This window comes from Spartinivicinus marinus, assembly GCF_026309355.1.
In the GTDB taxonomy this organism is placed as follows: Bacteria; Pseudomonadota; Gammaproteobacteria; order Pseudomonadales; family Zooshikellaceae; genus Spartinivicinus; species Spartinivicinus marinus.
The window spans coordinates 1,612,125-1,937,500 of record NZ_JAPJZK010000001.1 but is presented as its reverse complement, the minus strand read 5'-3'; the positions used below and the strand labels follow the sequence as shown (position 1 = coordinate 1,937,500).

Annotated in this window: 266 protein-coding genes, 5 tRNA genes, 2 rRNA genes and 1 pseudogene (2 of these 274 cut by a window edge); 188 read left to right on the top strand and 86 right to left on the bottom strand. The window is 39.9% G+C overall.

The genetic code is table 11. The features are described from left to right. The 55 genes from OQE68_RS08805 to OQE68_RS08535 form a co-directional block, all read left to right on the top strand. Window positions 1-1,771: ribosomal RNA gene (locus OQE68_RS08805) — 23S ribosomal RNA — on the top strand (it extends 1,121 nt beyond the left edge of the window). Between the two features lie 169 nt (window positions 1,772-1,940). After that, a 5S ribosomal RNA gene (gene rrf, locus OQE68_RS08800) occupies window positions 1,941-2,056 on the top strand. Window positions 2,057-2,322: 266 nt separating this feature from the next. Further along, the gene (locus tag OQE68_RS08795; protein WP_180570521.1) at window positions 2,323-3,516 is read left to right on the top strand and encodes a glycine C-acetyltransferase; all 1,194 of its coding nucleotides are present in this window, start codon (window positions 2,323-2,325) and stop codon (window positions 3,514-3,516) included. Window positions 3,517-3,530: 14 nt separating this feature from the next. Beyond that, window positions 3,531-4,556 carry an L-threonine 3-dehydrogenase gene (tdh, locus tag OQE68_RS08790; protein ID WP_180570520.1) on the top strand — a complete coding sequence of 342 codons (1,026 nt, stop codon included), beginning with the start codon at window positions 3,531-3,533 and terminating at the stop codon, window positions 4,554-4,556. Between the two features lie 109 nt (window positions 4,557-4,665). Beyond that, window positions 4,666-6,024: a TIGR01777 family oxidoreductase gene (locus OQE68_RS08785; protein ID WP_180570519.1), complete on the top strand. Its 1,359-nt coding sequence runs from the start codon at window positions 4,666-4,668 to the stop codon at window positions 6,022-6,024. A 79-nt stretch (window positions 6,025-6,103) separates the two neighbouring features. Then, entirely contained in the window at window positions 6,104-7,066 is a 963-nt protein-coding gene (gene birA, locus OQE68_RS08780; protein WP_180570518.1) for a bifunctional biotin--[acetyl-CoA-carboxylase] ligase/biotin operon repressor BirA, read from the top strand. Further along, window positions 7,063-7,797 (top strand): type III pantothenate kinase, encoded by a 735-nt coding sequence (locus tag OQE68_RS08775; protein ID WP_180570517.1) that lies wholly within the window; start codon window positions 7,063-7,065, stop codon window positions 7,795-7,797. Before birA ends, OQE68_RS08775 begins: the two co-directional genes overlap by 4 nt. Before the next feature lie 22 nt (window positions 7,798-7,819). Next, a complete protein-coding gene (locus OQE68_RS08770; RefSeq protein ID WP_180570516.1) occupies window positions 7,820-8,524 on the top strand; it encodes a hypothetical protein in 705 nt (234 codons plus the stop codon). 42 nt (window positions 8,525-8,566) lie between these two features. Continuing rightward, window positions 8,567-8,642: transfer RNA gene (locus OQE68_RS08765), tRNA-Thr, on the top strand. A 48-nt stretch (window positions 8,643-8,690) separates the two neighbouring features. Next, window positions 8,691-8,774 (top strand) — tRNA-Tyr (locus OQE68_RS08760). Window positions 8,775-8,781: 7 nt separating this feature from the next. Then, window positions 8,782-8,856, top strand: a tRNA-Gly gene (locus tag OQE68_RS08755). Window positions 8,857-8,882: 26 nt separating this feature from the next. Beyond that, window positions 8,883-8,958, top strand: a tRNA-Thr gene (locus OQE68_RS08750). Between the two features lie 74 nt (window positions 8,959-9,032). Further along, window positions 9,033-10,226, top strand: coding sequence for an elongation factor Tu (gene tuf / locus OQE68_RS08745; RefSeq protein ID WP_180570507.1), 1,194 nt, complete (start codon window positions 9,033-9,035; stop codon window positions 10,224-10,226). A 42-nt stretch (window positions 10,227-10,268) separates the two neighbouring features. Then, window positions 10,269-10,344 (top strand) — tRNA-Trp (locus OQE68_RS08740). A gap of 19 nt (window positions 10,345-10,363) precedes the next feature. Further along, entirely contained in the window at window positions 10,364-10,735 is a 372-nt protein-coding gene (gene secE / locus OQE68_RS08735; RefSeq protein ID WP_180570515.1) for a preprotein translocase subunit SecE, read from the top strand. 6 nt (window positions 10,736-10,741) lie between these two features. Further along, window positions 10,742-11,275 carry a transcription termination/antitermination protein NusG gene (gene nusG / locus OQE68_RS08730; protein ID WP_180570514.1) on the top strand — a complete coding sequence of 178 codons (534 nt, stop codon included), beginning with the start codon at window positions 10,742-10,744 and terminating at the stop codon, window positions 11,273-11,275. A gap of 156 nt (window positions 11,276-11,431) precedes the next feature. Further along, entirely contained in the window at window positions 11,432-11,863 is a 432-nt protein-coding gene (gene rplK / locus OQE68_RS08725) for a 50S ribosomal protein L11 (protein ID WP_163835742.1), read from the top strand. Then, window positions 11,863-12,558: a 50S ribosomal protein L1 gene (rplA, locus tag OQE68_RS08720; RefSeq protein ID WP_180570513.1), complete on the top strand. Its 696-nt coding sequence runs from the start codon at window positions 11,863-11,865 to the stop codon at window positions 12,556-12,558. The genes rplK and rplA overlap by 1 nt, the downstream gene beginning before the upstream one ends. 234 nt (window positions 12,559-12,792) lie before the next feature. Beyond that, a complete protein-coding gene (gene rplJ, locus OQE68_RS08715; RefSeq protein ID WP_163835738.1) occupies window positions 12,793-13,323 on the top strand; it encodes a 50S ribosomal protein L10 in 531 nt (176 codons plus the stop codon). A gap of 62 nt (window positions 13,324-13,385) precedes the next feature. Then, window positions 13,386-13,760, top strand: a complete 375-nt coding sequence (gene rplL, locus OQE68_RS08710; protein ID WP_180570512.1) for a 50S ribosomal protein L7/L12 — start codon at window positions 13,386-13,388, stop codon at window positions 13,758-13,760. Between the two features lie 217 nt (window positions 13,761-13,977). Beyond that, the gene (gene rpoB / locus OQE68_RS08705; protein ID WP_180570511.1) at window positions 13,978-18,054 is read left to right on the top strand and encodes a DNA-directed RNA polymerase subunit beta; all 4,077 of its coding nucleotides are present in this window, start codon (window positions 13,978-13,980) and stop codon (window positions 18,052-18,054) included. Between the two features lie 78 nt (window positions 18,055-18,132). Further along, entirely contained in the window at window positions 18,133-22,341 is a 4,209-nt protein-coding gene (gene rpoC / locus OQE68_RS08700; protein ID WP_180570510.1) for a DNA-directed RNA polymerase subunit beta', read from the top strand. A gap of 190 nt (window positions 22,342-22,531) precedes the next feature. Continuing rightward, window positions 22,532-22,906 carry a 30S ribosomal protein S12 gene (gene rpsL / locus OQE68_RS08695; RefSeq protein WP_163835732.1) on the top strand — a complete coding sequence of 125 codons (375 nt, stop codon included), beginning with the start codon at window positions 22,532-22,534 and terminating at the stop codon, window positions 22,904-22,906. A 122-nt stretch (window positions 22,907-23,028) separates the two neighbouring features. Next, window positions 23,029-23,499: a 30S ribosomal protein S7 gene (gene rpsG, locus OQE68_RS08690; RefSeq protein WP_180570509.1), complete on the top strand. Its 471-nt coding sequence runs from the start codon at window positions 23,029-23,031 to the stop codon at window positions 23,497-23,499. 18 nt (window positions 23,500-23,517) lie between these two features. Further along, window positions 23,518-25,605 (top strand): elongation factor G, encoded by a 2,088-nt coding sequence (fusA, locus tag OQE68_RS08685; protein ID WP_180570508.1) that lies wholly within the window; start codon window positions 23,518-23,520, stop codon window positions 25,603-25,605. A 37-nt stretch (window positions 25,606-25,642) separates the two neighbouring features. Beyond that, on the top strand, window positions 25,643-26,836 hold the full coding sequence (tuf, locus tag OQE68_RS08680; RefSeq protein ID WP_266195576.1) for an elongation factor Tu: 1,194 nt from the start codon (window positions 25,643-25,645) through the stop codon (window positions 26,834-26,836). A gap of 167 nt (window positions 26,837-27,003) precedes the next feature. Beyond that, window positions 27,004-27,315, top strand: a complete 312-nt coding sequence (gene rpsJ, locus OQE68_RS08675) for a 30S ribosomal protein S10 (protein WP_180570506.1) — start codon at window positions 27,004-27,006, stop codon at window positions 27,313-27,315. A 108-nt stretch (window positions 27,316-27,423) separates the two neighbouring features. After that, window positions 27,424-28,056, top strand: a complete 633-nt coding sequence (rplC, locus tag OQE68_RS08670) for a 50S ribosomal protein L3 (RefSeq protein ID WP_180570505.1) — start codon at window positions 27,424-27,426, stop codon at window positions 28,054-28,056. An 11-nt stretch (window positions 28,057-28,067) separates the two neighbouring features. Next, window positions 28,068-28,670, top strand: a complete 603-nt coding sequence (gene rplD, locus OQE68_RS08665; protein ID WP_180570504.1) for a 50S ribosomal protein L4 — start codon at window positions 28,068-28,070, stop codon at window positions 28,668-28,670. Then, window positions 28,667-28,963 (top strand): 50S ribosomal protein L23, encoded by a 297-nt coding sequence (gene rplW / locus OQE68_RS08660; RefSeq protein ID WP_180570503.1) that lies wholly within the window; start codon window positions 28,667-28,669, stop codon window positions 28,961-28,963. The genes rplD and rplW overlap by 4 nt, the downstream gene beginning before the upstream one ends. A gap of 14 nt (window positions 28,964-28,977) precedes the next feature. After that, on the top strand, window positions 28,978-29,802 hold the full coding sequence (gene rplB / locus OQE68_RS08655) for a 50S ribosomal protein L2 (protein ID WP_180570502.1): 825 nt from the start codon (window positions 28,978-28,980) through the stop codon (window positions 29,800-29,802). 25 nt (window positions 29,803-29,827) lie between these two features. Beyond that, window positions 29,828-30,106 carry a 30S ribosomal protein S19 gene (gene rpsS / locus OQE68_RS08650; protein WP_180570501.1) on the top strand — a complete coding sequence of 93 codons (279 nt, stop codon included), beginning with the start codon at window positions 29,828-29,830 and terminating at the stop codon, window positions 30,104-30,106. 6 nt (window positions 30,107-30,112) lie between these two features. Continuing rightward, window positions 30,113-30,451, top strand: a complete 339-nt coding sequence (gene rplV / locus OQE68_RS08645) for a 50S ribosomal protein L22 (protein WP_434801432.1) — start codon at window positions 30,113-30,115, stop codon at window positions 30,449-30,451. Between the two features lie 11 nt (window positions 30,452-30,462). Continuing rightward, window positions 30,463-31,152 (top strand): 30S ribosomal protein S3, encoded by a 690-nt coding sequence (gene rpsC, locus OQE68_RS08640; RefSeq protein ID WP_180570499.1) that lies wholly within the window; start codon window positions 30,463-30,465, stop codon window positions 31,150-31,152. Window positions 31,153-31,163: 11 nt separating this feature from the next. Then, a complete protein-coding gene (rplP, locus tag OQE68_RS08635) occupies window positions 31,164-31,577 on the top strand; it encodes a 50S ribosomal protein L16 (protein ID WP_163835712.1) in 414 nt (137 codons plus the stop codon). Further along, window positions 31,577-31,768 carry a 50S ribosomal protein L29 gene (gene rpmC / locus OQE68_RS08630; RefSeq protein WP_180570498.1) on the top strand — a complete coding sequence of 64 codons (192 nt, stop codon included), beginning with the start codon at window positions 31,577-31,579 and terminating at the stop codon, window positions 31,766-31,768. The genes rplP and rpmC overlap by 1 nt, the downstream gene beginning before the upstream one ends. 1 nt (window position 31,769) lies before the next feature. Beyond that, window positions 31,770-32,036 carry a 30S ribosomal protein S17 gene (rpsQ, locus tag OQE68_RS08625; RefSeq protein ID WP_180570497.1) on the top strand — a complete coding sequence of 89 codons (267 nt, stop codon included), beginning with the start codon at window positions 31,770-31,772 and terminating at the stop codon, window positions 32,034-32,036. A 49-nt stretch (window positions 32,037-32,085) separates the two neighbouring features. Continuing rightward, window positions 32,086-32,454, top strand: a complete 369-nt coding sequence (gene rplN, locus OQE68_RS08620; protein WP_163835706.1) for a 50S ribosomal protein L14 — start codon at window positions 32,086-32,088, stop codon at window positions 32,452-32,454. 13 nt (window positions 32,455-32,467) lie between these two features. Beyond that, complete coding sequence (gene rplX, locus OQE68_RS08615; RefSeq protein ID WP_180570496.1) at window positions 32,468-32,782, top strand: 50S ribosomal protein L24; 315 nt, start codon at window positions 32,468-32,470, stop codon at window positions 32,780-32,782. An 18-nt stretch (window positions 32,783-32,800) separates the two neighbouring features. After that, complete coding sequence (rplE, locus tag OQE68_RS08610) at window positions 32,801-33,340, top strand: 50S ribosomal protein L5 (protein ID WP_180570495.1); 540 nt, start codon at window positions 32,801-32,803, stop codon at window positions 33,338-33,340. Between the two features lie 9 nt (window positions 33,341-33,349). Next, window positions 33,350-33,655: a 30S ribosomal protein S14 gene (rpsN, locus tag OQE68_RS08605; protein ID WP_180570494.1), complete on the top strand. Its 306-nt coding sequence runs from the start codon at window positions 33,350-33,352 to the stop codon at window positions 33,653-33,655. A 25-nt stretch (window positions 33,656-33,680) separates the two neighbouring features. Continuing rightward, a complete protein-coding gene (gene rpsH / locus OQE68_RS08600; RefSeq protein ID WP_180570493.1) occupies window positions 33,681-34,073 on the top strand; it encodes a 30S ribosomal protein S8 in 393 nt (130 codons plus the stop codon). An 11-nt stretch (window positions 34,074-34,084) separates the two neighbouring features. Next, window positions 34,085-34,618, top strand: a complete 534-nt coding sequence (gene rplF / locus OQE68_RS08595; RefSeq protein WP_180570492.1) for a 50S ribosomal protein L6 — start codon at window positions 34,085-34,087, stop codon at window positions 34,616-34,618. Window positions 34,619-34,632: 14 nt separating this feature from the next. Beyond that, window positions 34,633-34,980: a 50S ribosomal protein L18 gene (rplR, locus tag OQE68_RS08590; RefSeq protein ID WP_180570491.1), complete on the top strand. Its 348-nt coding sequence runs from the start codon at window positions 34,633-34,635 to the stop codon at window positions 34,978-34,980. Between the two features lie 12 nt (window positions 34,981-34,992). Continuing rightward, window positions 34,993-35,496 carry a 30S ribosomal protein S5 gene (rpsE, locus tag OQE68_RS08585; protein WP_180570490.1) on the top strand — a complete coding sequence of 168 codons (504 nt, stop codon included), beginning with the start codon at window positions 34,993-34,995 and terminating at the stop codon, window positions 35,494-35,496. Window positions 35,497-35,500: 4 nt separating this feature from the next. Further along, window positions 35,501-35,689, top strand: coding sequence for a 50S ribosomal protein L30 (gene rpmD / locus OQE68_RS08580; protein WP_163835692.1), 189 nt, complete (start codon window positions 35,501-35,503; stop codon window positions 35,687-35,689). A gap of 2 nt (window positions 35,690-35,691) precedes the next feature. Beyond that, a complete protein-coding gene (rplO, locus tag OQE68_RS08575) occupies window positions 35,692-36,126 on the top strand; it encodes a 50S ribosomal protein L15 (RefSeq protein WP_180570489.1) in 435 nt (144 codons plus the stop codon). Next, window positions 36,127-37,482: a preprotein translocase subunit SecY gene (gene secY, locus OQE68_RS08570; RefSeq protein ID WP_163835688.1), complete on the top strand. Its 1,356-nt coding sequence runs from the start codon at window positions 36,127-36,129 to the stop codon at window positions 37,480-37,482. Window positions 37,483-37,537: 55 nt separating this feature from the next. After that, entirely contained in the window at window positions 37,538-37,654 is a 117-nt protein-coding gene (gene rpmJ, locus OQE68_RS08565; protein ID WP_163835686.1) for a 50S ribosomal protein L36, read from the top strand. Window positions 37,655-37,808: 154 nt separating this feature from the next. Continuing rightward, window positions 37,809-38,165 carry a 30S ribosomal protein S13 gene (gene rpsM / locus OQE68_RS08560; protein WP_180570488.1) on the top strand — a complete coding sequence of 119 codons (357 nt, stop codon included), beginning with the start codon at window positions 37,809-37,811 and terminating at the stop codon, window positions 38,163-38,165. 56 nt (window positions 38,166-38,221) lie between these two features. Next, window positions 38,222-38,611, top strand: coding sequence for a 30S ribosomal protein S11 (gene rpsK / locus OQE68_RS08555; protein ID WP_163835682.1), 390 nt, complete (start codon window positions 38,222-38,224; stop codon window positions 38,609-38,611). Between the two features lie 14 nt (window positions 38,612-38,625). Next, entirely contained in the window at window positions 38,626-39,246 is a 621-nt protein-coding gene (gene rpsD, locus OQE68_RS08550; RefSeq protein WP_180570487.1) for a 30S ribosomal protein S4, read from the top strand. A gap of 36 nt (window positions 39,247-39,282) precedes the next feature. Continuing rightward, window positions 39,283-40,284 carry a DNA-directed RNA polymerase subunit alpha gene (locus tag OQE68_RS08545; protein ID WP_180570486.1) on the top strand — a complete coding sequence of 334 codons (1,002 nt, stop codon included), beginning with the start codon at window positions 39,283-39,285 and terminating at the stop codon, window positions 40,282-40,284. A 45-nt stretch (window positions 40,285-40,329) separates the two neighbouring features. After that, window positions 40,330-40,719, top strand: coding sequence for a 50S ribosomal protein L17 (rplQ, locus tag OQE68_RS08540; protein ID WP_180570485.1), 390 nt, complete (start codon window positions 40,330-40,332; stop codon window positions 40,717-40,719). Between the two features lie 262 nt (window positions 40,720-40,981). Further along, entirely contained in the window at window positions 40,982-41,440 is a 459-nt protein-coding gene (locus OQE68_RS08535) for a hypothetical protein (protein WP_180570484.1), read from the top strand. Window positions 41,441-41,524: 84 nt separating this feature from the next. On the opposite strand, the gene OQE68_RS08530 is transcribed toward OQE68_RS08535, so the two are convergent. Then, the gene (locus OQE68_RS08530) at window positions 41,525-43,678 is read right to left on the bottom strand and encodes a M9 family metallopeptidase (protein ID WP_180570483.1); all 2,154 of its coding nucleotides are present in this window, start codon (window positions 43,676-43,678) and stop codon (window positions 41,525-41,527) included. 574 nt (window positions 43,679-44,252) lie between these two features. Here OQE68_RS08530 and OQE68_RS08525 point away from each other — a divergent pair. Further along, entirely contained in the window at window positions 44,253-45,008 is a 756-nt protein-coding gene (locus OQE68_RS08525) for a 2OG-Fe dioxygenase family protein (protein ID WP_180570482.1), read from the top strand. A gap of 76 nt (window positions 45,009-45,084) precedes the next feature. Here the strand turns inward: OQE68_RS08525 and OQE68_RS08520 are convergent, their stop codons facing one another. Further along, window positions 45,085-45,696: a YiiX/YebB-like N1pC/P60 family cysteine hydrolase gene (locus tag OQE68_RS08520; RefSeq protein ID WP_180570522.1), complete on the bottom strand. Its 612-nt coding sequence runs from the start codon at window positions 45,694-45,696 to the stop codon at window positions 45,085-45,087. Between the two features lie 657 nt (window positions 45,697-46,353). Here OQE68_RS08520 and OQE68_RS08515 point away from each other — a divergent pair. The 5 genes from OQE68_RS08515 (at window position 46,354) to OQE68_RS08495 (ending at window position 56,732) form a co-directional block, all read left to right on the top strand. After that, entirely contained in the window at window positions 46,354-49,044 is a 2,691-nt protein-coding gene (locus OQE68_RS08515) for a M9 family metallopeptidase (protein ID WP_266195574.1), read from the top strand. Window positions 49,045-49,376: 332 nt separating this feature from the next. Further along, window positions 49,377-50,510: an HD-GYP domain-containing protein gene (locus OQE68_RS08510; RefSeq protein WP_180570480.1), complete on the top strand. Its 1,134-nt coding sequence runs from the start codon at window positions 49,377-49,379 to the stop codon at window positions 50,508-50,510. 16 nt (window positions 50,511-50,526) lie between these two features. After that, window positions 50,527-53,028 (top strand): ammonium transporter, encoded by a 2,502-nt coding sequence (gene amt, locus OQE68_RS08505; RefSeq protein WP_180570479.1) that lies wholly within the window; start codon window positions 50,527-50,529, stop codon window positions 53,026-53,028. Window positions 53,029-53,799: 771 nt separating this feature from the next. Next, window positions 53,800-55,821: a leukocidin family pore-forming toxin gene (locus tag OQE68_RS08500; RefSeq protein WP_180569348.1), complete on the top strand. Its 2,022-nt coding sequence runs from the start codon at window positions 53,800-53,802 to the stop codon at window positions 55,819-55,821. A 242-nt stretch (window positions 55,822-56,063) separates the two neighbouring features. Further along, on the top strand, window positions 56,064-56,732 hold the full coding sequence (locus tag OQE68_RS08495; protein WP_180569349.1) for a glycosyltransferase family 25 protein: 669 nt from the start codon (window positions 56,064-56,066) through the stop codon (window positions 56,730-56,732). Window positions 56,733-57,079: 347 nt separating this feature from the next. On the opposite strand, the gene OQE68_RS08490 is transcribed toward OQE68_RS08495, so the two are convergent. Next, window positions 57,080-57,415 carry a PBPRA1643 family SWIM/SEC-C metal-binding motif protein gene (locus OQE68_RS08490; protein WP_180569350.1) on the bottom strand — a complete coding sequence of 112 codons (336 nt, stop codon included), beginning with the start codon at window positions 57,413-57,415 and terminating at the stop codon, window positions 57,080-57,082. A gap of 95 nt (window positions 57,416-57,510) precedes the next feature. Next, a complete protein-coding gene (uvrA, locus tag OQE68_RS08485) occupies window positions 57,511-60,360 on the bottom strand; it encodes an excinuclease ABC subunit UvrA (RefSeq protein WP_180569351.1) in 2,850 nt (949 codons plus the stop codon). A gap of 162 nt (window positions 60,361-60,522) precedes the next feature. Here uvrA and OQE68_RS08480 point away from each other — a divergent pair, with 162 nt between their 5' ends. The 11 genes from OQE68_RS08480 to OQE68_RS08430 all read left to right on the top strand — a co-directional run bounded on the left by OQE68_RS08480 (window position 60,523) and on the right by OQE68_RS08430 (window position 72,651). Continuing rightward, a complete protein-coding gene (locus OQE68_RS08480) occupies window positions 60,523-61,890 on the top strand; it encodes an MFS transporter (protein WP_180569352.1) in 1,368 nt (455 codons plus the stop codon). Window positions 61,891-61,911: 21 nt separating this feature from the next. Further along, window positions 61,912-62,526, top strand: a complete 615-nt coding sequence (ssb, locus tag OQE68_RS08475) for a single-stranded DNA-binding protein (RefSeq protein WP_180569353.1) — start codon at window positions 61,912-61,914, stop codon at window positions 62,524-62,526. Between the two features lie 151 nt (window positions 62,527-62,677). Beyond that, window positions 62,678-62,959 carry a YceK/YidQ family lipoprotein gene (locus tag OQE68_RS08470; RefSeq protein WP_180569354.1) on the top strand — a complete coding sequence of 94 codons (282 nt, stop codon included), beginning with the start codon at window positions 62,678-62,680 and terminating at the stop codon, window positions 62,957-62,959. A gap of 59 nt (window positions 62,960-63,018) precedes the next feature. Beyond that, a complete protein-coding gene (locus tag OQE68_RS08465; protein ID WP_180569355.1) occupies window positions 63,019-63,735 on the top strand; it encodes a sterol desaturase family protein in 717 nt (238 codons plus the stop codon). 87 nt (window positions 63,736-63,822) lie between these two features. Further along, the gene (locus tag OQE68_RS08460) at window positions 63,823-64,206 is read left to right on the top strand and encodes a type 2 periplasmic-binding domain-containing protein (protein WP_180569356.1); all 384 of its coding nucleotides are present in this window, start codon (window positions 63,823-63,825) and stop codon (window positions 64,204-64,206) included. A gap of 23 nt (window positions 64,207-64,229) precedes the next feature. Next, on the top strand, window positions 64,230-64,502 hold the full coding sequence (locus tag OQE68_RS08455; protein ID WP_180569357.1) for a hypothetical protein: 273 nt from the start codon (window positions 64,230-64,232) through the stop codon (window positions 64,500-64,502). A 167-nt stretch (window positions 64,503-64,669) separates the two neighbouring features. Beyond that, window positions 64,670-65,344: a response regulator transcription factor gene (locus tag OQE68_RS08450; RefSeq protein ID WP_180569358.1), complete on the top strand. Its 675-nt coding sequence runs from the start codon at window positions 64,670-64,672 to the stop codon at window positions 65,342-65,344. Window positions 65,345-65,352: 8 nt separating this feature from the next. Beyond that, window positions 65,353-66,621, top strand: a complete 1,269-nt coding sequence (locus OQE68_RS08445) for a sensor histidine kinase (protein WP_180569359.1) — start codon at window positions 65,353-65,355, stop codon at window positions 66,619-66,621. Window positions 66,622-66,834: 213 nt separating this feature from the next. After that, window positions 66,835-68,061 carry an efflux RND transporter periplasmic adaptor subunit gene (locus tag OQE68_RS08440; protein ID WP_180569360.1) on the top strand — a complete coding sequence of 409 codons (1,227 nt, stop codon included), beginning with the start codon at window positions 66,835-66,837 and terminating at the stop codon, window positions 68,059-68,061. 10 nt (window positions 68,062-68,071) lie between these two features. Then, window positions 68,072-71,230 carry an efflux RND transporter permease subunit gene (locus OQE68_RS08435; protein ID WP_180569361.1) on the top strand — a complete coding sequence of 1,053 codons (3,159 nt, stop codon included), beginning with the start codon at window positions 68,072-68,074 and terminating at the stop codon, window positions 71,228-71,230. Continuing rightward, window positions 71,227-72,651 (top strand): efflux transporter outer membrane subunit, encoded by a 1,425-nt coding sequence (locus OQE68_RS08430; RefSeq protein WP_180569362.1) that lies wholly within the window; start codon window positions 71,227-71,229, stop codon window positions 72,649-72,651. Before OQE68_RS08435 ends, OQE68_RS08430 begins: the two co-directional genes overlap by 4 nt. 254 nt (window positions 72,652-72,905) lie before the next feature. Here OQE68_RS08430 and OQE68_RS08425 read toward each other — a convergent pair whose 3' ends face one another. Next, the gene (locus OQE68_RS08425; protein WP_180569363.1) at window positions 72,906-73,697 is read right to left on the bottom strand and encodes a substrate-binding periplasmic protein; all 792 of its coding nucleotides are present in this window, start codon (window positions 73,695-73,697) and stop codon (window positions 72,906-72,908) included. A gap of 369 nt (window positions 73,698-74,066) precedes the next feature. Here OQE68_RS08425 and OQE68_RS08420 point away from each other — a divergent pair, with 369 nt between their 5' ends. Further along, the gene (locus tag OQE68_RS08420) at window positions 74,067-75,149 is read left to right on the top strand and encodes a TRAP transporter substrate-binding protein (protein ID WP_180569364.1); all 1,083 of its coding nucleotides are present in this window, start codon (window positions 74,067-74,069) and stop codon (window positions 75,147-75,149) included. A 3-nt stretch (window positions 75,150-75,152) separates the two neighbouring features. Here the strand turns inward: OQE68_RS08420 and OQE68_RS08415 are convergent, their stop codons facing one another. Beyond that, window positions 75,153-76,001, bottom strand: coding sequence for a hypothetical protein (locus OQE68_RS08415; protein WP_180569365.1), 849 nt, complete (start codon window positions 75,999-76,001; stop codon window positions 75,153-75,155). 446 nt (window positions 76,002-76,447) lie between these two features. Here OQE68_RS08415 and OQE68_RS08410 point away from each other — a divergent pair, with 446 nt between their 5' ends. Continuing rightward, window positions 76,448-76,738, top strand: a complete 291-nt coding sequence (locus tag OQE68_RS08410; RefSeq protein ID WP_180569366.1) for a putative quinol monooxygenase — start codon at window positions 76,448-76,450, stop codon at window positions 76,736-76,738. A gap of 87 nt (window positions 76,739-76,825) precedes the next feature. Here the strand turns inward: OQE68_RS08410 and OQE68_RS08405 are convergent, their stop codons facing one another. Next, entirely contained in the window at window positions 76,826-77,731 is a 906-nt protein-coding gene (locus OQE68_RS08405) for a LysR family transcriptional regulator (protein WP_180569367.1), read from the bottom strand. Window positions 77,732-77,834: 103 nt separating this feature from the next. Here OQE68_RS08405 and OQE68_RS08400 point away from each other — a divergent pair, with 103 nt between their 5' ends. Together OQE68_RS08400 and katG are read left to right on the top strand one after the other, a co-directional pair. After that, window positions 77,835-78,053 carry a hypothetical protein gene (locus tag OQE68_RS08400; RefSeq protein WP_180569368.1) on the top strand — a complete coding sequence of 73 codons (219 nt, stop codon included), beginning with the start codon at window positions 77,835-77,837 and terminating at the stop codon, window positions 78,051-78,053. Between the two features lie 228 nt (window positions 78,054-78,281). Beyond that, window positions 78,282-80,465 (top strand): catalase/peroxidase HPI, encoded by a 2,184-nt coding sequence (gene katG, locus OQE68_RS08395; RefSeq protein WP_180569369.1) that lies wholly within the window; start codon window positions 78,282-78,284, stop codon window positions 80,463-80,465. A 193-nt stretch (window positions 80,466-80,658) separates the two neighbouring features. Here the strand turns inward: katG and OQE68_RS08390 are convergent. From OQE68_RS08390 to OQE68_RS08370, 5 genes and pseudogenes are all read right to left on the bottom strand, one after another. Next, a pseudogene (locus tag OQE68_RS08390) lies at window positions 80,659-81,036 on the bottom strand (IS1 family transposase). A gap of 523 nt (window positions 81,037-81,559) precedes the next feature. After that, a complete protein-coding gene (locus OQE68_RS08385) occupies window positions 81,560-82,312 on the bottom strand; it encodes a substrate-binding periplasmic protein (RefSeq protein WP_180569371.1) in 753 nt (250 codons plus the stop codon). 132 nt (window positions 82,313-82,444) lie between these two features. Next, window positions 82,445-82,678 carry a hypothetical protein gene (locus OQE68_RS08380; RefSeq protein WP_180569372.1) on the bottom strand — a complete coding sequence of 78 codons (234 nt, stop codon included), beginning with the start codon at window positions 82,676-82,678 and terminating at the stop codon, window positions 82,445-82,447. A gap of 39 nt (window positions 82,679-82,717) precedes the next feature. Then, a complete protein-coding gene (locus OQE68_RS08375) occupies window positions 82,718-83,566 on the bottom strand; it encodes a substrate-binding periplasmic protein (protein ID WP_180569373.1) in 849 nt (282 codons plus the stop codon). Window positions 83,567-83,764: 198 nt separating this feature from the next. Continuing rightward, complete coding sequence (locus tag OQE68_RS08370; RefSeq protein WP_180569374.1) at window positions 83,765-84,547, bottom strand: DUF6399 domain-containing protein; 783 nt, start codon at window positions 84,545-84,547, stop codon at window positions 83,765-83,767. A 1,165-nt stretch (window positions 84,548-85,712) separates the two neighbouring features. On the opposite strand from OQE68_RS08370, the gene OQE68_RS08365 reads away from it, so the two are divergent. Further along, window positions 85,713-86,576, top strand: a complete 864-nt coding sequence (locus tag OQE68_RS08365) for an NPP1 family protein (RefSeq protein ID WP_180569375.1) — start codon at window positions 85,713-85,715, stop codon at window positions 86,574-86,576. Window positions 86,577-86,736: 160 nt separating this feature from the next. On the opposite strand, the gene OQE68_RS08360 is transcribed toward OQE68_RS08365, so the two are convergent. The 3 genes from OQE68_RS08360 to OQE68_RS08350 all read right to left on the bottom strand — a co-directional run bounded on the left by OQE68_RS08360 (window position 86,737) and on the right by OQE68_RS08350 (window position 88,880). Further along, a complete protein-coding gene (locus OQE68_RS08360; protein WP_180569376.1) occupies window positions 86,737-87,441 on the bottom strand; it encodes a CinA family protein in 705 nt (234 codons plus the stop codon). Window positions 87,442-87,817: 376 nt separating this feature from the next. Beyond that, the gene (locus OQE68_RS08355; RefSeq protein ID WP_180569419.1) at window positions 87,818-88,390 is read right to left on the bottom strand and encodes an ABC transporter substrate binding protein; all 573 of its coding nucleotides are present in this window, start codon (window positions 88,388-88,390) and stop codon (window positions 87,818-87,820) included. Between the two features lie 25 nt (window positions 88,391-88,415). Then, the gene (locus OQE68_RS08350) at window positions 88,416-88,880 is read right to left on the bottom strand and encodes a hypothetical protein (RefSeq protein WP_180569377.1); all 465 of its coding nucleotides are present in this window, start codon (window positions 88,878-88,880) and stop codon (window positions 88,416-88,418) included. Window positions 88,881-89,782: 902 nt separating this feature from the next. On the opposite strand from OQE68_RS08350, the gene OQE68_RS08345 reads away from it, so the two are divergent. The 4 genes from OQE68_RS08345 to OQE68_RS08330 all read left to right on the top strand — a co-directional run bounded on the left by OQE68_RS08345 (window position 89,783) and on the right by OQE68_RS08330 (window position 97,010). Continuing rightward, window positions 89,783-91,012 carry an RHS repeat-associated core domain-containing protein gene (locus OQE68_RS08345; protein WP_180569378.1) on the top strand — a complete coding sequence of 410 codons (1,230 nt, stop codon included), beginning with the start codon at window positions 89,783-89,785 and terminating at the stop codon, window positions 91,010-91,012. Window positions 91,013-91,101: 89 nt separating this feature from the next. Next, window positions 91,102-94,866: an RHS repeat protein gene (locus OQE68_RS08340; protein WP_180569379.1), complete on the top strand. Its 3,765-nt coding sequence runs from the start codon at window positions 91,102-91,104 to the stop codon at window positions 94,864-94,866. Between the two features lie 41 nt (window positions 94,867-94,907). After that, on the top strand, window positions 94,908-95,951 hold the full coding sequence (locus OQE68_RS08335) for a hypothetical protein (protein ID WP_180569380.1): 1,044 nt from the start codon (window positions 94,908-94,910) through the stop codon (window positions 95,949-95,951). 18 nt (window positions 95,952-95,969) lie between these two features. Continuing rightward, the gene (locus OQE68_RS08330) at window positions 95,970-97,010 is read left to right on the top strand and encodes a hypothetical protein (protein WP_180569381.1); all 1,041 of its coding nucleotides are present in this window, start codon (window positions 95,970-95,972) and stop codon (window positions 97,008-97,010) included. A gap of 119 nt (window positions 97,011-97,129) precedes the next feature. Here OQE68_RS08330 and OQE68_RS08325 read toward each other — a convergent pair whose 3' ends face one another. The 3 genes from OQE68_RS08325 to OQE68_RS08315 form a co-directional block, all read right to left on the bottom strand. Beyond that, window positions 97,130-99,967 (bottom strand): FAD-binding and (Fe-S)-binding domain-containing protein, encoded by a 2,838-nt coding sequence (locus tag OQE68_RS08325; RefSeq protein WP_180569382.1) that lies wholly within the window; start codon window positions 99,965-99,967, stop codon window positions 97,130-97,132. Window positions 99,968-99,987: 20 nt separating this feature from the next. Further along, on the bottom strand, window positions 99,988-101,127 hold the full coding sequence (gene lldD / locus OQE68_RS08320) for an FMN-dependent L-lactate dehydrogenase LldD (RefSeq protein ID WP_180569383.1): 1,140 nt from the start codon (window positions 101,125-101,127) through the stop codon (window positions 99,988-99,990). Between the two features lie 214 nt (window positions 101,128-101,341). After that, complete coding sequence (locus tag OQE68_RS08315; protein WP_180569384.1) at window positions 101,342-103,033, bottom strand: L-lactate permease; 1,692 nt, start codon at window positions 103,031-103,033, stop codon at window positions 101,342-101,344. A 167-nt stretch (window positions 103,034-103,200) separates the two neighbouring features. Here OQE68_RS08315 and OQE68_RS08310 point away from each other — a divergent pair, with 167 nt between their 5' ends. Further along, window positions 103,201-104,100 carry a LysR family transcriptional regulator gene (locus OQE68_RS08310; RefSeq protein WP_180569385.1) on the top strand — a complete coding sequence of 300 codons (900 nt, stop codon included), beginning with the start codon at window positions 103,201-103,203 and terminating at the stop codon, window positions 104,098-104,100. Between the two features lie 4 nt (window positions 104,101-104,104). Here the strand turns inward: OQE68_RS08310 and OQE68_RS08305 are convergent, their stop codons facing one another. Further along, the gene (locus OQE68_RS08305) at window positions 104,105-104,986 is read right to left on the bottom strand and encodes a LysR family transcriptional regulator (protein WP_180569386.1); all 882 of its coding nucleotides are present in this window, start codon (window positions 104,984-104,986) and stop codon (window positions 104,105-104,107) included. Between the two features lie 143 nt (window positions 104,987-105,129). On the opposite strand from OQE68_RS08305, the gene OQE68_RS08300 reads away from it, so the two are divergent. The 3 genes from OQE68_RS08300 to OQE68_RS08290 all read left to right on the top strand — a co-directional run bounded on the left by OQE68_RS08300 (window position 105,130) and on the right by OQE68_RS08290 (window position 109,157). Then, a complete protein-coding gene (locus OQE68_RS08300; protein WP_180569387.1) occupies window positions 105,130-106,488 on the top strand; it encodes an MATE family efflux transporter in 1,359 nt (452 codons plus the stop codon). Window positions 106,489-106,697: 209 nt separating this feature from the next. Further along, entirely contained in the window at window positions 106,698-108,122 is a 1,425-nt protein-coding gene (locus OQE68_RS08295) for an RtcB family protein (RefSeq protein WP_180569388.1), read from the top strand. A gap of 849 nt (window positions 108,123-108,971) precedes the next feature. Further along, window positions 108,972-109,157 carry a hypothetical protein gene (locus OQE68_RS08290; RefSeq protein ID WP_180569389.1) on the top strand — a complete coding sequence of 62 codons (186 nt, stop codon included), beginning with the start codon at window positions 108,972-108,974 and terminating at the stop codon, window positions 109,155-109,157. A 300-nt stretch (window positions 109,158-109,457) separates the two neighbouring features. Here the strand turns inward: OQE68_RS08290 and OQE68_RS08285 are convergent, their stop codons facing one another. Beyond that, window positions 109,458-110,216: a hypothetical protein gene (locus OQE68_RS08285; protein WP_180569390.1), complete on the bottom strand. Its 759-nt coding sequence runs from the start codon at window positions 110,214-110,216 to the stop codon at window positions 109,458-109,460. Window positions 110,217-110,346: 130 nt separating this feature from the next. Then, entirely contained in the window at window positions 110,347-112,176 is a 1,830-nt protein-coding gene (locus OQE68_RS08280) for an ABC transporter ATP-binding protein (protein ID WP_180569391.1), read from the bottom strand. Window positions 112,177-112,767: 591 nt separating this feature from the next. Here OQE68_RS08280 and cysC point away from each other — a divergent pair. The 14 genes from cysC to OQE68_RS08210 all read left to right on the top strand — a co-directional run bounded on the left by cysC (window position 112,768) and on the right by OQE68_RS08210 (window position 134,122). After that, window positions 112,768-113,343, top strand: coding sequence for an adenylyl-sulfate kinase (gene cysC, locus OQE68_RS08275; RefSeq protein ID WP_180569392.1), 576 nt, complete (start codon window positions 112,768-112,770; stop codon window positions 113,341-113,343). A gap of 227 nt (window positions 113,344-113,570) precedes the next feature. Beyond that, entirely contained in the window at window positions 113,571-114,263 is a 693-nt protein-coding gene (locus OQE68_RS08270; RefSeq protein ID WP_180569393.1) for a sulfotransferase family protein, read from the top strand. Further along, complete coding sequence (locus OQE68_RS08265; protein ID WP_180569394.1) at window positions 114,247-114,969, top strand: hypothetical protein; 723 nt, start codon at window positions 114,247-114,249, stop codon at window positions 114,967-114,969. The genes OQE68_RS08270 and OQE68_RS08265 overlap by 17 nt, the downstream gene beginning before the upstream one ends. Before the next feature lie 25 nt (window positions 114,970-114,994). After that, entirely contained in the window at window positions 114,995-115,885 is an 891-nt protein-coding gene (nadE, locus tag OQE68_RS08260; protein WP_180569395.1) for an NAD(+) synthase, read from the top strand. Between the two features lie 91 nt (window positions 115,886-115,976). Continuing rightward, window positions 115,977-117,668, top strand: coding sequence for an asparagine synthase (glutamine-hydrolyzing) (locus tag OQE68_RS08255; protein ID WP_180569396.1), 1,692 nt, complete (start codon window positions 115,977-115,979; stop codon window positions 117,666-117,668). Between the two features lie 72 nt (window positions 117,669-117,740). Then, on the top strand, window positions 117,741-119,156 hold the full coding sequence (locus OQE68_RS08250; protein ID WP_180569397.1) for a pyridoxal phosphate-dependent decarboxylase family protein: 1,416 nt from the start codon (window positions 117,741-117,743) through the stop codon (window positions 119,154-119,156). Between the two features lie 98 nt (window positions 119,157-119,254). Next, window positions 119,255-120,577 carry a YncE family protein gene (locus OQE68_RS08245; RefSeq protein WP_219340079.1) on the top strand — a complete coding sequence of 441 codons (1,323 nt, stop codon included), beginning with the start codon at window positions 119,255-119,257 and terminating at the stop codon, window positions 120,575-120,577. 51 nt (window positions 120,578-120,628) lie between these two features. Then, window positions 120,629-123,946 carry a transglutaminase family protein gene (locus OQE68_RS08240; protein ID WP_180569398.1) on the top strand — a complete coding sequence of 1,106 codons (3,318 nt, stop codon included), beginning with the start codon at window positions 120,629-120,631 and terminating at the stop codon, window positions 123,944-123,946. Window positions 123,947-123,959: 13 nt separating this feature from the next. Continuing rightward, window positions 123,960-126,434: a circularly permuted type 2 ATP-grasp protein gene (locus OQE68_RS08235; protein ID WP_180569399.1), complete on the top strand. Its 2,475-nt coding sequence runs from the start codon at window positions 123,960-123,962 to the stop codon at window positions 126,432-126,434. Continuing rightward, on the top strand, window positions 126,431-127,309 hold the full coding sequence (locus tag OQE68_RS08230; RefSeq protein ID WP_180569400.1) for a transglutaminase family protein: 879 nt from the start codon (window positions 126,431-126,433) through the stop codon (window positions 127,307-127,309). Before OQE68_RS08235 ends, OQE68_RS08230 begins: the two co-directional genes overlap by 4 nt. 797 nt (window positions 127,310-128,106) lie before the next feature. Beyond that, window positions 128,107-129,561, top strand: coding sequence for a circularly permuted type 2 ATP-grasp protein (locus tag OQE68_RS08225; RefSeq protein ID WP_180569401.1), 1,455 nt, complete (start codon window positions 128,107-128,109; stop codon window positions 129,559-129,561). Next, on the top strand, window positions 129,562-130,485 hold the full coding sequence (locus OQE68_RS08220) for an alpha-E domain-containing protein (RefSeq protein ID WP_180569402.1): 924 nt from the start codon (window positions 129,562-129,564) through the stop codon (window positions 130,483-130,485). After that, window positions 130,482-130,859 (top strand): hypothetical protein, encoded by a 378-nt coding sequence (locus OQE68_RS08215; RefSeq protein WP_180569403.1) that lies wholly within the window; start codon window positions 130,482-130,484, stop codon window positions 130,857-130,859. The genes OQE68_RS08220 and OQE68_RS08215 overlap by 4 nt, the downstream gene beginning before the upstream one ends. A 704-nt stretch (window positions 130,860-131,563) precedes the next feature. Then, the gene (locus tag OQE68_RS08210; protein ID WP_180569404.1) at window positions 131,564-134,122 is read left to right on the top strand and encodes a hypothetical protein; all 2,559 of its coding nucleotides are present in this window, start codon (window positions 131,564-131,566) and stop codon (window positions 134,120-134,122) included. 153 nt (window positions 134,123-134,275) lie between these two features. On the opposite strand, the gene OQE68_RS08205 is transcribed toward OQE68_RS08210, so the two are convergent. Then, the gene (locus OQE68_RS08205) at window positions 134,276-138,100 is read right to left on the bottom strand and encodes a hypothetical protein (protein ID WP_180569405.1); all 3,825 of its coding nucleotides are present in this window, start codon (window positions 138,098-138,100) and stop codon (window positions 134,276-134,278) included. 1,116 nt (window positions 138,101-139,216) lie between these two features. On the opposite strand from OQE68_RS08205, the gene OQE68_RS08200 reads away from it, so the two are divergent. Both OQE68_RS08200 and OQE68_RS08195 read left to right on the top strand, forming a co-directional pair. Beyond that, a complete protein-coding gene (locus tag OQE68_RS08200) occupies window positions 139,217-139,405 on the top strand; it encodes a transposase (protein WP_180569406.1) in 189 nt (62 codons plus the stop codon). A 129-nt stretch (window positions 139,406-139,534) separates the two neighbouring features. After that, window positions 139,535-140,467 carry an alpha/beta hydrolase fold domain-containing protein gene (locus OQE68_RS08195; RefSeq protein ID WP_219340080.1) on the top strand — a complete coding sequence of 311 codons (933 nt, stop codon included), beginning with the start codon at window positions 139,535-139,537 and terminating at the stop codon, window positions 140,465-140,467. 251 nt (window positions 140,468-140,718) lie between these two features. Here OQE68_RS08195 and OQE68_RS08190 read toward each other — a convergent pair whose 3' ends face one another. Then, window positions 140,719-141,609: an ABC transporter substrate-binding protein gene (locus OQE68_RS08190; protein ID WP_180569407.1), complete on the bottom strand. Its 891-nt coding sequence runs from the start codon at window positions 141,607-141,609 to the stop codon at window positions 140,719-140,721. Between the two features lie 404 nt (window positions 141,610-142,013). Between OQE68_RS08190 and OQE68_RS08185 the strand changes: the two genes are divergently transcribed. The 4 genes from OQE68_RS08185 (at window position 142,014) to OQE68_RS08170 (ending at window position 145,074) form a co-directional block, all read left to right on the top strand. Continuing rightward, the gene (locus OQE68_RS08185; protein WP_180569408.1) at window positions 142,014-142,373 is read left to right on the top strand and encodes a DUF1801 domain-containing protein; all 360 of its coding nucleotides are present in this window, start codon (window positions 142,014-142,016) and stop codon (window positions 142,371-142,373) included. A 154-nt stretch (window positions 142,374-142,527) separates the two neighbouring features. Beyond that, entirely contained in the window at window positions 142,528-143,085 is a 558-nt protein-coding gene (locus OQE68_RS08180; RefSeq protein ID WP_180569409.1) for a hypothetical protein, read from the top strand. Window positions 143,086-143,613: 528 nt separating this feature from the next. Beyond that, entirely contained in the window at window positions 143,614-144,234 is a 621-nt protein-coding gene (locus tag OQE68_RS08175; protein WP_180569410.1) for a DUF1287 domain-containing protein, read from the top strand. Between the two features lie 162 nt (window positions 144,235-144,396). Beyond that, complete coding sequence (locus tag OQE68_RS08170) at window positions 144,397-145,074, top strand: DUF6962 family protein (RefSeq protein ID WP_180569411.1); 678 nt, start codon at window positions 144,397-144,399, stop codon at window positions 145,072-145,074. Window positions 145,075-145,350: 276 nt separating this feature from the next. Here the strand turns inward: OQE68_RS08170 and OQE68_RS08165 are convergent, their stop codons facing one another. Further along, a complete protein-coding gene (locus OQE68_RS08165; RefSeq protein WP_180569412.1) occupies window positions 145,351-145,503 on the bottom strand; it encodes a hypothetical protein in 153 nt (50 codons plus the stop codon). 809 nt (window positions 145,504-146,312) lie between these two features. Here OQE68_RS08165 and OQE68_RS08160 point away from each other — a divergent pair. Continuing rightward, complete coding sequence (locus OQE68_RS08160; protein WP_180569413.1) at window positions 146,313-149,000, top strand: hypothetical protein; 2,688 nt, start codon at window positions 146,313-146,315, stop codon at window positions 148,998-149,000. A gap of 60 nt (window positions 149,001-149,060) precedes the next feature. On the opposite strand, the gene OQE68_RS08155 is transcribed toward OQE68_RS08160, so the two are convergent. After that, entirely contained in the window at window positions 149,061-149,912 is an 852-nt protein-coding gene (locus OQE68_RS08155) for a C10 family peptidase (protein WP_180569414.1), read from the bottom strand. Window positions 149,913-150,665: 753 nt separating this feature from the next. On the opposite strand from OQE68_RS08155, the gene OQE68_RS08150 reads away from it, so the two are divergent. Continuing rightward, on the top strand, window positions 150,666-151,391 hold the full coding sequence (locus tag OQE68_RS08150; RefSeq protein WP_180569415.1) for a substrate-binding periplasmic protein: 726 nt from the start codon (window positions 150,666-150,668) through the stop codon (window positions 151,389-151,391). A gap of 20 nt (window positions 151,392-151,411) precedes the next feature. Here OQE68_RS08150 and OQE68_RS08145 read toward each other — a convergent pair whose 3' ends face one another. Next, window positions 151,412-152,182: a substrate-binding periplasmic protein gene (locus OQE68_RS08145; protein WP_180569416.1), complete on the bottom strand. Its 771-nt coding sequence runs from the start codon at window positions 152,180-152,182 to the stop codon at window positions 151,412-151,414. 416 nt (window positions 152,183-152,598) lie between these two features. Here OQE68_RS08145 and OQE68_RS08140 point away from each other — a divergent pair, with 416 nt between their 5' ends. From OQE68_RS08140 to OQE68_RS08130, 3 genes are all read left to right on the top strand, one after another. Beyond that, window positions 152,599-153,054: a transposase gene (locus tag OQE68_RS08140; protein WP_266195569.1), complete on the top strand. Its 456-nt coding sequence runs from the start codon at window positions 152,599-152,601 to the stop codon at window positions 153,052-153,054. Beyond that, the gene (locus OQE68_RS08135; RefSeq protein ID WP_353620496.1) at window positions 153,026-153,523 is read left to right on the top strand and encodes an IS1595 family transposase; all 498 of its coding nucleotides are present in this window, start codon (window positions 153,026-153,028) and stop codon (window positions 153,521-153,523) included. Before OQE68_RS08140 ends, OQE68_RS08135 begins: the two co-directional genes overlap by 29 nt. Before the next feature lie 480 nt (window positions 153,524-154,003). Then, entirely contained in the window at window positions 154,004-160,750 is a 6,747-nt protein-coding gene (locus OQE68_RS08130; RefSeq protein ID WP_180570719.1) for a calcium-binding protein, read from the top strand. Window positions 160,751-160,814: 64 nt separating this feature from the next. Here OQE68_RS08130 and OQE68_RS08125 read toward each other — a convergent pair whose 3' ends face one another. The 3 genes from OQE68_RS08125 to OQE68_RS08115 form a co-directional block, all read right to left on the bottom strand. After that, the gene (locus tag OQE68_RS08125) at window positions 160,815-161,630 is read right to left on the bottom strand and encodes a hypothetical protein (RefSeq protein ID WP_180570718.1); all 816 of its coding nucleotides are present in this window, start codon (window positions 161,628-161,630) and stop codon (window positions 160,815-160,817) included. Between the two features lie 135 nt (window positions 161,631-161,765). Next, window positions 161,766-161,999 (bottom strand): helix-turn-helix domain-containing protein, encoded by a 234-nt coding sequence (locus OQE68_RS08120; protein WP_180570717.1) that lies wholly within the window; start codon window positions 161,997-161,999, stop codon window positions 161,766-161,768. 19 nt (window positions 162,000-162,018) lie between these two features. Then, a complete protein-coding gene (locus tag OQE68_RS08115; protein WP_180570716.1) occupies window positions 162,019-162,534 on the bottom strand; it encodes a DUF2975 domain-containing protein in 516 nt (171 codons plus the stop codon). A 331-nt stretch (window positions 162,535-162,865) separates the two neighbouring features. Between OQE68_RS08115 and OQE68_RS08110 the strand changes: the two genes are divergently transcribed. From OQE68_RS08110 to OQE68_RS08100, 3 genes are read left to right on the top strand one after another with little or no spacing between them, the layout of a single operon-like run. Beyond that, the gene (locus OQE68_RS08110; protein ID WP_180570715.1) at window positions 162,866-164,326 is read left to right on the top strand and encodes an FAD-dependent oxidoreductase; all 1,461 of its coding nucleotides are present in this window, start codon (window positions 162,866-162,868) and stop codon (window positions 164,324-164,326) included. Window positions 164,327-164,347: 21 nt separating this feature from the next. Further along, window positions 164,348-165,529 carry a DegT/DnrJ/EryC1/StrS family aminotransferase gene (locus tag OQE68_RS08105; protein WP_180570714.1) on the top strand — a complete coding sequence of 394 codons (1,182 nt, stop codon included), beginning with the start codon at window positions 164,348-164,350 and terminating at the stop codon, window positions 165,527-165,529. After that, entirely contained in the window at window positions 165,526-165,885 is a 360-nt protein-coding gene (locus tag OQE68_RS08100; protein WP_180570713.1) for a DUF2784 family protein, read from the top strand. The genes OQE68_RS08105 and OQE68_RS08100 overlap by 4 nt, the downstream gene beginning before the upstream one ends. 213 nt (window positions 165,886-166,098) lie before the next feature. Here the strand turns inward: OQE68_RS08100 and OQE68_RS08095 are convergent, their stop codons facing one another. Further along, window positions 166,099-166,512 (bottom strand): hypothetical protein, encoded by a 414-nt coding sequence (locus tag OQE68_RS08095; RefSeq protein ID WP_180570712.1) that lies wholly within the window; start codon window positions 166,510-166,512, stop codon window positions 166,099-166,101. Window positions 166,513-167,060: 548 nt separating this feature from the next. Between OQE68_RS08095 and OQE68_RS08090 the strand changes: the two genes are divergently transcribed. Then, window positions 167,061-167,768, top strand: a complete 708-nt coding sequence (locus OQE68_RS08090; RefSeq protein ID WP_180570711.1) for an autoinducer binding domain-containing protein — start codon at window positions 167,061-167,063, stop codon at window positions 167,766-167,768. A 275-nt stretch (window positions 167,769-168,043) separates the two neighbouring features. On the opposite strand, the gene OQE68_RS08085 is transcribed toward OQE68_RS08090, so the two are convergent. The 4 genes from OQE68_RS08085 to OQE68_RS08070 all read right to left on the bottom strand — a co-directional run bounded on the left by OQE68_RS08085 (window position 168,044) and on the right by OQE68_RS08070 (window position 171,721). Then, window positions 168,044-168,808 carry a substrate-binding periplasmic protein gene (locus OQE68_RS08085; RefSeq protein WP_180570710.1) on the bottom strand — a complete coding sequence of 255 codons (765 nt, stop codon included), beginning with the start codon at window positions 168,806-168,808 and terminating at the stop codon, window positions 168,044-168,046. 46 nt (window positions 168,809-168,854) lie between these two features. After that, window positions 168,855-169,835 (bottom strand): ABC transporter substrate-binding protein, encoded by a 981-nt coding sequence (locus OQE68_RS08080; protein WP_180570709.1) that lies wholly within the window; start codon window positions 169,833-169,835, stop codon window positions 168,855-168,857. Window positions 169,836-169,845: 10 nt separating this feature from the next. Continuing rightward, window positions 169,846-170,829: an ABC transporter substrate-binding protein gene (locus tag OQE68_RS08075; RefSeq protein ID WP_180570708.1), complete on the bottom strand. Its 984-nt coding sequence runs from the start codon at window positions 170,827-170,829 to the stop codon at window positions 169,846-169,848. Window positions 170,830-170,929: 100 nt separating this feature from the next. Then, a complete protein-coding gene (locus OQE68_RS08070) occupies window positions 170,930-171,721 on the bottom strand; it encodes a substrate-binding periplasmic protein (RefSeq protein ID WP_180570707.1) in 792 nt (263 codons plus the stop codon). A 364-nt stretch (window positions 171,722-172,085) separates the two neighbouring features. Between OQE68_RS08070 and OQE68_RS08065 the strand changes: the two genes are divergently transcribed. Together OQE68_RS08065 and OQE68_RS08060 are read left to right on the top strand one after the other, a co-directional pair. Beyond that, the gene (locus OQE68_RS08065) at window positions 172,086-172,781 is read left to right on the top strand and encodes a substrate-binding periplasmic protein (RefSeq protein ID WP_219340176.1); all 696 of its coding nucleotides are present in this window, start codon (window positions 172,086-172,088) and stop codon (window positions 172,779-172,781) included. 52 nt (window positions 172,782-172,833) lie between these two features. Beyond that, window positions 172,834-173,724 carry a type 2 periplasmic-binding domain-containing protein gene (locus OQE68_RS08060; protein ID WP_180570705.1) on the top strand — a complete coding sequence of 297 codons (891 nt, stop codon included), beginning with the start codon at window positions 172,834-172,836 and terminating at the stop codon, window positions 173,722-173,724. A 21-nt stretch (window positions 173,725-173,745) separates the two neighbouring features. Here OQE68_RS08060 and OQE68_RS08055 read toward each other — a convergent pair whose 3' ends face one another. Beyond that, window positions 173,746-174,144 carry a Ref family recombination enhancement nuclease gene (locus tag OQE68_RS08055; protein WP_180570704.1) on the bottom strand — a complete coding sequence of 133 codons (399 nt, stop codon included), beginning with the start codon at window positions 174,142-174,144 and terminating at the stop codon, window positions 173,746-173,748. A 474-nt stretch (window positions 174,145-174,618) separates the two neighbouring features. Between OQE68_RS08055 and OQE68_RS08050 the strand changes: the two genes are divergently transcribed. The 5 genes from OQE68_RS08050 to OQE68_RS08030 all read left to right on the top strand — a co-directional run bounded on the left by OQE68_RS08050 (window position 174,619) and on the right by OQE68_RS08030 (window position 180,409). Further along, window positions 174,619-176,139: an FMN-binding glutamate synthase family protein gene (locus OQE68_RS08050; RefSeq protein ID WP_434801433.1), complete on the top strand. Its 1,521-nt coding sequence runs from the start codon at window positions 174,619-174,621 to the stop codon at window positions 176,137-176,139. A 70-nt stretch (window positions 176,140-176,209) separates the two neighbouring features. Continuing rightward, complete coding sequence (locus tag OQE68_RS08045; RefSeq protein WP_255491037.1) at window positions 176,210-177,271, top strand: acetolactate synthase large subunit; 1,062 nt, start codon at window positions 176,210-176,212, stop codon at window positions 177,269-177,271. A 65-nt stretch (window positions 177,272-177,336) separates the two neighbouring features. Further along, window positions 177,337-177,873, top strand: a complete 537-nt coding sequence (locus OQE68_RS08040) for a thiamine pyrophosphate-dependent enzyme (RefSeq protein WP_255491036.1) — start codon at window positions 177,337-177,339, stop codon at window positions 177,871-177,873. Continuing rightward, window positions 177,870-179,270, top strand: coding sequence for an aldehyde dehydrogenase family protein (locus tag OQE68_RS08035; protein WP_180570702.1), 1,401 nt, complete (start codon window positions 177,870-177,872; stop codon window positions 179,268-179,270). Before OQE68_RS08040 ends, OQE68_RS08035 begins: the two co-directional genes overlap by 4 nt. A 212-nt stretch (window positions 179,271-179,482) precedes the next feature. Further along, window positions 179,483-180,409: an endo alpha-1,4 polygalactosaminidase gene (locus OQE68_RS08030; RefSeq protein ID WP_180570701.1), complete on the top strand. Its 927-nt coding sequence runs from the start codon at window positions 179,483-179,485 to the stop codon at window positions 180,407-180,409. Window positions 180,410-180,592: 183 nt separating this feature from the next. On the opposite strand, the gene OQE68_RS08025 is transcribed toward OQE68_RS08030, so the two are convergent. The 5 genes from OQE68_RS08025 to argE all read right to left on the bottom strand — a co-directional run bounded on the left by OQE68_RS08025 (window position 180,593) and on the right by argE (window position 185,481). After that, the gene (locus OQE68_RS08025; protein WP_180570700.1) at window positions 180,593-181,153 is read right to left on the bottom strand and encodes a hypothetical protein; all 561 of its coding nucleotides are present in this window, start codon (window positions 181,151-181,153) and stop codon (window positions 180,593-180,595) included. A gap of 271 nt (window positions 181,154-181,424) precedes the next feature. Continuing rightward, window positions 181,425-181,889, bottom strand: coding sequence for a hypothetical protein (locus OQE68_RS08020; RefSeq protein ID WP_180570699.1), 465 nt, complete (start codon window positions 181,887-181,889; stop codon window positions 181,425-181,427). Between the two features lie 236 nt (window positions 181,890-182,125). After that, on the bottom strand, window positions 182,126-182,899 hold the full coding sequence (locus OQE68_RS08015) for a substrate-binding periplasmic protein (protein ID WP_180570698.1): 774 nt from the start codon (window positions 182,897-182,899) through the stop codon (window positions 182,126-182,128). 107 nt (window positions 182,900-183,006) lie between these two features. Further along, on the bottom strand, window positions 183,007-184,320 hold the full coding sequence (gene argA / locus OQE68_RS08010; protein ID WP_180570697.1) for an amino-acid N-acetyltransferase: 1,314 nt from the start codon (window positions 184,318-184,320) through the stop codon (window positions 183,007-183,009). A 15-nt stretch (window positions 184,321-184,335) separates the two neighbouring features. Then, window positions 184,336-185,481, bottom strand: coding sequence for an acetylornithine deacetylase (argE, locus tag OQE68_RS08005; RefSeq protein ID WP_266195568.1), 1,146 nt, complete (start codon window positions 185,479-185,481; stop codon window positions 184,336-184,338). A gap of 482 nt (window positions 185,482-185,963) precedes the next feature. On the opposite strand from argE, the gene OQE68_RS08000 reads away from it, so the two are divergent. The 4 genes from OQE68_RS08000 to OQE68_RS07985 all read left to right on the top strand — a co-directional run bounded on the left by OQE68_RS08000 (window position 185,964) and on the right by OQE68_RS07985 (window position 189,497). Further along, window positions 185,964-188,165: a heavy metal translocating P-type ATPase gene (locus OQE68_RS08000; RefSeq protein ID WP_180570696.1), complete on the top strand. Its 2,202-nt coding sequence runs from the start codon at window positions 185,964-185,966 to the stop codon at window positions 188,163-188,165. Between the two features lie 2 nt (window positions 188,166-188,167). Beyond that, window positions 188,168-188,578 (top strand): Cu(I)-responsive transcriptional regulator, encoded by a 411-nt coding sequence (gene cueR, locus OQE68_RS07995; RefSeq protein ID WP_219340174.1) that lies wholly within the window; start codon window positions 188,168-188,170, stop codon window positions 188,576-188,578. A 104-nt stretch (window positions 188,579-188,682) separates the two neighbouring features. Then, complete coding sequence (locus tag OQE68_RS07990) at window positions 188,683-188,988, top strand: hypothetical protein (protein ID WP_180570695.1); 306 nt, start codon at window positions 188,683-188,685, stop codon at window positions 188,986-188,988. 20 nt (window positions 188,989-189,008) lie between these two features. Then, entirely contained in the window at window positions 189,009-189,497 is a 489-nt protein-coding gene (locus OQE68_RS07985) for a hypothetical protein (RefSeq protein WP_219340173.1), read from the top strand. 234 nt (window positions 189,498-189,731) lie between these two features. Here the strand turns inward: OQE68_RS07985 and OQE68_RS07980 are convergent, their stop codons facing one another. Beyond that, window positions 189,732-190,421 carry a substrate-binding periplasmic protein gene (locus OQE68_RS07980; RefSeq protein ID WP_219340172.1) on the bottom strand — a complete coding sequence of 230 codons (690 nt, stop codon included), beginning with the start codon at window positions 190,419-190,421 and terminating at the stop codon, window positions 189,732-189,734. 396 nt (window positions 190,422-190,817) lie between these two features. Between OQE68_RS07980 and OQE68_RS07975 the strand changes: the two genes are divergently transcribed. The 5 genes from OQE68_RS07975 (at window position 190,818) to OQE68_RS07955 (ending at window position 193,278) form a co-directional block, all read left to right on the top strand. After that, window positions 190,818-191,444 carry a hypothetical protein gene (locus OQE68_RS07975; protein ID WP_180570694.1) on the top strand — a complete coding sequence of 209 codons (627 nt, stop codon included), beginning with the start codon at window positions 190,818-190,820 and terminating at the stop codon, window positions 191,442-191,444. A 187-nt stretch (window positions 191,445-191,631) separates the two neighbouring features. After that, window positions 191,632-192,069, top strand: a complete 438-nt coding sequence (ybiA, locus tag OQE68_RS07970) for a riboflavin biosynthesis intermediates N-glycosidase (RefSeq protein WP_180570693.1) — start codon at window positions 191,632-191,634, stop codon at window positions 192,067-192,069. A gap of 42 nt (window positions 192,070-192,111) precedes the next feature. Further along, window positions 192,112-192,333 (top strand): hypothetical protein, encoded by a 222-nt coding sequence (locus OQE68_RS07965; protein WP_180570692.1) that lies wholly within the window; start codon window positions 192,112-192,114, stop codon window positions 192,331-192,333. A gap of 37 nt (window positions 192,334-192,370) precedes the next feature. Further along, on the top strand, window positions 192,371-192,685 hold the full coding sequence (locus OQE68_RS07960) for a DUF4349 domain-containing protein (RefSeq protein WP_255491034.1): 315 nt from the start codon (window positions 192,371-192,373) through the stop codon (window positions 192,683-192,685). Window positions 192,686-192,828: 143 nt separating this feature from the next. Further along, window positions 192,829-193,278 carry a hypothetical protein gene (locus OQE68_RS07955; protein WP_180570691.1) on the top strand — a complete coding sequence of 150 codons (450 nt, stop codon included), beginning with the start codon at window positions 192,829-192,831 and terminating at the stop codon, window positions 193,276-193,278. Between the two features lie 108 nt (window positions 193,279-193,386). On the opposite strand, the gene OQE68_RS07950 is transcribed toward OQE68_RS07955, so the two are convergent. The 4 genes from OQE68_RS07950 to dbpA form a co-directional block, all read right to left on the bottom strand. Continuing rightward, complete coding sequence (locus tag OQE68_RS07950) at window positions 193,387-194,007, bottom strand: DUF502 domain-containing protein (protein ID WP_180570690.1); 621 nt, start codon at window positions 194,005-194,007, stop codon at window positions 193,387-193,389. 86 nt (window positions 194,008-194,093) lie between these two features. Next, complete coding sequence (locus OQE68_RS07945; RefSeq protein ID WP_353618579.1) at window positions 194,094-194,897, bottom strand: substrate-binding periplasmic protein; 804 nt, start codon at window positions 194,895-194,897, stop codon at window positions 194,094-194,096. Next, window positions 194,876-194,998: a hypothetical protein gene (locus tag OQE68_RS07940; RefSeq protein ID WP_255491033.1), complete on the bottom strand. Its 123-nt coding sequence runs from the start codon at window positions 194,996-194,998 to the stop codon at window positions 194,876-194,878. Before OQE68_RS07940 ends, OQE68_RS07945 begins: the two co-directional genes overlap by 22 nt. A 191-nt stretch (window positions 194,999-195,189) precedes the next feature. Then, the gene (gene dbpA / locus OQE68_RS07935; protein ID WP_180570688.1) at window positions 195,190-196,578 is read right to left on the bottom strand and encodes an ATP-dependent RNA helicase DbpA; all 1,389 of its coding nucleotides are present in this window, start codon (window positions 196,576-196,578) and stop codon (window positions 195,190-195,192) included. A 347-nt stretch (window positions 196,579-196,925) separates the two neighbouring features. On the opposite strand from dbpA, the gene OQE68_RS07930 reads away from it, so the two are divergent. Beyond that, window positions 196,926-197,135: a cold-shock protein gene (locus OQE68_RS07930; protein ID WP_180570687.1), complete on the top strand. Its 210-nt coding sequence runs from the start codon at window positions 196,926-196,928 to the stop codon at window positions 197,133-197,135. 613 nt (window positions 197,136-197,748) lie between these two features. On the opposite strand, the gene OQE68_RS07925 is transcribed toward OQE68_RS07930, so the two are convergent. The 3 genes from OQE68_RS07925 to OQE68_RS07915 all read right to left on the bottom strand — a co-directional run bounded on the left by OQE68_RS07925 (window position 197,749) and on the right by OQE68_RS07915 (window position 201,246). Then, on the bottom strand, window positions 197,749-199,149 hold the full coding sequence (locus OQE68_RS07925) for a transposase (protein WP_266195417.1): 1,401 nt from the start codon (window positions 199,147-199,149) through the stop codon (window positions 197,749-197,751). A gap of 154 nt (window positions 199,150-199,303) precedes the next feature. Further along, window positions 199,304-199,960 (bottom strand): substrate-binding periplasmic protein, encoded by a 657-nt coding sequence (locus OQE68_RS07920; protein WP_255490865.1) that lies wholly within the window; start codon window positions 199,958-199,960, stop codon window positions 199,304-199,306. 203 nt (window positions 199,961-200,163) lie between these two features. Further along, window positions 200,164-201,246 carry a site-2 protease family protein gene (locus tag OQE68_RS07915; RefSeq protein ID WP_180568655.1) on the bottom strand — a complete coding sequence of 361 codons (1,083 nt, stop codon included), beginning with the start codon at window positions 201,244-201,246 and terminating at the stop codon, window positions 200,164-200,166. Between the two features lie 218 nt (window positions 201,247-201,464). Here OQE68_RS07915 and OQE68_RS07910 point away from each other — a divergent pair, with 218 nt between their 5' ends. The 4 genes from OQE68_RS07910 to OQE68_RS07895 all read left to right on the top strand — a co-directional run bounded on the left by OQE68_RS07910 (window position 201,465) and on the right by OQE68_RS07895 (window position 203,352). Further along, complete coding sequence (locus OQE68_RS07910) at window positions 201,465-201,752, top strand: hypothetical protein (protein ID WP_180568654.1); 288 nt, start codon at window positions 201,465-201,467, stop codon at window positions 201,750-201,752. Between the two features lie 58 nt (window positions 201,753-201,810). Further along, window positions 201,811-202,014 carry a metallophosphoesterase gene (locus OQE68_RS07905; RefSeq protein WP_255490864.1) on the top strand — a complete coding sequence of 68 codons (204 nt, stop codon included), beginning with the start codon at window positions 201,811-201,813 and terminating at the stop codon, window positions 202,012-202,014. 145 nt (window positions 202,015-202,159) lie between these two features. Further along, complete coding sequence (locus OQE68_RS07900; RefSeq protein WP_255490863.1) at window positions 202,160-202,387, top strand: metallophosphoesterase family protein; 228 nt, start codon at window positions 202,160-202,162, stop codon at window positions 202,385-202,387. A gap of 212 nt (window positions 202,388-202,599) precedes the next feature. Then, entirely contained in the window at window positions 202,600-203,352 is a 753-nt protein-coding gene (locus tag OQE68_RS07895) for an NHL repeat-containing protein (RefSeq protein WP_180568653.1), read from the top strand. Between the two features lie 77 nt (window positions 203,353-203,429). On the opposite strand, the gene nhaD is transcribed toward OQE68_RS07895, so the two are convergent. Then, a complete protein-coding gene (nhaD, locus tag OQE68_RS07890; RefSeq protein ID WP_180568652.1) occupies window positions 203,430-204,680 on the bottom strand; it encodes a sodium:proton antiporter NhaD in 1,251 nt (416 codons plus the stop codon). 192 nt (window positions 204,681-204,872) lie between these two features. On the opposite strand from nhaD, the gene OQE68_RS07885 reads away from it, so the two are divergent. Next, window positions 204,873-205,286, top strand: coding sequence for a universal stress protein (locus OQE68_RS07885; protein ID WP_180568651.1), 414 nt, complete (start codon window positions 204,873-204,875; stop codon window positions 205,284-205,286). A 103-nt stretch (window positions 205,287-205,389) separates the two neighbouring features. Here the strand turns inward: OQE68_RS07885 and OQE68_RS07880 are convergent, their stop codons facing one another. Further along, window positions 205,390-206,661, bottom strand: a complete 1,272-nt coding sequence (locus tag OQE68_RS07880; RefSeq protein ID WP_180568650.1) for an inorganic phosphate transporter — start codon at window positions 206,659-206,661, stop codon at window positions 205,390-205,392. Window positions 206,662-206,685: 24 nt separating this feature from the next. Next, a complete protein-coding gene (locus OQE68_RS07875) occupies window positions 206,686-207,366 on the bottom strand; it encodes a TIGR00153 family protein (RefSeq protein ID WP_180568649.1) in 681 nt (226 codons plus the stop codon). A 422-nt stretch (window positions 207,367-207,788) separates the two neighbouring features. On the opposite strand from OQE68_RS07875, the gene OQE68_RS07870 reads away from it, so the two are divergent. From OQE68_RS07870 to OQE68_RS07850, 5 genes are all read left to right on the top strand, one after another. After that, window positions 207,789-208,421 (top strand): CYTH domain-containing protein, encoded by a 633-nt coding sequence (locus tag OQE68_RS07870; RefSeq protein WP_180568648.1) that lies wholly within the window; start codon window positions 207,789-207,791, stop codon window positions 208,419-208,421. Between the two features lie 273 nt (window positions 208,422-208,694). After that, window positions 208,695-210,485 carry a type IV pilus assembly ATPase TfpB gene (tfpB, locus tag OQE68_RS07865; RefSeq protein ID WP_180568647.1) on the top strand — a complete coding sequence of 597 codons (1,791 nt, stop codon included), beginning with the start codon at window positions 208,695-208,697 and terminating at the stop codon, window positions 210,483-210,485. A gap of 75 nt (window positions 210,486-210,560) precedes the next feature. Then, window positions 210,561-211,472, top strand: coding sequence for an SPFH domain-containing protein (locus OQE68_RS07860; RefSeq protein WP_180568646.1), 912 nt, complete (start codon window positions 210,561-210,563; stop codon window positions 211,470-211,472). Between the two features lie 2 nt (window positions 211,473-211,474). Continuing rightward, window positions 211,475-211,927: an NfeD family protein gene (locus tag OQE68_RS07855; protein WP_180568645.1), complete on the top strand. Its 453-nt coding sequence runs from the start codon at window positions 211,475-211,477 to the stop codon at window positions 211,925-211,927. A gap of 355 nt (window positions 211,928-212,282) precedes the next feature. Next, a complete protein-coding gene (locus OQE68_RS07850) occupies window positions 212,283-213,113 on the top strand; it encodes a tetratricopeptide repeat protein (protein WP_180568644.1) in 831 nt (276 codons plus the stop codon). Between the two features lie 68 nt (window positions 213,114-213,181). Here the strand turns inward: OQE68_RS07850 and OQE68_RS30790 are convergent, their stop codons facing one another. Together OQE68_RS30790 and OQE68_RS07840 are read right to left on the bottom strand one after the other, a co-directional pair. Then, window positions 213,182-213,922, bottom strand: a complete 741-nt coding sequence (locus tag OQE68_RS30790) for a PPC domain-containing protein (protein ID WP_180568643.1) — start codon at window positions 213,920-213,922, stop codon at window positions 213,182-213,184. Further along, entirely contained in the window at window positions 213,834-214,121 is a 288-nt protein-coding gene (locus OQE68_RS07840; protein WP_180568642.1) for a trypsin-like serine protease, read from the bottom strand. Before OQE68_RS07840 ends, OQE68_RS30790 begins: the two co-directional genes overlap by 89 nt. Window positions 214,122-214,995: 874 nt before the next feature. On the opposite strand from OQE68_RS07840, the gene bamI (OQE68_RS07835) reads away from it, so the two are divergent. From bamI (OQE68_RS07835) to OQE68_RS07800, 8 genes are all read left to right on the top strand, one after another. Next, the gene (bamI, locus tag OQE68_RS07835) at window positions 214,996-215,712 is read left to right on the top strand and encodes a biofilm-associated metzincin protease inhibitor BamI (RefSeq protein WP_180568641.1); all 717 of its coding nucleotides are present in this window, start codon (window positions 214,996-214,998) and stop codon (window positions 215,710-215,712) included. A 48-nt stretch (window positions 215,713-215,760) separates the two neighbouring features. Beyond that, on the top strand, window positions 215,761-217,902 hold the full coding sequence (locus tag OQE68_RS07830; protein ID WP_180568640.1) for a carbohydrate binding domain-containing protein: 2,142 nt from the start codon (window positions 215,761-215,763) through the stop codon (window positions 217,900-217,902). Between the two features lie 274 nt (window positions 217,903-218,176). Next, window positions 218,177-218,332, top strand: a complete 156-nt coding sequence (locus tag OQE68_RS07825) for a hypothetical protein (RefSeq protein WP_180568639.1) — start codon at window positions 218,177-218,179, stop codon at window positions 218,330-218,332. Window positions 218,333-219,063: 731 nt separating this feature from the next. Continuing rightward, window positions 219,064-219,852 (top strand): PleD family two-component system response regulator, encoded by a 789-nt coding sequence (locus OQE68_RS07820; RefSeq protein ID WP_180568638.1) that lies wholly within the window; start codon window positions 219,064-219,066, stop codon window positions 219,850-219,852. Between the two features lie 366 nt (window positions 219,853-220,218). After that, on the top strand, window positions 220,219-220,887 hold the full coding sequence (gene bamI / locus OQE68_RS07815; RefSeq protein WP_180568637.1) for a biofilm-associated metzincin protease inhibitor BamI: 669 nt from the start codon (window positions 220,219-220,221) through the stop codon (window positions 220,885-220,887). A gap of 44 nt (window positions 220,888-220,931) precedes the next feature. After that, complete coding sequence (mep72, locus tag OQE68_RS07810) at window positions 220,932-222,791, top strand: biofilm-associated metzincin protease Mep72 (protein ID WP_180568636.1); 1,860 nt, start codon at window positions 220,932-220,934, stop codon at window positions 222,789-222,791. Window positions 222,792-222,990: 199 nt separating this feature from the next. Continuing rightward, on the top strand, window positions 222,991-224,889 hold the full coding sequence (locus OQE68_RS07805; RefSeq protein WP_180568635.1) for a M4 family metallopeptidase: 1,899 nt from the start codon (window positions 222,991-222,993) through the stop codon (window positions 224,887-224,889). 152 nt (window positions 224,890-225,041) lie between these two features. Next, entirely contained in the window at window positions 225,042-226,637 is a 1,596-nt protein-coding gene (locus OQE68_RS07800; protein WP_180568634.1) for a M20/M25/M40 family metallo-hydrolase, read from the top strand. A 113-nt stretch (window positions 226,638-226,750) separates the two neighbouring features. Here the strand turns inward: OQE68_RS07800 and aceF are convergent, their stop codons facing one another. Together aceF and aceE are read right to left on the bottom strand one after the other, a co-directional pair. After that, window positions 226,751-228,358 (bottom strand): dihydrolipoyllysine-residue acetyltransferase, encoded by a 1,608-nt coding sequence (gene aceF, locus OQE68_RS07795; protein WP_180568633.1) that lies wholly within the window; start codon window positions 228,356-228,358, stop codon window positions 226,751-226,753. Window positions 228,359-228,390: 32 nt separating this feature from the next. Further along, on the bottom strand, window positions 228,391-231,045 hold the full coding sequence (gene aceE / locus OQE68_RS07790) for a pyruvate dehydrogenase (acetyl-transferring), homodimeric type (protein WP_180568632.1): 2,655 nt from the start codon (window positions 231,043-231,045) through the stop codon (window positions 228,391-228,393). 436 nt (window positions 231,046-231,481) lie between these two features. Between aceE and glnE the strand changes: the two genes are divergently transcribed. The 15 genes from glnE to OQE68_RS07715 all read left to right on the top strand — a co-directional run bounded on the left by glnE (window position 231,482) and on the right by OQE68_RS07715 (window position 250,543). Continuing rightward, window positions 231,482-234,427 carry a bifunctional [glutamate--ammonia ligase]-adenylyl-L-tyrosine phosphorylase/[glutamate--ammonia-ligase] adenylyltransferase gene (glnE, locus tag OQE68_RS07785; RefSeq protein WP_180568631.1) on the top strand — a complete coding sequence of 982 codons (2,946 nt, stop codon included), beginning with the start codon at window positions 231,482-231,484 and terminating at the stop codon, window positions 234,425-234,427. A gap of 53 nt (window positions 234,428-234,480) precedes the next feature. Beyond that, window positions 234,481-235,404: a branched-chain amino acid transaminase gene (locus OQE68_RS07780; RefSeq protein WP_180568630.1), complete on the top strand. Its 924-nt coding sequence runs from the start codon at window positions 234,481-234,483 to the stop codon at window positions 235,402-235,404. A gap of 94 nt (window positions 235,405-235,498) precedes the next feature. Further along, on the top strand, window positions 235,499-236,554 hold the full coding sequence (gene waaF, locus OQE68_RS07775; RefSeq protein WP_180568629.1) for a lipopolysaccharide heptosyltransferase II: 1,056 nt from the start codon (window positions 235,499-235,501) through the stop codon (window positions 236,552-236,554). Continuing rightward, on the top strand, window positions 236,551-237,585 hold the full coding sequence (gene waaC, locus OQE68_RS07770; RefSeq protein WP_180568628.1) for a lipopolysaccharide heptosyltransferase I: 1,035 nt from the start codon (window positions 236,551-236,553) through the stop codon (window positions 237,583-237,585). The genes waaF and waaC overlap by 4 nt, the downstream gene beginning before the upstream one ends. Before the next feature lie 3 nt (window positions 237,586-237,588). After that, on the top strand, window positions 237,589-238,716 hold the full coding sequence (locus OQE68_RS07765; protein WP_180568627.1) for a glycosyltransferase family 4 protein: 1,128 nt from the start codon (window positions 237,589-237,591) through the stop codon (window positions 238,714-238,716). Then, on the top strand, window positions 238,713-239,516 hold the full coding sequence (gene rfaP / locus OQE68_RS07760; RefSeq protein ID WP_180568626.1) for a lipopolysaccharide core heptose(I) kinase RfaP: 804 nt from the start codon (window positions 238,713-238,715) through the stop codon (window positions 239,514-239,516). The genes OQE68_RS07765 and rfaP overlap by 4 nt, the downstream gene beginning before the upstream one ends. A gap of 7 nt (window positions 239,517-239,523) precedes the next feature. Further along, window positions 239,524-240,318, top strand: coding sequence for a lipopolysaccharide kinase InaA family protein (locus OQE68_RS07755; protein WP_180568625.1), 795 nt, complete (start codon window positions 239,524-239,526; stop codon window positions 240,316-240,318). After that, window positions 240,319-241,773, top strand: coding sequence for a lipopolysaccharide kinase InaA family protein (locus OQE68_RS07750; protein ID WP_180568624.1), 1,455 nt, complete (start codon window positions 240,319-240,321; stop codon window positions 241,771-241,773). It abuts the gene before it with no gap. Between the two features lie 89 nt (window positions 241,774-241,862). Further along, entirely contained in the window at window positions 241,863-243,611 is a 1,749-nt protein-coding gene (locus tag OQE68_RS30785) for a carbamoyltransferase family protein (protein WP_180568623.1), read from the top strand. A 5-nt stretch (window positions 243,612-243,616) separates the two neighbouring features. Further along, the gene (locus OQE68_RS07740) at window positions 243,617-244,744 is read left to right on the top strand and encodes a glycosyltransferase (protein ID WP_180568622.1); all 1,128 of its coding nucleotides are present in this window, start codon (window positions 243,617-243,619) and stop codon (window positions 244,742-244,744) included. Then, window positions 244,741-245,640, top strand: coding sequence for a GNAT family N-acetyltransferase (locus OQE68_RS07735; protein WP_180568621.1), 900 nt, complete (start codon window positions 244,741-244,743; stop codon window positions 245,638-245,640). The genes OQE68_RS07740 and OQE68_RS07735 overlap by 4 nt, the downstream gene beginning before the upstream one ends. An 8-nt stretch (window positions 245,641-245,648) precedes the next feature. After that, on the top strand, window positions 245,649-247,076 hold the full coding sequence (locus OQE68_RS07730) for a PIG-L deacetylase family protein (protein ID WP_180568620.1): 1,428 nt from the start codon (window positions 245,649-245,651) through the stop codon (window positions 247,074-247,076). Beyond that, window positions 247,073-248,290 carry an O-antigen ligase family protein gene (locus OQE68_RS07725; RefSeq protein ID WP_180568619.1) on the top strand — a complete coding sequence of 406 codons (1,218 nt, stop codon included), beginning with the start codon at window positions 247,073-247,075 and terminating at the stop codon, window positions 248,288-248,290. Before OQE68_RS07730 ends, OQE68_RS07725 begins: the two co-directional genes overlap by 4 nt. Continuing rightward, on the top strand, window positions 248,287-249,402 hold the full coding sequence (locus tag OQE68_RS07720) for a glycosyltransferase (RefSeq protein ID WP_180568618.1): 1,116 nt from the start codon (window positions 248,287-248,289) through the stop codon (window positions 249,400-249,402). The genes OQE68_RS07725 and OQE68_RS07720 overlap by 4 nt, the downstream gene beginning before the upstream one ends. A gap of 52 nt (window positions 249,403-249,454) precedes the next feature. Next, the gene (locus OQE68_RS07715; RefSeq protein ID WP_180568617.1) at window positions 249,455-250,543 is read left to right on the top strand and encodes a hypothetical protein; all 1,089 of its coding nucleotides are present in this window, start codon (window positions 249,455-249,457) and stop codon (window positions 250,541-250,543) included. Window positions 250,544-250,547: 4 nt separating this feature from the next. On the opposite strand, the gene OQE68_RS07710 is transcribed toward OQE68_RS07715, so the two are convergent. The 7 genes from OQE68_RS07710 to OQE68_RS07680 are packed head-to-tail and all read right to left on the bottom strand — an operon-like array spanning window position 250,548 to window position 256,353. Next, on the bottom strand, window positions 250,548-251,444 hold the full coding sequence (locus OQE68_RS07710; RefSeq protein ID WP_180568616.1) for a DUF6625 family protein: 897 nt from the start codon (window positions 251,442-251,444) through the stop codon (window positions 250,548-250,550). Continuing rightward, window positions 251,441-252,319: a glycosyltransferase family 2 protein gene (locus OQE68_RS07705; RefSeq protein ID WP_180568615.1), complete on the bottom strand. Its 879-nt coding sequence runs from the start codon at window positions 252,317-252,319 to the stop codon at window positions 251,441-251,443. Before OQE68_RS07705 ends, OQE68_RS07710 begins: the two co-directional genes overlap by 4 nt. Beyond that, window positions 252,312-253,217 carry a dTDP-4-dehydrorhamnose reductase gene (gene rfbD, locus OQE68_RS07700; RefSeq protein ID WP_180568614.1) on the bottom strand — a complete coding sequence of 302 codons (906 nt, stop codon included), beginning with the start codon at window positions 253,215-253,217 and terminating at the stop codon, window positions 252,312-252,314. The genes OQE68_RS07705 and rfbD overlap by 8 nt, the downstream gene beginning before the upstream one ends. Beyond that, the gene (gene rfbC, locus OQE68_RS07695) at window positions 253,204-253,767 is read right to left on the bottom strand and encodes a dTDP-4-dehydrorhamnose 3,5-epimerase (RefSeq protein WP_180568613.1); all 564 of its coding nucleotides are present in this window, start codon (window positions 253,765-253,767) and stop codon (window positions 253,204-253,206) included. The genes rfbD and rfbC overlap by 14 nt, the downstream gene beginning before the upstream one ends. Then, window positions 253,764-254,630 (bottom strand): glucose-1-phosphate thymidylyltransferase RfbA, encoded by an 867-nt coding sequence (gene rfbA / locus OQE68_RS07690; RefSeq protein ID WP_180568612.1) that lies wholly within the window; start codon window positions 254,628-254,630, stop codon window positions 253,764-253,766. Before rfbA ends, rfbC begins: the two co-directional genes overlap by 4 nt. Beyond that, window positions 254,627-255,679 (bottom strand): dTDP-glucose 4,6-dehydratase, encoded by a 1,053-nt coding sequence (gene rfbB, locus OQE68_RS07685; protein WP_180568611.1) that lies wholly within the window; start codon window positions 255,677-255,679, stop codon window positions 254,627-254,629. Before rfbB ends, rfbA begins: the two co-directional genes overlap by 4 nt. Continuing rightward, the gene (locus OQE68_RS07680) at window positions 255,679-256,353 is read right to left on the bottom strand and encodes a BUD32 family EKC/KEOPS complex subunit (RefSeq protein WP_180568610.1); all 675 of its coding nucleotides are present in this window, start codon (window positions 256,351-256,353) and stop codon (window positions 255,679-255,681) included. Before OQE68_RS07680 ends, rfbB begins: the two co-directional genes overlap by 1 nt. Before the next feature lie 208 nt (window positions 256,354-256,561). On the opposite strand from OQE68_RS07680, the gene msbA reads away from it, so the two are divergent. Together msbA and hldE are read left to right on the top strand one after the other, a co-directional pair. After that, a complete protein-coding gene (gene msbA / locus OQE68_RS07675) occupies window positions 256,562-258,322 on the top strand; it encodes a lipid A export permease/ATP-binding protein MsbA (protein ID WP_180568609.1) in 1,761 nt (586 codons plus the stop codon). A 22-nt stretch (window positions 258,323-258,344) separates the two neighbouring features. Further along, entirely contained in the window at window positions 258,345-259,772 is a 1,428-nt protein-coding gene (gene hldE, locus OQE68_RS07670; RefSeq protein WP_180568608.1) for a bifunctional D-glycero-beta-D-manno-heptose-7-phosphate kinase/D-glycero-beta-D-manno-heptose 1-phosphate adenylyltransferase HldE, read from the top strand. A 226-nt stretch (window positions 259,773-259,998) separates the two neighbouring features. On the opposite strand, the gene OQE68_RS07665 is transcribed toward hldE, so the two are convergent. Genes OQE68_RS07665 through OQE68_RS07655 form a run of 3 tightly spaced genes read right to left on the bottom strand, consistent with a single transcriptional unit; the run spans window position 259,999 to window position 262,892 of the window. Beyond that, window positions 259,999-260,880 carry a hypothetical protein gene (locus OQE68_RS07665; RefSeq protein ID WP_180568607.1) on the bottom strand — a complete coding sequence of 294 codons (882 nt, stop codon included), beginning with the start codon at window positions 260,878-260,880 and terminating at the stop codon, window positions 259,999-260,001. Continuing rightward, the gene (locus tag OQE68_RS07660) at window positions 260,873-261,691 is read right to left on the bottom strand and encodes an aldo/keto reductase (RefSeq protein ID WP_180568606.1); all 819 of its coding nucleotides are present in this window, start codon (window positions 261,689-261,691) and stop codon (window positions 260,873-260,875) included. The genes OQE68_RS07665 and OQE68_RS07660 overlap by 8 nt, the downstream gene beginning before the upstream one ends. Continuing rightward, on the bottom strand, window positions 261,678-262,892 hold the full coding sequence (locus OQE68_RS07655; protein ID WP_180568605.1) for an NAD(P)/FAD-dependent oxidoreductase: 1,215 nt from the start codon (window positions 262,890-262,892) through the stop codon (window positions 261,678-261,680). The genes OQE68_RS07660 and OQE68_RS07655 overlap by 14 nt, the downstream gene beginning before the upstream one ends. 299 nt (window positions 262,893-263,191) lie before the next feature. Here OQE68_RS07655 and waaA point away from each other — a divergent pair, with 299 nt between their 5' ends. Next, window positions 263,192-264,472 (top strand): lipid IV(A) 3-deoxy-D-manno-octulosonic acid transferase, encoded by a 1,281-nt coding sequence (waaA, locus tag OQE68_RS07650; protein WP_180568604.1) that lies wholly within the window; start codon window positions 263,192-263,194, stop codon window positions 264,470-264,472. Between the two features lie 48 nt (window positions 264,473-264,520). On the opposite strand, the gene OQE68_RS07645 is transcribed toward waaA, so the two are convergent. Beyond that, entirely contained in the window at window positions 264,521-265,906 is a 1,386-nt protein-coding gene (locus OQE68_RS07645) for a TolC family outer membrane protein (RefSeq protein WP_180568603.1), read from the bottom strand. A gap of 713 nt (window positions 265,907-266,619) precedes the next feature. On the opposite strand from OQE68_RS07645, the gene OQE68_RS07640 reads away from it, so the two are divergent. From OQE68_RS07640 to OQE68_RS07620, 5 genes are all read left to right on the top strand, one after another. Then, window positions 266,620-267,063, top strand: a complete 444-nt coding sequence (locus tag OQE68_RS07640) for a DUF1249 domain-containing protein (RefSeq protein ID WP_180568602.1) — start codon at window positions 266,620-266,622, stop codon at window positions 267,061-267,063. Between the two features lie 276 nt (window positions 267,064-267,339). After that, entirely contained in the window at window positions 267,340-268,149 is an 810-nt protein-coding gene (cpdA, locus tag OQE68_RS07635) for a 3',5'-cyclic-AMP phosphodiesterase (protein WP_180568601.1), read from the top strand. 364 nt (window positions 268,150-268,513) lie between these two features. Then, entirely contained in the window at window positions 268,514-269,149 is a 636-nt protein-coding gene (locus OQE68_RS07630; RefSeq protein WP_180568600.1) for a YqiA/YcfP family alpha/beta fold hydrolase, read from the top strand. 17 nt (window positions 269,150-269,166) lie between these two features. Continuing rightward, window positions 269,167-271,050 (top strand): DNA topoisomerase IV subunit B, encoded by a 1,884-nt coding sequence (gene parE / locus OQE68_RS07625; protein ID WP_180568599.1) that lies wholly within the window; start codon window positions 269,167-269,169, stop codon window positions 271,048-271,050. A 182-nt stretch (window positions 271,051-271,232) separates the two neighbouring features. Further along, complete coding sequence (locus OQE68_RS07620; protein WP_180568598.1) at window positions 271,233-271,691, top strand: hypothetical protein; 459 nt, start codon at window positions 271,233-271,235, stop codon at window positions 271,689-271,691. Window positions 271,692-271,845: 154 nt separating this feature from the next. On the opposite strand, the gene OQE68_RS07615 is transcribed toward OQE68_RS07620, so the two are convergent. Further along, window positions 271,846-272,247: a hypothetical protein gene (locus OQE68_RS07615; RefSeq protein WP_180568597.1), complete on the bottom strand. Its 402-nt coding sequence runs from the start codon at window positions 272,245-272,247 to the stop codon at window positions 271,846-271,848. Between the two features lie 1,193 nt (window positions 272,248-273,440). Continuing rightward, window positions 273,441-274,202, bottom strand: a complete 762-nt coding sequence (locus OQE68_RS07610; protein WP_180568596.1) for a PEP-CTERM sorting domain-containing protein — start codon at window positions 274,200-274,202, stop codon at window positions 273,441-273,443. 506 nt (window positions 274,203-274,708) lie between these two features. On the opposite strand from OQE68_RS07610, the gene xrtO reads away from it, so the two are divergent. The 5 genes from xrtO (at window position 274,709) to OQE68_RS07585 (ending at window position 291,596) form a co-directional block, all read left to right on the top strand. Continuing rightward, window positions 274,709-276,289, top strand: a complete 1,581-nt coding sequence (xrtO, locus tag OQE68_RS07605; protein WP_180568595.1) for an exosortase O — start codon at window positions 274,709-274,711, stop codon at window positions 276,287-276,289. 57 nt (window positions 276,290-276,346) lie between these two features. After that, window positions 276,347-279,235: a TIGR02921 family PEP-CTERM protein gene (locus OQE68_RS07600; protein WP_180568594.1), complete on the top strand. Its 2,889-nt coding sequence runs from the start codon at window positions 276,347-276,349 to the stop codon at window positions 279,233-279,235. A gap of 343 nt (window positions 279,236-279,578) precedes the next feature. Continuing rightward, a complete protein-coding gene (locus tag OQE68_RS07595; protein ID WP_180568593.1) occupies window positions 279,579-290,675 on the top strand; it encodes a putative Ig domain-containing protein in 11,097 nt (3,698 codons plus the stop codon). Between the two features lie 3 nt (window positions 290,676-290,678). After that, on the top strand, window positions 290,679-291,281 hold the full coding sequence (locus OQE68_RS07590) for a hypothetical protein (protein WP_180568592.1): 603 nt from the start codon (window positions 290,679-290,681) through the stop codon (window positions 291,279-291,281). Between the two features lie 24 nt (window positions 291,282-291,305). Next, window positions 291,306-291,596, top strand: a complete 291-nt coding sequence (locus tag OQE68_RS07585) for a hypothetical protein (protein WP_180568591.1) — start codon at window positions 291,306-291,308, stop codon at window positions 291,594-291,596. A 28-nt stretch (window positions 291,597-291,624) separates the two neighbouring features. Here the strand turns inward: OQE68_RS07585 and OQE68_RS07580 are convergent, their stop codons facing one another. Next, entirely contained in the window at window positions 291,625-294,099 is a 2,475-nt protein-coding gene (locus OQE68_RS07580) for a DNA polymerase II (protein ID WP_180568590.1), read from the bottom strand. A 325-nt stretch (window positions 294,100-294,424) separates the two neighbouring features. On the opposite strand from OQE68_RS07580, the gene OQE68_RS07575 reads away from it, so the two are divergent. Continuing rightward, window positions 294,425-294,757, top strand: a complete 333-nt coding sequence (locus OQE68_RS07575) for a hypothetical protein (RefSeq protein WP_180568589.1) — start codon at window positions 294,425-294,427, stop codon at window positions 294,755-294,757. Window positions 294,758-294,809: 52 nt separating this feature from the next. After that, the gene (locus OQE68_RS07570; protein WP_180568588.1) at window positions 294,810-295,487 is read left to right on the top strand and encodes a class I SAM-dependent methyltransferase; all 678 of its coding nucleotides are present in this window, start codon (window positions 294,810-294,812) and stop codon (window positions 295,485-295,487) included. A 25-nt stretch (window positions 295,488-295,512) separates the two neighbouring features. On the opposite strand, the gene OQE68_RS07565 is transcribed toward OQE68_RS07570, so the two are convergent. Then, complete coding sequence (locus OQE68_RS07565; RefSeq protein WP_180568587.1) at window positions 295,513-295,839, bottom strand: type 1 pili tip component; 327 nt, start codon at window positions 295,837-295,839, stop codon at window positions 295,513-295,515. A gap of 159 nt (window positions 295,840-295,998) precedes the next feature. Here OQE68_RS07565 and OQE68_RS07560 point away from each other — a divergent pair, with 159 nt between their 5' ends. Beyond that, window positions 295,999-297,861 carry a M48 family metallopeptidase gene (locus OQE68_RS07560; protein ID WP_180568586.1) on the top strand — a complete coding sequence of 621 codons (1,863 nt, stop codon included), beginning with the start codon at window positions 295,999-296,001 and terminating at the stop codon, window positions 297,859-297,861. Window positions 297,862-297,970: 109 nt separating this feature from the next. Continuing rightward, complete coding sequence (locus tag OQE68_RS07555; protein ID WP_180568585.1) at window positions 297,971-299,182, top strand: BaiN/RdsA family NAD(P)/FAD-dependent oxidoreductase; 1,212 nt, start codon at window positions 297,971-297,973, stop codon at window positions 299,180-299,182. Window positions 299,183-299,464: 282 nt separating this feature from the next. Here the strand turns inward: OQE68_RS07555 and pbpC are convergent, their stop codons facing one another. The 7 genes from pbpC to OQE68_RS07520 form a co-directional block, all read right to left on the bottom strand. Further along, on the bottom strand, window positions 299,465-301,765 hold the full coding sequence (gene pbpC, locus OQE68_RS07550) for a penicillin-binding protein 1C (protein WP_180568584.1): 2,301 nt from the start codon (window positions 301,763-301,765) through the stop codon (window positions 299,465-299,467). A 62-nt stretch (window positions 301,766-301,827) separates the two neighbouring features. Continuing rightward, entirely contained in the window at window positions 301,828-306,699 is a 4,872-nt protein-coding gene (locus OQE68_RS07545) for an alpha-2-macroglobulin family protein (RefSeq protein WP_255490862.1), read from the bottom strand. A gap of 317 nt (window positions 306,700-307,016) precedes the next feature. Then, on the bottom strand, window positions 307,017-307,547 hold the full coding sequence (gene ppa, locus OQE68_RS07540) for an inorganic diphosphatase (protein ID WP_180568582.1): 531 nt from the start codon (window positions 307,545-307,547) through the stop codon (window positions 307,017-307,019). A gap of 73 nt (window positions 307,548-307,620) precedes the next feature. Continuing rightward, entirely contained in the window at window positions 307,621-308,487 is an 867-nt protein-coding gene (locus OQE68_RS07535; RefSeq protein ID WP_180568581.1) for a TIGR02285 family protein, read from the bottom strand. A 289-nt stretch (window positions 308,488-308,776) separates the two neighbouring features. Then, entirely contained in the window at window positions 308,777-309,241 is a 465-nt protein-coding gene (locus OQE68_RS07530; RefSeq protein ID WP_180568580.1) for an Hsp20 family protein, read from the bottom strand. A 405-nt stretch (window positions 309,242-309,646) separates the two neighbouring features. Then, entirely contained in the window at window positions 309,647-309,880 is a 234-nt protein-coding gene (locus OQE68_RS07525; RefSeq protein ID WP_180568579.1) for a hypothetical protein, read from the bottom strand. A gap of 239 nt (window positions 309,881-310,119) precedes the next feature. Continuing rightward, entirely contained in the window at window positions 310,120-310,359 is a 240-nt protein-coding gene (locus OQE68_RS07520; protein ID WP_180568578.1) for a DUF1127 domain-containing protein, read from the bottom strand. A gap of 301 nt (window positions 310,360-310,660) precedes the next feature. Here OQE68_RS07520 and OQE68_RS07515 point away from each other — a divergent pair, with 301 nt between their 5' ends. Then, window positions 310,661-311,590, top strand: a complete 930-nt coding sequence (locus OQE68_RS07515) for a LysR substrate-binding domain-containing protein (protein WP_180568577.1) — start codon at window positions 310,661-310,663, stop codon at window positions 311,588-311,590. A gap of 7 nt (window positions 311,591-311,597) precedes the next feature. Here OQE68_RS07515 and OQE68_RS07510 read toward each other — a convergent pair whose 3' ends face one another. Continuing rightward, window positions 311,598-312,644 carry an AraC family transcriptional regulator gene (locus OQE68_RS07510; protein WP_180568576.1) on the bottom strand — a complete coding sequence of 349 codons (1,047 nt, stop codon included), beginning with the start codon at window positions 312,642-312,644 and terminating at the stop codon, window positions 311,598-311,600. A 612-nt stretch (window positions 312,645-313,256) separates the two neighbouring features. On the opposite strand from OQE68_RS07510, the gene OQE68_RS30780 reads away from it, so the two are divergent. After that, window positions 313,257-314,255, top strand: coding sequence for an AraC family transcriptional regulator (locus OQE68_RS30780; RefSeq protein WP_180571583.1), 999 nt, complete (start codon window positions 313,257-313,259; stop codon window positions 314,253-314,255). Window positions 314,256-314,265: 10 nt separating this feature from the next. On the opposite strand, the gene OQE68_RS07500 is transcribed toward OQE68_RS30780, so the two are convergent. Beyond that, entirely contained in the window at window positions 314,266-315,192 is a 927-nt protein-coding gene (locus OQE68_RS07500; protein WP_180571584.1) for a response regulator, read from the bottom strand. A gap of 743 nt (window positions 315,193-315,935) precedes the next feature. Here OQE68_RS07500 and OQE68_RS07495 point away from each other — a divergent pair. Together OQE68_RS07495 and OQE68_RS07490 are read left to right on the top strand one after the other, a co-directional pair. Next, window positions 315,936-316,313 carry a Mor transcription activator family protein gene (locus tag OQE68_RS07495; RefSeq protein ID WP_180571585.1) on the top strand — a complete coding sequence of 126 codons (378 nt, stop codon included), beginning with the start codon at window positions 315,936-315,938 and terminating at the stop codon, window positions 316,311-316,313. Between the two features lie 647 nt (window positions 316,314-316,960). Beyond that, entirely contained in the window at window positions 316,961-317,257 is a 297-nt protein-coding gene (locus OQE68_RS07490) for a putative quinol monooxygenase (protein WP_180571586.1), read from the top strand. A 182-nt stretch (window positions 317,258-317,439) separates the two neighbouring features. Here OQE68_RS07490 and OQE68_RS07485 read toward each other — a convergent pair whose 3' ends face one another. The 4 genes from OQE68_RS07485 to mtgA all read right to left on the bottom strand — a co-directional run bounded on the left by OQE68_RS07485 (window position 317,440) and on the right by mtgA (window position 320,584). Then, window positions 317,440-318,327 (bottom strand): TraB/GumN family protein, encoded by an 888-nt coding sequence (locus tag OQE68_RS07485; RefSeq protein WP_180571587.1) that lies wholly within the window; start codon window positions 318,325-318,327, stop codon window positions 317,440-317,442. Window positions 318,328-318,419: 92 nt separating this feature from the next. Then, window positions 318,420-318,890, bottom strand: coding sequence for a hypothetical protein (locus tag OQE68_RS07480; RefSeq protein WP_266195564.1), 471 nt, complete (start codon window positions 318,888-318,890; stop codon window positions 318,420-318,422). Then, window positions 318,871-319,605, bottom strand: coding sequence for a helix-turn-helix domain-containing protein (locus OQE68_RS07475; RefSeq protein WP_180571032.1), 735 nt, complete (start codon window positions 319,603-319,605; stop codon window positions 318,871-318,873). The genes OQE68_RS07480 and OQE68_RS07475 overlap by 20 nt, the downstream gene beginning before the upstream one ends. A gap of 226 nt (window positions 319,606-319,831) precedes the next feature. Beyond that, window positions 319,832-320,584 (bottom strand): monofunctional biosynthetic peptidoglycan transglycosylase, encoded by a 753-nt coding sequence (gene mtgA, locus OQE68_RS07470; protein ID WP_180571031.1) that lies wholly within the window; start codon window positions 320,582-320,584, stop codon window positions 319,832-319,834. A 310-nt stretch (window positions 320,585-320,894) separates the two neighbouring features. On the opposite strand from mtgA, the gene OQE68_RS07465 reads away from it, so the two are divergent. Then, a complete protein-coding gene (locus tag OQE68_RS07465; protein WP_180571030.1) occupies window positions 320,895-322,223 on the top strand; it encodes an NAD(P)/FAD-dependent oxidoreductase in 1,329 nt (442 codons plus the stop codon). An 87-nt stretch (window positions 322,224-322,310) separates the two neighbouring features. Here OQE68_RS07465 and OQE68_RS07460 read toward each other — a convergent pair whose 3' ends face one another. After that, entirely contained in the window at window positions 322,311-322,868 is a 558-nt protein-coding gene (locus OQE68_RS07460; protein ID WP_180571029.1) for a TFIIB-type zinc ribbon-containing protein, read from the bottom strand. 140 nt (window positions 322,869-323,008) lie between these two features. Further along, on the bottom strand, window positions 323,009-323,452 hold the full coding sequence (locus OQE68_RS07455) for a VOC family protein (protein ID WP_180571028.1): 444 nt from the start codon (window positions 323,450-323,452) through the stop codon (window positions 323,009-323,011). 357 nt (window positions 323,453-323,809) lie between these two features. Between OQE68_RS07455 and OQE68_RS07450 the strand changes: the two genes are divergently transcribed. Together OQE68_RS07450 and OQE68_RS07445 are read left to right on the top strand one after the other, a co-directional pair. Continuing rightward, window positions 323,810-324,436, top strand: a complete 627-nt coding sequence (locus OQE68_RS07450) for a c-type cytochrome (RefSeq protein WP_180571027.1) — start codon at window positions 323,810-323,812, stop codon at window positions 324,434-324,436. A 48-nt stretch (window positions 324,437-324,484) separates the two neighbouring features. Then, complete coding sequence (locus OQE68_RS07445) at window positions 324,485-325,210, top strand: hypothetical protein (protein ID WP_180571026.1); 726 nt, start codon at window positions 324,485-324,487, stop codon at window positions 325,208-325,210. A gap of 18 nt (window positions 325,211-325,228) precedes the next feature. On the opposite strand, the gene OQE68_RS07440 is transcribed toward OQE68_RS07445, so the two are convergent. After that, window positions 325,229-325,376 carry the 3' end of a hypothetical protein gene (locus OQE68_RS07440; protein ID WP_180571025.1) on the bottom strand. It continues 224 nt past the right edge of the window, so only the last 148 of its 372 coding nucleotides appear in the window; the start codon falls outside the window, past its right edge — the gene reads right to left on this strand; its stop codon occupies window positions 325,229-325,231.

The window sequence follows — 325,376 nt, the reverse complement described above, 5'->3', positions numbered from 1 at the left end:
ACGGGGCTCAAACTAGACACCGAAGCTACGGATCCTAACTTAGGTTAGGGTGGTAGAGGAGCGTTCTGTACGCCTGCGAAGGTAGATCGGGAGGTCTGCTGGAGGTATCAGAAGTGCGAATGCTGACATGAGTAACGATAAAGGGAGTGAGAAGCTCCCTCGCCGGAAGACCAAGGTTTCCTGCGCAACGCTAATCGGCGCAGGGTGAGTCGGCCCCTAAGGCGAGCACGAAAGTGGTAGTCGATGGGAAACAGGTTAATATTCCTGTACTAATAATGACTGCGATGAAGGGACGGAGAAGGCTAGGTTGGCCTGGCGATGGTTGTCCAGGTTTAAGGTTGTAGGTAGGCATCTTAGGCAAATCCGGGGTGCTAATACTGAGAGCCGATATCGAACTCATCTTCGGATGAGGAAGTAATTGATGCCATGCTTCCAGGAAAAGCTTCTAAGCTTCAGGTCATTATTAACCGTACCCCAAACCGACACAGGTGGTCAGGTAGAGAATACCAAGGCGCTTGAGAGAACTCGGGTGAAGGAACTAGGCAAAATGGCACCGTAACTTCGGGAGAAGGTGCGCCGGAGCTGGTGAAATTCCTTGCGAATGGAGCTGGAGCCGGTCGAAGATACCAGGTGGCTGCGACTGTTTATTAAAAACACAGCACTCTGCAAACACGTAAGTGGACGTATAGGGTGTGACGCCTGCCCGGTGCCGGAAGGTTAATTGATGGGGTTAGCTTCGGCGAAGCTCTTGATCGAAGCCCCGGTAAACGGCGGCCGTAACTATAACGGTCCTAAGGTAGCGAAATTCCTTGTCGGGTAAGTTCCGACCTGCACGAATGGCGTAACGATGGCCACGCTGTCTCCACCCGAGACTCAGTGAAATTGAAATCGCTGTGAAGATGCAGTGTATCCGCGGCTAGACGGAAAGACCCCGTGAACCTTTACTACAGCTTCACACTGGACTTTGAGCCTACTTGTGTAGGATAGCTGGGAGGCTTTGAAGCGGTAACGCTAGTTATCGTGGAGCCAATCTTGAAATACCAGCCTGGTATGTTTGAGGTTCTAACTCTGGTCCCTGATCGGGATCGAGGACAGTGTGTGGTGGGTAGTTTGACTGGGGCGGTCTCCTCCCAAAGAGTAACGGAGGAGCACGAAGGTGCGCTAAGCATGGTCGGACATCATGCGGTTAGTGTAAAGGTATAAGCGCGCTTGACTGCGAGACGTACATGTCGAGCAGGTACGAAAGTAGGTCTTAGTGATCCGGTGGTTCTGTATGGAAGGGCCATCGCTCAACGGATAAAAGGTACTCCGGGGATAACAGGCTGATACCGCCCAAGAGTTCACATCGACGGCGGTGTTTGGCACCTCGATGTCGGCTCATCACATCCTGGGGCTGAAGCCGGTCCCAAGGGTATGGCTGTTCGCCATTTAAAGTGGTACGCGAGCTGGGTTTAGAACGTCGTGAGACAGTTCGGTCCCTATCTGCCGTGGACGTTGGAAGTTTGAGGAGAGCTGCTCCTAGTACGAGAGGACCGGAGTGGACGAACCACTGGTGTTCGGGTTGTGTCGCCAGACGCATTGCCCGGTAGCTAAGTTCGGACGGGATAACCGCTGAAAGCATCTAAGCGGGAAGCCCCCTTCAAGATGAGACTTCCCTTAGGCCTTGAGCCTTCTAAAGAGCCGTTTAAGACTAAGACGTTGATAGGCGGGGTGTGTAAGTGCTGTGAGGCATTGAGCTAACCCGTACTAATTGCTCGTGAGGCTTGACCATATAACGCCAAAGTGATTTGAGTACAAATCCAAAGCGAAATAGACAAGCACAACGAAATAATACATCGAACGCAAAGCTTAAAAATAAGCTAAAGAGTATCACCAAAAAAGTACAACGCAGAATTCAAATTACGAAAACCAACGCAAAACAGTTCCAAATTCCAGTTTTGCTTGACGACTATAGCGAGTGTGAACCACCTGAATCCATCCCGAACTCAGTAGTGAAACCGCTCCGCGCCGATGGTAGTGTGGGGTCTCCCCATGTGAGAGTAGGTCATCGTCAAGCGCCTTATTTTAAAAACCCTCAGCACAATGTGTTGGGGGTTTTTTACTTTTAGGGATGTTACTCCTTTCCTTTTTCTTTTGAGCCCTATACTCCCAGTACTTGCATGTCTTAGGCAACAGGCCACTTTGATCAAGAAATAATTGGTTTTATTTGCCTGTATAAGTCGATTTGTTAGTCTCTCCTTTGTTAATAAATTAGTTGTTGTATTTTGTTTTAATTAAAAGCGTTAGAATCGTAGTAATAAAAGTGGAGCAGAGGATAGAAGGATGAATCAGGCATTTTTGGATCATTTAAGTAGTGAGTTAGGCAATATTAAGTCTGAAGGGCTATTTAAAGGCGAGCGGGTGATTAGCTCTCAGCAGCAAGCAGAAATTGAAGTTGCTAGTGGTGAGAGAGTGCTTAATTTTTGCGCCAATAACTATTTGGGCTTAGCGAATCATCCACGTTTGATTGAAGCTGCTCAGAAAGGCTTGGATCGCTACGGTTTCGGTGTGGCATCGGTTCGTTTTATTTGTGGGACCCAAGATATCCATAAGAGCTTGGAAGCGAAACTAAGTGAGTTCTTAGGGATGGAGGATACCATCCTCTATTCCTCCTGCTTTGATGCAAATGGCGGTTTATTTGAGACGATTTTAGGCTCTGAAGATGCAGTTATTTCTGATGCGTTAAATCATGCATCAATTATTGATGGCGTTCGTCTCTGTAAAGCAAAGCGTTTTCGCTATGCCAATAATGATATGGCAGACTTGGAAACTCAGCTAAAAGCAGCTGATGAAGTAGGAGCTCGCTTTAAGCTAATCGTTACTGATGGCGTATTTTCCATGGATGGCATTATTGCTGATCTTAAATCGGTTTGTGATTTAGCGGATAAATACAATGCATTGGTAATGGTTGATGATTCTCATGCGGTAGGCTTTGTTGGTGAAAATGGCCGAGGCAGTCATGAGTATGCGGGAGTTATTGATCGAATTGATATTATTACTGGTACTTTAGGGAAGGCGCTAGGTGGTGCTTCTGGTGGCTATACATCAGGCCGGAAAGAAATCATTGATATTCTTCGCCAGCGTTCCCGCCCTTATTTATTTTCTAACTCACTTGCCCCCTCAATCGCTGCTGCCTCTATTGAAGTGTTAGCTATGTTGAAAGAAGGTACTGAGCTTCGTGCGCGCTTGTGGGATAACGCTGCTTATTTCCGTGCAGAAATGGAAAAAGCAGGCTTTACTTTGGCTGGTAAAGATCATGCGATCATTCCTGTGATGATTGGTGATGCTGCTTTGGCTGCCAAAATGGCGGATATGATGTTAGAAAAAGGTATCTATGTGATTGGTTTTAGTTATCCTGTGGTGCCCAAAGGTCACGCGCGAATTCGAACTCAAATTAGTGCAGGGCACACCAAGCAGCAAATTGATAAAGCAGTTGCAGCTTTTATTGAAGTAGGAAAAGCGCTCAATATTATTTGATTTAAGAGGATGGCATGAAAGCGTTAGCCAAGCTCAAGCGGGAAGAAGGCATTTGGATGACCGATGTACCTCAGCCAGAGGTGGGTCACAATGACTTGTTAATTAAAGTTAAGAAAACTGCTATTTGTGGTACTGATATTCATATTTATAACTGGGATGAGTGGTCACAAAAAACGATTCCGGTACCAATGGTGACAGGTCACGAATATGCAGGGGAAGTTGTTGGTATTGGTGAAGAAGTCGCCGGCTTTGAGATTGGTGATCGGGTTTCTGGTGAGGGTCATATTACCTGCGGACATTGTCGTAACTGTCGTGCTGGGCGCCGACACTTATGTCGAAACACTGTAGGTGTCGGGGTTAATCGTGATGGTGCTTTTGCAGAGTATTTAGTCATTCCTGCGTTTAATGCTTTCAAGCTACCAGATGAAATTAGCGATGAATTAGCAGCTATTTTTGATCCGTTTGGTAATGCAGTGCATACGGCGCTTGCTTTTGACTTGGTGGGAGAGGATGTACTGATTACTGGTGCAGGACCTATTGGTATCATGGCTGCAGCAGTTGCCAAGCATGTTGGTGCTCGGCATGTGGTAATCACGGACATTAATGACTATAGACTGGACTTAGCTAAACAAATGGGAGCTACTCGTACTGTTAATGTAGCTAAAGAGCAGCTGGAAGATGTAATGACGCAGCTGAAAATGGAAGAAGGCTTTGATGTGGGTTTGGAAATGTCAGGTGTGCCGGTTGCCTTTAAGTCCATGCTGAAAAACATGAATCATGGTGGCAAGATCGCTATGTTGGGGATTCCACCTGGGGAAATGGCTATTGATTGGAGTGAGGTTATTTTTAAAGGGCTTGATATCAAAGGCATTTACGGTCGGGAAATGTTTGAAACCTGGTATAAAATGGCCAGTTTAATCCAGTCTGGGCTGGACCTGACCCCAATGATTACCCATCGTTTTTATGTTGATGATTTTCAGCAGGGTTTCGATATCATGCGTTCCGGTCAGTCAGGAAAAGTTGTATTGAGCTGGGACTAAGAGCCTAAACTATCAAGACTGTTAAAAGGGTTAGTGGCTTATAGTTACTAACCCTTTTTTATTTTCTAAGTAAGTAAATAAAGTAAGTGGGTTAGCAGGGTATTTTTAAATGCAGCAATTAATCTATCGTTGGTTACTTTTTCTTGGTGTTTCCCATGTACTGTTAGGTCTTTTATTTGCTGTATTAGCAAATACTAAGCTGTTTGTTGCTTACACTCAATACCTATTTGAGCAGTTTGAGGTTATTCAAACCGCTAATCAAGCTGATTTGCTTGGGACTATGTTGCAACTCTTTGGAGTCACTGTCGCCAGCTGGGGAGTGCTATTTACAATAGCAGTACATCAATATTGGCATAACGGAGGCTCTCTACTCAAAAAAGCAATTTGTATAGCAATCGTTGTTTGGCTTGTGCTTGATACGGCAATCTCTCTTTTCTGGGGTATAGAGGCTCATGCTTATTTGAATATACCTGTAGGGCTGGCTATGTTGCTCCCAATGCTATTGTTAAAACCAAAACAAGCCGTGAGCTACCGCATTGAGATTCCAGAGCAATATAAATTAAAGGGAAGAAAGAAATTATTAATCACTGGAGGTACGGGGTTTATTGGTAAGCCCTTGGTTCAAACTCTGGTTGATCAAGGGCATGAAGTGATAGTGTTAACTAGAAATATTGCCTCTGGAGCCAAGGGTATTCAAGGTAAAGTAACCTATGTCACTGCACTGAGCTATTTGTCTAGCGAAGAAAAAATCGACGCTATTATTAATTTAGCAGGAGAGCCTCTCGCAGGTGGTCGCTGGAATAAAAAGAAGAAAACCAGTTTTTTATCTAGCCGATTAAATACAACTAGTGAATTGCTTACGTTAGTGCAGCGGCTTGAGCAGAAGCCTCAGCTACTGATTAATGGTTCGGCCGTTGGTTACTATGGCCCTAATGCGGATGAAGAACTCGATGAACAGGCGGATTTTGTTGATGGCTTTTCTCATCAGCTATGCAATCAATGGGAGCAAGCTGCACTGAAATTTGGAGGGCAAGGCTTAAGAGTTTGCTTGTTAAGAATTGGAGTTGTGCTAGGGAAAAATGGTGGTCCTATGAAGCAGTTGCAGCTTCCATTTAAGCTAAAGGTGGCAACTCAATTAGGAGAAGGTAAGCAGTGGATGTCTTGGGTGCATCTGGATGATGTCATTGCGATGATTCTTTATTTAGCTGCTCAGTCTGATATAGAAGGAGCCGTAAATATCACTGCGCCTCAGCCAGTAACCAATAAGCAATTCGCAGAAAACTTGGGTGGTGTGGAAAAAACTTGGTTTAACTTCAGAATGCCTGGAGCATTGCTAAAAATATTAGTTGGTGAAATGGCGACAGAAGTATTACTAACAGGGCAAAAGGTTGTACCTTCTAAAATAATTAAAAGTGGTTATCAGTTTAAATATCCTGAGCTTCAATCTTGCTTGAGGTCACTTAGCTAGAAAAATTATTAATAGACCTGACTTGCATCATATTGGCTTTTCATTAAGCTGCCCAATTATTTCATTTGAACTGAACATTATGGATGCTTTATTAAAGCTATTGGCTGATGGCCAATTTCACTCTGGTGATGCCCTTGGGAAATCTTTGGGGGTTAGTCGTGCTGCTGTTTGGAAACAGTTAAAAAAGTTGCAAGAGTGGGGGTTAGAGCTTCAATCAGTAAAAGGTAAAGGTTATCGCTTGGGGGTAGGAGTTAGTCTGTTGACTCAAGAAAAGTTGGAGCAGCTACCACAAATTCGCAGTGGTGAATATCAACTAAAGCTACTAGCTACCGTTACCTCTACAAATGATGAGGTGCAGCAATACCTTAAGCAGAATCCAGGCAAAAAGCTTATTTGTATGGCTGAGTATCAAGCTAGTGGTCGTGGCAGACAGGGTAAACAATGGGTGAGTCCGTTCGCAAGCAACTTATATATGACCCTTAGTTGGCCCGTTAGCAAGGGAGTGCACACATTGGAAGGGCTGAGTTTGGTTGTAGGTTTAGCTTTGGCGAAAGGATTAGCCAAGTTAGGAATTAATGATTTAAAGGTGAAGTGGCCTAATGACCTCTATTGGCGGCGCCAGAAATTAGCTGGGATATTAATAGAGATAGCGGGGGATCTGTATGGAAATTGCACAGTCATTATTGGCGTTGGATTAAATGTGATGATGCCTTCTGACTGGCAAAGTAAAGTAAGTCAGCAATTTGTTGATCTAGCATCAATAAAGCAAGATCGAGTAGATCGAAATGAAGTGGCCTTAAGTGTGTTGAAAAACATGTTTACCTCTCTTGATAGATTTACTGAGACTGGATTTTCAGCATTTAAAGAAGATTGGGCAAAATACGATGTGTGTTTTAACCAGCCTGTAAAAGTGATTGCAGGTGAGAGTGAGTTGCTTGGAATTGCCAGAGGGGTGGAAGATAGTGGAGCCCTTATCGTCGAAATGGAAGATGGGCAGTGGCAAACGTTTAGTGGTGGTGAAGTGAGCCTGAGGCCCTTATGAATCGTCTAGAAGTAGATGTAGGAAATACCCGAATTAAGTGGCGCTATGCTGAAGGTGGCAGCTATGTAGCCAAGGGGGCGCTTGATTTAAGTGAGGCGCCAGAAGTTGCTAAAAAACTACGAATACAAGGTGTCATGCCGCAGCAAATTATTGTTGCAAATGTTGCTGGTGAAGAAGTCAGGCTGCAGCTTAAGGATGGTTGTCAACGTGGCTGGGAGGTAGAGCCTTATTTTGTTAAAACCCAGAAAAATGCTTATGGCATTGAAGTGGCCTATGCTGATGTGACAAAGCTCGGAGTAGACCGCTGGCTGGCTATGCTTGGTTGTCACCATTTATACCCTAGTTGCGCTAAGGTGGTTGTGAGCTTGGGATCGGCAATAACGGTTGATGTTATTGATATGAATGGTATGCATGAAGGCGGTTATATCGTGCCAGGTTTTCGGTTGATGAGGGAAAGTCTTCGAGTGAGCACTGCTCAAGTGCAAGTCGACAGTACTAGTTTGCAGCGAGTTGATTTAGGTAAAAATACGGCTGAAGCTGTAGAGCATGGCATGTTAAAAATGGTCATAGCTTTTATTGAATCAGTGGTTGTTCCGTTAAAACCTCAAAATAGCGAGGCTATTGTGGTGATAACAGGAGGTGATGCAGCTGCTATTGCTTCTTCTTTAACAGTCGACTATCTGCATGAGCCTGAGCTGGTACTCGATGGGTTGGCATTGATCGCACAATAATATGCGCTGGATATTTATTTGTTTGGTAATAACAAACTTGATTGTGGCAGGTTACTACTGGCATCAAGGCAATCAAACAGCACCAGTTAAAGGTGCAAGCTTGTCTGTTAAAGCTAGCAGCAAGGTTGCTTCCCTAACTTTACTTGCTGAGTCTGAATTAAAACCTCGTCAGCGTCCACAAAATAGCCCGAGCACTAAAAATGCGACAGGTGTTAATACGGCAACAGGAAACTCAATCACTAATAAAGGAGAATTTTGCGCCAGCATTGGCCCAATTGCTGAAGCAAAAATACTAAAGCAAATTGAGCAGCGTTTTTTGGCTATAGGAATTAAGCCCATCCGAAAAAAAACGCAGGTAAATACTGAGCCTGATTATTGGGTATATATTAAGCCACTGATTTCTCGTCGATCAGCACTGAGAAAGTTAAAAGAGCTAAAAGCACAAGGGCGCGATAGCTTTATTATTACTGATGGTGAACTAAAAAATGGGCTCTCCTTAGGCTTGTTTACTAAGCAAAGCTCTGCGCTTAACTTACAAAATGAAATGATATCCGCGGGTTATGATGTGGCCGTCAAAGTTGTAGAGCGGTTTAAAGATGAAACATGGTTGAATTTCTCTCCGTCAGAATTAGAGCTAATTGCTGATCAGGTCTGGGTTGGGCTGGCTAATAATTATCCATTTATAGAAAAAAGAAGAATTCGTTGTAAAGACGTTGCATCTTATTAAGTCTTACCGTAGAATTGCGCCCGCGTTTAACGGAGAGTTTTTGCCGGTATAGCTCAGTTGGTAGAGCAACTGACTTGTAATCAGTAGGTCCTGGGTTCGACTCCTAGTGCCGGCACCAAAATAAGCTTGACAAAGCAAATTCTCTAAATATTATAAGCGTCTCCTTGGTGGGGTTCCCGAGTGGCCAAAGGGATCAGACTGTAAATCTGACGCGTAAGCTTCGCTGGTTCGAATCCAGCCCCCACCACCAAATTCAAGCGGGTGTCGTATAATGGCTATTACCTCAGCCTTCCAAGCTGATGATGCGGGTTCGATTCCCGCCACCCGCTCCAAATAAAGTAATACAGTATTTGTTAAAGCTCATATAGCTCAGTCGGTAGAGCACTTCCTTGGTAAGGAAGAGGTCACCGGTTCAAATCCGGTTATGAGCTCCAGAGTTGGCAGGTGATAAGTGATTCATCTGCTTTTTTGTGTAGAGTGGCGAATCTCTTAATGGGAGTTGGTCTCGATGGCTAAAGCAAAGTTTGAACGTACCAAGCCGCATGTTAACGTGGGTACTATCGGCCACGTTGACCACGGTAAAACTACATTAACTGCAGCATTGACTCGTGTTTGTGCTGAGGCGTTTGGTGGTGAAGTAAAAGCATTCGATCAAATCGATAATGCACCAGAAGAGCGCGAGCGTGGTATTACTATCTCAACAGCACACGTTGAGTATGATTCTCCAATTCGTCACTATGCACACGTTGACTGTCCAGGACACGCTGACTATGTGAAAAACATGATCACTGGTGCGGCTCAAATGGACGGCGCTATCCTAGTTTGTTCTGCAGCTGATGGCCCCATGCCTCAGACTCGTGAGCACATCTTGTTGTCTCGTCAGGTAGGTGTACCTTACATCGTTGTTTTCTTAAACAAAGCTGATATGGTTGACGATGAAGAGCTGCTTGAGCTGGTAGAAATGGAAGTGCGTGAGCTGTTAAGCCAGTATGACTTCCCAGGTGACGACACCCCAATTATCACCGGCTCTGCGCTAATGGCGTTAGAAGGTAAAGATGATAATGGAATGGGTAGTACTGCGGTTAAGAAACTAGTTGAGACTTTAGATGAGTACATCCCAGAGCCAGAGCGTGCTATCGATCAGCCATTCTTGATGCCTATCGAAGACGTATTCTCTATTTCTGGTCGTGGTACTGTAGTAACGGGTCGTGTAGAGCGTGGTATCGTTAAAGTCGGTGACGAAGTAGAGATCATCGGTATCCGCGACACGCAAAAAACGACTTGTACTGGTGTTGAGATGTTCCGTAAGCTGCTTGACGAAGGTCGTGCAGGTGAGAACGTTGGTGTGTTGTTGCGTGGTACTAAGCGTGATGACGTAGAGCGTGGTCAAGTATTGGCTATTCCTGGCTCTATCACTCCACACACCAAGTTTGAATCAGAAGTTTACGTATTAAGCAAAGACGAAGGTGGTCGTCATACACCATTCTTCAAAGGTTATCGTCCACAGTTCTACTTCCGTACCACTGACGTTACAGGCGCGGTAGAATTACCAGAAGGTGTTGAAATGGTAATGCCTGGCGATAACATTCAAATGAAAGTTGAACTAATTGCACCAATCGCTATGGAAGATGGCTTACGCTTCGCTATCCGTGAAGGTGGTCGTACTGTAGGTGCTGGTGTAGTTGCAAAAATTATTGAGTAAAGTTGGAATATGGTGCTAGTTTTTAGCTGGCACCATGGTTACAGGCCAGTAGTTCAATTGGTAGAGCACCGGTCTCCAAAACCGGGGGTTGGGGGTTCGATTCCCTCCTGGCCTGCCATCTCTTAGAGCACCTGATCATGAATGCAAAGATTGAAGTTGAAAACCAAGGCCGTCTAGATGGTCTAAAGTGGTTTGTGGTATTTGCTGTTGTAGCTGCGGGCGCCTACGGTAATTACTTTTATCAAAGCGAATCTTTGCTTTATCGTGTGATAGCCCTCCTTATCCTAGGTTTAGCAGCAGGCTACGTTGCTTTAACTACGGTTAAAGGCCAAAAATTCTGGACTTTGGTCAAAGATGCTAAAGTTGAAGTACGGAAAGTTGTTTGGCCAACTAAGCAAGAAACCGTTCAAACTACCGTAATTGTTGTAGCTGTAGTTATCTTGATGGGATTTGTTTTGTGGCTAATTGATTGGGCATTGAATTCAATTATTAATGGTTTGATTGGGTAACCGCTCATGGCTAAGCGTTGGTATGTTGTGCATGCATATTCAGGATATGAAAAGCAAGTTATGCGCTCTATTAAAGAACGTATTGAATTGCACGACATGCAAGACTTGTTTGGTGAGGTTTTAGTGCCTACTGAAGAAGTAGTCGAAATTAAAAGTGGCCAGAAGCGTAAAAGTGAACGCAAGTTCTTTCCAGGCTATGTATTAGTGCAGATGGAAATGAACGATGATAGTTGGCACTTAATTAAAGATACCCCAAGAGTAATGGGGTTTATTGGCGGAACAGCCGATCGTCCTGCGCCGATTACTGAGCGCGAAGCTCAAGCTATCTTAAAGCGTGTTGAAGATGGCTCAGACAAACCGAAACCCAAAACCCTGTTTGAACCAGGTGAAGTTGTTCGGGTTATCGATGGACCATTTGCAGATTTTAATGGCGTAGTTGAAGAAGTTAACTACGAGAAAAATAGATTACAAGTTGCCGTATTAATATTTGGTCGTTCAACGCCAGTTGAACTAGAATTTGTCCAAGTAGAAAAAGGCTAATAGATTTTTTTAAGGCCCGCACTGCATATGCAGTGTGGGTCTTTATTGTCTGTCAAAATGATGACTTTCAACAAAGGGGAGCTGAGTTGCTAGGTGGCCCTTCATAGTAAGCCAGGTCGTAGTAACAAAGCGCTTAACCCATCGTCGAGGTGAATAATGGCTAAAAAAGTAGAAGCCTATATCAAGCTGCAAGTAGCAGCTGGTCAAGCTAATCCAAGCCCTCCTGTTGGTCCTGCATTAGGTCAGCATGGCGTTAACATTATGGAGTTCTGTAAGGCATTTAACGCCAAAACTCAAAGTATGGAACAGGGTATGCCTATTCCAGTTGTGATTACTGTATACAGTGACCGCAGCTTTACTTTTGAGACTAAAACTCCACCTGCATCTGTGTTATTGAAAAAAGCAGCCAAGCTGAAAAAAGGTAGTGGCCGTCCTAACACTGAAAAAGTGGGTACTGTGACTCGTGAGCAACTAGAAGAGATCGCTAAAACTAAAGAGCCTGACTTAACGGCAGCGGATCTTGATGCAGCGGTTAGAACTATTGCTGGTAGTGCTCGCAGCATGGGCTTAAATGTGGAGGGTGTGTAATGGCCAAGTTATCTAAGCGCGCAAAAGCCATTGCTGAGAAAATTGATCGCACAAAAGCGTATCCAATTCAAGAAGCTGCTCAGCTGCTGGCTGAAATTTCCACTGTTAAGTTCGCTGAGTCTTTTGACGTTGCAGTTAACTTAGGTGTTGATCCTCGTAAATCTGATCAGGTTGTTCGTGGCTCTACTGTATTGCCAAACGGTACAGGTAAAGATGTTCGTGTAGCGGTATTCACTCAAGGCCCTAATGCTGATGCAGCTAAAGAAGCGGGTGCTGATATCGTTGGTATGGACGATTTAGCCGCTGAAGTGAAGGGCGGTAACTTAAACTTTGATGTTGTTATTGCTTCTCCTGACGCAATGCGTGTTGTTGGTCAGTTAGGTCAAATTTTAGGCCCGCGTGGTCTGATGCCAAACCCTAAAGTGGGTACTGTAACACCTAACGTAGCTGAAGCAGTAAAAAATGCTAAAGCTGGTCAGGTGAGATACCGTACAGATAAAAACGGTATTATCCACTGTGGCGTTGGTAAAGTAGGTTTTGCTGCTGATGCAGTTAAACAAAATATTGAAGCGTTGCTGGTTGACTTGAAAAAAGCTAAGCCTGCTTCTGCTAAAGGCGTCTACATGAAAAAGGTTACCTTATCTACAACGATGGGACCTGGTTTGACTGTTGATATATCAAGCCTAGACGCATAACAGACTTTGGGGCTCTTGCTTACCTTAAATATTAATGAATGTATAAGGCAAGACAGGAGCCGTCAAAGACCGTAGGTGCTGTTTTTTAGATTAAAAGATGGCTTAATTCTCCTACGCAGACGGTGTAGCTTCATTATCCAATGAGCCCTTCACCGTATTCTTAAGTAAAAGGCAGGTGTTTTATACAAATGTTTTTTACTAAAACAGAAATTCCTTTTTTTAGGAGTAAAGCCAATGGCATTAAAACTCGAAGACAAGAAAGCGATTGTCGCTGAGGTCAACGAGGCTGCCAAAAGCGCTTTATCAGCAGTAATCGCTGATTACCGTGGTTTGACGGTTGATCAGATGACTGCACTCCGCAAGCAAGCTCGTGAAGGCAGCGTTTATTTAAAGGTTGTTCGTAACACACTTGCTCGCCGCGCAGTTGAAGGCACTGATTATGAGTGTCTGCAAGAAGCGTTAACTGGTCCAACAGTTATTGCTTTCTCTAACGAAGATCCAGGTGCAGCTGCACGTGTAATTCAGGACTTCGCTAAAGAAAACAAAGAACTGGAAGTAAAAGCATTATCAATTGGTGGTCAACTACTTGGCCCTGAGCAAATTGATGTGCTGGCGAAGATGCCTACTTTGGATCAGGCTCGCGCAATGCTGATGAGTGTAATGATTGCACCAGTAACAAAACTGGCACGTACTCTAAACGAGTTCCCAGCCAAAATTACTCGTGCTGTGGCAGCGGTTCGCGACCAGAAGAAAGAAGCAGCTTAATTTTAATAATTTGGCTGTTTTACAAGTTTGGTTTTACCTACAGATTTTAGGAGATTAGAGTAATGGCTCTATCTAAAGAAGATATCTTAAATGCAATTGCTGAAATGAGCGTAATGGAAGTTGTTGAGCTTGTTGAAGCAATGGAAGACAAGTTCGGTGTTTCTGCTGCCGCTGCAGTTGCAGTTGCTGGTCCAGCTGCTGCTGAAGCTGCTCCTCAAGAAGAGCAAACTGAATTTGACGTTGTTCTAACAAGCGCTGGTGACAAGAAAGTGAACGTAATTAAAGCTGTTCGCGGTATCACTGGTCTTGGTTTGAAAGAAGCTAAAGCTTTAGTTGACGGTGCGCCTGCTCCTGTTAAAGAAGGTGCTACTAAAGAAGAAGCTGAAGACGCTAAAAAACAGCTGGAAGAAGCTGGTGCAACTGTGGAAGTTAAGTAATTCCAACGATTGCATAAATTCTTTTCCAATTTGGCTGGTACCTTGAGGTGCCGGCCTTTTGCTGTTGTAAACTCAGCAATATACAGCTGATGTTGCACAATTACAGCATACCAATGCTGCTTAAAAGGACAATACTTTAGTTCTTATTTTCACTGCGCGCTTATTTACGACACTGGTAAAAGCGCTGGTTAGCAGGTGACCAAGCTGGGGAACGCTAATGGCTTACTCATATACTGAGAAAAAACGTATCCGTAAAGATTTCGGCAAGCTGCCGCATGTTATGGATATTCCTTATCTCCTGGCAATTCAGCTTGATTCTTACCGCAAGTTTTTACAGGCAGGAGTCAGCTCGAATCAACGTAATGACTTTGGTTTGCACGCCGCTTTTAAATCCGTTTTTCCAATCGTAAGTTACTCAGGTAGTGCGGCTCTTGAGTACGTAGGCTACAAACTGGGTGAACCGGCTTTTGATGTTAAAGAGTGTCAACTCCGTGGCGTCACTTATGCTGTTCCACTTCGGGTTAAAGTTCGCCTGATTATTTACGATAAGGATTCAGCAAACAAAGCAATCAAAGACATCAAAGAGCAAGAAGTTTATATGGGAGAAATCCCATTAATGACCGAAAACGGTACCTTTGTTATTAATGGTACTGAGCGGGTGATAGTTTCCCAGTTGCATCGTTCTCCTGGGGTGTTCTTTGATCACGACCGTGGAAAAACCCACTCTTCAGGCAAGTTGCTTTATTCTGCCCGAATTATTCCTTATCGTGGCTCTTGGCTGGATTATGAGTTTGATCCAAAAGACTTGCTATATGTGCGTATTGACCGTCGTCGTAAGTTGCCAGCATCGATATTGCTTAGAGCACTAGGTTATTCATCTGAGCAAATTCTTGATATGTTCTTCGATACCAATAAGTTTCACGTCAGTGATGATGGGGTATCAATGGAGCTGGTGCCTGAGCGCTTGCGTGGTGAAGCGGCTAGCTTTGATATTAAAGATAGTGATGGCAGTGTTATTGTTGAGCAAGGTCGCCGGATTACTGCGCGCCATATACGGCAGATGCAGAAATCTAATTTGAAGACACTTGATGCACCAACTGAGTACTTATTAGGTAAGGTTACTGCCACTGATATTATTGATTCAGCAACAGGTGAGGTGTTATTTAACTGTAACTCTGAAATCACTCTGGAAATGCTGGAAAAATTAATTACTAAAGGCATTAAAACAATTGAGACACTTTATATTAATGATCTCGACTGTGGGCCTTATATTTCAGATACCGTAAAAGCTGATAATACGACAAGTCAGCTTGAAGCTTTAGTTGAAATCTATCGAATGATGCGTCCAGGTGAGCCTCCAACCAAAGAGGCGGCAGAAGCATTATTCGAAAACCTATTTTTCTCTCCAGAGCGTTACGATTTATCTGGCGTAGGCCGGATGAAGTTTAATCGTCGATTAGGCCGCAAAGATGACCAAGGTCAGGGTGTGCTTGATAACAGTGACATCATTGATGTTATGAAGACCCTGGTAGACATCCGTAATGGTAAAGGTCAAGTGGATGATATTGATCACTTGGGTAACCGTCGGATTCGTAGCGTTGGTGAAATGGCTGAGAACCAATTCCGGGTTGGCTTGGTTCGGGTTGAGCGTGCAGTAAAAGAGCGCCTGAGCATGGCCGAATCTGAAGGTCTAATGCCGCAAGATTTGATCAATGCCAAGCCAGTAGCCGCTGCAATTAAAGAGTTCTTTGGCTCTAGCCAGCTATCTCAGTTTATGGATCAGAATAACCCTCTGTCTGAAGTTACTCACAAGCGCCGAGTTTCTGCATTAGGTCCAGGTGGTTTGACTCGTGAGCGTGCTGGTTTTGAGGTGCGTGACGTACACCCAACTCACTATGGTCGGGTATGTCCTATCGAAACGCCTGAAGGTCCAAACATTGGTTTGATTAACTCTCTAGCTACTTACGCTAGAACCAATGCATTTGGTTTCCTTGAATCGCCTTATCGGAAAGTGGTTGATGGTGTGGTTACAGATGAAATTGACTACCTTTCTGCTATTGAAGAGAGTGAATATGTAATCGCTCAGGCTAATGCGCCACTGGATGAAGATCGTAAATTGATAAATGAGCTGGTAAACGTTCGGCACAAGAATGAATTTACCTTAATGCCTCCTGAAAACGTTCAGTATATGGACGTATCACCACGTCAGGTGGTTTCGGTCGCAGCTTCGTTAATCCCATTTCTTGAGCACGATGATGCTAACCGGGCTTTGATGGGATCAAACATGCAACGTCAGGCAGTGCCTACGCTAATCTCTGAAAAGCCATTAGTGGGTACTGGTATGGAGCGCAACGTAGCGAGCGACTCTGGTGTGTGTGTGGTTGCCAGGCGTGGTGGGGTGGTCGAGTCTGTTGATGCAGCGCGGATTGTTGTCCGGGTTAATGAAGATGAACTGATCACTGGTGAAGCTGGTGTTGAAATCTACAACCTGACTAAATACACCCGTTCTAACCAAAACACCTGTATTAATCAGCGCCCATTGGTTAGCACCGGTGATCAAGTGACTCGTGGTGATATTCTGGCTGATGGCCCATCCGTTGACATGGGTGAGCTAGCGCTTGGTCAGAATATGCGTGTGGCGTTCATGCCTTGGAATGGTTACAACTTTGAGGACTCGATCTTAGTTTCTGAGCGTGTGGTTCAAGAAGATCGCTTCACTACTATCCACATTCAAGAAATGACCTGTGTCGCCCGTGACACGAAGCTTGGCTCTGAAGAAATTACTTCAGATATTCCGAATGTTGGTGAGGGTGCGCTGTCTAAGTTGGACGAGTCAGGCATTGTCTATGTGGGTGCTGAAGTGGGCGCAGGCGATATTCTGGTTGGTAAGGTGACACCAAAAGGTGAAACTCAGCTAACGCCAGAAGAGAAGCTACTGCGTGCTATTTTTGGTGAAAAAGCCTCTGACGTTAAAGACACTTCTTTACGGGTACCTACCAGTGTAAAAGGCACGGTAATTGATGTGCAGGTCTTTACCCGTGATGGTGTTGAAAAAGATCCGCGTGCCCTGGCTATTGAAAAAGCTCAGCTGGATGAGGTGCGTAAGGACCTCAACGAAGAGTTCCGCATTGTCGAAACTGCTACTTTTGAACGTCTAGAAGCTGCTCTGGTTGGGCAAAAAGTTGAAGGTGGTCCAAATCTTACCAAAGGTAATGAGATTACCAGTGAGTACCTGGCAGAGCTGGAGCATCGTAACTGGTTTAAGTTGCGGATGACTAACGATGCGCTAAACGACCAGCTAGAGGCTGCACAAGAGCAATTGCAAGAACGTCGTGACCAGCTGGATCAACGCTTTGAAGACAAGAAGAAAAAGCTTCAGTGTGGTGATGACTTGGCGCCAGGCGTACTGAAAATCGTTAAGGTTTATCTGGCGATTAAGCGTCGAATTCAGCCAGGTGACAAAATGGCAGGGCGTCATGGTAACAAGGGTGTTATCTCAGTAATCATGCCTGTTGAGGATATGCCCTATGACGAACAGGGTAACCCAGTTGATATCGTGCTTAACCCACTGGGTGTACCGTCACGGATGAACGTTGGGCAAATTCTTGAGACCCACCTTGGTTTAGCGGCAAAAGGGCTGGGTGAGAAAATTGATCGAATGATTAAAGCCCAGCAGTCTATTGCTGAGTTGCGTGATTTCTTGAAGAAGGTCTACAACGACGTTGGCGAAGGCCGTTTTGAAGACCTTGACAGTTTCTCTGATGCAGAGCTTCTTGAGCTTGCCTATAACCTTCGTGGTGGCGTACCAATGGCTACACAAGTGTTCGACGGTGCTAGAGAAGAGGAAATAAAGGAGCTGTTAAGGCTGGCGGATATGCCAGACTCTGGTCAGATGGTGCTTCATGATGGTCGTACCGGTGATCGTTTTGATCGACCAGTAACGGTTGGCTATATGTATATGCTGAAGCTCAACCACTTGGTTGACGACAAGATGCATGCCCGCTCTACCGGTTCTTACAGTCTGGTAACGCAGCAACCATTGGGTGGTAAAGCTCAGTTTGGTGGCCAGCGTTTCGGTGAGATGGAGGTATGGGCACTGGAAGCATACGGTGCAGCTTATACCTTGCAGGAAATGCTAACGGTTAAGTCTGATGACGTGGCAGGTCGGACCAAGATGTACAAAAACATTGTTGACGGTGACCACCGAATGGAAGCGGGTATGCCAGAGTCATTCAATGTGTTGGTGAAAGAGATTCGTTCGCTAGGTATTGATATTGAGCTGGAAAGCGAATAGTCCACGTGACCAAAACCTAATTGCGGCGCGGGAGCCAGAAGGCTCCCGGAATCAACAACTCCGCTGGGAGAGATAGCCTTGAAAGATTTATTAAACCTGCTGAAGTCTCAAGGACAGTCAGAAGAATTTGACTCCATACGCATTGGTTTGGCTTCACCAGAAATGATTCGGTCCTGGTCATATGGTGAGGTGAAAAAGCCTGAAACCATTAACTATCGTACGTTTAAACCAGAGCGCGATGGTTTGTTCTGTGCCAAGATTTTTGGCCCAGTGAAAGATTATGAGTGTTTGTGTGGAAAATATAAGCGCTTAAAGCACCGTGGTGTTATCTGCGAAAAGTGTGGTGTAGAAGTTGCGCTTTCAAAAGTTCGTCGTGACCGGATGGGACACATCGAGCTGGCAAGCCCTGTTGCACATATCTGGTTCTTGAAGTCACTGCCTTCCAGAATAGGCTTGATGCTGGATATGACTCTGCGTGATATCGAACGAGTGCTGTACTTTGAGTCATATGTGGTGATCGACCCAGGCATGACGACCCTTGAGCGTGGCCAGCTACTAAACGATGAAGAGTACTACGACTCATTAGAAGAATTTGGTGATGACTTCGATGCCAAAATGGGTGCTGAAGCGATTCAGGCATTATTGCTAGATATCGATCTTGAGCAAGAAGTGCAAGAGTTACGTGAAGAGATCCCTAACACGAACTCTGAAACCAAAATCAAGAAGCTTTCTAAGCGCTTGAAACTGTTAGAAGCTTTCCATAAGTCAGATAACAATCCAGAGTGGATGATTCTTAAAGTTCTGCCGGTATTGCCACCTGACTTACGCCCATTAGTACCACTTGATGGTGGTCGCTTTGCTACATCTGATTTGAACGACTTATACCGCCGGGTAATCAACAGGAACAACCGTCTGAAGCGGCTGTTGGACTTAAGTGCTCCAGACATCATCGTGCGTAACGAAAAACGGATGTTGCAAGAGTCTGTTGATGCCTTGCTGGATAACGGTCGTCGCGGTCGTGCCATTACTGGTTCGAATAAGCGTCCTCTGAAGTCTTTGGCAGATATGATCAAAGGTAAGCAGGGTCGTTTCCGTCAGAACTTGTTAGGTAAGCGAGTTGACTACTCTGGCCGTTCGGTAATCGTGGTTGGCCCTACCTTGCGCCTGCATCAGTGTGGTTTGCCTAAGAAAATGGCACTTGAGCTATTCAAACCTTTTATCTTTGGCAAGCTTGAGCATCGTGGTCTGGCGACAACGATTAAAGCGGCTAAGAAAATGGTTGAGCGGGAAACCCCGGAAGTATGGGATATCCTGGCTGAAGTTATTCGCGAACATCCTGTACTGTTGAATCGTGCACCAACATTGCACCGTTTAGGTATCCAGGCATTTGAGCCAGTGTTGATCGAGGGTAAAGCTATCCAGTTGCACCCGTTAGTCTGTGCGGCCTATAACGCTGACTTTGACGGTGACCAGATGGCGGTCCACGTACCATTAACTATCGAGGCCCAGCTTGAGTCTCGTGCGCTGATGATGTCTACCAACAACGTACTTGCACCTGCTAACGGTGAGCCAATTATTGTGCCATCGCAAGACGTAGTTCTTGGCCTTTACTACATGACCCGAGACCGGATCAATGCGAAAGGCGAGGGCATGGCATTTAAAGACATTAAAGAAGTCAGTCGTGCTTATGGGGCGGGCCAAGTAGAGTTGCATGCCAAAGTTAAGGTCAGAATCAAAGAAACTATTAAAGACCTAGTAGGCAATGTTACATCGGCTACTCGTATTGCTGATACTACAGTAGGGCGTGCACTGCTATTTGAAATTTGTCCTAAAGGTATGCCATTTGACCTGGTTAACCAGGCGATGAAGAAGAAGTCTATCTCCAAGCTGATTAACACCTGCTATCGTAATGTTGGTTTAAAAGAAACAGTAATCTTTGCTGACCAACTGATGTATATGGGCTTTTCTTACGCGACTAAGTCAGGTGCTTCTATTGGTGTAAATGACTTTGTAATTCCTGATGAAAAGCTGGAAATCATTGATGCAGCTTCAGATGAAGTAAAAGAAATCGAAAGCCAGTTTGCTTCTGGTCTAGTAACTCAGGGTGAAAAATACAACAAGGTAATCGACATCTGGTCACGTGCTAATGAGTTAGTGGCCAAGAAAATGATGGAGAACCTAGGCTCTGATGATGTGGTTGACCGTGAAGGTAAAACAGTTCAGCAAGAGTCATTCAACTCTGTTTACATGATGGCAGACTCCGGTGCTCGGGGTAGTGCGGCGCAGATTCGTCAGTTGGCGGGGATGCGGGGTCTGATGGCTAAGCCAGATGGCTCAATCATCGAAACACCTATTACTGCAAACTTCCGTGAAGGTTTGAACGTATTACAGTACTTCATCTCAACTCACGGTGCGCGGAAAGGCTTGGCGGATACCGCCCTGAAAACGGCAAACTCCGGTTATCTGACTCGTCGCTTAGTGGATGTTGCTCAGGACTTAGTGGTTACAGGGCAAGACTGTGGTACTGATAAAGGTTTGGTCATGACACCTCACATTGAGGGTGGTGATGTGGTCGAGCCATTAGGTGAGCGTATTCTTGGCCGGGTAGTCGCTGTTGATGTTCCTAAGCCTGGTGCTGATGGCGAAATTGCCATTCCTGCAGGCACTCTGATTGACGAGGCTTGGGTTGAAAAGCTAGAAGCCATGAACGTAGATGAAATGGTCGTCCGTTCGCCTATTACCTGTGAAACTCGCTTCGGTATCTGCTCGAGTTGTTATGGTCGTGACCTTGGTCGCGGGCATCTAGTTAATGTTGGTGAGGCCATTGGAGTAATCGCGGCTCAATCAATCGGTGAGCCAGGTACTCAGCTAACAATGCGTACCTTCCACATTGGTGGTGCTGCTTCCAGGACATCTGCAACTGATAACGTTCAAGTGAAAAATGCCGGTACTATCCGCTTGCACAATATGAAGTTCGTTGAGCGTAAGGATGGCTGCATCGTTGCGACCTCGCGTTCAGGTGAGTTGGCATTGGCTGATGAGTTTGGCCGTGAGCGTGAGCGCTATAAGCTGCCGTATGGTGCTGTGATTAGCGTTAAAGATGGCGTTAAAGTAGAAGCTGGTCAAGTGGTGGCTAAGTGGGATCCACATACTCACCCAATTGTTGCTGAATTAGCGGGTACTGTTTCATTCTCAGGTATGGATGAAGGAATTACTGTTAAGAAGCAAACCGATGAGCTTACTGGCTTGTCCAATATTGAGGTTATTGATCCTAAAGATCGTCCATCATCTGGCAAGGATATTCGTCCAGCTATCCAACTATTGGATAGTAACGGCAAAGAACTAAAAATGCCTGGTAGTGATATGCCGGCGCAATACTTCTTGCCAGCGAATGCGTTAGTTACCCTGACTGATAACGCTAAGGTAGAGGTGGGTGATGTAATCGCGCGGATTCCACAAGCAACTTCTGGTAACAAGGATATTACGGGTGGATTGCCTCGGGTAGCTGACTTGTTTGAAGCACGTAAGCCAAAAGAGTCGGCAATCCTGGCGGAAATCAGCGGTACTATCAGTTTTGGTAAAGAAACCAAAGGTAAGAAACGGTTAGTCATTACTTCACCTGACGGTGATAACTACGAAGAGCTGATTCCAAAATGGCGTCACCTCAACGTATTTGAAGGTGAGCAGGTGACGAAAGGGGAAGTTGTTTCTGATGGGCCTTCTAATCCGCACGACATCTTGCGCCTGCTAGGTGTCAGCGAGTTAGCTAAATATATCGTTAATGAAATCCAAGATGTATACCGCTTACAAGGGGTAAAAATTAACGATAAACATATTGAAGTCATACTGCGACAAATGTTGCGTAAAGCTGAGATTGCTGAGTCTGGTGATTCTGACTTTATTAAAGGTGAGCAGCTGGAGTACACCTCTGTACTGGAAGAAAACGAAGTGCTAGCAGAGAACAACAAGTTCCCTGCGAAGTGCGAGCGAGTATTGTTAGGTATTACTAAAGCATCATTGGCAACTGAGTCCTTTATTTCGGCGGCATCCTTCCAGGAAACCACTAGGGTGTTAACGGAAGCGGCGGTGACTGGTAAGCAGGATTTCTTGCGTGGATTAAAAGAAAACGTAGTAGTTGGGCGTTTGATTCCTGCAGGAACTGGTTTAGCTTATCACTCTGAGCGCCGCCGTAAGCGTGAACTGGAAGAACTAAAAACCAGTGCTAAAGTGAGTGCTAGCGATGTAGAGCAAGCACTAAGTGAGGCGCTGAACTCAAGTAGTTCTTAAGCGAAATAAAGTTTAGTGGTGCTATTTTCGTTGAAGATTACATCACTAAAGTGGGTGGATTATAGTCATTTACTTGACTCAGATTTGTACACTCATTAAAATTTCGCGTCTTTTTCTTCGGCAGGTTTTATACCTGCCGAATTTTGTTGTCTCTTCATCAAAAAATGAAAGTAAATTGGAGTTTGCTTAAATGGCTACCATTAACCAGTTGGTACGCAAGCCTCGCAAACGCAAAGTAGCTAAGAGTGACGTGCCTGCTTTGCAGAGCTGTCCTCAGCGTCGTGGCGTTTGTACCCGGGTTTACACTACTACCCCTAAGAAGCCTAACTCAGCGCTTCGTAAAGTTTGCCGTGTGCGCTTAACGAATGGCTTTGAGGTTACTTCTTACATCGGCGGTGAAGGCCACAACTTGCAAGAGCACAGTGTGGTACTGATTCGTGGTGGACGGGTAAAAGACTTGCCAGGTGTGCGTTATCACACAGTACGTGGCAGCTTGGATACTCAAGGTGTTAACGATCGTAAACAAGGTCGTTCTAAGTATGGTACCAAGCGTCCTAAGTCTTAATAGACTGAATTTTAGATAAGAGTAAGGCTAAGTACGTCCCTGTTGTGTCAATAATAAGCTAATTATTGCGCAAGGTAATGTGTCTTAGGCTATCCTGAAGACCAGATTTTTGAGAGCTTATCATGCCAAGAAGACGAGTCGTCGCAAAAAGAGAAATCCTACCTGATCCCAAGTTTGGAAATCAGACATTAGCGAAATTTATCAACCACGTAATGATCAGTGGTAAAAAGTCCGTTGCTGAGCGCATTGTTTATGGTGCTTTAGATAAAGTGCAAGAGCGCAGCAAGGGCGAGCCTATCGAATTGTTTGAAAAAGCACTAGAAGCTATTTCACCTATGGTAGAGGTGAAATCCCGCCGTGTAGGTGGTGCTACTTATCAAGTGCCTGTTGAAGTGCGTCCTTCTCGTCGTACAGCGTTAGCAATGCGCTGGTTGGTAGACGCTTCTCGTAAGCGTGGCGAAAAATCGATGGCTTTACGTCTGGCTGGTGAAATGCTAGATGCAGCAGAAGGTAAAGGTGCCGCTGTTAAGAAACGTGAAGATGTCCATCGTATGGCTGAGGCCAACAAAGCCTTCTCTCATTACCGTTTCTAATGACCAGGGGATAGTATCGTGGCTCGTAAAACTCCCATTAGCCGTTACCGCAATATCGGTATCTGTGCTCACGTTGATGCTGGTAAAACTACGACAACTGAGCGTGTTCTGTTCTATACCGGGGTATCTCATAAAATTGGTGAGGTACACGACGGCGCTGCCACTATGGACTGGATGGAGCAGGAACAGGAGCGTGGTATCACCATCACTTCTGCTGCAACCACTTGTTTCTGGAGTGGTATGAACCAGCAGTTCGATGAACACCGGATCAATATCATTGATACGCCAGGACACGTTGACTTTACCATCGAAGTAGAGCGCTCATTGCGTGTACTTGACGGTGCAGTTGTTGTTCTATGTGGATCTTCTGGTGTGCAGCCGCAAACTGAAACAGTTTGGCGTCAGGCTAATAAGTACGAAGTACCGCGTATGGTCTTCGTAAACAAAATGGACCGTGCTGGAGCTGACTTCTTCATGGTTGTTGATCAATTGGTTGATCGCCTGGGTGCTGACGCTGTACCGATTCAAATTAACATCGGCGCTGAAGATGAGTTTAAAGGGGTTGTTGATCTGATCAGAATGAAAGCCATCATGTGGAATGAGGCTGATCAGGGTATGACCTATGAGTTGGAAGATATTCCAGCTGACCTGCAAGACGTTGCGGATGAGTGGCGCGAAAAAATGCTTGAGGCTGCTGCCGATGCATCTGAAGAACTGATGGAAAAATACCTGGAAGAAGGTGATCTGTCAGTTGAGGAGATCAAGCAAGGTCTACGTAAGCGTACTCTGGACAACGAGATTGTCTTGGTAGCTTGTGGCTCCGCGTTTAAAAACAAAGGTGTTCAAGCTGTATTGGATGCAGTTGTTGAATACTTGCCATCACCAACTGATGTAAAAGCAATCGAAGGTGTGCTTGAAGATGAAGAGACTGTCGAAACCCGTGAGGCTGACGACAATGCACCTTTCGCTGCTCTGGCATTTAAAATTGCTACTGACCCATTCGTAGGCACGTTGACCTTCGTTCGGGTTTATTCCGGTAAAGTTTCTTCTGGTGACTCAGTTTATAACCCAGTTAAGCACAAGAAAGAGCGTATTGGCCGGATGGTGCAAATGCACTCTAATAACCGTGAAGAGCTGAAAGAAGTATTGGCTGGTGACATCGTGGCGCTGATTGGCCTTAAAGATGTAACTACAGGTGATACTTTGTGTGCCCATGATGGCATCATCACGCTTGAACGGATGGAGTTCCCTGAACCTGTTATCTCTGTAGCAGTTGAGCCTAAGTCAAAAGCTGACCAAGAAAAAATGGGTATTGCTTTAGGTAAGCTAGCCCAAGAAGATCCTTCATTCCGGGTTTGGACAGATGAAGAGTCTGGTCAAACTATCATCGCAGGTATGGGTGAGCTTCACCTGGACATCATTGTCGATCGGATGAAGCGTGAGTTTAAAGTAGAAGCCAATATTGGTAAGCCTCAGGTGGCTTATCGTGAGCGTCTACGCAGCTCTGTTGTTGCCGACCATAAATTTGCTCGTCAAACCGGTGGTCGAGGTCAGTATGGTCACGTTGTTATTGAATTCTCGCCATCTGAAGAAGAAGGCTTGGAGTTCGTTAATGAAATCGTGGGTGGCGTGATTCCAAAAGAGTACATTCCAGCGATTCAGAAGGGTGTCGAAGAGCAAATGCAAAACGGTGTGATAGCTGGCTATCCGCTATTAGGCTTAAAAGCTCGTTTGTATGACGGCTCTTTCCATGACGTTGACTCCAACGAAATGGCATTTAAAATCGCTGCCTCTCAGGCGCTGAAAAAATATGCACCACAGGCAAGCCCAGTACTGCTTGAACCAATGATGAAGGTTGAGGTGGTCACTCCTGAAGATTACATGGGAGATGTAATGGGTGACTTGAACCGCCGTCGCGGCATTGTTCAGGGGATGGAAGATAGTACCTCAGGTAAAGTCGTCCGTGCTCAAGTGCCTCTTGGTGAAATGTTTGGCTATGCCACCGACTTGCGTTCAGCAACACAAGGTCGTGCCACATACTCAATGGAATTCGAAGAGTATGCAGAAGCACCTGCCAGTATTGCTGAAGCAGTTACTAAGGCTTAATCAGATCGCTGATATTTGAATAAGGTATATTGTAAAAATGGCTAAAGCAAAGTTTGAACGTACCAAACCCCATGTAAACGTAGGTACTATCGGCCACGTTGACCATGGTAAAACTACATTAACTGCAGCATTGACTCGTGTTTGTGCTGAGGCGTTTGGTGGTGAAGTAAAAGCATTCGATCAAATCGATAATGCACCAGAAGAGCGCGAGCGTGGTATTACTATCTCAACTGCACACGTTGAGTATGACTCTCCAATTCGTCACTATGCACACGTTGACTGTCCAGGACACGCTGACTATGTGAAAAACATGATCACTGGTGCGGCTCAAATGGACGGCGCTATTTTAGTTTGTTCTGCAGCTGATGGCCCCATGCCTCAGACTCGTGAGCACATCTTGTTGTCTCGTCAGGTAGGTGTACCTTACATCGTTGTTTTCTTAAACAAAGCTGATATGGTTGACGATGAAGAGCTGCTTGAGCTGGTAGAAATGGAAGTGCGTGAGCTGTTAAGCCAGTATGACTTCCCAGGTGACGACACCCCAATTATCACCGGCTCTGCGCTAATGGCGTTAGAAGGTAAAGATGATAATGGAATGGGTAGTACTGCGGTTAAGAAACTAGTTGAGACTTTAGATGAGTACATCCCAGAGCCAGAGCGTGCTATCGATCAGCCATTCTTGATGCCTATCGAAGACGTATTCTCTATTTCTGGTCGTGGTACTGTAGTAACGGGTCGTGTAGAGCGTGGTATCGTTAAAGTCGGTGACGAAGTAGAGATCATCGGTATCCGCGACACGCAAAAAACGACTTGTACTGGTGTTGAGATGTTCCGTAAGCTGCTTGACGAAGGTCGTGCAGGTGAGAACGTTGGTGTGTTGTTGCGTGGTACTAAGCGTGATGACGTAGAGCGTGGTCAAGTATTGGCTATTCCTGGCTCTATCACTCCACACACCAAGTTTGAATCAGAAGTTTACGTATTAAGCAAAGACGAAGGTGGTCGTCATACACCATTCTTCAAAGGTTATCGTCCACAGTTCTACTTCCGTACCACTGACGTTACAGGCGCGGTAGAATTACCAGAAGGTGTTGAAATGGTAATGCCTGGCGATAACATTCAAATGAAAGTGACTTTGATTGCGCCAATTGCTATGGAAGATGGCTTACGCTTCGCTATCCGTGAAGGTGGTCGTACTGTAGGTGCTGGTGTAGTAGCAAAAATTATTGAGTAAGCTAACTTAATAATTGGCTTGTAACAAAAAGAGGCCCCCTCTTCGGAGAAAGGGCCTCTTTTTGTATATTTCTTGACAGGAAAAGGTGGCGTCTATAGAATCTTGCCTCCTTTTGCTATGGCAACATTGATTGCCTAGTTAAGTTCTTTACCCGGAGTTTTGATCAAATGCAAAATCAGCAGATTCGTATCCGTTTAAAAGCGTTTGATCACCGCCTGATCGATGTGTCTACCCAGGAAATTGTAGAAACTGCAAAACGTACTGGGGCTCAGGTGCGTGGTCCAATCCCATTGCCTACCAAAAAAGAGCGGTTTACCGTACTGATTTCACCTCACGTTAATAAAGACGCCCGTGATCAGTATGAGATTCGCACTCACAAGCGCCTGCTGGAGATTGTCGAGCCAACTGATAAAACAGTTGATGCTTTGATGAAGTTAGATCTGGCTGCCGGCGTTGAGGTTCAAATCAGCCTAGCCTGATGTGATTGGGGGCGTAGACCTGAATAAGATCTACGCTTTTTGTTTGTGTAACGCTCTGAAATGGGCGGCCATAGCGGGTTATAGCCCCGTACACGAAAGAGGTAAATTATGAGTATCGGATTAGTCGGAAAAAAGTGCGGCATGACGCGCATTTTTACCGAAGACGGTGCCTCTGTACCTGTTACTGTTATTGAAGTCGATCCTAACCGGATTACCCAGGTTAAAACTGAGTCGACTGACGGTTACAATGCAATCCAAATTACCGCTGGTGCAAAAAAAGCTTCTCGCGTAAGCAAGCCTTTGGCTGGCCACTACGCTAAAGCTGACACTCCAGCTGGTCGTGGGTTGTGGGAGTTCCGTGCAGATAACGCAGAGTACAAAGTAGGTGACCAAATCAATGTCAGCCTATTTGAGGCTGGTCAAAAAGTTGATGTTACTGGACGTTCTAAAGGTAAAGGGTTTGCCGGCACAGTTAAGCGCTGGAATTTCTCTACTCAGGACGCTACTCACGGTAACTCACTGTCTCACCGTGCCCCTGGCTCAATTGGTCAGTGTCAAACCCCAGGCCGTGTTTTCAAAGGTAAGAAAATGGCAGGTCAAATGGGTAATCAGCGGGTGACAGTTCAGTCCCTTGAAGTTGTACGTGTTGATGTCGAACGCAACCTGCTGTTAATCAAAGGTGCAGTTCCTGGTGCTACAGGTTCTGATGTGGTCGTTCGTCCAGCCGTTAAGTGTGGCTAAGGGGGAGAGTTATGGATTTGAATGTAACTGGTGCCGGTACGGTCCAAGTTTCTGATCACACCTTCACCGCAGCCTTTAACGAAACTCTGGTTCACCAGGCAGTTGTCGCTTATTTGGCTGGTGCTCGTCAAGGTACTCGTGCACAGAAAACTCGCTCAGAAGTGAGTGGCGGTGGACGTAAACCATGGCGTCAAAAGGGTACTGGTCGCGCGCGTGCGGGCACTATTCGTAGCCCAATCTGGCGTTCTGGTGGAGTGACTTTTGCGGCTAAGCCACAAGATCACACACAAAAGCTGAACAAGAAAATGTACCGCGCTGCGCTGCGGAGCATCTTGTCTGAGCTGGTTCGTCAAGAGCGTTTAGTTGTTGTAGAAGACTTTTCAGTTGCTGCGCCAAAAACCAAAGAGGTGCTGAGCAAGCTAAAAGAGCTTGATGCTACTAATGCATTGATCATCACTGATGCAGTTGAAGAAAACCTGTATCTGGGTGTGCGGAACATTCCTCATGTTGATGTTTGCGATGTGAATGCTGCAAATCCAGTTAGCCTGGTTGCTCATGAAAAAGTAGTCGCAACTGTCGCTGCCTTAAGAAAGTTTGAGGAGATGTTAGGATGAACCAGGAGCGAATCTTTAAAGTACTGCTTGGTCCACACATTTCCGAGAAAGCAACACTTCAAGCTGATTTAGCTGGTCAGTATGTGTTTAGAGTTGCTACCACGGCTACCAAGCTAGAAGTTAAAAAAGCCGTAGAAAAGCTTTTTGAAGTGAAAGTCAAAGCGGTTCAAACCGTTAAGGTTAAAGGCAAAACCAAGCGTACTGCGCGTGGTATTGGCAAGCGCTCTGACTGGAAGAAAGCGTATGTTTGTCTTGAGCAAGGTCAAGAAATTGATTTTGCTGACGCTGAGTAACGGAGGAGCAAGGTATGGCAATCGTAAAATGTAAACCTACATCTCCGGGGCGTCGCTTTGTAGTTAAAGTCGTCAACCAGGACTTGCACAAAGGTGCTCCTTATGCACCTTTAGTAGAGAAGAAGTCTAAGTCAGGTGGACGTAATAACAGTGGCCGGATTACTACTCGCCATCGTGGCGGCGGTCACAAGCAACACTACCGGATTATTGATTTTCGTCGCAACAAAGATGGTATCAACGGCGTTGTAGAGCGTCTTGAGTACGATCCAAACAGAACGGCTAACATCGCTTTAGTTAAATATGCTGATGGTGAGCGTCGCTACATCATTGCGCCTAAAAACTTAAAGCAAGGCGATCAGGTTGTTTCTGGTGTTGATGCGCCGATTAAAGTAGGTAATACCCTACCACTTCGCAATATCCCTGTTGGTAGTGTAATTCACTGTATTGAAATGAAGCCTGGTAAAGGTGCTCAAATGGCGCGTAGTGCAGGTGCTTCTGCACAATTAGTTGCTCGTGAAGGTGCTTACGTTACCCTAAGACTTCGTTCAGGTGAGATGCGTAAAATTCTTGCTGAATGCCGCGCCACTTTAGGCGAAGTATCAAACAGTGAGCATAACCTACGTTCTTTAGGTAAGGCTGGTGCAAAACGCTGGCGTGGTGTTCGTCCAACAGTTCGTGGTGTTGCCATGAACCCAGTGGATCACCCACACGGTGGTGGTGAAGGTCGTACTTCTGGTGGTCGTCACCCTGTTTCTCCATGGGGTATGCCGACTAAAGGCCGTAAGACTCGTAGCAATAAGCGTACAGACAAGCTAATTGTCCGTCGCCGCGGCAAGTAATTAACCAGGTATAGAGGAAACGACAGTGCCACGTTCACTTAAAAAAGGTCCATTTATAGACCTTCACTTACTGAAGAAGGTTGAGGATGCTGTTGAGAAAAGCGATAAGCGTCCCATTAAAACTTGGTCGCGTCGCTCTATGATTCTTCCGCAAATGGTTGGTTTAACCATTGCGGTTCATAACGGGCGTCAGCATGTACCTGTCTTTGTTACTGAAGACATGGTGGGTCATAAACTCGGCGAATTTGCAGCTACACGTACTTATCGTGGTCACGCTGCAGATAAAAAAGCCAAGCGCAGATAAGGGGAGATGACAATGGAAGTAGCCGCTATTCATAAAGGCGCTAACATCTCTGCTCAAAAAGTGCGTTTGGTTGCCGACCAGATTCGCGGAAAAGCGGTAGATGAAGCACTGAATATTTTGACCTTCAGCAACAAAAAAGCTGCTGTATTAGTCAAAAAAGTGTTGGAGTCAGCTATTGCCAATGCTGAGCACAATGAAGGTGCTGATATCGACGAATTAAAGGTTTCTACTGTATTTATTGACGAAGGTAGAACCTTAAAAAGAATTCGTCCTCGTGCTAAAGGCCGTGCTGATCGCATTCTGAAGCGGTCTTGCCATATTACGGTCAAGGTTGCTGAGAAATAGGAGACGATCAGATGGGTCAGAAAGTACATCCAACCGGTATTCGCCTTGGCATCGTAAAAGACCACACTTCTGTATGGTTTGCAGAAGGGCGGGAATTCGCTGACAAGCTGATTACCGATTTACAAGTTCGTGAGTATATTCAAAAGAAACTGAAAAATGCTTCAGTTAGCCGTGTAGAAATTCAGCGCCCGGCTCAAAACGCCAAAATTACTATTCACACTGCTCGTCCTGGGATTGTGATTGGTAAAAAAGGTGAGGACGTTGAAAAACTACGTCGCGATATTTCTGCAAAAATGGGTGTGCCAGTTCACATCAATATTGAAGAAATTCGTAAGCCAGAGCTAGATGCTATGCTCGTTGCACAAAGCGTGTGTAACCAGCTAGAGCGTCGTGTCATGTTCCGTCGTGCGATGAAGCGTGCGGTACAAAATGCGATGCGCTTAGGTGCTAAGGGTATCAAAATCCAAATCAGCGGACGCTTAGGTGGTGCAGAAATCGCTCGTACTGAATGGTACCGCGAAGGACGTGTGCCTCTACACACTCTGCGTGCTGATATCGATTATGCCCACTATGAAGCCCTAACAACATACGGCATCTTGGGTGTTAAAGTTTGGATCTTCAAAGGCGAGGTGATTGGTGGTATTCGTGAAGACGAAAAGCCAGCCAAAAAGCCAGCCTCTAAGAAGAAAGCGGCTAAGTAAGGAGTACGCAAATGTTACAACCAAAGCGTACGAAGTTTCGTAAGCAAATGAAGGGCCGTAATCGCGGTCTAGCGATTCGCGGCTCTAAAGTCAGTTTCGGTGAATATGCTTTAAAATCGACTGGTCGTGGCCGAATTACTGCTCGCCAAATTGAGGCAGCACGTCGTGCAATGACTCGTCATATCAAGCGTGGCGGTAAAATCTGGATTCGTATTTTCCCAGACAAGCCAATCACCCAAAAGCCCTTGGAAGTACGTCAAGGTAAAGGTAAAGGTAGCGTTGAATACTGGGTTTGTCAGATTCAGCCAGGTCGTGTGCTCTACGAAATGGAAGGTGTTTCTGAAGAATTAGCACGCGAAGCGTTTGCGCTTGCGGCAGCTAAGCTACCTGTAGAAACAACTTTCGTGAAACGGACGGTGATGTAATGAAAGCAACTGAATTACGCGAAAAATCCGTCGAAGAGCTGAACGTGCAGCTATTAGCGCTGCTACATGACCAGTTCAACTATCGGATGCAAAAAGCGACTGGACAACTGGGGCAGACTCACTTGCTCAAACAAGTCCGCCGTGACATTGCCCGTGTTAAAACTGTGCTGAATGAAAAAGCAGGTAAGTAAGATGGCAGACACAGAAAAGAATGTGCGGACACTAAACGGTCGAGTAGTCAGTAACAAAATGGATAAAACCGTTACTGTATTGCTAGAGCGCAAGGTAAAGCACCCTATATACGGTAAGTATGTGAAACGCTCAACTAAGTTGCATGCGCATGATGAACGCAACGAATGCCAAATTGGTGATTGGGTAACCATCAAGGAAACCAGACCACTATCAAAGCACAAAACCTTTGAGTTGGTTTCTATTGATGAACGAGCTACACAAGTTTAACTGTAGTTCTTGGCCTCAAAGTAAACCTAGTTGAGGTGGGAGAAGAAAGATGATTCAGACTGAAACCGTACTTGACGTTGCTGATAACAGCGGTGCGCGTCGAGTGATGTGTATAAAGGTATTAGGCGGCTCACACCGTCGCTACGCTAGTGTTGGCGATATTATCAAAGTAACAGTTAAAGAAGCTATTCCGCGTGGCAAGGTCAAAAAAGGCCAAGTCATGAATGCGGTGGTTGTTCGTACAAGAAAAGGCGTTCGTCGTCAGGATGGATCAGTGATTCGTTTTGATGGTAATGCTGCGGTATTGCTAAACAACCAGAATCAGCCAATCGGCACCCGCATTTTCGGGCCTGTTACTCGTGAGCTGCGCTCAGAGCAGTTTATGAAAATTATTTCTTTGGCACCTGAAGTGCTATAGAGAGGGCTGGAGAATGCACAAAATTAAACGTGGTGACGAAGTCATCGTTATTACCGGCAAAGATAAAGGTAAAACGGGCAAAGTTGTAAAAGTACAACAAGATGGTCGTTTTATTATTTCAGGCATCAACATGGTTAAACGCCATGTGAAGCCTAATCCAATGCTGGGTAAGCCTGGTGGTATTGTAGAAAAAGAAGCACCTATTCAGGCTTCTAATGTTGCAATTTACAATGCTGAAACTAAAAAAGCTGATCGTGTTGGCTTTGAAGGCGCTGGTAAAGAAAAAAAGCGTATCTTCAAGTCTACCGGTAAGCCAGTTGATGCATAGGGCTAGCAGGTAACGACGATGACAAATTTGTTAGAAAAATACCGCAGTGAAATTGCCCCCAAGCTTAAAGAAGAGCTTGGGTACAGCAATATTAATGAAGTGCCAAGCATTACCAAAATCACCTTAAATATGGGTGTTGGTGAAGCAGTTGGTGATAAAAAAGTAATCCAAAATGCATTGGCAGACCTGGAAAAAATCGCTGGTCAAAAGCCAATTGTAACCCGTGCTCGTAAGTCAGTTGCTGGCTTTAAAATTCGTCAAGGCTGGCCAATCGGTGTGAAAGTAACTCTGCGCCGTGATCGGATGTATGAGTTCTTGGATCGCTTGGTATCAATGGCACTACCCCGTGTCCGCGACTTCCGTGGGTTAAACCCAAAATCGTTTGATGGTCGTGGTAATTACAGTATGGGTGTGAAAGAGCAAATTATCTTCCCAGAAATCGATTACGACAAAATCGATGTACTTCGTGGGTTGGATATTACGCTAACTACCACCGCTAAAACTGACGAAGAAGGGCACGCTTTATTAAAAGCGTTCAATTTCCCTTTTAAGAGTTAGGGTAGGGTTATGGCAAAAATCGGAATGAAACAGCGCGAATTAAAGCGCCAGAAGACAGTCCAAAAGTTCGCTGAAAAGCGCGCTAAGCTTAAAGCAATTTTAGCTGATATTAATGCATCAGAAGAAGAAAAGTGGGAAGCCCAAGTGGCTTTTCAAAAGCTTCCTCGTGATGCTAGCCCAAGCCGACTACGCAACCGTTGTCGTGTAACAGGGCGTCCTCATGGCTACTATCGTAAATTTGGCTTAAGCCGGATTAAATTACGTGAAGCAGCGATGCGTGGAGATATTCCTGGCTTAGTGAAAGCGAGCTGGTAGCTAAAATTCTGAGGAGAATTTAGAAATGAGTATGCAGGACCCGTTAGCTGATATGCTAACTCGCATCCGTAATGCCCAAATGGCAGAAAAAACTTCTGTCAGTATGCCTTCCTCTAAGGTAAAAGTGGCTGTTGCCAGTGTACTGAAAGAAGAAGGTTATATTGAAAACTATCAGGTAGAAGGCGATGCCAAGCCTGTACTGAGCATCGAGCTCAAGTACTTCCAAGGCAAGCCTGTTATCGAAGAATTGAAGCGTGTTAGCCGTCCTGGATTACGTGCTTATGCAGGTAAAGAAGAGCTGCCAAAAGTGAATGGTGGTTTAGGGATTGCTATCGTATCTACTAATAAAGGCGTCATGACCGACCGTGCAGCCCGTGCTGCTGGTGTTGGTGGTGAAATTCTCTGCACAGTATTCTAGGAGGGTTTGATATGTCTCGTATTGCAAAAAGCCCTGTTGAACTTCCTAGTGGTGTAGAAGCTAGCCTTGCTGGTGGACAAATCACTATTAAAGGTAGTAAAGGCAGTCTTTCTCTGGGCTTGGCTTCATGTGTAGAAGTTGCTCAAGAAGAGAATGTTTTAACATTTGCTGCTAAAAATGGTGCAAAACACTCTCGTGCTATGGCTGGTACCACTCGTGCTTTAGTTAGCAACATGGTAACTGGTGTAAATAGTGGTTTTGAGAAAAAACTGCAGTTGATTGGTGTTGGTTACCGGGCACAAGCTAAAGGTAAATCTATCAACCTTACCTTAGGCTTCTCTCATCCAGTTGATTACGAATTGCCGGAAGGTATTTCTGCAGAAACACCAAGCCAAACTGAAATCGTTATCAGAGGTATCGATAAGCAGTTAGTTGGCCAGGTAGCAGCAGAAATTCGTGATTTCCGTCCACCTGAGCCTTATAAAGGTAAAGGGATTCGTTACGCGGATGAACATGTTCGCCGTAAAGAAGCTAAGAAAAAGTAAGGTAGGGCACTGATATGTCTAAAAGAGATTCTCGGTTACGCCGTGCCCGCAGCACTCGCTCAAAAATTCGCGAGCTCGGTAAAACCCGTTTGTGTGTACACCGTACACCTCGTCACATTTACGCTCAGGTTATTGCAGCAGATGGCAGCCAAGTGTTAGCTAGCGCCTCAACGCTGGATAAACAATTGCGCGATGATAAAACTGGCAACGTTGAAGCGGCTAAGAAAGTAGGTGCGCTGATTGCTGAGCGTGCCAAAGCAGCTGGCGTTACAGATGTAGCGTTCGATCGCTCTGGCTTTCAATTCCATGGTCGTGTGAAAGCATTAGCTGATGCTGCACGCGAAGGTGGCTTAGAGTTCTAAAGGTACTGAACTATGGCAAATAATGATCGTAAGAGCGACGAAGGTTACATTGAAAAGTTAGTTCAAGTTAACCGTGTTGCAAAAGTTGTTAAAGGTGGTCGTATTTTTGGTTTTACTGCACTAACAGTTGTTGGTGATGGTAAAGGCAAAGTAGGTTTTGGTCGTGGTAAAGCGCGTGAAGTGCCAATTGCTATTCAAAAAGCAATGGAAGCTGCTCGTCGTAACATGATTCAAGTCGACTTGAATGGAACAACTCTCCAGTATCCAGTTAAAGCACGTCATGGTGCTTCCAAAGTGTTCATGCAGCCAGCCTCTGAAGGTACTGGTGTAATTGCCGGTGGTGCAATGCGTGCAGTTTTGGAAGTAACTGGCGTACAAAACGTATTGGCTAAGTGCTATGGCTCTACTAATCCTGTGAACGTAGTTCAAGCAACTTTTAAAGGCTTGAAAGAAATGCGTTCGCCTGAAGATGTAGCGACTAAGCGTGGCAAGTCGGTAGAAGATATTCTGGGATAAGACAATGGCAGCAGCGAAACGAATTAAAGTAACGCTTGTCCGTAGCAGTAGCGGCCGTCTTGCCAGCCATAAAGCCTGTGTATCAGGCTTAGGCTTAAAGCGCATCGGCCATACTGTTGAAGTGGAAGATACCCCTTCAGTACGCGGCATGATTAATAAAGTATCCTATCTGGTTAAAGTGGAAGGAGAATAACCATGCGTTTGAATTCTCTTGGTTCTGCTCCGGGTAGCCGTCCAGCAGGTAAACGTGTTGGACGCGGGATTGGTAGCGGCTTGGGTAAAACCGGTGGTCGCGGTCACAAAGGTCAGAAGTCTCGCTCAGGTGGATCTGTTAAGCCAGGATTTGAAGGCGGTCAGCAGCCATTACAGCGTCGTCTACCTAAGTATGGCTTTACCTCTCGTCTGGCTCGGATTACTGCAGAGATTCGCTTAAATGAATTAGCTAAGGTCAATAGTGAAATTATTGATTTACAAGCACTTCGTGAGGCGAATATTATCAATGCCAGCATTCAACGTGCTAAAGTCATTCTTTCAGGCGAGCTATCTAAGGCTATTACCTTAAAAGGTATTACTGCCACTAAAGGCGCTCGTGCTGCAATTGAAGCTGCTGGTGGTAAAGTCGAGGACTAAATGGCTAAGAAAGGATCATTACCCGTAGGTAATCAAAGTGGGCTGACCGAGCTTTGGTCTCGGCTTCGCTTTGTGTTTTTGGCGATTATCGTTTATCGCATCGGTGCACATATTCCAGTTCCTGGAATAAATCCTGACGCGCTGGCGAATTTATTCGACCAAAATCAGGGAACCATCCTTGGCCTTTTTAATATGTTTTCGGGTGGTGCTCTAGAGCGGATGTCCGTATTGGCTCTAGGCATCATGCCGTATATTTCAGCTTCCATCATAATGCAGTTGATGACTGTTGTTAGTCCTCAGCTTGAGCAGTTGAAAAAAGAAGGCGAAGCCGGCCGACGTAAAATAAGTCAGTATACGCGCTATGGCACTGTATTATTGGCTTTAGTACAAGGCTTTGGTATTACCGTTAGCTTAGCTAATCAAGGTATCGCCTATGATACTGGTCCCAGCTTTTATTTTGTTGCTGTTACTACCTTCGTTACTGGTGCTGTTTTTCTAATGTGGTTAGGAGAGCAGGTAACAGAACGAGGAATTGGTAATGGTATTTCTATCTTAATATTTGCGGGGATAGTAGCTGGATTACCGAGTGCAATAGGGCAGTTGTTTGAGTCTTCTAGTGAGCGAGACGCAAGAGCTGTATTAAAGATTTTAGCAGTCGCAATTATTGCTATTTCTGTTATTGCATTTGTGGTGTTTATTGAGCGTGGTCAACGTAGAATTACGGTGAATTACGCAAAACGCCAGCAAGGTAGAAAAGTATTTGCTGCACAATCAAGTCATTTACCCTTGAAAGTAAACATGGCAGGGGTAATACCTGCTATCTTTGCTAGCAGTATATTGCTTTTCCCAGCATCAATTGCTCAATGGTTTGGTACTCCAGGCCAGCAAGGTGAAGAAAGCTGGGCGTTTAGTTGGCTAAATGATTTTGCGCAAGCAATTGGCCCTGGCCAGCCGCTGAATTTAATTTTATTTGCAGCGGGGATCATCTTCTTCTGTTTCTTCTATACGGCTCTTGTTTTCAATCCAAAAGAAGTGGCAGATAATTTGAAAAAATCAGGTGCTTATATTCCAGGTATTCGTCCTGGAGAACATTCAGCCAAGTATATTGATGGCGTGCTCACACGTTTGACTATGGTTGGTGCGATTTATATGGCGGCGGTTTGTTTACTGCCTCAATTTTTAAATGTTGCGTGGAATATCCCCTTCTATTTAGGTGGTACTTCACTCTTGATCGTAGTTGTGGTGGTGATGGATTTCATGTCACAAGTACAGTCACATTTAATGTCACACCAATACGAGTCATTGATGAAAAAATCTAATCTTAAGGGCTATGGTAGTGGAGGCTTAATTCGCTAACTAGCGAATTAATTATTCACAAACATTTACCCTGAGGGTTGATTTGGAGACAGTTATGAAAGTAAGAGCTTCTGTAAAGAAAATCTGTCGTAACTGTAAAGTCATTCGCCGAAATGGCTCTGTGCGAGTGATTTGCAGTGCCGAACCACGCCATAAACAGCGTCAAGGCTAAGGATACAGTTTTACTGATAATTACCGCCTGGCTAGCCAGTCTAGTCAGGCGGTTGATTTATTGATCAGTAATCAGTATGCTATTGCGCCTTCCGCTAATGGTGTAATTTAAGGTTGAGCATATTAAGTGCTCGTTCGAGGATGGAGTTAATTGAATGGCCCGTATAGCTGGCGTCAATATTCCAGATAACAAACATGCTGTTATCTCCCTCACCTATATTTTTGGTGTAGGAAAACCAACCGCTCAGAAAATCTGTGCAGCAACTGGTATTAATCCAGAGGCAAAAGTTAAAGATTTATCTGAAGAGCAGGTTGATCAGCTGCGTAGTGAAGTTGCCAAATATACAACAGAAGGTGACTTACGCCGTGCGGTTAGCATGAATATTAAGCGTTTGATGGATTTGGGTTGCTACCGTGGTTTACGCCACCGTCGTAGTTTACCTGTACGTGGACAGCGTTCTAAAACTAACGCTCGTACCCGTAAAGGTCCACGCAAGCCAATTCGTAAATAATCGCTGCAAACAGAATTTTTAATCTGTAGCAGTCGCAATTACAGGAAAGTTCTAATATGGCAAAGCCAGGTACTCGTTCACGTAAAAAAGTGAAAAAGACCGTGGTGGATGGCATTGCTCACATCCATGCGTCTTTTAACAATACAATCGTGACAATTACCGATCGTCAGGGCAATGCATTAGCTTGGGCAACTGCGGGTGGCTCCGGCTTCCGTGGTTCTCGTAAAAGCACACCTTTTGCTGCTCAGGTTGCAGCAGAAAGAGCTGGTAATGCAGCCTCTGAATACGGTCTGAAGAATTTAGATGTGTGTGTCAAAGGCCCAGGACCAGGACGTGAGTCTGCCGTTCGTGCATTAAATGCATGTGGCTATAAGATTACTAACATCGTAGACGTGACACCGATTCCACACAACGGTTGTCGTCCACCTAAGAAACGTCGTGTTTAATGGGGAGACAGTAAATGGCTAGATATTTAGGTCCAAAGTGTAAGCTGTCTCGTCGTGAAGGTACCGACTTATTTCTGAAAAGTGGCGTACGTCCTCACGACTCAAAGTGCAGAGCTGAATCAGCTCCTGGTCAACATGGTCAGCGTCGCGGTCGTCTTTCAGACTATGGTTTACAGTTACGGGAAAAGCAAAAAGTACGTAGAATGTACGGTTTGCTGGAAAAACAGTTCCGTAGCTACTATAAAGAAGCTGACCGCCGCAAAGGCGCCACAGGCGTAAACCTGCTGCAGATGCTTGAGTCTCGCTTAGATAATGTCGTATATCGGATGGGCTTTGGCTCCACCCGTGCTGAAGCGAGACAGCTGGTTAGTCATAAAGCTATTCTGGTTAATGGTAAGGCAGTAAATATTCCTTCTTACCAAGTAAAACCAGGTGACGTTATTGCTATTCGTGAAAAAGCGAAAAACCAGTTGCGTATTAATGCCGCACTTGAATTAGCAGCTCAGCGTGGTTTGGTTGAGTGGGTTGAGGTGGACACTAAGAAAAAAGAAGGTGTGTTCAAAGCTCAGCCTGAACGGAGTGAATTATCAGCAGACATCAATGAAAGCTTGATTGTTGAGCTGTACTCCAAGTAAAGGATAGGCATCAGGGTTAAGTAGGGTATTACATCCATGCAGAGTTCAGTAACTGAATTTCTCACACCACGTCATATTGACGTACAAGAAATCAGCGCTACCCGCGCAAAAGTAACTCTGGAGCCATTAGAGCGTGGCTTTGGACATACTTTGGGTAATGCGCTTCGTCGAATCTTGCTTTCTTCAATGCCCGGTTGTGCAGTGGTTGAAGCGGAAATCGAGGGTGTATTACACGAGTATAGTGCGATCGAAGGTGTCCAGGAGGATGTGATTGAGATCCTGCTGAACCTAAAAGGCCTAGCTGTAAAAATGCATGGTCGCGATGAAGTGATTCTCTCTTTATCGAAAAAGGGTGCTGGAGCTGTCACTGCAGGTGATATCCAGCTTGATCACGATGTTGAAATCGTTAACCCAGACCATGTCATTGCCCACCTGAGTGATGCAGGTGAGCTTAATATGAAGCTCAAAGTTGCTCGTGGTCGTGGTTATGAGCCTGTTGATATGCGAATGGGCGACGAAGATGAAAGTCGCTCAATCGGTCGTTTACAACTAGATGCTACATATAGTCCGGTTTACCGTGTGTCTTATGTGGTTGAAAGTGCTCGGGTAGAGCAGCGCACAGACCTTGATAAGTTAGTGCTTGACTTAGAAACTGATGGAACATTAGATCCAGAAGAAGCTATTCGTCGAGCTGCAACTATTCTTCAGCAACAGCTGGCAGTTTTTGTTGACCTTGAAGGTGACAAAGAGCCTGAGCCAGAAGAAGAAGAGGATGAGATTGATCCAATTCTATTACGTCCTGTTGATGATTTGGAACTCACTGTTCGTAGTGCAAACTGCTTGAAAGCAGAAAATATCTACTACATTGGTGACTTAATCCAACGTACTGAAGTTGAGTTGTTGAAAACGCCAAACTTGGGTAAAAAATCTTTAACTGAAATTAAAGATGTCCTTGCCTCAAGAGGCTTATCGTTGGGTATGCGTTTAGATAACTGGCCTCCTGCCAGTTTAAAAAATGACGATAAAGTATCAGCTTAAAGATTACGAGTAACCAAGCATCAAGTTTGGTTAAGGATTTTCGCAATGCGTCATCGTAAGAGTGGTAGAAAATTAAATCGTACCAGCTCTCACCGTCACGCCATGTTTCGTAACATGACGTGTTCGCTTGTAGAGCATGAGTTAATTAAAACAACTTTGCCAAAAGCTAAAGAGCTTCGCCGTGTAGCTGAGCCTTTAATTACTTTGGCAAAAGAAGATAGTGTTGCTAACCGTCGTTTGGCGTTTGATCGTCTAAGAAATAAAGCGACTGTTGGTAAGTTATTCAGTGAGCTTGGACCGCGCTTTTCTGAGCGCCCAGGCGGTTATATCCGCATTTTAAAGTGTGGTTACCGTCAGGGAGACCAAGCACCTATGGCTTATGTTGAGTTGGTAGATCGCCCTCAACCAGAGCTAGAAGAGGACGCTGAAGATTAAGCTTCTTGTGTAGGGTTGTTTAATCGAAGAAAAAGCCAGGCATTTGCCTGGCTTTTTTGTTTTTATAATGTCATTTTTTTACGGTATAAATTTGGTAATGCGTTATTGAAATCTTGAGCTAAACTCTTTGTTGATAATGGGGGTTACCCTTGTAACAGGTTTAATTCAAGATGTATAAACCTTATTTTAATCAGCGTTAGAGTGAGCTATGGAAAGCATAACTCTGGTGTGAAAGCAATAATAGATAATAAGTGCTATGGACATGGCATCTAATAACTTCAAGCCTAACTTTTTATCTGCGAAGCTGTTTATTGGTAGCTTACTGGTTGTGTCGACCGTTTCTGCTGAGTCAACAAACTCATCAAGAGGTTATGAAACCAGGCCATATAGTCATATTCAGTTTTTTAAGTCAGATAAAATTTCAGAGCAAGGTGTTGCTAAAGCCTTATATCAGACTCTGGATAATCCTTCAAAAGTATCAAGGCAGCTACTAACGGGCGCATTAGCAAAAGGGTTAGATAGTTTGGATATGTTGGAGCCAGTAGAAGATACTGTCAAATATGTTAAAGAAAATACTGAGTTTAACTTTGGGCAATGTGGAGAAGTGAAACTGCGAAAGCAGTTTAGAGCTGCTACCTGTATACAAGGATTTGGCTCGGTACAGCTAAAGTCAGACTATGATCTTGATGAAGTGGCAATTGAGTTTGAGTGGCACTTTTAGATAGGTCTTTAGAAGCATGGATTAGCTGGGTACTCATCAATAATATAAAAAGGAGGAGCATTGCCCTCCTTTTTATATATTACTTCAATGGTTCACCTTGCTGCTAAAGTGTGCTGATAATTTGACCTGCCGATAAGATTTTTTCGGGTTTACCATGATATGGTAATAACCCGAGTCAGGACTGTTTATTAAAATTTCTTCCTCATTGCCAGTCTGTTTCGATGCGTAGTCATAGTTATCTGTATTCGGCCAACCTGTTTGATTGAGGTATAAGTCGGCGTCACCTGTTCCCCCTGATAATTTAAGAGAGAACTTAGTTGCACAGTCTGGTACATAGATAAAAAACATTTGGCTATAGCTGCTAGTTAATGTCTTTGGTTTTGAGGTAATTAATTCGTCATTCCTGTCAGTTGATGTGTTGCCTTTACAGTTACTATTATCTCCATCTACTATTTTATCAAGCCAGTTATGGAAATCTGCATTAAAGCTGTATCGTAGCTGGTTAAGATAGTTATTGTAATTGCTGTAATCACCTTTTCTAAAATACACTAGCATCTGTTGCATTGTGTTTTGTTGATTTTCAAACATATAGCGAACAGCCAAGTAGCCCCAGCGGTAAATCCGGTTAACACCACTATTGTAGTTGTTGTAAAACAAGTCACTTAATTGATAGGCCTTAGTTTTTGCTAAGTCTAAAGCAGCTTGATAATCATCTCCATAAGCCATATATTCGCCGAGACCTTCTACCCACCATACCGTTGAATATAGTGGTAAGTCATTAAAACCACCCCACATATTAAAGCGTCCATCCAGATAGTGTGTATATTCATGCTCTAGATTCCAGATAATAGTTTGGTTTGGAGTTGATCTTTCGTAGGCAATAAAGCGTGCTTGATTATTTGGATCAGCTGGGTTGCCCTCTAAATACATTCCACCATTATCAGTGCTGATATCAAATAATGCTCCTGCATAGGTTTGATAATCCTTGCGGGTGTTAAATGTTACAACCTCAAGGGTTTCGTTATAGTCATCAGCAACTGGGTTGTAGTGTGTATTGAGCTTATTGTGAAATACAGCTTTATGTTGTTCTAGTTTATTACAAGTAATAGCCAAGTCTTGATTGGAGATATTCTGTGCTCGGATGACAATGCTCTTATCACACTGATGGCGAATTGGTAAGACAGCTGCAGCCAGTTTATCTTTGAAGTTACATACGTTGTAGTAGCTGCAGTTAGCTGGATCATAGTAACTAACCATTTCAGCCGCACCAATCCATAAAGCTGCACCGGAGCCAAGCATACTATAGTCATCAACAATACGTTTTACATTGCTTTGTACTTGCTTCTTAGAGTCTGTATTATATTGTAAGAACCTTGCCATTTCCCTTGTGGCATTAACCAATAAAAACTCATTATCTGTATCTAGAAGTTTTTCATTAGTTTTAATGAAATCACTTAAGGTATTTGCCATGCGAGGGTTGTCTTTAACCTTTTGCTGAAAGTCATTAAACTGGTGGCCTCTAAATAAAATGGTGAAAATACTATTAACTGCCGCTCTCATTCCCCAGTATTTTAGGTAATTATCATTAAAGCGGTAAAGTATAACGGCTAAAGTATCAAGATATTTGGCATTTAGCTCCGAGCTATCAATTAAAATGATAGCTTCACTCAAAACATCACCATGCTTCGCATTAATGTCTTTGAAATGTGAGTTGGCTATAAAGGTATCAAGAGCATAAGCAACTTGTTTTTTTAAGTTTTCTGAATAAGGATCAAGCTGATCTTGGAAGTTCCAGTTTGCATAATACCCAGCCCTTAAAAACAAAATAACTTGTAAAATATTATTCTGATTGTCTCCGCTATAATTGCTTGCCAAACTAACCATTTCGCTAGCTACAGCAAGCATTTGAGACTCAGTAAAAATGGCTTTTGTTTGCTGTAAATTGGCAGAAAAAAGTTGATTTACACAGTTGGTATTTGCAGATTTTATTTTATTAATCAAAATACTACCCTGAAGGTTTTCAAAATCACTGATTTTGCAGGTAGTGAATTGAAAGGGTGTATTATTGTAGAGTGAATGTTCAGAGAATGAGTTGAGTTTGTGAGGAGGTCGAAGGTTGGCAGTTAATTTTTTTGATGGTTGATGATCATTGGTTAGCTCAGCAACTGTTGATGGTGTTACTGCGTAGCTATGCATGGATGAAAATATAAAAAAGCTAATAAATAATTTATTGTTCATAATCGTTCGTCCCTGGGCTAAATTAAAATTTAAAAGTAATTTAAGAGCAGATAATTCTATACAAGAAAGACTGCCGCAAAAATAAACTTAAAATAGCTAGGATTTTAATAATAAAAGGAGCTTTGGTGTTGGTAAATTAATTTACGAAGAATGGGCCTGGAATTCTAGGTAAATAGTCATTACCAGTTGCTTAGAGTTATAATAAGCTCTTTATTTAAAATGCTAGCCTCAAATTATTTTGATTATAATGAGAGTGTTTTTTAGTAATTTATGTATATATGCTGTTTGTATATAAAACTCCTCCCTTTTTATTTGTCTTGTATTGGTAAGTCTAAATTATTGATTAAAGTCAACTGTTCGTCCAATAACCAATATATGATCTTTTCATAAGGCGTTCGTGTTATTCATGGTCTTATATCATATAAAGCTATGAACAGAGTGTAAGAGCTTGATAACTTCGTTTAGTAGCCACTTTGTGTTTTTTATTAATTAAGTCTGTGCTATAACGGCTTGAGTTATGTTGAAGTTATTGATTTGATTGGAGTATATTAAAGCAGTTGTAGTTTGATAAAGCATGCAAATTGATATGATCAATGGAGTGATCGGTGTAATGGAAGAACTCTACAATAAGCTTGATGTAATTGATCTAGAGGGTATTGCTGATATTGAAGCAAGAGTTGACTATAGCTGCAATACTCATAAATTAATGACTATTACTAGTAAAAAGTTAAAAGCTTTATATCCTTATTGGCATGAAATGCCGCGAGATCCGTATTTAGTTGGAGGGTATCGACAGCGCTGTCTTAGTCGCTTTCAGTACAGAAATAATAAGCTTTATGTATTGGAGCCATCTGTAGTATACCAAAGCAAAAAAAATAATCGGGTTTTTGGCGGCTTGTCCAGGCGATTTACACCACTAAAGCAGGAGTTAGTCTTCCATAACAGTTTTATTGCTCTTGTTAAACGATTTATTAGTCATTTGCCTGAATCACCAGTAGATAAAGTTATATGGGTACACCAAATCAGAATCAATGTATCGTCTGCATTGCCAGGTAAGCCTGTCCCTGAAGGTATTCATCGAGATGAACGATTATATGTAGGTATTGTCGTTGTCAACAAACAAGGGGTCTCAGGTGAGGAAACTCAGTTATTTAAAAGCAAAGATGAAGCTCCCATTTGGCAGCAAACCTTGGCAGTTAACCAAATGCTGATGTTTAATGATCAACTGCTTTATCACAATACAACGGATTTTTTAACGGTTGCTCCTCAAGGTGGCTATCGTGATATATTTATTTTGGCGCTAAGTGAGCTTGAGCAGGGTATACTATAGCATTGTAATATGTAAAGAGTGTAAAGACTAGCCGCTTGTTAGATATATAAATTATACTAGACGGATAGTCTTAATTTTATTCGGAGAATAAGACAGTATACATTTGTTCGTCTATTAATTGACTATAGGGAGTGACTGTTTCACGCTGCCACGGAATTCTACCTAAATACCATAGGCGCCAAAATGTTAAATTAGTAGAGGGGTTGCTCTTGAGTAACTCATTAAATGTTTCAATTTTTCCTAATTGGATAGAAAGTGATTCAGAAAATACTTCATGGACAAACTTAGAACAAAACTGTAGTTTAGAGTCATATTTAAACCCTAAGTGGTAAAGAATACCTAAACGCTTATTTATACTTGATTTTATACCGCTCAGCTGTTCTTCACTTAATGGTTGATTAAGACGGCGTATAGATAGTTGTGTACCAACAGTTCTGTTAATATATTTGTTTAAAGGTGTTTTTCTTGAGAAGGGTACAGCGCTTTCAGCAACAACCCATTGACCATTTTCAAATAGAGCAATACCTACATGAGAAACCCAAGTGTTTGTTGTTTTGGCAACTTGTTTATACAATGGACTTCTTATTGAAATAAATAATAAATCACCCTCTTTAATATTATTATTAACGATACTAATAAGCTCATCAATTGAGTTGTCTCGATAATGAATATGAGTTTCTTCATTCATTGCTAACACAGTTTAGATCCTCTTAATACAATTATTAGTTAAGAAGTGTTTGCTTGCTAAGAATTTTTGCATAATGGTGTTTCAAGCAACAGCTTTATTAGATAAGTATCACTATTTGCTACTTTTAGATGTGGTATTTGATCTGCTAAAGATACTTTCAACAGAAGACTCTATGAGGATGTTTGCTAGCTTGTGAACCCTAAAAGAACATAGCAATCCCTGACGGTGTTGTTACAGAGTTATTGCTCTTGAACTTTGTGATATAGCTTGATTGATTTCTTGATATTAATATAAAGGAGTGATTTTTTTGATTCGCTATATTAGTAATGGCTAAATATGATATTTGTATTTACAAAGTTTGTTTTTTTCTTTTTATTTGAGAATTAATTAATAACCTCTTGCACTGTGTATTCAACTATAGAATAGAATTAGTCCCAAAATTCAAAAAGATAGTTGTAGATGGCTTGATCAACTCAGGATAAAAGTAAACCATCTATCCCGCCGAATGATCATTAGGTATCCGACGGTATGTCCAGAAATATAATGAGTGAAAAATGTACAGGGAAATAAACTGAAAATAGTTTTTATAATTCTGGAAAGATTGTTAATTATCTGCGATTTGATTATTGAATAATATTTGCAGTTAAGAGAGGTGATATGAAAAAGAAAATCCTAATAGGGGTTTTACCACTTTTATCCTGTACAGTTGCTGCTGAATTGCCGCCACCGGTGAAAAATAACCATGTTCAAACTCATCATCAGCATAATACTCATCAAAAAAACTTGTCAGCTAGTGTAAGACCACCAATTTTAGGCACGAAAAACCCGATTAAAGCTAGTATGGAAATGTATGAACTAGCTAACTGTAAGACGAATGAGTTTCAAAACTTAAGAGGAGGTGCACTAGTTAGTAAAATAAAATCAGTGACAAGTAGCTGTATCAATCAGTTGTTCAGTGCCAGTTTAAGTCAAAGTAAAGCAATCTTCAGTGAAGATCAAATGTTTTCGGTTGCTAGTGAAGTTGAAAACTTATCTCGTAACTATCAAGGTAATAATAAAGATAAGCTTTTACAAGCAGTACTATTTTTACGGGCTGGTTACTATGCTCAATGGGGTTATCAGGATGATATAGCAAAATATTCCAGCCGTTTAAAACAGCAAATAGCCAGAGCAATCGATGCGTTCATCAATAATCGCAACTTTAATAATGTTTCTAATGAGCATGGTGAAGTATTAAGTGAAGTTGTAACGCTGATGGATAGTGCTGAGTTAAATGCTAAGTATTTAGAAACCTTACAGCATATGCTGGATAAATTTAATTATCAGTATACTAAATATCGGGATATGATTGTATCCATAAATAGTGTATTTACTGTGTTATTCCGAGGGCACCAGTTTGATGACTTTAAAACTAAGGTAAAAGAATTTCCGCAAATTGTCACATCATTAGATCGATTTACTAAGAATCAGGCTGATTTGTTGGGTACAGATAGCCAATATGTATTGGCTAACTCAGTGAGAGAGCTTGGGCGTTTTTTACAGTATGAAGGTACACTGAAAAGCCAGGCAAAGAAAGGTATTAAACGAATTTTAAGTCAGTATAATGAAACAGGTAAAGGAGCTGCACTATGGATGGGGGCAGCAGAGATGGCTGACTATTTTGATAAGAAGGACTGTGAAGAATATAATATTTGTGGCTTTAAAGATAGGGTTAAGAGCCGTGTTTTATCGATAAAGCATCAATGTAATGATGCTATTTCAATTCGTGCCCAGCAACTGTCAGCAAAAGAGTTAGCGGGAATATGTCAAACCTTAGCAAAACAAGCCACTTATTTTCATAATAAGCTAAGCACGAATTATACACCAGTTGCAGATGATAATAACGACAATATAGAAGTGGTAGCTTTCAATTCAAAGGATGATTATTCCACTTATGCCGGTGTATTATTTAACATGGATACTAACAATGGTGGTATGTATTTAGAAGGCGACCCATCTAAACCTAACAACCAAGCTCGCTTTATTGCCTATGAACAAGACGATGAGGTGTGGAATTTACGCCACGAATTTGTGCATTATCTGGATGGTCGTTTTGATATGAAGGGAGGCTTTAATGATTACCCATTATCATCAACGGTTTGGTGGATAGAAGGTTTAGGCGAGTATGTTGCTAAAAAAGATGTTAACCCTGAAGCTATTCGTCTTGCTAAAACCAAAGCATTTCATTTAGGTGAAATATTCGCTAATGACTATAGCAAAGGTGTTGATCGGATTTATCGATGGGGCTATTTAGCTGTTCGCTTTATGCATGAAAAGCACAGCAATGATGTATATAAAATGACGTCATATTTCCGCAAAGGCGAATATAAGGCCTATGAAGAATACTTAAATAGTATGCGAAATAATTATAATCAGGAGTTTCATCGCTGGTTGGATGAAGTGAAAGATGGTACACCAGATCCGAAGCCAGATCCGAAGCCAGATCCGAAGCCAGATCCGAAGCCAGATCCGAAGCCAGATCCGAAGCCAGATCCGAAGCCAGATCCGAAGCCAGATCCGAAGCCAGATCCGAAGCCAGATCCGAAGCCAGATCCGAAGCCAGATCCGAAGCCAGATCCAAAGCCTAACCCAAAACCAGATGGTAACTGTAAAGGAAATACGTCTACTGATAGAAGTGATGAAATATTACTTGATCAGGCTAAGCAAGGGTTATCAGGTAATGGCAATGAATATTATTTTGTTTATGTACCTGACTGTGCTAAGCAGCTAACAGTGAAGTTGTCCGGTGGTGAAGGTAATGCCAATCTTTATTTGAAAAAAGATGACTGGCCAAGTGCTACTGAGTATGACCAGATGTCGAATCAGTCGGGTAATGCTGAGCAGGTTGCTTTACAAGCACCAGATGCAGGCTATTACCATATAATGGTTGAGGCAGCACAGGCCTATTCAGGGCTCTCTTTAAGGGCAAGCTTAAATAATGGCTCTGATACGAATACACCTAATCCGCCAAAGGACTGCGAAGCAAGTACAAGTGGTCGAGAAGATGAGTTGGATGGTTGTACACCTAAAGTAATTTCAGGGGCAACACCTGCTTATTATTATATTTATGTGCCTACAGGTACTAAGCAACTGCAATTAATAACATCTGGTGGTGACGGTAATGTAGATATCTATGCTAATAATGAAGGGTGGCCAACCGATTCTGAACATCATTATTCATCGGCTAATAATGGTACTACAGAGCAAATTTTAATAGAGGCACCAAAGGAAAATCATTATTATCATATTCTAGTACAACCCAAAACTAGTTATAAAAATGTAACTATCAGGGCTAAACTAGAAAAATAAGTTGTTAATACACAATTGGTATCCTATAGATGGCAGGTCAGGTTATTCAACTTGACCTGCCATTATTTGTCATATTTTGTGCAATGCTGAATCGGTTTTGATAGTAAGCTACCTGACTGTTTTTAAAACTATTTGCTACATTAATAGCAGGCTAATTACTAAATGCTATTGCTTCTTCACTTAGTATATTCCTTTCTTACTCTTTACCATAATCACCATAAATTTTTTATCATACAGTAAGAACATCTATATTTAAAAATATTGAATACCTGTCCTTTGAGTAAACTTTACTGTGTTTGCCATAAACAGTGAGTTGTAATTGAGATATTAATATGGGAAAGGGAACAAAGTTAAAATTTAAAGTTGCAAAAGTAGAAGAGGCTCAGAGTGAAAGCAAACTTAAACCTTGGAAAATATTGCTAGTCGACGATGATGAAGATGTGCATATTGCAACAAAAATTGCTTTAGGCGGCTTAGTATATAAACAGCGCAGTCTATTATTTATTAGTGCATATACAGCTGAAGAAGCTAAAAAGAAAGTTGAAGAGCATCCTGATATTGCTTTAGCTTTTGTTGATGTTGTAATGGAAACAGAAAGTGCAGGACTTGATTTTGTTGAATGGCTACGCAAGGTACACCAAACCAAAGACATTCGTGTTGTATTAAGGACTGGTCAGCCAGGTCAAGCGCCTGAGAAAAATATTGTTTTAGATTATGGTATTAATGACTACAAGGATAAGTCAGAACTGACCGCTGAAAGACTATTGACATCTACTATAACTGGGCTTCGTGGGTATGATGACATAATGGCAATCAAAAAATTGCTTGCTATTATGGATTGGAATCAAAAGGCTATAGTTTATGCTATGGCTACTTTATGTGAAAGTCGTGACCATCAGTTAGGTTCCCATGTGCAACGAGTGGCTGCAATGAGCAAAGCAATTGCACAAAAGTTGATGGAAATGAGCGCAGAAAATGTAGATGAACATTTTATTGAGTTAGTTGAACTTGCTGCCACCCTTCATGATACAGGTAAAATTGCAATTCCTGACTCTATATTAAATGCACAACGCTCGTTGACAGTTGAAGAGTTTGAAATCGTCAAGACCCACTCAGTGGTGGGATACCAGACCTTAGATGATGCTAGTCATTTTGTGAAAGAGATTGGGCTATTAGGTATGGCCAAGGAGATTGCCCTCTATCATCATGAGCATTGGGATGGCAATGGCTATCCAGATGGATTAACAGGAAAGGCAATTCCGTTACCAGCGAGAATAGTTGCAGTGGCTGATGTATTTGATGCTTTAAGAGCTCAGCGTCCTTATAAACCCCCTTGGCCATTTCAAAGAGCACTCATTAAAGTGAATGAAGAAAGCGGCTCTCATTTTGATCCAATAGTCGTCCGAGCATTCATGGAAGTTGCTGCAGATGTTGACTCCAAACAAATTTATGAAACCTTTAATTAAGTAAATAACAGGTCTAATGCCCCAGCTTACGGTTATTGATCAAATATGGATGCTTATTTGCGCTGCACTTGTTTTTACTATGCAGTTGGGGTTTACTTCGCTTGAAGCTGGTATTACTCGATCAAAAAATACTATTAATGTCGCCATGAAAAACGCGACTGATTTAGTAATATCTGTTGCTGCATTTTGGTTAGTTGGCTACAGCCTGATGTATGGAAATAGTTTTTATGGTTTAGTAGGGCTTGATACATTTGCCTTATATGAGTATGGCAGCTCCAGTGAAATAATTATATTTTTCTTTCAAGCAATGTTCTGTGCTACAGCTGTTACTTTAATGTCAGGAGCAGTGGCTGAGCGCCTTAGATATCGTGGTTTTATTTTTATTGCCATGATCGTTTCATTAGTAATCTATCCTCTATTTGGTCACTGGGCATGGCATATTAATGAAAATTCGCAACAAGGCTGGTTGGCAGCACTGGGTTTTTATGATTATGCTGGTTCAACTGTTGTGCATAGTTTGGGAGGATGGGTTGCACTAGCTGCGGTCATCGTAATTGGGCCTAGGCAACAACGCTTTAATAAAAGTGGAGAAGTTAACCAGTTTTCTTCTCATAATTTAGCTATCTCCCTATTGGGTACATTATTGCTGTGGCTAGGTTGGTTTGGCTTCAATGGGGGAAGTAATTTTACTTTTAATGAGCAGTCAGTTATTGCTGTGGCAAATACATTATTGGGTGGAACAGCGGGTGGTTGTGCTGTTTTGTCTAGTTTATTAAAAAATAAAAATGTAAAAATACACCCAACTATGCTGTTAAATGGTTGTTTAGCAGGATTGGTTTCAGTAACGGCAGGTGCCAATGTACTATCGAGCTGGGGAGCTATTTTTATGGGTGGGATTGGCGGTTATGTCATGATATCCGTCAGTCATTTATTAGTACATATGAAAATTGATGATGCAGTGGATGCTATTGCTGTTCATTTGGGGGCTGGTTGCTGGGGAACATTAGGGTTAGTGTTGATAAGCCCTTTTCAGCCTGCGTTGGCTCATTGGGATACTTTGGAACAGTTTGTAATACAGTGTATAGGCGTTATTGCCTGCGGTATATGGGCATTTGGTGTTTCATTTCTGGCATTGCATGCTATTAATCGATTTACTCCATTAAGGGTAACACCAGTGGCAGAGCGGATGGGGTTGAATATTACTGAACATGGGGCGCCAACAGAGTTGCATGATTTTATGGAATTTCTGCACCAGCAGACTATTCATGAAGACTTATCGTTACGAGCTAATATTGATCCATTTTCAGAGGTTGGTGTTATTGCAGAAAAATACAATCAAGTGTTAGATAAGCTACAGCAAACAGTCACTCAAAGTAATATCATATTACATACTGTGGCGGATCCAATAATAGCCTTTAAACCTGATGATTTAACAGTTGTATCGGTTAATAAAGCGACTAAGCGGCTATTTGGTTATAGTGCAGAAGAAATACTTAATAAACCAATTACTCAGTTAGTTGCTGCAGAAAAAATTAATACTTTGCTTAAGCGCCAGCTAAATACAAAATATGAAGAAATAGAAGGTAGACGAGCTGATGGTAAAAAGTTGTTGTTAGAAGTCAGTCTAGCCAAAACAGCTTTAACTCAAAATAACTATTATACACTCATTTTAAAAGATATTTCAGAACGTAAAGAGCAAGAGTTAAAAGTATTGAATGCTAAACAGCAGGCAGAAAATGCCTTAGAAAAATTGCAAAGCATGCAAAACCATTTAGTACAAACGGAAAAACTGGCAGCATTGGGTCAATTAGTAGCAGGGATTGCTCATGAAGTTAATACTCCATTGGGTATTGCGGTTACAACTGCAAGCCATATTAATGGAGAAATAAATCAGATTATTTCTAATTATAGTAGTGGCGAACTGACAGAAGAAACGTTTAATGAAGGACTAAATAAAATACAAGAGTCAGTTCAACTGTTATTAAAAAATGCAAATAGAGCCTCGCAACTTATTCGTAGCTTTAAAACAGTTGCTGTTGATCAAACTAATGCAGAAAGGAGAGTATTCAAGTTGCAATCCTATCTTGAGGATATACTAGATAGCTTAAAACCTAACTTTAGAAAAACCAATATAATAGCAACTGTTCAATGTGATGATGCTATAGAATTGGATAGTTATCCAGGGTTACTGGCTCAAATTATTACAAATTTATTAATGAACTCTCTAATACATGGTTTTGAGCCTAAGCAGCATGGAAAGATTATACTAGAAGTAAATAGAAAAGGCGCAACACATATAACTTTATTATATAAAGATAATGGTAAAGGAATTGCCTTAGATATAATACCGCATATTTATGAGCCATTTTATACTACCCGACGAGGAAAAGGTGGTAGCGGATTAGGCTTGCATATAGTACATAACTTGGTGGTTGGCCCATTAGGTGGGCAAATAGAAACCTTAACTCCTGACCAGGGAGCGGCATTTTTAATCACGTTACCTATGCATGCGCCTTAAATTAATTTTTTATGATATATTTTTTAAATAAGTAAGTCATCAAACAAGATTTTATGTCAAACAATTGAACGCCTCGCTCTTGAAAAAATTAATATCATATGTTGATGTATTGTAAAAACTATTGACCTTGATTGAAATAATGTGTACTTATAAGGCTATTACATTATAGTTTTAAATATTGAATACGCTTTAAATCATAAAATGTACATATCATCTAAATTAGTAGGGGGTGAATTGTTTGGTGTGGCGTTTGTCGGTTGATAAGTGATTTATACTCTTCGCGAATGATTTTTAGGCTTTGTTACCATCGCTCTTGACCGCCAGGGATTGGTGAAAATGCAGTTAATGCAGGAGCAATTAACTGTCACCCCAGTCATTTAGTTTATCTAAACTCCTGGGGCTTCATCGCTCGGTGGCCTCGCCTAAATAATCCTTCGCTGTGAGTATATACCACTTTATCTTTACACCTAAAAATGATTCATGATGGGTATACTGTTTATAAAAATAAAATTTCGTTGTCTTTGTGAGATTTGATGACTGACTTGTCATTATATAACTCACTATTCAGGTTATTCTAATTAATATCTTTCTACTGTAAATATTGTGTAAAAAAAATTATAAAAATATAAGTATTCATTAATAGCTTGCATAAGACTGGATGGTTATCTGTTTTATATGAAAAAGTGATATATCCAGTAGTGCTGCTGTCAGCTAAGGGTGATGCTGACTTTATATAATCCAGCTAAGGACTTAAAAAATAAGGTGTAAGCCATGAAAAATAAAATGATTAGTCCGTCGAAAAAATGGGTTGCCAGTCTAGCCTTAATAGCAACCTTTCCTGTAGTGTCAGCAAGTTATTCCAATGATTTGCCTGGGTACTTGATTTCTCAAAAACAAGTAGGGCTTATTTCGTATCCAAGTGAAACAGCTAGTCAATTAATGGCTAGTCAAAATTGGGGGTGGCAGTCTGTTTATGCTGATACTGATTTATCGGAAGTGAATTTAGTTATTATTAATTTAGCTGAATATACGAATAGTGATGCAGTAAATATTGCTAAACAGGCTTTTAGAAAGGAAAAAATCCTTATTTTAGATAGCTCTCAAGCAGCTAACTCTGACCAAGTTGCAGAAATTACGTCACAAATTATAGGAATCGGTTTAACTGACCCTATTGTGATTGTTAGGAAGAACAAAAATAGCCCAGAATATAAGTCATTATCTGTTAGTGCCGAGTTAACAGAAGAAGAAATTCAAACACGTTTGATTGAAGAAACAAAAGCGATTATTAAAGAGTGGGATACAAGGGGGCTTCACTCTTCTAGTTCATCTAAGTCCTCACGTGTCCGCCGCTCTGCTGCTTCATATTCATCTCGTTCTTCAAGTTCAACGCCTTATCGACCAGAGGTAACTATTCCATTGGAATTTAGGCATATAGGCTTCAAGTGTCGTGTTGGTAAAGAATTTGATGGCAATGGGTGGTCCAATAGTGCTAATTGGAATGGCACGATTGAGGACGCCTGTAATGGTGAGGCGAGTGTTTCATTATTTTATAATTTAGATTTTATCCGCTCAGTTCCATTTAATGGTGGCGGAGATCAAAATGCAGATAATGCTAAGTATGTGCGTGTTACATTAAATCCCGGTGGTGGTGAAACAGGTGGTTCTGCCAGTGGTGGTGCAGGGTGGCATCTTGTTGATAAGCCCTCTCACAAGCATACTTGGTTTGAAAGTTGGACTAACCGACTAACTTGGTTTGGTCCTATTGCGATGGATTATGCGGTTGAAATTACCACCAATGACTCAGATGTCCACTTGTTCAATACTATTCCCAATAATAAACCTAAAGAGAGTGAAATTCGTGAAGTGTCGGGTTTTACCGTGGGAGTTGAAGCGGGTGGCAAGGCTGAAGTAGGAGAAAAAGGGCCAACCGTAGGGGTTGAAGCTAAGGGAAGCTTTAGTTACAACAGTCAGCGCTGGGTCACTTATAAGGCTCACGAATATACTGTTGAAAATCATTCTAGAGCAGGGGCTCAAGACCGTGCGAAATGGCTGTGGGATCGGAAATTCAGTGAAGACAGCAAAAACTGGCGTACTAATGATACTTGTGCGCTATGGTGTAGTGACTGGTTTTTTAAAGATACTGCCTTCAGTGCGGCCTCTTACGCTAATTATAAGCCAGGCTTTAGCGCCACATTTCAGGCTCCATCCAATAAGTCAGGAGAATCTACTTTTACTATCAGCAATAAAGTCACTGTGGCTGCATTAGGTGGACGAGTGCAGTATATGATTTGGTACCAAGGCTATACTCCGTGGTCATACAATGGCACCACTTATACCTTTAATAAAAATTTCCGAGTTAATTGGGATGCGCCAGTATTTGAGCCAGAAGTGAATGTTTCAATAGAAGCATTTCGCAAAGATAGCCCACAAGGGATTTGTTTAGATGTTGAGGGCAACTCAATTGCAGAGGGTGCTAGCGTGATTGGCTACAGCTGCCAGTATAGCAATAATCAACTGTGGGGGCTGGATAATTACCAGCGCTATAGATCTCGTGTGGCTAAAAATCGCTGCCTAACTGCTGAAAGTGATAATGCCGTTACGGTACGTAATTGTACCTCTGCAGCTAATCAAAAATGGCGCTGGGAAGGTGATTACCTAGTTAATGAATTAGGGAAATATTTAGGTATAGTTAATGGTGAAGTGAAAATGACAAATAATGCTGATGATTATCGTGATTGGCGCAATTATGTAAGGAATATTGAAGCAGATAAAATATTGACTGTTTTAAATTAAAATATATTTTATAAATTATGGAGTAACTTGGAAGTATTTTTATGAGTTGCTCTATATCATGATTGTTCGAAATTTATACGTGATTCCTTGTTGGCTGTTAATGCAACTCAAAATGAGAGCTGAGAGCAAACTCATTACTGTGCAAAAAATACTCGACGCTTAAGTGAAGATAGCGTATTATTGCCGCCTTGTATTTGCACAGTAGTGTAGTTGGTGAAGTAGTCTAGTTAGGTGTTGTAATCATGTTGTTTGCAGTAGACAAGGCTTTTTGTATAAGCATAAAAGAAAGAACAGATAGGCAAAAAATTGCAAAGGAAAACCTTGCTAAGTTAGAAACATCCTTAGAGTTTTGGCTAGTCGATAAAGACGTCGAAAACCCTGAGAGGGGCTGCTATAACTCTCATCGTGATATTGCAAAATATGCGCTAGAAAATAATTATGAGAGAGTTTTAATTTTTGAAGATGATGTAATGTTTCATCGGATTCCTAGTGCTAGAGAATTAAAGCGATTCAATCAGTTTCTTAAGTCTAACCGTGGCGATATTTTTTATTTAGGCGCATTACTAGGACGGATGTGGCTAACCCCTAAATTAGGGATTGCCAGATGCAGTGCTTTTTGTACACACTCTTATATACTGAATAAAAGCGGCATGGAAAAACTAGTCGATACCCCTTATGATGGAACTGCAGTAGATCTTGTATATAAGCGTAAGCTTGACTCTTATTTAGCTTTTCCAATGCTTACTTCACAATTACCTTATGATGTTGCATCAAGTGATATATCTACCCATCGTAATGATAATGTTGTGTTCACTGATGACAGTTGGGAAGTAAATAAACGTTATCAATACTGGTCTGCATTAAAGAATTTTAAGTATACCTTGCTTAATCGATCAAATTGCCGCCGTTAGCCTTCTTTAGGCTTTGTTATCTTCATTCTTCACCCCAGTCATTTAGTTTACCTAAACTCCTGGGGCTTCATCACTCGGTGGCTTCGCCTAAACAATCTTTCGCTGTGAGTATATACCACTTTATTTTTACACCTAAAAATGATTCATGATGGGTATATGTAAGAAATATTGAAGCAGATAAAATATTAACTGTTTTAAATTAGCGAAATACTATTTTGCAATTGGTTTATCGCTTAATCGGCATCACCCATGTTGATGCCTGATTTTGTATGACTGGTTAAAATATTGCTTCAGTTAAGCTGTCACAGGGTTTGATTGAGACAGTGGTGTTTAAAGGATTATAGGTTTTAAACACCACAACATTTTTTATACTTTTTACTACTTTGACAAGGACAGGGGTCGTTACGGTTTGCTTTTTTGGTGCTAACTGCACTGCTTTGCTTGTTTTGTAGGATTTCTAAATCACGGATATTTTCATCTTGTTCTGGGTCAACCTTGATGACACTAACCCAGCCATTGTCAGCAAAGACAGTAGCTAGTTCCTGTTTACGTTCTTCTGTTTGTACAGTGATTTGAGCAGGTGCTTTGTCTGTGCCTAGGCGTACGATTTTGTTAGCTTTAAAGCTAGCGTTATTGTGCTCGGACTTTTTCAAGGGAAGATTTTTATAAGGATATCTTGACATGGGTTACAACCTTTCTATTGATGTATCTGTATATTAGTTAATCTTTAAAAGTGTTATCTTATCTGTTCTGTTGCTAGTAGGACAACCAAAGCCTACTAGTTGAGTAGGCTTTGGTTGTTATTATTGTTTAGCATCAGCTTTAAAAATCGCCCGGTGTGGGATTTTTTAGCCTTAGCCACTTCTTCTGGGGTACCAGTCGCGATAATTTCACCGCCACCATCACCACCTTCTGGGCCTAAGTCGATAATCCAGTCTGCTGTTTTAATAACATCTAAGTTATGCTCGATCACCACGATGGTGTTGCCATGATCGCGCAGGCGATGTAAGACAGTTAATAATTGTTTAATATCATGAAAATGTAGGCCAGTGGTGGGCTCATCCAGGATATACAGGGTTTGTCCAGTATCTCGTTTCGACAGCTCTTTCGCTAGTTTAACCCGTTGTGCTTCACCGCCAGAAAGGGTAGTAGCATTTTGTCCCAGGTGAATATACGAAAGCCCAACATCCATTAAGGTTTGTAATTTCCGATTAACTGCTGGAATGGCCTCAAAAAATACTAAGGCTTCTTCAACAGTCATTTCTAGTACTTCATGAATACTTTTGCCTTTGTATTTAACTTCCAGGGTTTCGCGGTTATAGCGCTTGCCTTTACACACATCACAAGGCACATACACATCAGGCAAGAAATGCATTTCTACTTTAATGACGCCATCACCCTGACAGGCTTCGCAGCGGCCGCCTTTTACATTAAAGCTGAATCGGCCTACTTTATAACCCCTAGATCGAGCTTCTTGGGTGCCTGCAAATAGCTCACGAATAGCCGTAAATATGCCAGTATAAGTCGCAGGGTTGGAGCGGGGGGTGCGTCCAATCGGGCTTTGGTCGATATCGATACATTTATCAAAGTGCTTTAAACCACTGACCCGTTTATAGGCTGCAGGCGTTAAAGTGGTGGCTTTATTTAATTCAGTAGCGGCGATTGGATAAAGGGTGCCATTAATTAGAGTGGATTTACCAGAACCAGATACCCCAGTCACACAAGTAAATAAACCGAAGGGGATTTCTAGATTCACATTCTTCAGGTTATTACCTGTGGCGCCAACTATTTTCAGCAATTTTTTGCTATCAACTGGTGTGCGTTGGCTGGGTACTTCAATGGCTTCTTTGCCAGATAAGTAACGTCCTGTTAATGAAAAATTATTTTTCATTACTGTTGCTGGCGTGCCTTCAGCAATAATTTGGCCTCCATGGATACCTGCACCAGGGCCAATATCAATGACATGATCAGCAGTGCGGATGGCATCTTCGTCATGTTCTACCACAATAACCGTATTGCCTAAATCCCGTAGGCGGGTCAAGGTGTTGAGCAGGCGATCATTATCCCGTTGGTGTAGACCGATAGAAGGCTCATCCAGAATATACATAACCCCAACTAAACCAGCCCCAATTTGGCTAGCAAGGCGAATTCGTTGTGCCTCACCGCCGGATAAGGTTTCGGCACTTCTATCCAAGGTTAAATAGTTAAGGCCAACATTGACTAAAAAATGCAGTCGTTCGCGAATTTCTTTTAAAATTTTATCGGCAATTTCACCCTTACGGCCAGGTAGTGCTAATTGTTCAAAATAGGCTAAGGCATTGCCCACGGGTAATTGAGAAATATCTGGCAGGGTGTTTTCTTCAACATATACGTTACGTGCGGCTTCTTTTAAGCGGCTACCGTTACAGTCTGGGCATGGTTGGGTATTTAAGTATTTTGCTAATTCTTCCCTAACGCTTTGCGAGTCGGTATCACGATAACGGCGCTCCATATTGGGTAAAATCCCTTCAAAACGGTGGGATTTTTTTATGGTCATGCCACGGTCATTAACATAATTAAAGTTAATATGTTCATCACCACTACCATGTAAAATAACCTGGCGGTGTTTTTTAGCCAGCTTACAAAAAGGCGTATCAATATCAAAACCATAGTGCTTGGCTAGCGAAGTGAGCATTTGAAAGTAATACACATTGCGTCTGTCCCAGCCGCGAATAGCACCTTCCGCAAGGGTTAGTTCATCGCTGGTGATGACTTTTGTTTCATCAAAAAACTGTCGGGCACCTAAACCGTCGCAGGTAGGGCAGGCACCTGCTGGGTTGTTAAAGGAAAACAGACGGGGCTCTAGCTCATTAATACTGTAACCACATTCTGGGCAGGCAAATCGTGCTGAAAAGATTAAATCATCCTGCTCGCCATCCATAAAAGCGACTTCAGCTACACCATCGGTTAGATGAATTGCGGCTTCGAATGACTCTGCCAGTCGTAATTGCAGATCATCCCGCACTTTAAATCGATCCACGACGACTTCAATGGTGTGTTTTTTGGTTTTGGCCAGCTTGGGTACATCATCTAAATCAGTAACAATTCCATCAACTCTAGCTCGCACAAACCCTTGGCTTTTTAGCTCGCTAATAATATGCAGGTGCTCCCCTTTGCGGTCTTTCACCACAGGCGCTAACAGCATTAACTTGGTGCCTTCTGGCAGGGTCAATACCTGGTCAACCATTTGCGAAATGGTTTGGGCTTCTAACGGTTGCTGATGGGTTGGGCAGCGAGGGGTGCCTGCTCTGGCAAACAATAGCCGAAGATAGTCGTATATTTCGGTGATTGTCCCTACAGTAGACCGGGGGTTATGGGAGGTTGATTTTTGCTCAATAGAAATGGCTGGTGATAAACCTTCAATATGGTCGACATCAGGCTTATCCATCATGGACAAAAACTGTCGGGCATAAGTGGATAATGACTCCACATAGCGCCGCTGACCTTCTGCATACAATGTATCAAAAGCTAACGAAGACTTGCCAGAGCCAGACAGGCCTGTGATAACAATTAACTTATCACGGGGTATTTCTAAGTTAATGTTCTTTAAGTTGTGAGTGCGGGCGCCACGAACCAGTATTTTATCCACAACAGCATCCCTTACGGTGGGTGAATGAAAAGGAATCGATTATATATGAACAACCAAATAGATGCAGGACCCTGAAAGCTCCTGTCATATACACCACTAACGCTTGAAGTAACAAACCTGATAAAATTTATTCTTTTTCAGTGAAGTGCGAATGAGGGTTCAATGAATTTGAGTGGCATGACACATCATGAGCGGAAAGCCTCTTTGTGTCTGGCATCTATTTTTGCCATGAGAATGCTTGGCTTATTTATGGTGCTGCCTGTATTGGCAATTTATGGCACTGAGCTAATTGGAGCAACGCCTGCATTAATTGGGTTAGCCATAGGTGCTTATGGATTTACCCAGGCTTGCTTGCAAATTCCATTTGGTATGTGGTCGGATCGGCTGGGAAGAAAGCCCGTAATCATTATCGGTTTACTACTGTTTATTGCTGGCAGTGTATTAGCAGCTATGGCTAATGATATTTATCAAGTGATTCTTGGCCGCTGCCTGCAGGGGGCGGGTGCTATCGCCAGTACCATTATGGCAATGGCGGCGGATTTAACCCGAGAAGAGCAGCGTACTAAAGCCATGGCAATGATAGGCATCAGTATTGGTTTAGCCTTTTGCTTAGCAATGGTGCTGGGTCCATTGGTAACGGATATTTACGGCTTAAGTGGTTTATTTTACTTAACAGCGGCATTGTCAGTTGTGGCTCTGGCGCTGGTTTGGATATTGCCTACGCCAGTAGAGCAAAAACGACATCGAGAGGCCAATACCGTATTGGGCCAAATAGGCCAAGTGCTTCGAAATGGTAGTTTGTTGCGATTAGATATTGGGGTATTTGCTTTACATTTTGTGCTGATGGGAGCGTTTGTTGTAGTCCCTGTCATTTTAGAGGAGCAAGCGGGGCTATCTCGACATCAGCATTGGTGGGTCTATTTAATTACCCTAGTGTTTTCTTTTATAGCGATGGTGCCGTTTATTATTGTAGGCGAAGCCAAGCGTAAGATGAAAGAAATAAAGCTAGGGGCTATTGTCCTGCTAGCAGTGGCAGTGATATTGCTTTACTTCAACCAGCAGTCAGTAACTGGTTTAGTAGTAAGCTTGTTTGCTTTCTTTATGGCGTTTAACTGGCTAGAAGCCTCATTGCCATCGTTGGTGAGCAAAATTGCTCCTGCAGGTAGTCGTGGTACTGCTATGGGAGTGTTTTCTACCTCTCAGTTTTTAGGGGCAGCCATTGGGGCATCAAGCAGTGGTTGGGTATACCAAACCTGGGGTATGTTAGGATTAACTCTATTAGCAGTCAGTATTCTGGTATTATGGTGGGTTGCTTCGGTCACTATGCAGCAGCCGCCTTATTTGAACAGTATTATGCTGGATTTGACTCAGGTGGATCAGGTTTCACCTGTTGACCTGTCTAACACATTAGCAGCAGTAAGAGGGGTGGAAGATGTGGTGGTCATCCCTGAAGAGCAGGCAGCCTACTTGAAGGTTGATAAAAAGGCATTGGATACCCAAGCCTTGCAAGCATACGGTTTTGGCGTATAACGACAGATTGAGGAGAGAAATATGCGTGGCGTGAATAAAGTAATTTTAGTCGGTAATCTGGGTGCTGATCCAGAAGTCCGTTATATGCCTAACGGAAATGCAGTCACCAATATCAGTGTGGCTACCAGCGAACAATGGAAAGACAAGCAAACCGGCCAGCCACAAACCCGCACTGAATGGCATCGGGTGGTGCTGTTTGGAAAGATTGCTGAAATAGCAGGGCAATATCTGCGCAAAGGCTCTAAAGTCTATTTAGAGGGTAAACTACAAACCCGTAAATGGCAGGCACAAGACGGCCAAGATCGATACACGACAGAAATCGTGGTAGATATGAATGGCCAAATGCAAATGCTAGATGCTCGCCAAGATGGCAGCGCCCCAATGGGTAATGCAGGTTACGGAGCACCACAGCAGCAGCCTCAAGGTCAGCCTGGCATGATGGGCCAGCAGCCACCACAAAACCAAGGCTATCAACAACCCGCTCAACCACAGCAAGGTGGAATGCCCAACAACAACTTTGGTGGCCAACCAGCACCGGCTCAACAACCAGCGCCAGCTCAGCCAGCTAATAACCCAGCACCAAGCGGAGCACCAGCTGGTGGCTTTGATGATTTTGATGATGATATTCCGTTTTGAGTTATACCTTAAGTGTTTATGTAAAAGGGGCCGAAAGGCTCCTTTTTAGTTTGGAAAGGCAGGCATAGTTTGTTAGGGGGAGTAAAATGTTTAGATCATTAAAGTGGCAGCTAAGCACGATATTTATTTTGAAATATCAAAAATACTCGCAATGAATAAATTAGTTATTTTGCTCGTTTTATCTTGTTTATTCACTGGATGTTCATCTATTGGGTTTCGAATATCAGGGTTAAATAAAGAGTATGTTAAAGCACCTATTTATCCAGGAGTACAGATAGTTTTTAAAAAGTTATCAGGTGGGCCTGGCTCTAGTGTACATGCCCATCTCCCTGATTTTGTCGGCTGGCTGTTTTACCCATTTGATATAATTAACCTTCCTTTATCATTTGTAGTAGATACAGTTTGTTTGCCTTATGATGTAATCACTTCCTAGTGAGTGGTTATGGATTGCCAGTAAGATAACGTTTACAGTGAATGAAGGAAAAATAGTTAATGCACTATATTAACCAGCTATTGCAGTTTTGGATAGAGACTGACTGGTACTTTGCTCTATTGATGTCAATAATGGTAAACATTGTTGTATTCGTTTCTACTGCTGCTATTTTGGATTATGCAATTGCTGGATTAATCAGTAAATATAAGGTTGGAGGCTATATTGATGACCGTCCTTTGAAGCTCAATCAAAAAAAGATGGAAATCAAGAATGGCGTAGTTGCTTGTGTTATCTTTGGTGTTGGTAGTTTAATAACACGGGAATTATTCAACCAAGTTTGGCCTATTAGTTTTGTTAGCCTATTGATTCAGTTAGCAGCGTTCATGGTTTTTTATGAGAGCTATTCTTATTTTATTCATCGGCTATTACACACCAAGCCGTTTTTAAAAATACACGGTGTTCATCATAAATCGGTGCGAGTAACGCCTTGGAGTGCATATAGTGTACACCCTGTTGAGGCGATATTTATTGCAATGAGTGCCCCTATATTTATGAGTGTATTTCCACTCAGTTTGGGCGTTGCTTTAATTTTACATATATTCGGAATGATGTTCACTATCCTTATTCACTCGAATTACAATTTAATAATAAATAATACTATTTTAGGGAAAATCAGTGATTCTCCGCAGTATCATTCTGTACATCATTTATTGGGTAATGTTAATTTTGGGTTTGTGAATTCCTTTTGGGATAGATGCTTTAAGACACGCTTTTAATGACTAATGGCTGTTAAAGGTATATGGGGTAGTATTATAGGAGTGCCTTGATTATACACATGGACTGAAATTATACCTCTGGGGCTATTGCTGCTTAAAAGTGTCTACAGTATTGATATCCAACAAGCAATAAAAAAAGGATATCTGACAATTGAAACTACAAAATCAATTGATCAAAACTTAAGAAAACTAGCTATGGGGCGTATTGATTTGGTTTCATTAAATTATGATGTTGGAATCACTGTATCTAATGATACTTTATCAAAAGAAGAGAGAGGAAAAATACTTCCTCATCCTGATCCGTTACGAGTATCTCTCTACCGCCTTCTTTTGAATAAAAAGAATAAAGAGCGTAGTTTAAAGCTGTTGGATAAGTTTAATACTGGGTTATATCTTCTAAATAAAGAAAATAAAATTAAGGAAATGTTAGATGCGTCAAAGAGGGGGAGTATGAAACTTAGTGAATCATGAGTGTGTTAGTTTAATTAAAGGAGATGCTATATGAGCAAGCAGTTTCTTATGATCTCAAGAAGTATCAGGGTTGTACAATTCTTGGATATGATTTTAGGGGGAGTTTGGGTGAACAGGTTGATGGCTCTTTAAAGAAAGAAACAAAGGACCACAAAGCATTACTTTCCATGGTGCTTTCAAAACAGTATCCTCATGTTTTAGAGTTGAGGCGTATTTTGGTACAAGGCATGACGAATTTGTTCATTTCTGGAAAGTTTAAACCTATGATGGAGAAGTATGGGCTGATTGCTCACTGATCCCGTCATGAATTATTTAACCCTTCCTTAACCCTTTTCACTATAAAGTCATTTCAGAAATAACAGGGTTTTGGGCCTATTCTGTGCAAAGAGCCTGTTAAGGTTTTAAAATAACGCAAACTAATGTAGGTGTCTGTTTGCTCTGATATGAGAAATAGTGAAAAAGCATGTTAACTGTATTACTAGTAGAAGATGATCGGGATTTAGCCGATACCGTGATTCAGTATTTAGAGCTGGAAAACATTCGTTGTGATTATGCCAGCAATGGTATAGCAGGGCTTGAGCTTGTTTCGCAAAACCACTACGACGCCTTATTATTGGATCTTAATTTACCCCGGTTAGATGGTTTGGCTGTTTGTCAGCGTGTGCGGGCCTCGGGAGATGATACCCCGGTCTTAATGTTGACTGCCCGAGATAAAATCAGTGACAAGTTATTAGGCTTTGATGCAGGTACTGATGATTATCTGGTAAAGCCTTTTGCCATTCAGGAGTTGGTGGTAAGGGTGCGTGCATTAGCCAAACGGCGAAGTGGACAAGTGCGTATGCTGAGTTGTGGCGATTTACAAATGGACCTCACCACCAAAACCCTTACACGTCAGGGGCTACCTATTAAGCTATCACCCACTTGCTGGACCTTGTTGGAAACTTTATTACGTGCATCGCCATCAGTTGTTTCTCGTCAGCAATTGGAGCAAGCGCTGTGGGGGGATGAAATACCCGACAGTAATAGCCTTAAAGTACATTTATTTCACTTGCGCAAAGCCATTGATATGCCCTTTGATACACCTTTACTACACACGATTGCTCGGCAAGGGTTTGCAATCAAAGCAGATAATGGTTAGGTAGCAAAATGAAACGGGGACTTAGTTTAAAGTGGCTGGTAGTGTTAGCTTTTCTAGTACAAGGGTTAATTCTGGTTGTAGGCTATTCGTTTCTTACCGCTCGTTATTTAATCGAGGGCATGGATAATATCGTAGCTGATAATATGGAACAAATAGCCCGTCATTACTTCAAGCAAACAAGTCAAACAGGCTCAAAAGAAGTTAGACGATTTAATAACTACTTGTTTTCTTACCATTGGGAAGAACAGCCTGAAGAGGTAAAAAAACAATTCAAGCGGCACGAAGTGCAACCCAACCAGCTGTATAAATCACATCTAGATGAAAATGATGGCCGACCTAGGGTCACTTTTCTATTACATCTTATAGAGCAAGGTCGAAAAATATACATCTCTTTCAGTATTTCTAGGCACACTACGTCCGCGTTAACTATTAAGAATATTAGCAGTGACTTCCAAGCATTGATTATTATTAGCGTGTTGAGTGCATTTTCTCTGGCGCTGGTCATTTGGCTATTAAGCTGGCGAATAGGGCAGCCTATAGCCCGTCTTGGGCAATGGGCTCGTACACTTGCTACTGATAGGCTTAATCAGTCTACTCCCGATTTTAGTTACCCTGAACTTAATGCCTTTGCTGAATTAATTCGCTCCAATTTAAAGTCAGTGCAAGAAAGCACAGAGCGTGAGCAACGGCTTCTTCGTCATACCAGCCATGAACTTCGTACCCCCATTACAACAATTTGCAGCAACGTAGAGTTACTCAAAAAACTGGATGCACAGAAAAACCAACAGCATTATGAGGCGGCTATATGTCGCATTGATCGAGCCAGCCTTACCATGAAATACCTAACTGAAACCTTGTTATGGTTACATCATGACCGAGCTGATGAGCTACCAATGACAGAATGCCGGCTTGATGAAATTATTCAACACCTGGTGGACGATATGCGTTATTTATTGTCGTCAAAACAAGTCAGTGTTCATATAGAAACTCAGCCTTATACCCTGTATTTGCCAGAGGCAGCCGCTCGTATTGTACTGGGTAATCTTATTCGTAATGCCTTTCAGCATACCTGGGAGGGGCAAGTAAATATTCTGCAAAATCAAGGTATGGTGCAGATTACTAATGAGCAAAGTGCAGAAACAGAAAAGGAAGATCTTGGCTTTGGCTTAGGCTTGGAGTTAACAAATCGGCTGTGTCAGCGGTTAGGTTGGCACTACCAAAATGAGCAAAAGGGGAATGGCCACTTTGTCACCCTAGTTTTTCCTGACCCCATTTAAAAATGAGGCGCCAATAAAAACTTATGTTTTAATCTTTTTTAACCCTTCTTTAACCCACATTTTTGTAAAGTTTTGCCATAAGCCTGAAAAACCGTGTTAAAAGGTTTTTCTTGTATTAGTAGTCATGCAAGGTTGATAAGTATAACTCCTTAGTTGAGCTATTTAGCAGCCAACCTTGCACTATTTTTCTTTATTTTACAGAAGATATTACTCATGCCTTTTAGTTTTTTTACTGGTTTCGGCATTCGCCGCCAACTGCTTTTTTTGTCTCTGTTTCTACTTGGATTAAGCGGTTGCTCAAAACAGGATTCATCATCAGCGGCTGGGCCAGCCTCAATGCCTGCCACTGAAGTGAGCGTAGTCACCTTGGCTGCTGAGCCTCATGTTGTCACCGTTGAACTGCCTGGTCGTACTAAGGCTTACCAAATGTCGGATGTTCGCCCACAAGTGGGTGGCATTTTGCAAAAGCGTTTATTCAAGGAAGGGCAGGATGTTGAGGCAGGCCAGGTGCTTTATCAAATAAACCCTGCTACCTATCAAGCAACCTATGACAATGCCAAAGCAAAGCTGGTTCAGGCAAAAGCAGCAGTGCAATCAGCCCAGCCGAAGGCGGAGCGTTATCAACGCTTGGCCAAAATAGGCGGGGTGAGCAAGCAGGATAAAGATGAGGCAGTTGCCACCTTAAGAGAGGCTCAAGCAGCCGTGGTAGCCTATGAAGCTGAGCTAAAAACAGCAGAAATCAACCTAGAGTATGCCCAAATCAAGGCACCTATCTCTGGTCGCATTGGTAAGTCGGCGGCAACGCCTGGTGCATTGGTTACTGCGGACCAGACAAGTGCACTGACCACCATCAACCAGTTAGACCCCATTAATGTTGACCTGAGTTTTTCCAGTGTTGAAGGACTGAAGTTAAGGCGTCAACTGGAATCTGGCCAACTGAAAAAAGAAGAAAAGGTTCAAGTGAAGCTAACGCTGGAGGATGGCACTGCCTATAGCGAAACCGGCACCCTGGAATTTGTGGGTAACTCAGTTGAAGAAACTACCGGAACCATGGAGTTAAGAGCTGTTATTGCTAACCCGAAATACCAGCTGTTACCGGGTATGTACGTCGATGCCACTTTGTATGTGGGGGTTGATGAGCAAGCGTTATTGGTACCGATGCAGGCAGTCACTCGTAACGCTAAAGGTGAAGCAACTGTATGGGTGGTTTCTGCTAACGATAAGGTAGAACAGCGGGTGGTGGAAACCAGTAAAGCAGTGAAAGACAAGTGGCTAGTTAGCTCTGGCCTGAAATCTGGTGAGCGCGTGATTGTGGAAGGTGTACACAAGGTAAGAACAGGGCAGGTGGTTAAAGCAGAAGAGTTTCAGCAAGACCTGAAGGCAGTTAAAAGCAAGGCAGTTGTGTCGAACAACTCTAGTAGCGAAAGCTTGACGCTTTAGGAGGGAAGTCATGGCCCGTTTTTTTATAGACCGACCGATATTTGCCTGGGTAATTGCTATTGCCATCATGCTGGGTGGTCTGATGTCCATTTTCAGTTTGCCACTACAGCAATATCCAGACATCGCACCACCTGCGGTTTCTGTTAGCGCCAGCTATACCGGGGCTTCTGCAGAAACCGTACAAAACTCAGTTACCCAAATTCTTGAGCAGCAAATGACAGGGCTGGATAACCTGCTTTATATGTCATCCAGCAGCAGCTCATCAGGCAGTGCAAGCATTACCCTGACCTTTGCCTCGGGCACAGACCCGGACACAGCCCAAGTGCAGGTACAGAATAAAGTGTCTCAGGCTGAGTCGATGTTACCTGATGCGGTGAAAAATTCAGGGGTGACGGTATCGAAGTCTGGCGGCGGCAGCATGTTTATGGTGCTGGCGTTTACCTCTGATGATGGCAGTATGACGGATACCGACATTGCAGACTACATGGTATCCAGCCTGCAGGACTCGATCAGCCGGGTTAATGGTGTGGGTAACGTGAGAGTGTTTGGCTCAGAATACGCGATGCGGATCTGGCTTGACCCAGAAAAAATGCGCAAATACTCATTGATGCCTTCTGATGTCACCACTGCTATTTCACAACAAAATACCGATGTTAGCTCAGGCGCATTAGGTGATTTACCCGCGATTAATGGCCAGCAGCTGAATGCTACAGTGACCTCGCGAAGCAAGCTGCAAACCGTTGAGCAATTCGAATCAATTGTTCTTAAGTCTGATACCAGCGGTGCCACGGTTTATTTAAGTGATGTCGCCAATATAGAGCTAGGCTCTGAAAGCTACTCAACTTCTGCCAAGTTTAATGGAAAGGCGGCTTCGGGTATGGGCTTGGAGCTGGCCACAGGTGCTAATGCGCTGGATGTTGCTGAAGCAGTAAAAGAAAAGCTAAAAACCCTTGAACCTTATTTCCCTGATGGTTTGAGTTACACGATCGCTTACGATACAACACCCTTTGTAAAAATCTCTATTGAAGAAGTCGTGCAAACCTTAATGGAAGCGATCGCGCTAGTTGTGTTGATCATGTTTCTGTTTCTACAAAACTGGCGTGCAACCTTGATCCCGGCCATTGCAGTGCCTGTGGTATTGCTAGGTACTTTTGGCGTATTAGCGTTGTTGGGTTATTCCATTAACACGCTTACCATGTTCAGTATGGTATTGGCCATCGGCCTGTTGGTAGACGATGCCATAGTGGTGGTGGAAAACGTCGAGCGGGTAATGTCTGAAGAGGGTTTGTCACCACGAGAAGCTACTCGCAAATCGATGGGGCAGATTACCGGGGCGCTAATCGGCATTGCCATGGTATTAACTGCCGTATTTATCCCGATGGCATTCTTTGAAGGCTCCACAGGTGCTATTTATCGTCAGTTTTCAGTCACCATTGCTGCTTCTATGTTGCTTTCTGTGGTAGTTGCATTGACCTTAAGCCCAGCGCTGTGTGCCACTTTCCTGAAGCCTATTGAGAAAGGTGGCCATACTTCAACCAAAGGCCCACTAGGTCGCTTTTTTGCTTGGTTTAACCGCTGCTTTGACCGTAGTGCCAACCGCTATCGTAATGGAGTAAAGCATGTTGTTCGCTACCGTAAGTCGAGCATGCTGGTCTATTTAGGCATTATTGGCATTATGGGTTTATTGTTTGTGCGCCTGCCTACCTCATTTTTGCCAGAAGAAGACCAGGGCATGTTGATGGTGATGTATAACGCTCCAGTCGGCGCTACCCAGGAGCGAACCCTGAAAAGCATGGACAAAGTGGCCGAATTTGTCATGCAACAGCCTGAGGTTGAAGGCATCTTCAATGTGGCAGGTTTCAGTTTTGCCGGTAGTAGCCAAAACGCGGGGATGGCGTTTATCAAACTCAAGGATTGGAGTGAGCGAGAAGCGTCTGCTCAGGCAATTGCAGGGCGGATTACTGGGGCAATGATGGCAACCATTAAAGATGCTCAGGTATTTGCACTGACTCCCCCTGCTATTTCCGGTTTGGGCTCTAGCTCTGGCTTTACTTTGCAGCTACAGGACCTGGGTGGTAATGGCCATGAAGCGTTGGTTGCAGCAAAAAATCAGTTACTACAATTGGCAGGCAATAACGAAAAACTCACCGCTGTTCGCTACAACGGGCTTAATGACTCGCCGGTGTATCAATTGGATATCAATGATCAAAAAGCAGGTGCATTGGGGCTTTCTTCCTCTGATATCAATAACACCTTATCAACGGTGCTGGGTAGTAACTATGTTAATGACTTTATTAATAAGAGCCGGGTGAAAAAGGTGTATGTGCAGGGGGAGGCTTCGTCGCGAATGCTGCCTCAGGATATTAGCCGCTGGTATGTGCGAAATAGCGAAGGGAAAATGGTGCCATTTTCAGTCTTCTCTAATGGTCATTGGGATTACAAGCCACAAGTGCTGAACCGCTTTAATGGTACTGAAGCGATGGAAATTACCGGCAGCGCAATAACAGGGGTGAGTTCTGGTGATGCGATGAATGAAATTGCCAGCTTGGTAAGCCAGCTACCTGATGGTATCAGTTACTCTTGGTCGGATATGTCCTATCAGGAACAGGCGGCAGGGTCACAAGCCATTTTGCTTTATGCCGTATCACTGGTGTTCGTCTTTTTGTGCTTGGCTGCGCTTTATGAAAGCTGGTCAATTCCGGTCTCAGTCATACTGGCTGTACCTGTCGGTATTGTAGGTGCTCTGGCTGCCACTTGGTTGCGTGATTTATCCAACGATATTTATTTCCAGGTAGGCTTGTTAGCTACCATGGGGCTGGCGGCGAAAAACGGTATTTTGATCGTTGAGTTTGCTAAAGACCTGGAAGAAAAAGGAGAGTCTTTAATATCGGCAGTATTGCAAGCAGCACATCAGCGGTTACGGCCAATTATCATGACCTCTTTAGCCTTTTTATTAGGTGTATTACCAATGGTGTTAAGTTCTGGTGCTGGTTCTGGTGGTCGACATGCGCTGGGTACTGGGGTGCTTGGTGGAACCTTGTTTTCTACCCTATTTGGTATTTTCTTTGTGCCGTTATTTTATGTGATTATCCGTTCGCTATTTGGAGGAAAGAAAGCTGCAGTGCAGCCAAAGCAAAATGCGCTGTATAGCCAGGAGGCTGAAGTATGAAACCACTGCAAAAAATCGGCTTATTAATACCTGTATTAACCATGGCAGGGTGTGTCAGCTTAGCCCCGGATTATCAACGACCTGACTCACCTGTAATGGCAGAGTGGCGGGATACTCAGGCTGCTCAGCAAAACTCATCAGCCGTTGCTACCAATAAAGTTATGGCTGCAATTAAGTGGCAGGACTATTTCCAAGATCCCAAATTACGCCAGGTAATTAACCTGGCGTTAACTAACAATCGTGATCTACGGATTGCTTTGCTAAATATTGAGCAAGCACGGGCTAAATACGGAATTCAAGAAGCTACACTATGGCCATCTATTTCGGTGAGCAGTAGCAAAACCGCATCACGAACCCCAGCGTCAGTTAATGGGGGTGATAGTGCCACCATCAGTCATCAATATGAGGCTGGCATTGGTTTTAGCAGCTATGAGTTGGATTTATTTGGCCGAATTAGCAGCTTGAAAGACGAGGCGCTGGAAAGTTATTTATCTACAGTGGAAACCCAGCGCAGCACCCGTTTAAGCTTAATTGCTGAAGTGGCAAATAACTGGTTAACGCTGGCAACCAATCTGCAATTACAAGCCCTCGCTCGGCAAACGCTTAATAGCCAGCTAGAAACCCTTAAACTAACCCAAAAAATGTACAACCAAGGCATAGCCTCAAAACTAAACTTGGCTCAGGTTCAGTCCAGTGTGGAAACTGCCCGCGTTGATGTCGCTACTTACAAAGCGCAAGTGGCTCAGGATCGTAATGCACTGGAATTAGTGGTAGGTACTCAGCTAAAGGATAATTTGTTACCCACAGTAAAACTGGAAAAAACAATTGCACTAGCGCCAATCCCTGCCAATTTAAAATCAAGTGTGTTATTGCAGCGCCCTGATGTATTAGCAGCGGAGCATAGTTTACAAGGAGCTAACGCCAATATTGGGGCAGCCCGTGCAGCTTTTTTCCCTACTATTTCTCTTACGGCATCTGCCGGGCGTAGCAGCAATCAATTAAATGACTTATTTAGCAGTAGCAACCGCAACTGGTCATTTACCCCTAGCATTAGTCTACCCATTTTTAATGCAGGGAGTTTAAGTGCTTCACTGAAAGAATCTAAAGTGAGGCGTGACATTGCGGTGGCTGAATATGAAAAAACGATTCAAATTGCATTTAAAGAGGTCGCTGATGTTTTATCCGTGAGGGCATCATTGGATGAACGATTGAAAGCACAAAAAGCCTTGGTTAAAGCCAATTCGCAGAGTTATACCTTATCCAATGCTCGCTACCGTAATGGCTTAGACAGTTATCTTGATGCTTTAGACTCACAACGGCAGTTGTATAGTGCTCAGCAGGCGTTAATTCAACTGCAATTAACTGAATACAGTAATCGAGTGACGCTATTTAAAGTGCTTGGGGGTGGGACTGAAGCGTAAATATACGCTTTGCGTTCCCCTTAGCGGGTTTTGTTACCACCAAGGATGGTGGGAATGTAGGAGTATTTAACTATCACCTCAGTTATTTATACCCAATGCGTAGGGTTTTTAGGGGAGACTGTCGAGCGACGAAGTCCCTTGAGCCTATGAATAATAGGTGATTGGGATGAGGAAGGATGACAACAAACCTTAAAAATCATTCGTGAAGGGTATATATGAAACTGAAACCTGGAAAAGAGTACTTGATTTATCCTTTAAGGAAGGTGAAATGCTTGAGTATATTTCTCAATTATCAACTCAAATGCACCGGAATCTTTACCTTTCTTTAAAGCCGAATTAAATTTAGCTAAGAAATCATGGGCTGCTAATTTTTTTGAAATGCCAAGATAATTAGGATCTCTGACGATAGGTTTAGGAATAATTGTAAGCTCGTCTCTATTTTTAACTAATGATGGATATGATGATGCTTCATTGTATATTGTCATCATATAGCCTATTTTACCTGGGCCAGCAACTGCCATATCTGCATGTCCGGAAAGAACTAACAATAAGCTTTGAGGCATAGAGTTGCTCCATACAGGCTTGAGAAAACCCGTTTTTATAAGATTATCAAATTCATTTCCCTTGCTAGATCCCCTTTCAAGTGCTATCGATTTTCCTTTAAGGTCTTTAATTAAATTAAAACTGAATACGTTATCTTTCCTAACTGCTAGAACAACATCATCGAAATACATTACATCAGAGTAATCAAAAATCTTGTCTCGCTCTTCATTCCATGATAATCCGATGATACCGCCATCACCTTCTAATGCATGATGGTAAGCGCGCTTCCAAGGATATAAGCGTATATCAAAGTTATAGTTAATCTCTTTACCTATCCAGCGCATAATATCTACCAAAATTCCTTTAGACTGACCATCTTCAATGTAGTATTTTGGAGGTTTAGAGTCATAACCAAAGATAATCATATCTTTGCAAAAGGTTGTTGTACTTGTAAAAGCTGTGAAAATAATCAATAACAACGTGATAAAATTACAGAAGTTCATACCTGTTCTAACCACTGAAGCTCAAAAGAGTAGTGAGTTGTATGTCAAGCTTAGGTTTTTGAAGCACATACAAAATTAGTGTCATTAAATTATAGTGCAGTTCAAGTAAAACCTAGTAATTTATATAAGGAGAAATTTTAAATTGAAGGGTTCTCTCAAATTCCTATGGTGTTTGAAGGTTAAATTGGTGTAACCACTCTGATTTAAGCGTGCAAAAACAATTGCTAATCCAGAAATAGATTCCGGGCATTTTTTACCCAGCTGCGGCATATTTACTTAGAGATACTCTTAATCCTATCAAGCAGATAGATTCAGCTATTATATAGTCATAACCTGTAAGGCGCATAACAATGTTTAAGGCTAGTATCGATGAATCGGCGTAGCGCCATTAAATATCTGCTTACCGTTAGCGCCAGTTTAAATCCCATTCTGGCGGCTTTTAGCAGTACAGATCCTCTGCTATTGAAAGAAGAGCAAAAAAAGGCAAAGCTCGCCAAATATATCTTTAATTTTGCATCCCCCTACTTTAGTGATAAATATTTAACAACGCCTCATGCTCACCATGAGATTAAACAACTCATTGAGCAATATACTCACAACCAAGTTTATGTTGCCATTCATGATGGGGGTAGTTTTGGCATCGGTAGCGCACTGTCAAGCAGTGTGATTTATGGGCAGGTGCAGGGAGCGCTGTTATCCATATCCAACCTCACGCCTCGAGCCCCTGCCTTGGATATTATCAATATTCCATTCTGGTGCGCCAGTGCAGAAGGTTATCAACGTCTAGTGAACTCCAATATTTGGCGGCAGCATGTATTATCTCAAGCGGCTCATGTGACGGTACTCTTTCATTATGTGGTGGGTTCCAGAACAGCATCCTCTACTCGCATTTATGGCAAAACCATTAAGTCGCCCGGAGATCTTAATGACGTGAGATTCCGAGTCCCCGCATCAGAGTCTTTATTGCACTTTTATCAAATGGCAGGTGCAAAACCCACATCCATACTGTGGGGGCTAGCTGCAAAAACAGCCCGCCTTAATCGTTATGATGCACTAGATCCTTCAGTCATAGGTCTTTATTCCGGCCCGGATGAGTTAAATAAGGAAATCGGCGTGATTTCCGAAATAGAATCAGTACACGACGGTTGGGTAGCTATTGCCAATAATCATTTTATACAATCACTCGACAAAAGCACTCGGCTAGCCTTTTTTGATGCCATTGAAGAAATCAGGCATAAACAGTTTCTCTTATATCAACGCTCTTATAACCACTGTCGGCAGATATTCTCCCAAATGGGTGTCAATATCTATCAGCCATCCATACAGGAGAAAGAAGCATTCAAGCTTGTGTTTGGTCACCAAAGGAAAGAATGGAATAGTATTAAAGAGAAATTGCTTGGCCCGAAATGGTCTAGTATTTTTCAGCAATTAGTAGAAGTGACATATTCCTAAAACTCATTCGCGAAGGGTATAGGACAAGTGATAGCTATCTGTCCATAAAATTCTTTTTTTACTAGGGTTGTAATATGCTATGCCATAAGCCATGGTGGTTTCGGTATTATTATCGTGTTGTTGAGGAACAAAAGATTTAACTTTAATATGAATACCACCTATGCCGTTAGTGTCACCTTTGTAGTTAATATTATAAATACTAAGTGTTTGTAGAACTATGTTGAGTATACGTTTGGTTTCTTTTTTTATTTTATAGGGAGTAAGTTCTTTAGAATTATTTAATAATAATTGGAAGCTTAATCTATCTTTTGCCATTTCAATAATATTTAACTCACCAGTTAGCCTTGATATTTGGCTTTGGATTGTAGTGAATAAGTCAGTAGGAAAGCGAGGTGAATAACCGTAACGTATAAAATTGTATCGAAAAGGGGTGATGTCCTGCTGTGTTGCTGAGGCAGGAGACTCAGCTGTTACATCAATTGTGATTTTATGACTGTATGGATTGATCTTGTTTTCTAGTAATATGCTAATAGCAGTATTGGTAATAGCTTTAATGTGACTAAGTACAACGGAGTCTGCTAACAAACCTGGTTTTTTATATTTTATTTTAAACTTAAGATTATTTTTTGTTTGCTGAATAAGGTCTATATCGATATCAATAAGATTAACTTGATTTTTTAGCTCTTGAAGCAAATTGATGGGATAGAAGTCATTTTCGTTAGAATTCTGTTCAACTCCTGTTGAATTTTGGTTACTGATTTTTTGTATGAATAGCAGCAAGATAATGACAGTAACGATGATCATTATCGTTGTCAATCTTGTTAGCTTCTTTTGCTCTACAATCTGCTGCATATAATACAACACCCAGTCAGATAATATTATCAACACCTAAAATATATTTTTTGTTGTCATGCAGCCTTTTGCACATGATTTCAAACTAAGTAAGCAGTGTAATACTTAGCAAAGCTTACAATGCAAATTTGCTTTATTGTAGTATCTATGCAAAGTACTGAAAGGGTACATGTAACTAAAAGGGTAGGCTAAGAATCTGAGTAAGAAAAGCTGTATTAATACTGTTGTCTTATGAATAGTGTTGCCTATATATGCTATTTGACGGAGTATTTAATTGATACTTTGAAGGCTAATGTAAATAAAGTTGTAAGCTAGCTGAAAAATATGTTACTTGTATATATGATGACTGTATTCGTATGGCGTCTATTTTCTGTGTTATGAGTTGTTGAGTTTACACATACCCTATATAAAGGGTATTACCTTTGTTTACAAAAAGGATAAATCCAGTGGATCAGCTGATTATTGTTGCAAGAATCGAAGCATTTCCTGAGCATGCAGAGTTTGTTAAACAAGAGTTATTAAAGCTGGTTGAACCCTCTCGGCAAGATCCTGGTTCAGTACAGTATCAATTACATCAAGATAACAGTAACCCGGCGCTATTTTTTTTCTATGAAGTATGGGAAAACGAAGTGCTGTTTCAAGAGCATATGCAAACAACTCATTTAAATAATTATATTGCTGTAACAGAAGGAAAAATAAAAGATTTTTCAATGAATGAGCTAGCTGTAATCAGTTGAAATAAGAGGCTGAAATCTGGCGGCTAATTTATATCGGCCGCTAGAAACGTTTAATTATAAATAAATTTGAGTTTTGCCGGTAAGTATTTATTTGAATAATGGCCTTAGCTGTTCACGTATAAAGTTTATGAATACTTTTATTTTAGCTGCTGGATATCGTTCGCTATAAAGTGCATAAACATGTATTTTAGGTAGTCTATAGTCAGGTAGTAATCTGATTATGCTTCCATTGATAATGTCTGTCTTAGCAATTACTTCTGGTGTTGCTGTAATGCCTAGCCCACTTTTCATCATTTGATAGGCGACAGCAGATGAATTTGTTGATGCTTTTTCTTTTATACTTATCTCATTCTGTTTGCCATCTGGCCCGGTTAATAGCCATTGAAAATTGGCCATTGAGCTTAGTGTTATCCAATCCATTTTGGCTAATTCTTCAAGAGATGTTGGTTGGCCAACACTATTGATATAGTCTCTGCTTGCAACAATGACAGCTTCTGCCTCAGTAATGTGGCTTCCATAATAGGGCCAGTCTTTTGTCAAACCTATTCGAACTGCTACGTCAATATTGTTTCTTTCGAGGTCTGCTAATTCATCACTGGCAATCAAATCAATGCTTACATCTGAATAGGTTGATTCAAATTTATGAATAATTTCAGGCAATAACTCCAAGCACATGTCGTTTTTTGCTGTAACCCTTAACCGGCCTGTAGGAATATGCTTTGAGTTTTCGACAAGCTGAAATATCTCTTCACCCAACTGATTAAGCTGCTGACAACGAGATAGCAGTCGTTTGCCTGCGGTTGTTAATGTCACTGATCGAGTGCTTCGGTTTAGCAATTGTACATTTAGTATTTTTTCTAACCGTTGTATTTGATCACTCACATGCGCTTTACCAAGCCCAAGTCTATCCGCTGCTTGGGTAAAAGATGACTCTTCAGCAACCACGGCAAACATAGCAAATTGCTTTAGGTATTTAAGCTTATCGTATTTCATTGTTCGTATTATGCAGACAATATGTTTGAATATCTATTATTTATTTTTCTATCGAGGGTGGATAAATTTAGCCGCAACACAAACAAACAAAAGGCTGACGCAAATGAAAGCTGTAACATTATTAATCGCGCTTGCATTCATATCTCCTATAACAACAGCAGATCCACATGACTCCTATCGAGAGGTTAGGGACCACAGTTTAACGATTGATCAAAATAGTCACGAACAGGCTACTGATTTAAAGCCAAAGCTGGTTGAAGAAGATTGTTCATTAAAATCAGACGGTAACTGTGAGGGTAGTGAGGGTGGCGATGAGTCTTAACTCCCCCTTTACACTCAGATTATTACCAAGGAAAGAAGTCTGATCGTTTCGTTTCCATTTAAGGTCAGCAGTTACACAACCAACAAATATTGAAAACATACATGCCAATTACTCACAGCGAGCGATTAATATCCTATATCGAGCCAAAAGCTAATCCCAATTGGTAAGTGTGGTCATTGTCATCAACACTCATAAGTAGCAATAACATGACAGAGTGGGGAGAGAATTATGACTAACACTGGCAAGTGCCCTTTTAATCATGCAGCAGGCGGTGGTACCTCTAACCAGGATTGGTGGCCTAATCAACTTCGTCTTGAAATTCTGCGTCAGCATTCTTCCTTGTCTGACCCGATGGATAAGGATTTTAATTATGCAAAAGAATTTAAAAGCTTAGATCTTCAAGCGGTCAAAAAAGATCTGTACACCTTAATGACTGACTCACAAGATTGGTGGCCAGCTGATTATGGTCATTACGGCCCATTATTTATTCGTATGGCATGGCACAGTGCAGGCACCTATCGTACGGGTGATGGTCGTGGTGGCGCAGGTACTGGTAATCAACGTTTTGCACCAATTAATAGTTGGCCAGACAACGGCAATCTGGATAAAGCCAGAATGTTGTTATGGCCTATCAAACAAAAATACGGCAGAAAAATTTCTTGGGCTGATTTGATGATTTTGGCAGGTAATTGCGCCCTTGAGTCTATGGGTTTCAAAACCTTTGGTTTTGCTGGTGGCCGTGAAGATGTTTGGGAGCCTGAACAGGATATTTACTGGGGGAGTGAATCAGAGTGGCTGGATGATAAGCGTTATTCTGGTAAGCGAGACCTGGAAAATCCATTAGCTGCGGTACAAATGGGGCTGATTTACGTTAACCCTGAAGGGCCGAATGGTAATCCTGATCCTGTGGCATCTGGTATCGATGTGCGTGAAACCTTTGGCCGGATGGCAATGAATGATGAAGAAACCGTAGCCCTGGTTGCTGGTGGGCATACCTTTGGTAAGTGTCACGGTGCAGGTGATCCTGGGCTTGTTGGTCCAGAGCCAGAAGGTGCCAGTATTGAAGAGCAGGGGCTGGGTTGGAAAAACAGCCACGGTACAGGTAAAGGTGGAGATACCACCACCAGTGGTATAGAAGGGGCCTGGACTGCCAATCCTATTAAATGGGACAACGACTACTTTGATATTTTGTTTGGCTATGACTGGGAGTTAACCAAAAGTCCAGCAGGTGCCCATCAATGGGTGCCTAAAGGTGGTGCGGCAGCGGATCTGGTGCCAGATGCCCATGATTCAGCTAAACGGCATGCCCCCATCATGACTACGGCTGACCTGTCATTAAAAATGGACCCTATTTACGAGCCCATTGCCAGGCGTTTTCAAAAAGACCCAGCAGCCTTTGCTGATGCTTTTGCCAGAGCTTGGTATAAGCTGACTCACCGTGATATGGGACCACGGGCACGCTATTTAGGTAATGAAGTCCCAGACGAGGAACTGATCTGGCAAGACCCTATTCCTGCAGTGGACCACGATTTAGTTGACGATAAAGATATAGCTGCTCTTAAAGGCAAAATACTGGATTCGGGGCTTAAGGTTTCTGAGCTGGTCTTCACCGCTTGGGCATCGGCTTCCACATTCCGTGGTTCTGACATGCGTGGTGGTGCCAACGGTGCACGAATTCGGTTAGCCCCTCAAAAAGAGTGGGAGGCAAATGAACCTGCGCTATTATCGAAAGTGATCAACACCCTTGAGAATATTCAAGCCGAATTTAACGGCAGCCAATCAGGCAACAAAAAGGTTTCGCTGGCAGATTTAATTGTATTAGGTGGCTGCGCGGCGGTAGAGAAGGCGGCTAAGGATGCTGGTCAAAATATCACAGTACCATTTACTCCAGGCCGAATGGATGCCTCGCAACAACAAACGGATGTGGAATCCTTCTTGGCACTGGAACCTATTGCAGATGGCTTTCGCAACTACCAAAAAGGTAGTTACAGAGTTTCCGCCGAAGAACTGTTAGTGGATAAAGCTCAATTATTATCTTTAACCGCCCCTGAGATGACCGTGTTGGTAGGAGGGATGCGAGTTTTAAATACTAATACAGGACAAACTAAGCATGGTGTTTTCACCGACCGTCCGGAAACCTTAACCAACGACTTTTTTGTCAACCTGCTTAATATGAAGACCACCTGGAAATCAATATCAAAAGACGACACATTGTTTGAAGGACGCAACCGGAAGACAGGTGACGTAAAGTGGACTGGTACTCGTGTTGATCTAATCTTTGGCTCAAACTCTCAACTGCGTGCATTAGCAGAAGTTTATGCCACAGCAGATTCACAAGAGAAGTTTGTCAAAGATTTCGTTGCCGCCTGGACCAAAGTCATGAATCTGGACCGTTTTGATGGTGCTAACTGAGGGTAGACAACAGTTGGTGTAATGCGGCGCCAACACAAATACCTACTAGGTAATCATTTAAAAGGCGATGCTTCATAAAAGAAATGTCGCCTTTTTTGGTTATGCTACAGCTGTAGCTTATATACCCGTCGCGATTGATTTTTAGATTTTAATATACAGCATGAATTGGGTAGTGACTCAAAACTGTGTCTACTCATATTTGAAGGCCAAACTCATAGCGATTAATAAAAAGTCCAATTACAATATCATGCATTTGATTGGTCTTTGAAAAGCAAATGGTTTTTCTGGTAAGGAGTTTAATACGAGTCCCTAACGTTAGGTGTTTTCGCTCTATTTTTTGAGTGTTTCTTTTTCCTATAATATGTTGTTCATCTGGAATATGTCGGCTATATGCTCTTCAGTCATCTGTACAAAATACCTTAATTTTAGAGGGTTTCAACAAGGTTTGTAATGTTTGAAAAGCTTCATCTTTTCTAGAGGCTAATACATAAGCTAAAACCTTACCTGAAATAGAGTCAATCGCATGCCATAGCCATCGCTGATTGACCTTGGACTTCACAAAACTCCACATTTAGTCCACCTCAGCAGAAATGACTTGTTCAAGTTTAACTTTAACATTACTGGGATTATTAAGTTTTCTAGTAACGGTCGATTAACAGCTTGTAGTTGGTATTCTTTTTTTATTGTATTAATGACAGTATTTTGGCTGACACCCGTTACTCAAGCTGTATCCCTAACACCACTGCCACAAACGTTATCTCATCCAGCATGCCTTACTAACACATGATGATTATACAGCAAGTGCCATATACTTTGAAAACACCTGTATTGAGTGAAAATTATACAAACCAGTCTTTGGACATACTTTTGAGGCACAACCAAATATTCATGGTGCGGAAACAACCGTTGTTATCAGTGAGGACTCTGTCAATACTGACTCAACAATACAGTTACTCGAATACTTCAAACGGCTCTGGAAGGTTTTTAAAAAAAAGGTCTTGTATAACAAATTTTATGAGACATTTGCAGTATTTAAAAAGGCTTGTAGTCGATTTATTCAACAACGTCATCAAAATATGCGACAGAACCGATATTTATTCTCCCATATATTTTTTCATTAATACCTCTACATTACCTTCTTTTACAATTTGATGTAAAGTATTTTGAATCAGATCAAACTGCTTCATATAATCTGATTTCTTGGAGATACCAAAATAGAAAGGGACATCAGGTGTTGGCCGAAATACAGCTTTTTCAAATTTACCTTGAAATCCATATTTATGTATTAAATAATCCCCTTGTGATTCGGTATTCACAATGGCGTCTATTCGTCCTGCTTCTAACATACGTAGATTTTGGATTACATCCGTGACAGCATTTTTTTTAATTTTACTGTCTTCATCAAATTTGTTAAAATATCTAACACCTATTTTAACACCAACTTTCAATCGATAGATGTCTTCATATTTCTTTATTAAATGACCGTTACCCTTAAGCAAATAGAATATTTTAGATGTTTTTTTATTGACATAATATGGTTCAATATATTGAATATAAACTTCTCTATCAGACCTTTTTAACAGTCCCGTCATAATATCAACAAGCCCACTCTTCATTAGAGCAAGACAACGCTTAAATGGACATTCACTATACTTTATTTTTAAACCTAAACGACTTGCTATATCCTTAATAAGTTCACCATCAATTCCTTTTAACTCTCCTTCTTCAACAATTTTCCAAGGTGAAAATTCACTTGTAGCAACAACTAATTCTTTACTCCAGACAGCGCTGGTAAATACATTAATAGTAAAGATACAAAAAACAAGCCACCTTTTTACATCCATCATACTATCCTTATTAAAAAAACCATTATATGGTATCTAATAATAGATTGTTCTTTGTATTAGGTGTAGTCTGATCGGCTCCGTCGAAAATATGGCTTTGTTGGCCTCTAATTGAACCATACCCAGCCGAACCCCTTAACAGCTTTTCTCAAACTTTCGCCCAACTTGCTCACCATATTTCACAAGCGTTTCAATTCCTCGTTGTGAATTAACCAGAATGTCTTGATCAGCAACGCGGGCATGGGGTTTGCCTGTTAAGGCTTCAGCTGGTGTCTTTCCTACTAGATTAGGGGGGTGACTACGCTGAAAAGGCCAGTGATTTAAAGTGTCATCTTTGTAGACGTGTGTAGCTGCTAAAAATACTTTCATTTGTGCGCGTCTACTGAATGGATACTTAAAAATAAACTGCTACCTCTCAACTCCCCATTTTTTCTCAATTGATTTCAGTACCTTATTTGCTTCTATCTTCTTTAAACCTCTGATGAAGTCTTGAATTAATTCTGAAGCTTTGGGGTTTGTCTTTGATATACCTAAATACATAGGAACTGTCTCAAATGGCACCAAAGGCTTGTATTTAGAAGATAAATTATTCGATTCGAGGAAATACTGTGTCGCATAAATCCAACCAGCCACTGCAGTCACCCTACCAGCTTCAAGCATTCTAAAGTTTTGCACATCATTGTTTGTTTCTACTGTTTTAAATAATCCGTTCTTTATGGCTGTATTCCACCTCGCCCCGTAGGACCAGCCACGAATAACTCCCACTTCTAAATCTTTTAGTGATGAAAAATCATTTTTCCAGATAAAATGAACATCAGTTGGTACATAAAGAACTGCCTTGTCGACGTTTACCCTTTCACCTGAAAACTGATAAACTTTATCCCGATCTTTGTTCCAAACCAAAGGAAATATTCCGTCCACTAAAGATTTTTTCGAGGCATATAAGGCTCTAGCCCAAGGTAGATTATGAAATTCTATATCATAACCCTGAGTTTGATAGACTGAGATTATCAAGTCTATTACGTATCCTGAAAAAATATTGGATTGTGAAAAATCTTCTATCTTATTATATGACTTTTGCTCTAAGTGAATTACTTCTTTTTGTTCAATCTCATCTGGGTTGTGCCCTTTGACGAAGGTAAAAGGTGGGTATAAGCGGTCAGGTACCAACCCAATTGTTTTTGCTTTTACAAAAGAACTTAAAATTAGATAAAAGATAATTAACAAATACCAATTTGACTTTATAGGAATTTTCACTTGATACTCTAATAAATCGTATTAAAAGCACATTGCAGGTTAATGTGCTATTAACTAAAGACTAGCAAAACTTAACTACTATAAACAGTACTTTAGATAGTTTTAGAAAGTTGGCAAGCTGAAGTATTGGGGTTGTAGCTGCTCTCTCACACTTTATTTGAACTTTAGGGCCTTGTTCATCGTTTCGGCCACCACGTGCTATGCAGCCCTCCGTCGTTTAGCTGGCATAGCTGGATAATCTAAATGATCAATAAGGTATTCAAATAAATCTATTGGCTTCTCTTCGAAGAACCTTTCTGCGGCCGTCGTTCCATCAGCTCGTTTTATAAAATAATTGTGCACGACAGTTAGTGCTTTTAGTTTGCTATTACTCATTCTTTTCAAATTATGCTGCTTGAGCGATAGCTGCTCATTGCGGCCTTCTACGCAAGAGCTCGATCGATGGAATAACCTGGCGTTGTGATACTGCTCTCTCTCCAAATCTGTCAGAGACTGCCAACTGGGTTCCTCGTTGAGTGTTGCCCGTAACGCTTGGCTCTTGTTTTCCAGGTCTTTTCGTAAAGCAGCTTTAGACGCTTTTTTGGCCGTTTCAGCAAGGTAATAAATTGGGATCAGATGGTCACGAATCATATTCTTCCCCTCAGTAGACAACCCCAATTGCTTGAAATAAGCATTAACAGTGATCCAGAAAAATAGTATTGTAGCTACCATGGTGTCCACCTTTTTGCTCGCCTTATCAATGCGTTTTAAACTTTTATCTGATAATTCTGCATCTTCTGCCTCTGCTTTCGCTTGAGTTATATGACTATCATAGTCAATAGGGCGACCTCGTTTGCGTTGAGGTAATTGCTCATCACGCTTTTTGGCTGCCTGCCGCTCGCTGTTAGTGCGCTTTAAACAGGCTTCAAAATTGATGGTATTTTGAACTATTTCTTGTCGTTTTTTCTTGTTTGGATGACTTGATTTTTCTATCGTCTCCATTGATAGTTAATACTTCTTGTGTGGTTTGTTCTTGATTTTTGTTTGCACCTAAATCTTCCTAGATCAAGCCACACACTTCAACTATCTTATTCTTCCGATTCACATATTGGCACAAGCTCCTTGGTCATACTTAGATTGTCTGTTTATTAGGCAATATGGCCGAAACGATGAACAAGGCCTTTAAAGGCGATATTACAATGGATAGGTAGCATATCAATTTAGTCAACATATTTTCTTCCTTGAGCTTTTAGTTGTTAGTGAGTGTTATCATGGCTCATTATTGTTGTGATATTTTGCTGAAATTATTAGAGGTGCCCTTATGTTAGTTTAGCAGTGCATACTTGTGATTTGCTAATAATTTAAAAAAAAGAGTTTTTGCATAATGTGATTTTTGGGGGAAATATCATAAATTTGAAATATGTTAGAGTTTGCAGCTAATGGTTGCAAATTTAAATTATAACTGTTGATCTGGCATATGCTAAAATTCGAAATAATGACTTTTGGTAGTTGAAATAGCAAGCTTATTAGATGTCACATTACGAACAGTTATTAATATCATAATCAGCTTTCTTGAATAAAGCAATACAAGATAGTTTTAGAAAAAACAGCTCAGTAGAAATAGATAATAATGCTAAATCAAGTATACTGGTGCTTGCCTGTTGCAGTCCGCTAAAAGGGGTTGATTGGTGGATATTAAAGTTATTAAAGTTATTAAAGCTATTAAAGGAAAGAAGGGTTATAGTGACTTCCCAATAGTCATTGATAGATAATCTTATTGTCCTTAAGCATGTTGCCACTGCGATAAGAAGTGTATATAAAGTGATAAATATTTTTAGTTATTCTAGTTTGTTTATTAAGCAAGGTGATTGCTTACAACTATTTACGTTAAATTTCACGAGCTATTGCTTTGGTTTCGCGCTCTTAAAGCGACAATATTTCTACAAGTATTACGGAAATAGATAAGTGTACTTATGATGTTTAATGAAGTTTGCTCATACCTATGTCGTGTAGCAGTATGCTCTCTTACTAATTTAATGTTACAGTATATTTATTCGTAATGAGAATGCTTTCATGGAATAAGTGTTCACATAAGTATTATCTCTTTATCATTGATAGAAAATAATATTTATTGTGTGTAACGTTAACTAATTTTTTAGATGTGATCATGGCAATAATAAACAATATCATAGAAAATAAAACGATGAGTAGTTACTCAAAATCTACAGTTAAATGTTTGATGCTGGGTATTAGTCTTGTAAGTTTTTCATCTACTTATGCGCATGAGTTTCCTTCATTGGATAAAGCATACCAAAGTATACCTGATGCTTCGCAAGTATCATTAGTTGAGCAATATTATCCAGTGTTTGACTTTACTGGTAATAGCTGTTTGCCTGCTGCTGCTATCAGTCGTACAGGTAAAAAAAATGGTGGTCTAGGAACTTCTGGTACGATTACTGGAGATTGTCGTAAACATAAATTTCTAACAGCATCAAATACTTACCATCGTTGGACTAGCCAAACAATTAATGGTGTAAGTTATTCAGCACATTTATATGACTTGTATTTTGAGAAAGATCAGGTCGCCAATTATGTTGGTGGAGGCCATAGGCATGATGTAGAAACGGTCATTATTTATTTCACCAACTTACAACCAACCCATGTTGCAGTTAGTGCTCACGGAGATTACTCCTTGCGTGCCTGGAGTGGAGTGCCAAAAGAGGGTAATCACCCTAAAGTTGTCTACTATAAAGACCCAGATCCTTACGTAGGAATAATACCTTTAACTCACTCTTTTCGGTTTGCACACTCAGGAGAAAGCGTATCTAATCCATATTATAATGGCGCTTGGGTAACTCCAACTATTGTCAGTTGGTATGAAATGAAAGGGGATGGTGTAACCAACTCTACAATGAGAGATTTATTTAATGGCTATAGCTATGGTAAAGCAAGCTTTAAATTCAAAGACTCAAATTTTACAAAAACAATAAATAAAACTATACCAGCGGGCTACCCAGTTTTTACTGATTAAAGTATATTATAATTTGCCAGCTCAGATCTTGTACTATCACATGATATATTATGATAACGCAAGATCTGAGCATTTTTTTTATGCGAGTTATAGCGCTAGTTTAATTATAAACTGGAGTATCCAAATTATGATTTAAGTAATAAAAGGTATTTAGTTTGGGTTAATTCTGGATTTGCTTACTGTTATGTTGTTCAGTAAAATTGCTGTAGTCTTGAAAGTTTAATAGCTCTAACTTGAGCCACCTAAGTGTAATTCCAATAGTCTTATGAATGTTATAAATTCTTTCAATACTGTTATTTTTATATTGATCAGACAGCGAAAACTCTCTGACTTTTGCTGGGTGTCTTGCAAGTTTTATTGCAATATGTACTTTAGGGCTAGCATTACATGCGTGAGTACTTAGACCAGATAAGCTCACATATGCATTAAAATGTTCTGACTTTTCGTTTTTTTCAAGAAACAAATTAGCTTGAGACATTTGGAGCTCTAAACCATAGACCATTTCAAGAGCTGTTTGATTATTAATTACTCCACAATTGGTTTCATTCTGTACCCCAAGTAAAGCATTTTTAACGGACGTACTATATGAAATAATTCCTCCACCTAAAGCACCTCCAGCCCAATGTACTTTACTCAAAGTTCCTGCTAAGTTTCCACCAGTAATGCTTTCTGCTGTAGCGATCAGCCATTTCCTTTTATACAGCAAATCTCTGACTTCGCGCGCCAGTAGATAATTATCATATTCTAAACTGCATACTTCAGTTGGACTGTTACCACATAGTTCATTCTTACTAACTATTAGTTCTTCTGCTATTGAACTGTGGGTTGATATCAAGAAAGCTAGAATTCCAAGAAATAATTTCACAAATCAGATCCTTATTTTATTGATAGTTGGCTTTGGTTACAGGTTAAGTATGCTTCGGTAAGCAATACTTTTTAATGGTCATAACTAAAATAAAGCCATTTTATGAAGTATATTGTTATATGTGAGATTGTACATATAATTCTGCATAAGAATACTATATCAATCTTATGGTTAATGTAAATTTTTTTATGGATATGCTTTTTTATGTAAAGGGTACTGCCATAAATAAAGCAACTCTTGAATGGATAGTTTTTAATATACTGATAGTGCGTGGTTACTTTTATTTAGATAAGACAGCACCAAGAGTGGCTAGATTGGACTATAATGCCTGTGGCTTATATAGCATATAGAAGATATTTTAAGGAGATTAAACTGGTTAAAAAATATTATCTGCTTGAGTAATTATACCAGCCTGTGTTGCATTAATAGATTTAATATGTTTGCTTAAGAAGCCGATAGGTATATTTCCTGGGCTTTTTGACTCATATATTACTTGTTTAATCATGGGGATTAGTAGTTCATCTACCATTAAATAGTAGTCACTACTCAATGCTGCTATAGCACCATTCTTTACCCATTTCATATTGAAAGAGAATATAGGTATTTTGTTTTTGTCTGTTATAGGTTTAATTAAATATATGTTATTATAAACAACTTCGCTAGAGGCTGCTATTATCGCATCTACATTCTGATCAATAAGCTCTTGTGCAGCCTTAGGTAAATCTAGTTTTGTGTCGATTAATTTATATAAAAATTTTATTTGTAGTTTTTTAAAGGCATCTCTACACTCACCTGCTTCCACATATCTTGATTTGTTTTTAGCGTCAAATATTACACCAATTGTATCCATATTGGGAATTATTTTTTGGAAAAAACGAAGTTGCCTTTCAATTTGTACATAATATGATACGCCTGAGATATTGCCTCCAGGTTTTAATAGATTATTAATACCGAGAAGTGTTGGATTATTTACATTAGTAAGTAAATAACATAGGTGTTTGTTTTACAATATATCTTGCGAGGCTCATTGCATCTGAGGTGATGGTGATTATTAATTTATAATTTGATGAATCAAGGTAGTGTAAAGTTTTTATGCTTGCATTATTGTCATTCTCTCCTGAAAACTGCTTCACTATAACTTTATTGTCGTAGCTCAAAATTTTATCTTCAATATAGCTTGCAACAGTCCGCTCATTAGCATCTCTTCTATCATAATCAAAAATTGCAATAATAGAGCTAGTACCCTTTTGATTATGATCTGTATTTTCAGCTGTATCAGTTTGAGTTAACGCTTTCTCTGCATTTAGAGCAGTTGTATACCAAACAGCGCGTGGTGCCCCTGATATTATTGTGCTTAGCTCTTGTGCATTAATAGCACAGAATGAGCTCAATATATATAGACATATTATGTAAGTAAATAGCTTTATAAAGTTCAACATAATTCAACTTCTTATATGATCAATAGTATTTTAGTCCAAACTCGAAGAAAGTAGTTAGCTCACTCTTTTTGATCCTCTTGGCGATTAGCTCATAAATATGTATTCCCTTGGCAACTGTGCGTGAGTGCTGAATAAAGCCCTGATGGCATAATCTCAACAGTTTCACCCTTGTTGAGGATTACAGTGATTGAAACAGCAAGCAAATGGTTTGCCTGCATGGATGGTGCAGTGCGCTCAGGTCAAGTAGCTGCAAATGCTGTAATCGAAAATGTTTTGAAGAGGGAGTGAATCCAGTATTAAACAGGTATAGCTAGGGTACAGGGCATGTCTCACCCAACTACTATCCTCAGTTATGTCCGAGCTAATACGTTTTTGCTGTCAGACCTGAAGAATTGGCAATGCTACGCTATAAAACCATCATTGGTCCTAAGCTCAAAGCATGTCAATTACTGCAACAAAAAAACCGAGGCTACATACAGTATCAGTGCGCGAGTTAAGTAGAATGACCAGTCTTGGAGTGCAGTATACTCATTGATGACCTTAGTTTGTCGGTAAAGTAATCCTGAATTTTATTTTATATAAGTATTTATTGATTAATATCAAAAAATAGTTGTTGGATTAGTGTTAAAGGTTTTTATTTGTAGGGCATATTTTTATTGTTAACAGATTGTGCAGGGCGTGCTTTTTCTGAAAGATATATAGCAATTGATGTATAAAAAAAGACAGTAATTTTTATATATCAGTTATGATGCGATATTTTTAATTTAAAGATCATTTGTCTTATGTTATTGTTTAGCTGTAATGAAAAACGGTTGATTGTTAAGTATCAAATACTAGAGAGTTATAAAAAATAGATTAAACTAGTATGTGCCTTATATTGCTATATTTAGCAGGATTTTTTTATGCTAAAAAATTTTAAATTGAGTTTAATCAATCAGAAGCTCTGTTTTCCTAGATTATCACCGACATTTAATTCATCTCGTCGACAGTTCTTAGTCAATTTTTCTATCCTAGCTTCAGGTTCTGCTTTAGGGTTACATCATTCATTTGCCTTGGGCTCTACTCAATCGAGCTCAAGCAGTGATAGCCATTCACTTATATTTCAGAACCCAATACGATTTAATGGTCAACGACTGGACCCAGTGACTAATCTTTATCATTTAGGCCAAGGATATCGTGCTTATAACCCACGCCTGATGCGTTTTCATGTAGCTGATAGTTTAAGTCCTTTTGGTGAAGGAGGTATTAATACATATACCTATACTTTAGGAGACCCAATTAATCGAGTAGATCCTACAGGGCATATCAGTTGGCAGGCGGGTTTAGGTATAGGGCTTGGAGTGCTAGGTCTTATAATATCACTGGCTACACTAGGCGTAGGTATTTCAGCGGCAGTCGCTATAGCCTCATTTGGTGGTACAACGGCTTCAATTATTTCAAGCGCACTTGGGATTACCTCATCAGTACTCGGGGTTGCCTCGTCAGCAACTGGGATTGCTTCTGCTGCACTTGAAGAAAGTGACCCAGAAACATCGTCAGTGTTAGGTTGGGTCTCTTTGGGCTTAGGGGTGGGTAGTCTAGTAACAGGAGCCGTAGGCTATGGCATTGGTAAAGCGGCGGTTAACAGTCTTAAACGAGGCTTTGCAACAGAGTTGGTCATGGAAGAGAACTTGATGCCACTTACGCACCGAATGGGAGGGGTTAGTGTAAGAAGTGGTTTAATTCGAGGTCATGGCTATCCATTTAATACCGTGGTTAAATTTAATAATAAGTTAGCAGTGAGTGGTGCCAGACTAAGTGAAATGGCTCCGGTGGTAGCAGGTTCAGATACCATCGATTTAGCTACCTGTTTTGGTGCATTTGGACGTAAAGTTTCTTCTGCTCAATTATTAGCAAATCATACAGGTAGAACTGTTAGAGCAGCAACGGGTTATTATCGGGCAATTAATCATAGCCGAGACCTTAGTCGAGTATTTACTCCATTAACGGGCTTTAGAAGAACGACAACGAATATTATTGGACGAGGTGCTTCACAGGTTGCCCGCACATCAGTTCAAAGCTCTGCGGCTATTTATCATACTCCTTTTGTAACAGCACATTCTGTATTACCTAGCTTTTATAGAAATAAATAGCAATTAAATGACAGTGTTTCTATAGTGCAAACGTGTTTTACAGAAATATATTTTTCCTTAATATCAAGTAGTAGTAAAGCTGGCCGTTTATGAATAATCTATTTTCTAATGCATTTAATTTGTCGCAGTATTTATCAGGTAAGGTCGATCCTCGCACTGGGCAATTTCACTTTTCAATAAATCTACTTTCATATCTTGGCAATACACTTAATGGTCCAATAATTGATTTAGTAATCAGTTATAATAGTCTTAGCCAATCAAATCAAGGGTATGGCAAGGGTTGGTTAATTAATCTACCTTATTATGATAGTGCTAATAAAAAAATTTATTTATCAAGTGGGCAGGCATATCAGATAGAGTCTCAACGAAGCAGTAGCGAAAGTCAGTTAAAATACTGCAAATTAAAGGCATTTAAAGTTGATACGAGTAATGATAAAAAAATAAAAATTCTTCAGAAGGATGGAACAACAGAACAGTTAAACCAAGACGGTTTTTTAGAAAAAATTACGGCACCTGATGGTAGAGAACTGATCATTACTTATCAAACACCTACACGAAAAGGGCTTATTCAAACAATATCAGATGGTAGTGATCGAGCATTATCGGTTAGCTACAACAATAGCAAAGTTGTATTTACAGGTGCAGATAACCGTAAAATAGAGCTGTTTCTAACCCGAAGTGAACTCAGGCGTATTCAATGGCCAGATGGTACAAGTTCGAGTATTGAATACGACACGATTAATAGTTGCCGGGTAATCAAAAGAATAACTCACCCAACAGGTAAAACAGAAGTACTCAATTACTATCGTAACAAACTAAAAATACCTAATGGTGGCCCTATTCGTGCTATTCCAGCGGTACAAAGCCATCGGCTATATGGGGCTGGCATTGAAGATGTCATTAAACAATATGATTACAGTGTAAATAACTTCCTAGGCTATAAAGCTGGCGCCCGGTTTAAAGCAAATTTAGATAATTTATATGAACGTCAGCATGATTACCGCTATACCTCAACGGAAAGAGATAACCAACGAAAGATAGTCAAAACATACAACAAATTCCATTTGCTGGTGGACGAGGAGGTATTTGACCTGGATTCAAACAAACGCATCGCAAAACGTGCATTTGATTATTATGCAGATGTTAATACGATATTTTCAGATCAACCAGATCAGTATCAACTTCTTAAAAAAATGGACTTAACTTTTTATAATGCATCAGGTGGCTCCCGAGTTGAAACCAATGAATGGGAATATGATATTTATGGTAACTTATTATCTGAAACAGATGCTTATGGTGTCACGACCCGTTACAGTTACTATCATCCCGCTGGTGAAGAAAATTGCCCTGCCTCACCCAGTGGCTTGCCATTTTTACAAAAAAATAAGGCCAAATCGCCTTCAAGCAGGTATGCATCTGGTGATGAACAATGCCTAGTAGAAAACTATACTTATCGTAGTCACCCAAGTTTGATAGAAGGAAAAACATACCCTGTATTAGCTACGAGGACACTAAGTAATGAGCTAGGAAGTACACCGGTATCTAGTTGGGATACGACTTACTTTAATACTCCCAGTCAAGCACACCAACACGGTAAGGTTAAACAAGCTACTGAGTCTGTGGCAAATAACCAAACAGTGACAAGCTATACCTATACTTTGCTTGATGCGGAGTTGCAGACTCATCAAACGACTGCTCTTAAAAATGATCTTAGTTTTAGTGAATCATGGTATGAGTCATTGATGACTGGTGAAAAAACAAAGGAGGTTGATTCGTTTGGTGTTGTCAATCGTTATGAATATGATGCCCAAGGTAGAGTTGTTAAGGAGGTTATTGCAGAAGGCACGACTTTTGAACAAACTAAAGACTCTACTTATACGACAAGTCCTCAAAATACATTGGAAGTTGTATCAACAAGTGGCTCGAATCTGAAATATAAATATGACGTTCTTGGTCGTGAAATTGAAAAATATCAAACGGACACAAAAGGAGCTTTATCACTGATTGAAAAACGGAGCTATGATCTGGCTAGTCGACTCAGTAGCTTAACTATAGTTAATACTGATAAAGATGAAGAGGTGATAGAAACCACCACTGAGTATACATATGATTTATGGGATGAAGTAAAACAAATTACGCAACCCTCAGGGCTTAAGTTATGTATTGAAAATGATAAGGTTGCCAACAAAACCAAAGAATACCGTCAGAATACCAGTGGTAATCGATCTTACCAAATAGAAACCTATTATAATGAGCTGGGCAAAGCGACGACTGTTAAAATATATTCCCCTGCCGGTGAACTTTATAGTGATGCCGAAAAAAAATACGATGGTTTAGGCTTACTTGTTGAAGAAAAGGATGTCAATGGTATAACTATTACTTATAGGTACGATAATGCTGGACGTGTAATCACAGAAAACCGTGCTGGTAATGTACTCAGAGTAGAGAAATCTTATGACAGAGACTCATTAGAGTCTTGGTTGACTCAGATTAAGGTTAATAATCAAACAATAGGGACTCGTAGTTATGATGGAATGGGCCGGTTGTTAACTGAGACTAAGTTTAACCAGGAACCGACAACTTATCGATATGATACGTTAAGTGAAAAACCATCAGAAGTAACACTGCCTAATGGAAAGAAGGTAACCTATGAGTTAGAGAGTATTTTAAATGAAGTAAAAGCAATTAAACCAAGTGATGTTAGTCAAGCTACTCAATATACTTATTATGCCACCACTAGCCTAGTGCACCAAATAATCAATCCTTCAGTTGAACTAACCATAGAGTATTTCCCAAACGGTTTAGTGAAAGCAGAAACCAGAGGTGAATATAGGTGCCATTATGAATATTCACGACAAAATAACCTACTGAAAGTAACAGATTTTTTTGGTAATGAAGAAACCCATGAGTATGATGCGTACGGGCGAGAAAACAAAGTTACCAATAATACCGCTAATGAAAGTATAGAGATTAGCTATGATGGATTTGATCGTGTAGAAAAGGAGGTTGTGTCAAACACAGCAGGTCAGATAATTGAGCATGCGTATTACTATGATGACTATGACCGACTGCAACAAAAAATCAGTATTATGGCTGGTATACAGCAATGTAATCAGTCCTTCGAATATTACAAAGATAATAAGCTAAAGAAAAAAACAACGATAGACTTTCAACGTAATACCACTACTGAAGAATATCAATATAATGAATTAAACCGGCTTTCATTCATGAAAGCTCAAGGTCCACTCAGCCCAAAATATATCAATGAAAAAACCATTAAACAGCAAGTTTTTGAATATAACCCGCTAGGTGATATCACAAACGTTTCTACTGAATTCATAGATGGTGAAAATACAGAAACAGATATAGTCACTTATCAGTATGGTGATGAGAATACGGCTCAACTAATTACTATTAATCATTCGCATTCCAGTATCGAATCCATAGAAAATTTACAATATGATGCTAATGGTAATTTAACCTGTGATTTGGAAGGCAGAATTTACATCTATAATGCATTGAATCAACTAACAGTGGTTGAAGATCAAGCTGATACTTCATTATCAGAGTATCAATATGACGGGGTGGGGCAACAAATATCTCAGTCAGTTCCTAATCAAGCAGCAATAGATCTATTTTACAGCGGAAGCCAGCTGATTAATGAAAAACAAGGTGATATACACTCCCAGTATTTACGAAGTGGCTCTAGTTTAACCACAAGATATACAAAACAAAATGACAATGTTCAGAGAACACAGCTCATTACTGATTTTAAGGGTAGTGTTATTGGTGAGATCTCAGGGAATGAGAAACAGTTACTTAGGTATTCAGCCTATGGTTTAGAAAAGCACTAAAAAAATTAAACAGCATTATTAACTACATTTTAGAGGGCTATATGAGAGTCAAAAAAATTGTCTCACTGGCAGGTTTGTTTTTTACTTCAAATTTCGTTAATGCAGATTTACTGGATCATAATCGCTATGATGTTCAAGATATCAAGGTAACGACACAAGTGGGGAGTAACTGTGCTTATCCCATTTACGCTAATGGTCGTATGCAGGCTCCAGTAAATATTGCTATTAAAGTGCTTGATAAAAACTCTGGAGAAATAGTTAACCTATCGAAAGAACAGCTAGAAAAGTTTATTGTTCTAACTGACTCATCAGGAAATGAGCTGACCTTTGAGCAACCTGCAAGTCGGTCATGGAGCTTTACGTTTAAAGAAAATGAGTTTTTACATCGAGTAAAAGAACCAATGATTTGCTCAAATATAAACACTGAAACATTGAATGATGAGTGGTCTTCATTAAATACTTATGTGTATACTAAAGATGAAGTTTATGCAAAAATAATTTGTGCGTCAGTGAAGTTTACTAATGAACAAACTATGAATAGTTGTAGCGGTAATTTTGATGAGTTTGTCAGGATTGAGAGTAAAGCCGAAAAAAAACATCCTGCCAGTGCCTTTTTATTTAGAAAAAACTTGTTATGGGATAATTATCCTGAAAGAGATAAAAATGCAGGAAAAGCAGAACCGCAAATGCATTATCGTGCTTATGAGTACACTATACGCCTTATCAGTGGAGATGATTTATACTCAATTGGCAGGAAGTCAAGTGAAACGCACTCTCTATCATGTGTCAGACCGAATACAATATCGATTGATCATTTCTCTGTGGTTGGTGATACGGGTGGTAGTGTTTGGGGTATTCCTTGTTTTGAAGAAGAAAACAAGTATACCGCACCTATAAAGTTTGGTGGTTACGAAGTGCTTCAACATGAGGGCAGATTAAAACTCACTCGTGGTCAATTTGTAAATATTGCATCAAGTGCAAGTAGTCGCGCAGAAGAGTTATCTTTGATTGATAAATACGGAAATGAAGCGACAGTTTTTCTTCAATATAATGATAGTACAAGTGCGTGGGTACTATCTGATTAGCCTAGCTAGGAACTTATTATGAATGTAAAAAAATATTGCTTCTTCATAAGCGCCTCAAGTTTGCTATCAATGACAAACTATGCCACAGCGGACTTAGATCCTAACCGTTTTGAAATACAAGATGTTAACGTATCAATGTCAATCCAAGATGATGCTGCTTATCCCATTTATGCTAATGGACGAATGCAGGCACCGGTTGATATTGCCTTGAAAATATATGATAAAATTAATTCACAATATATCCAGCTAACTGAAACTCAACTAAAAAATGCAATAATTTTGACTGATATAAATGGGGTGGTGTTAACATTTAACCAACCTGTTAATAACTCTTGGGGTTTTACTTTTACAGAAAATTCATTTTCCCATAGGATAAAAGAACGCTCGAAGAGATCAAGTAGTAGTCAAGTTTCATCTAGTCCAGTATGGTCAAACTTGCGAGCTTATGTTTATACAGATGAAGAAGTTTATGAAAAGAAAATCTGTATCGCCGTAAAGTTTACAAGTGATCAAACATTTAATAGTTGCAGTGGTAATTTTGATGAATACGCAAGAATTGAAAGCAAATCAGAAAAAACCTATATAGCAGACTTTTTCACTTTGAGCCAAACCAAGCTTTGGGATAGCAATGATGAAGATTGGGACTCATCATTAAACCAGCAGTTGTACCAACACTATATATCACACAAACAAGGAATTAAATTACATTCTGTAGGTAGGGTTGGTACCTGGCGTGGTGAAACTGTTATTAGATACCCTGAAGCAGACAATATATTAACCTTTTCAATGCACGGAGAAGGCGGGACAGCCTGGTTTATTCCATCTTTGACTAAAACCCATTATTCATACATGGGGACACCTTATCCTATCAATAACCGAAAGGGACAATTAAGTATCCTTAGAATAACATCACCTGATAATCCTGTTTCACCAGAAAGTCCTGCGTATCGACATGTAGTAAATAAACAGCCACTTTATATTCTTGATAAATATGGAAATGAGTCAACCATTAGTCTTGAATTTAGTAGTGATGAAAGTAAGTGGGTTTTACTTGATTAATTCATGGCTCTATATGGACTCCTAGAGAATTATATCAATAGCTTGATTAAATTATTAAGTAAGTTTTTTCCTCGGTGCTTTATATTGTACAAATGTACTTGACTACAATAAGGTGCCTTTTAAAGTGTTTTAGAAACTTCATCCACCAAATAAAGTATAGATTGATAGGGTATTCCACTATGGTGGGAAAGCCCTATCTCGCAAGTGCGGCTGTTGCTAAAGCCTCGGGAGCAGTGGGTTGGAATTTGTGCTTTCAGTGGTTTAACTGCGGCTGCATTTAGCTCGGGTGTGGTAAAGCCTTTATCGCCTGCCCAGCCGCAGCATTGGATATGTTTTGGAATGATAACTTCTTTAGCACAGGTTTTTGCGAGCTTTAACATGTCTGCTTCAAGTCCCATTCGGCGCGAACTACAGGTTATGTGGAGCATAACTGTTTCTTCAGTAGGCTTAATTATCAGGTGTTCTAGTAGATATTTACTGACAAAACCTGTTGGCTCTAATACTTCAAGTGGCTTATTAAATTGCTCGATACTTTGTTTAGCGCAGGGGCTGGTATCCATCAGTATTGGATATTTTCCTTGTTCGGTTGCTTGCCACAAAACCGCTTCTAATTGTTTGGCTTTTTGTTTGGCTAAGTCATTCATACCTTTACTGCCGTATGGCATACCGCAGCATTGTTCAGTGAGTTTATCTGGGATAATGGCTTCATACCCAGCTTTATTTAACAGTGAAAGTGTTACTTCAGTTAACGGGCGCTGGTCACTTGCGTCTGTTTGTTGTCCCATTACTCTGCTGGCGCAGGATGGCATATATACCACTTTTTTCTGATTTGATATATACGGGTTTAGTGGGGCAGCTAAATTATGTTTGTTAGGCTGTGGATATTCTGCAAACCAAATGGGTGTTGAGCCTTTAGTTAACGAGCGTAGTCCATTCACGAGTTTTCCAACGGTTATCTTGCCGAGGGTTTTACAAGCCAGTTGATTTGCGCTTAAACCCACCCTGGCAATTTTGGTTGTAGTATCGAAATGTTCGGCAGTCCATTTAGCAATTAGCCTGTATTTTTTATATTTCTCTGTCCGAAGCTGTTTAATTAAGTCGCCAGTATTGATTTCAACAGGGCAGCGTTCAGCACAAAGACCTGTAGCTGCACAGGTATCAATACCTTGGTAGTTAAATACTTTTTGCAGCTCTGAGGCTTCTATATTTTCACCTGCACGCTTACGTCGTTGTAGCTCTCGGAACAATACTATACGTTGACGTGGAGAAAGGGTAAGAGTACGGGAGGGGCACACCGGCTCACAAAAACCACACTCAATACAACGGTCGATTAATTGATTAGCCGCTGGCATTGGCTTGAGGTTTTCAATATGTGAATGTGGATTGTCGTTAATAATAACACCAGGATTAAGTAGGCCTTCAGGGTCAAACAGCTTTTTAATTTGCTGCATGAGTTTGTAGCCTGCTTTACCCCACTCCAGTTCTACATAAGGTGCCATATTTCGGCCAGTGCCATGTTCAGCTTTTAACGAGCCCTGATATTTAACGGCTACCAACTCAGCAACTTCATCCATAAACTGGCCATAACGTTCGATTTCTTGCTGGTTATCAAACCCTTGGGTAAATACAAAATGTAAATTACCCTCTAATGCATGGCCGAAAATAATAGCTTCATGGTATTTGTATTTATCAAATAGCATTTGTAAATCACGAACACCATTTGCTAAATTTTTTACTGGGAAAGCGACATCTTCAATAATAACGGTGGTACCAACCTGGCGAACAGCGCCCACTGCAGGGAACATACCTTTACGAATTTTCCAAAGAGTTGAAACTGTGGTCGGGTCACTGGTAAATGGTTCTGACTCAATAATGGTAAATGGGGCTAGTGAGTCAATTACTGATTTGCACTGACGATCGAGTTGTTGCTGACTACTGGCATGGGTTTCTATGAGTATTGCAGTGGCTTCTAAATCTAGGTGTTGAATAAACTCTGGCATACCGGGTTTATCTGCCACTGAGCGAAGTGCCCGGCCATCCATCATTTCTACCGCTGCAACCGGCATTTTCGATAAAGTGGTTACTGCACGACAGGCGTCTTCAATGGTAGCGAAAACTAATAATGCAGAGGCTTTGTCAGGGTGCTCTACAACTGTGTTATAGGTAATGTCAGCAATAAAGCCGAGGGTGCCTTCTGAGCCTATCATCAAATGTTCAATGACTTTAATTGGGTCTTGAAAATCCACTAAAGCATTTAAGGCATAACCAGTGGTATTTTTCAGTCGGTATTTATGTTGAATTTGTTCGGTTAGCGCTTTGTTATCTAAAGTTTGTTTACAAAGCTGATTGAGTTTTTCAATAAATTGAGGGTGGGATTTTTTAAATGATGCAATGTTTTCCCTATTGCCAGTATCTAACAGCGTTCCATCACTGAATACTATTTTCATATTGGCTACTGTTTGGTAGGAATTTTGCGCTGTACCGCAGCACATACCACTGGCATTATTGGCAGCAATCCCACCAATTTTACAGGTATTAATCGACGCAGGGTCAGGCCCAATCTTTCTTTGAAAAGGTGCTAAGTATTTATTGGCATCGGCACCAATTACTCCAGGTTGGAGCATGATTTGATTGCCATTTTCTATGACTTGATGATTACGCCAGTCATCAGTCAGGGTAATAAGCACCGAGTCTGAAATGGCTTGTCCAGATAAACTGGTGCCAGCTGCTCTAAAGGTGTAGTGAATACCCAGTTTACGACAGCTTTTGATTGCAAAAATCACTTCTTCCAGGTTTTTAAGCTGTAAAATAATTTTGGGAATTAAACGGTAAAAGCTGGCATCGGTTCCATAAGCCAAACACTTGGCTTCCTGAGTAATAATTCGCTTGCCTTCTATTTTAGTTGCAAGGATAGATTCCAGTTGCTGGTAAGTGGCTGTTGAATTGGCATTTACCATCTAATAGATTCCTTAAAAAACTAAGGCTTTGAAACCAGCGAGTCTTGCGACAGCGCTGAAATGCTATTGGCACCTGTTAAGGTCATAGCGACACGGATTTCGTTTTCATAAAGATTTAATAGGTTTTCTACCCCTGCGCCACCTTGTGCGGCAAGCGCATAAACAAAGGAGCGACCAATCAAGGTACAGTCAGCGCCTAAAGCCAGCATGCGAACGACATCTAGCCCGGTGCGAATACCAGAATCCACTAGAATTTTAAGATTACCCTTCACGACATCTGCAATGGCAGGTAATGCTTTAGCGGTAGATAAAACACCATCCAACTGTCTTCCACCGTGGTTTGACACAACAATACCATCAGCACCAAAACGTACGGCATCTTTCGCATCGTCTGTATCTAAAATACCTTTAATTACCATGGGGCCTTCCCACATATCGCGAATCCACTCTAAGTCTTTCCATGAAATAGAAGGGTCGAAATTAGCTCCCAGCCAACCAATATAATCTTCAAGTTTGGTGGGCGTACCCCGATAGGTAGAAATATTACCCAGGTCATGGGGTTTACCTAATAGACCAACATCCAGTGCCCAACTAGGGTGACGCATTGCTTGAAAAATACGACGCGTGGCGGCATTTGGTCCACTCATTCCTGAATGCATATCACGATAGCGTGCCCCGGGCACTGGCATATCAACGGTGAAAACTAATGTACTAACCCCTGCGGCTTTGGCTCTTTCGAGAACATTTTTCATAAAACCACGGTCTTTCAGCACATATAACTGAAACCACATGGGCCTTTGAATGGCAGAGGTCACTTCTTCTATTGGGCAAACAGACACTGTTGATAAAGTAAATGGAATCCCTTTTTTTTCTGCTGCTTTTGCTGCTTGTACTTCACCTCGGCGAGCATACATACCACTTAAGCCAACAGGTGCCAGGGCAATAGGCATAGAAAGCTTTTCTCCAAATAACTCGGTATTAATGGCTAAGTTAGACATGTCTTTGAGGACTCGTTGACGAAGGGCTATTTCACCTAAGTCGTCGGTATTGCGCTTTAACGTTCGCTCATCGTATGCACCGCCATCAATATAGTGGAATAAAAATGGAGGTAATTTTGCTTTGGCGGCTGCGCGGTAGTCTGTGGAAGCAGAAATAATCATAAGTAGTTTATTTTTTCGTGTTTAAGTTTTACTGACTGTTTTTGCTAAAAACAGTTGATTACTATAGTTAGCTACTCTACGAAACTGTCGCAAAAGCTGTTATTCCATATCGGGCACTAAATTTACTTTCTGCATCCTTTTGCGACAGCCTCCTCTGGGAGAAGGAACTTAGTTTTGCAACACCCTCCTACTTAGTAGGGCCTTATTCAAACTACTACCGGCTCATTAATGGATCATTTAACTGGAAACCATAAATCAAAATAAGACCAATGATGCCAGTTACTATTAGGTAGTAGGCAGTAGGGATAGCGGTTTTTCGCAAGGTTGCCCCTTCACGCCCTAAAAGTCCAACCGTTGCTGAGGCTGCGACTACATTGTGAATAGCAATCATATTTCCTGCCGCCGCCCCAACTGCTTGAAGTGCGATAATTACTACACTGGAAATTGTTAGTGCTTGGGCTGCTTCAAACTGGAACTGGCTAAACATCATATTAGAAACTGTATTAGATCCAGCAATGAAAGCACCTAAGGCGCCCACAGTAGCACTTAACGCGGGAAATGCGGAGCCCACCAGGTCAGCCACATAATTGGCTGCTGTTACTGGCATGCTTGCCAAGTCTGCGCCATTAACACCTGAATTAATAAAAATACGTACCATAGGAATAGTAAATATTAAAACAAAGCCTGCACCAACCAGTGTTTTGCTAGATTCACTGAAAGCGTTTACTAAAGGCCTTACCTTTTGAGTTTGAAGAAAAGCGGCTAATAAGGCGACAAAAACCAAAATGCCACCGGGTAAATAGAGTGGCTGAATAGCTGTACTGATGCCGACTTCTCCAAGAATATTATTAAAAGAAAGACTGACACTTTGTAAGAAGCCTTTAAACTCCATGCTAACCCGGCTAATCACCAGAATAGCCGCTAACAATACATAAGGCGCCCAAGCTTTAGTTAGGCTCATCGGTTTTGTGTTTTCATCCAGATTTATTTTTAGCGAGCCTAACCACTCTTTAGGCCATTTGTCTTCTGTTTCGAAATCCCATTGTTGCTTGGGCACCAAAAAGCCTTTTTTGGCAGCTGTTACCACAATAGCTAAACCCACCAGACCACCAATCAGTGATGGAAATTCAGCGCCAAGAAACACGCCAGTTAGCGCATAGGGGATAGTAAAAGCAGCACCTGCAAACAAGGCAAATGGCAGAATGGTTAATCCTTCAGTCCAGCTTTTATTTTTACCAAAAAAGCGAGTCAGCATCATCGCCATTAATACTGGCATTAAGGTACCAACAGCTGCATGGATCAATGCGACACTTGAGGTAATTTGCTGCAGATAAATATCCCAGTTTGAGCCGTTAGCAACAAGCACTTCGCCAATCTTGTGAGTGTCGAGCCCTTTGTTTACACCAACAATAATTGGAGTGCCAACCGCGCCAAAAGAAACAGGTGTCGACTGAATCATCATACCCATTATGACTGCCGCGAGAGCAGGGAACCCAATAGCCACCAGTAAAGGCGCGGCAATAGCAGCGGGGGTGCCAAACCCAGAAGCCCCTTCAATAAAGGAGCCGAAACACCAGGCAATAATAATAGCTTGCACACGACGGTCTGGGGAAATATCGGTAAAGCCATTGCGAATAGTCGTAATGGCGCCAGTGTGTTTAAGGGTGTTTAGTAAGAAAATGGCACCAAACACAATCCACAATACTGAGACAGTAATCCCCAGGCCTTGAACAACAGAAGCCAATACCCGGGTGCCAGACATATCCCAGAACATCAAGGCAATCAAAACCGTTAAGCCAAATGCAATTGGCATAGCTTTTTTAGCAGGCCAGTTAAAGCCAATTAGCAATATGGCTGCCACTATGATGGGTGAAAAAGCCACTAGGGCTAGTAGTGCTTCACTCATTGGTACCTCCCCTGCATGTATTTCTCCGATTAGGCTTCATCGGGAAATGCTTTTTGTTGTAATGATTTTGTTAATTTTTTATGAATTTACCCCTTTATTTTTTGTGGATATAGGGAAATAATGAAAATGATTAATTCCAAAAATGACATAATCAGGGCGCCTCTATAGTGCGAGCAGACGATTTAGTTTTGTTTTCTCAGGTGGTTGAGCTGGGCAGTTTTAGTAAGGCAGCAGAAGAAAATAACCTTACCAATTCGGTAGTTAGTAAAAGAATTGCTAGGCTGGAAGAAGAAATAGGTACCCAGCTTTTATACCGAACCACCCGGAAGCTGACACTGACAGAAGCAGGTAAGGCTTTGTTGCACAGTGCAAAAAGTGTGAAGCAAGCTACTCAGGAGGCAATGGATGCGGTTTCAGGGTTTGGAGAAAGCGTCAGTGGCTACATTAAAATGTCAGTACCCACTATCTCTGGGGAGTTGATATTAGCTGATGCGGTGGCTGAGTTTTGCAACATGCATCCTGGGCTGACTGTAGATATGTCTTTGGATAACCGCTTCGTTGACTTAGTGGCGGGTAGTTATGACTTAGTCATCCGCACTGGCTACCTGGAGGATTCCAGCCTGATTGCTCGCCATATCCTCGATTCTCAGTGGGTGGTATGTGCATCTCCTTCCTATATTGCTAAGCATGGTAAACCCATCATCCCCATTGACCTCACCAAACACAACTGTCTTCAATATGCCTATCAAACAACAGGGGCCAGTGACTGGGAATTTAAAGGTGATAACGGCAATTACATTGTCAAAGTGGCAGGATCTTTTTCTACTGATAATGCAGCCGCACTTCGCAAAGCAGCCCTTGGTGGGCACGGAATAGCCTATGTGCCCCGTTGCCTGGTTTACCATGATTTTCGTAATGGCCAGCTAGTGGATATATTCCCAGAATTGGTAGGCAAAAAGCTGGGTATTTATGCGGTTTATCCTTTTACCAGACAGCCGCCGAATAAAGTAAAGCTGCTTATCGAGCATATTAGGGAAAGGTATTTAACTATCTCGCATTATTTTTAGAGGCTTATGGCTGGCAAAACATAGAATTAATTTCAGAAAGCATCCAATTCATAATTTGACCACAGCCTCTATCACGACGTTTAACGACCCCCATGGCAACAGAAAAAGAGCCAGGAATGTTTTGGGTTGATAATTTTACTGACTCATTGCTATACCATTCAATATTGGCCACATGCTCTGGTACTAAGGCCCAGCCAACACCTTTAATAACAAGAGAAGTAATATGGTAGTAACTGTCTATATACCAATACTCTGAAGATATCGCTTTAGTCTGTCGTTTACCCATGCGCCCACGAATAACCAGTTGTCGATGTTGATTTAAGTCTGCGACAGTTGGTGCCGAAATGTTGGCTAGTGGATGTGTGGAAGATACGATTAGGGAGTGGGTTATTTGGCCAATCTGCATAAATTCCAGTGAATCGGGCAATAGGTTTAAGTGAAATAAAATACCTAAGTCTGCCTGCTGGGCTTCAACCCATTCTGCAATATCATCTTGAGAGCCATTAAGTATCGTTAGCTTTAATAAAGGAAATTGTTTGGCGACTTCCTGAAAAAAATGCTCAAAAGGTTCGATAGGCATCGCTTCATCCATAGCAATGGTAAGTGATGCTTCATTTCCGCCAAGTACTGTCATTGCTCGAGCCTGTAATCGTTGGCACTGAACTAGCACCACTTGGGCTTCTACATACATTTCTTCTCCAGCAGGGGTAAGTACTGGTAGACGTGCCTGACGGTTAAATAATTCAAAGCCAAGGTCAGCCTCTAAGTTGGCTATAGCCGTGCTGATACGCGATTGTGCTTTACCCAGTTTACGCGCAGCTGCAGAAAATGAACCTGCCTCCACTGATGTAACAAAGGCTTCTAGTTGGTCGAGGTTCCAGCGCATATTCAGCTCCGTTTTATTAGGGCCTGTTAACAGACCCTAGCTAATGTATCCGAAAATCGGATAGATAATAACTTTAACCTATCGTTAAATAAAAGATAATGGCAGCAGTTGTGAGAAGCTCAAGTTAAGATGTGTAATTAAGAATGAATAGTGACTATTCGAATACTAATATTCGCCAAACCTTTTTACGTTATACCATACCCTCTGTTGTAGCCATGCTGGCCAGTGGTTTGTATCAGATTGTAGATGGTTTTTTTATCGGCCGTTTTATTGGTTATGAGGGGCTAGCGGCAATTAACCTTATATGGCCAGTTATTTGTCTTATCTCTGCTGTTGGTGTGATGATAGGGCTAGGGTGTGGCAGCCTGATTTCAATCAATAGAGGCGAAGGTAATTTAGTTACAGCCAGGCAAACCTTGTTCACCGGGATTGGCTTGCTTTTTATGTTTGGTTTGCTAACTATGGTGATAACATTTCTGGTAAGTCCTTCTATATTGGTAGCTCAAGGTGCCTCCCAACAAACATTGCTGTATGGAATGCAATATGCAGAGATATGTACGTTAGGTGCGGTATTTTCTATCAGTGCAACTGCAATGCCTTTATTAATACGTAATTTAGAAAGCCCCAAAATTGCAACCTGTTTACTGGTGATTGGTGCAGTTACTAATATCATTTTGGATTATCTATTTATTGCCCAATGGCAGTGGGGGCTAAAAGGCGCTGCTCTTGCCACTGTCATTGCTCAATTGCTAGTCGTGGCTTTTAGTTTGCTGTTCTTTTTTTCTTCATATTCATCCATTAGATTGGGGCTTTCAACGTTAACATTTAGTTTTTCTAGAGCAATTAAAATCACCAAGCTTGGCTCCTCTACCTTGATAATGTATTTGTATATTAGCTTTGTTGTTGCATTGCATAACTGGTTGTTTATGAAATATGGTTCACCAGTGGATGTAGGGGCTTTTGCGATAGTGGGCTATTTGATGTCGCTCTATTATTTACTTGTTGAAGGCGTGGCAGAAGGTATTCAACCACCCGTCAGTTATTTTTTTGGTGCGAATCAAAACGATAATATTCAAAAAATACTTAAACTGGCAATTAAAGTAGTAATAGTCAGTGGTGTAATTTGGCTGCTGATACTTAACCTTTTTCCTGTAACCATCATTAGCTTGTTTAATGGTTCTGATGCTGAGCTTATCAATAAAACCCAAAATGGGATACAGTTGCATTTATTAACACTATTCCTTGATGGGTTCTTTGTTATTGCCACGGTTTATTTTTTGGCAATCAATCAAGGAGCAAAAGCACTAATGATATCTGTTGGCAACATGCTGGTTCAGATACCTTTCTTGATGATACTGCCCCAATGGCTAGGGATTAATGGAATATGGTTAGCCTTACCACTTTCGAATTTAGCGTTATTTTTGGTCGTAGCACCGATGTTGTGGAAAAATGTAAGTGGACGGTGTAGGCAAGATCAGGCACTTGCTTTAATAGATGGGTAGTTTTTGCTGGAGCAGCAAAGTATCTATAGAACCTTTGCATTGATTACTGATATAAATCTATATATAATTCGCGCCTCATTGCAAGATGCCTTTTCTGGCTGCTGAATCTTGCTCGAATACCACTCCTTTATTTCAATACTTTGGAGTGGCGTGTTTGTGTGCATTCTAAATTTATATAACAGAATGCCTTTCGAGCATTGGTAGCTATCATGACTACTTCTTTTAAACGCTTGGTAAAAGCGTTAAACAAACAAAATCTATCAGTTACAAAAACTAATTCAGTCTATTATGTTGCTAAAAAAATCTGTGATAACGTCTCTTCTGCACAGCTTCTTTTACCGGAGCATTTTGATCTGGATGGCAAGGCGCTAAAACAGTTAATGAGCTTTGCCGGGGTCTATCACCCTAATGGTGGTGCCGTTAAGGCTGTTAAAGCAACGCCTGATTTTCATGCTGGCTCTTTGGTGCCAGTAGGTGCGGTTTTATCGACCACAAAAGATTTTATTATACCCCAGGCGATTGGTACGGATATTCACTGTGGTATGCGCCTGCATGTGGCGGATATTGATATCGCGCTATGGCAAGAAAAAAAGCCTTTATTAGTAGAAAAACTACGCGGAGACTTGCTGTTAGGTAGCCGAGACTTACCAATGGCCATCTCAAGTTTTACAGCGCTTTTTCAACATGGATTATTAGGTTGGATTGATGAAACTAAAAAACAACCAATGGGCGATTTACAAGCTGCTGATTTTAAGCAGTTGGAAAGTGAGCTGGAATCTATTTTCGAATACGGCAGCTTACAGGGTGGTTGTAAATGGGCGCCTGAAAGCCACACAACAGATAAGCGGAACTGTATTCGAGATGCCTCTTTAGCAACAATTGGTGGCGGTAATCACTTTGTCGAGTTTCAATACCTGGAAGATATAGCTGATAATAAGCAGGCATTTGCTTGGGGATTACATAAAGGACAGCTTTCAATAATGATTCATACGGGCTCTCGTGCACTGGGCTTACATGTGGGGAATTATTGGAATGATAAAGCTAAACAGGCGTGGCCTAATGGGGAAAAATTTCCAGAAAGCGGTATCTTTCCTTTATATGGAGAACTGGCAAGTGACTATTTTTCTGCTATGAATACGGCAGCTAATTATGCGAATTTAAACCGTTTATTACTAGCGGAAATTGTTCGGCGTCGAATCAGAGAGGTATTTGGTGCTAATATAGAAATGCCGCTAGTGTACGATGCGCCGCATAATATCGTAACCCAAGAAAGTGACTGCTATATTCATCGTAAGGGGGCAACACCAGCGCATTTTGGGCAGCCGGTGCTAATTCCTGGTTCTATGGGGGATCCTTCCTATCTAATGATGGGGTTAGGTAATCAGGCATTCTTATGTTCAGCTTCTCATGGTGCCGGTCGGGCTAAACCACGACATGAAATGTTTAGGTTGAACCGTGATGGTCAAGATATTGGGCTAGGTTGTATTGATTGTATAACTTTAAAAGAAGATCGACTAATTGAAGAAGCACCTGGTGCTTATAAAGATATTAATGCAGTGGTGGATGTACAGATCCAAAATGGCATTGTGAGTCCAGTAGCAAAGCTGGTCCCTTTACTGACATTTAAAGGCTGAGTGAGATTGCACGATTAGCTAATATTGCTGATCTTAAGATACTTGAATTAATTATTAAGCAGTATCCAGAATTAGACTTTCTTAAACAATCTATTGATAAAAAAGAATAGATTATCGGTTTGACTTGTTTGAGCTTTTGTCTGACTTTCTGTTTGTATGGTGTTGTAGTCAATGCAAAATTAACCTGGTATATTAATGTAGTATTAAAAGTGTTGTTTGATATAAAATGCTCTAATTCATACATAACCACTAGCAAGTATATTTGCCTAAAAATACTAGCCATTTAATAAGAAAGTAACTAAATGAGGTTTTTAGCTTATTTGATAATTTTTTTAGCTGCTCAGCCAATTCGGCTTATGTTTTCAATAGTGAAGGAGAAGTAAACAATGTACCGGTTACCTTTAACTTAACTGTGGATGATAGTGGTAATGTAACTGGATACTATCTCTATACTCTTCGCGAATGATTCTTATACCCCTAGGGCACAAGGGCTTTGTTACCATCGCTCTTTACCCCAGTCATTTAGTTTACCTAAACTCCTGGGGCTTCATCGCTCGGTGGCCTCGCCTAAATAATCCTTCGCTGTGAGTATATACCACTTTTATTGATCTAGACTCAATAACAGACGGGAATCAGTACTGTTATATCTTGAAAAAAACTACGGTAATGAGCTAAAAGTTAAAGTAAAGGCTAGTTAAAAATATAAGTGAAAATTTAGGGAAGGCAGTAAACGACTTTCCTTTTACTGTGATCCTCTAGGCCTACTGTAGCAATCTCCTGGTGAATAAATGTAAGTCGCTTATTCATTCTTAAAGAGAGTGCCCATAGTCTTACTTCTAAGGAAATACCTTGAAAATTACAAAAAATGATGATGGCTCAATTAATGTTGAGGGAGAAATTAAGTATAAAGGGCTTCAGGCTTTGCGAAGCCTAGGTACGATAGAAAAGGTTTCATTCAGTAAGTTAAAGTTTCTTCCAGCAAAACATGTTGCTGATCTAGTTGAGTTCAAAGAAATACGAGAGCTGTGGATCTGAAACTCAGAGCTTGGTAGTAAAGTACTAGATGTTGCTACACCAACGTTGGGTAGGAAGATGGCTTACGTTATATCCATTGATTGAGCTACTTCAAGTGAACAATATAGACCTTAATGCAATGGTAACCTCGAAGCTTGGATTGTCACAAACAATACAACCAGAAGATCAAGAATATTGCGTTGAAGGTATTATAGATACCCTTTAGTATTAAAAAACTGCTACTGCAAGCTTGGCGGCAGCAGTTTTTCCCTAAAAGGAGTCATTATGGAGATAGATAAAAATTTATTTTGATGTAAAAGTTTACTCAGCTAAATAAAGGGGCCAGGACTCATTTGCTGGTGACTGACAATCCACAGGGTAAGCACCGACTAGAACTTTTCCATATTTAAGAGATGGGTGGTAAGTAAAGCCTTTTGCATCAGCTGCTTCTGCCAGTTTAATCATATCTGCTTCGCTAACACTCCTTTGCAGTGGCCCCCATTGAACATCACATCGATTAAATCCAAAATTCATTCGCTTATAGCTTCGTATTTCAGATAAGTACAATGGCCATGATTGATTGGCTGGTGACTCACAATCGGCGGGGTATGAGCCTACTAACACCTTGCCGTACCGTAACATTGGGTGGTAGGTGAATCCTTCGGCATTAGCGGCTAATGCTAAAGCGATCATATCTTCTTCAGTAACGCCTGATTGTAATGGTCCCCATTCGGTGTTGCAGCGATTAAAGCCAAAATCCATTTTTTTGTATGCTCTGGCTCGTGATAAATACAATGGCCATGATTCATTAGCGGGCGATTTACAGCCAGTAGGATAAGAGTCAATCATCAGCTTTCCATATCTTAAAGATGGATGATAGGTGAAGCCAAAAGCATTAAATTCTTTTGCTAGGGCAATCATATCTGCCTCAGAAACACCTGTTTGAAGTGTTCCCCAATTAACATCGCAGCGGTTAAACCCATAATCCATTTTGTCGTATATGGTATAAGTAGATGCTATGCTGGTAGTGCTAGCTAATAAGGACAATGCTAAGCACAATTTTAATTTGTTAGTTTTCATTTACACTCCATCGAAAGTTGGTTTTTTTATGTTAAAAGTTTACACAACTATTGAATTTCACTTATTAAGTGTATCCGTCTAATAAAATCTAAAAACGAGGATAATAACTTGCCGCAAAAATTATTTCGAACTACTTTCCTCCTAAAAACCCCCCAGTTTGATGAGCCCACAATTGAGCATAAATACCACCGGCTGATAATAAATCTTGATGAGAGCCTTGTTCAACTAATTTGCCTTGATCCATTACGATTAGCCGGTCCATTGCTGCAATGGTGGAAAGTCGGTGAGCAATTGCAATAACAGTTTTGCCTTCCATAAGCTTGTATAAGTTATCTTGAATAACAGCCTCTACTCCAGAGTCAAGTGCAGATGTTGCTTCATCTAACACTAGAATAGGTGCATTTTTTAATAACATTCTGGCGATAGCTATCCTTTGTCTTTGTCCCCCAGAGAGCTTAACTCCACGCTCTCCTACTTGTGCTTCAAATCCTTTATTACCATTGGAGTCAGTTAGCTTTTGAATAAAATCGTAAGCTTCTGCTTTTTTACATGCGGTGATTAGTTCTTGTTCACTTGCATTAGGTTTTCCGTAAAGAATATTTTCTTTTACCGATCGGTGTAATAACATCGTATCTTGGGTTACCACACCAATACTTGCTCGTAGAGATTCTTGTTGTATTTTGACTATATTCTGCCCATCAATTTTAATTTCACCTTGAGCTACATCATAAAATCTCAGTAGTAAATTTACCAAGGTTGACTTTCCTGAACCAGAGCAACCGACTAAACCTACTTTTTCCCCTGGCTTAATACTTAAGTAAAGATTTTCAATAACACCTGATTTCTTTCCATAATGAAAACTAACATTAATAAACTCTATAGAGCCATTACTAACTTGGAGTGGCTTTGCTTGATCATGGTCAAGTACACTTTGTGGTTGGCTTAGAGTGTCCATGCCATCTACAATAGTACCGATATTTTCAAATAAAGCACTAATTTCCCACATGATCCAATGGCTCATTCCATTCAGGCGAAGTGTTAAAGCGATAGCTGCTGCAATTGCTCCACTAGTTATTTCATTTATTGACCACAAATATATAGATAAGGCTCCTATTGAAAAAACTAAAGTATAGTTTGTCAAGTTTAGGCAAGTATTCAAGCCCGTTATCAGTCGCAACTGTTTATGAACGGTGGTTAGAAGTATATCCATACTGTCTTGGGTGTAATTAGCTTCTCGCTTGGTATGGGCAAAAAGCTTTACTGTCTGAATGTTTGCATAACAGTCAACAATTCGACCAGTCATGATTGAGCGAGCGTTTGCTTGCTGTGATGACAAGTGTCGTAATTGAGGTATAAAAAAATATAGAATAGTAATATAAATGCACAACCAAATAAAAATGGGAATTATCAACCTTTTATCAGCTTGACCCAGCAATACCAGCATGGTTATAAAATATATGGTTATATATACCATAACATCGACAATCTTCATCATTGCTTCGCGAATAGATAAAGCGGTTTGCATGACTTTAGTTGCAATGCGGCCAGCAAAGTCATTTTGGTAAAAGGAAAGACTCTGCTTTAATAGATAACGATGAGCTAGCCAGCGTATAGACATAGGGTAGTTGGCTAGAAGAGTTTGGTGTACTAATAATGAATGAACCAATAACACTATCGGTATGACTACCAAAATAATAATACTGCATATTATTATTAACGTTTTTTCTTCAGCAAAAAAAGTAACTGGGTTACTTTTATCTAGCCAGTCTACTAATGTACCTACCAAACCAAGCATAGCGGCTTCTACAGCTGCAATAAGTGCGGTAAAAAATGACACTAATAAAATAGGCTTCCACATGCCTTGTGTGTAATGTAAACAAAACATTAGTAGGCTATTAGGTGGTTGCTGGGGCTCACGCTCTGGGAACGCCTTTATCATTTGTTCAAAATAGGCAAACATTACTTTTCCTTTAAAGCTATTGTGATGATATTCTCTTTGCTCTTTCGTGGCAAACTACACCATAGAAATTTTCATATTTAAACAAACTGTAAAAAAATCTATCACTGATCAGTTGTAAAGTAAGTATTTGGTAACCATCATCACTCTGTGATAACTATTGTTAGTTTAACTGTGTCGTTTTTAGGTCAGCCTTATTAAATTAATGATTTATATTAAAGATCTGGGTTTTTGCTCTATGTAAGTACAAACTGCCTAAATTAATAAAAAAATAAGTGTTCCATGCGTAAAGTTGTTATCTTGTTTTTTTGTGTTGTTTTCGTAGATACTAACCTCAATCACTATATTATTTATGGAGGCATGGAGTTAAGTTTGTAATTGTAAGACTTGCGCTAACAATTTTGATTTATATAAAATGCTACTTGAATGAATGCTACGGTTGGATGGTTATTCCTAAAACTATTCGTATTGACTATAGTTGAAGCTAGTAAGGCTATTTGGTTTAATATTAAACTGTTATTAGTTTGAAGTTTACTTCAATATCAATTTGAACAATAAAATTTAAACTATTTATAAAGTTCCAAGGAATAGGTTGTGAAATATGACTCAGTATTAACACTGCCCCCAAAGATAAACTCTGATTTAATTCAGTCAAAAGTCTTGTGGTTTACAGGGTTGTCGGGCTCAGGAAAGTCAACGCTCGCTAATGAAGTTAAACTATATTTTACCAGCTTGGGTATGAATTCAGTCATACTTGACGGTGATAAAATACGAAAGGGATTATGCAGAGATTTAGGATTTTCAGCACAAGCGAGGAAGGAAAATATTAGACGAATAGTTGAAGTGGCTAAGCTGTTTATTGAGTCAGACTTTATGGTGCTTGTTGCTTTAATCTCCCCCTATTTAAAAGAAAGAAAAATGGCTAAAGAATTTATTGGCCCCGAAAGATTTATAGAAATATTTTGCACTGCTTCATTGCAGGACTGCGAAGCCCGGGATCCTAAAGGTTTATATAAAAAGGCCAGATCAGGTTTGATTAGTGATTTTACGGGTATTTCCGCTCCCTATGAAAAGCCACTTATGCCTGACTTAGCAGTAGATACAAGTGCTCTACCTATAGAAGAATCAGTAAACACTATACTTGAGTATTTTTCGGTAAAACACACTTAATGTAACTATTTACTCAGCCTCTTATAAGGAATGTGTCTGTATTATTTTATTTAAATTATATGTAATACAGCACTATATGTATTTAGTTAGTTTTATGGAAGTTTGTTCAACAAACTGTTGATATAATTAATATATTGAGAAAGATATCGGCAGATTTAGATAGCATGTACTACTCGACAATAGAGTCATATGAAAAATTAACCAAGGTATTATCGTACAGGATTTTTATGCATATCATCGGGGCTGGCTTTGGTAGGACGGGGACTGTTTCAATACGTGAAGCACTTGCAATAGTAGGCTATTCACCCTGTTATCATATGGATGAGGTTATACGAAATCCCCATCATATTGACTTTTTTCTTAATGCCTTGACAGGGAAGCTCGTAGATTGGAATTCCTTTTTTGAACCTTATCAAGCCACATTAGACTGGCCTGCCTGTTGCTTCTATCGTGAATTAATGGTCGAATATCCAAATGCGAAAGTGTTGCTAAATATACGTGATGCTGAATCATGGTATGAAAGTGCTAAAACCACAGTGTTTCTCGCTAGTCGAACGAATGTCCTTCGCACACAATTACTGGCTCCATTTTCAGCTCGTTATCGCTACAGAAAAAAACGAAAGCAATTCATGCATGAAAGTGTATGGAATAGTATATTTCAAGGACGTTTTCTGGATAAATCTTATGCTATAGATATGTATAACCAGTGGAATAACGATGTAATAGAACATGTCCCTTCAGATCGCTTATTAATATACAATATTAAAGACGGCTGGCCGCCATTACTAAATTTTCTTGGTATCAATTTAAAAAAGAATACTCCTTTTCCCAACTTGAACTCGCGTGATGTGTTCTTAAAGAGTATGAAAAATGATTTTCAAGCAGGTTTTACAGGAAAAAATCATGCAAGAGCACAATGACACTCAACCTTTAATACCTGCTCAGTTTTGTGCTATAACTTGTGATAATATGCGTAAGTTGGATGTGCATGAAACTGCGTATGTAATAGCACAATCATTTGTAAAGTACGAGCCTCTTTGTAAACACTTAGGTGTTTCTTTTATAAATATGTACGATACATGTCTTTCATTTATAGAGCAAACTTACGATGATCAATTGTCTTTAGTTTGTCGTAATAAAAAAGGTAATATTATTGGTGGTACTCTTTGTCGAGATTTAACAACTCCTGTATTTTTTCATAAAAACAGCCGAGCAGAGCCTAGTGCTGCATTGTTGTCGCAACTAATGGATATGTATTTCCCCCAAAGCATTATTGAGACAGTGGCGCGTGGTGAATATGTTGAAATATTTACTACGGCAATTTCTGCATCAAATTCAAGTAAAGGTATTGGGCGGTGGCTGATAGAGACTGCATCATCTCACTTTGCCAATCGTGGCTATCAATTTAGCATAACGCAATCAACTTCACCTGTAACACAATCATTACGAACCCAGTGTGGTTTCAAAGTTCTTGGCACTATACAATATGATGACTTTCTTTTTGAAGGAGAGAAACCATTTTCTGGTATCCGTTTTGATTATGATAAGCATAAAAACAAACTTTTTTCGTTAAATAAAGCTGGTATTGCTTTATTGAAGAAAAGCCTCCATTTTCATATAACGTAATAAATTAAACTATTAAGGTATAAAAATGAGCTATAGCCAATCCTTTATTTCTAAAGTTAGAAAAAAATATAAAGTTAGGCCATATATTGATCCAAAGCAAGAAATAATTGCTCGTGCTGATTTTATCGCAGAGCAAATTCTTGAAAGGAAAGCGCAGGGCGCTGTAGTGGGTATTAGTGGTGGCATTGACTCTGCTGTTGTTGGTGGTTTGGTTAAAATTGCAATAAAAAATCTCAATAACGATCCGAATAGAGAGTATGATTATAAATTTCATAGCCTTTATATGCCATATGGCATAAGACATGATAGGGATTATGCTTTGGAAATGGTTGAGTTCTTGGACCCAGATGAGAAATATGAAATGAATATGCAACCACCTGTTGATATTTTGCATGAAGATATTTTGAATAAACTTGGTGATAGGGGAGTAGAGTCACATCCATTTATTTCATTTGCTGCTGTTGCCAAAAATGCAAGCCTAGCGAATCTTTGTCGTTCGGAAAATATATCAAGAATGATGATGGCTACATTAAATTCATGGGGACTACTAACTAATTCAGTAGTTATGGGATGTCATAATGCAGCAGAGATTTTTACTTTTTTAGGCATTTTGTGGGGAACACGATGCTGTGATGTTGCACCTTTAACAGATCTTAGCAAGCGACAAATATCTGCATTGGCAAGTAAACTAGGTGTTCCAGAAGGTGTGATTAACAGAAAACCAGAGGGTGGTCTAGCAGTAAAGAACCCTAAATTAACTGATGAAGATATCTTTGGTAACGGAATCACTTATGATGAAATTGACGATTTTCTAGAAGGAAAAAAACTTGACGTAGATGTAGCCGATCGGTTGATGTCTATGTATGCAATGAGAAAACGCTATGGTGATAGAGAAGTAGAAACATATATTAATTGAGCCTATCTCCTACAAATGATATACCTTCCACAAGAATTTGATATGAAATTTTGTAATAGTTTTTTAGTAAATATTTAGGGTAAGGAGTTCTATGTGTGGTATTACCGCTTTGATTGGTAGTGAAATAGAAGAGGATATATTTCTACAGGCTTTTTCCATTGTTAAACGTAGAGGGCCTGAATATTCTGACTACAAAAGGACATCAATAGGTTTTTTTGGGCATGCTCAGCTTGCTTTTGTGCAAGAAGGCAAGAATAAGCAGCCGCTATTTGAAGAAGATAGTTATATAATCTGGAATGGGGAGATTTATAACTGGCAGTCATTAAATGAAATATATAAGCTATGTGCTATTAATGATACACAGTTATTAATGCGAGGGTTTATTAATTACGGTGAAAAATTTCTTAGTGAAATAGAAGGGCAGTTTGCTTTTATTTTAGTAAAAAATAATACTTTATATATTGGTAGAGATAGGTGGGGTATATCACCACTTGTATACGCATACAATAGTGAAAATGACCTTATAATCACAAGTACTGTTGAGTCAGCGGCCTGTATCAGACCTACCAAGGTATATACCGTTATGCCTGGTAGTGTTGGTAAATACAGTAATAGATCTTTTCATTTCTCAGAATGGTTTAATTTATCAAAAAAAAGAAAAAAATCAAGAAAATTTATAGCACCTGAATGCATAATGGAAAAAGTTAAAAAGCAGGTAGAAATTCGTATTCCAGACAAACCTGAGGTGCTTTTTACAACGATAGGTGGAATAGATAGTCAAACGGTAACAGCTTGTGTTGCTACTGCAACCCAGGGTAAATTTGGTGGTGCGATTACAGTTGTACCTTGGTCGGAGCAAGATCCAAAAAACATAACATTAGGTGATTATAATGAAGCTAATGCAACTGTACAGTTGTTAAAGCAAAAAGGACTACTTATACGTCACTACGTTATTCAATTAACTCCAGAGTATATAATTAACTCATCAAGTGGTGTTGCTCCTCTTGACCGCGTTTTAAAAGCTTTAGGCCCAAACTTAATGAATGTTTGCTGTGGCTTAGCGGAAGACTGTGTCGCGCAATGTGTAAAAGAGCAAGGTGGTAAAGCTATTATGACAGCAGGTGGTCCCGATGAAGCTGGAGCCAGTTATAAACCATGGCCTTTTTATTTTCAGCAAAGAGGATTTGACCTTAATGATATGTTTTATCATCTGGCGATGCAATTCCCTTATGGAGAAGGGGTTAGGCCAGGCTTGGTATTTGGAGAGCACGGACTAGAAAACAGAACACCCCTTGTCCATTTAATAGAAGACTTTTTATCAATACCTATGAGTGAAAAACTCAAAATTTACAATTGGCATAATATGCAATCACCAGCACATATTGAAGTTCATGATAAAATAGCTTGGCGAAATAGTATACGATCTATTTTACCTGATTACTCATTAAAAAAACAAAAGAATTCAGTTGCAATGTCTACTGGAGCATTAGATGCCTTATACTACATTACAATAAATGATAATAAGTATAAAAAAGAGAGAATTGAATTTTTTGAGAGTGTGCTTAAAGAAAAAATTTCAAATTTTTTGAACGACTTGAAAGTTAGTTTATATTACAAATTTTATGAAGTGGAAATGTATTTGCTTTGGTATTATCGAGTCTGCCTTTTAGGAACACATTTTTTAGAGAAAGACCAAAGTATTTTTTCTCATCTTGATAATTATATAGAAAATCGGAAAAATTGGCCTTTGTGCTACGACTATACAATTCCTAATCGTGTATGATTAAAATTATAAGTTGATACTCTTTTTTGCTGGTATTATTACTACTTTTATTATGTCTAGATATGAATCCTAATGAAGATGTCAGTATTTAAAGTAAAAGATGATTTGGTTGATTTTGAAAACCTATTAGGTATTTGTTATCAATTGACGGTTGATTTTTGGCATGAAATAGATAGTCGCCCACCTTTAGTTTCTTTAAAACATATACCTACAAATTTCGGTAGACTGCCTGACCATGGTATTGGCAGTGCTGAAATGCTGTCGTTGTGGCAACAGTCAATACTGCCGTTTTTTTCTACTCGATTGAGCCCACGATATTTACCCTATGTTGCCGCAGGTATCACACCAGCTGCATTAATTGGACATTTACTAGCTACAAGCACTGGACAAATGCCGGTATCCAGTCCAGCAATGAAATTACCTTCAATTATTACGAAGCGTACAATGGATTGGTTACTAGATCTGTTTGATCTTCCTTTTATGCAAGGCACTTTTGTTGCAGGTACCTCAATAGGACATATCCTTGCGTTGATTAATGTTCGTGAATGGTTTGGAGAAAAAATAGGTATTAATGTGAGTGAAGATGGTATTCAGGATTTACCGAAAATACAGATATTTTCAGCAAAACCTCATATTAGCTTAATCAAAGCTTTAGGAGTGACTGGATTTGGTAGAAACTCGCTTATATGTGTTGATCATCTTCCTGGGCGAGAGGCAATAAATCCTGATAGTCTGGAAAAACTGTTAAAAAAAGCATCATCGCCTTTCTGTATAGTTGTGGCTTCGTCTGGTACTGTCACAACAGGTGATTTTGATGATTTATTAATCCTCAGAGATATTTGCTTTCGTCATGGCGCATGGTTACATGTTGATGCTGCCTTTGGTATTTGTACACGTCTTGTAGAAGAAAAAAAACACTTAATACGTGGACTGGAAGAGGTTGATTCACTTGCTGCTGATGCACATAAATGGCTTAACGTACCACTGGATTGTGGTTTTTATATGACAAGGCATATGGCTCTACTTGAGCGAGCTAATCATTGCAATGATTCATACTTAAATTTTACGGAAGAAGAGTCATCTGAGTCACATCGTGGGATACAGCTGTCACAAGCATTCAGGGCATTACCGATATTTGCAACATTACAGGCATATGGCAAGTCAGGTATTACTGAGTGGGTTGCAAGAAATTGTGAGTGTGCAAAAAAACTTGGCTCATGGATTGACCAATCTATAAATTATGCTCTGCTGTCGCCAGTATATAAGAATATTGTTTTTTTCGCACCTATTATCCCTAGTAATTTTGATCAAAAGCAGCGCACTCTAGAAGTTTTACAACATATTAACAGTAGTGAAAAAGTGTTTCTCTCACAAGGCGAGATGGAAGGTATATACGGTATACGTGCTGCTTTTTGCAATTGGCGTACGGAAAGTAAAGATGTTGACATTATAATTGAGGTACTTGAAACGGTTTCGGCAATGTATTAAAGCGTGGTTGTGAGTAATAGGTGATTTTTACCATATCATATACGAGCTGTTGTAAGTATTTTTAGAGGAGTCAAATAAATAAAAACAAGGAGAAAGCGATGCATTTATTCCGTAAGCAACTATTTCATAAGCAGCTATTTCATAAGTACCTATTCCATAAGCGCCTATTCAGAAGACCATTTCAACAGTTGTCTAAGTTGGTCATCACTTTATTGGTCGGTTTCCTTCTAGGGGGAGTTGCCAGTAGTGCTTTATCAGCCAATAAAGTGATTAAAGAGGAAGCTCGCCGGGTTATCTTTGTCGGTAATAACTGGGAGGGGATGATTGATGTTATCGATGCTAAAACATACGCCAAACTAGGGCGTATCAATGGTGTTCCTGATAAAAGGGAGCGAATGAGAGAGATTATTTTTAACCCAATCAAACTGTTGGCTTTCCAGGCAATCCGACATTTTATTGGTGAAGGTCATGACCAGCTTGTGGACGACATGTATAGTACAAGGGATGGGCGTCTGTTAATTGTGTCCCGGCCCAGTTTTGCCGATGTAGTTGGCATTGATATCGCTACCAATGAAATAGTCTGGCGCTTTCCTGTTAAAGGTATTCGTTCAGACCATATGGCATTATCTCCGGATGGCACTCAGGTGGCTGTTTCTGCTTCAACGGGTAAAGTGGTTCATATCCTGGATGTGGAAACCGGTGAAGAATTAGGGCAGTTTCCAAGTGGTGACTCACCCCATGAGAATGTTTACTCCAAAGATGGCAGTAAAATATATCACGCCAGTATTGGTATGGTATTTACACCTCTGGATGAGTATTTTCTGGACTTTACTAAGGGTAAACGCACATTTCAGGTTGTTGATACCAAGTCGCTAAAAATTATTAAGCAATTCAATATGGCGGATAAGTTAAAACAGGCAGGCTTGCATGGTCTGAGCCCAGCCATCCGCCCGATGGCTCATTCACCTGATGAGCGATTTTTTTATTTTCAATTATCATTTCTTCACGGTTTCGTTGAATATGATATGCAGCAAGACAAAATAACCCGGTTGGTACAGTTACCTAACCTGGTGCCTGCTATGCCCATCAATCAGTATGTTAATGACTCGGCCCATCATGGTATTGCGATGAACAGTGCGGGTGACACTTTATGTGTGGCGGGTACCATGGATGATTATGTCGCACTGGTGAACCGTAATACGTATGAATATCAACTGCTTACTGGTCTGGGAAAAAAGCCTTATTGGGTTACCAGTGATCAGGCTGGGGAAAATTGCTATATTTCCTGGAGTGAGACTGATCAGATGTCTGTTATCAATTACAAAACAGGAGAGGAAGTTGTTCGTATTGATGTGGGGGATCACCCGCAACGAATTCGCGAAGGTTATGTGCCAATAGATTGGACGGTACTATTTTTGTAACTAAAGCGAAACCCATTTTTAAAGGAATATAATCAAAGGATTGAACTGCTTATGACCATAACGGTTGGGCTAACCCACCACACAGAATATCAATACGACAAAGCTGTGAGTATGTCTCCCCATGTTTTTCGGCTGCGTCCGGCACCTCATAGTCGCACCCCGATTAAAAGCTATTCTTTGAAAATATTTCCTGAAAAACACTTTATTAATTGGCAGCAGGATCCGTTTGGTAATTATTTGGCTCGGGTGGTATTTCTAGAACAAACTCGTCAATTCTGGTTTACCGTCGACCTGGTTGCTGACATGACGGTAATTAACCCGTTTGATTTTTTTCTAGAATCTTATGCAGACAATTTTCCCTTTGATTATGAACGACAGCTTAAGCATGACCTGTTGCCCTATCTGAAAACAGAACCCGCTTCTAAGGCATTTCAAACCTTGATTGACTCTGTAAAACCAAAGGAAGAACTGGTTACAGTGGATTTTTTAGTGGCAGTCAACCAGGCCGTTTTTAAGTCCATTGGTTACAACATACGGCTAGAGCCGGGTATTCAATCAGTAGATGAAACCTTAAAGCGAAAAATCGGCTCATGCCGGGATTCTGCCTGGTTATTAGTTCATCTGTTTCGTCAAATGGGGTTAGCTGCTCGGTTTGTCTCTGGCTATTTAGTGCAGTTAACCGCCGATGAAAAGTCGTTAGATGGCCCCAGTGGTCCAGAGCAGGATTTTACTGATCTCCATGCCTGGGCTGAAGTGTATGTGCCAGGGGCTGGATGGATAGGACTGGACCCAACCTCAGGATTATTTGCTGGTGAAGGGCATATTCCTCTGGCTTGCACCCCTGAGCCAGCCTCTGCTGCGCCTGTAACGGGCAATATTGATGAGTGTGAAGCAGAGTTGAGCTTTCTTAATAAAGTCACTCGCATCCATGAAACACCACGGGTCACCAAACCTTACTCTGATCAGCAGTGGTTGGCTATTAACCAGCTGGGTGAAAAGGTTGATACACAATTAAGGGAGCTTGGGGTTGAGTTAACGATGGGAGGAGAGCCCACGTTCATTTCTATTGATGATATGGAAAGTCCCCAATGGAACACTGAAGCAGATGGCTTAGAAAAGCGGCAACTGGCGCATAACTTGTTTATGCGGTTGGAGCAAACCTTTGCTAAGGGGAGCTTGCGTCATTATGGACAGGGTAAATGGTATCCTGGTGAGCCGCTGCCCCGTTGGCAATATGCTTGTTATTGGCGCAAAGATGGAAGGGCTATTTGGCATAACCCTAAGCTACAGGCAGATCTTAACCAGCCAGGTGACTGCACAGAAGCGAGTGCCCGATCATTTGCGAAACAGCTGATCAGCCAGTTGGGTTTAACTGAAAAGGCGTTAGTAACGGCTTATGAAGATGTGTTGTATCACCTGTGGCAAGAAGGCAGCTTGCCAGAAACCGTTTCACCCAAACAGCCGGAATTGCTCCAGGCAATGACCCGTAAAGGGTTTTTGCAAAAAATGGAGCGGGGCTTAGATAAGCCCGCAGGCTATGTGCTTCCCTTGCAGTGGGATTATCAGTTTGATGGCTGGCAGAGTTGTGTGTGGCATTTTAAGCGGGGCTACTGCTTTTTGTTGCCGGGGGATTCCCCTATAGGTTATCGGCTTCCCTTGCAAAGCTTGGGGGATGCCGACTTGGTTGAAGACAGAGACCCGGTTGATATCCCGATAGGGTTCGATGAGATCACCAAGCAGCAGCAAGGTTATGTAGGTGAGCAACTGATAAAAACAGCGCTCAGTGTCGAAGCGCGTGATGGCAAGCTGTATGTTTTTATGCCACCCCTCAGTTATTCCGAGCATTACTTACAGCTGATACAAGCCGTGGAGTGCACAGCAGAAGTGTGTCAGCAACCAGTTTTACTGGAAGGCTACCCACCGCCATCCGATAGCCGCCTAGAAAAATTTGCAGTCACACCAGACCCGGGTGTTATTGAAGTAAATATTCACCCATCATGCAGCTGGCAACAACTGAGTGATAACACCCAAACCTTATATGCCCTGGCCAAACAGTCCCGCCTGGGTACAGATAAGTTTATGTTGGATGGTCGCCATACCGGCACGGGCGGAGGGAACCATGTCACCCTGGGTGGACCAACCCCAATGCAAAGCCCATTTTTACGCCGGCCTGATGTACTGCGCAGTTTTATTACTTATTGGCAACATCATCCTGGTCTTTCCTATTTGTTTTCCAGCCTGTTTATTGGCCCGACCAGCCAGGCACCCCGAGTGGATGAAGCCCGTGATGAGCTGCTGTATGAGCTGGAAATTGCTTTTTCCCATATGCCAGAAGGGGAGGTACCTACTCCCTGGCTGGTAGATCGCTTATTACGTCATTTACTGGTAGACCTCACGGGCAACACTCACCGCACTGAGTTTTGTATCGATAAGTTGTATTCACCCGATTCAGCTTCGGGGCGGCTGGGTTTGGTTGAGTTTCGTGGTTTTGAAATGCCGCCTCACCCTAGAATGAGCTTGATGCAGATGTTGCTATTGAGAACACTGCTGGCTTGGTTTTGGACTAAGCCTTACCATAAACCATTGGTTCGCTGGGGGACTGAACTGCATGACAAGTTTTTACTGCCCCACTTTGTTAAGCAGGATATGGAAGAAATCTGCCAGGATTTGCAGCAAGCGGGTTATAGCATTCAGCTTGAATGGCTTGCGCCATTTTTTGAGTTTCGGTTTCCGTTGTGTGGCTCCAGAGAGATTGATCATATTCACCTTGAGCTAAGAACTGCTATCGAGCCCTGGCATGTGCTGGGAGAAGAGGCTACCTCACAAGGTACCGCCCGGTTTGTTGATTCGTCACTGGAGCGTGTGCAGTTGCGGGTCACCAACATCCCTAAAGATCGTTACATTATTGCCTGTAATGGGCGTCGAGTGCCTTTGCATCGTACTCCAACCAAGGGTGAGGCTGTGGCAGGTATTCGCTACAAAGCCTGGCAACCCGCTTCGGGTTTGCATCCTACTATTGGGGTACATGCGCCGCTGGTGTTTGATGTGTTTGATAGTTGGTCTGGGCGATCAGTAGGGGGCTTTACCTACCATGTTTCTCACCCAGGTGGCCGTTTTTTCGGGGTGTTTCCAGTCAATGCCTTTGAGGCCGAAGGGCGACGCATTGCTCGATTTTGGAATCATGGCCATACTCCTCCTTATGTTCCACCAAAAGAACGGCAGCAAGATCAGTCATCATCGATAGCTGGCAAAATTACACGTCAGTTGAGCCCTCACCCTGCAAGAGTCGATTTTGTGTTACCCAAGGAAGAGCCGACAAATGCTGACTACCCCAATACTTTAGACTTACGACGATCTCTCAACCGATAAGGCAGGCAGAATAGTGGATATAACCCAGGGGGTGTTGGACCCAACGAGCTTGCCGGAGTGGATATCGCAATACCTGGCCCAGCATCCTGGCAAGGATGCGGCTGCTTTTCATTATCTACAGCATCTTAGTAGTGGAGATATTAATCATCGCGCCACTGAAATTAAGCGCCTGCTGCTTAATAGTGGCTTTGTTAATAGTGGTGGCAAACGATCATGGCAGCTGGACCCTTTGCCCTGGCTAGTGCCGGAAGCTGAGTGGCAGCAGCTGGAGCAAGGGGTGATTCAGCGGGTTCGTTTGCTTGATGCTATTCTTTGTGACTTGCAAGGGGCCAGAGGGCTGCTAACCCAACGGCTGATTGCAGCGGAGCAATTGTTTGCTCATTCAGAGTATTTGCGTGAACGTTATAGCTTACCGATCAGTGAGACTGGGTTGTTTTTAGTGGCTATGGATGTTGGCCGAGATTATAACGGCCAGTTTTATCTGCTCAATGACTATTGCCAAGTGCCTGAAGGACTTGGGGTGCTATTGGAGCACCGGATTATTGCCCGGCGGATTATGAGTGAAGAGTTTGCCGAGTGCCAGGTCGAGCGTATCGCGGATTTTTTCCATTATCTACAACAGGCCATTAGCCAATCGACACTGACGCTTAAGGACCCACGGGTAGTCATTCTCACCAGTGGCCCAGATGACCCTTACTATTCTGAGCATGCTTTTTTAGCCACCTATCTTGGCTATACCTTGGTTCGCAGTGCTGACCTGACAGTACGTAAAGGCAAAGTCTGGTTAAAGTCACTGGATGGCCTGAAAAAGGTGAATGTGATTCTGCGCTGGATAGATGATCGCTTTCTGGACACGCTAGAGCAGGCGGATTTTTCGCAAAAGGGAATTCCAGGCTTACTTCAAGCCGTACGCTCGCAAACGGTAAAGTTGCTTAATCCGTTTGGTAATGGCTTATTAATGATGCCGACCATTAGAACCCATGCTGCCCAGATTGCTCAGTATTTGTTAGGCGAGCAACTGCTGTTAGCCGAGCCTGAAACAGTACCTGCCATGGCATTAGCAGAGGCCGACTGGCCAAGCTATGAGTTATGCAGTTATTGGGGCGCTACGAACAAGCTGGATGGGGCGTTGGAGTCAGATGAAATCCGATCGCTAATTAATGCCATCCCTGAGCAGGTGTTTTTTCAACGTAAAATTAACCTGACTGAAGCGCCTTTTTGGCAGCATAAGCAATTACAGGCAAAACCTATGTTTTTACGTTGTTTTGCGTTGGTGCATAAAGGTGAAATCAGTGTGTTGCCTTCAGCATTGTGTATGTCTCACTCGATGGATAACAATATCCTAATCAAAGACACCTGGGTACAAACCCAGTCTCCTACCGAGTTGGCACCAGTGCTACCCAAATCATTGCGTAAAACGTCAGATCTGGCGTTGGTAGAAGGGCTTATCCCCAGCCGTACCGCTGAAAACCTGTTTTGGTTGGGTAGTTATCTTGAGCGTTGTGAAGATGTTTGTCGGCTATTAAGGCTGTTTATTGATTTATTTACCGAGCTGGCTATTTACCCAGATGTTAAAAGCCGAATAGCCATTGCTCGAATTAAAGCGGCTATTGAGCAGCAATTATTACTTTATCCCTATAAAAGTGAGCCTTTGCTGGAAACGGATACTTCCACTTCTGCCTGTAAGCAGTTAGCTCACCAATGTATTTATAGCCTTGAAATCGCTGGTAGTGTGCACAGCACCCTTAGTGCCTTGCTGGGCTCTACCATGCAGGTTAGAGAGTTGCTGTCTTATGACAGTCTGCGAATTGTCGAGAGCTTGGAGGTAGAAGCTCGACGCCTGAAAAAAGAAGCCTCGTTCGTGGCTACTCATATGCTTCAATCGATGCTGGATCGTGTCATTGGTTTGCTGATGGCATTTAATGGCTCTGTAGTAGACAGTATTTCTAACAGCAATGGCTGGTTTGTATTGGATATTGGACGGCGCTTGGAGCGCAGTACGCAGTTAGCCAGTATGGTAGCAGCACTGTTGTGTGATGAGTTGCCAGAGGCTCAACAGCAAAGTTTGTTAGAAGCTGTTTTAGTTGTCCAGGTGAGCTCAATTACTCATCGGCGGCGTTATCGGATGTATCAGGGGGTGGATACAGGTATTGAGCTGTTGTTGTTAGATGCTGAATATCCCAGATCGCTAGCATTTCAAGTAAAAAAGCTGACTTCATTATGTAAATGGCTGCCAAGTAAAAGTAAAGCTGGGTTTATGAGTATTACTGAAAAAGCGTTACTGAGGCTGTTTGCAGATTGCAATTTAATTGATAGGCATCAGCTTTGTCGAGTGGAAGACGGAAGTCGTTTGCAATTACAGCAGCTAATGGAATTGGCTAAACAACACCTGGAGGCTTTTAAAGAAATACTCCAAGTGCAGTATTTTTCTCACACTAAAACGGCTCATAAACTTAATTGGTCAACTGATCCTGTGGGGCAGCTATGAAATATCAGATTAAGCATGTCACCACTTATCAGTACAACGAGAAGGTCAGCCTTAGTCAAAACCATGCTCGACTAACCCCGCAAACTAATCAATACCAGCGTTGTTTGAGTCATCAGTTGGAAATTATGCCTAATGCTGATTATTTAGTGTATTTTCAGGATTATTTTAATAACCAAGTATCAGTGTTTGAGGTGCCCACCATGCATGAGCAAATGGTGGTAACGGCCAGTAGTGAAGTAGAGATTTTACCCCTGCCCCAGACACTGGCTGACCCCCAAGTAACCTGGGAGCAAACACGAGACCAGCTTCAGCAGCCTGTTAATTTGGCTAGCTTACAAGCGGCTGAGTTTTGCTTACCTACCTTTGCTACCCAACCCAATGCAGAGTTAAGGAATTATGCTTTTCAGTCGTTTGTTCCTGGGCGGTCAATTGTGGCTGGCTGTGAAGATTTAATGGCCCGTATTTTTAATGAGTTTACCTTTGACCCCGAGTTTTCCACGACAAATACGCCAGTCAGTGAGGTATTTGAGCATAAGCGGGGTGTCTGTCAGGACTTTGCCCACCTGGCCCTGAGTTGTTTGCGCAGCCTTGGCTTAGCGGCCCGTTATGTCAGTGGCTATATTGAAACCCTGCCACCGCCAGGCCAAGAAAAATTGGAAGGTGCCGATGCCACCCATGCCTGGATTGCATTGTATGTGCCCGACTGGGGCTGGCTAGACTTCGATCCCACCAATAATCTGCAACCCACCGAGCAACATGTCACCCTGGCAATTGGCCGGGATTTTTGGGATGTAACACCGCTAAAAGGCATTATGTTCGGGGGTGGCAGCCATCAATTGCAAGTCGCTGTGGATATGAAAAGGGTGGTGGATTAGCCTTTAGCCCTTTCTAAAATATCTTGAGCCAAAGTTTTTTCCAAAACTATTGCAGGTAAGCTCGTAGTTAAGTTCCTTCTACCCCTTGGGGGAGAAGGTTAGGATGAGGGGGAGGAGTCTGCTAAGACTCATGTGAAGTACAAGGGAGTTGCTAATAAATCCAGTGTTTGATATGGAGTAACAGACTATTCTTCCGCCACTCTTGAAAGGCCGTCCTTGGCCTATCAAGAACTAAAAATACATCCTGTTTTAGCTCTAGAACACCCTGTTACTCCATATCCATTAGCATTGTGGCTGGCTGATAGCTTTATTTTGATGGTGAGTGCTTATTAATTTGAGGCAAACTATTATCTGAGCAGCAATTTTATCAACAATTAAAAAGATCAAATATTCAGGCTAACTGGATGGATTCAGATACAGCTTACAAACATGCACATCAGTTTGATTTGAATAGACCAGTTTATTACAGACAATTAGCACTAATCTTAATTATATCCATATTAATTGGCTTGGTTGTTTATACTTTGTTAATGATTTTTGTTCAAATAGTACAACAAGTTGTTCCTAGAAGAAGTAAAGAGAGTAATAAAGTGGTATTATTGACAAAGATACGCCTATCATAAAATTGTCATATATCTGAAAAATAAACTTTGCAAAAACTATTCATATCGCTCATATATAAGACAATTATATAGTAATTCCTTAGTTTTAACTCTGTACTTTTCTGATGAAAACCCGCTAAATCACTGCTATTAATTAACAGTCAAGAGTTTAACTTTAACGACGAGGGAATGTTAATGTCAATAGACTGGCAAATGTATCAAAGCAGTGGTTTTTTTGATGAATTGATTGATGATAATGGTCGGCCTCGCCAGTCTGGTCAAGCTCTGGTTCGGTTTTTATCAGATTTATCTACCAAGGAAATGGAAGCTGCCCGGGCTGCTGCAGAACTTGCGGTGAAGGAGATGGGGATTACTTTTACCGTTTATGGCGAGGGGAGCTCTATTGATCGAGCCTGGCCTATTGATATTATCCCTCGGATTATCAGTAATGATGAGTGGCAACAAGTAGAGGCAGGTTTAGTTCAGCGAGTGCAAGCCTTAAACCTGTTCATTGATGATCTGTACCATGAACAGCATATCATTAAAGATGGTGTATTTCCCCGTGAGCTAATTAATAAATCAGTTAACTTTCGTCCGCAATGTGTAGGTATCAGTCCGCCAAAGGGCGTTTGGGCGCATATTTGTGGTACTGATTTGGTTAGGAATAACGATGGTACTTTTTACGTGCTGGAAGATAACCTGCGTGTGCCTTCTGGAGTTTCATATATGATAGAAAACCGCTCGGTAATGAAGCGGGTGTTTCCTGATCTATTTGAGCAAATCTCAGTATTACCGGTTAGTGACTATCCCTCTCAGTTATTTGATATGTTGACGGCAATGTCTCCTCGTCCTCTTGATACCCCTGAAGTCGTAGTGTTAACCCCTGGTATTTATAACTCCGCTTATTTTGAACACTGTTATTTAGCCCAGGAAATGGGTTGTGAGTTGGTTGAAGGTAGGGACTTGGTGGTTAATGACGATGATTGCGTTTATATGAAAACGGTTTCTGGTTTATTGCGGGTGGATGTCATTTATCGACGAATTGATGATCTGTTTTTAGATCCAGAAGCATTTAATCCGGATTCTCAGCTTGGTGTACCTGGTTTGTTAAGGGCTTGGAGAGAAGGCAATGTAGCCCTGGTAAATGCACCTGGTGCTGGCGTTGCTGATGATAAAGTTGTTTACACGTATGTGCCGGATATTATTCAGTATTATTTAAGCGAACCTGCAATTTTACCCAATGTGCAGTCTTATCGTTGTAATGAATCTGATGATTTTAATTATGTCGTTGAAAACATACATCAGTTGGTGGTGAAACCTGCTAATGAATCAGGGGGGTATGGATTATTGATTGGCCCGAAGTCTACTCGTGAAGAACAGTTACAATGCATCGAGCGAATTAAAGCTGACCCACGAAATTTTATTGCTCAGCCAACCCTGAATTTATCAACGGTACCTACTTTAGATAAAGAGCAAGTAGAAGGGCGTCATGTAGACTTAAGACCTTTTATTTTATCTGCTGGTGAGCAAACTTATGTGACAACGGGTGGATTAACCCGGGTGGCATTAGTGAAAGGTTCTTTGGTGGTGAACTCTTCCCAGGGTGGGGGTAGCAAAGATACCTGGATTGTTGAAGAGGAGGGGCTGTAAATGTTGTCACGAGTAGCAGAAACTTTATATTGGATGGCCCGTTATGTTGAGCGAGCAGAAAACATTGCCCGTTTAGTAAATGTTAATAATTTGTTATTGATGGATTTACCTAAAGGGGTATCGCCAGGTTGGGAGCCATTGATAGATATTATTGGCACCCGTGAGCTATTTCGCGATCTGTATGATGATTTTTCCGAAAATAGTGTACTTGAATATTTAATTATTGAAAAGAATAATCCGTCGTCTATTCTCAGCGCATTATTAAATGCACGGGATAATACCAGGACAGTAAGAGAAGTAATCCCACGGCAGGTGTGGGAGGCAATTAATAGCAGTTATTATTTTGTTAAAGAAAATGCGCAAGGAGCGTTAAGCAAACGTGGTCGTTTTTTCTTTATGAAGCATGTCGTTGAGTCTGCCCATTTAATTTTTGGGGCGCTGGATGCCACTTTAAATCATAATTTGGGTTATACCTTTATTCGTTTTGGTTCGTTGCTGGAACGAGCGGATATGACTTCTCGAATAATTGATGTGCGTTCTGCAAGATTAATTCATAATCAAACATCTCGTCCTTTTGAAAACATTCAATGGATGAGTGTGTTGCGCTCCTTAAGTGCTTATCAAATGTATCGTCAACAAATGGGAGTAAGAGTCAGGCCCCGTGAAGTGCTCCAATTTATGTTGCAGGATAATATGTTCCCTCGCTCGGTATTATTTTGTTTAAACACCTTGCGCAGGTTAACAGAGGATATGCCCAATAATGTTGATATGGTGGATAGAATAGAACATAGTATTAATGAGTTACGCGCCCAGAATGCAGCCAAGCTAAAAGACACGAATATACTACATCTTTATATCGATGAATTACAGATTGACCTGGCGGATATTCATCAGCAGCTTTCAGAACAGTATTTTTTGCATTGACTAAAGAATACGGCAATATAATTATTGCTTTATTGACAATCGGGGTGCTTATTACGCTGATTGTCATGCTGCTTTTTTATAGAGCTAAGCAAGAAACAGCTGAAATTATCTTAACTCGTCAATCTTATCAATGTGAAAATAATAACTGTCGAATTAAATATAATATATTAAGTCGAGCGCAATCAAAAAAACAGATTCTAATTATTATTTATATTTACACCATAATAAATGGTGATGCTATCGTTGTAGAAGAGCCTCAACGCAAATTAATCACTCCTCGAACATACAGCTTTCATTATTTTACATATTCATACCAAAAGAATAAGCCAAGAAAAATTGAAGTAAGGCTGGAAGAGGTAACTGATTTTGATTGATGCTTTATTGGCGGTGTATTTTTTTTTTTGTTTTTCGTGGTCTTTAATAAAAATGTTTGATAAATCTGTTTGCTGATGTGTTCTATGGTAAAAGCTATTGCTCTATATATTGTTTTTTTTGAGGGGGATATGAGTAGTCAAAGTAAAATGCTAATATTTGTTAGTGTTATAACTTATTATTCAAAGGTATTGTTAAGGAGCTTGATATAAATAAAGGTGTGATAAGGGGAATGGTTGAGTGGAGTTTGATCAAAATGTTTTGAGATAATAGGAGGTCGTTACTAGATATGAATACGCAATTAGTCGTATGAGAATATCTTAAATTCCAACACTCTCTATTTAGAGAGCTTACTAAGAAACCATATAGAGCCAAAATAATAATATTGAAAGAATTTATAATATTCAACAAAACAGTTGGTATTACACTAAGATAGTTAAAGTTAGAACTAACGAGCATTCACAACTAGGACTTTCTTACTGAGCAACATAGCTGAAAATATTCCAATATGCTCTTAGCGAATGATTTTTAGGGTTTGTTGTCGTCATTGGCTTCATTGCTTGGCTGTCACCCCTAAAAACCATTCGCTTTGACTATAGAACATTCTTGTTGTATGAATTTCATAAAACTGGCTATACTTCTTCATTTTATGATGATTTAGATGTTTGCTGGGGTTTATATGAGAGTAGTGAGTGGTATAAGTAGTATGGATGTGTCAACCTCTAACTCTACCCTACAAGGGCAGGTAAGCACTAACAATGGCCAGAAAGATAGTGATTACCAACAATATAACTCTCGAAATAATCGTATAAAATTACTAAATACTAAAGATAGTGCATTTGAGAGAGCGGTAAATAAAAATGGGTTACATGCTCAGGTTTACGAGTCAAAGAGCTTAAAAGAAAGGGTTATAGATTTCCAACAAAATATTTCAACTTTCACAATCAATGGATTACTTGTTACACCTGATGGTATTAGAGCAGTTTACCAAGAGGTCAATGAATGGATTAAACAGCTGGATACAAGCAAGTATGAAAATCATCACTTAAAAAATTATACTCATCCTTTATTTGTTAGTATGCCCCCTTATGATCATACTGGACAGAATACCGTTATAAACTCAAAAGCTCTTTATGAACAATTCCAACAAGATATTGTTAAACAACTCAATGAAGACACTTCTGGTATTACCCTTTTTTTCAAATTTCTTAGAGATGCCAATCGTGGCTATGTGGGTTTAAGACTAGAACGCTCAGGAACCACACTAAAAGCTGTACATTATGGCCCGGATGAAAAACCAGAGCTACGAACAACCAGTGAGCAAAGTACTGAACCTTTTCTTTCAGGGAAAATTCTACAATATTCTAATGAACAACTGATCAATTTTTTTAAGAAAGTATCTTACCTTAAAACTCTTGAAAAAATTGGGATTTATGCTAGCAGCTCTGATGATGAAATTGCTAAAATACTAAGTCGATTTGAGACTAAGGGGCGTTATGGAGACTATGGAGAAGAAGCAAATCGTCGCCTGTTAGCAAAAGAGCAGGAACTCTCTCAAGATGAAAAAATTCTAGTTACACATAAAGGAATTTCACTCAGCTATGATACTAAAACTGATGACATCCAGGCTCAAAAAGAAGAGAACTATTATTCAGAGAAATATAACATAAATAATTTTGACTCAAGTAAATTTGGTAAAGAGCATACAAAACACAACAGAGCCGAAATAGCTAATTTTTTTGAACGTATCAAGAATAGTGATGGTAAAATTCTGCTTTCTGGATATGCCATTGCAGGATTTGGTGATTTGGTTAACTTCCAGATGCTTTATCAAACTTTAGTGACTAAGTATCCAGAGCTTAAAGAGCGTATTGAAGCCTACGCACATTTTTACAGATACTCAATTCCGAATACTTTAATTGATAAACTACTGGATAAAAACATTAAAGTGGTTACACATAACAATGCTAATCGTCAGTGGGACCCTAACTATAGTTATAAATTAGTTCAAGAAGTTATCAAAGACAAACTAAATCCTATGTTTGAAATACAGTATAACGTTGGCTCAGTTTTTCACACAGTTGACAAAAACAATCTATTGAGGGTTGGCGAAATTGGCGGAATGGCAGGGGTAACCAAAGTTGATGATGCTTACTTCACTGGATTATCCCGTGGTGCAGTTGGCTTTGGTGTTCCAAATGCAAAATCATATGAAGTTGATCTAGGTGTACAACAATTAACACATGACCTTTATAAAATGATTAAGGGCCATTCAGCAGAAAATACAACAACTGAAGACCTGATAAAACAAAACTTCTGCCTGATGATGGCAAGAGAGAATTCTCAAGTAGTCAATCAAAGACCATTTTATGATTATGAGGATACTGGTAATACTAATGATTATACAAGCGTAGGTATTAACCTTAGTGTCGGCAAAAGAGTGTTAGCTCTAGTAATAAAGTCGATGATAACTCAATGTTCCAGTGAAAATGAACCAATTATTATTGCTACAGGCAAGATTGATTCTCTGAAAAAACAAGCGCAAGAGGTTGACTTAGAAATAATTGATAAAGGTAAGACGGCTAATAATTATACTCTTTACGAAGTAAATGCAGAAGGCTACAAAGGTTATATTGCTCAGGGATTTTTCGATAACAAGTTTGTAAATACTGTTATGAAGTTTTCGAGCACTCCTGTCGTTTTCTCTGGAGAGGGCTCAATGAATGAGGGTTTATCCTTTGGCTCAAAAGGTTTTATGATACCATTCTATGACTATCAAATAACAACATTGATAGAATCTTCCGGAATAAAAAACTATGAGTTTATTGAAGAAGGAGGTTTTACAGTTAATGACGACAACTTTGAAAGTAATAAAATAGTAAAACTACAAATTAATAACGCAAAAATTTCATTACTTGAGAAGTACGATTTATTAAAGTTGAAAGTAGGTATTCAGGATTCCCAATTATATTTGGTTACAAATAAAACCCAGAAAAAATTAACTTTAAAAAAACTGGATAAAACTGAGGTTGACTTTGAACTAACTCACTCTCCCTCACTAGTCAATAGCTTACAAAAAGCCTCCGGTACTATTTATAAACTAGAAGATTGGTCAAAGGAGTGGCTGAAAATTATTTATGATCGTAATATAAGTGATATTGACCTTAATAAACTTGGTCAACAAACAACGTCTCTTTTTGAGTATCGTAATAATACAGTAGGTAGCTGGTTTGAGCTGTTTTCTGGGATTGATTCCGCTACCTGAAGTAGCGGAACTCAATTTAGCAGATAGTTTATCTATCGAATTTAAAGTGACCCTTGGCAGGAATGGTTCATCATAAAATCTTAACTACTTAGCTAAAAAGTACGTTTTACATTACGTCACATATAAACTAACCAAGCGATTACAAATTAAATTTTATGGCTGGGCTGGGCGAGATGTTTTGAGAGCTTCAAGGACTATTCTGGTTTCTTCCCACCCACCACTTCCAACACGGTAAGCGCCTTTTTTTACTAATTCAAAGCCCTCATTTGGTCCACGGCGAGCATAAATACCAGTTCTGTCATCATACTTGAGCTTCATCTCACTGTCTTCAGGAACCCAAAAAGTATACCTTCCAGTTTCAGACTTACTGGGCCAAATAGTAAACTTTGTTCTAGCCTGAAAATCCTCATCTTTAGTCTCTAATACATCAGCTTCTCCAGATAAGTGTGTATCAACATAAGCCTTTAATCTTCGGAAGTTAAAGCCATCTATTGTAGGTTTTATTTCTTGTAAGTTACTAAATGTTAATACCTGTTCTCCTTCTGGCAAATCAGGTACATATAATGAGTACTCCCAGGGACTTTTTGTGCTTTGCCAAATAGTTAATTGGTTTGAAGGGAAAAGACCACCTGGACGATTAGGATTAAATGTATCGGGAAGTAAATTATAACTGAATAGATTAATATCGCCTCCAAAGGCCCTTCCTATTGTATATTTCTGGATCAGGTGAACTATTTTGCTCAAATTTTCAAGAGGAACTGGTAGCTGACCAGGCATGTGGAGCGAATACTTACCAGGAAGTCGTGTGCTTTTATAGATAGCAACTTGGCTATAATTTGCCTCTGGACGGCTATCTAGCAGCTGTATATCTCTGCCCAATAGCTCATGTAACTTACTTGGTAAATTCGTTTCAAAAAGTATTTTATTAGTTGGTTGGCTATAAAAATTATCTACTTTGGCTATAGCATCAGGAAGTGATTCAACAGTCGTTACTTCTTCTCCTGGTAAGTGAACCTCGTAACTAATTGGATTTAGCTCACTGACCCAAATAGCAGGCGTATTTGGGTTAAGCACATCATTCTGTGGCTTTTCGTCAAACACATGTAGTTGTAAGTTGTTGGTTCTTTCCTCAAAGGCAGAGCGCAAATTATTGGTAGCCGTTTCTTTAGTAAGACCCGCTCCCCTATTTGTGTAGCTATTACTACTGCTCTCTCCTTCTTCCCTATTCCGAAGGCGATTATCTAGATGTTCTGTTGGGTTTTGTTTTTCTTTTTTCTTCCACCATCCAGGTCCTTCTCCACGACCTCCAGTATATCGATCAGATACAGACCACCAACTACCATCTTCTGTTATGATTACCTCCCAGCTGTCAAAGCCATTGTTAGATCCATGTTTACTGGGTTGGAGGAAATATTTAGTCATTGTTTTGTTGTTGAGAGTGTATTTTCTTTCAATTAACCGCACATAAGTTCCATTACTGTCTTTTACATAGGGAACATGCTGACTGTCTCTATATAGGCCCGGTTTTTTGGGGTCTCTGGTTGGAGGGCGATCGAAACTTTCTTCTGATACCCTAGAGTACTCAATGGCTCTATTACGATTTTGAAAATCAATTCGTTTTTGGTAGGTTTTAACTGGGGTAAAGTCCATCCCCTTTGTGTATTGACCTTTTGATTTTAGCTTAGCGATTTTTTCATCTACTTTGGCTTTATTTGGCCTGAAGTTTTCGTGAACTTCCGTTTTAATACCTAACCTTTCCGCTTCTTGTAGTTCGGAAACAGTCACATCACCACCACCTAGAGAGTAGAATTTCCCTTTGTAGGATGCATTGCCTTTAGCCACATTCACCATATAGGATTCACCATTAGGGTCCAACACTTTCCAACTACCATTGGGATCAGGTACGTAGACATAGTGATCACAACCCTCAGCTATAGGCACATGGTATTCTTCTGCTTGTTCAGAAACGATGCCTAATGTAGTCAGATTTTTACTTTTGGCAACGCCATAGACAGTTCCGATACCATCCTCTGTTGCACCTGCAACAACAACAATATTGTCTTTACCATAACGTTCTATTTCCTTGTCTAGTATTACAGACAAGGTATTTTCTAAATCTACGTAGGGTTCATTAAATTCAGCGTAAACTGTAGCGTCAGCGTACCCAAGACCAGAGTAACCACTAAAAACGATAACTCGTTTATTTGCAGTAATATTGTCGATCGTAGTTTTTACTTCTGCATGTTTTGCGGCTAATTCTTCAGCAGTTAAGGGCGCTTCTGTTTCTACTTCAGATGTCGTTTCAGGGGGAGGAGACTCTGTTGTGCTCGATTCACCTTCACTCGTTTCTTCAGGTGATGGTGTATTGTCGGTTGGTTCTTCAATAAAGCTGGTTTCTTGAATTGGACCAGCAAACTCACCTTCGCCTGGTAACATGCCTTCTTTAGCGATAGCAGTAAAAGCAGCTCTTCGTGCTGCTGTATTTGCTCGTATAGCAATAATACCTTCAACCGCACCATAAGCAGCCATGGCGACATTGACAGCAGCAGATAGACCGGACGAAAGGGCCTTATCTTCAAGCTCGGCTAAATAATGATCAGGCCAGTCTGTAAAACGGTGACGACTTGCTAGTTCAGTATGCCAATGGTCTAAGTAGGGTTTGATTTGGAAAAAGTCGACTAGGTTTTGAATAGCATCGTACACACCTGCCGTATTGACATTAGCCCATATTGTTAGCCCTGCTTTAGCATGCTTATTAATATTCCAATAGCCTAAATTATCATCCTTAAGAGTTTCGTTTATAAATTGTTGTGCTTCATCTTTGTTGGTGATTTTTGCTTGTTTTAGAATAGCTTGACCTTTTTCTATTAGATATTTTGCACTAGATTGCGCAGAGTTATCAAAATAGTGATTTAGTAAGCTGATATTTTTTTTGAAATTATCGATATGCGTCTCGTGATTATTTATTCGATCAACATAGCTTAGCTTATTTTTTAATTCATTCGTAGTTAGTTCCGAATACTCATTTACTATTTCTCTGGCAATAGCAGCGATTCTTACCTTAGGGTGAGGAGTAATTAGGGTGCCATCGGCGTTGAATTCTGGTTTCCAAGTATCAATGGCATGCTTTAAAGCTCGTGTTAAAACTAGGTACTGATATTCAGGATGGTAAATAATATGAATGCGGTTATGTCTGTAATAATTATTAATTGTAGCTGTCCACATCCCAGTGTTCATTCCTGAAACCCATTGGTGAGGGTTTGCTGCAGAAAAGCTTACTTCTTCTTTTTTCTCAATCCTTTTCTTATCTAGTGTATCTAAAGCAGCCTCGCCTTTACCCTCACCATGCTCTTTGTCTACTTGCTCTTTATACACTTGTCTGGCAACGCTTAATAGTGCTGTTCGCGATGGATCCAGGGAGAAACCAACTTCACGCCATTTATTTTCAACCTGATGTTCAGGTATATAATACCGGTATTCATATTTTAATGCTGTTAAATAAAAGCTTTGTACTGCAGAGAAAGACTTACTAATATTTGGATATTTGTCACCTTGAATTGTATAAAATAATACAGCTGCATGTTGAAATGCGTTGATAAAATCATTTTTTTGGCGACGAGGAAACTCATCAAATAGTGTTTGTACATGTCTATCTTCAAGATGCCTAGTACGGACAAACCTTTCTAAATAGGCTTCCAATGTTGTTACAAAACGATCGCAGTCGACAGCATAATTTTCACAGGTTGCACTTAATATTTCATTAGGTGTATAACTCACTAATTCTGTTGTGTTTTTTGTCCATAGAGTTATGGCGGTGGCAGTATCCGCAAATTTTTGTTCTTCGGTCCGAATATCCAGTTTACAAGTAGGATCTGGGGTTAATTTATCTATACACTGGTGTGTTTGAGTTTTGCTAAATACTAATGGGGAGCTTAAAGAAGCAATGCTTATTGCTAATACTAATGGTTTTATATTCATAATAAACCCATATTTCAATACTGTAGTTAGTTTTTGGTCTTGTAAAGGTAGGTCAAACCAAATATAAGACACTTACATGCTTGAACCATCACAGGGATTGATGGTTGTTTCATCGTGTTCCCGCGGGGACAAAAAGCATATATGACAAGTCTATAAATAAGAATATTTTAAGTAGAATAAAATCCCGCAGTCGGGTATTGTTAATTTTAATTGTTACCACTCCATTTTTACAAAGAGATGATTTATATTTATTCAGACTTACAAGAGTTGTGGTTGTTGAGTCTGAGTTGATAATGTATTTTGCTATTTAACTTGATTACTTTGACAATAAATTGAGCTACGCAATGGTTTTTTCGTGGCTTACCGAACATTTACCATATTAATAGGAAGCAAAGGCACCTGTATAAAAACTAGAATCTTCCGGTGTAGTATCTCATCTGGTGTATTTACTGCTCCTCAGAAACAACAAATAAAGTGCAAATAAAAAAAATGAAGCATACGCTAACATTTTATTTTAAGCTTCTCAGAGCATTATCTATCATTTTACCCAATAAATCAGCCCTTTTAAGATAAAAAAGTAATCAACTCAGGTGGTTTAAAATTGTGTATATACTGTGTTTATAGTGAGTTTGGGGTAAGTCAAATAAGCAGCCAACCATAACTCACTAAATGTCAATTACTTCTGAAAACCTATACATGTAGCAAAAGCATTGACCATGTAGATAACTATACAATAAGCCTCCTTGAAAAGGTTGGTGAATGATACCTAGCCTGGGTATATACTAGTTGATTTACATTAAATTTATTACATAAATTTAGAATATTTACATGATCTTTACATTTTGACTAATGCATTCTTTAGTTCTTATATGGGTAGTGGTTGTAACTTGTAGTGGCCAAGTAGCACCCAGCAATTTTTTAAGAGACTTTTTTCAGTTGATGAGCTAAAAAGGCTGCGTAAAGAGAATACTCGACTGAAAGAAGAGCGAGCTATCTAAAAAACAGGGCTTTATATGGATTCCTAGGGTGTGGCATATAATACAACCAAAGATGTATTATGCGCGTCTATTTGGTTGAGTTAAGTCAGTAATAAGCGAAACTGGTAAATGATGAGTAATGTACCAGTTTATTCGTCAGAGACGTTGGCCTGATGGAATCAGCTGCTCTCACTGCCAGTCTCAACAAGTAGAAGGTAATGGCAATCATCAAAAGCAAATTGCCCGAAAAAGTTATCGCTGCCTAGAGTGTCATCGGAGATTGGATGACCTAACACTCACCATTTTTTCTGGACATCAACAAGAATGATGTTCAAAAATGACAAGTCAATTGCGAGAAAGTGTTTTTACTCGTTTGCCCATTCTTTGTATATTGCAATTACTCTAGTAGTGTTATAAATTCAAACTTAATATTTAAAAAAATTGCAAAGGGAAAAAAGTGCAACCTCACTATCTTTATAAAATCATTCTGGGAAGCATACTACTCTTATCCGGAGCAGTACAAGCTCAAAAAATAGAAAAAGCTGATACAAGCTGGGTTAAGACTAAGTGGCTTGACCTAGCTTATGCAAATCAATCTCCTACTCAAAAGTTAGACATTTACTTACCTGAAATAGGTAAAGGACCTTTCCCAATAATCCTCTCAATTCATGGAGGTGCTTTCAAATTTGGTGATAAAGCGGATGATCAGCTTACACCTATGTTAAAAGGCTTAAAACGCGGCTATGCAGTTATCTCAATTAATTACCGTCTTAGTGGCGAAGCTACCTGGCCGGCGGCAATTCATGATGTTAAAGCTGCAATTCGTTGGGTAAAGGCAAAAGCAGAGAAATTTAATCTCAACCCAAAAAAGATTGCGGTTTGGGGAGGATCAGCAGGTGGATATCTGGCAGCACTGGTAGGAACTTCATCAGGTGTAACAGAATTAGAAGACTTAAGCATGGGTAATCCAGATCAAACTACTAATGTACATGCTGTAATAGATTGGTTTGGTCCAATTGATTTTCTTAGTATGGATAAGCAGTTTATGGATAGTGGCATTGCCGGTCAACAGCATAGTACTCCCGATTCTTTTGAATCACAGATGATTGGAAAACCAATTACAGAAGTACCCGAACTGATCAAAGCAGCAAATCCAGAAACCTATATTTCTCATGATGACCCTCCCTTCTGGATACAACACGGAACTAATGATGCAATCATTCCTATTCAACAATCAGAAAATTTTGCTAAAAAATTAAGGGAAGTTATTGGCCCTAGTAAGGTGACATTTAAGCCCATTCCAGGCGCTAAACATGGCGGGGTTGAATTCAATGACTCAAAAAATTTAGATGAAATTTTTAGTTTTCTGAACACATACCTAAAGAATTAAAATATCTAAAAGCCTAGCTGATAACAGTGACCTCAGGAAGCCCTAGGGAGCAAAACTGATAATAATACATGTCCCCTTGGCAAGCGTGTAAATTGCAAAAAATTAAATGCCACACGCCTTAGCCGAGGGGACACGCAGATCTCGCTCATTTAGCTTATGATATCGATTATCTAAATCAAAGAAGCCAGACTGTAACATTGACTTTTAAGCTCGCTATTTATGAATACCACTATCTGTAGTATACCATGAAGTCAATTTTTAGAGGTGTCCACAATACTATCACCAGCTTCTTCTATAATTTCATGAGGAATAGTTAAGCCGAATTTTTTTGCTTTTACTAAGTCGATTGCAATGCCTGTAGCAGGCCAAGCAGGGATGATATTTTTGATTGACTCACCTTCGAATAAACGTTTAATCATGCTTGCAGCTTTTTTGCCGCCCCAAACCAGGGATGGGTAAATAGAAGCGGTTGCCCCCCATGAGTCCATTACATCACTTCTACCTAGGCCAATCAGTGGTTTGGTGGCATGTTTATAAACTATTTCAGCAAACGGTTTTTGTCCGCCCATCATATCATTAGAAGAAATAAATGCATCAACTATGCCATTTAATTCTAGAATATGCTCTTTAGCAAAGGAGGCCATACGCTTATGGCCTCCTTCACTTTTAACGAATTTGACTTTTCTAAATATGACGTTTATGTCTTTAAATTCTTGTAAATTCAACATGTTTTCAACCCATCTCTTATAACTATGTGCTTGAGGCATGTCGGCATAAATAATTGCAAATATTTTTGCTGTTGGCATGATTTTTCTAATAAATCTAAATCGGTCATCTACTTTGACTGGATAGCTTACCCCGGTGAAATTTGCCTTTGGAGGACTTGTAAAATCATCAATTACGCCTTCACCAACAGGGTCAGTGATATTACCAAATACAACATTGACAAAAGGCTTATTAAAAACAAGCTGCTTGAAAGCTCGTGTAGCAATGGTGCCATTGACAAAAATTATTTTATATCCTTGGTCTTTATGTGTTTTCCAAATATGGAAAGCTCTGCCTTCATAATGAGCTAATGAGTAGTAACTCATTTCAAGATTTTTATGCTCTATATAGCCTAATTTGGATAGCTCTTCTATCATTGACTCACGCAGAATTCTATATAATTCTGCCTTTTGGGAGTCAACCACTAATAGTTTGTGTATTTGGTGTTTGGGTGTTTGATTGCTACTAGCGCCTGGTAGGGCTAGCGTAATTGATATTAAAGCCGTGGCAATAGCTAATATCGTTTTCATTGTTCTTGAGGCCAATTTTTACACTAACTATTCATAATAGTAGTTGTTATTGAGAGGCTCGTAAGCTTGCTCATATGTCTTGTAAGCAAGACATATGAGCAAGAAAGTTAATAAGCCCAATTCAAGAGTAGAGCTTGAATAGAGAAGGAAGTATGTCGTAATAGTAAATACTGTTGAAGGTTTGTTAGTAGTCTAGCAGAGGTATATCATGCTCTCATTTGAATTGTGTATCTTAAAAGTAAGGTTAAGTCATGAAAGTATCAGAAAATCAGCAGGTTAGAGACTTTCTTAATGATATAGGGTTAGTTTCTTCTGAACAGTTGGATATAATTAAGTCAATTAAAGGGCTGTTTAATAATACAAGCCAGGATTTGACTGAAGAGATTAAATATGGCGGGCTGGTTTTTGTTAAATCAAGTTCATTGGTAGGTGGTGTTTTCCCATATAAGCAGCACATTTCCATTGAATTTAGTAAAGGTGCTGACTTTTCAGATCCATCGCGACATTTAGAAGGTAAAGGTAAAAGAAGAAGGCATTTAAAAATATACGAGATAAAAGATATTAAAGAAAAAGATGCTTTATTCTATATAAAACAAGCGATAAGTGGGTGATAACTGATTCGTCCTAAGTTGTAGTTGTATTAGTTAAATATATTTTCTATAAAAAGTAATAAAAAATATCATGAATAATTTCTCCTTACTGGCCTAAAATCTGCTCTTTTATAAAGGGCACTATTGCTTACTATACCCGTCATGAGGAGTAAATATGAGAAGTTTATGGTATACGGCGGTATTTTCTGTGGTGTTTTCGGTTGTGAGTGTAAATACTCATGCAAAAACCCCTGACGGAATGACTCCTGCTGAAGAAACGGTTTGTGACGTCTTAAAAGATGCTACCCCTGGTCTATTTGGACTATGTAATGCCTATTGTGAGGCGCAGGACTTAGGTCCAGATTCTAATAAAAACTCAATGGAGCAACTTTTGAGTAATTACAATAAGAAAAAAACTGAAAATGATCCTGACATGCCTTGTTTAGATAATCATGAACCAGAACCACCTGAGTGTCCTTGTTGTCACCTTGAAGAAGGCCTGCCAGAGGTATGTACTAGTAGATTAAGCGAGGATGGAAACACAGTAAGAGTTGTATTTGGAGATAGTTTTGTTGGAGCAACTATAAACCCAGACAATGGAACTGGTGCATGTAGAGTTGCGATCCCTGGAGTGAGAGAAGAAGTTCGAACTCAATCAGTTGAGAGTATTGCAGAATGTATGGAAACATTGATTATGCGCTGTCCTCCTGAAGATACACCAAGAACATTTTAAAACTGTTTACTTTAACCTCTTGTTTAATAAAACAAGGGGTTTTTAAATTGTTTTAAGAAGTAAAAACTGTATATCGGCATTAGTCATTCTGATACCTTACACTATCTAAAGCTTCCAAATCTGAAAACAATTGTTGTAATTTGTAGCAGGTGGTTCTTTTTCTATATAGGTCATTTTTCTGATATATCACGAATTTTAAATGCCTTCCTGGCATTTACCTTCGGCCAGCTAAAGCTGTTCTAATCTGATCCAGTCAAATTGGTTTGGCTTCGTTATCTTCGTCTCTTACCCCAATCACCTATTAATAGAGGTTCAAGGGGTTTCGTCACTTGATGACCTCATCTAAAAACCCTTCGCACTGGACATATATGCCTACCCTTAGATCTTGAGTGATTACGAACGGGCTGTTTCTTGATCAGTGTACTCTATTGTTGTTTGCGATATTACTTTTCGATATCCTGACTAACAGAAGTAAGTAGTTAAACAGTAAATGAAGATGAATGAGTATTTTTAAGATGGTGCTTATATATGGTTAGTTTAGTGAAGAGATGTTTACTATTACTCTTGCTATTTTCTGTTCATGTGATTGCCGATGATTTTTATAAGTCATTAGCTACTGCTGCCGAAGAGCGTACAAAATATGATGTAACCTACGATGGTTCTTATTATGTTATTGACTACCCTAATGGTGATGTGCCTGAAAATATTGGTGTTTGTACCGACGTAGTTATCAGGAGCTATCGAAAACTTGATATCGACTTGCAGCAAGCTTTGCACCTAGATATAAAAAAGCAATTTAGTGAATACCCATCTAAACGAATTTGGGGGCTGACAAGGCCAGACAAAAATATTGACCACCGTCGAGTACCAAATTTAAGAGCATTTTTTACCAGGCATGGTGAAAAATTACCAGTGACAGAAGAAGGCGCTGACTATAAGCCTGGAGAGTTGGTAACCTGGACGTTACCTGGTAATTTGCCTCACATAGGTATTATTTCTAATCAAAAATCTGCTGATGGTAAGCGTCCTTTGGTAGTTCATAATATTGGCTCTGGTCCGGTACTGGAGGATATGTTGTTTGTTTATGAGGTCACAGGGCGTTACCGATACAAACCTTTGAGCACATCTAAAAATGCACTTTTTCAGTGATAGCTGTGTTAGCCCCGTACTTTTGGCCCTGCTAGCATTTATATTAATGCTTGAGGTTGCTATCGCTAAGCATGCAGTAGCTGCTTAGCCCTCATTAAATAACCTCTTTGGTATCCAATGTAATAGATCCACCAAAAATTTTCTGAAAGAAGTAAATATTATATGGAATTTAATAATAAGCTTACTGAAATAACGACAGGTGTTACGGATTTTATTCTGGCTATTTTTATTATATTTGTGATTATTCAGTTATACAAGGAAGTGAGATTAGACCGTTGGAAAGTATCGTTGTGGTGTTTTGTATTGGGTTTTATTTCAATCGCCGCTTTATTTGGTGCTGTAGTGCATACTTTTGAGCTTTCAACAGCTACTCGTCAGTTATTTTGGAAACCGATTAATTTTTCACTGGGTTTAGCGGTTGCTCTGACTGGTTTGGGTGGTGTATACGATTTTTGGGGGGCGAGGACGGCAATAAAACTTTTGCCTATAGCAGTAGGTTTAGGAGCAGGCTTTTTCCTTCTCACGCTTTTTTTAGATAAAGGTTTTATCGTATTTATGGTCTATCAAGTGCTTGTAATGGTTGGGGTATTAATTATATATACAACGTTAGCCTTTCGTAAACAATTGGCTGGCGCTGGTATCATTAGTTTGGCTGTGGTTGTCAATATTGTAGCAGCCCTAGTGCAACAAAGTAGTTTATCGTTAGTGGTAATAGTACCATTTGACCATAATGGCTTGTTTCATATTATTCAAATGGTTGCTATTGGTTTGCTGGGCTGGGGAGTAATAATCGCGGTAAAAAAGAAGCTGCCCATACAAAATATAAAGGGGCAATACTAACCAACAAAGCAGATAATTCAAGCTTTGTAGAGAATATAGTCGAGGGTATAGGATTAACTAAGCAGTAGCAAAGCCAAGTATGCCAAATAAGAAGATCAATCCTACCATTGCAATAATACTGACAACATTATCAGCAGCATGACAATGATCATGCCGAAGCCAAAACCAGCGAGAGCAGCATCCATAGCAGAATTACCTATTTATTGTATCAACCATAATAGTTATCAAAGTAGCACAATGGGTTGCCTTTGCGAGTTTTTGGTCTGTATGGGGTGGTTAATTTGATAATTCGTCTAAAGTCTGATTAATTTCATCGGTTGAAGCCCAAGGAAGTAATCGGAATACTTTTATACCATTGCTTAGTTTGAGTGGTTTGGCTAGTCGATTTTGTAAATAAACAGCTAAGTAAGGGGTACACATTTTTTTCATATTTGAGAATAGCTGTGAGTGAAGTGTAATTTGATTAACTACAATACTAAACCAGTCAAAGCTCACTTGGTCTGAATCTTTACTACAAAATGATAAACTAGTTAAATAAATGTTGTAATGATTGCTGGTTTCTATCTCTAACCTTCTTAGAAACTCATAATCTCTTGCAGAATAACAGTGATTTTCACTGAAAACAGTTATAGTAAGCTGATGCATTTGTAAATAGTATGCATTGAATAAACCTAAAAAACTACCATACCATAACTGCTATTGAGATTTTATGAAGATATTGTTATCTCCTAAACCAATTGGCGCTATGTATATCAGTTGTGAATGATTTTTAAGCGCTGCTTTTATCGTGTAGTTTTTTTAAAGCTGACTTCTAGTTGATGGGCTCTAGTGGATGGTCTTAGCTAAAACTGATGAAGATTATTTGTAAATAAGATTTATTCTCAATAATTGTATTTACATTGATAGGCTAAAGTTTATCTTTTATTAGAATATTATTGTTTTCTTAATTAATGCCTGCTTCTTAAAGAACCGCTTGTGTATAGTAGTATGTTGGGACATTTTTGATAAGTTTAAATAAAATTGCCAAAATGTCTGACTATTTTTAATGTTAATTGAGTCACTTTTTTCCAAAAATTAAAATTTTTCGACTAATTATAAAAATAAGTATTTACCGAAATGGTTTAGACTGACTTTATTCTTTCAATAAAAATACAAGTGAGTGAGTAAAAAATAGACATACTTTGTCTGCATTGCATTACTTATCTAACACTTGACTAGATAGTCTGTCTGGAGTGCCAATGGGGTCTACAAACGTTTCAGTTCAGTTAAGTAATGACAAGCACCAAACCTTAGCCTCTGATATGAGTCAGGTAGTCGAAAAACTGAGTAGTCGGGCTTTGACTAATGTTAAGTCAAGCAAGCTTGAAACAGTGCAAAATACTCTGAAAAGTATTCAGACAACAGTTGATGCCAGGTTAGAAAGAAATGGTGGCGATAACTTGCTGTCAATTGGTGAAGTAGCAGCCCTTTCAAAACAACTTACCAAAGTAGCCAAACAATTCGACAACCCTCAACTTAAAGAGCTGACAGGTTTGTTGGCTGATCAGTTATTTGCTGATTGGCTGTCTCAAGCACGAACTGATATTGAGACAAACTTATATGAACAGCTAAAGCCAATTGGTGATGTGGGAGCATCTAAAGTTAAGTCGCTACGTGTTGAAGTAAAAGGTGGTGGCAATGTATATGGAGCTAAATTAAAAGGAAGTGCTGGCGTTGAGTATCAAGATATTCTTGATGCAGATGATGAAGGTTTATTCTTTCGCACCAAAGTCGGTACGGTGGGGGCTGGCATACATGGAGGAGCCAATTTTGGGGCAGCAAAAGCAGGCGGAGGGCTTAATGGAGCATATTCTCGCTTAACTTTTGAAGAATATAATAATGTGAAATCTTATGTGCATATGGAAGCACATAATTTAACCAGCTTAAATCGTAGTGACTATGAACTGAAACAAGCTGCAAAAACTTTTTCCTGGCGTACGATTGGTCGTTTTATTTCCAATCACTTGCCTGGCCATGTTGGTTCAGAGTTAAAATTATACCAAAAGCAACTACAGAAGGTGGTTAATAACCAACATAAACTCAATGAGTTGCTAGACAAAGAGTTGGGTATATCTGCAAAAGTTGTAGCAACACCACCACAACAGCCTGAAACATTGAGAGGCTATATCAATAAATATGCTGGCAGCGTAGATGGGGCTGCCTCAGTGGGGATTCCTTCAACAAACTTTTCTGCAGCTGCTGGGATAAAACTAGCTAAAGAGCAAACAGAGATTTATGAGTTTGTACCAAGCCATTTCTGGCGGGTAATCCAAACGAATGCTGATCGGATTAATGAACTACCTGAGCCATTGGTAAAATATGGAAAAGAATTGCTTAATCAAGAGGGATCAGGATTAGATTCTTATAACAAAGCATTAGGTGCTTTACATAAACTTGAGACGGAGTTTAACAGCTATATTACAACCGTCCAAAAATATGATGCTGGTGATAAAAGTTTACGTGATGAGAAGCATCAAATTGAATCTCGTTGGGGAGCTAATGGAAGGCACGAGTTGTTAAGAGCAATGCATGGAGCATTTGCATTATTTGGTGCTGAACTGAAAAAATCATCTGCTTTAGAAGATGAATTACAACAAGCCACTGCAAAAATGGAGCAAATTGCTTATCAGTTGGAGTCTCCTCCAATAGAGCATTCTCGACAAAAACTGGAAGATATTGCTTCATTTAAACAATTAATTCGTTTAAGTATTGCGGACACAAAAGCAACATTTAATGTATCTGCTGGGCCAGTTGCTATTGAAACCTCTATTTTAAAGCGGCACCGTGTTCATCCCAGTCGCATGCGGCAGGGGGACTACATAGACCTTGAATTAAAAATAGAAGGTACAGCCAGTGTGGGTAATGTGACGGGCCTGATGGACACAATTACATCTAAGCTGGCCAATGATTACCCTGGTCTGGTAGACCCAGAAACATTTAAAGGGGATGTTAGCAATTTCTTGCAGAATAATGCAGATATTGCAGGTACTGGTGCTTTGCGAATGATGGTGCGTTTCTTTAAACCGGAGTATCAGCAATCAATTAAAGATATGCAACCGCAATATCAACAACAGTTTACTCGCTTCTTATTTAGTAAGTCTGTTTCTGCCGGTGTTGGTGGGAGCATGCCTGTTGCAGCTGGTGCTGAAGTGGGTGGTAAGATAAGCGTTGCTCATTACGATACCCGTGTGCTAGGTGAGAAGGTTGCAGATAATGCTTTAAGTTATGTAATAACACGACACAACCGTTATTTTCGAAATAAAGAATTAAATGGTGATTGGCAGGACTTTCTTAAAGCGAATAATGGTGCTATCAAAGATTTATTTTGTAATATCGGTGCTTCTGTTGGTCTCGCTGAAGAAAAACAAACTCCTGTATTTAAGGAGGCTCAGCATTGGCTGACAGAGCTGGCTACAGTTGCTAAAAATGAAAACGGAAAAAAAGCTGCTCTACAGCTTAGGGATGATTTTAATAGTGCGATGAAGCAAGTATTTGATCATCCTGATTCGCAAGAAAACTTTGATTTGGCTAAAGAGAAGTTTTGTCAATTTTTATCTGATCAGGTAGCACCCTGGTGGGAAAACCACCAAAGCAACTGGATTACTGAGCAATATAAAGATGGCAGTTCATTGGCAGATCGTCTAAAAACTAATCTGAAAAGTTTAGGGACAACTGTAGTCAATCAGATTAGTCATATAGGACATGTATTGCAGGGGCGCTTAATTAACCTTAAGCCTGCCAATGATAGCGCAAATAGACTATTTAAGCAGGCTGTTGGTATGGAGTTTGACAATAAACCTAGCAGGCCAAATAGTCAGCAGTTGCACCTACCTTCTGATATAGTGTGGCAACATAATCCCTTGTATCAACAAAGAGTCTTTCATTAGTAAGTAATCTTTAATTTATATTGAGAGCTTTTTGCATAGCCTTGTATGCCAATGTAATAGTCACCCTGACTTAAGTTCTACGTCTAGTGACGGGTGTGCCTGAGTTTCTTTAGGTTCTAATCCTATAAACATAGTTGGGTTTACAATCCACTTTTCATTGGGATAGTTAGGGTCTGGGTTCATCTCATTTAATTGGTAATAACCATTGTAAGTACCAGACCATCCCCAGTTTACATGAACTTCATCATTTTGGTTATAACCATCAATGATGAATACATGGCCTGTCCCGTCTTGACTCTGTGCCATATATAATACAGGTCGCCCCTTATTAAGCTCTACCTTTATCATATTTAGCCACTCAGTATCGGAATACATAACCCAGTCGCCGGCTGATTTACTTACACTGTACATACTGCGACGAGACTTACCATAGTTAAGATTATAACGTAGTAAATTTTCGATTATTTTACCTGACGCTTCGGTCCCTTCCTCTGTTCCAAACTCTGCATGTAGGCCAACACCTATCCGATAGATAAAATCAGTCAGATTGGACTTTTCTGCACGGGATGCACCAGTTAAAGTGTTAGGCATTTGATTAAAATTAAAAGTGTAACTGGAAAAATCGACAGATAAATACTGGGAGCCAAGATCCCACCAATAAGATACCTTTCCTTGGCCTTGTTGGGGGTTACGATGAAACTTTACTATTTGTGCAACAGCAATGGCAGCACAGCCAGGGTAGGTTTGCTGGCCTCCTAGCAATGGTGTTGCTTTGTTATATGGTGATCCTTGTCCCCATTTTGTTGTAGTTAAAGGTTCAATAAATGGTGCAATCGTAGCAGCTGTTATTAATTGGGTGGGCGTCAATAAAATTGTTGAACATATAATGATAGTGAATAGTTGTTTAATCATTTCAATCCTTGTGAGTAAGATAACTCGCTTTAAAATAGTGTTTTAGGTGGGGAAGGATAATAAAACTATCACTAATATACAAACTAGAATGCACGGATAACACTGAGATATAGTGGAGCTATTATGGGAAAGGAAATACTCGATTTTGTGGTGATTACTTACAAATAGAAATCTGACTTCATCAGCTATACCACTTGCGAATCATTTTTAGGTGTAAAGAAAAAACGGTATAGACTCACAGCGAAGGGTTATTTTGGTCAGTGACTTCCATATAAGCTTTTTACTTTCATCCAAGTCTAGCGCTTCAGCTAATAAACCAATTAAACCACGTGCCTTACTGTCTATTTCTAAGTAGAGATCTCGTGTTTGTAAGTCGCGATGTTGTAGTCGAGCTAATAAATAATATTAAAAATATTTAGAAGTTGTTTTAGATGTCAGGTAATTATGCGTAATTAATTTAAAGTGGGCTTAAGAGTAATTTATATTTATTTATGCAAGCTTCACTATGCATACACCTACCCATGCTCTATATTCAGAAGAGAGCACGTTAGAAATAGGTCCTGAGGAGGTTGTTTGGATATGCTCAAAAAGCGTCATTTAACAATACAAGCCCTAACGGTTGTAGCTGGATGTTCTAGAAAGCAATCAAAATAGTCATGTTGCATTAACTGCATAGGGCCAATGAGCAAACTGCTGCTATTTCTATTCCTTTTTCCTATACTGGTTTTCTCTAAACAACTAGACCGTTTACTGTTGGTTGGTTTAGAAGATAGGGCAAGCTTTCCTTACAACTATACGGTTAATGAACTTAATAGCACTAGCCCTGGCATACTTATTGATATGACGAGCATGATGGCTGCACGTCTTGGACTAAAAGTTCAGTTTATAGCCGAGCCTTGGAAGCGAAGTTTGAAATCACTACAAAGAGGGAGAATAGACCTCCTTTTTAAGGCTAGCTTTAAGGTGGAGAGATTTCAGTATGGGCGTTATCCTATGAGAGGAGATAAACTTGACCGCAGCCGCTATATCACAAAAATCAGCTATTACCTTTATACGCTAAAAGAGAGTAAGGTGAGTTGGAATTCTAAAACTCAGCGTATAACTAATTTAACTAAACCTGTGGGTGCTCCCTTAGGGTACTCAATTGTGGATAAATTAAAGCAGTGGGGAAGCAGGAAAGTTGAAGAAAGCAGGGGGACTGAAGTAGATTTAAGGAAACTGATTCAAGGTAAACTTTCTGCAGTGGCTGCTCAGGAATACCCTGCAACGTATTTTTTAAATAGATTCCCTAAGGAGTTTAAACATGTTATTCAGTTGAAACCTGCTCTGGTTTCACAAAACTACTACATGTTGATTTCTTATCAGTTCTATCAAGAATATCCTGAATTGTCTGAGAAAATTTGGGATGAACTTACTATCATTAGAAATTTGCCTGAGTATCAATCCATAATACAGCGTTATTTGAACTCAATTCCATAGTATTGTTATTAAGACTTTAGCTATTCTGCAAAGTAGTACTTATGTTTTAATTTTTTTAGAGTGTTATCTTGTTTCATCTTGAATAGTTCCTCATCGTATTTTTTGACAAGTTTATTTAATGAAGGATAAGTAGAAGCTTTAACGAAAAGGTTATAATAGGGTTTTATTTTTAATGGTTTCTTTAGGTATGTAATTTTTTCTGAAATGCCTTTTTGGTGGGCTTTGTATAATGCTGAAATTGTTTCTAATGGCACTATATCTACTCGCTTGTTGATTAGTTTATTTAATTGTAGATTATCTCTAGGAATGATTTGTATAAAAGGATATGATTTACTAGCTTCCCAAAATTCTTTAGTATAAGATTTTCCTGATGAGGCTCCCACACGCCATTTTTTCAGGTCACTATAGTTTTCGAATCTTATTTTTCCTTCATCTTCCTTTCTGATAAAAAAATTCCATGCAACTGTTACATGTGATTCTTTGGGATATATAAGATATTTTACTCGTTCTTTTTTATATGAGTAAGTCATCAGTATATCCATATCACCTTTTTTCCACATTATTTCAACTCTTGGAGATGAATCTATTAATACGACAACATATTTGTGGCCTAATTTATTCAAAATATGGTCGAGTACATCGATATCAAACCCTTTAGGTTGTTTATTTGTGTCAAGATACCTCATCGGTGGGGCAGGAATACCCACTATAATTAGCTTGCGTGCTTGTGTAAAAAATGCTATTTGCAGTAGGGCTAACATTAAGACAAAATTCTTAATACTTAACTGCATTGTCAGTTTATCCACGAGATTAATGTATATTAATAGAATGTATAGTTGAATATTTAATATTTTACCTTCTTTTATACTATTTACGTTTATTGTATATACATAGAAATATCAGGTTCTTCTTAACGAATAAGCCTCTAGATCATAGTATGAATAATTATGCCCTTCCCATATAACGTATGCGGATTGATTGGTTAGTACTTATACAGATATAAAAATAAGGTAGTACTATATTAATAAAATTGTAATCCCATTTTATATATACATTTATCAATAATAATAATAATTATTAGTGGTGGTGGTGGTGCCCTTAATATTAAATTAGGCTCTATATGGATTCCTAGGGGGTAGAGCACAATACCACAAATGTGGTATTATTTGACCTCATTGGAAGGCTGTCATTAGATAATATACAAAAAATGATCAATATTAAGCAGCTAGTAAACGACAATCAGTGTTATCAGTTCATTCGTCAGACTCGTTGGCCCAATGGCGTCAGTTGCCCCCATTGCCAGTCCCAGCAGGTTGAAAGCAAAGGCTATCACCAGAAACAAAAAGCCAGGAAGCGTTATCTCTGCAAGGCATGTTGTCGTACCTTTGATGACCTAACACTCACCGTTTTTTCTGGACATCACCAGCCAGTTAAAGTCTGGATATTATGTCTTTATTTTATGGGATTAAATCTATCCAATCGTCAAATTGCTCAAGAACTTGATATCAATAAAGACGATGCTCAAAAGATGACAAACCAGCTACGAGAAAGTATTTTTTCTAGGCTTCCAATGGCTGTACTCAGTGGTGAAGTAGAGGCTGATGAGGTCTATGTAGTGGCCGGCCACAAGGGTAATCCTGAGGCAGTTAAAAAAAGGCCGTAAAGGTCGAAGAAATCGATTAAGAGGTGCTCGTGGACGAGGCACATTAGAAAAAGAAAAGCCGCCTATCTTTGGACTTGTTCAACGAGGTGGGCAAGTGATTATACGGATGTTAGATAATGTCAAACAAAAAACCATAGAGCCCGTAATTAAGCAGTTTGTTAGTCCAGATACGCTCATGCATACTGATGAGTATAATATCTATTCACGGCTAAAAAGTTGGGGCTACCAGCATAAGACTGTTTGTCATGGAAAAGGCGAGTACGCTCGAGATGAAGATGGTGATGGCTTTTATGAGGTACACGTTAATACAATAGAAGGCTGCTGGTCTCTATTACGATCATGGCTAAGACCTCATCGTGGAATATCTCAGGAAAAATTGCCTTATTATTTAGCATTATTTGAGTTCGTATATAACGTAAGACGTCGTGGGAAAAGTTTGCTTAATGACTTAGTGGAGTTATTAGTATAACTCCCCCAGGAATCCATATAGAGCCTTAAATTATTATTTTCTTAATTATTTTGTGCTAATTTAAATCAATAAAAGATCAAATTGTAAAGAATTTGTAAGTAATCAGGTGTATGTCGTCAAAATTTTGTTTTAATTGCATCACATTAATATAAAATCTAAATTTTTTCGGCCAAATGTAAAAAAAAGTTTTTTGTAAAATACATTACACTAGCTTCAGACCTTACTTTTTATACTCTACATAGAGGGTATAAAAATATAACTATAATGACTGGAGTCTTAACATTGTTTACTATTCGTACCGTAGTGAGTATTGATGAGTTTGATCGTTTTTTGTTCGGCTTGAATGACCTCATGCCTCTCTAAGAATAGGCTATTAATAAAATTAGTTTTATTGCATATATCCTTTGTAAATGAGTTTAAAGCATAGGATATGTTTGGTGCCTCTGTACATTCTTCGCCTGAATAAAATGAGTATTTTCAATGACATCTAATTCTACTGACAATACTGTTGCTGATGTTGCTTTGAGTTTAAGCAATCAAAAACATCAAACGTCTGCAAGTGATTTAAATACAATTCTTACTAGTTTATCTGGCCAATTACGAACCTTATTACAAACAGCATCATCTAATAGTGAAGAAAAAACTAAGGCGGAGCGAGGTTATGAACGTGCTATTGATACCTTAGAGCAAGTTAAAGTCACAGTTGATAATCGGCTTAGAGCGGATGGTGAAAGCAGTATATTATCTATCGCTGAAACCGCTAGAATTTCAAAACAGTTAGCTTACATTGCTAAATATACTGATAATCAACAGCTTAAAAAATTAACTAATTTGCTTGCAGATCATGTGTTTGCTGATTGGTTGTCTCGTGCTCGAACTGATATCGAAAGTAAAATTTATGATGAGTTAAAACCACTAGGTGACGTTGGAGCGTCAAAAGTAAAGTCTATTAAAGTAGAGGTTAAAGGTGGTGCAAACATTTATGGTGCTGATCTGCAAGGGAGTGTGGGTGGCGAATACCAAGATATCCTAGATGCTGATGATGAAGGATTGTTTTTTCGTACTAAAATAAAAACACTGGCAGGTGGTCTAAATGCTGGGCTTAAAGTTGGTATTGCTAAGTTGGGTGCGAGGTTAAAGGGCTCCCATTCTAGATTGACTTTTGAAGAGTATAATAATGTAAAAGCTTATGTGAATATGGAAGCGCATAACTTAACCACATTAAAACGCAGTGACTATGAGGTAAAACAAGCTGCACGCAAATTTTCTTGGCGAGCTGTTTCTCGATTTTTATCCAATCATACCCCTGGTAATGCAGGCTCAGAATTAAAGCTATACCATAAACAGCTACAGAAAGCGGTTAATAACCAACATCAATTAAATGAACTGCTCGCAAGTCAGTTAGGCATTAATGCTAAGGTGACAGCTGCACCGCCGCAGTTACCTGAAACTTTGCGCGGTTATATTAATAGCAATTCAGGTAGTGTGGATGGTTCTGCAGCAGTTGGTATCGCAGATACTAATTTATCTGCATCAGCTGGATTTAAAATATCGAAAACCCAAACAGAAATCTATGAGTTTGTGCCTACCCATTTTTGGCGAGTTGTTAAAGAGAATGCTGAGCGTATTAAAGAATTACCAGCTAATTTATTGGCACATGGGCATAATTTATTGAATCAAGACAGCGCAACAAAACCAGTATATGAAAGAGCTGTTGCTTCAATAGCTAGTCTGAATCAAGATTTCTCAGACTATATTACGGCAGTACAAAAGTATGATGGGGGAGATCAAAGCCAACAACAAGTGAAGCACAATCTTGAAAGGAAGTGGGGAGTTAATGGTCGACATGAGCTGTTAAGCGCCATGTATGCTTCATTTGCATTATTTGGTCATGAAGCCTGGCAAGCAGCTTCTTCTGACGCAGAAACTAAGGCTATCACGGAGATAATGGAAAAGCTGGCATTACAGCTTGAAGCACCACCTATTAAGCATTCTCGTCAACAATTAGAAGATATAGCTTCATTTAGGCAGTTAATCAGGCTCAGTATTGCAGATACCAAGGCATCTTTTACTGTTGCAGTGGGGCCTGTTTCAGCTGAAATAACAGTATTAAAGCGTAATCGTGTGCATCCAAGTAGATTGCGTGAAGGTGATTACATTGATATTGAGTTAAAACTGCAGGGTAATGGTAGCGTTGGCGATATTACTGGCCTGATGGATACAGTGACTGCTAAGTTGGTGGATAATTATCCAGGGCTAATAGATGCTGATACTTTCAAAGGAGAAGTAAATAACTTTTTCCAAAATAATATAGAGCTCTCAGGTTCAGGAGCGCTGCGCCGTGTAGATCGTTTTTTTAAACCAGCTTATCAACAGGCTTATGGTGATAATCAATACCATCATCAGCTCACCCGCTATTTATTTACTAAATCGGCTTCACTGAACGGGGGCTCAAGTTTTCCTGTCGGCGTTGGAGGCAATATTGGCTTTAAACTAGGGGCTTCTTATTCCGATACTCGAGTATTGGGTGAGAAGATTCATGCTAATACCCTTAGTTATGTAATGACGCGGCATAACCGGTTTGCTAGAAATAAAGAATTAAAAGGAGAGTGGCTAGAATTTCTTGATAAACATAACGGTGGCCTCAAAGACTTATTTCGCAATTTAGGTGCTTCTGTTGGTGTATCTGAGGACCACCAATCTGCAGCATTTAAAGAAGCCCAGCACTGGCTGAATGAACTGAAAGATATTGCTAAAACTGATGAAGCCCGCTCAAAAGCTGAAAAGCTTGAATCAGACTTTAACCAAGCTATGAAGCGGGTGAGTGATCATCCTGATAGTGAACGGGCATTTTCTGATGCAAAGAATATTCTTAATCAATTTCTTTCTGAGCAATTAATACCATGGTGGGCTGCGCATCAGAGCAACTGGAAAAGCTTGACTTATACTGGAGAAAGATCATGGGCTGAGGCGCCTCTAGAAAGGCTAAAAAGTCTTAGTGGAGATGCAATTAATAATATCAACCGTGTTTTAAAGGGAAGTTCTCTACTGCCAAAACCAACGGCTGCCGAAGTAAAAAGTCAGGTACTGAATAAAGCGCTAGGCGTAGAAGATAATAAATTAATTTTAGGCTTTATTCAGTTACTCAACCAAAAGGGTGTGTCTGCTGCGACAAGTTATGCACGAAATCAGTTGGCGTTAGGTTATATACGTTGGCTACAACCCGATACCGCTAATTTACAAGCGAACTCTTTTGCTGAGCTTGTTAATGGTTTGCCAAATAGTGATTTAAATACAATGGCCAGTGGTCAAGGCGCTAAGTTACTTAGACAGAAATTACAACAGGCTAAAGCGCAAGGTATTCAAAATATCCAACTACAAGTAGGTGAACGGTCATTTGCTATACACATTGGAGATGAAACAGGTATTAACCTTTATGATCCAATGAGTGGTGAGGTATTAGAAATAAACTCTATAAAAAGTACTGTAGAGCATTTAAATCAATTAAAGTTAAAACAACAGCATTGGCAGCTGGCATCAATTGGTGCAAATAATGAATTAACTGACCGACAATTAACACAATTAAGCCGAGGTTATACCACTGATCTTGATTTATTAGTAAGAGCTGATCGTGATAAAGGGTTATTAACATTAGGTGATCAACAAATCAGTCGAGCTGAGCTGTGGTTAACTGGGGTAACCCTGCAAGGCCAAAAGCTTGGTGTTGATCAGTTAATTACACTTAACCAGTTAGATTCTTCAGCTCAGTTAGATGCCAACCAAGTGGACCGATGGCTCAATAGTTTATCAGGGGATAATGCCCATAGTGCATTAGCTCGTATACATCGTTGGTTAGATGCACAACCGGACTTGCTACCACAAGATGCTAGCAATAAAGCTAAAATACTGCGCCAACGTGCTGAAGCAGTTGTTTTACTTGACCAACAATTACCGTTATTAACAGAGCTGGATCGAAATTTAAGCAAAACTACCCAAGCAATAGATGAGTTAAGTGCCAGGCAACAACGTTTGTTTGGTACTCAACAGGCGCCGAATACTCGTCTTAATAAATTAGCTAAGACATTAAATGGTGTGAACACCCTGATGAGCTTAAGTCGCTTACCAGGGAATATTTACCAGACCGCTGATGCATTTGCTAAAGGTGAAATTAAACAAGGGGTTCAAAGTTTAGCTGATACTTTAACGGATAATTTAGATATTGCATTTGATGTATTAGCCAACAGTACTCGTGTGCAAGCTGTGTCGAGCCGATTAGCCAGTGTAGCAGGTAAGCTAGGGGCGGCTACAAACTTTGTAGGGGCTGGTTTAGGTATTTGGGCAGCAGTCGATAGCTTTAAAGCGGCAGGTAATGCAGCCACACATGCAGAAAAAGTTGATCATATTATAAATGGTTCTTTTGCTGTCGCAGGGGTAGTCGTTGCAGTAGCAACGGGTATTGCATCATTAGTGACAGCCGCCGCTGGACCCATTGGTGCGGCTATTGGACTGGCAATTGGAATTGCTCAAGGTATTTATAATGCGGTTAAAATTAGGCAACAACTGTCAGAAGCAGGTATTAGTGGTTCTGATTTAGACCTGGCGGGAGCTGCGGTATTCTTTGGTTTTCCTGTACCAACACGAATTGCTAATAAAGCGGCAACCAACATCGGTACACGCCAATGGGAAGCTGCCCAACAACAGCGCTTGGAAGCATACGCTAAACTAGGTGTAGATAAGTTGGTTTATAGTTCACCCAAAGTATTTACCGCTTATGGCAATATTGGTGGTGTCAGTGAAGGTTATGATTACTACAATTTAACTCCAGCAGAATTAAGAGAATACCAACGAAAAAATCCAGGTGAAGTCGACAGTGGTTGGATGTTTCGTCAGGAGCCAAAAGCGGCTGAAGTGAAAAAACTGAATAGTTATGATGAAGAAAATGGTGTTACCTTAATTCAGCTAGGCAAAGGTTTTGATTGGGCCAGAGGAGACGCTAATCGAAGAAATATATTTTTGATTGGCCATAACCAGGGTAATTTTGGTCGTCGATATTTTGGTGGTAATAAAGCAGATACCTTTGAGATTCGTTCACCGGATGCATTTCCCCATTTAGATGTCAATGATACGGTTAGAATTGATGGTGGGGCTGGGATTGACACAGTGTCATTCCGTTCTATGTATGGTCAGAATGGAGTGAAAGTGAATTTAGAACCCACTGAACATCTCAATAATAAAGCAACGATTAAAATGCGTGATGGTCGTGAGCATACGTTTTTAATTGACAATGTTGAAAATATTATTGGTAGTGAAAAGAATGATGAAATTTATGGCAATCGTTACTCAAATTTTTTACAGGGTTCGGAAGGTGATGATAAATTAAATGGCTCATATGGCGATGATCACTTAGTGGGTGGTGCCGGTAGCGATTATTTGGAAGGCAGTGAAGGGGCTGATAGTTATACAGTTACTGCGGATGACTGGTTTACTACTGATGACTTAGACACAATTAATAATTATTCAGATTCAGGCTTAAGAATTTACCGAACAAGGCTTGAGTATTTAGCTGATAACCCTGATGCAACCGATGATGAAGCGATTCGTTATAGTATGAGGCATGCTAATGATGAAATTGCAGTTGATCAACTAATTACTAACTTTGGTGACTTATCTGGCTACCGTGATGGTGAAAATTTAATGTTATCGGTATGCAGAGGCTGGTTAAATAGCTTGCGTTTAGCTAAAAAGCTATTTACTAGTAAAGATCAGTTTACCAGTGAAAAGCTAGACTCACTAGCTCAAGAATTTGGCTTACAGCGAGGTAATAAAAACCCACTAAGTGAATTAACTAATGCGTTAGATAATAGTGCTTCTCATTGGGATTTGTTGCACTTAGATGACTATAAAACTATCTTAAAACAGCTGGAAAATAGTCAACCTGAACAAGTGAATATCTTAAAGTTAGATAACTATTATAAATCTGAACTTTATCAGCACTTACAGTTTAGAGACTTGCTTGGCAATGCTTATGTCACTACAGAAAATGGCAATCAGGTTGAATTTGATACGATGGTATTGAAAACACCTGATGCGGGTGTACATAAAGTTGAGTTGGATAAACGTCGCATTCGCGTTTTAAGTGCCAGCGAATCAACGCCTTTCAGCATGGTTAGTTTGCTATCGAAAAAGCTGTTGAATGTAATCGGTTCTAAAGCAAACGATACTATATTTGGTAATGAATTAGATAATGTGATTGATGGTGGTGCTGGTTATGACCAATTATCCGGTGGTGATGGAAATGATATTTTAATTGCCGGTGCTGATGGAGGACTGCTTTCAGGTGATGCTGGTAAGGATACTTATATTATTAGTGGTAACCAAAACCAAGTAGTACTCACAGCATATGACTCAACCAATAGAAAAGGTATTCAACAAAAAGCAAAAGATAACCTACGAGATACAGTAGAGCTAAATGCTGGTTTTAAAGGATTTAGTGTAAAAAATAACTCAGGAAAAATCAGTGCAAGTTATCAAGGAACTCAACTAGTATTTGGTGGTGTTTACCAGCGGGATATAGAAAAATTATTATCATTTGCTTTTTATGATAACAACAATAAAGCACTAGGTCACCAGTATGGCGTATTAAATAAGCAAGGTGTTTTATCGTTAACTGAACTGGATTTACGCCATCATGAGCAAACAAACTATCAAATAAACCTTAATACTAACCAATACTCTTGGGCTGAAGGGAGTGGAGAATTAATTGGTAATCATCAGTCTATGCATAGAATTCGTACAGGGGATGGTGATGACAAGCTGATTGTTGGTACGAATAATGAAATTACTCAGGCTAATTTAGGTGCTGGTAGCAATATTCTATCTATTCAGGGTAATAGCTCAATAGTACATCTAACGCATAATGCAGGTAATGGACTAAGAATTAACTGGCAAGGGCTTGAATGGCAAAAGCTAAAAGTGTTGTATAAGGATGGTAAACTATCATTTTTTAATACTGCTTTAGAAGAGCAGGCAGTGGTGTTAGCTAATGCCAATGACTTAAAAACAGAAGAAGTTATCATCCAGGATACTACTGGTATCGATCACCAGTTGAATATTGACTTGTTAATTCAAACAGCCAGTCAAATGTCAACAGATGGTTCTGGCAATAATTTAACGACAGATACCCCCCTGGTGAATAATATGGAAACAGTATTAGTCTCACATATGTAACATAATTTAAATTACAGACTCCAAATTGCCATCATAGTATAAGTATACCTTTCAAGGGGTATACTTATTTGAGTTTGTTCCGATTTAATCGTACATTTCTTTCTTGATTCTCCCTCACTAACGTTTTAGCTTTAAATGTAAACTCTTTCTGTTTGGCGCAATTTCCTATTAAACTCCATGTTGTTGGAATCAGTTCAAAAGGGTTATCTTGAGGTACTTCAAAACAATTGCTGTTGATACGTACTATCTTTGACTCCCCGATAGAATTATACTCAAAGTATTCATTTTCCTTATTAAATTGTTGGCTTTTGGTGAGTTGTTTGTTTTTTTCTTTTTCTTTCTTAAGTGCTGTAAGTTTACTTCTTAAATTTTTAGAGAAAACGGTGAAACCTTCTCGTTTGGAGTTGTCTTCTGCTTCCCATGTTTGCTCGAATTGTATAGTTTGGTCATGTATTTGGTTATAATTAATACGATTGTTTTTTATCTGTTCTTTTATTGGACGCTTAACGGGTTTAATAATTGATTTATTTTTTGTTGGATGGCGTTGTATTTTTGAAACAGGCAGTATTTTTACTTCAGCGTTCGCCTTCTGTTCAATTGATGTTCCTCTAAAAATTTGTTGTTTCTTGATATTAGGTTGATTACTGACTACTTTTTCCTTATTAGGTAGCAAGCTGTTGTTACCTGGTTGGTATTTTTTTTGTTTAGAAGAGTTATGAGATGAAATATCAATTGTTAAATGTGCGGTGAGATTATAATGTATGTTGGTTGACTTGGAACGGACTCCTAAATTAGCAAAGCCAGATAACATGACAAAGTGAATACAAAGCGATAATAATATACCAATAATGAAGGTATATTTAGACAGATTGCTCGTCAAGTTTGTGTATACCTTGCGTTGTAAGTATATACCACTTTATTTTTACACCTAAAAATGATTCATGATGGGTATATTCACTTCTAAAATGAATATACACTATTCTTTAAAGGCGCATATAAATTTACTTCGCTTTAGTTATTTATTATTATCTTCATCAGCTTCTTCAAAATTGCATTCTATCAAATCACCTGGTTGACAGTTGAGGTGTTTGCAAATTAAATAAAGGGTTGAAAAACGAATGCCTTTTGCTTTACCCGTTTTTATAAGTGATAAGTTTTGCTCTGAAAGTCCTGTTAGTTCTGCTAGCGTTTTTAAGCGCATTTTCCTCATGGCGAGCATTACATCAAGCTTTATATTGACTTCTTCCATTCTATTTACTCACCTGAAATTATGGAATTAATGCATGTTCATCAGAAACTTTCTGAGCTTCGACTAATACCCATGAAATCAAAATAATAATGCTACCAACAACAAAAGGTAAAATACTATCTGAACCGACAGATATTTGAAGGATCTTTTGACCAGGTGGATTTTTAAAGGTTAAAACTAAAATAAATAGTGTTGAATATACAACTTGGCAACCTATCCACACATAGAATAAAAAGCCAATTTTACGCAGGATGAGTGCATTTAATAATGTAAAGATCTCTCCTCGTTCATAGTGTTTAAAAAGTATAATAAGCTGACGCAAGCCGTAGAAAATAATACCTAGTGGAATGAGAGTGATAACTAGCCCCAATACTTTTGTGAGAGGGGTGATAGTCACTGGCTCTGATACGCCTAACAGTGCCGCTAGATTAGGGCTCATGAACAGCCACATACCAAGGGTACAAACTAGAGCCGCAACACCAAGGATAGTGAAAAGTATCCGACAGCGTCTTGAGATTGTAGCAATCTTTTCCATAAAGCCTACCTGTATGTAGTTAGCTTTTTACTTGATAAATTCAAATAAAACTTGATTTTTTATTATGAAAGCCTAAAGAGTAATCTGTCAAGAGGGAGATCAAGCTTTTTATCCTGGTTCAGGTATGGTCGATGAGTAATCTATTGATTGGTTAAGTTATATACACTTTACTGAATTGAATGATCTTAATTTAGCGAGTATCTTAAAGTATTATATTTCAATACTTCATAGTTATTAGTAGCTTAATGAGATATGTCTCATTAAAGTACCGACTAAGTTAATGATATTTAGAGATTGAGTTTTTTAGAACTGATTAATTGCGGTAGTTTTAATGAGAAAAATAACTTTAGACAATATGGCAGAAACTTTTGATGTAGTAATTGTAGGAGGTGGTGTCAGTGGTGCAGGAGTTTATGAACAGTTAGTTAGAAAAGGATATCGAGTACTGATTATTGATAAAGGCGATTTTGCAAGTGGTACTAGCCAAGCTTCAGGAATGATGGTTTGGGGTGGTCTTCTATATTTAAAAAACTATGATTTTCGATCAGTAATTAAATTTTCAAAGTCACGGGATGAGTTGATAAGTGGAATAAATACTGGAGTTGGTATAAGAAGATTTAGATATTTACCTCTTGTGCAAGGTGGAAGAAGTAAACATTTTGTTCATTCAGGGCTGTATTTATATTGGCTAATGAGTCTTGTTCGACGTAATCGCCCTTACTCAGATGGATGTTTTCCTGAGCAAAATTTTATTAATAAAAGTCGTTTTAAAGAATCACTTGTTTATGAAGAGGCTGGCTTAGATTTATCCGATAGTCGCTTTGTGCTTGATAGGATAGCCAGATACCACAGTATAGACTGCTGTGCACTAAATTATTGTAGTTTACAGGGGGCTAGCAGAAAAGATGGATGTTGGTACTTAAGTCTATTTGATGAGCATAGTGGCAATGATATTCAAGTGAAAAGTAAATTGCTAATTAATGCGGGTGGTGTTTGGGCTGAAAAGATTGATGATTTAGTAGCAATACAATCCCCATATAAACATGTTTTCAGTAAAGGGGTATACCTGGCTTTTAAGCGCCCCAAAAATCACCAAGACTGCTTGGTGTTTGAAATGGGGCAACATGGAGATAGTCAAACATTTCACCCTTGGGGGCCGGTATCATTATGGGGGCCAACAGAAACAGCAATTGATGATTTGTCCGGAGGGTTCCAAGCAACAACAGAGGATGTACGGTTTTTATTAGGTCAAGCTAATCAGAACCTATCAATGAATTATGATGCTGGTGATATTGTGTCTTTACGATGTGGTATTAGACCTTTGGCGGTTAAAAAAAGCTATCGGGGAAATCATTATCCTTTATCTCTTTCAAGAAAGCATATGGTTTATCATGCGAAAGAGAGCTCTTATATAAGTATTTATGGAGGAAAACTTACATCCTGCGAACAATTGGGTAAAGAGGTTTACCAATATGTTGTAAAGGCTCTAGGGCTACCCACTCGGCAAGAGCCAGAAGAAATAAATTATGAGTATAGTCTTGATGCAAACCAAGCGCCAACACCACAATGGAGTATGGACAATGAATACTGTCTAACCCTAGAGGATTTTTTAAGAAGGCGTAGCAATATTTCGCAGTGGGTCCATAGAGGTGGCATGGGAGTAGCTGATGCCAACCTAGGCAATATTGAGCATATTAGTAAAATTATTGAAAAAAATAATGCTAAAGCAGCGTTGGCAAATTATAAAAATAAAATACATCAAGAATACGATAAATTACTGGATTCTGTATAAAGATGCCCTAAGGAGAAAACCATGAAAAAAATTGTCACTAAACAGCATACAACTATTACTCGCTGGCCTATTCTTGATCAAAGTGATGAAGATGCGGTTTTAGACGTTTTACGTGGAGGGAATATTACTACGGCTAAGATTATACAAGACCTGGAAGGTGGTTATAAAAACTATATAGGTAGAAATTATGCAGTGGCACATAATAATGGTACTGCAGGTTTGATGGCTGCTTTTTATAGCCTTGGATTACAACCGGGAGATGAAATATTAGTACCTACGGCTACTTTTTGGGCTTCAGTATTGCCTATGATTTGGCTTGGTTTAGTTCCTGTTTTCTGTGAAAGTGAACCAGAAACACTAGGGATTGATCCAAATGATATGTTGCAAAAAATTGGGCCAAGAACAAAGGCTGTTGTTGTGGTGCATCTTTGGGGGCTGCCTTGTAAAATGCAAGAAATAAAATCAGTTGCAGAGCAACATAATCTTAAGATCATTGAAGATGCTTCTCATGCTCATGGTGCAAGTTGGAATGGAATTGCATGTGGTGCATTAGGAGATGTCTCAGTTATTAGTCTTCAGGGTGACAAGCTAGCACCAGCAGGAGAGGGCGGGATGTTTTTGACAGACAACTATGATCTGTATGAAAAAGCGATTAGCCTAGGAGATATTACTCGGATTATTGAATTGGAAACAGCACAGCGCCGGTTTGCAGCAACTAGCTTTGGAATTAAAACACGGATTGCACCATTATCAGCAGCAATCGGGCTTAATCAGTTAAAGAAATTAAAAGAGAACAATCAGCAACGTAAGCGTAATCACTTATATTTATCAGAAAAGCTAGAAGCGTTAGGATTTGACTGTTTTATTCCGACAAACAATATTCAACGAGTATACTTCGAATTTATCATTCGTTATCGAGAGACTGAGCCTGATGGTTTATTAGAAAAATTACAATCATTAGGGTGTCGGGTATCAAGGCCTCGATACCCATTACTTCATGAACAACCCTTTTTTACTGAAGGTAAATATAAAGAAATAGGTCGGTATCCTGAAGGGTGTGGTGAAATTGAAAGAGTTATCAATAGTAATTTTTCGAAAACAGCTCTAGAAAATCAGCGTTTGATCAAATTGCCAAATTTTTGTGGAAAGGATAATGGTATTTTAGATCAATATGCAGAAGCTTTTGAAGCGGCCATAAAATGAATAGAGTTTATAATTGGGTTTTACATGCGATTCATATAGCCATTATTATTTTTTCAATGATTGGTTGGTTATTTGTAGCAACTAGGCTATATCATTTGGTGCTTTGTAGCTTAATTATTTTCTCATGGTTTGGAGTAGGTATTGTAGCGAAAAAGCCAGGAATGTGCTTAGTCACTGAGTTACAAAAGAGAGTCTGGAAATCAATGGGGATTGAAGATAGAGATGGATACATTATTTACTTAGTAGAAAGAGTAACGGGTAAAACACCAAGCTCAAAAAAAGTTGATATTGTTACACAAATTTTCTTTTTTAGTACTTTTATTCTATCTATATGTCTATTTGTGAGACAAATTTAATAATCAATATTCACCCCAGTTATTTAGTTTAGATAGACTAAATGACTGGGGTGACAGTTAATAGCTCCTCGGCAATTGCTCCTGCGTTGCCCTAATACATGACATCCATGTCATAATGCTCTACCTTCCTTATTAGTCAGGAGCGATGTAACAAAGCCTAAGAATCATTCGGGAAGAATATAGTATTAGCTCAACAATAATCCAGCTGAATTTTTAGTGAACTGTTTTGCGCTCCATGACGACACCAACAGTTTGACGATTCCCTTCACGAGCTTCATAGCCAGTAACTGAATAAAAAGGATACATAGCTCCTGTAGCACTACTGTCACCACTAACATAATAATGAAAAGCAACGATGTTATGTTGGCGAGCCAAATGAACAGCTTCATCAAAACTTCCAACATAAGCTGGCCAGCCAAATCGTTTATCAGGGTTGCCTTGAAAGGCAACATGCGATAATACAAAATAGCGGCCAGTTGGCGTTGGTGTGTTTATATTATTATCTGCATTCGCTTCAATCAGACTTTCAGAGGAAATACTCTCGTCAGATAAAGAACCAGCAGTTACACTTTGAGCTGCTGCTAATGATAAACTTATAGCTGCAAATAAAATGGATAACTTTTTCATGTTATTCTCTCCTGTTAATTTAAACTGTTATTAATTGTGTTTGACTAAATTCAAGTTTTTACAATAAAAGGCTTAAGTATATTGCTCTAATATTACTGCCGCTTAAATTAGATTAAGCATGTATTTTTAGTCAAAATATTGTTGACTAAAAAAGTAATAGTTAATTAATTTCGACAATGTGTGAAAATTAATGTGAGCTTGTATTGTGGCGCTATTTGAAAAGCTATTTCACTTCAGCCTTTGATTTGGAAGTGTAGTGAAGTTTCTAAAAAGAAAAACCCACATCTGTGGGTTGACGAATTTAGCAAATTTGTATAGAGCGATGATGTTGACGTGAGTTTGTTGGTAGTTACACTCTCTATATCGTTTATTTTATGTATACTTTATGAAGTTAGCATAACTTTCACAAAAGTTTAATGGGAGCGGCTAGTATATACTTTTGTCTAAGGCCAATAAGCTGCTAAGTGTTATAGAATTTATACAAACATTTATCCGCTTTCCCAAATTGATCATTAATCAAGAGTTGATCATTAATAAAGAGTGAGTCTATGAATGAAGTGCACCCTCTATCATGGTTTGATGAGTTAGCTGCTATTAGCGAGTACTCTGAAATTGAATGCTGGTTATTCAAGCAGTTAGAACAGTACGGATTTCCAATGTTACTATTTGGTAATTTATCCAATCCAGGAGCAGGAGTGATAACTAACTTCCCTCATGAGTGGATGCAACGTTTTGAAAAAAAAGATTACATATACCAAGATGCCCCAGCTCAGCATTGTTTCAAGTCTATTACTCCTATTATATGGCAAGAAGCTTATGAGATGCCTCAAGTGACTATTACAGCTAAAAAAATCATTAATGAAGCAGAGAGCTTTGGCTTAAAAAATGGCCTATCTATTCCTGTAGTGGCTAATAACAACCGAAGTGTTTTAAGTGTATGTTATGATGGTAAAAATCAAGACTTTCGACATTTTCTTTCAAAGTCGATTCTTACCTTGATAGGTTTAACTCAAACTTTTCAATGGAAGTTGCTTGATAGTTTTTCGACAGAGTTTTTTGATTTACCTAAGCTAAATAAGCGACAGATAGACTGCTTGCATTATTTGTCTCATGGGTATACAAATAAAGAAATTGCTAACTTTATGAAATTATCACATTATACTGTGACAGATATCGTTTGTGAGTTACTGAAAATTTTAAATGCTTCAAATAGAACCGAAGCAGTGATGTTAGCAATAAAGCAAGGGGTTATTTAAAATAATAAATATGTTTTTGAAAGAATCAATGTATAATATACCCGTCGCGAATCAATTTTAGGCTTTGTTATCATCGCCCCTCACCCCAACCATCTATTAATATAGGCTCATGGGGCTTCGTCACTTGATGGCCTCACCTAAAAACCCTTCGCATTGGTTATATATAAATGATAAATTGCTTTCACACCAATTATGAATACCCCTTGGCGACAACTAAAGCCTTGTGTCCTAGGAGTAATTCGTTTGTAATGGATCTAAATTTTAATAGATAAATACTAATGTTCGTGCAGTGGAGGTATAATATTATACTTTTTATAGTATTCATCTACACGACCTGTTTTAACCATATTTAAAATAGCTTCATTAAGTTTTTCGTAAACTGGCGCATTAGGTGATTTTTTTGACATGCCATAATAGTTTCCAATTCTTTGCTGATGTTTGTAGTTTGCATATGAGTAGTTTGTAAAGCCTATTTTTTTAAGGGCAGATTCTATTGATGATGTATCTAATACAATCATGACTGGAAAGCGATTTTTGGATATCATTTCAGCCATATTTTTATCGTCGAGCGACAACATTTTTTGTATTCTTTTATCATTATCAAATTTTGGGAAATAAGCTGTTTTTCTTTTTACTCCAATTCTATGTCGATATAAGTCTTCATATGAATTGATTAGATCTTCTTGACCTTTTTTAACTAGAAAAAAAATATCTTTTTGTTGAAAGCCAATAGGGCCAATGTATGCCACGAAAGCCTCTCGTTTTTTTGTTTTAATTGTTCTTGGTATTATATCAATTCTTCCCTTTTTTAAGTCATCAAGACTTCTTGGAAATGGAGCAAACCGCCAAACTACTGAATAGCCAATACGATAGGCCGCATCCTCAAGAATATCTCGTAATGGACCAAAAAATGTATCAGCACCTTCTACTCTCACCATTTCTGGTGGCCTATGCCGATAATCAGCATAGAGCACTTTGGTTTCGGCAAGAGAGAATGGCCAATATAAAACTAATATAACTAATAGTATTAACTTAACCATTGTAATTTAGCCTATATAGTTTGATATAGCTTCAGTGAAAGGTATATCAATCAATATACTCAGCCTTAGAAGCTATATCATTAGGAAGCATCAGACCCCATTTTTCAAGAAGCTTTTTACTAAACAAAAACTTACCTTTTTCACCAATAGCTGGGCGAATATTTGCCGGACTATCACCATTTAAAATACGTTTAGCTATCTCCGCTGCTTTTTCGCCTTGGCTATAGCCTTCTAGTACTAGGCCGCCGATAGCTTTATCAGGACCGACAGCAAAGCTCCAAAATGCAAATAAGGGAATAGGCGTATTTTGGGATGTCCAACTGATCAAAGTCTCTGCATTAACACTGTTATCTTTATCATCAATCAACGTATGGTATAAACCAATAATGATTGCATCAAAGCCTTCATTTTTTGCTGCATGAACGGTAGATTCCCATAAAGTCTTTTTACCAATTTGTTTTAATTCTAGTTGAGCCCCAGATATTTTTAACGAGGTTTTTCCTTTAAATGCTTCTTCTACTGCATGTTTTGATGTATTACCACTGTCAAATAAAACTAATATTTTTTTGGCTTGGGGCATTATCTTTTTAATTTCTACAACTGATTTTTTAAATAAGGGTCTTTCTAATACTCCTGTTATATTTTTACTGAGTTTCATTCTACGAGGGTTAGAGTTAATTCCTAGATAGACTACAGGGGTTTCAGTTGTTCCTAATTTATCTGCTAAAAATTTCAAAGCGTTATCATCCCCAAGGAAAACGAGTTTTGGTTGAATACCTTGATAGAATTTCCAAGCCTCATCCGCTTTTTTTTGATATTCAGATTTTGGAACTCGTTTAGTATCCATTTGAAAACGGTGTACTTTATAGCCACTGCCTTCAAATGCTTTGTTAATACCATTAACATAACTTATATCCCATGGGTACTCTGCATGGTAGCTTTCAATAATAAGTAGATCTTTATCCGCTGCGTTAGCAAAAGTCATAGTTGTCGAAAGCATTAATATAGATAGTAATTTTGATTTCATTGTAAAACTCCTACTCAATAAAGGTGGTATTTTGCCTGATGCTATCTGGTAATGTTATATTCCACTTAGCTAACTGGCTTTTACTATAAATAAATTCTCCCTTTGGAGATATTTGAGGTAGTATGTTTTCTGGCTTGGTCCCGTTTAAAATTTTCTTTGCTATCTTGGCGGCTGCAAGACCTTGAGATTTTCCTGTCATAACTAAACCACCAATGGCTTTATCTTTTCCGACTGAAAAATCCCAAAAAGCAAATAAAGGTAGTGGTGTATTAGTCGATAGCCAATTGATAACTTCTGAGCTTTTGATATGTAGACCATCTTTATCGTGAAGGGTAAAATAAAGCCCTGACCATATTGCTTGGTAGCCATTTTGCTTGGCTGCTGATACAGTTTTTTTCCATAATTCTATATTGTTAGAAATTAAAAGATGAGTATCAATATTACCAATTTTTTGTACAGGCTTATTTTGAAAAAAATCTTTTATCGTATGGTGTGATGTAGTGCTATCATCAAAGAGTATTAGTGCTTTTGTTAATCTCGGATATATATTTTTGGCATTGAGAAGTGAACGTTTAAGTAGCGGGCGTTCAAGTACGCCTGTAATATTTTTATATTTATAAATGCCAGTATTTCTTGGGTTGGAATTGATGCCCAAGTATACAACTGGGTATTTAGTTTTACTTAATCTATGAGAAAGATATTCAAGAGCATTGTCATCGCCAAGGAATATTAACAGGGGGTCTATTGCTTGTATCACTTTCCAGGCTTTATCAGCCCTTGAAGGATACATAATTGGAGAAAGTCTTTTGGTATCCATTTGAAAGTGTTGGACAGTAAATTCACTTAGATTATTTGATATCGTCTCCACATAGTCTTTACTCCATTTATAGCCTGAATGATAACTCTCTATTATCAATAAATCTCGTTTATCTGCGAAAGACTTAATACAAAATACTACTTGCACTATTAGTAGAGTTGATATTACTCGATACATAAACTGAACCGGGTGCTTGGATCATTAAATAGAGCATAGAATGTGTGGTTATTTGCGTCATCATAATTTATAATAAGCCAAAAAAATATATTGCAAACGGTTATTTGGTTTGCTTTTCTTGGTGTGTGTGATTATTAAGCTGAATACTTGTGTATTCCTTTAAAATAGACTGGTAGGTACCATCTGCTAAAATTGCTTGATAACCATCATTAAATGCTTTTATTTTTTTCTTAATGTTAGGAACTTTTCGGCTGAACATAACATAGAGTTTATGGACATATAATGGTGGAGTAATATATTCAAGTTTGTCTTTTAAATGTGGGTATTTTTTGTTGATTTGATAAATGCCAACATATTTGTCTATAAGTGCAATATCAATTCTTTTTAAAACAATTTTTTGAAAATTAATTGTATCGTCAGGGATGGCAATTTTATTAAGAAAGTCTGCTTTGTCAAAGTCCGGAGAATAGACAATTCCTATACCAGTGCCAATTCGATAGGGTTGCAAATCACGTAAAGAACGCCAGCTAATATTGCTATCAATATGTTTAAAAAAGACAATGGGGCTATCCATGAATGGATCAGAATAAAAATATTTTTTTGCTCGTTCTTCTGTATAATAAGCTATAGGCGTAGCATCTATTCTGCCAAATTCAACTTCAAGTAAGCAACGAGCCCAAGTTAGAAAGTAAAATTTAACTTTATAGCCAGAACGCTTATATGCTTCTACAACTATTTTTGAGACCAGACCATGATCAATTAATTTTTCACCATAAAATGGTTCCCATGGGCTACCAGCCATGGACACTTCTTTATTGACTGTATCATCTGCTTTTGCATAGTTGCTAATAACTAGTAAAATAGCAATGATAGAGTAGATTAAAGTATGCATTGAGTTTAGTCGCTTCAAATTATTGTTAGTTATTATATACCCATGATTCTAGATTAACCTTTTGGATTTAATTAATGGTACGACTCGTTTTATTAATATACTTTATGACTCGTTATAAGTATAAAATAATCCTGTGATTGATAAGGCGTAAAACTACTATGGCATGGTGAAATATATAGATTGCCTGTTAGCGCAAACTTTTATAGTAATCTCTCTTAGGCCTGATAGATATGCAGATATACTTATGACTTAATTACTTATAAAACAGTAGGGAGTAATTATGCGTAAGTTCCTTTTGACATTAAGCATAGGTTTTCCTTTGTTATTTTCATCAAACTTATATGCAGCGCAGTCAGTTAAGGTAATGGCTGATGAGGCTTACCCTCCTTACTCATATAAGCAAGATGGTAAAATGACGGGTATTTATACTGATGTATTATCTGTCATTTTTGCTAAGATGACTGATTTTAATATAAAAATAGAAGGGATTCCATGGAAGCGTGGCTTGAAATCAATGGAGGCTGGAGATGGTTTTGCACTTTATCCTCCTTATAAGCGTGAAGACAGACCTTATATGGACTACACTGCTCCAATTTTAGCAGAAGAGTCTGCTGCTTATTGTGATGAGAAAATTCTATCGAAAGCACGCCCTAAATGGCCTGAAGACTATTATAATTTGAGAATTGGCAATAATTCGGGTTTTGCTGTGGGGGGAGCTGTATTTGATCGGGCTGTTCAAGATGGATTAATTAAACTTAGTGAAGCTAAAGGAAATGCAAAGAATTTACTCAAGCTAATTAATGGTAGAATTGATTGTTATATAAATGATGCTTTATCTATTGAGTGGGAGTTAAATCAGCTTAAGCAAAAAGGTAAATATAAAGGATCAGGTATTGTTAGAGGCGCTACTATAAGTGGTGAATTTGGTTATTTGGGTTTTACCAAAAAGGCTGATAAATATACTTATTTAGAGAAATTTAAAGAGCAGTATCATAAATATCTAGATGAAATGAAAACGAATGGTGAAATTGATAAGATAATTAAAAAATATACACAATAATTGCTTTGTAGAATATTGTCATGGTGTTACAGGATAGAATGCGAGCTTGTAGATGGTTTGTTTAAAGTTTAGTAACATCATTTTCCCTATTTTAATTTTTGTTAGCCTAATATCCTCTTCTTGTTCTATTGCTAGCAGTGTAACTGAAATCATTTATCCCCCCAGAGAATCAGCAGATGATAAGAGGGATGATGATATAGTTGAGCTACTTGAAAAAATATTAATAATAACGGAGCCTGAGTTTGGAAAATATGAAATGAGATCTTCAATTCCTATGAATGAGGCAAGATATACTGAACTGCTAAGTAATAACAAAATTCTTTCTATTATTTGGACAAGTGTTACTAAAGAGCTTGAATACAAGCTACTGCCTATTCGGATTCCTATTCGTAAAGGAGTATTAGGCTATCGTATCTTTTTGATTAGAAAAAATGATCAACAATTGTTTGAAAATATAAAAAGCCTGGATGAATTAAAAAAAATGAAAGTTGGTCAAGGACATTTTTGGAATGATGTAAAAGTATTTGAAGAAAATGGTTTTAAAGTAGTAACAGGATCCAATTATGAAGGTTTATTTGGGATGCTCTCTGAAGATAGGTTTGACTATTTTTCTCGAGGCTTTAATGAAGCTCCTATAGAGTATGATGCGAGGAAAGATAAATACCCCAATTTATTTATTGAAAGGAAATTGCTTTTGTACTATCCATGGCCGAAGTTTTTTTATGTGGCTCCTACTAATATAAAACTTGCTGCAAGAATAGAAGCTGGTTTTAGAGCACTTATTGATAATGGAACTCATGAAATATGGTTCCAAAAATACAATCAGGCTGCAATAGAAAAGGCGAACCTACGTACTAGAAGATTATTTAAACTTAAAAACCCTCTATTACCTGCTAGTGTTCCACTAGATCAAGATAATTTATGGTTTGACCCACTGCAATAACAAAGTCACCTTAATATTAGGCTAGTGACTATGTTGGCTTTTTGCTGTTTGCTTATGGGTAATTTTATTTATCCATTGTTGCAGCCCATGTGGTAGTGGCACTCCAAAGCGATCAAGTATTGAAAGGCTTTGAATGTATAATTCATGTTGAGTGCCATAACGTTTTTCAAAATTGTCTTTAAATGGATGTACAGCATACCACTTGAAGCTGTCATGGCCTTCGCCATGTTTGTGATGGCCTGAGCATAGTGGCAGCACATACCAATGACCATTTGAGCTAGTGCTATTTCTTATATGATGAATTGTTGCCCAGTTGGCAAATGTACCTGCTTGTCGACAAGCAATACAGCCTACATATTCTATAAGTGATCGATGAAAAAAATTTTGCTCCTTATTGACTAGTGATGCTCTTATTAACATGGGATGCTCCTATCGTTAGCTATTTATAAGCTTTTATATTGACTATATAATGCTATTAATTATTAACATTTGCTAATCATTGATTATGCTTGACCTGCTAATGATGTAGGCAACGTTAATGCCAGAATAAATAATTTATCATTTTCAATAAATTACTGAGATGGTTAACTGAAAGTGTTAAATAGTTAGTCAGTTGTTGTATTGTTTAATAAGGATTATAGGAAGAAAGGTATAGTTATATAGGGAAGTGATATATAACTGCTTATAGCTATTTGTTATAGAAACTAACATAAAAATTTCATAATCAACAATATGAAGGCATATGAAAGAAATAGGTTTATTTGTATGTCTTTTTTAATGTTGTTTGGTTGTTACCTTGACGAGAAAGGTAAATTTATAACCAAAGTTTTAGCAGTTTGTATAAAAATATAGCCACTAGCCTGTGATTTTCTGTAAGGAATTTTAAGTATGCCGATGTTACCAAACTATATGCATCAAGCATTAGAATTAATGGCAACCCTGTTTATCGTTGCTGTTGGATTTTTCTGTTTGTTTTTAATATTTATGTATATTCGCGATCGTAGGCAGACCAGTGATGCTGTTTTAAGGAACTATCCTATTGTTGGCCATATGCGTTATATTCTTTCTGACCTTGGTGAGTTTTTTAGGCAATATTTTTTTGCTATGGACCGTGAAGAAATGCCTTTTAACCGTGCACAGCGTGGCTGGATAGGACGCGCAGCAAAAAATAAAGATAACACGGTTGCTTTTGGCTCTACCAAATATTTGAAAGAACCTGGTACTGCTATTTTTGTTAATTGCCCTTATCCTACTTTAGAAAAAGACGCTGAAAAAACTAGCTCGCTAGTGATTGGTCCTTACTGTAAAAATCCATTTGAAGCAAAATCAATTTTTAATATTTCAGGAATGAGTTATGGGGCTTTATCTGCACCAGCAGTACGCGCACTTTCAAAGGGAGCTAAAATGGCAGGCTGCTGGATGAATACAGGAGAGGGTGCATTATCACCACATCATTTAGAAGGAGGTTGTGATATTGTTTTTCAAGTCGGTACGGCAAAATATGGGGTGCGTACTACTGAAGGAGCATTCAGTGATGAAAAATTACGAGACGTTGCATCACATTCACAAGTGCGCATGTTTGAGATTAAAATGTCTCAAGGTGCTAAACCAGGCAAAGGAGGTATTTTGCCTGGTGCTAAGGTAACACCAGAGATAGCTAAAATTCGTGGTATTGAGCAAGGACAGGATTCTATTTCTCCTAACCGTCATCCACATATTAATAATAACGATGATCTCCTCGACTTTGTTGCACACATACGGGAAGTGACGGGAAAACCCGTTGGTTTTAAATGTGTCATTGGGGCTTATGGATGGCTTGAGGACTTAACGAATAAGGTCAAAGAGCGTGGTATAGAAAGTGCCCCAGACTTTATTACTATCGACTCAGCAGATGGTGGCACAGGGGCAGCACCTATGTCATTGATTGATAATGTTGGCTTACCAATTAAAGAGTCTCTACCATTAGTGAAAGATATTATTAAAAAAGCAGGGTTAGGTGAACGAATAAAAATCATTGCTTCAGGTAAATTAATTACCCCCTCAGAGGTTGCCTGGGCAATGTGTGCCGGTGCTGACTTTGTCGTATCAGCACGAGGGTTTATGTTTAGTCTTGGTTGTATTCAAGCACTTAAGTGTAATAAAAATACTTGCCCTACAGGTATTACTACTCATAATGAACGTTTACAAAAAGGACTAAATCCTGAAGATAAAGCAGTAAAAGTAGCAAACTACTGCTTAAATATGGTGCATGAGGTAGAAACGATCGCACACAGTTGTGGTGTACCTGAACCAAGACGTTTGAAGCGTTTCCATGTACGAATGGTACAGGAAAATGGTAAGTCGATACCAATGGATGAGCTATATCCTACTGTAATTGCTAGAGACACAACTGAGCAAGTTATTGTCAAAAATTAATCTAATACCATTCTAACTGGTTATAGTCATTCGCGAAGAGTACATATTCATCAATAATGGACGTTAAACTATGTCAGAACACCACAAGCAAACCTGTACCAAAGCATCAGACTTATTTGTTAAAGCGTTAGAAGCTGAAGGCGTGAAGCATATTTTTGCTGTGCCAGGTGAAGAAAACCTGGATATGGTAGAGTCATTAAGAAATTCATCCATTGAATTAGTATTAACCCGTCACGAGCAGGGGGCTGCTTTTATGGCAGCCACTTACGGGCGCTTAACGGGTAAAGCGGGTGTTTGTATGGCAACTTTAGGGCCTGGTGCAACTAATTTTGCTACACCTGCCGCCTATGCCCATTTAGGAGCATTTCCGTTAATTATGATTACTGGGCAAAAGCCTATAAAAAAATCCAAACAAGGGCAGTTTCAGATTATTGATGTGGTTGGTTTATTTGAGCCTATTTGTAAAATGTCGAAGCAAATAGTGCATGGCAATACGATTCCTTCATTAGTGCGTGAAGCATTTCGGTTAGCTGAAGAAGAGCGCCCTGGAGCTGTGCTGTTAGAGCTACCTGAAGATATTGCTGCAGAAGACACTAACGCTTCCATTATTGAACCACATGCAAGACATTATGCTGTAGCCAGTGATACCGCTATTGAAGAGGCTGTTACATTAATAAAGCAAGCAAAACGGCCATTGGTATTAGTAGGGGCAGGTGCTAATCGAAAAGAAGCAAGAGCAGCTTTGTGTGACTTTGTCCATACCTCTCGTATTCCATTTTTTAATACGCAAATGGGGAAAGGAGTTATAGATGAGCGCTCTGAATTATTTATTGGCACAGCTGCTTTATCAGACAATGACTATTTACATTGTGCGATTGATCGGGCTGATTTAGTGATTAATGTGGGACATGATGTTGTTGAAAAACCTCCATTTTTTATGGAGCCTGGCGGTAAAAAAGTCATTCATATAAATTATAAGTCTGCCAAAGTGGACCAGGTTTATTTTCCTCAAGTTGAAGTGATTGGTGATTTGGCTGCTTCTATTAATCGCCTTAAAGAGGCTTTGGGAACAGTAGCAGCTGAATTTAGTTATTTTGAAAAATTAAATCTGGCGTTGATAAACATACTTTAGAGGGGGCCGATGACAGTCGTTTTCCAATTATTCCCCAGCGCTTAGTTGCTGATACCCGTAAAGTTATGGGGGATAAAGATATCATTGCTCTAGATAATGGCATTTATAAAATTTGGTATGCTCGTAATTATAAAGCTCACTATCCCAATACTGTATTATTGGATAATGCATTGGCCACTATGGGAGCAGGACTGCCTTCAGCCATGATGGCAGCAATGCAATACCCTGAACGACGGGTGATGGCTATTTGTGGTGATGGTGGTTTTATGATGAATAGTCAGGAGCTAGAAACGGCTGTAAGGCTGGGTCTTAATATAGTGGTAACGGTACTTAATGACAGCAGCTATGGAATGATTCGTTGGAAACAAGGGCAAGCTGGCTTTGAAGACTGGGGGCTGGAATTTAATAACCCAGATTTTGTGCAATATGCTAATAGTTATGGTGCCACGGGACATCGTGTTGAACGAACGGAAGAACTAGTGACTACTTTTGAGAAAGCATTTGCTGCAGGTGGTGTGCACTTAATTGATGTACCTGTGGATTACTCAGAAAATAAACGAGTGCTTATTGATGAACTTCAGGCAAAGGTTTGTATGTTATGAGTCATAGTCAATCCAATATGCAACTTGAAGTGTTGACCGCTTATGGACAATCGCACTTGGCAACGTTGGACATGCATACGGCAGATGATGTTGAGCAAATGCTCACTAAAGCGCATAGTTTATTTAAAAAACGTGATAGCTGGCTGGCCAAACATGAGCGAATTGCTATTTTAAAAAAGCTGGCGAGTTTAATGAGCGAGCAAGTTGAAGCTTTAGCAATGACTATTGCTAAAGAAGGTGGCAAGCCATTAAAAGATGCCCGTGTTGAGAGTGAGCGTGCCATTGATGGTGTAGAAAAAGCTATTGAGGCATTAGCGCATTTGAATGGTAGTGAAATACCCATGGGGCTTACACCTGCAGCAGTAAACAAATTGGCGTTCAGTTATCGCGAGCCAATTGGGGTTGTTGTAGCAGTTAGTGCATTTAACCACCCGCTAAATTTAATTATTCACCAAGTAATACCCGCAGTGGCGGTAGGTTGTCCAGTTATTGTTAAACCAGCATCAACAACTCCGCTATCTTGTCTTAAAGTTGCTGAACTGCTGGCAAAAGCGGGTTTACCAGAAGGCTGGTGCCAGGTTTGTATTTGTGACAATAAGGTAGCAACACAACTGGTTACTGATAGTCGGCTGGGCTTTTTTAGTTTTATTGGTTCTGCCAGAGTGGGTTGGCAACTACGCAGTCAGCTGGCACCAGGTGTGCGTTGTGCATTAGAGCATGGAGGTGTTGCACCCGTTATTGTGGATAGCACAGCTGATGTTGAAGCAATGATACCTAAATTGGCTAAAGGCGGCTTTTATCATGCAGGGCAAGTTTGTGTATCTGTACAGCGGGTATTTGTACCTAAAGATATGGCGGAGAATATAGCGAACAAACTGGCGAAAGCTGCCGAGCAATTAACAGTAGGGGATCCAACTCAAGCTAATACTGATGTAGGTCCATTGATTTTGCCACGAGAAGTTGATCGGATTGATGAGTGGGTGCAAGAGGCGGTGCAACAAGGAGCAACCCTTATTACAGGCGGCAAGAAACTGGCTAACGGTTGTTATGCACCAACTGTGTTATTAGATCCGTCTGAGCAAGTGAAAGTATCAACCCAAGAGGTGTTTGGTCCAGTGGTTTGTATTTATGGCTACCAAACCATTGATGAGGCGGTTCAGCGGGCAAATAGTTTAAATGTGGCTTTTCAAGCGGCGGTCTTTAGTAACAATTTACAGCAAAGTATGAAAGTCATGCAGCAGCTAGATGCTTCGGCTGTTATGTTGAATGACCATACGGCATTTAGAGTCGACTGGATGCCCTTTGCTGGTCGCCGTCACTCTGGGCTAGGTACAGGAGGCATTGGCCATACAATGCATGATATGACCCAAGAGAAGATGTTTGTATTAAATTTGTAAAATATAAAAATATGATGATCATTAATTTAAACTTTAGTGATCATCATATTTTGTATGTTGTTAACTGAGACCGGTTTAGCATTAGCTTAGCAATCCTTTGAATTAACTCCCGTCTTAAAAAAATAATATTTAATGAATGACCTGGTTATCAGGTAGTGGTGCCCCATAATGCCATACTGGAGGTGTTAGTAAAATTATGGGTTAGAGTCACTATGTTGCCAAAATTTATTATTTATGGAGCGATTGTTTCGCTTTTTTCAGTGAATGTTGCAATAGCTTCCACCATTACTTTTAATGACGATGATGCCGTGATTATTGTGGACTCTCATGATGATATTGGTGAGCCACCCACAGCTAAAACTTGGCAGCCTAAACCAGGTTTAACCTGGTGGTGGCAACTTGAAAATGCAAACAAAATATCTACTGATATAGCAGCAGAGGTTGTTGATCTGGATTTATTTGATGGCGCAGAAGGCGGTAACAATAGCAAAATAAAACAACTGAAAGCCAAAGGCAAAAAAGTAATATGCTATTTTAGTGGTGGTACCTATGAAAAATGGCGACCCGATGCTAAGCGCTTTAAAAAAATAACCCTCATACCAAATGGCGACATGGACGACTGGCCCGATGAAACCTGGTTAAACATTGGCAACGCTAAAGCTTTAGACATTATTAAACCTATTATGAAAGATCGGATGGCATTTGCTAGTAAGGCAGGCTGTGATGCAGTTGAGGTGGATAATGTTGACGCATTTGAAAATACTGAAGAAACCCACGGCTATGTCACCTATAAAGACCAGCTTAATTACAATAAGTGGCTAGCAAATACAGCGCATCAATTTAATTTAGCCATTGGCTTAAAAAATGATATCCAGCAGCTTAAAGAGCTAGTCGATTACTTTGATTTTGCTGTTAACGAGCAATGTTTTGCTTATGATAATGAATGTGTACAGTATGAATCTACTTTCTTAAAGGCTGGTAAAGCGGTATTTAATCAGGAATATGGTGGGACTGAAGGTGGCTTAAGTAAAAATAAATACAAAAAAGTGGCCTGCCCTTATTTTAAAAGCCAAAAAATTTCATCATTATGGAAGCAGGGGACTAATCTAGATGGTAAGCAAGTTGTAGAGTGTAAATGACTTTTAGGGAAAAGTGAGTTTTTGGATGATAATGATGAAAACTATCAAGTGTCAAATAAGGGCTAGCATCTAGCCAGTTTTAATAAGGCTTCAGTCATTCCTAAAAGCCCACTAAATTTAGCGGGCTTACACTTTGTAAATCAGTTAAGTAGGGGGTAGGCTTTGCAAAGCCCCGTTTTATTACTAGTCGATAATGGTTAATCTACACTCTTCTGCATTGTATTGATTCCAGGATAATAGTCCAAAACCCGGCTCAGAATCTCCAAGATTTTTCCAGTTGTTATAGTTGCCATCAGTGAAATAACAAGACCATGACTGCATAATATGCTGTGTTGTCCCATTAACATCAGTGCCTTGAGCATCACCACCTTCTGCACGCCAAGCATTATTAGTACTGTTGTAATAAAACAAATTTGATCTAGATGCTGTGCGACCTGTCCCATCCCAGTTATACATAGCCATACGCATTCTACAACCATCAATATCACCGCAGAATTCATCGATTACTGCTTGCGGGATAGGAAATATACTGCCTCGCAGGTGATTTGGAGCAACAACTGTAATTCGATCTACTTCCATGACTATGTTTCTAGTAAAGTCTTCGTCTTGTAATAAGCCAGAGTTGCTTTCAAAAGATGCACTTGTCATTTCTGGCTCGGGAGTACCAATCTCAATTGGTTGTACATCTGCAGAAGATACTGATGAAAAAGCTGTAACCAATACTGCTATTAATGTTAATTTCATTTTTTATCGTCCTGATTTTTTGTGATTCCACTATCTACCCTCGATAGCGGCTGGTTTGTGTAAGCCAGAATCATTTTAGCGTGAGGTGAAATATATTAGCAAAATAATTTGCTAGAACTGACTGGAGTAACTAAATAAAAGTAGCGGGTATTAGATGAAAGCGAGCTATTAAAATAAAAACTATAGTTAATCAGGTAAGATAAGCTGTTTATTAGTGCATACCAACAAGAATTGTTTTTTCTAATACAGTATGCACTAACAATTTAATTACTTAATGATAAACTTGAATTGATTTTAATATAGCAAATTCATTTGGTTTGCTTAATAAACCATCAGCTTCAACAACAATAGATGAAACAGTGCTATATACAGGTACTGTTAAACGGCCTACTGGGTTTTGTGGGTATTTACATTTTGAGGCAAAATTACTGCCACACACTTTATCAAGATAGGTGAAAAATTGTTTGTAACCAATCAGCCGGCCTTTTTCACCATTGTTTGCTTCATAAACACGAATTTCTGTTGGGCGCTTTTGCCACCAGTCAGTTAAAAAGCCAACAGAAGAAACTAATTGCTCTGTACCCAGATCAATTGTTTTACTAAAGTGAGCGCTTGCATCTGGATACATGCGTTCATTAACATTTACTTCTGTAATTAACTCGCTTGCTAGGGTTGCACTGCTAGCAGTTGCTAAACAAAGAGCAGATAATAAAAGCCGAGCTTTTTTAAATAGCATGGGTAATCCCTCACTAATTTTTTAATTGTTTTTTGGATTGGGAGTCAAGACGGTAATCTATCTTGAATTGGAAATCAAATAAATAGTCTATTGAAGTTTATATAAAACTGCTAGTTTGTATTATGTGTAAGCAGTTAGTGATGGGCTGAATATAATATTATCCTTGTATAATGAGTTTGCTTTTTAGCTGGTAAGTATTTGCTTTTTAGTTGGTAATTGATCTTGTAGGTAGATAATTAGAGGTTGTCATTAATAAATCTAGTTAAGTGGGTTTCGTAAGGCTCTATCTCGTTTAGTGTTTTTTCATAGCTCTTAATATATTTGATTGCCGTTTTTTTTGAAAAAACTGTGTATAGTCCTACCTTAGGCTCTGGTAAGGGTACTACTTTGATATTGTTGAAAAAGCTATTGGCCTTTGCTGTGTAGATTAATTCATAGCTGTCAGGTGAGTAAACTGCATCGAGCCGTTCTCGCAACATTATTTTGTAATTTCGTAAAATAACGTTATTACCACTCAAAGGTTTTACTCTTAAACGCTTGTCCCTCATTAATGGGGATAAAAACCCTTTTTCATATATGCCAATATTCATTAATAATATATCTTTAATAGAGTGTAGGATGTCATAAGGTGAATTTTTTAATAGCATGAAGGCTGGCTGCATTTGTAAGAAGGGTTTTGAGGGGTAGGCAAATTTCTTTGCTCTTTCTGGGCTTTTACCTAATGCAACAGCTAAGTCTATTTTGCCTGATTCAAGCGCTTGTAATAAACGAGATAATGGGTAAGGCTTTGGTGGGATCTGAAGTTCTGTTACGCCAGCTTTTTCCATCACTTTTTTAAGGTAACTGATGGCTGGGCCTTTGGTTGGTGTGTTGCTTGTTCCTTCTTCTATATGGGGCACTAAATTAAAGTAACCAACTTTAAGGCTTTGGGCCCAAATGTGGAAGGGTGTAAAAAATAGCCCAATACACCCTAAAGTACCTAGTACAGATTTTAATGAAAAAGTGTTCATTCTATTCAGGTTATACTTGGCATAAAAAACTTGCAAGGTGTTGCTAGCTTTACTGGTTCTTTTATGCAATTAGCTGGCTTTTTCGAGCCAGCATAGATTACTTTTAGTTATAGTTTTTTAACAAAAACTTTTGAGCCTCGTTTAGGGTTATAGGTATTTTTTTTGGCATTGGGTAGTTCATCAAGTGTGGTTTCTTCAAAGCCTCTTTCTAAAAACCAATGGGCGGTTTTGGTGGTCAGTACAAAAAGTGCTTTGATTCCTTGTTTTCTTGCTGCTTCTTCATTGTGTTGAAGCAACAAGTTGCCACGATCATTACCGCGATAATCTTGATGGACTGCTACGCAAGCAAGCTCTGCGCTGTCGCTATCTGGGTAGGGGTGAAATGCTGCGCAGCCAATAATCGTGCCATCCCGTTCAATGATAGTGAATAAATTAATTTCTTGTTCAATTTGCTTTCTTGAACGACGAACTAAAACACCCTGTTTTTCTAAAGGTTGAATTAATTTTATAATACCACCAACGTCTTCAATGTTGCCTTGACGAATTTCTTCATATCCATCGTGAGTGATCAGGGTACCGGAACCATCGCGGGTAAAAAGTTCTTGTAATAATGCACCATCTTGCTGGTGGCTGATTATATGAGCTCGATCGGTTCCGCCTTCACAAGCAGTTAATGCTGCGGATAATAAGCGTTTGGTTTCAAGTGACGTTGATTGCTTTAATATCCGCAAGGCTTCTGCTGGTTTCATGCTTCTGATGAGCTGATTGTTGTTATCTTGTATACCTGACTTAGAGCCAAAGATAATCAATTTTTCTGCGCCAAGTGAAATGGCGGCTTGTGTGGCCACATCTTCTGTTGCTAGATTAAATACTTGACCTGTCGGTGAAGAGCCAAGACAAGATAATAGCACTACATAACCATCATCCAATTGTTGGGAAATGGCCTTGCGGTCGATACGGCGTACGTCGCCAGAGTGCAAAAAGTCTACCCCATCTACTACCCCAATAGGCTTGGCTGTAACGAAGTTGCCGCCTATTACTCGAATTCTTGCATTGTACATTGGGGAATTAGCCAGCCCCATTGAAAGCATGGACTCGATTTTAATCCGTAAATTGCCTACCGCATCTTTAACACTTTCCAGTACTTCTTTATCAGTAATACGTTGATGCTGGTGAAATTTGCACGCCACTTGTCGTTCTTTAAGGTATTGATCAATTTGAGGCCTAGCACCAAAAACCACAACTAAACGAACCCCTAAGCTATTTAAAAGCGCAATGTCATGGATGATGTTGCCAAAGTTATTATCAGCAATGGCTTCACCACCAATCATGAGCACAAAGGTGCGGCCTCGGTGAGCATTAATATAGGGCGATGAGTGGCGAAAAAAACTTACATATTCAGGGGAAGAGAAATCAACCATGGCATTACATCTACACTAACAACAAAATTCACTAATTAACTGTTGAAGTAAACTAACTGTCGGCTTTACCGTATCCATTGATAGATATTCATCAGGCTGGTGGGCTTGATCAATATTACCAGGGCCAAGTACCACTGTTTCCATCCCCAGTTCTTGTAAGAAAGGGGCTTCTGTGGCAAAAGCAACTGATTCTGCATGATGCCCGGTTAATGTTTCAACTGTTTTTATCAAAGTACTGTTTTTATCTGTAGCAAACGCTTCCACGCCAGGGAAAATTGCTTCAACACTGATAGGTATTTGATAATCATGGCTGATAGGTGAAATACGTGCTTGCAGCATTTCTCTTAGCTCATCACAGTAAAGGCCAGGTAGCGGGCGTAAGTCGTACTCTAAACTACATTCGCCGCATATCCGGTTAGGGTTATCACCACCATGAATACAGCCCAGGTTTAATGTGGGGGCTGGCACTTCAAAAAGTGGGTTGTTATAGCGTGTGGCTAACTCGGTACGAAAACTTAAAATGGTATCAATAACTTGGTGCATCACTTCAATTGCATTTATACCTAAGGCTGGGTTGCTGGAGTGCCCCGCCTGGCCTTTAATATGCACTCTTTCCATCATGATGCCTTTATGCATATAAATGGGTTTTAAACCCGTTGGCTCACCAATAACTGCATAGCGGGCTTTAGGTTTACCTGCTTTGGCTAATGCACGAGCACCATCCATTGAGGATTCTTCATCGGCAGTGGCAAGAATAATCAGTGGCTGTTTTAGGGGTTTATCTAAAAAGGGCTTAATGGCTTCAATGGCTAAGGCAAAAAAACCTTTCATATCGCAAACACCAAGGCCATACCATTTATTACCTGCTTCCGTTAACTTGAATGGGTCATATTGCCATCGCTGCTGATCATAAGGGACGGTATCTGTATGGCCTGCTAACACTAAACCTCCTGGTCCACTACCTAAGGTGGCAATTAAATTTGCCTTTTGCGGCTGATTGGGTAGAGGAATAATTTCAATTTTAAAGCCAAGCTCACTTAACCAGTTGGCCAGTAAATCGATAACAGGGCGGTTACTTTGATCAAGTTTTGGATTAGTGCAGCTGATAGATGGAATTTCTATCAGGTTGGTTAACATGGTTGCAAGTTGAAGTTTAGACACCTGGTTTTATCCTTTTTTATTGTTTTAGGGCCTGTGATTAACACTAATATAGTCGTCAGGCCTCTAATTAAGTAGCTATACCCTTCACGAATGGCTTCTAGGTTTTGTTATCATCACTCTTCACCCCAATCACCTATTATTTATGGGCTCATGGGGTCTCGTCATTCGATGGCCGCACCATATACCCTCTTCAAGATGACATAAAGGGTATTTATGAAACGTCACATAGCTACTTTCAGTTGATTATAGAGTCTGACATTACCGTTTTTATTTCTGCTTAGGAACATCTGAGAAATAATAGGAACATCCGAGAAATAACTTGAAAAAGTTTTGGCCCAAGGTGCCCGTCTGACTAGGCGTAAAAACGAAGGCATAGTGGGTTTACATCAAGCTTTACATTCTAGTAACTAGAACCTTTATAGTTAGTTGTACTCTTATTAAACAGGCTGTAGTGACATAAGCATCACTAGAGGGATAAACATATGACTGAAGCTGCACTCAATGAATACCAAATTGCAGTGGTTGGTATGCGCTGTCAGGGATGTGCCAATAAAGTTCAGCGTGAAGTACAACAATTGCCGCAAGTTGATCATGCGGCGGTCAACTTTGCCAGTGGGCTGTTATCAGTCGCTGTTTCAGAAGAAGCAATAGCTTCAGTTGTTGATAAGGTGAAAACACTAGGCTATCAAGCGATATTGTCAGATTTAGATAATGCTCGGCAACGTCACCGAGAACAACAACAGCAGGCTCAAAACAAAGAGTACCAACAGCGGATCAATCTTCTTGGCAGTTGGGCTTTGGCATTACCCTTGTTAACTAACATGCTATCTATGTTGCTGTTTGATCAGCCATTACTTTCTGAGTGGTGGCAGTGGTTGCTGGCTACTCCTGTCCAGTGGTGGTTTGGTCGTCAGTTTTATTTGGGCGCAATAAAGGCAATTAAAGCCGGCTATGCCAATATGGATGTGCTAATCAGCTTAGGTACTGTAACCGCTTACAGCTATAGCCTGGTTGTGCTGCTAATTGGGCTAAACCAACCAGTGTATTTTGAAGGGGCTGCATTAGTTATTAGCTTTGTTTTATTAGGTAACTGGTTGGAAAGTAGGGCCACCCAAAAAACCGCCTCAGCTTTAACTCGACTAATGGAGCTACAGCCAGATACTGTTAATAAATTAGATGGCAATCAACAGGTATCTGTCGTCCCTTTAGTTAATGTCAGAGTTAATGATTTGCTACTGGTTAAGCCAGGAGAAAAAGTCGCTGTTGATGGTGAAGTGATTACAGGAACCAGTGAGCTGGATGAATCCGTTGTCACTGGTGAAAGTGTGCCTGTTTTAAAACAGCCAGGAGATGAGCTGGTGGCAGGCAGCATTAATGGTGGTCAGGCCCTAACCATGAGGGCAACTCGGGTAGGTAATGAGACTACGCTGGCAAAAATTATTAACTGGATTGAGCAGGTTCAGTCCAATAAAGCTCCCATACAGCGATTGGTAGATAAAGTTAGTCAGTATTTTGTGCCAGTGGTTTGTGTCATAGCCCTGTTAGCAGGGCTAGGTTGGTGGCTTGGAGTGGGTGATGTTAATCAAGCTATTTTAGCAGCGGTTGCTGTATTGGTGATTGCTTGCCCTTGTGCATTAGGGCTTGCCACACCGGTTGCAATTATGTCTGGCACTGGTGCCGCTGCCAAGGCGGGGATATTAATTAAAGATATTGCTGTGTTGGAACAGAGCCGTCAGGTGAATAAAGTGGTGTTTGATAAAACAGGCACGTTGACTAAAGGCCGGCCAACAGTAACAAAAGTAATTATTGACTTACTTTATAAAAATATTATTAACGAACAACAGTTAATGTCTTTGGCTGCAAGCGCTCAGCAAGCTAGCGAGCATTTGCTTGCAAAGGCGACAGTTGAATATGCTAAAACTAATGAACTCACCATTGAGCCTGTCGACCAATTAATTAACTACCCAGGAGAAGGCATTGTAGCAACGGTGAATGGCAAACAAATTGTGGTTGGAAATAGTAAGTTATTAACACGCTTTAATCTTTTATGTTCTGAACAATTAGAAAACCGAGTTAACGCAGAAATTGCTTCGGTGGCTTATGTGGCCGTTGATGGGCTAGTAGTAGGAGCCTATCTGTTGTCAGACCCAATACAAACCAATGCATTTGCAACGATCGCTAAATTACATCAGCTTGAGTGCCAGCCTGAGTTGTTAAGTGGTGATAGTGAGTCGGTAGTCACTAGTGTTGCTGCTGAATTAGCTATTAATCAATGGCAGGCAGGCGTATCGCCCGAACAAAAAGCCCAGCGAGTGACAAACCTAAAAAATGCAGGAAACTGTGTAGCAATGGTCGGTGATGGCGTAAATGATGCGCCTGCGCTGGCAGCAGCAGATATTGGCATAGCCATGGGAAGTGGTACCGATGTAGCCAAAGAGACAGCAGCTGTTACCTTATTAAGACCGGATCCAATATTGGTCCCTGCCACCCTGGAAATTGCCCGCAAAACCTATTGGAAAATACGTCAGAATTTATTTTGGGCTTTTTTCTTTAACTGCCTGGCAATCCCCGTGGCAGCGCTCGGTTATTTAAACCCTGCCGTTGCTGGAGCGGCAATGGCGCTTAGCAGTTTGTTTGTTGTTACCAACTCTTTATTCTTACAGCGCTGGACACCAGTAAAGTAATAATGAAAAAGCAGGTTTTTAAACCCATGAATATCAGCGAAGCCGCCAAGGCATCAGGCTTAACAGCAAAAACCATCCGTTACTATGAAAGTATTGGGCTAATTAAACCAGCTCGCCGTTTAAATAATGGCTATCGGTCATATAGTGAGGAAGATATAGGCAGCCTGAAGCTTATCCATCAGTTGCGGGGGTTTGGTTTTTCATTAAGTGAGTGTGAAGACCTGCTTTCTTTATATAAAAAACCAGATCGGCAAAGTCGTGATGTCAAAGCAAAAGTAGCTGTTAGATTAGAACAAGTCAGAACCAAGATTAATGAGCTTGAACAATTGGCAGACTCACTAGAACAAATGCTGGACAGTTGTGCAGGTGATGATCAGCCAGAGTGTGGAATTATTGATCGGTTGGTGGAGTAAGGTTAATAATACATATCAGTATCTGTTAGGCTCATCTGGTAGCATCTTTCAGAATGAGAAAGGAAAGAGGTAATACGATTGTTATTAGTAGGTAAGTAGTAAAGATGGAAACTTTTTTGATACTTTTGATTGTTGGGTGCTTGATGCTTTTTGTTATTCCTATTTGCATGACCAGCTGGAAACGGTTTTGGCAAGTATCTTTACTTTTTGCGTTGCCATTGGTTCTAATTTGGGGGCAGCGTTATTATTATACATCACAGCCTGAATATACCGGCTCACCAGGAGAGGTTATTGGTGTAATGTTTTTTATGCTTTTGAGTATTTCCTTAGCTTTGGGAATGTTTGGCAGGTTTATTCGTTGGATTATTGAAATTAAACTTCAAGAGTTAAGAGTGCAAAAACAGCTTTAATTTATTGGAGGGGGATATCATTGTACTTTCCAAAACCTGGGATAAAAAAACATCCGGTAAAAAGATGGAATCTGCCTGATCGAGTATTTTTTGGTTTTGGGGCATGCCATATTTTAGCAGGTGTATATCTAAAAAAATTCCCAGATAAAGGGTTTTATGCTTTGAAGATAGAGCCAAAAGTAGGGTTTTATGGAAGTCATATTTTTGTAACGAATGGGGTAGTTGCATTTGATTTTCACGGTTATTCATTAAAAAGCCAACTTATTAACCGTTTTTGGCAAGGTTGGTCAGAGCGATATCCGGGTTGGAAGGCAAGTATAGAGAAAGTGGACTTTCCATTACTTGATACAGAGAGTTTAAATCAGCGGAAGATGCTAGGTCCAGATCAATACTTACATAGCCCTGTTGAAAGAGCGGATAAGTTTCTGAACCGATTCGAGCATGAACATCTAATGTTAGCGGTTTACAGGAAAAATCAAGCAGAACTTAGCCCTTCTTGCTGTCCTTAATCTAGAGGCGCCTTAAACTAAATAACTTCAAAACAAAGAGATATAGTGGCCTGATGGTCCACAAGCTATACTTATAGAACTAGAGCGCAAAGGCTCTAGAAAGCTAGCGGCCTGCTTTTTTTATTACCTTGCAGGTCGCTATGCCAGCTTGAGTTAATCCAGCTTGAGTTAATCCAGCTTGAGTTAATCCAGCTTGAGTTAATCCAGCTTGAGTTAATATAGATACAGGTATCATTACCAAGAAGTGGCATACTCCATTGGTACAGCATAGCGCCGAAAAATTCGCTGGTAAGTGCCATTGGTTTTAATACGTTTAAGCCCTTTATTAAATTGCTCTGTCAGTTTGTTGGCGTGGGGGTAGGATCGTGAAATCATTAAATGAAAAGTGCTGCTGCTTTCTGGCTTTTTAGCGACAGCAAATACCCGTCTCTGTTGTGGATAGATACTTTCTATAAGCTTCCAACCAACTAGTTCATCAATTAAGGTAAAGTCAATACGGCCATACATTAACTTGTAAATATTTTGTGTGTCTGTAGTGACATAATGAACCTCAATTTTCTGTTCTCTAAATGCAGATTCATACCAATAACCAAAAACGCCACCGATAATATAGGGTTTAAAATCTTTTAAGTTATGCCATGAAAAGCCTTCTGGAAAATTCTGTTTAAGATAAAAAAACTTTGGAAAAAAATAGATAACAGGGTCTGAAAACTCAAATAGCTCGGTACGTTGTGTATTAATAATATAGGGAAATGTAGCAAAAACCATTCCTTTTTTAACTAAATCTTCACCGCGCGTCCAGGAATGAAATTGAAACCTAACCTTAATGTCCTGCAGACTAAAAACAGTATTGACAATATCTGGAAATATGCCACTGGCTATTTGGTTATCCTCAATAACATAGGGCTCGTATGCACTGGTCACAACATCGATTGTTTCCCTGGAATGAGCTAATGGTAAGTTGTTGAGTAGTATCAGAATAATTACTAATCTTATACACAGTTCTCTCATGAGCAGTGTTCGATTTGATCCTTATTTGTATAAATAATAGCTGAAGAAAAAATGTCAGGAGAACTTAGTTATCTCAATAGTAAACAGTGTCATCTTGTTAGCACACTACTGGTTATCGCTTAGGGTAGTTGGCTTAAGTTATGCTTAAACTGGTTGTAGTGGTCTAATGGAGAGGGTAACTTGCCACGTAAAATTTGGGCTTTATCATCATAGCTAACGGATGCTTTGTATTCATGAAGCACTAAAGGTTAGTAGCTTTTAGTAAAAGTGTAAGAAAGGACATATCATGTTCAATTTTGATACACAGCCATGTTAATTTTAGTGTCGTTGTTTTTTTGTTGGTTAATATTTCGTGAATTTAGAAAAGAGAAAGCTTTTACTAATTTTGATCGTGGATATATTGCTGTTTTGGTCGTGTTGACTCTGTTATCTGCTTGGTCTCCCATTCGCTATTGGCGCTTTGAAAGTTTTTTAACAAATCTGGCCAGCGAGATAGCTAACCGGAGTGATGCAGAAGTTCATTGTAATACTCCGATTGATGCCATTTTTGATAATGCCGCAACTGTAGCAGGTCATGCAACTATTGAAACAGGACGTATTGTTCTTCAATATCCACTATGTGCTCAATTAATGGACTATCTTGATGATCCTCATAGTGTAACCAAACGGGAAAAATATAGTGCAATTGTTTATGTTCACGAGGTCATGCATATACGAGGTGAGCGTAATGAACAGCGTACTGAGTGTCAGGCTATACAAAGGCTCTTTCGTGTAGGCGTTCTGCTGGGGCTACCTTTTCATATTGCGAAACAAGATGCTATCAGTTATTTTAAAGGTGATTTCAAAAAACACCCTTACTTTTCTAGCGCGTGTGCACCAGGCGGTTCAATGGATGAGGGTTTACCTGATTCTACATGGGTAGGAATAATGGACTAGTCATTCTAACACCTCAATTCGAAGTCCTTATGCTGAACTTTAAACACTACATAAGGGGGCGATCTGTCAGATATTTTCAGTTAAAACATGGTAGAAATAGTGTATTATGGTGCCGTTCATTAATTACTCTGTTTTATGACGTCTTGCTGGTATCTTGTCGAAACCCTTTATTAGGAAATAAGTATTGATGGAAATAATAAAATTTTACAGCGTAAATGATGATTTTGGTGATTTCTCTAATTTTGCAAGATATCCGGTTAAAATCAAGGGTAAGAGATACTTGACGTCAGAGCACTATTTTCAAGCCATGAAATTTGAAAGTATGTCTGATCAAAATGACATAATAAAAGCCAAAACACCTATGGACGCTGCTCGAAAAGGACGGGATAGAAAGAAAAAACTAAGAAGAAACTGGGAGTCGATTAAAGATAATATCATGCGAGAAGCTGTAATGGCCAAGTTTTCCCAGCATGCAGAGTTAAAATCATTGTTGTTATCGACTGGTGATGCTCAAATCATTGAGCATTCTGAAAATGATGCATATTGGGGTGATGGTGGCGATGGTAGTGGTAAAAACATGTTGGGTAAAATTCTGGTTGAAACACGAGAAAAATTGAAAGCATAATTAGCTAGTAGTTATTTAAAAATTTTGGATTGAGAGATATTGATGTATATATTTAGAGTATTATTGAGTATTGTATTATTTTCACTATTAGTAGGGTGTGCAAACATAGAAGCATATAAAAAAGCTACTGTATCTAGCTTTGGTGATAGTATTAGTCAGACGGATCGGTTTATTATTAAGTCTGCTGATATTGAACTAGATGTAAAAGAACCTGCTACTGCTGCCGAAAAGGTGAAAAAAATGGTGGCACAAGCATCTGGTTAAGCAACTTTCTTCGTTAGGTGATGTTACTTCCAAATCATTGCACTCTGAAGATGTAACTGAGGAGATAATTGATATAGAAGCAAAAATAACAAATTTGTCAGCGCTTCGAGTAAAGTTTATAACTTTATTGAATCAAGCAACTGAAGTAAGTGATATTCTAAAAATCGAAAAAGAGCTGAATCGTATCCAAACAGAGTTAGACTCAATCGAAGCTCGTCGTAAAACATTGAAAAACCAAGTAGCTTTTTCAAAAATTAATATAGCGTTAAATCAAGAAACCATATATGGTCCATTAGGTTATCTTGGTAAAGGATTTATTTGGGTAGTTGGAAAGCTTTTTGTAATTAAATAAGGTAATTGGATAAGAGCTGATATTTGATCAGCCCAACTCAAGTATCTTGTATAGAATAATACTTAATCATGAGTATAATTTTAGTGATGCAAATTAATCTATCTGTAATCTAAGAAATAAACTGATATTGATGGGAGATATTATTGATTACCATTGGTTCGATAGAAAGAGAGAAAGCTGCTGAGCTGTTTCCTTTTTTAGCCAAAAAATATAGAGGCAGAAGAAAGGCAATTAAGGAGTTTACTCATTTATCACCTGATTATGTTTTTTGGATATACCCAGATGGTGAGCTTTTTGATGCAAAGGAGGCTCATAGGAAAAATATCCCAAAAGGGTATGCTTACATTCTTGACGATGAGCCTGATTATTGCGGCTTTCTAAGAGGGCGCGTAGCAAGCAACTTTGGCCCTAAATTAGTGGTAGTGTATTGTAGGGAAGAGGCCTTGGCTTATGATCCTGGCAAAATGAATCAGTTTCTTAGCGGAATATCTGATATTCCTATTCCTTTACCAGACACTACTCTAGTAATAAGTGATAATGGTGATATGTACGGTACAATATTAGACATTAAACAAAGGTGTCAAAAAATCTAGACTTAAATCAAGAATACTATAGTTATTTTTTAGCATAGTCGTAAAGCTGGTGGGCCAGTTTTACACATGGACCACCAGCCAGAATACTGAAGAAGATCTAAGAACAGACTAGCTTTTATTGTTGCTGGTAAACAGGCTGTCGCTGCCGGCTCCACATGCAATGATTGATTTCATCATTTTTTCAACACTGGCATCAGGGTAATAAGTGACTAATTTTTCAGGTACATGATAGATATTACCAGATGTTGGGTTTGGTCCGGTTGGCATAAAGATGGTTACAGTGTCGTCTTCATGCCGTGCAGTTACAATGGCTGTTACGGTGGTTTCACAAGTTTCACCAAACAGTTGTACTCTTACCACTTCTCCTTTGGTAAAAGGGGATGAATTAGGGTCCCCTACAATTTGGCTAACAATTTCTTTAATGATGCGATAGCCTGGGGCGAGTTTATCAAGGTATTTATCGAAGTGACTATGAATCCATGTACCAACACTTGTCGACACTAAAGTACCTATAGCAAAACAGGCAAACATAATGAGAGCGATAACAGCTATATCAGCTACTAACTCTGGTAAGTGATAATGGGCGCTCATATAATCCGTCATGGGTTGTATAAGATCTGTAACAAAGTAAAAAACCCAGCGGAAAACTGCCCCTAAAATAACAATAGGCAGTAGGATTAGAATGCCACCAATCAAGGACTGCTTTATAAATGCTCGTAGTTTTTCCATAGCAGCTGCTACCCTATAATTAAAGTTTTTTAATTATAACAAGTAATAAGTAAACAACAAAAGCTTTGTATCGGTTGTACTCAGTGCTATTTTGCCTGTATATACTTTCCGCTACGTGATGCTGTAATAAAGTCGTTATATTTTCCACTATCTTTTAATTTTTTTAAGCCGCTGTTGAATAGTTGAACTAGCTTAGTATTTTTTTTGAGCTTTTTAGAAAAAATTAAATGATGAGTTGTCTGCATGAGTGGTTTGGGGTGATGTATTAATAGCTTTGCTTGTTCTGCTGGAAACTCACTAATATAGCCATAACCTATTTCTACTTCTTGAGGAAATACTTGGATTCTTTTGGCAAGTAGTTTATTGAAGTTTTGTTTGTCTGTTTTTGTCCATTGAATATTAAGCGTTCCTTCTTTTGCTGCTTTATCAAATTCTGCACCATAGGTGTAACCTATTGCTCCACCAATAGATAGCCCTTGCAGATCAGCAATTGTTTTCCAGTCAAAGTCATAGTTTTTTAAATGAAAAAATACTTTTTGGTTGGTGTACATTGTATCGCTAAATAAAAAAAGCTGTTTACGCTCAGGTGTTGGTACCCAGGCGGCTGTTGCATCATAATTGCCAGTTTGAGTATCTTTATAAGCTCTTTTCCAAGGAACCCATTTATAAACAACCTGTACGCCTTCTTGGGCGAATGCTTCACTCATAATATGACAAAGGACGCCAAAGTGCTTAAGGTTTTTGGATATAAGAGGGTACCACTCTCCATTAGCGATAATAATTTTGTTTTCGCTTTCACTATGAGCAAGATTAGGGCAAATTAATACTAGGGAAATTATTAGTTTGCTTAATAAACTACATGCTTTCTTTATTTTGATGTTTGTTTCCAAAGTTTTAGCCCTTCTTCTAATGCTCTTTCGGTTAGGCCTTCGTTGGTTAAGTCTCTTACAATTTTAGCTAGTTTTCCTCTTAGTGTGCTTGAGGCTTGCATATATTCACAGCCTTGGAAACTAAGAAGGAATATAGATAACTTCCATGTTAATGAGTTGCATCAGCTTGGGGCAATAAAACAGCCCATTTAGTCATTATAGTTGACTGGTAGGCGGTTTAATTAGGAATTGTGAGGGTTATCAATATAGGGTTCTGCTATTAGGGTTCTCTTATGAAGTAGAAGATACGAAGTTACCCTCGTATCCGCCTAACTCGAAATGAACGTCCTTTTAATTTTCCTTCACTCAATTTTTTAAGGGCCGGTTTACAAGCCTCTCGATTGACAGCTACATAGGCGCAGTAATCGAAAATATGAATTTTACCGACCTGTTTGCCTGCGATCCCATTGCTTCCGGTGAGTGCACCCAGAATATCACCTGGTCTTACCTTTTGTTTTTTTCCGCCATCAATTTGCAGGGTGGCCATTGGTGGTTTATAAGAAGTTTTTTCTAATAAGCTAAAAGGGGGTAAAGGCTCTGGTGTAATTACATGGTTTAGATAGTCTTCCAGGCCAGCAATTTTATAGCTTTCATTATCACTATATAAAGTGCAGGCAATCCCTTTACTACCGGCTCTTCCTGTTCGACCAATGCGGTGGACATGCACTTCACTATCACGGGCAACCTGATAGTTAATGACAGCATCTAGTGCATCAATATCTAAGCCACGAGCAGCCACATCCGTTGCCACAAGAATGGATGCACTTTTGTTAGCAAATCTCACTAAAGTTTGATCGCGGGCTTTTTGTTCTAAATCGCCATGTAGTGCCAAGGCGCTAAAACCGTGACTGCATAACTCATCAGCAATTTCTTGCGCTTCTCGTTTGGTATTGCAAAAAACAACCGTAGATTCCGGGCGATACTTAAGAATGAGTAGACGAAGTGCGGTACTGCGTTGCTTGCTATTTTCCAGTTTATAGAAGTATTGCTTAATACTGGCATTATCATGGGTTGCAGCAACCTGAACTATGACTGGTTGTTGCATAATTTGCTTGGCAATAGATTGAATTTGATCTGGGTAAGTGGCGCTGAATAGCAAAGTTTGGCGTTGAACAGGCACTTTACTAATAATGGCATCAAGAGCAGCTTGAAAACCCATGTCTAACATACGATCTGCTTCATCGAGCACCAAAGTAGTTAGGTTGTTTAGCTGTAGTGTGCCTTTACGAAGATGCTCTTCTACCCGACCAGGGGTTCCTACAATAATGTGAGCCCCATGTTCTAATGAGCCAATTTGAGGTCCAAATGGCATGCCACCACAGAGGGTAAGGACTTTAATGTTATGGATCGCACGTGCTAACTTGCGAATTTCTTTTGCTACTTGGTCTGCAAGCTCCCGAGTAGGGCAAAGCACCAAAGACTGTACATGAAAGAGCTTTTCATTCAGCTTATTAAGTAACCCTAAACCAAAAGCTGCCGTTTTACCTGAGCCTGTTTTACCTTGGGCAATAACATCCTTTCCTTGCAGAACAGCAGGTAAGCTTTGTGCCTGAATAGGAGTCATCTCTTGGTAGTTTAAAGTAGCAAGGTTGTTGAGTAATGCAGGCTTAAGTTTAAGACTAGAAAAAGCTGTTTGGCTCATGAAAGGACCTGAAAACATTGGTTGTCTGACAATGGACTTAGATAGCCAACCAATAAAAAGGTAAGTACTAAGTTTCAATCTGTATCATTTATGCGCGGCATTGTATCAGAATTTGTTGATTACGATAGATGTGTTTATTTTTTCTCTAATGATTGATTAACTGAGATAACTGTGTACAATGTAGTCAGCATTGAAGATGCTGGCGTTTGTTTATGTTTATACGATGTTTCTTTTTTAGTTTCTCGTCTAGTTTTTCATAAGTACACCCCTGTTATCTGCTATACCCTCTACCCGCTTGAAGTATTCGCGTGTAGGTTTTAAGTTAATTTACGAGTAAAGATCAATACATGTCTAATCAAAAAACTGGCACAGTGAAGTGGTTTAACGAATCAAAAGGTTTTGGATTTTTAGAGCAACAATCAGGTCCTGATGTTTTTGTTCATTTTAGCGCTATTCAATCTGAAGGCTTTAAAGTGTTGACAGAAGGTCAGCAAGTTGAGTTCACTGTGACTCAAGGCCCTAAAGGTCCACAGGCTGAGAATGTAATCCCTCTTTAAGATAAGAGTGGATGCTAACAGAGAAGTGGCTATTCTGCTTCTCTGTCAACATGACTAGTTTTTACTCTAAGTATTATTGTATTGTAATAATGGTTTATAATACATACGAAGCCTAACATTAAGATAAATATCAATCGCAATCTTAATTCCAAGTTCAATAATCCTTGACATCCAAAGCGCTGTATATCCTTCAAATTCCTGTAAGCCTAATCTACCCGCCTTTAATTTAACCAAGTCATTCATTCTAGTAGAGTTTTCTGCGTCATGGTAAGAAGTGAGTTATTTCCGCAATGAGGAAATAATCGAGTGGTAGGCGTCTAGCAAGCTCCCACTTCAGTGTTCTATATTTGTGCTCAGGTTTTGAGGCTCATAAATGATAATCAACAGCGCCAGCTGGGGTTCAAGTTTGAAGAATTAGATGGTGGGCAGTCTACTTCTTCCAATCGGTCAGTCCATACTTTGACAATATTTCCGTTAGTTCTCCAGATTTCCTTAACTCTGTTACACCATCTGATAGGAGTGTTGTATACCCTTCTGATGATTGCAGTGCAGGAGAAAAAGCAATATAACTCGATTCCGAAGTTTTTTTAGGTTGACATAACTGCTAATTTATTTATGCAGCCGCTCTGTATTTTAATGAGTCAGTGGGCTCTTGTTTGCCCAAATCTAAACCCGCTAAATGCTTTTTCGAGCGGCGCTCAGGAAGCACACTGATTATTGCAGCGGTAAAGGCTTTCAGTTGCTGTTTTGGTTCATCAGCCGTGACAACTGCTTCTACAGTTTTTATTAGGGCTTCTGTTTTGATTCGCTCAGTCAAACAGCCAACAGGAAGCCCGGGCTGCTTATTTTCAAGGCGGACGGATTGCTCTGGATGTAGCAGTAACATATGGTCGTACAGCAGGCTCATGATCACGCCTCGCGTTGATCCTTCTTCGCCTTGTTGTTTGGCCAATCGGTTCCAGCCAGCATGTTGCTTCCAGTCCTCAATGAAAACCTCAACTAACCATCTCAATGTATAAACCCTAGCAATATCACCATGCCGCCAGGACATGTCGGATGCCACTAGATATCGATAATTTTTTTCTCCCTCATATTTCAAAGCAACCACAAACCGCTTTTTACCATGGGCTTTCACATAAACCCGAGCCGCCAGCATGGTGATTGACTGTGTTTTTTGGCCTCGGATAATTAACTTGGTATCGACGCCTGTTTGGCGTGCAAAGTAATGTGTAAGTCGTACTTTTTTTCCTTGGGAAAGGATTAGTTGATTGGAGCGTAATTGACTCACCACTTGAGCACCACCCGTCGCAATGGAAGCCTTATCCATGAATTCTGCTGTGCTATACAGTGCATCAGCAATGACCGCATTAATCTTTATATCAGAAAATGACAATGAAAATGCTTCAACCATCTCAAGTGCTAAAGCTTGTTTGGTCGGATAATCTGGGTTGGGCTTAGGTTTTTTGGGTCTTTCTTTTCCAGGAATACCCAGCCTCTTTAGGGCTTTATTTTTCTGACGCCAAGCACTTAACGCTGGATCAGGTGTATAAAAGCGAAAAGCAATCGGTAAGGTAGCTACAGGTGTCACCAGTAGCATAAACACTAGCTCTTGCCCTTGAACATAGCCGCCGGATTTTTTATGTTTTATTTTATGCACACCTTTAATACGTCGTGTTCTCTTGGAGCGGACTTTATCACTATCGTCAAAAATGAGTACTCCTCTCGTAATATGATAGTGATTGAGTACTTGTCGGACACTGGCTTGCAACAACAATGACCAGGCAATTTTACTATGGTAAAACATCCAACGTAATTGGTCCTGCTTGAATGCTCCTAAGCTACACCGCTCAAAAACAGCCCAGCAAAATACACCAGTGACACCAATTCCCATCAGCATAATAGTTAACCAGCGACACTGGATACGACTTAATCCAGGAGATTGAAAAGAAACAGTCAAGGTGTCGTTTAGAGTTTGAACAAACTTTATCACATGGGGAATAGGGGTAATCAACACAAGTCGTCATCAAGTCGCTATTGAAATACAAGCGCGATATACTACACCATCACTGGTCTGCAGGTGTCGTGTTGATCGTTCTTTGCTAGGCGAAGAAATGGAGCAATACCTGTAGTCCAGTCTTCTGAATCTCTCTCATCGTGCTAGTCAAGCATTAAAAACTTCGGAATCGAGTATAAGCTTTCTTTGGTTTATTTATAATGCCCGCTGATTTTAACTGGTTGTTTACATTTAACTTGTTTGCAATATGTAAAAACACTGGCTGAGTTGCAACTACTGCATCAATTCTATCTGATAGTAGCATCTTTATATTATTTTCGACGGGTAAATTGCCATAATTGATTTGTAGCTTTTTTCTATTGGTTTTGTGTTTTTCTATATAGAGGTCCAGTTCCTGTCCATAAGAGTAGTTTGCTGCAACACCTAAACGCACTTCTTTTAGTGATGAAATACTACTGTAAATCCAAGAATTTTCACTTTTTACATAAACTGAAAAACCAATCATTGCTAGTTCATTTTCTGGAAAAATAAAATCAGGACAGTCTTCAATATAAGGACCAACTGCACCATGAATTTTACCTGATCTAACCATGCTAAGGGTTCTGTTCCATGGCATTACTTGGTATTCAATCTGATGCCCATGCTTGGCAAAAACTCTTCTTGCTATATCAATCATGAAGCCTTCTTGGTTACTTTTAGGCTCACAACTAATGGGGCACCAATAATCGGTGGCAAGAATAATTTTATCTGCTGATGCGAGGGAACAACATAGGAATAAAACTACTATAAGCTGCCACCACCACTTTATCATTGATAATAATGTCTTTATTTTAAAGTCAGTATTCTGTCAATTTTAGCTAATGCTAGTTATTTATTTGAAATTGTTAAGGAGGCTTTGAGAGTATGTAACACTTTATAAGTGACTTGGTTAGTTGAAAAACTCAAATTAAACAATTACTTAGGTAGTTATATATTATGAATAACTACCTATAGAGTAATATTGTCTATAAAAAGTTAGCTTTGTAGCACTTGCAATGGTAGCCCCAGTAAGGCATCTCCAGTTCCTGACAAGTACCAAATGATACCAATTAAACTGCTTACAGTTAGTAAATACCAAATCAGTGAAAATAGTTGTCCATAACCATCAAGTGGATATAACCTGCTTTCATGCCTTAACCGCCATTCGGCTAATATTTCAACGCTTCCGATTAGCAATAAAAAACCAAGTAAAGCTAGCCCTAACTGATAACTCAAAAATACACCCAGCGCGGCGCCTAAGGCGCAAGCTGCAATACCCACTTTGCTGTCCATCGAAAAACTGATGCTTTTTAATATATGACCTCCATCAAGTGGAAGTATGGGTAATAGGTTAAATAAGTTTAAAAGCGCGTTAAAGCCAGCTAAACCAGCAAAAAATATTTCTCCTGTTAGTTTGTATAAAATCAAACACACTATGGATAAAAATAAACCAAAACTTGGACCCATTATAGAAATAACAACATCTTGCCAGCGGGTATTTATTTTATCATCACCTAACGCAAGCCCGCCAAAAAAAGGGATTAAATATATACCTTTGGTCTTCATCCCAAAGTATTTCATCGCTCTAATATGACCATATTCGTGAAACACTAAACAAGCGATCAATGCAAGGGCAAACTGTAAAGAAAAAAACCAGGAATAGGCAGCAACGCTAGCACCTGCTAACACCACCTTAATTACTTTGGCACTTTTGAACAGCTTAAAGCCCAGTGAGGCTAACCCTACCAAGTTAAGCTCCTTCTTGATTGGCATGACTTCTTGTGGTGCTGAATGCTCTAGATCCTGTAGAGATCGCTTTCCTTCATCAACTATTTGATCATTAATAGTAACGCTATAGCTAACTTCAAATGGGTGCCAGTTTATACTCACTGAAATGTAACACTTGATAACTCCTTGCTCACCATGTAGCTCAAAAATATGGGTTGCGTTACCATCTGCTTCAGTTGTTGCAGCCACTTCTGAGACAACTTGATGATCCCAATACAGCCGTTGCCAGCCAGACATTGTACCCTCTAACCTTAAGGGGCGCCCGAGTAGCTTTAAGTTTAAAATTTCCACACGCGACTCTCTTTGCAAACTAGGGAATTATGACCTTATACTCATATCTTGCAACTATACTCTTTGCGAAGAGTATAAACTGCTTTATTCTTCACCTAAAAATTAATTGTGGTGGGGGGTATGGCTTGATTGCTGGATTCGCTGTACATACTCTTATTGAACCTCTTAGCCTATTTTATTCAAAATGTATGTTTAACTAAGCTTATGGAATACTTCTCATGAATTGGCCTTTTGATCAGTTAGAGAATGTTGTTACTGTTACTACACGACAAGTAATGGTGAAACATTTACCAGTGCTTTCAGTGGTGCATTACTCTGAAGATCACTCATGGGCGTTTACTTGTGGTATTACTAATGCTTCTGAAGACTTAATGTTAGTAGGGATGGCAGAGGTTATATCAACAGACAATACATTACTCAGTATTGCTGACTTGCCTCCAGGTTGGTGCGCTGAACGGAGCTTTATAGGGGGCGACTGGGTTCGTTATAGAAGTGATGACTTGTGATTAAATCTTCTGCTGTTTTAGTTTAATTAGCTAGATTTAAAGTGATAGTAAACATCAAATGAAGGTACAAATATTAAGTGATTTGCATGTTGAGTTTAAATATTATCAATATGAGTCCTGTGATGCTGATGTTGTCGTTTTAGCTGGGGATATTCACACGAAAGAGCATGGAGTCGATTGGGCAGCAAAAAATATAACTGATAAACCTGTAATTTATATTTTGGGTAATCACGAGTTTACGGCAATGCATACCCTAAATTAATTGGGAAACTGAAAGACAAAACTAAAGCTACAAATATACAGGTACTGGAAAATAGTTATGTCACGATTAATGGAGTTAACTTTTTAGGGTGTACATTGTGGACTAATTTTGAGTTATTTGGTGACCCAAGAATTGCTGGTTATCAATGTCAGCTCCTGCACATAAGCGGGAAGATATAACCACTGCGGCCTATGTATCTGACTTGGAAATCTTAATACTAAGGCATCAACCAACTTGTTGGATTCATGGCCATTTGCATAATAGCGTTGACTATAAACTAGGAAACTGTCGAATACTATGTAATCCCAAAGGCTACCCAGGTGAGGAAAACCCTCATTTTGATCCAGTAAAATGTGTTACTATTTCTGTTTGATTAATTGTTAGGGTGTAATAAATCAGTCAACTTTTTTATGAGATAATTTTATAAAACTGGTGTAAGATTGTATTGCACCCAGTTATTTCATTTTATTAAATCTTTGGTTAACAAAAAGGTTGAGATTAGATATCACCATAGCAGGTATGAAGTAGCTGGTATATAAAAGTAGCTGTATAAAACAGTTAAAAGGATTGATAAGGATATCAAGCATGAATAATAACAATGTCTACGCATCTTATAATGGCTCACAAAGAGGCTTTACCATACGTGACTTTCAGTTAAATCAGCTGTCTTTTGTTGGCACAGATTTTAACTTCAGCGGTATTGCTGCAGGCCCTGATAATGATGTGTATTTAACTTCAAATAACCATATATTTCACTATAATAACAGCGGGAAGTTAATTAGGGATATGACCTTTCCTGATGGTGGCATCAATTATACCAGTGTTATTGTTAAAGGCGACAGAGTGTATGCTGCTTATGAAGGCTCTCAATTAGGTGTCACTGTTCGTGACTTGAATCTGAACCAGTTGTCTTATTTTAATACAGGTGTAAAAGCCAGTGGTATTGCTGCGGGCCCAAATAATGATGTCTATGTTGCTGCTGGTAACCATATTTATCACTACAAGACAGATGGTACTTTAATAAAAGACATGGAGTTTCCCATCAGTTCTATTAATTACACTGATGTTACCGTTATAGGTGAGCGAGTTTATGCATCTTATAATGGCTCCCAGGAAGGGTTTACCATACGTGACTTGGCACTTAATCAATTATCTTATAAGAATACTGGCTTTAATATCAGCGGTATTGCTGCAGGGCCAAATAATGATTTGTACTTGTCTTCAGCCAATCATATTTATAACTACAACACTGATGGTACGCTTATTAAGGATATGACATTCCCTGATAATAGAATTAATTACACAAGCGTATCCGTTATTTTCACAACGCTGACATAAAAAGTCTATTGCTCATTAGTGGGCAATTGTTCTTTGGGGAAAAGGAATAGTGAGTTAGCCTTTTCCCCGATTGTAATTTATATTACATAATTTGCCAGCAAATATACCCCTGCATAGCCAACCGAGTATGCCCCCAACAATGCCAGTCCATAACGGGCGTATTTGCCAAAGGTAAGACCTGGTATTTTTGACATTGCCACTATGCCTGCAGCAGAACCGATAATGAGCAGTGAACCTCCAACACCAACAGCATAAGTTAGTCCTAGCCATTCTGCTTTGGTCATAGTAATGCCAGATTTTAGTAGTGCAGCGGTAAGGGGAACGTTATCAATACAGGCAGATAATAGCCCCATCAAATAGTTTGCTACTAGTGGTGATGCCAATGAGTACATTGATAGCAGAGACTCTAATACATTTATTTCTTTCAGAGCCCCTACAAGTAATAAAATACCTAAGAAAAACAGCAGGGCTTCGAATTCAATGGAGCGGATATATTCGAGAATAGGGTCATTTTCAATATCATCATTGAAAAAGCGAGCTACCAGAAACATGATTGATAATCCAAACAGAAAAGTGAGTACGGGGGGGATCTGGTAGGCAACATTCAGAATAATTGTGCCTACGATTGTAGAGAGAAATACACAAGCGATGATGATATCCACACTGCGCACTTCAGCGCGATGCTGCTGCACCGTGACTTCTCCCGAAAGTCCCAGGCTTAGTATGGTTGCCATAAACATAACAGCAACAAAGGACGGCATACTCAGCATTAATAAATCCAGTATTTCTACTTTATCTTGTAGGAATATCATGAGGGTGGTCACATCACCAGTAATCAAGGCCACACCGCCAGAATTAACAGCAAAAACTAGTAGGGCAGCAAACCGTAGGGTTTTTGCCGTATCCATGCGTAAGGAAAGAATCAGGGTGACGGAGACTAGGGTTGCTGTGATATTGTCGGCCAGGGACGAAAAAATAAAACAAAACAAGCCAGTTAAAAATAACAGTTTTCGCTCAGAAACCTGCTTAGGGAGGAACAGGTAAATTAGGTTTTCAATCATGCCCTTTTTGTTGAGGTAAGCAACAAAGGTCATCGCTGCCAGTAAGAAAAGCCAAAGACTGGCTATTTCGGCAATATTGCTTTCCAGACCATGAATAATTGTCTCCTGATTTTCAGGCCCACCATGATTTGAAACAAAGAGTAGAATCCAGGCCAGGGCGCCAAGAAAAAGGGTAATTTTGGCTTTGTTGATATGTATTACTTCTTCTAGAACAACACCTAGAAGGGCCAGTAGTGCCAAGCCAATTACTGCATAGTGCAACCACATAACTACTGTTTCCTTTTTCTTGGAAAGTCTTAATTATCAGGACATGGGTTATAAAAAAGTAGATAGTTTAAACTAGCTTAGCCCTCGCTGTAATATTAGAGGCGCCCTTAAGCAAGTATCTGGCTTGCTGCCAACAGTCAGGGTATCTACCTTTTAAGTAGCGTTCCCTGAATCAAGGTGGAGGAGACTGCAATGTATACCAAAATTATGGTTCCCATTGACCTGACTCACCTAGACAAAATGGGTAAGGCATTACAGGCTGCTGCAGATCTTGCAAAGTTATATGGTGCTGAAGTCTACTATGTGTCAGTAACGGGTTCTTTACCTAGCGAACTGGCACGTAACCCTGAGGTTTTTGCCAAAAAGCTGGATGAGTTTGTTGCTATGCAGAACAGTACTTATGGTGTGAAAGGGTTCGGACATCCAATTACTGCTTCAGACCCAGCTGCGGACCTTGATAGGTTGTTGAGTGATGCGGGAGAGGCAATTGAAGCTGACCTGGTTATTATGGCTTCCCATGTTCCTGGTTTCTGGGAAAACCTTTTTCATGCTCATGGTAACTATGTGGCTACCCATGCCCATATGTCAGTATTTTTAGTCAGGTAGTAGATTAGGGCTTAGTTAAAGTCAGAAGGCGTGCAAGCATGCAGCCTTCACTGCATGCATACTTAATTTTGCTTTTACCTTATTGGCTATAGTGGAAAACAGCTTAAGTAAAAAGACTTTCGAAAATATAGAAGAATAAAATTGCCAGGCCAGCACCTGCTGGTAAAGTAACTATCCAAGAAATAAAGATATTACCAATAACCCGCAAGTTCAGAGCGCCAATTCCTCTAGCAAAGCCAACCCCTAATACAGCACCAACTAACGTGTGTGTTGTAGAGATGGGTAGGCCGGTACCAGATGCTAGTACAACAGTGGTTGCTGCAGCTAATTCAGCAGCAAAGCCACGGCTTGGTGTCAGCTCAGTAATGTGTTTACCAATGGTTTGCATTACCCGATAGCCGTAAGTAGCTAAGCCAACCACAATCCCTAAGCCACCCAGTAATAAAATCCACCAGGGCATACTGGTTTTGGATACGATTTCTCCACCAGACTTCACAACACCAACTACAGCAGCTAACGGTCCTACAGCATTAGCAACATCATTAGAACCGTGGGCAAACGCCATGGCACAGGCGGTGAAAACCATGAGTACGCCAAATACTTTTTCTACACTGCTGAAGTGAAATTTTTCATCAGCCTTAGGGTCTTCTTTCACTTTGCTCAATAGTGACTTGCCAAGCAGCATAATTACGGCGCCAACAAGTAGAGCAATGATCGCACTTTGGCCATAGCTGAGATCCAAGCCAATATGCTTCAAACCTTTGACTAGTGTGACCATGGCAATCATGAAGCCCACTAAGAACATGTATATAGGCACGTATTTTTTAGCATTTTGGAAGGGATTATCAGTGTTGAGAATAAGCCGCTGGACACTCATAAATATACCAAAGGCAATGGTACCTGAGAGTAGGGGGGAGACTACCCAGCTAGCGGCAATGGTGCCGACTTTCCCCCAGTTCACCACTTCAACCGAAATGCCTACAGCAGCGAAGCCAACGATGGCTCCTACGATAGAGTGAGTGGTTGAGACAGGCCAGCCAAACATAGTAGCGACTAATAGCCAGGTACCTGCAGCAAGCAGTGCTGCTAACATACCGTAAACTAATAAATCAGGATTGGCTAATAGTTCAGGAGTGGATGGGTCGATAATGCCTTTTCGAATAGTCGAGGTAACTGAGCCGCCAGCTAAATAGGCACCTGCAAACTCAAAAATCATAGCAATTAAAATTGCTTGTTTTACTGTTAGTGCCTTCGAGCCAACTGATGTTCCCATCGCGTTAGCCACATCGTTGGCACCAACCCCCCAAGCCATGAAAAAGCCAAAAACGCAGGCCATGCCCATAAATAGCAGGCCGTATTCAGCAATGATTTCCATTGTTTCTTTCCGGTGTCTTAGTGTTTAACGGGCAAGTAATAATTGTAGGTGGCTACCTACTCTAGAGGCTCTGTCGGCAAGGTCCCCGATCCAGTCGATGATTTTATAAAGGAACATTACATCTACTGGAGGTAATTGTTTTTCGAGTTGGAATAATTTTGCTCTGATGGCAACTTGAATTTTGTCCGTATCACTTTCAATGGCGTCCAGGTCTTCAATCATTTTTTCAACGATATCAACTTCTCTGCCGGAAAAGCCAGTTTCGACCAGTTCATCTAATTCACTCATGGCTTTCAGTGCTTGAGCCGAGGTGTCTACGGAGCGGGCTATATAATCTTTAAACTCTGGTTGCAGCTCGGTAGGAATAGACATTTGGCGGCCTAGCATCAGTCCAGCAATATCTTTTGCGCGATTAGCAACTTTATCTTGTACTGTAATGATGTCTAATAAATCAGTACGAGGTACAGGTAGAAATAAGCTTTTAGGCAATGACAAGCGGATTTCTTTTTTCAAAACATCCGCTTCACCTTCCAGGTTGGCAATATCTGCTTGAATTTTGGCAGCTTCTTCCCAGTTATCACTCATAGCCGCATTAATAAAAGGCACCAACTGTGTAGCACATTCGTGTACTTTAGCAATGTGCTGCTGAATTGGACCTATCGGCGACCGCCCAAACATACTTGATAATAGGTTTTTTGCTGGCATTTTTACCAATTCCAGGATAAATGTCGGCGCAAGTATACGAAGACTAATCTGACATGACCACCCCTAAATGTCATCAAAACGAAGTAAGTTTTACTGACTAGATAGCCGCAAATTGGCACCACGTTTTCTGCATATATAATCAAACTGACGACATTAGTCATCTTTCTATGAACTGTTGAATGTTTCTATTAATCATAAAAGGCTAATAAATATTCAGTATGGACGTTTAGGTAACTTGGTTTGGTATTGGGTATGTGATGCTTGAGATATGACAGTTCGATCAGGCTTTGTTTGTGATAACTATCAAATATTGAGATCATTTATTAAAAGTTATACCAATTATCAGTCGAACTTATGGTGCTAAGCGATTTACCATTCAATAAAACCTGCTAGGAATTCGAAGAAGGAATAGAGCAAGCAAGATGGGAACTGAAACTGAAGTTAAGCTGGCATTGCAAGACACATCGCCAGATGAAATCAAACAGGCCGCTTTTTTCAAGCAATACCAGTCTACACTAGTTGGTACTAAGCCTCTGATTAATATCTACTTTGATACACCCGCTGGAGATTTACACCAGCAAAAAATGGCATTGAGAATTCGTCAACTAGCTGATGGTGGCTTGATTCAAACCTTAAAAACCCGTGGCAAAAGTGTAGCAGGGCTATCCTCAAGGCAAGAGTGGGAGTGGCCAATAAAAGAGAAAAAGCTAGATACAACATTACTTAATGAGGTTTGGCCACAATCCCTTGCAGTTGGTGTTAAAGAACAGCTGGTGCCTGTGTTTGAAACCAACTTTGAGCGTACCATCTGGTTAGTGGAGTGGCATCATGATAAGTCGGTAGCCACTGTGGAGCTGGCATTAGATCAGGGCTTTGTCATAGCCGGTAGTAAAACGCAGCCTATTAATGAGTTGGAGTTAGAGTTGAAAGCAGGTGATAAAGCAGCACTAATCAACCTGGCTGAACTATTACAAAAACAGTTTTCATTACAACCATATGATTTAAGTAAAGCGGAACGAGGCTATCAGCTGTTAGATAAAACAGCAGACTTTTAGCAGAAATCTTTTAACAGTGTGGTACTTATAACGAAAACTTAAACTTGTTTTCTGGACAGGATGAGTAATTCGGGCCATTTATTAAGAGCCTGTTGACGTTTGCCAGAAAACACTGCTGAGCAAGTTTGTTGCTGAAAACTTGCGGTAGCAACGTTAGCTTGTTTGAAGGCACTACCGAAAGCTATTATTTTCCTATGTAAGATGAAAGGCGCATCGTGTAGTGAGCTTCAGGCAAACGTCAACAGGCCCTAATTTTAGTTCAGTACTATTAATATGTTTAATGTGCAAGCAGCTACCAAACATCAACCAGATCATTATATAGATTTACGTGGTGTGCTCCATGATTTGGTACAAGACCGTCGTTTATGTAATGAAGTCGCAGAAGAGCTACTGTCGCGAAGGCGTTCGCCAGAGCAGGCTAAGCTTCACCCCTTAGAATATGTTGCAAGCCAGAACTTGCGAGATGAAGCACGAGAAGGCAAGGCACTTGATCTTGAGTGTCTAACCGAGTGGTTGGCTATTAAGTCAGACCAGCGTCACTTTCATATCGACCCGCTAAAAATTGATGTGCCCTCTGTTACCAAGCAAATGTCTCATGCATTTGCTGAGCGGCATCAGATTCTGGCTGTTGAGGTTGATGATGAAACCGTGACTATCGCCAGTGCTCAGCCTCTTGTTCATGCTTGGGAAGAAAACCTGCGTCATGTTCTACGCAAAGAAATTAAACGCGTTATTGCAAACCCAGCGGATATACGACGTTATACGGTAGAGTTTTATAAAATTGCTCAATCAGTCTCTGGAGCCAGCGGCGATGCTTACGGAGGGTTCCTAACCAACTTTGAGCAAATGTTAGAGCTGGGGAATATGCAGGCCCCAGATGCCAATGACCAGCACATAGTAAATATTGTTGATTGGCTATTACAGTATGCATTTGAGCAAAGAGCCAGTGATATTCATATTGAACCACGTCGAGAAAAAGGCCACTTGCGTCTTAGAATCGATGGTGTGCTTCATTATGTGTATGAGTTGCCTGCTCAAGTCATGGCTGCGGTGACTAGCCGACTAAAAATTTTGGGCCGAATGGATGTGGCGGAAAAAAGGCGTCCTCAAGATGGCCGCTTAAAAACTGTGAGCCCTGAAGGTAATGAGGTTGAGTTACGGCTATCTACATTACCCACCGCTTTTGGTGAAAAAATGGTCATGCGGATTTTTGACCCTGATGTATTGCTAAAAAGCTTTGGTGAGCTGGGGCTGATGAGTGTTGACAATCGCCGCTGGCATGAAATGATCAGTCAACCCAATGGCATTGTATTGGTTACTGGTCCGACAGGTTCAGGTAAAACCACTACCTTGTATTCATCTCTTAAAGAGCTGGCTACTGCAGAAGTGAATGTGTGCACCATTGAAGACCCTATAGAAATGGTGGAGTCCAGTTTTAACCAGATGCAAGTGCAGCATAATATTGATTTAACCTTTGCCAGTGGTGTTCGGGCTTTGTTACGGCAAGATCCAGATATCATTATGATTGGTGAGATTCGAGACTTGGAAACGGCTGAAATGGCAATGCAAGCAGCGCTGACTGGGCACTTGGTTTTATCCACCTTGCATACCAACGATGCCCCTTCAGCGATCACTCGACTGCTTGAGTTAGGGGTGCCAGCTTATATGATTAAAGCGACGGTAATTGGGGTAATGGCTCAGCGTTTGGTGAGAACTCTATGTACAAATTGCAAAAAAGAAGGGCAGGTGGATGATGCTGAATGGCAGGCATTAACTCGGCCTTGGTCTGCACCAGTACCTAAGTCAGCTTGCCAGCCAGCAGGTTGTTTAGACTGTCGTGAAACGGGTTTTCGAGGTCGATTAGGTGTGTATGAAATTATGCCTCTGTCTGAAAACCTAAAGCATGTAATTGAAGACAGTTGTGATGTTCAAGATATCAGGCGCCAAGCTTATAAAGATGGAATGCGTAGTTTGCGGATAAGTGGTGCTCAAAAGGTCGCCAGTGGTTTAACCACCATTAGTGAAGTTATTCGAGTAACACCCGCAGTTGAGCGAATGAAGTAATAAACATACATGATAAGCATTTTTTAGATTTACACCGTTTAAAAAGAAGCTTCTTACTGTAGTTAGGGGAGTAGTATGGAATCGTTATATGTAATTGGTACCGTTATTTTTTTCCTATTAGTACTGGTTTTTATGGGGGTGAAGTCAGTACCCCAAGGCTATCAATGGACAGTAGAGCGGTTCGGTCGGTTTACCCGGTCGTTGACGCCAGGGCTAAACATTATTATTCCATTGATTGATCGCGTTGGTCACAAAATGAATATGATGGAGACGGTGCTAGATATTGCTCCTCAAGAAGTTATCAGCTCTGATAACGCGATGGTGACTATCGATGCCGTTTGCTTTTATCAAGTGGTCAATGCTGCTCAGGCATCCTATGAAGTAAATAATTTACAGCGTGCGATTACTAACCTGGTAGTAACCAATATCAGAACAGCTTTAGGCTCAATGGAACTTGATGGCATCTTGTCTCAACGGGATCAGATTAATGAGCGGCTATTGAGAATTGTTGATGAGGCTACCAATCCTTGGGGAGTTAAAGTCACTCGGGTTGAAATTAAAGACATTACACCACCGACAGATTTGGTTGAGGCGATGGCCAACCAAATGAAAGCAGAGCGAGAGAAACGTGCTGCAATTCTTGAAGCGGAAGGCTTGCGGCAAGCAGAAATTTTAAAAGCAGAAGGAGAAAAGCAGGGCGAAATTCTTAAGGCTGAGGGTGAGCGGCAAGCAGCATTTCTAGAAGCAGAAGCTCGGGAAAGAGCGGCTGAAGCAGAAGCAAAAGCAACCAAAATGGTATCTGTTGCAATAGCTGAGGGAGATATTAATGCGATTAATTACTTTGTGGCGCAAAAATATGTTGAGGCATTAGGTCAGCTGACTGCTTCAGACAACAGTAAAATTATCATGATGCCTTTAGAGGCGAGTAGTGTCGTGGGCTCTGTTGCTGGCATTACTGAAATTGTTAAATCTGTAGATAGGAAGTAGCTTTGTTAGAGTTAGTTGAAGCCCTTAATTTCTGGTTTTGGTTTGGTTTAGGTTTCTTATTATTAGCTGCTGAAGTGTTTGGCACTGGTGGCTATTTTCTGTGGGTTGGCATAGCTGCCATTGTTGTGGGTGTTATTAAGTGGTTGGTACCAGAGTTTAGCTGGCAGTGGCAGCTGCTGGTTTTTGCCATTCTATCGGTAGTGACTGCCTTAGGCTGGTGGCGGTTTCTCAAAGTAAATCCACAAAGTACTGAGCAACCACTACTTAATCAGCGTGGCCAGCAGCATGTGGGGAGAATTACTACATTAGTTGATGCAGTCAGTAGTGGTCGTGGTCGAGTCCGGCTGGATGATAGTTACTGGCAAGTGTCAGGAGAGGAAATGCCTGCAGGTACCCAGGTAAAAGTGGTGGGTATAGATAACCTGGTTTTAAAGGTTGAGAGAGTTAGCACATAATTTAACCTGCTGCTTTGACACGGTGATGCGATAATAGCAGTAAGGAGCTTATCAATGGGTGCTGCCAACCAAGGATATTTATACTAAGGTGAAAGCAGGCGCTGTTTGATAGCCTCATAAAAAGGGCCTTATAGGATATATCTGCAAAGGCCCAACTAAATAAGATGTAGTTTAAAGGTGGCCGCTGGGGGCCCTGCTAACTTTTCATAGACATGACTTATAAAGGTTGTCATGGGAGAAAGGTGTTGATGGAACAGCCTGAGCCGAAACTGCATAACACACACCCAATGGGATGGAAAATACAGGTGAGGTAGTGATGAGACTGTATAACAGAAACTGTGGGAACAAACTAAGGATGCTAAAACTAAGCACAATTGCTTTTACTGCAATGTTTAGCTGGTCTGTTCAAGGGGCAAACTTACCAGCAGAGATTGAGGTGGATAGGTATATCCTTGCCGCTGAAAAACACATTAATAACCAAGAATTTTCTCAAGCAGAAGACTATTTGCAACGGGCAGTTACTTTGCAAGTAAGTACGCCTGACAAGTTTTATTTTTTATATGGGCAAGTATTATTGCGTAATGGTAAGTTATCCCAGGCTCAGGAAAATCTTGAGCGCTACCTGACAAAGGCTGGCAAGGAAGGTGAGTATTATCAACAGGCATTAGCGCTTTATACCGAAGCAGAAGAAAAACTTGTAGTAAAAGCTAAGGCTAGTCAGCCTACTAGTAAAATTCCAGTTGATGCTATTAAAGCTGGGCCAAGTAAATCTAAAAAACTGGTTACCTCACTGAAAAAACTGTACTTAACCGAAAATGATGAAGAAGCACTGCTGAGACACATAAATGCTATTTTAAATAATTATGCCGTACGCACAGGTAAGCTAATTAATTTAAATAAAGAAGCTGATTTAATTTATTCGGTTACCACAAATAAGCAAGGTGAACTATTTGTTACTCGTCGAAGCTCACTAGCGGCGGATGCCAATAAACGTTTTTCGAGCTCTAGACTATCAGTTTATGGTGTAGACCCGTTTGTTGATTATAAATGTTCGCAAGTAGAAAAAGTCTGTTGGTTAAAACATCCGGTTGATGGTCAACGTTGGTTGGTTATTAGAAAAGATAATCAAGCAATTAAAGATTTAGCACAAACAATGACTGCGCTATTAAGAACTAAGCAAAAATAAAATAATGAGCCCAACAAAAAAGTCGCTTTAAAAGCGGCTTTTTTGTTGTCTCAAATAAAATAATGAGATTATTTGGCTCTGGCTTTTATAATTAGACCCGAAAAATCTTGTTCGGCTTTAATGCCAATATACCAAACGCCTGTGGTTGGGTAGTCTATACGACAATACTCACTATTGTTTACCTTGGCTGAGGTGCAAGCGCTGTTACTTTCGTTAGGTAATGCACCTGTACTGATAAATAAGTCTGCATTACCACTACCTTTACCTGTTTGAACTTCTAACACTTCAGTGTTGGCTTGTACATTAATTGTGTAATACAGCCAATCACCCGCTTTAGCTGCTAATTGCTTAAACGCAAACTGCTGTCCATTGGGTATATTGTTGGCATGTTTATTATTGCTTGGCCAGCTAGGCTTGGGCCAATCAGGCCAATTAGGGGGCTTAGGCCAGTCAGGATCACTTGGCGGTTTACATGGGCCATCGGGTGGTACTGGATCATCGCCATCACCTGGAGGTGGGGGAGGCGGTGGGTTATCATCATCTCCGGGTGGCTTAGGCCAGTCTGGGTCATCATCACCAGGGGGGGTAGGTGGAGGTGTATCACCGTCATCGTCAGGCCAATCAGGCCCATCGTTGTCATCCCCTGGAGGTGGAGGAGGCGGTGGATTATCATCATCTCCAGGAGGTTTTGGCCAGTCTGGACCATTATCATCTGGTTTGTCAGGTGGTGGGACCGGAGGTACTGGTGGCTGCGGTGGGAGAGCAGTGTGCAGCAGTAAGTACCCATTGTTTATTGAGCAAACTGCCACCTAACCACACCGTCCATTTACGTTCCTCAAAATTAGAGGGGCGACCACCAACAATTTCATGTGTATTATTGTTGAAGTCAGGTGGTGTATAATTATCATTTGATTGAAGAGGGTTGTCACTATTTGCATGAGCAAAGCCTGTTACAGCTAAAAAAAGGCTGCTTAGGACAAATAGTGGTACGCTATTTTGCTTATTCATTACAAAATCCTGATAAAAAGTACTATTCTCATTTTTGTTTTATAGGTGAACTAATTAACTTATTGAATTTACAACAAAAGCTTAATTGCTTTGTTCAAAAGCATAGCGTTATCTTTATAGTTAAATTGATATTTAATCCACTAAATTTGTCTTATATAAGTTTTAATTTAATTATTGAAGGCGATGCCTGGTTATTTTTTAAAATAGACTAAAATAAAATTTGATCTTGAGGGTTGTTTAATATTTGATCCACTATATTGTATAGTTTGTTGATAATGGAGTCAGGCAACTGTTTTTAATTAGGTAGGCTTGAGTATTGTAAGAGTGGTTTGTTTATTATCTATGAGCAAGACCTGCTACCGAGTAGATATAGGTCGCGTATAGGCTGTGAATAATACTACAGCTTGTTAATACGCCTAAAATGAAATCCCTAGATGTGCGAAAATTCGCTTTTTAGTGTTGCTTTCCTTTTTATACTCGCTTTCAGTTAAAACTGTCGTTGATTTGAATTTAATTTTGAAGGTGCTGTAAAAGCCTGAATGGCTAAATGTTTTGGCAACTAGGTATTCATTCATCGCATCTTTAAATAAAAAATGGCTAAATTGAGTGTGTATTATGGTTTGGCGCTTAGTGGTTCAAGTTTTTGTTTAATGATTGTTTTTGTTGGCGAGTAAGTTTCCATCTACCCAAAGCATAAAGTGTTTACAGTGTAGAGTGCTTAATGTGTAGGGTATAGCAAGAAAAAGTAAGGTGCTTTTTGATAAAGACTAATCTTTTTTTAAAGTGCTTTAGGCTGCTGAATCTATAATGCTGGCCTTCTTATTTTTATGCTAAATAATTTTCTCATATAAGTCCTTTTTTAGAGGAAAAGATTATGAAAGGTTCTAAGCTATTCCTTGGTGTTGGTGCTGTAGTGGTTGGCATTGGTGCAACCGTATTGATGATGCCTTCTGAGCAAAATAGTAATCAGCCAGTGAGTCAACCGGTTGAGTCTGCAGGTAGTGAAACCAGTGAGCCTGTGCAAGCTAATACTCAAGCGGTAGCGGCAGTATCTGCGCCAGAAGAGGCTGTGAATGATGTGGCTGCTTTAGAGCCAGCTGAAATACCGCTTCCAGAACCAGCTCCAGCCTTACCTGAGGTAGACCCTAATGAAGTAAGCAGTATGTGGAAGGCCTCAGAGCAAGAGCAAACGGTTGACGAAAATGGCATTCCAGCAACCCACCTTCAGGTAAATCCACAATTAATCAGCTCTTTACAATTGGGGCAAACCCTTGAATTTGAAGTACCGGCATTAAATCAGTCATATCAAGCAGAGCTTACCACTACTCATAATCAGTTGGATGATGTGCATGTGTTTAAAGGCAAAATAAACAATGGCTCTGAAAATGATAATGTGATTGTTACTCGTGGAGAAGTAGAAACTTATGTAACAGTATCTACTAGTGATGGTGTGTATTCAGTGCGCATTGACAATGCTTCTGGTAAAGCCACCATGATTAGTGAAGATGATATTGCAAAAACAATCACTAATTTTAATGATGCTATCCCTGCTCCAGAAGTACCCGTTGAGCCACCTAAAGATCGTGGTTAACCCTGCTATTTAAGAAGAAACCCTTGTTAATAATAGGAGTTTGGTTGCATGCAATCACAAAGTAGACAGGCGTTGATTGGGTTGAGTTTGGCTGTGTCATCATTAATTACTGGGCAGGCAATGGCAACAACGACTGTTGATGTGATGCTGTTATATACACCTGAAGCGGCAAGCAAAGTAAAGGATATTAATGCACATATTACTAACTTGGTTGAGTATGCAAACCAAAGCTATCGTAACAGTGAAGTCGATATAAAGCTGAGAGTTGTTTATTCAGGTCAATCAACGGATGTATTTGGCAATGTATCCAGTAATACATTAAAAAAATTTACAGATGACCAAAAAATAGCTGGTTTACGCAAGCAGTATGGTGCCGACTTAGTTACCTTAATTACACTTCGTGAGAAAGATATTTGTGGCACGGCTTGGGTACCAAAGGGGAATGCAGAAACGGGTAAATTTAATCGTAGTGCTAGTGGTTATGGATTCAATGTTATTGGTGCTGAATGTGGGTTACTGGCTTATGTTCACCAGCTTGGTCATAACATGGGGTTAGGGCACTCGGCCCAAAATGAGAAACCTTCTGGCCGTGTTGGAGGTATTTATCCCTGGGCAAGAGGGCATGGGGTAAATGGACTTTTTACAACAATAATGGCTTATCCTAAAACCTTTAATGGTGCTAAGCATGTACAGCAGTTTTCTAGTCCAGCGCAAAATAAATGTAAAAGTCAGCCTTGTGGTATAGATAAAAATAATGCAAATGGTGCTGATGCAGTTGAAAACCTAAAAGTAGTGGCTAGCCAAGTCGCTAGCTTTGTGGGCACGGTTAAACCGAACCCTGATGATGACAAAGAAAAGCCAAGCAAGCCAACAGACTTGTCTGGTAAGGTTAACAAAGATAACAAAACAGTAATACTTAGCTGGAAAGACAACAGTAATAACGAAGAAAAATTTATTCTGCAACGTAAGTTAAAAGAAAGTAGTGACTGGGCGAACTTAATCGAACTGGCTGCAGATACTACTTCATATACAGATACGGCTGTGCTATTGGATAAACACTATGACTATCGAATAAAAGCAGCTAATGAAATAGGCGATTCAGACTATTCAAATATAGTGTCTGTAATTATTAAGTCTAGCGATAAACCTGATGCTGGTTCCGGCGGACCAGACTGTCCTGGCGGTGATGATAACCCTGATCCAGGTGATGATGATAAACCAAACACAGATCTTTGTAAGAAACCACATATGGCTAATAACCTTATTGCGGAAGGTGACTTTAATAGTCTTAATCCTTGGAGATCGTTCCACAATAGTAGTGTGAACTTGGAAAAAGTTGAGAAACAGAAGTCTTGTGGTAAGGATAATATTTTATCTATTAAAAACCGTAAGGCATTCTATGATGGCGTTATTCAAGATATTACAGAAAAAGTAAAGCTGGATACTGAGTATGAAATATCCGCAAAAATGCAGATAGATTCTAATCAGCAAATTAGAGGAATGGCTCGCGTAGCGTTACAAATAACTGATGAAGTTGGTGTTCATTATCAATACTTGGTCAACAAATCTATCACCAGCAGTGAAATGAGCTTGGTGAAAAATAAGTTTAAAGTTCAGGCGTTGGGTGAGTTGAAAAAAGTCCAGGTGTTATTATTTGGGCCTAAGAGTGAATATGCTCTAAATGTTGATGAAGTTAAGTTGACTCAGGTCGGTGCTGAGCCTCCTAAGCCAGATAAAGAGGTAATTAAACACGACTTTGAGCTAGGCTTGCATGGCTGGATTCCTTTCTTCGGGGTTGACCAGGTCTCTCGCTCGAAAGAAGTCGCTGGGGCGGGTCAGTACAGTATGAAAGTGTCGGGACGAAGCCACTGGTACTCAGGGCCTGCTCTAGATATGAAAGGGCTACTAGAAAGTGGCAAGCAATACCAGTTCGACTTGAGTGCTAGACAGGCGGCTGGTCAAACAAGCGAGCAGCTGATCGATGTCCAGCTTTTTTATGTGGATGATGAAGGGTATCACTGGCATCGGGTTAAAACCGCTAAACTACCGGCAGGCCAGCAGTGGGCAAGGGTTTCAGGAGATTTTAGCTTTAAAGCAAAAGGTAATGTTCAGTTCATTCATCTGTATCTATTTGGTCCTGAGCCAGGCAATGACTTCTTCATTGATGACATCAATGTAAAGAAAAAATAGTGTCAAATAGTGATACAGTGGGAAAGTGGTTGCCTATTGATGAGTTGATACCAATCTTTAGCAGTGAAACATCTACAGATAAGTACTATTACTCATTTGTTACAATGTGTAATCACGCAAAAAAACAAAGAGACCAAGGCCACAAGGTGATAATTTTTTTGACAGCTTCGATTGAATCTTGTGCGTAGGTTCTCTTTTTTTTATTAAGTAGACTTCTATAATCAAGTCCAGTTACAGGGTAGATGTTTATTTATATATTGATGAGGTGGCAAATATGTTTGATAAAAACCTATTGAAAGCCTGTGCTATAATGCTGACAGCAGTGTGTGCTGCCTTCATTTTAGGTACGAATGCTGAGAATGCCGAGTACAAGGCTAATAGTCAATCCTCTGATCAGCATGTTATAGAGTTGTCAGTTAATCATGATTAGGCCTGCATTCTAGTTATATTCTAGAGTGAAGGTCGTCTGATTATACAAAACTACGTTTTTCTTCAGCTGATCAAATTAGTTCACATTAAGAAATATCTTGTAGTTAAGTTGCTGTAAATAGATATAAATATATTTACTTAAATTTCTCTCTTACTCTTTTCTCAAATAACTTTTGTTATCTTCACCCATCCCGCCACCTATATATTCATAAGCCCTTTGAGGCCTGTTGCTGTTAAACTTACTGAATGAGAGAGAGTTATTGAGCCTGTATACTTAGGAGTTGCCTCTAAAGTGCACAGTCTCTCTGGCTAACTAATTGCGAATCATTTTTTATTTTTAGTAGTCAATAAATAATTGGTAGGCGCTAAATTATTGATCAGAGTCTAAGAATGCAGATTAGCAGATTTTATTAGTAAGAATTATGTAGTTTAATGCTAACTCACAAAGGTGTGAGTAGTTAAATTTGCTGGCCAAATAACTAATTGGCCGAATAGATAGCTGATAATACAGATAGCTTTGGTAAGAAAGACTATTGTATGTCTGGTAGGTAATGGTATTGCTTGTGGTTGAATTATGAGTACCATAATTAATTAACGCTTCTACATAGTATAAAAAGTAAGTGTTTCTATATTTACTTAGAATTATATAGATCTGCAAACTAAACCATTTTGGCTTGTCTACTAACTATTTGTTCCAATCGTCAATATCCTGCAGTTTAAGGGTTACAATATATGAACGCTAATGCTGACCATGGCGAGCTAACACTTTGCTCAACTAAGCAACATTGGAGTTCTAATATTGCGCTTAAAGGGCTGTTAATTGGGCACTCTGGAAATACATCGAAGTTGCTTGATAATATGGTTTGCCGTCTTGCTATGGATGCGTTGGTTTGTAGTGAGCCTTTAATGGCTGCAGTGATGGTCAAGCGCTTTTCCCCCAATATTATTTTAATTAGTGCTGACTTGCAGGGTATCACTTGTTTATCACTTATACAGCTGTTAAGAAGTGACCCTGTTGCATCAAATATTCCTATAATAGTGATTAATGAATGGAATGACCGCTATTTAGGGAAAATGGCAATCAGCCTGGGGGCTCAAGCATGCATTTCAGTGCCTGTTGTTAGTCGTGAGTTTGTAACTACTATTCAGAAAGTGCTGTGTATTGAAAAAGTAGAATTGGGTCCTGTTGTTGGATTGATAACGGATTCTGATAGAAGTCAGGCTGTGCTTTCTAACTTGGTTAACCAGCTTGGTTTTCAAGTTGAGGTAGTTAGGCTATCAGCAACACCTGTCTCGCTTGACATAATAAAAAACAAAAAAGTGTCTGCTTGGGTTATAGATGTTATAAGTGATAATAATTTTGACAACATTAGTGCTATTATTGACGCACTGCCAGTCCCTGTGCTAGCTGGGCTTGATCAGCCCCCAGAAAAAAATATTACCCTCTCTCGTGTTGACTTATTGAAGATAAGTAGGTGGGAAACTAGAATAAAAAATAAGCTATCTGCTTTATTGAATTAACTCATCTTTTTTCCTGTTTATCTTTTCACTTGTATCCTTGAGCGTGCTGTACTCACGTCCTTTTTGATCTTAAAACCACCTAGTCATTTTATGGCTTTTGAGTTATTAATCTATTCTTGTTTCGCGCTCCTTTAAATCGATTTTTTGTGCGCTACATCTCTTTTTCAAATCAATCTCGACATTATAATTCGCCACACGTTAGTTGTTGTATAACCTAGTTAGTATGTACCACTAGTGAACTCCTTCAACACTATTATTAGTAAAGGGGGAAAATATAGCAGCTCTTGTTATTTATTAAAAAAATCGCAAGAAAACCAGCATTTAACAACATACCTATCACTTATAACCATGGGGAGGCCGAATTTGATGTCTTGGAAACTTGCTGCAGGCTCATTATGTGCTGTTGCAGGTATTGCTATTGGCTTATGGGTTGCTCAAAACAATGACCATAAAGTCACTGTTGATCAAGTCAATAATAATGTTGGTCAGCAAGAGTTAAGCAATAGTCTTGGTAAAGTTGAAAATACTGATAAATCAGAAGAGTTGGCTGAGTCAAGTAACTTGCCTGTACCAAAGAAAAAACCGCAACCACCAAAATCAGATGGAACACCTGTAGTATTTTGGCAAGAAACTGGACAGCAACAAACGGTTGATAAATTCGATATTCCTGTTGACCATCTTCAAGTAAATCCATCCTATATCGAGCAGATCCAGGTAGGTCAGGTACTTGAGTTTCCTATTCCTGAGTTAAATAAGTCATTTATTACCAAGCTGACTGATACAGCTAATTCATTTAATGATGTTCATGTATGGACAGGGGTTATTGTGGATGGTGATCCTACTGAAAATGTTATTGTTACCAGAGGGAAAACCCAAACCCATATAACTATTTCCTCTCGCGAAGGGATTTATTCAGCTGTCATAGATAATGGCTCAGGCAAAACCCAAATAATAAATGAAAACAATATTAAAGCTGCCGTTGATGAGCCACCAGCAGTATCTGGCGGGAATTTACAAGCGCCGCAAGAGCGCTAACTAATAGACAACACTTTACACTACATACAAGGGAGAGTCACCTGATGAAAGTATTTGGTAAGTTCGTTCTTACTAGTAGTAGTTTATTGACTGCTGCAGTGATTTCTATAAATACAGCATATGCAAATACGCAAGAAACTATTGTAGATGTAATGGTTTTATACACTGATGCTGCAACTAAGACGTATAAGGGGCGGGATATTGATGCTCGGATTGCCTCTTATATATCATATGCAAACAAGGCGTATGCAAATAGTAGTATAAACCTAAAATTGCGCTTAGTGCACTCTGAGAAACTCAAAACCAATTATTATCAAACTGTGAATGGCTATAATTTAGATGGATTTCGTGCAGATAGCTATGTGCAAAAACTAAGAAAAGAGCACGGTGCTGATATTGTTACATTAGTTAACTTAGCAGAGCGCACTAATGATGGTTATATTACTTGTGGAATAGGCTATGTGCCACAAGGCTATGTTTCTCGATATAACTCAGAAGGGAAATTCTATTATGGTGCCAGCTCTCAAGCTTATAATTTAGTAGGTGTTGATTGTGGTTATAATACGTTTGTTCATGAGTTAGGCCATAACATGGGGCTAGGCCACTCATTAAAACAAAAGAGTGTGGGTGGTGTATATAAGTGGGGTCGTGGCTATGGTGAACAAGGTAACTTCACTACCGTGATGGCGTATCCCTATGTATTTAGAGCAACTGGCCTACAGCAATTTTCCAACCCTGGTCTGTACAAATGTAATGGACGTGCATGTGGTGTGGAAAAAACGTCATACAATGGTGCTGACTCTTCTGAAAACCTAAACAAACTGGCTAAGCAAATTTCTGAGTTTATGCCAATTAAGCATCCATTGGAGACTGATCCGGGTGAAACTAATCCAGGTGAAACCAATCCTGGCTCTGGTAATGGAACAGGAACAACTCAACCAACTACGCCAGAGCTTTGTAAGAAGCCTCATATGGAGAAAAACTTATTATCACAAGGAGATTTTAACGAAGTAAGTGATTGGTCTATGTTTAGGCATGGAGGTTACTTAGAACAAATTTCTAAAGTTACAAGCTGTGGTCAAGATTATCGGTTACAGGTTAGAAATAGACCATATTTTTATTCAGGTCCTATGCAGGATGTGACTGATAAAGTTAAAAAAGGCTATGAGTATGAAGTAAGTGCAAAAATCAAACTGGTTGGTGATGAGCGATATACTATTCGGGATGATGCACAAATTACCCTTGAAATTAATGGTGGTCAGAGCTTTCAGTATTTAGCTGATGCCTCTGTTACCAATAAAGAGTTCACCACGCTAAAGAAAAAGTTCAAGTTAAAGTCAAGAGCTGTTGTTGAGAAGCTAAAATTATTTGCTTACGGTCCACAAGCAAATCGTGACTTTATTATTGATGAATTTAAACTGGTAGAAGTTACCAAGCCAGTTACACCTAATAATCCAATTGCATTTGAAGAAAGCTTTGAAAATTGGAATTATGAGGCAATTAGCTTAGATAGTGGCTTTTATAGAACAAGCTACCATGCATCTAAAGGTCGTTATAGCCTAAGAAGTTATAATCGTAATGCTTGGTATTATGGGCCTGGTGTGGATGTTACGGGGCATGTTGAAGCGAACAAGTCTTATCAAGTTTCAGCCGATGTGAAGCTGGATAATTACCGTGGTACAGCTCAACCAGTTTCTCTATACCTGCTGTATACAGACAAAAACAACCCTCGTCGTAACTACTGGCATCGTATTGCTCGTAAAGAAGTGACTCATAGTCAGTGGTTTACTTTATCTGGTACGCTTAATGCTAAAGGATCTCAGTTTGTTGATGCTAAACTGGTGGTTATTGGTCCAGACCGGGGTGTAGAGTTTAATATTGATAATATAAAAGTTGTGAAATAAAAGTTGTATTAATAGAATAAAAAAAGCGGCTATTGGCCGCTTTTTTTATGACTAAATCATGAAGGTAAGTTTTTTTGTGATTTGTGTTTAGTGTTTTTTTTGATGATGCTCTCATGCGAAAACTGTCGCGATAGTGGCTTTATGGTGGTAGGCTAAAATTCAATCTATCTGTCAGCTAAAATATGTTAAGGAGTGACATATGGATAGTTTGAAATCTTTGAAGTTATTTCACCTCAGTGCTATTTCAATAAGTGTATTGACGGTAAACATAAGTTCTGCAGTTGAAAAAGTCGACTTAACAAACTTTGAATTAAATAAAAAAATTGACTTATCACAAAATCAACAAATTACCACTGTATTGGGTATGTCTAAGAATGAACAAGTGAAAGTGATAAATCATGTTTTGCTTAAATCTGGAAAGTCGATTAGTCGTTTTCAACAACAATATCATAACACTCCAATCTGGGGATTAACTCTTACATTAATTCGTTCTGCAAATGGAGCATATGAGAGTTTTTCTGGTTTTCAAGTGAAGGGCTTAGATGACTTGTCTTTAAATTTGCGTCCCAACTTAGATAAGTCTCAAATAAAGTTTATTGCTAAGCAGTATATGGGAATCAGTCATTTATCAGATTTAAAGCTTGAAAATCAGCAACAAGCATTATTTATCTACCTTGAAGATGATGAGCCAAAACTGGTTTATGAGGTTTCATACTATACAGATGCATTAGGCTTTCCATCCCGACCTTTTTTTATAATTGATGCTCGCACGGGAGAAGTGATCGATCACTGGGAAGGTTTGGCTCACGGTAAAAAAGCAACAGGGCCAGGAGGAAATAGAGATACTGGTAAATACTATTATGGTAAGGATTTTGATAATTTAGATGTTGATGATCAGTGTCGAATGGAAAATGTATATGTTAAAACAATAAACCTAAATCATGCAACCAGTGGTGGTTCTGTTCATAAGTTTAACTGCCCAGAAAATACTACAAAAGAAATAAATGGTGCTTATTCTCCTTTAAATGATGCTCATTTTTTTGGTGGCGTTGTATTTAAATTATATAAGGACTGGTATGGAGTTAAACCATTAAAAACAAAATTAACGTTAAGGGTTCATTACAGTAGAAATTACGAGAATGCTTTCTGGAATGGTAGTTCAATGACTTTTGGTGATGGGCGTAATACCTTCTACCCGCTGACTGGACTAGATGTAGTTTCCCATGAAGTGAGTCATGGTTTTACTCAATTTAATTCAAACTTGGTTTATCGTAATCAATCAGGTGGAATGAATGAAGCTTTTTCAGATATGGCTGGTGAAGCTGCAGAGTTTTTCATGAGAGGCAAAGTAGACTGGATTGTTGGAGCAGATATTACGAAGAGTGGTAAAGGCATTCGTAGCTTTCCTAACCCAAGTAAACACCGAGGCTCTATTGAGCATATTAAAAACTATCGAAATGGAATGGATGTGCACCACTCCAGTGGTATATTTAATAAAGCCTTTTACCAGTTGGCAGAAGTGAAAGGGTGGGGTGTTCGTAAAGCTTTTGATGTAATGGTGTTATCTAATCAGGTTTTTTGGCAGAAAAATTCTACTTTTGAACAAGGTGCTTGTGATGTAATGAAAGCAGCAAAACAAAAAGGGTATTCCGCTACAGATGTAAAAGCGGCTTTTAAAGTAGTTGGCTTAGGTGATAGTTGTAAGGTTGAGCCACCTGACCCCACTGGCAAATATAAACCTATACGGTCCGGTACTAGCTATTGCTTGACAGCTGGTGGGGGCTCAGTATCTGTATCAGTTTGTAAGAATGTCGATAATCAGCAGTGGCTGCTTGATGACAAAGGTCGCTTAATAGTTAAATCTACCAGTAATGTATGCTTATCAGCGGGGGCTGATCCTAAACGAGGAAGTCGAGTTGCATTAAGCCAATGTAACGCGCAAGATTATCAGCGTTGGCAGTTTAATGGTAATGTTATTCAAAATGGTAAGGATTCAAGTTTACGGCTGACTAGCTGGGGAACTCGAAATGGAGCAAGGGTAGGTGTTTGGACTTCACTTAATAATCATCCAATCCAGCAATGGAGTTGGAAAAAGTAAAAACCATTCGTGAGGGGTATAACCAGCTACACTTAATTTTAGTTGTATAAAGCGACTTGCTGGTGTAATCAGTAAGTTGCTTTTGTTTAATAATAATTATAAAAAATAAAGTAAATTTTTTATCAATTCTATTTCACATGGAAGGTGAGCCAATGAAAAAGCTTTTATTGCTAACAGGTTTAGCTAGTGCCTTAACGGCTGCTAGTTTTACACAAGCCAATGAAAAAGTGTGGGTAACTATTGGGAAAGATGGTTACGACTTATTAAAACAGCAAATGCCCGGCTTAATGCAAGAAAGAAAATCATTTGATTTAGCTAATGATAAAGTGAGCTTAGTGAAAGTGCAGGAAAAACATTTGCCACTATTAAGTATGTATATGCATAAGCAATTTAGGCGTTGTGGTGGTTATATGGTTCATGAAAGCGAGCAAGCAGCTTATACATCTATTCAAGCTTTTATGGATAATAGACCTCAAACATTGATTGACTATAAAATTGACCAACAGGATGTTGTTAATCCTTTATTGCCTCAAATTAAAGAATCTGAAATCAGAAGTTTCATTATTGAGTTATCCAACTTTAATAACCGCTATTATCGAAGTAATACAGGAGTGACTGCTGCGAAGCGTATTCATGATAAATGGGCTGAGCTAAGTGCAGGTCGCTCCGATGTGTCCGTTGAGTTGTATAACCACAATAGTTGGAATCAAGACTCAGTGGTAATGACTATTCAAGGTAATGAGTTAGCCGATGAAATTGTTGTTATTGGTGGACACTTAGATTCGATTAACCAATACAGTAGCGATCGAATTAATGCTCGTGCGCCAGGAGCTGACGATAATGCATCAGGTATATCAACTATCACGGAAGTGATTCGAGTCTTAATGAAAAATGACTATAAGCCAAGTCGTACCTTGAAATTTATGGGATATGCGGCAGAAGAGGTAGGCTTAAAAGGTTCTCAAGAAATTGCCAAAGCTCATAAAAACCAAGGTAAAAATGTTGTGGGTGTATTGCAATTGGATATGACCAATTATCAAGGAGATGCAGTTGATGCGGCAATCATAACTGATTATACCAATAGTGCACAGAATAACTTTTTCAAAGAGGTCGCTAATTTTTATGCGCCTGAACTAAATATTGGTACTACTCAATGTGGTTATGCCTGTTCTGATCATGCTTCTTGGCATAACCAAGGTTTTCCAGCCACTATGCCATCAGAAGCACCATTTGGTAAGCATAATCAAGCTATTCATACTACAGGTGATACCATTAGTAAATCGGGTAACAATGCGAACCATGCTTATAAATTTGCCAAAATGGCAACATCTTTTGCTGTGGAAATGGCTAAAGCCGCAGGCTCTGACCCAGGACCTGGGCCAGGTGATTATAAGCAATTAAAATCAGTTACTGGTTATTGTTTGTCAGTGAATAGTGCTAATCAAGCGGAGTTGGCTAATTGCGCTACTAATAATAAGCAATATTGGCAGCATGATGACCAGGGGCGATTAAAGCATAAATCAGGCAATTGTTTATCTGTAAGTGATATAGCTAGTCGGGGTGATCGTGCTGTATTAAAAAGCTGTGGTAGTGGTAAAGGCCAGAAATGGAAAATGGAAGGTCAGCGGGTAGTTAGCGTAGCTGGTGATAACTTATTATTAACTGCATGGGGTCGCAGCGCAGGTGTTAAAGTTGGCGTTTGGAGTTCGCTGTTTGGGCATCCTATTCAAAGTTGGGATTGGAAATAAATATACCCTTCGCTGTGGGTATGTAGATTATATTGTTGGGTGTGAATCTTTTGTCTTTAAATGAAAAAAGCCCCAAATTTGGGGCTTTTTTGTAGGGTAAGCATTTTATAAGTTTATAGCAATAACTGCCGTATATCGCTTAATAAATCACTTAAGATGGCTGTAAAGCGTGCTGCGTCCGCGCCATTGATTGCTCTATGGTCGTATGACAAACATAAAGGCAACATTAGGCGTGGTTCAAACTCTTTACCATTCCAAACCGGTTTCATGGACGATTTGGAAACCCCTAAAATACCCACTTCTGGTGTATTAACGATAGGGGTAAAGGCGGTGCCGCCAATGCTTCCCAAGCTGGAAATTGTAAAACAAGCGCCTTGCATTTCTGCGGGAGACAGCTTTTTGTCTTTGGCTTTGCCTGCCAGCTCAATCGTTTCTTTAGCAAGTTCGACTAAGCCTTTTTTATCTGCATCGCGAATGACGGGTACTAGTAAGCCATCTGGAGTATCAACTGCAATACCAATATGCACATAGTCTTTATAAACTAGTCCATCACCAGCTGCGTTAAGTGAAGCATTAAAGTTTGGCAATGCTCTTAGCGCTTGGGCACAAGCTTTTACCAAGAAGGGAAGGGGAGTCATTTTTACACCCTTCGCTTTTTGTGCTTTTCTGAAGGCTTCCAGCTCGGTGATATCAGCTTCATCAAACTGAGTAACGTGAGGTACGTTCAGCCAAGCGCGATGCAGGTTGAATCCACCCACTTTGCGTAGCCGTGACATTGGCTCTTCACGAACAGGTCCAAATTGCGAGAAGTCAATGGCTGGCACTTCGGGAATACCAGCACCTCCCGCCGCACCAGCGGGTTGGGTTTTGGCCTTTTTCAGTTGCTCACTGACATAGGCTTGCACGTCTTCTTTAAGTATTCGGCTACGTGGTCCAGAGCCTTTAACTAGCGACAAGTCCACCCCAAATTCACGGGCCAGTTTTCTAACAGCTGGTCCAGCATGAACATTTTGGCTTGGCTTATCTAATGTTGAAGGCTTTTGTGGCTGCGGAGCAGTGGCTTTTGCTGGGGCGCTTGCTTGTTGTGCTGGCTGAGCAGGGGCTGCTGTTGGTGCAGGTGCAGCAGACTGCTCTGCCGCTGGTACTGCTGCAGATGTGGTTTCCAGCTCTAAGATCAAGTCGCCCATGGAAACCGTATCGCCTTCTTTCACTTTCAGGCTTTTAACGATACCTGCTTTAGGGGCAGGGACTTCCATAGTGGCTTTGTCGGACTCAAGCACAATGATTGAGTCTTCTTCAGCAATCTCATCACCTTCTTTTACACACACTTCGATAACGGGCACGTTTTCACTGCCAATATCAGGCACGGTGATTGGCATGATAGCAGAAGCGGTTGGCGCTTGAGCAGCAGGTTGTTGTGTTGGAGCTGGCGCAGCGGTTTCTTCTGCAGCAGGAGCAGGTTCCGCTAGTGCTTCAGTAGCACCTTCTGCGGCTAACACCACAATTTCACTGCCTTCAGAGACTTTATCGCCTATTTGCACTAGCAATTTTTGTATAGTCCCTGCTTTGGGGCAGGGAATTTCCATGGTGGCTTTGTCAGACTCAAGCACGATTAATGAGTCTTCTTCTGCAACTGTATCGCCAGCTTGGACGCATACTTCAATAATTTCGACGTCTTCGCTACCACCAATATCGGGGACTTTAATGATTTCTTCTGACATAGTTTACCCTTTAATCTACTGACATATATTGGTTAGCAATACAGTGGATTGGCTTTGGTTGGATCAATACTGAATTTCTTCATCGCATCAGCCACCACTTTACTATCAACTTTGCCTTCTTCTTTTAAGGCATGTAAGGCAGCAACAGTGATGTAGTATCGATCAACCTCGAAGAATTCACGCAGCTTTTGTCTAGAGTCACTGCGACCAAAACCGTCGGTGCCAAGGGTGATATAAGTAGTTGGAACAAAGTCCCGGATCTGATCTGCATACAACTTCATGTAGTCAGTTGCAGCAACAACAGGGCCCTGGCGATTAGCAAAACATTCAGTGACATAGGGCACTCTTTGTTCTGCACTAGGGTTTAGCATATTCCAGCGTTTGGCATCCAAGCCTTCACGGCGTAGCTCATTGAAACTAGTGGCGCTCCAGATATCAGATTCCACTTTAAATTCTTTACGTAGAATATCAGCAGCTGCACGTACTTCTTCCAGAATGGTGCCGCAACCAACCAGCTGCACTTTGAGCTTAGCTTTCTTAGAATTTTGCTCAAAGCAATACAGGCCTTTGATAATACCTTGAATAACTTCTTCACCTTCCGGTAGTGCAGGCTGCTTGTAGTTTTCATTCATAGTGGTGATGTAATAGAACACGCTTTCTTGATCTTCATACATCCGACGTAAGCCGTCTTGAATGATTACCGCTAGCTCATAGCCATAAGTTGGGTCGTAACTGACGCAGTTTGGAATAGTAGAAGCCAGGATATGACTGTGACCATCCTGGTGCTGTAAGCCTTCACCATTTAGGGTGGTTCTACCAGCAGTGGCACCGATTAAGAAACCGCGGGCTTGAATATCACCTGATGCCCAAGCTAAATCACCAGTCCGTTGGAAGCCGAACATGGAGTAGAAGGCATAGAATGGGATCATCGGTGTGTTGTTGAAACTGTAAGAAGTACCCGCTGCTATCCATGCTGCATGTGAGCCCGCTTCGTTGATACCCTCTTGAAGAATCTGACCTTTCTTGTCCTCTTTGTAGAACATCACCTGATCAGAATCCATTGGTGTATAAAGCTGGCCTTTAGATGAGTAAATACCTAGCTGACGGAACATACCTTCCATACCAAAGGTGCGGGCTTCATCTGGCACAATTGGAACGACGTTTTTGCCAAAGTTTTTGTCTTTAACCAGAGCACCTAAAATCCTGACGAAAGCCATGGTGGTCGATATCTCACGCTCACCGCTGCCTTTGGTTACTGCTTCGAAAGCTTTTAAATCTGGTGCGGGTAGTGATGTAGAGCGCGTTCTCCGTTGAGGTACATAACCACCCAAAGACTCACGACGCTTGCGCATATAAACCATTTCTGGGCTGTCTGGGTCTGGGCGGTAGTATGGTACTCTCTCTATGTCTTCATCTTTAATAGGAATATCAAAGCGATCACGGAATGATCTTAGGTCTTCTAAAGGTAGCTTCTTAACTGAGTGAGTAATGTTGGCTGAAGCAGATGAGCCAGTGGCATAGCCTTTAACTGTCTTAGCTAAGATAACGGTTGGCTGTCCAGTGTGATTGACTGCTGCATGGTAAGCTGCATAAACTTTATATGGGTCATGCCCGCCACGGTTTAGCTTATAAATATCATCATCAGATAGGTGGCTAACCATGTCTAACAGCTCGGGGTGCTTACCAAAGAAGTGTTCACGAGTGTAAGCACCGCCTTTTGCTTTATAGTTTTGGTAATCACCATCAACGCACTCATCCATGCGTTGTTGCATTAAGCCTTCTTTATCTTCAGCAAATAAAGGGTCCCAATGACGGCCCCAAACGACTTTAATGACGTTCCAGCCGGCACCACGGAACTGACCTTCAAGTTCTTGAATGACTTTGCCGTTACCACGCACAGGTCCATCAAGACGTTGCAAGTTACAGTTCACTACAAAAATCAGGTTATCAAGCTTTTCACGACCAGCTAAACCAATGGCGCCCATTGACTCTGGCTCGTCCATCTCACCATCACCAAGGAAAGCCCAAACTTTACGATTATTAGCAGGGGCCATGCCACGGTTGTCCAGATACTTCATAAAGTGGGCTTGATAAATCGCCTGAAGAGGCCCTAAGCCCATGGATACCGTTGGGAATTGCCAAAAGTCAGGCATTAACCAAGGGTGAGGATAAGAAGATAAGCCTTTGCCATCTACCTCTTGGCGGAAGCTATCTAGTTGCTCTTCAGTTAAGCGGCCTTCTAAGAACGCACGGCTATAGATGCCTGGTGCAGTGTGGCCCTGGAAGTAAACCAAGTCGCCTTCTGAGTCTTCAGTTGGGCCTTTAAAAAAGTAGTTGAAGCCAATGTCATAAAGAGTAGCGCTAGACTGGAAGCTGGAAATGTGGCCTCCCAAGTCTGCATCGCTTTTGTTTGCGCGCATCACCATTGCCATAGCATTCCAACGAACAATAGAGCGAATCCGTCGCTCCATAAATAAGTCGCCTGGCATTCTCGCTTCACGTGAAGAAGGAATTGTGTTGCGATAAGGCGTAGTGATGGAGTAGGGCAGCTGGGTACCGGCTCGGCTGGCATAACGGGCCAAACGAGTCAGCAAATAGTGGGCCCGGTCTTCCCCTTCTTTTTCTAGCACCGAATCCAGTGCCTCAAGCCACTCTTGGGTTTCTATTGGATCAACATCATTCTGCATATTCATTTGCTCCAGGTCAGAAGGGCCTTGAGATTAGGCGTATAATGATTATAGCCGCTACCCTTTTAGTGCCATTTTAAATAAGCATTAACAGGGCCTGCTAACAGGCCGCAAAGGTGGGCTATTGTAATTGTTTATATGTAGTAATACTACATAGATTAACGGTTTTACCTGAGTTTTTCCGTTAAAAATGTAGTAAAGCTACAAAAAGCGTTTGAAAGTCAATGTTTAGTTTTGCTGTTAAGCCTTGATTTTTCTCGTATTAACGGATTTTAATGAAAACTAGCATCAAATAATAACTATCAGTTATGGTTTAGCTTTCATTATATTGATATGTGTCAGTGTGGCAGATCCTAAATAGTAGCGAACAAAAACTGTTGCCAACTATCTGACTCATACCAAGTCGTCTTTATAAAATTTTTATTAATTGGAAATCATGGACTTAGCAGCATTATCAGGGCTCCCAAGCATACTGCAAAATGCCGTGCAAGGCTATTGGGAGCGCTTTAAAGAAACAGCGACGGCTCACCAGCTTGAGCAGAAGTTTGCTTTATTTGATCAAGCTATTATGGAGCAGCTTTACCAAGTTTGGGCGGTTAGTGACTATGTAGCACAACAAAACTGTTGCAATCCTAAGCTGCTGTTTAACTTGATCGAAAGTAGCCGTTTTGCAAGCCCTATCAGTAAAAAACAGCTAGCGCTATCACTCGCTCAACGCTTTGAGCAGATTTCAAGTGAGGCTGACTTGCTCCGCGAGCTTAGGCTGTTTAGGCACCAGGAGATGGTTACCATTATTTGGCGGGATGTCACTGGTCAGGCTTCTCTCACAGAAACTATGTATCACTTGAGTGCTTTGGCAGGCGTTTGTATCGATAGGGCCTATCGTTGGCTGTATCAAGATCTTACCCAAGGACTGGGAGTGCCAACGGGTAAAAAAGATAATAAGCCGCAGCATATGGTGGTACTGGGGATGGGTAAGCTGGGTGCTGGTGAGCTTAACCTTTCTTCAGATATTGACTTGATGTTTGCTTATCCAACTCAGGGTGACACTCAAGGAGGGCGTCGCTCGATTAGCAATCAGGAATTTTTTGTTCGTCTTGGCCAGCGGTTGATCAAAGCGCTGGATACTGTGACGGCAGATGGCTTTGTGTTTCGGGTAGATATGCGACTTAGGCCTTATGGACAAAGTGGCGCCTTAGCCCTTAGTTTTGGCGCCATGGAACAGTACTACGAAGACCAGGGGCGAGATTGGGAGCGTTATGCGCTGATTAAAGCCCGAGTCGTTGGCGGCGATCCGCGTCAAGGTCGTAACTTGCTAGAGAGACTAAAGCCATTTGTTTATCGCCGCTATCTTGATTTTAGTGCAGTCGATGCCTTGCGGGACATGAAACAGCTGATCCAGCGGCAGGTACGCCGGAAGGGCATGGAGGCAAATATCAAGCTGGGTCCAGGAGGAATACGAGAGATTGAGTTTATTGCCCAAGCATTCCAGTTGATTCATGGTGGACGAGATCGAGCCCTTCAGCAGCATGCTTTGCTAAAGGTGTTAGAGGTTATTGAGGGGGAAGGTTATTTGCCAGTGCAGGTGGTAACTGAACTCAGGGAGGCTTACCAATTTCTTCGCCGGCTGGAGCATTTTATTCAAGCTCAGGCTGATCAGCAAAGTCAAACTTTACCAAGCTCATCTATTAAGCAGCAGCGACTGGCTTTAGCAATGGGCTATCAGCATTGGGATGAGCTGAATAAACAGTTGACGCATCATCGTCAGCGAGTTAATTACCACTTTCAGCAAATGGTGGCAGAACCACATAAACCTACTTCAAGTCAGCTTTCTGGTCAGGAAAGCTGGAAAACTTATTGGATAGGCAGTGTCGATCAGGAAGAGGCACACGAATTATTTGCTATACAGGGCTTTCAGCAGCCTGAGGAGGCTGACCGGCGGCTGCGAGCTTTGCAAAATAGTCAATCGATGAAACAGGCTCAGCGCACGGGCAAAGACCGCATTGATCAATTTATGCCTTTTATGTTGTCGATGGTTACTGAGCAAGAGTCACCGGATGCTTGCCTGTTCAATGTGTTGCCCTTTATTGAAAGTGTCTTGCGGCGAACGGCTTATTTAGTGCTATTGATAGAAAACCCTCATGCCTTAGAGCAACTGCTTAAGCTTTGTGTCGCTAGCCCTTGGATTGCTGAAACCATCGCAAAATACCCTATGTTGCTCGATGAGTTGCTGGATATAGGCACTTTGTACTCGCCACCAGATAAAGATGAGTTGGCTGATGAGCTCAGGCAGCAGCTGATGCGCATCCCTGAAGAAGACATTGAGCAGCAAATGGAAACTCTGCGCTACTTCAAGCTTGCCCATGTGCTGCAAGTAGCGGCTTCAGAGGTTGCAGAGACGTTACCCCTCATGAAAGTGAGTGATTACTTGACATGGATTGCCGAAGTGGTGCTGGATCAGGTGTTGCATATTGCTTATCAGTATTTAATCGCCAAACATGGTTTGCCTGAGGGCCACCCCGGCAAGAAAGCCGCTTTTACTATTCTTGGCTATGGTAAGGTGGGCGGCATTGAATTGGGCTATAGCTCAGACCTGGATTTGGTCTTTATTTATGATGCGCCGCCCAACAGTATGACTGATGGGCCTAAGCCAATCCAAAGCAGTATGTTTTATACCCGTCTGGGGCAGCGGATTATTCATATTCTGTCCACTCAAACGCCATCAGGACAACTTTATGAAGTAGATATGCGTTTGCGACCATCTGGTGCATCTGGATTACTGGTTTCTTCTTTAAGTGCTTTTGAGCAGTATCAATTAAATCAAGCTTGGACCTGGGAACATCAGGCATTGGTGCGTGCCAGGCTGTTGGCAGGTAGCAAAAGACTAGCAAAAGACTTTGCTGCAATCAGAGCAAAGGTGCTGGGGCAGCCAAGGGAGCTGGGCAAGTTGAGGCAAGAAATTGTCGAAATGCGCCAGAAAATGCGAGATAGCCTGGCTACGAAAGCCACTCAGGGAGGTATGGCTGATAATGCCTGGGAGGCTGAGCAATCGTTTGATCTCAAGCATGATTATGGCGGTATCGTTGACATTGAATTTGTGGTCCAATATGGGGTTCTAGCCTGGTCACACCAGCACCCGGAGCTACTTACGTATACAGATAATATTCGGGTGCTAGAAAAACTTGAGCAAACCGGCTTAATGACACCTGAAGCTGCCGGTCTTTTCCGTGAAGCCTACAAGGCTTACCGGGCTGCCGCTCACCGTTTAGCCCTGCAAAAGCACGCGGGTGTAGTCAGCGGTGATACCTTTCATGAGTATCGTCGAGGAGTGATTGCAGTTTGGCAGCAGTGGCTAGAGAGTACACCGCTGGCAAGCGAATAGGCTTTTTCTAAGCGTAAAAATCAACGAATAACTGAAAGTTGAAGGAGTCTCTAATGTCTATGGCCGATCGTGATGGATTGATTTGGTTTGATGGGGAAATGGTACCCTGGCGGGAGGCCAAAACCCACGTGCTTACTCATACCCTACATTATGGAATGGGGGTGTTTGAAGGTGTCCGTGCTTATAGCACACCCAATGGCCCTTGTATTTTCCGGCTGAAAGAGCACACCGACCGGCTATTTAATAGTGCCCATATTCTGAATATGCAAATGCCTTTTAGTAAAGAGCAGCTAAACGAAGCACAGCGTGCGGTAGTGCGTGAAAATAAACTGGATAGCGCTTATCTACGCCCAATGTGTTTTTACGGTTCTGAAGGAATGGGGCTTCGTGCTGACTCGTTAAAAACGCATGTGATTGTTGCTGCCTGGGAATGGCCTTCTTATATGGCGCCAGAAGCGAAAGAGCTAGGCATCAAGATTCGTACTTCTTCTTATACTCGCCATCATGTCAACATCACCATGTGTAAGGCGAAGGCTAATGGTAATTACATTAACTCTATGCTGGCGTTAAAAGAAGCGCTGGACTGTGGTTGTGAAGAAGCATTGTTACTGGATAACGAAGGTTATGTTGCAGAAGGGAGTGGTGAAAATATCTTTATCGTCACTGATGGAGTTATCTATACCCCTGAGTTGACCTCCTGCTTAAAAGGGATTACCCGCGACACGATCATCCAATTTGCTACTCAGCTTGGCTATCAAGTGGTTGAAAAACGGATTACCCGTGATGAAGTATACGTTGCTGATGAAGCCTTTTTCACTGGTACGGCAGCTGAAGTATTGCCGATTCGTGAGCATGATGGCCGGAAGATTGGCAGTGGTCGCCGTGGTTCGGTGACTGAAAAGCTTCAGCAAATGTATTTTGATCAAGTGACCGGTCAAAGTAAGGATTATCCCGAGTGGCTAACTCCTGTGCTGTAAGGTAAAATCCCTCCCCTTTTGATTCTTACCAAACAAAGGTAGTAAGAAGTACTTGCTGCCTTTGTTCGTGATTAGATTGGGGTGACGTTTCGTAGTGAAAGTACTGGTAGTTGGGCCTTCTTGGGTAGGTGATATGGTCATGGCGCAGCCATTGTTTATGACCATTAAGCAACACTATCCCTCAGCAGATATCGATGTGCTAGCACCAGACTGGAGTCGGCCGCTGCTGGAGCGAATGCCTGAAGTCAGAAACGAAATTGTTATGCCTGTAGGGCACGGCTCCCTGAATCTAAAAAGCCGTAAGCAGTTAGGCCTTTCTCTTAGGGCCGAGAATTACGATCAAGCCATCGTTTTACCCAACTCCTTTAAGTCTGCACTAGTCCCTGCTTGGGCAAAAATTCCATTACGAACTGGCTGGCGTGGTGAAATGCGTTATGGCTTGCTTAATGATCTGCGTGTACTAGATAAACAACGTTACCCCCTGATGGTAGAACGTTTTGTCGCGTTAGGCCTACCTAAAAACAGCCCGCTACCTGAAAACCTGCCTGCCCCTAAACTGGTTGTCAATCAAGCCAATGTCACGGCATCTTTAGAGCGCTATCAGCTCAATACTGATAAGCCAGTATTAGCATTGTGCTCAGGTGCAGAGTTTGGGCCTGCTAAACGTTGGCCGGAGCAACACTATGCGGCAGTTGCTAGCGAGTGGTTAGCGAAAGACTGGCAAGTGTGGTTGTTTGGTTCTGCAAAAGATCAGCCTGTGGCAGAACTAATCAGACAAGCAGTGCCTGCACGGTACCAAGAGCAAGTGGTTAGCCTGGCAGGCAATACCAGTTTAGCGGATGCCGTTGATTTATTATCTCTGGCCAGCGCAGTTATCAGTAATGATTCTGGTTTGATGCATATTGCTGCCGCGCTAGAGCGCCCATTAGTGGTTGTCTATGGCTCTACTTCGCCTGGTTTTACACCACCATTAAATAAGCAGAAGGAAATTGTGCGGTTAGGGCTGTCTTGTAGCCCCTGCTTCAAACGTGAATGCCCGTTAGAGCATCTTAACTGCCTTAAAGAACTAATGCCTGACCAGGTAAATCAAGCGCTTAATCGAGTGATAGGAAAAAGCCAGGCTGTGCCGGTTGAGGTGGTTATGCCATGAAAGTACTGGTGATTAAAACCTCTTCGATGGGGGATGTGATTCATACTTTACCTGCGCTGACCGATGCCCAAGCTCAGATTCCTAATATTCAGTTTGATTGGGTGGTGGAAGAAGCTTTCGCAGAAATTCCCCACTGGCATAAAGCCGTTAATAAGGTGATTCCCGTTGCCATTCGTCGTTGGCGTAAGCAACTTTGGCAAACCTGGCAGAGTGGTGAGTGGAAACAGTTTAAGCAACAGCTAAAAGCAGAGCAGTATGATTGTGTGATTGATGCCCAGGGGTTGCTAAAAAGTGCTTGGTTAACTCGGCTGGCGAATGGCCCTAAGCTGGGCTTAGATAAGCAATCTGCTCGTGAGCCGATCAGTGCTCGATTTTACGACAGCCCAGTCGCAGTAGCTAAAGACCAGCATGCAGTTGAGCGAATACGCCAGCTGTTTGCTCAAGCACTAGGCTATTCAGCTCCCAGCTCAACGGGCCACTTCAGTTTAGATAAAACTCGTTTTCCGAAACAGGAATGTACTGATGACCAGCCTTACGTAGTATTTATTCATGGTACCACCTGGCCCACTAAGCACTATCCAGAGCCTTACTGGCAGGCACTGGCAGATCAAGTGGTGAAAGCAGGCTTTAAGGTGTTGTTGCCTTGGGGCAATGCCGTAGAAAAGCAGAGGGCGGAAACGATTGCAGCGTCAGTGACTGATAAATCAACGGGTAGTGGCATAAAAGTCCTGCCCAAAATGAAGCTGGCTGAGTTAGCGGGTGTCATTGCCGAGGCAACAGCGGTGGTAGCAGTTGATACCGGTTTAGGGCACTTAACTTCGGCTTTAGAAGTGCCTGCGGTTTCTTTATATGGTCCTACCTCTCCCAAATTAGTCGGGGCCTATGGCGCTAATCAAGTGCACTTATGTGCCAGTGATCTTGAGCAGTTAACTGATGGGGCTGAGCAAACTATCGAGCCAGCAATTTTTAAGGGGCTTACGCCTGATGTGGTGTGGCAGTCGTTAATTCAGCAGCTTGATGTGGCCCAGTAATTTATGACGTTGGCGTTTATCCTTTTCAAATATTTTCCATTTGGTGGCTTGCAGCGAGACTTTTTACGAATTGCTTTAGCCTGTTTAGCGCGTGGCCATCAAATTCGTGTTTACACTATGGGTTGGCAAGGAGATCAACCTGCTGAATTTGAGGTTCGATTAATTAGTAACAAAGCATTATCTGCTCATAAACGTGACCAAGCTTTTCAGCAAGCGGCGATGGCTGATATTAAGGAAAACCCGGTCGATTTAGTGGTGGGCTTTAATAAAATGCCAGGGCTGGATGTTTATTATGCTGCTGATCCTTGCTATGAAGAAAAAGCCCAAAACTCTAGAGGTTGGTTGTACCGGCAAGGGGCTCGTTACAAACATTTTAATCATTTTGAGTCAGCGGTGTTTAGCGCGCAAAGCCACACCCATATTTTAATGATTGCTGAGCGACAAATTGCAATTTATCAGCAGTATTATCAAACCCCGCAACATCGCTTTCATCTGCTACCCCCTGGTATCGCCAAAGACCGAAAGCGGCCCGCTAATGCGGATTCCATTCGTGCAGCGCTTCGCCAAGAGTTTGGCCTGACTGATCAGGATAAGCTGTTGTTAATGGTAGGTTCTGGCTTTAAAACCAAAGGCTTAGACAGAGCTTTATTATCGCTACAGGCATTACCTGCTGAATACAGACATGCAACGAAGCTATTTGTGATTGGTCAGGATAATTTTAAACCATTTGAGCGGATGGCTAATAAGCTTGGTGTAAGTAATCAGGTTCGCTTTTTTGCAGGGCGTGATGATATTCCCCGGTTTTTATTGGGTGCTGACTTGTTAATTCACCCAGCTTATCACGAAAATACGGGTACTGTCTTACTTGAAGCAGTTGTTGCTGGCTTACCAGTATTAGTAACCGATGTGTGTGGTTATGCCCGCTATATACAACAGGCTGAAGCTGGTCTGTTAGTCACAAGCCCCTTTAATCAGCAACAGTTTAATCAAATGCTGTTAGAGATGTTGCAGTCTGATAAGCATTCAGAGTGGCAAAATAATGGACTCAGTTTTGCTGAACAGGCTGATATTTACAGTATGTCTGAGCGGGCTGCGGAGCAAATTGAGCAGCTAGCGGGGCAACTGTTGTGAAATTAAATTTGCGTGAAGACTTTGCCAGCTGGTGGCAGGGCAAAGACCCTTTTGCTCAAGTGCGCCAGTTGCAAGGAGAAATATTTCGAGAGCTGGAAGCTCGTCGTACATTGCGTTTTGAGCATAATGGTAAAGGCTTTTTTGCCAAGCTGCATTTTGGTGTTGGTTGGCGAGATATTGTCGATAATTTAATTCGGTTTCGCTGGCCAGTATTAGGTGCGACTAACGAGTGGCAAGCAATTAAACGCTTACAGCAGCTTGGGGTGAAAACAATGACTCCCGTTGCTTTTGGCATTAAAGGCTGTAATCCTGCAACACAACAGTCGTTTATTATCACTGAAGAGCTGCACGATATGATAAGCCTTGAGGATTTATCATTAAATTGGCAGCAATCTCCACCATCATTAAAGCTAAAGCGTAATTTAATTGCTCAGGTTGCGAAGATAACCCGAACCATTCATGAAAACGGGTTAAATCATCGCGATTATTATATTTGTCATTTTCTTTTATCGCCTAAGCTACCTGCCGATTTAAACCCTGATCTATGGTTGATTGACTTACATCGTGCTCAGGTGCGTAACCACACACCACGTCGTTGGATAAATAAAGATTTAGCTGCGTTGTATTTTTCGGTGATGGATATAGGACTGTGCCGTAATGATTTATTTCGCTTCATCAAGATATACACAGGCAAGCCTTTAAAACAAGCACTTAAAGAGAAAGCCAGCACTTGGCGTATGTTGGCGAAAAAAGCAGAAAAACTATATGCTCGCAAGCAACGCAAAGGTGACGCAATTTAAGGTGAATATGCTCAGTTTTTTGAAGTCTGCTGTTTGGCCTAAATCGGGTTTTTGGACTGTCACTCAGCCCTACCAACATACCCCTGTTGCTGATGTGTTTGGTAGCTTGGATAAAGTATTCAAGTTACCAGGTGAACAGATTACCAGTGATCCTTTGAGTAAAGTTTATAAAGTCACAGCTGCTGGTAAGGTTTTTTATGTAAAGCGCTATACGGGTGGTGGTAAAGGCTTGCGTCGTTATATTGGTCGCAGTCGAGTCCGCGCAGAGTGGAAAAACCTGCTGTTATTTCGTCGTTTGGGTTTACCAACTGCCAATTTAGTTGCGTATGGCGAGCAAAAGCTACTTAGCATGATGCTGAAAGGCGCTTTGATTACTGAAGAGCTGGAAAATACCATTGATTTATCAGAGGTAATAGAAGAGTACCCGGATTATTTAACTGATCGAAATTGGTTATTACCAGTGATTGATCAAGTGGCTTGGGCTACTCGGGTATTGCATGCCTACCGGTTTGTTCATAACGATTTAAAGTGGCGAAATATCCTGGTTTCTCGGGATAAAACTAATCCGCAGATATTTCTGATTGACTGCCCTGGTGGTTTCAGGTGGTTTGGCCCGATGCTGCAATATCGCATTGTTAAAGATCTGGCTTGCTTGGATAAACTGGGAAAATATCATTTATCACGCACGATGCGGATGCGCTTTTACAAGCTGTATCGGGGCAATAGTCTTACTCATCGGCTTACGAGTAAAGACAAACAGCAAATCAGGCAAGTGCTGGGCTTTTTCGAGGGGCGTGAGTAAGTGGCGGTAGCTATTCCACAAGCCACTTTGGCAGGATTGCGTAGTCAAGGCCGAGAGGTTACCACGCCGTTTAGTGTGTTGCTTGATAATGAACAAGTCGAACTTGTCGTACATAAAACCCTTCGTGTATTGCCAGGTAAGCGGGTGGTTGGTTATGGCGAATATCAAGGCCAGCCAGTATTAGCCAAACTGTTTATTGCCCCGAATAAAGCAAAGTGGCATGCCCAGCGAGAATTAAAAGGTACCCGCTGGTTAGAGGATGCTGGCGTAGCTACTCAGCAGTTAGTAGCGTCAGATACCTTTGAACAGCAAGGTCATGTGGTACTTTTTAAGTGGCTGGACAATACCCAAAGCTTGGCCGAGCTCTGGCAACAAGCCAGTAGTGATGAGCAGCGACTACAGTTGTTTTTGCCTTCCTTTGGCCTGTTAGCCCAGATGCATAAAGCTGGTTTGAAGCAAGATGATATTCATCTGAATAACTTTTTAGTTCATCAGGGTAACATGCTGGCCATTGACGGCGATGGGGTGGATAGCTCTCAACAAGGTAGCCTGCTACCTAGACAGAATATTTTGGATAACTTGGCGATTTATTTGGCTCAGTTGCCTCCTTATTATGATCGCTTTGTATCACAAGTCGTTGCAGACTATAATGCCCGCCAGCCTGAAATGCAGCCAATGACTGAAGTAGAACTACAGGCTTTAACCGTCCGCTGGCGAAAGTGGCGAGTGGCGAATTACTTACGAAAAGTGACTCGCGACTGTAGTGAGTTTGTGGTGAAAAAAAGCCTGTCTCGCTTAGAAGTTTATCGAAGAGAGTGGGATTGCGAGCAGTGGCACGGCTTTTTACAAACCCTTGACAATTGTTTGGTAGATAATTCAAACCGGCTAAAAAGCGGGAATACTGCAACCGTAGGAGTGGCTGAGTATAACGGCCAGCCACTGGTAATTAAGCGGTATAACATTAAGAGCGTCCAGCACCGATTATCTCGTTGCTGGCGACCAAGCCGGGCTTGGGTATCCTGGTTGAATGCCCATCGGCTGGGCTTGCTGGGTATTCAAACGCCGCAACCGATAGCATTAATTGAAGAGCGTTGTGGGCCGTTACGCGGTAGAGCATTTTTGATTTTAGAGTATGTTGCCGGGCCAGACTGTTTATCGCATTTTTTAGCGGCAACTGACTCGTCTGAGGTTGAACGGTGGTTGCCAGCGTTTAACCAGTTATTTGAAACCATGGAGAAATATCAAATTTCGCATGGTGATTTAAAAGCTAATAACCTGCTTTTGGCAGAGTCAGGGCTGCAAATGATTGACCTGGATGCTATGCAGCAGCATGATCGCCCAGGTTCATTTCAGGTTGCATTTCAACGGGATTTGCAGCGCTTTAATAAAAACTGGCTAAATGCGTCGCCGAATGTAAAGCAGGTATTCGAGCAGTTGGTAAGCCGGTTTAGTTGATAGAAAGATACAATCTCACTGTTTTCTGGGGCTGTTGCAATACGCCTTTGGTATAAGCAACAGTTGTAGCTGAAAAGAAGAGGTGTTTAGTGGCATTAACAATTTTAGGTTTATCTGGCGCATTGAGCCATGATCCTTCAGCAGCATTGTATATAGATGGCAAGTTGGTTGCTGCAGCTGAAGAGGAGCGCTTTCTTCGGGATAAACACGCCAAAAATAAAATGCCGCTAGAGGCTACAAAGTTTTGCTTAAAGCAGGCAGGTATCTCTGCTAAAGATGTTGATGTCATTGCTGTGCCTTTTGCACCCATTAGTTTGTCTAGCCCTGCCCGTTGGCATTATGCAAAACGGTATTGGTATGCCCCTGACCGTGCCTTAGATGTATTGTTTAATGGTAATCGCCGCTATCGTCGCTATGTAGGGCAAATTCGTGAAATGCTTGAGTCAATCGGCTTTGATTGGCAGAAGGTCGAGTTCGAACCGGTTGAACACCATTTAGCCCACGCTTCCAGTGCTTATCACCTGAGTGGTTTTAAAGAAAAAACGGCCATTATGGGGATTGATGGGAAAGGTGAGTATGCCACAACATTTTTTGGTTATGGCGAAAATGGCAAAATTCATAAAATTAAAGAATTTTATGACCCAGACTCGCTGGGTGGTTTATACGGCGCCATCACTGAATATCTCGGCTTTGAGATGCTTGATGGCGAGTATAAAGTAATGGGGATGGCACCTTATGGTGATGCAAGTAAATATGACTTATCAAGATTAATTGATTTTGATGGAAAAGAATTTCGAGTTAATACTGACTATGTGAATGTGGTTGGATTGCGTCGTTATAAAGAAAATGGCAAAGGCTTTTATTTTACTAAGAAATTAATTGAGTGGTTAGGCCCTCGCCGGAAAGGTGATGTGGCTGATGACCCTTATATTCATTATGCTGCAAGCATTCAGCAATTATATGAGACAGTTGCCCTGAAATTAATGGATTATTATTTGGGTGATATTATCAAAGAAACTGGCTTATTAGCGTTTTCTGGTGGCGGAGCATTAAACGTAAAACTCAACCAGAAAATAGTGGCAAAGCCAGAGCTAAAAGAATTATTTGTCCAGCCTGCTTCCGGTGATTCTGGTACAGCTATTGGTGCAGCGTCGTTTGCTTCAGAAAAGCGTGGTGTATCTGTTGAAAAAATGGAACATGTCTATCTAGGCCCTTCATTTACTAATGAGCAGGTTATCGAAGCTTGTCAGCAGCACCCAGATAAACCTAAATTCAAACAAATTGATCAAGTTCCAGAGCGTATTGCTAAAGTGCTTGCCGATGGGAATCCAGTTGCCTGGTTTCAGGGGCGGATGGAGTTTGGTCCTCGAGCATTAGGTCGGCGTAGTATTTTAGGTTGTCCCAGTGTGAAAGGGGTTGCTGACCGAATTAATGAGCAAATTAAATTCCGCGAGCGTTGGCGTCCGTTCTGCCCTAGTATGCTGGATCGTGTGGCACCAGAAATGTTTAAAGTGGACCACCCAGCGCCTTTTATGACGTTTACCTTTGAAGTTAAAGAGGAATGGAAAGAGCGCGTGCCTGAGGTAGTACATGAAGATGGTACCGCTAGAGCGCAGGCGGTTAAACGGGAAGTAAACCCTCGTTACTATGATTTAATGCTGGAAATGGAAAAGCTCACTGGCAATGGCGTAGTGTTGAACACTTCATTAAACCGCCGCGGTGAGCCGGTTGTATGTACGCCGACTGATGCATTGAATATGTTCTTTGGCTCAGACTTACAGTATTTAATTATGGAAGATATTTTAGTCGTGAAAGGCGACTTTCCTGAGGGTTGCTGATAACAATGAATCAACCCCATGTACTACAGCTCTGTCACGGATATGAGCCACCTTTTTTAGATGTGGCTCGACAATATGCAGGGCTGTTTGCTGATACGCCTTATAAAGTGACAACCGTTTATTTAACAGGCGAGTTCTCTGATCAAGTGGCAAATGAGTCCTCTTCTGATGAAGTATTTTTTCTGGAAAACACTTCTAGAGATGTGCGAGGCTTGAAGCGAAAACAAATTAAACAGTTACAGCGTATATGTGAGCAAAGACAGTTTAGCTTTGCCATTGCCCACCGGTTTAAGCCTTTATATATCTGTTCTCATATCCCGGATTTATTTACCGTTGGTGTTCATCATGCTTTTGGTGATTATCAGCGAAAAACTAGACGTTGGTTTGTTAACCGTCGCCAGCAACGTTTAGCTTTGCTTGGTGTGTCCAATGCGGTAAGAGATGATATTCGCCATTGCTTACCTCATTGGTCGTCGGACCGTATTCAAACCCTGTATAATCGGGTTGATTATGAGCAACTAAAAGCTAATTTGGTTGAACGCGAAGCTGCCCGAAAATATTTAGGCTTAACGCAAAATCAGTATGTTTTTGCTAATGTAGGGCGACTACACCCAGATAAAGACCAGACAACGTTATTAAAGGCTTTTGCTTTAATTGCAGGACAGCTGCCGAATGCAGTATTAGCAATTTTAGGTCAAGGCAGGCTAGAGAGTGAATTAAAGCAGTTAGCCCAGTCGCTTGGTATTGCAAAGCAAGTGTTGTTTTTAGGAATGGTACCCGAGGCTGCTCAATACTATAAAGCCTTTGATAGTTTTGTTTTAACGTCTGATCATGAGCCTTTTGGTATGGTATTACTGGAGGCTATGGCTGCTGGTTTGCCGGTCATTGCTACTGATTGTGGTGGTGGTAAAGAGGTGGTTGAGGGTTGTGGCCAGTTGTTTCCATTAGGGGATGCACAACAGCTGGCTTCACACATGACCCAAATTTATGGCCTTTCTAGCCAAGACAAAACTGCTCTGGCAGATAAAATGGATGCTAAAGTCACGCAAAATTTTAGCTACTCAGTCGTTAAAGACCACTTTTGGCAGCTACCTTTTATCAAGCCTTACGCCATGAAGATGGGGGTTGCATGAGTTTACTCGCGAAATGGCAAACTCGTCATTGGCAACCTTTAACTGCTGACCAATATGAAGAGGCTTACCAACAGTGGGGCGGTAGTTTTATAACTCACCCAGAAGTGATTGGGGTGGTTTCGTCATTATTAGATATCCCACTGGAGTTTAGTGGCCGCTATCAAGATGACCAGCTTATTGCTGCGATTCCGGTGTGGGAAAACTATGTCGCGGGTAGTAAGCAAGCTTTAAAAAAACTCGGTAAACGCGGTTTAGTGGATGCAGGTAATGCGGAGATTATATTGCCCATTGCTGAAAATGCCCAACTTGAATTGCCTTATAAAGCAGAATTAATTTCGAATTTGCATGAATCCCAGCTGACCAATCTGAAGGATAAAGGTAAACAGTTGTGTTTAGCTAAAGGCTTTCAACCTGGTGGCTACTCTAAAAAGTTTAAGTACAACCATCGCCGTGAATTAAGACTGTTTCAAGAAGCGGGTGGTGAGTTGCATCCTATCAGTGAGCTATCTGCAGATCAGATATGTGAGTTTTATTTGACATTATTTGAGTTAAGGTGGGGCTTTGCAGCTAAAGGTGCATCCTTGATGGGAGAATTACTGAGTAGACTACAAAAATATTTAGTTGGCTCTGTGCTGTATTTTGAGAAACGTCCAGTTGCGATTCAACTGGTATATCAGGCTGAATCAGAGCAATGGTTGTCTGTAGAGTATATCAATGGTGGGGTTGATCCCTCTGTAAAAGAGTTTAGCCCTGGTAGTGTACTTAGCTTTTTGAATGTGCAGGAAGCTCAGGAGATGGCTGATAAGCAAAATAAGCAGCTACGTTATTCATTTGGTTTATCAGATAACGAGTATAAAGACCGCTGGTGTAATAGAGTGCCAGTGTACTCAACGTAAGAAGTATTATGAAAACAAAAGATAACCCGTATTTAAAAAAGAAGAAGATGACAAACCAAATAAAAGCGTTAGTTTTTATTTGCTTGGCACTTCTTGGGCTTTTGATCGGTTGGTACTGGCAAACTTTACTCTTTGCAGTCATTTTTTATATTGCCCATGAAGTGTTTTGGTCTGATCATATTTTTTATGACCCCAAGTCAGATTACCAATACCAGTTTGAAAATGCGGTAGAGCTGCCGTTAGCTATAGAAAATAATCAACTGCGTTGTGTAGAAAAGCCTGCGAGTGATTTATCGCTGGATACAGGATTGGCTGCTGTCAAAATTAAAGCTAATTGGCTGGGTAGTATTTTTGATCCTTATGTTGAAATAAGCGATGGTAATACTACAAATAGACAGTATTTTGAACGCTCTGTAAATGGATTGCGCTATTTGAATATAAGTGATTGGTTAAAAATACTGTTAGTTGGTGAGCATTTAACTCTCAACTTCAAACACTGCCAGCCAATAACCGATAACAACCATAAATTAACCCTATTTGGTTTTGCTAACCCAGACATCATCAACAAACGCATAATGATTATTGCTCCCCATGCTGATGATGCGGAGCTGGCTGCCTTTGGCCTTTATAGCCAGGCAAAAGATGTAAGTATTGTTACCTTAACGGCTGGCGAAGTAGAGCAGAAGGATTTTCAACATGTCTATCCAGATCCTCAACAGGCATCTATATTAAAGGGCCGTTTGAGAGCGTTTGATAGTATTGCAGTACCTGCTTGGGGTGGTGTTTCGAAAGAACAGATTGTTAACCTTGGCTACTTTTGTTTACGCCTCAAGGACATGTACGAAGAGCAAACTAAACTAGTTAGCTCTAAAACGGCAGGTGTTGATACCACAACTGTATTTAGAGAGTTTAATAGCTTTCCGCTACCTACTGATGGTGATAATAAAGCTACAGGTGAAAATCTGTTAAAAGACCTTCAGTTCTTAATAGAAAAATACCAGCCGGAAGTTATAGTCACACCACACTTACAGTTGGACCCTCACCAAGATCACTATTATGCAACGCAATTTATTCACCAGGCAGTGAGTGAGGTGAGTTACTCTGGCATAAAGTACTGGCTGTACTACGCAAACCATTACGTTCACACCGATATGCATCCATTCGGACCACCCCATACAATAGCATCATTAGCACCCAACCTTAATGCAGAGGTTAAAACGCCAAGGGTATTGTCTGTTCCTTTATCAGAAAAGCAGCAGAAGGATAAAGTGTATGCACTGGAGATGATGCATGATTTGAAGCGAAAAACAAAACTGCAAAAATATTTTCGAGTGACCTTGCAAAATATTTTTATTAATAGAAGTCCGTATAAGTATGGAAAAGATAGCTATTTTTTCAAATGTATTAAAAGTAATGAGCTGTTTGTAGTAAAATGAATCGATATAATTGTGAAGTAAAAAGCCTGAAGGGGAGCCTAGTAACTCAAGTATTAACATATATGTTGTTATTTGGGATATTCATTTTTTTTGTTGGTGTGCAGCTTTTTCCGACAGATAGCAAGTGGCATACTCAGCTATATATTTTTCTGTATCTGCCTGTCACGCTGCTAATTTTTTTAGAATCAAATTTATTTTTTGGCTTCTTTAAGGAGCAATCTGTAAAACTATTGACTATTCTTCTTTGCTATTTTGCAATTTCATCTGCATGGGGTAGTGAGGAGCTATCGTTTGGTCAAATCAAGAAAGCATTGATGGTTTTTCTTTTTATTTATGCTGTTTATTATTTAGTGGTAAGGGTGACGGATATCCAGCGTATAGCAATGATTGCTGTTGGTTTAGCTGCTTTGACCTCTCTCTATAGTATCTATAATTATGGGGTGGAGACTGATTTTTCTTTTGGGGGGAGATTTGTTGGGTTAGGGATATTAAGTAACCCCTTATTAAGCTCTCATTATTTTGGTTTTTTATGTGTGTTCTCATTAGGACTGTTGTTGCTTTCTGAAGAGCCTCCTAAAAAAGTTATACTGCTGCTATGTGTGGTTGTATTTTTTGTATGTACTTTTTTAACTAAGTCTAGAACTCCTCTAGTAGGTTTTTTTGGAGTAATTCTAGTTTTGTTGATTATTACTTTTTTCTATAAGAGAAAAACTGTACTAAAGACTATTTTTTATATTTTAGTGACTCTTTTAACAATTGTGATTATAGCGTGGGAAGATATTGCTGCTAGAGGAGTATCTCATAGGCCTGAAATATGGAGTGAAGCAATTAAATTAATATTTGATGAATTATGGCTTGGTTATGGATTAGGGGCTGAGTTTAAGATATATCTGCAGAGTATTAAACAGTCATTCTATGATCCACATAATATCCATCTGGGCATCTTATATCATTTCGGTTTCGTTGGATTTTTGGGGTGGGTATTAACTCTGTTTTTGCTTACTATAAAGGCGTGTAAAAAAGGCAATTATATTTTAACATTCGTTGGGTTACCTTTGCTTGTCTATGGTGTTTTTGGTGGTATATCAGAAGGTGGAAATGTTGTGAGTAGACCGAAGGAGGTTTGGTATATATCATGGGTTCCCATTGCCCTAACCATCGCGTTTATAAGTTGCTCTAATCAGAATAAAATAACCAAGAAGCAATCAGTATGACACGACAGAAAATTCTCCAGTTGCAACCTAAATACTATATAAGAACATCTGACCTGCACGAGGAGATCATCAAAGGGTTGCCCAAAGATAAGTTTGAAGTTACTTCAGCCTATTTTACGGAAAAGCCAAAACATGGTGATATGCTTTCCGTGAGTGAGTATGTCAAATACTTTGAGCTTACAAAGAAGCAGATGAAAGGCCTTAGATTAAAAGCTATCTATAGTATTTGGAAGTACTGCAGAAAGAAGGCGTTTGATAGTTTGGTTGTTCACCGTTTTAAACCATTTGATGTAATGCTAATTGCGAATAAATTTCTAAAAATACCAAACTGTATTTCTGTCGTACATGGAATTGGTGACTTTGATCGTCCTTTTAGAAGGTGGATAACTAATCTTTTATTTGATAAAAGATGGACTATAGTGGCAGTATCTGGTTCAGTAAAGGAGTACTTGATTAGTAAGTGTTGTTGTCTGAATGATGATAATGTCAAAGTGATTACAAATGCAATTGATCTTGATTACATTGAGAACCAGTTTTTAACCAGAGATGCTGCCCGCCAAGAGCTTGGTCTTAAAAGTGATGATGTTGTGCTAGGAACTATAGGGCGACTAGTTAAAGTAAAAGGGCAATCTTATTTAGTTGATGCTTTCGAAAAAGTACAACATAAGCATGATAATACGAAACTTGTCATTATAGGAGGGGGGCAACTAGAACATTCACTAAAGAAGCAAGCCGTTGCTTTAGGTATTAGTGATCGGGTTCTTTTCCCTGGAGAAATACACAACGCTTTTCGCTTCTTAAAAGCATTTGATTATTTTGTATTACCCTCCTTAGAGGAAGGTATGCCTTTGGTAATTTTTGAAGCTATGATAGCTAAATTACCAATTATTGCTACGAAGGTTGGTGGGATACCTGATGTGCTAGATGGTTATGGGGTTTTAATTGATCCTACTTCAACTAGCCAGTTGGAGTCTGTGTTATCACAACAGCTTTCTATGAGTAAAATAGACATAAATAATAAATGTTTAAAAGCTTATGAGTATGTTAAGAGTTGTCACTCCGTAGAGAAATATAGAACAGAGTATAGAGAAGTTATATCAAGAGAGAAGTAATAAATAGTTGGTTGCTTCTTTTGTTTTGAGCTTAATTAAAATGTGTAAAAAAATGAATGATTTGCTTTATCTGGTATATGGACAAAATAAAATATATTACCAGCAAGGCTATTTTAGTATCTTGACAGCATTAAGGTTTTTAGGTGAAAGCAAGTCAACAAGAGTATGTGTGTTTACTGAAAATCCAGACTACTTCTCTGATTTACCTATAGTTGCAGAAAAACTAACAGATGATCAGATAAAGTTATGGCAAGGAAAAGCTCAATATAATCATAGGCTAAAAAATGTAGCAATGAAGTTTTGGATGGATAAATACAAAAATAAAACTATACTTGTTGATACAGATACATGGTACAAAAAAAATCCGGAGTTACTTTTTCAAAGAGTTAGTCCTGGGTTTTCTTTAATGTTCCAGTTTGAGAAGTATATTCAACAAGCCCTTCCTACTCTTTGTGAAAGGATAGTTGAGAATAATATTGTAAGCCAGAATGGTAATATTTTAGATATAGCTAAAGATGGGCAGCTGTGGAACTCAGGTGTTGTAGGGCTGTCTTATGACGATCGACATCTTTTAGATGAAGCACTTTATGTTCTTGATCAAGTTTATGATATTACCAAGGAGTACGTTACTGAGCAATTAGCTATAGGTGAAGTGCTAAGTAGAAATACTAAGTTATCTGGTTGTGATGATATACTTGCTCACTATTACGGGGCTGAAATTAACTTTATAAATGATAAGGTTGGTATTTACCTGAATTTAGTTGAAAAGTTGTCTATAAGCCAAAAGATAAATGCATTAGTTGACTTCCATTTTGTTAGATACAGGAAAAAAATTATAAAACTTTTTTTAATAAAGATTCATTCAAAGCGGCAGGGTTTTTCAAAAGATGTAATGAGAGCTCTGCAGGGTATAGAATTATACCTGTTAGATGAGTCTAATCTCTATGATATCTCTGATCAAAAAAATTGGTTAAGAAATTCTTATACTAACTTGGCTTCTGTTTCAAATAGTGAAATTAACTGCTTTGAGTTAAAAGGAAAAAAATATTTAGTAACAGCCATTAAAAAGTTGGTGGACTCAAATAAGTTGTCACAAGCTGACAAAACAAGGTGGTTAGAGATTTGTCAGCGATTCTATTGACGTATTATAAAGGCAAAAAACCCTGTGGAGAGATGCTCCAACCATTTTTAATTTGGCTAAGTGGAACGTTATTAATTGAGCTTAAGTCCTCCCATGCAGCTTTGTTTCCATGTTTTTCGGGTAACCACATTGAAGACTTCCAGTTCATGAAGTGTAGATAGAGGAACTCTCTATCAGCATCTTTATTGTTAGTCAACTTACCATTTTTCCAAAACCATACTTCAGGGTGATCTAGAGTTCCATCTATCCATGGTTTGTCTGTTAAAATGGTGCTGTATTGCTCTTTAAAATAACAGTTTTTTTGATATGGACTAAAAAAACCATAAGCCTTTCTTAACCAGTCTGGGTATTTTTTATGTCGGAGGTATATTTTTGATAATTTTGATTCATCAATGCCAAAGTGATTTTCATTTCCCATTAGCTGTTGCCAGTTTTTAATTTTTCTAAAGGCATTTCTATTTAGTTCTGTATTTTTGAATAACGCAAGATGTCCAGATACTCTGTCCCAGTGGCTCGATATACAGTTGTGAGTTAGTACCTTCTCGGTATAGAATTGTCTAATATCTCCATATATTACATCAATATCTCCAAATCCGTAGTAGTCATAGTTAGTTAATATATCTTCATGTATGTAACCATAGCTTGGCTTAAGGTCGCACAGTTTATAGGGTTGACAACAGGAAAAGTTAATTTCTAGTTTTTTGGAAATATATTGCTTATAGTCGTTAAAACTCATATGGTGGATAGTGATATTATCTGCTTTATTTTGAGGTGGGCCGCAGTCACTGAAAAAAATCCAGTCAATTGTAGGGTTGTATTTACAGCTTTCGATATACAGGTCTATCCATTCTGGCCATTGCCCAAAATAGGGAATGATGATAGCAATTGACTTGTTATTCATTTCTTACTTTTTATCCATGATGTAATGAGATAGGTCATGCCTTTAAAGAGCTTGAAACTATAGTATTTTCTATCTATTTTCCTAAGGATTTGAATAGCATATTTAGGATCATATTTTGATACTTTTAAAAACATGCTGGTGAGAAATTGATTAATCACAAATGGGTATTCTGGTTCATTTCTATAGTTGTTATATGTTTTAATAATTTCTTCTGTCATCATCCTATGGTTTTTGTAAGTATTGTTATCATGCTCTCGATAGTATGCAAGAATGTCACTGAGAACAGCGATCTTAAAGCCTTTGTGAGTTAATTTTAACCATAGATTTAAGTCTTCGAGTTTTATATCTGTATTAAACCCATTAACTTCTTTTAGTGCTGAAGAGCGGATCATGACTGTCGGTGCTGCAGGCCCTTCTTTCGGTTGAGTCAGCATTTTTTTAAAGCCTACTTCACGATAGGGCTTTAGCCTCTGTTTCTCTTTTACATTATTATAATCATCAATGCAGATTATATTTCCTCCACAGACGGCAATGTCTGGTCTGTTTTCTAAAAACTTTACCTGCTTTTCGATTTTATCAAGCAAAATAATATCATCAGACCCTAGAGGGCAGATGTACTTACCTTTACTGAGACTAATAGCCTCATTAAGACTCGCAGAAAGTCCTTTGTTATCTCTGGCTTTAAAGTAGAATCCATATTGTTGGCTTAGCTCATGTAGAATTCTAGGGCTTTCATCTGAAGAACCGTCATCAATTACAATTAGCTCTATATTATTATAAGTTTGCTTAACAACGCTCAATATACAGTCAGTAATATACTTCTCATGGTTATAGCATGAGATAATAACTGAAACTAATGGATATGAATTATTCATAATGGTATTCATCTGCTAATATGTTTAACGTTTCATATAAAGCGTTTTCCCAATTTCTAATTTTTATATTGAACACTTTTTCTGTGTCGGCTGTGTTTAGTACAGAGTATGCTGGACGTTGAGCTTTTAAATTTAGGTGGTGCGTTTTTGCTCTTTGTAAATAGGGAATATTGTGAATAAGCTTTAGCTTATGGCCATACTCAATAATTTTTTGCGAAAAATCGAACCAGCTACAATTTCCTGAATTAGCAAAATGAATAATATTGTTTTTTATGTCAAAAGTTTTGTAATTGATGATGAAATCGAGAATGAATTTAGCCAAGTCACTAGCATAAGTGGGGCGGCCAATTTGGTCATCTACAACGGATATGCTGTTTTTTTCATTTGTAAGTTTCAGTATAGTCTTTACGAAGTTGCTTTTGAATTCGCTAAAAACCCAGCTTGTTCTTATAATGAAGGAGTCAGGATTTGTATTAAGTATTAGCTTTTCACCAATAAGCTTGCTCTTTCCATACATGTTTATAGGATTGCAAATGTCATTAGGGTTGTATGGAGTTGATTGATCTCCAGAAAACACATAGTCAGTAGATATGTGAAGTAAAGTAATGGCTCTTTTTTTACACTCACTTGCCAAGTCTTCTAAAGCAGTACCATTTACTATAATTGCTAAGTTGTCATCTGACTCTGCTTTATCTACATTAGTATAGGCAGCTGCATTAACTAAGTAGCTAGGTTTATGTTTGTTTAGAGTATTAATTAACTGAGCACGATCAGTAATATCTAGCTCTTTAGAGCTTTGAGGAATGATTGTGATATTAGTATAATTGGCCTGAAGAGTTGTTATTGACTGGCCTAATTGCCCATTAGCTCCTGTTAACAATACTTTAATTTGGTTCATATTTAGGTAGCAGTTCTGTATTAGCCTGGTTTAAAGTGGGTAGAGAGCAGTCTTTATTAGAGATGTTTAGTTTCTCGACTTCTGGCCATTGAATATTAATAGTTGGATCATTCCATATAATACCATACTCATCATTGGGGTGATAAAAGTCAGAACATTTGTACTCGAAGTCAGCTTCTTTAGATAAGACTATAAAACCATGGGCAAACCCTTCGGGTATATATAACTGTTTATTATTTGACTCGCTTAAAGTTACTCCAGTCCATTGGCCAAAGTTAGGTGAGCCTATACGAATATCAACTGCTACATCAAATACTACTCCACGGGTAACTCGAACGAGTTTGGCTTGAGGAAACTTCAGTTGGTAGTGAAGCCCCCTTAAAACACCATATGTAGAGTGTGAACGGTTATCTTGTAAAAACTGGGCAGGCACACCGTTTGTCGTATAGCGGCTTTGGTGATAAGTTTCAAGAAAATAACCCCTGCTATCAGAAAATACTTTGGGTGTAATTTCTAGGACTTCTGGTAAGTTGGTTTTTTGGATATTCATTTTTGCTCAAGCAGTCCTTCCAGATAAGGTCCATAATTACTTTTACTGAATTTTTGGGCTTCGTGAATAAGCTTAGAATCAGAAATCCAGCCTTTTTGCCATGCAACTTCTTCTGGAGACGCTATTTTAAGACCTTGTCGTGTTTCTAAGGCATGTACGAACTGTGAAGCTTCAAGGAGTGAGTCATGTGTACCAGTGTCTAGCCATGCAACCCCTCTACCTAGTATATTCACATTAAGCAAATCTTTATTTAAATAAAGATTATTTATATCAGTAATTTCAAGTTCACCTCTAGCAGAAGGCTTTAATTCCTCTGCATAGGTAACTACATCGCTATCATAAAAATATAAGCCAGTAATAGCTAGCTTCGAATTGGGTTTTGCAGGTTTTTCTTCAATAGAGATTGGTTTTTTTTCTGCATCCAAAGTGACAACACCATAACGCTCAGGATCCTTGACTGGATAAGCAAAAACCGTAGCTCCACTTTTCGTGTAAGCCTGAGTCATTTGTGTATCCAAACCTTCGCCAAAAAAAATGTTGTCACCAAGTATTAAGCAACATCTATCTTGCTGAATGAAATTTTTGCAGATAGTAAATGCTTGGGCAATTCCTTCAGGTCGGGGTTGGATCATATAAGAAATATTAATTCCCCACTGATGCCCGTCTTGTAATAATTTTTGAAATGCTAGCTGGTCTTCTTTGGTCGTTATAATAGCAATATCTCTGATATTGGCTTGCATTAATGTTACCAATGGATAATAAATCATTGGTTTGTTGTATATAGGTAATAGTTGTTTGGATATTCCAAGTGTGATTGGATATAACCGAGTTCCTGAGCCACCTGCTAGAATAATACCCTTCATTTTTTGACTAAGCCTATATTATTGTTTAGTGAAGATGGCTTAACTCTTTTAGCCCACTCAATATTGTCTAAATACCATTGAATTGTTTTGGTTAACCCAGAAGAAAAACTTTCTTTAGGAGACCACTTGAGTTGCTTGGATATTTTGTTTGCATCAATAGCGTAGCGTGTATCATGTCCAGGTCGGTCTGTCACAAAACTGATAAGCTCTTTAAAGCTTGATAAGTTGTTTGGTTTTGTAGAAATTATGGAGTCTAATAATTCACAGATATTAGTTACTACCTCAACATTAGTTTTTTCGTTAAATCCCCCAATGTTATACGTTTCACCAATAGTTCCCTGTTCTAAAACAGTCATAAGTCCAGACACATGATCTTCAACATATAGCCAGTCTCTGATTTGTAATCCGTCTCCATAAACAGGAATAGGTTTACCTTGTAGGCAGTTTAAAACTGCCAATGGAATTAATTTTTCAGGGTATTGATATGGACCATAATTATTTGAACAGTTGGTAGTGATGGCAGGAAGGTTATATGTTTTATGCCAAGCTCTAACAAGGTGGTCAGAGGATGCTTTTGAAGCAGAGTAAGGTGAACTTGGCTGGTAATTACTTTTTTCTGAGAATAGTCCTTTAGAGCCTAAACTACCAAATACTTCATCTGTAGAAACATGTAAAAAACGAAAATCCAGTTGAGGATACTTTGATAAATAATATCTTACTGTTTCTAATAAGTTATAAGTACCAATGATATTGGTTTGAATAAAAGAGTTTGGGCTATCTATAGAGCGATCAACATGAGACTCAGCAGCTAAGTGAACGACAGCATCTGGTTTATGTTTTTCGAAAATGTCTACAAGTTTATTTTTATTACAAATATCTTCTTGGTAGAAAAAATGCTGACTAAGTTGTAAAAAAGAGCCTAAATTAGCTAAATTACCTGCATAAGTGAGCTTGTCTATGTTTATGACAGTATGTTCAGTATTTTTAAGAATATGTCTTACTAATGCAGAGCCAATAAAACCAGCGCCACCTGTAACTAGAACTTTCATTATTTGTACCTGTTTTTTTGATATAATGAATTGGCAATTTTTAGCTGATCTTTTTCGGAAAGAATGCTGTGATTAGCTTCTAAATAGCTATCAATAAAAGATACAGGTTCGTTTTGTAATAGTAGCTTAGCATCATTTTTATAACGCATGAGGTGGCGAAAATTACGTATACGCTTACCGACAGAAAGAGGCTTGTTGTAAAACTTCATATCAGCTATGTCAATTAAACCTAAACTTCCATCTGTAGTAATAAGAATATTCCCTAGGTGTAAAGACCTGAAGTAAACTCCTTTGTTGTGTAATGTGGCAATGAACTGGGCAATCTTCTTTATCTGGTTTTGTTTGAGAGCATCCAAATTACCAATTGCAACTTCCCTTACAGTTTTACCTGATAACGGTTGATACCTTACAATACTGCGCGGTGGGAGTTTTATTTTATATGTTTCAAGAACAGTGACTGATCTGATACCTGCTTTTTTTAAGCTATTTGCATTGTCAGCAAAACGCCGAGCGTATGGGTAGATTCTAGCAGATGATATAAACCTTTTGTTACGAAATAGTTTAAGGAACGTACCATCTAGCAATGAAAGTACTTTTACACCACAGCCATCCTGCTCAACAATGGCGGCACCTTTTGTTAATTGATTAAACTCTTCACGAGAAAGTATTTTCATTACACCACTGATGTTTCAGAACAACTGCATCTCAATGCTCAATATTGATATTTGGAGCTCAATTCGAAGTAATATAATCGCCCCAGTATTCTACGGATGTGTTGCTAGAAAGCAAGAGAGCCTAGATTGAAGAATGCTGTAAATAACCCCTTAAAGACTTAAATGTGTTACAATCACCGTCTTTTCGATTTGTAATAGTAGGGCTGAAATGAGTAAAGAAACGGGCTCTAAAAGTGGTATAGGTGCTTACCTCCGCCTCTTGGGTTATGTAAAACCCTACTGGGCGCTATTTGCTATCAGTATTTTTGGTTATATTTTGTTCGCACTGACTCAGCCGGGATTTGCCTGGTTGATGGAGTATTTTGTGAAGGGATTGGAAGGGGAGTCCGATCAGCTAATCTATTTTGTGCCTATGGCTGCTGTGACTATTGCGGTATTACGTGGTTTGGGCTCATTTATTGGCAACTATTACATTGCAAAAGTAGCCAACAATGTAGTGCATGCCTTGCGTTGTGATCTGTTTAATAAACTCGTTACCTTGCCGAATAGCTATTTTGATAACCATAACTCAGGCCATTTGATTTCGCGGATTACTTATAATGTCACCCTTGTGACCGGTGCTGCCACAGATGCATTGAAAGTGGTGATTCGTGAAGGCTTTACCGTTATTTTTCTATTAGGTCTGCTGTTTTGGACTAACTGGAAGCTCACCATTATATTCATCTTGATTGCACCTATCATTGCAGGGCTGGTCAGCTATGTTGGGCGCAAGCTAAGAAAACTCAGCCACAAAATCCAGGATGCAATGGGCGATGTCACCCATGTTGCCTCTGAAACCATTAACGGTTATCGGGTAGTGCGAAGCTTTGGTGGTGAAGCTTTTGAACGCAATCGGTTTTTAGATGCAAGCAACCAGAATCTCAAACAATCGCTTAAGCTGGTCAAGGTTTCTGCGATTAACACGCCAATACTGCAGCTGTTGGTGATTCTGGCAATGGCAGTCATTATGTTTTTAGTGCTCTATATGCGTGACACCTCAACTGTGGCTGAGTTGATTGCTTATGTGGTGGCAGCAGGTATGTTGCCAAAGCCAATCCGTCAGTTGAGTGAAGTTTATGGCAATATCCAAAAAGGGATTGCCGCTGCAGAAAATATCTTTGAACAACTTGATGAGGTGCAAGAGCAGGACTCTGGCTCACATGAGGTAGAGCGTGTTGCAGGCAAGCTGGAAATTCGCCAGCTCACTTTTCAATATCCAGGTGCTGAAAATCCAGTATTAAAAGATATTAACCTTGTAGTAGAGCCGGGTGAAACAGTTGCTTTTGTTGGGCGCTCTGGGAGTGGTAAATCAACACTGGTAAGTTTAATTCCGCGATTTTACTGCCATGAAAAGGGTGAGATTCTATTGGATGGCGTGTCACTAGCAGATTACAAGCTCACTAACTTGCGCCAGCAAATTGCGTTGGTTAATCAGCAAGTTACCCTATTTAATGACACAGTTGCTAACAATATTGCTTATGGAGCGCTGCAAACTAAAACTGAAGATGATATTCATCTCGCAGCTCAAGCAGCATACGCCTTCGATTTTATTGCGGAGCTAGAGAATGGCTTTAACACCATTGTTGGTGAAAATGGGGTGAAACTGTCAGGCGGACAGCGTCAGCGACTCGCAATTGCTCGGGCGATTTTAAAAGATGCGCCTATTTTGATTTTGGATGAAGCCACTTCAGCTTTGGATACGCAAGCAGAGCGAAATATTCAGGCCGCGCTTGATGAAGTGATGAAAGGCAGAACAACTTTAGTCATTGCGCATCGTTTATCCACTATCGAAAACGCTGACAAAATTGTTGTGATGGATAAAGGGGAAATTGTTGAAGTGGGTAGTCATCAGGAACTATTAGCAAAACAAGGACATTATGCACGTCTGCACCGACTTCAATTTAAAGAAGAGCAACCTTTACCTGCTTAATTTTATTGGATGGCAAAACATAATGAAGCTGCTAACAACTCCACGATTTGATCAAGCTAAAGTATTGGTAATTGGCGACATTATGCTGGACCGCTACTGGCATGGTGCTACCTCACGTATTTCACCAGAGGCCCCAGTGCCTGTTGTTAAGGTTGGCCAAATTGAAGACCGGCCGGGTGGAGCAGGTAACGTTGCTCTAAATATTGCCTCGCTTGGCGGAGCAGCTTTTCTGGCAGGGCCAACGGGTAATGATGAGTCTGCTGATATTTTAACCAATCGATTAACTGCTGCTGGAGTGCATTGTGCTTTTACTCGGGTAAGTGACGAACCTACTATTACTAAATTGCGGGTGATTAGCCAGCATCAGCAACTGATTCGACTAGATTTTGAAGAAGCTTTCAACTCGCTTGAGCCCGGCCAACTTGTGCAAGAAGTCGAAGCGATTATTGATCAAGCTGAAGTTGTCGTACTATCAGATTACAAAAAAGGTGCTTTAAAAAATCCTCAACAGCTTATCCAACTAGCCAAGACAAAAGGAAAGGCTATTTTAGTAGACCCCAAAGGCTCTGATTTTAGCCAATATCGTGGTGCTACATTAATTACGCCTAACTTAAATGAGTTTGAAGCAGTGATGGGCATCTGCAAGGATGAAGCAGAGTTAGTAGCAAAAGGTCAGCAACTACTAAAAGCGCTTGAGCTGGAAGCGTTACTGATTACCCGTGGCGAGCATGGGATGACTTTACTACGGCCTGATCAGCCTGAGCTTCACTTACCGGCTAGAGCAAGAGAAGTCTTTGATGTCACCGGTGCGGGCGATACTGTTATTTCTGTACTTGCAGCTTCATTGGCAGCAGGAGAAAAATTACCAACCGCCGTAGCACTAGCTAACCTTGCTGCTGGCATTGTGGTCGGCAAACTGGGTACTGCCGCAATTAGTGCACCTGAATTACGTCGTGCTGTGTCTGCCGAACAAGGTGCAGGGCGAGGTGTTATGACCGCCAGTCAATTATTGATTGCGATTGAAGATGCCAAGGCTCAAGGTGAAAAGATCGTTTTCACCAATGGTTGTTTTGATATTCTCCACGCCGGCCATGTTGGTTACCTTGAGCAAGCTCGTGCCCATGGGGATCGACTAATTGTGGCAGTGAATAGTGACGAGTCTGTGCATCGCTTAAAAGGTGAAGGCAGACCAGTTAATCCAGTCGACCGGCGAATGACAGTGTTAGCTGGTTTAGAAGCGGTAGATTGGGTGGTATCTTTTGCTGAAGATACTCCAGAAGCCTTATTAGCGTTGGTAAAACCTGATGTATTAGTTAAAGGTGGCGATTACTCAGTTAAGCAAGTGGTCGGCGCACCTATCGTAGAAAGTTATGGCGGTGAAGTCGCTGTATTAGACTTTTTAGATAACTGCTCTACTACAGCGATTGTGGAAAAAATTAAAGAGCAATAACTAAGCTGCTGACTTTCTTCATATGAAGTTATCGAAAAAACTAATGGATATGGGGTAACAGGGTATTCTGTCGCTGCAACATGGATGTTGCCTTAGCTCTTGAAAGACCAGGGATGGTCTTTCAAGGGTGGCAGAAGAATAGCCTGTTATTCCAATCGGGCACTAGACTTATTTTTCAACACCCTTTTGTGACAGCCTCAGAGGGTGAGGGCGCTTTGCGATGCCCTTATAAAACAGTATGATTATCAAAAATCATAATCCCCTTTCGCTGGCAAAAATACTCTGAGAAAAGTGGGTTTTTTAAATCTACAGTCTTTAACTGACCTGCCTCAAGCTGAAAAAATGCCCCTGTTAATTGATTAAATTGCAGTTCAGCAAGATAGCATTTGTCTGATTTATCCCAAGTAGTTTCTAAACGTTGAGTTTCTTGGTTATAAATTTCGTCTACAAAATAACAACTCAATTCACTTAAATCTCGAATCGTGGTGCGCCAATGATAAACTAGCTGTAGTGAATTGGTGGGGACATGAATGTAACTGGTTACATGGGGTTCACATTGGGCTGCACCAAGGGCGATTTGCTGTGGAGCACTCACTAAATCAGGTACTAAGGTCAAGGCTTTATCTTTGTTAATAGTCAGGCCTTGATATTCAGGATCAGGTAATGCCTGTCCGGTATGGTCCTGCCAGCAGGCCAGCTGCTTGCCATAAACCATTAAACATTCTTGGCTAATCTCCTCTGCGATTACCTGTTCGGGATAGTAGCTATATTCAGCGGAAACATAACCAGAAACCAACTTTAGCACTTTATCTTTAAAATCATGCCGCCGCTGTTCGACCAATAGCAAATAGTCAACACCATTAATCTGACAAATTAGGTGGGCCGAAACACCTAGGTTATTTACCGTGAGGTTTACTTCAGAGTTGGAGCTGGTCATCAGTAGCGAATTATTGCGTTTAACTTGTAGCTCCTCAAAAGAACAAGGAGCATCTATCGGCAATATTTGCAACTGCCACTGTCGATTATAAGTGTTGAAATGGCCCATCACCTGGTAAGGGTTGAATTGAATATGCTCAGCAGGGTGGGACTTCAATAGTTGTTTACTCATTGCGACTTCTCAGCAAAGCTTGTTGGGCACACTTAACATTATGGCTCATATGCTTCGGGTTGATAGTGCCTAAGATAATGCTAGTTACACCGGGGTGGGCAAAAATAAAATCCATGCTGGCTTGTACTGGGTCGTCATAGGTTTCTGAGCAGATATGGCCACTGGCCAACGCTTTTTTAATGAAGATAGCTTTATTGTGTTCTGCTGCGTAGTCCAATACTTCAATTTCGTCGGAGTACGACAGGTTGTGGGTTGCCATTACTGCATCAGCTTGTTTTAGTGCAGCAAGTCCGCCTTCAACGGTTTTAGTGGACATTCCTGTGGATTTGATTTTACCTTGCTTTTTCAGGTCGGCTAGTACCTCTAAGGTGCCGTATTGCTCAATAATGGTTAAATCATTCCCGTCAGAATGGACCAGGACAATATCTAAATAATCGGTATTTAGTCGCTGTAAACTTCGCTCAATGCTTTTGATAGTGTGCTCAGGCGTAAAATTAAAACTGGACTGACCACCGACAAATTCTTCGCCAGTTTTAGTGCAAATTACCCAGTCATGGCGCTGGCCTTTTAGTAATGGACCTAAACGCTCCTCGCTATTGCCATAAGCAGGGGCTGTATCAATTAAATTAATGCCCAGATTATTTGCATGTTGTAGCAGTTGTTTGGCTTCTTGGTCGCTGGGTATTTTAAAGGTGGTGGGGTATTTAACCCCTTGGTTTCTTCCCAGTTTAACAGTACCCAAGCCAATGGCAGAAACACTGATATCTGTATTTGCTAGTTTATGTTTTATTAACAATTCAGAGTTGTTCATCAAAATACTCCTGCCAGAATGGAGCACTAACAGTAGGTGAATTTAACCAATCTGGTAATACTGCAGGTGTAGTGTTTGGCTGGATAGAAAGTGTTTTAAGCTGTTCAACTATCTGATCAGCGAGATCTGGTGCTAAAGCCAGCTTGGTAGGCCAGCAAACAGAAACGTTGTTTTGGGTTTGGCAGTAAGCAGCATCAGGGCGCGCTAAGCTACTTTGCTTCGGCTCAGCACGATTGACTCTAAAAGTAGCCCATTGCGCTTGAGAAAAATCCACCCAAGGTAATAACTGTTGTATTTGTTGTTTGGCTGTAGCAATCTGTTCTTCAGTTGATTTATCCAAACCATTTTCAGCAATAGCGCCACCTAAATACCATACCCACTGACCATCAGGGGTAGGGTGGCTGGTAATAGTCATTTTGGGGAGTGCTTGGGCACCAATGCAGTGAGCATAAATAGGATGAGGGTGAGGGTGTTTTATCATCGCCATATGCAGCGGGCGCAGCTGCATTTGCGGGGTGGAGAAGTTTAATTGATTCAGAATATCTTGAGTGCCTTCTCCTGCTGTTAACACGAAATGCTGTGCAGATATTGCTAATTGGTGATTCTGATCATTAATGATAAATTTGTTTAAAGTGCCCTGTTCATTCACTTGCCAATCTATCTGGGCATTATCGGTTAATTGAACAGTAGATTGTTGAACTGGCTTAACTAATGCTTGAATAACAGTCGGGACATCCAGCACCACTTCATCCAGCTGATACAAATCCCCTTTGAAGGCAGGGTTTTGAAATACGGTGGGATACTCTTTTTTGCTGAGTTTATTGACCCGGCCACGCAGAGCCTTGCTGGCAAAAAATGTGGTTAACTTGGAGCCCAGCCCTTGGGTGGACCACATATAATGGTGTTGGGACAACACTTTAACGCTGGTGAGATCAATTTCTCCTTCACCCGCTAGGCATTGTCGCCAGCGACTGGGCATTTGTGAAATAGCTTCAGCTGATTTAGTTAGGGTGCCGGTAAGGGTGTATTTGGTACCGCCATGAATAATTCCCTGGGATTTAACCGTTTGGCCGCCACCCAAACTTCCTTTTTCTAAAATAAGGCAGTTATAACCTTGTTGTTGTAGGCGATTGGCTAACCACAGGCCAGCAATGCCTCCGCCAACAATTACAATGTCTGTTTTGATCGAGTCAGTAGTCATACACAATTATTAATACAAGCTTCAGGGAAAGCTAAGCCTTATAAACAGTCAGGCTATCGCAAAAGTTAGAGGATATGGGATGGCCCTTCAAGAGCGGGGGAAGAATAGCTTTCCACTCCATATCGAACACTAAGCATACTTTCTGTACTTTAATGGCACTTTCATAAATGGCACTTTCATAGTGCTATTAATGTATAACAAATGCCAACAGTATAAGAGGGATCACTGCAATTGACTATGCTATGATGCGGTCTCGCTGAAAAATTATGTAATCAAAAACTCATGTAATTTTGGCTGTTATGAACCGATTTTGGTATACGTTGCTTTTCTATTTTCTACTGCCTCTTATCCTATTGAAACTTTGTTATAGAGGGATAAAAGCGCCGGCTTATCGCAAGCGTTGGAGGGAGCGGTTTGGCTTTGTTGAAAAACCACAGTTTTCTCAACAGCCAATTTGGGTACATGCGGTTTCTGTGGGGGAAACTATTGCGGCAATCCCGTTAATTAAACAAATCCAGCAACAGTATCCTGAACACCCGCTAGTAGTCACCACCATGACTCCAACTGGCTCGGAACGAGTAACAGCGCTGCTAGGTGATCAGGTGTTCCATGTTTATGCACCCTATGATTTACCAGGGTCAGTCAATCGTTTCTTGGAAAAAACAAACCCTTGTTTAGCAGTAATTATGGAAACAGAGCTGTGGCCAAACCTTGTTCATGGCTGCGCTAACAAAAATATACCAGTGGTAGTGGCTAATGCGCGGTTATCAGAACGTTCTGCCAAGGGTTATGGGCGATTCAAAAAACTGGTACAACCAATGCTCACGGAAATTACCCAGCTAGCCGCACAAGATCAGGCAACTGCGGATCGTTTTTTATCCTTAGGCTTAAGCCAGGACCAGCTTAAAGTAACAGGCAGCATTAAATTTGATATTGATGCAGATCCGGCAGAACAGCAAAAGGGCGATGTTTTACGTCAGTCATGGCTAGTAAGTGGCTCTCGTCCCGTTTGGGTTGCTGCCAGTACTCATAGTGGTGAAGATGAAGTTATCTTAAAGGCTCATCAACAATTACTCTCTAAACTCCCAAGTGCATTATTGGTACTGGTTCCTCGCCATCCAGAGCGATTTGATGAAGTAGCCAGACTAATTGAGCAGCAGCAACTGTCTTATATTCGGCGGAGTACTGATCAGCAGGTGTCTTCCGATACCCAGGTGATATTAGGAGACACTATGGGAGAACTTAAAGCTTTGTATGTTGCGGCAGATGTAGCATTCATTGGTGGGAGTTTACTCGAAGGCGGTGGTGGTCATAATATGCTGGAAGCAGCAGTGTGGGCTAAACCACTACTGTCAGGACCTAATGTAATTAATTTTCAGGAAATTACTGACAAGCTATTGAGTGCTGGAGGCATGAGGCTAGTTAGCAGTGCTAATGAGATTGCTGAGCAGCTAATAAAGCTACTAACTGATAAAAACGAAAGTAAAACAGTAGGTACCAACGCATTACAAGTGGTTAAAGAAAATCGCGGGGCGTTACAGAGCTTATTGGATTTAGTCAGTCAAAGCATAAAGCAGTAGCGCTAGCTTTACCAAACCAGCACTAATGCTTATTTAGGTAGTGTACTGTTAAAGCCGTTCACTGTCCTTAATTGCTGGTAACAACTCAGTATTGCCCGCTTTGCTAATCCACTTGTTCAACTCAGTTAAGTCGTCTGGGCTTAGCGTACCAGCCTGCTGCTTCAACTTCAGCGTGTTGATAATGAAATCGTAGCGGGCATTCAAGTAGTCTTGCTGAGAGTTATAGAGGTTTGACTGGGCCTCTAATACGTCAATAATATTCCGCGTACCTACTTCATAGCCGCTTTCAGTCGCTTCTAATGCACTGGCAGACGAAACTGTGCTTTGCCATCTGGCATCTACCCGTTGTACATCAGAATTGACTGTATTAAAGAAGTTGCGAGTTTGCTGATAAGTGGTTCTTACTTGAAAGTCTTTATCGTGCATGGCTTTGGAAAGTAAAGATGAAGCTGCGCGAGACCGTGAACTAGTCAGGCCACCACTGTAAATAGGGAAATTAAAGTTCAAACTATAAGTGGTGGTATTTGACTTGCCATTACTATCAGTGAACACTGAACGAGTGCTGGGTTGTGCTCGGTGACCGTATTCTGCTTTAGCACTGACTGTGGGGGCATGTCCTGATTTCTGACGCTTCACTTCTTCTTCTGCTACTTTGACTGACTCATTAGCTACCTGAACGGCTAGATTGTTTTTCAGCGCTGTTTTTACCCAGCTTTCAATTTTGGCAGGAGTGGGTGCTTTCACTGGCATATTTTTATCGAGCTTGCCTAAATTACCTGGTAGCTGATTGGTAATTGTGCGGATGGCTTCGTAGCTCACTTCTACATCATTTTCTGCAGTGATTCGAGTGACTCGGGCATTGTCATAAACAGCCTTGGCTTCAAGTACATCTGTTTTTGCAATTAAGCCAACCTCAAAGCGTTGCTGTGCCTGTTCATACTGGCGTTTAAAAGCAGTTTCACGAGCTTTCGCAGTTTCAAGGCTATCTTCGGCGCGTAGCGCATTAAAATAGGCTTCTGCAACTCGTAAAATCAATGATTGTGCCTCTAAACTAAGCTGCTTTTCTGCCTGACTGACTTCCTTTTTGGATTTAGTGTAAGTAAACCAACTTTGCAGCTGAAAAACAGGCTGTTCTAAAGAGGCACTCCAGCCATGGGTATTGCCGCCACTGGTACGGTTAGAAATACCATTTTGAAGTTGCACAGACTGACTATTAGAGGTGCTGGCAGACAGGTTGACTTGAGGAAGCAATCCGGCCAACCCTTGATCATCTGCTTCTTGGCTGGCATTAAACTGCTGGCGAGCAGCAGCAAACTGGGCGTCACTTTCCAAAGCCTGTTGGTAAATGGTCAGCAAGTCTGCCTTTTCGGCCATCACCAAAGGGCTGGCAAGCAGGGAAACTAGCAGGGTAGTAGTAAAAGGTTTCAATGCCATAAATCGAATCCCTTGAGTGAGGTATCTATAACCTGGATACGCATTACATTTATTTTCATAGTGTTTTTTAAACTGGGCATCATATTCAAGTAGCATTAACCAAAAGTAAACCGCACTTTTAAATCAGTTGTTGTACGGCTAAATAGCCTTTATAAAAAGTGAAATTTATAAGTTTAGTTACACCTAATGCTTGGGCCTATTTTTTAAAATATGGTGCTTAGTGTAACAAAACAAATTTATAAATGGATGAGTTTTTGAATTAGATGCCAATATTTCAAGTTATAATTTACACACTTTATGTTACCTAGTGTTGTGATAATTTTACAGCTATTTTGTCGTCAATAATACTTAAGCCTACCTTATGCTTATTTGCTCGGTTGGTGCTGTGGTTTGTGTTATTTGCTTGCTCAGTTAACAAGTAAATCAAAGTCTATAAAGTGACTATTCACTTTATAAAAAAAACGGCTATTTTTGGTATCAAGAAACGCTTAATCTGGATATTTCATTAGATCTCAAAGATAGGGGTATTCAGGCTAAATAGCTTGCATTATTTCATAGCAATCTTTGCTGACTCCAAGACTTGAGAGAAGTAGAGCAAATGGCTTGCAATTGCTTCTTAAAGAGGCAGCGTCAGTTATTTTGCCAATGGGTTGAATCAAGTGTAATGTAAGTTAGTCTAAGGTCTTAAGTAACGTCGTGGGAAGGTGTTGGGCATGAGGAAAGCAGGCTATATAGTAGATTTGGTCAAACAACAGGCAGTCTGTGAGGCCAATTACTTTAGGCTGTGTAAGCTGTTGCCTGGTAATGATGAAGATCTAAGGCGAATAGCCATCTCTCATGGTCGCTATCAGGGCATTTTGACGCTCAAGGTTGTTGAGCGCTGTAAATACACCTCAGTTATAAGTCTGATACATGATGCTGAATGGGGGGAGTGGGCTATTGCTCCCTTGATGAGTGTAAGGGTTTATCATGATGTTCAAATGGCAGAAGTCATCAGTGCTCAACAGAAGCGCCACTTTGCTGCAAAGTATAGCTATCCTAACCCGCAAATGTTCCATCCTGATGAAAAAGCACAGCTAAACCGGTTTTTGGCAGATTGGCTGGCATTTTGTTTAGAGCAAGGACACTCATATGAACCTGTGACCTTGTCATCTTGATAATAGCCTCCTGGTTGAAAGCTGTATTTATAGTTTAAACGAGCTAAGTGTGATCTGGTTTTAAAAAATAGCATGGGGCCTGAAATATCAAAGTATGCGCTGCTATAGTTACTCAATAGTGATTGCAACTAAATTATTGAGAGTCACTAAATCGATAGTTACCGATATTAAATTCGGCAATTTCTGCAGCGTATTTTTTACATGTTGCGCCTAATGACGCGGCTAACTTTACAACCTATTTATCAGTTTTATTGAAGAGCAAGCAGGACTTAACCTTTGTCAGTAAATACAGCATCACAGGTGGCACTACGAATTTTACAAGTAACTGATAGTCACCTTTATGCAAGCCAGCAAGGACAACTCCTGGGGGTGAATACTCAGGATAGCTTAAAGGCAGTTCTTATCGCATTTTCTCAGTTGCAGCGGGAAGTTGACTTGATGCTAGTAACTGGCGACATATCACAAGATGGTAGTCCAGAGTCTTATCAGCGCTTTGTAGATTGCACGGCCTCTTATGAAATTCCCCAGCGCTGGATTGCTGGTAATCATGATGAATATCTTTTAATGCAGCAGTTGTATAAAAGTAAGCCCTGTTTAAATAAGGCTTTTGTGGCACAAGACTGGCAGGTGCTGATGCTGAACTCTAATGTGCCAGGCAAGGTTTATGGTGAGTTGGCTGATGAGGAGCTGAACTATCTTAAACAACAATTAGATAATTCAACTGCAAAATATACAATGATTTGTTTGCATCACCATACGTTACCTGTGGGCTGTGATTGGTTAGATAATATTGGGCTTCGAAATGCAGATAAATTTAACCAGTTAATTGATCAATATGATCAGGTTAAGTTGGTGTTATGTGGGCACATTCACCAAGAGCTTGACCGTCAAGACTATCATGCCCGCTACCTGGGCTCTCCTTCCACTTGTGTGCAATTTGCCAGGCATAGTTCTGAGTTCAAACTGGATAACTTAGCCCCTGGATTTCGCTTAATTAACTTGATGGAAAATGGCGACATTGTAACCAGTGTTCACCGAGCAGAGCAGTTTAACTTTCAAATTGATGAAGATGCTATTGGGTATTAGGCATCTAATCATAATGCTTACCTAAACAGCTAAGCCAATTAGCTGTTAGAATCACTCACTTTAGGGTATCTATAATAATTGTTTATGGTTTTTGCGCAGTCTGATGAGCTATTGTACAAGACGGCTTGTGCAGTATAAGGCTTGGCTGCCTTCCCAAGCAAGCTAACAGAGTGCAGATGCTCATCAGGTAGAGCCTTGATTGCGAATTTATCAGAAGGCCAGAGACAGCAAACAATTATTAGAGGTGTTCTCTTTACTGTAAAGCCTTATCGCAGCAGACTTGCTTCCGTTTTTTAGTTATATCTGTAAAGGTATGTGCAAAGGTGAGTATACAGAAATCAACCTATGTAAGAAGACAAAGTTAATGATAAGTCAAAGTGCGTTAGCCAGTCCGCTGATTGTATATATTCATGGCTTTTGTAGCTCGCCTGCTTCAACTAAAGCTCGTTTGTTAATTGGGTCACTGAAGACGCAGCCATTTTTACATCAAGTGTGGGTGCCAGCCTTACCTTTTGGACCTGAACAGGCCATTGATTTATTGTGGGCTCGCCTTCAACAAGAAAGTCAGCAAAAGCCTGTTTATTTAATTGGCAGCTCTTTAGGTGGCTATTATGGCACCTGGCTATATCAGCAGCTAAGCCTGCGTCAGCAAAAAAGTAAAAGTGTTTATGAAACAAAACTGGTTTTGATTAACCCTGCTGTTCGTCCTTATGAAATGATGGCAGATTACTTAGGTGAACATAATAACTATTATACTGGTGAGCAGTATATCCTGACTCAGGAGCATGTTAACCAGCTGAAGGCACTACAGATTTCGGCTATTACTAATCCAGACAACTGTCTATTGCTGGTACAAACAGGTGATGAGACTTTAGACTACCGAAAAGCTGTTGACTATTATCAAGCAAGTCCAACCCAGGTTATCCCTGGGGGAAGCCACGGTTTTGAAAGGTTTGCAGAATATTTGCCGCAAATTTATAAGTTTTTCGGTCTACTTTAACTACTGTATAGAGTGTAATGAGTAAATATAACGCTGAATCCATAGAAGTACTAAGTGGCCTGGACCCGGTTCGGAAAAGGCCGGGGATGTACACAGACACCACGCGTCCTAACCACTTGGCTCAAGAGGTCATTGATAACAGTGTTGATGAAGCGCTGGCGGGATTTGCTAGCCAGATAGTGGTAACCCTGAATAAGGATAACTCACTGTCAGTGTCGGATAATGGCCGTGGAATGCCAGTTGATATACATCCAGAAGAAGGTATTAGCGGAGTTGAGTTAATTCTGACTCGTCTCCATGCAGGTGGAAAATTCTCCAATAAAAACTATCAGTTCTCTGGTGGTTTGCATGGGGTGGGGGTGTCTGTTGTTAATGCGTTATCCAGTCACTTAGAGGTAACTATTAAGCGAGGTGGTCAGGTTTACCGAATGGGCTTTTTAGGGGGAGAAAAAGCCAGTGACTTAAAAGCTGTGACTGAGTGTAAAAAGCGGGACACCGGAACAACTGTACGTTTTTTGCCTGATCCTAAATATTTCGATTCTCATAAGTTTTCAGTAGTCCGACTTAAACATGTATTAAGGGCAAAAGCGGTCCTTTGTCCTGGGCTGGAAATTATTTTTAATGATCAAGCCGCTAATGAGACTGAGCATTGGTATTACGAAGATGGCCTGCAAGATTATTTAAAACAGGCAACAGAAGCATTTGAGACGTTGCCCCCTACCCCTTTTATTGGCTCGATGGCTGGTAATACCGAAGCGGTAGACTGGGCTGTACAGTGGTTACCAGAAGGCGGGGATTTAACTACAGAAAGCTATGTCAACCTGATCCCTACGGCGCAAGGTGGTACCCATGTAAATGGCTTACGCACCGGGTTATTAGAAGCCATGCGTGAATTCTGTGAGTTTCGTAATTTATTGCCTCGGGGAGTCAAGCTAAGCCCGGATGATATTTGGGAGCGCTGTAGCTATGTGCTTTCTGCTAAGTTGCAAGACCCGCAGTTTTCGGGACAAACCAAAGAACGTTTGTCTTCCCGTGAATGTGCTGCATTTGTTTCTGGTGTTGTGAAAGATGCCTTTAGCTTATGGCTAAATCAGCATACGGCAGAAGCTGAACAATTGGCTGAGTTGTGTATCAATAATGCCCAAAGGCGGTTAAAAGCGAGCAAAAAAGTAGCACGTAAAAAAGTCACGGCAGGCCCAGCTTTACCTGGTAAATTAGCTGATTGCTCCAGCCAAGACTCTGAACGTACTGAACTATTTTTAGTAGAGGGCGACTCGGCTGGAGGCTCTGCCAAACAAGCGCGTGACAGAGAGTTTCAGGCAATTATGCCGTTGCGGGGGAAGATTCTGAACTCTTGGGAAGTAGAATCTGGTGATATTTTAGCCTCGCAAGAAATTCACGATATTTCCGTTGCTCTTGGTATCGATCCAGCCAGCAGTGATTTAAGTGGTTTAAGATATGGCAAAATTTGTATCCTGGCTGATGCAGACTCGGATGGCTTGCATATAGCTACATTGTTATGCGCACTATTTGTACGTCACTTTAAGCCTTTAGTAGAAGCAGGTCATGTGTATGTGGCAATGCCACCATTGTATCGTATCGATATTGGTAAAGAAGTGTATTACGCTTTGGATGAAGCAGAGAAACAAGGCATTTTAGACCGCATCAGTGCTGAAAATAAAAAAGGTAAAGTCAATGTGCAGCGGTTTAAGGGGTTGGGTGAAATGAACCCTATGCAGTTACGGGAAACCACCATGGCACTCGACACCCGTCGTTTAGTGCAGCTAACCCTGGATGATGACGAAGCTACATTTGAAACCATGGACATGTTGCTTGCAAAAAAACGTTCAAGTGATCGAAAGCAATGGCTAGAGCGGTTTGGTAATTTGGCTGAGGTTTAGTAGGCTTCACCAATAAATAATACATTAGATGTGTAATATATAGGGGGCTTTCAGCCCCTTTATTGTACTAAAAAACAAACTAGAATTATTGTCAGTGTAAAGATGCGTGATCTTTTTTTGATAGAAAAGTACTATTAATAAAAATATATACAGCCTTAATAGACTTTGTGAGTATTGAACTGATGAAAATATCCAGTAAGTTTTTAATTATTATATTTATGTTGATATCCAGCTTGGCATCGGCTGAACAGCTAGAGTTATTACAAGTAAAAACTACTAAAGCTGAAATTTGTAAAGCAGCATTTTCTACAAACTCAATTCCTAATGATAAAATACAAGTTGTATCGACAGGTGTTATCAATGTAAGAGCAGATGATGGTAGTGAGTTTCATTTTATTCGAAGCATTAAAGGAGCTGAAGTCCACTTAAAAGGGAAACTTGAGTCCCAAGCTGGTAAGTCTGACCATAAGCTATTACCAATGGTACTAGAGGTAAGGCGTGAAACTGGAGTTTCTATCAGAACGTCTACTACACTTTTAGTGACTGACAATAAACTAATATTAGTTTCTGGAACTTGCAATTTTATTGAAGAAACAAATGGCCAAACTTCTGAATTATGGTTTATAAAACTAACGAAGTAATAGACGATATAATGTGTAGTCAAATTATATTTGCCTATAAGTATATGTTTTAACCAAGGCTCTCAATATTTGGTTAAATGAGAGCTATGCAAGGGAAAACTAATGCCCCTTTAGGGGGGCAAACAGCAGCTTTTAAAAGAGTCGGGTGTTTACATTAAAAGCCTGATAAATCAGGAATTAACCGGTAATTATAAGAAAAATTACATCTAGTCCAGCCTCGACCAGTAGCAATGCCTCCAGGGCCTTTTGCATGAGCTTTTATTGTGATACTGGTTGGCACTTCAATCCCAAAACCAATATTTTTGTAGCCGCCTAACTCGTAATGACATCTATTATCTGCACCATTACTTGAAGCTATTTGAAAAGAAGGAGAAGGTTGTTTTGTTATAAAGTGTCCACTTGGTGCTGTATAAGTTTCACTTGAATCGCAAGTGTGTCTTTTTCCTACAATACTAGTTCCTTTAGTTGTACATTCAACATCTTCATTAACGACAACTTGTGAAAATGCTGGCATAGCAATTAAAGCAGATAAACCAATTAATAGTCTTTTCTTCATAAGATATCCTTTTTATAGTAATGAACTTGTTTTAATCATCACCACTTCAATTGGTGAAAATGGTGGTTTGATAAAAAATGGATATTTTTTGCTATATTTGAGCCGTATTAACTACTTCTTTGTGAGTAAAGTATTTAATACTTTTAATTAAGCGTAAGGGAGAAGCACATGAACTACTTGATCTCTCAATGCTTAATTGAATAGCTTTGCAGAGACATAGATTGAAATGCCTCCTGCTTGGCGGAGGGTAAATATATAGAGTTATTCTACTAAGCATATTAGACCTTAGTAGCGTTTAAATAGATGCTAACTAGCTTGCTGATGTTTAACGCTATCAGCAATGTAGTGTAAGTTATGTAAAAATATAGGAAGTTAGTACTTGCTTTAAAGGTATCAAACTTAACTTCTATTTGGTTGGTGATACCTTGCAAACTATGCTTGTGTAGTTGAGAAGCACGGAGAAGAAGAGATGCGTTGAGAAAGGAATTAAAGGCCTTAAAGCATCGCTTTAAGGCTTACCCAAAATCCAATGAACTTTTGCAGCCTCTTATCTTTTAAAGATCTGGCCTGCATTATAGTGCTCTTCTTTAGGAATTAGTCCCCAATCAGGAGCTTTGATATTCACAAAATTTCTGTGGTCATAGTCACAGTTTGGGCATCCACTGCGTTTGAATGCCAGTGTGTTTACCATTGAAAAACATTTTGGGCACTTTGTTTCTGAATCATTTTGATGCATGTTGATAACCCCCTGCTAAGTATCCTTAGGGGTATTTTAGAGCGTTTAATAAATTGAAATGTTTTTTGTGTCACATTTAATATTCGCTACATGAGTAAATTTATTGAGAATAGAAGATTCGAGATTTGGTTATAGGTTTATTGCAACACTATTCCACAGTTTTATGGCTCTCGAAGTGAAATTATGGGGGAAACTGAAGTGTGTTTTTTGATCAATATAAATTGAAACGCAATACAATAATATGTCGTACATTATATGATTGGAATGTATTATAAGCGGTATGCTAGGTATTGTGAGATAGAAGTATTTATGGAAATCACACTTAACGATTTTAATGTTACTGGTTGGATTAAAGCTTTAAACTAACCAGTAACAAGTGTTAGAAGTAAATACTAAGTGGTGACTACACTACGACCAAAACTTACTTTTGATTCTTAAAGTAGCTAGATGAAGTGTATTATTTACGCCGACAGAATAAGCCAAGTGCAGCTACACCCAATAAGGATAAAGTGCCTGGTAGTGGTACTTGGGTTACTGTCGTTTTACCTTGTCCTAAGATATGGTCATTGCCACACTGCATTGTATATGAAGCAATGAAATCAATATCTTCACCTAAAAAGCTTAAATCGAAACCAGTTGCTAAAAAATGCTTACCTCCCCTTAAGCCTGTTTCAGCATCAGTAAGTGAATCTAACAAGTTAAACGTACCCGATTCAATTTGGGTGCCGCCAGAAAGATAAGACCAAGGCCCAGATGATGCGAAAATAGAGGAGCTAGCTAGCTGACTATTTGCCGTTAGTTTAACCACATCGTAGCTTAAATTATTCCAGTTAATATCCAGAACATAGTCGAAGTTGCTTTTTGAGCCAGAAGTGCTCAAAAAGATATCGCCAGACTTGAATGTACGTCTGTGAACTGGGTCGTAGGCGCCATTGACTAAGTCAAAACCTGAAGCAAGACTTAGCTGATTACCTTTCTGATAGAAGGCTTCTAGGTCCCAAGCTTGGATAGAAGGGCCTGAGCTTGCGCCTGGCTCCACTTCGTTATCTTCTTGAGGACCATACCAGCCATTTCTTGAAAATTTGGTGCCATCCCAAGATAGGTTTCTATAGTTGCCATCATTAATTGTAATGTCTTTACTGCCGGGTATATATAAAGCCATTGCTTGAGTGGATATAACAAAGCTTATAGCAGCACCAATAAAAGTTAATTTATTCATTGGGAGATTACTCCTAAAGTGTATTAAATGAAAAATTGATATTGAAATAATAAAACTGTCATTTGAGGCTGCTGCTCTTGAGCACAATATATGCCAGAAAAAAATAACTTAGGCTAAACAATAGGTTGCTAATTAATAAGTACTAAATTAAATAGTCTTGTAAAAATAGGATTTGTGACAATGAGCAAATATATGAAGAAACTGGTAACTTGTTTGAGTGGAAAGTGTGGTTTGGTTCGCTTTTACTTGGTTTGATACTACATAATCTACTCTTAATAGGTAGCTTATTAATATATTACTTAATGCGGTTGTAAAACTATAAAAAAGTATTGCGATAAGTCAATAGACAGATATTAAAAATACGGTTTATGGGAAATGTCTGCTCAGCAAGTCCCTTTGTGTCTCTGTTGCACATAATCTGCACATAATCTACGGGATAATTGCTCATCTCATTCGTCATGTTTGCATAAGTTTTTTTTATATTCTGAATTAGGCATTCAGGGTATATGATGATGCAAGCTAGTTTAACTGAACAGTGTATTTCTACAAGTTGCCAGCAAGTCGAGCAACAACTAGTTGAGACCCCATTGGTAGCTGCTGTTCGATGGAATGCTGCTTTTATTCTTAGCCAGTTACTGGTTGCCATTAGCCTCATCTACTTGTTTAAACCAACATTACTTTGGGTTTGGGGGCAGATACAAACTGCTGAAAACAGCTTTCATATTATTGGTGTGGGGTTGCTAGTTGGTTTAGTCATACATAGTGTTGTTGCAAAGAAACGACAGTTGACGCTGAGCTTTCAAATTAAAAAACTGCCATTAGTCGTATTCACTGTAGGTTGCTTGATTTTTTTATTAAATGAGCGATTGACAGGCATTCATATTTTTTCTGCCACTTTGATGTTGATTACGCTATATGGCTTTTTAGGATTCTATGTAAAAGCTACATCCTGGGCCAAAGCATTTTTACCGTTTGCATTATTGATTTTATTACTACCCTTTGAAGGCTATTTAGATATTTACTTAGGTTTCCCTCTCAGGTTATTTTCAGCAGAGATGGCTAAACACTTTCTTTCAAGCTTTGGAGTCTCTGCATTAACCAGTGAGTCGGTTATCTTGGTTGAAAATAAGGCTGCCATAGTCGATTTAAGTTGTAGTGGTTTAAAAGGGCTATGGGCGGGGTTAATTTTTTATATATTTTTAACCTGGATAGAGAGTAACAAGCTTTCTTTAAGTTGGCTAATTGGTTTGGTGCTATTTATTTGCTGCTTGGTTGGTTTCAATATCTTCCGAATTATTAGCTTGGTTGCTTTAGATTTAGTGCTTAACCTTCCTCAGTTAGCTAATTATGCCCATACAATGCTTGGTGTGTTAGGTTTTGTTTTTTCCTGCCTATTTGGATGGCTACTGATGAGGCTTCAAAGTGGAAATATTCAAATATCACCAAAACAAGAATCAATGAATACCAACCCACCTAATTTGTCTTTGATAAGTAAAGGTTTGATAAAAAATGATTGTTACAGCTTGGCTCTAATACTTATCATTATAACAGGGAGCATTTTTCTCTATGAGCCTTTGCCAAAGCAGCAATCAATGGCTAATAAAAAAATCGAACTACCAGTTGACTTTAATGGTAAGGAGGTAGCATTTCTACCGATAGAAGAGAATTTTTTTAAAAGTAATTCAGCTAATGCTGTTAAATATCAGTTTGAATGGAGTGGTTATCAAGGCAGTTTGATTTTTGTCTATAGCCATTACTGGAAGTCTCAGCATGACCCAAGAAACTGTTATTTTTCGCAAAATATTACGGTTGATTATGAAAAAACTTTATCGCTATCAGCAGAGTATGATAGTAAGCCAGTAGAAATAAAATACCTGCATCTTAATGGTGGACAAAATTCCGGTTTTTATTGGTTTCAGTCTCCGACTAAAAAAACAGCTGATTATTCATCTCGTGTATTCTCAGGCTGGTTAACTCCCAGTGAACCTTGGGTAATGGTATCAGTCGCTTGGGAGGGAGAGTTAAGTGCTTTGGCAACTGAAAAATTTGTTGGCCAAGTATATAGCCATATAAAGAGTCAATTTTAAACCCTTCACATTAGCTATATAGTCGTCGGAAAAGAATAGTGATAATGGAGTTAGATTATGAGTAGTCAGCAGGCAAAAAAAATTATGTATAAGTTGATAAGGTTATTTAACTATGGACTATTTTGGTCTTGGAATCTTATCTTCTGTATTGTTGCTTTATTTATCTTAGTTCCTTATGTTGTGGTGGTGGCTATTAATGATGCCATGTTGGGAGCGGGCACCTGGGGGCAAGCAGGCTATGCGTTATTTATTGTTGTTATCCCAATAGTAACAATGGCTTTAGGTGTTACTGTATATAGAAGAAACCCGTCAATGTTACTAAAGCTATTTTACGGGTTTGAAATGCCAGTGGTATTTTTAATATTGATGCGATTGATCTTGCTAAGAGATATTAATCCTGGCATGGTTCATTTTTTATTTAATATATTTATTGCAATAGGGTCTTTTTTCTTCCTAAGCTGTATTGCTGATACCAAAAAATTGAAATTACTTGCTCTACCTTATGTTAGGGTTATTCTTGCGGTAATCACCCTAATGACAGGCTGCTATTTAGCTGCACTGATGTTGCCTTTTGCCATACCCTTTTTTATTAGTACTATAAAAGTGTTGGTTGAAATAGATTGGTTAGAAGTGTTAGAAAATTTCTTCTTATTTCCAGCTATATTTTTTGCAGTAGTGTTAGGGGTTTACAGCTTTAGCTTATTTATTTTTCTTCCATTTGCTATGACTTACCTCTATATAAGTCAGTTCATCAAGGAGTGGAAAGTAGCAAGTAAACAATTAAATATGTCACTTGTCTCTGTTGCAGTTATTTTGCTAGTAGTAGTCAATATTGGTACCTTTATCGTAGTTAATCAGCAGTCACAGCAGCATGTATTCAATGCACTTGGTGAAATTACTGATCAAAAACCCTTGAGTATTGAGCAAGCCAATTACTTTTTAGAAGAAAAGGGTAGTATTCGAACAGCGCTAGTGAATGCTTATCTTGGTGCTTATCGATATGTGTCTACAGATGAGAAAAGTACAGCGGTACTGGCTGCTTATAAAACAGCGCTGGGTTCGTCTGATTATACGTTGGCAAAAATATCTCAAGCATTCTTTAATGCTATGGCTAGCCCTTTTCTTTATGATGGCAAAGATTTTCGACAGGACAAAGCAAAAGCTGCGGTTATGTATAAACGGTTATTTGATACCCCAATTGAGAAAGCCGAAAAACATGCCATTATTGATGCTATTCAGGCAACCTGGGAGCGGGAAGAAATGGCGGCAGGGTTAATCAATGCAGCTAATCGGCATGTGTTAGTAACAGAACAGCAGATTTGGGTAAAAGCAGTTGCTGATACTGCACAAATTAATATTGTACAACGGTTGGAAAACCAAACCTTTACTAACCAGGAAGTGGTTATGCATTTCTCACTGCCTGAAGAAGCGGTATTGACAGGTTTATGGTTAAGTGATGATGAATCAAAGCCTCGTAAATACCCATTTGTTATAGCACCGAGAGGAGCAGCACAGCAGGTGTATAACGATGAGGTTAAGCGACGAGTTGACCCTTCTTTATTAGAAAAGGTCGGGCCAAGACAATATCGGTTACGCGCATTTCCGGTGTTAGCTAAAAATTGTGAACGTAGCTCAAGGTTTTTCTATATTCGCCATAATTGTAAAACTGACCCTTTATTTGTTGAGTATGAATACACAACAACTGCTAATAATGATGGCAGTTGGCCTTTACCTAAGCTATTGGAACAGCGAAACTTATTTTGGAATCATAGCTTAGGGCTAACGTTAAACGGACAGAAGCTAGTAAAAGGAGAAACCTGGTTACCTGAAGCATTTTATTATGAATCTGAAAATACACAAAGAAAACTAATGAAAGCAACGTTTGGAAATACCATTATTACTGCTAAGCCACGAGTGTTAGAAGATCACCAAACTCAACACAACTATACAGATTTTATAGTTGGTATACTCATTGATAGCTCATACAGTATGAATACCAACAGGCAAGCTGTAACCAGAGCGATATCTTGGTTAGAGGCAAATAATGTTAATTATGATTTGTATAGCTGTAATGTCGCTTGTACTAAACTACCAAATAAGAAAAGCGATTTTGACTTTCTAAGTAATCAGCAACCTTATCAGCAGCTTTCTCTTTGGAAAAACCAGCTAGGATTTGATCAATACAATATGCTGATTATGTTGACTGATAAAGGTAGCTACGAATTAGAAAAAGATAATAACAATCAATTAATTATGCCTGCGCCTTTATGGTTAGTGCATCTAAATAGTGAATTGCCTTATGCTTACAATGATAATATGCTAGAAGCAATAAAGAAAAGCCAAGGTGGCATAGTAGGATCTATTGAGCAAACTTTTTTAAAGCAATACCATCGTAAGCAGTTTGTAGAAAAGAATAAAAGCAATAAAGAGTTAAACAACAGTATAGAAGTAAAAGTGGAAAATGAACAAATAAATGATAGAAACCAAATCATTCCTTTTGCTATAACAGATCATTACTTGTGGTACGCATATACCAGTGATAATTCTAATGTCTCAAATAATAATGAATTCTTTACAAAATTAGCAAGTAAGCAATGGCTTGAGTATTTAGCAGTGAATAAAGACACAAATAGTTTACCTGTATTAGATGAGCTGCATTCAATAGCAAAAGAAAATCAACTAGTTACAGACTATTCATCCATGCTGGTACTCGTGAATGACCGTCAGAAGCAAGCTTTGAAGGGAGCTGAAGCAAAGGATGATCGGTTTGACCGAGAAGTTGAAAGAGGTAGTGAAGATATTACCTCACCTACAGATGTTTTCTCAGTACAAGCTGTTCCTGAGCCAGAAGAGTGGTTGTTAATGGGGCTGGTTGCTATTATGTTAGGGGTAGCTTATTTTAGAAGAAAGAAAAATCAAGAGTTGCTCATGAAAGTAGCTGTATAGTTTATTTAGTATATTACTAACTGATATTTTTTGAGAATCAATATGAATACTTTTATCAAAACGACATTTTCTCATACTGTCGTTTATTTTTTCTATCTATCCACAAAATAATATAACTTGCACAGCCTGTTTTTTCCTTACTATAAAAAATAGATTATCAAATCAATAAGACCATAGTATTATATTTTGATATTGTTTAATAGGCTAATCTTTCTCAGTTACCAAAATGTAACCTGTTAATAGACAATTATTTAACTATAAATTCCTTCATTATTTCTAGCTTGGATGCTTACAGCGTTGCTGTGTGCTCACTTTGTAAAACGGATTCTAAACGAGGTGTTGTATGGGAACCCGATTCAAGTGGTTGGTAGGCATTTTATCTACGACCTACTTTTTAGTTGCTTCTTCAGTATTGTCTGCTGCATCGCCATTTGCGGCAGATGTGTTAGTGGTTATTGATGAATCTGGCTCAATGGAAAAGGAGCAAAGCTGGATTGGGGAGGTGGTTCCTTTACTGGAAGAAAATTTAAAAAATTATGGTATTGGTAATGAGTCTACTGCTAATCAATATGGTTTGATTGGGTTTGGAGACAATGCCCAAGTACCGAGAAAGGTATTAATTGATGGTGAATCAATGGGTTCTGCTGATGCATTTGTTAATGCAGCGAAACAATTACATACCTCAGGCGGAACAGAAGATGGTTGGCGTGGTATACAGTATGCGTTAACTGATTACCCGCGTCGGGATGAAGCAGCACTTAATATTATTCTTGCTACAGATGAAGATAGAGATAATACAGATAGCACCATTACTTATGAGTCAGTATTAAAACAATTAACTGACAGTCGTGCACTATTAAATGCAGTCGTTAATGTTCAAATAACCTGCGAAGATGGAAAACCAGCATTGGGAATGGATAGTAATGGGGTTGGCTATCAGGTTGATGGTAATGGTGGATATACTACTTGCAATAATGCCAAAGCATCAGGTGGTGATGGTAATACGGTTGCACACTATGTCAACTTAGCCTTAGAAAATGGCGGCGCAGTTTGGGATTTAAATGTATTGCGACAAGGAGGACATTTTGCTCAATCATTTACCAATGCGTTGTTGGATATTAAAGTTGAAGAAATTCTTAAGCAGCGCCCGCTGGGTGATTTAGTAGCCGTTGCAACAGTATATCCTAATCCAGCTGTAGCAAATCAGCCCATCACACTAGATGGAGCAAGCTCATTTTCTCAGCTGGATGGGCGTGAAGTCGTTAGTTGGAATTGGGACTTAGATAGTGATGGCAATTATGATCAGTCAGGGCCTGTTGTAACTCATGCGTTTCCTAAAATGGGGGAATATCCAGTTATCCTTCAAGTGACGGATAACTCAGAGCCTCCTTTAACAGATACAGTCACAATTAAAGTTAATATTAATTTACCTCCACTTCCTCCCTCTGCTAATGCTGGCGGACCTTATTTATTTTGCCCTAATACACAGCCCTGGCGTTTAGATGGCAGTAAGTCAGAAAATCCTGATGATGGCTTACATGAAGAAGAAAAACCTGCAGATAAAATTATTGAGTATGTTTGGGACTTAAATAATGATATGAAATTTGATGATGGGTATGGTGCCATTATCAATGCTACGGAAGTTTTATCAAAACTAGGAGTGGGTGACCATATCATTCGTTTAAAAGTAACTGATAACACCAGTCAAGCGTTTCCTAGTAGTGAATTAGCAAACCTTTCAGATGTTGCTGTTACTCAGGTTCAGATCCGAGATGTTAGTGACCCGTTATGTCAATGTTTACCTGATATAACTGCGGATCGAATTAAAGCTAAAATATCAAAAGGAAATACAGCCAGTTATGTAGAATTAACTTGGAATAATATGGAAGCGCATCACTATGCAATATATCGTAGCCAAACTCAGGGTGGACCATATACGCATATTGCAGATGTTGATGGTAGTAATATTAGCTATGACGACAGAGAAGTAGAGTCAAATGCTTATTATTATATGGTATCGGCTGTAAAAGCGAATGGACATGAACAATGTCGTTCAGTTGAAGTTGCGGTAAGTGGGAATAATGGTGGTAATACTGTACCAGTATTTGACTCTGTGCCGGTACTAACAGCAACAGAAAATAGTCAATATGAGTATCAAGCTAATGCAATAGATAATGATTTTGGTGATCACATTACCTACGAACTGCTTACAGCACCAGCTGGTATGACTGTTAACCCTCAATCTGGTTTAATTCAGTGGACACCTAATAATGCGCAGGTTGCATCTCATACTGTTGCAGTTCGTGCATTTGATATTTATGGCGCTTTTGACCAACAACGCTTTGTTATTAAAGTTGAAAACAGCAACCAGCCACCTCAAATAGTTAGCGAAGCAATTACAACAGTTAAAGCGAAATCAGAATATAAGTATAAAGTACAAGCAGTCGACCCAGATCAGGGTGATAAACTAACTTTTAGTTTGATTACTGCACCACAAGGTATGCATATTGATAGTGGTACAGGTGACATTAGTTGGATTCCTTTAAATACCCAGGTAGGTGAGCACGAGATACATATCAAAGTGGCTGATGCTGCAGGGCTAGAAGATAACCAACAATTTAAGCTTGTTGTTAAAGAGTTAAATTTACCACCAAAGTTTACTAGCGTTCCCTTAACCACTGTTGTTGAAGAAACAAACTATCAGTATCAGGTAAAAGCGACTGACCCCAATGTAAATGACACTATTATTTATTCGCTTGATACTTTTCCTGCTGGGATGAAAATAAACCCTAATACAGGAGTGGTAAATTGGCTGCCTAATACTCAACAAATAGGAGAGCACAAAGTTGTTATTGTTGCTGCTGACCAACACAATGCAAAAGCATCTCAAACCTTTTCTGTTAAAGTTAAAGAGGCCAATAAGCCACCGCAAATAACAACAGATAAATTACCTAATGCATTTGAAGGTAAGCCCTACCAAATAACGCTTCAGGCCAATGACCCTAATAGTAATGATACTCTGACATTCTCACTAACTGGGCCAGCCAATATAAAAATTGACGCGAAAACAGGCGTTATTACTTGGTTACCCTTGTCAACTCAAATTGGTAGTCAAACAGTTACTGTGCAGGTTAAAGATAATCATGGTTTAACCACTAGTAAGCAATTTTCAATTTTAGTAGTTGAAATAAATGAAGCGCCCGTAGCAACACCACTGGCATTGGAAACAAAAGAAAATATTTCACTTAATATTCAATTGGCAGCCACTGATCCTGATGGGGATGAGTTAATATATACAATCGTTAAGCAGCCAGAGCATGGCACCGTTTATGGTGAAGTGCCTCACTTAATTTATTTACCTAATGCTTATTTTTCAGGTAATGATGAGTTTACCTATGAAGTGTCAGATGGGCGATTAACAAGTAGTGCAAGGGTAACTATTGCTACCGAGCCAACAGTAGACAACCATCCTCCTGAAATAATTAGTAAACCAAAGCAAAAATATACTTTAGAGGTGCAGTCAGGGCAGCCACAACCACTGGCATTAGAACGATGGAAGCCTGTCGTATTATTTGATGTAAGTGGTGATCCTACCCCTTCCTGGCAAATTACTAATAACGGAAAAACCGCTGTTCAATCGGTGAATGCAGACCCTTCAGCATTTATTGGTGATTTTCATCTTGCTAATAACCAAGTAAGTGGTACCTGGCGGGTAAGCACAACAAGTGATGATGACTATATTGGGTTTGTGTTTGGTTATCAGAACCCTTATCAGTTTTATTTGTTTGACTGGAAACAAAATGCTCAAACATTTGAAGGAATGCATGCAGAAAGAGGAATGACACTTAAAGTGTTTAATCTTGCTGCTGATGGCAGTGAGGGGAAACCACAATTCTGGCCAACTAACCCTGCTAATGGAAAAGTGTTGTTTAATAATGATGTACCTTGGACAGCCAATGTTGATTATGACTTTGTACTATCGTTTAGGCCTGGGCAAATTAATATTACGGTTAAGCAAGGTGATCAAGTAATTGAATCATTTTCGGTGGAAGATACTACTTTCACTGATGGCCTGTTTGGTTTTTATAATTATTCTCAAAGTCATGTGGAGTACAGTGGTTTTACAGCAGAACGTTTAGCTAATCGAACGTATATTTATCCAGTTATTGCTAAAGACCCAGATAATGATGTATTGAAATATGAGTTAATTAACGCGCCTGAAGGTATGTCAATTGATAGTACCTCTGGGCAACTGATATGGCAGGTTACAGAAGATAAAGTAGGTACTTATCCGGTTACAATTAAAGTAACAGATACACAAGGTGCCAGTGATCAACAGGCATTTAATCTGACGATTGCTGATAGTCGACCTGTGATCACTACTTTAGAGTTATCAGATGGTTTTGTAGGAAATAGCTATAAAGCGGATATTAATGCTTTTGATAAAAATCCTGAAAGTTATTTAGTTTTTGACTTGTTGGAAGCACCCTTCGGTATGTCCATAGAGCCTATGACAGGGCAGATTAATTGGATACCAACTATAGGAGACTTAGGTAAGCATATTGTTGTAGTGCAAGTTACTAATGAGCAAGGACTTTCCTCTCAAAGAAAGTATTCATTAAATATTAAAAAAGCATCTCTCAATAAACCACCTTACTTTACTTCAGCGGCAAATACGGAAGCGATTGTAGGGCAGCTATATCAATATGTGCCTGAAGCAGTAGACCCAGAAGGTGAAGTAATTGATTTTGGTATGGCACACATTCCTTATGGAATGACCATGTTTGATGGCAATACCATAGAATGGGTACCAACAGCTGACCAGAAAGGAACTCACGAGATTATTTTGGAGGTACGTGATGAATCAGGGAATGTTGGTAAGCAAATATTTTTAATTACTGTTGCAACAGTTGAAGGCAATCATTTACCAGAGTTTTTATCTACACCAGAAAGTAATGTTGTAGTAGGAAATGAATTTTATTATCAGCCAGAAGTGATTGATCCTGATGGTGACCTTGTTTCATTGTCTTTAATTCATAAGCCAGATGGAATGACCATAGAAGCAGGGAAAATAAAATGGAAACCTGCTTTGGAACAAACTGGTTTCCATCAAGCTATTATTTTGGCAAGGGATGCTCGTGGTGCGGAAGCAACACAGCAATTTGAAATATTAGTACGTAAAGAGGCAATTAACCAAGAGCCTGTTATCACCAGTACACCAAGTCAGGCTGTTATGGTAGGAGATAACTTCAACTATACGGTATTGGTTGAAGATCCTGAAAATGATCCTTACTCCCTGTACCTGGTCGCTAATCCAGAGGGAATGAAGGTCAGAGAAAATAAAATAATACACTGGCAGCCAACTGCTTCAGATATTGGCACCCACTCAATTACTTTAAGGGCTAAAGACCAAGCGGGTAATGTAGTTCAGCAGCGATTTAAATTAAATGTGACTGTTGATGGAAATAATACACCGCCAGAAATAACTTCTCAGCCAACCGGTATTGCTTATATAGGTGAGTCATATCAATACACTATTACTGTTGAAGATAAAGAAGGTGATCCAGTATTAATTAGTATTGAATCAGCACCTGCAGGAATGAAGCTCGATGCAACAACGAATGTACTTTCCTGGGAGCCACAGGCTGAGGCACTTGGTCAACATCAGATTAAACTTATGGTGTCTGACAATAGAGGTGGAATTAATACCTATACTTATACATTGCATGTAGTGGAACGTTCAACCAGTAATTTACCCCCCAAAATTATCAGTACTCCTCCGCAAAAAACACTTTCTGGTGAGACTTACCAATATCAGGTACAGGCAACAGACCCAGAAGGAGGTGTCTTAGTATACAACTTAAGATCCTCTCCTGATGGAATGTTAATTAATGAGACTGGACTTATTTCTTGGCAAACTGACAACACGCATATTGGTAAGCATTCCGTCATTATTCGTGTTGAAGATGAGGCAGGTAGTTTTACTGAACAATCTTTTAGTGTGCTTGTTGAAGATAGCTTAAATCATTCACCTAAGATTACGTCAGTACCAGGATATACTGCTATGCCTGGGGTTGCCTATCAATATCAAATTACTGCTGTAGATACCGATGGTGATGTTTTAAGTTATCAACTGTTGAATGCTCCTGCTGATATGTCTGTAAATGACACAGGGCTTGTTGTATGGGTTCCAAAAGAAAATCAGCTAGGTGAACATAATATCCAAATCAAAGTTGCAGATGGCCGTGGTGGGTATCAGCTACAAACATATACTCTTCATGTACTGAATAATAATGAAAACCACTCTCCTATAATTAGTTCACAGCCGCCAGCAATTGCAGTGGTTGATCAGACATATCAATACCAGTTGATTGCTTCAGATGTAGATGGCGATTCACTTTCTTATAGCATTACCAATGGACCTGAAGGGTTAACTGTTGGTTCATCCGGTTTAATTCAGTGGTTACCTGATAGTCAATTTGCAGAGCACAGCTATCAGGTTAGCATCACAGTATCTGATGGCCAGGCAACGGTAACTCAAACTTATAATTTAACTGTCTTAAGTCAACCTGAATTACTGGATGGACAATTAACCGTTTCTTCTCAAACAGTGAAACTAGGTGAGTCAGTTATTATTAATCTAGCAATAACAGGAGGTAGTGGAGAGCACTCTGCGAAAGTTACTGTTAATGGTTTAGTGTTAGCTCTTAATGATGGTAAAGCTGAATATACGCCAAATGATGTGGGTCGTTATGAGGTTGTCGCCCGGGTGTCTGATGGTGATGAAGAATTTATTTTAAAAGATCGGTTTACTGCTTATAAGGATGATGATGCAGAAGTGCCAGTTGTTAAAATCATTTCTCCTGATTCAAACGATAAATTAACGGATATAGTTGATATTGTTGCAACGGTTGAGGACGCTAATTTAGCCGATTATCGTTTATCTGTTGCACCTAAAAAGACAAGGATATTAACCACGGATTTACAATTAATAGCTGAAGGTGCTAGTAGTGTTAATAATGAAGTGATTGGTCAGCTTGATCCTTCATTATTGATGAATGGGCTTTATGTGCTGTTTTTAGAAGCCATCGATTTAAATGGTAATAAAACTACAGATACTATTAACTTAGCGATTGAGGGTGACCTTAAAGTCGGTAATTTTTCATTTACAGTAAAAGACATTGAGTTACCTCTTGCAGGTATCCCCATTCAGATTAATCGAACTTATGATTCTCGGCGACGTAATGAGTTATTAGATTTTGGTTATGGTTGGAGCATTGATTACCAAAATGTCAAAGTCGAAGAATCTAGAGTACCTGGAAGCCACTGGGAATTAAACCAATATGCTACAGGCCCTCTGGGGATATTAAAGAAATACTGTGTAGAGCCGCAAGGTAGCCCATTGATAACCGTAACATTACCTAATGGTGATGTTGAAAAATTTGAGGTGGCTGCTTCACCTAAATGTAATGATGTAACACCTATTAAAGATGTGCAGTTGGTGTTTAATGCAGTTGGTGATAGTAAGCATTCAAAGCTTGAAGCATTGGATAGTAGCCATGGTTACCTCAATGGCAATACTATTATGGATTTAGGCTCTTTTTCTGCTATTGATCCGAAAGCATATAAGCTAACTACACGTAATGGATTTAAATATTATTTAGATCAAGACTTTGGTATTACTAAAGTAATTGACGTAAATGGTAATACTTTAACGTACAGTAATAATGGTATTAGCCATTCAAATGGCGAAAGTATTACTTTTGCTAGAGATAATAGTGGGAAAATTACATCAATTACCCAGCCTGATGGAAGAAAATGGTATTATAAGCTTAATAGTCGCTCTGATCTTATTAAAGCAATTAACCCTCTAAACCAAGGTGTCGAGTATAGTTATAATCGCTCACATGGTTTGCTGGATATTATTGATTCTTTGGGCAATAAGCTGGTGAAAAATATTTATGATGATAATGGCCGGCTCATTGCTCAAGAAGATAGTAATGGAAAGCGAACTAGCTTTAATCATGATTTAGAAGGAAAGCAATCAGTTGTAACAGATAGAAATGGTAATACAACAACTTATTATTATGATGAACAAGGCAATGTAACTTCTAAAGTAGATGCTATAGGTGGTGTTACTAAATATACTTATGATCAGGAAGGAAATAAGACAAGTGAAATCAATCAACTTGGTTATTCTACAACGGCCACTTATGATAAAAATAATGATTTAATTAGTGAAACAGATGCACTAGGTAATACAACTAAATATACCTACAACACCCGTGGCCAGGAATTAACAATTACTGATGCACTGGGTAATACCTATATTAATAGTTATGACGGTGTAGGTAATTTACTCAGTGTAAAAGATCCAGTAGGTAATCTGGCAGGCAATAATATTAATGTCAAAGGTTTGGTTACTAAAACAACTGATGTAACAGGCAGTACAACTGAGTATTCTTATAATGAAAAAGGGCAAAAAGTAACAGAAACCAATGCTCTAGGTCATACAACTACTTTTACCTATGACGATAGTGGTAACGTAAAAACAGAAAGTCGTCAGCGTATGGCTAGCGATGGAAGTATTGTTACAGAAGTAACTACCTATACTTATGATGATTTAGACCGGGTTATTAAAACCCAGCATTCCAATGGTTCTGTTACAGCAAAAGAATATGATGCTGTTGGTAATGAAGTGGCGACAGTCGATGCATTAGGCCATCGTATAGAATATAAATACGATGCTTATCGTCAGCTAATAGAAACTCGTTATCCTGATAATACTACAGAGAAAAAGCAGTACGATGCTGAAGGTAATGTACTGGTTGCAACGGACAGAGCAGGCCGTATTACCCAGTACAGTTATGATGCACTGAACCGGCAAACTAAAGTTATTTATCCAGATGGTTCCACTACACAAACTGTTTATGATGCAGTTGGTCAGGTCGTTGCTGAAATTGATGCTAATGGCAACCGTACTGAATATGAGTACGATGCTGCAGGACGCCGTACATTAACGCGTGATGCTTTGGGCAATGAATACAGTTTTGAATACGATGCCGAAGGTAACCTGATTGCAGAAGTGGATGCGAATGATCATCGTACGGCTTATGTTTATAATACACTTGGTCAGCGTATTGAAACTATCTATCAGAATGACTCAAGGCAAACTACAACATTTGATGCCTTATCCCGCCGTACAGGCCAAAGTGACCAGGCCAGCGTCAAAACCAGTTATCAATACGACAAGTTAGGTCAGCTAATAAAAGTGATTGATGCTTTAGGTAGTGCTACCACTTATAGCTATGATTCAGCTGGTAATAAACTTACCCAAACAGATGCAGAAGGACGTACGACACATTGGGTATATGATGCAGCAGGGCGGGTAACTTCTCGTACTTTACCTATGGGGCAAACGGAAAGTTTTACCTATGATGCTAACGGCAATCTTATTGGGAAAATGGATTTTAATGGCCAAACTACCCTGTATAAATACGATAGTAACAATCGACATGTTCGTAGTGAATATGCTGATAGCCGGGTAGAAACCTTCCAGTATGATGCTGTGGGCAACCGCACCCAGGTACAGGTGACATTAGCCAATGACACAGTAAAAACCACAGCCTACAGTTATGATCAGCGAAATCGATTGATTTCCGAAACTCAGCCAGATGGTGCCGTCATTCACTATAAATATGATCAGGCAGGTAACCGTACCCAGGTGAAGGTAACTCAAAGCAATGGTCAGGTAAGCACAACTGATTATAGTTTTGATAAATTAAATCGCCTGCAAAGTGTTACGGATAGTAATGGTACGACCACTTATGGTTATGATGCTGTGGGTAACCGTACCAGTGTTAGCTATCCCAATGGCAATAGCCAGGTTTATAGCTATGACAGCTTAAACCGACTAACCAAGTTGGAAACTTATAATCAATCTGGTGGTTTACTGCAGTCTTACCATTATACGCTGCACCCAACAGGTCGTCGTACCCAGATTGAAGAGCACAATGGTAGAGCCACCGCCTATAGCTACGATAAGCTATATCGATTAACCAGCGAAAATATTACTGATGGGGGCAATGGTAATTATGCTGCCAACTATCAATACGATAAAGTGGGAAATCGCACTCAAAGTGTCGTCAATGGGGTTACCACACAATATAGCTACGATGATAATGATCGCTTAATTCAGCAAGGGGGAATTCACTATAGCTACGATGCTAATGGCAATACCCTGAAGGAGGCTGTTGATGGTAAGGCCACCACTTACCGTTACGATGCCAAAAATAAACTGGCAGCTGTTGAGAAGGAAGGTAAAAGCGCCAGCTATCGCTATAACTACAACGGCATTCGTATAGCGAAAACTGAAAATGGTGTCACCACTAACTTTATTGTGGATACAAACCGCAATTATGCTCAAGTGCTGGTAGAAAGTGATGGTACTAATCAAATCAACTACACCTATGGAGATGATCTGGTTAGCCAAAAACGTAATGGTACCTCAAGTTATTACCATTATGATGGATTAGGCAGCACCCGAGCACTATCGGATACAACAGGTGTAATTACTGATACCTACAATTACGAAGCCTTTGGCTCATTATTGAACTCAACTGGCACCACTAAAAATAATTATTTATTTACTGGAGAGCAGTTCGACTCAGGATTGAATCAGTACTACCTACGGGCTCGTTATTACAACCAGCAATCCGGGCGCTTTACTCAGATGGATAGTTGGATGGGCAGTAAGTTTGCCCCTAATTCACTTAATAAATACAATTATACCGAAAGTGACCCTGCTAATGGAGTAGATCCATCTGGGTATTTTACTATAGCTAGTGTATCAATAGGTAATCTAAATGTAAGTTTTGGTAATGTAGTTAGGTATACTTCATTATTTAATCAGGTTGTTACTAAGCTTGATGCTGCGATTACTGTTATGGAGATGGGGAATGCCTTGCGCAAGGCTTTATCTAATAATGCAATACACAGATCTATAAAGTCACTAAAGGCTACTGGTGCTGAGCCAAGGTTTAGGTATCAACTTGCATATCCTGAAGAAGGATTGAATATTCTGTTTAGCCATTTGCCTGAGGTTGTAAGAAATATTACACAAAAAGGACTAATGAATAATTTTTTGAAAAATAAAAAAAATGATTTACTGATATATGGTCCAACGCCTGAGATGAAGAAAACACCATGGCCTGCAGCTGGAACAAGAATTTTGATTGGTAAGTTAAGCTTAGTGAAATCAAAAAGGAAGGTATACTTAGAGCTTGGTGCAAGTGCTAAACACAGAGGACGTTTTATTGGTATTGGAAATACCCAAGGATCAACAAAAGGACATGAACAATGGTTTAGGATGGATTATCATTCACCTCATGGAAATGAGGCTGCGATTTGGGGTAATTATCATGCACATTATGGTAAGTAGGTTGTGACAACTGAATTTTACTTTGGAAAATGTAACTTCAAATATCATGGCTGGTCTGATAATGAGAGGCTAGCCAATAATTTATGGCAGATATTTAATGGAAAGATGGTTTTGGTGGTCTTTGATAACGACCATCTTTCCCAAGAGATATATAAGGAAAGGCTCTCTTATTATAAAGAAACTTTTGACGAAAAAGATAAACTTGGCAGTTTGGGGTTTAGTGATATTTATAATATAGAATATATTAAAAGTTATAACTTATTTCCTGGAATTGTAGGAATTGATCCTTTGACTGTTTTACGGCCACTGGATGCAAATGGTTTGGAAAGTGTTTTGACGTTTACTAGTGGTGATGAAACTATTCATATTTTGTCAGATGACTTTACTGCAGAGGATATTAAAGATGTTTTTTTAAATTATGCAAAAAATTGTATTTTTAGAAACTATGAAAAGAAGTTGGTTGATTATTTGTTAGATGATTGTAAACACTATTTTAATGTTAATAGTCTTTGGTTGGTTGATACCTATTGTGATGATGAAGATGAGAATAGGTACTTTGTAATATCAGGGAATGAAGAAAGCTATAGAAGAGCTGTATTTGATTGAGTTTAGGTTTATTTTGCAGTGAATATGTCTGATTTAGTAGAGTTGATTAAGAAAAGGCCTGGGATGTATATTGAAAGTCAATCTGCGACTGAACTCGATTACTTTCTACGAGGCTTTATTGCTGCAAAAAAGTTGGTTAACAATGAAACTGGAGATATGGAATCCTACTACGGTTTCAATCACTGGGTTTGCAAGAAATTTGATATTGAAGCGAATGTTTCTTGGCGTCGAGCAGTTGTTTTTCATGAGCCGAATGAATTCTATGCGTTTCAGAAGTTTTTTGAGTTATGGGATGAATATACTTTAGAAAGATAAAGATAGTATTAATAAGATAAACAGAGGGCTAATCAAACAACCCAATCTGCTTATCAATAATTTCACTAAACGAAGTATCTAAAAAATGCAGAATACTATCAGCAATCGGCATGATTTGCCGTTCGATATAAAGGTCATAGTCCAGTGGAGATTGTAAATACTCGACTGGTTCTGGCCCACTGGTAGTTAAGCAATACTCTATCCAGCCACCTCGGTGATATTTTGGTGGCTTATTTGCTTGCTGTCTTCTCAACTCTGCTAGTTTGGCGGCTTGTACATGAGGTGGAATATTTTTTTGATAATCTACTAAGCGTCGACGAATACGTTTTCTGTAGATAAGTAGCTGGTCATTATCTCCAGCATAAATATCGGCTATTAGTGAACGTATATAGTCTTGATAAGGTTCATTATGAAATATACGCCGATAGAGCTCCCGTTGAAACTTTCTTGCTAATGGTGTCCAGTCTGTTCTAACGGTTTCTAAACCTTTAAAAATGAGCTCAGACTCATTGTTCTTATTGATAGCCAGTCCGGCGTAGCGTTTTTTGCTACCCTTTTCAGAGCCTCGAATGGTTGGCATAATAAAACGCTTGAAGTGTGTTTCAAACTGAATTTCTAAATAACTTTCTATTTTATATTCCTGGTAGAGATAGTTGGCCCACCACTGATTAAGCGCTTTGGCTAGTTGTTTACCAATATCTTTGATGGTGTCTGGTGCAATATTAGGATGATAGCCTTTTAAAGATACAAATACAGAATCTGTATCACCATAAATGACTTGATAGCCCTTTTGTTCTATTAAGGCTTTCGTCTCGTATAAAATGAAATGCCCACGTAAGGTAATTGAGCTTGGCAAACGGTAGTCGAAAAAGCGACAACCTGGTGTGCCTAAAACACCATAAAAGGAATTCATTAGTATTTTAATAGCTTGGGACATAGCGGTATGATTGTGCAATTTTGCTTCGTCTCTTGCCGCCCAAAGCTCACCAATAATATCAGGTAAAATATTTTCCTGTTTAGAAAAAACAGCGCCATTAAAGCCAGGAACAAATGTTTCTTTATTTTCTATTGATGTTTCTGTTTTATCTGCTTTTGGTGTAGTCTGGCAGCTTTCAATACCTTTAATTAGTCCGAGTGGGTCGATTTTGAAAGTGCGAATAATGCTGGGATACAGACTTTTAAAGTCTAGCACTAGTACATGGTTGTAAATGCCAGGGAAAGAGTCCATAACATAGCCTCCAGGGCTACCAACCCCTTGAGGATTATCAGGGATATTAGGGGCAATATAGCCAGCACGATGTAAGCGGGGCAAATAACGGTTGTCAAAAGCGGCAACTGAGCCGCCAAAACGATCCATTGCCAAGCCGGTTAACTGGGCTCGCTCAATGGCAAATTCAATCAGCTCAGTTGCTTGAAATATATCCCATACTAACTGGCAATCTTCTAGGTTATAGGCGGCAAGAGCTTCCTTATCCTGCTCAAATAATTGAGTAATTTCCTTACCACGATTATCTTCTGACTGAATAAGCTTTCCTCGTTGTAATACTTCATTAGCAACCTTCTCTAAGGAAAAACTTTCAAAACTATAAGTAGCTGATTTAAGGGTATCAATGCCATCTAATACGAGTCGACCAGGTAGAGTAAGTATATAGTGCTCGCTATTAGTGCGTGACTGACGCCAGTCGAGAAGCGTATTGTTTCTACCTAGTTTTAGGGGGATATGTAATCGATCTGCAACCCGCTGTAGAAAGCGAAAGTCAAAATTAATGACATTCCAGCCAATAATAATATCCGGGTCTATCGTTTGCACAGTACTGATGAACTGAGTCATTAACGCTGCTTCATCATGACAAAAGTAAAGGTAATCTGGCTTTGTTGTATGGCAATCATTGTTGCCAAGCATAAACACATACTGTTGTGTTTGTTGTGGTGTAGGACTACAGGTAGATATTAGGCCAATTGAATAAAGCTGATTGCCAGTGATTGCTGTTTCAATATCCAGTGATAAAATGGTATAGCTTGGCTGATAACGACTGGGTTTTACTTTGGGGTTGATTGTTTCAAGGAATCCATTTTTTTGTAAAAAAGTCCCACTTATTGAGAAAGCACCAGTAATAAAACGCTCCATTAAAAAGCGATCGGTAGGTTGAATATCTGCTTCTAGTGGTACAATACCCTGTTCTTTCAAGAGCCTTCTAGCATCGTATAAAAATCGTTGCTGATTAAAATAAACAGCATGTATGGCATTCCCTTGGAAGGTTTTTAGGGTAATGGGTTTGTCATTCCAGCTGTTTTTTGGAATGTGGCTAGATAAGATATATCTAGCCTGTTCTATGTAGTTTGACTCAATAAAGAAAACGGCTGGCTGGTTGATATAGCGTAGTAGAACAGGTCCTTGACAGGTAGTCAGCCAAAAGCTTAATTGTAAGTGTGTATTACCTGTGGTGTCGGTAATGTCACTCCACTGTCTAGTGATTAAAAAACCATCAAGGATGTCTGCCATTTCTAAGCTATACCAGTTACTTTTCTTCTATTTTGACATGAGAGTAAAGTTGATAGCTAGCTTTCAACAAACCTATATACCTTCATAAACGGCATCATGAATATCTCTAATCAGGACAAGCAAGGAGAAATTAGCGAATAATATTTAGTTGTATTAAGTTAACTACTAATTCACAAATTAGATAATAACTTCCCTTGTTATTTAAAAATATTTTAATATAGCTATCGAGAATGATTGTTCATATGGTGGTTTTGTTATGAAGTTTGTAACAACATAAACTAAGCTGTAAAAGAAGTTTTGCTGTAATCGTCAGATATAATAAGCCATGGCTAGTTCAGTTTCAGAAAATAGAAAGCTAACCGTTATCGTCAGAGTAGAGCCAGGTTGTCTTGGACCAGAAGGTATGAGTCATATTGAAGAGTTTTGTAAATTTATTTATGCAAAAGAGTCGGCTTTAGACTACCACTTTGTTAATTGGTCATTTATTCCTCGATATGACAAAGATTTGTCTGAATTTGAATTTCAAATTGACAATCGTAAAATTACACCAGCAATGGCAAATAAATACTTACAGATGTTTTCTAAAGAATTAAATGCTTTTGAAGATGAACTACATGATCATTTAGCTGATTATATAGAAGAGTATCTAGCTGCTTGAGGAAAGTGAGCTTATTGCAATACAATGCCGGAATAAATTATAGAGAATTAGAATGACTTCTAGCATGGGAAAAGAGGACTTAAGCCATCAAGTAGAAAAGTCCCAAAAGTATTTTAATAAGCTAAGTTTATTTTTTTATGACTGGATACTCTATGGCATTATTTCTAAGTATGCTTGGGGTTGCTCAACAATACGGCTGGATGAACACTATAGAAACTATATTAGCAATAATCATCTTGAAGTAGGAGTAGGAACAGGTTTCTTATTAAATAGAGTGAAGTTTCAGTCAGGAGATGTGCGCTTGGGCTTGATGGATTTAAGTCAGAGCTGTTTGCAAAAAACAGCAAAAAAAGTGGCCCGTTATCAGCCAGAAATTTACCAACAGAATCTGCTTGAACCAATAACTAATCCAATAGAGCCTTTCGACTCTATTAGCATTAATTATGTTATGCACTGTGTGCCTGGAGGTTTTAAAGAAAAAGGAATCGTTTTCAAACATTTGAAATCATTATTGAATGAAAATGGTGCTTTATTCGGTACAACAGTACTGTTCCAAGGTGTGCCGAAAGGGCTTTTTGCAAAATTGGTACTGGCTATCATGAATAAATTAGGGGTATTTAACAATAAACATGATAGCCTGGAAGAGCTAAGAGACTGTTTATCCTCTAATTTTAGTCATGTTGACTTACAGGTAGAAGGCTGCACGGCAGTATTTGTTGTTAAGTCTTAGTTATTTTGCTACCCGAGCTGAATACTTATTCTGATTGCATGCTTGCTAGATGCTGTTTTGTCAGTGATATAAATTGGGGAGTTAAACCAACATCCTCATAAATTGGGTTACCATCTTCATCGTGAGCAACCACTTTTGAGCCAGGTTGATAAGGAAAAGCTTCTTCCAATTCGTCTAATGCAGCAGTTAACAAGTCAGTGATTATTTGTTGCTCTGAACGACCTTTGTACAAGTCTGCAATAGCGGCAATTTTGGCGGCATCGTGCTGGGTCAGGCGAATCTCATAAAACTTGCGAGTGCGTTGTTCCTTGTCTGGGCTACCCCATAGTTCAAGTAAGTTACGGATTTTCATAATTATTTCCTAGCCTATAGATCCTTGTTTAATACTACATAGTAGCTGTAAAAACCGGCTTGTAAAAATAGTTGTAGCGAACAAAAGAGGGTGACTATTTTTTGTCACATCAATTTAGTATATCCTTAGCAACTTTGTTAATACCAGCCTGGTGATGTTATGAGTAGTAAGCATGTGGATCACGATTTTGAACGTACTGCCGCGAAAGCAGAAGCTTTGGCTGCAAGTAATATCTCTTGGTACAAAACAAAACTGTTTCTATATGCTCTACTGGGTTATGGAGCTATTTTTGCGGTGCTTTTAATCTTATGCGGTGTAGTTGGCGGTTTGGTTGCCATGGCATTTTTTAGCTCCGCTTTACTACTTCTTTTGTTTAAGAAAAAGCTTTTCCTGGTGTTAATTCCTACTATTTGGATATTGTTAAAGGCTCTGTGGGTTCGGATATCACCTCCGACAGGTTATGAATTATCTCGTAGGCAGTTTCCTATGCTTTTCAAGGAGTTGGATTCACTACAAAAACAACTGAAGGCACCAAAAATTCATCGGGTAATTTTAACACCCGAGCTTAATGCGGCTATTTGTCAAACACCTTTGCTTGGTGTGTTTGGCTGGCAACGGAATACTTTGATACTAGGTATGGAGTTATTGCTTACATTATCCCCTAAGCAGGCAAAAGCTGTTGTTGCCCATGAACTTGGTCATTTATCGGGAAATCACAGCCGTTTTCATGGCTGGGTGTATCGAGTTAGGAGTAGTTGGTATCAGATCATGTATGCCTTTCAACACCAGGATTCATGGGGGGCTAAGTTGATGGGGAGGTTTTTTAATTGGTATGCTCCGCGTTTTGCAGCTTATTCATTTGCCTTAGCTCGTGCCAATGAATATGAAGCTGACCAAATAGCTGCACAATTGACAACACCTCAAATTACCAGCTCTGCTTTGATTAATACTTTTGTAACAGGGCCGTATGTTGAAGAGCATTACTGGCAAAATTACTTTAAAAAAGCTGACATTATGCCTGAGCCTGATCATTTACCCTGGATAGGGCTAAAACAGTTTGTTCAGGAGCATCAGCAGCACCCAGAAGAGTTACAGAAAAAACTAGACGAAGCTTTAGCAGTAACCACTTCTTATGATGACACTCATCCGTCATTAAGTGATCGGATCAAGTCGTTAAAAACGGAACCTACAGTACCAGCACCTATTAATAAAACGGCAGCAGAAGTATGGTTTGGTAATCAGTTTAAACGAGTAATTAATGAGTTTGATAAGGATTGGTTGCAGCACCAACAAAATAATTGGCAGCAACGTTATCAATATGTAGCTGAAAGCAAGGTAAAACTTGTTGAGTTGGAACAACAAGCAACTGAGTTGCTATCAAATGAAGCGTTATGGCAAAAGGCTTGTTTAACTGAAGAGTTTGCTGATGAACAAGTTGCTTATTCATTGTTTCAAGCTTATCAACAACGTTGCCCTGAAGATCCTGATGTAGCTTTTGTACTTGGCCGAATGCTATTCACTAAAGAGAATGAAAGTTGTCTGGAGCATTTTAAAAAGTCATTAGAAAATCGTCGATTGGTCATTGATGCTTGTAAATATGCTTACGCTTTTTTAAGTCGGCAGGAACGTTTAAAGGAAGCCGAATGGTGGAGAGAACAAGCGGAACAGCAAATGCAGTATGATGAAAACAGCTATCAGGAGCGATCTTATTTGCATCCAAGTGACTCGATTACTCCAGCATCAGTTGATAAGGATTTGAAATCCCAGTTGTTAGAGCAGTTAGATAACTGCTCTAACATTAAAAAAGCTTGGCTGGCTCAAAAGCAGGTTAATCACTATCCTGAAGTGCCTGTACTTATTCTTGTTATTCAGTTTAAAGGTTGGAATTTTTCGTACGAAAAATTAGTAGAAAAAATTGAGCGAGATATAGAAGTACCTTGTAGCTTATTTATTTTAGCTAAATCTGGAGACCATAAAGATCTAGCTAAAAAGATAGTTAAGAAAGCAGATCAAGTTATTTAAGGTTCCTTCCTCTGGTAGGCTGGCTTTCGTGAAAATAGTGGATATGATGTAAAGAAGTTATATCCTCTTATGATTGGGTAGATAATAGGCTAAAAACGAAGTTATCCAAATGCGTTCAAAAGATATTGTAATAATTGGTGCAGGTGCTGCGGGCTTGATATGTGCGGCTCAGGCTGGAGCCAGAGGTAAGTCCGTACTGGTAATTGACCATGCCAACAAGCCTGGTAAGAAAATTTTAATGTCTGGTGGGGGGCGTTGTAATTTCACCAACCTCTATGTTGAACCTGATTGCTTTTTGTCCAGTAATCCCCATTTTTGTAAATCGGCATTGAAAGGGTATGATCAATGGGCTTTTATTGCTCAGGTCGATCAATATCAGATACCTTGGCATGAAAAAGAAGAAGGCCAGCTATTTTGTGACAATAGCAGTAAAGACATTCTTGATATGTTACTGGCCGACATAACAAAAGTGAATGCTACAGTTGAAGTGCTAACACAGTTAAAATCGGTAGAAAAACAGACTATAGGCTTCAAATTAGGGCTTGAAAAAATAGATAAAAAGAAAAACGTCATTAGTACTGAAGTGATACAGTGTCAGTCACTCGTTATTGCCACAGGAGGGCCTTCAATACCTACCCTGGGGGCAACAGGGTTTGGCTTTCAGCTAGCAGAGCAGTTTGGCCATAAAGTGCATACCTATCGAGCTTCATTGGTTCCATTTACGTGGAATAATGAAGATAAACCTTGGTTTTCTGAGCTATCAGGTATTTCCTTGCCTATTACTGTTACCGCTAAATCTGGCAAACAATTTACTAATCAATTGTTATTTACCCATCGAGGTATCAGTGGTCCAGCTATTTTACAGGTTAGTAATTATTGGCAGCCGGGAGAGTCTGTGAAAATTAATTTATGTCCGAGTGTTGATGTACTAGTAGAGTTAAAAAGGCATCAGCAAACTGATGGTAAGATTCAGTTGAAAACAGTTTTAAATCAATGGTTACCTAAACGGCTTACTGATAAGTTAATGGAACGCTATTTCACTAATAAGAAATTAGCTGAACTGAATAGTAATGAAATGAGTTTGATTGCAAACCAGTTAAATCACTGGCACTTCATACCAGGAGGTACGGAGGGATATCGCACTGCAGAAGTGACCTTAGGAGGGGTAGATACTAATGATATATCTTCAAAAACTATGGAAAGTAAACTGGTAGCAGGCTTATATTTTATTGGTGAAGTGTTGGATGTAACAGGGCATTTAGGCGGCTTTAACTTCCAATGGGCATGGGCTTCAGGTTATGCGGCAGGGAAGTATGTTTAAATATGAAAATAAATAATAAAGAAAAATATTAGGGAAATAAAATGAATAAAAGGAGTTTAGTTAAATTTTTTCAGTTATTTGTTTGTGCTACTATTGATAGGGTGTGGCACTAGTACTATCTCACTTTATGAAAAGAAGCTTAGATACCTTGGATGAAAATATAAAAATAATTAAGGCAAGCTATTCAGGGCCGGTTGAGCTAGCAGAAGATCTGAAGTGTTTTAACCTTGATTAAGTTTTCTCCTAACAATATCAGATACAAGGAAAATTCCTTGTATCTGATCATAAGTTGACTTTTATCGCTACCATATCAGTGGTACCAAGGCTATCTACTACACTAACCTGGTATTTACCTGCTTTGGTAAACTCATATTGAAAAGCCTGTTTGGGAGTGGTTTTTGCAATTAGCTGACCGTTGATAAACCACAGGTGTTTGCCAATTCCGCCATTAGCTGACAAGTTAATAGCAATTTGTTTAGCTTTAGCTGCAGGAATTAGCGTCTTATCTTTAATGCTATTAATTTGTACACCATTAGCTAGGATGGGCTGTACATTTTTGCAGTCTGGATCAGTAGCAGGAATTAAACGGTGTCGTTGCCATTTTCTAGGTAACCATGGGTCTAACTCTCTAGGCCATAACACAATTTGTTGAAGCTTATAATTGATGCTGGTGCAATTAATGCTAACTCGTTTGCCAGTGTTGGGGTTAATAGGCACATTTAGTTTTAAAGGGTTTTGAATAATGTCTGGGTTGGTTAATGTAGGTGGTACTTGTTTATCTAATACAAAGGCCTGTTTAGTTTGGTAGCAATATTGTTGATTTTTTTTCAGATCTTTTGAAGTACCTAGTGGCCAACAAATAGAGGCTTCGCTGACATTTATAGGGCGTTTTATATAAGGCTTTTTATAAGGAAGTAGCTGATATATTTGCTTTAATAATGGCACGGCTGTGATTCTGCCATGATGGCCTGGCATTGGACTTCCATCTGGTCGGCCTAACCAAACACCAATGGTATAATGATCACTAACGCCAACTGCCCATGCGTCACGAAATCCATAACTAGTGCCTGTTTTCCAAACTAAGGGTAAATAATTAGTCTGATGTGAGTGGTAATTTTGATCAGTTAACATTTGCCTTACAATCCAAGCTGCTCCTGGGCTCATTAAATAACGTTGTTGTAGTGGTTGATCTGCGGTTAGGCGGGGTGTAGCAGCCAGGCCATTCATTGCCAAAGCACGATAACTACCTACTAACTCTTCAAGCTTGATACCAACACCTCCGAGTATAATCGCTAGGTTGGCCTTACTTTGATTAGGGAGATGCAAACCAAGACCAGCATTTTGCAATTGGGCTGCAAAATTTTTTGGTGATAAGTGCTCTAATAATTGTACTGCTGGAATATTTAATGAGCGCTTTAAAGCATCAGTAGCTGATACGGGGCCATGAAACCCTTGGCTGAAGTTTTCTGGCCGGTAGTGCTTATTTAGTCGAGGTGCATCGGTAAGTAAAGACGCGGAATGAATTAACCCTTCATCCAATGCCATAGCATAAGCAAAAGGTTTTAACGTTGAGCCAGGGGAACGAATCGCGGAAATCATATCGACATGGCCTAATCGTTGGGTGTCTGAAAAATCAGCAGAGCCGATATAGGCTTTGGTTGCCATGGTTTCATTATCTACAACTAGAACGGCAGCTGATGTTTTTTTGGGAAGTTGACTTACATAATCTTTAACTACGGTTTCAGCAGTAACTTGTAACTGCCAGTCAACCATGGTTTGTATTTTACTATGTTTTGGTTGAGCTAACCTTCTGGCTAATAAGGGGGCATTTAAATGATGGGCTAGTTTATTGGCATAAACAGGTTCTAGTTTGGCTGATTTAACTCGTTCTTGAGTCCATAATGAAAACTGTTCAAGGCGATTTAAGACTTTATTTCTGGCTTGTTCTGCCCGTTCTGGGTGGCGATCGGGTCTAAGGCGACTAGGTGCTTGAGGCAAAATGGTTAATAAAGCCGCTTCGGCATCGGATAAAAATTGACTAGACTTGCCTAAATAAGCATAACTTGCTGCTTCAATTCCAATAATGGTTCCCCCAAAAGGGGCATTATTTAAATAAATGGTTAAAATCTCTTTTTTGGTTAGGTACCATTCTAATTGCAGTGCGCGAAATATTTGTTTTATTTTGCCTGGTATCGAGCGCTGATGAGGATCAATAATTCTCGCAACCTGCATGGTTAATGTAGAACCACCAGAAATAACTTTCCTATTATTTATGTTTTGCCAAAAAGCACGAACTAATGCAATGGGATTAATTCCAGGATGGGAATAAAAATACTGATCTTCGTAAGCGATTAAAGCAGTCAAGTAGTTTTCTGAAACCTGATTTATAGTAATTGGATATTGCCATTGACCTACTTTATTAGGGAAATTACGTAAAGGTGTACCATCCTCAGCAACAACTACTTGGGTATAGTCAGATGCTTGTGGCAATGTTAGAGGAAAAAGCCAGTCGAGTAGTAAGAAGGCAGGTAATAGCAAAATTGTGACAACTGCTATTAGTTTTGTTAATAGTTTTAGTTTCATATTTTACTTCTGTTTCAACACCCTTTCGCGACCCCCTCCAAGAAGAGAGAGTGCTAAAAGCGTTACTCACTAATAATTTCTAGCTTGTCAGGTGTTTTTCCTATTGCTCTTTTTTCAGGTAGATACATATCTTCAATTAAAGAGGGGGGAACTGCATATTTTCCAGGTGTAACTGCTCTGGTTAAATAAAAGATATGGTAGCTATCGTACGCATAGCCAGTAGTATTGATTGCAGCAACAAAACGATCATCACGGTATTCGACATGATTAAACTCAACATTTTCATGCCACTTAGCAATGGCTTTACCATTAACCTCTATTTGATCAAGTTTTATACTGTGACTAAGGCTTTGGTTTTCTAGTTCTAGTCCTGCTGCTAATAGGTCTACTACTAAAATATCTCGTGAATTGTAGTCACTATTAACCACCAGTTCAGTAATTACCAGATCGCCACTTTTTAATTGGTCAAGTTGAATGGATTGTCCATCTAGGTTGTAGAAGTTACGGTTTACCTCAAGTCCACCGTTACTCATCGGTTTGGGAGGATCAATTGGATAACCACTATAATAAAATGAAGCATATAGCGGTTTATCGGTTTGGCTGGTAATAGTGATTGCCTTGGCTAACTGATCATCTGAAAGTTTATAATAAAAAGCTTGATCAGATTGATGCTCAATTTTTTCTCCAGCAATAGTGATGGTAGCTTGCCAGTCATCTTTATGTGGAAGCAAACTGTAGCCAGCCATAACCAAAGCATTACGCTCTTGAGTGCTTAGGTAATGGCGATTTCTTAGCAGAGTTTGTAATAGATTGACCAGTTTACCATTGGCTTTATCATTAAATTCCAAGCTATTTGCAAGATAAATAGATAAAGCTAAATCCCTTAAGCGACCGCCATAGTTAATATAATATCTATCATCCTTCAGTAAACGGCTTTTAGCTTTTTCCCAAGCCTCGGCAGCACGTTGATGGTCTCCATGTAATTTAAAAGCGGCTGCTAAATGAGAGTAAGTAAGCGCAGCAAAATCCTTATCAGCAATTTTTTGATAAAGGTTTCTCAGGCTACCTAATGGTGCTTTATTGGCTTTTGCCAACACATATCCAGCATAAGCTTTAATGCTAGCATCCCACTGGTTTTTATCATTATAGTAAGTAGTCAAAGTATGTCGGGTTTGAACATATTGGCGTAGCCGGTTTTGGGCATTTTGAATAGCATTCGCTGGTACGGTAAAGCCTTTGCTTTGCGCCAGCATTAAAAAGTCAGTTGCATAAGCAGTGAGCCAGAATTCCTCATGACTGTGGCTATCCCATAGGCCAAAACTGCCATTGGATTTTTGCATGCCTAAAATACGACTAATGCCTTTATTAACTGCTTTTATTTTACTTTCGGCATTTTTAGTTGAAACACCTAGCTGTTGGAAAGCATCTGGCTCAATCAGGGCATGTGGAAAAATACCGCTGGTAGTTTGCTCAAGACAGCCATAAGGATAAGCATTTAACGCATCAATATGTGAGGATATATTCAACGGAGGCATACTATGTAAAGCCAAACGACCGACAGCCGTTCCTTCTAGCCAGTTAAAGCTGTCCGGAGCTAGTGAAACCTGTTGGTTAGGTGCTATTTCAGCAAATTGCTTATTGGCAATCGCTGGATAAGCAGGGCGTGTACCTAATCGCCATTCACGATTAATAGAAAGAGGCTCATCTTGACCTGCAAGCTTAATATTATTGATTGATAGGTTGATAATTCCTTGTCCCATCATTCGTTTAGCTTTTACAGCATAAATTAATTGCGTTTTTGCCTGGTCGGCTAGTCGAATAGTTTGTGATTCTGTTGTGGTTTCAGTTTGAATTGCACCTGTCGTGGCTAGATTAACTGTTAAATCCTGTTGAGCATCTGACAGGTTATGTAAGTCTAATACCAGTTGTGATTGGTCTCCATTAGCTAAAAATCGTGGCATTCCTAGCTGGGTAACTACTGGAGCGGCAATAGTTACTTCTTTTTCAGTAGAACCGAATTGTTCCTCATTAAAAGCAACGGCCATTAAACGAAGCTTGCCATTGAAGTCAGGAATATCCAGAGCAATTTCTGCTTCACCTTGTTCATTGAGTGGCACCAATCCAGAAAATAATGAAACGATTTGTACGACGGTATCTGGTTTTTTTCCTCCTTTTAATAAGTCGCCATCCCCACCATAGCGTAAACTGCCTTTCACTCCCTTGGCTGCTAGCATCAATTGGTTGAATATATCCAGTTGATCAACCTCATAACGCCTTGGGGCAAAAAAGTATTTGTGTGGTTCTGGAGTAATAAAGTTGGTGATATTTAATACACCTACATCAACTGCAGCTAAGGTAACGAAAGCCTGCTTAGCTGGTTGCTGTTGTTTATCAGTAACATTAACTTTAACTTTAAGAGTTTGCTCGGGTAGCTGCTTGGTTGGACTCTGTAATGTTACCTTGAGTTTTTGTTGAGTACGACCCAGAGGAAGATGCTTAAGCCCAACAGCCCTTACAGGAAAGTTGCCTTGTTTAGCGGCTTTACCTGGTTGTACAGCGAGAGCAGACAGGTAGATATTATGCTGTTGCCAATTTTTGGGTAAGTTGAACCTTATTTGGGTACCTGCTGGATCAAACTCAACCATTTGTTTCCATAACAACTGGTCACTTTCAACGCTGACAAAGCCTTTACCTTTTATTGGTGCATAAAGTGTGGCAGTGACTTCATCACCTACCTGATAATGGGGTTTATTAAGTTCAATCTTAATTTGGTCTGGTCGATTACCTAATGTCTCGCCACTTCGCCAAGAGGTTCTAAAGTTATACTGACTAATAGCACCACTAGCAGTATTTTTTATTTCGACACGATAATGGCCCCACTCAATAGGTAATGAAATCTTTGTTTTACCATTATCAGTGGTTGTGACTGGCATATTCAGCAAGTTGACTTGCTCAGCTGTATATTCACTTTGCCAGCCATCATCATTACTAAAATACCAGTGATAATTACGCTCTTCTTTGTAGAAGGTGACTTCTAAGCTTTGGCTGGGTTGTAGTTGGCCTTTGTTATCAACGCTAATGACTTCAAACTCTGCTTGGGTATCATAATCTGGACCATTTTTGCCAAAAAGTGGTCGAAGCCCAACTAGCTGCTTAGTAGGCAATAAATTAAATTGACGTTGTCGAGTGAGAGGACGACCTCCAGACTCATGGACACTTACCTCAAACCTAACAGCTAATGGAGATTTTATTTGTTGCCACTCAGAAACCAAATTGATTTCATACAGTCCTTGGTCATCAAGTACAGCATCTTCTAAGTCAATGTGCTGGTTATATTCGCGATAATTTTCTAGGCCAAAATGATAGTCCTGCCATTGGATAAATGGGTGACGGTTTGGTCGTATCTGTGCCATTGCTGATATTTTATTACCTGTAGCGGGGGCTCCATATAAATATTGTGCATTCGCTGTAAAGGTAATTTCATCTTTAGCTGACGCTAATAATACAGTTGGTTTAAGAGGGTTTCCGCCTAAGTCTAAAGTTAATTTTTCTGGAAGAAACTCTTCAACTTTAATTTTATAAGTGTGTTGGTTGTTGTCATTAGTATGAGCAACAAACTGCCAATCCCCTGTGGGAGCATCTGCAGGTAGCGGAAATGAAAAGCTATAGTAACCAACGGCTTCACTATGCCAGCTGATGTTACTCACAATTCGACCATCAGGTCGCTGTAAACTGGCAGATAATGGCATTTGAGGTAGGGCTTTACCATCGTGGTCTCTTAAAATACCGCTGACTTGCACAGTTTCACCGGGCCTATAAATATCCCTTGGTGAATAAAGAAATAATGTATGAGGCTGGTTGATCTGCTTGCCTGTAGCAAAGTCGCTTAAGTCAAGTGCAGCCTGAGATAGAGGCAAAATGCTGTATTGTTGATTATCACTAGCAATAGCTAGTGCCCCTTCATTACTATCCATCCAGGTGGTAGCAATACCATCATTGTCTGTAGTGATTTGTCTGATAGGCTTATTGTTTTTATCAAAAATAGTAATGCTGATCCGGGTGGCGGGTTTGGCTGAACTAATGTGGCTAGCATAAATGGCAAGTTGTTTTTGATAGCGACGCGCATGCAGTGCTATATCACTCACTGTAAAATAAACACTAGGATTACTGTAGAGCTGACTACCTGCTGCCTTTAATATTGCCATATAAACACCAGGCTTCTTTAAAGCAGGAATATCACCAATTGGCAGGTAGGATACAGTTTGTGTATTAACTTTCGTGTTTAAGTTAAAGCGACCGTTATAAACAAAATCAATATATTTGCTTAGATAGCGATTAAATTGGTAGCTATAGACATTTTTGCGATTGCCATAATTTTTAAGAAACTCAATTAGCTTATTTGGTTTAACTTGATAAAAATCAACAATGACATCATTGGTATTAGTTGCCAGCACTGGTAAACCATCAGTTAAACTAGCAGGTAAGATGAAACCATTGCTTTTAAAGGTAACATGGGCCGGTAAAGGTGGTGTAGTAATTACTTTATCAACAGGGTTAGCTAAGGTTTTATTAATAATATTTGGGAGTGCAGATGAAATAAATACTTGGTACTTATGCTCTGGTAATAGATTTGGAAAATAGAGGGTATTGCCTGTTTTATTAAGAATCCATTTGCCTGTTATCGATTGTCCCGTCTTTTCGTCAATAATGCGTACAAACTGGTTGAGATTTTGCTTGGCGTCAAGAGGTGTACTAAAGGTGATAACTGCCGAGAGGCTACCATTGTATAGTTTGGCTGAGATATTGGAAGCTTGAAACGGAATGGTTTTGTATACACTGACATTATCATTACTTGCTTTCACAACTTGATTTATAGAAAGCAAGTATAAGCTGAGAAAAATGCTAGTTATACACCTTAATTTGAAACTTTTCATTATATGTCCTTGTTAAGCAAATGGGACAAACGGTTTTGCTTCAGTGGATAGTCTCACACTGGGCATATGCTTTGTTATGAAAGCATGACAGAGCTATACGACACTGTTAGGACGCTGCATACGAGTGTTAACAATCCATATAGTGTTTGAACAGTATACTAACAAAAAAATTTGCCATTTCATTGGTTTAAATATGGCAAATTATGGCGGTGAAAAATGATGAGTTGTTAAAAGAGGAGAGCTTCTGAAGAGGAGGTTCATAGCCTGCCTGGTTATTTTACCTGGCGGGCTATGAACATAATAGTGCTGTTTTTTGGTTATTTCTTATACGCTTTTACGGAGTCAAGAATCGCTTGCTTGGCAGCTTCACTACCTTTCCAGCCATCAATTTTTACCCACTTACCTTCTTCAAGATCCTTGTAGTTTTCAAAAAAATGTTCAATTTGCTTAATAAGTAATTCAGGAAGGTCAGTATATTCTTTAACATCTTTATAAAGCGTAGTCAGTTTATCGTGAGGAACTGCTATTAGCTTTGCATCTTCACCACTTTCATCGCTCATGTTTAGTACGCCGACTGGGCGGCAACGCATAACAGAGCCAACGGCTACAGGAAAGGGAGTAACAACTAAAACATCTAGAGGGTCGCCATCATCAGCAAGTGTTTGAGGGATATAGCCGTAGTTAGCTGGATAGAACATTGGGGTGGCGATAAAACGATCAACAAATACCTGGTCACTATCCTTGTCAATCTCATATTTAACGGGCACATTGCTGTTGGCTGGAATTTCAATGGCAACGTAAATATCATTAGGCACATCTTTGCCTGGGGCGATGTCGTTATAGCTCATTTTCAAATGCCTTTAACTCGTTAGACTAGGGCGCGATTATAAAAGCATTAAGGGTATTTAGCCAGTACAAATATTAATCAGTCTTATTGTTTTGTTGAAGTAGGTATTGATTATAATATCGCCTGACTTGGCGGCGTTGCTGCAGTGGATACCACCTTTCAGCAATGTGCCGATAGTGGGCCAGTGGTAGTAACTTATCAATGGCTTGGTTAATTGCTGCTATGGCTTGTTTTCCAAAAGGGCTTCGGCTACAGCCAACATGAGTGAGTAAGTAAGGAGCAATTTCGGTGAGCTGGATCATTTTGAGTTTATCTGCATGGTTGTGCTTATTAGCTACATAGCTTGCAAAATTGGGGTACTCCAAAGTCCAGCCGAAACGATTAGAACTAATAATCTCAAGTAGCTGCTTGGTATTAGCCAAAATAAACTGGGCTTTATTTGTTGAAGATGTGTTTAATATTTGATCTATTGGTTGTCCGAATAGTCGTTTTTGGGGTAATAAACCAATTCGGCTGGTTTGGTTTAAGAACTCAGTTAAGCTAATGGTTTTCGGTGAGCCAAGTGACTGGTATAGGCTTTTAGATACAACCAGTTGTTGAGTAAGTAAAATAGAATTAGGTTTTGAAAAATATAAATATTTTTCTCTATCGGCACTTTTGAGCAGACCAGTAAAACATAAGGGGCGGCCAGACTTTGCTTTAGTGCTAAATTGAGTTAGTGGCATAAAAATGACCTTATGGTCAAAGTTTTTTATTTGCTCGATAAAGGCTTGAATTTGTAAGTCACCAACCCCGAGCCTTTGATCTTCACCATGTACGATGAAATAAGGCTCCCAGTCATTCATGCCCCAGATAATGGCTGACTTATTAGAAGCAAAGCAGGTAGGCAGTATTAAAGCCATCAACCATGCTTGAAGTTGGGCCCAGAATTTGTTTTTCATGGTTGTTGCTATTATTCAACACCTTGTGTGTATTTGGTGGAAAACAATGAGCAATAAATGCTTGTTTTGACGTGCAGTGAAATATTCTGGTTAATGTGGTCAAAAAGTCAAGCTTTTCTGCTTGCTATGAAGATTGTCTGACTTTTAGGTCAAGTATTGTAGGTTGTTTATTGGCTAGTTTGGGTTATTTTTAAACAGACTTTGTGTATGCTCTAGTATCAACAGCTTGTATAACTATACACCGCAAGCCATGGAATTACTCAGGCTTGCGGTAAAAAATAGTTTGGCTTTAGGAGGCTTTTGCTTCAGTTAAAAAAGGTTTGCTCTCAGTCGACTCAATAGCAATTTTCCTTGGTTTCATCGTCTCCGGCACTTCTCGTTCCAGTTCGATATGCAATAACCCATTTTCCAGTCGAGCAGTAATCACTTTTACATGATCAGCTAATTGAAAGCGTCTCTCAAAGTTTCTAGCTGCAATACCTTGGTAGAGGAACGTTTTCTTATTGGTTTCAGTCAGTTTTTTGCCTGAAACACTAAGCGTATTTTGCTCGACTTCAATGTGTAATTCGTCTTGGCTGAATCCGGCCACAGCCATGGATATTTGATATTTATTCTCTTCAATTAACTCAATATTGTAAGGTGGATAAGCCGGTTGGTTTTGCTCTGTTCTAGAGGCATTATCTAACAAAGAAAAGAGCCGATCAAAACCAATTGCAGAGCGGTAGAAAGGTGAAAAGTCATGATTGTTACGCATTTATCATATCCTCGGAATAATAAGCAATATGAAGTTGAGTGTTGATCTTTATATCCTTGTGTAACCTTCCGGTTAGCTAATAGATAAAACAGACTCAACAGTTAAATAAAAGTATTTGCAAAAATACTTTGTTTTTCTGGCAACTCTTAAAAGACCTTGCCATTTGGTTACTACATTGAGTGCATTTATTACTTTGCACTACTTAATGACAGCGTTAATTATAATGGTTAGGAAAGCTGATCTTTTCTCTATTATTAACCAGCTGTAATAAATAGATGGGGGTGAAACGTATTCTTTCAACCCCTCCAAATATAAATTTTTTGTTAATTGACTGGTTGCACTTGGACTGCAAATAGGAAGTAGCGATAGTTAAGTTGAAGATGCATTTTGGGATGTATTTGTGTTTTAGTCGTCAAGCGGGAAGAACCGATTCCCATAGCGATAAAAGCCTAAGTCCCTTAGTTCTTTGTCGGTAAGCTGATTGAATACATGTTCACACCGTTTCATTTTACGGTGTTCTTGTAGTTTGCTTTTTATAATACTAATCAATTGAGATGGACTTACTTTGGTTGTCCCAGGGGGGGTAACCCCTGTGTCGGTTATTTGTGAGCTAAGCTGGCTAGGCTCATGTTTGTTCATAAGACTCCCCTGTTACTATCCCTGTAGAGACTGTATCCTATAGCGGTAATGACTGATGCTTAGTAATAATTACTGTTACTTGTGAAAACGATATGACCAGGATCCTCGTTTAAGCTCATGGTTGATTGCTAATTTGAGCAATAGATAGAAAATTTAGCACAGCTTATTAACTTGCAAATATGAGCTTAAATGGAAATAAATGCATAAATAATATGATGGATATTGCATCATATTTTGTCTTAGTGTTGGTTAAATCGATGTAAAGGAAAAAAATTAGCGCCTTCACGATACCAACCAATATCTTTCAACTGTCGATCACTAAGTTGAGATAGCATTTTATGTGTTTGTCTTCTTTTTAACCAGTGAATAAATTCATGACGAATATTCCTAATTAATTGACCTGTTGTGACCTCTTCAAGTGCTAGGCTACTGAAGCTATCGGATTCTATTTGAGAGTTTTGAGTGTAGTAGTTGTTCATTATATGACTCCGTGCATAAGGCAGGCTCCATGAGAGGGCATATACTGCCATGGGTTAGTGGCTGTTTATTGAACAGATGAAGATAGTTCAGTGACAGTCTTCAGCCAAACCTTATTAATTCAAGTTAATCTAATGTAGTAAACAAGGCTATTACCTGAGTATAAGATGTAAGTATTTGCTAACTATTTAGTCTTTAAAAAACAAAAGGTAATATCAGCTGGAAAAACAATGATGTTAATATTTGTATGAAAAGCCAAATTCTGCAAACGAGTAATTATCATGTTATGGATTAGTATTTCTCATGCATAAAGTTCGTTTAACGCCTACTATGTTAAGTCGTCTTGCCATTTTTGAGGTGGCTGCAAATGAGCTAAGCTTTACTAAAGCTGCTGAGTTACTATTTGTGACTCAAAGTGCTGTTAGCCATCAAATTAAAGCATTAGAGGCTGACTTAAATATTCCTTTATTTATCAGAAAAACAAGAAAATTAATACTTACTAAACAGGGAGAGCTTTTGGCGCAGGCTGTCCGGCACAGCTTATTAGAACTAAGGCATACCTTGAAGCACTTGTCTTCTGTTGTAAATAATAGATTGGTTATATCTTGTACTCCTTCATTTGCTTCTCGTTGTTTACTGCCTAGGCTGTCGGAGTTTCAGCAACGGCATCAAGATGTTGAGGTAGTGGTGGTTGCTGAAGCACGGTCAGTGGATTTACATAAAGAGGACGTAGATGTATGTATACGAATTGGCTATGGTGACTATTCAGGCTTGCTTGTGACAAGAATGACTAATGAGGTCATTATGCCTGTATGTAGCCCTGTCTTATTAAAAGAATTGAAGCCGCCTCTTTCCCTCAAACAATTGAAAAAATTACCGCTTATTGTTGAAAATGCTCAACTTTGGGATATTCCTGAAAAAGAGTGGTCTTTCTTTTTCCAATCTTTTGGTATGGATGTTAAAGTTTCTTCTAAAACACGTTATAGTCATAGTTACTTAGTGTTAGAGGCTGTTATTAGTGGACAAGGTGTTGCATTAAGTCAGTCTACATTGGTGAGGGATGCACTTAAACATAAAATTTTGGTTAAACCTGTTCAAGAAGAAATTGAAACAACAGCAGGCTATTTTCTGTTGTCTCGACCTGATCATGAGAATCCACAGCTGATTGAGTCTTTTAAGGAATGGTTAATTAAACAGGTTAATTTTGAAAATATATCGGGAGTGACTGCATAGACTATTGTCATTTGTGAGGAGTATATGATGACGTACCACTTGCTTTGGTAGCAGGCAGTTCAAGCTCTCGATATTGCTTGGGAGAGAGGCCCGTGACTGCACGAAAGGCATGATTAAAATTTTGCTGACTATTGAAGTAAAGATCAAAAGCTATAGTTTTCACAGGTAGGTTGGTATTTTTTAATAACTTTTTAGCTAGATAAGCAAATGCTTTGCTTGATATTTTTTTATAGCTATTGCCTTCGGCTTGCAATTTTCGTTGTAATGTTCTTTCGCTCATTTTTAATTGGTTGGCCACCTGTTTTACAGGCGTTCGGATAAATTTGGGTTTTTTTAAGAATAAGTCGTACAGATATACGGATAGTGGTGTCGTCTTCTTTCTTACCACTTTTTGTTTATGCACTTCTTCAAGTAACAGCAAGAACAGATCTTCATTATAGTTAGAGTTTTGATAGCTTAATAATGCAGAAGGAAATAGTAATTTAGTTTGGTTCATATCAAAGTAAACAGGGCACTCGAATAGACCTTCATATTGGGTATAGTTGATAGGCGCAGGGTGAGTAAACCAGATTTCATTGATTGTTGGATGTGATCCAATAAACATCTTAATGGCATATACCCAAGAGCTTACTCTTAATTCATCTGCAATATTAATTATATTTACATGGTCGATCAGTTTAGGAGATATGAGTTCACAAGTATTTGAGCGGATGATTAATTCAGGTGGTGCATAAATATCCATAAACTCATTATAATATTGAATAAATACTTGGATAGCCTTGCCTAATGTAGGTGCAGATAGAGCCATTAAACCTACAATATCACAACTACAACACGAGTGATTTTTCATTATATTTAGGTGAAAGCTTGTGTCTCCTGTGATTGCAATAGAACCAAGAATAATGCGTTCAAACTGCTCTCCGTCATAACCACAAATGTGGCCAAAGTTGGTGGGCTTTGAAATACCAATTTCTTTAAAAAAAAACTCCCTATTAATGCCATAATCTTCAAGGGTTAAAAATAAAGATTCAAGATAAGAAGCAGCGACATGCATAATAGTAAATTACTCGCTTTGGCTATACTGTTAACCTCCATGAATATAGAAACTCCTGGCTGTTCTTTGATAATAAGGGGGTTTTTGCATCATGTAAAATCATTGTTACTTATGCCGTGTGAACTGTATTATATTTTTCGGTGATAGTTCTGGCCAACATATTTTGTTAGATATACCCATCGCGAATCATTTTTAGGTTTTGTTATCGTCGCTCCTCACTCCAATCACCTATTAATATAGGCTAATGAGGCTTCGTCACTTGATGGCCTCACCCAAAAATCCTACGCATTGGGTATAGCAACAGGCCTGTGTAAATATTATGCAGATTTTAGCCGCTGTGAAAGCTCTAAGCTCCTGTCTTTACCGGTTTTCATAAAGGTTTTGTGGTTTATATGAATACTTGTGCAAGTATAGATAGCTTATTTAATATATTGAAAACATTTATTTTTTGCGAGTATCAGCTTATGATGAATTCAGTAGCTGCTAACATATTATGGTTAAACAGATGTTTGAGTTTGTTTTTAATCAAAAAATAAACAAAATAACTATAGTGAAGACTGAAGTAATATAGAAGCTATTGAGTGTATAAATTTTGATAAGTAAGATTAGAAAGTGCTAATATCAAATCAAATTGCTAATCATATTCAACAATATATGCGTTGCTTTAACTTGGCTGAAGTGCAACAGCAAAGTTTGGCGAGTATTCTAAGCAGTGATGAAGAAAATAGTGATATCTCATTAGCTCAATTAGATGAAGCACTGCTTTTCATTTACGCAATTACTAAAGATCCTGATATCCATATAAAGCTTGCCAATAATATAACCGTCAGCAGTCTTGGTGTTGCGGGTTTACTTGCTTTAAACTCTAGAAATGTTGAAAGTAGCATTCAGTGCTTAATGAAATATTGTAGTAATATTATTGGTCCTGGAGCTGAATTGGAATTTGATAGAGGCTTTCCTGACTGTAAGCTTAGTTTTTATTTTAAAGGGGAGTACAGCCTTGCGGTTGAGTTTTTATCGATTTATTTCCTGTCGTTTGTAGATTTTATATTATCTGCAATGACTTATCAGAAAATTCATTATACTCAATTTAAACTATTACAAAAAGAACGTAGCACTAATTTAGAGTTATTAAAAAGGTTTGGCTATATTTGTTTGTTAAATGATGGTGATTTATTATGGGAACTTGGTTTTGCTAGCCCACAACTAAAAATAAAAGCAGTTTACTATCACCAGCATCTTCATGAAACACTGTACTCAAAGCTTGTAGAAGTAACAGATTTTAAGCAAGAGCAGAGTGTGCAAGAAATAATTTATAATGAAATATGCGATATGAATAATGTTACAAAGGTTAATTTATCAGAAATTGCAAAAATAATTAAAATGAGTCCAAGGACTATTCAAAGGAGGTTAAATGATGAGGGAGTGTCATTTACAGAGATTCAACAAAAGGCTGTTTACCAGAGCGGCGCTCGCTTTTTAAATAACCCTAGCTATAGTATTAAGGAAGTAGCGTACTGCCTTGGATTTACTTCTGTTCAAGCATTTCACAGAGCCTTTAAGCGTGCGTCAGGAATGACGCCTGCTCAGTATCGGGATAAAATACGATAAAGGTGTTATTTTACTTAATTGTACCCTTTATTTTGCTAATTAGCTTGCTTTCCCACTTCACATATTTGGGGTCTTTAATTTGCTGAGGTTGGTTTGAGTAAACAGGCGGGGGCTCTAAACCATATAACACTGGTGAGTTTAAGCGTTCAAGAAGCTGATCAATATTATCCAGCCACTCTTCTCCAGTGATGTCTAGAATCCAACCATCCACAATCTTGTCTAAGTTTTCTATTGATCCTTCTAGTTGGGATGGGTCAGCATTAAAGCAGATATCATAGTTGTACTCTACCAAACGTTGTCTCAAGACCAGGCGGTGGCTAGGGGTGTCAGAAATGATGCCTAGCATGGGTTTGTTTCGAGGGCTGCTATAGGCGCAATATTTCTTTATCTGCTTAGCGATAGTTGACTGTTTGATAGGAGCGTTCAAACAAGATTCAATACTGAGTGATTTAGCGATAGCTGAAATAAATAGGTCATTTTCTTGGTTAAGTAAAATAATAGGTATGCTTTGAAGTGACTGATTACGGCGAATTAGAGCAATCAGTTGGGAAGCACTCATTTTAGGTAGAACTGAACTAATAATTAACAAATTGGGTTTTTGTATACGAAGCCATTTAAGGGCTTCTAAGCCATCCTGAGCCACATAGGTTCCAACATTCAAGTGATGGCAATAATCTTCAAGTTTACTAACAGCTGCTTGATGTGAGCAAACAATCAAAGCAAATCTTTTGTTCTTAGATTGGCTGCTACTTTGATCTGCTGGTACTGGCTTATTGGCGACTGTTCTTAATGGTGGGCTAGCAAGGCTATTTGATAATGTAGGCTTGTTCGTTATTTGATCTGTTGTGGTAGAGTTTCTTAACTTGTTAGCTGTAGCTATCTGCTGGTCATGCAAAGCCACCTTGAAAAGATCTATCTCATGGAGGTTATTAACCATAACTACAACCTGTGTGTTGCCTTACTATTAAAACAAAGAGCACATCTATTGGCTCGTCAGATTTTACATTTATCAATCGTTTTACTGGTTTTTGGGTCTACACTCAAAGTGATTTATGTATATACTATGTACGATATATAAAAATGCTTGCAGCACTCCAGCTCCAAACCTGACCCTAAATCTACTTCTTTGGCTATATTCCGTAAAAAGTACTAAGCCTTTAACCCTTAGCTTATGGCAAGTACGTTAGGCCTTTCTATGGGGCGCTATTATTATACTTTGCTTTAAAGCAAATTTATAAAACTAAATGCTACTCAAGTGCATTGTGTTGTACTTTGGTACTAAGCCTTTGGTACAGGTGGTCAGTAAAACCCTGATTGAGAAGCTTACCAAAGACAACGAAATTTTATCTGTCTCAAGTCAGTAGAACAAGTCAAATTTTACTTGGTAGTACCTTAGTATTAGTTGTTTTTTTTGATCATTCTTTATGCTGGAGAATGGAAGTACTAAATTAGCGTTTAAACTAGCACTGTCAGTTCATGGTTTCTTTTATTTTGTTACTTTATTGTGATGCAAAAGTAATTGATTTAAATATATCCAATGCGAAGGGGATAGTGATTATATGATTACACGTTTTGTATTCACAATTAGTTTGATTATTTTCTAAATACCATAAACTCTATTCATTCTGATGATTGATCCGCATGCTGTTTATGATGAGAACACCATGAAGGTATATTGATATGCAGGGCAAGCTATTACACCAAGTTAACTTAAAAAAACTTCCAGCTACATTGCAGGATCTTATTGACTGTATTGGCCTAACAGCTACCTATCAATTGTCATTAAACTTTGGGGGGCGGCCTTTATATGTACCAAAGCATCCTGGACGGTCGGCATTACAGGAGCAAATAGATCATGAATCGTTGAATAAGTTGTCTCACCGGTTTGCAGGGGCAACACTTGAAATACCTAAGCATGATCATTTTGAAAGGCAGCTAAGGGATATCGCTATTATTGAAGAAACTCAGCAAGGAGCATCTCGTAAAGAGCTGGCTCAAAAATATGGCTTATGCTTAAGGCATATTGGTAATATTAGGAAAAATATACTATTGATATAAGGGCTCTTAAAAAAACTAAATTAATGTTTTTTTATTTTGGGTGATATTGATTTTATATTTTTTAACCGTATAGCTTGCATGATTATTTTATAAAATAAATTAATTCTTTTTGCTGTACTGTCTAGAGACATTATATCTGATGAAACCATTGGATTAAAATTTTATACTCTTTGCATTGAGTTCATCCGTTCATTTTGGCTATATATAATTGTACTTTAATCTAGGGTGCTATAAACTAAATGACTGGGGTGAAGACAGCTTATTGCTCCTGCATAAACTGCATTCACACAATCCTTGGTGCTTAGCGATGGTAGTAACAAAGCTTAAAAATCATTCGCGAAGATTATATATACATGAACGTGGGTAACAGGTTTCAAAACCATTTATTTTACACATGGACGACTAGTGTCTCTTCGATTGATTTAACTCTATATTGGGTGTATATATACCTTTGCTTGAAGCTGCTAAACTAATAGCCTACATGTCTCAGCCTCAAATAACTTGAGGTTGATTGGTGCTTGTAGTTTGCGTAGTGATTATTACTTGCATGAAGGTTTATGCTTACTACTTTGGGTGAGCTGCTTTACAAAAATAGGCTGCGATAACTTCACAAGCCGAAATAAAGGGAAATACAGTAGGTGATAAGGGTGTCAAACAAACTAACCGTTTTTGTATCGATTAAGGTGAGTGAAGATGCTAAGCAGCAAGTTAGGGAGGAACTGATCTCACTAATTCGGCCCACATTAAAAGAGCCAGGTTGCATTACTTTTCAAATGCATGAGAGTTACAATAAGAATGCACATTTTATTTTTTATGAAGAGTGGGCAAATAAAGAGGCTTTGCAAGCTCATTTAGCATCTCCTCATATAAAAGCGTACCGGAATAAAACCAAAAATCAAATTTTACATACAGATATTCAAGTAATGAGAAAATACAATACTTAATCTAGTCATTTATTAGCAGATATGAGTTCTATAAATAGTCTAGAGTAGTCACTATGGTGTTAGTTGTAACTTGATTCTAAACGTTAGAACTAAAAAATTTATTCGAAAAAGCCAAAGCAAATAACGGCCAGTAAGGCATAGTTTTTTACTTTGGCTATCAGGCAAGAGCTGTAAAGTTTAATTTAGAGCCGCTTGGGTGAATACCCTGTTTGCTTTAATAGCTCAATAATACCTTCTTCCCCAATATAGTGGGCTGCGCCAACTACTACAAAGAATACGCCTTGTTTGTTAAGCATGTCTTCTATTGATTTAGCCATTTTTATATTGCGTTTTAATAGTAGCTTGTCCATTACTGGCTTGAATTGAGGGTATTTGTTTATTTGGTCGTTATACATAAAGTTAAAAAGTACTTTATCGTCACCACGTTTCCAAGCATCAATCATTTGGACAAACTGAGTATTAGCATTTGTTAAGCTTTCTAGAGTTACTTTGATAAAAAGGTCAGGTTCTGGTAAATCTGAGAATATAGCAAGTTGTTCGGCCAATGATTCAAGTTCTACAATTTTTTTCTTATTGGTTGCTTGTCTAATAAAGTGTAAATCTAAGCCTTTATCTGGCATATAACCTAGTTTCATGAGCTGGGCAGTCGTCAGATTTAACATAACAAAACCTGGACGCATTTTTTTTAAGGTTAAGATAGGAACACCTAAGTTTTGCGCATAATCAGCCAATGCTTGATAGGTTTTTGGGTTGATATGATCCTGAAGGGCTTCCTGATTTGGATAGTGACCATATTGTTTAACTAGGCGAATCAATTCTGATTGTTTAATGGCCTCTGGATTGGCTTCAACAACTAAGGTGTCAGCACTGGCAAACGCTTGGGTGATTTCTGGCCGTAAGGGGTAAATTGCTTGATTTGCAAGATGGATGGAACCAAATAGGTAAACTTTTGCCTTATTGTTTTCGACTGACCAGAAAAATACTTTATCGTTGGCACAGAGTGCTGGCAGGCTGAACAGCATTAAAAGCCAAGAAAAACTAAAAATGATTCGTCTAATTAAATTTATCATAAATGTAAATAACCGTTGTTTTTAGGGATGAAAATAACTTATAGTTTTTATTATAGGTGCTACAACTAGATTCACTCTGGACTTACAAGTAATCATTCTAGAAGAGTGCAATGAGGCCAGCCATATCCCCAGCGCCAAGGTAGCCCTGTGCAAGGACCTCCTCCAGCCCGAACAGCATGATACATGAGATCTGCTAAACGCGGGTAACCTGCTTGGTGTACACATTGTTTTAATTCGTTGTCTGCTTCAAGTCGTTGCTGAGCTGTTCCTCCCTGCCAGTAAACTTTATCATGAAAAATACAGCAATATTCCCAGGTTGGGCTTTGATTAAATAAACTCCATAAAGTTGACATACCACCACTGCACCCATCTGTTGTAAAGGGGGCGATAGTGACATCAGGGTTGCTGCTGAGTTCAAGTAAATGCTGATAGCCATCAGCTAGGCCAAGGCGAGAAAAAAATAAGCAAAATACTAAAGTTGTAGCAGCTAGGGCACTAAGCCAACAATACTTGCTACTATGTTTTGAGGCTGTAGCAGGAGAGTTATATTCTTCGATAAGCATGAAAAACCTCAAGCTCCCATGGCCGCATTGCTATTACCAAGCAAGTACCTTCACGTTTTGCTAATGGATACTTTAGATCTTCATGGTGAAGGGTGGTGAACTCATTAGCAATTTGAGAGAGTTTTTTTTGCAATATAGAAATAGACCCTTGGCTTAGCATGCCATTAACTGACAGCAGTAGTTCATTGGGCTTGTCAAACTGGTCGTTAAAAAAGTCGCTTTTAACATGTTTGAGAAAGAACTGTTTTATTGGGCCATTTTCTAGCCATGAAAAATTACTATCCACTAATAGTTTTATTTTATTTTTTGGTAGTAATTCAATAATTCCGAGTTTGTCTAGTTTTGCCAATAATTGAATTAGCTCAGCTTCAGTGTATTTATACTCGTTTAAGATATCTTCAAATCGCCAGTGGTTTAATACACAAATAGCAACCAGTAATAGTTTGATATCAGATACTAATTTGGTTTCTTGTTCGGCAGTTAGTGCTTCTGGCGCTTGTTTAAGCTGTTTCATTTGACTGATTAGGTCAACTATCTCCATATTCATCATTTGACAGACAGATTCTAATCGATCCAAGGAAAACTGTTTACTTGCAAATAATCGCTTAACACTTGCTTCAGATAAGTGAAGGTGCGCTGCAACATCGGCGTAAGTTAAGCCATGGGCTTTTAAAGTTTTTTTCAGGGTTGCAATAATTTCGTTAATTTGAGACATCTAGAGTTGCATCCTGTAAATAAGAGACACTTGAGTGACTCCCTTTAAGTAGATTGATAGGTGTGGTGTAACACTTCCTTGAATTAAGTACGCCAGTCCTACAGAACAAGGCTTGCAGCTAACGATTTGGAGCACTAGCTCAGCTTTCTTTTTTAGCGGAAGTATTAAAATATAATACCTTACAATCAACATTAAGCAATAGTCGGGCTTACGAGTCAGGGCATAGCTAGCTGTTTGTTATTTGAGCTAAAAAATGCTTACCACCGAGTTGTTTTATTTGGCGCACTATCCAGGACTGCTTTCGTCGGAGGTATTGAGTTGGGCGGGTCACTTTTAATCTGTGAGGTGCTGGTAGTACAGCGGCCATCAATGCAGCTTGAGGGCGGGTAATCTGGCTGGCTGATCGATTAAAGAAGGCATCGCTGGCCGCTTCAACGCCAAAAGTGCAAGAGTCAAACTGGATAGTATTTAAGTACACTTCAAGAATACGTTGTTTGGGCCAGGTTAGCTCGATAAGAGCAGTGAAGTAAACTTCCAGGCCTTTTCGCAGTAAGCTACGCTCAGGCCAAAGAAACAAGTTTTTGGTTAGTTGTTGACTAATAGTGCTACCACCACGTAACCGTTCGGTGCTTATGCCATCTTTGATTGCCTGCTGGATAGCTCTAAAGTCAAAGCCTAGGTGCTCAGGAAAACGTTGATCTTCGGCTGCAATTACAGCTAAAGCTAGTTCTGGTGAAATATTTTGCCAGTTCTGCCATTGGTAAGAAATACTCTGGCAGGCAGGCCCTGGTAGGTTTACACCTAATTTGCGTTGGATCATATAAGCGGTTGTAGGTGGGTCGAGCCAACGTAACATAACAGTTATGCTAAAGCTGACACCCAGTAAAAAAACGACCAGTTTTAAACAGAATCGTCTTACTTTTGTTAGAGCTAGTGATAACCAGGATTTCTTTGTTTTTGATGGCTTTTTTTTGGCCACTTAGTACTCCACAGCTAAAACAGCTAAAAGTTGGTAAGACTTATCCTCTGAAGGGAAGTTCGTTATTTATCTATTATTTGCTTTGACTGTAAATAGCCTACAAGATTGGTTAGTGATTGGAGATGCGTATTTATACGACTATTTAAGGAAGGAAAAATATAACCGTCAGTTTAACGAAATATGTTGATTATTTAAAATACATATTAATTATATTTATTAAGTCTTTTATCCATTATTAAACTACTGAATTTTATTGGCTTGCGTTACCATCCGAATTACTTAAATTTTTTGGACTTATGAGGTTAACTTAATGAATGGTGGCAAGACTGTACCCCATATTGTTGTGATTGGTGGTGGTGCCGGGGGGTTGGTGTTAGCAACTCGCCTTGGTAAAAAATTAGGTAAAAAGCAGCTAGCTAGAATTACCGTGGTAGATCAAGCTGAAACCCATTTGTGGAAACCTTTATTGCATGAGGTGGCTGCAGGATCTATTGACTATACAGCAAATGAAGTAAGCTACAAAGCTCATGCTAAGCGAAACCATTATTTGTTTGTGCAAGGTAAGCTAATCGGAGTTAATCGAACAAACAAGCAGGTATCTATAGCGCCTTTATTAGATTCTGAAGGAGAAGAAATTCTGCCTGCTAGAGAAATAGACTATGACTACTTGGTCATTGCTATTGGTAGTAACAGCAATAATTTTGGAATTGAAGGGGTAGCAGAGAACTGTAAAACCCTGGATAGTTTCTATCAGGCTAAGCGGTTTCATCATCTTTTTCTCAGGCACTATAACCAGTTAGAGCAGGACCCGAATAAGCCACTAAGTGTTGTCATTGTTGGGGCTGGTGCTACAGGAGTTGAGCTAGCCGCAGAGTTAAGACACGCAGCCTTTGAGCTGGCTCACTATAATAATCAACAGGTTCCTGTTGATAGAGTAAACATAACCATTATTGAGGGGGCTCCTAGAATATTGCCTGCACTACCAGAACGAATTAGTCACGCTGCTGAACATGAATTGGCAAAGCTGTCTGTGAATATCGTTTCTGGCGAGTCAGTGGTCAAAGTGACCCAACAAGGAGTGGCTCTAGGTAATGGTAATCTGGTTGAAGGTGATTTACTTATTTGGGCGGCTGGCGTAAAAGCTCCTGAAATTTTAGCCTCGATTGAAGGCTTAACTGCCAATCGACTCAACCAACTACAAGTAATGCCTAATTTACAAACTAAGCAAGACTCAAGCATCTTTGCATTAGGCGATTGTGCAGAGTGCATTTTACAAGAAGGTGCACGTCCTTTAGCACCCAGAGCCCAGGTAGCATATCAACAGGCAGTTTATTTATCGAAAGCTATTACCCATTTGATAACAAACCAAAGTTCGGTAGATAAGGTTAATAACTATGCCGACTTTTGTTTTAAAGATCATGGCTCTTTGGTTTCATTTAGTCGCTATGGGGCTGTTGGGCAGCTCATGGGAGGGCTATTGAAAGGCTCGCTGATGTTAGAGGGGATTCTTGCCCGCTGGTCATATCAAATGCTTTATCGAATGCATCAAAGTAGCTTGCATGGACATTTTTTAACCGTACTTTATTGGTTAAGTGACAAACTTAATAAGGTGTTAAGACCAAGGCTTAAATTGCACTGAGAAAAAATAATCGGTCTACCCCTTATTTTTAGGGGTAGTACTTTAGGGGTAGTACTTTAGGGGTAGTACTTTAGGGGTAGTACGAATTTAATGTAGGGCTGAATAAGGGTTTTCTGCTAATAAATAAGCAATCATAGATTGTTTGTTTTTTTTGCTATTGAGCCATTCTCGCATATGCTTGAGCTCTTCATAATCAGCTTCACCAAACGTATTTTGATATTGGTCTGCAAAATTACGTTGAGCTGTTTCTTCTCGAATTTTACGCTGCCAGGGTTCTGTAAAAATTTGGTTTAATTTCCGGGCTAGCCCTTCATTTTTTAATAAGGTCCACTCACCTTTATCCAACCAAATACCATTGACTTCAGGGCTTAAGTCAACTTTATGGGAATTATCGGCAGAAATTCTGTATTTGAGCATGATACGGCCCGTTTCGGGGCATAATAAAGCTTGTTTGCTGTCATCAACTTCTATGTGCTCATTTACTTGTGATTCAAGTGTTTCCTCAGTAGAAGATTGCTCTAACCAACGAAGATAGTCTTCCAAATACAACCAATGGCCTTGACACTCGCTACATTCAAGGCAGGGGAAAGTAGGTTCAAGTTTGATAGGTGTAAGAAAGCCTTGTTTGCATTTTGTACATTTCATCTTGTGTACACCTTTTGGGTCTTGTTGTGTAACGTGTTGACATAATATGTCTGTATAGGTGAAGTTGCAAGCTTTTCTTAGCACAACAGACTTTCTACCAAACTACAGTTGCAGCCTTGTTATTAACCGTTTAGAAAATATTAACTGAGAGAGGGGAGTGGTTTTGCTCCAGGGCCAAGTGGCTGTCCATAGCTAAACTCTACATAATTACCATTTGGGTCAACAACGCCGCAATAATAACCAACAGGAAAAGGCTCCTCTTTTGGTGGCCAGATAAGACAATTGTCTTGTGTTGCTTTGGTTGCAATATCATCAACACTTTTTCGATTTGCAACTGCAAAGCCTAAATGTCCATAACCTTGGTCATGTTGTTGGCGCAAAGGGCCGCCAGACATTAATACAAAAATCATTTCTGTTTCTCGGTTTGCTTCTGCTAGCCAAACAACTGTTGAATGATCATTGTGACGTTGATGAATAATCTGCATATTACAATAAGACTGATAAAATAATATGCATTCATCAAGATTTTGAACATGTAAGGCAATATGCGTCAAACTGGGTAGTCTAGTAAGCTTCTCGGTCATAAGCTAGCTCCTTAATTATTAGCAAAAATAGCTACTTTATAACAGTGTTACAACTACTCACATTTAGTTTGGTATATTCTGGGTGATATACTTTTGAAGCATTTTTGCCATTAATATTGATCATATTGGAGGCTGGTTTAACTTTAAATCGTGCAAGTTGAGATATAAAACAGTTTGTGTTTGGTCACTTTTATGAATATCTTTCATTGACTTAAGTCAACTTCCTTTCTTTCCGATGCAGTACTCTAGGCCCTCTTGTTAGTTTGTTGATTTGTGTCACAAATAAATAGTGATTAGTTTGGTGTTAATAGGTGGAAACTGGGGATTACCCCTGAGCCTATGGGTAAGAGGTGTTTCATGAAGTGGTGCTTGGTAGTTATTGGTTTGTTGATGTCAACCTTAAATAGTGCCAATGAAATCGAAAAAATGATTGAGTTGCTAAATAATAAACAGTCAACTGCTAATAGCTTAAAACAGGCAATAACTCTAGGTAAAGAGCGAGCAATATTGTGTGGCTATTGTCATGGGAAAGACGGTAATAGTGTAAAAGAATATATCCCTAATTTAGCGGGACAACATCCAGAATATTTGGTTACTCAATTTGAGGCATTTAGCCAAGGCAGTCGATATAATTATGTTATGGCTAAACTGGCGAAGAACTTATCTATAGAAGAGCGAGTTAATCTGGCACTTTACTATGCAAGTTTGCAGGTGAAGCCATCAAAAGTCAGCACAGATAATGTGCAGAAGCAAGCAGGAAAAGTGTTGTTTTCCAGTCGTTGTGTTATGTGTCATGGTTCTGAAGGATTAGGAAAACATAGTCTTCCTCGTTTAGCGGGTCAGCCAGAACAGTATATTATCAATACCCTAAACATATTTAGACAGGGGCATCGGAAGCTGCCTGGCTCTCCCATGCAGGGGATTGCGGCAGGGTTAACAAAACCAGATATCGCTGCAGTCGCTGCCTATATTACTAGTATGTAGACTGATAGAGCTGTGCTAGGGTTGCATAGGTAACCTTGAGGGTTTCTTATGCAGCTACAATTTAGTCAAAATAATAAAATTGACAGGGTAAAGGTCACATTTCTTCAACAGCTTGGCTTGGTCGTAAGTTGTTTGACACTGCTTTTAGTGAGTGTCAGTAAAGCAACTGCTAATAATGAACGGCTTTGCAAGTTATATACAGAAAAGTCATATAGCGGACTAAATTACTTTGACAGTATTATGCGTGGTTTTAAAACTGATAAGCTGGTCAGTTTCAGTGCATTAATAGAAGACCTGCAAGGTAAAGGTCAGTATTGTTCATTAAGTGTTGAAGAACAGCAGCAGCTTGACCGTAATGTTTGTAAGGTAGGCGAATATCTTTATTTTTCTTATCGTGAAGAAATAGCCCAGCAATTCCGAGCTTTTGAAAGTGAAGGTAAGTATCATAAAATACCGGTAGCCGTATGGCTTGAAGATATAGGTAACCGCTACTGTGCTTACCCATATAAAACAGTTTATCAAATTACCTCATTAATTAATCCGATTGGCCAGAAAAAGCAGCAGCATTTAGCTGAGCTGCAAACCGAAAATCTAAAGCTGACGACAGCTACTGATGTGGATACTAAGCAGCTTGCTTTTAGTGCAAAGCAAATTACCCACTTCCCTGACTTAGTAAATAATGCTTACCAGAAATTGTTAATCACCGTTCAACAGATATTTCCTAATGTAGAATTAATCAGTTTTGTTGAATCTATTGATAAAGAAAAACATTGATGTTTTAGAAGAAATTATTTAATGTTCTTTTGGCTGTTTTTTTTGTATTGCGTTGTTAATTATTTGTTGATGACGATTGTTAGCTCTAATCATTGCCATGCCTCGGTTGAAATCTGTAATAATTTTCTGACCGTTTGGATGTTTTCGTGAAATGATTAGGTAAAGA

Excerpts from the sequence above, each read along its gene's own strand:
- tuf (WP_266195576.1), top strand. The coding sequence starts at position 25,643 with ATGGCTAAAGCAAAGTTTGAACGTACCAAACCCCATGTAAACGTAGGT.
- rfbC (WP_180568613.1), bottom strand. The coding sequence starts at position 253,767 with ATGAATATCCAAAAAACCAACTTACCAGAAGTCCTAGAAATTACACCC.
- tfpB (WP_180568647.1), top strand. The coding sequence starts at position 208,695 with ATGTTTAATGTGCAAGCAGCTACCAAACATCAACCAGATCATTATATA.
- rfbD (WP_180568614.1), bottom strand. The coding sequence starts at position 253,217 with ATGAACCAAATTAAAGTATTGTTAACAGGAGCTAATGGGCAATTAGGC.
- OQE68_RS07900 (WP_255490863.1), top strand. The coding sequence starts at position 202,160 with ATGTCAGCTCCTGCACATAAGCGGGAAGATATAACCACTGCGGCCTAT.
- rpsL (WP_163835732.1), top strand. The coding sequence starts at position 22,532 with ATGGCTACCATTAACCAGTTGGTACGCAAGCCTCGCAAACGCAAAGTA.
- OQE68_RS07880 (WP_180568650.1), bottom strand. The coding sequence starts at position 206,661 with ATGGAAATCATTGCTGAATACGGCCTGCTATTTATGGGCATGGCCTGC.
- OQE68_RS07940 (WP_255491033.1), bottom strand. The coding sequence starts at position 194,998 with ATGCAAGCCTCAAGCACACTAAGAGGAAAACTAGCTAAAATTGTAAGA.
- OQE68_RS08070 (WP_180570707.1), bottom strand. The coding sequence starts at position 171,721 with ATGCATACTTTAATCTACTCTATCATTGCTATTTTACTAGTTATTAGC.
- OQE68_RS07705 (WP_180568615.1), bottom strand. The coding sequence starts at position 252,319 with ATGAATAATTCATATCCATTAGTTTCAGTTATTATCTCATGCTATAAC.
- OQE68_RS08175 (WP_180569410.1), top strand. The coding sequence starts at position 143,614 with ATGGTTAGTTTAGTGAAGAGATGTTTACTATTACTCTTGCTATTTTCT.
- OQE68_RS08380 (WP_180569372.1), bottom strand. The coding sequence starts at position 82,678 with ATGAAAGTATTTTTAGCAGCTACACACGTCTACAAAGATGACACTTTA.
- amt (WP_180570479.1), top strand. The coding sequence starts at position 50,527 with ATGCCCCAGCTTACGGTTATTGATCAAATATGGATGCTTATTTGCGCT.
- OQE68_RS08285 (WP_180569390.1), bottom strand. The coding sequence starts at position 110,216 with ATGAAAACTAACAAATTAAAATTGTGCTTAGCATTGTCCTTATTAGCT.
- OQE68_RS08165 (WP_180569412.1), bottom strand. The coding sequence starts at position 145,503 with ATGAAAAAAATGTGTACCCCTTACTTAGCTGTTTATTTACAAAATCGA.
- OQE68_RS07930 (WP_180570687.1), top strand. The coding sequence starts at position 196,926 with ATGTCTAATCAAAAAACTGGCACAGTGAAGTGGTTTAACGAATCAAAA.
- OQE68_RS07780 (WP_180568630.1), top strand. The coding sequence starts at position 234,481 with ATGTCTATGGCCGATCGTGATGGATTGATTTGGTTTGATGGGGAAATG.
- rpsM (WP_180570488.1), top strand. The coding sequence starts at position 37,809 with ATGGCCCGTATAGCTGGCGTCAATATTCCAGATAACAAACATGCTGTT.
- OQE68_RS07615 (WP_180568597.1), bottom strand. The coding sequence starts at position 272,247 with ATGAAGAAAAGACTATTAATTGGTTTATCTGCTTTAATTGCTATGCCA.
- OQE68_RS08420 (WP_180569364.1), top strand. The coding sequence starts at position 74,067 with ATGAATCGGCGTAGCGCCATTAAATATCTGCTTACCGTTAGCGCCAGT.
- secE (WP_180570515.1), top strand. The coding sequence starts at position 10,364 with ATGAATGCAAAGATTGAAGTTGAAAACCAAGGCCGTCTAGATGGTCTA.
- OQE68_RS08295 (WP_180569388.1), top strand. The coding sequence starts at position 106,698 with ATGACTACTTCTTTTAAACGCTTGGTAAAAGCGTTAAACAAACAAAAT.
- rplF (WP_180570492.1), top strand. The coding sequence starts at position 34,085 with ATGTCTCGTATTGCAAAAAGCCCTGTTGAACTTCCTAGTGGTGTAGAA.
- OQE68_RS08080 (WP_180570709.1), bottom strand. The coding sequence starts at position 169,835 with ATGAAATCAAAATTACTATCTATATTAATGCTTTCGACAACTATGACT.
- OQE68_RS08465 (WP_180569355.1), top strand. The coding sequence starts at position 63,019 with ATGCACTATATTAACCAGCTATTGCAGTTTTGGATAGAGACTGACTGG.
- OQE68_RS08445 (WP_180569359.1), top strand. The coding sequence starts at position 65,353 with ATGAAACGGGGACTTAGTTTAAAGTGGCTGGTAGTGTTAGCTTTTCTA.
- OQE68_RS07580 (WP_180568590.1), bottom strand. The coding sequence starts at position 294,099 with ATGGCAGACATCCTTGATGGTTTTTTAATCACTAGACAGTGGAGTGAC.
- birA (WP_180570518.1), top strand. The coding sequence starts at position 6,104 with ATGGATGCTTTATTAAAGCTATTGGCTGATGGCCAATTTCACTCTGGT.
- OQE68_RS08200 (WP_180569406.1), top strand. The coding sequence starts at position 139,217 with ATGTACCAGTTTATTCGTCAGAGACGTTGGCCTGATGGAATCAGCTGC.
- rplB (WP_180570502.1), top strand. The coding sequence starts at position 28,978 with ATGGCAATCGTAAAATGTAAACCTACATCTCCGGGGCGTCGCTTTGTA.
- OQE68_RS07820 (WP_180568638.1), top strand. The coding sequence starts at position 219,064 with ATGAACGCTAATGCTGACCATGGCGAGCTAACACTTTGCTCAACTAAG.
- OQE68_RS08495 (WP_180569349.1), top strand. The coding sequence starts at position 56,064 with ATGTTGTTTGCAGTAGACAAGGCTTTTTGTATAAGCATAAAAGAAAGA.
- mep72 (WP_180568636.1), top strand. The coding sequence starts at position 220,932 with ATGAAAGTATTTGGTAAGTTCGTTCTTACTAGTAGTAGTTTATTGACT.
- OQE68_RS08145 (WP_180569416.1), bottom strand. The coding sequence starts at position 152,182 with ATGCAGTTAAGTATTAAGAATTTTGTCTTAATGTTAGCCCTACTGCAA.
- OQE68_RS07485 (WP_180571587.1), bottom strand. The coding sequence starts at position 318,327 with ATGATAAATTTAATTAGACGAATCATTTTTAGTTTTTCTTGGCTTTTA.
- OQE68_RS08075 (WP_180570708.1), bottom strand. The coding sequence starts at position 170,829 with ATGTATCGAGTAATATCAACTCTACTAATAGTGCAAGTAGTATTTTGT.
- OQE68_RS08470 (WP_180569354.1), top strand. The coding sequence starts at position 62,678 with ATGAATAAATTAGTTATTTTGCTCGTTTTATCTTGTTTATTCACTGGA.
- OQE68_RS07555 (WP_180568585.1), top strand. The coding sequence starts at position 297,971 with ATGCGTTCAAAAGATATTGTAATAATTGGTGCAGGTGCTGCGGGCTTG.
- cueR (WP_219340174.1), top strand. The coding sequence starts at position 188,168 with ATGAAAAAGCAGGTTTTTAAACCCATGAATATCAGCGAAGCCGCCAAG.
- OQE68_RS08330 (WP_180569381.1), top strand. The coding sequence starts at position 95,970 with ATGAATGTAAAAAAATATTGCTTCTTCATAAGCGCCTCAAGTTTGCTA.
- OQE68_RS08060 (WP_180570705.1), top strand. The coding sequence starts at position 172,834 with ATGGTTTGTTTAAAGTTTAGTAACATCATTTTCCCTATTTTAATTTTT.
- OQE68_RS07480 (WP_266195564.1), bottom strand. The coding sequence starts at position 318,890 with ATGCTTATCGAAGAATATAACTCTCCTGCTACAGCCTCAAAACATAGT.
- OQE68_RS07975 (WP_180570694.1), top strand. The coding sequence starts at position 190,818 with ATGTTAATTTTAGTGTCGTTGTTTTTTTGTTGGTTAATATTTCGTGAA.
- waaA (WP_180568604.1), top strand. The coding sequence starts at position 263,192 with ATGAACCGATTTTGGTATACGTTGCTTTTCTATTTTCTACTGCCTCTT.
- OQE68_RS08490 (WP_180569350.1), bottom strand. The coding sequence starts at position 57,415 with ATGTCAAGATATCCTTATAAAAATCTTCCCTTGAAAAAGTCCGAGCAC.
- OQE68_RS07655 (WP_180568605.1), bottom strand. The coding sequence starts at position 262,892 with ATGACTACTGACTCGATCAAAACAGACATTGTAATTGTTGGCGGAGGC.
- OQE68_RS07510 (WP_180568576.1), bottom strand. The coding sequence starts at position 312,644 with ATGCATGTCGCTGCTTCTTATCTTGAATCTTTATTTTTAACCCTTGAA.
- OQE68_RS07575 (WP_180568589.1), top strand. The coding sequence starts at position 294,425 with ATGGCTAGTTCAGTTTCAGAAAATAGAAAGCTAACCGTTATCGTCAGA.
- OQE68_RS08300 (WP_180569387.1), top strand. The coding sequence starts at position 105,130 with ATGAATAGTGACTATTCGAATACTAATATTCGCCAAACCTTTTTACGT.
- OQE68_RS07805 (WP_180568635.1), top strand. The coding sequence starts at position 222,991 with ATGGATAGTTTGAAATCTTTGAAGTTATTTCACCTCAGTGCTATTTCA.
- OQE68_RS07535 (WP_180568581.1), bottom strand. The coding sequence starts at position 308,487 with ATGAAAAACAAATTCTGGGCCCAACTTCAAGCATGGTTGATGGCTTTA.
- rplO (WP_180570489.1), top strand. The coding sequence starts at position 35,692 with ATGCGTTTGAATTCTCTTGGTTCTGCTCCGGGTAGCCGTCCAGCAGGT.
- rplW (WP_180570503.1), top strand. The coding sequence starts at position 28,667 with ATGAACCAGGAGCGAATCTTTAAAGTACTGCTTGGTCCACACATTTCC.
- OQE68_RS08160 (WP_180569413.1), top strand. The coding sequence starts at position 146,313 with ATGGGGTCTACAAACGTTTCAGTTCAGTTAAGTAATGACAAGCACCAA.
- rplV (WP_434801432.1), top strand. The coding sequence starts at position 30,113 with ATGACAATGGAAGTAGCCGCTATTCATAAAGGCGCTAACATCTCTGCT.
- OQE68_RS07800 (WP_180568634.1), top strand. The coding sequence starts at position 225,042 with ATGAAAAAGCTTTTATTGCTAACAGGTTTAGCTAGTGCCTTAACGGCT.
- secY (WP_163835688.1), top strand. The coding sequence starts at position 36,127 with ATGGCTAAGAAAGGATCATTACCCGTAGGTAATCAAAGTGGGCTGACC.
- OQE68_RS08250 (WP_180569397.1), top strand. The coding sequence starts at position 117,741 with ATGAAGATGTCAGTATTTAAAGTAAAAGATGATTTGGTTGATTTTGAA.
- hldE (WP_180568608.1), top strand. The coding sequence starts at position 258,345 with ATGAAGCTGCTAACAACTCCACGATTTGATCAAGCTAAAGTATTGGTA.
- OQE68_RS07620 (WP_180568598.1), top strand. The coding sequence starts at position 271,233 with ATGAAAATATCCAGTAAGTTTTTAATTATTATATTTATGTTGATATCC.
- OQE68_RS08205 (WP_180569405.1), bottom strand. The coding sequence starts at position 138,100 with ATGAATATAAAACCATTAGTATTAGCAATAAGCATTGCTTCTTTAAGC.
- OQE68_RS08370 (WP_180569374.1), bottom strand. The coding sequence starts at position 84,547 with ATGGAGACGATAGAAAAATCAAGTCATCCAAACAAGAAAAAACGACAA.
- OQE68_RS08110 (WP_180570715.1), top strand. The coding sequence starts at position 162,866 with ATGAGAAAAATAACTTTAGACAATATGGCAGAAACTTTTGATGTAGTA.
- OQE68_RS08795 (WP_180570521.1), top strand. The coding sequence starts at position 2,323 with ATGAATCAGGCATTTTTGGATCATTTAAGTAGTGAGTTAGGCAATATT.
- OQE68_RS08530 (WP_180570483.1), bottom strand. The coding sequence starts at position 43,678 with ATGAACAATAAATTATTTATTAGCTTTTTTATATTTTCATCCATGCAT.
- nadE (WP_180569395.1), top strand. The coding sequence starts at position 114,995 with ATGAGCTATAGCCAATCCTTTATTTCTAAAGTTAGAAAAAAATATAAA.
- OQE68_RS07840 (WP_180568642.1), bottom strand. The coding sequence starts at position 214,121 with ATGAATAAGCAAAATAGCGTACCACTATTTGTCCTAAGCAGCCTTTTT.
- argA (WP_180570697.1), bottom strand. The coding sequence starts at position 184,320 with ATGGTTGATTTCTCTTCCCCTGAATATGTAAGTTTTTTTCGCCACTCA.
- rplP (WP_163835712.1), top strand. The coding sequence starts at position 31,164 with ATGTTACAACCAAAGCGTACGAAGTTTCGTAAGCAAATGAAGGGCCGT.
- OQE68_RS08210 (WP_180569404.1), top strand. The coding sequence starts at position 131,564 with ATGGATGTGTCAACCTCTAACTCTACCCTACAAGGGCAGGTAAGCACT.
- dbpA (WP_180570688.1), bottom strand. The coding sequence starts at position 196,578 with ATGAGCCAAACAGCTTTTTCTAGTCTTAAACTTAAGCCTGCATTACTC.
- rplL (WP_180570512.1), top strand. The coding sequence starts at position 13,386 with ATGGCTCTATCTAAAGAAGATATCTTAAATGCAATTGCTGAAATGAGC.
- OQE68_RS07950 (WP_180570690.1), bottom strand. The coding sequence starts at position 194,007 with ATGGAAAAACTACGAGCATTTATAAAGCAGTCCTTGATTGGTGGCATT.
- glnE (WP_180568631.1), top strand. The coding sequence starts at position 231,482 with ATGGACTTAGCAGCATTATCAGGGCTCCCAAGCATACTGCAAAATGCC.
- OQE68_RS08120 (WP_180570717.1), bottom strand. The coding sequence starts at position 161,999 with ATGGAAGAAGTCAATATAAAGCTTGATGTAATGCTCGCCATGAGGAAA.
- OQE68_RS08220 (WP_180569402.1), top strand. The coding sequence starts at position 129,562 with ATGTTGTCACGAGTAGCAGAAACTTTATATTGGATGGCCCGTTATGTT.
- rpsG (WP_180570509.1), top strand. The coding sequence starts at position 23,029 with ATGCCAAGAAGACGAGTCGTCGCAAAAAGAGAAATCCTACCTGATCCC.
- OQE68_RS08140 (WP_266195569.1), top strand. The coding sequence starts at position 152,599 with ATGATCAATATTAAGCAGCTAGTAAACGACAATCAGTGTTATCAGTTC.
- OQE68_RS08255 (WP_180569396.1), top strand. The coding sequence starts at position 115,977 with ATGTGTGGTATTACCGCTTTGATTGGTAGTGAAATAGAAGAGGATATA.
- OQE68_RS07570 (WP_180568588.1), top strand. The coding sequence starts at position 294,810 with ATGACTTCTAGCATGGGAAAAGAGGACTTAAGCCATCAAGTAGAAAAG.
- rplE (WP_180570495.1), top strand. The coding sequence starts at position 32,801 with ATGACAAATTTGTTAGAAAAATACCGCAGTGAAATTGCCCCCAAGCTT.
- rpsQ (WP_180570497.1), top strand. The coding sequence starts at position 31,770 with ATGGCAGACACAGAAAAGAATGTGCGGACACTAAACGGTCGAGTAGTC.
- OQE68_RS07680 (WP_180568610.1), bottom strand. The coding sequence starts at position 256,353 with ATGAAAATACTTTCTCGTGAAGAGTTTAATCAATTAACAAAAGGTGCC.
- OQE68_RS07895 (WP_180568653.1), top strand. The coding sequence starts at position 202,600 with ATGAATAATAACAATGTCTACGCATCTTATAATGGCTCACAAAGAGGC.
- rplA (WP_180570513.1), top strand. The coding sequence starts at position 11,863 with ATGGCCAAGTTATCTAAGCGCGCAAAAGCCATTGCTGAGAAAATTGAT.
- lldD (WP_180569383.1), bottom strand. The coding sequence starts at position 101,127 with ATGATTATTTCTGCTTCCACAGACTACCGCGCAGCCGCCAAAGCAAAA.
- OQE68_RS07530 (WP_180568580.1), bottom strand. The coding sequence starts at position 309,241 with ATGCGTAACAATCATGACTTTTCACCTTTCTACCGCTCTGCAATTGGT.
- nhaD (WP_180568652.1), bottom strand. The coding sequence starts at position 204,680 with ATGTGGTTGCACTATGCAGTAATTGGCTTGGCACTACTGGCCCTTCTA.
- OQE68_RS07465 (WP_180571030.1), top strand. The coding sequence starts at position 320,895 with ATGAATGGTGGCAAGACTGTACCCCATATTGTTGTGATTGGTGGTGGT.
- OQE68_RS08305 (WP_180569386.1), bottom strand. The coding sequence starts at position 104,986 with ATGCGCTGGAACCTCGACCAACTAGAAGCCTTTGTTACATCAGTGGAG.
- rpoB (WP_180570511.1), top strand. The coding sequence starts at position 13,978 with ATGGCTTACTCATATACTGAGAAAAAACGTATCCGTAAAGATTTCGGC.
- OQE68_RS07560 (WP_180568586.1), top strand. The coding sequence starts at position 295,999 with ATGAGTAGTAAGCATGTGGATCACGATTTTGAACGTACTGCCGCGAAA.
- OQE68_RS08435 (WP_180569361.1), top strand. The coding sequence starts at position 68,072 with ATGGCCCGTTTTTTTATAGACCGACCGATATTTGCCTGGGTAATTGCT.
- rpsN (WP_180570494.1), top strand. The coding sequence starts at position 33,350 with ATGGCAAAAATCGGAATGAAACAGCGCGAATTAAAGCGCCAGAAGACA.
- OQE68_RS07755 (WP_180568625.1), top strand. The coding sequence starts at position 239,524 with ATGCTCAGTTTTTTGAAGTCTGCTGTTTGGCCTAAATCGGGTTTTTGG.
- OQE68_RS07965 (WP_180570692.1), top strand. The coding sequence starts at position 192,112 with ATGTATATATTTAGAGTATTATTGAGTATTGTATTATTTTCACTATTA.
- OQE68_RS07860 (WP_180568646.1), top strand. The coding sequence starts at position 210,561 with ATGGAATCGTTATATGTAATTGGTACCGTTATTTTTTTCCTATTAGTA.
- OQE68_RS07825 (WP_180568639.1), top strand. The coding sequence starts at position 218,177 with ATGTTTGATAAAAACCTATTGAAAGCCTGTGCTATAATGCTGACAGCA.
- OQE68_RS07520 (WP_180568578.1), bottom strand. The coding sequence starts at position 310,359 with ATGAACAACTACTACACTCAAAACTCTCAAATAGAATCCGATAGCTTC.
- OQE68_RS07645 (WP_180568603.1), bottom strand. The coding sequence starts at position 265,906 with ATGGCATTGAAACCTTTTACTACTACCCTGCTAGTTTCCCTGCTTGCC.
- OQE68_RS08065 (WP_219340176.1), top strand. The coding sequence starts at position 172,086 with ATGGCTGATGAGGCTTACCCTCCTTACTCATATAAGCAAGATGGTAAA.
- rfbB (WP_180568611.1), bottom strand. The coding sequence starts at position 255,679 with ATGAAAGTTCTAGTTACAGGTGGCGCTGGTTTTATTGGCTCTGCATTA.
- OQE68_RS08325 (WP_180569382.1), bottom strand. The coding sequence starts at position 99,967 with ATGGTAAATGCCAATTCAACAGCCACTTACCAGCAACTGGAATCTATC.
- ssb (WP_180569353.1), top strand. The coding sequence starts at position 61,912 with ATGCGTGGCGTGAATAAAGTAATTTTAGTCGGTAATCTGGGTGCTGAT.
- parE (WP_180568599.1), top strand. The coding sequence starts at position 269,167 with ATGAGTAAATATAACGCTGAATCCATAGAAGTACTAAGTGGCCTGGAC.
- OQE68_RS08515 (WP_266195574.1), top strand. The coding sequence starts at position 46,354 with ATGAAAAAGAAAATCCTAATAGGGGTTTTACCACTTTTATCCTGTACA.
- rplX (WP_180570496.1), top strand. The coding sequence starts at position 32,468 with ATGCACAAAATTAAACGTGGTGACGAAGTCATCGTTATTACCGGCAAA.
- OQE68_RS07875 (WP_180568649.1), bottom strand. The coding sequence starts at position 207,366 with ATGCCAGCAAAAAACCTATTATCAAGTATGTTTGGGCGGTCGCCGATA.
- OQE68_RS07910 (WP_180568654.1), top strand. The coding sequence starts at position 201,465 with ATGAATTGGCCTTTTGATCAGTTAGAGAATGTTGTTACTGTTACTACA.
- OQE68_RS08400 (WP_180569368.1), top strand. The coding sequence starts at position 77,835 with ATGAAAGCTGTAACATTATTAATCGCGCTTGCATTCATATCTCCTATA.
- OQE68_RS08405 (WP_180569367.1), bottom strand. The coding sequence starts at position 77,731 with ATGAAATACGATAAGCTTAAATACCTAAAGCAATTTGCTATGTTTGCC.
- OQE68_RS08425 (WP_180569363.1), bottom strand. The coding sequence starts at position 73,697 with ATGAACTTCTGTAATTTTATCACGTTGTTATTGATTATTTTCACAGCT.
- OQE68_RS08340 (WP_180569379.1), top strand. The coding sequence starts at position 91,102 with ATGAATAATCTATTTTCTAATGCATTTAATTTGTCGCAGTATTTATCA.
- OQE68_RS08345 (WP_180569378.1), top strand. The coding sequence starts at position 89,783 with ATGCTAAAAAATTTTAAATTGAGTTTAATCAATCAGAAGCTCTGTTTT.
- OQE68_RS08020 (WP_180570699.1), bottom strand. The coding sequence starts at position 181,889 with ATGCTATTTAAAAAAGCTCGGCTTTTATTATCTGCTCTTTGTTTAGCA.
- OQE68_RS07515 (WP_180568577.1), top strand. The coding sequence starts at position 310,661 with ATGCATAAAGTTCGTTTAACGCCTACTATGTTAAGTCGTCTTGCCATT.
- OQE68_RS08510 (WP_180570480.1), top strand. The coding sequence starts at position 49,377 with ATGGGAAAGGGAACAAAGTTAAAATTTAAAGTTGCAAAAGTAGAAGAG.
- OQE68_RS07600 (WP_180568594.1), top strand. The coding sequence starts at position 276,347 with ATGAGTAGTCAGCAGGCAAAAAAAATTATGTATAAGTTGATAAGGTTA.
- OQE68_RS08130 (WP_180570719.1), top strand. The coding sequence starts at position 154,004 with ATGACATCTAATTCTACTGACAATACTGTTGCTGATGTTGCTTTGAGT.
- OQE68_RS07565 (WP_180568587.1), bottom strand. The coding sequence starts at position 295,839 with ATGAAAATCCGTAACTTACTTGAACTATGGGGTAGCCCAGACAAGGAA.
- OQE68_RS08525 (WP_180570482.1), top strand. The coding sequence starts at position 44,253 with ATGCAAATTGATATGATCAATGGAGTGATCGGTGTAATGGAAGAACTC.
- OQE68_RS08015 (WP_180570698.1), bottom strand. The coding sequence starts at position 182,899 with ATGAACACTTTTTCATTAAAATCTGTACTAGGTACTTTAGGGTGTATT.
- rplK (WP_163835742.1), top strand. The coding sequence starts at position 11,432 with ATGGCTAAAAAAGTAGAAGCCTATATCAAGCTGCAAGTAGCAGCTGGT.
- OQE68_RS07715 (WP_180568617.1), top strand. The coding sequence starts at position 249,455 with ATGAATGATTTGCTTTATCTGGTATATGGACAAAATAAAATATATTAC.
- OQE68_RS07870 (WP_180568648.1), top strand. The coding sequence starts at position 207,789 with ATGGGAACTGAAACTGAAGTTAAGCTGGCATTGCAAGACACATCGCCA.
- OQE68_RS08455 (WP_180569357.1), top strand. The coding sequence starts at position 64,230 with ATGCTATATGAGCAAGCAGTTTCTTATGATCTCAAGAAGTATCAGGGT.
- rplC (WP_180570505.1), top strand. The coding sequence starts at position 27,424 with ATGAGTATCGGATTAGTCGGAAAAAAGTGCGGCATGACGCGCATTTTT.
- aceF (WP_180568633.1), bottom strand. The coding sequence starts at position 228,358 with ATGTCAGAAGAAATCATTAAAGTCCCCGATATTGGTGGTAGCGAAGAC.
- rpsJ (WP_180570506.1), top strand. The coding sequence starts at position 27,004 with ATGCAAAATCAGCAGATTCGTATCCGTTTAAAAGCGTTTGATCACCGC.
- OQE68_RS08240 (WP_180569398.1), top strand. The coding sequence starts at position 120,629 with ATGACCATAACGGTTGGGCTAACCCACCACACAGAATATCAATACGAC.
- OQE68_RS07545 (WP_255490862.1), bottom strand. The coding sequence starts at position 306,699 with ATGAAAAGTTTCAAATTAAGGTGTATAACTAGCATTTTTCTCAGCTTA.
- OQE68_RS08040 (WP_255491036.1), top strand. The coding sequence starts at position 177,337 with ATGGGGGATAAAGATATCATTGCTCTAGATAATGGCATTTATAAAATT.
- OQE68_RS08055 (WP_180570704.1), bottom strand. The coding sequence starts at position 174,144 with ATGTTAATAAGAGCATCACTAGTCAATAAGGAGCAAAATTTTTTTCAT.
- rplJ (WP_163835738.1), top strand. The coding sequence starts at position 12,793 with ATGGCATTAAAACTCGAAGACAAGAAAGCGATTGTCGCTGAGGTCAAC.
- OQE68_RS08270 (WP_180569393.1), top strand. The coding sequence starts at position 113,571 with ATGCATATCATCGGGGCTGGCTTTGGTAGGACGGGGACTGTTTCAATA.
- OQE68_RS07885 (WP_180568651.1), top strand. The coding sequence starts at position 204,873 with ATGTATACCAAAATTATGGTTCCCATTGACCTGACTCACCTAGACAAA.
- OQE68_RS07725 (WP_180568619.1), top strand. The coding sequence starts at position 247,073 with ATGAATCGATATAATTGTGAAGTAAAAAGCCTGAAGGGGAGCCTAGTA.
- rfbA (WP_180568612.1), bottom strand. The coding sequence starts at position 254,630 with ATGAAGGGTATTATTCTAGCAGGTGGCTCAGGAACTCGGTTATATCCA.
- OQE68_RS07920 (WP_255490865.1), bottom strand. The coding sequence starts at position 199,960 with ATGATAAAGTGGTGGTGGCAGCTTATAGTAGTTTTATTCCTATGTTGT.
- OQE68_RS08030 (WP_180570701.1), top strand. The coding sequence starts at position 179,483 with ATGTTGCCAAAATTTATTATTTATGGAGCGATTGTTTCGCTTTTTTCA.
- waaC (WP_180568628.1), top strand. The coding sequence starts at position 236,551 with ATGAAAGTACTGGTGATTAAAACCTCTTCGATGGGGGATGTGATTCAT.
- OQE68_RS08180 (WP_180569409.1), top strand. The coding sequence starts at position 142,528 with ATGAGAAGTTTATGGTATACGGCGGTATTTTCTGTGGTGTTTTCGGTT.
- katG (WP_180569369.1), top strand. The coding sequence starts at position 78,282 with ATGACTAACACTGGCAAGTGCCCTTTTAATCATGCAGCAGGCGGTGGT.
- OQE68_RS07740 (WP_180568622.1), top strand. The coding sequence starts at position 243,617 with ATGAATCAACCCCATGTACTACAGCTCTGTCACGGATATGAGCCACCT.
- rplN (WP_163835706.1), top strand. The coding sequence starts at position 32,086 with ATGATTCAGACTGAAACCGTACTTGACGTTGCTGATAACAGCGGTGCG.
- rpmC (WP_180570498.1), top strand. The coding sequence starts at position 31,577 with ATGAAAGCAACTGAATTACGCGAAAAATCCGTCGAAGAGCTGAACGTG.
- OQE68_RS08045 (WP_255491037.1), top strand. The coding sequence starts at position 176,210 with ATGTCAGAACACCACAAGCAAACCTGTACCAAAGCATCAGACTTATTT.
- OQE68_RS08785 (WP_180570519.1), top strand. The coding sequence starts at position 4,666 with ATGCAGCAATTAATCTATCGTTGGTTACTTTTTCTTGGTGTTTCCCAT.
- OQE68_RS08545 (WP_180570486.1), top strand. The coding sequence starts at position 39,283 with ATGCAGAGTTCAGTAACTGAATTTCTCACACCACGTCATATTGACGTA.
- OQE68_RS07765 (WP_180568627.1), top strand. The coding sequence starts at position 237,589 with ATGACGTTGGCGTTTATCCTTTTCAAATATTTTCCATTTGGTGGCTTG.
- OQE68_RS07710 (WP_180568616.1), bottom strand. The coding sequence starts at position 251,444 with ATGAATAACAAGTCAATTGCTATCATCATTCCCTATTTTGGGCAATGG.
- rpsE (WP_180570490.1), top strand. The coding sequence starts at position 34,993 with ATGGCAAATAATGATCGTAAGAGCGACGAAGGTTACATTGAAAAGTTA.
- OQE68_RS07830 (WP_180568640.1), top strand. The coding sequence starts at position 215,761 with ATGCAATCACAAAGTAGACAGGCGTTGATTGGGTTGAGTTTGGCTGTG.
- OQE68_RS08480 (WP_180569352.1), top strand. The coding sequence starts at position 60,523 with ATGAATTTGAGTGGCATGACACATCATGAGCGGAAAGCCTCTTTGTGT.
- OQE68_RS08500 (WP_180569348.1), top strand. The coding sequence starts at position 53,800 with ATGAAAAATAAAATGATTAGTCCGTCGAAAAAATGGGTTGCCAGTCTA.
- OQE68_RS08245 (WP_219340079.1), top strand. The coding sequence starts at position 119,255 with ATGCATTTATTCCGTAAGCAACTATTTCATAAGCAGCTATTTCATAAG.
- rpsK (WP_163835682.1), top strand. The coding sequence starts at position 38,222 with ATGGCAAAGCCAGGTACTCGTTCACGTAAAAAAGTGAAAAAGACCGTG.
- rplD (WP_180570504.1), top strand. The coding sequence starts at position 28,068 with ATGGATTTGAATGTAACTGGTGCCGGTACGGTCCAAGTTTCTGATCAC.
- xrtO (WP_180568595.1), top strand. The coding sequence starts at position 274,709 with ATGATGATGCAAGCTAGTTTAACTGAACAGTGTATTTCTACAAGTTGC.
- OQE68_RS08085 (WP_180570710.1), bottom strand. The coding sequence starts at position 168,808 with ATGGTTAAGTTAATACTATTAGTTATATTAGTTTTATATTGGCCATTC.
- rpsC (WP_180570499.1), top strand. The coding sequence starts at position 30,463 with ATGGGTCAGAAAGTACATCCAACCGGTATTCGCCTTGGCATCGTAAAA.
- rpsH (WP_180570493.1), top strand. The coding sequence starts at position 33,681 with ATGAGTATGCAGGACCCGTTAGCTGATATGCTAACTCGCATCCGTAAT.
- nusG (WP_180570514.1), top strand. The coding sequence starts at position 10,742 with ATGGCTAAGCGTTGGTATGTTGTGCATGCATATTCAGGATATGAAAAG.
- bamI (WP_180568637.1), top strand. The coding sequence starts at position 220,219 with ATGTCTTGGAAACTTGCTGCAGGCTCATTATGTGCTGTTGCAGGTATT.
- bamI (WP_180568641.1), top strand. The coding sequence starts at position 214,996 with ATGAAAGGTTCTAAGCTATTCCTTGGTGTTGGTGCTGTAGTGGTTGGC.
- OQE68_RS08775 (WP_180570517.1), top strand. The coding sequence starts at position 7,063 with ATGAATCGTCTAGAAGTAGATGTAGGAAATACCCGAATTAAGTGGCGC.
- OQE68_RS08230 (WP_180569400.1), top strand. The coding sequence starts at position 126,431 with ATGAAATATCAGATTAAGCATGTCACCACTTATCAGTACAACGAGAAG.
- OQE68_RS08105 (WP_180570714.1), top strand. The coding sequence starts at position 164,348 with ATGAAAAAAATTGTCACTAAACAGCATACAACTATTACTCGCTGGCCT.
- OQE68_RS08025 (WP_180570700.1), bottom strand. The coding sequence starts at position 181,153 with ATGAAATTAACATTAATAGCAGTATTGGTTACAGCTTTTTCATCAGTA.
- OQE68_RS07585 (WP_180568591.1), top strand. The coding sequence starts at position 291,306 with ATGTCTGATTTAGTAGAGTTGATTAAGAAAAGGCCTGGGATGTATATT.
- OQE68_RS08335 (WP_180569380.1), top strand. The coding sequence starts at position 94,908 with ATGAGAGTCAAAAAAATTGTCTCACTGGCAGGTTTGTTTTTTACTTCA.
- OQE68_RS08520 (WP_180570522.1), bottom strand. The coding sequence starts at position 45,696 with ATGAATGAAGAAACTCATATTCATTATCGAGACAACTCAATTGATGAG.
- OQE68_RS07630 (WP_180568600.1), top strand. The coding sequence starts at position 268,514 with ATGATAAGTCAAAGTGCGTTAGCCAGTCCGCTGATTGTATATATTCAT.
- OQE68_RS07525 (WP_180568579.1), bottom strand. The coding sequence starts at position 309,880 with ATGAACAAACATGAGCCTAGCCAGCTTAGCTCACAAATAACCGACACA.
- OQE68_RS07460 (WP_180571029.1), bottom strand. The coding sequence starts at position 322,868 with ATGAAATGTACAAAATGCAAACAAGGCTTTCTTACACCTATCAAACTT.
- OQE68_RS08415 (WP_180569365.1), bottom strand. The coding sequence starts at position 76,001 with ATGCAGCAGATTGTAGAGCAAAAGAAGCTAACAAGATTGACAACGATA.
- OQE68_RS08350 (WP_180569377.1), bottom strand. The coding sequence starts at position 88,880 with ATGTTGAACTTTATAAAGCTATTTACTTACATAATATGTCTATATATA.
- OQE68_RS07455 (WP_180571028.1), bottom strand. The coding sequence starts at position 323,452 with ATGACCGAGAAGCTTACTAGACTACCCAGTTTGACGCATATTGCCTTA.
- OQE68_RS08050 (WP_434801433.1), top strand. The coding sequence starts at position 174,619 with ATGTTACCAAACTATATGCATCAAGCATTAGAATTAATGGCAACCCTG.
- OQE68_RS08190 (WP_180569407.1), bottom strand. The coding sequence starts at position 141,609 with ATGATAGAAGAGCTATCCAAATTAGGCTATATAGAGCATAAAAATCTT.
- pbpC (WP_180568584.1), bottom strand. The coding sequence starts at position 301,765 with ATGAAACTAAAACTATTAACAAAACTAATAGCAGTTGTCACAATTTTG.
- OQE68_RS08100 (WP_180570713.1), top strand. The coding sequence starts at position 165,526 with ATGAATAGAGTTTATAATTGGGTTTTACATGCGATTCATATAGCCATT.
- OQE68_RS07475 (WP_180571032.1), bottom strand. The coding sequence starts at position 319,605 with ATGTCTCAAATTAACGAAATTATTGCAACCCTGAAAAAAACTTTAAAA.
- tuf (WP_180570507.1), top strand. The coding sequence starts at position 9,033 with ATGGCTAAAGCAAAGTTTGAACGTACCAAGCCGCATGTTAACGTGGGT.
- OQE68_RS07660 (WP_180568606.1), bottom strand. The coding sequence starts at position 261,691 with ATGAACAACTCTGAATTGTTAATAAAACATAAACTAGCAAATACAGAT.
- msbA (WP_180568609.1), top strand. The coding sequence starts at position 256,562 with ATGAGTAAAGAAACGGGCTCTAAAAGTGGTATAGGTGCTTACCTCCGC.
- OQE68_RS08365 (WP_180569375.1), top strand. The coding sequence starts at position 85,713 with ATGGCAATAATAAACAATATCATAGAAAATAAAACGATGAGTAGTTAC.
- OQE68_RS08035 (WP_180570702.1), top strand. The coding sequence starts at position 177,870 with ATGAGTCATAGTCAATCCAATATGCAACTTGAAGTGTTGACCGCTTAT.
- OQE68_RS07990 (WP_180570695.1), top strand. The coding sequence starts at position 188,683 with ATGGAAACTTTTTTGATACTTTTGATTGTTGGGTGCTTGATGCTTTTT.
- OQE68_RS07735 (WP_180568621.1), top strand. The coding sequence starts at position 244,741 with ATGAGTTTACTCGCGAAATGGCAAACTCGTCATTGGCAACCTTTAACT.
- OQE68_RS08225 (WP_180569401.1), top strand. The coding sequence starts at position 128,107 with ATGTCAATAGACTGGCAAATGTATCAAAGCAGTGGTTTTTTTGATGAA.
- ybiA (WP_180570693.1), top strand. The coding sequence starts at position 191,632 with ATGGAAATAATAAAATTTTACAGCGTAAATGATGATTTTGGTGATTTC.
- OQE68_RS08280 (WP_180569391.1), bottom strand. The coding sequence starts at position 112,176 with ATGTTTGCCTATTTTGAACAAATGATAAAGGCGTTCCCAGAGCGTGAG.
- ppa (WP_180568582.1), bottom strand. The coding sequence starts at position 307,547 with ATGAGCTATAACGACATCGCCCCAGGCAAAGATGTGCCTAATGATATT.
- OQE68_RS08450 (WP_180569358.1), top strand. The coding sequence starts at position 64,670 with ATGTTAACTGTATTACTAGTAGAAGATGATCGGGATTTAGCCGATACC.
- tdh (WP_180570520.1), top strand. The coding sequence starts at position 3,531 with ATGAAAGCGTTAGCCAAGCTCAAGCGGGAAGAAGGCATTTGGATGACC.
- OQE68_RS07640 (WP_180568602.1), top strand. The coding sequence starts at position 266,620 with ATGAGGAAAGCAGGCTATATAGTAGATTTGGTCAAACAACAGGCAGTC.
- OQE68_RS07595 (WP_180568593.1), top strand. The coding sequence starts at position 279,579 with ATGGGAACCCGATTCAAGTGGTTGGTAGGCATTTTATCTACGACCTAC.
- rpsD (WP_180570487.1), top strand. The coding sequence starts at position 38,626 with ATGGCTAGATATTTAGGTCCAAAGTGTAAGCTGTCTCGTCGTGAAGGT.
- OQE68_RS07445 (WP_180571026.1), top strand. The coding sequence starts at position 324,485 with ATGCAGCTACAATTTAGTCAAAATAATAAAATTGACAGGGTAAAGGTC.
- OQE68_RS08090 (WP_180570711.1), top strand. The coding sequence starts at position 167,061 with ATGAATGAAGTGCACCCTCTATCATGGTTTGATGAGTTAGCTGCTATT.
- OQE68_RS08440 (WP_180569360.1), top strand. The coding sequence starts at position 66,835 with ATGCCTTTTAGTTTTTTTACTGGTTTCGGCATTCGCCGCCAACTGCTT.
- rpmD (WP_163835692.1), top strand. The coding sequence starts at position 35,501 with ATGGCAGCAGCGAAACGAATTAAAGTAACGCTTGTCCGTAGCAGTAGC.
- OQE68_RS07495 (WP_180571585.1), top strand. The coding sequence starts at position 315,936 with ATGCAGGGCAAGCTATTACACCAAGTTAACTTAAAAAAACTTCCAGCT.
- OQE68_RS07720 (WP_180568618.1), top strand. The coding sequence starts at position 248,287 with ATGACACGACAGAAAATTCTCCAGTTGCAACCTAAATACTATATAAGA.
- OQE68_RS07905 (WP_255490864.1), top strand. The coding sequence starts at position 201,811 with ATGAAGGTACAAATATTAAGTGATTTGCATGTTGAGTTTAAATATTAT.
- OQE68_RS08095 (WP_180570712.1), bottom strand. The coding sequence starts at position 166,512 with ATGAAAAAGTTATCCATTTTATTTGCAGCTATAAGTTTATCATTAGCA.
- OQE68_RS08155 (WP_180569414.1), bottom strand. The coding sequence starts at position 149,912 with ATGATTAAACAACTATTCACTATCATTATATGTTCAACAATTTTATTG.
- OQE68_RS07500 (WP_180571584.1), bottom strand. The coding sequence starts at position 315,192 with ATGGTTAATAACCTCCATGAGATAGATCTTTTCAAGGTGGCTTTGCAT.
- OQE68_RS08430 (WP_180569362.1), top strand. The coding sequence starts at position 71,227 with ATGAAACCACTGCAAAAAATCGGCTTATTAATACCTGTATTAACCATG.
- OQE68_RS07610 (WP_180568596.1), bottom strand. The coding sequence starts at position 274,202 with ATGAATAAATTAACTTTTATTGGTGCTGCTATAAGCTTTGTTATATCC.
- OQE68_RS08315 (WP_180569384.1), bottom strand. The coding sequence starts at position 103,033 with ATGAGTGAAGCACTACTAGCCCTAGTGGCTTTTTCACCCATCATAGTG.
- OQE68_RS08385 (WP_180569371.1), bottom strand. The coding sequence starts at position 82,312 with ATGATGGATGTAAAAAGGTGGCTTGTTTTTTGTATCTTTACTATTAAT.
- rpmJ (WP_163835686.1), top strand. The coding sequence starts at position 37,538 with ATGAAAGTAAGAGCTTCTGTAAAGAAAATCTGTCGTAACTGTAAAGTC.
- OQE68_RS08170 (WP_180569411.1), top strand. The coding sequence starts at position 144,397 with ATGGAATTTAATAATAAGCTTACTGAAATAACGACAGGTGTTACGGAT.
- OQE68_RS08265 (WP_180569394.1), top strand. The coding sequence starts at position 114,247 with ATGCAAGAGCACAATGACACTCAACCTTTAATACCTGCTCAGTTTTGT.
- aceE (WP_180568632.1), bottom strand. The coding sequence starts at position 231,045 with ATGCAGAATGATGTTGATCCAATAGAAACCCAAGAGTGGCTTGAGGCA.
- OQE68_RS07665 (WP_180568607.1), bottom strand. The coding sequence starts at position 260,880 with ATGAGTAAACAACTATTGAAGTCCCACCCTGCTGAGCATATTCAATTC.
- OQE68_RS07850 (WP_180568644.1), top strand. The coding sequence starts at position 212,283 with ATGCTAAAACTAAGCACAATTGCTTTTACTGCAATGTTTAGCTGGTCT.
- OQE68_RS08000 (WP_180570696.1), top strand. The coding sequence starts at position 185,964 with ATGACTGAAGCTGCACTCAATGAATACCAAATTGCAGTGGTTGGTATG.
- rplR (WP_180570491.1), top strand. The coding sequence starts at position 34,633 with ATGTCTAAAAGAGATTCTCGGTTACGCCGTGCCCGCAGCACTCGCTCA.
- OQE68_RS08185 (WP_180569408.1), top strand. The coding sequence starts at position 142,014 with ATGAAAGTATCAGAAAATCAGCAGGTTAGAGACTTTCTTAATGATATA.
- OQE68_RS07450 (WP_180571027.1), top strand. The coding sequence starts at position 323,810 with ATGAAGTGGTGCTTGGTAGTTATTGGTTTGTTGATGTCAACCTTAAAT.
- OQE68_RS08535 (WP_180570484.1), top strand. The coding sequence starts at position 40,982 with ATGGCATCTAATAACTTCAAGCCTAACTTTTTATCTGCGAAGCTGTTT.
- rplQ (WP_180570485.1), top strand. The coding sequence starts at position 40,330 with ATGCGTCATCGTAAGAGTGGTAGAAAATTAAATCGTACCAGCTCTCAC.
- OQE68_RS07730 (WP_180568620.1), top strand. The coding sequence starts at position 245,649 with ATGAAAACAAAAGATAACCCGTATTTAAAAAAGAAGAAGATGACAAAC.
- OQE68_RS08115 (WP_180570716.1), bottom strand. The coding sequence starts at position 162,534 with ATGGAAAAGATTGCTACAATCTCAAGACGCTGTCGGATACTTTTCACT.